Source organism: Bifidobacterium animalis subsp. animalis ATCC 25527, from assembly GCF_000260715.1.
GTDB lineage: Bacteria > Actinomycetota > Actinomycetes > Actinomycetales > Bifidobacteriaceae > Bifidobacterium > Bifidobacterium animalis.
Genome location: NC_017834.1, coordinates 922,081 through 1,383,453, shown reverse-complemented (window position 1 = coordinate 1,383,453; position 461,373 = coordinate 922,081). Strand labels below are relative to the sequence as shown.

Below are 461,373 nucleotides of genomic sequence, written 5' to 3'. Positions count from 1 at the left end.
TGCCGACCGCATCATGGTGATGCACAAGGGCCGCATTGTCGAGCACGGCGACGCCTCGCAGATCATGCAATATCCGAGCGATCCGTATACGCGCAAGCTGCTAGCGTCGCTGCCTGTTCCGGGTCCCCGCGAGCAGGCCGCACATCGCGAGGAGCTGCGCAAGCTGCTCGCCGAGGAGGCCTAGGGAATCTGCAGATATATATTGAGCGCCCGCTATGCACGCATGTGAACGGGCGCTCGATTATCTGCGCGAAACCGGAATATTGCGAGTGCGTTCGTGTTGTGCTATATTGAAAAGTCCGGCTAGGCGAGAGCTACGCCGGTGAGTTTGATAATTCAAAAGGGGCCGATTGGTTTCGACGGTGATCTGTTCGCCTTGGAGAAGCATGCCGAGAATGTAGAGTCCGCTCGTGATGTTCTCTGCAATAAAAATAAGTGCTAAATCTAATCGCACTGAGTTCGCTCTCGCTGCCTGATTTTAAACGTAATCAGATTTAATCCAGCGAGTTAGCACTCCATCTGCTCTCCCGCGTCTTCGGGGAGAGGTCAGGTGTCGTGAGAAGACTTACTTGTGAGATTGAACTGCAGGGTCTTGCAAGAACATTTTGCTGTGGCTAGGCTCGCCGCCAGTTGTCTGCGGCATTGGCGGGGGCCGAAAATACGCTCGTTCGAGTCAGCAGACTAAGCATGTAGAAGGACGAGGGTACGGTCACCGGACCGGGGTTCAATCCCCCGCGGCTCCACAAAATACGAGAAAACCCACTGGAAACAGTGGGTTTTCGCATATGTGACCGGCTTCGGCATATATCGCGGCGCAGTGTAGACTATGGGTATCCGCGACTTGGAACAACGTTCCGGGTGAAGTACGGGAATGATGGCGAGGGCGTATGCTCTCGCCATCATTGATTGTGGCGCTATATGCCGAGCTCCTCGGTGTCGAACAGAATCGTCACCGGGCCGTCATTGACCAGCGACACGTTCATATGCGCGCCAAATCTGCCCTCCTTCACCTGAAGCCCCTGCGCGCGCAACGCCTCGTTGAATTCGAGCCAGATTCGTTCGGCATGCTCGGGCTTGCCGGCGCGCACGAAGCTCGGACGATTGCCTTTTCTGGTGTCCGCGAACAATGTGAACTGCGAGATCGACAGAACCGAGCCGCCGACGTCGTGAATCGACAGATTCATCTTGCCTTGTTCGTCTTCGAACACGCGCAGATTCGAGATCTTGTGGGCGAGCCAGTCGATCTGCCTGGTGCCGTCGGCATCGCTCACGCCGACGAGCAGCACATAGCCGGCTGCGATGGTCTGTTCGGTGAATGTCGGGTCGAGTCCGCCGGTGGCCTCATCGGTCACGGTCACGCCGGCGTGGCTCACTTTCTGCAATACGATTCTCATACCGGCACTATAGCGCGGTGGGGCATAAGAAAACCAGAGTCGCAGCAGTCTGCAGACTCCGGTTCAATGTCGGGGAAGTGTCACGCTCACTTGCTGATCTCGGCGAGGTAGTCGGTGATCTCGGCCGGGTAGGTCGGCCATGCGCCTTCCTGCGTGCACACGAATGCGGCGGTGTTCACGGCTGCGCGGTGTGCGAGGCCGAGGGAGTTGCCGTTGAGAATGCGGCCGGTGAAGGTGCCGGAGAACGAGTCGCCGGCGCCAACGGTGTCGGCCACGGTGACGTGCGGGGTTGCCAGCGTGGAGACCTCGCCGTCGTTCGACATGATCGTGGAAAAGGTGGCGCCGCCGGTGAGAATGAGGTAGCGCAGGTCGAACTGCTCGATGAACCACTTGCAGGCCTCTTCGTCGGAGGTGTTCTCGATGCCGAACATGCCGCGCATCAGCAGCAGCTCCTCGTCGTTGATCTTGAAGACGTTCGCATAGCTGAGCATCTCCTCGATGAGTTCCTTCGAATACATGTCGCCACGCAGGTTGATGTCGAAGAACTTGAGCGCGCCGTCCTTGGTGTGCTTGAGCAGTTCGATGATCGTGTCGTGCGACTCGGGGGAGCGCAGTGCCAGCGTGCCGAAGCACACGGCGTCGGCCTGCTCGACGATGTCGATGAGCTGGCGGGTGTAGGAGATGTGATCCCAGGCGACGTTCTCGACGATCGTGTACTCCGGGATGCCGTTCTTCAGGGCCACCTCGACGGTGCCGGTGGGCCATGCGTTGCGCTGCAGCACGGCGTGGATGCCGGCCTTCTCCGCGGCGATGGCGAGTTCATCGCCGAGCTCATCCTCGCCGACGGCGCTGACCGCATAGGCTTCGCAGCCGTTGTTCATGGCGTGGTAGGCGAAGTTCATCGGGGCGCCGCCGGCACGCTTGCCGGTGGGGAGCATGTCCCACAGGAGTTCGCCGAGGGAGACCACGATTGGCTTTGACATGATGTCACCTTTCTTGTGTGTTGTTGTTTGGTTGTGTCGCTTGTGAACAGATTCATTCAATTCTACGTACCGTTGGCAAAGAATTGCGATGGATGGTCGAGAATGTACGTAATCGCCACAGCTGCGGCGCCGGTCACCGCTGCATCGGTGGGCAGTGCCGAAAGCTCGATCTGCGTGGACTGCATGATCTCGGGGATCACACGCTCGCAGGCCACCTCGCGCACGCGCTGGAGCAGCGGTTCGCCGGCTTGCGCCACGATGTCGCCAATCACGATGCGAGATGGATTGAACGCGTTGCAGATGGTCACGCAGCCATAGCCGACGAACGTGCCGATCCGCTCGACCAGCTCACGTGCCTGCCCGTCGCCGGATTGCGCCCGTGCGAACAGCTCGGCGCACGCCTCGCGATGGGTGATCCGGGAATCTGTGGCGAGCATGCCGTTGCCGAGCATCGCCTCGTGTATGGCGACCGCCGAGCAGTAGCGTTCGAGGCAGCCGACATTGCCGCAATCGCATGCCTTGCCGTTCACGTCTATGCTCACATGGCCGATCTCCGTGGCCGCGCCGAGCGAGCCGTTGATCACGGTGCCGTGATCGATGACGCCCAGGCCTATGCCTTCGCCGAGCAGATAGTATGCCAGATTCTCATTCGCCGGATTCGGGTCGAAGAGATACTGGGCGAGTGCGCCGGCGCGGGCGTCCTGTTCTATGATCACCGGCACGTCGAAGGCATGTTCGAATTCGGCGCGGAAGTTGACCTGTCGCCATTGTTCCATGGATGAGACGACTGCAGTGTGCCCGCGATCGCGCAGGTAGGGTCCCGGCACGGCCATGCCGATGGCCAGGATGTGCGGGTGCTCAGCGAGCAGGCGTTTGATTTCGGCATGCAGGCTTTCGATGGCCTGCGGAATCGTCGTGTTCTCCACGGTGGGCAGTTCGCGTATGAACGACGGCTTGCCGGCGAGGTCGAACAGACCGATCTCGATGAGACTGCGCGCGAATTTGACGCCGAGCACCTGGAACGCCCGGGCATTGACCGCCAGTCCGATTGACCTGCGGTTGCCCTTGCCTTCGAGGGCACCGGTCTCTACGATTGCGCCGCTGGCGAGCAGATAGTTGCTTATCTTGCTCAGTGCCGCCGGTGTGAGGTGCAGTGCCTTGGCAATCTGTGCGCGTGAGGCGATGCCGTGGTGGTGCAGATACTGCAGTGTGCGGGCTCGATTGTATTCGCTCAGGGTTTGCTGTTCGGTGGTGGTCAGCGAGTTCATGGCACCTCCTTCGGCGTTCACTCCGTTGTGTACGGCCGCTGGGCAGCCGCGAACTCATGTGTTAACGATGTTTATATATTAACGCAGTTAATACATCGACACGCCCAAAAAACAAGGCACCCGAATCGGGTGACATGCGCGATGCCAATCCCGATTCGGGTGCCTTGGGCTATCTATGCCAAGCCGTTACTCGGACAGGTGCTCGGTGGAGTTCGAGAGCATCCATTCCGGCTTGTCGCCTTCGGTGCCCGGCTTGTCGAGGCCGATCGAGGCGCGGACTTCCTCGCTCGGGTTGAGCAGCAGCTCCACGACCTCGCTGGCCACGGACTTGCGCGAGACCTCGGTGCCCTTGAAGAGTTCACCCTTCTCGGTGATCTCGAAGTCGATCTCGTCCTTGTCGGTGAGCCATGCCGGACGAATGATCGTATAATCCAGGTCGCTGGCTTCGACCACATCTGCGGCCTTGCGGTAGTTGATGAGGTAGTCGCCGAGCACCTTGGCGTTCCATGCGCCGAACTCGCCGGGGACCTCGCCGTAGATGCCGAGCGATGAGATCCAGATCAGACGCTTGATGCCGGCCTTGTCCATCATGCTCACGACCGCCTTGGCCATGGGAACGATGTCTGCGCTGCCGTCACGGCCCGGGGCGAGGTTCGCGTACACCTCATCGGCGCCCTTGATGGCGGCGAGCACGTCATCCGGGTTCTTCGCATCGCCCTTGACGAGCGTCACGCGCGGGTTGTTCTTGATGTCGGCACCGAGTTCGTTCTCAGTGTGAATGAACAATGCCAGTTCAATGTCGTCATGGGCGAGCAGCATGTCTTCGGCAATGCGTGCGATGCGTCCGTTTGCTCCGAGTACGGCGATTCTAGTCATATTCACCTCGTAGGTCCACGCAGACTCTGCGTGCGGCGGTGTCTCCGCCAGTCTGAGGTTCATCATAGACGCGTGAAGCTGTGTTTTCGCTGAACTAGCTCTTGGCAAACATGGAATACATCACAGGTGTTCGATTTCACCGCGGAATGTGAACTGCGCGTGTGCGTCGCCGTGGTCCCGGTTGAGCAGATACTCGCGCACATACGCCATGCGTTCCACCGTGGATTGCGCAAGGGGAGCGGGCAGCTGGTCGAGCGGGAAGAAGCCCACGCCCAGATTTTCGTCGTCGCCCACGAATGGCTCGGTGTTGCCGCTCGGGTCGAGCCGGCACAGGTAGGTGAGGTCGAGGTATTGGGTCTGGTCGCCATTCGCGTACGTGACCATGCGCGTGGACGCCTTGACCGAGACGAGATCGGTGGGGATCACGTCGACTCCCGTCTCCTCCCTCACTTCGCGCGCCACGGTGTCCGCCGGATCCTCGGCGGGCTCGTTGATGCCGTAGACCAGCGCCCATTCGCCGGTGTCGAGGCGACGTCCGAGCAATACCCGACCGTCGCCGTCGGTCACATAGGCGGTGATGCCAATGAGCCACAACGGCATGTGGCCGATGTGTTTGCGAAGTTCGAGAATGAAATCGGGGGTCGACATGCTCCTGTGTTCCTTAGTTGTTCTCGGCCGCTATCTGCGCCATCCAGGCCTCGACGTCGTCGATCTGCTTCGGAATGCCGGCGGAGATCCATTCCGGGCCATCCTCGGTCATCAGCACGTCGTCTTCAATGCGAATGCCGATGCCGCGGTACTCCGGCGGAATCATCAGATCGTCCTCGCGGAAGTAGAGGCCCGGTTCGATCGTGAACACCATGCCCGGCGTGATCTTCGCACCTTGGTACGACTCATAGCGGGCCTGCGCGCAGTCGTGCACGTCAAGGCCGAGATGATGCGCGACGCCGCATGCGAGCCAACGGCGGTGCTGCTGTCCCTCGGGCGAGAGGCTCTCCTCGACGTCCACCGGAAGAATGCCCCAGTCATGCAGCCGTTCGGCGATCACGCGCATGCAGGCATGGTGGATGTCGGAGTAGGTCGCGCCCGGCTTCGCGGCTTCGAACCCGGCCTGCTGCGAGTCGAGCACGGCCTGGTACAGCTTCTTCTGGAAATCGGTGAACTTGCCGTTCGTCGGGAACGTGCGCGTGATGTCGGCGGTGTACAGCGAATCGACTTCCACGCCGGCGTCGATGAGCAGCAGCTCGCCATCGTTCACGGTGCCCGTGTTGCGGATCCAATGCAGAATCGGCGCATGGGCACCCGAGGCAATGATTGTGTCATAGCCGACCTCGTTGCCTTCCTCGCGTGAAACCGCATTGAATGCGCCTTCGAGAATGCGTTCGGAGCGTGGCTTGCCCAGTGTGCTCGGTAGCTTTCTCAGAATGTTGTCGAAGCCGTGCTTGGTGGCGTCGACGGCACGGCGGATCTCGCGCACCTCGAAGTCGTCCTTCTCCATGCGCGCTTCGGAGGCGAATTCGTGCAGCTTGTCGTCGCGCACCGTATTGTCGGCCTCATCCGGGAAACCATGCCCCTCGCGCACCTCGTTCACGATGGCCGTGATCTGCGGATCCGTCTCGCGGATCACGCGCAGCTGCACGGCGCCGTTCTCGGTACCGACGTCCTTGCCGAGCATGTCGTCCAGCTGGGCGATGTCGTGCGTCTCGATGCCGGTCATCGCCTCGAGCTCCTTCAATCCGGCGCGCGGGCCGACCCAGTACTCGCCGTAGTGTGGGTCCTTGAAGAAGTCCTGTGTGTAGTGGTCTGCGCGCGGGGCCACGAACAGCATCGGCGTATGCGTGCCATCCTCGTTCGGGTCGAGCACGAGCACCGCGCCCGCCTCGTAGTCCTGGCCGAGACCGGTGTAATAGGAGAACGCGGAATCCGGGCGGAACGCGTAGTCGCAGTCATTGTTGCGCACCTTCGGCTGGCCTGCCGGAATCACCAGACGCTCGCCGGGGAACGCCTCGCTCAGCACCTGGAGTCGTGCCGGAATGTAGGAGGCGGATTCAAGGCGTTCGATCTCGGGCTCGTTGTCGTCCCAGCCGCCGCTCATGAAGTCCGCGAACGCGTCGGAACGCGGGCGCAGCGAACGATTGTTCACGCGGTCGTTCATTGGTTGATCGTCGCCGGGCGCCCCCGCCTGCTCACGCGCCTCGTATTCCTTGTCCTGCTCGGTGATCACTTCGCTCATTGCTGCTCTTTTCTCCACTGTTTGGGCATGAGATATCTATTGCCCAACATGGTAGTCGCGGGCGCGAATCTGTTCGCCGTGCACAGCAGAACGCCAGTGTCGGCTACCGAACACAGTGTGCGGTAAACGACTGTACTGCAGCTAACTTTGGTCGTGTACCGAACGCGTTGTGCAGTGAACGACCAAAGTACGGCGAACTATGGTCGTTTACCGAACGCCGCGCGCAGGGAACGACCATATCAGAGCAGACTATGGCAGTCTGCCGAACGCCGTGCGCGGTAATCGACCAAACTTGGTGACAGTGTGGTCGTCTGATTGCGAATCTGTTCGCAGATTGACCGTTTTGGGGACAGCGATAGATTGAGTGTCGCGCTCGCTGATGCTGGAATGGAAGTACACCAATCATTCAGGAGGTGAGCGCGATGCGTAGGATATTCGCCAAGATCGCAGCCGTGATATGCGTATGCATGGTCGTGGGCGGATGCAGCGTGCGTGACGGCATGGCCGGGGCGTTCGGAATGAGGATCGTCTCGCCGGAGTCTGCAGAACTTGATGATGTGATTGCAGCGATTGCGCTCAACCCGTCGAGCAAGAAGTTCGAGACCGTCGACAAGGGCTATGTGGCACTCGTACACAGCAATGGCCGCGCGGAATACATTCAGACGGAAGGTATGCTCCAACAGCACATCGTGTGGAACGACACCGGCGTGTTCTTCCAGGACCAGAAGCGTGACTACCTGATTTCGAATGAACACGGCAAGGGATAGGTCAAGGACCGGCAAGAGACGTTCGGAACACAATGGGCGTTGGTATCGGTTGCGAACGACGCAGTGATCACCGTATACGACGCGCCGTTCACTGACCGGTCGAACTTCACGTTGCAGTGGTTCACGCCCGAGCCTGATGCATCCTTGACATTGGAGGGGGAGGTGCCGCAAGCTATCGCACAATGCACGAGCGGGACCTATGCCGTGTCTCAGGATACGACCGCGACCAATCTGTATCGCATCGACAATCCTCGGAGCGGCCGCAAGGTGGCGTCCGTGGCAAGCCTGTCGGTGCCGAAGATCGATCTGCCGCAGGTCGTTGGCGCAGCGCCTTGCATCAATGACGAGCTGTCGCTCTTGGGCACCTCGCCCTCGCCCGCTTACAAGGAAGACATCAAGCTGTGGAACCTCATCAAGTGGAACGTGAAGACGCATAAGCTCACCAGCGCCGAGGTGATCGACTTCGCCAAGGATGTGATGCGATCGCAGGACGACAACACCATGCGTTATGGCGCAGGGCTCACCGTAGGCGACCAACTGACGGTGTTCCTCGAATCCGGAGCCATCGAGACAGTGAACACAACCACGAGCCACATCGACCACCAGCACTTCCATCTTCCCGATTCACTGGGCAACGATAGCCTACCGCTCTTGAAGACCCTTCTGGCCAAAGGGACCGGCGGCTTCGCCACGGTGATCGCAGTGCCGGAGGATGGGCGCAATCGCTGCAAGATCTTCGTGTACAAGCTCTACGAATCGGACATTCAGAACCTTGATTCCGTATATGCCATCGACACCGACGGCAGACTCAACGAGATGCTGAGCGGAACAACCGATTACCTGCCGACTGACTTCGCACCCAACCCACGCATGCACTGGAAGGCTCCGGATGCCAATTGAACTTCTGATTCCTCATCGTTCGATTGCCAGAGTCCAGATTCCATCCTCCTAGCTGACGGTCATCGTCGCGCCGAGGTCGTGGAGGCTGGATTCGAGCATCTCCAGACCATGATGAGCCGAATCAGGATGTGACTTGCCCGCTGCAATCTCGTTCGAGGCGACAAGTGTGGTGCGCTCGCCGAACCTGATGCGCACCACATACGAATGGGTGCCGTGCTTGAGGATGTTGTTGCAGATCTCCGTAAGGCATGTGTTCACGAAGTTCGCAGATTCGTCTGTCGCCTCGCCAGACACATGAATCGTGCCGTTGAATCCCGCTTGTTCCAGCCGTGCCCGCTGCCTGAGCACGTTCTGGCATAGGCGAGCGCAGCTGCCGGTGGTCGTCGACTCATCCACGTTACGGGATATCGCCGTGGATGCCAGTGTGGATGCGGAAAGTGGCGTGATGATATTGGTGCGCAGATCTGCAAGCGTGGATTCCACGGTTTGCGTGATTGTCTCCAGCGACGTGCGCAGCGTGTCCGGATCGGTCTCGGCCTGAGCGTTCCGGCATAGCAGCAGTGCGTAGGAGAGCGAGCCGCCGATGTCGTCGTGCAGCGTGCGGACGAGATGAATCTGCTTGGCCTGTTCGTGCTGTTCGTATTTGAGTCGTGCGAACTCCTTGTTGCGGCGGATTGCGAGGCCTGCGAACCCATCGAGCAGGAACGTGGCGGCGAAACCGATGTCGTTCGCGTCGAACGGCACCTGGAAGATCGAGTTGTCGACCATCGTGTCGAGCGCGGCAATCACGGTGATCGGAATCGCGTATTTCGCGGGCATTTCGTAACCGATTACGATGAGCGCAAGCCAGACGCTGTAATAGACGGTCGGACCGGAGTGGACGATCGGGAAGATGTAGGAGATCCCACACAGTACTTCGACGACGATGATCGACAGACTGAACAGGACCGGCTTGGCGGCGACACCAAGCGTGAGCACGAGAATCAGTGTGCTCAAGGCAGTCTCGAAGCTGTTGAGATCCGGCCAATACGTGAGCCATTCAAACACGAGCACTGCTGCGCAGAACAATGTGCCAGTGATGATGAATGGATGCGCGCGCAGGTGGGCGACGAGTTTGGTGAGCAGTCTCGGTTTGGTTGGGGAGTCTGCAGATAGTATTTCGGTCATGTCAGATCCACCCGTTTCTTACGCAGATGACGATGTCTTCGGTGCGGGAATGGGCGTCGAGTTTCTCATACGCGCGCTTGGCGAAGGTCTTCACGCTTGACTCGCTCACGTGCATGGTGTGGGCTATCGCGGTGGTTGTAAGACCTTCGGAGTAGTGGGTGAGGGCTTGGAGTTCACTGGGGGAGAGTGGGTTTGGTTTCGTGGGGGTCGGGACCCAGCGGGTCAGGTCGTCGTGGCGGAGCATGCCGGCGAGTTGGACGATCTCCTCGACGGTGGATTCCTTGGGCAGGATGACCAAACCGGGTTCTTCGGCGATGTTCGGGAACGCGGAGATGCCGATGACGGTGATGGGGGGTTTGCGGTTTTGGAGTTCATGGAAGAGGCCGCGGCCGGAGAGGCGGGGCATGTCGATGTCGGTGAGGAGGACGTCGGGGCGGCCCTGCGCATGCAGACAGCGGGCGAGGGCATCTTCGGAGTCGGTGAGCGTCCAGATCACCTCGAGCGGGGCGTGGAAGCGTTTGAATGAGGAGCGTAGCGCCTCGGCAACCAGCGGGTCGTTGTCCACAATGCCGAGCGTGTATCGGCCGTGCCGATCCGTCGTCTCCGATGTCTCCGTCGTCATGCCTGCATCGTCATCCATACGGCCCACAAGTCCCGCGCTCAACCATGTAGGAAACACTATAGCGTGCGCTGGCGGCGGACGGTCGGGCAAGTGCATAGAATGGACGAGGTCTGTATACATACGCGGGAAGAGTGCTTATGAGCGACAATCAGATGAGTGTGCGGGACGTCGAGCGAGACATCATGAGCCGTCCGAGCGAGCGGAACACGACGAACCTGGATCTCAAGCGAATGAAGATGATCCTCGACCTGCTCGGCAATCCGCAGGACTCGTTCCGCATCATCCACATCACCGGCACGAACGGCAAGGGATCCACGGCGCGCATGGCCGAAGCGATCTGCAGGGCATACGGCATGCGGACCGGCCTGTACACGTCGCCGCATCTCGAGCATGTGAGCGAGCGCATCGCCATCGACGGGCAGCGCCTGTCCGACGACGACTTCGTGGAACTGTGGAATCAGGTGAAGGACTTCGTCACGCTCGTCGACAAGAAAATGGACGAGGAGGGCGCGCCGCGCATGAGCTTCTTCGAAGTGCTCACGGCGATGGCAATCTGGAAGTTCGCGGACGCGCCGGTCGACGTCGCGATCGTCGAGGTCGGCATGGGCGGTCGCTGGGACGCGACGAATGTGCTCGACGCGGATGCGGCGGTGATTGGGCCGATCGACATGGACCACATGGCATGGCTCGGCGACACGGTTGAGCAGATCGCGCAGGAGAAGGTGGGCATCATCAAGCCGGGCTGCACGGCGATCATCGGGCGGCAGCCGCACGAGAGTGAAGTCATGCCGATCATCGAGCAGGCGGCGGCCGAGAACCATGCGACGCTCATCCGCGACGGCTACGAGGCGGAGGTCGTCTCGCGCATGCCCGCAGTGGGAGGCCAGATGGTCACGCTGCGCACGCCGAACGGCACCTACGCCGACGTGCCGGTCGACAAGTTCGGCGAGCATCAGGCGCACAACGCGCTCGCGGCATTGTGCGCGTGCGAGGTGGTGATTCCGGTTAGCGGCGCGCTCGACGGCGATCTGGTGGCCGAGGCGTTGAGTTCGGTGAAGATTCCGGGACGCATCGAACAGGTGCGTTCGTCGCCGACGCTCATCATCGACGGCGGCCACAACGTGAACGCCGCCGAGGCGTTGCGCGCGGCGATTGAGGAGAACTACGACTTCACGCAGCTCGTCGCCGTCGTCGCGATGATGGAAGACAAGCAGGTGGAGGAATATCTCGGCGTGCTCGAACCGATTGTCAGCGAGCTCATCGTCACCGAGAATTCGTGGACGGACCGCGTGATGCCTGCCGACAAGCTCGCCGAGATCGCGCGCGGTGTGTTCGGGCCGGAGCGCGTCACCTGCATTCCATCGCTGCCGGATGCGATTCAGGAGGCGGTGAACCGCGTGGATGCCGACGATGAGCTCGGCGTGGGCTACGGGCACGGCGTGCTCATCTGCGGCAGTTTCGTCACCGCGGGCGACGCGCGCATGCTGCTCAAGGAGAGCGTGCACCCGGATTTGACGAAGCCGAAGGCCGAGCGCGTGCATCAGGTTGCCGTGGATCCGGAATATCGGCAGAAGGCACAGGAAGCGGACGCTGCGGAGATCGATTATGAAACCGATGCGAACCCGGATTTCGACGTCGACGACGTGCTCGGTCTGAAGAAGATCGCGGAAGACGGCGAATCCGGGGATACCGAATCCGAGTGATATCGCCGCGGTTTGGTCGTTTTCTTCACACGGTGTACGGTAAACGGTCAAATCGCAGGCAACTATGGTCATGTGCTGCACAGTCTGTGTACTAACCGACCATAGTTCCCCGTCACTTTGGCAGTTCATATCACGCAGTGCGAGGTAAATGACCGTAGTTCCTCCCATTTTGGTCGTTTATCTCACGCCGTGTTAAATAAACGACCAAAGTGCCGAAATACCGTATTACAATTGCATCACTTTGCGGCCGATTCCTTGGCCCGCACCTTCTCCGCATTGCCGTGCGGCTTCGGTTTCAACGCCTTGCGCACGCTTTGCATCATGCGCAGCATGTGGTAGAAGGCCTTCTTGATCGGAATGTCGCGCCCGGCGGCGATCTGCGTGGTCTCGGGGGCGAACTTCGTCTTGAATTCGTTGAGCGACTTGAGTGACGGGGCGAAATCGTTGCCTATGCCCATCAGATCGAGCTTCGTGCAACCCTGCTTGCCGAGCGCGCAGGCCACGAAATACAGCAGTTTGTCAGGCACATGCTCGCGGCGCACCGAAGTGAGCATGGAGGCGTAGTAATACACGCCGGTCTTGCCGTGCACGGTCACAATGGACCATGCCACGACCTTGCCGTCGATGCGGCCCGCGAACACACGGCAATGCTCAGGTCCGAGCGCCTTGATCATGTCGGTGTAGTCGCTCATCGGCGCGGGATTGAAGCCGTCGCGATGCGCGGTCTCCACCATCACCGCGTAGTAATCCGAGAAATCACGGGTCGCCAACTCGGTCTCGTCGGCGATCACGGCCGGCGATTCACGCAATGCCTTGCGCACGTCGCGGCGGCCGCGTTTCTTCATGCGCGCGAGGATCTCCTCGTCGTCGCCGGTGATGTCGAGCACGACGGTTTCGTTGTACGGCACGGTGGAGAGCACGGGGAACGTGCCCTTGCTGGTCCATGTGTCGATGCGCAGGAACGCCACGCGCTTGTCGTTGCGCTTCACATAGTCGACGAGCGCGGTGATCATCTGCTCCTCAAGCTCTTCGCTCGGCTTGCTCGCCCACACCGGTCCGTGCACGGAACGCAGGTAATGGTAGCCGTGCGTCTCCATGTCGATGAGCGAGATCACGGCGACGAGCTCGGTGTCACGGCGTATGAGCAGGCATCCCCATGGGCGGCGGCCGTTGATGTCCGCTTGGAAATCCGCCCAAACCGACGTCTGCTCGATTGGTAGTTCAATGTTGTGCTTGCTCGCTTCCTCCTCCATGGTGGCCGGAGTGACGCGTTCGATGATGATCATGTGTTCCTTTCCAAGGCGTCTGTTCCCATTGTAGGCGCGTCGCATGCGAATCAGGCGAACAGACGTCGGATAATCTGCGAGTCGCCCTCGTATGGCGTGTGGATGTTGCGGTCCTTGATCCACTGCTCGTCGCCCTTACCTATGAGCAGCAGGATGTTCAGGCCACCGTCCGCCGCACGCGCCTCGTCGACGGCATGCTTCACGGCTTCGGCACGCTCGAGGATCGTCTGCACATCGAGATCCTCGTTCGTCACGTTGTTTGCCATCTCGCTGCAGATTTGCTCGATGGGCTCGGTGTCGGTGTCCTCCGCAGTGAGAATGAGCTTCTGCACGCGGTCCTGTGCGGCTTTGACGATTCCCTCGCGACGGTCGTATGCCTTGTTGCCGGCCGAACCGGTGATCAGCGTGATATGCGGATGCTCGGCGCCGTACCGCTGCTCCACGAAATCGAGCAGCGCGTTCACCGAGGCGAAATTGTGCGCGTAGTCGACGATGGCGAGCGTGTTCGACCTGCTGTCGCGCATCTCCTCCATGCGTCCCGAGATGCGTACGTCGGCGAGTGAGGCGAGCGCACGCGGGTCGCTCACATCCATGCCGGCGTCACGCGCGATTGCCAGAGCGGCGGCCGCGTTCGCATAATTGAAGTCGCCCTCCATCGCGAGCGTGAGGCTGCCGAGACGCTCGCCGTCCACGAAGTAGTCGAATGCCGTGTGCTCCGTATTGGTCGGTGCGCAGGTGACGTCCGCAATGTCGGCCTGTGCCGGCGAATCGGCCAATGCGAACGTGGAGACGGGCACGCGGTTCAGTTCGGCATCCTCGAGCAGCAGTTGCTCGTGGTCGCTGCGCTCGCCGAGCACGAGCATGTCGGCATTGCGTATGATTTGCCGCTTGCACCACAGGTAGTCCTCGAAACTGGGGTGCTCGATGGGACTGATGTGATCGGGGGAGATGTTGAGGAACGCGGCGACGTCGAAATGGAAATCGTAGACGCGGTTGACTTTGTATGCCTGTGAGGAGACCTCCATCACCAGGTATTTCATGCCGTTGCTCACCGCCTCGCGCATCATGCGCACCGCGTCGAGCGATTCGGGCGTCGTGAGGTCGGATTCCACGTAGTGCATGCCGTCCACGCAGTTGTCCACCGACGAGAACAATGCCGTCGTGTTTCCACTCAGCGCGTTGATGATGGCGTGCGTGTAGTACGCGGTGGTGGTCTTGCCCTTGGTGCCAGTGATGCCGATCAGTGTGAGCTGACGCTCCGGGTGGTCGTAGTATGCCTGGGCGAGAATGCTGAGTGCTTTCTTGTCGTCGGAGACGATGAGCCCGGGCGCGTTCGTGTACGCCGAATAATCGTTCGTCGCCACGTACGCTGCCATGCCGAGCTTGTTCGCCTGCTCGAGGTATTTCGGATTGAAGTTCCCTTTGCACACGAGCAGAGTGCCTGGCGTCACCGTGCGCGTGTCGTAGGTGATTGCCGTGAACGGCACCTCGCTGTTCTCTACGGAGGCCGCGTTCATGGTCCACATGTGTGGGGTGATGATCTCATGCAGCAGATTCTCTGCGAAGAGCTCGCGTGCTGCGGATTGCAACGACAAAGACATGGTTCTCCTTTATTCCGCTTGAATTCTACCGTGCGCCGTGCATGTGCGCGAGCGGCGAATACCAGACGGACACTCGCAGTGTTTGCGCCCCCAGCTGGCTTTCAGATTTCCTTCACTGCGTACCGTACAATGGAAGGCGTGAGCGAAACAAGCGAGAATGAACACGAAACGATGCAGGAGAAGCGGGCGCGCTTCGAGAAGCTTGCCATGCCCGCCGTCAATGCGCTCTACCGTCAGGCGATGAAGTTCACGAACAATCCGGAGGATGCCCAGGATCTGGTGCAAGACACTTTCGAGCGCGGCTTCAAGGCCTTCGACACCTTCAAGCCGGGTTCCAATTTCGAAGCCTGGATGACGACGATCGAACGCAACGCCTTCTTCAACCAGTATGCGAAGGCGAAGCGTCGCCCGCAGCGTGCGAACGATTCCACCGGCGAATACGACGACTGGGATATCTTCGCGGCCTCCGAGCATACTTCGCAAGGTCTGCAGTCCGCCGAACAGCAGTATTTGGAGGCGTTCGCGCCGGAGGAGATCATGGCTGCGCTCGACAGGCTCCCCCCGGAGCGCCGCCAGGTGTTCATCGATGCCGCCATCGATGGCAAGTCGTACCAGCAGGTGGCCGATGAACAGGGCATCAAGATTGGCACGGTGATGAGTCGCCTCAACCGTGCACGCACGCAACTGCGCAAGGAACTCGCCGAATACGCCGCCGCCCGCGGCTACGGCAAATCCACGAAGACCTCCCGTGGCACTTCGACGGCCAAAGCGAAGCGTGGAAATAAAACGGAGGCGAATTCCGTTGAGACAAATAGCAATGAAACGCGAGATGACGCTCGCGAGAAGGAACTAGTTGGAGCTCACGGAAAGGCGAGGCAATGAGCAAGGGCATATCGCAGCCTTTGGATGAGCATGATGAGCCTGTGTCGCTGGACGATCTGCATCATTCGAATGATGCATCCGCACCGCAGGTGGAGGGGGAGTGCTTCGATCCGTCATCATGCTGCGACGCGCGTGAACAGGTGATGATCGCCGCTATGAAAGCGTATTTGAGACCCCAGCAGGCGCCGGAATGCCTGTACGAACGATTGAAGATGACGCTGGACAAATGCTGTGGCGAAGTGATCACTGAGCACACCGTGGTCACCTCGCATACGATCATCCATCACACGCGCCGTCAGGAACTGTGAGTGGCATCGCCGGTACTCGGGTTTCCCGGATACCGGCTTTTTGGTTGTGGTTGCGCATTGGTTTCATATATGCGAATAATGGGAGAGGCCCGTGGAATTCCACGGGCCTCTCCCATTTCCGTTCAAGACGGATCACAGATGCTCAGGCATTTGGCCTTTTGCCGTGATTTGCTGCCTTTTTACGGCGAGCCTTACGCTTACGTCCGCGCATACCCATAGTGGACTCCTTTTCTAAAGCCGTCATATGCCTTATGCATTGTCGCATGCCGCCCAGACGTTGCAGGGTGCATGCGCTTTGCACAGGGCACAATGGTCATAGTGTAGCCGTGTCGACGGACGGCTTGTATGTCACTGAAGCACCTGATAGCGAATCGTCGTATGCGCGGTGCCTCCCGGAGCGATCTCGATGAGGTCGATGCCTGTGCGGAACGTGTTCGCGTAGGCGGTCTGCGGTTCCACGGCGACGCCGGCCGGGTGGATCGCCTCCGGGAAGCCACTTGCGGTGCATACCTGGAACGAGGTGATGCTCTCGTCGCCGATGATTGCCACCCGTCGGCCGTCAGGCCGCGTGAATACCGCGGTCACCGTGCCATCGGCATCGTGGTCCAAGTCGGTCAGCGCGTCGTCGTACGGTTGCTGGTCGAGCAGCGTGGGTGTGCGGAAATCGAATTTCGTGCCATCCACCGCTTCGGTTCCGGTCGGGATCAGGTTCCCATTGGTGAGCACGTGGGTGTTGGCGGGAATCTCGATGCTGCAGCGCGCAGTGACGGCGTCGATGGCGTCACCGTAGGCGTCCTCGCCGTTTGAGAACCATGGGTGCACGGCCATTGCCCACGGTGCCGGACCGTCGCCGTTGTTCACCGCGTCGCAGTCGATGCGCATGCCGGAATCTGAGAGCGTGTAGGTGATGAACACCTGCAGCGAGAACGGGTATCCTTCAGTGAGCGGCACGCGCCAGCTGAGTGTGACGGAATCCTCGGCGAGTCGTTCGATCTGCCAGTAGTAGTTCATGCCGAAGCCGTGGATTGCGTTGTCGCGCTCGGGTTCGTTCACCGGAAGCTGGTAGTGCGCGCCGTCGAAATCATAGGAGCCGTGCTCGAGACGGTTCGGGAACGGCACGAGCACGCGGCCGACGCAGCAGGTGACCACATCGTCGGGACCGGTGGACACGGTCACGTCGTCGCCTTGGTATCGGAACACGCGCAATGTGGCGCCAAGCTGCGCGATCACCGCGGTGTAATCGCCGTGTGAAATGGAGAATTGCTGGCCTGTGCGAGGGGGAAGTGCGCTCATGGGACTCCAGTCGTCGTTGATCGCCTCGTTGTTGAGACGTGTGCCCATTGTAGCGCGCGTGGCCCCCTATTTATTCGGCGATTCAACCAAGTGTGGTGTTCATTCATTCGGTTATGATTGATGCGACGAAAGGCAGGCATGACGAAACGAATCATTCTGGCGAATCCGCGCGGGTTCTGCGCGGGTGTCGATCGCGCGATACAGTCCGTGCAGACCATTTTGAACACTGCCGCGCCGCGCGAAGACGGTCTGCCCCCGGTGTATGTGCGCCGGCAGATCGTGCACAACAAGCATGTCGTCGACGAACTCGCCGAGCAGGGTGCGGTGTTCGTCGACGAGCTTTCCGAGATTCCCCAGGCGGCGGCGCAGGCGGGCATACCGGTCGTGTTCTCCGCGCACGGCGTGTCGCCGCAGGTGGTGCGCGAAGCCAACGAACTCGGCATGAGCGTCGTCGATGCGAGCTGCCCGCTGGTGAGCAAAGTGCACCGCGAGGTGTTGCGTTTCGTGCGGGAAGGCTATGAGATCGTTTATATTGGCCATCGCGGTCATGACGAGGCCGTGGGCGTGATCGGAGAGTCGCCCGAGCATGTGCATCTGATCGAGCATGAGCGCGATGTGGACGATCTTGATTTCTCGCCCGACCAGAAGCTCGTGTTGCTTTCGCAGACCACGTTGAGCGTCGACGAGACCACGGGCACGATCGCCGCATTGCAGCGCAGATTCCCGTGGATCGAACTGCCGCCGAGCTCGGACATCTGCTACGCCACGTCGAACCGGCAGGCCGCGGTGAAACTGGTGGCCGAGCAGGCCGATGCCGTGGTGATCGTGGGTTCGGCGAACTCGTCGAATTCGGTGCGGCTCATGGAGGTGGCGAACGAGGCGCTTGGCGGACGTGGCACCGCCCACCGTGTCGATGACGCCGGCGAGCTCGATTCCGCATGGTTCGAGGGGGTCTCTGCGGTCGGCGTGTCGTCGGGGGCGTCGGTGCCGGACGAGCTGGTGCAAGGTGTGATCGACGCGCTGCAGCGGCTTGGCTTCACCGAGGTCGACACGGTGGAGACGATTGAGGAGAACATGCATTTCGTGCTCCCCGCGGCATTGCGTAAACGAGGCTGAACATCCGACCACGCTGGTCTGCCTTTGGCGGTGCAGGGGATGTCCGGCGACATTTCGTCACTGTCGCAAGCTCCCTCGCGTTCCTCAACGTCGCCGGCCATTCCCCCCACTGCCAGGGAACGCGGATATTAGTACGATTTCTTCTGTGTGGCGATTGGTGCGGTGGTGGCGTCGAGCACGGCGAGCAGATCGTGCGGGTTGACGCCCAGACTCAGTCCACGTTTGCCTCCGGAGACGAGTATCTCATCGAATTCGAGCGCGGATTCGTCAAGCACCGTCCTATGTTGCGTTTTCTGTCCGAGCGGGGAGATGCCTCCCACCACATAGCCGCTTTCACGCATGGCCACCTTCGGGTCTGCCATCTCCGCCTTCTTCGCGCCGACGGCATGGGCGAGCTCCTTGAGACTCATATGGCCGTTGACCGGCACGACGCCGATCACACGCTCGTCGCCGGTGTCGGCCATGAGCGTCTTGAACACCTGCCGTTCGTCGTAGCCGAGCTTGCGCGCGGCTTCGAGCCCATACCCATCAGCATCGTCGTTGCTGTGTTCGTATTCGTGCGTTGTGAACGTGACCTTGGCGTCTTCAAGCTGTTTGATGGCCGGCGTCGCAGCTGCCTTCTGCTTCTTCTTACCCATGCTATCAGTCTAGGACCACAGCTGGGCAGGGGAGGGGAGACTGGTTACGGCGCCCATTCTGCGTAATTGGGGACAGCTGCGGGCTCCATCTGTCTCTTTTTACGCAAGATTCAAGATTGAGGTATTGGGATATTGAAATATTGAATATCGCGATAATAGTGGGATCAATAGGTGGCAGTATTTGGTTCGGCATTCAAGCGGCATACGAAAGGGCCCCGCGTGGAAGCGGGGCCCTCATGCTCGTGATGCTTGTCTAGAAGCTCACTCGGAGATCTCGGCGAAGTACTCGAGCGTGCGCACCATGTTGGAGGTGAAGCCGTACTCGTTGTCGTAGAAGGCAACGGTGCGGGCCATGGTCACGCCGTCAACGGTGTTGACATCGGTCTGCGTCGGATCGAAGACGCCGCCGTGGGTGTCGCCGACGATGTCGCCGGAGACGATCTCATCGTCGTTGTAGCCGTAGTAGGCGCAATCGGCGAAGGCATCCTTGAATGCGGCGTTGATCTCGTCAACGGTGGCGTCCTTCTCGAGCACGGTGAAGAGCTCGGTGATGGAGCCGTCCGGAACCTGTACGCGCTGTGCGTGGCCCTGGAGCTTGCCGTTGACCTCCGGGACGACCTTGCCAATGGCCTTGGCGGCACCGGTCGAATGCGGGATCGTGTTGATTGCGGCGGCGCGCAGTGCACGGCCGCTCTTGTTGCCACGCGGGCCGTCCAGAATCATCTGGGTGCCGGTGTAGGCGTGGATCGTGGTCATGAAGCCGGCCTTGATGCCCCACTTGTCGTTGAGCAGCTTGACCATTGCAGCCATCGAGTTGGTGGTGCAGGAGCCAGCGGACACGATGTTGTCGTCCTTCTTCAGAATGTCGTGGTTGACACCGAAGACGACGGTCGGGGTGGTCTCGTCCTTGGCAGGAGCGGAGATGAGCACCTTCTTGGCGCCGGCGTCCAGATGGGCCTGGCTCTTCTCGGCGGAGGTGTAGAAGCCGGTGCACTCGAGCACGAACTCAACGCCATCGTTGGCAACCCACTTGAGGTCGCGGGCGTCACGCTCTGCGTAGACCGGGTATTCCTTGCCGTCGACCACAATCGCGGTGTCGGTGGACTTGACGTCGACCGGGGTGCCGTCAACGTGCTTGAACACACCGTGGGTGCTGTCGTACTTGAGCAGGTATGCCAGTGCGGCAGGCGAGGTCAGGTCGTTGATTGCGGTGACCTCGATGTCGGCGGCTTCGCCACCCTTCTCTTGCAGCTCGAAGATGCGGCGGAAGGCGAGGCGACCAATGCGACCGAAGCCGTTGATACCAATCTTTACTGTCATGTAGTTCTCCCTTGGGGATGCCGGCGGATGCATAGCATCTGCTGGCTTGGTTAACCAACATTGCCCATTCTACCGGCGTTGCTTGACTTCAAGCCCCTGCTCGCGCGCCGAAAGTCGTTGGAATTGTTGGTGAACGATTACGTCTCACATTGAGGCGCCCAATGCCCGGTTTGAACGCTCGATATGCTACGCGGAACCGAATCCGTGATGTCTGTTCGCGAGATATCGCGCTATGCGAGCGCGTCGGTGACGTGTGTGCTCGGTTCCCCGAGTGTGCCATGAGGAGTCGCACCGACGAGTTCAGGCAACGGTGCGCGATCGTCGAACACGATGATCGCAATCCCGTCGCCTACGGCAATCTGCGCGGCATCGCCGTCGATGAACTCATTGCTCAGTCCATTGACCTGCAGATTGCTCAGCGTCGCATGGTCGAGTCGGTATTTGAGACCGCGCTCGGTCACGTCGCGCACGGAGTCGGAATGCGCGAACACCGACACATACTGAGTGCCGGCGACCTCGTGCGCGGCGAAGTGCAGTGCGGCGTCCGAGATCGCCGTGACGATGTGGCCGTCGCCGTGCAGATAGGCGATGCCGCCGTGCGAGGCGACGATGGCGGTCTGCTGAATGTCAGAGATCGTGTGGTCCACGCGGCCGCCGAGACCGCCGTAGATGTGGAATTCACGCGCCCCGTGCCGCCATCCCACCTTGAGTGCGGAAAGCATGTCGGGGTCGTCCTTCTCGGGAGGGAGCCTGAGTGTGCGCATGCCGCAATCCCCGGCGGATTCCGTCGCAAGACCCTCGGTGGAATCGAAATCGCCGACGACCACGTCGACATGCACGCCGAGTTCGCGTGCATGGTCATAGCCGCCGTCCGCCGCCACGACGAACGCATGCTCTGGCAGATAATATGGGCGCGTGTAATACTCGCCGGCGCCGAAGACGACGCAGATTCGGGATGCGGTGTTCGTGGTGACCCCCTCCGCTTGGCTTGCCGGCGACTTGCGCCGCCGTGCTACGCATATGATTCCTGCACCCATGGTAATGCGGGGGAGGGCTGAACCGGGTATGGGGGTGCACGAACGCCATTGTCCGCGCACCCGAATACTCCCTCCCCATTGTAGAATGCCGCGGTTTTGCGCGCCTGTGTAAAACCGCGGCGCATGTCTGGATGAAAGCCCCTGCCGTGGTAGATTTTCAAGCGCATGCGAATCCGGTGAGTCTGCCGGCTGCGCGCGGGCGTGGCAATGGAATCGCCTTAGTCCAGGGGTGTGGTATTATCTAACAGGCTTGAGAAATCAAGAAAGTGGGAAACCCACCTGGAAACCTGTCATGGTTTCGGGTCACGGCACGGCAAGTGCGACGTCCAATCTGCATAGGCATGCGGAAACGGCGTTTTTGGAATTGCATGTCTATTGCATGTATGAGGTCTTCGAAGGCCGGTTTGCTGCTGCCATGGTGCGAGTATGACATCCAGAGGTTCCCCGGCACAATATGAGGAATGGAGTCATCATTAGCGACGAACCACGCATTAACGACGAGATTCGCGTCTCCCAGGTACGCCTTATCGGACCGAACGGCGAACAGGTGGGGGTCATCGCGACTTCCGTCGCACTGAACCTGGCAAAGGAAGCGAACCTCGATCTCGTCGAGGTGGCGCCCAATGCGAAGCCTCCGGTTGCCAAGCTGATCGATTACGGCAAGTTCAAGTACAACGAGAAGATCAAGCAGCGCGAAGCGCGACGCAACCAGAGCACCGCGGAAATCAAGGAGATTCGTTTCCGCCTCAAGATCGACGACCACGACTTCGAAGTCAAGAAGGGCCACGTTGAGCGTTTCCTCAACGCAGGCGACAAGGTCAAGGTCACCATCATGCTTCGCGGACGTGAGCAGTCCCGCCCGATCGGCGGTGTGGAGATGCTGCAGCGTCTCGCCGAGGAGGTCTCCGACCTGGGCACTGTGGAACACGCACCGAAGCAGGAGGGACGCAACATCATCATGACGTTGGCTCCGAAGGGCAAGAAGGTGCACACGCAGTCCGAGCAGCGCAGACGTGGCGCGGAATCCCGCGCGGAACGCCAGGCACGCCAGGCAGCCCGTCTCGCCGCCAAGCAGGAGGCGAAGGCCGAGGAGGCCAAGGAAGCCCAGGCCGCTATCGACAACGAGTAGCGAATAGGAATCTTCAAACACGAAGAACAACAAGGAGGGCAGCAATGCCGAAGATGAAGACAAAGACCGCAGCAGCAAAGCGCGTTCGCCTTACCGCAACCGGTAAGGTCATGCACGCTGGCAGCGGCATGCGCCACAACCTCGAGCACAAGTCCGCTCGCAAGCGCCGTGCACTCAAGCGTGACGACGTGCTGCAGACGGCACAGGCCAAGAAGATGAAGGGCCTGCTCGGCTGAGACCGGCATCGACAACAACGAATAAAGCTTTACTGGAAAGAGGAATCACATGGCACGTGTCAAGCGCGCAGTAAACGCACACAAGAAGCGTCGTACAGTTCTCGAGAGGGCCAAGGGCTACCGTGGCCAGCGTTCCCGCCTGTACCGCAAGGCCAAGGAACAGCTGCTCCACTCCTTCAACTACAACTACCGCGACCGCAAGGCTCGCAAGGGCGACTTCCGCAAGCTGTGGATCCAGCGCATCAACATCGCCGTGCGCAACGAAGGCATCACGTACAACCGCTTCATCCAGGGCCTGCGTCTGGCCGGCATCGAGCTCGATCGTCGCGCCCTCGCCGAGCTCGCCGTGAACGATCCGGACACCTTCAAGACCATTGTCGAGCAGGCCAAGACCGCTCTGCCTGAAGATGTCAACGCTCCGGTCAACGCCTGAGCTTCAGGTCGCAACGGTGACGCCATAGCGTTCTCCATGTGAAAGACCCCGTCCAATGTGGCGGGGTCTTTCGTATGCCGCAATCAGCGTCTTCTGCCGTCTCTCCAGCTATGCATAATCCCCCTGCCGCTGTGTAATCTCTCCGCCTCTGCGTAATTAGGGACATCTGATGCCCCCTATCTGTCTCTCTTTACGCAGTGGAGGGCCTGTGGCGTAGGGTGGTTCCTCTTTTTGCGTAAGCAGCTCCCCTTTGCTTTGCGTAATTTGGGACATCAAGTGCCCCTCATCTGTCTCTTTTTTCGCAGAAGGGGCGCAGGGAAAAACTAGCGCTCAATGACAATCCGAAGATGCTGATATACAGATACATTGATTAGGGAGCAGAAGGAGGCGTGGCGATGAACGGCGAGCTGCCGATGCTTGAGGCGAGGTTCCTCGCGCATATCGATGTGGAACGCGGCCTGTCTGCGGCGACGGTGCAGGCATACGAGAACGACATCGACCAGTACGTGCGTTGGCTCGGCGAACAGGGGATCGCCAAGGCTGCGTCCATCACGTCGAACGATGTGGAGGATTTCGTCGCCGCGCAGTCCAAGTCGGGAACAAGCGCGGTCTCATTGGCGCGTAGGCTTGCAAGCATCCATATGTTCCACCGGTTCATGCAATCCGAGCGTGTGGTGGCCGACGACGTCTCACAGAGCGTGCGTCCGCCGAAATCTGCGGAGACATTGCCCGAAGTGCTCACCGTGGACGAGGTGCAGCGTCTGCTCGATGCGGCGCGGCATGACGACGCCAGCGAGGCGGTGTCGATGCGTGATTCGGCGTTGCTCGAGCTGATGTATGCCACGGGCTGCCGGGTGAGCGAGGCGGTGGGACTCGACTTCACCGACGTCGACATGGATGCTCAGGTGGTGCGACTCACCGGCAAAGGCGCCAAGCAGCGGCTCGTGCCCTTTGGCACGTATGCGGCGAATGCATTGCGCGCGTATGTGGAGCATGCCAGACCGGAACTCGAGAACAAGGCGAAAGGCGAGCGCGAGCGCAGCGCGATCTTCCTGAACAAACGCGGCAAGCGGCTCACCCGGCAGTCGGTGTGGGAGATCATCAAGCATGCCGGTGCGTTGGCACATGTGAGCAAACCCCTGCATCCGCACACGCTGAGGCATTCCTTCGCCACGCATATGCTGCAGGGAGGCGCCGATGTGCGCACCGTGCAGGAGCTGCTTGGGCACGCCTCGGTGAAGACGACGCAGATATACACGCACGTCAGCCAGGACACGCTGATCGAGACGTACATCACCTCACATCCCCGTGCGAAGTAACCGCTGCGCGCAATCTACTCGGCGCATTACACTGATATGCAGTGAGTGAACGCGGCGTTTGCATGGGGCAAATGCGGGCGCTCTTGTGTTATTGAACTGGTAAAGTGAACGATATGCCTACCGATCTGCTTGGACGTGAATACGAGACCTTCCCGGTGCCGGAACCATTGCGGCAGCATGGTCCCGCACGGGTCATTGCCATGTGCAATCAGAAGGGCGGCGTAGGCAAGACCACGAGTTCGATCAACATAGCCGGCGCGCTCGCTCAGTACGGCAGGCGCGTGCTCATCGTGGACTTCGACCCGCAAGGGGCGGCCACGGTGGGTCTGGGCATCAATGCGAACGCACTTGAGAACACGATTTACACGGCGTTGTTCAATCCGCGTATGGATGTGCATGAGGTGATTCAGCATACCAAATTCGATGGGCTCGACATCATTCCGGCGAACATAGACCTTTCCGCGGCCGAGGTGCAGCTGGTCACCGAGGTGGGGCGCGAGCAGATCCTCGCTTCAGTGCTCCGGCCGATCATCAACGAATACGATGCGATCATTATTGACTGCCAGCCTTCGCTTGGCCTGCTCACCGTGAACGCGCTGACGGCAGCCGACGGCGTGATCATTCCCGTCGCCGCCGAGTTCTTCGCATTGCGCGGTGTGGCGCTGCTTATGCAGTCCATTGAGAAGGTGCAGTCGCGCATCAATCCGTCGCTGGAGATCTACGGCGTGCTCGTCACGATGTTCACGCGCACGCTGCACAGCGACGAGGTGCTGCAGCGCATTTACGAGGCGTTCGGCGACAAGGTGTTCCACTCGGTGATCTCGCGTTCGATCAAGCTGCCCGACGCCAACGTGGCCGCCGCGCCGATCACGTTCTTCGCGCACAACCACAAGACGGCGAAGGAGTACCGTGAGGTCGCCCGCGAGATGATCTACCGCGACATCGTCGCCTGATTCCACTCTCCTTCCCCTCCACTTTTCTTCATTGCCCGCGGGATTGTATGGGCAAACGGTGTTCCACCATGTGGGCACATATTAATAGTCATGGTGACTATTAATGCTACGCTTGGGGTGGATGCAACCGGGCATGCTGCCATGCCGCACGGATGCACGCGAGGCAGACGAATCCGATAGGAGAGGTATGGGGTACGGCAATGTGAGCGAACGGAGATCCGCCCCGCCGCAGATTGGCGTCACCTCGGTGATTCTGGCGTTGGAATCGGAGGCGCACGGGCATGCGCGCTGCCGACTCTGGCTCCCGCTCGTCCAGCGCACCCGCGAACCCTTCAAGGGAATGTGGGCGCTGCCGGGAGGGCAGTTGCAGGCGAACCGTTCGCTTGAGGAATCCGCTTTCGCCACGCTGGCCTCCACCACCGACCTGCACCCGACCTACTTGGAGCAGCTGTACACATTCGGGGATCCAATGCGCTCGAGCAACGGCATTCCCATGGTGTCGGTGTGCTACTGGGCGCTGCTTGACCATACCGATCTCGGCGCAGAGCTTGGCACGGCGGCCAATGCGCACAACGTGCGTTGGTTCCCGGTGGACGATCTGCCTGAACTGGCCTTCGACCACACCACAATCGTGGAGTATGCGCTGTGGCGTCTGCGTCACCGCATGGATGCGCCGAATGTGGTACGGCAGCTGATTGCCGAGCCGTTCACGCTTGGCCAGTTGCGCGATGTGGTGGAGGCGGTGCTGGGTGAGGAGCTCGATCTGGCGAATTTCCGCCGCAAGATGCTCGCCTCGCACACGTTGGAAGACACCGGCGAGGTGGCACGGGAGGGCCGCAGACGGCCTGCCGCGCTGTATCGCTTTGCCGACCATGCCGAGGAGGAGGGCTTTGCCTTCTTCGCCGAGCATGCCAGCGGGAACCTGCATGGTGCTCGCGGCACGCTGCAGGTAGATTCGCCTGACGACGTGCTTTCCGCCCTCATGCCGCATGCATAGGCATCGCATCCAACACAGAATAGAGCAACGAGAACACCGAGAGAAGAAACCGGGGGAGTGCTATGACCACCGCAGAACTGGGCCTCGGCGCCGCAACGCCGATCGACGGCCCCTCACCCGAGCGCGAGCCGCTTGCCAATGCCGAAGCGACCACGCTCACACGCAACGAACGACTCGACCGCCTGCCGTTCAACAAGGCGCATCGCAAACTGCTCATGGCGTCGGGCATCGGCTGGGCCTTCGACGCCATGGATGTGGGCCTGGTGTCGTTCGTCGTCACCGCCATCGCCGCCGACCCGCATTTCAACCTTGACGCCACGCAGAAGTCATGGGTGTTGTCGATTGGCTTCATTGGCATGGCCATCGGCGCCGCGTTGGGCGGTTTCCTCGCCGACAAGTTCGGCCGCAAGACGGTGTTCACCGCCACAATGATCGTGTTCGGACTCGCCAACGGTGCCATGGCATTCTCGTGGACGCTGCTCGCGCTCTTGGCGGCACGCTTCGTGATCGGCCTCGGTCTGGGCGCCGAACTGCCGGTCGCCTCCACGCTCGTCTCCGAATTCTCGCCGACCAAGCAGCGCGGCCGCATCACGGTGCTGCTCGAATCGTTCTGGGCGGTAGGCTGGATTCTCGCCGCGATGATCGGCTATTTCGTGATTCCGAACACCGGCGACTGGGGTTGGCGTTGGGCGTTGCTCATCGGCGCCATCCCGCTGCTCTATGCGATCGTCGCGCGCCGCCACCTGCCCGAATCCGTGCGCTTCCTCGAGGCCCGTGGCGACAACGAGCGCGCAGAGGCCTCCGTGCGCTACTTCGAACAGGCCTCGGGTGTCGCCGCCGTGCCATCGAAACCCGCCAAGAAACTGGGTAGGATTCGCATGCGCGAACTCGTCGGCCGCAAATACCTCGGCATCACGCTGGCGATCTGGGCCACCTGGTTCTTCGTCAACTTCTCGTACTACGGCGCGTTCACCTGGATGCCGTCGCTGCTTGCAGACCAGTTCGGCTCGCTTACGAAGTCGTTCGGCTACACGCTCGCCATTTCGATCGCGCAGCTGCCCGGCTACTTCCTCGCCGCATTCCTCGTGGAACGTTGGGGCCGGCGCAAGACGCTGAGCGTGTTCCTCGCCGTCTCCGCGCTCGCCGCGTTCCTGTTCTCGCAATCCGCAACGGTGGCGCAGGTGCTGTGCTTCGGCATGCTGCTCTCCGCCTCCAACCTGGGTGCGTGGGGTGTGATGTATGCGGTGACGCCGGAGATCTACCCGACCCGCATGCGTTCCACCGCAGCCGGTGCAGCCGCCGCCGTGGGCCGTATCGCCGCCATCGTGGCGCCGCTGCTCGTGCCGTGGTTCCTCACGATGTCCGGCGGCAACAAGTCCGTCGCCTTCATCGTCTTCGCTGTCGCCTTCGTGCTCGCCTGCGTCGCCGCGCTGTTCCTGCCCGAGCGTACCGGTGAATCCCTGGAGGATTAATCTGCAGACTTTGATCGTTCCTTGCAGACTGCGTCCGCTGAACGACCATAGTTCATGCCAACTTTGGTCGTTTACTGAACGCCTCGTTTACTGAACTACCGAAATCTGGCTCAGTATGGTCGTTTACCTAACAACAATGTGGGTAAACGACCTTTTTTATCTCTACTATGGTCGTTCTATGAACAGATTGCCCGCTCAACGACCATATATGCCGAGCTCAGTCGTCGACGTGCAGACAGACTGGTGAAAGATATGCCGAGCCACTCCTCAGGCGAGATAGGACGAATAATTATACACCGCTGTCACACTGCGAGAGTACGATTGCGATGGTTTGCGAGTCAACGCAACACCTATACGTATGCCTGAGTGTGAATCACATCATAGGAATAATCAAGAGAGGCTTTGAATGGCTGTTCGCGGCGATATTCGAAATGTTGCAATCGTAGCTCACGTCGACCATGGAAAGACCACGCTGGTCAACGCCATGCTTCAGCAGTCCCATGTGTTCAACGAGCGCGAGGAAGTGCCGGACCGCGTCATGGACTCCAACGATCTGGAGCGCGAGAAGGGCATCACCATTCTCGCAAAGAACACGGCCGTCGAGTACACCGGCCCGCTCGCCGAGAAATACGGTCACCCGGAGGGCATCACGATCAACGTCATCGACACGCCCGGCCACGCCGATTTCGGCGGCGAGGTGGAGCGCGGCATCTCGATGGTCGACGGCGTCGTGCTGCTCGTCGATGCCTCGGAGGGCCCGCTGCCACAGACCCGTTTCGTGCTGCGCAAGGCGCTCGAGGCCAAGCTGCCGGTCATCCTGTGCGTGAACAAGGTGGATCGTCCCGACGCTCGCATCGAAGAGGTCGTGGGCGAGGCCTCCGATCTGCTGCTTGGCTTGGCGCAGGATGTGATCGAGGAGGGTGTGGACCTCGACCTCGACTCGCTGCTCGACCTACCGGTGATCTACTGCGCCGCCAAGGTGGGCTATGCCTCCGAGAACCAGCCGGTCGATGGCCAGTTGCCCGACAACGACAATCTGGAACCGTTGTTCGACGCGATCATCAAGAACATCCCGGCCCCCGAATACGAGCCGGGCGCACCACTGCAGGCCCATGTGGCGAACATTGACTCCTCCGACTTCCTCGGTCGTCTCGGTCTCGTGCGCATCTACAACGGCACGCTCGAGAAGGGCAAGACCTACGGCCTGTCGCGCGTGGACGGCTCCATCGAGAACTTCCGCGTCTCCGAGTTGCTGCGCACTCAGGGTCTCGACCGTCTGCCGGTCGAGTCCGCCGGTCCCGGCGACATCGTGGCTGTCGCGGGCGTCAACGACATCATGATTGGCGAGACGATCGTTGACCCGAACGACCCGCGCCCGCTGCCGCTCATCCACGTCGACGACCCGGCCATCTCGATGACCTTCGGCACCAACGACTCCCCGTTGGCCGGCACCGAGGGCAAGGACCACAAGCTCACCGCCCGCATGATCAAGGACCGTCTCGACCGCGAGCTCATTGGCAACGTGTCGATCAAGGTGCTGCCCACCGACCGCCCGGACGCCTGGGAGGTGCAGGGCCGCGGCGAACTGGCGCTGGCCGTGCTCGCCGAGCAGATGCGCCGCGAAGGCTTCGAGCTCACCGTCGGGCGCCCGCAGGTGGTCACCAAGACCATCGATGGCCAGCTGTGCGAGCCAATGGAGAACACGACAATCGACGTGCCGGAGGAGTACATGGGCACCGTCACGCAGCTCATGGCCGCTCGCAAGGGCCGCATGGACTCGATGTCGAACCACGGTTCCGGCTGGGTGCGCCTGCAGTTCACCGTGCCGTCGCGTGGCCTCATCGGCTTCCGCACCGCACTGCTGTCATCCACCCGTGGCACCGGCATCTCGTCTTCCATCGCGGCCGGCTATGCGCCATGGACTGGCGAGATCGTGACCCGCCAGAACGGTTCCATGGTCTCCGACCGCCAGGGCGTGGCCACGCCATACGCCATGCAGCGTCTGCAGGCCCGCGGCAACTTCTTCGTGGAACCGCAGTCGCCGGTGTATGAGGGGCAGGTCGTCGGCATCAACAACAAGCCGGACGAGCTCGACGTGAACATCACGCTCGCCAAGCACATGACGAACATGCGTTCCTCCACCGCCGATGTGCTCGAGACGCTCACCCCGCCGATCAAGATGAGTCTGGAGGAGTCGCTCGACTTCGCGAACGAGGATGAGTGCGTGGAGGTCACGCCCGAATCGATCCGTGTACGCAAGATCATCCTTGGCCGTGAAGATTGGTACAAGTGGCGCGCCAAGCAGCGCCGCGCCAACGCGCAGCAGAACAACAAGTGATGCCGGCGACGCGCATGTGATCGGAATGGAGGGCGGTGCAAGCCGCCCTCCTTCGTATATGCATATATGTGCGTGCTCTGAAATCCCGCGGGACGCCTACGATAGAGCCATGAGCCAGAACACGAACGTCACCGAATACGTCACGGCGGGCGATGATGCGCAGGAATCCGCGCTGCCATGGAGTTACAGGCAGCGGCCGTGGCTGCGTTACCTCATCGATGTGGTCAGTGGCGCGGCGCTCGGCATCGTGGGAACATTTGCGCACCGCATGGGTGCCGCACAGAACATCCCATACGGCTTGGTGCTGGCGTTGCTGCTCGTGGCGCTCGGTGCATGGAGTGCGCGCAGCAGGGATGGCGTGGCCGGCTTCGCATTGTATTTCATCGCCAGCACCACGGTGTTGTATTTCCTGGCACTGCGTTCGGGCGACGTACTCATCGCTGCCGGATTCGCCTCTGATTCGCTGCCATTCTGGTCGCAGCATGTGGGCTACAGCTGGCTGTTCGGCGTCGTTGTCGTGCAGTTGCTGCTGCTCGTGTTCCCGAGGAGATTCTTCAGCATGCCGACGCGACGTGTGGGCAGACGCAAATCCGAGGATGACTCCGGCACAGACGACTGACGGCAGGTAGGTGAGGGAATCCATGACGCGGCAATCCACACGCATCCATTATCTCGGCCCGCAGGGCTCGTTCACGCATCAGGCGGCCATCGAGTCCGCCGCCGAGGCATCACGTAGACTGCATATAGACGTCGCGGATTTCGAATTCGTCGCCTGCGACACGGTTCCGCAGATCCTGCATGCAGTGGAGCTCGGGCAGGGATGGGGGACCATCGCCTGGGAGAACAATGTCGAGGGATTCGTGGTCCCCAATCTCGACCTCATGATGGACGTCGCCGATGCCGCCGGTTTCCTGCGCGTGGGCGTGAATGTGCGATTCGACGCATTCGTCACCGAGCGCACCTACCGGCATGCGTGCGAACAGTATGCCAGTGAGATCGCCGTCGACGATGCGCAGATTCCAGCCCGCGACAATGCGAATGCCTATGGTTCCGCCGCAACGCCGCCCGCGATTGACGAGCTTGCGATGCGCGATTGCACCGCGGTCTGCGCGCATTCGCACGGACTCGCACAATGCCGGCGATTCGCGCGCGAGCATGGACTGAACCCGGTTCCCGCGGCATCGAATGCCGCCGCCTGCCGCGATCTTCAGGACTTCCAGATTGCATTGGGTCCCTCGATCTGTGCCGACATCTACGGTCTGCACCGCGTGGCGGCCAATGTGGGAGATTTCGAGGGCGCTCGCACCGAGTTCCTCACGATCGCCCCGCGCAGTCAGGTGGTGGAGCGGTTGCGAATCCCACGTAGTGAGCCGCAGACTGAATTCGAATCGGTCATCGCGTTCATTCCGCTGGTGACGGGGCCCGGTGTGCTCGCGAATCTGCTTGACGTGCTGCGCGACGCGCAACTGAACATGGTGAGCCTGATATCGCGGCCGGTCAAGGGACGCGACGGCACCTACAGCTTCCTGGCGACGCTCGACGCGGCACCGTGGGACGAACGGTTCGTGAACGCGCTGGTGGAGATATGCGAGCACGGCGACTGGGTGCGCACGCTGGCGGTCTACCCGCGAGACGAGCGTAACTACCCAACGGTCTCGGAATGGATGCTTCCTGCGGGTGGAGTACGATTCGAAGGTGAACCCCACATGGCGAATTGGCGTGAGAGCGCGGATGTGCGAAAGGAATTGCTGTGGTAGAGCGGGATATGCACGAGGAGACGATCAAGCAGTGGGATCGCGACAACGCCGGCGAACCCCAAATCGCACCGGAGGGCATCGAATGCCCCAAGCATGTCGCTATAGTGGGCCTCGGGCTCATCGGGGGCTCGCTGGCACGCCGTCTGCGTGAGTCCGGCTGCCATGTGAGTGCATGGAATCATCGCGACCATCCGTATGCGAATGCGCGGGCGGCCGGCATCGACTGCAAGGACACGCTTGAGGAGCTGGTGGCGGAGGAGCCGGATGTGCTCATGCTGTGCAATCCGCTCGTGGCGATGCCGCAGGTGCTGCAGACGATCAAACCGATTATCAATCCACAGAAGACCACGCTGTCCGACGTCGGTTCGGTGAAGGGGCCCGTGCACACACAGGTGAGCGAAGTCGGGCTGCTCGACTGCTACGTGGGAGCGCATCCGATGGCCGGCAACGAGCATTCCGGCTGGGTGTCCGCAGACCCCACGCTGTTCAATGACGCACTGTGGGCGGTCACGTTCGGTCCGCAGACGCAGTACCGGAGGGTCGTGCAAATCGCCGGCATGATCACACGCGGGGTGCGCAACACGATGATCGTGATTGACGATGTAACCCATGACTGCGAGGCGTCGCTCATCTCGCATATGCCGCATGTGCTGTCCACGGCGCTCATCAACGAGATGACGAGTGATACAAACAACGCCATCGCCTCGGCACTCTCGGCCGGCTCCTGGCGCGACATGACCCGCGTGGCATTGACCGACCCGGATCGCACGCGTGCCATGGTGATCGAGAACGCGCATAATGTGGAGGAACTGCTGCATCGCATGATCGATCGGCTGAGCGAGTTCGCCGATGCCCTGCATGAGGAAGACGAGACCGAGATTCGCCGTTTCTTCGCCGAGGGACAGCCGTATCGCGACTACAAGGCGCAGACCAATGCGGGGAAGGTGAGCGACAGCACCGAGACCATCTTCCAGTCGCTGCGCATCGACCCTGAGCATTGGCGCGAGCAGCTGCTCAAATCCGCCCAACGGGGTGAGTACATTGTGCGCTTCACCTCCGGGCATCGCCTGATTGCCGAGCAGCGTCCGAGCATTCACGCCTGACGCGTTGCCCGCTGCTCAGCGACGGGCTGCTGGACGCTCTGGCACCGGTTTGAGAATGGCGATGTCGGTCGCCGATATATCCACTTCCTGTGCGGGTCTGCTGCCGTTCGCCGCGGCATCGCGCGTCAGTTGCAGTGTTCTGCCATCCCACGCACGCACATGGCCCACATAGTCGCGGTACTGCAGTCGACCAGTGTACTCGTCGACGCCATCAGTGACGCGCACGACTACACGCGCTCCCACCGGGATTCGTTCCGGCAATCTCATTCGCGCTCCTTCTCGAAAACGATGCCCTCCCAACATGCAACGCTGCGCAGACATCGTGCCATGGCCTTCGGGGAGCGCGTATAACGACTGGGCCCGGCCAATCGTGCGATTGACCGGGCCCAGTCAGCCGGTGTTCGCTGTCACTCGCTGGCGACTGCGTTGAGCACGGGTTGCTTCAGCGCACGCCTTGCCGGCGAGATGCTGGCGATGAGGCCGACGAGGATCGCGACGACGAGGAACAGCACGAGCTGGTCCCACGGGATCGCCAGTGTCGTCATGCCCTGGGACTCATAGGCTATGCGAATTACGACGCCGGCCGCCACACCCACGACGATGCCGACCAGTGTGCCGAACACCGAGAGGATGACCGCCTCGATCGCGAGCATGCCGCGCACCTGGCCATTCGATGTGCCGATTGCGCGCAGCAAGCCGATCTCCTTCGTGCGTTCCGACACATTGAGTGCCAACGTGTTGACGATGCCGAAGATCGCGATGATGATCGACAGCGCGAGCAGTGCGTAGATGATCGAGAGCATCGAATTGATCATCGAACTCATCGACGATTTGAACTCGTCGCGTGTGAGCACTGAGATCGTGTAGAACGGCTTCACGGCCTTCTTCAGGTCTTTGCCTAGCTGCTCGACATTTGCACCGGGCTTCGCCTGCACGTATATCTGCGTGACCATCATCATGTCTTTGCTCGTGAGCCTCTCCGCAGTCGGCAGCGAGATTATGATGCCGTCGGAGTACAGAGCGTCATCAACGATTGCACCGATTTTAACCTGCTCCTTCTTCGTCTCGGTCTTCATCCTGACGAACTGCTTCGGGTCGGTATTCTGCGCCTGCTTGACGATGCTCTCCGCCTCCTTCGCTTTGCTCTGAGCGCCGGAGACGTCGCCTGAGGAGGCAAGCCGCTGCGCTTCCTGCTGCAGTGCCGTCGCCTGGGATTCGATCTGCTTCTGGTAGGCTTCGGCTGCCTGATTCGTGGCCTGTTCGTCGACCGATGTGTTCTCGGACTTGAGATCAATCGTGCCACCGATTTTCCAGTGCTTATCATTGGCGACGGTACGGCCAATCACGGCCTCACCGTTCTCGATCGCCTTCGCGGCATCGCCATCCTGTCGTTCGACCGGTGCGATCTTCGTGAACAGATCGACCTTGCTCGTGGTCGGCATGATGGTCTTCGTGGCGTTCGTCACCTTCACCGTGGGCAGCATGGAGACGGCCGACGAGGCACCCACGCCTTCCGTGTCCTCGACCGCGTCGACGGCCTTCGAGGAGATCGGCTGCGTCATGCTCGCCGTCATCGCCACATAGTCCGCGTTCACGTTGTTGTCGACGAGGTCGCTCACCGAGGTCTTCATCGACGACGCGACGACACCGAGGCAGCTGACGATCGCGACGCCGATGAACAGCGCGGCCGCCGTGTTCGCGGTGCGCCGCTTCGCGCGCCCGATGTTGCGCGTCGCGAGTTTGCCGGTGACCGGGAACATCTTTGACGGAATCCAGCCGAGCACCTTTGCGGCCGGTGCGACGAACGCCGGCGCGCAGACGATCGCGCCGATGACGACGAATCCGGCACCAAGGCCGAGCGTCCAGCCGGGTCCGAGATCCCTGAGCCACTGCCAATCCGCGCGCTTGGCGGCGCCGAGATAGCACAGCACCCACCATGCAGCACCGACGGCCACCATCACGATGCCGATCCAGCCGCGGGCCTTCACCGGCTTCTCCGGGTTGACCGTCTCGTTCATCGCTTGGATCGGCGGCGCGGTCGCCGCGGTTTTCGCCGGCAGTGTCGCTCCGATGATCGTCACGACGACACCGACGATGACGCCGATGATGACATCGGTCGCCGATGGTGCGGGCGAGCCGGACAGCGGCATGCCGCTGCTTGTCATGCCCTTCGCGATCAATTCGAGCAGACCCCAGCCGAGCAAGACGCCGATGCCGGAGCCGACTAGGCCTAGGATGACGGCCTGCACGAGCACGCTTGCGAACACCTGCAGCGGCGAGGCGCCGACCGAGCGCAGCAGCGCATAGCCGCGCATCGATTCGCGCACGATCATCGTGAACGTGTTCGCGATGATGAACGCGCCGACGAACAATGCGATCGCCGCGAAGATCAGAATCAACGGCTGGATGAAGCCGAGCTGGTCCTGAATGCTCTTCGTCGCATCGTCGCGCACCGAGTCGCCTGTCACAGCGTGCGCGTCGACGCTTTTCGGCAGCTCCTGGTTGATGCGGTCGGCAAGCTGCTGCTGGGCCGCCTCATCGAGTGGTGTCGTCTTGCTGCCGTAGACGCCGATGGACTGGACGCTCGATGTATCTTCGTTCTCCTGCTGCAGTGTATGCTCGACGAAGCCGGGTCGAGCCAGGATGAGAATCGCGCCCAGCTGTGAGGAATCGGTTGTGAAAACTCCGGAGACCGTCATTTCACGTGCCTCGCCGTCGACAATGAGTTTTGCCTTGTCTCCGGTCTCGAGTCCGGCCTTGTCCGCCGTGTCCTGCAACAGAGCGATTTCGCTGTCGGTCTGCGGGTAACCGCCGGAGACGAAATGGGCGGAACGCCACGGGTCGTGCTCATCGACGCCGATGACAAGCGTCGGGGCGCCGATCGTCGCCATCGCGTCACCGTTATGGTCGAGCAGCACGGCGTTGCTCAGCTGATGCGTCGCATCGGCACTGACAACACCATCGACCTTCTCGATGTCGGGGATGATATCGGTGCTGATCTCGTTGTAGGTGCTGTTGTAGGAGCCGAAGCTGTCTTCCCCGTCCTTCTTCTGTTCGGTCGCGCCGCGCACATAGACGTCGGCATCCGAGTTCGAGCCCATCATCTGCGAGACCTGGTCATTGAGCATCTCACGGAAGCAGAACGAGCCGACGACGAACGCGACGCCGAGCGCGATCGCGATGATCGACATGATGAAGCGGCGGAAATGCGCCTTGGTATCTCGTAATCCAATACGGAACATCGGAGGCTCAGACCTCCTTGGCGTCCGCGGATTCAACCTCGACCGGGCCGTTGTCCGGATCGTCGTGCTCCGCGAAGACGGCGAGAATGTCGTCGTAGGTCGGGTGGTCCATGTCCTGCGTGATCGAACCGTCCGAAAGCACGAGCACGCGGTCGGCGAAGCTCGCGGCACGCGGGTCGTGCGTCACCATGACGATCGACTGGCCATAGTCCTGCACACATTGGCGCAGGAAGCCGAGCACCTCGCGGCTTGAGCGCGAATCGAGATTGCCGGTGGGTTCATCGGCGAAGATGACACTCGGACGTTCCATTATGGCGCGGGCGCAGGCCACACGCTGCTGCTGGCCGCCGGAGAGCTGGCTGGGGCGGTGGTCGAGACGGTTGCCGAGGCCCACGACGCCGACGACCTTGTTGAACCAGTCGCGGTCGATGGGGCGGTGCGCGATCTGCAGCGGTAGCAGAATGTTCTCCTCGGCCGTCAACGTGGGCACGAGGTTGAAGGACTGGAAGATGAAGCCGATCTCTTTGCGCCGCAGTTGGGTGAGCTGCTTCTGCTTCATTGACGAGACCTCGAGGTCTTCGACGAACACCTGTCCGCTCGTCGGCACGTCCAATCCGGCCATGCAGTGCATGAGTGTCGACTTGCCGGATCCGGACGGCCCCATGATCGCGGTGAGCTCGCCGCGCTGGAATTCGACGCTGACATGGTTGAGCGCCGTCACCTGGCTGTCCGTATCGCCGTAGGTCTTGACCAGATCGACTGCGCGGGCGACGACCGGGTCGTCAGGATTCGTGACTGTGCGGGCTTGTTTGCTCATGGAAACCTTTCCTCCGGGCACGCGTCGCTCGGTATTCGATGGGTGGGATGCGCCAATCTGCGTATGCGTATGGCATGGCGCGATATTCGCCCCGCGAAATAGCGCGGGCTCCTTCATCTTCACTGCACGGCCGTCGCTTCCATCTGTATGCGTATGTATATGGTCATGGACGGGTCGTTTGCACAGACCACAGTACCGGAAACGGGGTATGCTGGATCGCACAATCTCACGAGATGGAAGGTGCCATGGATGCGCAAGTGCTGATGGAGCGGTTCATCGAATATCTGCGCTCCAACCGGGGACTCAGCGAGCACACCTGCATGGCGTACCGCGGCGATATTCTGCAGTGCCTGGAAACGCTCGATGCCCTCGGCCGCGGGAATCCCGACGATGTCACGCTCGACGACCTGCGCATGTGGATGGGGCGTATGGCGCATACCGTGGGCAAGACGTCGCTCGCCCGCAAAACGATAGCCGTCCGTGGTTTCTTCACTTGGGCCTATGAGCATGGGATGCTCGCCCACAACCCGGCGCATGCAGTGCGTACGCCGAAGATCGACAGGAATCTGCCGGCCGTGCTGAATGAGGACCAGGCCGAACGGCTGATGGACACCGTGGATGCCGAGGCGGGGGAGAGGGGCTCGGGCAAGTCGAAGGACGACGCCCTGAAGGCTCATGCGAGGGCGCTCCGTGACTGCGCGATGATTGAATTGCTGTATGCCACGGGCATGCGTGTAGGTGAACTGGTGGGATTGGACATGGGCTCATTCGATTGGTCGAACCGCACGGTGCGTGTGCTCGGCAAGGGGAACAAGACGCGCGTCATTCCGTTCGGCATGCCTGCGCAACAGGCAGTCGAGCACTGGCTGCACGGGGGCAGGCCGGTATTCGCGAATGGGCACAGCAGCAACGCGGTGTTCATTGGCGTACGTGGGCGCCGCATCGACCAGCGTGTGGTGCGTCAGGTGGTGCATGAGCAGGCCGAGCAGTCGGGAGTTCCCGACATCTCGCCGCATGCGTTGCGCCATTCCGCCGCCACCCATATGCTCGACGGCGGTGCGGATCTGCGTGAAGTGCAGGAGATGCTCGGCCATTCCTCGTTGCAGACCACGCAGCGGTATACGCATGTCTCGATCGAGCAGCTCAAGGATCGCTATAGGCAGGCTTTCCCACGCGCATAAGACGCATTGATCCAGACCGTTGGTGCTGACAGTTAACACATCGGTAACAATGCCACGGCCTTCATTCCTCGTGAATCGGCGAAGGACTCTCGGCAAAAGCACATATTGCAACGTATTCGCAAATGGGATGCATTGATGGAATGAATCTGCTGCGGATTTTGATTTGACGGGAGGTATGGCAATAATGATTGGTAATCAGCAACGGGGTTGAGGGTTCCACCTTCAGCCCCGCTGCTATTAGGCGAGTATTCGTCTGCATATGAATAGGAGATACCATGAAGAAGAAGACACTCGGCCTCATCGCCGGCATCTGCTCACTGGGCATGATGCTGAGCCTGAGCGCCTGTGGTTCCAACGGTGGCAGCTCGGCCAAGGGCTCCGGCGACAACATCATCACCGCATACAACTCCGAGCCGCAGAACGCGCTGATCCCGGGCGACACCAATGAGACCGGCGGCGGCAAGGTGGGCCAGCTGCTGTTCGCCAACCTCATCGCCTTCAACGCCAAGGGTGAGGCGGAGAACGAGGTCGCCGACTCGATCAAGCCGAATGCCGACTCCACCCAGTATACGATCACGCTCAAGGACGGCTGGAAGTTCACCGACGGCACGCCGGTCACCGCCGAGTCGTTCACCAAGGCATGGAGCTATGTGGCCAATGCAAAGAACGCCCAGAAGTGCTCCTCCTTCTTCAGCTCGATCAAGGGCTACGACAAGCTGCAGGATGCCAACTCCCTCAAGGGTGACGAGCAGCTCGAAGGCCTGAAGGTCAAGGACGACAAGACCTTCACCGTCGACCTCAACGCGCCTGATTCGGTGTTCCCGGTCAAGATCGGCTACCTGGCCTTCGCGCCGCTGCCGGAATCGTTCTACAAGGACCCGAAGGCCTTCGGCGAGAAGCCGGTGGGCAACGGCATGTACAAGCTCGACAGCTGGGATCACGGCAAGCAGATCGTGCTTTCCAAGAACGCCGACTACAAGGGCTCTCAGAAGGTCGCCAACAACGGCGTCACCTTCAAGATCTACACCTCCCCGGACTCGGCATATGCCGATGTGCAGGCGGGCAACCTCGATGTGATGGACACCGTCCCGGCCTCCAACACGAAGACCTTCCAGAGCGACCCGGATGTTGAGCCTTACAACAAGGCCGGCTCCGTGATCCAGACCTTCACCATCCCGGCGGACCTCGACCACTGGAAGACCAGCACCGAGGAAGGCCAGCTGCGCCGTCAGGCCCTCTCCATGGCCATCAACCGTGAGCAGATCGTCGAGAAAGTGCTCAATGGCATCGGCACTGTGGCCACCGACTTCACCGCACCGGTGATCCCGGGCTATTCGAAGGATCTCAAGGGCTCCGACAACCTCAAGTACAACCCGACCAAGGCGAAGGAGCTGTGGGCGAAGGCTGACGCGATCTCGAAGTACGACGGCAAGCTCACGTTCTCGTTCAACGCCGATGGCGGCGCCCAGCCGATCTACGAGGCCGTGGTGAACCAGGTGAACAACACGCTCGGCATCCAGGCCTCGATCAACCCGATGCCGACCTTCCAGGAGTTCCGCGACGCCGTTTCGAACCGTACGATCAAGGGTGCCTTCCGCACCGGTTGGCAGCCTGACTACCCGTCGGCTGAGAACTACCTGTACCAGCTCTACGACACCGCTGCGGCGAATGGTCACGGCTCCAACGACGGCGACTACTCGAACAAGGACGTCGACAAGCTCCTCGATCAGGCCGCCTCGTCGACCGATCAGGAGAAGGCCATCAAGTACTACCACGATGCCGAGGAGATTCTGCTCGAGCAGCTTCCGGCGTTCCCGCTGTACTACTCCAATGCGGACGGCGTGGCAGCCAAGGGTGTCAAGAACTTCCAGATGGATTGGCAGAACCAGCCCATCTATCAAGTGATGTCCAAGTGATGCTCAATTTGTTCACAACTGCGTGAGCGGATGAGCCATCATCCCCGAGAAGAGGGCGAAACCAATGGTTTCGCCCTCTTCTCGTATTTTGGTTGCAGGCAGAAGGCCACTGTGATTTAAGTGGCGGGCCACACTCCCACAGCCCATGCGGGGCATCTTCTTCTCGGCGTAAGTCAACGCATGCGGTAAACTAGGCTCGAACTGAATAACCGATGCAACCGCTGGCGTGTCGAGCTCGCCGCGTTGCATCGGCTTTGAATTTACAAGGAGAAACCGATGGGCAAGTATCTTCTGCGACGTATTCTGCAGATGATCCCCGTGGTTCTTGGTACAACATTGCTGGTGTATGCGCTTGTATTCGCGCTGCCAGGCGATCCAGTCAAGGCGATGTTCGGCGACAAGCCAGTCAATGAGGCGGTCGCAGCCCAGATCCGCAGTGAATACAATTTGGACAAACCATTCATTGTTCAGTATTTGTTGTTCTTGAAGAACGCGTTGTCGCTGAACTTCGGCAACACATTCGCAGGTCAGCCAGTGATCGACGAGATAAGCCGGGCGTTCCCGGTCACCTTGAAGCTCGCCATCATGGCGTTCTGCTTCGAGGCAATCTTCGGTTGCGTGTTCGGTGCAATCTCGGGCCTCAAGAAAGGCAAGTGGTACGATTCGGTCATCCTCATCGTCTCGCTGCTGCTCATCTCGGTGCCGACCTTCGTCACAGGCTTCGTCGGACAGTACTTCCTTGGCGTCAAGGGACACATCTTCCCGGTCACCGCGGGCGCAGACCCTGGCTTCTTCGACCTGCTGCTGCCGGCCATGGTGCTCGGGTCGGTTTCCATGGCATACATCATTCGCCTGGCCCGTTCCGAGATCTCGTCGAATATCGCACAGGACTACGTGCGCACCGCCCGTGCCAAGGGCATGAGCAACACCGCGGTCACGTTCCGTCACATTCTGCGCAATTCGATGATCCCGGTGGTCACCTACCTGGGTCAGGATCTCGGCGCACTGATGGGCGGTGCCATGATCACCGAGCAGATCTTCAACATTCACGGCATCGGCTATCTCACCTACCAGAGCATCCTCAAGGGCGAGGCGAATCTCGTGGTGTCGGTGGTCACGTTGCTCACGCTCGTGTTCGTGATCTGCAATCTCATTGTCGATATGCTCTACGCGGCGCTTGACCCGCGCATCCGCTATGTGTGAAGGAGGGAGGGACATGACTGACATCACCAACAAACCGTTGCCTGGGCAGGAGCGCTTTGTCGCCCCCCTGGATGAGACCCCGCTGCTTTCGGTGGACAATGTGGATGAATCCGCACCGGCCACGAGCATGTGGGCCGATGCGTGGCGTACGTTGCGCAAGAACCCGATGTTCATCATCTCGGGAATCGTGATCCTGTTCATCCTGTTCGTTGCGATCTTCCCGGGGGTGTTCACCAGGACGAACCCGAATTACTGCAATCTCGAGAATTCCCTCGACGGCTCCCAGCCGGGCCACCCCTTCGGCTTCGACCTGCAGGGCTGCGATGTCTACGCCCGCGTGGTCTACGGTGCGCGCACCTCGATCAGCGTCGGCGTGCTCACCACGATCATCGTCGTCGCCGTCGGCACACTCATCGGTGCCATCGCCGGCTTCTTCGGAGGATGGGTCGATGCGGTGCTGAGCCGTCTGGTCGACATCTTCCTCGCCATCCCGATGCTGCTCGGCGCCATCGTCGTGCTGCAGATGTTCCGTACGAGCTCGTCGATCTGGAAGGTCGTGCTCGTGCTGGCGTTGTTCGGATGGGTCTCGACGGCACGTATTGCCCGCGGCGCCGTGCTGAGCTCGAAGAACCTCGAATTCAACACCGCATCCACCGCACTCGGCTCCACGCCGATGCGCAATCTGTTCCGCCATATTCTGCCGAACTCCGTGGCGCCGATCATCGTCATCGGCACTACATCGCTGGGCTCCTACATCGTCTCGGAGGCCACGCTGAGCTTCCTCGGCATCGGTCTGCCGCCGAGCGTGGTGAGCTGGGGCGGTGACATCTCGAAGGCGCAGACCGTGCTGCGCACCGACCCGATGGTGCTGTTCTACCCGTCGCTGGCGTTGGCCATCACCGTGCTCGCGTTCATCATGATGGGCGATGCCGTCAAGGATGCCCTTGATCCGAAGAGCCGTACCGCATGAGCGCACAGGAGACATCGATGACAAACGAGACACAGTCCAACCAGGAGACGATCGAAGAGAAGATCGAAGACATGCAGCGCGAGGTCGGCCCGCTTCTGGAGGTCAAGAACCTCGAGGTTGACTTCACCACCGATGAGGGCAAGCCGATTCACGCCGTGCGTGACAGCTCCTTCAGCGTGTACCCGGGTCAGTGGGTGGCCATTGTGGGCGAATCCGGTTCCGGAAAGTCCACCTCGGCCATGGCATGCCTCGGCCTGCTGCCGGGCACCGGCCATGTGGTCGGTGGTTCGATCAAACTCGAGGGGCAGGAGATCAGCCACTATTCGTCCAAGCAGTTCGCTTCGATTCGCGGTTCGAAGATGGGCTTGGTGCCTCAGGACCCAATGAGCAACCTGAACCCGGTGTACCGCATCGGCACCCAGGTCAAGGAGGCGTTGACGGCCAACCATATGGACGTCGCCCACGAGAAGCGCTCGAACCTGTCGAAGGCATTGGCCCAAGCCGACATCACGATCAAAAGCGAGGGCGATGAGACCTTCCTCGGCTCCAAGGAGCTGCCTGAGCTGCTCGAAGCGGCCGGGCAGGCCCTGGTCAAGGCCGGTGTGGAAGGCGGCAAGTACGAGAAGCGCATGGCGTATTTCCGCGAGGAATGGATGCCGGGTTCCGAAACCCGCTGGCGTGTTGCCGACGACCTCATCAAGAGCGGGGTGAAGGATGACGACGCTTGGTATATCGCCAAGAAATACGTCACCGGTTCCACGATGACCGACCGCATCGCGGGTCTGCTCGATGAAGCAGGTCTGCCCGATGCCGCCACGCGTGCACGCCAGTACCCGCATGAGTTCTCCGGCGGCATGCGACAGCGTGCGCTCATCGCCATCGGCTTGGCCTGCCGTCCCGAGCTGCTCATTGCCGACGAGCCAACCTCCGCCCTTGACGTGACCGTGCAGAAGCGCATTCTCGATCACCTGCAGGAGCTCACGAACTCGCTCGGTACCGCCGTGCTGTTCATCACGCACGATCTCGGCCTGGCCGCCGAACGCGCCCAGCATATCGTCGTGATGTACAAGGGGCAGGTGGTGGAATCCGGCCCCTCGCTCGAAGTGCTTCAGAACCCGCAGCACCCCTATACGAAGCGTTTGGTGGCCGCGGCCCCATCGTTGGCCTCGCAGCGCATCATCTCCGTGGAGGAGAAGGGTGAGGACGCCACCTCGCTCATGGAGCACAAGGTGGACGAAGACAAGCTCGAGCATAGCGATGTGATCATCAACGTCGACCATCTCACCAAGGAATTCAAGCTGCCGCGACGCCGTGAGATGTTCAAGGCCGTCGACGACGTGAGCTTCAAGATTCGTCGTGGCACCACGCTGGCCATTGTGGGCGAGTCCGGTTCCGGCAAGTCCACCGTGGCGAACATGGTGTTGAGGCTGCTCGAGCCGACCTCGGGCAAGGTGCTCTACAACGGTCAGGACATCCAGGAGTTCAAGGGCAAGAGCCTGTTGGATTTCCGCCGTCATGTGCAGCCGGTGTTCCAGAACCCGTATGGCTCACTCGACCCGATGTATTCGATTTACCGTTCCATCGAGGAACCGTTGCGCATCCATAAGATTGGCGACAAGAAGAGCCGCCTCAATCGCGTCAAGGAACTGCTCGACATGGTGGAGTTGCCGGAGTCGGTGATGGCACGGTACCCGAACGAGCTTTCGGGTGGTCAGCGCCAGCGCATCGCCATCGCACGAGCCATGGCGCTCAACCCCGACGTCATCGTCTGCGATGAGGCCGTCTCCGCCCTGGATGTGCTCGTGCAGGATCAGGTGCTGCATCTGCTCAACGACCTGCAGGCCAAGCAGGGGCTCACCTATCTGTTCATCACGCACGATCTCGCCGTGGTGCGCCAGATCGCCGATGACGTGGTCGTGATGCAGCATGGCAAGCTCGTGGAGCATGGCACCACCGACGAGGTGTTCCTGCACCCGCAGCAGCAGTACACCAAGGACCTGCTTGACGCCATCCCGGGCGGCAAGCTCGAGCTCGGTCTCAATCTCGAAGGCAAGGCCTGAGCACTCCTGAACATACACAACGACCCGCTGCACGCATAATCTGCGTGCAGCGGGTCGTTGCCCTATGGGCCTCTGTCTCTTTCTACGCAAACGGGAGTGCGCTACGGTTGTTTGCGTAATCGGGGACAATTTCCTTACCGGAACTGTCTCTTTTTACGCAAGTCTATTCCTCGACATCCTCGGGTTCGTCGAGGGAACCTTCGGAATCATCTGCATCATCGGTATCGGGAACCAGCTTCGTGCCGAGCGGCTGCGTATTGATCGCATAGGCGGCCATATGGTGCGCCTTGCCCACCTTGTGAATCGCGTCCATGATCTCGAATGCCTGCGCGAAGATGATCAGGGAGAAGATCTCGTGCGAGACCTCGCTAGTGAGCACATCGCCGCCGGGCAGATGCCCCAACAGCACGAACACGAAGAACAATGTGGGGTAGATGAGCTGGCGTTGGTAGGTATAGAAGAATTCGCGTTCGGTCAGGTGGTAGATGATGATCGGCACGAGATTCAGGCATGAGAATATGATCTGGATGATCAGCAGCACGCCCACACCCTGATTCATCTTCGTGAAGAACACGGTGGAGAATGCGCCCAGACAGACGATCACATAGATGTTCGCCCCGACGAGATAGGCGAATTGCAGTGTGCGCGTATTCGTGAAGAAGCCGGCGAGGAACACGCAGAACACCGAGATCTCGATGAACACGTCCGCATAGAACTCGCTTTTGTCGAACAGCGAGATGGCGGCGCCGACCACCATGAGCACGGCGAGCGCAATGAAGAGCTTGAATCCGCGGGGCACGGGCAGCTTCGCGGCAGGGGAATCGGTTGGTTTGGTCATATCCACTCCCAGTAATCGAACAGCACGGCGATGGCGGGTGTGGGCATCGCCCAGCTCACACAGTAGTTCGTTGGGAGCGGGACGAGGAGACTTTCATATGTCAGCTTATGTGAAACACCGCATGAAACCCGTTCGCCAGAACCATATGTTGCATGCGCTGGTAGGCTTTAAGCATGACTTTGACAATCACAACCTCGAATCTGAACGGCATCCGTGCGGCCAAACGCAAGGGATTCGACCACTGGGCGAAGGCGCATACGCCGAATGTCTGGTGCATGCAGGAGACACGCGCGCCTCAGGAGATCATCGCCGACATCTACGGCGAGCTCGCGGCGGACTATGTGCATGCTGGCAAGATCGCGTTGCCGGAGGAACTGCACACGCTGGTGGACGTCTGCAGAATCAAGGGGCGCGCCGGCGTGGGCATGATCAGCGACATGCCGGTGCTCGAAACACGCGTGGGATTGCCCGGACTCGAGGAAGATGTGGATTCGGGACGCTGGATTGAGGCAGATGTTCGCACCGAACAGGGGTATGTGATCACCGTCGTGTGCGTGTACGTGCATGCGGGTGGCTTGGTGGACGACCCGAAGGAGGCGCAGAAGTACCGTTTCCTCGACACGATGACCGAGCGCATGCAGCAGTTGCAGGACGAGGCGGCAAGCGGTGGCAGGCAGGCCGTGGTGTGCGGGGACTTCAACATTGCGCATAACCCGATCGATCTGAAGAACCCGAAGTCCAATGAGAACAACAACGGGTATTTCCCCCGCGAGCGCGCCTATATGGACAAGTGGATCGACCAGATGGACTACGTGGATGTGATGCGTGATCTCGCCGGCGACATCCAAGGCCCCTACACCTGGTGGTCGCAGCGCGGGCGTGCCTTCGACAACGATTCCGGATGGCGCTTGGACTACCAATTCGCCACTCCCGAACTGGCCCAGCAGGCGCGCGGCTTTGTAGTGGACCGCGCATCGTCGTACGACAGCCGGTGGTCCGACCACGCGCCGCTGACGATCAGCTACGACGTATGAGAGGCGCAGCGTGCATGGTCGATGTGTGTGGATTGGGCGTGGGATGGCCTGATTTGACGTGCATTGCCAGTGCGCGTGCTAGTGTTGGACACAGCTTATTCACCGATTGGTATACGTCTTGCATGGAGGCATGATGGGCTTGTTTGGATTCGGCAGAAAGAAGAAAAAGCAGCAGGATGACGAGCGCCTGGCCGAGGCGGTGGCCTCGCAGACCGAGGACGTCGCCGTCGAAGACAACGAGGACGACGAGCAGACTGAGGTACTTGAGGGTGCCCGCACCGAGGTCGGTGCCGACTATGAGGGCCGTGGCGAGACGGTCGGCCCGTGGGATGTGGATGACGTGAACGCCCCCGATTACGACGAGTACCTCTCGCTTGGAGCCTACTACCTGCCATTCGTGCAGGGCATCCAATTGCGCATCAAGGCGAACAACGCCACCCACGAGATTGTGGGGGCCACGATGACGATTGGCAATTCGAGCCTGGAGGTCGAGGCCTTCGCCGCCCCGAAGACGATGGGACTGTGGGACGACGTGCGCGAGGACCTGCTGGCATCGAATCCGGAGGCCGAGGCCGTGGACGGCATTTTCGGCACCGAGGTGAAGCTGCCGGTCAAGCTGCCGAATGGCAAGACGGCCCACACCCGCATCGTCGGTGTGGACGGCCCACGGTGGATGCTGAGGGGCATCTTCTCCGGCAAGGCCGCCTCCGACCCCGACGGCACCGAGACGAAGATCCTCAACGATGCCTTCGCCCAGATCGTGGTGGAGCGCGGCGATGAGCCGTTGTCGCCGCGCGACCTCATTCCGATGGCTCGTCCGCTGACGCCGAATGAACGCCGTGCGCTCGCCGCCCAGGAGGAGGATGGCGATCTCACAGGCGATGACCACTCGAAGATCCCCGGCCGTCCGGATGGCCCGTTGTCCACTGATCAGCAAGTGGAGCAGCAGACCACGTTGCGCCGTGGCCCGATGTTCTCCGAAGTGCGCTGAGGGTACCTAGCAACGCCTATTCATCTCATCTATCTGACATTTACAGATCAACACCCACGAACGAGGTCATGAGCAACCAGAACGAGCGACACGCTTCCAACACCCGGCCGGCACGCGCACGAAGCGGCATGGCGGCACTGGCGAATGCGGGGGAGAACGGGGAGTTCTCGGTGATCGCTGCCATAGGTGGTGTACGTGGCGTCGTGGAATCGATGCTTCCGGGACTCCTGTTCGTCGTGCTGTTCATCTGCACGTCCGATCTGCGTATGACGGTCATCGCCTCCGCCGCACTTGCCGTGGTGCAGGTGGTCGTACGCCTCATCCAACGCCAGTCGGTCATGGGCGCGTTGGGTGGTCTCGTCGCCGTCGGCATATGCCTGTTCTGGGCGTGGAAGAGCGGCGAGGCCCGCAACTACTACATGTACGGGTTCATTACGAACGCCGCCTACATTGTGCTGCTGCTCGTCTCGATGGCGGTACGGGTTCCGGGGCTTGGATTCCTCGTGGAGTTCATACGATCGCTGCCCACCGAGCATTTCAAGGCGTGGCTCAACGGCTGGCGCAGCGACAGGGCGCTCTACAAGGCGTACGCCCAGATCACATGGCTGTGGATAGGCCTGTTCGCGTTGCGCCTCATCGTGCAGGTGCCACTGTACCTGACGAATCAGGTGGGGTGGCTCGGCACCACAAGGCTGGTCATGGGCATTCCGTTCTGGGCGCTGGCGATCTGGATCTCCTACCTCATCGTCGCCGACCCATTGCATCGTCACCGCATGCTCGAGAAGGAGCGGGAATCCACAAGTACTGAGGGCGGCGACGCACATCCGACTGCCCAATAGCAGCGGCACATCGACAGTGGGTCATGGGGAGTCCGGCAATACCGGGCTCCCCCGCGTATGTATGGCATGCGGTACTCTTAAGTTCGTTTGGTATTGAGCGGAAAGGCGGAATATGGAAGCCACGGTGGACATCGAGCGATATGCGGATCAGGGTAGGTGCGTGGCGCACATTGACGGCCGAGTGGTCTTCGTGCGGTTCGCGTTGCCCGGCGAACGCGTGCGCATCGAACTCGACGAACCCACGAACCGCAACGACCGGTTCTGGACGGGCGAGGTGGTGGAGGTGCTCGAACCCAGCCCCGATCGCGTGGAGCCGCTATGGCCGTTGGCAGCACCACTTGCGATGGGAGGGGGAGCAGGCGGCGCCGATCTCATCCACGTGTCTTTGGAAGGCCAGGAACGCTGGAAGGAAGCCACCATCAAGGATGTGATGAAGCGCCTCGGCCATGTCGACCTTGACGATGTGCCTGTATATGCGATGCCAGGGGATGAGCAGGCGCATGGTCTTCACTGGCGCACCCGCATCGAGATGGTCACCGACGACGAGGGACGCCCGTCGATGCGCCGCCGGGGCACCCATGTGCGGGTGCCGATCGACACGATGCCACTGGCGACGCGTGCCGTGCTCGAAGTTGCCGAAATGAACGGCGTGTGGGACGGGAATCTGCCGAAGAACGCGCAGATTCGCATCGCCGTGCCCGAACCGCGCGTGGATGCCGAGCAGATTGCGGATTCCGAAGCGTTACGCAAGGCAATCGGCAGAAACTATGCGATCATGGTGGACGGCAAAGTGCGTCACGGCAGCCGCGCGCTCAAGGAAACCATCATGGTGGACGGCAAACCGTTCGAATACACGGTGGATGCCGGCGGATTCTGGCAGATGCACCGCGAGGCGCCGATGGTGCTTCCGCAGTATGTCATCGATCAGATTCGTGAGACGCTCGGCGACCGTGCACCTCGCAACGGGCGCAATCTGGTCATCTGGGACCTCTATTCGGGGTCCGGCCTGTTCACGCTGCCCCTCGCCACACTGCTCGACGACCGCGCCAAGCTCGTGAGCATCGAAGGGGCGAAGGACGCCGTGGCCAACGCGCGCCGGAACCTGAGGAACGCGGGAATCCATACCGTGCAGGCATTGTGCGGCGACGTGCTGCACACGCTCGACAAGGACATCGACCCGCAACGCGCGCACCCGGACATCGTCGTGCTCGACCCGCCGCGTGCCGGTGCGAAGGCCAAGGTGTGCCATAAGATCGCGAACAGCGGCGCGCCGATCGTCGTCTACATTGCATGCGATCCGGCCTCGCTTGCGCGTGACACAGCGACGCTCACCGAGCAGGGGTACCGGATCCACTCCATCGCGGCCTTCGACATCTACCCGCAGACCCACCATGTGGAGACTGTCGCAGTCTTCGTGAAATGAGGGGGAGCGCGTATCTGCCGGCGGTGCCGTGCCGGTGCGGGCTTGTATCCATGGTTCGTCCCGGTCACAGGCACGAATCTGTACTTGCATTCGCTGAGACCTGCTGTTTTCGTCATATCGCTGCACTTTGGCGGTACACGGACGAAAAGATGCCCGTATTTTCGTCGTACTTGCGCCAATCTGCGTTGATTTGGCGAAATAGGACGCCGATATGCGTTGTTCTGTCGCAGATTTGCGTAGATATGACGAAACCGCGCTACGCTATACCTCACGGCATCCAAGCTACGACTGGGTGAGATGGGCACGGGAAGCGCGGCAGGCGGGAGGAACATGGCACGGAGAACGAAACGGTTGGCGGCCATTGCATGCGCTGTGGCGGCGCTGGCGCTGATGGCCGGCTGCATGCCGAAAGGTGCGGCGGTGGGAGACACGCAAAACAACGGGGCCTATGAGCACAACCACAATGAGAACACCGGTGCGCGGCTGGACGTCGCGGTGATTGGCTCGCCGCACGGTGGCGCGGACGAGCTGGTGATGCGCTCGCTCGCCACCAAGGAGTTCAAGGCGAGCTACACCGATGTGCAACAGTACTCGGCGGACCCGCAACGCGCTGCCGATTTCGCACGGCAGGCGGTGAACGAGGCGGTGAGCCGTCATCCCAAGGTCATCGTCATCAGCGGGCTCACCTTCCATGACGACGAGTCGCAGTGGAATACGGCGCTCGCCAACGCGCGCAATGTGGGCATACCGGTCGTGCTGCTCAATCCGACCGATGTGCCGGGCGACACCAAGCTGTTCGCCGCCACCTTCGTCGTCAACGATCGCATGATGGACGCGCAGCCCATGGGGGAGGCGTTGCAGTCGGTGATCTTCGACCACCCCCATGAGCGGGAGATCTTCGTCAGCACGCGTTCCTGACCACCGGCGTATTCCCCTGCGTGCGCACGGTTGAGTAGACTGGCGAACATGAGTGATTCCGCGAATGCACAGCAGAGTGTATCGATGACCGGCGCGCAAGGTGGCGACGACCATGCGCATATGCCCGACGTTGCCGAGAAGGGGCTCACCGCGGCCGAGGTGCGCGACCGTGTGGAGCGCGGCCAGACGAACGAGGTGAAATCGTCGACGTCGCGTTCCCTGGCGGACATCGTGCGCGCCAATGTGTTCACGTTGTTCAACGGCATCATCTTCACCGCCATGGTCATGGTGCTCATCACTGGTTCGTGGAAAGACGCGGTGTTCGGCTTCGTCATTCTCATCAACACCGGCATCGGCATCGTCACCGAGTTGCGGGCCAAGCGCACGCTCGACAGGCTCTCCATTCTCATCGCCTCCGATTACCTCGTGCGCCGCGATGGCGAGGATGTGGACGTCCCCCATAACGGCATCGTGCTCGGCGACTGTCTGTGGATTCGCTCCGGCGAGCAGATCCCGTGCGACGCCGAGATTCTGCATACCTGGGGATTGGAACTCGACGAGTCCATGATCACCGGCGAGTCGCGCACCGTGCGCAAGCAGGGGGGCGAGACCGTGTATTCGGGTTCCACGGCCGTCTCCGGCATGGCGCTCGTCAAGGTGACCGCGGTCGGCGCCCACAGTTATGCCGCCACGTTGACCGCTCAGGCGAAGGCGTACAAGAAGAACGTCTCCGACCTGAACAAGGGCATCAACACGATCCTCAAGTTCATGACATTCCTGGTGGTGCCGCTGTGCGTGCTGCTCATTGTCACGCAGATGCGCACGGTCGGCGGCTGGCACAACGCCATCGCGACCGGTGAATGGCGCCAGGCCGTCGTCTCTTCCGTGGCCGGCGTCGTGGGTATGGTGCCCGAGGGGCTCGTGTTGCTCACGTCGCTCAATTTTGCGCTCGCCGCCATTCGCCTTGCCCGCAAGAACACGCTGGTGCAGGACCTCGACTCGGTGGAGACTCTCGCACGAGTGGATGCGCTTAATCTCGACAAGACGGGCACGATCACCGACGGCGGTATCGTGTACGACGATTTCATAGCGCTGCCGGGTTGCCGGAACAAACAACATGCAATGCAGGCGCTATACGACCTCGCCAACGAGGAGAGCCCCAACGGCACCGGACGCGCGGTGTTGGAGGGGCTCAGCAAGCAAGGCTTCTCCGGTTCCGCCGGCTTGGCGCGCGTGCCGTTCTCAAGTGCGCGCAAATGGAGCGCGGTCGCGTTCCACGACCTTCCCGACGAAGACCAGAATGGCGTGTGGTACATGGGTGCCCCCGAGGTGCTGCTGAGCGGGTTCGACGGCGAATACCAGCAGATTCTCGCGCAGGTGAACGAATACGCCAACAATGGCAACCGCGTGCTGCTCATCGCCCATGTTCCCGGCGGCGATGTGCCTGCCGATTTCGAAACGAACCCGCAACTCGAGCGTACGGCGGTGCCCGTCGCGATCGTGCTGTGCTCGGAGCACATTCGTTCCGACGCCGAGCCGACGCTTCGCTGGTTCCGTGAACAGGGCGTGCGTTGCCGTGTGATCTCGGGCGACAACCCGGTGACCGTGGGTGCCATCGCCGCGAAGGTGCAGTTGACCGGCGAGCGCAAGCCTGTGGCGATGGACGCACGTGAGCTGCCGAAGAACGTCGATGAGCTGGCCCGGGTGCTCGAGGGAGTGGACGTGCTCGGCCGTGTACTGCCCGAACAGAAGAAGGCGATTGTGCAGGCGTTGCACACGCAGGACCATGTGGTGGCGATGACCGGCGATGGCGTCAACGACGCACTGGCGATCAAGGAGGCGGATCTCGGCATCGCCATGGGCAATGCGGCACCGGCCACGAAGGCCGTGGCCGAGGTGGTGCTCGTCGATTCGAAGTTCTCGCATCTGCCCGACGTGGTGGCGCGCGGTCGTCAGGTGATGGCGAACATGGAGCGTGTGGCGAGCCTGTTCGTGACGAAGACCGCCTATTCCGCGCTGATTTCGCTCGGCGTGGTGCTCATGGGCATTCCCTTCCCGTATCTGCCCCGCCACATCAGCTACATCGGTGCGCTGACGATCGGCGCACCGGCGTTCTTCCTGGCTCTCGCCCCGAACACGCGCCGCTATATTCCCGGCTTCCTACGCAGGGTGGTCGCGTTCTCGGTGCCCTGCGGCATCGCCACGGGACTTTCGGTGCTGCTGAGCGCCTGGTTCATTCCCAGATTCATGCACTGGAATGTGTTCACCTCGGAGCAGCAGCTGTTCTGGTTGCGTTCGATGTGTGCCACCGTGCTGTTCCTCATGGGTATCTACGTGCTGTCCAGGGTGTCGAAGCCGCTCAATTCATGGCGCGGCTGGCTGGTGCTCGCCTTCGCCGCCGCCGGCGTGATCGGCGCGTGCATCCCGTTCATTGCGCGCTTCTTCGCATTCGGGCTGCCCGCGGGGCGCGCGGTGTGGATCCTGTTGCTGCAGATGGCCGTCGCCACCGTGCTGTTCGTCATCAGCATCTGGGTGTTCTCGCGCTTCCTGCCCAAGTGGATGCGGGAGGCGGGCCACGAGACCGGGATTGGTGGCGCATCTCACAATACAAACGGCTGAAAAAGGGTTGACACAAACGCCCTGTAGTGTTAATGGCACGCAACATCCATGAGATTTCGGAGGAACTATGTCTCTGCGCGACGAACAGCTGGATGTCCTCAAGGTGGGCGACAAGTCGTATGACTACTACCGCATCGCCGATCTTGAAGGCGTCGATCACCTGCCGTACTCGCTGAAGGTGCTGGTCGAGAACCTGGTGCGCAACATCGACGGCGCCAACATCACCGACGAGCAGGTGCGGGAATTGCTCGCATGGGATCCTGCGGCGGATCCGAGCCATGAGATCCAGTTCACCCCCTCGCGTGTGGTGATGCAGGACTTCACCGGCGTGCCATGCGTGGTCGATCTGGCCACGATGCGCGATGCCGTCAAGTCGCTTGGCGGCGATCCCGAGGTGATCAACCCGCAGGTGCAGTCCGACATGATCATCGACCATTCGGTGCAGATCGACGCCTACGGCGTAGAGAATGCCGTCGAGATCAACATGGACATCGAATACCAGCGCAACGGGGAACGCTACCAGTTCCTACGCTGGGGGCAGCAGGCCTTCGAGAACTTCCGCGTGGTGCCGCCGGGAACCGGCATCATCCACCAGGTCAACATCGAATATCTGGCGCAGGTGGTCATGCGCAAGGAGCTCTCGAAGGGCACCACGCTGGCCTATCTCGATTCCTGTGTGGGCACCGACTCGCATACGACGACGGTCAACGGTCTGGGCGTGCTCGGCTGGGGCGTCGGCGGCATCGAGGCCGAGGCGGCCATGCTCGGCCAGCCGATCTCGATGCTGGTGCCGCGCGTGGTCGGCTTCAAGCTCACCGGATCGATTCCCGAGGGCGTCACCGCAACCGATGTGGTGCTCACGATCACCGATCTGCTGCGTCGTCATGGCGTCGTAGGCAAGTTCGTCGAGTTCTATGGCGAGGGCATCGCCTCGGTGCCGTTGGCGAACCGTGCCACGATCGGCAACATGAGCCCCGAATTTGGCTCCACCTGTGGCATCTTCCCGATCGACGAGGTGACCCTCGACTATCTGCGTCTCACCGGTCGCTCCGAGGAGCAGGTAGCCCTTGTCGAGGCCTATGCCAAGGCGAACAAGCTGTGGCACGACGTCAATGACCCGAATTTCGTGGAACCGAGCTATTCCGAGTACCTGGAGCTCGACCTGTCCACCGTGGTCCCGTCAATCGCCGGACCGAAGCGTCCGCAGGACCGCATTGAACTCAGCCATGCGAAGACCACCTTCGAGCAGACGCTCCCCGGCTACATCACCGAGAAGACGAACGGCAACCCCGTTCCCGTCTCCACCGACTTCCGGGGTGATTTCGAATTGACGAACGGCGATGTGGCCATCGCCTCGATCACCTCGTGCACGAACACATCGAATCCCTCGGTCATGATCGCCGCCGGCCTCATCGCCCGCAATGCGGTCGCCAAGGGCCTCAAGCCCAAGCCATGGGTGAAGACCTCGCTGGCCCCCGGTTCCCAGGTGGTGGCCGACTACCTGAAACAGGCGGGGCTGCAAGACGACCTCGATCGTCTCGGCTACGAACTGGTGGGATTCGGCTGCGCCACCTGCATAGGCAATTCAGGCCCACTGCTGCCCGAGATCTCCGAGGCGATCAATGCGAACGACCTCACCGTCACCGCCGTGCTCTCGGGCAACCGCAACTTCGAAGGGCGCATCAGCCCGGATGTCAAGATGAACTACTTGGCATCGCCGCCGCTTGTCATCGCCTACGCACTGGCCGGCACGATGGACTTCGACTTCGAGCATGAGGCGCTTGGCAAGGATCCTGAGGGCAACGACGTCTATCTGAAAGACATCTGGCCCACGAATGCCGAGGTGGAGCAGGTGGTCAGCGGCAATGTGAGCCGTGAGATGTTCCTCAACGACTATGCCAGCGTGTTCGAGGGCGATTCGCGTTGGAAGGGGCTCGATGTTCCCGAGGGCGAGCTGTTCGCCTGGAACCCGGAGTCCACGTACGTACGCAAGCAGACCTTCTTCGACGGCATGAGCGCCACGCCGGCTCCGGTCGAGGACATTCGCGACGCACGCGTGCTCGCGCTGCTGGGCGATTCGGTCACGACGGACCACATCTCTCCGGCGGGTGCGTTCAAGGCCTCGAGCCCGGCGGGCAAGTATCTCGTCGAACATGGCGTCGAGCCGAAGAACTTCAACTCATACGGATCGCGTCGTGGCAACCATGAGGTCATGGTGCGCGGCACCTTCGGCAACATCCGTCTGCGCAACATGCTCCTCGCCTCGGTGGGAGAGGAGGTCAGGCCCGGCGGTTACACCTACGATTTCCTGGCGATGAAGCCGACGACCATCTACGAGGCGTCCCGCGACTACATCGACAACGGCGTGCCGCTCGTCGTGCTCGGCGGCAAGGAATACGGCACCGGTTCCTCGCGTGATTGGGCCGCCAAGGGCACTGCGATGCTCGGGGTCAAGGCCGTCATCGTCGAAAGCTTCGAGCGCATCCACCGCTCGAATCTCATTGGCATGGGCGTGCTGCCATTGCAGTTCCCCGAGGGTGAGTCCGCCGAATCGCTGGGGCTCGACGGCACCGAGACCTACAGCATCACCGGCATCACCGAGCTGAACAACGGCATCACGCCAAAAAGCGTGCATGTCGAGGCCACACACAAAGACGGCTCGAAGACTGAATTCGAGGCGGTTGTGCGCATCGACACGCCGGGTGAGGCCGACTATTACCGCAATGGCGGCATTCTGCAGTATGTGCTGCGCAATCTCATGAAGTGAGCACTCGTCCGGCTTATATGGGAAGGGGCGCACCTCCAACGAGGTGCGCCCCTTCCCATATAAGCCGTTATTTCAACGCTTGTTCAATGCTTGCCGTTCTCCCTCGACATTCGATCCACCTCGGAATTCACGATGGCCTGCACGCGCTCTTCCTGCAGTTCCTCACGCCTGCGCTGCAGCTGGTCTTCCTCGGTGTCGGGCTCGCGAATGAACCCCATCTGGGCATAGGCGTCTTTGATGCCGGCGCTCACAGCGGCACGGATGATGTAATACAGGACCCACAGTGCCAGCCCCACGACGATGATCGTGAACAGACTGCTCCACAGCAATGTCATATCTTTCTCCTTTGAAAGAGCGTTCGTTTAGTATTGCAAACGCTTTCATAGAACAGAATACACCAATCTGCGCAGATTGGAATGTCATGGGATGCCGTGGATTGCAATCCGTGCGTCATCGGATATCCTTGAGCCAGAGAATGAATCGTGAGCCCAAGGAGCGATGAGCGCCATGACCAACGGAACCAGTGCCGACACCCGCGAGTACGAACGCATGCTGAGCGGCGAACTGTACATCGCAGACGACCCGTACCTCAAGGAACACAGCCTCAAGCGTCGCAGGCTCGTGCAGGAGATCAACCGTTCGGACTACGACGAGTTCGACAAGCGCGAAGCCCTGTTCCGTGAACTGTTCGGCAGTTTCGGCGAAGGCTCGTACATTGAGCCGCCGTTCCGCGCCGATTACGGGTGCAACACCTACATCGGCAGAAACTTCTATGCGAACACCGACTGCATCTTCCTCGACGTGGCACGCATCGACATCGGCGACAACGTGTTCTTCGGCCCGCGGGTCAGCCTGCTCACACCCTATCACCCGATCGATGCGCAGGTGCGCAACGAACAGCTGGAGGGCGGAAAGCCAATCTCCATCGGCAACGACGTATGGTTCGGCGGCAACGTCACCGTGTGCCCGGGCGTCACGATCGGCGATGACGTGGTGATCGGCGCCGGCTCCGTTGTGATCAAGGACATCCCCTCGCATTGCATTGCCGTGGGCAACCCGTGCCGTCCGATCCGTGCCATCACCGATGCCGACCACGAGCAGTGGCAGCGCAAGTCAGGTGAATATCGTGCATGGAAAGAGGGAATCTAAGGCCGGCCCAGACCCCGGCGCGTCACCCTTGTTACAATGACAGCGTGAAGCAAAGAACAGCGTCGATCATTGCGGGCGACCGGCAGGCGTCATGCGGACGCACCACGCATCCCTGCCATGATCGGCGTATGCCGGAAGGGGGACGTGATGTCGATTAGTGCCAGTGAGAAGCCGCTGTCGAAGGTGTTCACCTCCGACTACCGGTTCACCATACCTTCGTTCCAGCGTTCGTACAGTTGGCATGATGCGCAGATGCGGCAGCTCGTCAACGACGTCATGGACGCCTGCGCGTTGCACGATGGACCGTACTTCCTGGGGTCGCTGATTCTCGTGCATGACGAGCGCGGCATGCACCAGGTGATCGACGGGCAGCAACGCCTGGTCTCACTGTCGATCCTGTTCTCGATTCTGCTTGCGCTGGAGGAGGATCCACAACTGACCTCCAGTCTGGAAGGACTGCTTATGGAGGCCGGCGACAAGCTGCGCGGCATCAACGCGGAGCCGAGACTCACCTTGCGTGAGCAGGACGAGGGGTTCTTCCGCGAATACGTGCAGCAAGGCGACCTCGAGGCGCTGTTCGACCTGCGCGAGACCGATATCCACACGCAGGCCCAGCGCAACATTCAGGGCAACACGAGATGCGCGTACGACATTCTGGCGCGTATGCAGGACGACGAACGCCGCCAGTTCGCGCAATACCTGGTCAACGACGTCATGTTCGTCATCGTGACCACCGACGACATCTCCGGCGCCTACCGCATCTTCGACGTGATGAACATGCGTGGCATGCCGCTGACCCCCTCCGACGTGTTCAAGGCGAAGGTGGTCTCGTCCATCTCACCGGCGGCACGCGACGCCTACGCCAGGTATTGGGACGAAATCATGGAGCCGATGGGCGACGACACCGAACGCATCGAACGCTTCTTCAAGGATCTCGACCTCATCGCCACCAAGGCCCCATTATGCGAATCACTCATCGCCGACTTCATGGACCATGTGCTCGAGCGCTATATGCGCAAGGGCGAGGGCATCGAATACATCGACGAGGTGCTGCGGCCATACGCGATCGCCAATGAGATCATTCACCGACCCGGAGAGAGCCTGCTGCCGGACGACGTGGTCGATCTGCTCATAGGACTCAATGACTACCCCTCCAAGGACTGGCATCCAGTCGCCATGTGGGTGCTCGTGCATTCGCTCAAAGGACTCGACGACCCCGACACCGTCGTCTTCGAACGGCAGAGGACGGATCATGAACGCGAACACCAGGTGAAGGTGCATGACGCCCAACGTCTGCGTGACGTGCTCGCCTCGCTCGACCGCGTCACCGGCACCGATTGCCTGAACGGCAAGAGCGAGCTTGAACGGCGCACACGCTCGTCCACAATCGTGCGTGATCTGAACAAAGGCGTCCCATTGCAGCGCATTGCAGGCTTCCATGTCGACGGCGACGAGCAACGACTCGCCATGCTGCATCTGCGCGGCGAACTGTCGATCGACAGCAATATGAAACGCCTGCTGCTGATCCGTGCGAACGAGCAGCTGTCCGGAGGCCGGATCACCCGACCGCGTAGTCTCAATGCGGTGCCGCTCATCCCCGTACGTATACAGTCGGGGTCGGATTTCGCGGATTGGCCTGCTGGTCAGTGCGATTACTGGGCGGAGCGCATAGGCAACTATGTGCTCACCCAATCCACCCGCAAATCGATGGAGGGACTCGACGACTTCCAGACGCGACGAGCCCGCATTCTGCGCAGCCCAAGCTCACGTCAGTTTCCATTGACGCGCGTGATAGGCGAACTTGAGAAGCTGACGCCGCAGTTCCTGCAATTGCGGCAGCACCAGATCGTTGAGCTGATCGCACAGGCGTGGAACATCAATCCGGGGGAGCTGGGATCTTTGGCGGAGCCGCAGGGGCAGTCCGACCGCATAGGCGCCTCAGCGCATCGCAGTAGACGCACGTCGAAGCGTGTGACGGTGGGTGAAGTGGTGCGCGCCGGTCTGCTCACGGTGGGGGACCGATTCGTATGGAACCGCCCACGCAAGCACGAGATCTGGCGTATCACCGTCACCGAGTCCGGGTTCCGGGGAGAGAATGGAACCGAATATGCGACACCGACGTCCGCTGCCCGCGCCATCGGAGGTTCCTCGGCGAGCCTGAACGTATGGAAGCGGGAATCCGACGGCCGTGCATTGAGCGATATCTGGAAGACCTATCGCACATCGATGTGATGATCATGGATGTGAGGGTCATGCGACGTCAGCCATTCGATGGCGAGCTTCGTGCGGTTCGAGATGTTCGTCTTCGCCAGAATGTCGCTGATGCGGTTGCGCACGGTGCCCCCGCTCAGGAACAGCTTCGCCGCGATCTCACGATTGTCGAGCCCCTCGGCGACCAGCTCGACGATGTCGTGCTCCCGGTCGGTGAGATGCGCGAATCTGGAATCTTCCGGTAACGGAGACGCCTTTGGTCCCTCCACATTCCCAAACGCATCGTGCATCGGCAGGTTGCGCAGCACGTCCGCACCCAACACCACCTGCCCGGCCATGACCGCCTGCACTGCGGGAATCACCGAAGCCACGTCCTGTTTGATGAGATAGCCTTTCGTGCCCAATTCGATGGCACGGCGAATGTACTCCGAATCGGCGAAAGTGGTGAGCACGAGAATGCGGGCGTCGGGGTGCTCGGCGAGAATGCGCTCGCTGGCTTCAAGGCCGTCGGTGCCCGGCATCTGCACGTCGATGAGCAACACATCCGGTTTCTGACGTGCATAGGCCACCACGGCGGCGCCCCCGTCATGCGCAGTCCACACGACCTCGGCGGTGCCAGTGGCCGTGAGAATCGTGCCGATGGACGAGCAGACAATAGGGTCGTCGTCAACAATCGCAACCTTCATCGTATATTCCTTTCCGCTGTTTTCGGGACGGACATGAACACGCGCCATCCGCCGTTATGGTAGCCGCAGGTAGCTGTGCCATCCAATGCGCGCGCCCGTTCCTCGATGTCGGCGATGCCAATGCCCGTGCTCGCCACACGACCGCGTTCCGGCACGCCGCCGTTGTCCTGCACGACCAGCTGCCACAACCCCGGCAGGTCAATCAGATGCACGTGAGCCTCGGAAGCTGCGCTATGCCGGATCGTGTTCGTCAACGCTTCGCGAATCACGGCCGTGAATGCATGTGCCACATGGGAAGGCACGGCATCGATGGCATTGGAGAGGTGAATCTCGACATCGGATTGCTTGGCGGTGGCCACGGCATCCTCGATCATCGCCCGAAAATCAGTGCCTTCGTCTTTGAGGTCATGCACGGATTTGCGGATCATCGTCATCGCCTCGTCGAGGGTATGGCCGAGCTGCCCGAATTGATCGGCATGCAGCGTGTCACCGGTGCTGGTGGCAATCACTTGGTCCGCATTCGTCAGCATGATCGCACGCGTGAGCAGATGACCCACATTGTCGTGGATCTCGCGTGCGATGCGTGTGCGTTCGGTGAGCCGCGCATGCTGCAGGTCCGCCGATCTGGCGGATTCGACATCGGCGAGACGAGCGCGCGAACGGCGGATACGTTCCCGTTGGTCGTCTGCCAACGATTGGAAGCACCGTTGTCTTCGTTGCACAAGTGCGAATACCCAGCCGCCGAGAGCGGCCAGGGAGGTGAGCGCACACAGGATCCAAAGGGTCATCACGAGCGGCGAGGTGGCTGCGGCAGACAGATCGTGCAATGGCGGGCTGTGCTGACCGGCCACGATTCCGCAGACCAGTGGGGGAGCGCAGACCAGCATTTGGAAAGACCTGCCCAACGACTGCACCCGCAACCCCAGATCGAAGCCCACGATCGGCATCAACGCGATCCATTGCGGAACAAACAGGCAGACCATGCAGAACATCATGGCGAGCGCGATCCAGCATCTGAGGGAAGCCAGACGGATCAACGAGCAGAGGATCACGCAAAACAGCAGACCGATGACGAAGGTGGTGTCGGTGTCGCCGCTCAGCATCACCGTGAACAGCACGCTGACGACGAACATCAGCGCATGGGCTCCCACGGAGATGATCATGCCGTTGTCTCTCCCTTCCTGTTCTGTTCCATTGTTCATGAAAACAGGGCGAATGTCATGCCGAATGGTGACAAATGTCACCATTCGTACAAAAACGGTGATTCACGGCACCGTGTCGGCCGTTGCCTGTTCGGCAATATGGAAGCATGAACACAGCAGAGAACAACGTACAGCGCGACGCCGCACCGGCGATCGAGGTGCGCGAACTGGTGAAACGATATGCCGACAAGCTCGCGCTCGACTATTTGAACATGAACGTGCGCACTGGGGAGATTTACGGATTGCTGGGGCCGAACGGTTCCGGCAAGACCACCGCGATCAACTGCATTCTCGGGTTGCTCACCTATGATTCGGGCCAGATCCGTGCATTCGGAGGCAAGATGGGCCCCACCGCCTACGACCTGAAGCGCAGGATCGGCGTGGTGCCTCAGGACGTGGCCGTATTCAACGAGCTCACCGTGCAGGAGAACATCGAGTACTTCTGCTCGCTGTACGTCGCCGACAAGACGAGACGTGCGCGGCTGGTCGACGAGGCGATCGAATTCGTGGGACTCGAGGATTACCGCAGATTCCGCCCGCGCAAGCTCTCAGGAGGCCTGTTGCGCCGATTGAACATTGCATGCGGCATAGTGCACCAACCCGAGCTCATCTTCTTCGACGAGCCGACGGTGGCGGTGGATCCGCAAAGCCGCAACTCGATTCTCGAAGGCATCAAACGGCTCAACGAGGGTGGCGCGACCGTTGTGTACACGAGCCATTACATGGAGGAGGTCGAGCAGATCTGCGACCGCATCCAGATCATAGATCACGGCCGTCAGATCGCCATCGGCACGGCAGACGAGCTCAAGCACATGATCGATGCCGGCGAGCGAATCACCGTCGAAGCGCCGGCGTTGAGCGCGAATGAGACCCTGTGCGAACGGGCCGCCTCGATGTTGGGCGAGCTGGGGGCCGTGCACGAGGTGACGTTCGAGAACGACGAGCTCGTGGTGGTCTGTTCGCAGGGCGAGCACAATCTCATCGATGTGCTGCAGGTGCTGCGCTCGCTCGACATCCCCGTGGGGCATGTGAGCTCGCGTGCGCCGACGTTGAACGACGTGTTCCTGGCCCTCACCGGAACCGACCTGCGCGATTGAGCGTGTGGCACATACGACGAAGGAGGTGAATACATGTGGAGTACATTCCTCAACACCATGCGCGTGAATCTGCGTGAGAAGAGTTCGTTGTTCTGGCTCTTCTGCTTCCCGATCATTCTGTCGACGATGTTCATGGGCATGTTCGGCAACATCGGCGAGGTCTACGAAATACATACGATGAGGTTCGCGGTGGTCGCGGACGCGAACTTCTGCAAGGCGACCAACGCGCGTCAGATGCTGCATGCGATGCAGCGGGATCCGCTGCGGAACGAGGGGTGCGGGAACGCCATGGAAGGCACCGCGCCCGATACGGCGTCCGGGCAGGTGGGTTCCGAACTCGGGAACCTGTTGGAATTGCAGGCCGTGCCAAATGTCAAAGAGGCCAAGGGCCTCATCAATGCCGACCATGGGGTGCGCGGCTACATCAACGCCACGGAAGACGGGCTGCTGAACCTGACGATCAGTCGTGCCAGCGTCGCAGCCGTCAACGATGACACCGGAAATTCCGGCTTCAGTGCATCCCTCAACATTCTGCATGGTGCCGTGGGCATGTTCAATAGGCGAACCATCACCGTGACCGAGCTGCTCAACACCGATCCGGGTGTGTTCCGCGAGGCCACGTTCACCAAGGAGATGGGCGACACCCCGACGTTCACGAAAGATGTGAGCCTCACCCATTTCAAGCCGACCGAATCCGTCCGATTCTACTATGCGCTGCTCGCCATGACCGCACTCATGTCGATGACCTTCGCCACCACGACCGTGTGCGCCACGCAGGCGAATCTTTCGACGCTTGGTATGAGACGGTCGCTGGCCCCGCTCTCCAGGTTCAACCAGCTCATGGGAGGTTTCCTCGCCAGCTGGCTATGTGCATCGGTCTCGATGGTGGTGGCGACGCTCTACATCCATTTCGTATGCAAGGTCGACTTCGGCGGCCGGTGGCCCGTGCTCGTCCTGGCGCTGCTGCTCGCGTCCCTTACAGCCAATGCGCTCGGCACGCTCATAGGATCGTTGCCGAAGCTCACTTCCGGCGTGAAAATAGGCATCACCACCGCGCTGTCGTGTGTGCTCTCGATATTCAGTGGACTCTACGGCACCGGCGCAATGAACCTGAGCGACTGGATCCAACGCAACGCCCCCGGATTCGCCATCGTCAATCCCACCCAGCAGATCACGAACCTGTTCTACGACCTGCTCTACTACGATTCCTACGCCCCGTTCCTACGCACGTCGGGCATTCTCCTCGCAATGACCGTGCTCGTCCTGGCACTGTCCACGATCTTCCTCAGGAGGCAACGTTATGAGCACCTTTAGAACATGTTGGCGAGTCCTGTTCGCCCAACGAACCATGATTCTCGTCTACATCGTCTACCTGAGCCTCATGATGTTCGGGCTGTCCTGGAGCATCATCCAGAACCTTTCGAACACCGACAACTCCACCACCTATGAGACGCTGCGACCCGAAGTGGCGGTGGTCGACCGGAATGGGGGCGCCGGCTCAGAGTTCGCGGATTCGCTGAGGAAATTCCTGGCCAAGGACTGCGACCTCGTCGATGTGGGCACCACCTCCCAGGACCTGCAGACCGCCGCGGCCTCAAACTATGCCGACCTCATCGTCATCATTCCCGAACGCTATGTCGATGACCTGGCTGCGGCATTCGCCTCGGATTCCGCCGTCCCCGAGCTGCAGACGGTCACCAGCTTCACCGGAGCCTACGGCTCCCTCGCCAAACTGCAGGTGGAGGATTTCCTGAACCTCACCCGCATGACTGCGCTTGCAGATGCAGCGTCGTCGGGTTCCTCAGTCAGCGTTGCCTCATTGAATGCGGCGGCCGGTTCGGTGATCGCGGATCTTACCGGCAATGCCGACGCCTACCCGCAGATCGCCATCGCCGAGGACCCGGCAGGGACCGACGACCGGGAGGCGAACGGGCGGTACGCGTTCCAGACGATGATGAACATGGGAGCCTATCCGATGGTCGCGGCAATGTTCACGATCACCGCTATGACGATGGGATCGTTCTCGGGGGCAAGCGTGCGCAGACGCATGTATGCCTCACCGCAACGCACCGGTTCGATGCTGTTCCAGCAGTTCGCCTGTTGTGGCTTGTTCGGTGTGCTCGTGAGCCTGTTCTATCTGGCGCTCGCCCTGGCTCTTCCTGTGGCGGCCGGCTTGCCGATCACCGGCGTCGACCCGAGGGGATTCCTATTGTGCGTATTGACGATGGTCGCCTATAGTCTCACGGCCGCGGCCAGCGGCTTCATGGTGAGCATGATCGCCGTCAACAGTGTGGCAATCAACGCGATCGCCAATGTATATGGTCTGGTCATCATGTTCACCTCGGGCATGGCGTTCCCGGTGGATCTGATGCCCAAGGTGATGATCGTCATAGGCAAATGCACCCCGGGTTGGTGGTTCTGCCGGTCGATCAGCGCCGCGATGAATTCCGAAGGCACCGTGAGCGTATCCAACTGGTTCCCGGGTATTGCGTTGGTGCTTCTGTTCGGCGTGGCGTTCATCGCATTGGGGCTCGCCTTGTCACAGATGCGCCGTCTGCGCCCGAACCTTGCGGCTCCGGCCTCGACCCAATTGGCCGAGGTCTAGCGAAACCGGCGAGGGCATATCTGAGGGGCAGCGGCGCTTCGTCAAGGTGTCTGCGCGCTACGCGCGTAGCACGCTCCTCAGCGCCGCTGCCCCTCAGATATGCCCTCGCCTGAACCGGAGCATGTCAGGCGACGTACATCGCCGCAGGGTAGGAGAGATGGTTGATCTCAGGCAGCTGGTCGACCGTCACATAGCCTGCCGGCGCATTGAGCACGTTGGGGATGCGGTTGACCACGGTGGCGCAGGTGTGCTCCACCGTCGCGGGCTTGACCACATGGAATTCGGTGTCGGGTTCGCCTTCGATTCTCCAATCGCACATATCGCCGTCGTCCGGCCCATACACCTTGCCGATGCATGAGGTCTCGATGGTGAGTCCCTGCATCGTCTCGGTTGTGACGACCGCCGACATGCCGATGCACACCCCCGCCGGAATCGTCTCGCCCATCGTCTCCGAATACACATCGACATCGCTGAAGTAAGGCACCGCACGCTGCGTCTGCGACTTGATCGTCAGTCCGAGCCTCTGCACCAGCGATTCATTGGAGTTCCACACGTATGACGGCACCACCTCGTCGGGATGCGCCAGCTGCTCCTCGAACTGCTCGGCCGTAAGACCCACGCCGTGCGCCTTGGCAAGCGCCAGGCCGTAATCCTCGACATTGTAGCTGGTGGCGCCGCTGATCTTCGTCATAGAATTGCACCCGCCTGCCACCTGGGCCACCATGTTGATCCAGAAGATGTCCTGCATCCCCGAGCCGACCATGGTGGCGCCGTTCTCCTTGGCGATGCGGTCGAGGCGGTTGGTCACGGCCGGATTCGTCGTCCACGGGTAGATTGCCTCCTCGCAGGTGGTGATCACGCTGATGCCGCGGGAGAGACATGCCTCGCACATCGGTTCGATGTCGTCCATGAAGCTGAACAGCGTGACGACCGCAATGTCCGCATCGCATGAGTCGAGCACGGCGTCGGCGTCATCGCTGATCGTCACGTTGAGCGGTCCGATTCCGGCGAACTCGCCGACATCCATGCCCACCACGTCTGGGTTCACATCGATGGCGCCCACAATCTGCATGCCCTTGTCATGCATGTACCTGACGGTGTACTTGGCCATCTTGCCGCAGCCGAATTGGATTGCGCGAATAGGTTCCATAACCACTCCTTTGCTTGGCGGCCATCACGCATCGTTGCGTGTGCGGGCCGTGACTCCCACTATAGCGGGCGAAACCCCGCCGGCGTCCGGCTTCGCGGAACCTCCATAATCGGCAGGTCGTCTGCGGAATACCTGCGTTCCATGGCTGTTGCCTACAATGAGTGAAGATGCATATGCTCCCAGCCGGCTTTCAGCCTCCTCTGGGGGTATTCCCTGCACGAACAGTCTATACTGTTAGCACATACGACAGAAGGAACGAACATGACTTATGGGCAGCAGCCTATGAACGGCTCGCCATATGGCCAGCAACCATATGGGCAGCAACCGATGAACTATGCCAACACGATCAATGTTCAGGCCTCGCAGTCATACGAGCGCGCCGAGCATGTCTCGGTGACGCGCGCATACGGCGAGATGTGCCTGGGCCTGCTCGTCACCGCCGCCATGGCGATCTTCACGCAGATGAGCGGCTTCTACATGCGCTTCCTGCAGGCTACGGGCGGTATGGGCATGTGGATTCTCGCCATCGTCGAGATCGGTCTGGCCATATATCTGGGCATGCGCGTGATGAAGATGTCCACCACGGCCGCTCGCGTGTGCTTCTACGTGTATGCGGCGCTGATGGGCGTCACGCTGAGCACCATCTTCCTGGCCTACGATCTGGGCACCATCGGCATCGCATTCCTGGTGAGCGCCGGCTTTTACTTCGCGCTCACCATGTTCGGCCTGACCACGAAGGGCAACATGCTCAAGGCAGGTCCGATCCTCATGATCGCACTGGTCGTGCTCATCATCGCCGAGGTGATCATGATGTTCGTGGCGCCGAGCAACACGATGCTCAAGGTGGTCACCGCAATCGGCATCCTGCTGTTCGCAGGACTGACGATCTACGACGCGCAGTTCACGAAGAAGGCGTTCGCCGCCTATGCCTCGCAGGGACCGGAGGCAATCAAGAAGATCTCCATCCTGTGTGCGCTGAACCTGTACCTCGACTTCATCAACCTGTTCCTGTACATTCTGCAGGCGCTTGGATTGAGCCGCGATTAGAACCGACAGGTTCCGTCCCAGCATTCCCAACAGATGGGGCGACCGTGGAAACACGGTCGCCCCATCTGTTTCCCGCTGCGGAAGCTCACTGCCCCTTAAGCGTTGCATTGCGAATCGGGGAGTCCTCATTCGCGGTCGGTGCCTCGCCACCCTGCGGTGCGCCATTGATGTCGCGGTGAATCGTCTGCATCTGCGTCTCCACGTTCTGCAATGCACGCGCGCAGTCCAGCAGCGTCTGTGAATGCTCGGCGTGCTTGTCGTCGGGCAGATCGGTCTTGTAGCGCAGCGCATGCTCCAGACTCGCCCAGTAGTCCATCGCGATCGTGCGGAACTGCACTTCGACCGGCGTATAATGCGCGCCGCTCGACAGGAACACCGGCACCGCATAGATTACATGCAGCGAGCGGTAGCCGTTCTGCTTGGGGCTGCGTATGTAATCCTTCACGCGCAGCACCTGAATGTCCGATTGCGCCGAGAGATAATTTGCCACAGAATACACATCGTCCCGGTAATTGCAGATCACACGTATGCCAGCGACGTCGAACAGGTTGTCGCGAATCGCCTCCACCGTATAGGGAAGGCCACGCCGGTCGAGTTTGCCCAGAATCGATTCGGTCGATTTCAATCTGCGTTCGAGGTGGTGGATCGGATTATGCGAGAACTGCACCTGGAATTCGGAGTCGAGAATCTCGAGCTTGGTGCTCAGCTCGTACATCGCTCCCTCGTAGATCTGCATCTGGTTGATGAAATCAGTGATCAGATCGACGCCGTCGTCCGCATCTTCGTCGCCGTTCAGTCCAAGCGATCGTTTGGACGCGGCCAGGCGGGCGCGAATCTCCGCGGTGTTCATTCGTTTCTGTCTGTCGAGTATCACAGGCCCATTGTAGGGAAGGGCATCTGAAAAAACAATGTGTGAGTACGCTGTGCAGACGGGTACTGTGCCGAGCTTCGGTTAGCATGGCCTCTATGAACGAAGACATGATGACGCCTGAGGAACGCCGCACGAACACATCGCAAGCACAGCATACGACGCAGGTCGAGCCCGACGCCCCGCAGTGCGGGGGAGCATCCGGCCGTGGACGCGGTCTGTATTATGTGCACACGCTTGGCTGCCAGATGAACGTGCACGATTCCGAGCGCATCGCGGGCGTGATGGAGGAGAACGGCTACCGCCCGGCGAGCGAGGAGCAGTTCCTGGCGCACGATGTCGACGTCGTGATCATGAACACGTGCGCGGTGCGAGAGAATGCCGCAGAACGCATGTATGGCACCATCGGCAAATGGAAACGTTTCAAATACAGGAACCCGCATGCCCAGATCGCCATCGGAGGCTGCATGGCGCAACTCGACCGCGAACGCATCGCCAAACGTACGCCATGGGTGGATGCCGTGTTCGGCACGAAGAACATAGAGGACCTTCCCGCATTGCTCGATCAGGCCCGTGCAGCGCAGCATACGCAGGTGAAGGTGAACGAGGATCTCACGCTCTTCCCGAGTCAGCTGCCCGCACACCGCGCCTCCGCCCATTCCGCATGGGTGGCCATCTCGATGGGGTGCAACAACACGTGCACCTTCTGCATCGTGCCCACCACCCGTGGCAAGGAGCGCGATCGCAGACCGGGCGACGTGCTCGCCGAGATCCGCGAGACGGTGGCGAACGGGGCGAAGGAGATCACGCTGCTGGGGCAGAATGTGAACTCGTATGGCTATGGCATAGGCGACCGCTATGCGTTCTCCAAGCTGCTGCGCGCCTGCGGCGAGATCGAGGGACTGGAGCGCGTGCGGTTCACCTCGCCCCACCCGGCGGCATTCACCGACGACGTGATCGCCGCGATGGCCGAGACCCCCAATGTGATGCATCAGCTGCATTTCCCGCTGCAATCCGGCTCCGACCGCATCTTGCGCGCCATGCGCCGCTCATACCGTTCCGAGAGGTTCCTGAGCATTCTCGCGAAGATTCGTGAGGCGATGCCGGATGCGCAGATCTCCACCGACATCATCGTCGGCTTCCCGGGCGAGACCGAGGAGGATTTCCAGCAGACCTTGCGCGTGGTCGAGGAAGCCAGATTCTCGTCGGCCTTCACGTTCATCTATTCGCCGCGTCCCGGCACGCCCGCAGCCGCAATGGAACAGGTGCCCTATGACGTGGCCCTCGACAGGCTCGAACGTCTGCTCGCCGTGCAGGAGCGCATTACCGAGGAGATTCTCGAGAAGTTCGTGGGCCGTGACGTCGAGGTGATGATCACCGGTGTGACCGGGAAGAAGGACGCCGAGACGCACCGCTACACCGGTCGCGAGAAAACCGGCGTACTGGTGCATGTGGGAGTGCCCCAAGGGCATGACGCACCGCAGATCGGCGATTTCGTCACTGCCACCGTAACCCATGCTGGGCGCCATAACCTGATTGCAGACCCCGATCTCGCCAAAGGACAGACCTATGCCATCCGCAGGAGTTGAACGCCATGACGACGCGCGTGTGATCTCGATCGTCGGCCCCACCGCCTCCGGGAAAACCGGTCTGGGCATCGCAATCGCCCAGAGACTCGCCGATCGTGGTGAACGTGCCGAGATAGTGAATGCCGACGCCTACCAGATGTACCGCGGCATGGATATCGGCACCGCGAAGGCGAGCGACGAGGAACGTGCGGCGGTCAGGCATCATCTGCTCGACGTGATCGAGCCGAGCGAGACGATGTCCGTCGCGAGGTTCCAACAGATGGCGCGTGAAACCATCGCCGATCTCAAGTCGCGTGGCATACGGCCGATTCTGGTCGGCGGCTCCGGCCTGTACGCCCGTGCGGCCATCGACGACATCTCCTTCCCGGGCACCGATCCGCAGATTAGGGAGCATCTGGAGGAACGTGAGCGAACCGAGGGAGCCACGGCATTGTTCCGCGAGCTGGCGGTCAAGGATCCGCAGGCGGCCGAGCATATGGATCCGCGCAATCCCCGTCGCATCATTCGCGCACTCGAAGTGATCGAGGTGACCGGCAAACCGTATTCGGCCACGTTGCCCCGGTACCGTTATGTGATTCCGTCGGTGCAATTGGGTCTTGACCTTGACCGTGCCGATCTGGATAGGCGCATTGACGTGCGCACGAGGCAGATGTTCGACGAGGGCTTCGTGGATGAGGTGGCGCGTCTGCGTTCCCATCTGGGGCCAACCGCAGCCCGTGCGCTCGGCTACCAGCAGGTGATCGACCATCTCGATGGTCTGGTCGATTTGGACGATACCATGGCAGACATCGCGCAGAAGACTAAACGCCTCGCCCGCAAGCAAATGGGATGGTTCGGCCGAGACCCGCGCATCCACTGGCTCTCGGCATTGAACCCGGTTCTGGTCGACAATGCGATGGCGGTCATCGACCACGCCGACGCCGGCGACTACGATGCCATCGACATGCATGCACAGGAATACGTGCAGCATCATCTGGGCGATATTCGCCGGCCGTCTGGTGCGGGACCGGTCTGAGGTAGGATTCAACCGTTATGGCACAATCATCTTCCAAATCATCGAAGGGCAGGACCGCCCGTTCCTCCTCCGGCGGCGGGACGGGGTCACGTGCGTCCGGTTCCGCGCAGAGTTCACGGGGCGGTGCGCGGAACCAAGGAGCGGAACCGTTCTGGCACAAGGCATTGCTATGTGCGCCACGGGCGTTCGGCTCTGCCGTGCGTAAGGTGAGCGTGGGGGAGTACGACCCGGCGTATCGTCGGGACGGATTGTGCTTCGTCATGATCATCCTCGCTGTGTTCTTCTGCGGGTCCGAGTGGTTCCGCGTCGACGGCGCACTCGGACGCGGGCTGCACTCGTTCGCCTCCGCGATTTTCGGTGTGATGAGCGTGGTGGTGCCGGTGTTGCTCATCGTGTTGGCGATTCGCCTCATGCGCAACTCCGGCAAGCAATCCCACAACACGCAGGTGATTGCCGGAGGAGTGATGTTGCTGTGGTCGATTTGCTCGATCATCGACGTGGTCATGGCTGCGGACACGAAGGAGTTCTCCTGGCAGAACATTCAGCAGGCTGGCGGTCTGGTCGGTTTCGTCGTCGGATCACCTCTGGCATGGGGGCTCTCCCAGACGTTCGCGATCATCGTGTTCGTCGTGGCCGCGGTGTTCTCCGTGCTGTTGATGACGCGCACCCATGTGACCGAGATTCCGCAGAAACTGAGTAGATTCTCTCGGCGGGGATCTGCTGATTCCGCGGATGCGCAGCAGTCGGATCCCGAGGTCGAGCAGTTCCCGAACGAGGTGCGCGTGGGCGACGACACATTGGCGTTCGCGGATGGCGTGCCTGCGCATGACGGCACTGACGTGCCGGAACCGGACCGCAAGGGCGGCTTCCTCGCCAGGCTGTTCCATCGCCGCAGGAAGGGCTCCGGCACCGACACGAAACTCGATCGCTATGCAGGCGACGAGGCATTCCTCAATGCAGCGAGCCGCCATGGGGCTGCCAACGAAACGGATCTGCACGAGGGCCCGCGCAGGGTGAGCAGCGGTGGTGCCTTCAACGACGACGCCACGCGGAGCATCGACTCGGGCACATGGAACGCCCAGCCCTCGGGCACCATTCCGCTGCCATCCGGCTCCATGCCTGCGGCGACGGCCACCGGCACCGATCCTTGGGCGCATCTCGATGCGGAGGGCGAGACGATGGTGGTCTCCACCCAGACCGGCGAGATCCTCGACCAGTCGCCGACCTCGTCGCCCATGCCCCCAATCGGCTCCGGGGTACGGCGGCCCATGCCATCCTCCGCGACGCCGGCAGACCATGAAGGCATGCCTGACATTCCGCAACAGCCTGATACGCCATACCATCTGCCGGATCTGAACCTGCTCGTCAAGGGCAAACCGCATGCCGCGCACACTCAGGCGAACGACACGGTGATCCATGCGCTGAACGAGACGTTCCGCCAGTTCAAGGTGGATGCGAAGGTGGTGGGCTTCCTGCGAGGTCCCTCGGTCACGCAGTATGAGGTGGAGGTGGCACCGGGCGTCAAGGTGGAGAAGGTGACGAACCTCGACAAGAACATCGCCTATGCCGTGGCTAGTTCGGATGTGCGCATCCTCTCGCCGATCCCGGGCAAGAGCGCCATCGGCATCGAGATTCCGAACGCCGACCGTGAGATCGTGCATCTGGGCGATGTGCTGCGCTCCGATAAGGCGATGAACGACCCCAATCCTATGCTCACCGGTGTGGGCAAGGATGTTGAGGGGCATTTCGTGACTGCCGACCTCACGAAGATGCCGCATTTGCTGGTGGCGGGTGCGACGGGTTCCGGCAAGTCGAGTTTCATCAACTCGATGCTCACGTCGATCATCATGCGCGCCACGCCCGATCAGGTGCGTATGATCATGGTCGATCCGAAGCGTGTGGAACTCTCCGCATATGCGGGCATTCCCCACTTGATCACACCGATCATCACCGATCCGAAGAAGGCGGCCCAAGCATTGGAATGGGTGGTCAAGGAGATGGACGCCCGATACAGCGATCTGGAGTTCTTCGGCTTCCGTGACGTGAAGGATTTCAACAAGGCGGTGCGTGCCGGCAAGGTCCATGCGCCGGCGGGGTCGAACCGCAATGTGGCCCCTTATCCATCGCTGCTCGTGGTCGTCGACGAGATGGCCGACCTCATGATGGTGGCCAAGAACGATGTGGAGAGCTCGATCCAACGCATCACACAGCTGGCGCGTGCGGCGGGGGTGCATCTGGTGCTCGCCACCCAACGCCCGTCCGTCGATGTGATCACAGGCCTGATCAAGGCGAACATTCCGTCACGTCTGGCTTTTGCGACTTCCTCGGCCACCGATTCGAGGGTCATTCTCGACACCACCGGCGCCGAGACGCTCATCGGACAGGGCGACGCGCTTTTCCTGCCCATGGGCTCGGCCAAGCCGATTCGTGTGCAAGGCGCGTGGGTGAACGAGTCCGAGATCCGCAAGGCCGTCGAGTTCGTGCGCACGCAACGTAAGCCGCGCTACCGCGAGGATATCGAGCAGATGGCCAAGGAAGCGGACCAGAAGAAGGTCGATCCCACCGAGGACATCGGGGGTGATATGGACGAACTGCTGCAGGCCGCTGAACTCGTGGTCAGTTCGCAGTTCGGTTCCACATCCATGCTGCAGCGCAAACTGCGCGTCGGCTTCGCGAAGGCCGGTCGACTCATGGATCTGCTCGAATCGCGTGGGGTGGTGGGGCCGTCCGAAGGTTCGAAGGCCCGTGAGGTGCTGGTGCAGCCCCAGGATCTGCCGCAGGTGCTTGCGTTCATCAAGGGGGAGAGCGGCAGCCTGACCGGTGCTGGAGCCCCGGCTGAACCGACCTCTGGTGCCTCCGGCACTGCCGAGTACTGATGTACTTGGTGCAGGGCGTGCCCGGCGGCATGCCGGTGTGAATGTTTCTCGGGATATGGTGCAGGTTGTCCGACACGGCAACGCTATGGACATGTAAGCGAGTACGCTAGCCACTATGGAGACTGAGAAATCAACCAAGCAATCGATGTGGAGCCAGTGGAGTTCACCGCCGAACCTGGTGACGCTCGCCCGAATTATACTCGTTGTCGTGTTCCTGGGACTCTACATCGGCGGCGGTGCATGGGGTGCCCGCAACATCGGCATGCGGTGGGGCGCCGCCATCGTGTTCATCATCGCCGCGTCGACCGATAAGATCGATGGTTGGATGGCACGCAAATACAATCAGGTGACCGAACTGGGCAAGCTCCTTGACCCGATCGCCGACAAGCTGCTCACGCTTGGTGCGCTCGTCGTGGCCGCCTGCTTCAACGAATTCGGCAATATGTGGATCGGCTGGATCGTCACCGGCCTCTATGTGGTGCGTGAGATCGGCATCACGATCATGAGGTTCTTCGTCATCGACCACGGTGGCAAGGTGATCGCGGCGTCGCAGGCGGGCAAATACAAGACATTCACGCTCTGCCTGGGTCTCGGATTGCTGCTGATTCCGGTGTGGAGCTTCACGCATGCCGTGTCGCAGCCGGCGTGGTTGACCGTGTACTTCATTGTCGCGTATGCGCTCATCTACTTCTCGCTCATTCTGTGCCTGTATTCCGGTTACGAGTATCTGCGAGGCGTGTTCGCGGAACCTGCGGTGACGCGCAAATAGGTGAATATCTGATAGCGGTCGCAACGATCGCATACGGGCCCGCGCACTTCGGTGTGCGGGCCCGTTGCTTTGCCGCTATATATGCAAAACATGCAGACAACACGCCGTTATTCACAATGTCTGCACAATTTTTCACACTGAGAGTGAACTGCATGCAGATGACGACGTGGAAGGAGTAGGTGTGGCAGAGCTTTTCGAGGTCGCCGAACTCGCCGGTGTGACCGACGTGGCCGATGTACAGCGGTATTGCGACGAACAGGCGCGCCATATTCTTGCTCACTGCGACGCGCGGGGACTCAAGATTGCGTGCGCGGAGTCCCTCACCGCAGGTCTGCTCGCGGATTCCTTTGTGCGGATTCCGGGGGCGTCGAGTGTGTTCCTCGGTTCCGCGGTGACGTATGACATTCACGCCAAGGCGACGGTGTTGGGCATCGATGCGGAACTCTTACGGACCCATGGCGCGGTCGACCCGGAAGTCGCGCGGCAGATGGCCCGCGGGGCCGCCCATCTGTTTTACCAAGAGCAATATGCGCATGGAGTCGTGGGGTTGTCTACCACTGGTGTCGCAGGGCCGGGCCCGGACGAAGGAAAACCGGCAGGAACCGTGTATATCGGCTTCGACGTGCCATGTTTTTCTCATAGCGTAATCCAAGAACATGATTTTGCGCTCAGATTAGCGTTACGCGGCTCGCGAGAACTGGTTAGACATCTCACGGTGGCCTGTGTTCTGGGAAAAATGAGAGAATTCACAGGTTCTTCACAGGAAAAAATTCCGATAATGGAGACAAGGGAAAACTCATGAGGGGTAGTAGGAAAGGAAAGGTGTTCGTGATGGAACAGATGACAATGGTCAACGAGCAAGTTGAAGTCAAGTCGGTTGAGACTCCGGAGCAGGTGCGCTCGGGCAGTGCGCGCATGCGCGAACTCACTCCGGCCCAGCGCCGCGCGGTGATGTTCGCCCAGCAGCAGGTTCTCCGTGCCCGTGCCGCGAAGAAGGCCAAGGACGAGCATCAGGCCGCCCTCGCTCGCATGTGGCAGGAGGAAGACGCCGAGACCGCACGTCCGCGCGCGATGGTGCACCGCCGTGAGACCGTGGGCGAGGTGAAGGAAGTGTCCTTGCGCGAGGCGATCGGGCATGTGCTGCGCGACCTTCGTACACGCGATCACAAGACGTTGCGTGAGGTGAGTGAGAAGGCCGGTGTTTCCCTCGGCTACCTCTCCGAAGTCGAGCGTGGTCAGAAGGAGGCCAGCTCCGAGCTGCTGGCGTCCATCTCGGAATCGCTGGGTCTGAGCACATCGCAGATGCTGCGCATGGTCGCGGATTACCTCGATTCCGTCGAGGCGTGAAATTCGGGCGTTCGCCTGTGACTGTCGGCCCGCTGCTTCGGTGGCGGGCCTTTTCGTATCTATGCGCCGAATCTGGTGCGTCGAAGCTGGGTTGTTCGGCTCGCCTTGCGGCGCTGTGCTGACGCGGTTATGCTTGGGGCCATGCGTGAGCGGGAATTCTGGCAGTTGCTCGAAGAAGTGTTCGGTCGCTCCTATGGCAGGGCGTTGGCCCATGACCAGGGGCTCACCCAGTTGCGTGGCATGACGGTGGTGGAGGCGCTGGCTGCCGGCGAAGAGCCTCGTGTGGTGTGGAATGTGTTGTGCGACCAGATGGATGTGCCCGATGCGAAGCGTTGGGGCCGGGATCACAATGCACCGCCGCTGCCCGTCGATTTTCGTTAGGGGTGCTTGGGTGGTCTGGCGGCGCGTGTTGAGAATGTGGAGAACTGCTCGGCAGATGGGCGCATTCGAACAAATGTTCGCATGAGAGGGTATACTGGGCATATCGCGAAAGCCACGGCGTCGATTGCATGCGTATGCTGCATATGATGTGTGGATATCGGTGTCCTCCGACCACAATGCCCAGGTGTGCTTGTGCCGCCCGGCACTGTGCCGGTAGGGTTGGGGTGTTCGCCGATCATGGCGCGTTTGACTGTTGAAGTGAGGAGTACAGATGGCTGCACGAAGCAAGTCCTCCGTCAAGGAGACGGAGAAGACCGAGGCGCCTGGCGTCGACAAGAAGCGCGAGGATGCGCTCAATTCGGCGTTGGCCCAAGTGGAGAAGCAGTTCGGCAAGGGCTCTGCCATGCGTTTGGGAGATAGGCCGGAACAGGACATTGAAGTGATTCCCACCGGTTCGTTGGCCCTCGACACCGCTTTGGGCATCGGAGGTCTGCCCCGTGGGCGCATTGTGGAGATCTATGGCCCAGAGTCGTCGGGCAAGACCACGCTGGCGTTGCATGTGGTAGCCAACGCGCAGAAGAACGGTGGCGTGGCCGCGTTCATCGATGCCGAGCACGCCCTTGATCCCGTGTATGCGCGCCACTTGGGTGTCGATACCGATTCGCTCATCGTTTCGCAGCCGGACAACGGGGAGCAGGCGCTGGAAATCGCCGACATGCTCATTCGTTCCGGGGCTCTTGACGTCATCGTCATCGATTCGGTGGCGGCGTTGGTGCCGAAGGCCGAGATCGAAGGCGATATGGGTGACAGCCACGTCGGTCTGCAGGCAAGGCTCATGAGCCAGGCGCTGCGCAAGATGACCGGTGCGCTGGCACAGGCGAACACGACGGCCATCTTCATCAACCAGTTGCGAGAGAAGATCGGCGTGTTCTTCGGAAGCCCAGAGACGACCACCGGCGGCAAGGCGTTGAAGTTCTATGCATCCGTCCGCATGGACATCCGCCGCATCCAGACGTTGAAAGACAAGGACGAGCCGATTGGCAACCGCACTCGTGTCAAGGTGGTCAAGAACAAGATGGCACCTCCATTCAAGACCGCCGAGTTCGACATGCTCTATGGGCAGGGCATCTCGCAAGAGGGGTCGATTCTCGACATGGCGTTGGAGACCGACGTGGTGAGGAAGTCCGGTTCCTGGTTCACCTACAACGGTGAACAGCTGGGGCAGGGCCGTGAGAACGTGCGTAAGTTCCTCATCGACAATCCGAAGCTCGCCGAGGAGATCTCCACCCAGGTGAAGGTCAAGACCGGGCTCATCTCCACCGACGACCAGTTCGGCATCGACGGCACCGAGGAGGAGGACGGTGAGTCTATAACCACCAGTGAGTCGAATGCGGAGGCTCAGACGGGTGCTGAAGCCTGAGTGCTTCTTTGGGTGCCCCGTGGATCGGGTGTCAGCCGGCTGACACCCGATCCACGGGGCATCGGCGTATTGCATGCCGTACCGAAGGAATGCGGGGAATAGGAGTTGCCATGATCAGTGCAGAGGAGTTTCTGAGCTCCCATGAGCAGATGGTGCGTGAGCCGTCGGCACCCAACAGCTCAAATCGAGGCGTTCCGGGGAAGCGCCCGACGAAGGAACGGCGTCGGAAGCTGTCTGGGGGTTTCGCCTATTTGGTGGCGGCGGATCCGCATGACGAAGATGAGTGCAAGGAAAGCGCATTGCGTCTGCTCGACGCGGCCGCGCGGTCCAGCGGATCCCTGCGGGACAAGCTTGCCGAACGGGAATACGATGCCGAGGTGATCGAGCGCGTCGTCACGCGTCTCGAGGAGCTCGGACTTATTGACGATGAGGAATACGCCCGCAATGTGATTCGTTCCTGCACCGCCCGCATGATGGGTGCGCGTGGTGTCATGCGGGAGCTGGTGCGCAAGGGTGTTCCTCGCCCTCTGGCCGAACGCATGGTACGGCAGACCGCACAGGCCGGGGTGTTCGAAGACTGCGCGTGGGAACTCGGCAGGACTGTGGCGAAAAAGAACGCTGGTAAAGATGTCGAGGTCTGCAAACGGCGCTTCTGGTCCGCCGGAGGCCGTAAGGGCCATGCGCCGGAGGATCTGCGCGCCGTAAGTGACGAGTTGTTTCGACATCGGATCGACGAATGACAGTCGAATCGATCATGCCGAAAAGACCGAAAGATAAGGAGTGAGACCTCTTATACCCCGGGTTCTGTCATGCCGTGAAGGCATGGATGGCCATCCATCTCGACCTGACGTCGCCGTCAGGCTCTAGCAGCCTACCCGAAGGCAGAGCGAGCAACTCTATAGCCTTCTGCTTGGCCTTGCTCCCGATGAGGCTTGCCATGCGGCTCCTGTCACCAGTCGCCCGGTGGTCTCTTGCACCGCCGTTTCACCCTTACCGGCCCGAAGGCAGGCGGTCTGTTCTCTGCTGCGCTATCTCTCAGGTCACCCTGGGCGGACGTTATCCGCCATCGTGCTCTGTGGAGCCCGGAAGTTCCTCAGCCACAAAGTGGCCGCGGCCATCAAGAGGTCTCGCGTCCGATTGTAGCAAGGGGTGTGACTGCCTGCAGTGGTGGCTGGAGGAGGCGCCTTGTGGCGAAACCGGTGCTTTGGCGCGGCATATGCGTCTGCGACGTGAGCAATCCGTTCCGACTCGTGGGAAAAGACGCCGTTTTTTCAACAAATAGGGGAAAGCGGGGGCGTGTCTTGCCAATTCTTGCCCGAACTCGGTTACAATATGAGTCATATCCGAATGGCAGTAGCCGTTCGGTCCGTATATAGCGGTGTGAAAGCCGCTTGAGTCTAGGGAGGTCCACATGGATATCGTTCTGACAGGCCGTCACATTCAGATCAAGCAGAAGTTCCGTGACGTCGTCGAAAGCAAGATGAATCGTGTGACCGCAATTGCGCCGGACGCGCAGCGCGTACAGGTCGTGCTGTCGCATGAAGGCAATCCACGTCTGCATGACACCGCCGTCCGCGTGGAACTGACCGTTGTGGCTGGTCCGACCGTGGTTCGCGCCGAGGCGTCCAGCCTCGATGAGGTGAGCGCCCTCGATCTGGCGCTTGACAAGCTCACGCTGCGTCTGCGCCGTGCGCGCGATCGCCGCAAGGACCACCGCAAGAACTACACGCCGGTGCCGGTCGATGCGGGCAAGTTCGTGCCGCCGAGCGAGGAGCGCGAAGACATCATGGGTGACGAGGACGTCGACAACAGCCCCGCCTCCGCAGTCGCCGGAGATCTCGGTCCGGGCGAGTCCGTCGAGGTTCACGTCGGCGACACCCCGATCGTCATCCGTCGCAAGCTGCATGTCGCAGAACCCATGAGCATCGATGAGGCGCTGTATGAGATGGAGCTCATCGGCCATGACTTCTTCCTGTTCGTGAACAAGGACACCGGCCGTCCGTCGGTCGTCTACCACCGTCACGGCTGGAGCTACGGCGTCTTCGAGATCGACACCCCCGAGAATATCAAGAAGCTCGAAGAGGAGCGCAAGGCCTGAACAGTTTTCGTCCTCAATGGAAAGCGGCTCGCGTTGCGGGCCGCTTTTGCTTTGTTGGTTATGGGCGACATCAATGCATTTGTGTGCGGAATGCGAAGGAATGCCAAAATGCGCAAATCTTCGTAGATTAGCCGGAAAAAGTGGAATAGGGGGCTCAAGTCGCTTATTGTAGGAGTGTTGTTGCAAACACCGTTAGGGAGTGAATGTGGTTGATATCGTAGACAAAGCCCTGCGTATGGGCGAAGGTCGCCAGATCAAGAAGCTTGAACACGTCGCCGAAGCCGTGAACAAGCTCGAAGATCAGATGGTGGCCATGAGCGACGAGGAGCTCAAAGGGCAGACCGCCAAGTTCAAGGAACGCCTGGCCAACGGCGAGACGCTCGACGACCTGATGCCGGAGGCTTTCGCGACGGTGCGAGAGGTGTCCAAGCGCACGCTGGGTCAGCGTCACTTCGACGTGCAGCTCATGGGCGGCGCGGCACTGCACTGGGGCAACATCGCCGAGATGAAGACCGGTGAAGGCAAGACCCTCGTGGCGACGTTGCCGAGCTACCTCAACGCGCTCGAAGGCAAGGGCGTGCACGTCATCACCGTCAACGACTATCTCGCCAGCTACCAGAGCGAGCTGATGGGCCGCATCTACCGTTTCCTCGGCATGAGCGTCGGGTGCATCGTCACCGGCCAGAAGCCGGCCGAACGTCGCAAGCAGTACAATGCCGACATCACCTACGGCACGAACAACGAATTCGGTTTCGATTACCTGCGCGACAACATGGCGTGGGAGAAGGACGAGCTCGTGCAGCGTGGACACCATTACGCCATCGTCGACGAGGTCGACTCGATTCTCATCGACGAAGCCCGTACGCCGCTCATCATCTCCGGACCTGCCGAGGGTGATGTGACCCGTTGGTACCGTCAGTTCGCCAAGCTAGTGCTCAAGCTCAACCGTGACGAGGACTACGAGGTCGACGAGAAGAAGAAGACCGTGGGCATTCTCGACCCGGGCATCACGAAGATCGAGGACTACCTGGGCATCGACAATCTGTATGAGCCGAGCAACACCGCGCTGATCGGCTACCTCAACAATGCGATCAAGGCCAAGGAGCTGTTCCTGCGCGACCGCGACTACGTGGTTACCGGCGGCGAGGTGCTCATCGTCGACGAGCACACCGGACGTATTCTGCCCGGGCGTCGCTACAACGAGGGTCTGCACCAGGCCATCGAGGCGAAGGAGAACGTGGAGGTCAAGGCTGAGAACCAGACCTTCGCCACGATTACGCTGCAGAACTACTTCCGCATGTACGACAAGCTTGCAGGTATGACCGGTACGGCCGAGACCGAGGCCGCGGAGTTCATGGGCACCTATAAGCTTGGCGTGCTGCCGATTCCGCCGAACAAGCCGATGATCCGCATCGATCAGGACGACCTCATCTTCCGTACGAAGAAGGAGAAGCTCGCCGCAATCGTCAAGGATGTGGCTGTGCGTCATCGCAAGGGCCAGCCGGTGCTGCTCGGTACCGCCTCGGTGGAGTCCTCCGAAGTCGTCTCCTCGCTGCTCGACGTGGTTGAGATCCCGCACAAGGTGCTCAACGCGAAGCAGCATGAGAAGGAAGCGGCAGTCGTGGCCGTGGCGGGTCGCAAGGGCGCCGTCACCGTCGCTACGAACATGGCCGGTCGAGGCACCGACATCATGCTCGGCGGCAACGTCGAGTTCCTCGCCGACGCCGAGCTCAAGGCGAAGGGCTACTCGCCGGACGACACCCCGGAGGAATACGAGAAGCTGTGGCCTGAGACCCTGAAGAAGATCAAAGAGCAGGTCAAGGACGAGCACGAAGAGGTCAAGAAGCTCGGTGGCCTGTATGTGCTCGGCACCGAACGCCACGAATCACGCCGAATCGACAACCAGCTGCGCGGCCGCTCCGGACGTCAGGGCGATCCGGGTGAGTCCCGGTTCTACCTGAGCCTCGAAGACGACCTCATGCGCCTGTTCAACACACAGCTCGTCGCCCGCGTGATGGCGAAGGGCATGCCCGAGGGTGAGCCGATCGAGTCGAAGAGCGTGTCCAAGGGCGTGCGCAATGCGCAGAAGGCCGTGGAATCGCGTAACTTCGAGATTCGTAAGAACGTGCTCAAGTACGACGATGTGATGAACAAGCAGCGCACCGTGATCTACTCGGAACGTCAGGCCGTGTTGAAGGGCGAGGACATTCACGAGGACATCGAAGCCTTCATCTCCGACACGCTCACCAGCTATGTGCGGGGTGCCAAGAACGGTTCCGACAAGCCGGCTGATTGGGATTGGAACGGCCTGTTCAAGGCAGTGAACGACCTGTACCCGACCAAGGTGACCATGGACGACGCCAAGGAGGCAGCCGAAGGGCTCAAGGGCGACAAGGCCGTGGATGCCGTGGTCAAACTGTTCGTCGACGACGCCGATGCGCAGTATGAGGCCTTCGAGACCAAGCTCGGCGCCGCTGGCCTGCGTACGCTGGAGCGTCGCGTGGTGCTCGCCGTGCTCGATCGCAAGTGGCGCGAACATCTGTACGAGATGGACTACCTCAAGGACGGCATTGGCCTGCGTGGCATGGGCCAGCGTGATCCGCTGGTCGAATACCAGCGTGAAGGCTACCAGATGTACAACCAGATGATCGAGGCCATCAAGGAGGAGACGGTGCAGTTGCTCTTCCACATCGACCTCGACAGCATCGCCCAGACGAACGACAACGGCACCGACTCCATCGACGACGCGGCGGTCGATTCCGCCGAAATCAAGATGGGTGACGATGTGAGCGAGGACGACGAGCTGAGCAAAGGCAATCTGTCGGAGCACGAGCCCGAAGAGGCCGCGCGCATCGACGATCATGCCGACGAGCTGGAGACCGCCGAGAACATCGCTGCGGTCAAGGAAGCAGCGGCGGAAGGCGAGCGGATTCCGGAATCCGGTCTGCTCGGCCCGGAGCCGATGAGCCATGCCGAAGGCAAGGTGCCGGCGAGCAAGCGTCCGAAGAGCGAGGAGCTCAAGACCCCATGGTCCGACGGTCGCACGTTCCCGGGCACGCCGAAGAACGCACCGTGCCCATGCGGCTCCGGCCGTAAGTACAAGATGTGCCACGGCCAGAACGAGCAGTGAGCATATCCAACCCGATATCGAGGGGCGCCGCATGCGGCGCCCCTTTTGTGTTGACCATGATGCGGGACCCGACATGTGTTTGTTGCTTGTGTTCCCTAGACTGTGCGTAGCAGCTACGAAAACGAGGAGTGGTCATGGCCGACATCACATGGAAATCGATTCTCACCAAGCTCGTGCAGGGCAATCACCTGAGTGCCGAGGAATCCGAGTGGTTTGTCGATGACCTCATGAAGGGCAACGCCAACCCGGCAGCCGTCGGCGCCGTGCTCGCGACACAACAGCAGCTCGGATTGACGGCCGATGAGGTCGCGGGTGCCGCAAAGGCGATGGTGTCGCATGCCGTGCCATTGGAAGTGAACCGTGAATGCACCGACATCGTCGGCACGGGTGGCGATGGCGCGCATACCGTCAATCTGTCGACGATGGGGGCGGTGATCGCCGCCGCTTCGGGCGTGACGATCGTCAAGCACGGCAACCGCGCCGCGAGCTCCAAGTGCGGGGCGGCCGACTGTCTGGAGGCGCTCGGGCTGCCGCTCGATCTCAAACCGCAGGCCGTGGCCGAGGTGGCCGATGAGGTGGGCATCACCTTCGCCTTCGCCAAAACCTTCCACCCGGCGATGCGATTCGTGGGACCGGTGCGCGCCGCGCTCGGCATCTCATGCGTGTTCAACGTGCTTGGCCCGCTGACGAATCCGGCGACTCCGAAGCACATGGCAATCGGCTGCGCCAACCGTGCGATGAGCCCGATCATGGCCGCGGTCTACGCGGCGAACGGCCAGAGCGGCATGGTGTACACCTCGAACGAAGGTCTCGACGAGATGGCGCCGACCGGTCCGATTTCCGTCTGGGAATTCAAGGACGGCAAGGTCTCCGAAACGGAATTCGACCCAATCGAGGAGCTTGGGCTCGCCAAGGTCACGATTGAGGATCTGCGTGGTGGCGAGCCGGATTACAATGCCCAGGCTGCCCGCGACCTCTTCGCTGGAAAGGATGTGCCGTTCCGTACGACGGCATTGCTCAATGCCGCCTCCGCAATCGTGGCGGATGGCTCGCTCATCGATGCCTCCGCCCCTCTGGGCGAACGGTTCCGCCAAGCCTACGCAATCGCCGAACAGGCAGTCGATTCCGGTCGTGCCTCCGCCCTGCTCGACGAGTGGATCGCCGTCGCAAGCCAATATGTCGACTGAGTTGTAGGAGTGCGGGGATTATCTGGTCCCTATAACCAAAGGTGCCATTCGGCTATGCACGGCCGAATGGCACCTTGTTCTTTCGTGAATCCTATACGCGAGCGCCGTCGTCTTCCTCATCCCGCTTGGTCTCGTCATGGCCGCGGTGTGTGACGAACAAGCCACCGGCGCCGACGAGTATCGAGATGCCGAAGACGATGCCGAGCACGGTCGCCCAGGCCGGCAGAAATGCCGTGGCGATGATGCCGGCGATGCCCACGACGAGCAGGATGCCGCAGATGAGACGCGACCAGCGAATCTGACCCAGATCGGGATTGGGGGGAGTGAACACGCTGCCGCGATCCATCACATCGTCGGTGTCGAGCCAACTCGATTGCGTGAAATCACGCGGGCCTGACGAATCGACGAAACTGCCCTGTTTGAGGTCGTTCACCGAAAGAATCGCCTTCTTCTCCTCGCGCTTTTCCTGGCGTGTGGCATGCCGGTCGAATTTCTTCGCGGTGTGTGATCGCTCCACGTCGCCCAGATCGTCGGAATACTCGTCGAGAAAGCGATTCCAGGCGGCCTCCTCGGAGATCTCGCTCGAATCACCCCCGTTGCGCCCGGAATCGTGTGGCTTCGTTTCTTCGCCGTCGTTGCTATTGTTGAGGTCAGTCATAGGTTCACTGTAGCAAGCGGATGCTATGAGACATGTAGGAGGAGGCAGCATGTTGTATTGGTTCTTCATGAGAACGCTCGGTCCGGTGGCGCGGCATCGTTTCAAGCCCGTGGCAGAAGGGCTCCAGAACATTCCACGCACCGGCGGGGGCATCATTGCGGCCAATCATCTGGCTGTGATCGACGATGCGTTGCTGCCGCTCACCTGTCCGCGCATGATTCATTTCATGGGCAAGGCGGAGTATTTCGAAGGCAAGGGCATCAAAGGCAAGTTCAAGAAGTGGTGGTTCACCTCGGTGGGCGTGTTCCCCGTGGATCGTTCGGGCGGGTCGAAGTCGCTCGGCGCGCTTGAGCATGCACGCGAGATCATCGAGGAAGGCCACCTGTTCGGTATCCACATCGAAGGCACCCGCAGCCCGGACGGCCGTCTGTACAAGGGGCACACCGGTGCCGCGCGTCTTGCCTTGGAAACCGGTTGCCCGATCATTCCCGCCGCCATCATCGGTTCACGCGAACTGCAGAAGCCGGGGCAGGTGATTCCGGGCAAGGGGCACTCCAAGGTGATCTATGGTGAACCCATCGAAGTGGAGAAGACTCCGTCTGCCGAGGTGACGCATGAACGGCTGCGTGAGCTCACCGACGAGATCACGCGCAGGATCCAGGCGATGAGCGGGCAGGAATACGTTCCCGAATACGCCCAGGTGGTCAAGCAGCAGATGAAGGAGGAGCAGGACGTGCTCGATTCCGCTGGCGCAGAGGCAGCGGCAGACTTTGAGCGCCACCATGAATAGGCTGGACTGAGTCTGGCTGGGAAGCATGCGTATATTTATTGTGCCCCCATACCACCACTGGTGGTATGGGGGCACAATAAATATACGCACATACGCCGCTCAGATCACCGTGAGTGTGATCACCGTTTTCTTGCCGTCCTCGGCACGCAGACGCGCCTGCTGGCCGCCTTTGGGATCCTGGAATCGCACGGTGTGCAGGAGGTCGCCCAACGGTGATGAGACCTTCACCTCAAAGCCGAGGTCTTCAAGAATCTTCCTGGCCTCTTCCGTCTTCTTGCCCGTGACGTCGGGAACGGTCACCATTTCAGGGCCCCGCGAGACGGTGACCGTGACCGCATCGCCCCAGTGCAATTGGGTTCCCGCCTCGGGATCCACTGAAATCACCTGATCCCGTGGAATCGTATCGCTGTACTCTTCGGTGTAGGTCGCCTTGAGTTTGGCGTCATCAAACGACTTCTGCGCCTGACCGCGCGTCATGCCCACCACATTCGGCATCGCCACCGGCATGGGCCCTTTGGAGAGCGTCACCACGACGTCGTCGTTATGGTTCTGTGTGGTGCCGGCACTGGGCGTGATATCGATGACCTCGCCTTCCGGAACGCTTTCGGAATACTCGTCGTTGTCTTCGTTGTGCATGATGTTGGTGAAGCCCGCTTTCCTCAGGTCCTCCAGAGGGGTGGAACTGCTCATGATGTCTTCGGGAACGGTGGCCTGCTGCACACCTTGCGACACCGTCACATGCACCTCGCCGTTGGCCCGCTTGCTCACATGGGCATCCACATATTGCGGGTCGGTGGAGATGATCTCGCCGGCAGGCACTGTGTCGCTATACTGCTGTGTGCTTTTGTATGGAATCTGCGAGACTTTGAGCAGACGCTCATAGGAGTCCCATTTCACACCTGTGATCTTGCATGGCGCGTTTTCGGCACAACTGAGCCCCTCGGGTTTGGGCAGTGTCCAGTAACTGCCGGGTCCCACGAAGTACCACAATGCGAATCCGCCACCGGCACCCAATGCGAGTATGGCGGCGATGATTGAAACGATCAGCGCCGTTCTATGCCTTTTGCGAGGCTGCACTTGCGTCTGGGCATTGCTGGGCAATGGGGAGCCCGGCTCACCGGGGCGGCCGGAATTACGTTCATAACTTCCGGCAGAGCCGCCATACGGGGGAACGGTGGTTCCACCGGAGGCCGGAACTTCGGAGCCTGGCGTCGAGGAGTCGTCCGGCGGTGTGGCGAGAGCCACCGTTCTGGCCTGTTCTGCCTCGTCGTCGGTGAGATCGGGGGAGGCCAATGCAGTGAACAGCGCGGCGGCAGAGGTAGGTGGTGGAGTGGATTCTTCCGGCGAATCCGATGTGCTCGGAACGGAAGGACGGCCGGAATCCTGCTCATTCGCACCCATTGGGAACACCCGAGTGCTGTTGATGGGTGGTTCCTGAGGGCGGAAGCGATAGTCCAATGCCTGGCGGCTCAGCGTGGGCATGAGCTCACGGAGGCGATCCAACGCCTCCTGTGCGCTTTTCGGACGGGCATTGACGTCACGTGCGGTCAGGTACGAGATGAAGGCCGAAACCCGGGGGTCGATGCCGTAGCACACCGCTCCTATGGAGGGGACGTTCTCGTTGACGTGCTTGAACACCATCGTCACCGGATTGTCTGACTGGAACGGCACTCTCCCCGCCAGCAGCTCCCATGCCATGATGCCCACGGAATAGCAATCGCCCTGAGGAGTGGCCTGATTGTTCTCGATCATCTCCGGGGCGAGATAGGCCGCCGTGCCAAGCAGCATCCCGGTGGAGGAGAGCGTGGCCTGCGAGGCGGCCTTGGCCAGGCCGAAATCGGTGATCTCCACATGACCGCGGTCGTTGATCAGAATGTTCTCCGGCTTGATGTCGCGGTGTACGACGCCGATCTCGTGGGCGGCGGCGAGTCCGTTCAGCGTCTCGCCGACGATGCGCAGGGTGTCGCGCACCGAGAACGTGGTGTGCGTTTGCATCTGGCTACGCAGATTCACGCCGTGCACGTACTCCATGACCAGATAGTACGAGCCATTCGTCTCACCGGTGTCGTACACCTGCACCACATGCGGATTGGCTATCGCTGCCGCGGATTTGGCCTCCCGTCGGAAGCGTTCGATGAACTGCTCACGGTGGGGGCCCTGAGCCAGCTGCATGTGCATGATCTTGACCGCCACATTGCGCCCGAGCCTTTCGTCGACGGTCTGGTACACCGTGGCCATGCCGCCATCCGCGATCTTGCGCACAATGCGGTAGCGGCCGTCAATGAGATTGTCGTGGTCCGTGCCGTGTGCCGTGGTATCCACCATGCTGGTTGTGTTCCTTCTGCTGTGATGCCCCGATTGCGAGTGTGCCTTCGGGGGGATATTTTACCGTTCGGCTGTGAAATCCGGCAGAAAGCGCTCGCAGGCTTTACGAAGGCTTTGCGATTGGGCGGCGGTGAGCCCCATCGCTTCGATGCCTTCCTGGGTTTGCGACCACAATTGTGCGATGCGTTCGCGTGAATGCTCGATGGCCCCGGTGTCATGGAACAACGCAATGGTTTCGTGCACCTGCGCGTCGGAGCGGCACGGCTGCTCGTACAGCTGCTGCAGCTGTACGAGCTGCGCGGGGGTACCCAACATCATGGCGTCGGCGAGCAACACCGTGCGTTTCCCCTCACGAATATCACCTCCGACAGGTTTCCCCGTGCTGCGGGAGGAGCCGATGACGTCCAGCAGATCGTCGGCAAGCTGGAATGCCTGCCCCAACGGCAGCCCTATGGCATGGGCGTGGCGGCTCGCTGCACCGCTGGTCATGCCAGCTGCCAGGAATGACAGCGTCAGCGGAGCAATGGTGGTATAGCTGGCGGTTTTCCAGCGGAACACGTCGAGCGACGCTTCGGCAAGCGCCTGCGGATCATCGAGCGGCATGCGCTCAATGGCAAGGTCGAGCACCTGGCCCACCTCCACGTCACGTTGCATCGAAAGAAAGGCCTCCACCAAGCGTCGATGTTCGACCATACCGGTGCTGGCGTCCTCCATGATGAGCGTGCATGCCGTGGCGAGCATGTCGCCCAGCATGAGGCCCAGCCCGCGACCAATGCTGCGTGCGCCGGCAAACGAGGTGAGCGCGCAGTGCGCGGAGGGCTTGCCGCGACGCAGATCCGAGTCGTCAATGAGGTCGTCGTGCACCAGTGCGGCGGTCTGGAACACCTCAATGGCACAGGCGAAGTCAAGCACCTTGGCGCGCTTGCTCTGCGATTGTGTGGAATCCGGGGCGCCGGCCAGCACATCGTAGGCATCCAGTGTGAGTAGCGCGCGCAGGCGTTTGCCCCCTTCGCTTGAGGAGAGCGCTTGATCCGCCACTGCATGGAACATCGGGCGCAGAGCCGGGGTGATGGGTGCATCTGTGCCGTTCACCCCCACGTAGTCGTGCACAAGTTCTCGGATGCGGGTTTCGATGGCACCGATACTGCTGGAATCGCTCATGGTTCCAGTGTATTCACAGCATTCCGACATTGCAGGTCATGCACAATATGGCCGACCTGCAATGTGGATAACACGTTCTCCGACCACAAATGCCCGTTGGGATGGAATCCTTTTCGTTCTGCCGCCACAGTGGATGCAAGACCCGTTTGGGTCGCAATGCAAGACGGACAAGGAGCGGATATGGTGTCGAACAACGAACACAGCGAAGAGGCGGGGATGAACCGGGAAGACGACGGCGTCGCAGGTCTGGGCATGCACCCACTGCCTGAGGCGCGGCTCGAGGGTATGCGCCGCGAGTATTTCGAGCGGATGACCGACATTGGTACGGCATCGGCGGCGGCCCGGTGGATCGCCGATCTGCTGCCTCCATGGCTGACGTGGCTGCGGGAGCCTGAAATGAAACCGCAGGATCTCGATGATGAGGTGCAGTTGATGCTGGTCACCGGTTTCAACATCTCGCTGGCGGTGCGCGATGCGATCATCATGACGGTGGTGGCGGACGAGTCGCAGTGGGACGAAGGCGTCATCTCACGGTTCGCCGCGCATCCCCATGACAAAGATGTGGCACAATCGATGTCCACCATGCTTACCGCGGCCTTCGAAGAGCCCGAATCGGACGAACGGCGCTGTGTGCGGGTCACCGAACTGCTTCACACCATATCGGGGCGTCTTCCCGCCGAATGCACCAGGCAATTGCGGGCGGTGATGGCCTATCTCAAATGGTGGCGTGGCGACGAGTCCGCGCTGTACGATGCGCTCGGGGTGCTCGAGGAAGATGAACGGGTCACATTGGCGGCGATCGTCGCGGCTGCGGTCACCCGACACGTTTACCCGGCGCATGCATGCGGCGCCGAGACAGAGGACGCACCGACCGCAGGCACCTGAGGGCCCATGGGAATAATCGTCCCGAAGACATGGTTAACTCACATAGTCAGCGACTTGACCTTGCCGTAGCTATGCCCAAAAGCAAGCATACGACGGTCGGCCGCGTTCCACAAGACCCAGGGAGGTACAGTTTGGTCGCCAAGGAAACGACGAGCGCCGAGAAAGCCGCGAAGAAGAAGGCCTCCGAAAGCGCCCACGACGAAGCCACCGTTGAAGAGAAGGGCAAGACCACCCGTAGGAAGGCATCTTCCAAGGCTTCGTCGGCGAAGAAGGGCTCCGCCGGCAAGACCACCAAGCGTGCCACGGCCCGCAAGAAGAAGGATGCCGCCGAGAGCGAGTCGACGCCGGCGAGGAAGACGCGTGCGGCTTCGAAGACCGGCGCCAAGAAGGTCGTTTCTAAGTCCGAGGAGATCGACGACGAGGACATGATCGGTGAGGATGTGATCGACGAGGAGGATCTCGACCTCGATGAGGATCTTGACGCCGACGAGAACGACGACGATCTCGAAGACGAGGAATCGGAGGACGAACCCGAGCCGGAGGAAGACGACGACGAAGAGCCGCAGACCCCGAAGGAGCCCAAGGAGAAGGGCGCGTTCGTTGTCAGCGACAACGATGAGGACGACGAGGCCCTTCTGGCGAATCCGGGCGTGAACCCGAAGCGCCGCGTGGTCACCACGGGCGCGACCGCCGACCCGGTGAAGGATTACCTCAAGCAGATTGGCCGCGTGAGCCTTCTCAATGCCGAACAGGAGGTCGATCTCTCCGAGCGCATCGAGGCCGGCCTATACGCCCAGCATCTGCTCGACACCGAGGGCGACACGATGGAGTTCAGGCGCAAGCGCGAACTCAAGTGGGCCGCCGCCGACGGCAAGAAGGCGAAGGACCACCTGCTCGAGGCCAATCTGCGACTCGTCGTCTCGCTCGCCAAGCGTTACACCGGCCGCGGCATGCTGTTCCTCGATCTCATTCAGGAAGGCAATCTGGGCCTCATTCGCGCCGTCGAGAAATTCGATTGGAAGAAGGGCTTCAAGTTCTCCACCTATGCCACCTGGTGGATCCGTCAGGCGATCACCCGCGCCATGGCCGACCAGGCCCGCACGATTCGCGTGCCGGTGCATATGGTCGAGGTGATCAACAAGCTCTCGCGCGTCCAGCGCCAGATGCTGCAGGACCTGGGCCGTGAGCCCACGCCCGACGAGCTTGCCCGCGAGCTCGACATGCCGGTGGAGAAGGTGCAGGAAGTGCAGAAGTACGGCCGCGAGCCGATTTCGTTGCATACGCCGCTGGGTGAGGACGGCGATTCCGAATTCGGCGATCTGATCGAAGACACCGATGCCATCGCACCATCGGAGGCGGTCGCATTCTCACTGTTGCAGGAGCAATTCCGTCAGGTGCTCGAGACGCTCTCGCCGCGTGAGGCGGGCGTGATCAAGATGCGCTATGGTCTCGAGGACGGCCAACCGAAGACGCTTGACGACATCGGCCGCGTATATGGCGTGACCCGCGAGCGCATTCGCCAGATCGAGTCGAAGACCATGTCGAAGTTGCGTCATCCGTCCCGTTCGCAGACGCTGCGCGACTTCCTCGATCAGTGACGCTGAACGGCGTCCATTGCCGGCGCACCCCGATGGGTGCGCCGACGCCAGACGACATGACAATGCCAGGGAGAGCGTGAGCCGAGTGGCTCCGCTCTCTTTTGCATCGAAGAGGAGATACAGAGGAAGGTTATGGCGAAGAAGGAACCCGACGGCTACGGCGCCGGCTCATTGACGGTGCTGGAGGGACTGGACGCGGTGCGCAAGCGTCCGGGCATGTACATCGGCACCACCGACAGCCAGGGTCTCATGCACTGCCTGTGGGAGATCATCGACAATTCGGTGGACGAGGCGCTCGCCGGGGCATGCACGCATATTGTCGTCACCCTGCACGAAGACGGTTCGATCGAAGTCGCCGACAACGGCCGAGGCATACCGGTGGATGTGGAGCCGAAGACGAAGCTCACCGGCGTCGAGGTGGTGCTCACGAAGCTGCATGCGGGCGCCAAGTTCGACAATTCGTCGTACAACGCCGCTGGAGGCCTGCATGGCGTGGGCTCCTCGGTGGTCAATGCATTGAGCTCGCGCATGGACGTCGAAGTCGACCGCAACGGCCACACCTACCATATGGCGTTCCACCAAGGGCATCCAGGTGTGTATACCGACGAGGACCCACATCGTCCTTCCCCCGACTCACCGTTCAAGAAAACGCGCAAGAACCGCCCCACCGAGCTCGAGATCATCGGCAAGGTGCCTCCGAAGCGCACGGGCACGCGCATCCGTTATTGGGCGGATCCGGAAATCTTCAATGACACCGCGAAATTCGACTACAAACAACTGATCGACCGTGTGCGTCAGACGAGCTTCCTGGTGCCGGGTCTGAAGATCACGGTGATCGACGAACACATCCGTGAGACAGGCGACGCCGACACCGACGTGTTCGAGGAGACCGACGTCGAGCAGGCGCAATCCGACCAGGTCGAGCAGATCGAGGCGGAAACCGAGGCCAGCGAGAATCCCGCGAAGATCGGCCTTGAGCGGGCGAAGGCGGAGGACGCGCAGGAACAGGCACAGGATCCGCAAGAGGCAGTCGCAGCCATACCGGTCGTGCAATCCCCGGATTCGGGCGCCTCAGTGCCGGGGCACAGGCGTGTGGAGGAATTCTGCCATACCGGTGGCGTTGTCGATTTCGTGGACTTCCTCTCCCACGGCGAGGCCGTCTCCACCGTGTGGCGAATAAGCGGGCAGGGCACGTACCATGAGGAGACGCAGGCAGTGGACGCGAACGGCGACCTGCATGCGCAGAAGATCGTGCGAACCTGCGACGTCGATATCGCGATGCGTTGGACGAACGGCTACGACACGGTGCTGAAGAGCTTCGTGAACGTCGTCGCCACGCCGGGCGGCGGCATGCACGTGGACGGCTTCCTGCAGGGCATCACCAAGCAGATTCGCAAGGCGGTGGAAGACAACGCGCGCAAGCTCAAGGTCAACCTCAAAGACCCGAAGATGAAGATCGAGCGTGACGACATTCTCGCCGGATTGGTGGCCGTGGTCACCGTGCGCATCGCCGAGCCGCAGTTCCAGGGGCAGACGAAGGACGTGCTCGGCACCGCGCCAGTCAAGCCGCTCGTCACGCGCATCACCGACAAGCAGTTCGCCGAGCTCATCACCGGCGCGAAACGTGGGTACAAGGAGCAGTCGGCGCGCGTGCTCGAGAAGATCGTGGGCGAGATGCACGCGCGCATTCAGGCACGCAAGACCAAGGAGGTCACGCGTCGCAAGAACGCACTCGAATCCGCTTCCATGCCGAGTAAACTATCGGATTGTCAGCCGGGCAACGACGACATCGCCGAACTGTTCATCGTCGAGGGTGATTCCGCACTCGGCACGGCGAAGGCGGCCCGCAATTCGGCGTTTCAGGCGCTGCTGCCGATCCGCGGCAAGATTCTCAACGTGCAGAAGGCGTCGTTGTCGCAGATGCTGTCGAACAAGGAATGCGCGTCGATCATCCAGGTGATCGGTGCGGGCTCGGGGGCCAGCTTCGACATCGAGTCGGCACGGTACAACAAAATCGTCATGATGACCGATGCCGATGTGGATGGCGCGCATATTCGCACGTTGCTGCTCACGCTGTTCTACCGGTACATGCGACCGCTCGTCGAGGCGGGGCACGTGTATGCGGCCGTGCCGCCGCTGCACCGCATCGCTTTGGCGGGGGCACGCAAGGGCGAGGTCATCTACACGTATTCAGATGACGAGTTGGCGGGCAGACTCGCGCAGCTCGACGCCGAGCATATTCCGTATGCCGACGACATCCAGCGGTACAAGGGCTTGGGTGAGATGGACGCGAACCAGCTCGCCGACACGACGATGGATCCGCGCACGCGTCTGCTGCGCCGCATCCGTATGGAGGACGCCGAGCAGGCGAACGACATCTTCAGCCTGCTCATGGGCGACGAAGTGCCTCCGCGCCGCCAGTTCATTGTCGACAACGCCGAGGATTTCGACCGTTCGAAGATCGACACCTGACGCTTTGTGCAACCGATGCCCGCAGGGGTCGGAACCCGCGCTTCGTCAAAGTGTCTGCGCGCTTTGCGCGTAGCACGCTCCTCAGCGCGGGTTCCGGCCCCTGCGGGCATCATCGGTCTCGCACGATATGGGTCAGTCGGCGTGGCGAGCCGCCATCGCCTGCTCGTAGACCTGTTCCACCTGATCGGTCACGGTACGAACGTTATACCGATCGAGCAGCCCCGCTTCGCGGGCATGCAGGTCGGCCGCCCAAGGTTCGTCGGTGAGTGCGCGGGCGATGCGTTCGGCAAGAATGCGGGCACGGTCTGTTCCACTCACCGGGAAGAGCGCGTCCTCGTCATCGAGCATGGTCGACCGGTAGCCAGGATTGTCGCCGGCCAATGTGACACCGGCATTCGAGGCGATGGCCTCGAGCAGCACGATGCCGAAAGATTCGCCTCCGGTTGCGGGGAAGATAGCCACATCGGCACTCGCCAGCAGCTTCGGCTTCTCCTCTTCCTCCACGAAACCGAGGAACTCAATCGGCGTGCGCAGATGCGAGGCGCGTTCACGGCATTCGTCGAGCAGCGGGCCCTTGCCGGCGAACCGCACATGGAAGCCCCGCGGGAACAGATCATGCTCCTCGCCGTATTCAATGGCATCCAGGAGCAATTCCGCGCCTTTCCTCGGAACGAATCTGCCAAGGAACACCGCGAGGGGTCCCTCAGACGAGTGCGCACCGGCCGTGCCGCCCTGCACAATGGCATGGGTGGGGGAGGCGCCTGCGAACCGATCGACATCGACGGGGTTCGGAATGACGACACCGCGAACATGCGCGGTCTGCTCGGCATACTGCGCGGCGATCTGGGAGACTGCGATCACTTCGTCGACGCGGCGGTGGGAGTGCATATTGACCAGTCCGAGAGCACGGCCGCCGATCCGGGAGGCAAGGTCGGCCGATGCGATGTGGTAGGTGGCGACGATGCCGGTGCGCTGGTGTGCATGGTCGAGCACCCTGCCTGCCATGAACGGACTGTAGGGCGCCTGAACGTGCAGAATGTCGAAATCGTATTCGTCGAGCACCTCGCGGATATGCCGTGTGTTGGCCGGAAGCGGGATGCGCATGCGGTTTCCGTTGAACCGGACCATGACGTTGCGTGACATCGAATGCGTGTTCGGCATGGGGGAGTCATGCGTCTCGCCGACCAGATAATGCACTTCATGCCCCCGTCGTGCCAGCTCATGGCCCAAGGTCACGATATGCTGCTGCACGCCGTCGAGCACGTCCAGGGTATCGTCGAACACGAATCCGATTCTCAAGCTCATGGGCACCAGTCTAATCATCGAACAGATTTCGAAGAACCGGATATTTTCTTTACGTAAGAATATAATTGTGGACTGTCGATGCGGAAACTGGCGCGCACAATTTGGAGGTGCAATGACGAATCTGCTGCTCGCCGTAATCTATTTGGCCTTCATCTCGCTGGGTCTGCCCGACGGACTGCTCGGTTCGGCATGGCCCATCATGAGCGGTGACCTGCATGCTCCACTGTCGTGGGCCGGTGGCATCTCGATGACGATCAGTGCCGGAACCATCATCTCCGCATTGCTGAGCGACCGGCTCACGCTGAGATTTGGTGCAGGGCGTGTGACGGCGTTCTCCGTGGCTCTCACTGCCGCCGCCCTCATGGGATTCTCCTTTGCACCGAACTACTGGGCTCTTATCGTGTGTGCCATTCCCTACGGGCTCGGCGCGGGTGGCGTGGACGCGGCGCTCAACAACTACATGGCCATCCACTACACGAGCCGGCATATGAGCTGGCTGCACTGCATGTGGGGGCTCGGCGCGCTCATTGGACCGTATATGATGAGTTACGCCATGGCAAGCCAGCACGATTGGCAGTGGGGCTACCGTTCGGTTGGCGTCATCCAGCTCGTGCTCACCGCCGTGCTCACCTTCAGCCTGCCGTTGTGGAAGAGGCGCCCCGCTGCCGCAGACGCAGGCACGCAGGCCACTGACCGAAAACCAATCGGCCTGCTCGGCGTATTGCGCATCAGTGGTGCCACGCAGATTCTCATCATGTTCTTTTGCTACTGCGCCATCGAACAGACCGCCATGCTATGGGCCAGCTCCTACATGGTCGACATGGACGGCATGGCCGAAGACGTGGCTGCGACGTTCACGAGCATCTTCCTCATCGGCATCACCGTTGGCCGCTTCGCCAACGGCTTCCTCACCATGCGTCTCTCCGATCCCGCCATGATCCGCATCGGCACCATGACGATCGGCCTCGGGGCGCTGCTGCTGCTCGTTCCCGCGCACAACCCCGCGCTCTCCGCCGTGGCGTTCATACTCGTCGGCCTCGGCTGCGCGCCCGTCTACCCGTGCATCATCCACTCCACGCCCGCATACTTCGGGGCCGATAAATCGCAGGCGATTGTCGGTGTGCAGATGGCGTTCGCGTATGTGGGCACCATGCTCATGCCACCATTGTTCGGCGTGATCGCGCAGGCCACGACGATTGCCGTGCTGCCATGGTATCTGCTGGTGTTCGTCGCGCTCATGGCGGCGATGCACGAGTGGCTGCGCGCATTGCGTCGCGATGACATGGCCGTCTGACATGTTCGCAACAGGCGATGCCGTGCCACATGCGCCGTCGATGCGCCTTACGATGACCGTGTATGCACTGTATAGGCAAATATATGCAGTGTGTAATCCGAACCGACGACGTCTGAATGAGGGGGGGCGATGGCATGCCGATGGCGTTGGTGGCGTTGGTATACGTTGGCTTCGCTGCCATGGGGTTGCCAGAGGCCCTGCTCGGTGCCTCGTGGCCGGCTATGGGGTCAGGACTGCATGCGCCACTTGCCGCCGTCATCGGGATTTCCGTCGTTATCGCCGCAGGGGCCATGTGGGCTGCGCTGGCCGGTGAGCCTTGGTTGCGTCGCTGGGGCTCGGGGCGCAGTGTGGATGTTGGTGTGGCATGCACCGTGGTGGCATTGCTTGGCTTCTCGTTCACGCCGTCATATTGGCTGCTGCTGTTCTTCGCCGTGCCATATGGCGTGGGCTCCGGTCTGCTTGCGCTCGCGCTCAATGCATACATAGCGTTGCGCTTGCCGAGTGCGCATATTATTTGGATGCATGCCACGACGGCCGCAGGTGCCATGGCAGGTCATACGATGCTCGGTTGGATCATTGCGAACGATGCCGACTGGAGGTGGGCATACCGCTGCATCGGCCTCGTGCAACTTGCGCTGGCCATCGTGTTGGTGAGTGCCACGAAGCTGTGGCGCGACGAATTGACCCCCATCCAGCGCGCCACATTCGGCATGCAGACATACGGCGAGCGTGATTGGCGTGTCGACGCGCATGTTCATGGCCGTCTGGGTGCGAGCCTGAGATTGCGTGGCGCGCTCCCGACACTGTTGCTTCTGTTCGCTTACGCTTCGGTGGAGCAGAGCACCATGCTGTGGGCGAGCAGCTACATGGTGCATGCCGACCACATGAGCATCCATTATGCCGGTATCTACGCGAACCTATTCTTCATTGGATTGACGCTGGGTTCCGTGATTGCAGGATGCTTGGCGCTGCGATTGTCCGACGGCGCGTTGCTCGGCGGCGGCTTGGGCATACTTGTTGCGGCGCTTGTGGTGATGATTGTGCCCATGGGGTCATGGCGCGCTCTCACCGCGCCGATCATGCTCGGGTTTGGGTGTGCCCCGATTAATCCGGCCGTCGTGCATATGACACCACGGTTGTTCGGCGCTGTTCATACGATGACCATGATCGGCTGGGAGACCGCCGTCATCGCCGTGGCCACACTGGTGAGTCCCGCATTGTTCGCCGTGTTCTCTGCCACGGTGGGCATGGCAGCCCTGCCGTGGTACTTGGCGTGTTTCACGTCGCTTGGCATACTGGCCGCCGTCATTCTCATGAGCGTGTCACATTTGCAATCGCAAGTGAGGTAGGAAATAATCGAACATATGTGCGAATGTATGGCAATGTTCAGCGAACCCACACGCGTGTGGTTCTCACGCGTGTTCGGAGAACCCACCGAGGCGCAGCAATTGGCGTGGCCGGCGATTGGGCGACGCGAGAATGTGCTGGTCATCGCGCCGACCGGCTCGGGAAAGACCCTCTCCGCGTTTCTGTTCGCCATCGACTCGCTTCTCTCCCGCAGCGCCGCCGACCATGCACGCAAAGGCGTGCGCGTGTTGTATATCTCACCGTTGAAGGCGCTTGGTGTCGACGTGGCGAAGAACCTTGATGCCCCTTTGGCCGGTATTCGCGAACAGATCGATGCCCTCGGTTCGCATGCGCCGCAGGTCACCGTCGCCACCAGAAGTGGCGATACAACCCCGAAGGAGCGGCGTGCGATCGTGTCGCATCCGCCGGACATTCTGGTCACGACCCCGGAGTCGCTGTATCTCATGCTCACTTCGAAAGCACGCGGCATCCTGAAAACGGTGGATACCGTGATCGTGGATGAGGTGCATGCGGTCGCCGGCACAAAACGGGGGGCACATCTGGCGCTGAGCCTTGAGCGTCTCGATGATCTTCTGGAACGGCCGGCGCAGCGCATAGGGCTTTCGGCGACGGTGAACCCGCCTGAACGTGCCGCGAAGTTCCTCGCAGGAGCATTGCCGGTGACGGTCATCGCCACCGAGGGAAAGCCTGCACTCGACATCACGGTGGTCGAACCGGCGAAGACCCTTGGTGACGGGCCCATGGCCAATGGCAGGCGCAAGGGGAGTGCTGGAGAGGTCGGTGGCACCTCTGCGCCAATCACCGGCGTGACGCCTGCGATGCAACGCTTGGCGGAGCGCAAGGCGAAGGAACGGGATGGTCAAGGCGATCTGCAATCTGCACCCGCCGGTGAGAGGGCCAAGCGATGGGGGGATCCACTGCTGCCGGGTACACCGGTGCGGGAAGGCGCGCACGATCCGTCGGAGGTGAAATCCTCGTGGCCGGCGATCCAACGCCATATTCTCGACGAGATACTCTCGCACCGCACCACATTGGTGTTCGTGAATTCGCGCGGCCTATGCGAACGCCTGACCGCGCAGATCAACGATCTGTACGCACAACGGCTCGGCAAACGCAATCCGGTGGAGCTGCCGACCAGCGAGACGGACGAGCCGGCCCACTATCATTCCACGTATGGGTCCACCACAATGAAGGTGGGGGCGCATGCACCCGACGAGCAGATTGCCATGGCGCATCACGGGTCGGTGTCGAAGGACCGCCGCAAGCAAATAGAGGAGAGACTCAAATCCGGACGTCTGCGTTGCGTGGTGGCGACGAGCAGTCTGGAGCTCGGCATCGACATGGGATCGGTGGATCTGGTGATTCAGGTGACGCCGCCGTTGTCGGTCTCCTCTGGCCTGCAGCGCGTGGGTCGAGCCGACCATAGGGTGGGAGGGGTCTCACACGCCGTCATGTACCCGGTGACACGCGAACAGATCATCGGCATGGGTGCCAGTGTGGAAGGCATGCTCAACGAGGCGATCGAACCGTTGCATATGCCAATGAATCCTTTGGACGTGCTCGCGCAGCAGACCGTGGCGGCCGCCAGTCTGGAGCCCATCGCCGCCGATGATTGGTATGCGACGGTGAGACGCGCCGCCCCCTTCGCCTCGTTGGACCGGGCGATGTTCGACGCCGTGGTGGGCATGCTCACCGGTGCCTACAATTCCGAGGACTTCTCGGCATTTCGACCACCGCTCATGTTCGACGAGGATTCGGTCATGATCTCGGCGCGCCCGGGTGCACAGCGCCTCGCGGTGACCAGCGGCGGCACGATTCCCGACCGTGGCCTCTACACGGTAGTGCTGCCCGAGGCAGAGGCGGGAACAGGCCCGAGACGGGTGGGCGAGCTCGATGAGGAGATGGTGTATGAGACGCGGGTGGGTGACATCATCACACTCGGCACCACGAATTGGCAGGTACAGGACATCACGAACGACCGCGTGGTCGTGGTGCCGGCGCCCGGACGAAGCGCACGCCTGCCGTTCTGGCACGGGGAGGGCAACGGGCGTGACTATTCCTTCGGCATGTCGCTGGGGGAATGGGTGCATGACATCGCCGCGGGATTGCAACCGGCGCACGGCAATGCCGGGAACGTGCCGGAATCCCGATTCAGCGACGTGGTTCTCAAACGTCTGCGAGCCGATGGTCTGGACTCCAACGCCATGGAGAATCTGGCGGCCTTCCTCTCCGAGCAGCGGACGAGCACCGGTGTGATTCCGAGCAGCCGTGCGGTTGTGGTCGAACGCTGCCGCGAGGAGGAGGGCGATTGGCGCGTGATCATTCATACGCCGTTCGGACGCCGTGTGCATGAGCCATGGGCGCTCGCAATCAACATGAGGTTGACGCAGCGCTACGGTTTCGACGGGCAGATCTTCGCCGCCGACGATGGCATCGTGCTGCGCCTGCCCGATGGGGAGGGAGGCATCGATGCCGCCGCGCTCATCGACTTCGATCCCGATGACATTCAGCGCATCGTGGAGAACCAGGTCTCCGGTAGTGTGCTGTTCGCCGCCCGATTCCGTGAGATCGCGGCGCGTGCGCTGTTCATGCCGAGGAACGACCCGGGCAAACGCGTGCCTCTATGGCAGCAGAGACTGAGAGCCGCCCAGCTGCTGGCCGCGGCGCGCACGAGGAAGAACTTCCCGCTGCTGCTCGAGACCGCTCGCGAATGCCTGCAGGACGTCTACGACGTTCCCGCCCTCCGCGAAGTGCTCACCCGCATACGTGGAGGAGCCATCGACGTGCATGCATGCGAGACGCAAGTGCCATCGCCCATGGCCGAGCATCTTCTGTTCGGCTTCGTGGGGTCGGTGATGTACCAGTACGATGTGCCGCAGGCCGAACGCAATGCGCAACTACTCTCGATGGATCCGCTGGTGCTGGAACGGCTGTTGGGAACAGACAACCTGGCCCAGGTGCTCGATACGCAGGTGATTGATTCAGTGGCCGGCCAGCTGGCTTCGAAGACCTTCTGGAACGAACTCGACAAGCACGATCTGCGGGGACGCGTGAATCGCTACGCCAAGACGCATGGGCCGTTCACTGCCGACCGCCTGCTCTCCGAACTCGAGATCGACGCGCAGGCGGCCGTCGAACTGCTTGGAGAACTGCGCGATGCCGGCGAGCTCATCAACGGTCGTTTCGACGAACGACTCGATCCGGGTGTGGCGCAATGGGTACATGCCGACGTGCTCAAACGCATTCGTTCGCAGTCGTTGGCCAAGGCCCGGGCGGCAATCAAACCCGTGGAACCCGAGCGGTACGAGGCGTTTCTCGTTCATCGGCAAGGCGTCGGCTCGGTGGGCGGCGAACGGCTGCAAGGTCTGGATGGGCTCTTGCGCGCCATCGAACAGCTGGAGGGTGTCGCATTGCCGATGCCCGTGTGGGAGCGCCACGTGTTCCCGGCCCGTGTGCGAGATTACATGCCGACATTGCTCGACGAGCTGGTTGGATCCGGCGATGTGGTATGGGTGGGTGATCCCACGGGCAGCGGCGAAGGGGGTGACGAGGCGGGACGCGTCATGTTCTTCCCGGCGGACTCCCCACAGTTGCAGGTGCATGCTGAGGCATTGGAATCCTCCCTAGGTCGAGCGGCTGCGCCGGAATCCGACATGCCGCTGACGGTGCGCGACGCGATACTGCTTGCCCTGCACGACGGAGGCGCCTACACGGCGCACTCGTTGGAGGAACGTGCGCAATCCCTATGGCAGGCGAATCCGGAGCCGGAGGTAAATGAGACGACCGGCGAGGTGATGGCCACATCATGGTCCCATTCGCGATTCGAACAGACCCTATGGTCATTGGTCTGGCATGGATTCATTACCAACACAGCGCTGCAGCCAGTCCGGTCGATGTCAACGCATACGGGTGGAAGCAAGGCCACAGTGCGGTCGCATCGCCTCCGCATGCGTGCCCGAACACCCACACGCGGTATGTTCGGCGGCGGTCTGTGGTCACTGGTGCGCGCCCAAGTCGATGTGAGCCATGAGGAGGCGATGATCGACCTGATAGGCATTCTGCTCGACCGCTACGGCATCATTGCGCCCAATACGGTGTCGGATGCCGGCGTCCCTGGTGGATTCAGTGCCATTTACCCAGTGCTCAGACGCATGGAGGAGAAAGGCACGCTATTGCGAGGTGTATTCGTCAAGGGATTCGGCGCCGCTCAATTCGCCGAACGAGAGACGGTGGACCTGCTGCGTCACCATATCGATTCCGAGCCTGTCATGACTGTCACCATGGATGTATGCGATCCGGCGAATCTCTATGGTTCGTCATTGGAATGGCCGGCGCCGGCCATACTCGAATCCAATGCCAGCGCGGACTCCAAACGGCGCGCTGCCGTGAAACCAATACGACGCCCGGGCTCATTGGTGGTGCTGCGTCAGGGGCGCGCGGTGCTGTATGCGGCACTGGGGTCAGGTCGTATCGTGGCGTTCGAGTCTTCGCCGAGCGTGCTCAAATCGGCGGCGACGGCTTTGGAACAGACATGTTCGCGATTGCATGGGGTCAGCATCACTTTCCGTGATTGCAACGGCGTGCCGTTGCAGGGCGGCAATGCGATGTCCGACGCCCTTCGGCATGCCGGATTCACCCCGTCGCCGCAGGGGCTCCGACTGTATCGATGAGGCGGATGTGGCGGGCAGTCTCCTCGCTATGAGCGGAAGAGCGGTCCGAACGTAGCGGTGGAGGTCCTAGAATGCTTGTGTTTTGCGTTCTGCGTACAACGATTTGGCATTGTACAGGGAAAGGACTTCACATGGGCATGCTCATTGCGTTGCTGCCGGCATTGTTCCTCGGCTCGAACAGCGTGATGACGGCGAAAATCGACGGCAAGCCAAGCCAGGGGACGCTGGGCACCACCTTCGGGGCATTCCTCTTCGCGGTGCTGATGGCCGTGTTCTACACGATTCCCCATGCAGGGGCATCGTTCGCGTTCAATCCCCGCATCTGGGCAGTGGGCCTATGCTCCGGCATATTCTGGACGATAGGATCCATCGGCCAGTTCTCGGCCTTGAAACCGCTCGGCGTCTCGCTGGCGATGCCGATCTCCACTGCCGGTCAGGTGGTGGGCAATGCGCTCATGGCCGCCATCGTTTTGGGGGAGTGGCGCTCATTGCGAGTCTGGGTGATCGGCATCATCGCCATCATTCTCGTCACCTCCGGCGCCATACTGTGTTCGTCCAGAGATTCCGACACCGATGCCGTGCATGTCAGTGCGAAGAACATGAAATTCGGCATGATCGCCCTGCTCATCTCCACTATCGGGTTCATGATGTACTTCGTGTTCCCGAACCTTTTGCACAAGACCGGGTATATCGACAACGCCATCTACAATGCGCCGGACGGCAACGGCCTGTATTATATGACCGCAATGGTCCTGCCACAGTCCGTCGGGCAGGTGCTCACTGCAGTCGCCATCATTGTGCTTGGCGAGCATAACCAGTCGCTCATCTTCACCCGCAAGACCGCGCTGAACATCTTCACTGGCCTCGCCTGGGCCATAGGCAACTGCCTCATCTTCATCTCGGCGGCCAACCCGAACGTCGGTCAGGCCATCGCCACGACCTTCTCCCAACTGGGAGTGCTCGTCTCCACCTTCGGTGGCATCGTGGTTCTCAAGGAACACAAGACGAGGCATCAGATGATCTGCATACTCTTCGGCACATTGCTCATCGTGGCAGGTGCGGTGCTCATGGCCATGTACACCACCACGTGACAGACGCGGGATCGGCATACGACAGGGCCCGGTCAGAGCTGCTCTGACCGGGCCCTGTCGTATGCCGATCCCGCGATCTCGCTCAGGCCGCGTAGGCGATTGGTGCCGGCAGCTCGGTTCCCGAACCATCACGACGCATATCCGGCGCCGGCAGTTCGACGGGATGGCCCCCCGACGTTGCGGCCAGCAGCGGGTAGGGACCCACGCACGCCTTGATCAACGTGTTCTGCCCCTTGAGGAAGCGCTGCGAGCGCACACCACCGGTCGCTCTTCCCTTGGTGGGGTAGAGCTCCAATGGCGTGACCTTTGCCGCACCGTTCTCGGTGCCCGGCAGCGCATCCACATCGCCGGCGACGGTGAGCACCACGGCTCCGCTGGCGGGGGAGAGCAGATTGCCGGCGTCATCGTGCTCGGCATCATGCCATTCGACATCGGCATGTGCAACCACGGCGCAGGAGAGCACCGTGCATCCATCGGCGAGACGTATGCCGGCCATGCCTGCCGCAGTGCGGCCTTGAGGGCGTACGTTCCTGGCCTCATACGTGAGCAGCGAGGAATCGGAGGAAACGAACACGAAACGGTCGTCGTCATGCGCATCTGCCGCCACAAGCAGCTCGTCTCCGTCCTTCAAATCGATGATGCTCCAGGAATCCATCGTGGTGGGGGATTCACGATTCCAGCGCTTCACCACGCCGTCACGCGTGCCCAACCCCACCGGCGGCAGCTCCTGCGGCGTATCGTCCTGTCCGACGGTGTCGCGCAAGGCGAGCGTGGCGATCACCCGTTCGCCGGGCACCGGATCGGTGCTTTCGGTGGAGGTGAGCAGCTCGGTGGCTTCAATGCCACCTTTGAGGCTCAGGTGGCCATGCACCTCCACATTCGGCAGCTCCACCACATGGGCGAGCACCATGCGACCCGCGGAGGTGACCAACGCATAGTCGGCACGGGTGCGTGCAGGTATCAGCGAGACGATCACATCGTCGGGTTCACGCTCTTCGTTGTGAGCGCCTCGTTTGGCCCAAATGGTCAGGGCATCGATGCTCATGCGGGCTATGAGCCCTGAGGCGCTCAATGCGATCACGCATGGTTCGTCTTCGATCCGCAGCGCCTCGGCGGTTTCGCCGGCCTTACGGGCTGCCGCCACCGCATCGGCGGCGTCGAGTACGTTCTCCGCATGGCGTGCAGCATCGAGTGCGGCGTCGGAAGGCACGTCATCGCCGTGGGCCATGACCGGCACGAGCCTGCCGTCGTCGCCCTCATCGAGCAGCACCGTCCGTCGCGGCGTGCCGTAGGTTGCCACCGCCTTGTCCATTTCGTCGATCACCACGCCATCCAGCAATGCGGCCGAGCCGAGGATGCGCTCCAATTCGGTGATCGACGACTGAAGTTCGTCGCGTTCGGATTCGAGTTCGATGCGGCTCATCTTGGTGAGTCTGCGCAGGCGCAGGTCGAGAATGTATTGCGCCTGAATATCGTCGAGGTTGAATCGGATCATGAGTCCGCTCTTGGCCGCCTCCGCGTCGTCGCTTGAGCGGATCACGTGAATCACCTCATCGATGTCCACCAAGGCGAGCAACAGACCCTCGACCAAATGCAGCCGGTCCAACGCCTTCTGACGGCGGAACTCACTGCGGCGCCGGATGACACCACGCCGGTGTTCGATCCATACATCGAGCAGGGAACGCAGGCCGAGTGTGTGGGGGCGCCCATTCACCAAGGCGACATTGTTGATGGCGAAGTTCTCTTGCAACGGTGTGTGTTTGAAGAGCTGTGCCAACACGGCTGCCGGGTCGAATCCGGTCTTGAGCTCGATCACGATGCGGGTGCCATTGTGACGGTCCGTCAGGTCGATGGCACCGGAGATGCCGTCGAGCTTATGGTTTTTCACGCCCTCGGAGATGCGTTCGAGCACACGCTCGGGACCCACCATGTATGGCAGCTGCGTCACCACGATGGCCTTCTTGCGTGCGGTGAGATTCTCCACATGGGTGGCGGAACGGGTGGTGACCACGCCTCGGCCAGTCTCATAGGCATCTCGGATGCCTTGTCGCCCTATGATGATCCCGCCGCCCGGCCAATCAGGTCCGGGCACGTATTGCATGAGGTCGTCGAGTGTGGCATCGGGATGCTTCATCACGTATTTGGCTGCGGCTACGACTTCGCCGAGGTTATGCGTGGCCATATTCGTGGCCATGCCGACGGCAATGCCTGAGGCGCCGTTGACGAGCAGGTTAGGAATCGCCGACGGCAGTACGGTCGGTTCCTTGAGCTTGTTGTCGTAATTCGGCACGAAATCGACCGTGTCCTCGTCGATGTCGGCGTTCATGCCGAGCGCGGCGGGGGCAAGGCGCGCCTCGGTGTATCGCGATGCCGCAGGACCGTCGTCCAACGAACCGAAATTACCGTGGCCGTCGACCAACGGCAGCCGCATCGCGAATGGCTGCGCGAGACGCACCATGGCTTCGTAGATCGCCGAATCCCCATGGGGGTGCAATTTGCCCATCACCTCGCCCACCACGCGGGCGGACTTCATATACGGGCGCGTGGGCAGCAGGTTCATCTGACCCATCTGGTACACGATGCGGCGTTGCACCGGCTTCATGCCGTCGCGCGCATCCGGCAACGCGCGCGCGTAGATCACCGAGTAGGCATATTCCAGGAACGATTTGCTCATCTCCTCGGCGAGCGGGGTCTCCACGATGTGCTCCTCGACCTGCCGGGGGTCGTACTCGGCCGCTGCCTGCTTACGACGCGTCATATTTGCTCTCCCTTATCCAATGAACCGTCCCATTCTACCCCGTCCGCGACGAAAGACCCATGCGGTGAAATGAGTTCCGCCACGCGTGCCCACGAGTCCATCAACCGCGCTTGAATAGCAGTATGAGCGTAGATATTCCAGATTCCGGCACACTCCTCGGCTTTGTTCCCACAGCACAGTACGGCGATGAGATTGACGCCGACCGGCCGAGCGATGTGCCGGTTGATCTCGGGAGTGCACAGCAGGGAGCCCGTGGAGGCGCGCTGCATATCTCCTCGGTGCTGCCGGCGCTCAGTGCGGCCATCGGCACACCGGTGCGCACCGATGTGCACGTCGACGCCGAGGGCTTGCGCCAACGGCTCGGCATGCCGTGCGCCAGATCTGCAATCGTAGTGCTCGTGGATGGACTGGGGTACTGGAATCTCAACATGAAGCTCGGTTACGCGCCCTACATGCGCTCACTCATGAACGAACCGCTCAACCAACGTCCGATCAGCACATGCTCGCCAAGCACCACCACGGCGGCCATGGCCACCTTCGGCACCGGCACCTGCCCGGGATTGACAGGCATGGCCGGCTACACGCAGCTCAATCCCCGCACCGGCGCGCTGAGCCAACTCATCCAGTTCCGTGGTGCCATGCATCCCGAGGAACTGCAGACGGAACCTACCGTGTTCTCGCTCATCAGAGATGCCGGCAACCGCGCCACCAGCGTGGGACTGACCAGATTCATGGCGTCCCCGCTCACCCGTGCGGCGTTGCGCGGCTCCGATTACATTGGCCATGACGACGCGAACAAACGCGTGCGCATCGCCGCCGACACCGCCAAGGAACCCGGGCTCACTTACCTGTACATGCGTGAGATAGACAAGGCCGGCCACGCATACGGTTGGCACAGTGACGAATGGCAGGTGGCCCTCGAGCGGGTCGACATGCGATTGGGGCAGTTGCGCCGGCAAGTCCCGAAGGGCACGCTCATTGTGGTCATCGCCGACCATGGCATGGTGACCGCAGACCAAGGTGACGAGGCGCGTATAGACATAGCCTTAGATCCGGTGCTCCAGCAGGGCGTGAGACTGGTGGGAGGCGAACCCCGCGCCACGATGCTGTATGCCCAGGATGGTGTGGATGACGAGAGCATAGCCGAACGTTGGCGTGCGCGAGTGGGGGACCGTGCGTGGATTCGCACGAAACGGCAGGTGATTGATTGCGGTTTGCTCGGACCAATGCGGCCCGACGTTCCTGAGATGCTCGGCGATGTGTTCGTCTATGCCGCCAGAGGGAACACGATTGTGGACACGCGCTCGCAAACCGAAGGCGCCACCCGCATGCCCGGTGTGCATGGATCGCAGACGATGATGGAGATGGATGTGCCCTGCCTCATCGATCTCGTCGACTGAATCCGACATATTCAGTCGTGCTTGTGCGGATCCTTGCCGAACATGATCTCGTCCCAACTTGGCATTGATGCCCGGTTTGATCGGTGCGGCGAATGCTGCTCCGAGGCGTTCCTGTGGACCTGTGGCTGTTGTTGGGTGGGGGTGTCGTCGTCGCCATGCTGCTCCGGCTGGCTTTGCACGGCATCCGGCTTGATGGCAGGACGCTGGGCCCCGGTGTTCTTCGGAGTGAATTGCACTGGAGCCTTCTGCTTGGGGTACAGTGCGCTGATCGGCACACGTTTGCGCTGCTGTGACGGTTCGTCGGGTTTGTGCTCCTGTGACGAAGCGAACTCATGTGCATCGTCGGACTGTGGGGCGTCAGACTGGCTGGAGGTGTCGGTGCCCTTCTGCACCGGCTCTTCGACTGCGGATGGTGCAGATTCAGACTGCGAGGCTTCCTCGGCAGGTGTCGTGCCGGCGTTTTCCGGCATGGCGTTCATGGTGGCGTCGGCGTGTGCATCCGAGGTCGATGCGGCATTGGCCGCGGTGTGGGTTTCGGTCTCATTGGAGGATGCCTCGTTCCCCGACCCATTCCATGCTCGCATGGTCTGTTCGATGCGCGCCGAACGTGCCGAATCGCCTGGCAGGTCGACGGATGAGGGGAGGGCCTCGTCGAGGGCGGTCTGGGTTCCCGCATCGTCGAACGAGGCGCCTGTGGCAGATCCCATCTCGCCGATCAGCTTGCTCGCGGCGTTGTTGATGCACACCACGGTGTTGTCGTGCATGTTCCACGACCATTCGGCGTGGATCCGATGCCCCGCCGAGATGAAGGTGGCGCTGATACGCCACGGTTCCAGACCCCGCCGCGTCGCCTTCCATTGCACCGATTCGGGGCGCACCCGTGCGGCCGCCAAGGTGCGGTCAATGAGCTCGGAGAGCGTGCGCACCTTGCTTTCCTTGGGTGCGCGCACACGCAGGAACTGTTCGATGGCGTACTTCTTCTCCGCTTCGATCGAGGTGGCGAATCTGCGCACGATCACCTCGCTCAGTTCATACTGCCGGGCGATGTGCTCCGGGTCGGCGCCGGCGCGGATCAGCGATTGAATCTGCGAAATGGGCAGCGTGCGTTGCTGGTGCACCGCGGTGGTGATTCGTTTCTCCGAACGGATTTGCTTGGCCTCCAACACGGCCCGTTCGAATGTGTCGTCGACACGCACCAGGAACGGCATGCCGTCGGCCGTGAACACCAGGTCACCGTCCGGTGTCACATGGTCGAATTGTGCTGCGGGGAAGGAGCCAGTACCCATTTTCACGCCTTCGTCGTCATCGAAAAATGTGAACATTTACATTGTGCCCCTCGTGTCGGATTTTACGGTGTTGCCAAATCGTGTATCCTATGCGGGGAATACTTGCGTAGTATTACACGTTAATACGGGTACGTAAAAACACGTAACGAAAGGAATCCTCTCATGGCACAGGACTATGATTCCCCGCGCAGCAAGGACGAGGACGAGGAGTCGCTCCAGGCGCTCGGCAAGAGCTCGCAGAATGCCTCGAACGACATGGATGACGACGAGAACGCCATCGCCGAGGATTACGAGCTGCCGGGTGCGGATCTGAGCAATGAGGACGCATCGGTCACCGTGATCCCCATGCAGGGTGATGAGTTCATCTGTTCGGAATGTTTCCTGGTGAAGCATCGCAGCCAGTTGGCGTACACCACACCTGATGGCCAGCCGGTATGCAAGGAATGCGCCGCCTGATGTTCGACGAGGCATATGTGGAGCCGGAGCGCACCGAGGTATTAGTCGCACCGGTCAATCCGGCACAGCCGGTGGAGTTGCATTACATGCATGCGGGGGACGCCGGTGCGGATCTTGTGACGACTGCACATGTGGAGTTGGGGCCTTTCCAGCGTGCACTGGTCCCAACCGGTGTACGTATCGCATTGCCGGCCGGCTACGTCGGTCTCGTGCACCCGCGATCGGGGTTGGCCGTGAAGCAGGGAGTGACGGTGCTCAATGCGCCGGGGACCATAGATGCCGGATATCGCGGTGAGATCAAGGTGCCGTTGATCAATCTCGATCCGGAACACACCGCGGTGTTCGAACCGGGCGACCGTATTGCGCAACTGGTGATTCAGCGCTATGTGCAGGCCGAATTCATCGAGGCGTCCGTATTGCCGGGTTCCGACCGCGCCGAGCGTGGGTTCGGCTCGAGCGGAGTGTGACGCGCGTATCTTCACGCATGGATGCGCGATGTGCATTTCGGAGGCAAAACGACTAATCTCAAATCCATATCAGATGCGAGCAAGGAGGGTTGAGAGCGATGAGCGAGCATGAAGAGGATCTGCGCCCCGCCAACATGCTGGGCTGTGAGATCAGCCCGAATCCACTTGACCCCCTGGCGCCGATCGAGGCGATGTGCCGACAGCATCATCCCGATGAGGACATGGAGATTCTGTCACGCGCCTACACCCGCGCGGTGATCCAGCATGCCGAGCAACGCCGCCGTTCCGGCGAGCCGTACATCATTCATCCGTTGGCAGTGGCGCAGATTCTGGCCGACCTCGGCATGGGCCCTGGCGTCGTCGCCGCGGGATTGCTCCACGATACCGTGGAAGACACCGACTATACCCTCGATGAGTGCCGCGCCGAGTTCGGCGACACAGTGGCCGGTCTGGTCGACGGCGTGACCAAGCTGACGAAGATGGACTATGGCGATTCGGCGCAGGCCGAGACGATCCGCAAGATGGTCGTTGCGATGAGCCGCGATGTGCGCGTGCTCGTCGTCAAGCTCGCCGACCGTGTGCACAATGCCCGCACCTGGCGCTACGTCAAGCCCTCCAGCGCACAGAAGAAGGCCCGCGAGACGCTTGACGTCTATGCGCCGCTCGCCAATCGCCTCGGCATGAACGCCATCAAAACCGAGCTCGAGGAACTGAGCTTCAAGGTGCTCTATCCGAAGATCTACAACGAGATCGTCGTGCTCGTCGAACGTCGTGCCGGTCAGCGCGACGTGTACCTGAAGCAGATCATCGAGGAGATCCACGAGGATCTCGACGACGCGCACATCGACGCCTATGTGACCGGCCGCCCGAAGGACTACTTCTCGATCTACCAGAAGATGATCGTGCGCGGCCATGATTTCTCTGACATCTACGATCTGGTGGGCGTGCGCATCATCGTCGATTCGATTCGCGACTGCTATGCCGTGCTCGGTGCCGTGCATGCACGCTGGAGCCCGGTTCCCGGGCGGTTCAAGGACTACATCGCGATGCCGAAGCTCAACATGTACCAGAGCCTGCATACGACGGTGATGGGACCTGGCGGCAAGCCGGTGGAGATTCAGATTCGCACGTGGGACATGCACCGGCGCGCCGAATTCGGCATCGCCGCCCATTGGAAATACAAGGCGAACGGTCAGGCGGGCCGTGCGTTGAGCGCTCCCGACAAGTCCGATCTCAAGCGCGGGGACAGGAACCTCGAGGAGAAGGACAATCTGCAATGGATCCAGCAGCTCGCCGACTGGACGAGCGAGACCCCGGATTCCAGCGAGTTCCTCGGCTCTCTCAAAGACGACCTCGGTTCCGCGGAGGTGTACGTATTCACCCCCAAGGGCAAGATCGTCTCGCTGCCGGCCGATGCCACGCCGGTCGACTTCGCATACAACGTGCACACCGAGGTCGGTCACCGCACGATGGGCGCGCGTGTGAACGGGCGCTTGGTCCCCCTCGACACCAAGCTGGAGAATGGCGACACCGTCGAGGTGCTCACGTCGAAATCCGACACCGCCGGCCCGTCCCGTGACTGGTTGAGCTTCGTCAAAAGTCCGAAGGCACGCAACAAGATTCGCCAATGGTTCAGTAAGGAACGTCGCTCCGAGTCGATTGAGGAGGGGCGCGACGAACTCACGCGTGCGATGCGCAAGCGCAACCTACCGGTCTCCGCATTGCTCACGCTGGAGGCGCTTGTGGGCGTTGCCGACGATCTCAACCTGCCGAATGCCGATGCCGTGCTCGCGGCGATAGGCGAGGGGCAGGTGTCCACGCAGAATGTGATCACCCACCTGGTCAAAGACGCGGGAACGAACGAAGTGGCCGAGGAGGCCGAGCAGGAGCTCTTGCCGCTGCGGCCCACGCAGGCTTCGAAGTCGAAGGGCAACACCCCGGGGATCGCCGTCAGGGGTGTCACCGACGTGTGGGTCAAGCTCGCGCATTGCTGCATGCCGGTGCCGGGCGACAACATCATCGGCTTCATCACCCGCAACGAGGGTGTCTCAGTGCATCGCGTCGACTGCCTGAACATGATCAACCTGAGGAAACGCGAGCCGGAACGTGTCGTTGACGTCTCCTGGACGAGCAACAAGGGTCTGTTCATGGTGAAGATCCAGGTGGAGGCGCTCGATCGGCCTCATCTGCTGAGCGATGTGACCCGCGTGCTTTCCGACCATGGCGTCAACATTCTCTCCGGCACGATCGCCACTGGTTCCGATCGTGTGGCAACGAGCCAGTTCAGCTTCGAGATGGCCGACCCGGGGCACCTGAACACGCTGCTGTCGGCGGTGCGCAAGATCGATGGCGTCTTCGACGTGTACCGCATCACCGGTGCAAAGGACTCCAGCGAGCCGCGCATGCGCCGGATGCGCGACCATTACCGTGACTAGTCCCACGGCATGCACCATATGAGATGAAACGACAATGGGGGCGGCCTTCCACGTGGAAGGCCGCCCCCATTGGGGATGCAGGTGGGTCGAATCAGTCGACGATCTCGATGCCCTCGATCATGACCGGCTCGAGCGGGCGATCCTGCGCGTCCGTGGCCACACCGTCAATGGTGGCGACCACAGCGCGGGAGGCCTCATCGGCGACCTCGCCGAAGATCGTATGGTGGCCGTTGAGCCACGGGGTCGGCACGGTGGTGATGAAGAACTGCGAGCCATTAGTGCCGTGGATCTTGCCGTCGGCGCCGCGGCGCAGGCCGGCGTTGGCCATGGCCAGCAGATACGGCTTGTCGAACTTGAGCGACGGGTCGATCTCGTCGTCGAAGTCATAGCCCGGGCCGCCGGTGCCGGTGCCCAGCGGGCAACCGCCCTGGATCATGAAATCCTTGATGATGCGGTGGAAGGTGAGGCCATCGTAGAAGGCCTCATGGCTCGGCTTGCCGGTGAACGGATCGGTCCACTCCTTCTTGCCGCTGGCCAGGCCGAGGAAGTTCTCCACGGTCTTCGGTGCCTGCTCGTCGAACAGATTGATCTTGATATCACCTTCGGAGGTGTGCATGATAATAGTGCTCATAGCCTCTTACCGTAGCACAGGGCGACTAACGGGTGTCAGGTTTTCCGTGAGCGCTTAGGCCGGTTCGGTTTGCGCGCACTATAAGCAGATTCGATAACAACACGCGTGAGTTCATGACACCCATGCCGTATGGTTGAACACGGTGTTCGGGAGAGGGAATCTTCCGGCAGATCACACAGAGAACAGCAACAGAGGAACAACAGAGGACAAGGCAATGACTTCGAACAACACGCAGCCAACCGCTCCGAACACACCGGAGGAACCGGTGCGCGTCAACCACACCACACGCAACATCGTCATCGCCGTGGTGGTCGTGGTGGCGATCGTGCTCGCCATCGTATTCGGCATGCGCGCGGTGAACAAGAACGACGATTCGCCGAAGGGCTCCAAGAACAACCCGGTGGTGATCGGCGTGGTCGGCGCCACCGATCCGCAGTGGGTGGAGTTCACCAAGCAGGCCGAGCAGCAGGGCGTGTACGTGCAGATCAAGGACTTCCAGGACTACACGAGCGAGAATCCGGCGCTGGCGCAGGGCGACCTCGACATGAACGAGTTCCAGCACCTGCTCTACTTGGCCAACTACAATGTGCAGAACAAGCAGAACCTGCAGCCGCTCGGCGGCGTCGCCATCTACCCGCTCGGTGTCTACTCCACGTTCGACAAGGACGGCAAGCCGAGGTACACCGACATCAAGGACCTGCCGGCTGGCTCCACCGTCGCCATTCCGAACGACGAGACGAACCAGGCTCGTGCGATCGGCGTGCTCAAGGCCGCCGGCGTCGTCACGCTGAAAGGCGACTGGACGGCGTTCACGATTCCGCAGGACATCGATGAGGCGAAGTCGAAGGTCAAGGTCGTGCCGATGAAGGCCGAGCAGATCGCCAACACGCTCAAGGCGGGCGGCGACGATCTGTCCGCGGGCGTCATCAACAACGACTATGTGGCGGACGCGGGGCTCAAGCCCACCGATGCGATCTACCAGGACAACGCCGAATCCGAGGAGGCGCGCCCATACATCAACATCTTCGCCGTGCGCGCCGACGACGTGAACAACGAGGTGTATAAGAAGTGCGTGGAGATCTACCAGACGAAGCCGGTCCTCGACGCCCTGCAGGAGGAGTCCGGCGGCACCGCGGTGTTCGCCGACAAGTTCTCGCAGCAGGAGCTGGCGAGCTATCTGAAGCAGATCGAGACGGACATCAAGAACAAGTGAGCCCTTCATAGCGTGGCTGCAGATCGCTGAACACAATGAGCAGGTTGGGGAGAGCTATTCCCAACCTGCTCCCATATGCACGACGTTCACACACTCGCCATTGGGTCGCGCTACCATATGCGAGTATCCGGCCGCAGTGCAGGCATCGGACGGAACCTCGACGTAAACGGAGAAGTTAGAGGGAAATGACGCAAGAGAAGAACGCCATCATCGAATTCGACCACGTGAGCAAGGTGTATGCCGGGCGTGGCAAGAAGCAGACGAAAGCGGTCGACGATGTCACACTGTCCATTGACGAGGGCGACATCTACGGCATCATCGGCTATTCGGGAGCCGGCAAATCCACGCTGGTGCGCATGATCAACGCCCTCGAGAAGCCGACAAGCGGCACGGTGACGGTGATGGGCCAGCAGGTCTCGGGCATGAGCGAGTCGAAACTGCGTGCGGTACGACAGAAGATCGGCATGATCTTCCAGCAGTTCAACCTGTTCTCCACGAAGACCGTTGCGCAGAACGTGGCCTATCCGCTGCAGCTCGACCACTGGCGCAAGGACTATCAGGACAAGCGGGTCAAAGAGCTGCTCGAGTTCGTGGGCCTCTCCGAGCATGCGAACAGGTATCCGGCACAGCTTTCCGGCGGCCAGAAACAACGTGTGGGCATCGCACGCGCGCTCGCCACGAATCCGAAGATCCTGCTCGCAGACGAGGCGACGAGCGCCCTCGACCCCGAGACGACCACCGAGGTGCTTGAATTGCTCAGGAAGATCAATGAGCAGCTCGGCGTGACGATTGTGCTCATCACGCACCAGATGAACGTCGTGCAGCAGATTGCCCACCATGTCGCGGTGATGAGCGGCGGGCGCCTCGTCGAGAAAGGCACCGTGTACCGGGTGTTCGCCGCCCCGCAGGAGGAGGTGACGAAGCGGTTCATCGCCACCGCCATGTCGGGATTGCCAGACGAGACACGCGTCGAACAGATGCATCGGGATTGGAGCGGCCGCCTCGTCACCGTGATTGTGCGCCAGCACGACATCGACGACGAGAATGCGAACACACGCATACCGGCCTCCGGACAGAACATCTCCGAGCTCATCTCGAAGCACGGCGTGGCAAGCAACCTCATCTACGGCGGCATCGACACCGTGCAGGGCGTCGCAATCGGCGCGATCACCTACACCTTCGACGGGCCGGAGGCCGAAGTGGGGCCGTTCCTTGCCGAACTCGCCGAAAACAGCGACATCGTCGATTTCGGCACGGCCGCGGAACCGGTCGACTATGCGCCGGCGGTGGAGCAAGCGGGAATTGCCGCCCCTGAGAATCGCGCCGCCGACGACTATGCGAATACGAACGCGCTTGATTTCGAGCAGGTGGACGATGTGGTCACCGTCAGCCGGATCAACGGGCAGGACACCCCGGGAGCGCAAGCCGACACCCGTGTCGCGTCCGATGACGCGAACGGTGCGCGAAAGGAGACGAAGTGATGCATATTCTCGCATTCGACCAGACGACCCTCGCCTCACGCAGTGACTGGAGCGTCTTGAGACCCCTGCTCGGACAATCCGTTATGCAGACGTTGCAGATGGTGCTCATCACGATCGTCGTCGGAGGCTTCCTCGGTCTCATTCTCGGTGTCATACTCTACGGCACACGTCCGGGCAACCTGTTCGAGAACCGGTATGTGTACCGCATTCTCGACATTCTGGTGAACATCATCCGCCCGATTCCATTCATCATCTTCCTCGCCGCCATGCAGCCGCTCACCATCAAGGTGATCGGCACGTCGATCGGCACCGCGGCGGCGATTTTCCCGATGTGCGTGATGTGCACCTTCGCGACCTCACGTCTGGTCGAGCAGAACCTCGTGCCGGTCGATCCGGGAGTGATCGAGGCCGCACGTTCGATGGGCGCCTCGAAATTCACGATCATTCGCACGGTGCTGATTCCAGAGGCCTTGGCGCCACTCATCCTCGCCTATGCCTTCCTGTTCATCGGCGTGCTCGACATGTCGGCGATGGCCGGCTACATCGGCGGCGGCGGCCTGGGTAACTTCGCAATCGCCTACGGTTACCAGAAGTTCGACCAGACCGTCACCTGGACCGCCGTGATCATCATGATCCTGCTCGTGCAGGTGGTGCAATCGATTGCCAATGCGATCGCCAAGCACCTGCTGCGTCGCACACAGAACAACTGAACGATGGGGCGCCCGAATTCGGCGCCCCTTTTGCATTGCGCCCATGCCACATGGGCAACACGGATTGGCCTCCGTGACTTCGCTGCCGACTTCGAAGGAGGGCATATGACCGACCAAATTGAGCATGTCGAGATTGCACTGACCGATGAGCTGCTGGGCATTCGCCGCCAGCTCCACCGGCATCCGGAACGTTCATTCAAGGAGTTCGAGACGAGCAGGAGGCTGCGCAATCTGCTCGAATCACACGGCATCACGGTGCTGGACAACCCGCTTGACACCGGTGTGATCGGTGAGATCAGGGGAGAGCATGATGGACCGCAGATCGGTTTGCGTGCCGATATCGACGCGTTGCCCGTGCACGAGGACTCCGGACTCGACTTCGCGTCCGAGAACGAAGGGGTCATGCATGCCTGCGGCCACGACATCCATATGACATCACTGCTGGGGGCGGCATTCTGGCTGGCGGCTCATCGGGAGCTGATCCACGGGACCATTCGATTGGTGTTCCAGCCGGCCGAAGAACTCGGGCAGGGGGCGCGTGCGGTGGCCGATGCCGGATTGGTCGACGGCCTCGACGCGATGATCGGCACACATAACAACCCCGATTATAAGCCCGGTCAGATTGCCGTCGGCGTGGAGCCCATGATGGCGGGATGTGTGAAATTCCGGGTGAACCTACATGCACAGGGCACTCATGCCGGGTATCCGCACCGGGGTACCGGGCCGCTTGAGGCGATGGCGGCGATGATCCTTTCACTGCAGACCATTGTGAGCCGCAATGCCTCGCCATTCCATCCACTCGTCGTCTCGGTGACCGAGGTACACGGCGGCGACGTGTGGAACGTGGTGCCAGCCGAGGCTGGATTCCAAGGAACAGCACGCTACTTCCACCGTGAGGACGGCAATCTGGCGGAACGCCGATTCAGGCAGATCGTCGAAAGTACGGCTGCCGCCTACGATATTGCCGTGGACTATGTGTGGGACGATTTCCAGCGTCCGCTGGTGAGCGACCCGGATCTGGCGACGTTGGCCATGAACCATGTGCCGGAATACGCGCAGCTCGAGTCGATTCACCCATCGATGGCAGGGGAGGATTTCGCGGAATACGAGGGCCGCACGCGCTTGTTGTTCGCCTTCATAGGATCGAATGGTTCCGAAGGTTGTGCCGACCTCCACTCACCGAAGTTCGTGGCGCTTGATGATGCGGTGAAAACCGGTGCCGAATTCTATGCGAACTCGGCATTGGAGGTGCTCGAGCATCTGAGCTGAGTGCCATGAGGTGGCGATCGCCGAGGGAGGGTCGGAGCGTTCCCGGAAAGGCTTCGTCACTGGATCGCAAGCGCCCTTTACGTTCCTCAACATTGCCGGGCGCCGCCTGCGCGTTTGGCCGCCACCAATCACTGATGCCACTGATGCATCGTGCTCCTTCCGACACGCGATGCGCTGAACGGTGCGGTTGTAACGGTGACGGGCCTAGACTAGGAAGCTATGACCAAGCTTCGTTTTGCACTCGCACAGATCGACACCTGTGTCGGCGCCCTCAAGGGCAATGCCGACAAGGTTCTGGAATACGCATCACGCGCCGCCTCGAACAACGCACAGGTGGTGGTGTTCCCCGAGATGACCCTCACGGGCTATCCTATTGAGGATCTCGCATTGCGGCGCACCTTCCGTCAGGCTGCCTGGGACGCCGCCAATGACTTGGCGCGGCGTCTGGCCGACGACGGACTCGGCTCGCTCTATGTGGTCGTTGGCACCGTGGGCACCGAGCACAGCACGCAGAAACCATACAACCGGCTTGTCGTACTGCACGACGGCGTCGTATGGGCGGGCTATGACAAGCATTTCCTGCCGAACTATGGTGTATTCGACGAATTCCGCATCTTCGCGTCGGGCGATCGTTCGGTGACGATGGACGTCGACGGCGTCAGGCTGGGTTTTGCGATCTGTGAGGACATCTGGCAGGAGGGCGGGCCTGTCGCCGATCTCGCCGAACGAAATATCGATGTGCTCGTGACGATCAACGGTTCGCCGTATGAGGAGGGCAAAACCGATACCAGACTGCAACTGTGCCGTTGCCGTGCCACCGAGGTCGGGGCGCCGGTGATCTACGTCAATCAGGTGGGAGGCCAAGACGACCTCGTATTCGACGGAGGCACCTTTGTTGTGGATGCGGATGGCACGTTGCTTGAACGCTCGCCGATGTTCGTGGAGGACCTGAGCTACATCGACATCGATTCCGCTGCGGCAACCCAGGAGCCGGCCGGCATCGCACCAGAGATGGATCCCGACGGCGAAGTGTACACGGCCTGCGTGCTCGGTCTCAAGGACTACATGGTGAAGAACGGTTTCAACGGGGTATGCCTGGGACTCTCGGGCGGCATCGACTCCGCTCTGGTGGCCACCATGGCCGCTGATGCCGTGGGTGGTGAGCATGTGCAGGGCATATCCATGCCGAGCATGTACTCGTCGGAGGGGTCGAAGGACGATGCGGCCCAACTCGCCGAGAATCTAGGCGCCTCGTACGATGTGCAGCCGATCAAGCCGGAATTCGATGCATTCCAGAAGCAGTTGGATCTCGAAGGCGTGGCCGCCGAGAATCTGCAAGCCCGCATCCGCGGTGTCATCGTCATGGCGTATTCGAATTCCAAGGGGCTGCTGGCCTTGGCGACAGGCAATAAGTCTGAGCTTGCCTGCGGGTATTCCACCATATATGGCGATGCCGTCGGCGGATACGCTCCGATCAAGGACGTGTTCAAGACGAAGGTGTGGCAGCTGTCGCGCTGGCGCAACAAAGCGCTCAAGGAAGGTCTGGGGCTCGGGGCATTGCCCGTGGTCGGCTACGACCCGAATGCGGAGGTCGTCGTGCCCGCCAGCGGCGAGCTCATCCCGAACAATTCCATCGTCAAGGCACCGAGCGCCGAACTGCGGCCCGGGCAGAAGGACTCCGATTCGCTGCCCGAATACGGCATTCTCGACAAGGTGCTCACCGCCTATATTGAACATTCCGAAGGGCGGGCCGATCTGCTCGCCCATGCGGACTTCGACGAGCAGACGGTCGACACCGTCATGCGTCTCGTCGACCGCGCCGAATGGAAGCGTCGCCAGTATCCGTTGGGGCCGAAGGTGAGCGCGCTCGCGTTCGGCCGTGACCGCCGCCTGCCGGTCACCGACGCGTTCCGCGAATAACCGCATACCTATATTCCATAATGTGAGACAAGGAGAATGACATGACGGAACCTCAGGAGTGGTACTACAATACGGCGACCGGTGAAGTGGAGCTCGGGCCACAGTCACCGATGCAGAACCGCCTCGGACCGTATGCGACGCGTGAGGACGCCGAGAAGGCACTCGAGATCGCCAAGAAGCGCAACAAGAGGTGGGAGGACCAGGACAGGGACTGGAATAACTGGGGAACGGACAAGAAGTAGTCTGAATGTGCATATTGTGTGCATACCCATTGAGACGGGCGGCCATCCGGAATGGAGGCCGCCCGCTTTGTGTTGTGCAGAATGTGGGCGATGCGTAAGTGGAAATGTGACCAAGCTCACTCGTTTGCCGCTGGTCGCGGCACGGTGATTTGAAGTACTATGGGGTCTTGTTAGAGATGCGGCACAAAGTGGCGTCGTATACAAGCTACACCCAGAAGGAGTGGCAATGGCAGCAATCGAAAACGTGGCCGAGGTGTCCCCGGAAGCCATCAAGGAACAGGCTTGGGAGGGATTCGTTCCCGGCAATTGGGAGAAGGACATCGACGTTCGCGACTTCATTCAGAAGAACTACACGCCTTACGAGGGCGATGAATCGTTCCTCGCGGATGCGACCGACAAGACGAAGCACCTGTGGAAGTACCTCGACGACAACTATCTGGCGGTGGAGCGCAAGCAGCGTGTCTATGATGTGGACACCCACACGCCGGCGGATGTCGATGCCTTCCCGGCTGGCTACATCGATTCCCCGGAGGTCGACAATGTGATCGTCGGCCTGCAGACCGATGAGCCATGCAAGCGAGCCATGATGCCGAATGGCGGCTGGCGCATGGTGGAGCAGGCCATCAAGGAGGCCGGCAAGGAGCCGGACCCGGCGATCAAGAAGATCTTCACCAAGTACCGCAAGACGCACAACGACGGTGTGTTCGGCGTCTATACGAAGAACATCAAAGTCGCACGCCACAACAAGATTCTCACCGGCCTGCCGGATGCCTACGGCCGCGGCCGCATCATCGGCGACTACCGTCGTGTGGCCCTGTACGGCGTGGATGCGCTGATCAAGTTCAAGCAGCGTGACAAGGACGCCATCCCGTACCGCAACGACTTCTCGGAGACCGAGATCGAGCACTGGATCCGTTACCGCGAGGAACACGACGAGCAGATCAAGGCCCTGAAGAAGCTCATCAATCTGGGCAAGGAGTACGGTCTCGATCTGGCGCGTCCCGCCATGAACGCGCGTGAGGCCGTGCAGTGGACCTACATGGGCTACCTCGCCTCCATCAAGAGCCAGGACGGTGCCGCGATGAGCTTCGGCCGCGTGTCCGCGTTCTTCGACATCTACTTCGAGCGCGATCTCAAGGAAGGCAAGATCACCGAGACCGACGCCCAGGAGATCATCGACAATCTGGTGATGAAGCTGCGCATCGTGCGATTCCTGCGCACCAAGGACTACGATTCGATCTTCTCGGGCGACCCCTACTGGGCGACCTGGTCGGATGCAGGTTTCGGCGACGATGGACGCACCATGGTCACCAAGACCTCGTTCCGTCTGCTTAACACGCTCACGCTCGAGCATTTGGGACCGGGCCCCGAACCGAACATCACGATTTTCTGGGATCCGAAGCTGCCGGAAGGCTACAAGCGTTTCTGCGCCCAGATCTCCATTGACACCTCGGCCATCCAGTATGAATCCGACAAGGAGATCCGCAACCATTGGGGTGACGATGCAGCCATTGCATGCTGCGTCTCCCCGATGCGCGTGGGCAAGCAGATGCAGTTCTTCGCGGCTCGCGTGAACTCCGCAAAGGCGCTGCTCTACGCGATCAACGGCGGCCGTGACGAGATGACCGGCATGCAGGTGATCGACAAGGGCATCATCGAGCCGATCCAGCCCGAGGCTGACGGCACGCTCGATTACGAGAAGGTGAAGGCCAACTATGAGAAGGCCCTCGAATGGCTTTCGGAGACCTATGTTGAAGCGCTGAACATCATTCATTACATGCATGACAAGTATGCGTACGAGTCCATCGAGATGGCGCTGCACGACCGCGAGGTCTACCGCACCTTGGGTTGCGGCATGTCCGGCCTGTCGATCGCCGCCGATTCGCTTTCCGCATGCAAGTACGCCAAGGTGTACCCGATCTACAACAAGGACGCCAAGGACATGCCGGGTCACGAGTACGAATACGTCGAAGGCGCGGACGACGATCTGGTGGTCGGTTACCGCACCGAGGGCGAGTTCCCTCTCTACGGCAACGACGACGATCGTGCCGATAACATTGCCAAGTGGGTCGTGTCCACCGTCATGGGCCAGGTCAAGCGCCTGCCGGTGTATCGTGGCGCCGTTCCCACGCAGTCGATCCTCACGATCACCTCGAACGTCGAGTATGGCAAGAACACCGGATCCTTCCCGTCGGGCCACGCCAAGGGAACGCCGTACGCCCCGGGTGCGAACCCGGAGAACGGCATGGACTCCCACGGCATGCTCCCCTCGATGTTCTCGGTGGGCAAGATCGATTACAACGACGCCCTTGACGGCATCTCGTTGACGAACACAATCACTCCCGACGGCTTGGGCCGCGATGAGGACGAGCGCATCAGCAACCTCGTCGGCATCCTCGACGCAGGCAACGGCCATGGGCTGTACCACGCGAATATCAACGTGCTGCGCAAGGAACAGCTCGAAGACGCCGTGGAGCATCCGGAGAAGTACCCGCACCTGACCGTGCGCGTCTCCGGCTACGCCGTGAACTTCGTCAAGCTTACGAAGGAACAGCAGCTCGACGTCATCTCCCGTACCTTCCATCAGGGCGCGGTCGAGGACTGAGACACGCAGAGGCGAGTTGTTCGCCGGTAGGGGCGGGGCTTTTCGGCCCCGCCCCTTTGCATTCGGCTATAGTGATACTGGAGGTAGCCATGTCGAATTCAGAGTCGAATCACAGTGCATCCGCATTCCGCACCACGACCCGGCACATGCTCAAGTCGTCGAAGGAGTACCAGCGCCAGACGCTCATGGGCGGTCTGTCGGGATTCGAATCGCCTATCGGACTCGATCGGCGTGACCGCATCAATGCGTTGAAAACCGGCGACATAGGTTTTGTGCATTCCTGGGACATCAATACGTCGGTGGACGGCCCGGGCACCCGCATGACAGTATTCCTGAGCGGCTGTCCGCTGCGCTGCCAATACTGCCAGAACCCCGACACCTGGAAGATGCGCGACGGCAAGCCGGTGTACCTCGATGCCATGGTGGCCAAGATCGAACGGTACAAGGACCTGTTCGAAGCCACGAAAGGTGGCATCACCTTCTCGGGCGGCGAGTCCATGATGCAGCCGGCATTCGTGTCGCGGGTGTTCCGGGCGGCCAAGGAAATGGGTGTGCACACCTGCCTTGACACTTCAGGCTTCCTTAACGCCAACTATTCGGATGCAATGATCGACGACATCGATCTGTGCCTGCTCGATGTGAAGTCCGGAGACGAGGAGACCTACAAGCGGGTGACCGGGGGAGTGCTCCAGCCCACCATCGATTTCGGACAGCGGTTGAACAGGCGGGGCAAGAAGATCTGGGTGCGTTTCGTGCTGGTTCCCGGGCTCACCTCGTCGGAGGAGAACGTGGAGAATGTGGCCCGCATCTGTGAGAGCTTCGGCGACGCGGTGGAGCATATAGACGTGCTGCCGTTCCACCAGCTCGGGCGCCCGAAGTGGCATGAGCTGCGAATCCCTTACCCGTTGGAGGACCAGAAGGGACCTTCCCAGGCGTTGCGCGACCGCGTGCGCCAGCAGTTCGAGAGCCACGGCTTCACGGTCTACGTCTAAGCGACGGCGAATGCGCTGACACATGATCCCGGACGTCGGTGTCAGCGCATTCGTTATATTTGACGGTTGAAGGCAAACCGTGCATCAGGAGGGACCTGCGTTGGATTCGGTGAACAAGGAACCGGTGCTGCAGACCGAGCCGAAGGAAGGGGTTCCCGAAGTCACCGACACCTTGGCTGGCTTCGAGCTCATCTGCGAACAATACACAGCGGTGAACACCCCACTGGCCGCCGATGCCGAAAGGGCCAGTGGGTACCGGTACGGCCACGAGGACTGGCTCATCCAATTCAAACGTGACGGTGCGCCGATAGCGCTGCTCGATCCGATCGCCCTCGATGAACAGGGTGTGGATTGGAATGCGTTCAATGAGGCTGTGGGCGACGCGGAATGGATTCTGCACGATTCACGTCAGGACCTCCCCGGATTCGCCCAGATCGGCCTGAAGCCGCGCCGGCTGTTCGATACCGAGATCGCCGCCAAGCTGTTGGGGCTGCATCGGGTCGGCCTTGCCTATGTGACGGCGCATTTCCTTGGCATCACGCTGGCCAAGGAGCATTCGGCAGCCGATTGGTCATACCGCCCGTTGCCTCGCGATTGGCGCAACTATGCCGCACTCGACGTCGAATTGCTCTCCGATCTCGAGCGGGCAATGACGCATGAGCTGAAACGGCAGGGCAAGTGGGAATGGGCGCAGGAGGAGTTCGATTATGCCCTGCACGAGGGATTGCGGCCTCCCAAACCGCATCCGGTGCCATGGATGCGCATCTCGCATATCAATGTGCTGCAACGCGACCGTCGAGGACTCGCCGTGGCCAAGGCGCTATGGACCGAACGGGACCGACTCGCCCGCGAATATGACATCTCGCCATCGCTGCTGTTGGCGGATGCCGCAATCATCGAAGCGGCGCAGAGGAAGCCGCACAATGCCAGTCAGTTCCGTGCAGTGCGCTCGCTCAACGAACGGGTGCGCATGCATCTGGGCAACGAGCAGGACAAGATGTTCGAACGCTATGCGCCCATCCAGCGCAAAGTCAAGCCGTCGCTATGGAAACGGACAATCCAGGAGGCGCTGGACCTGCCTTCCGACGAGCTGCCCGAGCTTCCCGGCAAAGCGGCTGGACACGGTGAGGATGTGGTGAATGCGCCACGGTCCGCGAAATTCTGGCAGACCCATGAGCCCAAACGGTACCGGCAGCTCCAGAGGTGCAAGGCCGTGCTGAACCAGATCTCGCAGGACACCCGCACTCCCCCCGACGTGCTGCTCAAGCCGCAGATCCTGCGCAACCTATGCTGGACGGACCATCCACATCGTCGTGATGTGGCCCAATTCCTTGCGCAACAAGGCGCCAGACCATGGCAGGTCGACTTGCTCAGCGAGTCGCTGACCCGCGCTATCATGTAACGGTTGCCCAAGGGGCAGTTGATATACCAATAGAACAGAACTTTCAGGAGCGCAAGCGTGAAAATCAGCGTAAGGAATCTTGAGCCGACCAAGGCTAAGCTCACCATCACCGTCGACCAGGATGAGTTCGATCCGTACCTCGAAGATGCTCGCAAGGAAATCGCCGAGCAGATCACCGTTCCGGGCTTCCGCAAGGGCCATGTGCCAGGCAAGCTCGTCGACCAGCGCGTCGGCTTCGGTGCCGTTGCGGGTGAGGCCGTGAACAAGGCATTGCCGGATATGTATGCCAAGGCTCTGGGCGAGAAGGACATCCGTCCGATGGACCAGCCGCAGATCGAGGTCGTGGAGATGCCGCAGAGCGCCGCAGACGACATCAAGCTCAAGTTCACCGCCACGGTCGAGCGTCGTCCGGAGTTCGAGCTGCCGAATCTCGAGGGCCTCGAGATTGCAGTGGACAAGGCCGAGGTGAGCGATGACGATGTGAACAACCGCCTCGAGACCCTCCGCCAGCGTTTCGCCACCCTCGTGGGTGTCGACCGTCCGGCACAGAAGGGCGACTTCGCCAATATCGATCTGACCGCACAGATCGACGGCGAGACCGTGGACTCCCAGGAGGGCGTGAGCTACGAGATCGGTTCGGGCACCATGCTCGACGGCCTCGACGAGGCGCTCGAAGGCCTGTCGGCCGGTGAGGAGACCACCTTCGAAAGCACGCTGGAAGGCGGCGACCATGAGGGCGAGAAGGCCCAGGTGAAAGTCAAGGTCAACTCCGTCAAGGCCGAGGAGCTTCCCGAGCTTGATGACGACTTCGCCCAGGAGGCCTCCGAGTTCGACACACTCGACGAGCTCAAGGCCGAGATCCGCAAGAACATCGAGGCCGATGCGGAGGGTCGTCAGGCCACGATCGCACGCGATGCGTTCATCGAGACCCTTGAGGAAGGCCTTGACATTCCGCTGCCGAAGGGTGTGCGCAACAACATGGTCGAGCAGCAGCTCAAGTCGATGGGCGTCGAGGCCGACAAGGCGACCTCCGATCAGAAGAAGGAGGCCGAGGAGGCCGTCGACAAGATGCTCAAGGACCAGATGGTGCTCGATGCCCTTGCCGAGAAGCTCGACGTGCAGGTCTCCCAGTCCGACGTGTTCAACTTCCTCGGCTCGATTGCCCAGCAGTACGGCATGGATCCGAACATGTTCATCCAGGCCCTCATGCGTAACGGCCAGATCGGCTCCGCCGTCGAGGAGGTGGCTCGTTCCAAGGGCATGCTCGCCGGCATGCGTCAGGTGAAGTTCACCGTTGACGGCGAACCGCTTGATCTGAGCGGCTTCCTCGGTTCCGAAGAGGCCGAGGCGCAGGCCGAAGAGGATGAGTCAGTTGCCGCAGCAGCCGCAGCAGCCGCCGTCGCCGACAACCTCACCTCGGACGACAGCACCGACGCCGAGTGATCTCATTTTCCTTTAAGACCCCTGCCCTCGGCGGGGGTCTTCCCATATCCGAACGTCTTTGGAGCACCCCCGATATGCCTACTCCCAGTGAACAAGATTCGCCCCCTTCCTCCTTCGCCCAGCCCCCACGCACGGAAGGCGAGGGACATTTCGACAACGATTTCGCGACGATGGCGAACACACGTGCCGATGCCACCGGTGAAGGCCGACCGCCGGTCGTTTCCCGCGCCTTCTCGTTGCTCATCTCCACACTGGTGCTCGGCGCACTCATAGGTATCTGCGCGGGGCTGCTCACATTGCTGCTCTATGCCATCGAACACCTGTGCCTGGGCTTCGTGGAGCATCCGGAACTGCCCGGCCCCTTTCTGACGCCGGCATGGAGGCGTGCGGCATCGGTGTTCGGCGGCGCATTGGTCGCTGCCATCGCATGGTGGGCCCTGCGCACGAAATCGAAGGCGGTCCCGTCGGTCAAACAGGCGGTGGCAGGCAGACTCATGCCTATCTGGCAGACGGTTGCCCATGTGCTGCTGCAGATCTTCATCGTCGGCACCGGTCTGTCGGTGGGCCGAGAGGTGGCGCCGCGCGAGCTCGGCGCCATGCTCGCCCAGCGATGCGCACGCATGCTGCGGCTGAATCCGACCGACATGCGCACAATCGTCGCCGTGACCGCTGGGGCCGGTCTTGCCGGTGTCTACAATGCCCCGCTTGCGGGTGCGTTCTTCGCCGTGGAGATTCTGCTCGTCGACGTCAGCGGCGGCACCGTGATCCTTTCATTCCTCTGCTCCACGCTGGCGGCTTGGGTGGCCACCCTCGTCAAAGGCACGCACACGTTCTATGTGATCGGGCATGTGGATGCGCACTTCTCGTGGGATCTCATGGTCTTCGCCATACCCGCCGGAGTGATTCTGGGCGTTTGCGGCGCGTTGTTCCGCAAAGGGTCGCAGTGGTCCGAGAGGAACAAGGCGCCCGGTGATGCGATTCTATGGATGCTGCCGCTCGCCGGTATAGTGACCGGCATCGTGGCGATCTGGATTCCGCAGGTGATGGGCAACGGCCGCGCCACCGCCCAGCTGGCATTCTCGGGCACGCCGACGATGTCGCTGATCCCATTGTTGTTGCTGTCATTCGCCGCCAAGGCGCTCATCACCCTGTTCACGATTCGCGCGGGCGCCTCCGGCGGCGTGCTCACGCCGGGCATCGCACTCGGCGCATCGATGGGATGCATCCTCGGGATCCTGTGGATGCAGATGACCGGCACGAACTCAATCGGCGTCTACGCGCTGCTCGGCGCCTGCGCTCTGCTCGCCGCCTCGCAGAACGCTCCGCTCATGGCGATGTGTTTGGTGATGGAGCTCACCGAGGCGCCGATGAACCTGTTCGTGCCGGTGGTGTTTATTTCCATGATCTCCCTGCTTGCCTCGCACGCGACGCTGAGTGTGGTGGAACGCCGGCCGGTGACTGTGCTCGGCTGACGTGCGAATCTGTTCGCCGTATTCGGCAGACGGGGAATAGATTGCCGGGCGAGCTGGTTTGTACACATAGGAAAATCTGCAAAGATTAAGGAGACAACGTGAGTGATTTGATCACGTCCCCTCGCATGGCTGGTGAAGACATGCCGGCGGGTCCGGCCGATCCGATTTTCAATCGACTGCTCAAGGACCGCATCATCTGGCTGGGTGAGGAGGTCAAAGACGATATGGCGAACCGCATCTGCGCGCAGATGCTCATGCTCGCCGCCGAAGATCCGAAGAGCGACATCTGGCTGTACATCAACTCGCCGGGTGGCTCAATCACCGCGGGCATGGCCATCTATGACACGATGCAGCTCATTGAGCCGGATGTGACCACGGTGGGCATCGGCATGTGCGCTTCGATGGGCCAGTTCCTGCTGAGTTCGGGCACGAAGGGCAAGCGTTTCCTCACTTCGCACGCCCGCGTGCTCATGCACCAGCCGTCCGGCGGCATCGGCGGCACGACCACCGACGTGCGCATCAACGCCGAACTCATCATGGACATGAAGAAGACCCTCGGCGAGCTGACCGCGGAACAGACCGGCCACACGATCGAGGAGATCTACCGCGACAATGAATACGACCACTGGTTCACCGCCGAGGAGGCGTTGGAGTACGGCTTCGTGGACAAGCTTGTCTCCACGCACGAGACGATGAACAGCGATAAGGAGTAAGCATGGTATCCGAAGAAGCACAGTTCGTCGCCAGGTCCGAGCGTCTCGCAGGCCCTGCAGGCATTGCCGGTTTCCAGCCCGCGGCTGCGCGTGACCGAGCTCTGGCCGCACAGAACCGGTACGTGGTGCCGGAGTTCACTGAGCGCACGCCTTACGGTATGAAGACACAGAACCCCTACACCCGTCTATTCGACGACCGCATCATCTTCCTGGGCGTGCAGGTGGACGACACATCCGCCGACGACATCATGGCTCAGCTCCTCGTGCTGGAGAGCATGGATCCGAATCGCGACGTGATGATGTACATCAACTCGCCGGGCGGTTCGATGACGGCCATGACTGCCATTTATGACACGATGCAGTACATCAAACCCGATGTGCAGACCGTGTGCCTCGGCCAGGCGGCATCCGCGGCGGCGATCATTCTGGCGGCGGGCACGAAGGGCAAGCGTCTCATGCTGCCGAACGCCCGCGTGCTCATCCACCAGCCTGCAATCGACCAGGGCTTCGGCAAGGCCACCGACATCGAGATCCAGGCCAAGGAGATGATGCGTATGCGCGAATGGCTCGAGAACACGCTTGCCAAGCATACCGGCCAGAGCCGTGAATGCATCTCCCGCGACATCGAGGTCGACACGTTCCTCACCGCCTCGGAGGCGAAGGAATACGGCATCGTCGACGAGGTGCTCGAGCATCGCTCCTGACGCAGCCTGACGAATACGGTAATCTGCGATCTGTTCTAGAATGACGGGTGCGTGCCCAGTGCACGTGCCCGTTTTTGTATGCATGCGGAATGAGGGTGAAGATGGGACGTGTGGTCAGCTATAACGACGGCGTGCAGCGCTGCACGTTCTGCGGCAAAAGCGAGCATGAGGTGCACCGTCTGGTGGCCGGTGCCGGCGTGGCAATCTGCGACGAATGCATTGGCCTCTGCGTGCAGATCCTGAGCGAGGAGAACGCCAAGGACTCGCGTCTCGAGGTGTTGAAGCTGCCGAAGCCCTCGCAGATTCGCGATGTGCTCGACCAATACGTGATCGGGCAGAACGACGCCAAGCGCACCCTCAGCGTGGCGGTCTACAACCATTTCAAACGTGCGCAGATCGAACGTCACGACGCCAACGCACACCGCCAGTTCGAACAGTCCGGGCTTGCGGATTCGGCACGTTCGATTCTCGATCCGCTCGATGAGGTGAGTGTGGCGAAGTCGAACATACTATTGCTTGGACCGACCGGCGTGGGCAAGACCTACCTGGCGCAGACATTGGCAAAGGCGATGCAGGTGCCCTTCATCATCGTCGATGCCACCTCCATCACCGAGGCGGGCTATGTGGGCGATGACGTCGAGATGGTGCTGTCACGCCTACTGCAGGCTGCCGACGGCGACGTGGACCGTGCACGATACGGCATCGTCTACATCGACGAGGTAGACAAGATCGCGCGCAAGAGCGGCGACAACACGTCGATGACCCGCGACGTCTCCGGCGAGGGCGTGCAGCAGGCATTGCTCAAGATTCTCGAAGGAACGCTCGTGCATGTGCCAGTTGACGGCGCACATAGGCACAAGGACGGCGAGACGGTGGAACTCGACACCAGCGACATCCTGTTCATATGCGGAGGCGCCTTCGTGGGGCTCGACGAGATCGTCTCGCGCAGGCTGGGTCGGCATGAAAGCGGTTTCGGGGCGTCGTGGCGTGTGAATCCGATTGACGAACACGAGATATACAGGCAGGTGAATGCCGAAGATCTGGCGGAGTTCGGCCTACTGCCCGAATTCATAGGGCGCCTGCCGGTGGTGTGCACGCTGGGCGAACTCACGGTGGACGATCTGAAGGACGTGCTCACCAAACCCACGAACGCGCTGCTCAAGCAATACCAGAAACTGTTCTCAGTCGATGGGGTCACGCTCACATTCACCGACGCCGCCGTCGAAGCCATCGCCAGCACCGCACTGGAGCGGGGAGTGGGTGCCCGAGGGCTCCGTTCGATCATCGAATCGATTCTCGAGGAGACGATGTTCGAATTGCCGAACATGGACGATGTGACCGAAGTGGTGGTGAATGCCGATTGTGTGACGGAAGGCGTGCCTCCGCAGATGGTCCGGCCCGAGCAGCGACGTGGGATCCATGCCCTGTGAATGCTGCCATCTTCACGATTTCGACACGCCGAAGTTGTGATTGACCATGAAACGTTGTATGTTAGTCGAGTTGCCTGAAGCAAGCAATTGCGCGAGTAGCCCAGCGGATTAGAGCAGCTGACTACGGATCAGCAGGTCGCAGGTTCGAATCCTGTCTCGCGCACTTGGCTATGTGAACTGTGTGCGAATGCGTGCGATTCAGATAGCATGCGCGAGTAGCCCAGCGGATTAGAGCAGCTGACTACGGATCAGCAGGTCGCAGGTTCGAATCCTGTCTCGCGCACAACAAGCCCTTGAACGTGCATACGCTCAAGGGCTTTTCCAATTGCACGCGGCGCGATGCTGGCCGTAACCCATTCGTGAACTGTGGTCTTGCCGCCGTAACATGGCGACGTTAAGCTGACCCACCGTATGGGAGAACAGACCGCAGCGACGGAGGGAAAGGGAATATGTACGATTTCGAAACCTGGCCAGAGCGGCACGACACGACTTCGGTGAAATGGAAGATGATCGAGACCGAGCTGGGTGCCGGTCATGAGGATGTGCTGGCGTTGTCGGTGGCGGATATGGAGTTCGTCACGCCGCCGGCCGTCGTCGAGGCGCTCGTGGATGCTGCTCGCAACGATGTATTCGGGTATGACTATGCCACCGACGAGTACTTGGCCGCCGTATGCGACTGGATGCGCCGCCGCCATGGTCTTGAGGCCGATCCGAAGCTCATCTCGCTTTCGGCGGGCGTGATGCCGGCGGTGAACACGGCGTTGCGTGCGTTCACCCATCCGGGCGACGCGGTGATCATCCAGCGGCCTGTGTACTACCCCTTCACGAACGCGGCCATGAACAACGGTCTGGAGATCCTCAACAACGCCCTGCTGTTTGATGGGGAGACCGGTCGGTATTCGATGGATTTCGAAGATCTGGAACGCAAGGCCTCCGACCCGCGCTGCAAGGCGATCATGCTGTGCAATCCGCACAACCCGGTGGGCCGTGTGTGGACGGCCGAGGAGCTGCGTATGCTCGGCGACATCTGCGTGGCCAACAATGTGATGATTCTATGCGATGAGATCCATGGCGATCTGGAACACCCCGGGTACGCCGTGACGATGTTCGGCACGTTGGGGGAGCGGTATGCAGACCATCTCATCGAGTTCACCGCACCGTCAAAATCATTCAACCTGGCGGGTCTGCTGTGCTCGAACGCGATCTTCCACAATGCCAAGGTGAAGCAGGAGTTCGACATCGCCGCGGCGAAAACCGGCGGCAGCACGGTGAATCATCTGGGCATGGTGGCATGCATGGCTGCCTATGCCCGCTGCGAGGACTGGTTTGAGGAGATGCTCGCGGTCGTGCGGCGTAATCTCGACACTGTGCGTGCCTTCGCCGACGCCCACGACGGCATACGGCTCATCGAGCCGGAGGGAACCTATCTGGCATGGCTGGATTGCCGCGGGCTGGGCCTTTCGAATGATGAGCTGGAGACGTTCATGCACGAACAGGCGAGGCTCTATTTCGACGAAGGATATCTGTTCGGCCGGGAGGGCAGTGGTTTCGAACGCATCAACCTCGCTTGCCCCATGCGTGTGATCGAACGGATGTGCAGGCAGCTCGACGCAGCGCTCTGCAAGCTGGGAGTGGCGCCCGTGGCTGCGGATTTTGCGGATTGTGTATGAGCGGGGGCGTCCCATTGGGCGTATGGCGGGTGAATGCGGCATAATGGATAGCTGGATATTGGCATAGGAGTACAGCGAGGACGGCATGAGCAACAGGCAGCGTGGAGTGTGGGCATCGATTCGGAAAGTGGCGACATCCGACCGCATATCGGGTCTCATTATGCTCGGATTCGCGCTGCTCGGTCTGGTGCTGGCGAATCTGCCGGCGACCTACCACTGGTTCGAGGAGCTTTCGCATTTCCATCTGGGCATTCCGGGAACCAATATTGACATGGGTTTGGGCCATTGGGCTCAGGACGGCCTGCTGACGATCTTCTTCCTGGTCGTCGGGCTCGAGCTGCGTCAGGAGCTCACCACCGGCTCGTTATCGAATGTACGCGCGGCCGCGGTGCCGATGCTCTGTGCGGTGGGCGGCATGTTGGTGCCGCCGGTGCTGTTCGTCGCCGTCATCTCACTGTTCTCGAACTTCGGTGCCGGAGATCCGGGCAGCCTCATCATCGCGAACGGTTCGATGTTCAGTTTTGCCGAGACAGCACACGGATGGGCGATTCCCACGGCCACGGACATCGCATTCTCGCTGGCGGTGCTCGCGCTGTTCGCCAAGGCATTGCCTGGCTCGATCCGTGCCTTCCTGATGACGCTCGCCACGGTGGACGATCTGTTGGCGATCATCCTGATCGCCGTGTTCTTCTCGTCGCTCAACGCCTGGTACTGGTTTGCGGGCATTGCAATCTGCGCGGTCGCCTGGTACTTCCTAGTGCGCATGAAGAAGGTGCCATGGTTCGGCGTGGCCGTCATAGGCATTCTGGCTTGGGTGATGATGTACGAGGCCGGCGTGCACCCGACATTGGCCGGCGTGCTCGTGGGATTGCTCACGCCCGCACGTGCCATGTACGGCGAACGTTCGCCGCGTGCCGAACGGTATGCCGACAAGCTGCAGCCGTTCTCGGCGTTGCTGGCATTGCCCATCTTCGCCTTCTTCGCCACTGGTGTGCACTTCGATTCGATCACCCCAATGTTGCTGGTCTCCCCGGTGGTCATCGCCATCATCGTGGCGCTGTTCGTGGGCAAGCCGCTCGGCATCATGGCCACCGCATGGCTGTCCACGCACATCGGCCCGTTTGCGATGCCTAAGGGACTGCGCGTGCGCGACATGTTCCCGGCTTCGATCGCCTGCGGCATTGGCTTCACCGTCTCCTTCCTCATCGCATCGCTGGCGTATGCGAATACTGAGCTTTCCGCGGAGGCCAGATTCGGCGTGCTTCTGGGGTCGCTAGTGGCGGCTGCGGTGTCGGCGGTGCTGCTGAGCCGGCAGTCGGCCAGATTCGCCCGCATGGACTCCGTCGAGGAGCGTTTGGCCACGATGGAACGCCCCCTTGAGGCCACGCGCACGCTCCGGGATGGCACCGTTGTGGTTTCCCAGACCATGGGTAGGGATGCCGAGCAGAATCTGGCGCAACTCAAGGAAGAAGACTCCCGCAGCTGAGGTGGCCATGTTACATGGCTGGGGTATGCACTCGCTACACTCGCAGTTGGAAATACACCACAGAACCGAAGGAGTGGTATGCAATCCAACAATGAGGAGAATGCGAACGGCGGCCAGATGATGAATCATGCGGAGGAACCGCTCGGACGGACCTATTCGCAGGGGCCGGTGTTGTTGCGCGGCAAGATGATTCCGAGCGAAAGCACCTCAGAACGCTTCCTGCGCAATGATTCCGACACGGATTGGCTGCATCGCGACCCGTGGCGCGTACTGCGCATTCAGGCCGAATTCGTGGATGGCTTCGGATCGCTGGCCGAACTCGGTCCTGCCGTGAGTATTTTCGGTTCCGCACGCATCAAGCCCAATACGAAGGACTACAAGGCCGCCGCCGCAATGGGCGCGAAGATCGCCGAGCGAGACATTGCCGTCATCACGGGAGGCGGCCCGGGCATCATGGAAGCGGCGAACAAGGGTGCTGCCAAGGCCGGGGGCAAATCGGTGGGTCTGGGAATCGAATTGCCGCATGAACAGGGACTCAACAAGTGGATCAACCTCGGCATGACGTTCCGCTACTTCTTCGTGCGCAAGACGATGTTCATGAAGTACTCGTCCGGCGCGATTGTTTGCCCCGGCGGCTTCGGTACGTTGGACGAGACCTTCGAGGCGCTCACGTTGGTACAGACTCAGAAGGTGGCGAAAATGCCGATTGTGCTCTTCGATTCCGCATACTGGCGAGGGCTGTTCGATTGGATTGACGGGCCGGTGCGTGAACGGGGCATGATCTCGAACATCGATCCCGATCTGGTGACGATCACCGACGACATCGACGAGGCCGTCGATGTCGCCACCAGCATGGTTCCCAGGCAGACCGGTGCGCACTGATCCATATGGCATGGTGGTGCGAATCACGGGAATCCAATTCCGATCCACTCCACCATGTCGAATTATTGCAATGTGGCGATGAGCATACCCCAGCCGGTCTGGGAGAGTGCGGAGATGAAGCGGTCGTCATCGGTCACGGCGTCGATGAGTTCACGCATGGCCACGGCCTTGTCGCCGCGATCCGCCGGGTTGGTGAGACCGCCTTTGGAATCCGGCGATTCCATGGCCAACACATCGGTGAAAATGATCACGCCATGTCTGCGCAGCAATCGCGGTGCCTGCTCGTAGGCGGCAGGGTAGTTCGAGGCATCGCCGCATACGACGATGAGATCGTAGTCGTCGCCGTTGAGACGCGACAAGAATTGGGTTGGATCTGCGTTGACGGTGCGCAGCGTGGCTCGGGTCATCGTGGCGGCGGTGCGGAAGAGTCTTTTGATCTGGCTATGACCTTGAGGTGTGGAGTCGACGGCAGTGAGTTTGTCGTCGTCATTGAGTGAACATGCGATTCGAGCCGTCTGTACCAATGATCCGGTGCCGATCACAATGACCGACGATGCACCGGACATCGTCTTGAACATGCTGAGCATGGCCCCTTCGCATGCGGAGACCGAAGGGTCGTTGTCTTCCTGCATCAGCATGCGCGCCTCATGCACCAGGTCGGGTTCAAGCGCGAATTCGCGGGTCTCGATCCAATCCCATGCCCGCGCATGGTTTTCGAATGACGTTCTGTCCATATTCATTCTTCCTTACCGCTCTTTCACCTGCGCAATGAGTTGCCAGATCTCCTCGCCCACGTCAATGCCGCGGGGGCACTGCCTGGAGCATGCCCGCACCGATTGGCATGCCTGCACACCATCGGCGGTGTCAAGGGCCTCAAGGCGTTCCTCGGTTGCAGTGTCGCGCGAATCGTTGATGAATCGCGCCTGATTGATGAGCGCCGCCGGGCCGATGAACGCCTCACCACCGGCATAGACCGGACATGCCCCTTCGCACACGCCGCAGGCGATGCAGTTGCTGAGCAACTCATATTTGGCCAGTTCCTGTGGATTCTGCAGATACTCCAGCACATCCACCTTGCCGTCCTCACGGGTCTTGATGGCATTGTGGTGAATGAGGTAGGGTTTGAGACGGCGAATCTGTTCAAGCATCGAATCGATGTCGGCAACAAGATCGCGCTTGACCGGGAAGCCGGGAAGTGCAGCGAGTTCGATGACACCCAGATGATCCCCTTCGTCGATCTGATGGGCGAGGTCCTCCTCGAATGCGTTGACGTCGTTTGCGTCGTCGACATCGCCGGTACGGCGGAATCCCTCGTCGTCGGGGTAGGAGATGTTGGGTAGCCGCTGCACCCAATCCTTCACTTGTGCCGTGCACAGCAACGTGGGTGTGCCGTTGACGGCGACGGCATCCGAACCGCACATGCCGTGGCCGCAGGAATAGCGGAACGCCAGTGTCGGGTCGATATCGCGTTTGATGGTGAGCAGACAGTCGAGCAACGTGTCTTCGGGACGCACGAGCAACTCGTATTCCTGCACCCAGGATTTGCCGCGTGGCCTGCCGGCGCGTGCGGAATCCGCGAACGGCGAGCCGCCGCGTCTGCCGAACGGACTCGACGAATGTCGGCGCTCCCGTTCGGGGCGCGGGGTGAAGCGGTGCACACGCAATGTCACCGTCGCTTGGATGACGGGGGATGGGAAGCTCATGCAATGCCTTTCCACAGTGTCGAATACTGTCTCATATTGTATATGCGCGCACATGCAAAAGCCGTGACCGGCGCAACATTCTCACGGTTGCGCCAGTCACGGCTGGAATCAGTACGAGCGCGAGCCTGGTTCGATGTCCACGATGTTCACCGGCGCCCAGCTGACGTCGCCGTTGAGGTTCACGAATGAATGCCTGAGATATTCGGCATCGTTACGCTCGGGGAAATCGCTGCGATAGAGCGAGCCGCGGGACTCCTCGCGGGCGCGTGTGGCCTCGAGCATGGCCAGCGCGAGCTCGCAGAGATGACGCGCCTCGAGAATCGCGGTGATCTCCTGGTTGAACACTTTGGAATCGCCATGGGCATGCAGTAGTTCGGAACGTGGAATGAGCTCGTTTCGCAATCCGGCCATTGCCTTGTCGAGCAAGGTGGCGTCGGTGGCCACGGCTGCATGCGCTTCCATGAAGGTGCCGAGATCGGCGATGAGCGCATAGGCGTTGTCGCTCTGCGGCGTTTCCTCTGCAGAGTCAGCGGATTCGAGCAGTGTGTCGATGATGCCTTTGCGTCGATTCGACGCGTCGACGAGTTCTTGTGCAAGGGCGTGCGTGTCACCTTCCACATCCGATGCGGCAACCGGATCGGCCGCCACTCGGGTGGCGATGGAGCGTCCGGCGCGAGTGCCGAACAGGCATGCGTCGAGCAGTGAGTTTCCTCCAAGGCGATTGGCTCCGTGCACGCTGACACACGAGCATTCGCCCGCCGCATACAGTCCCGTTATAATCTGTCGCCCGTCGGCTGCGGGAATGTAGACTTCGCCATCGACGGTGATTGGAATGCCGCCCATCGTGTAATGCGCGGTCGGTTTGACCGGCACGAGGTCCGTGGCGGGATCGAGCCCGGCATAATCCCGGATCGTTTCGACCACCTGTGGTAGCACCTCATGCATTCGTGTGGCGTCGATGCCGGTCATATCGAGCCATACACAGTCCTTGGGCGCTTCCGGATCCTTCGGGTCGGCGACGCCCCGCCCGGCCATGACCTCGCTGCGAATGGCCCTTGAGACCACATCACGTGCGGCCAGGTCCTTGTGTTCAGGCGCATAGTGTTCCATGAACGCCTCGCCCATGGCATTGCGCAATACGCCGCCTTCGGCCCGCGAGGCCTCCGAGAGAAGGATTCCGGTGTGCGCCAGGCCAGTGGGATGGAACTGCAGGAACTCGGTGTCTTCAAGATCAAGGCCCGCCTGCAAGGCCAATGCCATGCCATCGCCAGTGAGATCGTGGGAATTCGACGTCGTATGGAACAGGCGTCCGGCACCGCCGGTCGCCATGAGCACGTTGCGCGCGGCGATGGCATGGGTCGTGCCGGTGGCGACGTCGTAGGCGACCACACCTTCGCTGGCCGTATGATCGGCGTTGAGTACAAGATCGGTCACGTACCATTCCTCAGCGAATGCAACGCCCTGTGCCACGCATTGCTGCCAGAGGGCGAACAGAATCTGGTGGCCCACCCGGTCGGCGGCATAGGCGGCGCGTTTGACCGGGGCTTTGCCGAAGTCGCCGGTATGGCCTCCGAAACGCCGTTGGGCGATTCTTCCATCCTCGGTACGGGAGAAGGCGACTCCGTCATGCTCCAGGTCACGTACGGTGCGGGCGGCCTCCTTGGCCAACAACTTGGCGGCATCCTGATCGACGAGCCAATCGCCGCCTTTCACGGTGTCGTAGTAATGCCATTGCCATTCGTCGGGTTCCATGTCGCCGAGGCTGGCGGCTATGCCGCCTTCGGCGGATCCGGTATGCGATCGCAGGGGTTGCAACTTGGAAATCACCAACACCTTGGGCTCGATGCCCCGATCCCTGAGATCAGCGACCTCCTGACTGCGGTAGAATCCCAGCGCTGCGGACAGACCGGCCCCGCCCGCACCCACGATCACCGCATCATACATGTCTTCAACCTTGGTTGGACTCATACCTCGATTCTGCCATAGGGCCTGACGTTTATGGTCTGAGGCTCGGTGCATGGGTCTCATGGCACAGTTGCTCGATATCCGAGGTGCTGGAGAGCAACGACGCCTGCTGGTCGGCGATGAGCCTGTTGCACCCAGCATGCGCGGGTGTCGTGATCTCGCCCGGCACTGCGAAGAGCCTGCGGTTCATCTCGTTCGCCCAGCCTGCCGTATTGAGCGCTCCGGAGCGCAGCCGGGCCTGTGCGACCACGACCGAATAGGCCAGTGCCGCGATCAGCCGATTGCGCAGCAGGAACCGGCGTGGCTCCGGTATCGTGCCCGGGGTGCATTCCGACACCAAAGCCCCATGCTGGGCGCAGATCTGCTCGAAGAGCCGCATATTCGTGGTGGGTCCACAATGGTCGAGTCCGCCGGCGAATATCGCCACGGTTCTTCCGGCCACTTTGGCTCCGAGCTGATTCATGGCCTCGAGCGCTCCCCAATGCGACGCGGCATCGATGCCCATGGCACCGCCGGAAACGACGAGATGGCCATTCATGGCCGTCTGGCAGGCCAGGGTTCTCGCAACGTGGCGCCCGTATTCATTCATGCCACGCGAACCCACTACGGCCACAGGGCGATCACATGATGTGAGGGCCATTGCGTCGCCCTGCACCCACAAGGCAAGTGGAGGCGCCCAATCAGAGCGCACGTCGAGGTCCTCCAACGACTCTGGCCAGTAGGGCGAACCGGGAATGACAACGGTATAGGCGCCTTGTCCGGTGAACAGAGCGAATAGCGCATCCGGGTCGAAGGTCGGCAGCTGCAGCAGGCGGCCGACCCAGCGTTGTGAGGCCAGCTGGAAGGAGGCCACGCCTTCGCTGCGCGCCTTGCGGCCCCAGCGTGCCGTGCCCAGAATGAACATGCATTCCAAGGTGTTGCGTGCACGTCGCTGTTCTTGTTCGGTGGCGGCGCATGCAACCATGAGCAGCGCACGCAGTGCCTCCACGCCTGGATGTTCGCTGTCGCATCCCTTCAGCAACGAGGTCATGAGTGCATTGGCACATTCGCTGCAGTGGGTCAGCAACATGCGGGCGAGCGCTTCGTCGTCGGACTGCAGCAGCGCCTTGGCGCTCAACGTGGGTTGTGCGGGTGCCGCGTGTGATTGTGACGTGGTCTGATGGGTGATGGCGGTCATGTCTTCTCCGTTTCAAGGTGGGGCCGAGTAGGTTCAGTTGACTTCAGTGGTGCGCAACGAGAGCGCGCGGTCGACATCGTCGAGGTTCGGACTTGTACGTCCATCGAGATCGCAGATGGTCCATGAGAGCTTCATCACGCGGTAGGCCCCTCGCAGACTGATCTGATAGGAGGAGAGCGCCTGGTTCACCACGGCGAGCACACGGTGGGGGGTGTGCTCCCGTAACCACGACCCTGCAGCCTGGGCATTGCTTGTCCAGCCGAATGGTCGGAATCGCTCCACCGCCATATCCCGTGCAGCGATGACCTGTTGGCGGATGCGCTCGCTGCTGTCGCCTTCCGGTAATTGCCGGGAGCCTATGTGGGAAACGGGGCACACCTGCAGCTGCATGTCGACGCGGTCGAGAATGGGGCCGGAGAGTCGGCTGAAATACCGTATGCGGTCGCGTTCCCTGCAGGTGCAGCGTTCGCCGGTGCCATACCCGTAGCCGCATGGGCATGGGTTAGCCGCCATGATGAGCTGGAATTGCGCGGGGAAGATTGTGATGCCCTTGGACCGTGACACGGCGATATACCCGGCCTCCAACGGTTCCCTGAGCGATTGCAGCGCGCGTGGCGCGAATTCAGGCGCCTCGTCGAGGAACAGCACCCCATGGTGGGCGCGTGTCACCGATCCCGGTTCTCCCAGACCGGTGCCTCCTCCCACCAATGAGGCGACGGAGGCGGTGTGGTGCGGAGCCTCGAATGGTGGCATGCTGTCGATGCCGTGGGTGCCCAGCTGACCGCAGAGCGAGCGAATGGATGCCACTTCGAATTGCTGTTGTTGGTTCAGCGGGGCGAGTATGCCAGGGAAGCGTGAGGCGAGCATGGTTTTGCCCATGCCGGGTGGTCCGGTCATGAGCACATGGTGTCCTCCGGCTGCTGCGATCTTCAGCGCCTCCTTCGCGTCGTGCTGGCCCACCACTTCGTTCATGTCGCCGACAGGCAGCAGATTGCCTTCCGGCAGGTCGCGTCTTCGGGCGTCCACATGAATCTCATGGACCGTGTAGTTGGCACGACCTCCGAACAGTTCGATGAGTTCACCCAGATGCGAGACGTACATGACATCCAAGCCGTCAACCAGTTCAGCCTCATCGCGGTTGGCACGGGGAACCACGACGCGGTTCATGCCGTGCTCCTTCATATGCAGCATGATTGGCAGCAGGCCGTTGATGGGCAGCACCGTGCCATCGAGGTTGAGCTCGCCGAGTAGCACAGTGTTGTCCAACGCGTCGGGCTCTATGAATTCCGAGGCGCTGAGCACACTGGCGGCGATGGCGAGATCGTGTGAGGAACCTCGTTTGGGCATCGAGGCCGGCGACATGTTGACGGTCACCCGGGTCTGGGGCCATTTGAAGCCGCTTGCGGTGCATGCCGATTTCACGCGCTCTCTGGCCTCGCTCAGCGACGCATCGGGCAGCCCGATGATGGAGAAGAACGGCAGGCCAGGAGAGATGAATGCCTGCAACTGTATCACGAAGGCCTTGAGCCCCACCAGACCGACTGACAACGCTGTTCCCAGAGCCATCAGAACGCCTCCGGCACATGATGAATGAAGACGTCGGTGGGTGTGACGGTGACGGCGATGACATCGAAACGCACTCCGATGTGGCGTATGGTCGATCCATGCTCACCGAGCCAGCATATTGCGGCCCGACGAACACGCATCTGTTTGGCAGCATGCACTGCCTCCTCGGGGATGCCGCATGATGTGGATCTACGCGTCTTGACCTCGACGAATACGATGGTGCTGTGCGAGGTAAGCGCGATGATGTCAATCTCACCGAACCGGCAGTGCCAGTTGCAGGCCAACACGTGCCAATGATGTTCGATCAGCCATGCCCGGCAAAGCCGCTCTCCCCGGGAGCCGATCTGCCGGGCGGTGAGGTCCGGGGCCAAGAGCATGGCCTTGCATTGCTCGAGGGTATCCGCGTCCACGACTGTCTGTGTGGGTATGGTCGCCAGTGTCGGCGATGTGCTGTTGTGCTGTGATGTAATGTCCATGCTCCAAGTCCAGCAACATCGCGGCACGCATGCAACCGGCTTTGAAGATTTGTGGATAACCCGGCTTGCATTGGTGTCGAATGTGGACACCCAAGCGGTTATTCACATTCGGGATGTCCATTGTGCGTGTCGGCATTGGAATACGCATTCGCCCTGCATTTTCATGCGGGGCGAATGCATCAGATCCACGACCTGCTCAATCCACGAGGCTGGTCAAATCTCCCAGGCTCAGTTCGAAACTCACGCCACGATCCTGATAGCCGGGTTGGAACTTCGTCTGGACCATCGCGTTGTGCACGAATTCGCCGGCAAGTCTGGCTGCCGCTGCAAGGTCGAGTCCGGCCATCACGCCGCCGATCATGGCGGAGGCGAACGCGTCGCCGGTGCCATGGCACATGTAGGGCAGTTTCTCATGCACGCATTCGGTCATCCGGTCCACGCCCTCCTTGGCGTTGGCCACGAAGTTGCGAATTCGGCCGTCATTGTGGTCGATGCCCTTGAGCACGACGTTCTTGGCGCCCATATCGAACAGATTGCCAATGATCTGCCTGACCTGCTCGTTCGTGATGTCCTGTCCGGGGTACTCGGTGCCGGTGAGAATGGAGGATTCGGTCAGGTTCGGCATGAGCAGGTCCGCGCCATCGACGAGCGCGCCCATCGCCTCACAAAGCTGTGCCGTGTACGTGGCATACATCTCGCCGGCATCGCCCATCACCGGGTCGACGAAACGCAGCGACTTGGGGTACTCGCGATACAGTCGCTGAATGATCGCCACCTGATCGGGGGAGCCTAGGAATCCGGAGTAGACGCCATCGAGCTCAACGCCCTCCTGCTGCCAGGCGTCGAGGTATCCGCCCAGCATGTCGGTGGTGTCTTCCATGGTGAACACCTTGTAGCGAGTATGTGCCGAGAACAGAGCGGTCGGCACCGGGCAGACATCGCAGCCGGCAGCCGAGAGGATCGGGATGGCGGCGGTGAGCGAGCATTTGCCGTACCCGCACATGTCATGCACCGCTGCGATGCGTGGAATATATTCGCGATTGCGTTCGTAAAGCACTTCTGGCATATTGCTCCTTGCAGTCATCGACCATATATGCCTCATACAATAGGTGAACGATATGCCAAGCGCATTCCTGCCGTGTTACATGGATGAGGTGGTACACCACAGGGGTCTCGGCGTGTCGCCTCCGTCTCGTGGGGGCTGACGGATCTCATGTTCAGGTGCGCAAGCGCCGATTGATAAACGGGTATAACCAATCGCGATAACGTCTGGCTTGCATTGTGCTGTGCGAGTTCTCTAATCTGCTGCCCAGACCCGAGGGTCGCCAGACGAAAACGACGCACGGCAACGTGTATGAGCGTAAGGAACACCATGAGCGCACAGGAAACCCACACACCATACCATTTCGAGACACTGCAGCTGCATGTCGGCCAGGAGAGCGCAGACCCGGCCAGCGACGCCCGTGCAGTGCCGATCTACCAGACGACCAGCTATGTATTCCACGATTTCGACCACGCCGAGGCCCGATTCGGTCTGGCCGACCCGGGCAACATCTACGGGCGATTGACCAATACGACACAAGGGGTGTTCGAAGACCGCATCGCAGCGCTCGAGGGGGGCACCGCGGGATTGGCGGTCGCCTCGGGTGCTGCGGCCGTGGAGTACGCCGTGCGTAACATCACGCAGGCCGGTGACCATATCGTGGCTGCCAAGAACATATACGGGGGCACGTTCAATCTGCTGCGCCACACCTTGCCACGCGACGGCATCACCACCACCTTCGTCGACGCCAACGATTCCCACGCATTCGAGGAGGCGATCGCAGACAACACGAAACTCGTCTATTTCGAGACCTTCGGCAATCCGAACGCCGACCTGCCCGATTTTGACGCAATCACCGAGATCGCACACCGGCACCACTTGCCGGTGATTGTAGACAACACCTTCGCCACACCATATCTGTTCCGCCCCCTCGAACATGGTGCGGACATCGTAGTGGAATCCGCCACGAAATTCATAGGTGGCCACGGCACCACGCTCGGCGGCGTGATCATCGAGGGAGGCGATTTCAAGTGGGATGCGGTGCCAGGCAAATTCCCGACGCTCACCGAGCCGGATCCCTCATATCATGGCCTCAACTTCTATGAGGCGCTCGGGCCGGTTTCATTCGTGACCCGCATCCGCGCGGTCCTGCTGCGCGACACGGGTGCCACGCTCTCGCCGTTCTCGGCCTTCCTGCTGCTGCAGGGCACCGAGACGCTGTCACTGCGCGTCGAGCGCCATGTGGAGAATGCGCTCAAAGTGATCGATTACCTCAAAACCGTGCCCGAAGTCGAGTCGATCTCCCATCCATCGATCGAGGGACGCCCTGACCACGACCTGTACGAGAAATACTTCCCGAATGGCGCCGGATCCATCTTCACTTTCGACATTCGGGGCGGCAAGGATGCAGCCCGGGTATTCATTGACAACCTGCATCTGTTCTCGCTGCTGGCCAATGTTGCCGACGCGAAGAGCCTGGTGATTCACCCGGCTTCCACGACGCATTCTCAGGAGTCCGAGGCTGAGTTGGAGGATCAGGGCATACATCAGGGAACAATCCGTCTGTCGATCGGCACCGAGTACATCGACGACATCATCGACGATCTGAAAGGCGGATTCGAGGCGGTGCGCGCCTCCGGCTTCGCCGATTGAGCATGTATGACGTATGCCATGCATATGGTCAACAGCTTTCCTGGGGAAATCCCGCATGCGTGGGCATGCGGGATTTCCCGTTTGTCGGTGCCGCCGTCCATGGGCGCGATTCGTTTGCCCATGGACGGGTCGGCTCGAACGATGCAAGATATCAACGAGATGACATAGTATGCTTACGGTTACGTATGAACGTAGGGTAGAAGTTCACCCAGCCAAGCGCACTTGTTGTGAGATTGATGGAGCCGATTGTGACCGATGTAATCACCGTGATGAACCTGGGTTGGCAGTATGCGCCCTCCTCGGCGCACGGCACGTCAAGAGGGGCACTGCATGATGTGAGTTGTTATGTGGCGGAGGGAACCCTGGCCGGGATAGTAGGGCCGACCGGTTCGGGCAAGTCCACATTGGCGCAGGCCCTCACCGGTATCATCCCTCATATTCTCGACGGCACGCTCACCGGTTTCATCAGGGTGGCTGGCATGAACGTGAAAAGCACGAGCGTCTCTAATATCTCCGCCAAGGTGGGGTATGTGCCCCAGAACCCGGTGGATTTGTTCGTCACCAACGAGGTGGAGAACGAGATCGCATTCCCCTTGGAGAATAGGGGTGTGGCGCCGGACGAAATACGCTCCCGTGTCGATGAGGTGCTTGACCGACTGCATATAGAGGGACTCCGGCACCGCGATCCGCGTACGCTCTCCGAAGGCGAGATGATGCGCGTCGCCATAGGCTCGGCCATCGCAGCAGAGCCCGAGGTGCTCATTCTCGATGAGGTGCTGGCGGTACTCGACGAAGACGGCGCACAGGATCTCTATGCCATTCTGGACGACCTTATGAAGCGCAACCACACGTCGGTGGTGATGATCGACCTCGACACTCGTTGGCTGCGGGAGCATGCCGATTCGGTGTTGGTGATGGTGGGCGGCGAGGTGATCCGCCGCACCACACGCGAAGTGTTCCTCCGCGAGGCGTCGTTGCTGGAATCGGTGGGCGTGAGCAGATCTCGCGACGACCACACGCCGTTGACAATCGCCCGTCTTGAGCCGCAGGACGTGACCGATCCGATCATCATCTTCGATCATGTGTACTACCTCCATCCGCACAGCGAGAACAGCGATGCCCCCCAATTGCGCGACGTGAACTTGCGGATCCCCCGCGGCTCATTCGTGGGCGTCGTGGGCCCGAACGGATCCGGCAAGACGACCTTGCTGTCGATGATGAATTCTCAGATTCTGCCCTCGCGCGGCCATGTGATTGTGGACGAGAACGACACCGCCGAGTGCCGGGTGCGCCGCATGGCCCGTGAAGTGGCCTATCTCGATCAGGACCCGTTGCATATGATGCTGACGCGCAACGTGCGCAAGGAAATCGAATTCGCCCCGCGTGCCCTGGGCGTGCCAGCCCAAGAGGTGAACGAGCGTGTCAATGCGCTCATCCGGGCATTTGACCTGTTCGACATTGAAGATGCCGATCCCATTCGGTTGAGCACCGGGCAGACCAGACTCGTGGCACTGGCCTCCACATTGGCCACGCAGGCACCCATACTTGTGCTTGATGAACCGGTGTCCGGGTTGGATTATCGGCTCAAAACGAAGTTCATGACCTTAGTGCGGGACCTCAACAAGCAAGGCATCACCGTGATCATGGCAAGCAATGACGATGATCTCGTGGAACGCTACTGCACCCATGCCCTGCGTATGGAGGAAGGGCGCATAGTGGACTTTGGCCCTCTGCATTCCACGCAGTTGCGCTCATTGTACCATGATCAGGAGGGGAGAGTCTGATGCGTTCGCAGTTCTATGTCCCGGTTGATGGTTGGCTCAACCGAGTGGATGTACGTGTGAAGCTGTTCACCATGATCGCCGTTATCGTCATGTGTTCGATTTGGGGGAACTGGGTATTCCTGACGGCCATGCTCCTCGTGGAGCATCTGTTCCTGCTGTCCACCCGCATATCTGCACGCAAGACGCTCAAGGTGTGGTCATTCTTCCTGCCGGTGATCGTCATTGTGTTCTGCATCATGCTCCTCACCGTGCATCTGCCCGGCTGGACCTTGTGGCAGTGGGGAAGCTGGCTGGTCACCTCCGGCACCATGGATCTATGCGCGGTGGTGGCGCTCCGTATCGCAGATATCGTGTTCGCCGTGTTCACCGTGTTGTTCACCACTTCGCGTGCCGCCTGGATCAGTGGTCTGGCAGGATTGGGATTGCCATACACGGCAGGGGCCGCCGTGACGGATGCGATCCAGTGGCTGCCGACCTATGCGGCCACCGTGCATGACCTGGTGCTCACCCAACACATTCGTGGACGGTATGCGCGCATTGGCAGGCACAATCCCCTCACCCGCACGGCCGCATGGTGCAGCGCTCATGTTCGTGCGATCATTGCGGCACCAGCCCATATGAGCCACCTGAACCGCGCCCGCAGCATCACAGCTTTGGCTCATGGTGCGCATATAGACCGTATGGGTGCCAAACGCACATATCTGCATCCGGCGCATATGCGTCTGTTTGATTGGATGCTGCTGATACTGGTGCTGGTGTACATCGCTGCCGTAATTGTGATGATGGTCGTATTCGGGTGGTGAATTCACCACGATGTTGTGTTCGGGGCTCATCCTCAAGGATGAGCCCCGAATGTTTTTCACCCTTGCGGGTGATGGGTCGGCATGGTTGTAGGGCATATTATTCGCAGATATGCACGTCAGAGCACGTGATTGAAATGGCGAAGGCCCCAAGAAGGAGAGAACATGTCGAATTCCGCGTTGCAGAACATGGTTGACCAGATTCACCAGCCGACCCATACGCCGGTGGCGATCGAGACCATCGATCTGGTGAAGGACTATGGCACGGGTGAAAGCCTGGTGCATGCGTTGAAAGATGTCAACGTGCAGTTCGAGCAGGGCCGGTTTACGGCGATTATGGGACCGTCCGGATCCGGAAAATCGACGCTGATGCATGTGATGAGCGGTCTGGACTCGGCCAACAGCGGCAGCGTCGTGTTCCAGGGGCGCGACCTGACGAAGCTCAACGACAAGCAGCTCACGCTGCTGCGCCGCAACTACATCGGTTTCATCTTCCAAAGCTTCAACCTGCTGCCGATGTTCACGGCCGAGCAGAACATCGTGATGCCCCTGACTTTGGCGGGCAAGAAGGTGGATCGTGCATGGTTCGACCGTCTGGCGGACACACTTGGACTGCGTGAACGTCTGGGCCACCGTCCGAACGAACTGTCTGGAGGTCAGCAGCAGCGTGTGGCCATCGCACGCGCCCTCATCACCAAGCCGTCGCTCGTGTTCGCAGACGAACCCACCGGTGCCCTCGACTCCGCTTCAAGCGCCGAGGTGCTTGGCTTCCTCAAGGCCTCGGTACGGGAATTGGGGCAGACGATCATCATGGTCACGCATGATCCGGTGGCCGCCTCCTATGCAGACCGTGCCATCGTATTCTCCGACGGACACATCATCGCCGACGTCTCCGACCCGCAACCGGCGCAGATGAGTGATCTGCTCATGAAGGAGCGCGAACGTTCCACGAAGACCGCTGGGCGCTCCGCAGTTCAGACGATGCCGGCAAACCAGAATCCACCCATTGCGCAGCAGCCCCGGAACAATCCGGCAGGCATCGGCGATCAGCCGGCACAGGGAACCCTCATGCAGGCTCCGAAGCCGCCGCAGCAGCGTCGCTAATGCAGGCCAAGAGCACAGACGATCCTGAATCCGAAGGAATACCATGTTGTCAATCACGATGAAGATGATGAAGAAGAACCTGAGAATGCTGATTCCCGCGGGTATCGCCATTCTCATCGGCACGGCGTTCATTGCCGCGACGCTGCTGTTCACGAACGCCTTCGACGCCGCATTGCGCGAACAGACCACCGGCCAGTTCGGCGGCTCGAACTATGCAGTCACGGCAGATGCGCAATTCGGCGACGATGCACACGACTCAACGGTTGGTGGTCTTAAGCTCAATACCATAGCGGGCATCGGGGGAGTGGAAGGCGTCCGTGCCGATGTCACGCGCAGCGTCATGCTGAATACCGGCTCTCAACACGGCAGCGGGGTGGCGTTGTCGACGAGTGCCGACCCCAAGCTGCTCCCGGTTTCAATCGTAGGGGGCAACGCCCCCGAACCCGATGGTGTCCGGCAGATTGCAATACCGAGGAAGCTTGCCGAGCAGTGGAACCTCAAGGTGGGAGACACCATCTCGTCGCATGCGCAATATGGCGACGATGCGCAGGACGTGCAGGCGACGATCACGGGTCTCACCACCGATCCGAACAACGTATACGGCTATTACAACGGTGCCTCCGTCGCCTCGAACGACCTTATGGTCGCCTATTCGGATGTCGCCTCCTTCGATGCGATACCAGCGACCGCTGCGTACCTGTACATCGAGCCGGCACATGAATCCACCGTGGTCGCGCAGGTGAAGGCCGCGCTTTCGCCGGGGCTGACGCTGCAGGATCGCGCGCATATGGAAGAGCAGGCCATCAAATCCCTCAGCTCCAACGGTGGTGACGTGACCAAGCAGTTCCTGCTCGCCTTCGGTGTGCTCGCTCTGGTGGTCGCCGCGCTTGTCATCGCGAACACGTTCCAGGTGCTCGTGGCGCAGCGCCGCCGTACGCTGGCATTGCTGCGCACCATCGGTGCCACCAAGCGCCAGCTCTACGTGTCGGTGCTTGAGGAGGCGGGTATGCTCGGACTCGTATCCTCGGTACTCGGCGTGGGCGTGGGAACCGGCCTCATGGCATTGGCCTCCATTGCCACACGGGACCAGTCTCTCGGTGGCATGCGCCTGACGCTGAATATGAGCTGGCAGGTCATCGCGCTGCCCGTGCTCTTCGGTGTTGCAATGACGGTACTCGCATCTGTGAGCGCCGCACGCACCGCCACTAGCGTGACCCCGTTGGAAGCCATGCGACCCCTTGAGATCTCCAATCAGCATCGGGCCCGTGTGAGCCGCGCCGTCTTCGGCTGCCTGTTCCTGGCCCTCGGCGTCGCGCTCGCCTTGATCGCCATCCCGATGAACCACAGCAAGGACGGCGATATCTCCGCCAGCGCATTGCTCGCAGGCGTCGCCGGCTGCATGCTCACATTCATCGGCCTGGCCATGACGGCCCTGTTCTGGTTGCCTTGGCTCATGAAGGGCGTGGGGGCGTTTGTCTCAATGTTCGGGCCGGCCGCCAAGCTCGCCAATGCCAACATCCAGAAGAATCCGCGACGCATCGCCGCCACGGGAACGGCACTGCTCATAGGTGTCACGCTCATCTCCACATTGGCCACCGGTGCCGCCGCAGCGAAAGCGACGATGAATCAGGCACTCGACACCCGCTACAGCGTCGACGTCGTGGCCTATGGCCCAAACATCCCACAGCAGGCCGCGAACAAGGTGAGAGGCGAACGGGGCGTCGGCTCTCTGCTGTATGCGAAGACCGCGAGCGCGGAATTCACCGACGAACAGGGGCATGCAGTGCCCACGACGGTCATTGGCGTGCCCAACATCGCGGCATTGCAGTCGGTGCTCAACATCTCGGTCGACAATCCCGCGCCTGCATTCGGGGCCGATGATGCGATCATGCCGCTCGTCAACAACGCAACCGGAACATCGTTCACCTTCGAAAACAACACGGTACGTCTGAACCCAACCAATACAGAAGGCATTCCATCGGGCAATCCGGTTGAGCTGCATGTGGACCAGCGCGACTACAAGCGCATCTCACAGAACAACGAGGCGGTCGCCTTCGTGAACACGGCGCTGTTCGACAACGGCACGTTCAAGGCGGACGGCAACGCGATGCTCATCAAACTCAACGTGCCTGCCGACATGTCGCTATCGGACGTGTTCGAGACCATCGAGCAAGATCTTGAGGTCTACCCGAACGTTTCAGTCGGAGGCCCGGTGGCGGAACGCAACCAGTGGGAGAGCATGGTCAACATGATGCTCATGCTGCTCGTCGCATTGCTCGCCGTGGCCGTGGTCATCGCCGTCATCGGCGTGGCGAACACGCTGAGCCTGTCGGTGATCGAACGCACCAGGGAATCGGCCACGCTGCGCGCCATCGGCATGACACGCGGTCAGCTCCGCGCCTCCCTTGCAATCGAGGCCCTGCTGATCTCGCTGGTCACGAGCGTGGTGGGCATGGTCGTCGGCACGCTGTTCGGCTGGCTCGGCATCTACATCGTGATGAGTTCGATTGCCGACGTCGTCTACGTGATCGACTGGGGAACCTACGCGATCATCCTGGCCATCGCCATAGTCTGCTCGCTCATCGCCAGCGTGTTCCCCGCACGCCGTGCAGTGAAGACGCCGCCGGTGGAGGCGCTCGCCGAAGCCTGATTTGGAAGGATATCAAATACCTGATGTCGGGTATGAAGTTTGTATCTGGCATCACGGCAAAGCCGGCCAGTAGTCTCCAACTGGCCGGCTTTTGCATATGTCTGAACGGTACGGGCTACACCAGGTGGTTCTCGTAGGCAAAGACCACCGCCTGCACTCGGTCGCGTGCGTTGATCTTCTGCAGAATATGCGCCACATGCGTTTTCACGGTGGGCAGTGAGATGAACAGCTTGTCGGCGATCTCCTGGTTCGACAGTCCATGGGCGATCTCGATGAGCACCTCGCGTTCGCGTTCGGTGAGGGTGGCAAGCTCCGGATCCGTGTATTCGGCGGCGACCTCTGACTGTTGTCTGCCAGGCTCTTCCTGGGTGACGCCCGTCTCCATCATCTTTTCGATGAGCCGTTTCGTGGCGGTCGGTGCAATGATGGCATTGCCTTGGTACACAGTGCGGATCGAGTTGAGCAGCGTCTCGGGTTCGGTGTCTTTGAGCAGGAAGCCGGAAGCACCAGCGTTGATTGCCGACATGACGTACTCGTCAAGATCAAAGGTGGTGAGAATGATCACACGGGTGTGCTGCTCGCCATCGGCATGTGACGTGATCTGCGCTGTGGCCGCCAATCCGTCCATACCCGGCATGCGCACGTCCATGAGCACAATGTCGGGGTGGAGCCGTTCGACGAGCTGCACCGCCTGCGTGCCGTTGGAGGCCTGCCCGACGACTTGCATGTCGGGCTGTGAGTTGATCACCATGGTGAACCCGGCACGGACGAGTTCCTGATCATCTGCGATGACTATACGAATCCTGCTTGCGTCTGCCATGCTTCCACTCTAGCGAAACGCATGCCTTCATGCATATATTCCAGACATGTGTGGAATATATGCATACCTGCTGTGGACTGTGCGAACGCGGTGAATTCTAGGCATTGCCCACGCCGCGGCTCTGCGCGGCGGAGATCTGCTCATCAAGCGATTTCGCGGGCGTCAGATTGAGCTGATTGTGCGAAGGATCCGCCTCATCGCTGGCACCGGTTTCCCTCAGCACACCAAGCAGTTCGCGCATGCGCTTCAAAGCGGTGCGTCCCTGACTGCCGATGGCCGCGAACGCCTGACTGATCCATTCTGCAGACGGCTCCTCTCCCTGCGCAAGCTGATGGTCGATGATCGATATTTCCTGCGTTGTCTCGACAATCACGCTGTTGAGCGTTTCACTCACCTCAGATTGGATGCTCGCACTGATACGGTCGCGTTCACGGTTGGCGGCGGAGATACGTTGTTTGCGCTGCTCTTCGCGCAGCGCCTCGGCCCGGGCCTCCAGCACCTGCGGATTCGCACCGCTGATCTTGACCCATGCGCCGAGCACCATCGCCAACATGCAGACCATGATGGCCGCGACGGCGAATTCGATGAACACTTGACTGGCGAACTCGATGCTGACGGTGCCATCTTCGGGTCGCAATGCAGGCGTGGCATGAAGCATCCACTCGACGACCGAGGTGTGGCCCTCGACAAGCAGCATCGTCTTGAACGCAAACAGCAGCCCATCGAGTGCAATCAGTGCGCTGAGCCATTTCCAGGTGCCCCGTTTGCTGCTGTAGAGCATGGCGGCATAGGCGATGAATGGCGCCGCCAAATCGGCGGTGAACAATGGTCTCACGAAAACCAGTTGCAGGAACACGAGAATGGCGAACGCCAATGCGACCGCACGAGGGAAACGCCTGCGCCAGCACAGTGGCAGCATAAGCAGTACGGTCATCATCACCCCAAAGGCGCCGGATGCCGAGGAGAAGTGGTAGCCGGCGTCCTGCAGCTCCATGCCGCCAGGAACCGTCACGATGATGGCGGTCGCCACAGCGACGAGAATCGTGTCGGTGAGCACATAATGGTGCTCGGCCCAATGTGACAGTCTGGTAATCCAGTTCTCGTGTCCGTCCTCGTGTACCTGCGCGATGGGTTTGGAACGCAACGACTTGCCCAGTTGCATGAAATTGGGCCAAATCTCGTGGTCGCCCTTGTCATTGCCCTGCTGAGCATCCCTGTCATCCACGTCTGCTCCGGTACTGTTGGCCACATCACCGTCCCAGCTTTCCTCCGAGACTTCCACGGCGGAGGGGCCGCCGCGCTCTGTGTGCATCGCGGTTGCCTGCAGGAGCGATTCCGAGCCGATGCCGGCCTGCTGCACGGAGGTGGCCAATGGGACTTCGGCATGCACTGCGAAACCGCCGTTGAGACGGGGCCCTGCCTCCACCGTGCCGCCGACGGCTTCGATGCGTTCGTTCATGCCGAGCAGACCGTAGCCGGCCTTATGCCCATCCATGGACGCCGAGGCACCACGTCCGTCGTCGCTGATGGTGAAGGAAAGGGTTCCGCTGTTCCACTCCTCACGCACTTCGACGTTCACATTGAGCCCCGCGTATTTGCGTACGTTCGTCAATGCCTCCTGCACCACATGGTACATGGCCACACTCGCCGGCTCGCTCAATAGCTGCGGTGAGGGATCCCCCACGAGCTCGCGTCGCACGTGGATGTCGGGGGAGACCTTGGCCGCCTGCTCGATCAAGGCATTGATGTCGTGGTAGTCGGCATGCGATGAGCTCCCGAACACATCGAGCAGCTGCTTCATATCGTGCATCGCATGCTCGGCCTCGTGCCGAATGGTGTCCATCGTCGACCGCGCCAGTTGCACGTCATGGGTGGCGGCATACCGTCCGCCATCGGATTGGATGATGATGATCGAAAGGGTATGGGCCACGATGTCGTGCATGTCACGGGCGATACGCGCACGTTCGGCCGAGGCCGCGATGAGTTTCTCCTCCTGCTCCCGGGCGGCTATGGCCGCATTCCGCTCGCCCAGCATGCGAATCGTGTGTTGGCGTGCCCGTTGCCATAGTGCGGCCACGAGCGTGGTGGCCAGTACCAGCGTGAACATGATGAAGTAGAGGAGGCTCGATTCCATGCTGGCGGCTGCACATGACTGCATTGAGAATCCGGCCCCCTCGGGCGCACAGGCATAGACCCCCGTCAGGATTGCCATGTGATTACGCCCGAAGATCGCGCCATGGGTGTTCGCGAATACGATCACGGCGACGGTGGCGACATCGAAGGCCAACGCCAAGATCGCGTATTCGCGGGTCCGGTTCCGGCGATCATAGACCACCGCCGAATAGAACATGGGCAACGCCATGGCATCCGCTAGTAGAAATGCCGGTCCGAACACCAGCTGCACCGCCACCGTGACGACGAACCAGATGGCGGCGGTATGCGGCTTCGTGCGGCGCAATGCGAAGGGCAACGTGAGCAGGATCGACCAGATGCGCGTCCACCCGTCGGCATCCCAGCGCACCAGCAGGCCATCCTCCAGAAATGGCGGGATCGTGGTGATGGCCCACAGCAGGCAGATCAGCATGGTGGTCATGGTGTCGATGACCAGCATGCGATGTGTCGCCAAGAAGGCTTTTAAGCGTTCTCCCATATCTTCAGCATATAGGCCGCAGACCACCTGCACATGGGTCTGTGGGATGATTGTGCCTCCTTGTCGGTGCATGTGGGTGAGATTGAAGGCGTTGCACCGTTTAAATGCCGTGAGGGAGTATGATGGCACTGCTCAATGAATACTATGTTCCAGGACTCCATGTGTCTGAGTATGCGATCGACGTGCCGCTCGACTGGAATGGCCATGAGCCAGGCATGGGATTCGATGGCGAGACAATTCGCCTGTTCTACCGCGTGGTCTGTGCCCCAGAGCATGTGAACGACCGATTGCCGTTGCTCGTATTCCTGCAGGGAGGACCCGGCGGTGCGGCGCCGCGGCCGCTCTCGCCGGACTCCGATGGCTGGATTGCCGAGGCCATCAAGCATTTCCGTGTGGTGCTGCCCGATCAACGGGGCACCGGGCGTTCCTCGCATATCGACTCACACACCGTGGCGAATATGGACGGGCGGCAGGCTGCGGAGTATCTGAAGAAATTCCTCGCCGGCTCCATTGTGCGCGACTTCGAGCACCTGCGGCGCACCGAGTTCGATGGAGAGCGCTGGGTGACACTCGGGCAGAGCTATGGCGGATTCCTGACACTGACATACCTTTCGCTATTCCCGCAAAGCCTCATCGCCAGTTTCACCACCGGTGGCATACCCCATGTGCCGGCGAGCGCGAGGGAGGTGTACGAGCACACCTTCCCACGCATGCAGACGAAGACCGAACAGTTCTACGCACGCTACCCGCTCGAGACGAAACGCGTGGGCTGCGTGGCCGACATTCTGCGCAGCACCGATGTGACGCTGCCCAACGGCGACCCGTTCACAGTGGAGCGCCTGCAGACCCTCGGCTCGAGTTTCGGGATGAAACCGGCATTCGAACGGGTGCATTGGCTCTTCGACGAGGCATTTCTCGACGGCGACGGTTCGGCAAACCCGGATTCCCCGCTCGCCGACGAGTTCCTGTTCGATGCGATGACCGCCACCTATTCCAATCCGCTGTATTGGCCGCTCCAGGAGTTCATCTACGCGGACGGCGACCTCGACGCCCCCATTGATTGGGCGGCGGACCACGTGTATAGGAGTCTGCCGCAGTTCAGCACTGACGCGCGCCCGTTGCTGTTCACCGGCGAGGCGATTTTCCCGTGGATGTTCGAGCAGGAGCGCGCGCTCAGACCGTTCCGCGCCGCAATGGACGTTCTGATGCAGGACACGCATTTCGGGGTGATATACGACGTGAACCAACTCGCCGCGAACACAGTGCCGCTCAACAGTGCGGTGTATTTCGACGACCTGTATGTTGACAGCGGTCTGCAGCTCGACACACTTTCGCGCATAGGAAACTCGCATTATTGGGTGACGAACGAGTTCGAACACGATGGCGTGCACGGTGGCATCGTCTTCCGTCATCTCTTCGACGAGGCACGCGACCGCGGCGACCTGCACGAACTGTTCTAGCATCGGGTTTTTCCGCAGGCCGTATACAGTATTGGCATATCGGACACTGTCAGGAGAGTGGTATGAAGATTGGTTTCATTGGCTACGGCAACATGGCACAGGCAATCGCACTGGGATTGACCCGTGCGCATGCGGTCGACGGGAACGACATTGTGGCATGCGCCGCGCATTTCGACAAGTTGGAACGCAACATCGCGGCAGTGGGCGGCACTGCCATGCACACCCCGCAGGAGGTCGTCGCGGCCGCCGACATGGTGGTCGTGGCAATCAAACCGTATCAGATTGAGGATGTGCTTGCTCCAATGGCCGGAGCACTCGCCGACGATTCGAAGATGATCGTATCCCTTGCCGCAGGCTGGGATCTGGCGAGGTACCAGACCCTGTTCGGTGAGTCGGCCACGGGCATCCACATCCAGTGCACGATTCCGAACACTCCGATGGCCGTGGCCCAAGGAGTGTTGATCTGCGAGAACGTGAACACCCTCACCCCGAGCCAATGCCAGGGATTCGTCGACCTGTTCTCCCGCATATCGCTCATCGAGGAGGTCGATACCGCGCATATGGGGATCGCGATGTGCATCGCCGGTTGTGCCCCGGCGTTCACCGACATGTACTTGGAGGCGCTCGGCGACGCCGGCGTCAAGTACGGTCTGCAGCGTGTGACCGCATACCGTTTGGCCGCGAAGATGATTGAAGGTGTCGGTGCCCTGTACCTCGACTCGGGAGTTCACCCGGGTGCCATGAAAGATGCGGTGTGTTCCCCTGGCGGCACCACCATCAAGGGCGTCGCCGAACTCGAGAACCGTGCGTTCCGTGGCGCGATCATCAGTGCGGTCGATGCTATCGAGCAGGGCTGAATCGTTCTCGTCTGTATTCTGAACGAATGCCGTGACGCCGGCGAGGGAGCGTGACTCACGCTGCCGCACCGGCGTTTCGCGTAGATGTGCAAAACCGGTGAAATGACTTGGCGGGCCGCTAGTGTAGGCACTATGTCTCTTACTATCGGAATTGTCGGCCTGCCCAATGTGGGCAAGTCCACCATGTTCAACGCGCTCACCCGCAACAACGTGCTTGCGGAGAATTACCCATTCGCCACGATCGAACCGAACACCGGCATCGTGCCACTGCCGGACAAACGGCTGCCGGTACTGGCCGAGCTTGTGCACACCGACAAGATCGTGCCGGCAACCGTCACCTTCGTCGACATCGCCGGCATCGTCAAGGGCGCGAGCGAAGGCGAGGGACTGGGCAACAAGTTCCTCGCGAACATTCGCGAGGCGGATGCAATCTGCGAGGTCGTGCGAGCGTTCGAAGATGACGACATCATCCATGTGAACGGCCATGTCGATCCCGACGACGACATCGACACGATCAACACCGAGCTCATTCTCGCCGATCTGCAGACGATCGACAACGCGCTGCCGAAGCTTGAGAAGGACCTGCGCGGCAAGAAGATCGAGAAAAGCTACATGGATGCCGTGCTCAAGGCAAAGGAGATCCTCGAATCCGGTCGCACCATCGATCAGGCTGCGCAGGCCGGCGAGATCAAGAAGGAAGAGGTGTACGACCTGCACCTGCTCACCGCCAAACCGTTCATCTACGTGTTCAATGTGGACGATTCGGAGCTGCAGAACGAGGAACTCAAGCAGCGTCTGGCGAAGTCGGTGGCACCCGCCCCGGCGATCTTCCTCAATGCGCAGTTCGAATCCGAACTCACCGAACTCGATGAGGCGGATGCTCGCGAGATGCTCGAGGACGCGGGACTGGATGAGTCCGGGCTCGACCAGCTCGCTCGCGTGGGCTTCGACATTCTCGGCCTGCAGACCTTCCTCACCGCGGGGGAGAAGGAGGTGCGCGCCTGGCAGATCCACAAGGGTTGGACCGCTCCGCAGGCGGCCGGCGTCATCCACACCGATTTCGAGAAGGGATTCATCAAGGCCGAGGTAGTCTCGTACGACGATTTCGTAGAGGCCGACGGTTCGATGGCGAAAATCAAGGAAGAGGGCAAACTGCGCCTCGAGGGCAAGGACTATGTGATGCAGGACGGCGACATCGTCGAGTTCAAGTTCAATGTGAGTAAATGATCGGCGTATGGCCGATGGCCTTGGCCAAAGACGTCAATGCCGCATGATCCGGGAGGGCCATGCGGCATTGTGCTCCTTCACCCTCGGCTCATCCGTCGATGGCATCGGCTGCGCGTGCAGCAGTGATCATCGTGAGCATCATCACCGAAGGCTCAAGTGCCTTCACCGCGTGTGGCAGTCGGGTCGGCAAATAGACGAGGTCGCCGGGGGCCACCTCGCGTTCGTCGTCGCCGCCGTTGACGAGCAGGCGTCCACGGAGCACCTGTATGAACGCCGGCATGGCGGCCGTGTGTTCGCTCAGTTCCTGCCCCGAATCGAAGGCGAACAGCACGACGTTGCCGCCTTCGGTTCTCATAACGGTGCGCGAGACCGTCGCCTCGGGCTGGATGCTCACCATATCCGCCGCGCCGTCGAGCATCTGCATTCCCGGTTCGTCCATTTGCATATGACCTCCTTGGTTGCCAAACATCCTGAACGTATAGCCTAGCCAAGGCGCGCCGAATTGTGCATCGACCGCCGCTGAGGGCATAAAAAAGCCCCGCGTATCGGAGCGGAGCTTGAATTTGCGTCCAGAATCGCAAGATGTTGCGATAGGGGAGCGGAATCACTCGGCCTGCTCGCCGCCGGCCTTGATGCCCGTGCCGTCACCGCTGGGGGCTTCGGACTGCGGGAACGGATTGCTCGGTTCGGCGGGCTGGCGAATCTCATTCGATTTCGACTGTTCGCGGCTCTCGGTCTGCTTCGCGCTGCAGTTGCAGCCGCATCCCTTCTCGCCCTTCTCGGCTGCGTCGGCCTTGCCCTGGAAGTCGAGGTCGCCGTCGCTGGAGGCGCCCGGCGTGGAACCTCCGTTGGCCGTACCGTTGTTCATGTTGTTCGAATCCATATTGTTCGTTGTGGTAGTCATGGTGTTGACCTTTCTTTTGCTGATGGTTCCATCATAGAAATCATTTATGCAAGCCGTATGCATGCATGCTGTCCATTTCATGACAATTCATGCAGGCAACATACAGAAAAGGCTGTTTTCTACAAAAAATCGGGTTGATTCTGTATCTCTCAGGGTGAACAATCTATTGCGCCAAAGGATAGGAGAATGCTCGTATGCCGTGTAGCACACGTTCGCTTTCGGGAAGCCACGTCATGCCGACGGGGAACACATGGCCGAGTGTCTGCGTGGGTGGCACCTTGAAATCATGGAGTTCAAAATCACGGCCGTTGCGGGCGAGTGACGTCGCCAAGGCCAGCGTCTCCGACTGCACAAAGTCGTCGCTGCTCGTCACCAGGAACAGGGGTGGAATGCCGATGCCCTGTGTGAGCCAATCCGCGGGATCCAGGAACACGGCGGCATCGTCAAGTCCTGCGAAGAACTCGTTTCCCACTGTTTCGATAAGTCGCGCGCGCATTGGTGAACTCGGCGTAATGTCATAGACTCCCGAGATGAGCGAAGCTCCGCGCAGGTGGATTCCCGACGCCCGTCCGATGCCGAATGCGCGTGCGGCATCGTCGCTGTGCTCGATGAGCAATGTGAGCAGACTCAGACATGCACCGGCCGAGTCGCCGGTGATGAAGATGTTGTCCGGACTGACGGGGAACAGTGTGATATGCTCGTCGATCCAGCGCAGCGCCGCCTGGATATCGTGCAATTGGCCGACGAGATCGGTCTGCGGGGTCGGTCTGTAGTTCAGCGAGAACACGCCGAACCCAAGATCGGCGAGATGCGTGTTGAAATTGCGGTTGAGCTCTTTGTATCCGTAGGTGAATCCGCCGCCATGGATGTCTATGTACACCGGCAATGTGTTGCCGCCACGCACGATGGCATCGCGTGGGATGTAGGCGTCGAGCAGGTGGCCGCGCACCTCGCCGTCCCGGTAGCCGCCGTCCGGCAGGTAGGGGATGTCGGCGTGCACAGACACATCTTGCGGATCGTGCCATTGCAATGCGCGTGCGTAGTCGAACATCGCGCATTCCTTGCGGAATCGGAGGCAGGCGGCTGCCGTGCGCTCCTGCTTGCCCGGTTCGTCGGTGTGCAGATCCTCCGCGATCGCCGTCCAGTAATGTGCCAGATCGATCACCGCGTCGCGAAATTCGCCGGTGCCTGGTGTGTATTCGATGGGTGGGATCTCATTGTTCCTGTACTGTTCCATAAATCCTCCAGACTGTATGTCTCAACAGTATGCCGATGCCTTGCCCATATTCTTGCGGGAGACGGATGGAGACGGATATGGAAAAGCCGGGCGGCATACAGGCACACCCGGCTTGTCGGCAACCGATGAATCGCCGTGTCAGCGCGTCGGATCGATTGGCTCGTCGAGATTCTCGAACTTGCGCTCCTGTGGTGTGGGCTCCGGAGCCTCCTTGACAATGGTCCCGGTGGCGCGTCCAATCGCGCACATGCCATGGTAGAGCACGAGCACGATGATGGAGCCGATGGCGATGCCGTTGAACTGGATGCCGTTCACATTGAACTCGAAGTTCGCGATGCCGACGATCATGACGACGGAGGCGGTCATGATGTTGATCGGCTTGGCGAAGTCGACCTTGTTGTCCACCCAGATCTGCACGCCGATCATGCCGATCATGCCGTAGAGCAGGCATGTGACGCCGCCGAGCACGCCGACCGGAATCGAGTTGACTACTTGGCCGAACTTCGGGCAGAGCGAGAGGAGGAAGGCGAAGCCCGCGGCACACCAGTATGCGGCAGTGGAGTAGACCTTGGTGGCCGCCATGACGCCGATGTTCTCGCCATAGGTGGTGGTGCCCGAACCACCGCCGAAGCCGGCGACCGTCGTGCCCAAACCATCGGCGATGAGGGCGGTGCCGATTTGGTTGTCGTAGTCATGGCCGGTCATCTGCGCTACGGACTTCACGTGGCCGACGTTCTCGGCGATGAGCACGAGCACGACAGGCAGGAACATCGGCAGAATCGTGAAGTCGACCTGCGGCAGGTGGAACTTCGGGAAGCCGACCCAGGCGGCCTGTTCGATGGCCTGGAAGTCGACCTGCCCGCGAATGCAGGCATAGGCATAGCCGATGAGCACGCCGAGGAGAATATTGAGACGGCCGATGAGTCCCTTGAACAGCACGGCAATGAGCAGGACGGCGACAAGCGTGACCAATGCGGTGTCGGGGGCCGCCTTGAAATTGGTCCATACATTCGGAGCCAGATTGAAGCCGATGATGGCCACGATGGCGCCGTTGACCACAGGGGGCATGATGCGGTCGATCCAAATCGCTCCCGCCCATTGGACGACGAAGCCGATGATCGCAAGCAGCAGGCCTGTGCACAGGATGCCGAAGGATGCGACGGCGATGCCCTTGCCGGCGCTCGCCACGGCTGCGATCGGGGCGATGAAGCCGAAGCTGGAACCCAGATACGATGGCAGCAGGTTCTTGTTGATGAGCAGGAAGAGCGCCGTGGAGAACGCCGTGAAGAACAGCGTGGTCGACGGGTCGAAGCCTGTGAGGATCGGGACCAGGAATGTGGCTCCGAACATGGCCACCACATGCTGTGCGCCGATACCGATGGTGCGGGGCCAGGTGAGGCGCTCCTTCGGTTCGACGATCTCGCCGGGCTTGAGTGTTTTTCCGTTCCCATGGAGCGTCCATGTGAACATTTGCTTCAATGATGTCACGATTTCCTCGCCGTTTCTCTCTGAGGTCTCTTGAGCTTTGGAAAATGCGGCCGCCAGCGTTATGCCACCGGCCGAATACATTGTAGCGGCAGCGGGAAACCGCTGTGTGACATATGTGAAACAGCAAGTGACGGCATGTGAAAAGGGCCTTGGAATATTCCAAGGCCCTTTTCACATAGCTTTCGAAGCACTGGTGTCAGAAGAACAGCACCGCCAGACCCCAGCAGATGAGCACCAGGATGATCGAGGCGATGAAGCTGGCGATGAGCGGCTTGACGCCGGTCTTCGCGATCGCCTTGAAGTTCACGTTGATGCCGAGGGAGGCCATGGCCATGCCGAGGAAGATCTTCGCCACATCGCCGCCGAGCGCGTTGATGAAGCCGGCGCTGGCGGGAACCGTCTGCAGGAACAGGGTACCGATGGCCGCCGTGGCGATGAAGCCGAGCATGAACCAGGGGAATGCGACCTTGCGCTTGCCGCCCACCTCGGTGACCTCGCTATGACGCTTATCCCACCAAATCGCAACGATGATCGAGACGAACACGAGCATGAGCACACGGGAGAGCTTCATGATGTTCGCCATGGTGGCCGCATCGACCTGACCGGCGGGGACTGGACGGTTGAGGCCTTCACCTGCTGCGACGGCATGGGCGATTTCGTGGAGCGAACCACCTGCGATGAAGCCCTCCTGGGGCTGGGTGAGGTTGAGCAGCGGCAGAATGGCGATTTCGAGCAATGCGAAGATGGTGCCCATGATGGCGACGATGGCGATTGCGGTGACTTCGTCGTTCTCTTTCTCGCTCTCACGTTTCGGGGAGACCTTGATGGAGCCGGAGACACCCATGACCGCCGCGGCTCCGCAGATGCCGGTGCCGCAGGAGACCAGGATGGCCATGAGCGGGTCGACGCCCATCCAACGGCAGATCCAGTAGGTGACGAACACGGTGACGGCCACGACGAGCGCGGCGAGAGGCAGACACTTCGCACCTGTGGTGAAGAGCAGCTCGAGATTGAGTTTGAAACCAAGCAGAATAATGCCGAAGCGGAGGAACTTGTTGGCGATGAGGCCAGCCGCGTCCTTCACACCTGCCGCACGTTGCGGATCATCCTTGGTGTACCAGGCACGAATCGGGAACTGAACCACCATGCCGATGAGCAGGGCGATAATGAGCGCGCCGAGGATCTTGAGACCTTCGAATTGCGCGGCCCACATGCCGATGAGAGTGGCCACCAAGGTGATGACGGCAATCAGCGCCATCTGTTTTGTGGCAATGCGTTTGGCCCATTTGCTACAGAATTCTTTCATGGTTTTCATAATACATTTGCTCTGTACATGAGACGGATATTTCACTAGTTGGAACAAAATTTTGTGGATACTTCGTGAATGCGGTGGTTGTTACGCTCTCAGAGCGTGTCTTGTAGGAATTTGGTTATGGCCGTCCGCTAAACTGGGTGAGTTTGCGCACTCGCGCATTGTATTACGACATGAAAGGCCATCGTGCCACTTACACCATCGTTGAATGATTTAGATACCACTATGAATGATGCGGACTCCATATATGAGGAGCCTGCGCGCTCGTTCGGTGAACTCGGCGTGCCCGGGCCGCTTGTTCGCCTGCTGGCTGCCGACGGCAAGAAGACCGCGTTCCCCATCCAGCAGGACACGCTTCCAGACTCACTTGCCGGGCGTGATGTGCTCGGCCGAGGGCAGACCGGTTCCGGCAAGACCTTGGCCTTCGGACTGCCGCTCGTCTCCAGGCTTTCCGATATGGATCGTGCCGACGACCATGATTTCCCCCGTGACATGGATCCGCAGGCATTGCGTAAATCGCTGCGGTTCAAGCGCGGCGTCTCGAAGTACATGCCGCATCCGCGCGGTCTGGTGCTGGCGCCGACCCGTGAGCTCGCCAATCAGATCAGTGACGTGCTCACCCCCCTCGCAGATGCTTACGGCATGGCCGTCACCACGGTATACGGCGGTGTCAAGTACGAGCGACAGTTCCGGGACCTCGACGATGGCGCCGACATCGTCGTCGCTTGCCCGGGGCGCCTGGAAGATCTGATTGAACAGCAGGCGCTGACGCTCGCCGATGTGCGCATCGTGGTGCTCGACGAGGCCGACGAGATGGCCGACATGGGCTTCCTGCCGCCGATCAAACGCATTCTCAAGCAGATTCGCCCCGACGCGCAGCATATGCTGTTCTCGGCCACGCTCGACCATGGTGTCGACGAGGTGGTCAGCGAATTCCTGCACGATCCGAAGGTGCATAGTGTCGATGAGGTGACGTCGAATGTCGATTCGATGACCCACCATCTGTTCCTCGTATCCCGCAACGACAAGGCGGCCGTCGTGAGGGAGCTCGCCAGTGGACGCGGCCGCCGCATCCTGTTCACGCGTACGAAGTTTCAGGCCAAGAAGCTCGCCCACACGCTGACGCAGAGCGGGATCCCGGCAGCCGAACTCCATGGGAACCTGAGCCAGCACCAGCGCGATCGGAACCTGCAGGCTTTCGAATCCGGTCAGGTGAATGTGCTCGTGGCCACCGATGTGGCGGCCCGCGGCATCGATGTGAGCAACGTGGGTCTGGTGGTGCAGGTCGAACCGCCGGAGGATCCCAAGTCGTTCACCCATCGCTCCGGCAGAACCGCCCGTGCCGGCCAGTCCGGCGATGTGGTCACACTCATGACGCCGGATCAGAAGCGCAAGATTCGTCACCTGTTCAAAGAGGTCGACATCAAGCTCAAACCAGTCGAAGTCACCCCCGAGTCCCCACAGGTGCAGGAACTCGTAGGGCAGAAAGCCGATCCGGTGCATGGCTGGGAGCTTCCCGAGCTTGAACGCAAACCGCGTAAAAGCAATGGCGGCCGCAAGTCGCGTCGTGACCGGGGTCGCACGAACCGTGATGAGGAACGGGGCAGCCGCTCGGCTCGTGGTGGACGCCGTACCGGCAAGGGCGAGCATCGGCCCACCGAACGCGAACGCCAGATTGCCAAGGAGCAGCAGGAATTCGCCGCATTGTTCCTCGGCGATGTGAGTTCGGACAACCCACGTTACTCCGAGCCTGCGGAGTCAGAACAGGCGAGCCGCCATGAGCGCGATCGCCGGCGCGACGAACGGCCGCGCAACCGGCGGGAACGTCGCGCCGAGCAGTTCGGCGAGGCCGGTGACGACCGTGATTACAAGAAATCACGCCAGAACCGCAACAACGGCAAGAAACGCATCGAACGGCGCCATGCCCGTCGCGAGGAGGAGCGTGAAGAGCGTCGGGGTGGCAAACGCATCCACCACCACGACAACGACCGTCTGTTCGATGCCCGCGATGAATCAGTCAAGCGCCATGAACGCAGGCTCGAGGCCCGCGAACAGACCCGAACCGCCCCCAAGCGTGCCCGGAAGTCAGGCAAGTACAGCCAGTTCAAGAACAAGGGCAAGCGCCGCAACGATAATCCGTTCCGCGGGGGCCGTGGTCGTCGCTGAACGTGTGTACGGGTTCGCCCTTTGGCCGTGAGGGTGGGCATAGGTATCGTCACTGTCGCAAGCTCCCCTACGTTCCTCAACCTATGCCCACCCTCACGGCCAAAGGGAGTGCCATCTCGCATGTTTAGGCTGTCTTGCCTGTGTTTGGGGTGGCTGGCAGGCACATTGAGGAACGTAAGGGAGCTTACGACAGTGACGAAATGTGCCTGCCAGCCACCCCAAACACCTCACCTGATTGATTGTAAGGATTATTTCTGGGGGTTCTCGGATGAAGTTGTAGCCGAGGGATCACCGCCGTTCATGAAGCCCGCGCAGAGCGCATTGAGGTATTCGGGGGCGAGGCGGGTGGCGAAGGCGACGCCCTTCGCGAAGGCCCCCGCATAGCCCAGCGCACGGCCGAGTTGCATCTTGTGGTACGCGAACTGGGCAATGGCCTTCGGTGTGGAGGGTCTGACCATCGTGAAGAAATTGCGCCCCTGCATGGCGGCGGCCTTTTCGAATCCGGTGCTGATAGGTCCGGGGCAGATGCACGTGACGGTGAGGCCGGTGCCGCGCACCTCGTGGGCCACGGCCACGCTCAGTGAGCGCACGAAGGCCTTCGAGGCGTAATATGCGGCCATATACGGCCCCGGAATCGTTGCCGCGACTGAGGCGATGTTGAGAATCCGCCCGTCGTGACGGCTCACCATGCCCTCGCCGAACAGACGCATGAGCTTGGCCAGCGTAACCATGTTCACCTGCATCATCGCATTGAGTTTCCGCCTGTCCTCATGCATGAAGTCCGCCCAATCCCCGAAGCCCGCGCAATTGACGAGCGTATCGATCACGATGCCTTTCTTCTGGGCATAGCGAAACAGTTTCTCGGCGGCCTCGGTGTCGGAAAGATCGAGCACCACCGACGTGACGTGCACATGGAACTGCTTGGTCAATTCCGCCTGCAGCTCGGCAAGCTGGTCCGCATGCCGTGCGGTGAGTAGGAGATCGTGATCGTCGTTGGCGAACAGCAGCGCCAGTTCGCGCCCCAAGCCGCCTGTCGCACCGGTGATCAAAGTGGTCATAATGCCTCGATTCGTGCAATGTTCTGATGCGTGGGTATTGACATGCGCATCGATATGCCCCACACTAATCACGCGGGTTGCACATGGCATGCTTTTCCGCCACGCGTGGAGCACGGCGGGAATATGTGTGGGCGCGCCCACGTTGTCGTAACGCAGGCATTCATCCAGTGGGAGGCGCAACATGACGTTGGTTTGGCCGATTCTAGGTGCCGTGGCACTCACCGCGTTCATTGCATGGTTCTTCTTCGCCCCTAGGAAAGCCCACAAGGCGCAGGTCTCACAGGGTATGCAGACCGCGCATGTCGTCGTCCGCGGAGGCTACGAGCCGTCGCTCATTGAGGTCGAGGCCGGGACGCCGATCGTACTCGACTTCGATAGGAAAGAGAGCGGGGAATGCTCCTCCCACGTCGTGTTCTCGGAGCTCGGCATAGATTGTACCCTGCAGGCGTTCGCCCATACCGAGGTGAGGCTGCCCGCCCTCGCACCCGGGGAATACCCGTTCGCCTGTGGCATGAACATGCTCCATGGGATGCTGCGGGTGACCGGTGAAGGCAACGGGGAAGCCGCCGCATCCGAATCCAATGGCGTGTCGGAGGCCACAGGACTTTCCGATGCGGAGCAGCTCGAACAGCTGCAGTCGGCGGACGACACCGAGCGTGCGCATGAGATCGGCGAGCTCAGGAGAAGACTGATCGTCGGTATCGCGTTCACGGTGCCTGAACTGCTCATCGCCATGCTGCCCATGATCCCTGCTGTGGGGGCATGGATGGCGCATACGATGCCCGCATGGGTGATGAGTCCCTGGCTGCAGCTCGTACTCACGGTGCCGGTGATGTTCTATTGCGGTTGGCCCGTCCACCGTACCGGCTGGCTCGCCATTGCCCACCGCGCACCGGAAATGAACTCTCTGGTCACCACGGGCACCTGTGTGGCCTTCCTGTACTCGCTGTTCGTCACAATCTGGCCAGACGCGTTGCCCGTGGGGTCACGCGAACCCTATTACGAGGCGGTGGCGACGATCATCACGCTGATGATTCTCGGGCAGCTGTTCGAAGCGAAGGCGCAGGCCGGCACCGGCGCGGCGATCAAGGCGTTGGTGGGACTTCGGGTGAACACGGCGCATGTCGTCACGGAGCATGGTGTGCGGGATATCCCCACTGCCGACGTTGCGGTGGGCGACATCATCGAGGTGCGCCCCGGCGAGAGCCTGCCGGTCGACGGCATTGTCGTGAGCGGCCACACGAGCATCGACGAGTCGATGGTGACCGGCGAGTCGATGCCGGTGGCGGTGGGGGAAGGAGCCACCGTGGTGGGTTCGACGGTCAACGGCAATGGCACGATCCGCTACCGTGCCACCTGTGTGGGATCCCAGACCGTGCTCGCACAGATCATTCGGCTCGTGCGTAACGCGCAGACCTCGAAGGCGCCCATCCAGCGCATTGCGGACCGGGTGGCCGGCGTGTTCGTGCCGGTCGTCATGATCATCGCCGTCTGGACTTTCGTCTTCTGGCAGATGGCTCCGATGCCATTGCATGTGCTCTACGGCATTGTCTGTGCGATTAGCGTGCTCGTCATCGCCTGCCCGTGCGCGCTTGGACTGGCGACCCCATTGAGCATCACCATCGCCACGGGGAAGGGCGCACAATATGGTGTGCTGTTCCGTTCGGCGCAGGCGCTCGAGAACACGCATCGCATCGACACCGTGGTGCTCGACAAGACCGGTACGATCACCGTGGGCAAGCCGCAGGTCGTCGACGTGGTGGGTCTGACCGATGATGACGGCGGTCCGATCGACGTCTCCCATATGGCTAGGATACCGGGATTCTCGTATGTCGCCGCAGTAGAGGCGAAATCCGAGCATCCGCTTGCTGAGGCGATCGTGCAGGCATATCGCTCCGAGGTACAAGCCCCGCATGGGGCGTTGCCACAGGTGCGTGATTTTCATAACGAGCCCGGTGGCGGTGTGAGCGGCCACGTCGAGGGCCACCGCGTGGTCGTAGGCAATGAACGCTTCGTGCAGGCGCATGTTGATGAAGATGCAGCGGTTTCGAAGCGGGTGTATGACGCCGTCGACCAGATGGCCGAGAAAGCACGCACGCCGGTCGTCGCTGCTGTGGATGGCGTCGTGATCGCGGTCATCGCCGTCGCCGATGCGCTCAAGGAGACCTCGGTCCAGGCAATCGAAGCATTGCAGACGCGAGACATCGACGTCGTGATGCTCACCGGCGACCATGAGGCCACGGCCCAGGCAATCGCCCGGGAGCTCGGCATCACCCATGTCGTCGCACAGGTCACGCCTGCCGATAAGGAGGCCGTTGTACGCGAGCTGCAGAACCAGCACCGCGTGGTGGCCATGGTGGGCGATGGCATCAATGACGCGCCAGCGCTCGCCAGGGCCGATGTCGGCATGGCGATGGGTTCGGGCACCGATGTGGCAGTGGAATCCGCGGATGTGACGTTGATGAATTCGTCGCTTGAGTCGGTGGTCACCGCCATCGATCTGTCGGACCGCACGATGCGCAACATCCACCAGAACCTGGGCTTCGCGCTTGGTTACAACGGACTGGGCATCCCGGTCGCCGCCGGTGTGCTCTACCCGCTATGGCATGTGCTGCTCAGTCCGATGATCGCGGGTGCCGCAATGGCGTTCTCCTCATTGTCCGTTGTGCTCAACGCAAACAGACTGCACGCCCTCGTGCCGAACCATGCTAAGCCTGTACGCAGAGGTGCGCGCACGCCGTTGAATCTTCGTTTCGCGTTGCCGTCGCAGACTCCCCAGTCCTGCGACACGCACACCGACTGCCAGCATGAATCCACCACGGAACATGAACATAAGGAGCATACCATGGCACATCAGGAACACATCGACCCAATCTGCGGCATGGTCGTCGATCCGAAGGACGCCGCCGACACCCGCGTCTATGACGGGCGGACGATCTACTTCTGCAGCAAGCATTGCGCAGGTGTTTTCGACGAGGATCCGGCGAAATACGAAGTCGGGCAGTGAGATGACAATGCAACGGACGGAGACGGCCGCCCCCGAGACGCATGTGGCCTATATGGCCGGCGGATGCTTCTGGGGACTCGAACGAGCCATGCAGAATGTCGATGGCGTCCTTGACACCACGGTGGGATACGCGCAATCCACTACGCCGGATCCCACCTATCGCATGGTGTGTTCGGGAACGACCCATGCCGTGGAAACGGTGCGCATCGATTACGATCCGATGCGGGTGAGTCTGCGAACACTGACCTTGCTGTTCCTGAGCATCATCGATCCATTCAGCGTCGACCGTCAGGGCAACGACGTCGGGTCGCAATACCGTTCCGGACTGTATCCGGCCGGTGCGCATGCCGCCGAGCAGCGCGCGGTGTATGAGCAGGCGTTGGACGAACTCACGCAACGCTCCGGATCGACTCCGGCCGTTGAGATCGAGGATTTGCGCAATTTCACGATTGCGGAGCCCGAACATCAGGATTACCTGCTCGCCAATCCAACAGGCTACTGTCATATTCCACTGAACGTGATCGACCACATGCGCGAACGTCAGCGTCATATCGAACGCATCTGGAGCCTGACCCCGGAACAGTATGCGGTCACGCAGCAGTCCGCCACCGAACCGCCGTTCCATAACGAATATGATCGCCTGTTCGACCCCGGCATCTATGTGGATCGAGTCAGTGGCGAACCGTTGTTCTTCTCAACCGACAAATTCGATTCCGGCTGTGGCTGGCCGTCGTTCAGCACGCCGATCGATCAGGGGTCGGTGCGCATGGTCAAGGATTACAGCTTGCCGCTGCACCCGCGACTTGAGGTGCGGGCCGTGCATTCCGACAGTCATCTGGGCCATGTGTTCGCAGACGGCCCCCGCGAACGTGGCGGCATGCGGTACTGCATGAATTCGGCGTCACTGCGATTCGTACCGCGAGATCGGATGGCCGAGGAAGGCTATGGGAACCTGGTAGGCGAGCTCGACGCGCGGCTGAGCACTTCTGCCGGCGAGTGAGGAATCACATTCCGGCTCAGTGCGTGTGCGTGCGTGCGGCAATGCTCACGATAATCCCCACGACAAAACCGGCGAGCGCTGGAACGACCCAACCAAGAGCCACTGAGTTGAGTGGGAGCCAATTGCATGCCGTCTCGAGCCATGCCAGCCGTCCACCGAACGCGGCGACGAGATTGGCGATGCCATTGGCCACGCTGTCGATGGCGGTGAACAGCACCGTCCAAAAATACACAGCGGGGAAATGCCGCGTGAACACGCCATGCAGGAGCGAGAGCAGCACGAGCACGATGGCTATGGGGTACAGGGCCTCCAACACCGGTACGGAGAGTTTGATGATGGCGCTCAGCCCAATGTTCGCAATGACCAGTGCGATGAATGTGAATACGATGGTCCAACCCCGGTAGTCAAGCACGGTGCCGAACTGCTTGTGGAAGTAGGACGAACAGGTGGAGATGAGTCCGGGGCACACATTGAAGCAGGCTACAATGAAGATGAGTCCCACGAACATGGTGCCCACATGGCCGAACAGACGGTCGGTGAGATTGGTCAGCACGGTGGCGCCCGTATCGGTGGCGCCATCGATTGCCTGATACGAACCGGAGACCGCCCCCACAAAACCCAGCATCGCATATATTATGGCGAGCATGATGCCGGTGAAGATACCTCCGATGCCGGTCTCCGCGCGATTGTCATGCTCGTCTTCGACGCCCATCGAGGAGATGTTCGCGGAGATGACAATGCCGAAATAGAGGCCGGCGAGCAGATCCATCGTCTGGTAGCCGTCGATGAAGCCCTGCATCAGCTGATGGTGCGCATAGGAGCCCTGCGGATTCGCGAATCCGGGATGTTTGGCGAACAGGCAGGCGGCGAACAGCACGACGATCATGACGAGCAGCAGGGGACCCATCACCTTGCCGAGTACTTGCGACAGCTTGTCGGGATGCTGGGCCACGAGGAACGCCAAGCCGAAGAACACCAATGAATACAGCAGACGCACCAGCCACAGGTTCTGTTGGCTGGCGAAGGGAACGACCGCCATTTCGAACGAGGTGGATGCGGTGCGTGGAATGGCGAACAGCGGCCCGATCGTGAGCATGATGGCCACGCCCAGCACCAGCGCGAAACGTTTGGACACCCTGACGCTCAGATTGCCGAATCCGCCCGCCTGCGCCACGACGATCACGCCGAGGATCGGCAGTCCCACTGCGGAGACGACGAAACCGACCATGCCCACGAGCGTGCGATTGCCGGCGAGCGCCCCGAGATAGGGAGGAAATATGAGATTGCCTGCGCCGAAGAACATCGAGAAGAACGTGATGCCCACGACGATGCGTTGGCGTGTATCGAGTCGCTTGTGCGAATGAGGATTCGGTTTGCCCATGTCTGCTCCTGCGTGCCGTGTGTGCCTTTCCTATTGTGCCTGCCTATGCGACAGATTTGTGCACGCTGTCAGAGGAAAACGTGTCTGTGCCGTATGTTCGGTTTTAGTGTGGCGCTTGAGCGACATCGAGGAGACGCCATATGAATGTGAACACGCACGTATGCGGTCCCACGCTGGTTCTGGCCTCGTCGAACACAGGGCTCATGCCTGTGCTGAGACGTGAGCTCGGTCCGTTGCGTGGCGTCCGCATGGCGTTCATACCGACGGCGAGCACGGTGGAGCCGTATGGGGTGCTTGTCAGGCTCATGCGCATACGGTTCGTGCTCGCTGGATTACGAGTGCAGATGGTGGATCCCGAACGTATGGCCGCCGCTCAAGTATGTGCGCGATTGCAGTCCAGCGACATCATCTATGTGGGTGGCGGCAACACATTCCATTTGATGCACCATCTGCATGCGTCCGGTGCGGATGACGTCATTCGCAAGCTGGTGCGCGAAGGGGTGCCGTATGTGGGGGAGTCGGCTGGGGCGGTGGTGGCGTCTGACGACATCTCGTACATTGCACCGATGGATGAGAACAGGGGGCATACGCATATGCGGGGGCTCGCCCTCACGCGCTTCCATGTCATTCCGCACGTCGGCTCGGTGTCGATGGGCTCCAGCGCACGTCGGATTGTCGCCATGCATGCCGGGCAGCAGGACTATGTCCCGCTATTCAATGGTCAGGCATTGGTCGTTCGAGGTCATGTGGCTCGAATTGCCGCGATGCCTTTGGTCGAGCAATTTCGCCGACTACGCAATGCATGCCATGAATGCATGCACAGTGCAGGGAAGATGCATGTGCATTAGGCAGAATGTGGGCTAGACTTGGGTGACGGAACACAATCGAATACAGGAGGCATACATTTATGAGTGCACCGGCAAATGTGGGTGTCGTAGGACTTGCTGCCATGGGGGCGAGTCTGGCTCGTAATCTGGCCCGTCATGGCAATGCCGTGGCCATCTACAACCGGCATTATTCCCGTACCGAGAAGCTCATGGAGGAGCATGGCGACGAGGGTGCGTTCTACCCGGCGAAGACCGTCAAGGAGTTCGTCGATCTGCTCGAACGTCCCCGTACTGCCATCATCATGGTCAAGGCAGGATCGGCCACCGATGCGGTGATCAACGAGCTTGCCGAATACATGGAGCCTGGCGACATCATCGTCGACGGCGGCAATGCCTATTTCAAAGACACCATTCGCCGTGAGAAGGAACTGCGCGCCAAGGGTCTTCATTTCGTGGGCATGGGTGTCTCCGGCGGTGAGGAAGGCGCATTGCTCGGACCATCGATGATGCCGGGTGGCAGCGATGAGTCGTGGGAGCGTCTCAAGCCGATTCTCGAATCGATTGCGGCCAAGGCAACGAATGGCGAGCCGTGTGTCATGCATGTGGGCGAGAACGGGGCCGGCCATTTCGTCAAGATGGTGCACAACGGCATCGAATACGCCGACATGCAGCTCATCGCCGAAAGCTACGACATCATGCGTCGTGGCCTGAATATGACGCCCGATGAGATCGGCAGCGTGTTCGAAAGCTGGAACAAGACCGATCTCAACTCCTACCTCATCGAGATCACCGCCGAGGTGTTGCACAAGAAGGATCCGCGCACCGGAAAGCCGTTGGTCGATGTGATCGTCGACCATGCAGGCATGAAGGGCACCGGAACCTGGACGGTGCAGACCGCCCTTGAACTCGGTGTTCCGGTCACCGGCATCGCCGAGGCCGTGTTCGCACGCGGGCTCTCCGACCAGAACATACTGCGCGAGATGGCACAGCAGAATCCGTTTGCAGGTCCCGACGGCCATATCGATCTCGGCGATCTGAGCCGCGAGGAGTTCATCGGGCAGATCCGTAACGCACTCTATGCTTCGAAGATCATCGCCTATGCGCAGGGCTTCAATGAGATCAGCGTCGCGGCACAGACCTATGGATGGAACATTGACATGGCGCATCTGGCACGCATCTGGCGTGCTGGCTGCATTATTCGTGCGCAGTTCCTTGACCGTATCTCCGAGGCCTTCGAATCCGGGCAGGCCGATGTCTCGCTGTTATTCGCCCCGTATTTCAAGAGCGGCATAGAGCAGAGCGAGGCGGATTGGCGCAGCGTTGTGGCCACTTCGGCCAAGTCCGGCCTGCCGGCGCCGGTGTTCTCGTCATCGCTCGCGTATTTCGACGGCCTGCGTGCCAAGAGGCTTCCAGCCGCGCTCACGCAAGGTCAGCGTGATCTGTTCGGTGCACACACCTATGGCCGTGTCGATATGCCGGGTGCCTACCATATCCTGTGGGCTACGCCTGAGCAAAATGAAGTCAAGATCTCCGACTGATCTCGCTTGTGGTATGGGAACGGGGCGGATGCATGTTCATGCATCCGCCCCGTTCCCATACCACAAGCTGTGCGGGTATCAGCAGTCCCGGCCGGCCGCCTCGTCAGTGATCCAAAGCACCTGCTGCACAGCATCTGCATAAGAGGCGGGAAGGGCGGGATTGTTCTGGGCGTGGAACGTCGATCCCATCGCCTCGGCCTTGCCCTCACGGGAGCCGCACACCCACACGTAATCCGTCCTCACGATCATCGGCACCGTCAATGTCAGGCGCAATGGAGGCATCTTCGGCGAATCCGTCACACCCGTCACCAGCACATCGTGGTCGTTGATGCCGACTTGGGGCATATTCGGAAACAGGGAAGCGAAGTGACCGTCGGGCCCCAGGCCGAACATCGCGATGTCCAAATGGCCATTCTCACCGAGTTCCTTTTCGAGCTCGTCCTGATAATCGGCCGCCGCAGCCGCCAACGCCACGGCGTTGTCCTGATCGGTGGCGGCTGTGAGCTCCTCCTGCGAACGGCGGTCTGCAGGCATTTCGTGAATCTGATTGCGGGCGATGCGTTTCGTTTCCAACAGCATGTCGAGCAGCGCGTCATATGCTCCCACGGCATTGCGCTCGGCGCTGTTCGCAGCCACGAAGCGCTCGTCCCCCCACCACAGATGCACCTTGCTCCAATCGGGAACGTCAAGCAGCGGACTGCCCGCGAGGGCGCGGAGGATGGCGATGCCATCGGTGCCACCTGTCAATGCGATGTCGACGCGTTCGCGGTCGGGACGGCACAGAATGTCATTGGCCAGCAGCAATGTGCGTGCCGCCACGGCGTCGGCGAGAAGTTGGGGGGTGGGGTAGGAGATGTGTTCGCGGTTCATGGGTCCTCGTCTTCGAAAGGGTGGTAAAAAATAAGATGCTGCCCGCTCAAACAAGCGGGCAGCATGAAGGGCAGGGAATGTGTTAGCGGATGCTCGGGTGAATCTTCTGCCAGCCTTTGGTGAGCACTTCGGCATAGATTTCATCGGGGTAGAGTCTGCCGAGTTCCTCGCTCATGCAATCGACCATCGAACGGATCGGCAGCGGCATGGCCTGTGGTGACTGGCCGGGTACGCTAATGCGCGCAATGCCCTCTTCACTTGGACGCCGTTCCAGACTCAGCTCGCCGTCCTTGCGGGTGAGGTAGACGCCGGTGATCGCCTGCGCATTCGGCTCGATCTCGATGGTGACCGGCACATTGAGTCGCAGGGTCAGCCATGCGGCCAACAGATCCATGGGCAGGTAGTCCTGCTCGCCGGTGATGCGCACCGACTGGATCGGCAGATGCGGCGGCTGATCCACCATTGAGGCGAGCACGGCACGCCACAGCGTCAGCCGTGTCCATGACAGGTCGACGTTCTTCGATGACCAGTTGCGGCGTAGATCCTCAATGGTGCGTTGCGGGTTCGATGAGCGGTATGCGTCGGTGATACGCGTGTGCGCCATCTGCCCGAGTAGGTCGTGCGACGGGTTCGCCGGCGCTTCGGTCGGCCACCACACCACCATCGGGGTGTCAGGCAGCAGCAACGGAATCACTAACGTGTCGAGGTGATGGGTGAGGCCGCCGCGCGGGCGCAGAATGATGATTTCGCCGGCGCCGGCATCCGCACCCACACGCAGTTCCGCATCGAGATAGGTGCGTTCGGACTCGGGTTCGGTCATCTCCCTATGACTTGGGCAGATGGCGATGACACGGCATGGGTGATCGCGGCTTGCCTCGTTGGCAATGCACAGCGAACTCTCGAGGTTCTTCTCGTCGGTTGCGACCACAAGCGTGAGCACACGGCCAAGTGCGGCCTCGCCGCGCTCCTCGTGGAGCTCGTCGATCTTTGCCGAGATCTCATCGGTCTGGGTATCGGTCAATGTCAGGATCATGGCATCCTCCAACGGTGTCCATCACGGGCAAGCATCTCCACCGCCTCCTGGGGGCCCCATGTGCCGGCACGATAGGGCTGTGGTTGGCCGAGCGTGGACCAGAAATCCTCGATGGGGTCGAGGATCTTCCACGACAGGTCCACTTCCTGCGTGGTCGGGAACAACGGCGGATCTCCCAGCAGCACGTCGAGGATGAGGCGCTCGTAAGCCTCGGGTGACGATTCGGTGAACGAGCGGCCGTAGCTGAAGTCCATCGAGACGTCACGCACTTCCATGGTGGTGCCTCCCGGAACCTTGGAGCCGAAACGAATGGTGACGCCCTCATAGGGCTGGATGCGAATGACGATGGCGTTCTTGCCGAGCTCCTGTGTGGCGGTGCTGTCAAAGGGCAGATGCGGGGCGCGCTTGAACACCAGCGCAATTTCGGTCACGCGACGGCCAAGGCGCTTGCCGGTACGCAGGTAGAACGGGACGCCAGCCCAGCGACGCGTGTCGATATCGAGTCTGACGGCCGCATAGGTTTCAGTGGTGGAATCCGGGTTGATTCCTTTCTCCTCCAGATATCCCACAACCGGACGGGAACCCTGCCAGCCGGCTGAATACTGCCCGCGAGCGGTATGCGCGGCAAGGTCTTTCGGCAGGCGCACGGCCGAGAGAATCTTTGTCTTCTCATCGGTCAGATCACGCGCGTTGAACGAAACCGGTTCCTCCATGGCCGTCAACGCGAGCAACTGCAGCAGATGGTTCTGGATCACATCGCGTGCCGCACCAATGCCGTCGTAGTAACCGGCTCGCCCCTCCACGCCAATGTCTTCGGCCATCGTGATCTGCACGTGGTCCACATAGTTCGAATTCCATATCGGCTCGTACATGGAGTTGGCGAAGCGCAACGCCAGCAGATTCTGCACGGTCTCCTTGCCCAGGTAGTGGTCGATGCGGAACACCGAGTTCGGGTCGAACACCTCGGAGATCACGCGGTCGAGCTCCTTGGCGCTGGCCAGATCGTGCCCGAACGGCTTTTCGATGATCACGCGTCTCCAGGCATCGCCGTTCGATTTGGCCAGACCGCAGTTGGCGAGCTGCTGCGCCACGAGCGGGAAGTCACGGGGCGGAATCGACATGTAGAAGGCATGGTTGCCGCGTGTGCCACGGTCCTTGTCGAGTTCGGCCACCGTGTTGCTCAGGCGCTCGAACGCATCGGCATCCTCGAAGGTGCCATGCACGAAACGTATGCCCTCTGCAAGCTGGTTCCAGGTGACCTCGTTGAAATGCGTGCGGCAATGCTGCTGCACATTTTCCTTGACGAATTGACGGAAATGATCCTCCGTCCAATCACGCCGTGCGAAACCGGTGAGACCGAAGCTTGGCGGCAGCAGGCCCCGGTTTGCGAGATCGTAGATCGCCGGCAACAGTTTCTTGCGAGCCAGATCGCCCGTGACACCGAAGATCACGATCGAACATGGCCCGGCGATGCGGGGAAGCCTCAGATCCCGTGGGTCGCGCAACGGATTGACCCAGGGCGAGTCCCCGGGAATGTGCGTTGTGTGTTCAGTCATAGTGTTCATAGTAATACCTGAGCAGGGGAGCGGGGTCTCGCCTGTTCAGCCTATCGCTATACACATGTGCCTGCGCTATGCAAACGCATGGGGAATATGCATGCGGTACACGATGGCTGGTGTTGGCATATCCGCGTTCCTAGGAACGTTTATTGCGGCCGAAGGCATTGCGCACAGTTGACACGATATGGGCCAGAGGCGTATAGCCTCGCTTTGCGGCAGGTGGCGCGAGCGGGCAGCTTGCACAGATGATCGAATCGGGATCGGGCGTGCATGAACCGGTTCCACATCCCGAGTCTGTCGAGAGCGACACGAAGTCAAGCCGCCCGCGCTCGCGTGCGAACACCGCGATCTGTTCGATGAAATCGCGTGGCAGATTGCTCGCGCGTGCAACCTCGCCCACCGACATACCCGATTCAAGCGAGCGGATGGTGCGTTCTACCACACCGTCCGCTCGGCCGCTGTCGGTAGTCGGGCGCGCGCCCGTCCGACGGAAACCGGTGCTCACCAGATGAACCTCAGCAACTGGAACGCGAGCACGGCGAGCACATAGGCGATGATCAGACTCATGCCCACGGATTGCATCGCTATCTTCATATTGAACTGCCGTCTCATCTCCGCCACCGTGGCCAGACATGGTGTGTACGCGAGCGTGAACACCAGGAACGCAATGGCCGCGGCCTTGCCGTGCCCTCCGGACGATTCATCGAACGACGAGCGCAGACGGGCGCCAAGCGAGCCTTCGCCCTGCTGCTGCTCGTCCTCATCGCCGGTGTTGATGCTGTACGATTGCGCCATGGACGCGACAACGACCTCCTTGGCCACGAAGCCGGTCATCAAGGCGGCCGATGCATGCCAGTCGTCGAAACCCGCGGGCTTGAACACAGGGGCCACGGTGTCGGCCACAACGCCATACACCGAATCATGCACATCATCCACCGCAGCGAACGAGCCGGCCGTCGCGGTCGCCGGAATGCTCTGCAGCAGCCACATGGCGATGAGCATGGTGATGATGATCGAGCTCGCGCCACGTACGAATCCCCACAGGCGCATGAGCACCGAGCGAATGAGCACGACGAGACGCGGCCACTGGTATGGCGGCAGACTCATTGCGAAAGGCTCGGAGGTCAGGCTTGTGAACTTCACCTTGCGCAGCAGGATGCCCACCAGCAGAATGAGCACGATGGAGATCACATACATGAGGAACACCACAAGACCCGCCTGCTCGCGGAAGAATGCATAGGCGAGCACCATATACACCGACAGTCTCGCGGTGCAGCTTGAGAACGGCACAAGCATGCCCACCATCACGCGTTGGCGCGAATCGGGCAGCGTGCGGGTCGCGGCGAGCGCCGGCAGATTGCATCCGAACCCGATGACGATCGGCAGGAAGGCGCGCCCGTCGAGATGCATGCAGCGCATCGCCCTGTCCATCACGAAGGCCGCGCGGGTGAGGTATCCGGAGTCTTCGAGCAACGACAGGCAGATGAACATGATGCCCATTGGTGGAATGAATGTGCCGATCGTGACGATGCCGTCGATAAGCCCGTCGACGACGAGTGAGTGGAACCAGCCATATACGGCATGCGGCCCGAATAGATTGAAGACCCAGTCCACGCCTGCGGTGAGCCATTCGCGCACGGTGCCGTCCACCCAATCCTGGGCAGGGCCGGCCAATACCGTGGTGGCCTGGAACATCGCATACATGAGGGCGAGGAACACGATGACGCCCAGGAACGGGTTGAGCAGCACGCGATCGATGCGGTCGGAGACCGTCACGCGGTCTCGTGCCTGCATATTGAGCTGTGAAAGCACCTGTGCGGCCCAGTCGAATCGTGCGTCGGCATTGCCCTCCACCCATTGCGGCACGTCGACAGTATGAGGGTCGACGGCGGTGAGTCCCGCCGGCAGCGCTGTACCGGAGAAGTGGGTGCCGACCATATCCATGAGCTCACGCTTGCCTTCGCCGGAACGGCCGTTCACCTCAACCACCGGGACGCCTCCCAGTGTGTGCGAGAGCTCCTTCGGGTCTATGCCCGCTCCCTGTTTGCGTGCGAGGTCGTTCATGGTCAATGCGACCACGGTGGGTTTGCCGAGTTCGAGAACCATGGCAAGGAAATACAGCGAGCGCGAGATGTTCGTGGCGTCGAGCACGGTGACAATGAGGTCGGGATCCTTCTCCCCATCCAGACCCATCACGGCGTCGGCCGCCACTTTCTCATCGGGGGAGAGCGGAAGAAGGGAATAGGTGCCCGGTGTGTCGATGAGATCCCAGGTGTCGCCATCATGCGTGTATTCGCCTTCCTCAAGCAGCACCGTAGTGCCCGGGGCGTTCATCACACGGCTTTTTGTGCCGAGAATCGCGTTGAACAGCGAGGATTTGCCGACGTTCGGATTGCCGATGAACACGATGCGTCGGTGCGAGTCATTCGCTGAGATGCGGTGACCGCCGGTGTCGCAGCATGGCTTGGTATGGCGGCTGCCATTCCCGTCGTGTTTGCGGGGCAGTATGGCGGCGAAGCCGCGTGAGTGCTGGGAATGTGATTCGTTGCTCATATCGGTCCAAACCTTGGGAATCGTGGAATTTCGCAGATGGAATGGTACTCAATGCGCGGTCTGCGTGGTGGTTGTGGTGACATGGATGCTGCGTGCCGTGGACTCGTCGAGTGCAATGCGTTCGGTGCCCTTGGCCACCACTCGCCCTCCGAAATTCGACTTCTGCACCACGCGTACGGTCACGCCGTCGCGCAAGCCCAGCTCGAGCATGCGGAACCGATGGCGCTCATCGAGCGCGATGTCTCGGATCACCACGTCGGTGTTGAGGGGGCAGGTCTCCAACGTGAGGGAGTGGGATGGCGATGTTGAACTCATGGTTTCAGGAAAGCGCGGAATGGTTCGTAAGTCAAGAGTTTTTATGCAAAAACCAGGCAATAATCTCAGATTTTGGTCATGGACTGCTCAGTATTCGGTATGAAAAGAGGTGGGGCGTGCCTTCGCGAGGCTCGCCCCACTTCGTATGAGGCCGCTCTTCAGTCCGTTGTCGGTGAGATGACGTTGCCGTCGGCATCCACGTCACGGCAGGTCTGTCCGAGTTTTCGCGACATGGCGGCGATGTCGAGCAGTGAATCGAGTTCGGTGCGATCGATGTCGGTGCGTTCCCCGGCCACTTCGCGCACCGATTTGCCGGTGGCGACGGCTTCCTTGGCTATGTTCATCGCCTGCTCATACCCGATCTTCCCATTCAGCGCGGCACAGATCGATGGCGACATCTCCGCGTCTCTCCGTCCCTGCTCGACGTTGATTCTCAGTCCGTCGACGCATTTCGTGCGGAACATGTCCATGGCGTTGATGGCGATTGTCATCGCGGTGAGTATCTCGTGAATGATGAGCGGGTCGAAGGCGTTGAGTTGGAGCTGGCCTTCCGCGCATGCCCAGTTGACGGTCACATCCATGCCGAAGATCGTGAAGCAGCATTGGTCCACGCACTCGGGAATCACCGGATTGATCTTGCCGGGCATGATCGAGGAGCCTGCCTGCCGCGGGGGAACCGTGAGATCTCCGAAGCCGCAATGTGGGCCGGAATTGAGCAGGCGGAGGTCGTCGGCCGCCTTCTTCAGGTGCACCGCAAGATTCTTGAGCACGGCACTGGCTTCGATGTAGGAGCTGGTGTCGGTGACGGCGGCCACGGGATCCGAGGCGGCGGTGATGGGCAGGTCGGTGATTTCGGCGAGCACGGCGGTGGCGGTGTGGCGGAAGCGAAGATCGGCACAGATGCCAGTGCCAATTGCCGTGGCCCCCAGATTGAATACGCACAGCCGTTTCGCCAACGTATTCATGGCCTCCAAATCGGTCGCCAGGAAGCTCGCCCAAGCGTGTATCTCCTGACCGTAGGTCATGGGCACCGCATCCTGCAGTTGTGTGCGACCGATCTTTATATCGTTGCTATGGCGGTCTGCCTGCAGGTGGAATGCCTCACGAAGCCGCTGCGTGGCCTCGCGCAGAGGTTTGAGACCTTGGAGGATGGCGAGCCTGCAGGCCGCAGGATAGGTGTCGTTGGTGGATTGGCTTTGGTTCACATCGTCGTTGGGATGAATGTACCCGTAGTCGCCACGGGGCTTTCCGGCCAGCTCAAGCGCGCGGTTGGCGATCACCTCGTTCATGTTCATGTTCAGGCTGGTGCCCGCTCCGCCCTGCAGCACGTCAACGGGAAACTGGTCGGCAAGCGCGCCGTTCTCGATCTCCAGACAGGCCTGCTCGATGTAATGGGCCTTGCGAGCGTCGAGCATGCCCAATTGGTAGTTCGCTATGGCGCAGGCGCGTTTGACGGTGGCGTAGGCTCGGATGAGCGCAGTATGGGAGCCGTCGGCGATGCCGGTGACGGTGAAGTTGCCCATGGCTCGCTGGGTGTGGATGCCCCAGTACACGTCGGCAGGAATCTCCATTGTGCCTATGACGTCGTGTTCCAGCCGCGTTTCTGCAGCCTGTCTGGTCGAATCCATGCTTCTGCCTTTTCCTTTCCACAAGCCCGGCGGTCTGTTGCCCCGCATTCCCGGAGGCGTTCCATGCTCTGGGCCGACGCAACCATTGTAGGTGCGGTCTGCCGGAGTTGCCCGGAGTAGTATTGCTTACAGCCAACTTGCCGGAATCGCGGTGGAAGAGAGGTTCAATAGGGCTATGAGCAATTTCGATTCCAATGAAACCATTCAGTTCACTTCCTCGAAGCCCGTCTACGACTTCTATGTGGCGGGGCCATATGAGACGGCGGAACAGGTGGAGAGCATGGAGCGCCTCGAGAAGGTGCTCAACGACCGCGGCATGAGCATGTACCGTCCGCGTTTCGCCATGGACGTCAACGTCTCGGGTCCACAGGCGGTCTTCGACAATCGTATTGCCGCAATCGCCAATTCCCGGGCCGTGATTGCCAATATGGACGACAACGATGCGGGCGCCGTCTTCGCGCTCGCCTACGGGTATGCGCTCGGCAAGCCGGTGTATGCCTATTGCGAGGGGATTCTGCTGAACGGTCGCATCAGTCTGATGGTGGATCAGGCCGCCACGGCCGTGCTCGATGGCCCCGCCGATCTCGAGAGCCTGCTCGATTCGGGTCGTGTCAAGCCGCTGGACCTCGACCAGCACTGAGAGTCGATGGGGCCGATCTGTGGCCGGCCCCGCCATGTCCAATGTCCACTGAGCATACAGCAGAATTCGAGCCGCCTCGCGCCGATGTGATCGGGCACGCGCAGGCGGCCCATAGCGATCTCGATACACAGCTCATCGCGTTCTTCGAGGAGTTCCGCCGTGTCGACTTGATCTACGGCGCGTATGGGCGTCGTTCCGGATTCTCGTTCAGCGTGTATCTCATTTTCGACTACATCTGCGAGAACGACGGTACGTCGCAGCGGGAGATTTGCGCCTATACGTTGCTGCCCCGCCAGACCGTGAACAATGTGATCAATTCGCTTGTCGCACAAGGATTGCTCCGATTGCAGGGCAGCAATCGCGACAAGCGCATCAAGCGAATCCACCTCACCGAGGAGGGGGAGCGTTACCGGGAGCGCATGATTGCACCGTTGCGTCAGGCCGAAGTGCGTGCGATGTCCACACTCGAACCCGCAGAACGCCGTGCAATGATTACCTATGTCGACAAGTTCATGAACGCATTGGAACAGCAAATCGACGGCATTGACGCCTGACACGAAGCATTGTGGTGCCCAGTGTTCTGTTTCGTCCGCACCGGTAGAGTGTGGTGTGCGGGAGGCGTGCGTCCACGATAAGGTGGTCTATGCGTCTGTTGCCATATATTTTGTTTTGCCGGAGCTCGCGATTGGATGGGTGCCGATGGACGATTTGATTATCTCCGGATTCCGTGTCGATTGGAGGCGGCTTGGTGCCTCATATGTGAATCGGATTCCCGCATTGCGCTCGCTCGACGAACTGGAGTTCGGTTCACCCGTCGTGTTTCTGGCCGGAGAGAACGGGAGCGGCAAATCGACGCTGCTGGAGGCAATCGCGGTGGTATGCGGCTTCAGTGCGGAGGGTGGTTCGCGCAACTATTGTTTCAGCACTTATGATGACTGCTCAGATCTGGCTGACGCGCTTGTTCTCTACCGCAAACGAGCGATTCCGCCATCCAGTTTCTTCCTGCGCGCCGAGAGCTTCTTCACGATGGCCACGCAGGCGCGTGATTACGATCGAGGTCGCAGCGCGATGTCTGCATTGCATGAGATGTCGCATGGCGAAGGCTTCCTCGAGATCATGCTGTCACGCAATGCGCCCGACCTCTATCTCATGGATGAGCCCGAGTCCGCATTGTCCGCCGGCCGGCAGCTGGCCCTTCTGGCGCATATGCATCGGTTGGCGGAACAGGGCGCACAGTTCATCGTCGCCACCCATTCACCGATACTGCTCGGGCTGCCGGGAGCGCAGATTCTTCAATTCGATGATGATGGCGTTCGCCCGTGTGACTACGAGGACACCGACGCCCACCGCATCACCGCATCGTTCATCAATCATAGGGGCGTGCTCTTGCGTCATCTGTTTGCGGACGAGGGACGGTGACGTCGCTTCCGGCAACCTGTTGTGTCGTGGTTCTTTGTCTGGTCTTCGCAGCCGGGTGCGGGCGCCTTGTGAAGAGAAATTGTCCACTCGGGGACGATAGAGTTTAGTCTATTAAATGTTCCAATATGGGACAATATTTCAGACCTCGTCGAATGACGCCGTTTTTCTACCCATTCTGAGGAACTATGAGACTCATACTGCGTTTCATGAAACCGCACGGCTGGCTGTTGGCGTTGACCCTCGTGCTGATGGCCGCCGATGTCGTGAGCATTCAGGTGGCCATCACGAACGTCATCATGATGATGCTGCCGGTGCCGTTCATCTTCGTCGTTGCGCTTACGTTCGCGTTCAGTCTCGACACGGTGCTCGACAATGAGGCGAACAATCTGTCGGTGGGGCAGCGGCAGCTGCTCACGATTGCGCGTGTATTCCTCGCAGACCCGGCGATGCTCATTTTCGATGAGGCAACAAGCTCGGTGGACACCCGCACGGAGCAGGCGATTGCAAAGGCGATGAACATGCTGATGGCGAACCGGACGAGTTTCGTCATCGCTCACCGACTGTCCACGATCCGAGACGCCGACCTCATTCTGTACATGGAGCATGGCGACATTCTTGAGCATGGCACCCACGAGCAGTTGCTCGCGAAAGACGGGGCATATGCGAATCTGTACAATTCGCAGTTCGCGTGATGCTCGCGTTGCCCGAAACGTCGGACGGGCCAATGTGACCATATACTGAAACGCCTGAGATGTCGTGCGCCGGTGTTTCTTACTGTGTTGCTCACACCGATCGCTCAGTGAAGAGACACGAGCGGTCGGTTGTGCATATAGGAGAGAAGAACAGGGAGGTTTCCAGATGGTCTCTGCGACATCAGCGGCATCGGAACCGGCGCCGGGCGTGGCATACAACGACGCCGAGGAGGCGCGAATCATTCGTGACGGCAACGGATTGCCTGTCGGCATTCGGCCGAAGATGGTATGGACGTGGAAGAAGGCGGTGGCGTGGGCGTTTGTCGCCATTGTCTGCGCGGTCGGCTGGACGGTGCTGGCGGTGGCGCGCGGCGAACAGATCAGCGCCATCTGGTTCATCGTCGTGGCGCTGTGCTCGTATGCCATCGCCTACCGTTTCTATGCGTATTACATCCAGATCAAGATCATGCGCACCGACGACGCGAACGCCACACCCGCGGAGCGCGTGCATGACGGTGCGAACTTCGAGCGGGCGGACCGTCGTGTGCTCTTCGGACAGCATTTTGCGGCGATCTCCGGAGCCGGACCTCTTGTCGGACCGATTCTGGCGGCGCAGATGGGCTATCTGCCAAGCGTCCTGTGGATCATCCTCGGCGTGATCTTCGCCGGTGCCGTGCAAGACATGCTCATGCTGTGGATCTCGGCGAAACGCCAGGGCCGTTCCTTCGGCCAGATGGCCACCGACGAGATGGGCAAGTTTGGTGGCATCATCATCTCGCTGTTCCTCGTCGTGGTCACTGCCATTGCGATGGCGTTCCTCGCGCTCGTCGCCATCAAGGCCATGGCAAGCTCACCGTGGGCCGTGTTCTCGCTGGGCATGACGATCCCGATCGCGCTGGTCATGGGCTGCTATGAGCGCTTCCTGCGACCGGGCAAGGTCATCGAGACCACCATCCTCGGTTTTGTGCTGCTGGTGCTCGCCATTGTCGGTGGTGGCTGGGTCGCTTCGAACCCGACGCTTGCACCCATCTTCACGCTCAATGCCAAGCAGCTCGTCGTCGCGCTCATCGTCTACTCGTTCGCGGCCGCAGCGTTGCCGCACTGGCTGCTGGTGACCCCGCGCGACTACCTGTCCACATTGATGAAGATTGGCACGCTGGCGCTGCTCGTCGTCGGCATCGCCGTTTCGAATCCGAGGGTCAGCATGCCGGGGATCAGCACGCTGGCCAGCCAGTCGAATGGCCCGACCTTTTCCGGCAACCTCTTCCCGTTCCTGTTCATCACCATCGCATGTGGTGCGCTCTCGGGCTTCCATGGCGCGGTTTCCTCGGGTCTGACGCCGAAGGCCGTGGAGAAGGAGAACCAGATTCGCATGATCGGCTACGGCTCCATGCTCGTCGAGTCGTTCACTGCCATCATCGCGCTCATTGCCGCCATCACACTCAGCCAAGGCGTCTATTTCTCGCTGAACATGAGCGCGCCCCAGATCGAGGCGACCGCTGGTTCGGCATACTCCGCTTCCGCTTCCCCCGAACAGAACGCGGTGGCCGCCGTCGGCAACATGAACGTCAAAGACATCGAAGGCAACCAGATGAAGGTGACGTGGCAGTCCCACGGCACCACGTACGAGGGCGCGGAGGCATTGACCCGGGCCGCGCATGATGTGGGCGAGGAGAGCATCGTCTCGCGTACCGGCGGTGCCACCACCTTCGCCATCGGCATGGCCAACTTCCTCAAGTCATACATGGGCGGCGAGGATTCGATGGCGTTCTGGTACCACTTCGCCATCATGTTCGAGGCCCTGTTCATTCTCACCACCGTCGACAACGGCACACGTGTGGCCCGATACCAGATTGGCGACCTGCTGGGCAATGTACGCAAGCTGCGGAAGTTCTCCGACCCCACATGGAAGCCCGGCAACCTCATCACCACGTTCATCGCCACAGCGGCTTGGGGATCCATGCTGTACATGGGCGTCTCCGATGCGAATGGCGGCATCAACGCGATGGTCCCGATCTTCGGTATTTCGAACCAGTTGCTCGCAGCCGGCTGCCTGATGCTGGTGACCGTATGCGTGTTCAAGAAAGGGCTGCATCGGTATGCCTGGATACCGATCGTGCCGTTGGTGTGGGATGTCGCAGTGACATTCACCGCGGACTTCCAGAAGATCTTCGATCCCAAGCTCGGCTATTTCGCCGCCGCCGCAAAATACCGTGAACAGATCGCCTCGGGGACCCTCGAGGGCGACGCGTTGGCGAACGCGCGTGCGTCGCTGTCGAACGCCTACCTCGATGGTGCGCTTTCCGTTTTCTTCTTCCTCATGATGGCCACGTTCCTGGTCGTCGGCGCCGTCGTGATCGTGAACACGGTGCGAGCCAAGGAGTACGGTACCGACATGTCCACTGAGGAACCGTTCGTGCAATCCGCATGGTTCGCCCCCTCCGGGCTGCTCGCCACGGATCTGGAGAAACGTGTGGCCCGCGAATATGCGGTGCGCTCGGGTGCGTTGCCGTCTAAGAGGTCTGTGGAGCCCGACGATTCCGATGACGAGGTCGCGCTCGGCCTCCAACCGCAGCTGGCATGAGGTGCATATGGCAATGCATATATCCCGATGGTTCCAAAGGATGGCAGGTCTGACACGCCGCGTATGGCGTGCGATTGTCTGGTATCTGCGGGAGGTGAGCGGCGAGGCGAGATACGACCGTTATGTCGAGCATCTGCGCGCCGAGCATCCAGGGCGCGTGCCGATGAGCGTGCGTGAGTTCAACGATGCACGTGACGAGTACGAGCGCCTGCATCCCGCCGGGTGCTGCTGCTGAGACCAACAACATCCGAGTGGGTGCGTCCCACATGGGACGCACCCGCTTCCTGTTTACGGTTTCACTGCACCAAGCCGAGCTCTATTTTCAGTCTGACCACGCGTTCGGCACTCGCAGTGACCCTGGCGGCGAAACCCTTGTCCGCAGCGGCGCGGTTGCGTATGCCGTCCAGAATGGGCTGCGTATAGCTTGCGGCGTTCACGCAGCAGATGTCCCCTCCCGCATCAATGAACCGCACGCCCAGATCCTGTGGTGCAATCGAGCTCACGGCACCGGCCGAGAGGGAATCCGAGATCACCACGCCGTCGAACGGGGCGCCTCTGCGCAGCATGTCGGTGACGATGGCGGGGGAGAAGGCCGCAGGATTGTTGGGGTCGATGAGTTTGTAGGTGGCCAGCGACACCATCACCATGGCGGGTTTGCCCTGCCGGATCGCAGTGGTGAACGCATTCACCCCCGTGCCATTCTCGGTTGTCGTGTCGTCGACAATGCCGTTTGCCGTGAAATCGGTGTTGCCTCTCACCGATCCCAATCCCGGATAATGCTTGATGGCACTGCCCACACCGCCGGCGTGCATGCCTTCGATGAAGGCTGCAGCATGCTCGCCGTTACGCTGGGCGTCGAGGCCGAAATCACGGTAGAGCGCACCGATCGGTTCATTGGCGGCACGCTCGATCGTTACCGTGTCCACCGAAGGAGCCAGATTCATGGCGAGACCGGACTGTTTGAGGGGAAGGGCCCAATCCTGCGCGGCTGCGCGCAGCCGGTCGAGTGACATCTGGCCCTGAGCCGTGGCACTGGGCATCGCATCGAATCCCGGTCCCGACAGATGCTGGACCATGCCGCCCTCCTGATCGGTGGCGATGAGCAACCCCGGCAATCCGGTGGAGGCGTTCAACCCCTGCAGCGCCTGTGTGGCACGCGCCACGCCCTCGACGCCGCTCACCCAGTTGCCCATCAGGATCACGTTCCCCACATGCTGCTCCTGAATCATCGATTGCAAGGTGGCGGGGTCATTGCCGTATTGCAATGCGGCCATCACCAGTTGCCCGGCGCGTTCGTCGAGGCTCATCGCCGCCACCATGCGTTTGGCCCGATCCGAGGTGGCATCCGTCTTGGTGGTGGGTGCGGGCGACGCCGTCTGCGGTATGGAAGTGGTCGTGCTGGGAGCCGGCGATGATGTGCGGCTGGGGGCCGATGTCGGTGCGGCTTCGGCATTCGTCGTGTCGGAATCGGTAGCATGGCGGACCAGTACGGATGCCCCAATCGCAATGGCGACGATTGCCATTGTCACGACGACGGTCGTGACAATCCGGACCATGCGTCTGTTCGGGTTCGGCTGCGGCTTGTCGTTGTGCTGGATCATGGGTCCTCGGTTTCTGCAATGGCTGCTGCCATTGTACAGTTCGCAGGCACGGATTGCCGCCGGTGGGGCGCCGGATGCCACGCTGAGGAGCGTGCTACGCGCGAAGCGCGCAGACACCTTGACGAAGCGTGGCATCCGGCGCCCCACCGGCCGCAATCCGGAGACTCTACACATGTCAAGGGGAGAGGACCCGGAAGTACATAGGCAAACGTGTAGGTACAGAAGAGAAACCAAGTGCTTCCTCCAACGCCCTTGGCCGGGGAGACGTTCATTGGTAGAATGGCCGAATGTCTTTCTTTGACCCATTCTTCGGTGCCGGGCATGGCACCCGGCGATCACAATCGCAATCGAATGATGACGATCCGATCGTCATCAACATCGAGACCGACGGCGAGCCCCCGCATTCGAATGCTGCAGGCGCCGGCAACGGCACGCCCCGCTCTCCGCGCATCACTCGCAAGCCTGCGAAACCCCATGGCAACCACGGGCGCCGGGTGGCCATTGCCGTCGTCGTGGCCATTGCCATCATAGTGGCGTTGTTCTTCGCGATCTCGTCATTCGCAGCAGACGTCATGTGGTATTCGCAGCTCGGCTTCCAGAGCATTGTCTGGACGTTGCTCGGCGCCCGTGTGGGCTTGTGGGTGTTCTATGCAGCCCTCATGGTGCTCGTCAGTTACATTGCCGCTACTCTGGCCATTCGTGCACGCCCCGATTTCGCCGATGGCTCCACAATCCGCATCAACGGCGACACCATCGAGATCGGCAAGAGCGTGAGCTCGCGCACTGCTCGCCGCGTGGCGGTGGTCATCTCGCTGATCGCGGGCATTATTTTCGGTTCCAAGGTCAATGCGAACTGGACCGAGATCCTGCTCATGTTCCACACCCAGAGCTTCGGCTCCGTCGATCCTCAGTTCGGCTTGGACAACGGTTTCTACGTATTCGTGCTGCCGGGACTGCGCATGCTCGTCTCCGCGTTCACACTGCTCATGTTCGTGGCGCTGGTGTTCAGCGTGGCCACGCATGTCGCCATGGGCGGCATTCGCTTCACGATGCCGGTGCATGGCCACGGTTTGTTCGCCATCACGAAGCGTGCCCGTCGCCAGATCGGCATCTGGCTGGTGCTGTGGATGCTGTCCTGGGCAGTGAGCCAAGGGCTCTCGGTCTTTTCATCGCTCACCGCACAGGGCGATCGATTCACCGGCGCCAACTACACCGCGGTGACTGCCGGCATTCCCGTCACCATCATCATGGCGGTGCTCACAGCCGTCCTCGGCGTGGTGCTGTGTGTGTGGCTCATGACCACCCATGTATTCGACGACGCCGTATCGCGTCCCACGGCGAATGCATCCGCCGCATGGCGTGAATGGCGCGTGCCCACCATCGCCGTGGCGTCCACGCTCGTCGTTGGCATACTGCTGTCCACGCTATGGCCGATGCTGCTCCAGCGGTTCCGCGTGAATCCGAATGCACAGGAGATGGAATCGGCATACATTCAGCGCAACATCGACGCGACCCGGGCTGCCTACGGGCTGGATGCGGTGAAGACCGAGGAGTACAAGGCCACCACGAAGGCGCAGGCCGGCGCCCTGCAGAAGGACGCGGAGACCACGGCGCAGATTCGACTGCTCGACCCGCAGATCGTCTCGCCTACATTCAAGCAGCTTCAGCAGATGAAGCAGTACTATACGTTCGCCGACACGCTGGCGGTCGACAAATATGACATCGATGGCGTCAATCAGGACACGGTGATCGCAGCCCGAGAGATCAACCTCGAGGGCAACGACAACCGCAATTGGGTGAACGACCACACCGTGTACACCCATGGCTATGGCATCGTCGCCGCCTACGGCAACAAAGTGACGAGTGACGGGCAGCCGCAGTTCTTCGAATACGGCATTCCGACGCAGGGGTATCTCACCGACACCCAGCACTACGAACCGCGCATCTACTTCTCGCCGGAAGCACCCGAGTATTCGATCGTCGGCGCGCCACAGGGCACGCAGTCGTGGGAATTCGACTACCCAACGGGTTCCGAGGGAGCCACCACCACCTTCAATGGCAATGGTGGCCCGCGCATCGGCAACATCTTCTCCCGGCTCATCTATTCGATCAAGTTCGGCTCCGACCAGATCCTGTTCTCCGACCGTGTGAACGCGGATTCCCAGATTCTCTACGATCGTTCCCCCAAGGAACGTGTCGCCAAGGTCGCGCCGTACCTCACCCTTGACGGACGAGTGTATCCGGCGGTGGTGGACGGCCGGGTCAAATGGATTGTGGATGGCTACACCACCTCGAGCAACTACCCGTACTCGCAGAAGACGGACCTTGCCGAGGCGACGCAGGACTCCACCACCATCTCCTCCCAGACGGTGCAGGGCCTGACGGACAAGGAAGTCAACTACATGCGCAATTCGGTGAAGGCCACCGTCGACGCCTACGACGGTTCGGTGGACCTCTACACCTGGGATGACTCCGATCCGGTGCTCAAGGCGTGGCAGAGCATCTTCCCGGGCCAATACCACCCGATGAGCGAGATCTCCGGCGACCTCATGGCGCATATGCGCTATCCGGAGGGCATGTTCAAGGTGCAGCGCCAGCTGCTGGCCAAATACCATGTGACCTCGGCCTCGCAGTTCTTCTCGGGCGAGGACTTCTGGCAGACCCCGGTCGATCCGACCGAATCGAAGAGCGAGCAGTCCCGCGATGTGCTGCAGCCGCCGTATTACCTCACTTTGCAGACCGGCGGTTCCGACGAACCGGTGTTCTCGCTCACCTCCACATATATTCCGGCGGGTTCGAGCACCCGTGAGATTCTCACCGGGTTCCTGTCGGTGGACTCGGACGCCGGCCGCACCAAGGGCGTCAGAGGACCCGATTACGGCACGATACGCCTGCAGGAGCTGCCGAAGGATTCCAATGTGCCCGGACCTGGGCAGGCGCAGAACAACTTCAACGCGAACGCCGATGTGTCGAAGGAGCTCAACCTGCTCGAATCCGGTTCGACTCAAGTGGAACGCGGCAATCTGCTCACGTTGCCGCTGGGCGGTGGCCTGGTCTATGTGGAGCCGGTGTACGTGAAGTCCTCCGGCGCGACCAGCTACCCGTTGCTCAAGAAAGTGCTCGTCGCCTTTGGAGACCAGGTCGGTTTCGCCAATACGCTCAACGAGGCGTTGAACCAGGTGTTCGATGGCAATTCGGGCGCTCAGGCCGGCGATGGCGAGAATCAGGGGAGTAGCGGGAATCCGTCCGATTCCGGTGCGGCCGACGACAAGGCGGACGGTTCGGGCTCCACAGCGAATACAAACCGGAATCCTGAGCTTTCGCAGGCTCTGCAGGATGCCGGAAAGGCCATGAAAGACGCCGACTCCGCAATGAAGAAGGGCGACTGGAGCGGCTATGGGGAGGCGCAGAAGCGTCTCGAAGAGGCACTCGACAAGGCGATGGCACTCGACAAGTGACATGATGCCAATCCCATGCCCATGCGTGAGGGGCGCGGTCCTGTGGCCGCGCCCCTCACGCATGAACAGGATGTGCGCGGTCTGCTGTGCCGATATGCTGGAGCCATGCAGCAATTCAGATATCGCCTTGCCACAGTGGATGACGTTGCGGTCATCACCGACATCTATAACGAAGCGGTGATGGCCGGAGGGTCCACGGCCGACACGGTGCCGGTCACCTATGAAGCGCGTCGGCGATGGATTGAGGCCCACGTCGATCCATATGCGGTGCTCGTGTTCGAGGCGATTACCGACGACGGTGAGGCCGAGGAGGTGGGATTCGGCGCCATATCGGTGTTCTACGACCGTCCGGGTTACGACGGCGTATGCGATCTGGCATATTATGTGACCGCACGATGGCAGCGCAGGGGAGTAGGCAGATTCGCACTGCGCGCGCTGCTGAACGAATGCCGCGCGCGTGCGATGCGCAAGGCCTGCGCCATCATCTTCTCCGACAATACTGCATCGAACGCGCTGGTGGAGTCCTTCGGCTTTGAGCCATTCGGTGAAATGCCCGAAGCTGCGTATGATTCCAGAGGAGTGCTGCACGACATGAGCTACTGGTGCCTCGATCTGACCCCGATGAAGGCCACGGGCGCAGTAGAGGGCATCGTGCGGCGGTGACGGCAACGAGGACCCAGGATACCGGAGGATAGGAGAGCACATGGCAAGCGAATTCTGGCTGATTGTGGGATTGGGCAACCCGGGGGTGAAATACCGCAACACCCGGCACAACATGGGATTCATGACGGTCAACGAGTTGGCGAAGCGCTGGAGCATCCATTTCGCCAACCACAAGGGACTGGCCGATCTGGGCAAAGGCACGATGAGTCTCAACGGCCAGACGGCGAAAGTGTTCTTGTGCAAACCATTGACCTATATGAACGATTCCGGGCAGGCCGTGCAGTCAATCCGTGAGTACTACCACATCAATCTCGACCACATCGTGGTGATCCACGACGACATGGACCTTGAATTCGGCCGCATCAAATTGAAGTCCGGTGGCTCGGCCGGAGGCCACAATGGCATCAAGTCAATCGACCGCTGCCTGCATTCCCCCGATTATGCGCGTGTGCGCATGGGTGTCGGGCATGCCAGCCGATCCGGCGACGCCCACGACAACACGATCAACTGGGTGCTCGGCGAATTCAATGCCGCACAGCGCAAGCAACTTCCCGAGTTCCTTGCCGACGGTGCGGATGCCGCGGAGACAATCGTATTCGAAGGCCTCACGAAAGCTCAGGATAAATTCAATGCCCGATGACAAGGCAAGGCACAGCAAGGCGAACCGATCGGCGGAGGAGACCTACAACGAGCTGATGAACGGTTCGCTCCTCTCCCTCAGGCAGCGTCTTTTGGAGGATCAGGCATTCGCCGGTTTGGTGGAGGGCCGTGTGGATGCGGGCGAGGACGCCGACCCGAGCATCCTCGTCGGAGCTCCCAGCGGCATTCGTCCAGCGCTGGCCGCCGCCAGTGCGGACCGTAAGCCAGTGGTGATCGTCGTCCCCTCCGGTCGCGAGGCGGAGGATCTCGTCGGCGATCTGCGATCGTGGTATGACGGCGATCCGAATGAAGTGGCACAGCTGATGGCATGGGAGACGCTGCCCCACGAGCGGCTTAGCCCACGCGCCGACACGGTGGCGAACCGCATGGAGACGTTCTACCGGTTGTGCCACCCGCAGTCCGACAGCGAGATGTTCGGTCCGATACGCATTCTGGTCATGCCGGTGCGTTCGCTCATCCAGCCGGTGGTGGCCGGCATAGGCGACGTGAAGCCGCTCGTTTTCGCGCAAGGTGAGGAAATCGCCCTTGAAGATGCCGTGCAGGGCCTCGTCCGCAATTCCTATACGCGCGTCGATCTGGTGATGGACCGTGGCGAGTTCGCAGTGCGCGGCGGCATCATCGACGTGTTTGTCCCCACCGAACCGCATCCGGTGCGCATCGAGTTCTTCGGTGACGAGATCGACACGATCCGCCGCTTCCATTCCTCCGACCAGCGCACCTATGGTGAGCCGATCAGGTCGGTGTGGGCCACACCATGCCGTGAGCTGCAACTGACCGAGGGCATACGAGAGCGTGCGCAATCGCTGATCGGGCAGATTCCGAATGCCGACGATCTTCTGGAATCGATAGCCAACGCGATCCCGCAGGAGGGCATGGAGTCTCTCATCCCGGCATTGGTGGACGACCTCGAACCAGTTTCGAGCATGCTGCCGAGGGATTCCATCGTAATGCTGTTCGACCCGGAACGGTTGCGTCGTGCAGTGGATGACCTGATGAAGACGGCGGGCGAGTTCCTCGCCACCAGCTGGCATGTGGCCGCATCGGGACATGGCGCGGGTGCACCGATCTCCTTCGAATCCGCGAACTTCCTTGATCTCGATGAGATGGTGGGCCAGCTCACCTACTCTAACCACGAGCTATGGAAGGTGAGCGGGTTCACTGTGGACCAGTCGCTGCCGGGGCACGTGCAGATCGATGCGGTGGCGCCGCAGGATCTCCACGGCAGTGGCGAGAAGGCCGAAGATCATCTCGGCGAGCTCATTCGCAACGATTACGCGGTCGTTATCACAGCCGCGGCACAGGGCACGCTGAGCCGCCTCAAGCGCATGCTCAATGAGATCGGCGTCGTGCATTTCGACACGATTCGTTCGCAGGCGCAAGACGGTTTCATCGACCACGCGTCGAAGACCGCGCTGCTCACCGAGCGCGACCTCACCGGCCGCACCAGTGTCGCTGCAGGCGTCAAGACGGCACGTAAACGTCGCAAATCCATTGATCTCATGGAATTGAAACCGGGCGATTTCGTGGTGCACGAACAGCATGGCATCGGTCGGTTCATCGAGATGCGCCAACGCACAACCGGCTCGGGCAAGAACCAGGCCACCCGCGAGTACCTGGTCATCGAATACGCGCCGAGCAAGCGCAATGCGCCGCCGGACAAGCTGTTCATACCCACCGACCAGCTCGATCAGGTGAGCAAGTACATCGGTGCCGAGATTCCCAAGCTCAACAAGCTCGGCGGTTCGGATTGGGCGCAGACCAAGGCGAAGGCGAAGAAGCATGTGCATGAGATCGCGCAGAACCTCATTCGCCTGTATTCCGCGCGTCAACGTGCCAAGGGATTCGCGTTCAGCAAGGACACCCCGTGGCAGAAAGAGCTCGAGGACGCCTTCCCATATCAGGAGACGGCGGACCAGCTCACCACGATCGACGACGTCAAGGCCGATATGGAGAAACCGATTCCCATGGACCGTCTCATCTGCGGAGACGTGGGCTTCGGCAAGACCGAGATCGCGATCCGCGCCGCGTTCAAGGCGGTGCAGGATTCCAAGCAGGTGGCTGTGCTCGTGCCGACGACCCTACTCGTGCAGCAGCATCTGCAGACCTTCACCGAACGTTTTGAGGGCTTCCCGGTGAATATACGCGCCATGAGCCGATTCCAAAGCACGAAGGAGATCAATGAGACGATCAAGGGTCTCGCCGACGGCACCGTCGATGTGGTGATAGGCACCCATAAGCTGCTGAGTCCGAAGATCAAGTTCAAGGATCTGGGCCTTGTGATCATCGACGAGGAGCAGCGTTTTGGTGTTGAGGCGAAGGAGACGCTCAAGGCCGTACGCACGAATGTCGATGTACTGAGCCTGTCGGCCACGCCGATTCCACGCACGTTGGAGATGGCCGTCACCGGCATTCGCGAGATGTCCACGCTGGCGACTCCGCCCGAGGACCGCCTGCCCGTGCTCACCTATGTGGGCGCCTATGAGGACGCGCAGGCCACCGCGGCGATTCGACGCGAACTGTTGCGCGGCGGTCAGGTGTTCTACATCCACAACCGTGTCGAGGGCATAGAGGAGAAGGCCAAGCGCCTGCAGGACCTCGTTCCCGAGGCCCGGATAGGCATTGCCCATGGCAAGATGGGACGTAAGCAGCTCGACCAGATCATCCGCGATTTCTGGCATCGTGACATCGATGTGCTGCTGTGCACGACGATTGTCGAGACGGGTCTGGATATCTCGAATGCGAACACGCTGATTGTGGATCGTGCCGACCGATTCGGCCTCTCCCAATTGCATCAGCTCCGTGGACGTGTCGGTCGAGGCCGTGATCGTGCCTATGCCTATTTCCTGTACGATCCGAGCAAGCCGATGACCGAGCAGTCCCACGAACGTCTGGTCACCATTGCGCAGAACACCGCATTGGGTTCCGGCTTCGATGTGGCCATGAAGGATCTCGAGTTGCGCGGCACCGGCAACCTGCTGGGCGATGAGCAGAGCGGACACATCGAAGGCGTGGGTTTCGACCTCTATGTGCGCATGGTGAGCGAGGCGATCGAGGATTACAAGGATCCGGAACGCACGGAACCGGTTGCGGTCACCATCGACCTGCCGATCGAGGCATCGATACCCGTGGACTACATCGGTTCCGACAAGCTGCGGCTAGAGGTCTACCGCAAGCTGGCCGGTGCCCGCAGCGAGAAGGACCTGAACGAGTTGCGCGACGAACTGACCGACCGCTACGGCAAGCCGCCGAAGGTGTTCGAATCATTGTTCGACGTGGCGCGTCTTCGTGAGAAGGCACGTGCGCTTGGCATCAGCGAGATCATCGGCCAGGGCAGGAAGCTGCGCATCTCGAAGATCGACCCTGCCGAATCGGTGCAGCTGCGCATCTCGCGCATCTACCCAGGTGCCCAATACCGGCCCATGTTGAACGCGTACACCATCCCCACGCCGTTCGAAGGTTCGATGGGTTCCGGTCCGATGGAATCGGATGAGGTGCTGCGTTGGACCGAGCAGCTCCTCGACGATCTAGCGTGGTCTGCAAAGCCTGTGAAGTAGCGGCGGATGGGTTTGGAAGGGTGGGGCCTGAGCGGGGCACCGTTGAGGAGCGTGCTGCCGGCGTAGCGAAGCCGCGCCATGCAGGCACCTCGACGAAACGGCGCCCCGCTCAGGCCCCACCCATCCAAACCCATCGAATCTCTCCTCAGGCACGCGAACGCACAGGCGGTGTTATTCGTGAAGCGCGCCGCGCAGCCGACGTTCTAATGCGGCGAAACCAGAAGGCCGGTTGTTTGCGTCCACTTCGGTGCGATCGATACGGAGTTCCTCGCGGATTGTGCCGTTTCGCAGCACGAGCACACGATCCGACAGACGCAGGGCCTCGCCGATGTCGTGCGTGACCATGATGGTGGCGAACCCGTGTTCGTTCCGCAATCTGAGCAGCAAATCCTGCATGTCCCAACGGGTGAGGGCATCCAAGGCCCCGAATGGCTCATCGAGTAGCAGCAGGTTCGGCTGACGAACCAATGCGCGGGCGAGCGAGATCCGTTGCATCTGACCGCCGGAAAGCGTGTGGGGCAGCACATCGGCCATGTCCGGCAACTGCACGTGCCGCAACGCGAGCATGGCCGCCTCCTTGCGGACCTTGCGCCTGGCGTCAATCCCCAATGTGATGTTGTCCCATACCTTGAGCCAGGGCACGAGACGGGCATCCTGAAAGCCGAAGGCGTACTCGCCGGAAACATCGATGCGCCCCGAATCCGGCGGAACCAGCCCGGCGATCATGCGCAACAACGTTGATTTGCCGCATCCCGAGCGCCCGATGAGCGACACGAATTCGCCTTGGCGAATCGTGAGGGTCACATTGCGAAGCACGGGGTGCCCGTCGAACCTCTTGGACGCCGAGTCCATGTTCACAACTGGTGCCATGGAAACACTCCCTTTCCAATTCAAACAACCTGCATATGCCGGAGGCTGCAGGGAGCCGGCTGGGGAAGCCTTGCTGAGGAGCGTGCTGCCGACACAGCGGAGCCGCGTCATGCAGACATCTCGACGGAGCAAGGCTTCCCCGGCCGGCTCCCCGCAGCCTCCGATGAGGCAATCAGGCCGAGCAATCCATCGACGCCGCCTGCAAGTCCGGCATTGCGTCAATGAATCCGAAATCGACATACTCCTGCGCCTGGGACTCCAACATCTTCAATCCCTCTGCGTCAATCGGCTTGATCACCGGCACATTGAACTTTGCGATCTGTTCGGTCACGTCATCGGATGCGCCGAATTCCCGGTATGCGTCGGTGATGATCGACGGCGTGGCCTGCGCCGCGTCGGATTCCCTGACGAGCGCCCGATACATCGCTTTCACCGCTTCGGGGTGTTTGGTGGCAAAATCCTTCGACACCAGATGAATCGAGACATTCTTATTCCCGTATTCCGTTGCATTCACGAGCAGTTTCGCGCTCGGGGTCGCCATTGCGGCGGCCAGATTCTGGTCGAAGGAACTCAATGCGTCGATCTGTCCCGAAGTGAAAGCCGCCTGGAAATTGGAGGGGCTCATCTCCACGATGTTCACCCTGTCTACATCGAGTCCGGCATGCTCGAATGCCTTGTGCAACACGTAATCGCCGGTGCCGCCGCGCTTTATGATCGCAACGTTCCTGCCGTAGAGGTCTTCAAGTGAGTTCACCCCAGATTTCGGCGAGGCCACGATTCCTTGCGAATCACCGGTGTAATACTCGATTGCGAAGGCCACCCACGGTTGACCTTGCGCCACGAAGTTGATGTACGAGCCGGTGCCGGTACTCGTGGCATCGGCATTGCCCGACAACACTGCGGAGTAAGCATCCGTTGGGTTGTATGGGCCGGTGAATTTGACGTTGGTGTGCTGCATCGTTTCGTCAAGAAAGTCTTCTCCGCGTACGGTGGTCAGGTAATTCGCAGTCGACAGATAGGCCACGCGCATGGTCGTAGAGGAATCCGCGGCATTCGGTTCGCCGCAGGCCGAGCATGACAGTGCAAGCAACGCTGCGCATGCGGCGGGCGTGAATCTGAGCATGGTAGATCGTGACATGATTCTCCTTGTTCGGGTGCATATGGGCATACCCATATGTCTCATGGGATTGGTCATTGCAGAGGTGAACCTGATTGGCGCTATATGGCGCATCAGTGTGCGCATGGAACGACGAGCCGTTCCAATGCACCCACCAGCCATTCGCTGAACAGCCCCAGGAATGCATAGAGTACAATGCACAGCACCATCTGGTCGGTCCGGTAGAACTGTTGGGAACGCGAGAGAACGTAGCCGATGCCTGCCGAGGAATTCACCGTCTCGCAGGTCACCAATGCGATCCAAGACACGGTGAGTGCGAACCTCAGCCCCGTTATGAAGCGCGGGAGCGTGCCCCGCAGCAGGATCTTCGCGAACACGGTGCGTTTGGGCAGGTGGTATGCCTGCGCCAATTCGAGCAGTTTCGGATCGATGCCGCGCACGCCGTCGCGCACATTCACATAGATCAGCGCAAACGCGCCGATGGCGATCAATGCCACCTTCATCGCCTCCCCGATGCCCAACAGCACGATGAGCAGTGGGGAGAGCGCCGGGAACGGCACGGCCCTGAGCATGTGTATGGGCTTGTCCATGATTGCATGGCCAATGGTGCTTGACCCGGCGATGATGCCGGCTGGCACGGCCGTCACGACACCCAGGGCCACGCCGAGAGACACTCTGTAGAGGCTGATGCCTATGGATGGCAGCAACAGCCCCTCGCTGTGCAATGCAACGAGCGCCTGCCATACTTCGCCGGGGGAGGGCAGTGAACGGTTGTGCGCGGGGCCTCTGGTGGCCAAGGCCCACGTGAGCACGATGAGCACCGTGGAAGCCCACAGCGTGCAGAAGCGGGGTACGCGGCCATGATGCCACGGAATGAATCGCGTGCCGATCCGGCTCGCGGTCTTGGTATGTTCGGCTGCGGGCACGGCGTATGCGGCGGAGGGTGCCGGTGCACCGGTCGTGCCCATCGAACTGGCATCCCGGTAAGGGTTCCCGGACTCGTTCGTTACAGACTGGGTCATGACATTCCCTTCGATAGCATTGTCTATGTCAGGTTCAACGAGTGTGATCTCAGCCCAGCCGACCCGCTTTGGCGTCGCTTCCAGCATGTTTGAAGGTCTTGGCCCGGGCACCCCGTGTCGCTGTTCACGTTGTCGGAAGGCTCGGACAATACGCGTGTCGTAGTCGGGAGGAATCGTGAGAGCGCTCACATTTTTCCTGATCCGCCCCCGTCAATCGTCCAACAATCTCATTACGCTGGAAACTGTCATCACAACCTATGCACATTAAGGAGAAGTTGTGGCAGCAATTGAAAGCGTGTACGCACGCCAGATTCTTGATTCCCGCGGCAACCCGACCGTTGAGGTCGTGCTCGACACCGATGACGGTGCTCGCGGCCTGGGTCTCGTTCCCTCCGGCGCCTCCACCGGCGAAGCCGAGGCTTGGGAGCGTCGCGATGGCGACAAGTCCGTCTATCAGGGCAAGGGCGTCCTCGGTGCCGTCAAGGCAGTGAACGAGGAGATCGCCCCGAAGGTCATCGGCATGGACGCCACCGACCAGCGCGCACTCGATGACCTGATGATCGAGCTCGACGGCACCCCGAACAAGGGCCGTCTGGGCGCCAACGCCATTCTCGGTGTCTCCCTCGCCGCCCTCTACGCGGCCGCCGAGAGCGCCGAACTGCCGCTGTACCGCTATATCGGCGGCACCAACGGCCATGTTCTCCCGGTTCCGAACATGAACATCATGAACGGCGGCGCGCACGCTGACTTCGCCACCGACATCCAGGAGTACATGATCTCCCCGTACGGCTTCCAGACCTACTCCGAGGCTCTGCAGGCCGGCGTCGAGGTGTACCACACCCTCAAGAACGTGCTGAAGAAGCAGGGTCTGGCCACCGGTCTCGGCGATGAGGGCGGCTTCGCTCCGAAGATGAAGACCAACGAGGATTCCCTCAAGTACATCATGGACGCCATCTCCGCCGCCGGTTATGAGCCGGGCAAGCAGATCGGCATCGCCCTTGATGTCGCCTCCTCCGAGTTCTATAACAAGGAGACCGGCAAGTACCACTTCGATGGTGAGGACCGCGATTCCGAGTACATGCTCGACTTCTACGAGAAGCTCGTCGACCAGTTCCCGATCGTCTCCATTGAGGATCCGTTCCAGGAGGAAGGCTGGGAAGACTGGGCCAAGATCACCAAGGCCCTCGGCGACCGCCTGCAGTTCGTCGGCGACGATCTGTTCGTCACCAACCCGGTGCGCCTGAAGAAGGGCATCGATATGGGTGCTGGCAACTCCCTGCTGGTCAAGCTCAACCAGATCGGCACCGTTTCCGAGACCCTCGACGCCATCGAGCTGGCCACGAAGAACGGCTTCACCTCTATGGTCTCCCATCGTTCTGGCGAGACGCCGGACACCACGATCTCCGATCTCGCCGTCGCCAAGAACACCGGCCAGATCAAGACCGGAGCCCCGGCACGTGGCGAGCGCATCGCCAAGTACAACCGCCTGCTCGAGATTGAGGAAGAGCTCGGTTCGACCGCCGAATACGCTGGCTACAGCGCATTCAAGGCATGCCAGAAGTACATGTGATTCGAAACGCATTCTGGTTTGACCGGGTGACCCGTCCTTAGGGACCTTGGTTCGCTAATACCCGCCGCACGTCGAATGCGGCGGGTATTTTCGTTCCTATGAGCAAGCGGCCACATGTTTCGAAACCACAGTCTGCGCCCTCCTCGTCCAAGAAGGAGCGAACGCGCACAAGGGGAGCGAACACCGGCCCCATCGCATTCTTCATCGCACTGTTCGTCATCGCGGTGGGCTCCATCCAGATCATCTCCGCATTCCACACGTATGCGATCAATCTGAGCGAGCTGAACTCGCTCAAGAAGCAGGAGTCCGTGCTCGCCGCACAGAAGAAGGATCTCGAAAACGACATCGCCCGCTGGGACGACCCTGCATACGTAACCGCCCAGGCCAGGGAACGGCTCGGGTATGTGTTCCCGGGAGAGCAGGCCATCAAGGTGGAGCATCCCGAGGCGGTGACCGGCGAACAGCCGAAGTCCGATGCCAATGCGAACACGGAAACTGGCCAATCGAACCTGCCCTGGTACAGTGAGCTCGCCTATTCGTTCAAGGAATCGGATGCCAGAAAACCCGATGCCACCAATAACGGCAACACCGCCGAATCGCGACAACAGGATGCTCCCAATGCCACCACCGGCACCGATGCCCCGCAGGATGGCGGTTCGGCAGGGCAGTAGCGCATTCGACATACCCACACACCATGCGGGCGATGGCCCGTTCGATTCCCTGACCAAGATCGGAAGGAAGCATGAGCATAGAAAGCCGGAACGCCAACAGCATAGAGACGTTGGCCGCAGAGACGTTGCAGCGGGTCATGGAGCACCCGGCGACGCAGAATGACATCGCCATCGTCGAGACCCAGCTGGGCAGGTATCCGCGCGGCATGGTGGCTGTCGGAGCGCGTTGCGCCGTGGACGGCACCCCGCTGGTGGTGATCACCGGGCCTGTATTGCCCGGTGGCATTCCATTCCCCACGACCATGTACCTGACCAGTCCGGAGGCGGTGAAGGCCGCATCGCATCTGGAAGCCGATGGACTCATGAGACAATACAACGAAATGCTGGCCGACGATGCCGGTCTACGTGCTCAATACGAGAGGGCGCATGCCGCGTACCTGACGTTTCGCCACGGTCTTGCCGAACGGCTGAATGAGAGCGAGGAGCACATCGAAGGTATAAGCGCCGGCGGCATGCCGGTGCGTGTGAAGTGTTTGCATGCCTTGGTGGCGCAGTCGCTGGTCATGGGCCCCGGCGTCAACCCGATCGGCGACATGGCATTGGAACGCATGCGCGATGAGTTCGATCCGACGGTATGCCGATGTGCGCCGGCGCAACCCGACGGACGGGAGGCACGCTGACGGCATCGGCCGTATGCGTGACTCGAGAGGGAGGTAGAGATGACTGCAGTGACAGTGGCCGGAATCGATTGCGGAACCAATTCGATTAGACTCAAAATCGCGCGGGTCGACGAGCATGGGGTCACTGACGTCGTGCCGCGAATGTTGCGCGTGGTGCGCTTGGGGCAGGGGGTCGACGAGACTCACCGCTTCTCCGATGAGGCTTTGGAACGCACCTATGCCGCCGTTCGCGAATTCAAGAACGTTCTCGATGAGCATGCGGTGGACGCCATTCGCTTCGTGGCCACTTCCGCCACACGCGATGCCGACAATCGCGAGGAATTCGAGAACACGGTGGAATCCATTCTGGGAGTCCGCCCCGAGGTGATCTCGGGCACCGAGGAGGCGGATCTGAGTTTTCTGGCAGCCAGCAGTGCCATCTCATCACTGTCCGACGTCGAGGCTCCATATCTGGTGGTCGATCTGGGTGGCGGTTCGTGTGAGCTGGTGCTTGGCGGCGATGGCGATACGCTTCCAGCCACGAAGGTGCAGGCGGCATTCTCGATGAACATCGGCTCGGTGCGTATGACCGAGCGCCATCTTCATCACGACCCGCCGACCGAGCAGGAGATCGACGAGGCCGTCCGTGACATCGACAGGCATATCACCGAGGCATTCCGGTATGTGCCCGCCGGCAGGACGCATACGATAGTCGGCGTCTCCGGCACCGTGACCACAATGACGGCGCTTGCCATGGGACTGACCGAATACAATCATGCGGCTGTGGACGGTGTGCGCATGGACTTCGAAACCGCATTCGCCGTCGATGACCGGTTCCTCAATATGACCCGTGCGGAACGTGCCACCCATAAGACCATCCATCCCGGACGCATCGACGTTGTCGGCGGCGGCGCGCTGGTGTGGAACCGTGTGCTTGCCCGCGTGGCCGAGGCTGCATTGCTCGACCACGGCCAGCACATCGATTCCTACGTGGCCAGCGAGCACGGCTTGCTTGACGGGCTCATCATCGATCTGGGGCGCAGGACGCTTGAGACCTGCAACGAGCGCCCTACAGAACACTGAACGCCGATATGGCGCACTCCCGTGATCGACGTAAATCAGGTGAGTGTGACATAATGTCTGTTTTGGGGCGTGTGCGTCCCGAAGCCCCTGTGGCGAAATGGTATACGCAGCCGACTTAAAATCGGTCGCTTCGGCTTGCGGGTTCGAGTCCCGCCAGGGGCACCTCCTCACCGGGCACGGCATGCGGTACGGCCATATGTCCGTACTGTGAGAACCTTGCGGTTCTTCGCATGTTCGAAAACTGCCTGATACATCTGTTCCCTACACTCATATGACAGATCACGCTCCAGGGCATGGGAGGAACATGGCATCCAAGGGAACCGCAGTCAAGGCATCGAATACGCACGAGTCCACAGTCACTCCTGCGGGTAGCTCCGTCCAAGTGCACGGGGAGAGTGGCATGCCGGTCATGCTCGTGCAGGCCATCATCATCGCGGCCACGCTATGTGTGTGCGAACTCGTATGCTCACCGATCTACCTTTCATTCACACCCGGTCTGTTCCCGATTGGTTCATGGGTGCTTGTGGCCATGTTGCTCGCCGTCGCGTTCGCATATGTCGTGGGCTTCGCGCTGCTGTGGTGCGCCGAATCGTTCGCCTACCGCATGAAGCGCAAACTGCAGCCGGTCGTCTATTCGCTTATCGGTGCCGTCGGCTTCGCCGTGTGGACCATTTGGGTCGTGCTCGGATTCATGAACATGATCGCGGGGCCGGTGCTCGGCCAAACCGTGTCGCACCATGACACCATAGTCGCCGGTGTCAATGGCGCGATTCTCGGGTTTGCCTCGTTCTTCTTCGCATCCACGCTGGGTGAGCGCCTCGCCAAATACACGAAGGTGATGATCGCCATCGGTGTGATCACCGTATTGCTCGCCATCGCTGGAGGCTTCCTATTCGCGGCGATGTACCAGTCCGTGCATGCCTGATCCCCTCCGAACCGGCTTGTCGCTCGCAGACGCGTGTACAATGCCGTGTGTGTTCAGTGTGCTCGATATGTTCTCCGTTGGTGTGGGCCCAAGCTCATCGCATACCGTGGGCCCCATGCTCGCCGCACAGCGTTTCTCGAAGGCGCTCGCAGACGGGCATCTGCTTGCCCGTGTGACCCGTGTGCATGTCACGCTCTATGGGTCGCTGGCATTGACCGGACTCGGGCATGGCACTGACCGTGCCGCCGTGGTCGGGTTGGAAAACAACGAGCCGAAGACGGTGGATACGGATTATCTCGCGCGCATCCATGAGATCTATGATGAGCGTGGCACGTTGAATCTGAACGGCGAACACGAGATCGCATTCGAATATGGACGCGATGTCGAGTTCGACCACTGGCGACGTTTCGCCGCGCATCCGAATGGCATGCGGTTCACGGCATATGACGAGCACGGTGAGCAACTGCTCGAACAGGTGTGGTATTCGATCGGCGGTGGATTCATCCAACGTGGTTTGGCCACGGATCCGCTTGTGCCGATTCACGCGGAAATCCCCCCAGCTGTGCAGCGTGATTCCGAGGAGCAGATGAGCGAGCAGACTGCGTTGTCGGTGGAAGGTGACAGCATGGCCGGGCTGCCCTACCCATTCTCCACGGCGTCCGAGCTCATCGACATATGCGTACGTACCGGTTTAGGCATAGACGAGGTCGTCTGGGCGAATGAGACTGCCATACGACCTGCCGAACAGATCGACCGGCATATCGAAACGGTGTTCCGCACGATGTGCGACTGCATCCATGAAGGATGCACCAGCCGGCAAGCGGTGCTGCCGGGTGGGCTCAATGTGCCGCGGCGCGCACCCGCCATGTATGACCGGCTTGCGGGCAGCGGAGACCTGCTCAATCAGCCGGCGGCCGACAGCGTGCGGGAGCTCGAGTCGTCGAACGAGGCCTGGGTTGATTTGTTCGCCCTGGCAGTCAATGAGCAGAACGCGGCGGGAGGACGCATCGTCACCGCGCCGACGAACGGTTCGGCGGGAGTGATTCCCGCAGTGCTCATGTACTATTGGCATTTCATCGCGAATGCGAATATGGCGGGGGTGAAGAAGTTCCTGCTCACCGCATCGGCAATCGGATACCTCATCAAGCGCAATGCCTCGATTTCAGGGGCCGAGGTCGGATGCCAGGGGGAGGTGGGATCCGCATGCTCCATGGCTGCGGCTGGCCTGTGCGCCGTGGTCGGGGGAAATCCTCGGCAGGTGGAGAACGCCGCGGAGATCGGCATGGAGCACCATCTGGGACTCACATGCGACCCCATCGCCGGATTGGTGCAGATTCCATGCATCGAACGCAACGCAATAGCGGCGAACACCGCGATATCCGCAGTGCGTATGGCCATGCTCGGCGATGGTACGCATATCGTCACCCTCGATCAGGTGATCAAGACGATGAAAGACACCGGTGAAGACATGATGGCGAAATACAAGGAGACCGCCACCGGAGGCCTCGCCTTGAATGTGGTGGAATGCTAGCGCCTGCATGCGGCGGTGAATGAAATGCCCGCATATGCTAGGACGGGGGTATGCTAGGCTGTGGTATTCCGAGCAAAGGAGACTGATATGGCAACAGATATGCCTGTGGTCAAGGGAGCATTCGGCGATACGCCGCAAATCGAATTCCCTAGTGAGCAGGCCCCGCAGGGGCTCAAGGTCGTGGAGCTCGAAGAGGGCAACGGGCCGATTGTACGTCGTGGCGACACGGTGACCGTGAACTACCATGGTCAGGTGTGGGGCAACGACAAGGCGTTCGATTCAAGCTTCGAAAGGCACCATCCGGCGAGTTTCGGCATTGGCGTCGGACAGGTAATCAAGGGTTGGGACCAGACCGTGCCGGGGCACAACGTTGGTTCGCGTCTGCTCATTTCGATTCCGCCGCAATACGGCTATGGGGCCAACGGTGCGCCTCAGGCCGGTATCGGCGGCGATGACACGCTTGTGTTCGTGGTGGACATCATCTCCACGCGCTGAGCGAACGGGTTTTCAAGGGCACCGGTGGAATGCCGGTGCCCTTGCTGTACAATGGCGGCATAAGCCGCGTCATATGGAGGGTCATATGGAACAGGAAGAAAAGGTCGTGCTGCTCACGCAGGAAGCGTACGACAAGATGAAGGAGGAGCTCGCTCATCGCGAGGGTGAGTACCGCGACGAGATCACCGAACGCATCGCCGCGGCCCGCGCAGAGGGCGACCTCTCGGAGAACGGCGGATATCAGGCCGCGCGCGAGGAACAGAGCAAGAATGAGGGGCGCATCAACGAACTCATCGTCAAGCTGCGCAATGCCAAGATCATAGAGGCGCCCAAGGCCGGCGAGGTGGGCAATGGTTCGTTGGTCACCATCGATTTGGGTGGCAATGAGATGCAGTACGTGATTGGTTCGCGTGACATCACGGTGGCCACCGATTACGATGTGATTAGCCCTGAGTCGCCGATCGGCGGTGCAATCATCGGCCACAAAGTGGGGGATGTGGTCACGTACAAGGCGCCGAACGGTCGTGAGATCTCGGTCACGATCAAGGAATCCAAGCCATTGAATTGATACCGGGAATATGGCAGGGCCCGCGAACACATGCATGTGTTCGCGGGCCCTGCCATATTCCCGGTTGGTAGAGAGGCCCCGTCAGGCGAGGGCGGCCAGATGACATACGACCAAGTAGATGGCCACCACATGGCAGGCATACCCGAACACGGTGCCGATGTGGAATATCTCATGGAAGCCGAACACTTTCGGCCATGGGTCGGGCCACCGTTTGGCATAGACGACGGCGCCGGCGATATAGCATGCGCCGCCGGCAAGTAGCAGCCATACCACAGCAGGGCCGGCCACCGGTGACATCCAGAACAAGCCCATGAACGCCACGCCGGAGACGCCGAAGATGATGTAGACCAGCACATAGAGCCAACGCGGTGCATTGATCCACACCACATGAATGATCAGGGCGATGAGTGTGCAGGACCACATGCCGATGATGATCGCCTTGCGCCAGAAATCGTCGAGGGCGAAGGAGACAGGCGTATAGGTGCCGGCGATGAGCAGGAAGATGTTGACATGGTCGATGCGGCGCAGCACGTCGGTGACCCTGGGCGACCAGTCGCCGAGATGGTATAGTGCGGAGTTCGTGAACAGGAATGCAGAGGATGCCATGAACACGGCGCAAGCCCATTTGAGTGCTGCCCCATGGGCCAGACAGATGAGCACAATACCAGCCGCGATGGCCAACGGGGCGGCGCCTGCGTGAATCCAACCGCGCATGGCGGGCTTCTCTCGCCCATGCACATCGAGGCGGATCTTGCGCTCGATTTCCCGAGGTCCGATTCCCTCGAGCTTAGCGGCCTTCTCCTCACCCTTGGCTATCGTTCTCTTCGCCTTGTTGTCGGCCTTGCGACGAATCTTCTCGGCCTTGGCATGCGCTTTCGTACGCACCAGATTCGCCTTTGCCTCCAATGCCTGTTCACGGGCCTCGATCACGGCTGCGCGCTTGCGTTCGACTTGCTCCGGTGTCATATGCCGTCTCCTTCCTACCTCCAATCCTACGCTACCGTAAGTTACGATACCGTAGCATAATGACAGGTGGCACGTCCTTACACTGCGTATCTGCGTAGCTGTTCTTGTGCGCGTTGCTGGCTATGATGAAGCCATGGCTGATTTTTCACAGATACTCGCGACGCGACCGGATTTCGACGACAGCGATCGGGAATGGCTTCACCATTTGGTGGCGGATTGGCAGGTCATCGCCGACCTGAGCTTCGCCGATCTTCTGCTCATCCTGCAGAAAGGCGATGGAAGCTATATCTTCGCCGAGCAGTGCAGGCCATCCACGGTGGTGAGCATGCGGGTGGACGATGTGGTGGGCCAGCAGGTCGATGCATGGATGAGGAACGAATGTGCGGCCGCCATGCAGCATGATGGCGTCTACAGATCGCAGAATCTGCAGCATATCGATGGGATGAACATCTGCAACACCTATGCGCCCATCCGTCACAACGGTAAGACCTTGGGATTGGTGCTCCGCGAAACGAATCTGGAGAACCGGGAATCCAATGGTCGGTATGAATGGGAGAGTCTGGAGGTGGGGCGCCAGCTGTTCGCCATGATCACCCGCGAGCAGTTCCCATACCGCGATGCCGTGATGAACCAACGGCATAATGCACGTGTGTCCGACGGCTTCATGCGCCTGACGGTGGATGGCGACGTCACGTATGCATCGCCGAATGCCATCAGCTGTTTCAGGCGCCTGGGTATGGTCGACATGATGCAGGGAAAGAACCTCGGTGAGGTGGGTGCAGGTCTCATTCACCAGAACGATCCGGTGCCGGAGTCTTTGCCGTTGGTGCTGTTGGGCAAGGCGCCGGTGGATTCCGAACTCAATGCGAATCACTCAGTGGTCTCCATCCGTTCTATGCCGTTGATGGACGACCATGGGCGCACGGGCGCCATTGTATTGTGCCGTGACATCACCGAACTGCGCCGCCGGGAAGTGGAGTTGCAGACGAAGGATGCCACAATTTCTGAAATTCACCATCGCGTGAAGAACAACCTGCAGGCAGTGTCTGCGTTGTTGAGACTGCAGGCGCGTAAGACGAAGTCCCAAGAGGTGAAGAAGGAGCTGCAGGAGGCCATGCGTCGCGTGCAGACAATCGCCATAGTGCATGAGGGGCTCAGCCAGACCGCCGATGAGAACGTGGATTTCGACAAGGTGATTTCCAATCTGCTGCGCATGAGCGTCGACCTGGCCTCGATGCGGGACCAACACATCACCATCGACTTCGTGGGCAAATTCGGCAAGATGCCCGCGCAGGATGCCACCCCGTTGTCGTTGGTGCTCACCGAACTCATTACGAATGCCGTGGAACATGGTTACGAGGGACGCAAGGAGGGGCACATCACCGTATCGGTGGGGCGTGAGGGCAAATGTCTTAATGTCGTGGTGGAAGACGATGGCAACGGCATGGACCAGGAGGAGAGCAATGGCATGGCCAAGGCCTCAGGATCAGGCCTTGGCACGCAGATCATCAACACTTTCGTCACCAACGACTTCGGTGGCAATGTGCGCTGGGAACATGGGCGTGATGGTGGCACCAGAGTGATTCTCGACATGACATTGCGTGCAGCCTGAGATGACGCATCCCCTATGCGCAAGGTGCCCGGCATCCAATTGGATGCCGGGCACCTTGCGCATAGGGGATGCGAACGTAGAAGCTCAAATCTGCATCTGGAGCGACTGGGAGCGACGCGCGCGCATGGCGCGTCGCTTCAAGGCGCGTCGTTCGTCCTCACTCAGACCGCCCCATACGCCGTAATCCTGATTTGTGTCAAGAGCGCATTTGAGGCAGGCATCAATCACCTTGCAGGTGCGGCACACTGCTTTAGCCTCTTCGATCTGCTGGTAGGCCGCGCCGGTGTTGCCTACAGGGAAGAAAAGCTCCGGATCCTTATCACGGCATGCAGCTTTGGCACGCCAATCGAAAGCACTGCTCATGTCAATCCTCACGCTCGAGTGGTAACGCTAAATCGCTATACTATGCAACCTTCATGGATTTTTCAAGGGTTTCGTTCAAAAAGGCGGAAAATATCATGTTCCCGACCTGTCTCGTATGCACTGAATAAGTCGGGCACGCCCTTGTTCCAGCAGCACGGCGCGACCGGGCCTCATGAGCTCGGAAGGCGCATGGTCCGCAAGCATGGCGGCGGGGATGCCATCTGCAAGATCTGCGTTCCTGTCTCCGCAGGCGAACACGATGCGTACGGATGCATGGTCGGGAATGCGCAGTGGGCGTGAGGTGCGCAGGCTGAACACGGTGAGCGTGGAAGTGTCTGCTATGCTGAGCTGCAGGGCATTGTCACCGCTCATATACGTCATCGGTTCCAAGGCCTCATCCGCATCGGGGAAACAGTCCACCGGTGTGCCATGACGCATGGCCTCCCGCCGGATGCGTTCAAGCAGTGTATGCGCACCGCGGTGTGGCGGTGCGATGATGGCGACGGAACCGGCACAAAGGTCGATGAAGGCCGGTTCGAACGAGACGCCAGTGTCTGCGACGCCAATGAGTATACGTGAGGCATCGCTGCATGCGTCGATGTGCATGCAGGACAGTTCATCCTTATCGATGTCCGATGGCAACGGAGGAGTGAACAGCATCGCACGGTTCGTCTGACCGAAAAAACGGGCGGATTGGTGTATCTGCACGGTCAATGCCCTGATATTCGAAGGCTGCAAACACTGCAATATCACGCACTCACCCTCATGGTTCAGCACTGCCGTTCCGGGACAATCCGCGGGAATGGTCGAAGCCAGTGCCGATCCGATCATCTCTTGGGATTGCATGGCATCCTGGACTCGAAGACATATGCGCAGACTCATATTGGCCTTCATCGAGGCGTTGATCTCCACCATCGGATTCTGCGTGCACACCACCAGATGCATGCCAAGCGAACGACCGAGCGAGGCCACGCGAAGCAGTCTGTCCATATAGCCGGGCAACTGTTCATTGAGCATATGGAATTCGTCGACGACAATCATGAGTTGTGCCGGTGCATCCGGTAGCTGACGTATATCGCTCACATGATGGCGGGCGGCGAGATGCTCGCGGCATGACAGTTCATCTTCCAAGGCACGCAATGCCCTGGAGGCATATGACAGGTCGAGGTCGTTGACGCATCCACGGACATGGGGAAGTGCGGCCAGGCAATCCAGAGCGGAACCGCCCTTGAAGTCAAGGAACACGAATCCGAGTCTGTCGGGTGGGTAGGTGACGGCGAGCGCCAGGCACCAGCATTGCAGCAGCACCGATTTGCCGGAACCCGTGGTGCCTGCCACAATGGCATGCGGCCCTTCGCTGTCGATATCCACGCTGAGCGGCCTCCCGCTGGCATCTACGCCAAGAGTCGCCCGCAACCCCGAGGTGTGAGATGCGACGCACCATCGATGACAGATTGTGCGCATGGGAGCCTCGTCATCGCCGAATCCGAAGATCGTCATGAAGTCCCGATCACGCGGTGTGGGCATGCGGGCAATACGATTCATGTTGTGGTGATGAGGCTCGCATGCGCCATCCGATTCGTATGATCCGATCGGGGGAGAGTGATGCGGAGAATCGGGGGTGTATGTCAGGGTAAATGACGCCAGCATGCCGAATATGCCTGAAGAGACCATCAGGGCGAATAGCCATTGACGTTGCAACAGCAACGCCGTCAGCACGATGATCTGGGCGAGAGCAGGCATGGCTGCACGCAGGAGGTGTCCCCTGTGCCTCCACCGTTTCCGGCCGACTGCGGTGCGCACCGCCCGATATGGTGTCTCAATGCCCATGCGTCCACTATGCGCCGGTTATCGGGGTGAATCAAGCGCGACCCGGGTATGTGGATAACTATTGTTGTTCGGAGGTTGAGCCCACCTGACCCGGGGCATGGTCGCCGTCATGCAGCTGCTTGAAAAGCTCGAGGTTCTTCTGGTTGTCCAGCAAGACGCTGGAACCCACGCCGTCCACATAATACCCGGGATCTGTCCAGTACAGACTTCCGGTGATGCCGTTGGATCCCGAGGCGTCGCGGAAGGCGAGCAGCATCTGCAGCATCGTCCATGGAGTGGATTTGTCATCCACCGTGAGGGAGCCAAGTGCGGCCTCGCCCACTTTCTTCAGTTTCCCGATGTTAAGCAATGAACTTTTCGAGGTGGCCTTCTGTGCGATGGCGCCGATCACCTGGCGCTGGCGGTCGGAACGGCCGAAGTCGGAGCGTGGATCCGAGTATCTCATACGGGAGAATGCCAAGGCCGTCCTACCGTCCACCACATGGCAACCGGATTTCCAATGCAACTCGGATTTCTCGTCATCCACATCCTGGTCGTAGCACAATTCGATGCCGCCCAAGGCGTCCACCACCTTGGTGAGGCCGCCGAAGGTGAGCTTGGCTACATGGTCGATGTGCTGACCGGTGATCGATTCCACCTGTGTCACGAGTTCCTTCTTGCCGAACACCTGCATGACGGCATTGATCTTGAGCATTTGGTCGCCGACCTGCACGAGGGAATCGCGGGGCACTGAGATGAGTGAACAGGATCCGTGCTTCGGCTTGGTCAGTATGAGAATCGTGTCGGTACGCTCACCTGGGGTGTCATCGGCACCGGTGGTGCCGTCACGTTCATCGGAACCCAGAATGAGCCAGGAGGTGCCGGGAGTGTCGGAGCCTGTGGTAAGCCACGCTTCCTTGCGCAGATTGGAATTGATCCAGTTGTAGGTGCCGATGCCGCTTATGCCGAGCACGATGACGATGACAAGCAGCACACCAAGTACCATGTTGCGCACGCGGTGTGGTTTCATGGTTGCGGCGGTCGTCGTATTACGCATGGCGGCCGGTGCGGGGAATCGTCCATTTCGAGAGTTCGTGGGAATCTGATGTGAGTGTTGGTGCCGACTTGGTGAGTAGCGTGGGGCATAGGATGGCGCGGTTGTGGGGGAAGGCTGTCGGGGGGAATCGGAACCAACCACCGAGGATGACGATGATGAGCTGCGCGGATTTCGGTTGTGCTCCGGCTTGAATGATGCGGGCACGGCCGAGGAGGTCCTGCCAGTATGGGGTGATGAGATGTGGCCTGGGGCGAAGCTGGGGGGCGTTGGCGAGGAAGCGTTGGGCGCCGATGTGACTGGAGGCTGCGCGGAGCCCTTCTTGGAATGGGAAGGGGCAAAGCTCGGTGGGAGATCATTGCCTGTAGCATTGTTGTTCGTCATATGCCCTCGCCTGTTGATTTTCCTTGAGAAGCCTATATTGCCAAGATATACCGATATTATGGACCAACGAGATCCAGCGGAATGCGAAGGGGCCGGCCATCGGGCCGACCCCTTCGCCGTTTCAGTCGTCGCTGTGCTCCGGCACTTTGCAGATAGTGTTGTTGAGGTAACGATAGGAGATGCCGACGTATTGGTTCGTGTTCGGATCCTTGATCGATCCGTCGTCCGGGTCCACCACGCCACCGGTTTCAGGGTCGGTCAAGGTGCCATCGGGATGCACTAGCAGCCCGGTTTTCTCATCAAGCCTGGGCTTTTCCTCCTGACTCGGCGAACCCGAGTCATCGGACGGCTGTGGTGAGGGGTCTTCGGTCTGCGCGGGCTCCGTCGGCTCCTCGGAAGCGGGAGCTTGGGATTGCTCCTCCTGCTTGTCTGCACCTGCGGAGTCATCTGAACCGAATAACGGCTTGGCTTCCTTGAACTTGGCCCACACCGCCTTGGCATCCTCGGTCCAAACCACGCGGTTGGGGTCCTGAGGGGCCGACATGATCGGAACAGTCTGGGAATACAGGCGGTCGACCTTGAGATTGCGCAGACTCAAGGCCAGACCCATCAATGCATTGGTATCGGCCATGCCCGAGCTGAAGTTGAGTGAACGGATTGCATTCATGACCAGCTGGTACAGCTGGCTGGTCTGCGTGAACAGGTTCCGGGAGATGGCCTTCTGCAACACGGATTTGATGAGGTATTGCTGACGTGTCGTGCGCATGATGTCGGAGCCGTCGGTGTCGTTGCCGTGGCGACGGCGTGCATAATTGGTCGCCTCCACGCCATTGAGATGGTGCATGCCCTTCTTCAGATGCATGTTCGTGTTCGGGTCGTCCACGTCGGAGGGGAAGCACAGGTCGACGCCATCGATTGAATCAATCATCTTGCTCAGACCGTTGAAATCGACGACGATGAAGTTGCTGATATGAAGTCCGGTCAGCGCATTCACGGCGTTGACCGTGCAGCTGGCGGCGGAGGAGAGGTCACCTCCCACCGAATAGGCATTCGCGAAGATCGAGTTGAACTGCACGCCATATTGGGCCGGAATCGTCTCCTTGGAGGTATGGCATGCCGGCACGTCGACAAGGGAGTCTCGCGGAATGGAGACGAGATTCACATAGTTTCTGTCGGCCCCGATCTGCACCACCATTGTGGTGTCGGCGTTGTGTAGCCCTCCCTCAGTGGCCCCGTCTCCGGAGACATCACCGTTGCCGTCGCCATCGCGAGTGTCCTGGCCGATGAGCACGAAGTTGATTGGCTTGCCTGAATTGGGATCGAGATAGGCGTCTTCGTCTGACCCGCCCTCGATGAGACTTCTGATTTTGCCGCTCTGCACCGCATTGTTGATGTTGAGCCAGGTGGCCGCGGCCACAGAGCCCGCGAACACGAGCACAGCGACCAGCACCATCGCGATGATCTTGAGGATCCGGTATCGCACGTGCCTGACCTGCACGGTGCTGTGCCGCGGATGCTCGTCAACAGGACCGCCGATGTTCACGATACGCTTGCTGTCGTCGGTATGTGAAGCCAAAGCTCATACCTTTCTGTTCGTCGTCTCCGCCGGGGAGTGCCGGCGCCGCCCGCGCGCTGCGTGCACACGTACATGTCGATTCAGTTTCATGATTATAAGGTACTCGCTTGAGAAAAAGATGGGAATGGGCGCATCTGCACGCTTTTCACCCCAAGATGCCTTGAATAGACCCTGTTGCGTACACTGGCGTGTATGAGACTTTCCGGCGACAGCGAGATTCAGCAGCTGATCAGCGACACCTTGGCGCAACGGCCCTATTCCCACGACCAAACGGTGCGTGACGATGTGGTGGCGGTGATCACGGTGGAGAGTGACATGCGATTCTTCCCGGACACCCTTGCCGCCGTGCTGAGACAGAGCGTACTGCCGTCGACCATTGTGATTGCGGATTGCTCAGGGCAGACTCTGCAGTCGGTGCAGACGAGTTTCAAAGTGATCCCCACGCAGGCTGATGCGCTGCATGGTGTTCCTCAGGAGCATACAGTGCACGTGCAGGTGCTCAAGGTGGCGCAGGCGCGTTCCTTCGGCGATGCGGTGGCGAAGGTACTGCGCAATGCGCAGATTGATACGACGGCGAAGACCCTATGGCTGCTGCACGACGATTCACGGCCCGCTGACCCGATCTGCCTGGAACAGCTGCTCGACACGTGGACGAATACGCCGACTGCCGCGTTGATCGGCTGCAAACAATTGGATTGGGATGCCGTGCGTCTGCACGATGTAGGCAAATATGCATCACACCATGAGGTGGTGTCGTTGGTCGTGGACGGTGAGCCCGATCAGGAACAGTACGACTCCCGCAGTGACATGTTCGCGGTCTCCCTCGCCGGCGCCCTGATTCCGGTGAATACATGGCGCAGTGTGCATGGCATCAATGCATGGTTCACCACTTACGACGAATCGGCGGATTTCTGCCGGCGCCTATGTCGAGCAGGCAAACGCGTGGTGGTCGTTCCATCGGCCCGTATCGCGCATCGACGTGCAAGGTTCGAAGGCATTCGCACCCATGACGGTCAGCCCACCTCAGACGGCAGGATCATCGACACATCGATGCCACAGTTGAGCGGCGAGCAGAAATACCTGTACACCGATGTTACAGCCGGCTGGTGGCCTCTGCTTTGGGTCGGCAGTGTGTTTGCATTCCTATTCCAAGCGCTCAGACTCCTGTTTCGCAAACAGCCTTACCGTGCGTGGTGCATGCTGTGTATGCCGGTGCTGGCATTGTTGAATGTGCCGCCTGCATTGGTGGCACGACATAGGCTCAAACTGGTTCAGACCATATCCCGAAGCCAGCTGTCAAATCTGGTGGCAGACAGGGCCCAACTGAAGATCTGGAATGCGCGCAGCAAAGCGTTTGCCGATGAACAGGGTGGCGTGGTGCTTGATCCATTGGCGCAGTCCCATCTCCATCGCCGACTCATACGTCGCTGGACGTACGCCCTTCTTGCCTCCGTAGTGGCATTCCTCTGTCTCATGGTGATGTATTGGCCATTGTTCGGTCCGGCATTCGCTGGCGGGTCACTGTATTCCAATCAGTTGCCGGCCACTGATGCCACATTCCGGCAGCTGATGGAGGCAGCCACCACCACATGGAATTTCGGTGCCGGTACCGGTGTGGCTGCGCCTCCCGCCCCCTGGCTTCTGGTGCTCATGGTGGCGTCGGTGTTCACCGGCGGTCATGTGGCTGCGGCGGTGACGTCGATCTTCTTCCTCTCTGCTCCTGCATGCGTCTTGAGTTTCTGGGCACTGGCGGGCGTGGTGACGCGTTCCGATGAGATTCGTGTGTTCTGCGGCCTGCTGTGGTTCGCCACGGCGTTGTCGCTGGGCCTGTATTCCAGCGCGAACCTTCCGATGCTGACTGTCATGGTGTTCCTGCCGGGTGCTTTCGCCCTATGTTTCAAGGCTGTGGGCATGTACCGCACCGAACAGCCGGTCAATCCCCGCGCTTCTGTGCAGGCTGCCGCTGCCGCCGCGCTCATGTTCATTCCGGCGGTGGCGGCGGAGCCGCAATTACTGCTCGCTCTCATCGTCGTGTTCGTGGCTTTTCTGGTGTTCGTGCGTCAGCACCGTATGATGCTGGTGCTCATCCCCTTCCCGTCTGCATTCGCCATCGCCCCCACTTTGGTGAATGCGGTGCGCTATGCGGGCAATGGCATGATGCGCCAATTGTTCGGCGATGTCATGGTGCCTGTCGAGCAGGTCAACGGTGCTCCCCGTCTCATGAACTTGAGCGAATTGACCTGGCAGGCTTTCGGCATTGTACCTCCCACGCAATGGGGCACATGGCTCACGCTGAATGGCGCCCGTGACGCGGCGCTGTTCATTGCCGCATGCCTTATCATTATGCTTGCCGTGCTCGCATTGCTGCGTCCTTCGGTGTTCCGCGCAAGTAGAATCCTGTGGACGGTCTCTCTATGCGGTCTGCTGCTGGCAATGGTTTCTGCGGCAGTGGTGATCGCCGCAGAGCCATATGGCCTGGCCGCCGGCTCGGTGCTGCCGGGAATCGCCATGGCGCTGTGTGGCATCATCGCCAATGTTGCTGTGTTGGCAGGGTCGGGCACCAAGCAATTCACCCGTCTTGTTGTGGAGCATGTTTCAAATGGGACGGCGCGCATCGCAGGTCGTGCGGCAGTGGCGTTCGTATTGGCCTTGACATCCTTCGCCGGAATATTTTATGGCTACCAGATTGCCTACCGTGACGGCATAGGCCAAAGCGACTATGCGCTGCCGCAGGTCGCACAGGAGTATTTGCGTGCAGATGCAAACCGGCGCATTCTGGCGTTGGAGGCCACAGGCGCTGACACGATCGAGTATGCGGTGATGCGCACAGGTAGCGGTGATCTCATCGACTCATCGCCTGCGCAGCGTGCCCGCGAAGCCGTCGAAGGTTTCGCTGATGGTGCGGGTCAAACCAAGATAGCCCGTGCAGGAGCCCAATTGCTGGCACAGAACGACGATGATGCGATCGTTCAGCTCTCGGATCTGGGGTTTGGAGGCATCTATGTGGTCACCGATGGTCATGATGTCAGCGGACGAGCCAGTGCGCAGTTGCTGGCGAACATCACCTCCTGCTCTGGAGTGCAGTCCGTGGTGAGCAATGCAAAAGGAACCTATTACCGGTTCACCTTGAATCCACCCGCTGAACAGCACATTGATGATGCCGGTATTGTGGAGCAGAGCCACAACCCATGGAGGATCGCATGGTTGTGGTGCCTCGGAACCATCGTGTTCCTGTATTGCATCGTCGCCATTCCACGCACCCATGCGAGTAACGAGGAGGAAGCATGAGCAAGCACCTTGAGTCCGGTTCATCCAAGCATTCAAAGGTGACGAAAGTCGCTGCCACCACGGTTTCCGCATGCGTGGTGGCTGGCGCACTACTGGTCATGGCCTTCATCCCCGGACGGCAGCTGAGTTTCGGCAACGCCAATCCGGCTAATGCCTCGGTGGTGCAGGAAGTGAGCCCGAAGGTCATGGACCAGTATTGTCCGGCGCAGATGGGGCTGGCGGATACGGGTACTTACGGAGACAAGGAATTCCAAGCTAGCGTGGGGGATCTGGCTTCGGGTGCACGGTATGCGGCCTTCGGTTCGATTTTCCACGCACAGGTTTCCCCATTGGGCGACGATTCGAAATCCACGGTGTTGCAGGGACCACAGTCGGATGATGCGGATTCCACTGCGGATTCGGTCGTGGTGGCGTCATCCGATTCCGCCGAAGCCCCGCAGGTGTTCGAGACGAGACTGCTGGGAGCGAGTGCAGGAACAGGGGCGAGTGGATCCATGGCCTCTTGGGCGAGCAATGGCGATATCGCCGGTGTGGCCGCCTCTACATGCATCAACATGCAATTGAACCAGAGCTTCCTCATTTCAGGGACGAAGGAGGGCACCACCCAGCAACTGCTCATCGCGAATCCTACAGACAAGTCGACGACTGTGCAGCTTTCCATGACGGGGACGAAGCCCGGGCAGATTGTGATGGCCACGCAAAGCAGCGTCGTGGTTGGCGCCGGCGAACAGAGGACCGTGGATCTGGCAGCCGCGGCACCTAATCAGGATGCTCTCCGAGTGAATCTGGTATCGCAGGAGTCGCCGGTGGCGTCGGTGATACGAACGGTCTCGATGAAGGGACTTGATCCTGATGGCAATGATTTCACGTTGCCCTTGAATCCTGCCTCCACCACACAGATTGTCAATATGGGGGATTCCCGCAATGTGATGACACTACGAGCATACGCGTCCCAAGCGGCTTCCCTCAACCTGTCGTGGATCACGCAATCCGGTGTCAAAAGCGCAGGGAAACGAGCCATGAAGGCGAATGTGGTGAACGTCATGGAATTGAATGACATCCCTGACGATGCCTTGGGGCTGCTCATCGAAAGTGACGCTGACTTCCAAGCTGCGGCCGGCATCGACGTTTCCGATGGCGGATCCCGTGATTTCGCCTTCGTGAATGCGGCAAGTCCCTACGCGCAATCCGCCTTGGCCCTCCCCTCCGGGGTTCAGGCGCATGTGAGCATGGTCAACGCCTCATCCAAGCCGATCGAGTTGTCGCTCACGGCATACGATGAGCATGGCGAGTCGGTTGGAACCCGCGATATCCATTTGGACGGCGATTCCGCGGTGATGTTCAGCCCGACGGACATCTCGAAGAATGCCGTCGCACTCTCCACGGATTACGAGGGGAATGACGTGGTGTGGGGTGCGTTCCTCACCAGCGACAAGGTCAGTTCATCAGACCATAGTGGGTTGGCCTATATCGGCGCCGACCGACTCGAGGTGGCCAAACAGACGGTGCGTGCCATGCACGATGCCACCATCGTGCATTAGAGTCGTCACATACCCCACTGTGGGTCGATTTCCTCCGGCCTGCGGCCGTAGAGTTCCGCTATGCGCAGCACCAGTTCATCGCGAATGGCGAGCTGCAGGTCCATGCGGGACCGTGCATGGCTTTGCAATGGCATGCGGTAGAGCACCACACGGGCCGGAATGCCATGCGCAGCGGGAAATGCCTGAGAATTGAGCCTCGGATTCGTCTCCCAAGGAGCCGGTGACGAGGGGGGAACGTCTTCGACGGCGAACTGCAACGGTGCCAGCAGCTGAGGCCAAGCATCGTTGAGACGGCGAATCTGGGCAATCGCCATGTCGTCGAACATGCCGCTGCGCGTGCGGTAGCGCGGTAGGCGCCGGCCGAATGGGGGAGTGCGGATCCCCCTGCCGTGGCGATTGCGGTACGTCTTCTCTTCCCATGGTGCGCGAATCATGGTTCCACTGTAGGGCATCGCACCGTCTTTGGTATATTACTCTAGTGGAACAGAACGCGAGGAGTAAGGCGAACATGTCACAGTCAGTCTCAATGGCCATGGCGAACGAGGTCGACATCGAACGGCTATGCGCCACGATGAAGGTGATGGCCTTCGACCTCGACGGCACGCTCGCCCGCTCGAAGAAACCGATGCACAAGCCCATGGCTGACGCGGTGTCGCAGCTGACACGCCTGCTGCCGGTGGCCATCATCTCCGGAGGCACCATCGACCTCGTGCGCTCGCAGGTCACCGATATGCTTTCCGAAGAATCCGACCGTTCACATATGCACCTCATGCCCACATCCGGTACACGCTACTATCGTTGGAACCCCGAGGGTGCCGATTGGCAGGAGGTGTACGAGCACAACCTGAGTGACGAGGACCGTAAACTGGTCATTGAATCACTGGAACGCCACGCTCGTGAGCTCGGCATTTGGCAGTCGCATACCTGGGGGCCTCGCATTGAAGACCGAGGCAGCCAGATCACCTTCTCGGCCCTCGGGCAGCAGGCCCCCGTGGAAGCCAAGGAGGCGTGGGATCCCACTAATGAGAAGAAGAACCGGCTCGCCGAAGCCGTGCAGAAAGACGTGCCCCATCTCGCAGTGCGTTCGGGAGGCTCCACCAGCGTCGACATTTCAAACAGGGGCGTCGATAAGGCATACGCCGTGCGCAAGCTCGCCGGCATGCTCGGTGTGACGGTCGGACAGATCGCCTTTGTCGGAGATCGCATGGATCCCGATGGCAATGACTATCCGGCGGCTTTGGCCGGAACGATCGCCATTCGGGTCACCGGTCCGGAAGACACCCTGCAGCTTTGCAACCGCATCATCGACTGGTATAACAGGAATTCACGGTAGTCGGCAGGCGTGAGGAGTGCGGTATGGGTGCATCGTTCGTTCGGGAACGGTGTGCGGCCACCGCAGGATTGCTCAGGGAGCTGGGGTATCTGCTGTTCCCACGCGGATGTGCAGGGTGCGATACACCAGATGCAGTGCTTTGCGGCCGATGCGAGGCACAATTCCATCACTGCATACCGTTCCGGCTGCGTGCCGGTGTGCTGCGGTCGGGATTCGCCTGCGCGCTCTACCGTGGCGTGGTGCGTAATGCGATTCTCAACTGGAAGGATCACGGTGACGAGGAATGCGATGCGGTGTTCATCGCGACCCTCAACCGATTGTTCGATGATTTGCTTGCAGGCTGCGGGCGAGTGGGCGAGCACTCTCCGGATGCGGTCATTCCCCGTGAAGTGCTGATTGTCTCCGCACCGTCCTCCGCCTCCTCACTGCATGCGCGAGGTCGTAGTCAGCTGGCGCCACTGGCCAAGGCACTGTGTGCACACGCCAACGCACGGGGTGTACGGGCAGCGGTCGTGCCGCTGCTCATCGTACGCGCCAATAGCAAATCAGTCGAGACGAACGGCGCCGACCAACGCGCGCAACGTGCGCGACGGACGATCTGCATCAATGAACGTGCCATCCACGCCGAGGAGACGGAAGCCTGCCGCACGGTGATCCTGATCGATGACATCGTGACCACCGGCGCCACGATCAATCGATGTGCCACCGTGCTCACCGAACATGGATATACGGTGTTCACCGCACTGGCACTGGCCTATACCCCCTCGAAACACGGGTACATGGTTGCCTGACGGCATAGGAACGGCTTCCCGACCACGAGGAGCGGGAAGCCGTAGAAGGAGATGGTGAGGGAAGCCGTAGACTTGCCCTCTGGGACACCGACTAGTTACGAGACCTTGTGTCCTCGACGTCGGGATGCAGCGGCAGCACGATCTCGAAATCGACGCCTCTCGAATCGTCAACCACATGGATGGAACCACCATGCAACGTGGCAGCCCATTTCGCAATCGACAGTCCAAGACCGGTGCCGCCGGATTCACTACCGCGTGTGGTGATGCCCTTGACGAAGCGCTGGAAGATCTTGTGGCGCACATCTTCAGGAATCTGGGAACCGAAGTTGACGATGTGCGTCACCACCGTATCACGCGAATCGTCCACATGCGCCTCGACGAGCACACTGGCGTCGTCGAGGGAATGCTTGAGCGCGTTGGCGATGATGTTCGTGAACAGCTGACGTAGGCGGTCCACATCGCCCTCCATTACGATGTTCGAGGGAATGTGCATCTCGATGTCATGCCCGCGACTGCTGTCAAGGAGCTTCAAGGGGGCAATCGTTTCGTCGATGAAATCCGCGAAGTTGAACTCCTCGATGTCGAGGCTCGAGGAACCGGCCTCGATGCGCGATAGATCGAGCAGGAAGGAGATCAGGTCGGTGAGTCGGTGGGTCTGGGCGAGAATGTTCTCCATATTCTTCTCGTTCGGCTCCACCACGCCGTCTGCCATGTTCTCCACCATCGCCTGCAGTGCGGAGACGGGTGTGCGCAGCTCATGCGCCACATTCGCGATCATGTCGCGCCGCAGCTGGTCCTCATGCTGCAGTTCCTCGGCCATGTCGTTGAAGGCGCGGGCAAGTTGCCCCACTTCATCGTGCTTGTTCGAGAAGTCGGGAACACGTGCCGTGTAGTCTCCGTCGGAGAGACGCTCGGCGGCATCGCGCATCTGGCCCAAAGGATCGGTCAGATGCCGCGACGTCGCGTAGGTGAACACCAGAATGGCGATGAGGGTGATGGGCAGCGCCAGCCAATCGTTGATTCTGGTCTTCGAAAACACCCATGCCAGCAGGAAGGCGCCCACGGTGGCGACCACAATGAGCACCGTGATCTCCACCTTGAGTGTGGAACAGTAGCGAACGAGGCGCCGCTTGGCATCCCTACGATGCTGCGAGCGCCTCATTCGGCGGTTGTATGCCTCGTCCGTCATGAGCCTTACGCTTCTGGCGGTTCGAAGGCGTACCCCACACCATGCACGGTGCGAATCGTGGAGGCGCCGAGCTTATGACGCAGCGCCTTCACATGAGAATCGACGGTGCGGGTGCCGGAGGCGTCAACCCAATCCCACACCTCTTCGAGCAGCTGTTCGCGCGTGAGCACGGAATGCGGCTGTTTGGCGAGTGTGGTGAGCAGGTCGAACTCGGTGGGAGTCAGATGCACTTGCTTGCCATCGAGTGTCACATGGCGTTTGGCCGGATCGATGACCAACGTGCCGAAATCGAGGATGCGATCATTCTCGCTCTTATGTGCGATCACCTTGGCCCGGTCCACGCGACGCAGCAATGCGCGCACACGTGCGACAAGTTCGCGCATCGAGAACGGCTTGCTCATGTAGTCGTCGGCCCCGGCGCCGAGCCCGATCACCACATCCGCCTCATCATCGCGCGCAGTGAGCATGAGCACCGGAATGGGATGCTGTGTCTCGATGCGCTTCGTCGCCTCGATGCCGTCCATGACGGGCAGCATGAGATCCATGATGATGAGATCCGGATGCAGCTTGTCGGCGGCTTTCACCGCTGTGGCGCCGTCTCCGGCGACACGGGCCGTCCAGCCTTCATTGGTCAGCCTCTGGGCGATGGCTGTAGCCAGCGTGGGTTCATCCTCGACCACGAGTATGGTGCGTCGTTCTTCGTTGTCATTCGAAGGAGCAGCCATGCTATTGCTCCCCTCCTCCTACTTGTGTCAGTTGTTATCCGGTTCCAAGAATACGACACCGAGGGCCGGTACGGTTATCTTCGTAGAATAATCGCGCGAATGGTAGGGGCCGGCGTTGGCTTCGATATCGGTGTTGTGGATGTCGGAGCCGCTGTACTTCCTGTCGTCGGTGGTGAGCACCTCGCGCCAACGGCCGCCTTGTGGGAGCGCCACCTGGTAGTCCTGCCATGCCGTTCCGGAGAAGTTGACCACGACGACCATCTGCTCGCCGTTTTTGCCGATTCGCACGAAGCTCAACGTATTGTGGTCCGAATCGTCACTGGTGAGCCACTGGAAACCGTCGGGGGTGAAGTCCTGGCTCCACAGGGCTGGGGACTTCTTGTACAGCGCGTTGAGGTCGGCCACCAGTTGCTGCACGCCACGGTGATCAGGCCAGTTCAGGCAATCCCAGTCAAGCTGGCTGTTGTAGTCCCACTCACCGTACTGGGCGAGTTCGTTGCCCATGAAGGTGAGGTTCTTGCCCGGATGTGCCCATTGATAGGCGAACAGCGAACGCACTCCGGCGTAGCGCTGCCAATCGTCGCCCGGCATCTTGCCGAACAGCGACCCTTTGCCGTACACCACCTCGTCATGGCTGATCGGCAGCACATAATGCTCCGAATAGGCATAGACCATGGAGAATGTGATCTCGTTGTGGTGCCACTTGCGGTTGATTGGTTGCTCGTGCAGGTATTCAAGCGTATCGTGCATCCAGCCCATGTTCCATTTGAGTCCATAACCGAGACCGCCTTGGTCGGTCGGGGCGGTGACGCCCGGGTAGGCGGTGGATTCCTCGGCGATCATCATGATGCCCGGATTGTTCTTGTAAGCCGTGGCGTTGGCTTCCTTGATGAAGTCGATGGCCTCGAGGTTCTCACGTCCTCCGAACTTGTTCGGATGCCATTGACCGGGCTGACGGCTGTAGTCGAGATAGAGCATCGAGGAGACCGCGTCGACGCGCAGGCCGTCCATATGATACTCATCGAGCCAGAAGCAGGCGTCGGCCACTAGGAAGTTGCGCACCTCGCGACGGCCGAAGTTGAAGATGTACGTACCCCAATCCGGATGCTCGCCGCGGGTCGGATCCGGGTCCTCATACAATGGCGTGCCGTCGAAACGGCCCAATGCGAAGGCGTCCTTCGGGAAGTGCGCGGGTACCCAATCCATGATCACGCCGATGCCCGCCTCGTGAAGCTTGTCGACGAGATACTTGAAGTCGTCGGGGGAGCCCAGGCGGGAGTCCACGCCATAGTAGCCGGTCACCTGGTAGCCCCAGCTGCCGAGGTACGGGTATTCCTCGAGCGGCATGAATTCCACGTGGGTGAAGCCCAGCTTCGCGACGTACGGCACGAGCTTGTCGGCAAGTTCGCGGTAGTTGTGTACGTCGTCGCGCCAGCTGTTCGCATTCACCTCGTAGATCGCCACAGGGCCCTGGTGTGGGTCGGTCTTCGCGCGCTTGGCCATCCAGTCGGAGTCGTTCCATTGGTATTCGGACTCCACTACAATCGAGGCCGTGTTCGGTGGCACCTCGTGCGAGCGTTCCATCGGATCGGCCTTCATCTCCCAATTGTTGAACGCGTTGAGGATCTGGTACTTGTATTTCTCGCCGGCCGTCACACCCGGGATGAAGATCTCCCAGACGCCGGAGGAGCCGAGTTCGCGCATCGAATGGCAGATGCCGTTCCATCCGTTGAAATCGCCCACCACTCGCACCGAATGTGCATTCGGCGCCCAGACGGTGAACGCAGTGCCGACCACCGGTTCGCCTTGGGTGCCGTCATTGCCGCCCATGGAGTCCTCATATCGCTTGACGTTGGCGCCCATGGCCTCCCATAGGCGTTCATGGCGTCCTTCGCCGAACAGGTAAAGATCCATCTCACCCACGGTCGGCAGGTATCGATACGGGTCGTTCTCCACCACCGTGGAGCCGTCCTCCTTGGTGATGCGCAGGCGGTAGTCGGGAACCGAATATCCCTTGTCGGTTTTCACAGCGGGGACCACGGCGACATAGACGCCGTTGAATTCCGGTTCGGCCTTGGTCTCGCCGTCGGGGGTGACGATGACGACTTCCTTGGCGTCGGGGCGAAGTACGCGGACGGTGGCGGTGTCGCTGTATTCACCGCTACCGAGGTGGGCGCCGAGAATCTCGTGAGGGTTGTAGAATCGACCCTCGCTCACGGTGCCGAGTTGGTCATGATCCACCGCAACGATGGCATCTTTGTTGAAATGATTGTTACTCATACATAGAGAATAAGCATGCAACACGGGGTTCGGGAGCCATTCTGCGTAAAAAAGCGTCTTTTTTGCCCAAAACCCTTGCAAGTCCAAGCGATAGGGCATACTTATACGGGTTTTTGCATTGCTCTTACGGAGGATTCATGGGATACAAGGTCGGCGATATGGTCGTATATCCGCGTCACGGTGCGGCTAGGGTCGAAGAGATTTCGCAGCGGACCGTCAAGGGCGTCACCCGGGAGTACCTGAAGCTCTCGGTGCTCTCATCCGATGATCTTGAGATCTTCGTGCCGGTCGACAACCTGAAGAAGGTGGGTGTGCGCGACATCGTGGACGGCGACGAGGTGAGCCGTGTGTTCGAGATTCTGCGCACACCGATCGTCGAGAAGGAGATGAACTGGTCACGCCGGTACAAGCTCAACGTGGAGAAGATCGCCACAGGCGACGTGAACAACATTGCCGAAGTGGTGCGCGACCTTTCTCAGCGCGACGTGGATGAACACGGGCTCTCTGCAGGTGAGAAGCGCATGCTCACGAAGGCGCGCAGCATACTCACCTCCGAGATCGCCCTGTCGGAGGAACTCAGCGAGGAGGAGACGCAGCGCCTGCTCGATGTGAACCTCGGTTACACCGAGCCGCAGGAAGGCGATGCCGAGCATCACACCGAGGCCCCCGAGGAGCCGGCACAAGACACGTTGGCCCGTCTCGAGTCCGAGAGCAAGAAGTCGAAGAAGAAGTGAGCGATTCGTCTGATCTGCGCAACGGTTTGGGATTCGACGCGCATCGGTTCGCCGATGCCCGCAATCCCAGACCGCTTTTTCTTGCCTGTCTGGAATGGGAAGGCAATGGCGTCGAGGGTGATTCGGATGGCGATGTCGCCGTGCATGCCACCATCGATGCATTGTTGTCGGCCACTGGATTGGGTGATATCGGCACGCTGTTCGGTGTGGGTGCGGATTCCCGGGGAGCCGGTATGCGCGGTGAAGCGATGCTCCGTGAAACCCTCGGGCTGGTGCACGCCCACGGGTTCGAACCGGTGAGCATGTCGATCAGCATCATCGGCAACCGCCCCAAGATCGGTCGTCGCCTTGATGAGGCCCAGCAACGCATGTCACAGATCTGCGGTTGCCCGGTCGGCATCACGGCGACCACCACCGATGGCATGGGTTTCACCGGCAGAGGCGAGGGGTTGGCCGCCATCGCCAGCGTACTGGTGAGGAAAACGGTCGCGTTTGCGTGAGCAGTCTCAGGTCATCATGAGGCATGTGTGCGAGTGCGCCGTGACAATCTACGAGGATTGTCACGGCGCACTCAACGTATCAGCTGAATCTGGGTTGCTCCTATCTCGTCAGTCGCCGTTCCGGTGGTTTCTAACGCTTTCGATGCCCTTTGCAATGCCCCAGAACAGTGTGGACAACGTGACGATCACGAAACTCGGAGGGGCGGGGAACATCGTGGAGATCACCAGACCACCCCAGATGCTCACCAGACACAGCACCATGGCCATCACAATGGCTTTGAACGGCGAATCGGTGATGATCATGGACGTGGCAGCCGGCGTGACCACGAGCGCGAAGATGAGCAGCGTTCCTACCGCCGGCACCGCGATGGTGATCACCCCGGCCAGGACGGTCATGAACAGTGCATTCATGATGCCGACCCGAACGCCTTTCGCCTGCGCCACCTGCTCATCGAGCGAGCTGAACAGCAATGGCCGATAGACGATGCACATGAGGATGATCAGCACGACGTCGAAAATGGCGAAACCGATAATCTGGTCCGGTGTGATCGTGAGGATTGACCCAAACAGAATGGCCTGCAGCTGCTGGGATGCGGAGCTTGACATTCTGGCGAAGTACAGGCCGAGGCCGGTGGCGAACGCGAGCACGGTACCCGTGGCGATCTCGCGTTCACCGGCCCGTTTGCCCAGGGCCGCAATCACCCATGCGCCCCCCAAGGCAAACACGCCCAGGCCGAAGGCGATGGGAACGCCCAGGAGCGCCGCGCCGGTGGCTCCGGGCAATGCGATGTGCGCAAGCGCATGCGAGGCGAAGGTGGAGTTGCGGGCAATGGTGAAGTAGCCGATGATGCCGGCACTCAGCGCGATGCACAGACCTGCGAGGAAGGCATTGCGCATGAAGGGCATCGTAAGCGTCTGCATCCATAGCGGGTCGTAGAAGAAGAACGAGCTCATTGTCCATTGCCTTTCCTGTCGATGTGCGCGTGGTCGTCGTCCGTGCGGCTTGCATCCTCATGGTGGTGGAATTGTGCGACGTCAGACGAGGGGTGCATGTCCGGGTGATCGTTGTATCCGATGTTGTCTGCGTTCGGGGTGACGAACATGTCTCCCTGCGGGGTGGTGACCACCTGCACTTGGGTGCCGTAGAGGTGTGTGAGCAACTTGGAGTCGAGCACCTCGTTCAGCTTGGCGAAGTGGGGGTGCCCGTCGAGCAGGTATACGGCGCCGGTGAGAATCGGCAGCAGCATATTGAGGTCGTGCGCCACCACCTGGATGGTCATGCCGAGTTCCCTGTTGAGCTTGGCCAGAATGTGCACGGTGGAGCGTTGGCTGGCCAGGTCGAGATTGGCCAAGGGTTCGTCGAGCATGAGCAGCTCCGGGTCCGACACCAAGGCCTGGGCTATGGCGACGCGTTGACGCAGGCCGCCTGAAAGCTGGGGGAGACGGTATGAGGCCTTGTCGAGCACGCCCACGAATTCCATCGCCTCACGTGCCTTGTCCCGCTCCTTTTTCGAGACGATGTGGAAGCCGAAACGGGTGCCTGTGAGACCGAGCAGCACTGATTGTTCAGCGGTCAGCGACGAGTCGATGTCGGAGGTGTAGCTTTGCGGTACATAACCGATGTGCGCATTCATCTCACCGGCCGGTTTGCCCAGCACGGTCATCGTGCCGTGGGAAAGCGGTATGACTCCGAGCTCCGCTTTCATCAGTGTGGTTTTGCCCGCGCCATTTGTGCCGACTATGGCGGTCACGCTGCCGCGTGGAATGGTGAAGGTGCCTTCGCTCCAAATTGTTCGCCCCCCGCGTGAGATCGCGATGTCGTGGCATACGATGCAGGGCTGCGTCGGTGTCGTCCGATCGGCCATTCGCTCACCTCTTCTTCTTGGATTCGTATGCGACTGCCAACGGCGTGCGCATATCCGACGAATTCAGTGTTCCAATCGGTATTGACAATCATTCTCAATAAGAGGGCCGCTGGTCGATGGAGGCAGATGCATGACGTTGTCTACTTCGTGTCAGGAGTCTCCTGCTGTGCGCCGGCGTTCGGAGAAGGTGATGATGCGGCGTCGTGTTCCTGTTCCTGGGAGACTTTGGAAATGATTGATTCGCTCAGGGTGTCGATCCAGGAGGTGAGGTCTTTGCAATCCTTGGGCATCTGCTCGGTGATGTCGACCACCGGGATGCCTGCCTTGTGCGCAGCCTGGGTGAGCGTGGCGTCGGTTTGCGCCCTTTGCTGCGGGTTGTTGACCAGCAGATTGGCTTGCCTGTCCTGCAGCACGTCGCTGAACGCCTTGATATCCTTCTCGTCGGGCTCGGCGCCGTCGAGCATGGCCTTGGCGTAGTCCTTCGGCGTAACGTCCCTGAATCCCAAGTCGCTCATCAGATAATACGCAACATCTTCCGTGGCGGCATAGGTGGGATCTTTGAGCGACCTGCTGTGTTCCCTCATCTGGGATTCAAGCTCGTCCTCGTCGCCCTGCCATGTTTTCAGATTGCTTTCGAAGTACGCCTTGTATTCAGGGTGGATCCTGCTGAACACCTCTGTCAATTCCTTGGCCACGGCCTGCCGGGCGTCACGCGAGAACCACAGGTGCGGGTTGTCGCCATCCAATGCACCCACCGTGTCGGCCACGGACACCCGTGTAACGCTCCGGGGAAGCGAACGGTCTGCCCAGGTGTCGTATCCTGCGCCGTTGGTCAGCAGCACTTGGGCCTTGCGCATCTGGGTGACCTGTTTGGCATTCGGATCGAAGGAATGTGCGTTGGTGGTGTCGGAGGAGAGGATCGACGAGACCTCCACCTGATTGCCGCCAATCTGCTTCGCCAATGACCCCCATTGGTTCAGCGTGGCGACGACGGTGATTTTCGAGGCGGAGGTGGTGGAGCCGTTTGGCGTTGGCTCGTTCGTCTGCCGGGAATCGAACCAGCTGCAGGCGCTGGTACCCAGAATCAGTGCGATGCCGGCCAAGATGACGACGATGGCGCGGAGTCCGTTGCCGAATGTACGCATGACGTTCCTTAATATGGGTGCTTGATGTCGATTCCTTGTTTCTTCTGCAATAATAGGTCGGGACATGGCCGAGGAAGGACTCCACCGAGTGTGAAAGGGACATTCATATGGCAATCGTATTGGACGGAAAGAAGGTGGCCGGTCAGATCAAGGCCGACCTCGCCTCGCGTGTGGCCGGCTTGGCGCGGATGGGTGTGGTGCCCGGTCTGGGCACTGTGCTGGTTGGTGGCGATCCGGGTTCCATGAAGTATGTGGAGGGCAAGCACAGGGATTGCGAGGAGGTGGGAATCGCCTCGATACGCAGGCAGCTTCCGGCGACCGCGACGACGGAAGACGTGCTTGCCGTCGTGCGCGACCTCAATGAGGACCCGGCATGCACCGGCTACATCATCCAGCTGCCTTTGCCTGCCCACATCGATTCGAACGCCATCATCAGCGCCATCGATCCGGTCAAGGACGCCGATGGCATGCACCCCTACAATCTGGGGGAACTGGTGCTGCATGTTCGGGGTGACATCACCACTCCACTGCCCTGCACTCCCCGCGGGGTGCTCGCCCTCCTCGACGCCTACGGCATAGAACTGGCAGGCAGGAACGTATGCGTACTCGGACGCGGCATCACCATCGGTCGCACCATTGGCCTGATGCTCACGAGGAGCGGTGTCGATGCCACGGTGACGCTCTGTCACACGGGCACCCGCAACATTGAGGAGCACATTCGCCGGGCGGACGTTGTCATTGCCGCGGTTGGTGTCGCGGGGTTCGTCCAAATGGAGCACGTCAAGCCGGGGGCCGTGCTCATCGATGTCGGTGTATCGCGGGTATTCGACGAACAGGCTGGCAGAATGCGCATAGTCGGAGACGTCGATTCGAGGGCCCATGCCGTTGCCGGTGCGTATTCCCCGAATCCGGGAGGAGTGGGGCCCATGACACGTGCCATGCTGCTTGCCAACGTCGTGGAACAGGCTGAGCGCATGGCCGGCATTCGTGAAGATTCGTGAGCCATTCGCTCTGGGTGCGCGACACGCCGGGAGAAATGCACGTTTTGGCCAGTGCTTCGCCTACAATCGAATCTGCATGTGTTTGGGGCTTGGTGTATCCAGCCGCCGAGCATATGCCTGAATAACTGAATATCGATATTATCCACCCAACTATTTGAAGAAACCACATTAATGGCAGAAAACAAAGCAGAAGTCGAAAAGGTCGCCATCAACGACATCGGCACCGTTGACGACTTCATCAAGGCAGTCGATTCCACCATCAAGAACTTCGACGATGGTGATCTGGTAGAGGGCACCGTCGTCAAGGTCGATCACGACGAGGTTCTCCTGGACATCGGCTACAAGACCGAAGGTGTAATTCCTTCCCGCGAACTTTCCATCAAGAAGGACGTCGATCCGGATGATGTCGTCAAGGTCGGCGACACTATCGAAGCCCTTGTCGTCACGAAGGAAGACAAGGAAGGGCGTCTCATCCTGTCCAAGAAGCGTGCCCAGTACGAGCGTGCCTGGGGCGACATCGAGAAGATCAAGGAAGACGACGGCGTCGTCGAGGGCACTGTCATCGAGGCTGTCAAGGGCGGCCTGATCGTCGACATCGGCCTGCGTGGCTTCCTGCCGGCCTCCCTCGTCGAGATGCGCCGCGTGCGCGATCTCTCGCCGTACATCGGTCAGAAGATCAAGGCCAAGGTGCTCGAGCTCGACAAGAACCGCAACAACGTGGTCCTGTCCCGCCGCCAGTACCTCGAGGAGACCCAGTCCGAGGTTCGCGAGACCTTCCTCTCGCAGCTCAAGAAGGGCCAGATTCGCGAAGGCGTCGTCTCGTCCATCGTCAACTTCGGTGCATTCGTCGATCTTGGCGGCGTCGACGGCCTCATCCACGTCTCCGAGCTCTCCTGGAAGCACATTGACCACCCGTCCGAGGTCGTCAAGGTCGGCGACAAGGTCACCGTCGAGGTACTCGACGTCGATCTGGACCGCGAGCGCATCTCGCTGTCGCTCAAGGCGACCCAGGAGGATCCGTGGCAGCGCTTCGCACGCACCCACGTTCCGGGTCAGATCGTGCGTGGCAAGGTCACGAAGATCGTCCAGTTCGGTGTGTTCATCTCCGTCGAGGACGGCATCGAGGGTTTGGTGCACATCTCCGAGCTCGCCAACCGCCATGTCGAGAACCCGGAGACCGTTGTCAAGCCGGGCGAAGAGGTCTTCGTCAAGGTGATCGACGTCGATCTCGACCGTCGTCGCATCTCCCTGTCGCTCAAGCAGGCCAACGATTCCGTCGACCCGAACTCCGAGGACTTCGATCCGGCGCTCTACGGCATGCCGGCCGAGTACGACGAGGACGGCAACTACAAGTACCCGGAGGGCTTCGACCCGAACACCAACGAGTGGATTCCGGGCTACGAGAAGCAGCGTGAGGAATGGGAGTCCCAGTACGCCTCGGCTCACGGTCTGTGGGAGCTGCACAAGGAGTTCGTGCGCAAGGAGCTCGAGAATGCCGAAGCCTCCGCTCAGGAGGACGGTCAGGCTCCTGCCAAGGAAGAGAAGGTCGAAGAGACTTCGAACTACTCCTCCGAGTCCGAATCCAACGGCACCCTCGCCGATTCCGACCAGCTTGCCGCTCTTCGCGAGCAGCTGCTGAGCGAGAAGAAGTGAGCATAGCTTTTAGGTTGTGAGATGAGGGCCCCGACGTATAGCGTCGGGGCCTTTTGCATGACTATATGGATATGGGGTGGGAGGAATCCGGACATTGCAAAATCGTGGCTGCCTGATATCCCTCAAGTATGAGACGAATCGGATTGACAGGTGCCATTGCGGCGGGTAAAAGCACCGTGGCAGAGCGAATGGCCGAGGCTGGGGCGCAGGTCATAGACTACGACAAGCTCGCACATGATCTCAGCGGACCGGGGTCGCCTGCCATTGAACTCATTCGCATGGCGTTCGGCAATAAGGCAATCACCGAGCAGGGAGCTTTGGACCGTGTCTGGATGGCCGCCCATGTGTTCGCTGCGAACGGGAAGCAGGCGGTTCGCTCACGGCGTGTATTGGAATCGATTTTGCATCCGCTCATCTATCGCGCGGCCAGTGAGAGTGAACGTCAGATTCTCGGGCGGTTTGGCGACAATGTGGTCATTGTGCATGACATCCCGTTGCTCACCGAGGTGTATGACGAGCTGCCATTCCGTTTCGACCACATCGTAACCGTCGAGGCGCCGGTGGCATTGCGCGTCGAGCGCATGATGCGCACACGTGGGATGAGCCGGGCACAGGCGCTGGCGCGAATCGCCAGCCAGACCGACGACCGTTGGCGCGAGCGGATCAGCGATGTTATTATCGATGGCAGCACATCCATAGAACAGATGTTCGAACAAGTCGATTCCCTCATGAGCTCGTGGCGACGCGAGATGGAGGGGAAGTAGCCGGGAGGGCGCATGGGATTCAATATCGAACGCACGAACAGGCCGTTTGTGGTCAAATCGCCGTACAAGCCCTCCGGAGACCAGCCGAAGGCCATCGAGGAGCTGGCCACGCGTATCGAGAACGGCGAGAACGACGTTGTGCTGATGGGTGCTACCGGCACCGGCAAGACCGCCACCACCGCATGGCTCATCGAACGGCTGCAACGGCCCACGCTCATCATCGAACCGAACAAGACGCTCGCCGCCCAGCTATGTGCAGAGTTCCGCGAGCTCATGCCGGACAACGCGGTGAGCTACTTCGTTTCGTACTATGACTACTACCAGCCCGAGGCCTACATTCCGCAGACCGACACCTATATCGAGAAGGATTCGAACATCAACGACGACGTCGAGCGTTTGCGCCACGCTGCGACCGCGAATCTGCTCACACGCCGCGACTGCGTGGTCGTGGCCACCGTGTCCTGCATATATGGCCTGGGCACGCCCGAAGAGTACGCCGGCCGCATGCTCTTCCTGCATGAGGGGGACCAGATCGACCGAGACGATCTGCTGCGCACCTTCGTCGACATGCAGTACAAACGCAACGACATAGCATTCACCCGCGGCACATTTCGGGTGCGCGGGGACACGGTGGAGATCATCCCGGTGTATGAGGAGCTGGCCATACGCATCGAGTTCTTCGGCGACGAGATCGACCGCATCTCCACGCTGCATCCGCTCACTGGCGACGTGATCGAGCAGGTCAGTGACGTGCACATCTTCCCGGCTTCGCACTACGTTGCCGGTCCCGAACGCATGGCGAAGGCGTTGGATTCGATCCAGCGCGAACTCGACGAGCGCGTGGCCGAGCTGCGCAAGCAGGGCAAGGAGCTTGAGGCGCAACGTCTGAGCATGCGTACGACGTACGATCTGGAGATGCTCTCGCAAGTGGGGGTGTGCTCGGGTGTGGAGAACTATTCACGTCATTTCGATGGCCGTGCGGCCGGCACGCCACCGCACACATTGCTCGACTTCTTCCCCGACGATTTCCTGCTGGTCATCGACGAATCACACGTGACCGTTCCTCAAATCGGCGCCATGTACGAAGGTGACGCCAGCCGCAAACGCACGCTGGTGGAGCATGGGTTCCGGCTTCCTTCGGCAATGGACAACCGTCCGCTCAAATGGCCGGAATTCCTCGATCGGGTGGGCCAGACCGTCTATCTGTCGGCAACGCCGGGAGATTACGAGCTGGGGCTTTCGGATGGCGTGGTCGAACAGATCATACGACCCACAGGCCTGCTCGATCCGAAGATCGATGTGCGTCCGGTCGAAGGCCAGATCGATGATCTGCTCGCCAAAATCAAAGATCGTGTGGCCGCGGGGGAGCGCACGCTCGTCACGACGATGACGAAGAAGATGGCTGAGGATCTCACCGATTACCTGCTGGAACGTGGCATCAAGGTGGAATACCTGCACTCCGACGTCGACACGCTGCGGCGCGTTGAACTGCTGCGCGAACTGCGTGAGGGCAAGATCGACGTCATCGTGGGCATCAACCTGCTGCGTGAAGGGCTGGATCTGCCGGAGGTGTCGCTCGTGGCGATCCTCGACGCCGACAAGGAAGGCTTCCTGCGCTCGTACCGATCGCTCATCCAGACCATTGGACGTGCTGCACGCAATGTGAGCGGTACGGTGATCATGTATGCCGATGAGATGACGGACTCGATGAGCAAGGCAATCGAGGAGACCAATCGTCGTCGTGAGATCCAGATGGCGTACAACGAGGAGCATCGCATCGATCCCAAGCCGCTCATCAAGAAGATCAGCGACGTCAACGACATGCTCGCCAAGGAGGACGTGGACACGCAGGAACTGCTCGAGGGCGGCTACCGCAATTCCGGCAAGGCAGGTAACTCGCATCTTGGATTGCCGAACACGACGCCCGAGGAAGCCGACAGGCGCCATGAGGAGATTCTCAAGGCCGGCCTTCCCGCGCAGGATCTCGCAGACCTTATTCGCCAGCTTTCCGATCAGATGCATACCGCGGCCGAACAGCTGCAATTCGAACTGGCGGCGCGCCTGCGTGACGAGATTCGCGACCTCAAGAAGGAGCTGCGGGCCATCACACAGGCACAGCAGTAGACAACCCATTTCGGACGGCTTGCGCTAAGCTGACCTGTATGGCAGAAACCCCTATCTCGTTCATGATCGGCACCTATGTCGTGCTGGTCGTCTTCTTCGTCGTGGATCTCTTCGTCCTGGGGCGCAGGCCTCATGTACCGTCGACCAAGGAATGCGTGCAGCACATTGCGTTCTTCGTCGCCATGGCGCTCGTCTTCGGCGGATTGATATGGTGGGTGGCCGGGGCCAAGCCGGCCGTTGAGTTCTACTCGGGCTGGCTCACCGAGTATTCACTCAGCATCGACAACCTCTTCGTGTTCGTCATCATCATGTCGAACTTCGCGGTGCCGAAGAAACTGCAGAAGTTCGTTCTCTCGGTTGGCATCACGATCGCATTGGTGCTCCGTGGGCTGTTTATTCTCATCGGAGCCGCCTTGGTCTCGCGGTTCACCTGGGTGTTCTTCATTTTCGGCGCCTTCCTCATCTATACGGCCGTCAAAGTGGCGATAGGGGAGGACGACGATGAGGAGTTCCATGAGAACGGACTGATTCGCCTCATGCGGCGATTCTCCCATGTCACGAATGAATACGACGGCGAGAGGCTGCGCACCACCATCGACGGTAGGAAGTATTGGACCCCCATGCTCATCGTGTTCATCACGATCGGCACCACCGACGTCATGTTCGCTTTCGACTCGATTCCGGCGATATTCGGTCTCACCAAGGATCCGTTCATCGTGTTCACCTCCAATGTGTTCGCATTGCTCGGCCTCCAGCAGCTGTACTTCCTGCTGGGGCGCCTGCTTGACAAGCTGGTGTATCTGCCGGTCGGCCTGTCGCTTGTCCTCGGGTTCATCGGTGTCAAACTCATTCTCGAGGCATTGCATGGCAACACGCTTCCGTTCATCAACCACGGCCAACCGTTGGGCATGGTGCCGGAAGTGCCCACGTGGCTGTCGCTGGTGGTCATCATCGTCTGCATCGGCGGTTCGGCATTAGCCAGTGTCATCAAGATGAAGTCGATCGACGCGAAGCAGGCCGCGGCACCTTCGAATCCTCAGGAGCGCCCCTAAGGCGACATGCCGGTGAGCCATATGGTGTGTACCTGCGGCACAATGGTTGTGAGCGCTCACAGACTTCTTCGCTATTTGCGACAAGCTAAAGCGAAAAAGGAGTAAGCTAGAGCAATGTTGAATGTGCTCTCCAAGGAGCACAACCGTCAAAGAATAGGTAGGCATTCATGCGTAAAGCCAAGATCGTAGATACCATCGGTCCAGCCACCGAATCTCTCGAGAAGATCACGGAACTCGTTGAAGCCGGTATGGACGTGGCTCGTCTGAACCGCTCCCATGGCACCCCGGAGGATCATCTTCGCGTGTACAACAACGTGCGCGAGGCCTCGAAGACCACGGGTCGCAACGTGGCCGTCCTCGTCGATCTGCAGGGTCCGAAGATCCGCTGCGGTTGGTTCAAGAAGAACGCCGAAGGCGAAGACAAGGTCCAGCTCGAAGAGGGCCAGGAATTCATCATCACCACCGATGACGTCGAAGGCGACGAGCACATCACCTCCACCACGTTCAAGGGCCTGCCGGGCGACTGCCATCCCGGAGATCCGATCCTCATCGACGATGGCAAGGTCCGTCTTGAGGTCACCAAGGTCGAGGGCAACAACGTCTACACCAAGGTCGTCGTGGCCGGTCCGGTTTCCAGCCACAAGGGCATCAACCTGCCGGGCGTCGCCGTCTCGCTGCCTGCGCTGACCGCCAAGGATGAGGAGGACCTGCGCTGGGCCATCCGCACCGGCGCCGATATCATCGCCATGTCGTTCGTGCGTTTCGCCACCGACATCGACCGCGCCCATGAGATCATGGACGAAGAAGGTCGCCGCATCCCGGTCGTCGCGAAGATCGAGAAGCCGCAGGCCGTTGAGAACCTCGAGGACATTGTCAAGGTGTTCGATGGCATCATGGTCGCTCGTGGCGACATGGCCGTTGAGATGCCGTTCGAAGAGGTGCCGCTTGTCACCAAGCGCTGCATCGAGCTTTCCCGCCAGTACGCCAAGCCGGTCATCGTGGCGACCGAGGTTCTCGGCTCCATGGTGCATTCGCCGGTTCCGTCGCGTGCAGAGGCCTCCGATTGCGCCAATGCCGTGCTTGACGGCGCCGATGCAACGATGACCTCCAACGAGACCGCCGTCGGCGAATATCCGGTCGAGACCGTCAAGACGATGTCCCGCATCTCCGGCTATGCCACCGAGCACGGCTTCGATCGCATCCCTCACCTCAAGGACCTCGATATGTCGAGCACCGGCGCCGTGTCGTCCGCAGCCGTTGACCTGGCAGAGAAGCTCAATGCCAAGGCCATCGTCGCCTACACGCAGACCGGATCCACCGTGCACCGCGTCTCCCGCGAGCGCCCGGCTACCCCGATCTATGGTCTCACCAACAACGAGCACACCTTCCACTGGCTGGCTTTGAGCTGGGGCACCGAAGGCATCAAGCTCGATGAGGATTACCACGACATGTCCCGCAAGGATCTGATGACCTTCACCGACGAGGTGCTGCGCAAGAACGGCAAGGTCGCCAACGGCGACAAGATCGTTGTGCTGAGCTCCGCCCAGGGCGAGCATCTGCCCGGCCGCACCGATTCGATCTACGTTCACACCGTGGGTGCCTGCGACTGATTGCATATACCCGTCAGCATCCTAAGCGCATGACGGGCAGGACGCTCATGGGGGTGTGCATCCGCGGATGCACACCCCCATGTTGTCAGCTCGGAGTGTCTGAATTGGCAAAAGTCGAGGTATGTGCTATATTCACATAGGTTGCTTTTGCCCCTGTATCCCAATTGGTAGAGGAGACAGCCTCAAAATCTGTACAGTGTGGGTTCGAGTCCCACCGGGGGCACCGACAGGCTCGCCGTGAACGTTCATGGCGAGCCTTTTTTCATCGTATGTTATCCGCTGTTAACGGAACGTCGCGGTTCGCGCTGTATACAATGGGAAACAGGCAGATGAGCCGCAGGCAACCAGAAAGGACTGGCATGAGCAAGCAAACATACCGTCGCTTCGATCCATGGCGCAGCACCCCCATCCATGAGGAGGCGCGCGAGACCATCGTCGGTGGTCATTACTTCAACATCGACCGCGTGTCGTTCGCCTCGCCGACGGTGGGGCATTTCGAACGGCTCATCCTGCACAAGAACAATGGCGATTCCGTGGGGGTGATCGGCCTGACGAAGGACGGCAGGGTGCCGCTCATCGAACAGTACCGCATCCCCGTGCATCGGTGGACTCTGGAGATTCCCGCAGGACATGCGATAGACAAGAACGAGAAGCCAGTCGATGTGGCCCGTCGCAAGCTTGCCGAGGAGGTGGGGTACAAAGCGGGGGTGATGACACAGTTCTGCCGCTTCATCAACACCCCAAGCTACTCCACACAGCATACCGCCCTCTACTTCGCCTATGATCTCGAACCGATCGACGAACGCGAGCAGTACGCCAACGAGGCCCGCGCGCAGGTTCGTTTCCTCACACCGCAGGAATGCTATGATCTGGTGCTCAATGGAACGATTCTCGATGCCAAGTCCATCATCGCCATCCAACGCCTGTATATGGCGCCGAACAACATGATCGGTGTTTCCCCGGACGACGAAGCGCCGGCCCGAGACTGACACGCATGTTAGCGCATAAGTGCGCTACACTGTGCTGTTGGAGTACTGAATACGTCCAACAGGAACATGTCATGGCCCGCATGTGTATGCGTATATGGAGCGCGGGCATGAAATAATGAATGGAGAGCTTGTATGTCCAACGAAGAGCAGGAGAGCATCACCGAGGAGCCGACGGTTGACCACGCCGCCGATGCGATCGAGGTGGCTGAAGCCCAGGTCGCCAAGAAGGAGGCCAAGCGTAATCCCACCGTGGTTGTGGCCGAAGATGAATCGGTGAACCGCATGGATCTTGTGGCCATGCTCGAAGACAACGGATATGAGGTGGTGGGCGAGGCTGCCAATGGTGAGGAGGCCATCGAACTCACCCGTGAGAAGCGTCCTGATGTCGTATGCATGGACGTCAAGATGCCGCATATGGACGGCATCACCGCGGCGGGTGTGATCTGCGATGAGAATCTGGCCCCTGTGGTCATGCTCACGGCGTTCTCCCAGGCCGATCTGGTGAAGGAGGCCATTGGTGCCGGAGCCATGGCCTATGTGACCAAGCCCTATGAGGAATCCAAGCTGCTGCCTGCCCTGGCGGTGGCTATGGGCCGTTTCGCCGAGATCAACGATCTGCTTGACAGCGTGGAACGCAACGAAAGCGAATTGCGCACCACCCAGGAGCAGTTGAGGGACGCCGAGGAGGAACTGCGCAAGACCAAGGAGACCCTCGAGGAACGTAAGCTCATAGACCGTGCCAAGGGGCTGCTCATGGACAAAACGAACTTCTCGGAGTCCGGGGCGTTCCGTTGGATCCAGAAGACCTCGATGGACCAGCGCATTCCGAAGAAACGCCTTGCACAGGCCATCATCGAGAAATACAGCGACAAGCCGAACGATGGGGAGTGACCTATGGCGCTCAACGTGACGTGCAAGGCATTGCACGTCACGTTTTCATATGGCGACAAATCGACGGAACGGGTGGGTAATGGAAACGAATGAACAGGGCACCAACGGAACGTTGCTGGTGATCGATGGCCATTCGCTGGCATTCCGTGCGTTCTACGCACTGCCAGCGGAGAATTTTTCGGCCAAAGACGGTCAGGCCACCAATGCAGTCTATGGCTTCTTCACGATGCTTTCGCAGGTCATTGCATCGCAGAAGCCCGATCTGCTCGGCGTGGCCTTCGACGTGAAGGGGGGCACCTTCCGCAACAAGATGCTCACCCAGTACAAAGGCACACGTGAAGCAGCCCCTGAAGAACTCATCTCGCAGATTCCGCTCATCCAGGATATGCTTGAGGCGTTCGGTGTGACCTATGTGACCAAGCAGGGATACGAGGGCGACGATGTGATTGCCACGCTGGCCACGATGGGGGAGCATGCGGATTACCGCACCTATGTGCTGTCCGGAGATCGTGATGCATTCCAGCTCATCGATGACGACATCACGGTACTGTACCCGGGCTATCATTTCAAGGAACTCAAGGCCATGACCCCGCAGGCCGTGGAGGACAAATACCATGTCACCCCGCGCCAATACCCCGATCTGGCAGCATTGCGCGGTGAGACCGCCGATAACATACCGGGTGTGCCGGGTGTGGGTGACGGCTTCGCCGCCAAGTGGATCAACCAATACGGTGGTTTGGACGGTGTGATCGAACATGCCGACGAGATCAAGGGCAAGAAAGGCGACGCGCTGCGTGAGAGCATTGAACAGGTCAGGCTCAACCGCAAGGTGAACGCCTTGGTGCGTGATCTGGACCTAGGTGTTGACATTGCCGACCTCACCTTCGGCAAAGTGGATCCCGCCAAGGCGGAGGAGCTGTTCAACCAACTCAACTTCGGCGCACGCATTCGAAGCAAACTGCTCAAAACCTTCAATGCGGGGGATCCCGGCCACCCGGTCGCGAAAAAGGCCTCTGCCGCGGAACGGTTCGAATTCGACGGGGAATTTGACGACGGGTCGTTCGACACCCCTGAATCGGTGAGGGTGCAGGAACCCGTGGTGGATGAAATCGGGGACGCCGCGTCACTCGAGGTGTGGGCCCAACAACACTGTCCCATCGCCTCGGGCAAGGGCATCTCGTCAACCACATTGGATGTGGTGGGCGAATACGACGCACAGAGCCAGCAATGCGTCGATGCCGTGGATGGTTCCTGGAGTCTGTTCGCATCGGGAAGCCCCAAGCCGGGCCGGTCTTCGATCTCGGGACTGGCGTTGATGGCCGACGGTCATGCGGTGGTGGTTGACCCGCATGACGAGCAGTACCATACGGCTCTGCAGCGTATTCTCGACACCTATGCTGCCACGCTGAGCGTCCACGGGTACAAGGAACATCTGCACATGCTTGGTGCTGTGAACCTGCGATTGCCGATGGTGCTGTTCGACACCAACCTCGCCGGATATCTCATAGACCCAGATTTCCAAGGAGGATCGCTGCAGGATTGTGCCGATCACTTCCTGCATCTGCACGCTGAGGAAGTGACGGAACCCGAACAGGGCACCCTCGATATCGAAATGGATGACGAACGCGCCGAACGTGACCGGAAGGTGGTGCGCAATGTCGCCATTGCGAGCCTGCTGGCCCGCACGTTGGCTCGGCCGCTTGAACAACGCTGCCAGTACAGCCTGTTGCGCGATATCGAATTGCCCACCTCGGTGGTGCTGTTCCATATGGAGCACACCGGAGCCAGCGTGGACCGTGCCCGTCTCGATGAATTGCTGGAGATGTTCACCGACGAATCCGACCGCATGGAACAGATCTGTTATGAGGCCGCAGGCCATGAGGTGAATCTGCAGAGTCCCAAGCAACTCGGTGTGGTGCTGTTCGAAGAGATGAAGCTCAATCCCACCAAGAAGACGAAAAGAGGCTCGTACTCCACCAATGCCAAGGCGCTCACCACCTTGTACGCGGCCTCCGAGGAGGGGAGCCGCCCCAACGAGTTCCTCGGAGCATTGCTGCGGCATCGTGAGGTGAACAAACTACGTCAGATCGTGCAGACGCTCATCGACGCCATCAATCCGCGCGATGGGCGTATTCACACGACGTTCACGCAGACGGTCGCCGCAACGGGACGTCTGAGTTCCGTGGACCCGAATCTGCAGAACATTCCGAACCGCAATGCTGCCGGCCGTGACATCCGCTCGGCCTTCGTACCCAGTGAGGGGTTCGCAGACCTGCTCAGCGCCGACTATTCGCAGGTGGAGCTGCGCATCATGGCGGATCTGTCGGGTGACGAGACGCTCATCAAGGCATTCAAGTCAGGGGCGGACTTCCACCGGTATGTGGCCAGTATGGTGTACGGCATCCCGGTCGACGAGGTGACGCCCGACCAACGCAGCCACGTGAAGGCGATGAGCTATGGGCTGGCCTACGGGTTGAGCACCTATGGGCTCTCGCAGCAGCTGGGCATCCCGTCGAAGGAGGCGGCTGCACTGCGATCGCGGTATTTCCAGACCTTCGGCAAAGTGCATGATTATCTGGAGTCGCTGGTATTCAATGCCCGCAATACCGGCTATACGCAGACGATGTTCGGCCGGCGGCGCTATTTCCCCGCCTTGACCTCGGCCAACCGGGTGGCACGCGATGCCGCAGAACGGGGTGCACTGAACGCCCCGATTCAGGGCACTGCCGCAGACATCATGAAGATCGCGATGATCCGCGCGGATCGCGCTTTGCGGGACGGCAACCTGAACAGCCGCATCGTGTTGCAGATCCACGATGAACTGGTGGTGGAGCTGGCGCCCGGCGAGGAGAAGCGTGTGACTGAGCTGGTGCGTGATGCGATGGAGCATGCGGTCAACATCGCCGTGCCGCTTGACGTGTCCACAGGCGTGGGGTTCGATTGGCAGCAGGCTGCCCACTAAGCAAGTTCAGGGCGGCGTGGAATAAGGAGTGAATATGACCACGGTATACGATGTGATGGGTGCGCTGGAAACGCTGTACCCATTGCGATATGCGGAGGATTGGGACCATCCCGGACTCATTGTGGGTGATCTGTGCAATACGGTGAACAACATCGTGTTCGCGGCTGATCCGACCATGGAAGTGGTCGAAGACGCCATCGCGAGTGGAGCCGACATGCTGGTGACGCACCATCCGCTGTTCTTCCGCGCCGTGCACGAGGTTTCAGGCCGCACATTCCGCGGGCGCATAGTCAACCTGCTTGCCAAGCACGACTGTGCGTTGTGGGTGGGACACACGAATGCCGATGCCGCCTACCGCGGTGTTGCGCAGGCAGCCGCTGACGCATTCGGGCTTGAGGATCAGGTGCCGATAGTGCCGATTGACGATCCGACCTCCTCCCATGCGGTGGGCATTGGCCGTTTCGGCAGACTTGGTACGCCGACGACATTGGAACGCTTCGCCTCCCTTGTGGCCCAGGTGCTGCCATTCACGAAATACGGCATACAGGTGGCCGGTCCACTCGATATGCCGATTCGCACGGTTGCAGTGCTTCCCGGTTCCGGTGATTCCATGTTCGCAAATGTGCATGCATTGCACGCAGATGTGTATGTGACCAGCGACCTGCGCCACCACCCTGCCACCGATGAGCTTCAGGAATCGTACTATGAGGCCGCCATGCGCAGGGAGGGGATTGGTTTGGGCGGGCCGTCCGATTGCCTCCACATGCGCCCCGCACTCATCAACACCCCGCACAGCGCCATAGAGAGCATGTGGTTCAACTATGCGCTCGAAGACGTTCCGCGGATGGTGCAGGAAGTTGCGGGAGACATTATCGACGTGCGTTGGAACACGACGAGCACCGACCCATGGGATCTGCCCCTTCCGGGCGTCTGCGGCCATCCCGGTCCATTGCCGGAAGCCGGTAGGTGACCCATGGGCTGCGACAGGGAGCGGAATGTGGAGTCTGAGATCATCGATGCCATGCTTGACCGTAGTTCAGATGGTGTGAACATGGACATCCCCGCGCGAGTACTGGACAGTGAGACCAAATACAGGGGTGCGATATTCCATGTCGACGATCGTAGAATCGCATTGACGCGGAACAACGGCGACCAGATTGTCATTCGCCGACAGGTGCTGGTGCACGCGCCCTGTGTGGTCATGCTCGTGCATGATTGCGTGCGCGACACCTACCTGATCGAACGCGAGTACCGCGCGGGGATCGGACGGTTCACCTACGGGCTCCCCGCCGGGCTGATCGACCATGACGAGGACCCGCATACCGCCGCGTTGCGTGAGCTACGCGAGGAGACGGGTGTGGTTGCGGACACCGACGGTGACGTGCATTTCGATATCGTCGGCGATTACTACTCCTCGGAGGGCATGACCGATGAGCTGGCGCATATCTTCGTGCTCCATCTGCATGCCTGGCATGCCACACACACTGAGTTCGACGGTGATGAGCATGTTGAGTCGGCGTGGGTCGGTTGGGACGATCTGTTGGCATTGCCGGTCACCGCGTCGAATTCGATCATCGCGATTCAGCATGAACAGATTCGCAGACTGCGTGAATAGTCGGCAAAGTAGTCGGGAAGCTAAATCACCCGTTGCCTACAAGATTGTGAGATACTGGAACACATGCAAGCACGACCAGGTTTAATGTATCCGCTCGGAGCGAGTTACGACGGCGCGGGGGTCAACTTCGCGCTGTTCTCCCAGGTAGCCGAACGCGTGGAGCTGTGTCTGTTCGACGATCAGGACAACGAGACGCGCGTGGAACTCACCGAACAGAACTCGTACGTATGGCACACCTACCTGCCCGGGATCCAACCGGGACAGCGCTACGGCTATCGCATCCACGGGCCGTACAACCCAGAGCAGGGGCAGTGGTGCAATCCGAACAAGCTGCTGCTCGACCCGTACGCCAAGGCGATCGAAGGCAATATCGACGGTGATGAGAGCCTATACTCGTATTGGTTCAACGACCCGAACAACCCCGGGAACATGAACGATCTCGATTCCGCGGCGCATATGATGAAGGCCGCCGTGATCAACCCGTTCTTCGATTGGGGCAATGACCAGCACCCGTACATCCCCTATTCGGATTGCGTGATCTACGAGGCCCATGTGCGTGGCATGACCAATCTGAACAAACAAGTGCCTCCGGAGATCCGCGGCACCTATGCGGGTCTCGCACATCCCAGCGTCATCGAATACCTGAAGAAGCTCGGCGTGAACGCCATAGAACTCATGCCGATCCACCAGTTCGTCAACGACCCGTTCCTGCAGGAGAAGGGCCTGAACAATTACTGGGGATACAACACCATTGGCTTCTTCGCACCGCACAACGCATATGCAAGCCAAGGCCAGCGCGGGGAGCAGGTGAACGAATTCCGCGCCATGGTCAAGGAGTTCCACCGCAACGGCATCGAGGTGATCCTCGACGTGGTGTACAACCACACTGCGGAGGGCAACCACATGGGGCCGACGCTCAGCTTCAAGGGCATTGACAATCAGGCGTATTACCGTTTGGTCGACAACGACCCGTTGCATTACTTCGACACCACCGGCACCGGCAACTCGCTGCTGATGCGCTCGCCTCACGCATTGCAGGTCATCACCGACTCATTGCGGTACTGGGTGGAGGAGATGCATGTCGACGGTTTCCGTTTCGACTTGGCTGCGACTCTCGCACGCCAGTTCCAGGAGGTCGACAAGCTCTCCGCGTTCTTCGACATCGTGCAGCAGGATCCGGTGATCTCACGGGTCAAACTCATCGCGGAACCTTGGGATCTGGGTTCCGGCGGGTATCAGGTGGGTGGATTCCCTCCGAACTGGTCGGAATGGAACGGTCACTTCCGCGACTGTGTGCGCGATTTCTGGCGCTCGCAGCCATCGACGTTGCCCGAGCTCGCCAGCCGTCTCATGGGCTCCTCCGACCTTTACCAGAAGAACGGCCGAAAGCCCGTCGCCTCGATCAACTTCGTCACGGCGCACGATGGTTTCACCATGAACGACCTCGTCAGCTATAACGAGAAGCACAACGAAGCCAACGAGGAGGGCAATCGGGACGGCGAGAACAACAACCGCTCCTGGAACTGCGGTGTGGAAGGTCCCACCACCATTCGCGACGTGAACGAATTGAGGCATCGCCAGATGCGCAACATGTTCGCCACGTTGCTGCTTTCGCAGGGCATACCCATGATCTGCGGCGGCGACGAGGTATGCCGCACGCAGTTGGGCAACAACAACGCGTACTGCCAGGACAACGAATTGTCATGGACCCATTGGGACCTCAAAGACTACCAGCAGGACATGCTGGACTTCGTCACGAAGCTCATCCATATACGGCTTGAGCATCCTGTGCTGCATCGCCGGCGTTTCTTCACGGGACGCAGCAGCGATATGCCGCAGGATGCAGTGCCTCAGGTGGAATGGTTCGAGCATAACGGCAAGATCATGGATGCCGAGGCCTGGTCGAATACGCATGCCTCGTCCATCATGGTGTTCCTCAACGGCGGGGGAATGCCGGAGACGGATTGGTACGGCAATCGTATGGTGGACAATGATTTCATTCTGATTTTCAATGCCCATTACGAGCCGATCATGTTCACGTTGCCCAGCGAGCAGTATGGTCGCAAATGGAGGCTCATCGTCGACACACACAATCCAAAGGGACCCGAGCTTAATTACGAGGCGGGATTCGCCATCACGGCCCAGTCGAGATCGTTCCTCATGCTCATGAGCGACCGTAAAGCGGATCATAACCAGCATTGAGATATGTTGCGTATGCGAATACCATTCGCATACGCAACACGCGTCGGTATAAGGGCATTATGACCGTTGGGTCGGTACACCCTTCGAATCGTTGCCCACAATGCTGGGATTCTCGTCGAGCACGGTCTGGAATTCCGTCTCCGCGGCGTCATCCAAAGCCTCATCCGCATCGAGCTCATCGAGCGAGACTGTCTGCCTGCGTAGCAACTGCTGCTGGATGCGGTCGGCCTCAATGGAGGCGATCTGCCGAGAGAAGACGATGAACCAGCCAAGGAACAGCATGGCTGCCAGCGCCTCCACATTCGTCAGCGTATTGTGACCTTTGAGCCACATGACACCCTCCACGGCGCAGACCACCAAGGCGAGATCGGAAATGACGAAGAACGATCTCGACAGCTGCGGTGCCAGCCAAGGCAGTCCGATGAGCATGACGAACATCACGCACGGCATGCCACGGGCGAACACATTATGCAGAATCGGATGAGGGGTATAGCGGAAGCAGCCGATGCCGATGAAGCACACGCCACACAGCACCAGCAGTATGGACAAGGTGATGATGCGCGCCCTGAACTTCGGCACATGGTATGAGAAATGCGGATTGCGCATGTGCACGGTGCCGTGAGGACCCTTCACTCGGTAGGTGGCGATGAGCTCGGAAACCGCGAAGTAACTGATGATGATGATGCAGGTGCCGCCCAGAATGAGCGTCGAGTTGAACATACGGGCAGCAAAAGTGGTACGGTCACCCAGCTGCGAGAAATTGTTGTTGAACCAATAGGGATCGTTGGTGGTGAAGCTTGCAGTGCAGACGCCCGAAATAATGAAGAAGGGCAGCAGAGACGCCAACGTCTTGGCATCCATCAATTCCGCCTGCACAAAGGTGAGGTAACCCGATACCCCAGCGAATGCCGCGCATATGGCCGGAATATAAGTGCTGAATACGTTTTTGCCCATAGCGCCGTTCATCACGTTGAACAGCATGTACGAGGTGAGGAAGAGCGTGAAGGCGTAGACGACGGAAAGGGCGAGCACCTCGAATATGCGACGCAGATGGAACATCCAAATGTCACGGAACGTGTTGTAGCTCCTGCGCCGCAGATATCCGGCGATGAACGAGGCCACACCGCAGGCCGCCACGATTCCGGCGCAGGCCATGAACCGGCGCTGTGAGATCTGCCAGAAGGCTGAAGCCGCCTGCATGTACCAATACATGCCGAATCCGCCTATGATGGCGCAAATCACGAATGAGATGAGGCCGGAGGCCTCTGCCCGTTGATGACGTCCCATATCACCTCGATCTTCCGACACCCCATTGTATGCACAATGTCAGACCCTGTGTTATAGTTATTTCCTGTGCTTGACGGGCTTCGACGACCCGAGAAGGTACATTCGGGCTGTGGCGCAGCTTGGTAGCGCGTCTGCTTTGGGAGCAGAATGTCGCAGGTTCAAATCCTGTCAGCCCGACTTAGAACTCCCGCAATTGCCGGGAGTTTTCCATATGTGCCCCTCTCAGGAGCATTCTCACACGGTATTTCACCGGTAACGATACGATATGAGTATGAGTGAACAGAACACAACCATATGGAAGGCACCTGTGGCGACCGCGCCTATCGACGCCACGGTGACCATTCCCGGATCCAAGTCGCTGTCGAACCGATTCCTCATTCTGGCGGCACTATCTCGCAAGCCAGTGCGCATCGAGGGTCTGCTGCGATCGCGTGACACTGAACTGATGATGGGGGCATTGAGGGCCTTGGGCGTGGCCTTCCAGGAAGACGAGAGCGAGCCCACCACCGTTACGGTGACGCCTCCCGCCGAAGGGTTCACTGGCAATACCGAGGTGTTTTGCGGCCTTGCGGGCACCGTGATGCGATTCGTGCCGCCGCTGACATTATTCGCCAAGGGACCGGTGCGTTTCGATGGTGACGAGCAGGCCTATGCACGCCCTATGGGCCCGGTGCTTGAGGGGATGCGGCAGCTGGGCGCTCGCATAGAGTTCGAAGGCGAGGAGGGCCATCTACCATTCACAGTGACGCCGCCTACACAACTGGGCAATCTCAAAGGCAAGCCACAGAAGGTGCGCATCGACTCATCGGCTTCCTCACAATTCATTTCGGGGCTCCTGCTCATTGGATCGCGGCTGCCTGATGGCTTGATTCTTGAGCATACCGGTGCGCAATTGCCAAGCATGCCCCATATCCGTATGACGATGGAAGACGTGGATGCAGCCGGAGGCCACATCGACATGCCACAACGGGGCAGATGGATTGTGGACCATGCCGAATTGCAGATGGCGGCTCATGCGGTGGTGGAGCCGGACCTGTCGAATGCAGCACCATTCCTGGGTGCGGCATTGATCGCATCCGGCTCGGTGCGTATTCCGAACTGGCCGGCACACACCACGCAGCCAGGTGGTTTCCTGCCGCATATTCTGCATCGGTTCGGTGCCACCATCACTTTGGGAGGCGAACCATTCAATGAAGTGAACGATTGCGAATGCTTCCCCGATGATTACAACGGTATTTTGGAAGTGAGCAGCGACGGTGTAATCGAAGGTCTGGGGGAGTGCGACCTTTCGGCAATCGGCGAAATAACGCCAAGCATTGCCGCCATAGCCGTATTCGCAAACGCGCCGAGTGTGCTGGTAGGCATCGGACACCTGAGAGGTCATGAGACGAATCGTCTGGAGGCGTTGGCCACCGAGATCAATCGTGTGGGATCCGACGCTCAGGAGGAGGCGGAGGGCATCTCCATAGCACCGGTTGCACGGGACCTGATGCACGGCGCAGTGATGGAGACCTATGCCGACCACCGTATGGCCACCTTCGCCGCAATGCTCGGTTTGGCGATTGATGGCATTGAAGTAAGGAATGTGGAGACCACGCGTAAGACGATTCCGGATTTCGTGGGCATGTGGAATGGCATGTTGCGCGGCAGGTGACAGTAGGCGCCCGGAAAAATGTGAGGGGCTGCAAGACGAACGGTCTTGCAGCCCCTCACATTCTCCTGTGGAGATCAGATCTTGTTGCCGTAGGTGTCTTCCCCGGCGGTGACGATCTCGTTGGCGCGCTGTGCGATGGCGAGCTCCTCATTGGTGGGGTAGACGACGACGGTGACAGTGGAATCCGGCGTGGAGATAATGCGCGGTTCCTTCGAACGGGTGTCGTTCTTGTCGTTGTCGAGCTTGACACCGAACGGTGCCAGTTTCTCGCACACCATGCGGCGAACGATCTCGTCGTTCTCGCCGACCCCGGCGGTGAAGGTGAGCACATCGAGGCCGCCGAGCTGTGCGGTGTAGGCGCCGATGTAGCTGACGATGCGGTGTACGTAGATGTCGAGGGCGAGCTTGGCGTTCTCGTCGCCTTCCGCAACGAGGCGGTGCACTTCGCGCATGTCGCCGAAGCCGGTCATGCCCATCATGCCGGACTTCTTGTTGAACAGGTCGTCGAGCTCATCGACATCCATATCGGCATTGCGCATCAGGTGGAATACGGCGGCTGGATCGATGTCGCCGGTTCGGGAGCCCATGACGAGGCCTTCGAGCGGGGTGAGGCCCATGGAGGTCTCGATGGGGCGGCTGCCGAGTTCTGCGGAGGCGGAGGCGCCGTTGCCAATGTGCAGTACGATCTGCTTGAGGCCCTTGGCGGCCTCGGCGTCGATGCCGAGGAACGCTGGGATTTGGGAGGAGACGAACCAGTGCGAGGTGCCGTGTGCGCCGTAACGCTTGATCTTGTACTTGTCGGCGACTTCCTTGTTCAACGCATAGGTGCTCGATGCCTTCGGCAGCTGCTGGAAGAAGGAGGAGTCGAAGACGTAGACCTGGGGAATCTCGGGGAGCAGCTCGCGCATGACTCGCGCACCCTTGGCCTCCGGGCCGTTGTGCAGCGGAGCGAGCACAGCTAGCTCCTCGACCTTGGCAGTGGTGTCGGGGGTCACCAAGGCAGGGTTCGGGAAGGTGTCGCCACCCTGGACGACTCGGTGTCCAACGGCGATGATGCCGGCCTCCTCAAGGCTCGGGCCGTATTCCTCGAAGAACCCGAGCACGCGCTTGAGGCCCTGCTCATGGTTTTCGACCTTCTCGTCGAGCTCGTGCTTTTCGCCGTTGTATTCGTACTTGTAGTGGCCGTCGATCGGTTCGCCGATCTTCTCGACGATACCCGATGCGATTCCTTCGCCGGACTCGAGATCTACCAGCTGGTACTTGATCGAGCTGGAACCCGAATTGATAACAAGGACGGTTTTCGCCATTGTGGCATCCTCCATTGGTGATTGCTCTGCCGCTACGCGGCTTTCCAACACACAAGATTACTCAACGTTTGCTACAAAACGGTGAATGGGCGCCCTCCCGTTCTACATTTCGAAAGAGCACCCATCCACGTCATGAATTCGCGAGACGGTGTGGACTATTCGTTGCTTTGCGCTTCAATGGCGGTCAAGGCGATGGTATTGATGATGTCCTGCACCAAGGCGCCTCGGCTCAGGTCGTTGACAGGCCGGTTGAGCCCCTGAAGCACCGGTCCGATCGCCACGGCGCCGGAGGTGCGCTGCACTGCCTTGTAGCAGATGTTCCCCGCATCGAGGTCCGGGAACACGAACACGGTGACATTGCCGGCGATCGGGTTGCCGAAGGCCTTGACCTTGGCAACCGTCTTCGACCAGGCGGCGTCGAACTGGATGGGCCCGACGATGGGTAGGTCCGGTCGTTTGTTCTGGGCGATCGAAGTGGCCTCGACCACCAGATCGACATCCGGTCCCTTACCGGAACCCAAGGTGGAATAGGAGAGCAAACCGATTTTAGGATCGATGGAGAATGCCTTGGCGGTCTCGGCTGACTGGATGGCGATGTCGGCCAGCTGCTGCGGATTGGGATCGAGGTTGATGGCGCAATCAGCAAATACCGACACGTGGTCCTTGAGACACATGAGGAAGGCACCCGATACGGAGGAGACACCGGGTTTCGTCTTGATGAGCTGGAGCGCGGGGCGCACGGTGTTGGCGGTGGAGCTGATGGCACCTGAGACCAGACCATCGGCCATGCCGAGCACGATGAGCATGGTGCCGAAGTAGTTCGTGTCTCTGAGCGTTTTCAAAGCCACGTCGGGGGTCATGCCCTTCTTGGCGCGCAATTCACACAGTTTGGGCACCATGGTGTCGAGCAGATGCCTGTCGTCGATGGAAACGAACTTCGCCTGGTCAAGCGCCTTGAGGCCGAGTTTTTCACCCCGGGCAAGAATCTCGTCGCGGTCGCCGATGATGACGAGATCGACCACATTCGACTGCAGCAGGTAGTTCGCGGCGGTGATGATGCGGTCATCCTCTCCTTCTGGCAGCACAATCGTCTTCTTGTCTTTCTTCGCACGTGCGAGCAGATCGTACTGGAACGCGAATGGTGTGGTCGGCGGTACGAAAGGTGTGTCAAGCACGTTGAGGAGTGATTCCTTGTCGACATGCTCGTCGAAGGCCTCGAGTGCGGCCTTGACATTCGTGTCATCGGAACCGAGTTCCACGAGGGGAAGCGGCCAGGTCGGCAGGTCGTAGCTCACGAATTCGTCGGTGAGGGTGGGCAGCGCCGAATTCGTGCAGTCGGTGATGAACACGCCAATCACTTGGGTGCCTGCGTTGATGACCACCTCGCGGCATGCGTCTATCGTCTCGCGAATCTCTTCCGCCGTGCGCCCCATCGAGCTCACTGAGAGCAGCACCGGAGACTGCAGGTCGGCGGAGACGTCCGCATTGAAGGTGAACCGTTCGGGATCGCCCACATTGGTGCGGTCTGATCCGACGATCACTCGGATCTGCGGATTGATCTCGGCATTCGTGTCGATGAATTTGGAGACGATCTGCTGGCGGGCGTTGTCTTTGTCGAGACGTGCGTCACGCAGTGTGACGCCAACGGCCTGTTCGCGGGTCTGCGGCGCGCTCGCCACCGAGAGGAGGGCATCGGTGAGCTTTTCGCCTGCCTGCACCGCCGGCCGGAATATGCTGGTCTTCGCGGTGTGGGCGAGCATATCCACCACACCCAATGCCACCACGTTCCGGCCGTCTCCAGGTTCGGGACTGATGATGCTCACGTTTTTGAGGCTCACGATGACTCCTTTGAAATCGATAATCTGCCTGACGTGCGACTGCGTTGTGCACGCAGACCATTGTAACTGGAATGGGGGCGTGGCAGACCGGTTATTTTGCAAATGCCGCGAGAATGTGATGCAGGTCACATTCTGTATGGATATGGGATATTCGACGTTGTGTGATGGATAGCAAATGGATAGCAAAAGGCCCGGGTGCTGGCACCCGGGCCTTTCATCGGCTAAGCGATGAGACTATGCTCACTCGTTGTCGCCAGCGGTCGCCGCGGTCGCGGAGAGCATCTGCGTCTCGTCGACCTTGACGTCCGGGTACACCCAGTCGGTGAACTCCGGGATGTCGTAGCCGTTGTCGACGGCGAACTGGAACGCGGTCTTGCGGAACGCGTTGAGCTCGTCGATCTTGTCGGCATACTTGTCGGCGTCGATCAGCTCGAGAGCCTGAGCTTCGAGCGCGTAGCGATCCATGTCGTTGACGCGGACCATGTCGAACGGCGTGGTCGTGGAGCCCTGCTCCTTGTAGCCGACAACGTTGAAGTTGTCGTGGTTCGGGCGGTCGTAGATAAGACCACGAACGTCCTGGGCATAGGAGTGGTAGGCGAACAGAACCGGTTTGTCGGCGGTGAAGAGCTCGGTGAAGTCTTCGTTCGACATGGCCTCGTCGTTGTTCTCCGGGGACTGCAGCTTCAGGAGGTCAACAACGTTGACGACCTTGAACTTGATGCCATCCTTGTTCAGGGCATCGGAAGCGGCCATGATCTCCTGGGTCGGGACATCGCCTGCGGCGGCGAGGACAATCTGGACCTCGTCGTTGCTCTTGGCGTTGGAAGCCCACTTCCACTCGGCGGCGCCGGCCTCGAGCTCGGCACGAGCCTCGTCGAGGGTAATCCAGGTCGGAGCCGGCTGCTTGCCGGAGAAGATCGCGTTGATCTTGTTGGTGGACTTGAAGCACTTCTCGGCGATCGCGAGCAGCATGTTGGCGTCGGTCGCGAAGTAGATGTTCGTCACGTGGTCGTTGTTGAACGTCTTGTTGATCAGGACGGAGGTGACACCCGGGTCCTGATGCGAGAAGCCGTTGTGGTCCTGACGCCACACGTGCGAGGAGACGAGGAGGTTGACCGAGGAGATCGGCTTGCGCCACGGGATCTCGCGGACGGTCGCCTCGAGCCACTTCGCATGCTGGTTGAGCATCGAGTCGATCACGTGGGCGAAGGACTCATAGGTGCTCCACATGCCGTGGCGGCCCGTGAGCAGGTAGGCCTCGAGGAAGCCTTCGCACTGATGCTCGGAGAGCTGCTCGACAACCTGGCCGGTGACAGCCATGTTCTCGTCGACGAGAGCCGAGAGATAGCCGTTGTCCCACTGCTTCTTGGTGACCTCGTAGGTCGCGTTCAGACGGTTGGATGCGGTCTCATCAGGTCCGAAGATGCGGAACGAATCCGGGTTGTTCTTGATGATGTCGCGGCAGTACGCGCCGAGGGAGCGCGGAGCCTCGACCTGGCCCCAGCCATGGCCGTATTCCTTGACGCCGGTGATCTCGTACTGATCGAGCTCAGGGAGCTTCAGATCCTCGCGGATGCGGCCACCGTTGGCGTTCGGGTTGGCGCCGATGCGCAGTTCGCCCTTAGGCATGAATGCGGTGACGTCGTCCTTGATGGAGCCGTCGGCGTTGAAGAGCTCCTCCGGCTTGTAGGATTCCATCCAGCCCTTGAGGACTTCGAAGTGGGCCTCGGTGTCGCGGGCGGAAGCCAGCGGGACCTGGTGTGCACGCCAGGAGCCTTCGGTCTTCTTGCCGTCGATGAACTTCGGGCAGGTCCAGCCCTTCGGGGTGCGGAAGATGAGCATCGGGTAGAACGGACGGGTCATGTCGTCGGTCTGAGCCGCAGCCTTGATATCGCAGATCTCGTCGAAGATGGTCTCGAAGAGCTCGGCGAAGCGACGGTGGATCGACAGGTGATCCTCGTTGTCGAAGCCGGCGACGAACTCGTACGGGTGGTAACCCATACCGCGGAAGAAGTCGTGCAGCTCCTCGTCGGAGATGCGGGCGAGGAGCGTCGGGTTGGCGATCTTGTAGCCGTTGAGGTGCAGGATCGGCAGCACGATGCCGTCGGTGCGCGGGTTGACGAGCTTGTTGGACTGCCAGCCGGTGGCCAGAGGGCCGGTCTCGGCTTCGCCGTCACCGATGATGCACGGGACGAAGAGGCTCGGGTTGTTCATGATCGCGCCGTAGGCGTGCGACAGGGCGTAGCCCAGCTCGCCGCCTTCGTGGATGGAGCCTGGCGTCTCCGGAGCGAAGTGGGAAGGAATGCCACCCGGGTAGGAGAACTGGCGGAAGAACTTCTGCAGGCCAGCCTCGTCCTTGGTGATGTTCGGGTAGTACTCGGTGTAGGTGCCGTCGATGTAGGACTGAGCGGTACCTGCAGGGCCGCCGTGGCCAGGACCCATGATGAACACGGTGTTCTGCTGGTGATCGGCGATCAGGCGGTTGATATGGGCGAGAAGGAAGTTCAGGCCCGGGGTGGTGCCCCAGTGGCCGACCAGACGGTGCTTCACGTCATCGCGGGTGAAGGGCTCCTTCATCAGCGGGTTGCTACGCAGGTAGATCTGGCCGATGGACATGTAGTTGGCGACGCGCCAGTACTTGTCCATGCCTTCGATGGCCTCTTCGGAAACCGGACGGTCCAGCTTCTGCCATGGGGTACCAATAACAGGATTAGTCATGTGTGCTCCTGTACTCCTGCACATAAATGTGCGATTTGTTTATTCCATTGGACACGGGCTTCGGTGCTGTCCTGCAGGCCGGTTTCCGTGTCCGATCGCTGATTATGTTACGCGAATACGCTGACCTTTTTGCAGTTTTTGAAACAGTGTGGGCGAATCTGTGCGCATAATTTGCGAATTTGGGCGATTGCTCGAGCGATTTGTGAAAATGGAAAATCAGTGAATAAAGGCGAGAAACGTTGAGATTCCAACGAATGCAAGCATTTTCGCCGTCGTTGTCGCGTGCGGTTTGTGAGGATATTACGCGGCGTGTTGAAAACAAGCGAACAATCTGGAAAATCCTTGTGATCGCAGTGCTTGAGCGCTTGAGGCGACACCGATGCGACCCGTGGCATGTGCGAATTTCAATGTCTACTTGCCTGCGCACAATAGATGTGTTGTAATGCCCGAGTAATGAACCTATATAAGGGGAGCGTAATGGCAGCAGGTCCTGTCCTTGTCGTTGATTTCGGAGCGCAATACGCGCAGCTCATCGCGCGCCGCGTGCGCGAGGCGAACGTGTATTCCGAATTGGTGCCTCATTCGATGCCGGTCGAGGAGATGCTGGCCAAGAAGCCGTCCGCGATCATACTGTCAGGCGGCCCGGCGTCGGTGTACGAACCCGGTGCTCCTACCATTGACAAGAGCATCTTCACGGCCGGAGTGCCGGTGCTTGGCATCTGCTATGGCTTCCAGGTGATGGCCCATGAGCTCGGCGGCGACGTCGACAAGGCGGCGCTCGGCGAGTACGGCAAGACGGAAGCAGTGGTGGACGATGCCACGGGCATTCTCGACGGTTCGCCATCCCTGCAGACCACTTGGATGAGCCATGGTGTCGCCGTGAACAAGGCACCCGCCGGATTCGAAGTCACCGCGCATACCGAAGGGGCGCCAGTGGCTGCGATGGAGGATCCCTCACGCAAGCTCTACGGCGTGCAGTGGCATCCTGAGGTCAAGCACACGCCGCTGGGACAGGATCTGATCGAGAATTTCCTGCATGATTGCGCCGGCATCGAAGCCGATTGGAACGCAAGGAACATCATCGACGAGCAGGTCGCTGCGATTCGTGAGAAGGTCGGTGACGCACAGGTCATCTGTGGTCTGTCTGGTGGAGTCGATTCGGCCGTGGCCGCAGCGCTCGTGCACCGCGCAATCGGAGACCAGCTCACCTGCGTGTTCGTGGATCATGGTCTGCTACGCAAGGGCGAGGCCGAGCAGGTCAAACATGATTTCGTCGCGGCGACCGGCATCAAGCTCATCGCGGTCGATGCCTCTAAGGACTTCCTCGATGCGCTCAAGGGCGTCTCCGATCCTGAGACGAAGCGCAAGATCATCGGCGAAAAATTCATCCGCACCTTCGAGAAGGCGCAGCGTCAGGTGATTGAAGAGGCCGGTGCCCAGGGCAAGGAGGTCAAGTTCCTCGTGCAGGGCACGCTCTACCCGGACGTCGTCGAATCCGGTGGCGGCGACGGCGCCTCGAACATCAAGTCCCACCACAATGTGGGCGGCCTGCCCGACGACCTCAAGTTCGAATTGATCGAACCGCTGCGTTCGCTGTTCAAGGATGAGGTGCGCGCGATCGGCACCGAGCTCGGCCTGCCGGACGAGATCGTCTGGCGCCAGCCGTTCCCGGGCCCGGGCCTCGGCATCCGCATCATCGGCGAGATCACGAAGGAACGACTCGACATTCTGCGCGACGCCGACGCGATCGCCCGTGAGGAACTGTCGAAGGCCGGTCTGGATCGCGACATCTGGCAGTGCCCGGTCGTGCTGCTCGCCGACGTGCACTCCGTGGGTGTGCAGGGTGACGAACGCACGTACGGCATGCCGATCGTGCTGCGTCCCGTGAGTTCCGAGGACGCGATGACGGCCGACTGGTCGCGCGTGCCGTACGACGTGCTCGCGACGATCTCGACGCGCATCACGAACGAATGCCGCCAGATCAACCGTGTTGTGCTCGACTGCACGTCGAAGCCGCCGGCGACGATTGAGTGGGAGTGAGTGCGACGCTCTGGTCTGGGAACACTTCTGAGTTGCCCCTCCATCGAGCATGATTGGGTCCATTCCATGGGAGAACGCATGAACTGCCGTCCTTATGGATTGTGCTCCGCATGACGAGGCCTGCCGAAGTACGTTCGGCAGGCCTTTCTTTTTGGATGAATGCGCACTGTGACAGGCACCGTCTGGAATGGGAATTATATATTCGTCGACGGCTTGGTGCGGTTGGTTGCCGGTGCTTCATCGGAGGAGGCATGGCGTTCCAGAAGTGAGAACAGCACGGTGCAGCATACCGCGAAGAGCGCACCAATCATGTTGTCGTAGATCCGCAACGTCACAGATCCGGAGACGCCGTAGACGCTCTCGGCAAGCAGGAGGGCGCCGAAACAATTGAGGGCGTTGTTTACCATGTACTTGCTGGAGAATCCCATACAGATGCCTGCGATGGGGCCGAACAGGATGCGGGACCCGGCCGGTACCACAAGCGAGAATCCGGCATATAGCAATGATCCCACGACAACTCCGCCTATGCGCTGCAGCGCTCGCATTGGCAGGCTCGTTCCCGCTTCGCCGAAGGGGAGAAGCACCGACATGCAGGCATAGCCCACCCATACGCCTCGGGGCAGTCCTGCCAGTTCCCCGATGAGCAAAGCCATGGCCACCCCTGCGGACAGTCTGATCTGCCAGAGTCCCTTTGCGCTGGATACGCTGAATGCAGCCAGCATGTCATACAAACGAACATTCTGGAACTTCCCGTGGTGCTTGTGCAGGAGCACGGCGCTGCATGCCAGCCACAGCAGCAACGCCAGCACACACCGGCTTGCGAGCGCTTCCCCATTCACAGGCGTCTGGCTCACGAACAGGTATCCGAACACATAGAGCCCGGCGTTGCCCATCAGTGGCTCGTCGGCAACGAGTACCAGGATGACGGTGATGAGCAGGAAGTTCACCATCAGACAGGGGACTGGCGGCCATGCCTGGGCCGCCAGTCCCCCACACACCATGGCCGCTAAGACGAACGCCAGAGCGATGACACTGTCCGTGGCGCGGTATCCATAAGGAACATGCTTGATGCCGAGCAGGATGCAGAATCCCGCCACGGCCAGCCCGGAGTTATCGGGGCCGAACACCGCCGACAAACCGCCGATGAATACGACGGCGAAGGAGACGAGCAGAATGCTCCTGATTGACATGGCGAAGATGAGACGAGCCTTTGTTCGCGGTTCCGTGGTCGCCTTCACTTTCGCCCATAGCCCATGGGCATCCATCTGAAGAAGCTGATAGAAGGATGGTTCGTTGATGGCGCATCTCCTGTTCCGGGTGATTTTTTAGCTTCATGATAGCAGCCGCATGCCTCCTGCGTGGACCGGGATGGACAAAAGGCCATGGCATAGTAGGGGATATGAGACGCGTACTTGTCATCGGATGCCCCGGTGCGGGCAAAAGCACGTTCGCGCGCCGGCTGCGCGATGCGACCGGATTGCCGCTGTACTATCTGGACATGCTGTGGCATAAGCCAGACCGCACGACCATCACGCGTGAGGAATTCGACGTACGTCTGCAGATGATCCTCGAGCAGGACGAGTGGATCATCGACGGCAATTTCGCCCGGACGTTGCCGATGCGACTTGCATATTGCGACACTGTGTTCTTCCTTGATTTCCCCACCGGTGTGTGCCTTGAGGGTGTCGAGCGGCGTATTGGCATAAAGCATGAGGATATGCCGTGGGTTGAGCATGAATTCGATGAGGAGTTCCGGCGGTACATCATCGGCTTTCCCACCCGGCGGCGTCCGCAGATGATCGCCGCACTGGACGAGGCCGCTGCGCATCACGATGTGCGCATCCGCACATTCACGTCGCGGGAGGAGTTGACGCAAACGCTTGCCGACATTCCAAGCGGTTTTGAAACGGGAGACGGGAAAGAGCATGGCTGGCGCGTCCATCATGTTGCCTCTATGCGGCATACTGGGCGTCATTACGAATGAACCGGGAGGGGAAACGGAAGATGCGGGAGGCCGAGGGGATGGGAGCACAGCGCGCCGGTACGATGGAGGAAGATGGCTACTGGAGAATCCTAGATGGGTTGGCCGCCACGTCGACGATCGTGATTGATAGGCCGAAAGGGACAAGCCATCCGCGATACCCCGACTCCATCTATCCGGTTGATTATGGGTATCTGCGCGATACGGCGTCGATGGACGGAAGCGGGATCGATGTCTGGGTGGGAACAGGCTTGTGCGGCATCGATGCGATCATCTGTGTGGCGGATCTGGTGAAAGGGGATTCAGAGATCAAGATTCTGATCGATTGCACCAAGGAAGAGAAGCGGCTCATCTTCGGCGTGCACAATGAGACGGAGAATATGAAAGGCGTTCTTGTCTGTAGGAAGCCGCCACGGTCATAAGATGGCATGGACGCGCCATTGCGTGATGCGATAATATGGGCGGTCATACAGAAGGCGGGCATGATGATGAAGGAGACGGGGCATGACGGATATCAGGGAAGCATACGAAGGGGACCTTGACGTATTGCTCGAGCTGTACCTCGACCTGCATGAACAGTCGATTCCGGAACATGACAGGCATCTGCATGACACGTGGGTGCGCATCCTCGCCGATCCCGACCATCATCTCATCGTATGCGAGCACGATGGGGACATCGTCGCCTCATGCGTATGCGTCATCATTCCAAATCTGACGCGTGGCGTACGTCCGTATGCGTTCGTTGAGAACGTCGTGACGCGCGCCGATGTGCGTGGTCGCAGCTATGCGACCGCATGCCTCAACCATGCGAAAGCGCTCGCACAACAGGCCGGCTGCTACAAGATGATGCTGCTCACCGGCTCCCATGATCCGAAGACCCTCGATTTCTACCGTCATGCCGGCTACAACAGCACCGACAAGACCGCGTTCATCCAGTGGCTGTAGTGCGCGGCCGTGTCACGGTATCGCATCCACCACCGTCGATATCCGTTTGGCATCGCTCAATGGCGCGATGATGTGGCTGTCAACCGGAAGTGAACGTAGGATGCGCAGCTCCCGCTCTCTGCGCTCTTCAAGGCACGCGATGTACCCTTCGTATCCGCGCAACCCATGCGCTTCACCGTACCCTTGTGCCGTGTGGTAGTCGATGACGGCATTGAGCCAACCATCGCCGCGTTCGTCGAGGACACCATCAATAGCCGACTTCGCGTCCGGTTCGTCGATGTAGATGATGACGGGATGCAGCGGCGCGATGATCGCCGTGATTTCACCGATATACCGTCGTGACTCATCCTCGTTCATGCCGAACCGCATCATCGTCTCGCACATCGGATTCTGCAGCAGGACGCAATTGAACACGTAGGTCGTATCAGGTTCGGCGTGGGCTGCGAACGCGCGCCATGTATCGAGTATCGTGGCGCGTTCGCTCGCGAAATCAGGGAAGTCGTAGTCGCCGACATCGGCGGGGTGGTTCGCGGCTCCTTCGTCGACGCAGACGACGTCCTTCCCCCGCGCTTCGAGTTCGGCGGCGACCATTGCGGCCGTCGTGCTCTTGCCGCTGCCTGGCAGTCCTTCGACGATGATCAGACGGGTGTTTATCTCATGTGCGCTCATGATGTCATGGTACAGCGATGGATATGTGGTGTGTACAGACGTCCGTGTATATACGATGATATATGCGAATATACACTGATATAGTTGAATATAGTGCAATATACAGTGATATATGGAAATGAAACTGCATACAACTCACACACAGGAGATGACATGGAGGTTTCCACGAAGGCGCTCAACCCGTTCATGCCGGGATCGGGCAAGTCGCCGCGCGATCTTGTCGGGCGTGATGCCGATTTGGCGGATATGGAACAATTGCTCGTCCGTACGGAGCTGGGGTTCGTCGATCGGGGCATGATCTACAGCGGTCTGCGTGGCATGGGCAAGACGGTGCTGCTGCTGCAGTTCGCGAAACAGGCCCGCGCGCATGGCATGATGGTTGTGCAATGCGAGGCGAACGGGGACGCGCGCAAGGAATACGATGCCATCTTCCATGAATTGATGATGGCGACGCAACGCATGCGCGACCGCGCGTTGAGGGAGGCGTTGAAAAACGCATTCTCGTATGTGAAGGACCTGTCATTCGATTTCGGCATCGTTAAGGCGACGGTGGATACGGAACCGCAGGACGCCCAGATACAGACCGATGCGTACCGTTTGGAGCTGCTTGTCGAGGAGTTGTCGAGGCAGCTCAAGGCGTGCAAGAGCGGGTTGTTCATGTTCGTCGATGAATTGCAGGAGATGTCCGACGAAGTGCTTGGCGCGCTCATCGGCATCCAGCACCGTATGGGGCAGCAGGATCTTCCATTCTTCATCGTGGGCGCAGGATTGCCCAATCTGCCAGGCGTGCTCACCAAACTACGTTCTTACGCGGAACGCCTGTTCACGTACCATCGGCTTGGATCGCTCTCGAAAGAGGCGAGTGCGCTGGGATTCCAGAGCCCCGCGCAGGAGGCGGGCAGGTCGTTCGACGATACGGCGTTGGCCGAGTTGGTGGAACGCAGCATGGGGTATCCGTATTTCATTCAGGCGTATGGTTCGGCCACATGGGACGCTGCAGATTCAAGTCCGATGACGATAGATGCGGTCGAACGCGGCCTGCCGGGAGCATGGCGTACGTTGGACCAAGGCCTCTACATCTCCCGTTGGCAGCGTGCAAGCGAATTGGGACGAGACTATATGGCGGCGATGGCCGCTGAAGACGCCGATGCTGTGGACACCGCCGATGTGGCCCGAAGTCTTGGTCGGCCGAACTCTTCGTTGACGAACGTGCGCAATCAACTCATCGAATTGGGATTGATCTATGCACCACGGCGGGGTCAGGTGGCGTTCACCGTCCCCGGTATGGATGCGTATATCAAGCGTGCGTTGCCGGTGCGTGTCGAACCATATGAGACCGGCGAATGATATGCATATGGCATGATCAGAGACCATGCTGCGTGCGCCACGCGGCGAGCTCCGCATGGAGCTGCGCCTTGCGCCCATCCGAGGCGAACGATGCGTCGATGGAGTTCTTGGCGAGCGATGCCAATTCCTCCATCGACATGCCGATGTCGGCGAGCGCGGCATAGTTCGCCGCGACATAGCCTCCGAAATATGCGGGGTCATCCGAGTTGATCGTGCATACGATCCCTTCATGCAGGAATCTGGGAATCGGATGCTCGCGCATGTCGTGTACGACCTGCAGCCTGAGGTTCGACAACGGGCAGCAGGTGAGCGGAATGCCGTCGCGTGCGACGCGCTCGAGCAGCTCGCGGTCGTCTTGAATGTGGATGCCGTGGTCGATGCGCTCGGCGTGCAGCAGATCGAGCGCATCGCGGATATACGCCGCCGGGCCCTCCTCGCCGGCGTGCGCCACGCAGTGCCAGCCAAAGGCCCTTGCCCGCGCGAACTGATCGATGAATTCGGCCGGTGGGTAGCCGACTTCCGCCGAATCGAGCCCGATGCCGAGGATCTCGGCTTTTCGCGGCGCCGCCATGTCGAGGATCCGGTTCGCCGAATCGATATCCATGTCGCGTACGATGCTCAGAATCAGGCCACCGGTGATGCCGAAGCGCTCGCGGCCGATCATCATTCCCTCAAGGAGGCCGTCGAGCACCATGTTGAAATCCAAACCATTCGTGCATACATGCACCTGCGGATCGAAGAAAACCTCGGCGTGCTTGACCCCATCCGCGTTCGCCCGTGTGAGATAGGCGAGCATGAGATCCTTGAAGTCGTCCTTCGTCTTCAGCGTCTTCATCAGCGCATAGTAGAGATCGAGGAACGACTGCAGATTCTCGAATTCATACTGCGCCCGCAGGTCATCGATGCCCCTCCAAGGCAATGTCACCCCATTGCGGTCCGCCAGCGTCAGCGCAAGCTCCGGTTCGAGCGTTCCCTCGATATGCAGATGCAGTTCGCTTTTCGGCATCGTCTCCAATGCCTGCCTGATTTTCCCGTCCACCATGTTCCTCGTTCCATTGCGATATCGGTTTCCCATATTCTACCCACTCCATGTTGTGCCAGGACGCCGTTCAGACGGATTTGGTGGATTTGATGAGTCCTGTGACAATCGAGGCGATTGCGCAGAGGAAACCGCCGATCACCCAAGACATCCAGAACATGCCGTGCGGTCCACCGTCAAAGCAGAACAGCAACGTGAGGCCGACTAGGGTGGCCGTGATCATGATGATGCCGCATACCGCCCCATTCACCTTGTCGTAGATTGACTCCGCCGCGTTCTCCTGCGCATGCTGCTCCTCCGATTCCTTGTTGTAGTCGGCGATGTTGAGCCGTCCATACTGCATGCCGCCGAATACGATGAACCACACGCCGACTGCGACGAATATGAGGAGTGCCGTGTTGGGCCATCCCTCGTCTATGCTGAGCACCTCATCGGCCCATACGTTGATGGCGATGCCGGCCATGACGAGGGTGATGCCTGCAATCAATGCTATGGCGAGCACTTTGCGGGCGGCGGCACGATCCGACTCGGTATAGAAGTCCTCCACATAGGGATGCTGACGTTTGAACGCACTGTGTGCCAGTCCGGCGGGGATGAGCAGGGCGAGACCGACGAGCGTGCCTATGGCGATGCACAGGAATATCAGCACCTCATTCGCGTTGTTGGCACCCAGAATTGAATTGCTCGAATCGAACAGGCTGCCAACGGCCACGCCGAAGATGATGGCGAACACACCGGTGGGAATCATCAGGTCGAATTTGCGCATATGCTCCTCGTAGCCGGTGATGTCCTGAGGCAACGCCGATCCTTTCATCTCAGGCATCGGTGCTTTTGGGTGCCCATCCCCGCCGTGATCTGCCGATGTGACCATTGCATTGCGCACGTCACCCATGACCAGGTCATCGAGGCTCACGCCGAACATATCGCATAGCATGAGCAGCTTGTCCATTTCGGGGTACGCCTTCTCGCTTTCCCACTTGCTCACTGATTGCCGTGACACGCCAATCAGCATTGCCAGCTGCTCTTGCGTCATATTGCGCGATCCACGCAGATATTGCAGATTGTCTTTGAAGCTCATGGTCCTGTCCTTTTCCTTCGCGCCTACTCGTTTCGGCAACCGTCACGGGTGCCGATGCCCCTACTATGCCCGAAATGCGGAAAGCGCGCCACCAACTTGCGGTTGCATTCGCTCCGGCAACCGGCGATCTGATGTCAACTTGCGGTTGCATCGTTGGAATTCCAATGATTGCTCGCGTCTTTCATCAGCGCGTTCCCATCTTGTCATATGGAATGTCGCGCAATGTGTCTGTGAGCATGCCTGTGAGCCAACACGCCAGAGATATGCACTGTTTTATCTGTTATATACTGTTATATATCGAACTTGGACACATTGTATTCTCACGTTCGAAAGGAGGGGAGATGCAGCTTCTGATCAGTACCACCTCGATGACGCCAATCTACGAACAGATTGTCGATCAGATACGTGCGCTCATCAAAGAGGGAAATCTCAAGGCAGGGGAGCCGCTGGATTCGGTTCGCTCTCTCGCTCGTACCTGCAGAATCTCCGCACTGACGGTGAAGAAAGCATACGACGTACTTGAACGGGAGGGACTTGTCATCACCGTTCAGGGCAAGGGCAGCTTTGTTGCGCAGATCTCGCCGAACATCGTCGCCGAGGAGCTCAACCGCCAGGTCGAGGAGCAGTTCGCGCAGGCCATCGCCAAAGCCCAGCGGCTTGGGCTGACCCGCGAGGAGATCCTCGAGCTTGTCGTCATGCTGCTTGAAGACGCCTCCGCGGATTCGGGCGGCACCGCCGAACGGACTGAAGGAGCATCATGAAGATTGCACTTGACCATGTGACGAAGCACTATCTGGATTTCGACCTCGACGTGACGATGGAGGTGCCGGACAACACCATCACCGCTCTCATCGGCACCAACGGTTCCGGCAAGACCACCACATTCAGGCTCATGCTCGGACTTGCCAGGCCGGACGGAGGGGATGGGACCATTCTCGGTGACCCCATCCGCCGGGTGGGAGTGAACGTGAAATCGCGCACCGGCGTCACCTTCGGCGACAGCACGTTCGTGCCGACCTTCACGCTGAACAATGAGATCGACGAACGCAGACGCTTCTATACGACATTCGACGAACAATGGTGCAGGGCACAGCTACAGAGGTTCATGCTTCCGCTGAACCGGCAGATTCAGGAATTCTCCACGGGCATGCTTGCCAAATGCAAAACGATCATGGCAATGGCACATCACCCCGAACTACTGATCCTCGATGAGCCGACGACCGGTCTGGACGTCATCGCCCGTAACGAAGTGCTCGACCTGCTCCGCGAATACATGGAGATCCCAGGCCGTTCAATGCTCATCAGCTCGCACATCGCCACCGACCTGGAGAATCTATGCGACGACTTCTACCTCATTGACCGCGGCCGAATTCGCATGCACGAAACCATCGATGCATTGCACAACGAATATGCGGTGCTCACACTCACCGACGATCAGATGTCAGCGGCAGACCCACGGTACATACTCGCCAAACAGCGCACGCCCGGCGGCTGGAAAGCCGTTACCGACGAACGTGGATTCTATGAGGAGAACTTGCCTGGAGCGGGGATCTGTGGGGCAAGCATCGATGAGATCATCACGCTGATGAGTGCCGACCCGCGAACCACAACGATGCAGGAAAGGACAATGCAATGAAAGGTCTGTTCGTCAGAGACGCGATCTGGCTTGGCAAGCAACGCATGCTGCTGGTGTGCATGCTGGCGTTGACCGTGTTCTACCTATTTTTTTCCGACCTCTACGCATTCGGTGTGGCATTCCTGCCGCTCATGCTGGCAATGCTGGTATGCAAGACAGTGCAGAACGACGTGTCACGGGCATGTCGGCGCATGTTCTTCACGATGCCATTTAATACCCGCGATTATCTCATCGAGAAGTACTGCGGCGCCATCATCCCTCCGATGCTCCTGTCGCTTGTGCTCATGGCCCTCGGCACATTGAGCCCGCAGATGGCATGGAACCAGGTGCCTGTTGCCTTGGTGATTGTCCTGACGACGGTGTCGGTGACGGTGGCGGTTGAAATCCCTATCAGTCTCGCCTTCCGTGACCGTGCCGCGGTGATGCGCATCGTGGCGATGGCCGTCATCTTCACGATATGCGTACTCGTCGTTTCCGTCACGAACAATCAGGGCATCCTCGTCGCTCTGATCTCCATCCCAAACGGCATGCTGATACTGATTGGCGGCGTTGTCTGCTTGGTGTGCACGGTCACATCAGTATCGATATCCCACCGCATACTCAGCAGAGCCGAATGGTGATTGTCGGAAACTGCGGTTGTGATGCAGACACCCCTCATGCACGCAGAGGCATGAGGGGCTTGTCATGGCATAGGGAATGTCTGGGAGGCGGCTTGGGTATGCTCGGCACTGTGACGCTCTATAATATTCTCGACGAACTCGGTATCGACTACACCGAAGTCACACACCCCGCGGTCACGACAATGGAGGCCGCACAATTCGTCAAAACGCTCATCGATGGCACCCCGATCAAGAATCTGTTCCTCACCAATCGAAAAGGAAACTACTATCTCGTGCTGATGAGCGAGGATCGACGAGCGGATCTCAAGGCACTTGCACAGATCATCGGTACGGGCCGGCTCTCGTTTGCGAATGCCGACGAACTGCGGCGCGTATTGAACCTCGAACCCGGATCGGTGACTCCGCTCGCACTCATCAACGATGCCGACCAGCAGGTCGAGGTGCTGGTCGATACCGCGCTCGCAGGCCAGCGTCTGCTCATGCACCCGAATACGAACACGAAGACGGTGAGTCTGGAATACGAGGATCTGCTCGGGTTCATCGGGCACACGGGCCACGATTACAGGTTCATCTCAGCCGCGCAATTCTTTGGTGTTGTCAGGTAGCGGATTACGGCCGGGTTGGCATCCATGCACCTCGATGCTGAAATGGATTCGTAATCGTCATGTCACCGAGAATGTCCCTCTCTTGGCTATCGTGCTCATGTTCATGTCTGCATGGCAATGAGGGAACGGAGGGCATATGAGGCCAGTGGTCGCGGTGATGCCGTTGGTGGATGACGAACGGGGGAGCTTATGGATGCTTCCCGGGTACATGAATGCATTGCGTCAGGCCGGTGCAGTGCCGTTCATGCCTGCATTGACGACCGATCGACAGGAGACCGACCAGATCTTCGGCATGTGCGACGGTCTTGTGATGACTGGTGGGCATGACGTGAATCCGGAATGCTACGGCGAATCGGACCGATACGGCAATCTGCACTGCTGCGATGCGCGGGATGAGATGGAACTCGCGTTGCTTGAACGTGCCGTTGCAAGCGACAAACCGGTGCTCGGCATATGCCGTGGTCTGCAGATCATGAACGTCTTCTGCGGAGGGACGCTGTATCAGGATCTGCCGAGCGAACATCCCAGCGACGTCGATCATCATCAGCACCCACCCTATGATCGGCCGGCTCACCATGTGCACATTCTAAGCAGGACGCCCCTGCGAGAAGATTTACACGACACCGACCTTGCGGTCAACAGCCGACATCATCAGGCCATCTGCAAGCTGGGCGAGGGGCTGGATCCGATGGCGATCAGCGAGGATGGTCTCGTGGAAGCGATCTACAGACCTCGAAGTGCATTCTATCGTGCTGTGCAATGGCACCCTGAACATCTATATAAAATAGACGAACCAAGCAGGTGCATATTCCGCTCCTTCGTGAACGCCTGCACACTCTGAGATTGAATGTTGCAGTGCGCGGGCCAATTCAATATGCCACAAGCTACGGGCGTATTGGATGCAAATGTCGTTAGCATGGAGGCAACAGGACACGGCAACTGACGACACTTACGGACGCGAACGGATATGGCGATAGACAAACCAAACCATGAGACCATGTTGCAATGCTTCGAATGGTACCTGCCCGAAAGCCACAACCTATGGAGATGGCTCTCATCGCAGGCGTCGAGCGTGGCCCATGCCGGATTCACCACAGCTTGGCTTCCACCTGCGTACAAGGGGCAGGCCGGCGATTCAGACGTGGGATACGGCGTCTATGACATGTACGATCTTGGGGAGTTCGATGCCAAAGGCTCTGTTCCCACCAAATACGGCTCCCGCATGGAGTACCTTCAGGCGATTCGCGCGATGCAGGGCAATGGTGTTCGTGTATTCGCGGACATCGTGTTCAACCACCGCATGGGTGCCGATGGAACGGAACCTGTGCGCACACATGAAGTGAATGTGGACGACCGCACGAGAAGCGACTCCACCGTGGTCGAACGCACCTTGGACACCGTATACGATTTCCCCGAACGCGGCGGCGTGTATTCGACATTCAAATGGAACTGGAGCGATTTCACCGGCACCGATTACACGACCGATGATGGCACGACGGGCATCATGCGTTTCGACGGCAAGCAGTGGAGCGACAATGTGAGCCATGAACGCGGCAACTTCGATTACATCATGGGAGATGACGTCGATGTCAACGAACCTGAGGTCGCCAGGGAGCTTACGGATTGGGGCATATGGTATACGACGACCACAGGAGTGGACGGCTTCCGTCTCGATGCGGTGAAAAGCATCGACGCCGGATTCTTCGCGCCATGGTTGCGCACGATGCAACGATACGGCAATCATCCCGGCATTGCCGTGGGGGAGTATTGGTCGGGTGACGCGGGCGAGCTGACCTCGTACCTGCATGATTGCAACCATTGCATGATGCTGTTCGATGTCGCACTCCATTTCCGCTTCGAACAGGCCTCAAAGAACCCAGAGGGATTCGATCTGCGGGGACTTGCCGCAGACACGCTGTATGAGCGTGAACCGACGTATGCATGCACCTTCGTGGACAACCATGACACACAACCCGGTCAGGCGCTCGAATCCTGGGTGCAACCATGGTTCAAACCGTTGGCGTACGCATGCATTCTGCTACGCGACACCGTGTTGCCTTGCGTGTTCTTCGGCGATTACTATGGCGTACCCCACGATCTCATCCCGCCAATGAGGTTCCTGCCGCACATGGTGTGGATCCGCGCGCATCTGCTGGGGGACCAGGTGGAGGCGCAGCCGGGCGACACCGCCCATTCGCTGTGCTGGGTGGTGGAAGGAAACCATCCGGTGTGCGTGGTGCTCAACACCGGGAGCAGCGAGGTCCATCGACAGGTTCGCAATGCGGCGCTCGCCTCGCACACGCTTATCGACGTATGCCATCCTGATGCCCCGGCGACGACTGACACACAGGGGCAGGGCATAATGCGATGCCCACCGCGGTCATGCGCCATCTATATTGATGCGGACGATTACGGGGTGATGCTGGAAGCGTTGTCCGGCACGCCCGCAGATGGGATTGCATGCGCCTGAGAGCATAGGTGCGGCACAAACGGAGTCTATGCCTCTAGACTAGGAATAACCGGCCAGCTATGCGCTATTCTCTGTAGAGGTTGACACCGGGGAGGAGAGGGAGACAATGACGAAGCAACACAAGGGCAATGCAGATTCACCAGTGTCTCCCGATGCGCAGAATCCAGGAAGCGGAACCAGGGCACAGGATGGTTTGGCAGCGCACGCCCACAATGCGGCAATACACGCACAAGCCCACCGGATGCAGGCGCTAGCCGAGGAGGATGACCGCTTCGGCTATGACAGGCATGCGACCAACCGGGCCCTGAGCATCGCAAATGGTGTGACCGTCATCATTCTCGGGTTCGCCCTTGGAAGCTTCCTGCAGGCATTGCCGGAACGCAACACCGCCGACGTGCAGGAGGTGGTCAAAGGGCTCGATCGGTTGATTGGCCTCATGACCAAGGAATTGGTGGAGCTGCCGCATATCCAGCAGCATCCGGAATCGTTCATCGTGGAAATCGTTGGAATCCTGATCGGTTACACGATTCTCAAGCATGCGCATGAGGACAGCCGGGAATACGACGCCGCATTCAATCGGATCGAGCAGTTCTACACAGTCTCGCAGAGACGCCGGGGTGGATTCGCTGCGGGGTTCTGGTGGTTCTGGGCACCGTGGTGATTCTCGTTACCCATGGCCTGCTGCTGGCTTACGGTCATGGCATGGGTGACGGCATCGCCGCCGGCATTGCGCAGACCAGCATCGCGGCGGGGGTGTGGTGTTATGTGTATGGGGGCCTGTACGCAACGCGCACCGATCTGTTCCTCTATAATTTCCGCGCATTGCGCCAAGTCAACGTCTACGAGCTGGGGAAAAGCGAAAGCGACGCGCGCCGTGAGATGAGACTCGGAGAGAAGAGGCTATGCGACTTATCGTCGTCGCTCACCAACTTCACCGTGGCCATCGGTGTGCTCGGAGCGCTGGGGCTTTACTTCCTGCCCACCTTCCGTTCACCGTACTTCTGGCTTCCACTCGTTGTGATGATCGGCATCGCTTTGTGCATGCGATGGTTCGTGATCCGCTATGCGCGGCGGCGGTACGAACCTGATTTCGATTAGTTTCCCAGATACGCCGCGGCGCCGGCGAGCAGGCGCGCCGTGCCGTCGATGACCAGATCGGCGCGGGTGCCGAGATTCATGCGTACGAACCGGGACCCGTTTTCGCCGTAGATGCCGCCATACGAGAGCACAAGACCGGTATGTGAACGCAGAAAACCGCAGAAGCGCTCAGCATTGGCGTCGCCCACACGATCAAGAAGGCCCGAGCAGTCGATCCATGCCAGATATGTGGAATCCGAGGCCACCATATGCAGCATGTCATGCGCATGCTCGTCAAGTTGCGCCGACACGTAGTCCTTGTTGCGCTGCACGACACGGCACAGATCGTCGAGCCACGCGCCTCCATCGGTATAGGCGGCGATCGTGGAGAACACGGCGAAATCGTTCGGCTCGGCCACCTCGTCGGTGTTCACGCCGCGCACGGCACGTGCCCGGAGACCGTCATCGTCGCAGATGAAATATGCGGACTGCAGTCCGGCCACATTGAAGGCCTTCGATGGTGACGAGCAGGTCACGCAGATTGAACGGTTCAGCTCATTGACCGCGGCGAATGGCATATGGGTGACACCCGGGCGCACGATGTCGCCATGCACCTCATCGGAAACAACCGTCACATGGTGTTTTGCGCACAGCTCGCCTACGCGCGCCAGATCGCCGTCGCTCCACACATTGCCACTCGGATTCTGCGGATTGCACAGAATCATCAGACGGGTGAGCGGATCGGCGAGCTTGTGCTCGAGGTCGTCGAAATCCATCGAGTACGCGCCGTGCTCATAACGCAGAGGGTTGCACAGTACCCGGCGCCCGTTGTTCACTATCGAATTCGTGAAGATGTTATAGACCGGCGGTTGGAGCACGACCTTCTCGGCCACATTCGTCAGCGAGCGGACCAGTGAGGAGATTGCCGGAATCACACCGGTGGTGAACACCACATGCTCAGGATCCACCGTCACGCCATACCGACGCAGCCACCAATCCGCGACCGCTTCGTTCCATTCCCGGGGAACATCCGTATAGCCGAAGGTGCCGTTGCCCACGCGTTCAGTCAATGCCTCGCTGATCGCCGGAGCCGTGCGGAAATCCATGTCCGCCACCCACATCGGCAGTTCGCCGTCGGCCACGTCCCATTTCATCGAGAAGATGCCCGTGCGGTCGACAGGGGAGTCGAATTGTGCAATGCGCTCGTCAATGTCCATGTTGTGCCTCGCTACTCCGTGAATCATAAGTCTGTGCTGATGAGCTGGATCTTCGTCGTGTCGATCGCGGGGTCGTTCTGCACGACGTCGCCGAATGCGGCAGCTCGAATCACGCCGGAAATCGGGTTGACCACGCTGTCGATGCGTGTGGTGACGTCGGCGTCGATGTCGGAACAGTATTCGAACGAGCGCGTCGTGTTGATCAGACGGCAGTCGCGCATCGTCAGCCCGTCAATGTAGCACAGTCCCTGCAGCGATTCGATGGTGCAGTTCTCGAATGTGATGTTCTTCGTGTTCCATGCCAAATACTCCCCGCTGATGAATGAGTTGCGCACCGTGACATTCTCGCAGTTCCAGAAGGCATCCTTCGAAATCAGGCGGGCATGATCCACCGTCACGTTCCGTGCGCCGTCGAAACAGTAGTTGCCGGTGAGCTGGAAATCGCGTATGTCCACATTCTCACTGTTCATGGCGAAATAGTCGCCTGCCGCGCTCACTTCGCGCAGTGTGACGTCTTTGCATTCCCAGAAGGTTTCCGCGGCATCGGTGAATGCGGTGCGCTCCACGGTCACATGCTCATTGCGACGGAATTCCTTGGGTGCCTAGATGGTGCAGTCGTGGAACGTCATGTTCTTCGAGCACCAGAACGCCGCGTGGGCATTGAATTCGAACAGACTGTGCTCCACCTCGACGCCGTCGCTGTACCACAGCGGATACTTCCAGCGGAACACCGAATCCTTGACCACGATGTTGTGTGACTCCTTGAGCGGCGACTCGCCGTCCTCGAACACGCAATCCGTGATCTGAAGATCACGACCTTGGAACAGTGCGCGTTCACCGCTGAGCAGCTGTTGCGTAATCGCTTGCATAGCATCCTTTCAAACTCGTGTATCTCATACAATACGCGTGCGGCACTTGCGGATTCCTCGATTTCGTCGTCGCCTCATTCGAAGTTGGCATCATCGGCATGCGTGTGGGGAATGGCGTATGCAATCTTTCAGCGTGTGAAATGCGATGGGCCGGCGATCACACCGTCGGCCCATCGCATTCATCCGAATCCTTCCCGATTCCGTTCACTTCCGGTTGGTTGCAGGAGCGGCCAGGAAACGGTCCTCGCTCGGGAGCACGAGATTGAGCACCACAGCCACCACAAATGCCACGGCGATGCAGTTCTGCGCGAAGATCGACTGGAACAGCGGCGGGAAATGCACGAAGATGCTGGAGACCTGCGTGAAACCGATGCCTATGGTGAGGGAGAGCGCGGCGATCGTGATGTTGCGCTGGGTGTATCCGGCATCGGAGATCATTTGGAAGCCGGAGAGAATGATGTTGCCGAACATCATGATCGTGCACCCGCCGAGCACCGCCTGCGGCATGGAATTGAACACCTCGGATATGGCTGGCACGAAGCTGGCGAGTACGAGAAGCAGGCCGCCGGAAAGAATCACCTTGCGGTTGACCACTTTCGTCATTGCCACGAGACCGATGTTCTGCGCGAAGGAGGTGAGCGGCAGGCAGCCGAAGAGACCGGAGACGGACGAGATGAGGCCATCGCCGGCGATCGCGCCGGATGTCTCCTTTGCAGTCGGCTTGCGGTCGAGCCCCACCTTGGTCAGGGCTGCCGTGTCTCCGAGCACCTCCACTGAGGAAACGATGTACAGCAACCCGATCGAGATGATGGAGCCCCAGTCGAACTCAGGCCTGAACGGCATGAACGTGGGTACGTTGACCGCCTGCAGGTGTAAGAAGCCGGAGAAGTCGACCTTGCCGAAGAAGATGGCCACGATATAACCGACCACCAGCCCGAACAGCACCGAAAGCTGCTTGGCGGTCCCCTTCATGAGCAGTTGGAACGCCAGACATGCCACCAGTGAGATGAGGCCCAGAGTGAGATTCTGCCAGCTGCCGAAATCCTCGGCACCCGCTCCGCCGCCGAAGCTCTCGGCTCCCACCGACAACAATGAGAATCCGATCGAAGTGACCACGATGGCCGAGACGATGGGTGGCACGAAACGCTGCCAGTACCTGGCGGTCAGACCGAGCACCACCTCGAGCAGACCGCCGACCATGACGGCGCCGACCACGGCACCGTAGCCCTTGTGGCTCACAATGGAGATGGCGGCGGCGACGTAGGTGAAGGAGATGCCGGTGACCATTGGCAACCTGGAGCCGAACAGCCAGATGCCGTATAGCTGCAGGCACGTGCCCAGACCTGCGACGAGCAGGCCGGCCTGAATGATCTTGGCGGAGTCCTGCGGACTCATATGCCCGGCGGCTGCGACCAGGAAGATCGGTGCCAGATTCGCCACGAACATGGCAAGCACATGCTGCAGGCCGAACGGGATGCCCTTCCAGAACGAGACGGGCGCGTCGAGACTGGACAGTGCTTCGAAGGAGATGGACCCTTTCCTCTTTTTTTCCTCGGCGACTTCCGCCTTGGATTCACGCTCGTCGCGCTCCAGCTCGGGGGTGACGAATGTACGTTCCTGATCTTCCTCCGAGCGCGTGTTGGCGTCGGATGCGGTGGGGTTGGCGTTGTTGCTCATTCCTCTGCCGTTTCTCTTTTCTTTTTCTTCTATTGCTCTCTGTGTTCTTCGATACCAAAACGAATACACGCATATCAGCGTGATCGACGTCGATATGCGTGTATTCGTTGCGGAACAGGTAACAGGCTACAGCCGGTATGTTGCGTTCTGTCAGTGGCGGAATTCGATCGCCCCGGTCTCGGCATCCATCGATTCCACGATGGCCAGTGAATCCAGATCATAGCCGGCCTCACGCAGGGCGTCGCCACCACCTTGGAATCCCTTCTCGATGGCGATGCCAATACCCTCCACGATCGCCCCCGCCGATTCGCACAGTTCGATGAGCCCATTGAGGGCCTTGCCATTGGCGAGGAAATCGTCGATGAGTAGAACGCGGTCGCCTGCATTGAGGTACTTCTTCGAGACGATCACCGGGAACTCCTTCTGCTTGGTGAAGGAGTAGACGTGGGTCACGTACTGTTCGCCGTCGAGATTGATGGACTGCGCCTTCTTGGCGAACACGACCGGGACGTCGTTGAAATGGGTGGCGGCGACGCAGGCGATGCCGATCCCCGATGCCTCAATGGTGAGGATCTTCGTGATGTGCTTGTTGTTGAAATGCTCGGCCCAGGCGGCACCCATATGGTCGAACAGCCGCACATCGCACTGATGGTTGAGGAAGGCGTCCACCTTGAGCACATTGCCCGGTTTCACTACGCCCTGTTCGCGAATACGTTCTTCAAGTTCCTGCATGTCGACCCTTTGCTCTGCTGTTTTGACCGTGAAACACGCCATGACATGGCGTCCGTATGGCGCATAGCATACGCCGCCCAAATGACCATGCGCATACGGGTGGGCCATGGCGTTGTGTTGAGCACGGACTGTGGTACAACTGAAAGCCGAATTCGTGATGTGGAGAAAGGACATGCGTTGCCACAGGACGTTGATTTCATCGCCCGTCCACCCCAAGAGCTCATCGGCGATCTGAACGAGCAGCAGGCCCAGGCGGTGCAGTACCGCGGGCCCGCGCTGCTGATCGGCGCCGGCGCGGGATCGGGAAAGACGCGCGTGCTCACGAGACGCATCGCGTGGATCCTCACCCAATTCGGGGCATGGCCAAGCCAAGTGCTGGCCATCACCTTCACGAACAAGGCGGCAACCGAGATGCGCGAACGTCTTGGCGCATTGATCGGCGGCGTTGCCGATCGCATGTGGGTCTCCACGTTCCACTCGGCGTGCGTGCGCATCCTGCGCCGGGACGGTGAGCAGATCGGTCTCAAATCTGGCTTCACCATCTACGACACCGCGGATTGCGAGCGTCTCATCAAGCTCATCTGCGCTGACTTCAACATCGACATCAAACGCTTCACCCCGCGATCCATCCTCGCCAGAATCAGCGACTACAAGAACCAGCTCACCGATGCGAGCGCGGCCTTGGCTCAGTATGCCCCCGATTTCAAACCCGGCATGCGTCACTATTCCTTCGGGCAGATAGGCAATCCGGAACCGGTGTATGCAGTGGTTTATGCCGAATACCAGTATCGTCTCGCCCTGGCGAACGCCGTGGATTTCGACGATCTGATCGTGCGCACGGTGGAGCTGCTGCGAACCCAGCCGCATGTCGCCGAATACTACCGGCATAAATTCCGCTATATTCTCGTCGACGAATACCAGGACACGAACCATGCCCAATATGTGCTCGTGCGCGAGCTCGCGGGTGTGGATGCCCATGAACCGAGTGATCCCACGGCCACGGGGGCCGGAAAGAGCGGGCCGGCGTGGGTCACTGTGGTGGGTGATTCCGACCAGTCGATCTACGCATTCCGCGGAGCAGACATACGCAACATCCAGGATTTCGAGAAGGACTTCCCGGATGCGCGCACGATCATGCTCGAACAGAACTACCGTTCCACGCAGACGATTCTCGATGCCGCGAATGCCGTGATCGCCCACAACAGCGCGCGCAAGCCGAAAAAACTGTGGACCGCACTCGGCGAAGGCGACAAGATCATCGGGTACGCGGCCGACACCGCGCAACTCGAGGCGCATTGGATAGCCCAACAGATTCTCCACCTGCATGAGGAGAAGGGATTGCCTTACAGCGACATGGCAATCATGTATCGAGCGAACGCCCAGTCCCGTTCCCTCGAGGAGGGGCTCATTCAGGCGCATATCCCGTACCAGCTCATCGGAGGCACGAAGTTCTATGAGCGCCGTGAGGTCAAGGACGCCATTGCCTACCTGCAGGCAATCGTGAACCCGGCAGATGACATCAACATGCGCCGCATCCTCAACGTGCCCAAGCGAGGCCTTGGCGCGCGTGCGGAATCACAACTCACGCTGTTCGCGAACGAGCACAGCCAAACGTTCTGGTGGGCGATCGAGCATCTTGAGGACATCGAGGGCATGAGTGCCCGTACGGCGAATGCGGTGCGTGCCTTCCGTGAACTCATGACGTCGCTGCGGGCATTCGCCGGAGAGCATGACTCCAAGCCCAGCGAGATTGTGGCGCAGGTGCTCGAGCAGTCGCATATGCTGGAGCTGCTGCGCAAATCCGAGGACCCGCAGGACGAATCGCGTGTGGAGAACCTTTCCCAGCTGCAGTCGGTGGCCGCGGAGTTCGAGCAGAACACACCGGATACCACCCTTGCCGGCTTCCTCGAGACCACCGCGCTGGTCGCTGATTCGGACCAGTTGCCGGGGGAGGGCCACGACAGCGGCAAGGTGACGCTGATGACACTGCATACAGCCAAGGGTCTGGAATACCCGATTGTGTTCCTCACGGGCATGGAGCAGGGTACCTTCCCACATTCGCGCGCCATGGAGAACATGGATGAGCTCTCCGAGGAACGCAGGCTCGCCTACGTTGGCATCACGCGTGCGAAACGCAGGCTGTACCTGACGCGCGCAGCCGTGCGCGCGCAGTGGGGGCGTCAGAGCGAAATGATGCCGAGCCAGTTCCTCGACGAGATCCCCGATTCCCTCATCGACTGGAAGCGTCGCGAAGCCGGTATGGAGCGCATGCGTTCCGGCTGGCGCAACGATGGTTTCGACGACGGCTTCTCCGACGAATTCGGCGGATGGGATGACGGGGACTCTGATTATGGTGCAGGCGCCTATGGGCGCTCGAGCTATGGTTCCTCGGGTCGCTCCCGCACTTCCTCGGGTTCGGATTTCGGCTCCCATGCCTATGGTTCCTCGGGTACCGCGTCGAATGCCGTCGCTGCAGGCACCGGATGGGGGAGCGCCGCGACGTTCAAATCGAGTTCGGGCCACTCTGCATATGGTTCGGAATCGTATTCCTCGGGCCGCTCACGAGGCTCCGGATCCTCTACGGGTGCATATGGAGCCCGCTGGTCGCATGGAGGTTCCTCATCATCCCGTTCCTCGGCTTCCCGTTCGGGTGCTGTGCATACCAGGCACACCACTGCAAAAGCACCTCAATCACAGGGGATGCCCATTTCGCAGATTGCCACCGACAATAATCTCGATATCGCGGATCTCCACGTGGGGGACAGGATCACCCATGACCGTTTCGGATTGGGCAAGGTGGTTCAGACGCAAGACAAGGGCAAGAACTCGGTGATCACCGTAGATTTCGGTTCCACTGGTGTCAAACGGCTCATGCTCCGTCTGGCGCCCATTGAGAAGCTGTAGCTCCGATAATCTGGCATCGGAGCGCCGAAGTCTACACCTTCACGGTATAATGCCCATTTGGTGCCTTATGCAATGGGGCACTGTCTGGGAGTCTTAGCCCATCAGTGGGTCGGCAGTCGCAAGACTGTTCGTGCTTGGCACGAGGAAGCACTGGAGAGGCTGGCTCAGTCCGACGCCGTATGGTTGCCGGATTCCGTTCAGACAACGACAGAACAACGAAGGAAACATCATGTCGAATCGTTCCCGCCGTCAGGTGCGTCTTTCCCGCGCCCTCGGCATCGCGCTGACCCCGAAGGCACAGCGCATCTTCGAAAAGCGTCCGTATGCCCCGGGTGAGCATGGCCGTACCCGCCGCCGCGCTGAGTCCGATTACGCAGTCCGTCTGCGCGAGAAGCAGCGTCTGCGCGCTCAGTATGGCATCTCGGAGAAGCAGCTCCGCGCTGCCTATGAAAAGGGCACCCACACCGCAGGCCAGACCGGCAACGCAATGCTCACCGATCTGGAGACCCGCCTCGACGCCCTCGTGCTGCGTGCCGGCATTGCCCGCACCACCGCACAGGCCCGCCAGTTCGTGGTGCACCGTCACATCCTCGTCGACGGCAACATCGTCGACCGCCCGTCCTACCGCGTCAAGCCCGGCCAGACCATCCAGGTCAAGCCGAAGAGCCAGACGATGGTTCCGTTCCAGATCGCAGCCGAAGGCACCCACCGCGACGTCCTGCCGCCGGTGCCGGGCTATCTCGATGTGAACCTCGCCTCCCTTAAGGCGACGCTAACCCGCAAGCCGGAGCCGGAGGAGATCCCGGTTCAGGTGAACATCCAGTACGTGGTCGAATTCTACGCCCGCTGATCTGGATCAACATACTGTAGGAACATACGGTATAAGGACATACATACACGAAGAGGCCCGCGGCACTTGCCCGCGGGCCTCTTCGTATTCGCGAGCTGGCGCCTCATTGGCCGACTGCGGCGCTCACGATTCCGCTGACCAGCGACATGATGAGCGAGCCGAGCACCGCCCACCAGAATCCGCCGATCGTCACGCCTACGTCGAACAGATTGATGGCAAGCCAGGAGGCCAGCTCCATGAACAGCCAATTGATCACCAAGGCCAGCAGGCCGAAGGTGAGCACGCTGAACGGCAACGCCAGCATCTGCACCACGGGTTTGAGCGAGGCGTTGAATAGAGCCATGAACAGCGAGAAGGCGGCGATGCCGAGAATGGGTGGATGACCCACCACCTGCATGCCGGGAAGCAGCACCACCATCACGGCCGCCGCAATGGTGAGAATGAACCATCGAATGAGAAAATTGCCCATCACCCCATTATGCCCGAAGACGTCCACCGGCGAAATACGGCGTCCGGGCGTCGTGCCGTGCCATAATCGAAGCATGATCGTGCATATTCATCTCGTCCGTCACGGACAGACATTCTTCAACCGCTACAACAGGCTCCAAGGCTGGTCGAACTCACCATTGACGCAATCCGGGCTCGACGACGCCATCCACGCGGGCAATGCATTGAAAGACATCACCTTCGCCGCAGCGTATTGCTCGGACACCACCAGAGCGCAGGTGACGGCACAGACGATTCTCGACATCAATGCAGCCAATGGGCATGACGTGCCGGCGATTCATGCCGACATGCACTTCCGTGAGCAGTTCTACGGCTATTTCGAAGGGCAGGACATGGGAGCGGCCTGGCTCGCGGCCGGGGGCCCGCACGGTGCTCCCACCTACCATGCCATAGTCGAGCAGTTCGGACTGGGTGCCACCCGGGACTTCCTCAAGGAGGCGGACCCATTCCACGATGCCGAGTCCGACGAGGAGTACTGGCGGAGAGTCGATGGCGCCTTCGCCCTCATTGCCGCCAATGCAGACCTTGGGGACGGCGACGATGTGCTCATGATCTCGCACGGCAATACGCTGTTGTCATTGATGCAGCGCTTCGCTCCTGCAGGGCACGACCTGAGTGAACGACCGGCCAACGGCTCCGTGACCATGATTGACTTCAATACCGTCAAGCCGCTGGACGATGCCATTGAGGTCATATCGTATAATCGACGCTAGCCGTTCAGGTCTGGGTGATTGGATAGGCTAAACGCGTATAAGTGTAGACGCAAACTGCTAGGAAAGAGGGCGCCATGGGTGCTGGAGAAATTGCGGGACTGATTGCGGCGATCGCATTTGCGATCCTTGCCGGTTTTCTGATCTACCCGCTGATCCGCTTGGGCAAGATGTTCGATCAGATCGCCGAAACGGTGAAGCAGACCGGCGACCATGCTCTCCCCGCATTGGACGAGGGTGTGACCACCGTCAAGCAGGTCAACAAGTCACTGGGTGACGTCAATGAGATCTCCGGGGCGGCCTCGAGCACGATGAACAACCTCGGTGCCCTGACGAACCTATACGGTTCCTTCCTAGGCAAGCCGATCATCAAGCTGGCATCCACCTTCTATGCGGTCAAGGTGACAGCGGCGTCGTTCATGAACAAAGGGAAGAAAAACCAGCCCGCATCGGCGGAGCAGAAAGGCAAGGGCGAGTGATGTTCAAACGAGTGTTTTGGGTCGCCACCGGTATGGTGCTAGGCGTACTCGCCGTTTCCAAGGCCACCGCGTACGTCAGGGCCAACACCCCGGACAAAGCCAGGCAGTTCCTCCTGGGGCCGGATCAGGAGAATGTGGGGATGCGTACACTGCAGGGTCTCATCGATCAGTTCAGGCAGGCCCAGCAGGCACGTGAAGAGGAGCTCAACCGGCAATACACCGCAAAGCTGAGCTGAAACACGCGAAGCCAATATCGTCAGTAGAACATCAATACAAGGAGCCGCATCACATGCGCACCGCTGAAATCGCACAGCGTTATCTCAATTACTTCAAAAAGCAGGATCATCTGGTGGTGCCATCCGCATCGCTGGTCTCGCCCAATCCGACCACGTTGTTCACCATTGCCGGCATGGTCCCGTTCATTCCGTATCTCATGGGGGAGCAGACCCCGCCAAGCCACCGCATGGCCAGCAACCAGAAGTGCGTGCGCACCCTCGACATCGAGGAGGTGGGCAAGACCACGCGTCACGGCACCTTCTTCCAGATGCTCGGGAACTTCTCCTTCGGCGACTACTTCAAGGAGGAGGCCATCCATTACGCATACGATCTGCTGACTTCGCCGCGCGAGGACGGCGGCTTCGGATTCGACCCGGAGAAGCTATGGATGACCACCTACACGGACGATGATGAGGCCCGTGCCATGTGGCGCAACGAAGGGGTGGATCCGGAGCACATCCAGATCCTCGGCATGGAAGACAACTTCTGGACCACCGGCGGCCCCGGCCCCGGCGGTCCCTGCTCGGAAATCTACGTGGACCGTGGACCCGAATACGGCAAGGAAGGCGGCCCCATCGCCGACGAAAGCCGGTATATCGAGATCTGGGACCTCGTGTTCGAGAACTACATGGTGGACAACGTCAAGTCGAAGACAGACCTGCACATCGCCGGTGAGCTCAAGCACAAGAACATCGATACCGGTGCCGGTCTGGAGCGTCTGGCATACCTGCTGCAGGGCAAGAACAACATCTACGAGACCGATGAGGTGTACCCCGTCATCGAGGCAGCCGAGAAGATCACCGGCATCAAGTACGGCGAGAACAAGGAGACAGACGTCAGGATGCGCGTCGTGGCCGACCACGTTCGTTCTGCGCTCATGATCATGAGCGACGGCGTGCGTCCGAGCAATGCGGGACGTGGTTATGTGCTGCGCCGCCTGATTCGCCGCACCATCGAAGCCATGCGTGTGCTCGGTGTGACCGATCCGGTCATGCCCCAGCTTCTGCCCGTGTCGGAACAGGCCATGGAACCGAACTATCCGGAGCTCGCCAATACCTTCCACGATGTGTCGGAGGCGGCATACGGCGAGGAAGACGCGTTCCGGCGCACGCTTACCAACGGTCTGGAGATCTTCGACATGGCCGTGGCGAAGGCGAAGAGCACGGCCGAGGAAACCAAGGGAGAAACCACCCCGGTTGTTTCCGGCGATGCCGCGTTCACCCTGCACGACACCTATGGCTTCCCGATCGAACTGACGCTGGAGATGGCGCAGGAGCAGGGGGTCAAGGTCGACGAGGCGAAGTTCCGCGAGCTCATGAACGAGCAGAAGTCCCGAGCCCGTCAGGATGCCCTGAAGAAGCGTCACAATGTCGATCTGAGCGAATACGACGACTTCAAGAACAAGCTGCAGCAGCCAATCGAGTTCCTCGGATACACGGAGGTCTCCACCCGCAGCCGCGTGCTTGGCATCATGCTTGAGGGTGTCGGTTCGGTGCCGGCTGTGAGTGCGCCGGCAACTGTGGAGGTCATTCTCGACCGCACGCCGTTCTATGCCGAGGCCGGCGGACAGCTTGCCGATCAGGGTGAGATCATCTCCGATGATGGTGCCGTGCTTGAGGTGGACGATGTGCAGAAGCCGATCAAGGACCTCATTGTGCAGCAGTGCCGTTTGATCGAGGGCACGCTCGTGGTGGGAGCCGAAGCCACGGCAACCATCGACGTCGAACGTCGTGGTGCCATCGCCCGCTCGCATACCGCCACACATATCGTGCACAAGGCCCTGCGTGAGGAACTTGGACCTCAGGCCACCCAGCGTGGCTCGGAGGATGCCCCCAACCGCTTGCGATTCGACTTCCAATGGTCGAAGGCACCCACCAAGGAGCTCATGAGCGCTGTCGAGGCCCGCGTGAACGACCGCGTGCGCGACAACCTGCATGTGAGCACCGAGGAGATGAAATTCGACGACGCCATTGCACTCGGCGCCATGCATCTGTTCGGTGAGAAGTACGGCGATGTGGTGCGTGTGGTCACCATTGGCGACGATGGCTGGAGCCGTGAGCTGTGTGGCGGCACGCATGTGGACTTCGCCGGCAAGATCGGTCAGGTGAACATTCTCTCCGAGGCATCCGTAGGCTCCGGTGTGCGACGCGTCGATGCACTGGTGGGGCAGAGCGCCTATGATTTCAACGCCCGCGAGCATGCACTGGTTTCCCAGCTCTCCGACACGTTGAACGCACGTCCCGATGAGCTGGCCGATCGCATCAACACATTGCTGGCCAAACTCAAAGACTCCGACCGCCGCCTTGCCTCGATGTACGAGGCTCAGCTGGCGTCGTCGGTGCCGGAACTCGTTGAGGCCGCCGCCGATTCGACCGCCCCTGTGGTGGTGGTCTCGAAGAACGTCGGCCACTTCGGATCGTTCGATGTGCTGCGCAAGACCGTCATGGACATTCGCGGACGGTTGGGTGACGACAAGCCGGTGATTGTCGCCCTCGCCGGCGTGAATGAGGACGACAAGCCTATGATTGCCGTGGCCACCAATGAAGCAGCCCGCAAGGCGGGGGTGAAGGCCGGCGATCTGGTTCGTGGCGCCTCCAAGATGCTTGGCGGCGGTGGCGGCGGCAAGCCCGATTTCGCCCAGGGCGGCGGTGCCGATGCCTCGAAGATCGATGCCGCGCTGGAAGCCCTGACGCAAGAGGCGATGCGCGCCTGATGCCGGGAATCTGGCTAGGACTTGATCTCGGGAACGCTCGGGTGGGGGTTGCTGCCTCCAACCCCGAGCGTTCCTTCGCATACCCCGAGGGCAACATTCGCGTATACGGCGACTATTTCCAGGCTTTCGACGATGTACTGAACCTTATCGAAGACAAGGCCGAAGAAGGCACACCCGTGACGGCCATCGCCATAGGATTGCCGCTGCAGATGGACGGTTCCGCGGGAAGCAGCGCCAAAAAGGCTCAGCGGTGGGCGAAGTCGTTGCGCAGAAGACTCGAGTCCGAAATGGAAGACCAGGGCTCTCACATCGGCGTGATGCCGGATATCATATTCATCGATGAACGATTGACAACCGTCGACGCACACCGTCGTCTGTTCGACGCGAATGTCAGCAGCAAGCAACACCGAGCCGTCGTCGACCAGCAGTCGGCGGTTGAGATCCTCCAGACGGCTCTTGATTGTGCACGCGATAACACAGAGGAGTTTTGAAGTGTCCGACGACCTGCATGATTTCTTCAATGCCGACGAATCCTGGGACGATGGCGCCGAACCGGCTCCCATGCCACCCATCCCTCCCCATAGCAGGCGCGAGATGCGACGCCAACGCGCGATGAGGAAACGCAGGAATCTCATCATCTGCATCATCGTCATCATCGCCCTCGCCCTCATCTCGGTCGGTGGGGTGTTCGCATACCGGGCCGCACGGAACTGGCGTCGTGCGAACATGGCCCATGAATCCCTCGTCGAGGATTATCCGGGACCGGGAGACACCGATGTCGCCTTCACCGTCAAGCAGGGCGAGGGCATCATGGAGGTGGGTGCCAATCTGGTGCAACAGCAGATCGTCAAGTCGGCAGACACCTTCGCCACCTACGTTTCCTCGAACGACAAGACGCTGTATCCGGGCACCTATGCATTGAAGACGCATATGAAGGCGTCACAGGCGGCGGACATACTCTCCGACCAAGGCAACGCGAAAGGCTTCGCGGAGGTGCGGCAGGGCGAACGAGTGTCCACCGTGATCGAACGGATCTGCGCCGATAACGACATCGACAAGACACGGTTCGAAGCGATTGTCAACAACAGGGACGAGGCGTCGAAGATCCTTCCCGCAGAGGCAAACGGCAACTTCGAAGGCTGGCTGGAGCCCGGCACCTACACTGTGGGGGATGTCGCGACCGCTCCCGAGCGGCTGCTCAAAGAGATGGTGGACGCGCGCATTCGCAAACTCGACGAGATGGGCGTTCCCCAAGGCGCGGAACGCGAGCGCATGCTCATCATCGCTTCCATTGTGGAGGCGGAGGTGAACTCATCGGACTACTACAGCAAGGTGAGCAGAGTGATCTACAATCGTCTCGACAAAGACATGACGCTCGGCATGGACAGCACCGTGGCCTATGGCGCTGGCATCAACGGCATGCAACTGACCAACGACCAGCTGCAAGACACCTCGAATCCCTACAACACCCGCGTGAATCGCGGTCTGCCGCCGACACCGATCAGCAATCCGGGTGATGACGCCATCGAAGCGGCCATGCACCCCGCCGACGGCAATTGGCTGTACTTCGTGACCACCGATCTGAAGACCGGTGAGACGAAATTCGCTGACACCGACGGACAGTTCCAGCAGCTTGTCCAGGAGTACCGGAGGAACAACCCGGACGCGAACTGACGAGCGGATGCGGGACCTGAAATTTCAGCTGGTCACGGCGGCTGCGCCCCGTCATGCACAACACATGACGGCAAGTGCAGCCGCCGTGGCTATCACCGGGACGAACGGCACCCGCAGACGTCCCACCCCATCACCGGTGCGTCCACGCGAACGTACCCGGGAATACACGGAATAGGCGGGCACCCAACCTACACCGAGCACGCCCATGCACAGCCAGAACCACAGAAAGCATTCGAGTCCGAAATACCCCGTGGCGAATCCCGCCATGCCACTGGCCGTGACATCACCAAGACCAAGCGCATGACGGGGGATCGCCATGGCAAGCGAAAGCTGCACTCCGACTGCACCCATCAGCCCGAAGCAGGCGCAGACGAAGGGCCACAGGTCGTGCGAGCGAATCCCCACCGCCAAGAAGACCGCGCATTGCACGGCCACACCTGCCATGACCCATGGGCGCGGCACAATGCGGCGCCTCAGGTCGGTGACCGAGATCGCGAGTCCACAGACCAAGCTCGGTATAGTGATTAGCCAATGCATATGGTTAAGATAGTCGGGATTGACGTAGAACAAAAGGAGTAGGCATGTTGCGTTGGCAGACCGCAGGCGAGTCCCATGGCGAGGCGTTGGTTGCGATGATCGAGGGGATGCCCTCAGGTGTGCGCGTGACATCGCAGGACATTCGCGATGCATTGGCGCGACGCCGTCTGGGGTATGGCCGTGGGGCTCGGATGAAGTTCGAGCAGGATCAGGTGCGCCTGCTGACCGGTGTGCGATTCGGCAGCACGTTGGGGTCTCCGATCGCCATCGAGATAGGCAACACCGAATGGCCGAAATGGACCGAGGTGATGAGCGCAGACCCACTTGACCATGAACTTGCGCGCGAGGGGCGCAATGCGCCGCTGAGCCGTCCGCGACCGGGGCATGCCGATCTGACCGGCATGCGCAAATACGGTTTCGACGATGCTCGTCCGGTGCTCGAACGGTCCAGCGCCCGCGAGACGGCATCGCGCGTGGCGCTCGGCGAAGTGGCCGCGCTGTTCTTGGAGCAGGTGGCGGGCATTCGAACCGTGAGCCATGTGATCTCGATTGGTGGTGCCGGCGTGGAGAGTGACAACACGCCGCTACCGGGCCCTGATGACGTGGCTGCCCTCGATGCTTCTCCGGTGCGCACCCTGGACAAGGATGCTGAGGAGCGCATGGTGGCCCGCATCGATGAGGCCAAGGCGAATGCCGATACGTTGGGTGGTGTGATCGAAGTCATCGCATATGGTGTGCCGGCAGGCATCGGCACGTACGTGGAATCGGATCGTCGGCTGGACGCCGCCCTGGCCGCCGCGGTCATGGGCATCCAGGCAATCAAGGGTGTGGAGATCGGCGACGGATTCCTCGAGGCTGGCCGCCCCGGTTCCATGGCACATGATGAGATGGCGCCAGGCGATGATGGCCGCATTGCACGCTTGTCGAATCGGGCCGGCGGCATCGAGGGCGGTATGTCCAACGGGCAGCCGATTCGGGTGCGCGCGGCCATGAAACCGATTCCCTCCATACCGCGCGCCCTGCGCACCGTGGACATCACCACTGGAGAGGCAGCCCAAGCCATCAATCAGCGCTCTGACAGCACCGCAGTCCCAGCTGCCGCCGTGGTGGCGGAAGCCATGGTGCGTCTGACACTAGCACAGCACCTGCTGGAGAAATTCGGAGGCGACAGCATCGAAGAGACGCGCCGCAACATCGAAAGCTATCTGGCCTCATGGCCGGAGCACATGCGTTAGGCGGTTGCAGGGCATGGCGCATAACTACAGGCACGCGGGCAAACCCCGCAGGCAACCGCAGGCCGTGATCATCGGCATGATGGGCGCGGGAAAGACTCGACTCGGCAGGGAGATGGCGCAGATGCGCGGTCTGCCATTTCTCGACGCCGACGTGGAGATCGAACGCGAGATCGGCATGAGCATACCGAACTATTTCGCACAATATGGGGAACCGGCGTTTCGCGAGGTGGAACGTGATGTGGTGTGCGATATTCTGGATTCCTTCGGCGGCATCTTCTCTTTGGGGGGCGGAGCGCCGATGACGAAGGCCATACGTCGGCGTCTGGCACAGTATGTGGCGCAGGGCGGTAAGGTGGTGTATTTGAAGGCCGACCCACATGAGGCCATGGAACGTGCCAACCGGGGAGGCGGTCGCCCCATGCTCACAGGCGATGCCGAGAAACGCTGGATGTCGCTGTTCAGACAACGCGACCCCGTATACCGCCAGGTGGCGAATCTGGTCGTACCAACGCGGGGTATGACACCCAAAGCCGCGGCGAAAAGGATGATAGAAATGGTTGCAGAGCATACTGTACATGTGGATGGTAAGGGAATCGAACCCTACGATGTGCGCATTGGGGAAGGAGCGTTGAGCCACCTGCCTGAAGTGCTGGGCAAGCAGCCTGTGCGCGTGGCGCTCATTCACACGCAGTCCGTGCAGCGCCATAGCGACCGTGCTCGCGGACTGCTGCGTCAGGCAGGCTATGAGGTATCGGACATTGTGATTCCGGACGCCGAGGCCGGCAAGACCATCGAGGTGGCCAATGGGATCTGGCAACGGCTGGGCACGGAGGGCTTCACCCGTTCGGATGCCATTGTGGGCATCGGTGGCGGGGCCTGCACGGATTTGGCAGGATTCGTGGCTGCCACGTGGATGCGCGGCATTCGCTACGTAAACTGCCCGACGTCGCTGCTCGCCATGGTGGACGCCTCCACCGGTGGCAAGACCGGCATCAACACACCTCAAGGCAAGAACCTGGTCGGCTCGTTCTACACGCCGGCCGGCGTGCTGGCGGACCTCCGCACGTTGACCACGCTGCCCAACGACATCTTCATCGAAGGGCTGGGCGAGGTGGCGAAATCCGGGTTCATCATGGACCCGCAGATTCTGCGCATCCTCGAGGACCATGCCGCCGAACTACGCGCGTTCAATGGCGAGACATTCCTGGGCACGCCTCTGGAGGACGTGGTCAGTGAGCTCATCGAGCGCACCGTCCGTGTGAAGGCACACCATGTGAGCGCAGATCTCCGGGAGGCCGGATTGCGCGAATTCCTCAACTACGGCCACACCTTCGGTCATGCAATCGAACAGCTCGAGCATTTCCGCTGGCGTCACGGCAACGCCGTGGCCGTCGGCATGGTCTATGCCGCCGAGCTGTCGAGCCTGACCGGGCACCTTGACCGTGACACGGTGGACTACACAAGGTCCCTGCTCACCAGCCTCGATCTGCCTACATCGTGGAACGGCGCCGGCTTCGATGAGGTCCTCGCATTGATGCATCGTGACAAGAAGGCCCGTGGCAACACGCTGCGGTTCGTGGGCCTTGAACGTGTGGGGGAGCCCTTCCATCTGAATGACCCCGATTCGGAGGTCGTCGAGGAGGCCTTCCACCGCGTGCAGAACCCGTGAATGGAATCGGTCTGGCAGGCGCGAGGTGAATATACGCCCAGAATGCAAAGTGGGGAGCCGACCGCCCGTACACGCTCCGGCCTCGCTATAGTGGAGAGCAGTCAACGGCAACGAATTGGAGGGACAATGGCAACGAAGTCACAGCCGATCAAGGTCATGGTGGTCAATGGGCCGAATCTGGGGCGGCTCGGAGTGCGCCAGCCGGATGTGTACGGTTCGCAGGATCTCGAGGAGCTGCGTCGACTCTGCACCCAGTGGGGGGTCGAATATGGCCTTGACGTCGATGTGCGCCAAACCGATGACGAAGCGCAGATGGTGCATTGGATGCACGAGGCCGCGGACCGGCGCATCGCCGTGGTGATGAACCCCGCCGCCTTCACCCATTACTCCTATGCGTTGGCCGACGCCGCGCACATGGTGCTCGACGCGGACCTGCCGCTCATGGAGGTGCACATCTCGAATCCGGCCGCACGCGATGAGTTCCGCAAGCGTTCGGTGATCAGCCCGGTGGCCACCGGCACGATCACGGGACTGGGTTACCTGGGATACAAGCTCGCACTCGAGGCCGTCGCAGAACTGATGAGATAGGGCGCCTCCCTTGGCCGCCCAGATTATCCCCGTCGCATCCGCGGCGGGGATTTTTCGTGCAAACGTGCGCATGATGCCTGATGGCATCGATCATATGGTTTTCGGATGCCTGCAATGACGCGACATCCGAATGCAATCGGTTGCGGACTCCGGTACGGCAAGCCATGGGTCATGCGTGCAATGCGTAGCGCGGGGGGCTTCAAACACGCAGTGCAAAGCGACGAAAATGCGTTGGAGGATGCACACGATCGGAAAACGTAATACATTGATGGGGATTCCATGCAAACGTATGCATGCGTTTATTGTCAAACACCTGTGGAATCTGCGCATGGCCGCGCGCAAGATGCATACGTCAGGGAAGAGGCGATTGCATATGCGCATTTGCATTGCATCGCCACTGGATTAGAAGGACAGGAACGACATGGTGATTCAGCACATGCACACCGCGTTTCGCCGGACCGCAGGCATCAGCGTGGCATTGGCCACGCTGTGCGCCGGTATGGTGATCGCGGCACCGAATGCGGCGAATGCGGCGCCAGCCGGCACCGGCAGTCCCCAGCTGCCGAAGGCCACGCACATACAGATGATCGCATTCCAGCAAACATGGAATACCATCGCGGAAGAATGCTGGCGCACCTATGGGCCCGAGGGGATTCGGTATGTGGAGGTGTCTCCTCCGCAGGAATCGATCCGAGGCACCCCGTGGCGGACCTCCTACCAGCCGGTCAGCTATCGGCTCGATTCGAAACTCGGCGCCGAAGCCGAGTTCAAGGCCATGGTGGAACAGTGCAATGCGGCAGGCGTCGGCATCATCGCCGACGTCGTGCTCCACCAGACGACCGGGTCGGACGTCGCCGCAGGTGAGCAAACAGGCGTCGCAGGCACCAGATACAACGGTACGACCGGCGACTACCCAGGATTCACCGGCGAGAGCAACCGGTACCCCGACGGCGTGACCGCCGCTGACTTCCACGACTACAACAACGGCGCGAGCATCTCCGATTACAAGAACCAGCAGGAGGTGCAGGAAGGCCGTTTGAGTTCGATGTGGGACTTCGACACGTCGAGCGAGAAGGTACGGCAGATTCAGTCGGATTACCTGGCCAAACTCTACAACATGGGCGTACAGGGCTTCCGCATGGATGCGGTCAAGCACATCAACAACGAGGACATGAAGGCCATCAAGGACCAGATGGCCAGAAAGGTTGGCACGAGCGCCGACGACATCTATTGGATCCAAGAGGTCATTGGCAACGCGAACGAGGCACCCGGCATCCAGCCGCGCAACTATCTTGGAACAGGAACCGTCACACAGTTCGACTACAAGTCGGACCTCAACGCCAAATTCAAAGGCAAGATCGCCGCACTCAAAGACCTTTCCACGCGCATCGGCGACCTATCGCAAAACCCGAACGCGATTGAATCCAAGGATGCGAACGTCTTCGTGACGAACTGGGACACAGCCCGCAACGACGGCGCGATCACGTACAAGAACGGTTCGATGTACGCGCTCGCGAACGCGTTCATGCTCGCCTACGACTACGGCACGCCGCGTCTGCTCTCCGACTATAAGTACGACGTCAACGACAACGGCGCGCCGGGTGCGACCGAAACCGCGGTGCCGGACGTTGATTTCAGCCAGACGTGCTCGACAAAGGACGCCGATTGGAACTGCCAGCAACGCTGGACGACGGCGCGAACAGCATCGCGTTCTCGCGCGGTGGCAAGGGCTTCGTTGCGATCAACAACTCAACTGAGAGCAAGGAGGCGGAATACTCGACCACGATGCCCGGCGGCGAGTACTGCGACGTCTACGCGATACAGGACTGTTCGAAGACCGTGACCGTCTCCGGCGGCAAGATCAAGGCGAGTGTGCCGGCCATGCAGGCCATAGCGATCTATGGAGGTGCCACGAAGGCGACGCACCCCGACTTCAAGGTGGCCGTTGATCCGAGCACTCCGGACGTCGTCATTCCGAACAACACCGTCAAGCCCGACGATCAGACGACGACCGTCTGGTACAAGCCCACCAAGAAGTGGGGCAAGGTCTTCGTGCACCATGGTGCCGGCAGCGACTGGACAGCCGTTCCGGGCGAGCAGATGGAAGGTCGGGATGCGCAGGGCTACTACAAGAAGACGATCGACACCAAGGGCGAGGAGCACCAGATCTGCTTCAACGATGGCGGCGGCGACTGGGACAGTGACAACGGCAAGAACTATCTGATCGCCAAAGGCATCACGCAGGTCGGCGTCGAGAATGGCGCGCTTAGTGTGGGCAACCCTGAAGCCGTCACAGGTCAGACACGTCTGCTCGTGCATTACAAGCCGGCGTCCGACGAGTTCATTGCAAACCGTGGTGTGTACGTCTGGGGCAAGGATGCCGCGGGAGCCGAGCTCGCGGGACAGCACCTCGCATTCACCGGTGAGGATTGTTATGGCAAGGTGGCCGAGCCGAAGTTCGACGGTACATTCAACAACCTCAATTTCATCATTACCACCGACGGCTGGAACAAGTTCGGTGGCGACCGTTCGGCCAAGGTCGCTGCCGATGGCACCGCCGAGGTGTGGGTGGACGGCACCGGTGCAGACGATGTCACGCTCGACAAGGCGCCAGCCGACTACCGCTGCACAGCGCAGAAGGTTGACGTGACGATCCACTACATGCGCAACGACGGCCTGTACTTCAACGCGGCAGACGCCGACACGAAGGTTCCTCAGTGGGATGTGTGGACCTGGAACTTCAACACGAACGGATTCGCGGCGAAATTCAAGAGTCATGACGATTGGGGTGGGCTCGCCCTCGCGTCCTTCAACAACTACGCCTACCCAGCTGCAGCCGATGGCACGTCCGACTTCGGCATGCTGCGCCGTTATGGCGCCGATGAGTGGAAGAGGAAGGACGGCGGTGATGATGACATCAAGATGACGGCAAGCGCGCTCGTCTTCGATAAGGCGACGAACAGCGCCAAGGCTGAGGTCTGGCTGCAGGACGATTCCACGGTCTATACCGCTCGCTAGGCCCTTGGTACGCGCATCACCTCCGCGGAGATCTCCGCAATGCGCGAGATCTCAGCCAAGCTTTCGAAGAATGCCGAAGTGAAGGCATCCGACGTCATCGTCTCCGATGCCGGCGGCCGGAAACTTAATGTCAAGGACGTGAAATCCGACGGTACCACCGTTACCGTCACCCTTGACCAGGATCTTGACATCAGGGGCAAGTACGCACTCGAAATCACCGACTTAGGTTTCGCTGACGCCGTTGCAGGCTCCGTGGTGCGCACCGATGAGTTCGACAGGAAGTATGCATACAACGGCGACGACTTTGGCGCGACATACGACAAGAATGGCACCGTCTTCAAACTGTGGGCTCCGACGGCACAGAAGGTTGAGCTCGTCACTTTCAGGTCCGCTGATTCCGCGGACGCTGAAGAGGCCGCTGTCGTGGAAATGAGACTTGGTGAGAAGGGCGTGTGGAACGCTACCGAAAAGGTTCCTTCCAGCACTGCCTACATCTACGGTGTGTCTTTCGCGGACGGCACGACGAACGATTCCGCCGACCCGTATGCCCGCGCATCCGTAGTCAATGGCCGCCGCTCCGTCGTTCTGTCCAACGCAGTGACGACCGTCAAGGATTCCAGGCGAATGGCCCCATTCACGAAGAACACCGACGCCGTCATCGCTGAAACCCACATTCGCGATCTGACGAAGAACGCCAACTCCGGCGTTTCCGAAGCGCACCGCGGCAAGTATCTCGGCATGATTGAGAACGGCACGAAGAACTCCAAAGGCAAAGCGACTGGCGCCGACTACCTGAAGGAACTCGGCGTCACGCACGTGCAGATCCAGCCGAATGCTTACGAGCTCGACACCCGCAACTCCACGGTCTCGTTCTTCAACGATTCGATCCGCGACGGTCTGAAGGGTTCCGTGTTCTCAACGGAAGACACCGATTTCGCAAGCGGCAAGCCGAACACCGAGGGTCTGATCCTGAACAACATGCTCGGCTGCCAGAATCTGGAAGGCATCTCGAAAGGCTCATTCTGCACGAACGGCAACGCGAACGTGAAATACGGCAATGCAGGGCAGATCGTCAACTATGTTGAGATCCATGACAATCTGACGCTCAGCGACAAGCTCAATGTCTCGCTATTCGGCAAGAAGACCGACGATGAGCTTGACGCAGCGCAGAAGACCGAGAAGATCAAGGTTTCGAAGCTCGCTGATTCAGCGGTCTTCCTTGCTTATGGCGTCTCCGAATTCCAGGTGGGCCAGGAGATGCTGCGCACGAAGGGTGGCGACGAGAACAGCTACAATGCTGGCGATGACACCAACAAGCTCGACTGGGATCGCCTCAACGACGCCGAGTACGCGGACAACGCGCAGTACATGCGCGATCTGATCAAGATTCGCAAGTGCAACGCTGTGCTCCGTGTCGGCGCCTATGACACGATCAACAAGAACGCGAAGGTGCTGAAGTCCGCCGATGGCCTCGTCGCATACGAGGTCAAGGATGGCAACGGCGCGAACTACGTGGTTGTGCTCAACCACAATGATCAGCCAACTGATCTCAGTGGTGTCACCGCAGGCAAGTACGGCGTGCTGGTCTCCAATGGCAAGACCTATCTGCATCCAGCAGTCTCCGATACGACGGCAGCTGCAGCTGATGCCGCACCAGCGGATACCGGCAAGGATGTCTCGAAGGCAGGCAGCACCGTGCAAATCGCGGACGGCGATGCCATTGCGGTTCCTGCCAAGAGCGCCCTGCTGCTCGGCCCAACCGCGGCGATGACTGAGCCGGACGACAACCCGACTAACCCGAATTATCCGGATAATCCGGATAATTCGGATCATTCGGATCAGCTTGACAAGCCAAGTGGCAACAACGCTCATGATGGCGCCAACAATGCTGCCAATGGTGCGAACAACTCGTCAGCCCCAAATGGCGGCACGGCGTCCACTGGCTCGTCGATCGCGGTCATCATTGCGATGGTCATTGTGCTGCTCATCGCTGGCTCCGGCATGCTGATCAGGGCTCACTCTTCCAGTGAGTGAACATTGAACCGGCAAGAGACAGGCGCCTGAATAGGCGAAATACAAGAGGGCGTGTTCGCAGGTGCGCCCTCTTGTTGTTGGAGCGAAGATGATGCAACGCAGCGTCGAGAAAAATCCCTTTGTGTATGTCATGCCAGAGCGATACCATGAAGACCCATGGCTAGAAGACAACATGGCAATGCTCAAGAACACGTCACCAAGCATATTTTCGTCACTGGCGGCGTTGTTTCCTCCCTTGGCAAGGGTCTTACCGCTTCCTCTCTTGGACGTCTGCTGCGCAGCCGGGGACTGCGTGTGCTGCAGCAGAAACTCGACCCGTACATCAATGTCGATCCCGGCACCATGAACCCGTTCCAGCACGGTGAGGTCTATGTGACCGAGGATGGCGCGGAAACCGATCTCGACATCGGCCACTACGAGCGTTTTCTGGACGTCTTCCTTTCACAGAAGGCGAACGTCACCACCGGCCAGATCTACCAGGAGGTCCTTCGCAAGGAACGTGCCGGCGAGTACCTCGGCCAGTGCGTGCAGGTGATCCCGCATATCACGAACGAGATAAAATCCCGTATGCGTGCGCAGGCCTCCGATGACGTCGACGTGATCATCACCGAAATCGGCGGCACGGTGGGTGACATCGAATCGCAACCGTTCATGGAGGCCGCACGTGAGGTGCGTCGTGATCTCGGTCCCGAGAACTGCATGTTCATCCATGTATCGCTTGTGCCCTACATTGCCGCCGCCCACGAGCTCAAGACGAAGCCGACGCAGCATTCCGTGATGATGCTGCGACAGCTCGGCATCTCGCCTGATGCACTCGTGCTCAGGAGCGACCGTCCGCTCAACCAGTCCATCAAAGACAAGATCTCGCTCATGTGCGACGTTGACTCCGAGGGCGTGGTGAACTGTGTGGACGCCAACAGCATCTACGATGTGCCGAAGGTGCTGTTCGACGAAGGTCTTGACGCCTATGTGGTCCGAGAGCTCGGCCTGCCGTTCCACGACGTTGATTGGGACGAGTGGGAGGACCTTCTCGAACGCGTGCACCACCCCAAGCATGAGGTGAACATCGCCATCGTCGGCAAGTACATCGACCTTCCCGATGCGTACCTTTCGGTCACCGAGGCCATCAAGGCCGGAGGTTTTGCCAACTGGGCCAAGGTCAACGTGAAATGGGTCGCCGCTGATTTGTGCGAGACGGAGGCCGGTGCGGCTGCGGCCCTCAACAATGTCGACGGCATCGTGATTCCGGGCGGCTTCGGCATTCGTGGCATCGACGGCAAGATCGGCGCCCTGCGTTTCGCACGCGAGCACAAGCTTCCGGCACTTGGACTGTGCCTGGGGCTGCAGTCGATGGTGATCGAATATGCCCGTGACGTGCTCGACATCAAGGATGCGAATTCCTCAGAGTTTGACCCGGAGTGCGCGAATCCCGTCATCGCCACGATGGAGGAGCAGAAGGACATCGTCGCCGGCAATGGCGACATGGGCCATACGATGCGTCTGGGCTCCTATCCGGCGGAACTGCTCGAAGATTCGCTGGTCGCCAAGCTCTATGGCACCACCCATGTGACCGAACGCCATCGTCATCGTTACGAGGTGAACGTGGCATACAAGGATCGTCTGCGCGAGGGCGGTCTGGTCATCTCCGGCCAGAGCCCCGACGGCGAGCTCACCGAATTCGTGGAACTGCCGCAGGATGTGCACCCGTTCTATGTCGCCACCCAGGCGCATCCGGAGTTCAAATCGCGCCCGACCAAGCCGCACCCGTTGTTTGCCGGTTTGGTGAAGGCTGCGTTGGACCATCAGGAGGCGCGTGACACCAAGAAGGCCACTGCCGAATAGGGCCTGCGTGCCGTCGGTGAGGCGGCTTTATGAAGAATGCACGAAACATGGTCATGAACCGCTTGCTGTTCATGACCATGTTGCATAATATGGACAGGCCCAATTCCTTTTGGGATTTCTTTGGGGAGTGTTTTCAAGGAGCAATATGACTTTTCCATCCGGCAATGGTGGGTTCTCTTCGAACGGAGCCAACAATCAGGTGCCATCGGATGCCAGCGACATGCGTGATTTCGAGTCGACGCAGGTGTTCACGCCGATGCAGGATGTGCCACTGCCTCCACAGCCCCCACAGCAGCACGCTTCCAATGCAGGCATGAATGGGCCTGCCGCAGGAAAGAGGCACCATGTATGGCCATGGATCGTGGTGGCGCTGGTCGTCGTGCTGGCAGGCGCCTGTGCCGGTCTTGTGGCGTTTTTCAATATCCGCGCGCTGCCCGGCACCACGCTCTGGGGAGTTGACGTGTCCGGAAAGACGCAGCAGCAGATTGTCCAGACCATTTCCAACGAGGTGGACGGCACCAAGATTCCGGTGAGCTACGAGGGCAAAACCGGGTCGGTCACGCTGTCGGACCTCGGCGTCAAGGTCGATGCACAGCAAATCGCCCAGGAGGCAGTGGATGCGAAACGCCATGAGAACGTATTCGCCCGATATGCACCATGGGCGAAGCATGACGTGAACCCGGCCATTGATGCCAAGGATGCGAATCCGGAAGTCCTCGATGAGCAGCTGGGCACCAACAGCATCAAACCCGTCGACGCCAAGCTGCAGGTGGGCGATGATGGCAGCACCATCACGGTCATCGAAGGCACGGAGGGTCACGGCGCCGATCCGACCGAGACCGCCAACGAGGCGGTGCGTGTCGTGCAGTCCCTGGGAGCGCAGAAACCGAAGACCGTGGAGGTGCAGCTCAAGACCATCTCGCCGGCAATCACCACCGATGAGGCGAACAAGGCCAAATCCACGTTGGACAAATTGATGGCACAGAAGCCGGGCGTGTACATTGGCAAGGAACGGTTCGCCGCATTCACACCATCTATGATCCTCGCCGCGACGACGATCGACCCGAACGGCAACGGCACGCTGCCACAAGGCCAGATCCGCAACGGCAACGTCGTCTACGATGCGACTGTCCTGCAGAAGGCATATGACGAGCAGATAAAGCCGAACATCAAGTCCACCAAGGAAGATCGCGAGGTCATCGTCAACAACAACGGCACCGAGATCGAAGTGATCAAGGAAGGCCATGATGGTGTGACACTCGACGATGGTACAGACGCCAACATCGGCACCAAGGCGATCGATGCGTTTGGCAAGGGGAACGGGACCGTGTCCGTTTCCGGCAAACTCGACCCGATGAAGGTGAAGGAGACAAAACGGCACGTTGTGGTCGATCTCTCGGATCACACCGTGACCGCTTTGGAGAACGGCAACGCGGTGAAGACGATGCATATGTCCGCAGGCCAAGGCAACGACTATGCCACCGGCAAATGCCAGGCCTCGGGCGACATGTGCACGCCAGAAGGTGATTTCGAGATCTGGCTCAAATACCCATCTCAGAATATGTCGGGCACGTTGACGCTTTCGGACGGCAAGAGGGAGACGTGGGACGTCAAGAACGTCGGCTTCGTCAACTATTTCTCGAAGAGCGGCTGCGCCATCCATCGCATTGCCACGCAGACCCCATACACCGATGCGCAGATTCAGGCCTTGGGTGAGAACACCTCCCACGGTTGCGTCGGCATCGGCTGGGACATGGCGGAATGGTTCTACAACTGGTGCGTGGATGGCACCAGCGTGCACGTCCAGCAATAAGGGGCAACAAAACTAGAAAGGCCCGGCGAGTTCTAGAACTCGCCGGGCCTTCGTTATCCGAAAGCATGCCACATGGGGCGGCCGCTATCGTCGTCGAGTCTTGCAGACGTGATGAACATTACGGGAGAAAAGTGATGAAAAACCTAGATTTTTGTCATTCCTTCTGTTAGGTTAAGACAGGAACGAATTTGATAGGAGGCAGCGCAAGTGGCAGACAACCAGGCGCCCCATGCCGCACGGGATGTGGAGATGAATCAGTACATCGCCGATCGCGGTCGCGTCAATGAAGACAAGCTGCGACAGGACGACGAGATCATCGAGCAGTTCGGCGAATACAGCTACGGATGGCATGATTCCGACGCCGCAGGAGAAGCGGCGAAAAAAGGCATCGATGAGAACGTGGTTCGTGAGATCTCGGCGGACAAGCACGAACCTGAGTGGATGCTCGACATGCGTCTGCGTGGTTACCGGGCGTTCATCGAGCAACCGATGCCGAAATGGGGTGTGGATCTTTCGGGATTCCACGCACAGGATTTCAAGTACTATGTCAAGCCCGTCGGCAAGCAGGCCGCAAGCTGGGAGGACCTCCCTGAGGATATCCGAACCACCTACGACAGGCTGGGCATACCCGAGGCCGAGAAGAGCCGCCTGGTTTCCGGTGTTGCGGCCCAGTACGAATCCGAGGTCATCTACAACTCCATTCAGGATGATCTTGCCAAGCAAGGCGTCATCTTCGTCGACACCGACACCGCCGTACGTGAGTACCCGGAACTGGTGCAGAAATACTTCGGAACGGTCGTCCCCCCTGAAGACAACAAATTCGGGGCCCTGAACACGGCAGCATGGTCGGGCGGCTCGTTCGTGTATGTGCCCAAGGGCGTGCATGTGGACATTCCGTTGCAGGCCTACTTCCGCATCAACACCCCGAACATGGGGCAGTTCGAACGCACGCTCATCATCGCCGACGAAGGCTCCTACGTGCATTACGTGGAGGGGTGCACGGCGCCGATCTACTCGACCGACTCGCTGCACGCCGCAATCGTCGAGATCATCGTCGAGAAGAACGCCCGCGTCCGGTACACCACCGTGCAGAACTGGTCGAACAACGTGTACAATCTCGTCACGCAACGCGCCTACGTGCGCGAGGGTGCCACCATGGAATGGGTCGACGGCAACATCGGCTCGAAGGCCACCATGAAATACCCCGCCTGCATCCTTGCCGAACCCTACGCCAGCGCCTCCACGATGTCGCTGGGTTTCGCAGGCAAGGGGCAGTATCAGGACACCGGTGCGAAGATGATTCACTTGGCCCCCCACACCTCTTCCACCATCGTCGCGAAGTCCATATCGCGAGGAGGTGGGCGTTCCGCCTATCGAGGACTCGTCAAGATCGTCGACGGCGCCGAAGGGTCGAGCTCCAATGTGGTGTGTGATGCGCTGCTGGTCGATGACTTCTCACGTTCCGACACCTACCCCCATGTGGATGTGCGCGAGGACGACGTCTCGATGGCCCATGAGGCGACCGTCTCGAAGGTCTCCGAGGACCAGCTGTTCTACCTGATGAGCCGCGGCATTGAGGAGAAGGAGGCCATGGCGATGATCGTGCGTGGATTCGTCGAGCCAATCAGCCGCGAGCTGCCCATGGAATACGCGCTCGAACTCAACCGTTTGGTTGAATTGCAGATGGAAGGATCGGTGGGCTGACCTATGGCAGACCCAAAGGAAATCAACATCCCGGTGGCGGATCCAAATGACCCGTATGCGGTTCCCGCCGCCATGCCGTCGAGTGCCGACACGGCGCCACGCTCATTCGAAGTGGAGACGTTCCCGGTGCCCACGCGCAAGCAGGAGGATTGGCGATTCACGCCCGTCGACCGACTCAGTGAATTCTTCGATGTGTTCGAACCCAGCGGTCGAACGCAGGTGAGCGTGACGATGATCGATGGCTCCGCAGTGGACGGGTCCAAGGTCGATGTGCGCACGGTGAACATGGGCGAAGACCTGAGCGGTACCGTGGGCATGCCGAATGACCGTGTCTCCTGCGTCGAATGGAACAGTGCCAGGGAATCCACGATCATCGAACTCAAGCAGGATCTCGAGCATCCCGTGCTGGTCAAGGTGTTCGGAACCGATGACGCTCTGGATGCCCTGCATCTGGTCATCGCAGCCGACGCTCGCGTCCATGCCGATGTCGTCGTGGAGCACTATGGCAATGCCAGACTCGCCGAAGGCGTGGAGATCGTCACCGGCGAGGACTCCCACATCAGCACGACCTTCATTCAGGAATGGGACCGTGGCTCCAAGCATGTGGGCAACCATCGCATCCATGTGGGCAAGGAGGCATTGCTGCGTCATTCGCAGGTCACGCTCGGTGGCGACGTGGTACGCATCCGCATGGATCAGGATTTCGGCGGCGAGCATGGCGAGCTCAACATGCTCGGCATTTACTTCGTCGATCCAGGCGAGCATATCGAACACCGTACGATGGTCGTGCACAACGAACCCGAATGCAAGTCCCGTGTGGTCTACAAGGGTGCGTTGAGCGGCAAGGGCGCCCATTCCACGTGGGTGGGCAATGCGCTGATCCAGCCCACCGCACCGGGAACCGACTCCTACGAACTCAACCGCAATCTGGTGCTCACGCCGGGAGCCGTTGCCGACTCCGAACCGAATCTGGAGATCGAGAACGGCAACATAGTGGGCGCGGGGCATGCCAGCTCGGTCGGCCGTTTCGACGACGAGGAACTGTTCTACCTGGAATCGCGCGGCATCCCCGAGAAAGAGGCTCGAAAGCTCGTCGTGCGCGGTTTCTTCGGCGAGCTCGTCGAGGAGATCGGCATCGATGAGATCGCCACGCATCTCATGCAGGCCATCGACCGTCGCCTGGTGCGCGGTGAGAACGAAGCAATGACGAACGTTTTGGAGGAGAAGTAATGTCGACGTTGGAAATCAGGGATCTTTACGCATCGGTGGAGACGAAGGAAGGCCGCAAGCAAATTCTGCGCGGTGTCAATCTCACGGTGAACTCGGGCGAGACCCATGCGATCATGGGACCGAACGGTTCAGGCAAGTCGACGCTGGCCTACACTCTGGCAGGCCACCCGAAATACGAGGTGGATTCGGGTGAAGTGCTGCTCGACGGCGAGGATATTCTCAAGATGACGCCGGATGAACGCGCCAAGGCGGGCCTGTTCCTGGCGATGCAGTATCCGGTCGAGGTTCCCGGCGTCTCCATGACGAACTTCCTGCGTACCGCCGTCACCGAGGTCACTGGCAAGGCGCCGGCGATCCGTACGTGGGCGAAGGAGCTTTCCAGCGCGATGAAGGATCTCAAGATGGATCCGAAATTCGCTTCGCGCTCCGTCAACGAAGGGTTCTCCGGGGGTGAGAAGAAGCGGGCCGAGGTATTGCAGCTCGAGATGCTCAAGCCGAAGTTCGCGATTCTCGACGAGACGGATTCCGGACTTGACGTCGATGCGCTGCGCGTCGTGTCTGAGGGGGTGAATCGTGCCAAGGAGAGCAACGACTTCGGCATCCTCATGGTCACCCATTACACGCGTATTCTCAAGTACATCAAGCCCGACGTCGTGCATGTGTTCGCGCAGGGTCACTTCGTGAAGACGGGAGGCCCGGAGTTGGCCGACGAGCTGGAGGAGACCGGTTACGACATGTACCTGCCGGAGGGTTCAGATTCCGAATCTGCTTTGGCGTGAATGACCCATGACTATTCGTAAGGTGTTGTGATGACGGATATCACTGCGATTCGCGAGCAATTCCTCATTCTCGACCAGCAGATCAATGGCCATCCGCTGGTGTATCTCGACAGTGGCGCCACAGCGCAGAAGCCGCAGTGCGTCATCGACGCCGAATCCCGTTTCTATGAGACGGTCAACGCCGGTGTGCATCGCGGAGCCCATACCTTGGCAGGTCTGTCCACCGTCGCCTTCGAACAGGCCCGTGCCAAGGTGGCCGCACTCGTAGGCGCCTCAGCTGAGGAAGGCAACGAGGAGCTTGTGGTGACCATGGGTGCCACCGACGGACTCAACACGCTGGCCACGGCGTTCGGCAACGCCTCATTGGGGCGTGGCGGCAAGGTCGCTGAGCGTTTCGCATTGAAACCGGGCGACGAGATCGTCGTCTCTCGCGCGGAACACCATTCCGTACTGCTGCCGTTCCAGGAGCTTGCCTCGCGCACCGGCGCCACCCTCAAATGGTTCGATCTGGATGACGACGGTCGCATCCTCTCCGACACCGCAGGCGAGGTCATCACGGAACGGACCAAGGTGGTGGCCGTGACCCATGTGGGCAATGTCACCGGTGCCATAACCGATATCGCCCCGATTGTCAGGCGCACCCATGAGGTCGGGGGCGTCTTCATTCTGGACGCATGCCAATCGGTGCCTCACATTCCGGTCGACTTCCATGCATTGGACGTGGATTTCGCAGTGTTCAGCGCCCACAAGATGTACGGTCCCACTGGCGTGGGCTTCCTGTACGGCAAGCGCGATTTGTTGGAGGCATTGCCTCCGGCCAAGTTCGGCGGTTCCATGGTCGAGCTTGCCTTCATGGACAGGCCTGCCCAGTACATGGCGCCTCCGGCACGGTTCGAGGCCGGGACGCAGCCGGTGGCCCAAGTGGTCGCAGCCGGCGTGGCGGCGGATTGGATGATGGGCATCGGCATGGAGACGATTGCCGACCATGAACGCATCATCACCGAAGAACTGCTCCGGCTTGCCGAAGTTGATGGAGTTCGCATTCTGGGCCCTCAGGACGGGACGAACCGCATCGGCACGGTGGCCTTCGAAGTAGATGGGGTGCATCCGCACGATGTGGGGCAGTATATCGACGCCCAAGGTATCGCGATACGTGTAGGGCATCATTGCGCCCAGCCCATCCACAGGCATTTCGGTGTATTCGCTTCGAACCGTGCGTCTTCGGGCATATACAACACACCCGAGGATGCACAGGCGTTGGTTGAGGCGGTGGAAGGCGTGCGTCGCTTCTTCCTGCGGTGAAGGCGTAGGAGTCTTCGGGCTACCTAACAGGCGGGGAATAGTCCCGAACGATATATGTTGCTTGTGTAGGAATGAAGGAAAGGAGCGGGATGGCGGATTTGGGAAGCCAGGAACTCGAGCAGATGTACCAGGAAGTGATTCTCGATGCCTCGCGTCATCCACATGGCAGGGGCACACTGACATCGGAGGGCGATCCCGCGGCAATCGGGGGCGAGGCGACAGTCACCGCTGTGCATGAGTCCTGCTCCGCGGCACGGTCGCACCAATTCAATCCGACCTGTGGCGATGAGGTCACCGTGCATGTCGAAGTGAGCGATAGTGAACCCCGCCGCATCGAAAGCGTTGTCTGGGATGGTCAAGGATGCTCGATTTCACAGGCGAGCCTGTCGATCATGGTCGATCTCGTGGAAGGGAAGACCGTCGATGAGGCCATGGAGCTGTTCGGCCAATTCCATAAGCTGATGGAATCGCGAGGCGCCGGTCTCGATGACGAACAGGCAGAGGATGCGTTGGGCGATGCCGCAGTATTCCAAGGGGTTTCCAAATACCCGATGCGCATCAAATGCGCATTGCTCGGCTGGGAGGGGCTCAGGGACTCATTGGCGAAGGCCCTCGCATCCCAGCACTCCGAGGCAACCGAGCATGACGAGATGAAGGAGGACTGATATGAGCGGCAATTTGGTTCCCGAACCGCAATCTACCATCTTCGATGCGGTCAATGCCGTCGTCGGCAATGAGGATGAGGCGCAGGCGATCATTGCGAATCCATCGTTGGCGAAGGACATTCTGGGCAACGACGACGCATCTGCCGTCAAGTCAGAGTGCTGTGGCAGCCATGGCGACCGGTCGCAAGACCATGAATGCGCATGCCGATCCGATGGCATCGAGCTCAAAGGTGTCGATGAGATCGGCCGTGCCACTGCGGCGGATGTGAAGGAGGCCCTGCATCAGGTGATCGATCCGGAACTGGGCATCGATGTGATCGACCTGGGTTTGGTCTATGGCATCGAAATCGATGAGCTCGGCCGCGCGATCATCACGATGACGCTGACGACGCCTGCATGCCCATTGACCGACCTGATTGAAGACGAATGCGCCAGCACCTTGGCCGGCTTGGTGGAGGAGTTCCGCATTGACTGGACTTGGACACCTCGTTGGACCGTCGACAAGATCACGCCGGAAGGCCGTGACCAGCTTGCGGCATTGGGCTTCAACCTCGACAATATGCCACAATACTGAGCTGTGGTATGTGGAAGGGGCCGCCTCCAATATATTGGAGGCGGCCCCTTCCACATACCACAGCACGTCACATGTGGCTGACTAGTCGTCGACCACCGTTCCCTTCGGCACCACGGTGATGCCGTCGGAGGTCACGGTGAAGCCACGTGCCAAGTCGTGTTCGACGTCAAGACCAACAGTCGAATTCTCGGTGAGCACCACATTCTTGTCGAGAATGGCACGATTCACACGGGCCCGGCGGTTGATCTCCACATTGTCGAACAGGATCGAGTCATTGACCTGCGACCATGAATGCACTCGCACATTCGGTGAGATCACCGAATGGTGAATCTCGCCACCCGATACGATGACGCCGGGGGAGACGATGGAATCGGTGGCATGGCCGATACGGTCGCCGGCCGCATGCACGAACTTGGCCGGCGGAAGATTGCCTGAATTCGTATAAATCGGCCATTCCATATTGTAAAGGTTGAATTCGGGTGTGCAGGAGATGAGATCCATATGCGCATCGTAGAACTGCCTGATCGTGCCCACGTCGCGCCAGTAGGCATGATCCGTGGGGGTGGCCCCTGGAATCTCGTTCCTGCTGAAGTCGTAGACGCCGGCCTCGTTGCGTCCGGCGAAAAACGGGGCGATGTCGCCGCCCATATCGTGCTTCGTGTTCTCGGCCTTGCTGTCGATGGAGAGCGCGTTGAACAACGCGTCGGTGTTCGCCACATAGTTGCCCATGGAGGCGAGGATCTCATTCGGGTTGTCTGGCAGCCCCGTCGTCTCCTTCGGCTTCTCCTGGAAGCTTTTGATCATATTCGGGTGCTCGGGGTCCACCTCGATCACGCCGAACTGGCTGGACTGCTCGATCGGCTGGCGAATGCCGGCTACGGTGAACTCAGCGCCCGATTCGATGTGCTGGTTCACCATCTGCTCGAAGTCCATGCGATAGACGTGATCGGCCCCGACGATCACCACGATGTCAGGCTGGACATCTTCGATGATGTTGATCGTCTGGTATACGGCGTCCGCTGAGCCGAGATACCAGTGCTTGCCGAGCCGCTGCTGTGCGGGGACGGGGGAGACGTAGTTGCCCAGCAACGTGGAGAAGCGCCACAGCTGCGAGATATGGCGGTCAAGTGAGTGCGACTTGTACTGGGTGAGCACAATCACCTGACTGTATCCGGAATTCACCAGATTGCTCAACGGGAAATCGATGAGTCGGTATACACCACCAAATGGGACGGCGGGCTTCGCGCGATCCCTGGTCAACGGCATGAGACGCGTTCCTTCGCCGCCTGCGAGGACGATGGAAAGAATCTTGGGGTTCTTCTTCGCCATAGCAGCTCCTTCCTGCGGATCCACAGAACCTAATCTGTTCAGCATTCATCATTGAAGACACCTCAATAATTGCATAGATTCGCTGTGAGGTAAAACCGAATCGCCCAAAACGCCGTCGTTTTTGCAAGAAAAGCTCAAAACGTTTCATAATATGGAACCGTTTTCGGAGGATGTCTCCCCACGCTTCGAATCAGTGGACGTGTTTCAGGTCGCGCGTGCTATAGAATGCGACGGCACTTGATGCGGCGACGTTGAGGGAGTCCACGTCATGGCTCATGGGAATCTTCACGGTGAGATCGGCATTCGCGATCGTATGTCGTGACAGGCCGTCACCCTCCGTGCCGAAGATCAGCGCCAGCTTGTCGATATGTGTGTTGTCGTCGGCGTAGAGACGGCACACGAGATCGTCAAGCGAGATTGAGTCATCGGATAGCGCCATCGCCGCGGTGGTGAAGCCGAGCCCATGCAGTTCCTCCAGACCCTGCCACGGCCAGTAGTGCACGTCATCGCCCCCTATGCGCGTCCATGGCACTTGGAAAACGGTGCCCATCGACACGCGGATGGCGCGGCGATACAGCGGGTCTGAGCATGAAGGCGTGACCAGCACCGCATCGATGTCCAACGCCGCTGCCGAACGCATGATGGCTCCGACGTTAGTGTGGTCTACTATGTTCTCCAGCACGGCGATGCGTGTGGCATTTGCACATACCTCCGCCACAGTGGGAAGCTCCCAGCGACGCATGGCAGCCAACGCCCCGCGGTGCAACCGGTAGCCGGTGATGCGTCTGAGCTGTTCGGGAGAGGCGACGTAGACGGGAATGTCGTCGCCCCAGTGTTCATCGATGAACGCGAAGATGTCGGACATGCCCTCGATCCATGGTTCCTCCACCAGCAGGGAAATCGGTTGACGTCCCGCGGCCAATGCACGCGTGATCACCTTGGGCGATTCCGCTATGAATATGCCTTTGCTTGGTTCGAGCCGGTTGCGTAGCTGAAGTTCGGTGAGATTCGTGTATGCCTCCACCTGAGGGTCATCGATGGACTCGAGATGCACCAGCTGCATGATTGCCTTTCCGAATGGAGAAATAAAAAACCGGCTCCCAAAGGAGCCGGCAGCTGGTGTCCGGAGCGGGACTTGAACCCGCACGCCTGTATAAAATAGGCACTAGCACCTCAAGCTAGCGCGTCTACCATTCCGCCACCCGGACAGGTGCGTTGCAGTGCAACAGAAAGAAAATATACGCGAATATACGGATCAGTGCAAATTCGGCGTGTCGTTTTTTGAGAACGAGGCCAAAGGGTTGGAATTCAGGGGAAAACGGTTACCCATATGCGCTAAGGTACAACTATGACCGACGCAATGTTTGTGGTGGATACGACCAGTGACGATGCTCCGCTGAGCAGTGATGAACTGCAGACCGGGTGGACCCTGCGACTGCCCGAGGAGGTGAGGCGACATGCCATCGGCTCCATGCGCCTGAAGGAAGGCGATGAGCTGCAGCTTTCCGACGGCACGGGGTTGCGCATCCAGGCTGTGGTGGACGATCCCAAGTCGGGCATCGTCAGGGTGCTCGGATTCACCAAGGAGGAACGCCCTGTGGTCAGATTGGGCCTCATTCAGGCTCTGGCCAAGAATGGGCACGATGAGCAGGCGATCGATATGGCCACGCAGATTGGGGTGGACGAGGTGACACCATGGCAGGCGGACCGTTCCATCGCAAGATTCAAAGCGGGGCGCACCGATCGCAAATGGATGCAGACGCTGCGTGCGGCCACCGAGCAATCTCGGCGCGCATTCATTCCCGAACTGCACGACATGGCAACAAGCAAGCAGGTTCTTGCCATGATTCGGCGTGCCATGGTGCATGGCGATCTGGTCATCGTGCTCCATCAGGACGCGAACGCCACATGGTCGGACGTCGAACGCCAAGTGGAGGAGCTTGCTGCGAAATGCCTGGATGACGGCAAGGAACGGACGGTCAGTGTGGTTGTGGGGCCTGAAGGCGGCATCAGCGATCAGGAGGTCGAAATGTTCGCCGAGGCGGGCGCGTTGGTCTGTGTGCTGGGGCGCAACATCCTGCGCGCCTCGGCTGCAGGCCCCGTGGCGCTTGGGCTGCTGAGCCGTGCGATAGGCAGGTACCGTTGAGCGGACGACGCGTTCCTTCATGGAATGAATATGCGCGCGGATTGGTAGTATGGGCAGAGGAAAAATCCATCACGCCAAGGAGTGAGACGGTATGAAAGACGCGGATTGCCTGTTCTGCAAGATCATTGACTGCGAGGTGTCGAGCGAGAAGGTGTTCGAAGACGCGCAGGTGTATGCGTTCAAAGACATCAATCCAAAGGCCAAGGTGCATGTGCTGGTGGTGCCTCGCGACCATTACCGCAACGTCGACGCATTGGCGCAGGCCGATCCGGCATTGTTGGCGCATATGGTCGAGGTGGCCCAGGGTATTGCCGATGACGCATATAACGGCTCGTACCGCTTGATCTTCAATACTGGTGAGGACGCCGGGCAGACGGTGTTCCATGTGCATGCACATGTGCTCACCGGCGAGCCCATGGAAGAATGACACGATACCTTTCCAAGAGACCACAGACGTATAGAACGTATAGAAGAGGAGCAGTTGACGACTACAACACGAACGGTCGATATTCCCGAACAGCTGGATTCCGTGAAAGTACTCGGAGTGTACGATGAGGTGATCCGCGAGATCGAGCGCGAATACAAGGAGATTACCGTGCATGTGCGCGGCAATCGCATCACCATCACCTCCACCTCGCGGCAAGGCGAGCGCGAGGCGTCACAGGCGCAGGAGCTAATTCGCGCACTCATCGATGCCGCCTACACCAGTCCGCTCGACGCGGATGCGGTTCGCCGCATGATGGAACAGCAGGTGTTGCATAACGATGTACGCGACGAGGTGCCCGGTCATGGTCCGGTCGTGCAGAAACTGCGCCGCTTCAAGGAGCATGAGCGTATGCAGTCGCGACAGATTGAGTCCGTTCATCGCAAGCCGAGCGTGCCGGGGACCATCGCCTATGCCGCCGGGTATCCGGTGCGGCCGAAGACCTCCGGCCAGGTCTCCTACGTGAACGCCATAGAATCGAATACGATCACATTCGGCATTGGTCCTGCTGGTACCGGAAAGACTTATCTGGCGGTTGCCAAAGCCGTGAGCGACTTCGAGGAGGGGCGTGTCAGGCGCATCATCCTCACCCGCCCAGCCGTCGAGGCGGGGGAGAACCTCGGCTTCCTGCCGGGCACGCTCAACGAGAAGGTGGATCCGTATCTGCGGCCGCTGTACGACGCGCTCTCCGACATGCTCGGCGCTGAACGGATGAAGCGGTATCTCGACGACGGGACCATTGAGGTGGCTCCGCTGGCGTACATGCGTGGCCGAACGCTGAATGACGCGTTCGTGATTCTCGACGAGGCGCAGAACACGACGGGCCAGCAGATGAAGATGTTTCTCACCCGACTCGGGTTCAACACGAAGATGGTGATCACCGGCGACATCACACAGGTCGACCTCGATGTGCCGCGTTCCGGGCTTGCCTCGATCGAATCGATTCTTGGAGGCATAGATGACATCGCGTTCGTGCATCTGGGGGCTTCGGATGTGGTGCGTCATGCGTTGGTGGGCAGGATTGTGGCCGCATACGAGTCGCATGATGACGCGGCACGGAGGCGTAGGGGCGGCAAGGATGTGAGAGCATCGCACACGGCGGTACCTGGTCGTGGTGATGATGACAGGAATGCGATGGTGGTAGACGATGAGCGTTGAAGTCGCCAATGAGACGGAATGGCAGTTGGATCCCAAGGTGTTCTCGGAACTCGGCCTGTGGGTCATGCACCAGATGCGGGTGAGCACGCAGTCCGAGCTCACCATCACCTTCGTGGACCCGGAACCGATCGCAGAGCTGCATGAACGTTGGATGGACCTTCAGGGGCCAACCGACGTGATGAGCTTCCCGATGGATGAACTGCGCCCGGGGGACGAGCGTACCGAACCAGAGGGGATGCTCGGCGACATTGTGATCTGCCCGTGGGTGGCGCAGCAGCAGGCTCAAGCGGCCGGTCACAGCACGATGGAGGAGATGATGCTGCTCACCATTCATGGTGTGCTGCACCTGCTGGGGTATGACCATCACACACGGGAGCAGGAACGGCAGATGTTCGGTCTGCAGCGCCAGCTGCTGCTCACGTTCTTCGCATTGCACCATGGCACAGCCTGGTCGGCGACGCTTCCCTCCGGATCGGTGAACGAACTCGAGGTGTACGAACGCAAATACGGCACGAACCGTGAGCTTGGACACTGAACATAGGGGGCATTGAAGTGGACGAACTGAGAATCGTCACGGTGGTGGCGCTGGTTGTCGTGGCCATCGTACTGTTCTGGCAATCACTGCTCATGGCGTCGCTTGAAAGCGCCATTGTGCGGGTGACCAGGGCGAATCTGAACAACCTGATGATCGAGGCGCAGACCGATTCCGAATTGAGCCAGTTCACCCGGCAGAAGAAGATCGCGAAGATCCATCGCGTACAGCATCTCGTTGCAAACCGGCATGCCACGTCTTCGGCCTGCGCGTTTCTGCGTATTCTGAGCAATGTGCTCATCGGGGCCTGTGTGGTATGCATTGCGGCCATATTCGCCAGTCCGGTATGGCTGCAACTCATCTATGGCGTGCTTGCCGCTCTGGTGGTCGCGTTCGTGTCGGTGTTGGCCAGACCGCGTTCCGTGGGTTCCGACAAGCCGCTGGAGATTTTGCTGGCATATTCCATTTGGCCTCATTTGCCTATGCCTGTGCGCCGTTCCTGCACCCGCGCAAGTCGAAGAGCGCGCGCAAGACCGAACTTTCGGAGAACGAGGAGCTCGAGGAGATTCATCTTGAGCAGGGGCGCGCCGCCATCAATCGTGTGCTGGAGACGAATCGGTTCGACCCAGAGGTCTCCGAAATGCTGCACAATGTGCTGGCGCTATCCGATTCCCTCACGCGCGAGATCATGGTGCCTCGCACCGACATGATCTGTATTGAAAAGGACGACACGCTGGAGGACTTCCTCAAACTGTGCTCGCGTTCCGGCTATTCGCGCATTCCGGTGATTGGCAATGACATAGACGACCTGCTCGGCATCGCATATATGAAGGATGCCGTGCGTGCGACGATCTTCAACAATGCCGCGTTGAGCCGGCCCATCGAATCGATTATGCGCAAGCCCATGCTCGTGCCCGAGCTGAAGCCGGCTGACGATCTGTTCCATGAGATGCAGCAGACCTGCCACCATGTTGCCGTCGTCGTCGATGAGTACGGCGGTATCGCGGGCATGGTCACCATAGAGGATGCGCTCGAGCAGATCGTGGGGGAGCTGCAGGACGAGCATGATCACACCCAGCATGGCGAGCCGCGTCAGATAGGCGAACATAAGTGGAGCATGCCAGCACGCACTCCGATTGCCGAATTGGAAGACATCTTCGAGATCGATCTCGACGAAGATGACGTGGATACCGTGTACGGATTGCTCACCAAACTGCTGGGACGTGTGCCGATTGTGGGGTCGAGTGCCGTCACGCGCGGTCTGCGCCTCACCGCAGTGGATTCCGCGGGGCGCCGCAAGAAAGTCTCCACCATTGTTGTCGAACCGGAGTCCGATGTCGATCAGACTACCTTGGAATCCGACGCTGATTCCCCGGACTCGAACTCCACCAAGAAAGAACAGGATTGATATGGCTGACCAGACACATACCAAGGGGGTCGATGCTGTTTCCGGCGCTACTCCTTACCGTTCCGGCTTCGTTGCCGTTGTGGGACGCCCGAATGTCGGCAAATCGACGCTGATCAACGCGCTCATCGGCATGCAGATCGCCATTGCGTCATCACGGCCGGAGACGACCCGTAAGGCGATTCGCGGCGTGCTCACCACCGATAACGCTCAGATCGTGCTCGTCGACACGCCGGGCATACACAGGCCCCGCACGCTGCTTGGCCAACGTCTCAACGATGTGGTGGACGAATCATTGGCGGACAGCGACGAAATCGCATTCCTGCTGCCGGCGGATCAGGAGATTGGTCCCGGTGACCGGCGCATCCTGAGCAGACTGCGTTCCCAGTTTGCCACGAAGAACGATGACGGTACCTTCAAATGGAAGGTGCCGCTTATCGCCATCGTGACGAAGATCGACCGTTTGAACCGCACCGAACTCGTCAACAAGCTCATCGAGATCAATGAATTCGCGGATTTCGCCGACATCGTGCCGGTGAGTGCGCTTGGGGACGACAATCTGCAGGAGGTGCGCACGGTGCTCATCGAGCATCTGCCGGAGGGGCCGCAGATGTACCCGACGGATCAGGTGACCGAGGAACGCCCGGAGGATGCCATCGCCGAGCTGGTGCGCGGGGTGCTGCTCGAGGAACTCGACGATGAATTGCCCCATTCCCTCGCCGTCGTGGTCGATTCCATCGACATGCCGGAAGACATGGATGAGGACGATGCGCAGGCCATGCATGGCAAAGCACGTGTGATGGTGTCCATCTACGTGGAACGCGATTCGCAGAAACCGATTATCATCGGCAGGCACGCCGAGCATCTTGTGCGCATCAAGAAGCGATTGCGCACCCCCGTCAATCGTCTTGTGGGACGCAAGGCGAATCTTGACCTCCATGTCAAGGTGGCGAAGAACTGGCAATCCGACCCCAAGAAACTCGACAGATTGGGCTTCTAGTCCACTGATATGGGAGGGCTCCCGTCATATGACATATGACGGGAGCCCTCCCATATCAGTGGACGTAGCGGTATCAGCTTCGTTGAGAATCCTCGGAAGCGGGCTTGCGCTTGGTGTACATCTGCGTGTTGAGCAGCGTGTTGTAGCGCTTGAGCACCTTCGGACGAATGATCTTCATGGAGGCGGTCATCAGGCCGTTCTCCTGCGTGAATTCCTCGGGAAGAATGATGAACTTGCGCACCGATTCCGCCCGGGAGACGCCTTCGTTGGCCTGATCGACCCACTTCTGCACTTCCGCGCGCACGGCGGCGTTCTGTGCGGCGTCCTCCATGGTCATGCCCGAATCGAGGCCCTGCTTGGCAAGCCATGGGCGCAGCGAGTCCTCATCCAAGGTGATGAGCGCGGAGATGAACGGACGCTTATCACCGAGCACCAACGCCTGGGAAACGAACGGGCAGCGCTTGATCACTTCCTCCATGGGGCCCGGAGAGACGTTCTTGCCGCCAGCGGTGATGATAAGGTCCTTCTTGCGTCCGATGATGAACAGGAAGCCGTCGTCATCGAGCCGCCCAAGATCGCCGGTGCGATACCAGCCATCGTTGGTGAAGTTCAGCTCGGTTTCCTCCTCGTTCTTGTGATAGCGCTTGAACACCGGGATGCCCTTGACCTGAATCTCGTTGCCGTCTCCGATGCGCACCTGGAAGCCCGGGAACGGGATGCCAACCGAACCTTGGTGGTATGGCACAGTCAGCGGGTTGAAGGCGCAAGGGGCGGTGGTTTCGGTAAGTCCGTATCCCTCATACACGGGAATGCCGGCGCCGCGGAAGAACGCCATGAGATCGGGGTCGAGCGGTGCGCCGCCGGTCACAATCCATTTTGCGCAGCCGCCGAGGGCGTCGCGAATCGAAGAGTAGACCATCGGGTCGAACATGTTGCGTCGTGCGGTGACGAAGCGGCTCGCCTTGCCCTTCTCGCTCACCTCCTGCATGTACTTCTGAGCGGCGACCACCGAGGCGGCGAAGACGCGGCCCTTCGGGCCGTTGCCGGCCTTCTGCGAGGCGGCGTTGTAGACCTTCTCGAGCACACGCGGCACCACGATCATGATGTGCGGACGTGCCACTTTGAGGTCGGCGGTCAGGGTCTTGATGCCACGGGCGATATAGATATGGATGTCACTGGCGACGCAGATGTAGTTGATGGCACGGGCGAACGAATGTGCCTGCGGCAGGAACAGGAGCACGCGGTTGCGCTTGTTATGCAGCAAATCGGGCATATAATCCGGCAGGTTCGTGGCGGTGGAGCAGTAATGGGCCTGCGTCATCTCGACGCCCTTCGGCGCAGCCGTGGAGCCCGAGGTGTACACGATGGAACACAGATCGGTCTTCTTCACGCTGCGAATGCGCTCGTCGAGCTTCTCGTCGGAGATGGACGAGCCGTAGGCCTTCAACTCATCGAGCGCCCCGTTCTCCAGGCACATGACGTTCTTGAGCGTCGGGCAGTCCTCCTTCGCCAGATTCGTCTTCTTCATCATGTCCTTGGTTTCGACCATGAGAAGCTTGGCGTCGGAGTTATCGACGATGTTGCGGATCTGCTCGGCGGAATCGGTGTCGTAGATCGTGGCGATCACACCGCCGATGGAGAGCACCGCGCCATCGAAGACATCCCATTCATAGGAGGTGTGGCACATGAACGCCACCCCATCGCCCTTCTTGAGTCCCTGATGCATGAGGCCCTTGGCCACCTGACGGATGTCGTTCAAGGTCTCACGGGCCGTCTTGGTCACCCATTCATCGCCCTGCTTGAAGGTGTACAGGCCCTCATCGGGCATGCGATCGGCACGATCCTCGTAGATGTTGTAAATGCTGAAGTTCTCCGGCAGCGGCTTGTTGCCTTCGGTGTTGGCCGTGATGAAATCGGAGTCGGCATCGATGAACGTGGTGGTCGGCCTGTCCGGACCCCAGAAATCAACATGCGGCAGGTCCTCGTAATTATGGTGCTGTGGAGTGGTCTGCGGATCGATATAGTCCGGGGTGTCGCCATCGGCGTTGATCGGGTGCGAGAAATCACCACCCAGTTGCAGCAGCTTCTGCGTCGCATCGGACGCAGACTTCTTGACCTTCGAGAAAACGGACATGACACTCCTAACCGTTTGATAAAACCTTCTACGCGAAGTCTAGCCGTAAAATCGTCCGCCGTCACCTTACGCTTTCGTAATGATGACTTCTGGCGTAATTAGTCACGCCTTGGACGAATGAGGGGGAGTCGGGGACCCCTGCTGTGGTAGGGCGGTCGGCAAAAGTATTCGATACATGGACTTTTCCATGGTGTTACATGCATGTTTCGTTAGACTGGGGCGCTGTATGTTCACCATTCCCATCCGGGGGATGCATAGAAAGGGTTCATATGGCTCAAACACCAGAAGCCAACGTGGTCTTCGGCGTTTTCAATGAGACGTCAGACCATGAATCCCGCGTCGCGTTGACGCCGGATACCGTGACCCGCCTGCGCAAGGCGGGGGTCACATGCATGATCGAGCAGGGCGCCGGGAACGCGGCCGCCTACACCGACGAGGACTACGCCAAGGTCGGCGCCACCGTTTGCACTGCCGACGATATCCTCGCCAAGGCCGATGCCCTCGGCTTCGTTGATCGGCCATCCGAGCAGATGATCGGTCGCATCAAGCCGGGCACCTGGGTCATAGGCATGCTGGGCTCATTCACCGACGAGGACTATGTGGCGGCACTGGCAAGCGCCGGCATAACCGCCGTCGCCATCGAACGTCTGCCGCGCCAGCTCAGCTCAGCCCAGTCGATGGACGAGATGACCTCGCAGAATTCGGTGATGGGATACAAGGCGGTGCTGGTGGCCGCCAACGCCTACGGTTCCTTCCTGCCGATGATGACCACGGCCGCAGGCACCATCCGCCCGGCCAAGATGCTCATTCTCGGCGCCGGCATCGCCGGCCTGCAGGCCATTGGCACCGCCAGAAGACTCGGTGCCGTGGTGACGGCGTACGATGTTCGTCCCGCCTCGAAGTCCGAGGTGGAATCGCTTGGTGCCAAGTTCCTCGACCTCGGTATCGACCTGTCCCGTGGACAGGGCGAGGGCGGTTACGCCCGTGCGCTGAGCGCCGAGGAGCAGGCGCAGCAGCAGGCGGCCGTGGATCGAAAGGCCGCCGAATTCGACATCATCATCACCACCGCCAAGGTTCCCGGCCGTAAACCCCCGATGCTGCTCACCAAGGCCGGTGTGGATGGTCTGCACCGTGGCAGTGTCATTGTCGATTGCGCGGCCAGCGAGCTGGGCGGCAACGTGGAGGGCTCGCAAATAGGAACGCAGGTGACCGACGGAGGCGTAACCGTCATCGGCGCCCCGTATCTGGCCAGCGAGGTGAGCACCACCGCCTCCAATCTGCTCAGCCGCAACGTGGCGGATGTCCTCGCCCACTTCCTGGTGAACGGCAGACTCGAAGTGAGGCAGGGCGAAGAGCTCGACGATGCGATGGTGGTCGCCCATACGCATGCCGACAGCAACGACGACAAGAAGAAAGGGGAGTGACGATGCCTGATCTGGTCGTATCGATCACCCTGTTCATCCTCGCACTGATCATTGGCATAGAGGTCATCGGAAAAGTGCCGGCGACGCTGCACACGCCATTGATGTCGGGTGCGAACTCCATCCACGGCATCGTCATCGTCGGTGTCGTCATCGTGGCCGCCGAGGCCAACAACTGGCTCTCCTACGTGTTCATCTTCCTCGCGGCGGTGCTGGGAACAATGAACGTCGTGGGTGGCTATGTGGTCACCGACCGCATGCTCGAGATGTTCAAGAGCAACAAAGATGACGCCAAGGGGAAGGGAGGCGACAAGTAATGAGCGCCACGCCAATCGATATCATCGCATGGTTCGTATACCTGCTGTCCGCCGTGATGTTCGTCATGGGTCTTCATTACATGAACTCCCCGAAGACGGCGCGCAAGGGCAACTTCATCTCGGCGGCCGGCATGGTGGTCGCCGTGGTCATGGCCTTTGTCAAACTGTTCATCACCGGATTCGAGAATGCAATCGCCATCTGGCTGCTGATCGCAGGCATCATCATCGGTGCCGTCGCCGGTGTCGCCTCGGCGAAGAAGGTCAAGATGACCGACATGCCGCAGCTCGTCTCCGTATTCAACACCGTGGGCGGCGGTGCGGCGGCCCTTGTCGCGCTCAATGACATCCTCGCCGGGGCGGGCACCCCGAGCATCGTCGTGCTCATCACCGCTGGTCTGGGCGTCATGATCGGTTCGGTAACCTTCACCGGTTCGCTTATCGCCGCCGGCAAGCTGCAAGGCGTCAAGTGGGTGAAGAACCTTTCACTGCCCGGCAAGAGCCTCTGGAACATCCTGTTCATCGTGCTCATGGTCGCCTCGTTCGTGCTGCTGTGCGTGTTCCCGCAACAGCGCCTCCTGTGGGCGATCTTCACCACCGTGTTCGCCTTGTGCTACGGCCTGGTGTTCGTCATTCCGATCGGCGGTGCCGACATGCCGGTGGTCATCTCGGTGCTCAATGCGTGCACCGGCACTGCCGTCGCAATGTCCGGCTTGGCCATTGACAATGTGGCGCTCATCATCGCAGGCGCCCTCGTCGGTTCTGCCGGCGTGACGCTCTCCGTGCTCATGTCGAAGGCCATGAACCGTCCGCTCATGTCGGTGCTTGCCGGCGGCTTCGGCGGTTCCAATGCATCCGTCGGTGAGGGCGAGGGGCCGGAAGGCACGATGAAGGAAACGTCGGCAGACGATCTCGCGGTGCAGCTCGTCTATGCCGACAAGGTCATCTTCGTACCTGGATTCGGTCTGGCGCAGGCGCAGGCGCAGCGTGAACTCGCCGATCTGGGCGAACTGCTCAAGGAGCATGGCGTTGAGGTCGAATATGCGATCCATCCAGTGGCCGGTCGTATGCCCGGTCACATGAACGTGCTCCTCGCAGAGGCGAACGTGCCCTACGACGAGCTCGTCGATCTAGACGACATCAATCCGCAGTTCCCGACCGCCAATGTCTCATTGGTCGTCGGCGCGAACGATGTGACGAACCCGGCCGCACGCAGACCCGGTACGCCGGTCTCGGGCATGCCCATCCTCGACGTCGACAAGTCGCAGAACGTCGTCGTGATGAAGCGTGGCCGCGGCAAGGGCTACGCCGGCATCGAAAACGAGCTGTACTACGAAGACAACACGCAGATGCTGTTCGGCGATGCCAAGCAGAGCCTGCAGTCCGTCATCGCGGCTGTCAAGGAGCTGCTCGGCTGAGTCCGCGGCTATTTCCATGGATTGAAATATTGAATAGATAGATGGGGGCAGGGTCCCGCTGTGGCGGGACCCTGCCCCCATCTATCGCTATTTGGGATGGGATCGGCGATCAGTCTTCCATATGCAGGCAGCGGCGTAGGAAGGCGTCCACCGTGCTCCAATACAGATTCCTATCGGTGGTCAGGCTGAGTGTGTGGCCAGCGCCATGAACCTGCAATCTCGCCTTCACGGGGCTGGCACATGCGGCATAGAGTCTGCCCAGCATATGCGGGCTGACAATGTCGTCCTGATCGCCTTGAATGAACAGAATCGGCAGCGTGGTGCGATGCAGCTGCTCAATGGCATTCGCCTGACGGAATCCGAAGCCGAGCCTGAGTCTGTTCACCAGACTGGCGCAATCCACCATCGGCTTGGCCATCCATTTGGGCATATGAAGCATTGCAGAGACCGAATCAAGCATCTGGTCGTATTCGCTGGAGAACCCACTGTCGACGACGGCGCACACCACGTTGCGAGCCAGACGCGAGTCGGCGCAGACGTCGAGTATCGTCGCGGCCCCCATCGAATTGCCATGCAACAATATGCGGGCGTCAGGGTCACTGGCCACAATCGAGTTGACCCAGCGCAGCAGGTCCTCACGCTCCAGCCAGCCCATGCCGACGAAGCGGCCCTCGCTCAGTTCGTGGGCGCGTTGCGCCGGCACCAGCGCCCTCATGCCGAGATTGGCGTAATGGTATGCCCAAGGTGCCATCTCCTCGGGACCTCCGGTGTAGCCATGCATGCAAATGACATAGGTATGGGGCAGTGGCGCGGCCGTGTTCGCATCGAAACGCCATGCATGCAATTTCAGCCCGTCGTAGCTGCGTATCTGCACAGCATGTCTGGTCTGTTCGAACCACAGCTGCGCCTGCGTGTCCTCGGTGGCCTGATGCGCGGGGTCATGCTGGGCGAAGGTGCCGCGAGACTTGTTGCGGAACACCGAGCGTCTGGATTTCGAGTCGAAGGTGACGGAAAAGATCGTCTCCCCGGCGGCGAGGATCATGCCACAGGCCAGCACCGTTCCGGCTGCGGCTCCTATATATGTATATGGCCATGCGTTCGATATTCGTTTCGTCATGTCTGCCTCCACACCCGCAAGTCGTTCCGTTGTCATGCCGGAGCCGCGGCGTTCTGATTGCATGGTACTGCACAACGAATATATATGGTATCGCTCTCCATCATGTCGCGGCATGCCGGTAGCGTTGAGGAGTTGCTTTGGCGAGGGAGGCCGGTCGGCCTCCGTCATCGACTCGGCAAAAAGTGGGCTCCTTGGGGCCGCTTTGGCTCGTTGATGCGTCAAGTGGAAACAAGGAGGAATGCAACATGGCTAACAACAGCATTGTTCTCGAAGGCGAACTGCGCACCGAGTTCGGCAAGGGCCCTGCCCGTCGCATGCGCGTTGCCAAGGAGATCCCGGCGACCATCTACGCAGGTGGCGACCAGCCGGTCTATGTGAAGCTGCCGATGCGTGAGACGTCACTGGCCCTGCGCCACACCAACGCACTATTCACCATCAAGTTCGGCGCCGACTCCAAGCTCGCCGTCGTCAAGGATGTGCAGCGCAACCCGGTCAAGCGCATCATCGAGCACATCGACTTCTATGAGGTCAAGGCCGGCGAGAAGATTGAGGTCGAGGTTCCGGTCTTCGTCGAAGGCACCCCGAAGGGTGGCGCCATCGCAGTGGTTGATGCGCAGGAGCTCAAGGTCCGCGCAGATGTCTCCAACCTGCCGGAGCGCATCGTCGTCTCCGTCGAGGGCCTGCAGGATGGCGACAACATCTTCGCCAAGGATCTCGAGCTGCCGGAGGGTGTCGAGCTCGATATCGCCGATCCGGAGGAATCCGTGGTCACCATCGAAATCCCGCAGGAGGCTCCTGCCGATTTCGAGACCGCTGAGCCGGCAGATGCCGTTCCGGCGGAAGATGAGAAGGACGCAGGCGCAGAGGCCTGAGCCATTCGCAAATCCGTGTAAAGGACCCGTCGTCTTCGGCGGGTCCTTTTTCGCATATGGAATCGAGACGTCCGTTCGCTAACGGTGAGATATTTCAAAATATGAACCGGCTTTGCGCATTCGTAACGGGGTGTGTTTACAGTAACAGACAAATCGGTGCCACAAGCGCTGCAAAGCCAACACATTCCACGAATGATTCAAAGAAGCGAGAAAATGACCAACGATTCTCATCACAATCCAGAAGCTCTCGACAAGCTTGCCGAGGACTGGACCGTTCTGCCCAATCCGAACCCGGCATCCGATGCGAAACGAGAGGAGCTCATCGATAAGCCGGCATTCGGCCAGGTGTTCTCCGACAGCATGGCCCACATGACCTGGACCAAGGGCGAAGGCTGGAACGACCGCCGCATCGAGCCGTATGCGCCGCTGAAGATGGATCCGGGCGCCTCAGTGCTCCATTATGCGCAGGAGTGTTTCGAGGGGCTCAAGGCATATCGCCATGCCGACGGCTCCACTTGGCTGTTCCGCCCTGACTGCAATGCGGAACGTCTGCAGAATTCCGCTAAGCGCCTGTATCTGCCTGAAGTGCCCATCGATGATTTCCTGGGTTCCTGCGCCGCGCTTGTCGAACAGGATGTGAAATGGGTGCCGAGCCGCCGTGAATACACGCTCTACCTGCGTCCGTTCATTTTCGCCTCTGAGGCGTTCCTCGGCGTGCGTGCGCCCGAGGAGGTCGAGTATTGCGTGATCGCTTCGCCGTCCGGTCCGTATTTCCCGGGTGGTGTGAAGCCGGTGAGCATCTGGGTGGAGGACAAGTGGTTCCGCACCGGTCCCGGTGGCACCGGTTTCGCCAAGTGCGGTGGCAATTACGCCGCATCGTTGCTCGGCGAGTACCGTGGCATCTCCGAGGGCTGCGAACAGGTCTGCTTCGTCGATGCCGCGACGAAGACCTATCTTGAGGAACTCGGTGGCATGAACATGATGGTCGTGTACAAGGACGGCCATGTGGAGACCCCGAGCCTGACCGGCAACATCCTCCCCGGCGTCACTCGTCGTTCGATCATCCAGCTGCTTGAGGACGATGGCCATGACGTCGTCGAGACGATGATCGCCTTGGACCAGCTGCTCGACGACATCAAGTCCGGCAAGGTCACCGAGGTCTTCGCCTGCGGCACCGCGGCGATCGTCACCCCGATCGGCCGTTTCAAGTCCGAGAAGTTCGATGTCACCGTCGGCGACGGCGAACCGGGCGAGCTCACGATGGCGATTCGCAATCAGTTGCTGGGCATCCAGCTCGGTGAGATCGCCGATCCGCACGACTGGATGTGGAAGGTGTGCTGAGCCGACACCAGTGACAACCGCATATGCGGCGTGCAAGGGCGATGCTTCACGGCATCGCCCTTTTCCGTTGTAGTCTTGAATGTGCAGTATACGCACTGACGGAACAGGAAGTCTGATTCATGGAAATAGCGTTGCAGAGCACACCGTTCTTCCAGGCGGTCGAGTACCTTGCGATCTTCTGTTGCGGTATGGCCGGGGGACTGACGGCGGTACGCAAGCGCTATGACGTCTCATCGATCATCATCATCGCATGGATCACCGCGCTCGGAGGCGGCATCATACGTGATGTGTTGCTCGGGGCGTTACCACCGGTGGGAATCTCCGACATGGGATCGGTGCTTACCGCGTTCGCCGCCGGGGCGGTTGTGGCCGTGATACATCCGGAGGTCGACAAACTCAAGTGGTCCATGATCACCATCGATGCGCTGGCACTTGGCCTATTCGCCGTGAACGGCACGGGCAAGGCCCTCCTGTACAACACCTCGGGCATGACCGCAGTGTTTCTGGGCACGTTCACGGCGATGGGCGGCGGGGTGATTCGCGATATGCTCGTCAATGAGGTGCCGATGGTGGTGCGCGATCCCCATCTCTATGTGGTGCCGGCGGTGCTTGGCAGCATCTTCACCGTATGGGTATGGCGCGCTCATACCGGTCGCCTGATCGGGGACAATACGGAGATGCTCCTCGATGTGGTGATCGTGCTTGTGGTGATCATGTTGCGCATTTGCTCGGTGAAATTCAACATTCGACTGCCGGGCGCGGTGCAACGACACCGTGTGCATCTGCCGGCCACGCTGCTGAGAGGAGAGAGGGCGCAGACGGACACCGACGGACAGCGTCGGAAAGCCACACCGGATTCCAAGGATGCACCGGAACCCCGGCGCGGTGATTCGGCGTCAAGCTGATCGGGCGGGTGCCCGCTTCTTCCAGGTATCCGCATACGCATATGCAAAGGCCCCGGCGGTTGGACCGGGGCCTTTGCATATGCGAACGAATCACATGGCGTTGATCTGCAGAGCGAGGCTGGACTTACGGTTCGCAGCCTGGTTCTTGGCGATGACGCCCTTGCCTGCAGCCTGATCGAGCTTGCGGCCAGCGATGGCGAAGGCGGCCTCAGCGGCGGCCTTGTCGCCGGAAGCGATGGCCTCGCGGGTGCGACGGATGTAGGTCTTCAGAGCGGACTTGACCGCAACGTTGCGCTGATGCGCCTTCTCGTTCGTGCGAACGCGCTTCTTCTGCGACTTGATGTTTGCCACTATCTATTCTCCAAACGAAGTGTTTCTATAAGGACATACAAATGAAAAGAATACCATGATGCGGGGATAAACGGAAGGTGTCGGATTCCGTGGGCTTGCCGTGGCGTATGGGTAGAATCATACAGTTACCAACGTATAGGAGGGTTCGTGAGCGAGCAGCATAACCAGCCGGGATTCACCGATCAGTCGTTGATCCGTAATTTCTGCATCATCGCGCATATTGATCATGGCAAATCAACCGTTGCAGACCGCATCCTCCAGCTTTCGGGAATCGTACCCGAACGCGAGATGCGCGACCGGTTCCTCGACCGCATGGACATCGAGCAGGAGAGGGGCATCACGATCAAATCGCAGGCCGTGCGTGTGCCATGGTCCTATGACGGTCAGGAGTACACTCTCGGCATGATCGACACCCCCGGACACGTCGATTTCACGTACGAGGTCTCGCGAGCCTTGGCGGCATGTGAGGGGGCTGTGCTGCTCGTGGACGCCACGCAGGGAATCGAGGCGCAGACGCTGAGCAATCTGTACATGGCCATCGACCACGACCTCACCATCATCCCCGTGCTCAACAAGATCGATCTGCCAAGCGCCGAACCCGACAAACACGCCGAGGAGATCGCCGGTCTCATCGGCTGCGAGCCGAGCGACGTGCTGCGCGTCTCCGGAAAGACGGGGGAAGGTGTGCGCGAGCTGCTCGACCGCATCGTCGTCGACGTGCCGGCACCCGCCGGTGATCCCGATGCGGACGCCCGTGCGCTCATCTTCGATTCCGTCTACGATTCCTACCGCGGCATCGTCACCTATATCCGCATGGTAGACGGCGAGCTCAGATCACGTGAGAAACTTCATATGATGAGCGTGGGCACCACCTACGACCCGATTGAGATCGGTGTGATCAGCCCCGATATGATGCCGACGCGCGCGTTGGGTGCCGGCGAGGTGGGCTACGTGATCACCGGCGCCAAGGATGTGAGCCAGTCAAAGGTGGGCGACACGATCACATCCGCAGCCCATCCCGCCACCGAGCCGCTTCCCGGCTACCGTGACCCGCAACCAATGGTCTACGCGGGGTTGTTCCCGATCGACAACGCCCAGTTCCCCGAGCTTCGTGAGGCCCTTGACAAGCTCAAGCTCAACGATGCCGCCCTCATCTATGAACCGGAGACGTCGGTGGCGTTGGGATTCGGCTTCCGCTGCGGCTTCCTCGGTCTGCTCCACATGGAGATCGTCTCCGAGCGGCTGAGCCGCGAATTCGGTCTCGATCTCATCTCCACGGCCCCGAACGTGCCGTACGAGGTGACCGCCGAAGACGGCACCGTGCATCGTGTGACCAATCCGAGCGAGTTCCCGGACGGCAAGATCAAGAAGATCGTCGAACCGATGGTGGCCGCTGACATCATCACCCCCAAGGAGTTCATTGGAGCCGTGATGGATCTGTGCCAGGAACATCGTGGCACGATGAGCACCATGGAATACATCTCCACCGACCGCGTGGAGATGCACTACCGCATACCGCTCGCCGAGATCGTGTTCGATTTCTTCGACCAGTTGAAGAGCCGGACGAAAGGCTATGCGTCGCTCGACTACCACGAGGATGGCGAGGAGGCGGCCGATCTGGTGAAGGTGGATATTCTGATCCAGGGGGAGAAGATCGATGCCTTCTCCGCAATCGTGCACCGCGACAAGGCCTATAGTTATGGCGTGATGATGACGAAGAAACTACGTGAGCTCATTCCGCGCCAGCAGTTCGAAATTCCCATCCAGGCCGCGATCGGCTCCCGCATCATCGCGCGTGAGAATATACGTGCGTTGCGCAAGGATGTGCTGGCGAAATGCTATGGCGGTGACATCACCCGTAAACGCAAGCTGCTCGAAAAGCAGAAGGCGGGCAAGAAGCGCATGAAGATGCTCGGTCATGTCGAGGTGCCGCAGGAGGCCTTCGTCGCCGCGTTGTCGACCGGCGAAGGCGGCAACGACCGCGATACGAAAGACAAGATCCGCGCCGCGCAGAAGAGCGAAGGCTGATCGGGCCATGTCCGATGCAGCAGCGCCGTTCACGGCGCATCCGCCAGCTTCGACCACCATGCCATTCGAGGTGTATGTGCATGTGCCGTTCTGCATTCGCCGCTGCGGCTACTGTGATTTCAACACCTACACGGCCCTCGATCTCGGGGAGGGCGCTTCGCGCGCAAACTATGCGACGTTGGCCATCCGCGAGATGCAGGTCGTGCATGAATGGCAGTTGGCGCATGGTGTGGCGGAGCCGCCTGCGTCCACCGTTTTCTTCGGCGGGGGCACTCCGACGTTGCTGCCTGCCGGCGATCTGGTGGCGATGCTGGACGCCGTGCGCGAGATATGGGGCATTCGTGAGGATGCCGAGATCACAACCGAGGCGAATCCCGACTCGGTCGATTCCGAGTATCTGCGCATACTGAGGGACGGCGGGTTCACCCGAATCTCATTCGGCATGCAGTCGAGTGTGCCGCATGTGCTGCGCACGTTGGATCGCACCCACAACCCGTCGAATGTGGCTGCGGATGTCGAGGCTGCACACCGGCTCGGGTTGGAGACGAGTGTCGATCTGATCTACGGAGCGCCGGGGGAGAGTACCGAGGACTGGTGCGACAGCGTGCGATCGGCCATTGGTCTGGGCGTGCACCATATCTCCGCCTACGCATTGACGGTCGAACCCCATACGAAGATGGGCAGACGCATCGCCGCCGGTGAGCTCGAGGCGCCGGATGATGATGGCGAGGCTGCCAAATATGAGCTTGCCGACCAGCTGCTGAGCGCTGCGGGGTTTGAATGGTATGAGATATCCAATTGGGCGCGCCCCGGCCATGAAAGTCGGCACAACCTGGGGTACTGGCGCAACGCGGATTGGGCCGGGATCGGACCGGGGGCACATAGCCACTATAATGCGGTACGCCGCATGGATACGGGAATCGGCCATGATTCTAAGGCGGGCATACCGGTAGGTGCCAACGGGCACGGTGCTCCGGTACGGGATGCATGGACGTCCATGCGCGCATGGGACATACCTCATCCACGAGTTTGGGCGGTGGCTCTTCAGCACAGTCGTGTGCCATGGCAGGACTTCGAACTCATCGACTGCGATGAGAACGCCGAGGAGCTGCTCATGCTCGGTGTTCGTCTGCGGGAAGGGCTCAATGTCTCCGCCTTCGCCGAACGGACCGGTATGAAGATTCCTTCCACGGCAATCGACGCATTGGTGAACGAGGGATTGCTCACCCGTTCGGACGACGCGCTGATTGCGACATTGCAGGGCAGACTGCTCAACGATCTGGTGATCGAGCGGCTCATGGATGCCGTCCTCCATGACTGAATCTCATCATTCGGACGTATGTTCGCCGTGTGACGGCATGACATACTCCCGTAATAACGCGGGAAATAGAATGCATGGAGCTTAGATTTCCGGAGCGTGAAATTCGCCCATTGACATCCAGTGCGTTCTTCGGTATGTGGACTCAAGTGGCGGCAACGGGCCGACGCCCGCTAACCTAAGTTGGACAACTGCCCATGGATTGCCATGAAGGAGAGGTGATTGCGGTGACTTTTGCGAGCCCGCTAGATTTGACGATTCATCGCCCGGAGGGGATGTATGATCCCGCTGCCGAGCATGATGCCTGCGGTGTCGGTATGGTCACCACCCTCAACACGAGACCGGAACGCAAGATCGTGGACGATGCCATCGAGGTGCTGATCAACCTCAACCATCGCGGGGCCGTCGGAGCGGAGGAGAACACCGGTGATGGCGCCGGTATTCTGATGAGTATGCCCGATGAGTTCATGCGTGCCGTCATCGATGCGCCGCTGCCGGATCCGAAGCACTATGCGGCTGGCATCGCGTTCCTGGATCGTGACATCGCCACCAGCGGCCAGCAGGAGCAGGCCATTGCCAAGATCGCCGCCGAGGAGGGGCTTGAGGTGCTGGCGTGGCGTGTGGTGCCCACCAATCCTGATGGTCTGGGACTGCAGGCACTGGCCAGTATGCCATCGTTCAAGATGCTGGTGCTGGCGGATCCGCAATCGGCTTTGGCGGGCGTGGATCTCGATCGCAAGGTCTACCGTGTGCGCAAGCGCGCCGAACACGAGGTAGGCGTCTATTTCGCATCGCTCTCGTCGATGACCATCACCTACAAGGGCATGCTCACGACGATGCAGCTGAAGCCATTCTTCCCGGACCTGTCCGACGAGCGCATGAAGGCCACGATCGCGATAGTCCATTCGCGCTTCTCCACGAACACCTTCCCGAGCTGGCCATTGGCACAGCCCTTCCGCCTCATCGCCCATAATGGTGAGATCAACACGATCCAAGGCAACCGCAACTGGTTCTCAGCTCGCGAGGGACGCCTGAGCTCAAAGCTGCTCGGCGACATGAAGGACCTGCTGCCTATTCTCACGCCGGGGTATTCCGATTCAGGCACCTTCGATGAGGTGCTTGAACTATTGCACCTTGCAGGTCGTTCCCTGCCACATGCCATTTTGATGATGGTGCCTCCGGCATGGGAGAACAACAAGGAACTCGATCCGGACGTCCGTGCATTCTACGAATACAACAACACGCTCATTGAACCATGGGATGGCCCAGCCGATATCGTCTTCACCGACGGCGAGCTTGTGGGGGCGTTGCTTGACCGCAACGGCTTCCGTCCGGGCCGTTGGCAGATCACCGATGACGGCTACGTGGTGCTTGCCTCGGAAAGCGGCGTGCTGCCCCAGGTGGGTGAGGAGCACATTGTGCGCAAGGGGCGTCTTGAGCCCGGCAAGATGTTCCTCATCGACACCGTGCGTGGCGAGGCCATCGAAGACGACGTGATCAAGCATGAACTGGCAACTGCGCATCCCTATAAGGAATGGGTGGAAGACAACACGGTGGAGATGAAGGAGCTGCCGCAGCGTCAGCACATCAATTATTCCGGCCGTTCCGTGCACCGGCGTCAGCGTGCCTTCGGCTACACGCAGGAAGAGCTCAAGATGGTGCTGACTCCCATGGCCAATACAGGCAAGGAGCCGCTCGGTTCGATGGGCAACGACATTCCGCTTTCCGTGCTCTCCAGCCGCAGTCGCATGCTGTTCGACTACTTCATGCAGAAGTTCGCACAGGTCACGAACCCGCCGCTTGACTGGGAACGTGAGAAGATCGTCACCTCGATCGCCTCGGCGATCGGCCCCGAACCGAATCTGCTCGAAGACTGTGCCCTGCATGCCAAGAAGGTGATCATCCCGCAGCCGGTGCTCACCTCCGACGAGATGGCCCAGCTCAAGCGCTTGGATCGCGCCTCACAGCTCGGAGGCTACTACAAGCCGTATGTGATCAGGGGACTGTATCAGGTCACCGGCGGCGGCGATGCCTTGGAGACCCGTCTGGAGGAGATCTTCGCCGAAATCGACCAGGCCATCGCCGACGGCAGCAACTTCCTCGTGCTCTCCGACCGCGACTCCAACCATATGATGGCTCCGATCCCATCGCTGCTCCTCACCTCGGCTGTACAGCATCACCTGCTGCGCAAGCATACGAGGACTCAGATCTCCATGGTGGTGGAGGCCGGCGATGTGCGTGAGATTCACCATGTGGCGCTGCTCATCGCCTACGGCGCGGCCGCAGTGAATCCGTACCTGGCATTCGAATCGGTGGAGGAGCTTTCCCGCACCGGCTATGTGACGGTCGACCCCGAGACTGCAATCGAGAATCTGCGCAATGCGCTTTCCACCGGCGTGCTCAAGATCATGAGCAAGATGGGCGTCTCCACGATCATGAGCTACCGTGGTGCACAGCTGTTCGAAGCCGTCGGGCTCGACAGCGCCGTGATCGACAAGTACTTCACCGGTACGGTATCCCGTGTCGAGGGCTGCGGGCTCGACGACCTGGCCGAGGAGGTGGCGATCCGCCACCGCGAGGCATATCCAAACCAATGGACGGCGACACCGCACCGTGTGCTGCGCACCGGCGGCGAATACAAGTGGCGCCGCACCGGTGAGGAGCATCTCAACGACCCCGAGGCGATCTTCCTGCTCCAGCAGTCCACCCAACGTGGCGACTACGACATGTTCAAGCGCTATTCCGCGCATATCAACGACACATCGAACCGTCTGATGACGCTGCGTGGACTCATGAAGTTCAATACGGTGCGCAAACCGATCGACATCAGTGAGGTCGAGCCGGCCACCGAGATCGTCAAGCGATTCTCCACGGGTGCCATGAGCTATGGTTCCATCTCGAAGGAAGCCCACGAGACGCTCGCCATCGCAATGAATTCGATTGGCGCGCGCTCCAATTCCGGCGAGGGCGGCGAATCAACGGAACGGCTCAACGATCCGAAGCTGTGCAGCAAAATCAAGCAGATCGCCTCCGCCCGTTTCGGTGTGACGAGCGATTATCTGGTGCATGCCACCGATTTGCAAATCAAACTGGCGCAGGGAGCCAAGCCCGGTGAGGGCGGCCATCTGCCGGGGGCCAAAGTGCCGCCGTGGATCGCCAAGGTGCGCCACGCAACACCTGGCGTGGAGCTCATCTCGCCGCCTCCGCATCATGACATCTACTCCATCGAGGATCTCAAGCAGCTCATCAACGATGCGAAGATGGCCAATCCGAAGGCTCGCGTGCATGTCAAACTCGTGTCCGAATTCGGTGTGGGCACCATTGCGGCCGGTGTGGCTAAGTGCCATGCCGACGTGGTGCTCATTTCCGGCTATGACGGCGGTACCGGAGCGGCCCCGCTCAACGCCATCCGCCATGCCGGCACGCCATGGGAGATCGGTCTGTCGGAAACCCAACAGACGTTGATTCTCAATGGTCTTCGCTCGCGCATCGTCGTCCAGTGCGACGGCGAACTGAAGACCGGCCGTGACGTGGTGATCGCGGCGCTGCTGGGAGCGGAGGAGTTCGGCTTCGCCACCACCGCTCTTATGGTGGAAGGCTGTGTGATGATGCGCGCATGCCAGAAGAACACCTGCCCACAGGGTATCGCCACGCAGGATCCGGAGCTCAGGGCACGCTTCACCGGCAAACCCGAACATGTGGTGAACTTCATGATGTTCATTGCCGAGGAAGTGCGTGAACTGCTCGCACAGCTCGGCTTCCGCACGCTCGAGGAAGCGGTGGGGCATGTGGAGTGCCTGGACCAGAACGACGCCATCGAGCGCTGGAAGTCCGCGGGCATCGACTTGGGCCATGTGCTCATGCAGAGCGGTCCGGTTCCCGGCACGGTGCTCCACCAGACGATCGAACAGAACCATGAGCTTGATACGGCCCTCGACAACGTGCTCATCGAACAGGCGCACGATGCCCTCGAGAACGGCACGCCAGTGCGTATCACCGCCGACATTCGCAACGTCAACCGCACGGTGGGCACAATGCTCGGGTACGAGATCACCCGGCGATACGGCGAGGAGGGCCTGCCCGACAACACAATCGACCTGACGCTCAACGGCACCGGCGGCCAATCCATCGGCGCGTTCATTCCGCGTGGCGAGACGATTCGCATCGTCGGTGAGACGAACGACTATGCAGGCAAGGGCCTGTCCGGCGGCCGCATGGTGATCAGGCCGACCGACGCGATCACCTTCGATCCGCATACGAACGTGATCGCAGGTAATGTGCTGGGATTCGGCGCCACTTCGGGCGAGATGTTCGTGGCCGGCCGTGCCGGCGAACGCTTCGGCGTGCGCAACGGTGGCGCCACCTTTGTGGTGGAAGGGGTCGGCGACCATGGCTGCGAGTACATGACCGGGGGCACCGTGGTGATCCTCGGTTCCACTGGGCGCAATCTCGGCGCCGGCTTCTCCGGAGGCCATGTGTATGTGCTTGACCTTGACAGGGACAAGCTCAACCCCCAGGCCGCCTCCGGCGCGCTGCAGATCGAACCGCTTGATGAGCATGCCTCGGCTGTTGTTCGCGAATTGGTCGAGCGCCATGCCGCCGAGACCGGCTCCGTGTTCGCCAAGGAGCTGCTGGAGCACTGGAGTGAGTCGGCGAAGCGCTTCACACACCTCGTGCCGAAGCAGTTCGTCGCCATGACCGCCGCCATGGACAAGGCCAAGGCGGAGCACATCGATTTCAACGAGCCCGGTGTGTGGGAGGAAACTTACGAGCACGTGATGGAAGGAGCGCGCTGACATGGGTGATCCACGTGGATTCCTGAAGGTGAGGTCCCGTAGGGAACTGGCCGAACGCCCCGTTGAGGAACGCATCAAGGACTGGCTTGATGTTCATGCGGAATCCGGTCTGCAGGACTGGACGCAGGAGCAGGCCGCCCGATGCATGGATTGCGGAACCCCGTTCTGTATGTCGGGCTGCCCGCTGGGCAACATCATTCCCGAATGGAACGATCTGGTGCGGCAGGGACAATGGGAGGACGCCTACCATCGCCTGTCCATGACGAACAACTTCCCGGAGGTCACCGGGCGCATATGCCCGGCGCTGTGCGAATCGGCGTGCGTGCTCGGCATCCACCAGCCGCCAACAATGATCAAGAACGACGAGGTCACCATCATCGACCAGGCGTGGGATCTCGAATACGTCAAGCCGCTGCCGCCCGAACGTCTGAGCGACCAGACCGTCGCCGTCGTCGGCTCGGGGCCGGCCGGCCTCGCCTGTGCACAACAGCTCACCCGTGCCGGGCACACCGTCGTCGTGTTCGAACGCGACGACGAGGTCGGCGGCCTCATGCGCTACGGCATCCCCAATTTCAAGCTCGAAAAGGGGCTCCTCGACCGTCGAGTCAAGCAGATGGAGGCCGAAGGCACCCGCTTCCGCACGAACACCGAGATCGGCAAGGACCTCGGCTGGGACGATCTGCGCAGCCAGTTCGACGCCGTGGTGGTGGCCATCGGATCCACCGTTCCCCGCGATATGAGCATTCCGGGCCGCGATCTCGACGGCATCCATTTCGCCATGGAGTTCCTGCCCGACGCGACCCGTCGTGTGTTCGGCAAGCAGCCGATCCATGACATCACGGCCAAGGACAAGCATGTGGTGATCATCGGCGGCGGCGACACCGGTTCCGACTGCCTGGGCACTTCGATTCGCCAGGGGGCCAAGGATGTGACGGTGTTGCAGATCATGCCGCAGGAACCGACGAAGCGCCCGGACAACCAACCTTGGCCGACCTTCGCCCGCCTCTACCAGAAGACCTCCTCCATGGAGGAGGGCGGCGAATACGTCTACAACACCGATTCGGTGAACTTCGTGGGTTCCGAGGAGGACGCCGCCAAGATCACGGTGAGCGACAATACACAGACCGAGGGCTTCGTCTCCGATGGGAACGGTCATGTCACCGGCCTCAAGGTCGTGTCGGTGGCCCCCGGCAAGGATGGCCCGTTCACCCGCCAACCGGGCACCGAACGTGTGATCCCAGCCGACTTGGTGCTCATCTCGGTCGGATTCCTGCACCCGGATACCGAAACCCTACAAGCGCAGTTGCCGGTCGACCTCGATGGTCGTGGCAACGTCGCCCGTGACGACGCATTCCAGACCTCGCAGGATGGCGTGTTCTCGTGCGGTGATGCCGGACGCGGCCAGAGCCTGGTGGTATGGGCGATCGCCGAGGGCCGTTCCTGCGCTGCGGCCGTCGACAGGTATCTGACCGGATGCACCGAGCTTCCGGCCCCCATTGTCGCCTCGGAGCGCCCGATGGCGTTGCCTCGCCGCTGATCCAGAGGAGCACGCCCCCGAAGCAAAAGCGGTCCCGGGTCGGGACCGCTTTTGCGTCTACGGGCTAAGTCACGCCGGACGGCGCTAGTTCATGCCCTCGGTGCGCTAGAGTATGGGTGTTGGACTTTACGAAGGAGAAGACATGGCCAATCGTGCGCAACGTCGTTCGAAAAGCAACGGGGGAATGCCCTCGCAGTATGACTCGACACAGGGTCGTGGTCGCAGTGGCATGATCGACGAGTCGCAGTTGCAGGAGCGTTCCCGTCGGCTGAAGGAGGGCAAGAAGGGCCCGTGGAAGCCATCGAGCAGCGAACTTGAGAAGTACGAGGAGATCGCACTCGACACGAATCCAGACGACTACGACCCGCCACAGGTGCTTCGCGCCCCACACTCCGGCCGCCAATGGGCGCGTCTGTTCAGCTGGATCGTCATCGTGGTGTCCGCCATCTCGTTTTTCGTGGTCATGTGGGTGCCCAACCTGCCAATGTGGGTGATCATCACGGTGTGTGCTGTCTTTGCCTGCGGTGTGATCAGCCTGTTCTTCACGGCTGGTGATTCGAAGAACAACCCGAACCTCGATCAGAATGGAACCGCCGTCTGATCAGACGCATGCAGGGCCCCGACCTTTCATGAAAGGTCGGGGCCCTGCATGTATTGCGATGGCGATGGCCGGGCAAAAGGGAAGGGGCCGCGGCGATGACCGCGACCCCTTCCGAGAACGAATGCCTTACTTGATCTTCTCGATCTGCTCGAGCAGCTCGTCGATCTGGCCGTTGACGTTCACGTCATAGCCGGCGAAACGGATCTTGTCGTCTCCGTCGAGCACGAAGGTGGAACGAATGGTCTCGTAGGTCTTCTTGCCGTCCTTCTCATGCTCCTTGGCTGCGCCGTACAGCTTGTGCACGGTGAACTCCGGGTCGGAGAGCAGGATGAAGTTGAGGTCGTTGCTCTCGCGGAACTCCTGCAGCGCCTTCACATCGTCGGGGGAGATGCCGATGACGGTATATCCTTCGGCCTGGAAACGCTCGAGGTTGTCGCGGAAGTCCTTGGCCTCACGCGTGCACACCGAGGTGCCCGCCTTCGGGTAGAAGTAGAGCACGACGTTCTGGTGCTTGAAGTCCGCAAGCGCATAGTGCTTGTATTCGTCCGATTCGAGCTCGAAATTCGGTGCCTTATCGCCTTTGTTCAGGCGTACAATGTTGTTTTCACTCATGCCTCCAACCTAGACCCGAACCCGGGGTCTGTATGGGCAAATACGCGAATAGAGTAGTTTTCGCGCGTCGGGGGAACGCCCGGAAATCAATTAGGCAAAAAGCGACGTGATGACCATCTGCTTTGGTGTGTGGTTCGCGGCGCCGGCGGAACGAATCGTTCCAATATACACAATCCATTGTGTTTCTCGCCTCCGAAGGTCGTATTGTGGTGTATGCAGTCGTACGCATGGAACTCATGGAAGAGGCGATTATGAAAGTTGACATTCTCACCCGCGAATACCCGCCGCATGTCTATGGCGGCGCCGGCGTGCATGTGGAGGAGCTGGCGAAGGTGCTGGCCGAACGCATCGACGTGACGGTGCGCGCATTCGACGGACCGCGCGAATCCGAGGCGGCGCAGCACGACGAACGCGGCTCGTTGCGTGTGATCGGCTATGATGTGCCGACAGAGCTGGATGGCGACAACGCGGCCATCCGGACCTTCGGTGTGGATCTGCAGATGGCCAACGACGTCGACGGCGAACTCGTCCACGCCCACACCTGGTACACGTGTCTTGCCGGGCGCATGGCGCAACTGCTGCATGACGTCCCGCTCGTGATCACGGCCCATTCGCTGGAACCGTTCCGCCCATGGAAGCGCGAGCAGCTCGGCGGCGGCTACAATCTGAGCTCCTGGGCCGAACGTGACGCCTATGAGCATGCCGACCGCATCATCGCCGTGTCCGGCGGCATGCGTGAGGACATTCTCGCCGCCTACCCGAACGTGGATCCGAACAAGGTGGTCGTGGTGCACAACGGCATCACGCTTGCCGATTTCGAGACGCCGGCCCCCGATGATACCGGCTGGGCGGTGTTCGACCGCTACCACATCGACCGCGACAAGCCTACCCTGCTGTTCGTCGGGCGCATCACCCGGCAGAAGGGGCTGCCGTACCTGCTGCAGGCGCTGCACTTCGTCGACCCGGACATTCAGGTGGTGCTCTGCGCGGGCGCGCCGGACACCCCGGAAATCGGCAAGGAGGTCAAGGAGGCTGTGGCCAGGCTCAATGAGGAGCGCGGCAACATCATCTGGATCGAGGAGATGCTGCCGAAGCACGAGCTCAACGCGCTCGAACACGGCTGCGATGCGTTCATCTGCCCGAGCATCTACGAGCCGCTCGGCATTGTGAACCTCGAGGCGATGGCGTGCGGTCTGCCGGTGGTCGCCACCGCGACGGGTGGCATTCCCGAGGTCGTCGTCGACGGGGTGACCGGGTATCTCGTGCCGATCGAACAGAAGCACGACGGCACCGGCACGCCGACGAATCCCGAACGGTTCGTGCACGACCTGGCGGATGCGATCAATGAGATGTTCGCCGACCCGCAGCGGGCCAAGGACATGGGTAAACGTGGGCGCGAACGCGCACGCGACAAGTTCAGCTGGGAGTCGATTGCGGACCAGACCGTCGCCGTGTACCGCAGTGTGCTCGAGGAGCGTGCGGCACAGGGCGAATAGTTCGCGGCACGGCAAGCAAGAGGGAACGGGCTGGATCCCATGCAACGGGATCCAGCCCTCATATGGGGGTGCAATGGAAGGACTGGACTGCGAAACACGGGCGTTGGCCATGCACAACGTGCATCTGCGGCGGTATGGCCGTGTGATCGTGGATGACGTGAATCTGGAGGTCGGACGCGGCGAGAAGTGGATTCTGTTCGGGCCGAACGGCATTGGCAAATCGAGCCTGATCTCGATGATGAGCACGCGCGCGTTCCCCACATCCGGCGACATCGACGTGCTCGGACGGCGCCTTGGCAAGGTCGACGTGTTCTCGTACCGCCACCTGATCGGACTGAGCTCGGCGGAGCTGTCGCGCGCGTTTCCGCCGTTCGAAGACCCGCTTGACGTCGTGGTCACCGCGCTCAGCGCGACGACCGGCCGTTGGAAGGACACCTATACATCCGACGAATATGCCCGCGCTCGCAGACTCATGGAAGATTTCGGCATCGTATACCTTGCCGGCAAGCAGTTCGGCCGACTATCCGAGGGGGAGCGGACACGCACACTGATCTGCCGTGCGCTCATGGCCCAATCCGAACTGCTCATTCTCGACGAGCCGACGACCGGACTCGATCTCGGCGCGCGCGAGATCACGATTCGCGCGTTGTCGTCGCTGCATGACGACCCACGTACGATCATCATCGTCACGCATCATCTCGAGGAGATCCCTCAGGGTTTCGACCATATTGCGATCATGGGACGCCAGTCAACCGTCACGTCGCAACCCGACTCTGCCGATCCGGCACCGGGAACGATCGAATATGCGGGTGATCTCGAATATGGCTTGACGGCCGAACGGCTGAGTCGGCTGTTCGGCATGCCGCTCGACGTGCACCACATCGACGGCCGATGGAGCGCCTTCGCCCGAATATGAGCAATATGAGCAATGTCGGCGACGGGGAAGCCGACGGATGGTGTAGACGAGCTTGGCTACAGTGGATTTACGTCCAATGAGCAAACAGAGCATGGAGTCGAGAGCGTATGCGCAGAGGTCCGTTGCAATCCGGTGAGAAAGTGCAGTTCACCGACCGCAAGTCGAACAAGATCACCGATCAATTGGTTGCGGGCGGCGTCACACAGACCTCACATGGCATCATCCTGCATGACGATGTGATCGGCAGGAACGAGGGCAGCGTGGTCACCACCGTCACCGCCAAGCGTGAGGACCAATTCAACAAGGAGCACCCGGAACGCGATACGGCGAAGCCGTGGAAGGCTGCGCGCGCAATCGGCGGCTGGCAGTTCGCGGTGATGCGGCCGCGCATGGCCGACTATGTTCTGTCGATGCCGCGTGGCGCACAGATCATGTATCCGAAGGACATCGCGCAGGTGATTGAGCTCGGCGACATACGTTCGGGCGCCCGCGTGCTGGAATCCGGGGCCGGTTCGGGTGCGATGAGCCTGCACCTGCTCGACGCGGTGGGTAAGGGCGGCTGCCTGACCACGATCGAAATGCGCCCTGATTTCGCGAGGATCGCCGAGGCGAACGCCACATTGTATTACGGGCGCCGACCGGATTGGTGGAATCTTCTGGTCGGCGATTTCGATGCGGTGGCCTCCACGTTGCCGGAACACGGATTCGACCGCATCATGCTCGACATGCTCGATCCATGGAACCGACTGGAACAGGCGTATCGGGTGATCGCGCCAGGTGGCGTGCTCGTCGCCTATGTGACGACGACCACGCAGATGAGCCGTATGGCCGAAGCGCTGCGGGAGAGTGAGCATTGGACCGAACCGCAAATCCAGGAGACTATGGAGCGCAATTGGAAAGCGCAGGGTCTTGCAGTGCGTCCCGACCATCAGATGATCGGCCACACCGGTTTCCTCATCGTCTCCCGGGCGATGGCTCCCGGATACGAGGCGTTGCGCAAGCGTGACCGTGCCACGAAGGACACGACGACGGATATCGACTCACTCTCCGTAGAGGAGCGCGAGGCATCGCTCGAGGAGCTTGAGCTTCGTGACATCTCCGACCGCAAGCTGCGCAAGGTGCTCAGGGATCTGGACGAACAACGAGGTCATTTGGATTCTCAATGACCGGTTATCGCCGGGCGCGACACGATGCACTGCAGCATGGCTGGAATTAGAATGGGAAAGGTGCGGGTCGGGCGGGCCCGGCCGGATGCATGGAGGAAGCGTGAATCTGAAGAAAGTGGCGAAGAGGGCCAAGGAATACAAGTACGTGCTCATCATCATGCGCCATGCGAAGACGGAGGCCTTCAACGCGAAGGGCGATTTTGAGCGTGTGCTCACCGACAAAGGACTCAAGCAGGCCAAGCGCGTGGCGAAGGGTCTGCGCGACATGGGATTGATGCCGGATCAGATCGACTGTTCAAGCGCCACCCGGGCGATGCAGACATGCGAGCGCATGCTCAAGGTGTTCGGCGACGCTCCGAAAGTCGACTACTACCAGGATCTCTATGCGCAGGGTATGCAGGCGGTGTTCGACATGCTCGCTGCCTGCAAGGACAAACGCCATACGCTGCTGGTGCTCGGCCACGAGCCCACCGTCTCGCTGGCGAGCCAGTGGCTGGCAGGCGAACAGAGTGATCCGGGCCAGGTCGATCTGCTGAACCTTGGCATGGCGACTGCCGGCGTGGCGATATTCGGTTCGAATGCGCCGTTCAGAAAATGGGGCACCCATGAGGCGAATCTCATTGCGGTGCTCACGCCGAAGGAGTTCGAAAAGTAGCATGCGCAGGCGTCGACGGCAGGCTATAAGTGTGCCTTATAGCCTTTGAAAGAAAACTCCTATGCGCTGTTTTTAAGAATTTCAGGCTTGCACCGGTTCCGGTTTGCTAACGTGGTCTCCATTGCATCGACACGACTGGAGGATCCATGACCATTTCCACATCCATCTCGGGTTTCCCCCGCATCGGACGCGACCGTGAACTCAAGAAGGCCATCGAAGCCTATTGGAAAGGCAATGCCACGCTCGACGATGTGCGTGAGACCGGCCGCGAGCTTCGTGTTCGGCATTGGAGGTTGGAGAAGGACGCAGGCATTGATCTGATCCCGAGCAATGATTTCTCACTGTACGACCAGATGCTCGATACTGCGGTCCTGCTCAATGTGATTCCGGCCCGATACCGTCGCCTTGGTTTCGACAACCCTGAGGAGACACTGTTCGCCATGGCCCGCGGGTACCAGGGTGAGCGTGGCGATGTGACCGCGTTGCCCATGAAGAAATGGTTCACCACGAACTACCATTACCTGGTGCCCGAATTCGACGCCTCCACCGAGGTGCGGCTCAACGGCACGAAACCGTTCGATGAGTACTTGGAGGCGAAGTCGCTGGGCATAGAGACGAAGCCGGTGCTCATCGGCCCGTACACCTTCCTCAAACTCTCCCGCGATGCCGAGGCCCAGGAGCTCACCATCGACGAGGGGCTCGTGGATGCCGTGGCCGGCGTGTACGCCGAGGTGCTTCGGCGCTTCGCCAAGCTGGGCGCGCAATGGGTGCAGCTCGACGAACCATACCTGGTGCTCGACAAGCACGAGGGTGACGTCTCATTGTTCAAATCGCTCTATTCGCGTCTGCTGCCGGCGCGGGACAGCGGTGTCAAGGTGCTGCTCAACACGTATTTCGGCAACATAGCCGATATTTACGAAACAGTGAAGCTCTTCGAATTCGACGGGGTGGGACTCGACCTCATCGAAGGGCGTGACGAGAACCTCAAGGCTGTCGAACACCATGGTGTGGCAGCACGCACCACGCTCTTCGCAGGCGTGGTCAACGGCCGCAACATCTGGCGCAACAACTATGCGGAAAGCATCGCACTGGTGGAGGCACTCCAGCAGGTGACCGCCAACGTCGCAGTCGCCTCGGCCTGTTCTCTGCTCCATGTGCCGTTCAGCACCAAGGGGGAGGAACAGCTCGGCGACAAGGTGCTGCGCCACTTCGCCTTCGCCGTGGAGAAACTCGAGGAGGTTCGCGAGATCGCAGACCTCGTGCAGCTCGACGACGATGCGAAGCGTCAGTCCACTGCGCTCGCCGCCAACCAGGCGCTGTTCGATGGCAGCCGTGTGGTCGCCGATGAAGTCGTGCGCGCCCGCATCGCCGCCCTTGCCGATGCGGACTATGTGCGCCGGCCCGAGCGTGGCGAACGCCAGCGGCTCCAGCGTGAGGCGCTTGGGCTGCCGTTGCTGCCCACTACGACGATAGGCTCTTTCCCGCAGACCAAGCAGGTGCGTGCCGAACGCGCCCGCCTTCGCAAGGGTGAAATCTCCCAGGAGCAATACGACGAATTCATTCGACGTCAAATCGACGATGTGGTGGCCAAGCAGGAGCAGATCGGACTCGACGTGCTGGTGCATGGGGAGTTCGAGCGCAACGACATGGTTGAATACTTCGGTCAGAACCTCAACGGTTTCCTGTTCACGAAGAACGCCTGGGTGCAGTCCTACGGCACCCGTTGCGTCAAGCCTCCGATCATCTGGGGCGATGTGAGCCGTGCCCAGCCGATCACCGTGGCATGGAGCTCCTATGCCCAGTCGCGCACTGCCAAGCCGATGAAAGGCATGCTCACCGGCCCTGTCACCATTCTCAACTGGTCGTGGCCCCGTGAGGACATCACCCATGAGGAGCAGACCAAGCAGTTGGCTCTGGCGATTCGGGACGAGGTCCTTGACCTCGAGAAAGCCGGCATCAGGATCATCCAGATCGACGAGGCCGCCCTGCGTGAGAAACTGCCGCTGCGTGAATCCGACTGGCATCGTGAATACCTCGACTGGGCGATTCCCGCATTCCGTCTCGTGCATTCTGCCGTGCAGCCAAGCACGCAGATCCACACGCATATGTGCTATTCGGAGTTCAACGACATCATCTCGGACATCGACGCCATGGATGCCGATGTCATCTCATTCGAAGCCTCCCGCGGCGATCTGGTGGTGCTCGACGCCATCCACGACGCCCACTTCGAAACCGAGGCCGGTCCGGGCGTGTACGACATCCATTCCCCGCGCATCCCCTCGGTCGAAGAGATCGAGGAGCGCATCGGCGAGATCCTTGCGAAGATGGATGTGAACAAGGTGTGGATCAATCCCGATTGCGGTCTGAAGACCCGAGGTAATGACGAAACCTGGCCGAGCCTGACGCACATGGTCCAGGCGGCGAAAGCCGTGCGTGCCAACCTCGACTGATCTCGGGCTCCTCCACGCACAGTCCGCAGCACACCATAATCGCAGCATGTGATGCCATGGCGGCACATCCGCCCACTGTGGCATCACATGCTGCGCATCCCATCAGATTGAACACGTCACACAGCACGAGACCCAGCAAATGCACACGCCAATGTTCTCCCTTGAAGTATTCCCGCCCAAACGCACATCGCCGGTCGGCACGATCTACGACACCCTCGACGGGCTGAACGACATGAAACCCGACTTCATCTCGGTCACCTACGGCACCGGCAAATCAGCGGACCGCACAGCCACCGCACGCATTGCGCACACCATACGCTCGGAATACGGCATCGACGCGGTCGCCCACCTGACCGCACAGTACCTCACCGCACGGGATGTCGACGAGGCGCTTGCCATGTTCGATGAGGCGAAAGTGAGCGGCGTGCTCGCATTGCGCGGAGACCGCAACAGCGAGCGCGAACCGGCCGGCGTGTTCACCCATGCCAGTGATCTGGTGTGCTACATTCGCGAACGTAGGCCGAATCTGAAGATCTACGGCGCCTGCTATCCGGAGAAGCACCCGCAGGCGGCCACGCTCGACGAGGATGTGGCGAATCTCAAAGCCAAGGTGGATGCAGGCGCCTCGCATCTGATTTCCCAGCTGTTCTACGACGACGACGATTTCATCGCATTCCTCGGCAAAGCACGGGCCGCGGGCATCGACGTGCCCATAGAGGCGGGCATCATGCCGGTCACCAATGCGAAATCGGTGCGGCGCATGACGAATATGTGCTCGTCCCGGGTCCCGCGCAAGCTCGAACGCATGCTCGAGAAGTGGGGAGACGATCCCAGGACGCTACGCGAGGCGGGCATCATCTACGCGAGTGAGCAGATCAGCGACCTCGTGGCTCAGGGTGTCGACGGCGTGCACCTGTACACGATGAACCATCCGTCGGTCTCGCGCAGAATATGGCAGAACGTGGGCAATCTGTTCGAAAAAGCGTGACCCAATTTCCCAGCGCAACAAAAACACGCTAGATTGACAGGCATGGAGATCAACGAGAACACCACCCCAAGCACACGAGACATCATTCATGCCGGATTCGAGAATCTCGGCCGTGCGAAGGAACTGCTCGGTGAGGTGTGCTCGGCGGGGGATCTCGAATTCACCCAAGGGGAACTGCTCGGCGAACTGGCGCATTGCGCGGATCCGGACGTGGCATTGGACGCATTGCATGAACTGATCATCGGCTTTGCTGACCGTCCGGGCAAACTGCACGGACTGCTGCACGGTAGGTCCCCGCGCACATTGCTGCAGGTGCTCGGCGCCAGCCGGCAGCTTGGCGTGCTCATGCGCTCGCGACCCGAACTCGTCGAGGCAGCGGCGGTCGATCCCCTCCAGAGTGCGGGATTTGACGGCGAGGCGAGGCGTGCGACCATGTTGGCGGCGATCGATGCCCATGAAGAGCGGCTTGGCGCCGCGGACTCTTCGGCCTCCTCGTTCCGGCGCCTGGTCACCGACGTGCCGTTGGCGGAGGCGACCAATAGGTTACGCCGCAACTATTACGAACAACTGGCTGCGGTCATGGCCTACGATGTTTCGCACGACGACCCGATCGCGATTCAACCGGCGGTGTCCCGCGCGTTGTCGGATCTGGCGGACGCCGCCCTGGAAAGCGCGTTGGCCATTGCGCAGAGCAACACGGAGGAGTCCGAACTCCTGCGCTTCACAATCATTGGCATGGGCAAGCTCGGCGCACAGGAGCTCAACTACGTCTCCGATGTCGATCTCATCTACGTGGTGGAGCCGATAGCCGAGACCATGTCGCAACCGCAGCTGGTCAAGGTCGGTTCGAAGATCGCCATGCTCATGCAGAAGATCTGCCAGTCGGTGATGCCCGGTGTGACGGAGCCCGCACTGTGGCAGATCGATGGGGCATTGAGGCCCGAAGGCAAGGACGGTCCGCTGGTGCGCCGTCTGGACTCGCATAAGGCCTACTACCGGCAGTGGGCGGAGAGCTGGGAGTTCCAGGCGCTGCTCAAGGCACGGGCCGTGGCCGGTGACGTGCCTCTTGGCGAGGCATACATGCAGATGGCATCCGAATTCGTCTGGCAGGCCTCGCGGCGTGAGAACTTCGTCTCCGACTGTCAGCGCATGCGCGAACGTGTGGAGAGCCTCATCCCGGTGCCATTGCGCGACCGCGAGATCAAGCTGGGCCGCGGAGGTCTTCGCGACGTGGAGTTCACCGTGCAGATGCTGCAGCTGGTGCACGGCCGTGCCGATGAGACCCTGCATGTTCGCTCCACGTTGCAGGCGTTGCAGGCGCTTTCCGATGGTGGTTACGTCTCGCGCCGCCATGCCCGCGTGCTCTCCCACGACTACCGTTTCGAACGGGTGCTCGAACACCGCCAGCAGATGTGGCAGCTCAAACGCACCCATCTGTTCCCCGACATGGGCAATGCGAACGCCGGCGGATTGGAGAAGAAGCGCACGGTCAATGTGGAGGAGCTCTCGCGCAATGCCGAACTGCACAGGCTCGCCCGCGTGTTCGGCTGGCACAACGAGGAGCTGGTGGACAATTTCGACGAGACACGCAGGCAGATCCGTCGGCTCCACAACGACATCTACTACCGTCCGATGCTGCCGATCAGCGCGGTCTCGGGCGACGAACGCGTGGAACTGAGCGAGCAGGCGGTGATGGATCGTTACGCCGCCATCGGTTTCGCCGACCCGCAGGCGGCCCTGCGGCATGTGCAGACGCTCACCGCCGGCATCACCCGTGCCGCGAAGATCAACGGCATACTGCTCCCCGCGGTGCTGCGCTGGCTCGGTGAAGGGCAGAACCCCGACATGGGACTGCTGGGCTGGAGCAACCTCGAGGAACGGTTCGGTTCCGGCAGCGACTACCTGGGGTTCCTGCGCGACTCGCAGTCGGCTGCACAGCGGTTATGCCACGTGCTGTCGAATTCCAGATTCCTCGGTGACGCGCTCAACAAATCGCAGGAGTCGATCCGCTGGCTCGGCGATGACGACCAATTGCATGCGCGCACACGTAAATCGTTGGATGTGGGCTGTCAGGCGATCATCACACGCTATGACGATTCACTGGCCGGCGCGGCGAACATGCTGCGCGCACTGCGCCGCCATGAGATCGAGCGCATCGGGATCGGCTGGATGACCGATGTGATCGATTCGGCGCAGGCCCTGAACGGTATGACCGACGTGTACGACTCGATCATCCAGGCCTCGCTGCAGTGGGCGGTGCATGATACGATGCGAGTGAACGGCATGGACGAACCGGCTGCGCATCTCGCCGTCATCGGCATGGGGCGCTATGGCGGCCGTGAGGTCAATTTCAGCTCCGACGCCGACGTCATCATCATCTACCGTCCTGCGCACGGCGCCGACGATGCAGCCGCGAATTCGTTCGCCCGCAAGGTGCAGGAGCAGATGCGCATGATGCTCATGGGTCCGGTGTCGACCGAACCGAAGATCGAACTCGACATGGACCTGCGCCCTGAGGGCAAGAATGGGCCCGTCGTGCGCTCGTACGCCTCGTGCGAGGAGTATTACCGTGCGTGGGCGAGCGTGTGGGAGCGCCAGGCGCTGTTGCGCGCCAGATTCGCCGCCGGCGACAAGGAGCTGGCCGAGGACTTCCTTGCGAATGTCGCGAACCCGTTCCGATACCCGGCCGAGCGTCTCGTCGACGACCAGCTGCAGGAGATACGCAGACTCAAGGCGCGTATGGAGGCGGAACGTCTGCCACGTGGTGTGCGACGCGACCGACATCTCAAACTCGGCAGGGGAGGCCTGTCGGATGTCGAATGGACCGTGCAGTTGCTGCAATTGCAGCATGCGCATGACATCGAGGCGTTGCAGGTGAATTCGACGATGCAGGCCCTTGACGTCTTGGTGGAGCATGGGCTCATCGTCATGGAGGACGCGAAGATACTGCGTGACGCCTGGCAGATGTGCACGGCGGCGCGCAATGGCAACTATCTGTGGAACGGGCGTGCGAACCGCGCCGACATCCTTCCCGACCAGCATTTCGACCTGAGTGGCATCGCCACGTATCTTGGCTATGATCCGGATAGCGGTCAGCAGTTCGAGAACGACATTCTCTCGCAGATGCGCAAGAGTCGTGAAGTATGCGAACGGCTCTTCTACGGTGCCGAGGAGTGAGATACGCTGGCGGGTATGAATGGGCATGATGGCGAATCCGCGTGGGTGGAGCACACCCTCGTGCGGCTCGGCGAATCACGGTTCCGTGCGAAGTTCGTGTTGAGCGAGGCCGATCGGTCGTACGCGCGCGACAAGGGCAGATGTGTCATCGACAGGCATGCGCATGAGATGCTGCGCGCACGCGTGGGCGAGGCGCAACCGTCCAACGACGGCAGGCAGACGCCCTGGCGCGGGCATCCAGTGTTCACCGCCCAGCATGCGACGGCGACCTGCTGCCGCGGATGCATCGAGAAATGGCATGGCATTGCCAAGGGTCGTCCGTTGACCGATGCCGAGGTGAACAGACTGGCCGATCTCGTCATGGCCTGGATTGACAGGGATCTGACGAATCATCCGGCCCGGGGCACAGTTGCGGGAGTCCGTTCTGCACAGGCCGGTGCCAGGCGCGTGAAGGCGGCCAATGCCAAGGCTCCCCGGTATGTGCAGCCGGAATTATGAGGGCGTGTCGAGCCGGCGGGACAGTGGGGTATAGTTGGAGAGGTCACTTCGGTGATCACCTGGAACAGCACATGCATGAAAGGTGAGCCATTGTCTAGCGTTCAGCAACACGCCGACGGACAGTCCATAGTGGGAACCAGCGTCATCACCCTCGACGATCTCACAGTCACGCAAATCGAGGAGTTGCTGCATAAAGCGCAGTACATCGATTCGCATCGCAAGGAAGTGGCACACACCTGTGACGGACGGGTGTTGGCCACTTTGTTTTATGAGCCGAGCACGCGCACACGACTGAGCTTCGAGACCGCGATGCTGCGGTTGGGCGGCAAGGTGATCGGTTTCGCGGGATCGCAGCTGAGCTCCGCGACGAAGGGCGAGTCGATTTCGGACACGTTGAAGACCGTGTCGAACTACGTCGACGTCGTGGCGATCCGCCACCCGAAGGAAGGCGCCGCCCTGGTGGCCGCAGACGCCTCCTCGGTGCCGGTGATCAACGCCGGCGACGGCGGCCACATGCACCCGACGCAGACGCTCGCCGACCTCGCGACGCTGCAGTCGCGATTCGGACGGGTGAACGGCCTGACGATCGGCCTGTGCGGCGACCTGACCTTCGGCCGCACCGTGCACTCACTCATCGAGACGCTGTGCCGCTTTGGCAACGTGCGTTTCGTGCTCATCTCACCGAAAGAGCTGCGCACCCCGCAATATGTGCTCAACCGCATCAACGCCACGCCCACCTGCTCGTACGAGGAGGTCACCGACTTGAGTTCGGTCATAGGAGATCTGGACGCCCTGTACATGACGCGCGTGCAGAAGGAACGCTTCTTCAACGAAGACGATTACCTGCGCCTGCGTGACACCTACATTCTCGACGAGGGTAAACTCGCGAAGGCCAAGCCTACGATGGCGGTGCTGCACCCGTTGCCGCGCGTCAACGAAATCGCCACGGAGGTGGACGCCGACCCCCGTGCCGCCTATTTCGAACAGGTGAAGAACGGCATGCTCATGCGCATGGCATTGGAAAGCTCGGTGCTCGGCGACGAATTGCCCGGCTACGAGCAGTATGCGAACCAGGAGGTCGAAGCCTGATGGAAGTCACCAGCATCCAGGATGGGATCATCATCGATCATGTGCCTGCCGGCACCGCGCTCAAGGTGCTCGAATACCTGCGCATCGACCCGGCCACCACAAAGCTCGCGCTGATCATGAACACAACGAGCCGGCGGTACGGTTCGAAAGACATCATCAAGATCGAGGACGCCCAGGATGTCGACCTCGACGTACTCGGACTGGTGGCCCGCCAAGCCACCGTCGACATCATTCACGGCGGCCAGATCGTGAACAAACAGACGCCGACGCTGCCTGAACGCGTGGTCAATGTGATCACCTGCGTGAACCCGCGCTGCGTGACGACCACCGAACCCGGCATCGACCAAGTGTTCTACCTCGACCACACCGACGACGAGGTGTATCGTTGCCGCTACTGCGATGAGGAGGCGAAATTCTAAATGGCCATCACCTTCACCGACATCAAGGTGTGGGACACGGGCGAACGCATCGACCTGACCGTCCCCGACCCGCGTGACGTCACCATCGACGCCAGTGCGCTCACCGTGGCGCCCGGCTTCGAAGATCCGCACGTGCACTTCCGCGATCCCGGGCAGACCTACAAGGAGTCGATGGTCTCCGGATGCATGGCCGCCGCATCGGGCGGCTACACGAACGTGCTCATCATGCCGAACACCGTGCCGGCGATGGACGGCCTTCAAGTACAGGAGGGGGAACCCGGCGCGCAGGAGATTCTCAACGCCGGCTACCACACGGTGATCGACTATCTGCAGCACTACGAACAGATCCACCACGTCACGCTGCCGGTACGCTACGAACTGTGCGTATGCGCCACCAAAGGACGGGCCGGGCTCGAACCGACCGACCCGAAGGACTGGACATGGTACATGCCGGGCCATGACAGTGAGAAAGACCCTGCACAGATCGCGCACCCCGTCACCGCAATGAGCGACGACGGGTCAGCCGTGCCAGAACCGGTGCTGCGCCAGGTGTTCGACAACGTCAAGAGCACAGGCCTATACCTCATCGAGCACTGCGAACACCATGACGTGGGCGCCGTGAACGAAGGGCCCGTATCCCGTGCCCTGAACGTGCCGGGAATCCCCGAAGACACCGAACTGGCGATCGTGCAACGCGACATCGACCTCGTGCGCGAAACCGGCGTGCACGTGCACTTCCAGCACGTGTCCACCGCAATCTCCTTCGACGCCATTCGCAAAGCGAAGGCCGAAGGGCTACCGATCACCTGCGAGACCGCACCGCATTATCTGGCATTGAACGACGAGGCACTGCTCGAATACGGCACGCTCGCGAAAATGAACCCACCACTGCGCAGCGAACGGGACCGCTTGGCCACGATCAAGGCGATCGAGGACGGCACCGTGGACATGATCGCCACCGACCACGCCCCGCACACACTCGAAGAGAAGGACCGCGGATTCCTCGAAGCACCCAACGGCATCATCGGACTGGAATGCGCCTATGCCGTATGCCACAAGGTGCTCGTCGACGGCGGACACATCAGCGACCAGCGACTCATCGAGCTCATGTCGCTGAATCCAGCCCAACTGATGGGACGGCATTCCACCGACATCGCCGCACTGCTCAACACCTCGTCGAAATGCGCAGTGAAGCGCTCGCTGAATCTGTCCGAAGTGGAACACCCGGAACTTGTGGACCTGAACATTCTCAACACCACGGAGCAGTGGAGCATCGACGCAAGCCGGTTCCTGTCGAAGGCACGTAACACGCCATTCAACGGCTGGGATGTGAGCGGCAAGCCATATGCGACGATCATCGCATCCGCTCTGGTGTTCGACCGACTGGGACTTGACAAGGCAACCGAAACGGAAACAGGGGAGTAGAGACTATGGACCGGCTCATCGAAGCAATCGAAGACAAGCAGAATCCCAGTGTCGTGGGCCTTGACCCCACCGACAAACTCGTTCCGGCCCCCGTGATGGATGCCTATGCCGTCGAAGCCGAGGAACAGGTGGAGTCTGACGACAATCCGGCAGCCACCGCTGCCGCAGCGGCGTATTTCGAATTCAATCGCGCCATCATCGATGCGGTGTACGACATCGTGCCTGCAGTGAAGCCTCAGATCGCCATGTATGAGGCGCTCGGCCCCGCAGGCATCGACTGTTACACGATGACATGCGAATATGCGCAAAGCCGCGGCCTGTACGTGATCGGCGATGTCAAACGCGGCGACATAGGTTCGACCGCCGCCGCCTACGCGCACCACCTCACCGGTTTCCAAGGAGACGACGTGTGGTTTGAGGACGCGGTGACGGTGAACCCGTACCTGGGTTCCGACGGCATCGAACCGTTCATGGAGGCCGCCAGGCAAGCCGATCGCGACATGTTCATTCTGGTGCGCACCTCGAATCCATCGAGCTCGCAGATTCAGGAGCTTGAATTGGCCGATGGCGGCCGGGTGTATGAGCATGTGGCCGATCTGGTGGAGGATTGGGGCAAGGATTCCATCGGCCGTTTCGGCTATTCCCGGGCCGGGGCCGTGGTCGGTGCGACGCATCCCAAGGAGGGGGCCGCATTGCGCGAGCGCATGCCCCACACGTTCTTCCTCGTGCCCGGGTACGGGGCACAGGGCGGCACGGCACAAAGCGTGGCCGGCATGTTCGACCGCAACGGTTCCGGCGCCATTGTGAACTCATCCCGCGGCATCATAGGCGCCTGGCGTAACGACGAGCAATACAGCGATTCACTCGAACCGGAATCCGCGCTGGAGCTTGTAGCCGTCAACGCCCGCGCAGCGGCGGCCGATATGCGAGACCAGCTGCGCGTCGCCCTTGCATAACCGATATAGATTTGTATGCGATAGTCGTCCGTACGGATTCTCGCACACCGAACAACCAAGGAGATTCATGCCAACCGCATTCACCCACACGGTGGAACAGGCCCAGGAGGCCGGTTTCACCCCGACCAGGCGCACCGTCAGCATTGTCGCCGTGAAGCAACTCACTGCGGGCATCGTCCGTCTCACCTTCCGTGACGAATACATCGCCCGCCATGTTCGACCTGCGCAGTTCGTGAATCTGTATTCGTCGAACCCCATGCACCTCATGCCGCGTCCTTTCGGAGTCAGCGAGGTGGATGGCGACGAGGTGAGCCTCATCTTCGCGGTGGTCGGTTTCGGCACCGACGAGTTCAGCAAGCTGACGGCGGGGGACACCATCGATGTGCTTGGCCCGTTGGGCACGCCCTTCAATCTCGATGAGGCTGCGGATTATGTGCTCGTCGGCGGAGGTCTCGGCATCCCACCGCTGCTTGAGGCCGCGCAGAGCCTGCGTGATGAGGCGGATTCGCGGGCGATCGCCGTGTTCGGCTATCGTGACGAGCATTTCGCCGACATCTATGCTGCCAAGTACGCCGACGAAGTGCACAGCATCGACGAGTCGGAGGGCAATGTGCTCACGCTGCTCGAACGCCTGTGGCCGGCACTGGAGGAAAGCGCGCGTAAGACGATCATTCTGTCCTGCGGCCCGACGCCAATGATGAAAGCCGTGGCCACTTGGGCCTCCAAACGTGGCGTGGACGCCCAACTGAGCATGGAGCAGCGCATGGGATGCGGGTATGGCACCTGTGTGGCCTGCACAATCGACACACGTGCTGGCCGCGAGAAGGTGTGTGAGGCCGGCCCGGTCTTCACCGCGCACCAATTGGGTTGGGACGTCGATGATGCCGAGGCAAACGCCGATGCGTGAGATGGACGAGCGGGTGAAGGAGAACGAGACGATGAACGAGACCACAAGCAGCGTGTACGAACCGCATGAGTGGAAGCATGGCACTGTGGTGGCCGGCATACCGTGGAAGAATCCGGTGGGCACCGCGTCCGGCACGTTCCAGGTGGATGCCTGCGGCCAGTTCTACGATGTGAGCCAGCTTGGCGCGGTCACCACGAAGGGCGTCTCGCCGGTGCCGTGGCTCGGTAATCCCGGTGTGCGCACGGCGGAGTGCCCGGCCGGCACGGTGAACGCCGTCGGCTTGCAGAACCCGGGCGTCGACCATTACCTCGAATACGATCTGCCCAAACTCAAGAACATGGGCGCCACGGTCGTTTCTAATGTGGCCGGTCATTGCGACGACGACTACGCCCAGGTTGTCGCCAAGCTCGCCGACTCAGCTGCCGACATGCTCGAAATCAACGTGAGCTGCCCGAACGTGACCCACGGCGGCATGAGCGTGGGCACCGATCCGATGGCGTTGAGCCGGCTCATGGAGCGTTTGCGCCCGATGACCGACAAGCCGATGATCGTCAAGCTCACGCCGAATGTCACCGATATCACGGCCATCGCCAAGGCGGCTGTCGAATCCGGTGCCGATGCGCTGAGCATGATCAACACGCTGGTCGGCATGCGCATCAATATCAAAACCGGCGAACCGATCATCGCGAACCGTACCGGCGGTGTCTCCGGACCTGCCGTGTTCCCGGTGGGTCTGGCCTGCGTGTGGCGTGTGCGCACCGCTCTGCCCGATGTGCCGATCATCGGCATCGGCGGCATCGACTCCGGCGAGAAGGCGCTCGAATACCTGTATGCAGGCGCCAACGCCGTCGAGGTGGGCGGCGCCGCGCTCTACGACCCGACCGCACCTATTCGCGTGGCGCGTGAACTCGACGATCTGCTCGACTCACGCCCGCAATTGGCACACAAGCTCGTCAAGGGCGACACCTGGCGCTGACCCGTCGGCGATGCCCGTTCGCCGTTCCAATCCCATTCCTAACCGTCAATCTGCGTATTCGAGACAAATCGAACTCGGGGATGTCCCGAATACGCAGATTATTCCCGCATTCGTTTGCAAAAGGGAGAATCACAGATGACTGAAGCATTGGATACCCGTTTCACCCAGTTCCTGCTCGAATCGCAGGCGTTGAAGTTTGGCTCGTTCACATTGAAGTCCGGGCGCCAGTCGCCCTACTTCATCAACGCCGGCGCCTTCGATGACGGTGCGAGAATCGCTACGCTCGGTGAATTCTATGCCGAGAAGATCCAACAGGAGATTGCCGCAGGCAACCTGGCCGCCCGCATCGACACCGTGTTCGGCCCGGCATACAAAGGCATCCCGCTGGCCGTGGCCACCACGATCGCCATGCAGCACCGCTTCAACGCCTCCATCGGCTACACCTTCGACCGCAAGGAGAAGAAAGACCACGGCGACGGCGGCACGATGGTGGGCAAGCCACTCGAGGACGGCATGAACGTGCTGCTCGTCGACGATGTGATGACCGCCGGCACCGCAGTACGCGAGGTCGTTCCCAAGCTCAAGGCGCAGGCCAACGTCCACATCGTGGGCCTCGTCCTCTCCGTCGACCGCATGGAGAAGACGAAGGACTCCGATCTCTCCGCCGTGCAGGACGTGCAACGCGAGTTCGGGTTCCCCGTGTTCGCCATTGCGAACGTGAAGGAAATCTTCGCCGCCGGACGGCAGCTGATCGGCGAGCATGGGCAGCCCTACGTCACCGACGAGATCGCCAAGGCCGCCGAGGAGTATCTCTCGCAGTACGGGGCGTGAGACGATGATGCGTGCATCGTACCATGATGATATTCACATGGCGCAATGCGCGCATCGCTTATTCGATGTCATACAGATCGTAGTCCTTCGCCGACTGGACTAATGTTTTGTATTCGTTGTATGCGGCTGTATCTTTCAAATGTGCGAGTAGGCGGCTGATTGTGTTAGGTGAAATCTTGTTGCGAATCGACGAAGTTCGTATCAGTTGAGAATAGAAAGACAACAATGCCTTGATGTTGTCTTCGTTCATTGGGCTGATATGGACGTCAACATCGAACATTTGATCGATGCGGTAAGTTTCCGTATCTGAATAATCAGGCAGCTTGTTTGCGAGCAACTGCGTCGCTTCGCCGATATGATTTCCCAACAGCGGAATCAGTCTGGAGAACTGGATCTGCTCTTCATTGCTCCATTGTGTTCCTATGTTCTGGGAACGAGAATTGATGTAGTCTCTGAGCCATATGTCCCATACCAATTCACGAGCGGTCTGATCGGCGTGCGTAAATTGCGCGACCATGCAATCTATCAGAGCTGCCTTTGCTTTCTGACTAGGCTCGTTGACTACAGCTTGCTGGAGTTCCTTCTTCTCCGCCTCAGTGAGGTCTGAGGCATTAAGTGCTCGAAGTATGATGCGCATGAGATTCTGGATGAATTTGAGTTCACCGTCCAGTCTCTCTTTGAGCACACTCTGCAGACTCTTAAAGAAGAAGAGCCTCATAAGGCGCAGGTTCGGCTGTATATGATACTGCGTGATGACTCTCCAGACCATGAGGGTGTCATCTGTCTGAAGCATTTGAGGAATAATCTTTTCCGTGAAGTCGCTGTCAAGCTCATGAAGAAGATTCATATTGAAAAGCAACGGCGGATGCATGGCGAAAGCCAGATCTCCCTCGGCTTGTGCGAATTGGGATAATGCATTGCGTTCGGCTTCGTTGAAGCCCGACCAATCGGACGGACTGCATGCCTTTCTGTATTGAATCCTATGAATCCAATACCATGCCAGCTCGCCCGGCCAGTAGTTCAGGGAAAGAGTGATTGGATCGTTCTCCCAATTGGCGCGGTCTTGGGCGACAAAGGAATCATGTCGTTCGGTCAACTGCTTAGCGGCGAATGAGTCCATCCATTCGAGCGTATCTTCGGGAATTTCTTCATCGGCATTCTTTATCTGTATACGAATTAGGCGAATGATGGTATCACCGAGAGAGGTCTGGGCTCCTTGAGAGAGCTGAGTAAGGCAGGCGATGATTGAATGTAGATCAGCAGATGAGTGTTTTTTATATGACCATCCATTGAGGATAGCTGCCCGAAGACGCAGGCTTTTGTCGTGATCTGATAATGCAAGATTCCAAAGCTCGAATCCGGTTTGAGTATCATCTCCTACCAATCTCGGGATCTGATAGAAGAACGTGTTAGTGATCGCCTGAAGGTTGTCTCGTGAGGCAAGAAGCAAAAGAAGATGTGAAGGGTCATTGTGTAGCATTGCCAGAAATGCTTCATCATCTACGATTCCTTGTGGTACCTGCCACTGAGTCGGATAATCCGATGCAAGGAAATCAGGGTTTGCAGTAGGAGTATAACCATATTTGTGTGCAAGGAGTTTTGTGAATTCATAAGCTTCCTGCCAAGATTCTTTCGGCAGCGTCCTAAGCATGAAATCCAGCATATCGTACTGTGTGCTGGCAACATCTGAGTCATCGTATGTTTCATTAATGCCAATACTTTGAATCTGCTGCAAAAGCGCGTCGCGTATATCGGGGGAGGCTTCGACTATGGAGGTGTGAAGAAGCAGCATGAGTTCATGCCATAACCACATGTGCTTCTTGATGCTAACGATTATTCCCTTATCTAGAACCCAACTGAGTTTATCATCTGCAGTACGGTCGGACATCGTGATGGCGGAGATGGCTAGGCGCTGAAGGAGAGGCGTGTCGCTCTTCCACCAACGCTCTGCGATTGCCTGATTGTCATCCGCGTGATATCTGGCATATTCACGAAGCACTTCTATGAAGAACGAGGAAGTCTCATCATGTCGTTGATTCTGATCATGCGGCTCTATCGCAGGTCTATACACGACAGACATTTTATTTACTGCTTCATATTGTGAATATTGTTTTATTGAATGTTCAGCAAATTTTATAAAATCTTCTGAAAAATAAATCGAGTTATTGTTTATTGGTTTGTCTTCGTGTCGGTCGTCGATTTCTGCTGACCAGAAAACGGTGCAGTATGCTACGTTTGCCTCCTGTCGATATGATGCAACTGGAAAAATGAACTGCGATAGAAGATATATGGGAAAATTGATTGATAGAAGTGGTTCGATATGGATATTATAAACATGATCTAATTGTTTTCTTGGGTTAGATGACAGTAAAATTGTCAGTGGCTTCACTGCCCATTCTTGCCGGTCCTCGCATGTGTGTATGAGAAGTTCGGAGCATTCATTGAAGAACCATTCTCCGACATTGTGTTGAATCTGAATCAACAGTGAACATAATATGTCTGCATATTTCTCTGATACTAGGATATAAGTGATTTGTCGACAAAGCAGTAGTTCCTCATCGGTCAAGGCCTGGGATGTGGTGAAGGGGCGCGATGTAGCGGGATCTTCCAATAGCCAGAGCACCCATTCTTGCATGCTTTCGTTATCTCGTCGCGTCATATTGTTTATGAAGCATTGTATGCCTTCGGTCGTGTGCAGTGCCCTGGCCAGGAAATCACGGTCATCCCGCGTGATCGTTGCAGGTGCGTTGCAGACGATTCTCTCGATGCGGCTTTTCTTCGTCAGATAGTCGTCGCACAACTGATCGGCGAAGGAGTTCAATGCCTTGGGCAGCTCCTCGTATGATGAATCGGGCGATAGCGGAAACAGTATTGTGGCGATGCCACGTTCGTTCCAGCTTTCGTGTTCCTCTTTGCTTTTGTCGCCTGCTGCGGAGAGTGCGAAGTGAGGATGATCTTGTGAAATGCCGCCCAAGGTGAGGTACCGCATGATGGGGTCCGATATCCCATAGCCGATGAAGAGAACAGAGTAATGTCTGAACATCTCGACGAGAAACCTGGACGCCCATGACTCCAGCAAATACGCTCGGGCATAGTCCCGATCGTCGAGGATGATTTCGTCTGGTCTGCTGTATATGTCGCCATGGAGGTGAACGATGCCGTCGAAAGAGGAACCGAGCGGCAACGCTGGACCTCGATAGATACGATTGATATCCATGGATAGGAAGCCCGCGGCTTTTTCCAACAGAACATCGTAGTTGGTGGTGACTATGCGCCTTGTTTTCATGGCCTTTGCGATGCGCATGATTGCTTTATGGGTTTCGTTGCAATCCGCATTGGCGGAACTCATCATTTGCAGCGTTCGCTCATGTGCGCTTTCCCTGTCATGGAGTTTGCCGAGAAAACCGTCCAACGACGTCTTAGAATCCGGCGGATCTACACCCTGCTCACTTGCCAGTTGCTCTACCAATGTTTGGTATGACGGTAGATTGGCGGGAGCATCAAGTGATACGCCGGAGCCAACAAATAGGACCAGCTCGTCGTTGAGTGCCGCATTGACGAGTTCATCTGGAAATTCAACATTTTCGGTTACCCACATCGTTGCTCCCGTGGATTCATGGTTCCTGTATATTGTCATGCCCATTGATGGACTGCCATCATTGAGCGCCGCCTCCCACCTGCGATGCACGACATGATGGCGTTTCATAGGGTCAGCGGCGTCAGTTTCTGCTCTGCTTCTCCTGATCGGTCAATATGTCATCATCCCTGAGGTAGGTGAACGTGCAGGATTTGATGCGGCGCATCTTTTGGATGCGGTTCTGCGGGTTGAGCCAGTCGCCGTCGTTGCCTTGCTGGAAGATGTCGAGTCCGCGTCCCATCGTGATCTTCCAGCCGGTGTCAGTGCACAGACGACGATCGTGGATCGTGTCATTGAACTCGAAGGTCAGGTCGACGCCCATCGGCGCGTAGTTGTGCTTGAGCTCTTCGAGCATTTCCTGTTGCCGTTTCGCCTTGTGCTCCTCCTCGTCTTTCTTCGTGATCAGATGTACGTGGACGCGTTGACGCGGATTAGAGTTTCTGCGCACCATCTCCATGAACTCCGCCAGATTCCTCATCTGGTAGGAGAGGCGGATGTACGGATCGATCAGTTCGAGCTGCTGTGCGCCGGCGACATATGGGCCGAACAGCTTGTCGTAGGAGAAACCGCGTTCGTTCTCCTCCAGCTCCTTCACACCGGGTTTTGCGAGTGCCTGCATGCGTTCGATGGGGGAAGGTGTGGGTTTCGCGGTCAAAGGCTGTTCCGGCGCGTCTTCGGTCAGCGCAGCGTCCTTGTCCGGCAACGCGCCTTCGGGGATCGTGCCGTCGTCCTCGTCGGATGCGTCATCGGTGTGCTGGCGCCGATACAGTTTCGGGTAGTCGATCTCCTCGAAGGTCCTGACGGTGATCGGCGTTTCGGATCCAACCTTCGTATAGGCGAAGTCGACCGGCGTCATCGTCGTGTCGATGCGGCACAGCTGGTCCTTGACGCGTTTGCGTCCCTCGATTGCCAATCGCAGCAGCGGCTCGATCTGTTCGGCCGACGCCGCGCCGGACGGGTAGATGAGTTTCATCAGTCCGGAGAAGGTCTTGCGGATGCCGTCCTTGTCTCGCGTGGACAGCGACGACGAGAGTTCGAAGTACGGGTTGAAGCGGTCGCTGTAGTCAAGGTCGCGCAGGTTGTGCAGCACCTCGGCCAGATAGTCGACGACGAAGCCATAGCCGTCGGTGAACATCTCAGAACGGATCTGCTCGAACTCCCAGCCGGGGATGTAGACGTGGATGCGGTCGAGGAACGCCGGATCGTGGTATTGCGATGGCAGCGCCTCGAACAGGTCCGACGTCCGCAGCATCGTGGGGACGTCATGGTCGGTGTTGCCGACGAACACGAGGCTCGCCTCGCCGGGGATCTGTTCGACGCCGCGAGAGAATGTCTTGTTCGCCATGTAGTTCTTCATGATGTCGACGAGTTCCTTGCCGGCCTTCTTGTTTCTGCCGGCGAACTCATCGAACGCGATCGTGTCCCAGAACCCGACGAGTCCCACCCGTCCGGTGGCATTGTTGACAAACAGCTTCGCCACCGATATCTCGCCGCCCGAGATGAGCATGCCGTGCGGCGAGAACTCCGAATAGATATGCGACTTGCCGGTGCCTTTGGGGCCGAGCTCGACGACGTTGAAGTTGCGTTCGACGAACGGCACCATGCGTATGAGCAGCAGCAGCTTCGCTCGGTCGCTGAACAGCTCAGGGTTGAAGCCGATCGACTGCAGCATCAGATCGATCCATTCCTCCGTCGAGAACGCCTTGCGCCCCTCGATGAAGTTATGCACGTCGTCGGTCGCCATCTGCACCGGCTTGAGGCTTTCCAGCCGCCACGGCACCTCGTCCTTCTCGCCCGTGTACGCGTAGCCGATACGGCAGATGCACCAGATGCCGGTCACGAGCAGCTTCTCGTTCTTCTGCACGATGTTCGGATCGACGACTACCTGCCGGATGTTGAGGTGCGAGAAGCTCGCCTCGTACCGGTCGAGCTTCTCGTTGAGCGTCACCTGCACCTTGTCGATGACCCGGTAATGCCCCTTCTCGCGGATCTTCGACTGGATCAGCATCGCCTCATCACGGTGCACATAATGCTGGGCGAGGATCTCCTGCACACGTCGCACACCCGATTCGATGCTGAGCGCATCGGTTGTCGTGGCGAACTGGCTGAGCAGGAACTCGAGCACATAGGTGGGCACGACCGCATTGCCCTTGATTTCCCCGACGAGATCCTTGCGCACGGTGTGCTGCGGGAACACGTCGGTGATCTTCCTGTCCAACGGGCTCAGTTCATGTTGCATGGTATCGGTCATTGGCTATCCCTTCCTGTCCTGTCTTTCAGTCCCAATCCAGCAGATCGGCGTCGCCTGATTGGATATCGCGCTTGAGTGTGAATTGCGCCTTCTGCGCCAACAGCCTGCGCGCGCTCGAACCCGCCACGATCTCATGGCACAGCAGCATGATCGGCTGCCCGTTGAAGGCGTCCGCCTCCGGCGTGAGCATGAACGTGACCCGGTTATGCCGGTTTGCTGCCTCCTTCGACGTGGAATTGAAGGTGATGGGCGTCTCGTTCGAGATTAGCGTCCAGTCACCGTGCTCATCCCGGCCATAGAGTCCGACGAAGGTGATGCGCTCGCGGACCTTGCCGCCGACCGGTTCGCTCTGCAGGAAGTCCACGGTGATCTGTCCTGTCGTGATCAGATTCGTGCTCTGCAGGATGGTGAAGTTTACTGCGCGCCTATCGCCGCTCGCCGAACGGCCCTTGTTGATGGAGACGACCGGTACGACGACTTCTTGCAATGACGCGCCGCCATGTACGTATTTCACGCCGTCGCCCTGATGGCGTAGACGCAGGATCGAATTCGGCAGCTGGATTGTGACGCCTTCCTCTGGCGGGTTCGCCAGACCGACCTGTTGCGCTGTGAAGGTCATAAACGCGTCATTGGGTATAAGATGCGCCCCCGTCGTGAATCGACGCTTCCTCATCCATACGGCGTCGCCATGCGGTTGTTCGCTGAGCCATTCGCCCGCATCGAGTTCGCTGCGCTGGTACAGGAACCCATGGTCTGCGGTGACGAGGATGTTGTTGACGTTCGCGTTCGTCAGTTTCCTCGCGATGGTGATGAGTGTATTGATCGTGCTTTCACATGCGCCGAATACTTTGTCTTCGTCGCCTTTGTCGCCTTCCTTGTCGATCTCGTCATGGTAGATGTACAGCACATCACAGGATTTCACCAGTTCACGTGCTTCGCCGGTGTTCATCGCAAGGAGGTCCTTGGCTTGGATGGTATGCCCGTTGCGTGTCTGCAGGATGGCGTCACGGTTACCGGTGCCACTGGAGGCATGGTCATCGACCAGAACAAGACCATTATCCAAAGCATGGGAGGATTTCGTATTGAATGTGATTCTTTCATGGGGGAGCAGCGCTGCCATGCCGAGTTGTGTATAGGACGGCAGTACGCCAAGCTGTGCGTTCACTGATGCGGTGAACCGGTTTTCTGTGTCGATGCGACGTGTGAACTCCTCGGCCACCTCATACCGCAACGCATCGGAGATGATGACAGCCACTTTCTTGCCTGATTTGAGGAAGCCGTTCTCAACCTTGTTGAGGAAGAAATCCTGCTGGTCCGCCACATTGGGGATTCGCCACGCGTTCATCGTATTGAGCTGACGCTGCCAAGCCGCGCCCAGATTGAGCTGGAACCGCACATAATCGGCTTCCAGATCATTGCTGATGGCGATTGCATCAAGATCCGGGGCCTGATCAAACGCCATACGGAAGTGACGGTAGGCCTGATCCACGCGATAATAGTATGAGACATAGGATTCGAATCCCTGCTGTGGGGATTGCAGCTCGATAGGATCCTCGACCTTGCTCAACGCCGCGCGGAAAGCGCCCGCCGCGCTGATGGCCTGGTATTCATGCTCGAATTGGTCATACCAGAGCATTGTCTTCCTGTCATTGGCGATACGCTGTACATCGGTGTCCGTGATGGATTGATTGCCGAGTTTTTCGAGCAGACGCATGATAAGCCGCTGATCGACCGCCTGGAATAGGCCATGCTGTGCGAGCGCATGGACATCCATCTCATCCACTTCGGCGGGTATACCGAGGTCTTGCATGACCGAATCCGCGAGAGTGCGCATCGTGCCACGGGTCTGCACATTGTTGCACCATCCGACGAAGTCGCGCTGGATGCCTGCATAGTAGCTTTCATCGTGGGATTTCGTGGTAAAACCGTGCCACGCAAGGTCGAACAGCCAGAGTTTGAAATCCTTGACAGTGAGGTTGTCTTCGCTCCGCGTGGAGGCGGGGTAGTGGTAGATGGCTTCCGTGCCGGCCCAGTGGAAGGGCGCCAAGCCCATCCGCTCGATCTTGCGGATGCCGGTGTCATCATCTTCGGTGTCCTGTGTGAGCAGTGCCCGCCAGATGTCCTGCAGGCTGTGCTGCCCTTGTGGCAGGTCGAGCAGGACGGCGATCATCTTCGCCTGCAGACGCCGCGTGTCATCCTGCGCGTTGAGCCGCTCGGCGAGCTTGTGGATACGCGTCTTCGACTCGAAGAACCGTGGTGTCCTGCGCATGATGGCGAGCCACTGCTCCTTCGTCTCCTGTGGGGCGTCGGGTGTGATCTCGGTGAGGGTCATCGAAAGCCGGTCCGCGGAGAAGACCGGTGCGTAGGCGAGCTTCATATCAAGCAGCCAGTCGTCACTTGGCGCGGGTTGTGCACCGGTCATGTAGACGGCGAACTTGCGGTCCGGATGCTTGATCATCATCGTGTGCCGGTTCGCGAACGGGGTGTCAGCAGCCATGATGAGCTCGATATCCCGTAACGCCTCGAATGACGAATCGGGGCCGAACATCGACTGCACATCGTCGGCATAGTCGCCCTTCTCGTCGAGCCAGAATACGATGCGGCCGCGCTCGCCGGGTTCGGCGTAGCGTTTCGCGAGCATCGCCGCGACGGCATTCAGTTCACTCATTGTTGTATCGACCTTGTCCTCTTACAGTTGATGAATCACGGATCGAACGGTAGGTGCTACCGTTCTGCGCCCAATGGGTGCACGGGCCATTCCCATGTCTCGACGTCCTTGCGTTTCTTCTCGATCGCGGGGATCGCGCGCACCGCCTTGCCCATGCGCAGATAGTTGACGAGCACGCCGTCGTCGAGGTCGATCGGCATGTTGCGTGTCGCCAACGGGTAGAGCACGTCATCCTCGTATGCCTTGCATTCGTTGACGATCTTGCGTAGCCTGTCCGCCTCGCGCAGGTCCTTGGCCGTCTTGGCCTTGGTTCTTTTTCCTGCTGATCCCGTATTCGTGGCTTCCTCCGGCCGCTCGAGCATCTCAGCATACCCGGAGACGCGCGCGATGTAGTCGCGCAGATACGCGAGCACCGTGCTCGTCGTCGATGGCGTGTAGCGGTGCAGGTACACGAGCGCCTTGAACGCGCCTTTGTTGTCGGTGCGGCTCGCATACTGCCAGTAGATCGGGCGATTCGAATACATCTTCACATGGTCGTTGTAGAAATCGTTGAGGAAATACTTGCGCAACGATTTGCCCAAGACCTGTTCGATGTATGCGATGTTCTCCTCAAGATGCTCGGCGCCGAATGCGACCGCGATGAACTTGCGGAACCGCGCGACGATGTCATCCTCGAAATAGTCGCCTTCGCACATCGGGATCACATTGTCCGCATCGGGTTCGAACGACGGATCCGGCACCTTCGCATGGAAATCGTCCATCGTCTCGCCTTGCGACGCGAGGATGAGGCCGGGCTCGTCGAGCGAATAGCGTCCGAACATGCAGCCGACCGCATACGAGATGAGTTCTTTGATCAGATCGAGCGTGAAGAGCTCATCGCGCTCCTCGGGGCTCGCCTTCGGATAGGCGAACGCTTTGTTGCGTTTGAGGGATACGCGTTCGAGAGGCACGTCAATCGGCACATCGTCTTCGATGCCATAAGCTTCTGCTACAAGACGGTTGTTCTCTATCTCATGTTCACATTGTTGCCGACTGAGCTCTGTCCACACTGAGCCAAGTGATTGAATCTGAGAGGATATTGTTGTGTCGTTTTCTATTAAGAGATTTGATTGGAATGACCAAGCTGTTTCAAAACCATCCCAGTCTTTCCGAGATGCCTCAATCAGTAAATGAAGGTTTGCTTTCACTGCATTAGACAAACAGTGTACTGGTATAGTAGCAATCTGTCCGACTTCGAAATGAAGTGTGGGAGCTATTGCTGACAGTAATGCTTTCATGTAGCTTGAGTTGCATAGGGATTGCAATTGTTGCAATATGTCTTTGTCACCAAAAAGGCAGTCACCGACGTGGCTGAAGATGAACCCTTCCGGATAATAGCGGAATGATGGCATACCTGAGGAAACATTTGACCAAGACACGGCTGATTGGAAGTAGAAGGAGGGATTTCGAATCACAGAACGAGGTCTGAAATCCCTTAACTCCTGCCCATCATTCGCCCAGTTGACGACGAACTCTTGATTGCCGTACCATTTGCGGAAGTCGCCACCTTTATTGTAGGGGAACCATTTAGCACCGCTTGCTGCTGCGGATTGCAGGCTGTCGCAGTTCAAGCTGATTCTGTTTTGGCTGACCTCCCACCATTCGCGGACAAAACGATTGTTGTCGGCAGTCGCCAGCCCTTGCCGAGGTTGTGCTATTTCAGAAAGTGGTTTCCCCTCATTGAAGGTGTTCAATACTGCTTCTGGCAGCCAGTAGACGATGGGGGAGCCGGGAATCTGGGCGAACTCCTGCTGATCCACCTCAAACATCAACGCTTTGTCATGCTTGATGGTGGCTTGGCAGGCTTCGGACTGTTCGTGGTCGCCTTTGATGTCAACCAAGCGGATATAGGCGCCGCGATGGTCATCGTTGCTCTTGCTCATCGTGAAGGCTGTTGTCGAGACGACTTCTCCGCCGATGCTGTCGAATGCCCCAGCACCCAGATGCGCCATCGTATCGATATGCATGGCATGCAGCAATGTGGTGCGCAGGTCCTCGAAGGATGTCAGGAACATCCATGACTGCATGGTGATCATGCCGACCATGCCATGTTGTGGCACCAGCTGCATGCATCTGAGCATGAATGCGGCGAACAGGTCGGATTTGCCTTTCGGGTAGTGCTCTTCGACATACTTCTTGAGCTGGGTGCTCATGTTCTTGCCACCCATGTATGGCGGATTGCCGGCGACCGCGGCGTAGGTGCGGCTCAGATAGCGGGTCTGTTCGAGGACGCGGTTGCCGCGTTCGATGAGGTCCGCTGCATATAATGCCAGTGACTCCGGCTCGTCGTTGTTGTCGCAGACCGTGGCAAGCATCGTGTCGGGTTGGATGAGGGAGCCGAACACGTTCGCGTTGGCGTACGTGTTCCAGGTCTCGGATGACAACGTGACGTCATACAGTTCGTTGAGTTCTTCGGTTTCCTCTTCGCTGAACTGGAGCTTCTTGATCTGTTCGATGTGTGGCTGTATCTGCTTGCGGAAGAAGCGGCGTGAGCGTCCGCGTGCCTTCATCGTCAACGCGAACGCGGCGAGTTGTGCGGCGCGTTCGTCGATTTCCATGCCGAAGAGGTTGTGGTCGAGGATGAGGCCGGGGATGTCGGATGGCGCATACCCTTCGTCCTCATAGATCTCGTAGAGCAGGTCGAACGCGTACGTGAGCATGTGTCCCGAACCGCATGCGGGGTCGCATACGGTGAGCTCTTCGGGGGAGCTGACCGTGAGTTTCGCTGTGTCGTCGTCACTGGTAGGGGCGATGTAGTATTCCCAGCCGTCCGCGAGCGCGCAATCGGGGTGGTTTTCCATCCATAGGCGTCCGACGGTGTTCTGCACGAGGTAGCGGACGATCCATTCGGGCGTGAACAATTGTGTTGCGGCGGGGATCTCCTCCGCGCCGGCTTTCTTGCCTTTTTTGAAGCCGGCCATCACATCGTCTTTGCGTGGCGCGATGTAGAACTGGTAGAGCCAGCCGATGATTTCGACGTTGCCGCTTAATTCGTCTACACCGCAGGCCTTGGGCGTCATCACGCCGATCGCCTCGCGCAGTGGCGAGCCGTCGGCCAGCAGGTTCTGCGGCATCAGGACGACGTCTATCGCGCCTTCGATGGTGTTCGGCTCGTCGAACAGGAACGGCAGCGAGGAGTGCCAGTAGTTGCAGGCGGCGGCCATCAGCAGGCCGTAGGCGGCGCCTTGCGGGTCGGCGGTCGTGATGTCGCCGTCGAGGATCGCCTCGACTCGCCGCCTGATTGCCTCGTTCGTGCGGATCGCGGGGCCGAAGACGCGTTCGTCGTATTCGCCGCGGCGTGCGGCAGCGAGGATCTCGGGCAGGCCGTTGACGTTCGTCGGGTCGGCCGAGGAGACGACCGGCGTCACCGTGTAGCCGTGTACATCCATGTAGCGAAATGCGATGATGCGGTTGAACCACCGGTACGCATACCGTTCGGTGAGTTCCTCCACATACGCATCAATCGCATGGCGGTCATTGCTGGATGGGGCGTTGTGGGCAAGGTGTTTGCATGCCGCGGTATTGTCGGCATGCAACGCCGAATTGGGGTCAAGCGCCTCCCGGACCCGAGGTTCAATCGCGCTCATTAACGCGATGCGCGCGTTGGCGGCGAATTGTTGAAGCTGGTTCGTGTTCATAGCAGGATCTCGTTTCCGTTCTCAATGGCCTCGATCAGATGCCGGCGGTACTCGTCGAGGTACTCGTCGACATCATCCTTCGTCCTCAGCGAGCTGAACCCCGACGGCTTGGAGACGGAGTCCATCGTGATGACATGACGCCGTGTCGGTTTGATTACGGCCGGTGCATGGTCCGGCGCGGGCGTCGTCTCGGCATGTGCCGGCTCTTGCACTGCTGGCGTTCGAGGATGCGCGGCCAGTTCGTTGTACAGGCTCGGACGCAGCTTCACGGACACCTGTTCGACGCGTACATGCATGGCGCTGATATCGGATGCGTTTTCGAACCATGTGCGTTCGCCCTCCAGTCTGCGTTCAGCCATATGCTGCGCGTCCTCGGTGGCCTCGCGGTACTGGGGGGAATCCTTCAATTCAGAGACGATTGCGTCAAGCTTCGTCAGCGCCATGGTGCGCTCATGATTCACCTGTTCGTCGACGATTGCGCGCAGCCGGTCGACGAGCTCCTTGAGCCGCCGCGTTTTGGAGCCGCGGTAGACGTCTGGGTCGTCGAGCAGCGCCTGCGCCTGCGCTTGCAGCTGTCCGGTCTCATCGGTGGCGCATACGGTGATGTTCGGATGGTTGTCCTGCAGCCATCGCCGGCTGTCCCTGAACATGCGGAACTGCTTGCCGCTGAAGAACTCGAGGATCGGGCGAATGACGTCCTCGTCCGCCTCGAGCACCGCCTCGTATCCGTAGTCGCTGTCCGCGTCAGTGAACCCCTCCAGCAGCCAGGGAGACTGCTGGCGCACGACGTAGTACAGCATGGTGACGGGGCCGTCGAGCTGGTCGACGATCGCCTTGTCCTCGCGGTGGGACGTCCGCAGATCCCTGATCTCGTCCAGTCGGTTCTCGATGCCCTCGAACACCTGCTGGGCGAACTGCTGCGCGTCGACGCCCGGCCCGCGGCGCAGGCCGTCGAGGAAGGTGCTCGCGAACTCCTCCAGCCGCTTGACGTGTGTAGGGTCAACCCGCTTCGGGAGCGTGACGATGATCGATTCGCGTTTCCTTGCGTTGCGCAGCAATGCTACGAGCTGCGTGTTCGTGATCGGATGCGCGTCGATGCCCAGTTCGACGCGGTGCGCCCCGTACAGGTAGGCGAGCATGCACAGCATGATGTCGTCTGGCCATCCGTAGGGCGCCTCATGATAGATGCCGATGAGGTCCTTGACGCTCACCGTCGTCCTTTGATTGGTTTTAAGTGTGAGCGTGTCTACGATGTCGCCGGTAATCGGCGCGATGCGTTGGATCTGGCTGTCGATACCGACGAGTTTGCGGCCTTCCTCGTCCGCCCCGGCTGCACGGTAGGCGTCGATCTCGTTGTCATGGTAGACGAGATCGCCGAGCATCGCATAGTTGGAGTAGTGGTTCCTGATCACGTCGCTCATCGCCGTCGTGATCCTGGTCGCCGCGTCGGATCCGGGCACGTCCGCCGCGGCGCCGTCGTAGTAGAACGAGCCCTTCGCGATCGCCTGCCGCACGCGGTCGCGTACGGCGTGCTCCTGCGCTTCCTTCCGCGCCTGTTTCGCCATGATGATGGTTTGACGCGTTGAGGTCCTGTCCGTGGCGTCGAGGTTGCGTTTGAGGAACGTGTCGGTCTTGACGATCATGCGGATGTCGTTGAACAGGTTAGCGTCGCTCTGGTCGAGCAGCAGCGAGATCGTGCTCCTGTCGCCGCTTGTCTGAAGCATGAGGTCGGAGACATCGTCAGCGTGCGTCCGCAGGTCCAGTCCGATCGGTTCGGCGCGTCCTTGGGCGATGCCGTCGATGCTGAGCGTGTAACTGAACGGCGTCTGCTGCTTGCCGTAGACGATCCTGAGCGTCTTGACCGTGTCGACGAAGGTCTCCCTGAGGTATTTCGTCACGGCGCCGTCGTCGATGTCGGTGTTCTTGATTTCCTGCTCGATGTCCTGTTCCTCGTTGGTCAGGTAGGTGTAGACATTGTCGATGCGCTGCACGTACGTGTGGTTCTCCAGCACGGTGAGCGTGTCGCGGATGCGTCGTTCAAGGTCGGTGATGTCCACGTCGAAGCCGTCAGTCAGCAGGATGCGCAGGTTGTGGGGCGTCGCCTTGAAGTCCCTGACGTGCTTGACCATGAGCAGCACCTTGAGCAGGCGCACGCCGAGGTCGTGCACATCCGGGTCGAGGCGTTGGTCGGCTTCGGTGATGCGATGCGTCTGCGTGCTTTGCAGGATGTCCTTGATGCCGTCGAAGAGGCGGTCGAAGGGGACGAGATAGCCGAGGCGTTCGTCGGCCGTGGCCTGCAACGTCGCGCTCCATGCGGACAGCATCGAACGTTCGCCGACCGAGGAGTGCCTGCCGCTGAACATGCCGAAGTCGCTCATCGCATGGAACGCGGACTGCAGCAGACCGAACTCGTAGTTGAGGAACGGATAGGAGGCGACGAAGTCCGGTTCCGTCCCGGCCTTGTTGTCCTGGACGTGCGTGTCGGCGTTGAACTCGAACAGTGTGCGCATGTCGTCGTGCTTGAGCTCCCACAGGTCCTCGAGTTCGGGGACGTATTCGGGTTTCTTGGCGAGCAGGCGCTTCTGGATCACCTCCATCGTGTCGGCGCTGTCGAGCTTGAGCTTGATCGAGAAACGGCCCTGGATCTTCGAGAAGTCGTTGCCCTGTCGATGGCTCTGGTTGGAGATGATCGTGTCGAGGTTCTCCTGGGAGGTGACGACGATCCATGCGCGCCCGTTCGTCTTCGCGTTCAGGTCCTCGGCAATCGACTGCAGATCGAGCATGCGGTGCGTGTCGTCGCCGATGAACTGGCCGACCTCGTCGACCATGAACAGGACGCGGTGGTCGGGGGACTGGCGGTCGAGCCAGTCGACGACGTCGTTAGTGAACGAGTCGACACTCGCCGAGAAGCCGTTCTCGTACCGTCCGATGATGTCGGCCTGCGGTTCGCCGCCCGTCACGTCCGCATAGGCCTGCCCGATCTCCGGATCCCACAGGATGGCCTCGTCGCGCCCCTCCTGCCACGACTTGCCGGCACGGGCCTCGAACGCCTGCTTGAACGCCTTGTACTTGCCGTTGGCGTCGAGGTCGCGTTCGAAGCGCGCCACACTGCGGTTGCCTCCGCTGTAGCCGCATGCGGCGTTGAAGACGTCGATGAACGTGAACAGCAGCGGCGCCTGCTTGCTTTTGTCCGCCTTCTGGTCGATGTTGAACAGCATCGACGTGGCGGGGATGCGCAGCGAACGGTCGAGCAGGCCCTCGAGCTCGAGGTTGTCCTGATCGTGCGCCTTGTCCATCATCGTGCGCACGATGCGCTCGCGTGAAGGGATCGACGGGACGCCGTTCTTGTCGATGAGGGCGTGCGGCACGGTGCCGAGGATGAAGGAGAGCATCTTGAGCAGGTGCGATTTGCCCGAGCCGAAGAAGCCCGAGATCCATGCGCCGTTGTCCACGTGGTTGTCGGGGTCGTCGTAGGCGTCCAGGAACTTCTCGAGGTTACGCTGGATCTCGTTCGTCAGCACGTATTCGTCGATCTCCTGACCGAGGACCCTGTCGTCGTGCGCCTTGATCACGCCGTTGATGCGCCGGTCGATGTCCTTCGCGAAGATGCCTTTGAGTGCGATCGTGTCGTCCATGGAGATTCCCTTCCTTCTTCCTTCTATGCCTGTTCGTCGAGTCGTCGGTGTGCGGCGCTGTCAGCTGATGATGGCCACGTCCCGGATGTTCTTCGCTCGGTAGTAGTTCTCCGCTTCGATCCGGTCGTACAGGCGCATCGACGAGCCGGACGCGGAACTCTGCGCATAGGTGCCGGGGAAAAACATGACGAGGGGGCTGTCCTCGATGCGCCCCTGCAGGTTGTTGAGCAGCGTGTGGCCGCGCACATAGGGGTAGACGGCGCCGATGCCGGTGATGAACACGATGTCCGCCTCGCCGTTCTTGAACGCCTGCTCGTAATGTTCGGCGAGGAAGTCGTACAGGTTGTTCGTCGTCGCGTTCACCATGTTGACGAGCAGCCCGAGGAACCCGTCGAGCATCGGATCGGAGGAGATCTGCGTATGCCGACGCGGTTCGAGGGCGATGACGCGCTCGAGCACGCCGCGGTGCCTGAGGAACTCGCATACGTTGTCGAACAGGTCGATGCGCAGGATGCTGGGGGCGGGAGAGCCGTCCGCGTACTTCGTCGTGCGCAGACGTGCAGCAAGCGTATCGATACATCGGCGCACCTCGAGCTCGCGTTCCGCCGGATAGTCGCAGATGTAGAACGGCTGCTCGCCGCCCAGACCGGTCATATGCAGGAACGACGGCTGCGACATGACTTCGAACACATGTTCGAAATCCTTGGTCGCGTCGTAGGATCCGTCGGACAGGAGCGCATCATAGCCGGAGAAGGAATACGATTGCATATGACCTCAGTTCACTAGACCACGGACAGGGAGGAACAGCAGCGAAGCGGCGTCCGGCCCCTCCATTTCGGACAACGTATGGCCGGGCACGGCGGGGACAATCGCACAGGCGCCACGGGGACCGCCCTCGATGAGCTCCGCCTCGCGCATCGCCTTGAACACGTTGCCGCGCAGCTTCGACGCCGTCGCCGTGCTGACCGACTCGAGCTCCGGATGCCACAACGCCTTGTTGAGCACGAAACGGTCATAGTCGGCAAGAGAGATCGTCTCGCCGAGCAGGAAGCGCTCGCGGAGCACCTCGGAGGCGAACTCGCCGACGAACAGGTAATACCGGCACATCGCGATCCACAGCAGATAACGCCGATCCTGCGGGGAGGATCGGTCCGAAGCCAGAAAGCCAAGTTCCTCATAGGACAACGTGCTCAGCCGTTTGCATACCTCAGCTGTGATGCGTTTGTTCGCGGACGCGGTACGGATTGCCAGCGCATTGATATCGACGATCTCATCGCGGATAGAGACAATCGCTGCGCCCGTCTGAACGGTCAATGTATCCATTTGTGGGTGACGGGAAAGAAAATAGCGTGCGCACACCACACTCTGTGTCGCCAGTAGACCACCAACGGTGAAGGAGAGGCGATAGCGTGCATCCTGCTGAGGGCGTTCAGCCCCCCAACGCTCGCGCATAGTACCACCCTCCAGGCATTCATCTGTTTGTGCAGCTAAACAGTGTAGCCAATACTGACAACGAAATATAACTGGATATAACCACGTATAACCAAGTATAACCAAGTACAGCAACGAATGGCGTTCCTTGCCCTGCGCACCAGCGAGCTAAAAAGATATAGCGCGAGTAGTCAAGCAACAATCCCTATAAACCTTTAGCCCAGTCCACATGGCAAAATCCACCCGCACCCTGGCTCTTTATATGTGTGTACGATACGCAACAACAGACATAATGCTCACAAACGCTAATACTCATGGAGGGATCCATCAATGATCCGACCAATGACGATCGACGACTACGACGCCGTTTACGCATGCTGGATGACATGCGCCGGCATGGGACTCAACACCATCGACGACTCACGCGACGGCATCGCCAAATATCTGGCGCGCAACCCGACCACATGCTTCGTGGACGAGCGCGACGGGCGCATCACCGGCGTCATCATCGCCGGGCATGATGGGCGACGCGGATACATCTACCATACCGCGATCAGTCCCGACCACCGCCACCAGGGCATCGGCACCGCGCTCGTCGAAGCGGCGTTGCATGCGCTCACCGACGAGGGGATTGCCAAGGTGGCGCTCGTCGTCTTCGCTCGCAACGCGGATGGCAACGCGTTCTGGCAACGGCTCGGATTCACACCGCGCGACGACCTGACCTACCGCAACAAGGCGCTCGCCGAACTCACGCGCATTGACACCTGAATCTCACTAATATCCCAACTTTCCGAGCATGCCCCATGCTCGCTCCAGCATTGGCAGCTCACGTGCCGCAATCAGTCTGCCGAGCTTGGAATCCTCGCATCTCCTGTATTCGGCGACGGCCTGCGCATAGGTGAGCTTCAATGTAGACAGATTGAATCTCGTCCGCTCCAGCTCCGTCAGATTCGTCTCGCCGAACGAAAGCGCCTGGCACAGGTAGTAGTGATTGATATTATGGCGGTGAATCCGATTATAGTAATCACTGATCAAGCCAATCTCGCCGAGAATCTCAATCTCAGCTCCAAGCTCCTCCCTAACCTCGCGCATCACCGCCTCCGTGGGAGTCTCACCTGGTTCGATGCCTCCTCCGGAGGTTTCGATCGTCACCGCATTGCCGAAGATATCGGTACGCTGCACCCGCAGAAAATAGAAGTACGCGTGAGCATCGATGACGATGGCCCGCGCGATTGGTCGATCATGATCAATATATTCGAACGGCCATTCGGTATCTTCGAGCTCAAGACTCAATGGTTCCTCAGTCATACCACCTCCATGATTGTACGGGCATCGCCAATTGACTGATACGCTCTCTCCAAGACGTAAGAGGAGACACCTCCAGCGTCAGAATGTCCCTTTTTGCGTCGATGAGATGCGATGAAATGAAATGTAATGATTGGCATCGCGGACATGATTTGGAATCCAATTCGCACGTACAGTCATACGGAATCAGCTACGGTGATACGCCATCGTGTCCACATGCGCACTCACTGTCTCGACCAGCTCGCCAAGCGGCTTGAGAAACCGCCGACCCAACGACGTCAACTCATAATAGACCTGCGGTGGCTTCGAACGCTGCAGCACCTCGCGACGAACCACGCCAATCTGCTCCAGGTACTTGAGCGTCTGCGAAGCCATGCGCTCGCTGATGCCGCCGATGTTATGCACCAATTCACTGAAACGCAGCGGTTTCTTCTCGAGGGCCAGAATGACGAGCAGCCCCCATTTGCCGCTGATCACCTGCAGTGGGAAGCGTGCGGGGCAGTCCTTTGCGAAGATATCGAGTTGTTCCATGCTGGTAGTGTATCAGATGAAAGTAACGTAATATAATAACCTTACGAATAGTAAGTTTTCAAAACTTACTTCTTCAACTGAATCTAAAACCCTCCAAATCATCACCCCACAATTCCTGCTTTCCTGCAATGAGGGCAATAGGACATTCCCTCGTAACGTCCACTTTCGATTTTCATGCGCCGTACGGGCGATGCTCGAAAAAGAGCGGCGGCTCGTCAAGGTCTCTATAGAATGCATCCCATCGGGTCAGCACGTCACGCAAGGGCATGGGCAGATAGGAGAGCGCCTGTTCGGCTATGCTGTCGGGAATGCCGTAGGCGGCCTGTGCAATGCTTGCAGCTATGGCTGCCTGGGTATCGCTGTCTCCTCCCAATGAGACCGCATTGCGTATGGCATCCTCGAAGCCGGTGCTTTCCAGGAAGCAGGTGATGGCCTCTGGCACAGAACCTTGGCATGTGGCGTCGAACCGGTAGTCTGGACGGATTTTGCCCAGTGATCGGCTCATGTTGTACCTGTATTCGTGGATGATGTGGTCTTTGACCCGTTGCCTGCATGAGGCAGGATTGTCGGCCAGAGACCTCTCATGTTCACCGCGGCAGCCACCGAAGTAGTATCGCGCGAGGAAGATCGCGTCGGCCACTGCCATCCCTCCTCTAACACCTTCGGGATCGTCGTGGGTCACCGTGATCGAGCGCTCGGCGAGTTCGCGACCTCCGATGGGCATGAATCCAGTCCGTGCGGTGAATCCGCAGTTCATCATCCACGCACAAGGCGAGATGCGCATGGCCGATCCGTTGCCGAAACTGCCGATGGGCTCACGACTGTCGGAGAACAGCCAGCGCATGAACCGGGGACCATAGCCCGCGTTCGGGTACATGCGCCCGTATTTCTTCATCGCATCAATGAAATCATCTGCGCTACCGCCATTCATGATGCCCTCGGCTACCGCGCAGGTCATCACCGTGTCGTCGGTGAATCGGCAACCGTTGGAGAACAGCGGGAAATGCTTGGTTTTGATTGGATTGGCTTCGTATCTCGAGCCGACGATATCGCCTATGATCGCGCCGAATATGCCGGTCATTCCATCCCCCATCTGACTCATGAGCTCCTCTGCACGATCTTGTCGAATGCGTCCATTGCCAGCATTCTTTGAACGATATGTGGGCGTCCACCGACCGGAAGCGTACGTTGAATAAGCAAATACATCAAGCATATACCTGAACAAGGAGTCTGATCCGTGCGAACCAGTCACGGCATTTGGTGACGGTCGCGGAACAATTACCGGAAGAGAGGCGGTGGCAATCGACTGGCCGCGCATATCTTGGTTTCAAGAGCGGCAAAATGCCAAGCCCACAAGTAGCGGTGCCCAAGGGTAACGGAAATCCGGATATTACGAATCCCGCTACGTGGAGGTGGTCGAGTTTTGCCGCTCTTGAAACCAAGATGTTATGGAGGGATCTCCACTTTTTTGCAAAAAGAGACGAATGACGGCCGGTAAAACCGAAATCAACCATGCCAGACCGCGCGACGTTGGTCGGCCGCCTGTTCCAAAGTCAATGGCTGCGGCAGCAGGTAATCCTTGCCTGTTCGTTCCTTGAGGCACCGGGCAACGAGCGTGACCACCATAAACATTTGCTCATCGTCGGAGAGCATCTCATAGGTAACCTGGAAATATTCCCATCCTTCGGCACGGATCTTCATGGTCCGCTGGGCATCCCGTGCCCATTGATAGCGATGATGACGCCCATCGTATTCGATGTCGATCTTCGCCTCAGGGTAGGCAAGGTCCAGAAACACCAGTGAACCATCGCGCAAGACGAGTTGGTAATTGACGCGAGGGATTGGCAGGCCATAGCGAATCAGTATCAAACGCAACATAGTTTCCGCAACCGAATCGGTACCTTGTGCCATCAGCGGCAACGCCTTCCGGCATTTCATAATGCCTCGTGGAGCATACCTATGATTACGTCTGGCATACTCATCTACCCAATCGAGGAAATCGACGAAATCCTGTATAGTCATCATCTCGTGAAGTGTGTACCGACGCATCATGGCATCGCCGAGCTTCACCAACTCCTCCAAATCCAGCCACTGGGCGAACATCAGCCAGGTGGATGCGCATGAGGTGCAGGTGACACCTGGGGCGACTTCGATCGTCTTCAGAGGAATCCCGCTTTTGAAGTAGGTGACACTGAATCGACCGTAAATCTTTCCATGGCGTTTGCCGGCGATTCTGTCTTCGGGCTTGAAGTCCGACGGACCCACCACAACCTGTAGATACTCAGGTCTCAAACGCCGTCTTGTCGCCTTAGTCGTGAGTGGAGTCCAATCCAACCCCATGAGCGCCAATGCCGTCGTGAGCGCGAAGATGCATGCCACCTGCCGCCCGCACACATCCTCGGCGGCTGCACAGCGTTGAACCTCCAGATCGCGTCGCTCGCGTTGCAGCCCTCGTGCCTCGCTGGCACTCGTCTCGTCCGAATACCCCATGCGTCGACCATATATGGCCGGTGCATCCGTGTAAATTCACTCCACTCGTCAGCGTGTCGTCGTCTAGCTCTCCCTGGGGTTGATCGAGGTATGGGAATTGCCGGCATATCGGTAATGCTTGAATTATACTGACGCAGGAACCGATTGCAGTAATTGCAGGAAGAGGCGAACATGGGTGAGAACCAGACGGCGAACAGGGCGGTGAGTGACGTCGTCTTTGATTTCTGCGGCGTGCTGATCGACTGGCAATGCCATGCGGCGCTCGACGGAGTGTACCCCGAGCAGCTGGTGGCGGACATCTGTGCGGACAACGATCCGTATGGTTTCTTCCATTACGAGGATCTCATGGACGGTGGCGCGGATTTCGCGGATGTGCTCGAACTGGTGCGTGCGGAGCAGGGTGACGAGATCGCCGAAGTGTACCGTTATTACATCGAGCATTATGGCGATGCGTTGCCGCAGCTGGTCGACGGCGCCGAGGAACTGCTCACCGAACTGTGCGAACAAGGGGTGCATGTCTGGGGATTGACCAACTGGTCGGCGGACACATTCCATTTCGCGTTCGAGAAGTACCCGCAGCTCCAGCGATTGCTGAGCGGAACCGTGGTGTCTGGCATAGAGAAACTGCGCAAGCCGAACGCCGACATCTACGAGCTGGCGCAGTCCCGCTTCAATCTGGAACCGCAGACCACCGTGTTCTTCGACGACACGCAGCGCAACGTGGACGGCGCGAAATCCGTGGGCTGGCATGCATTCAGATTCAGCGACGTGGCACAGGCGAAGCGTGACCTGTTTTCGCTCGAACACTGAGCAACCGTTTGGTCGGGCGATTCCCGGTCGGTACACTACTCGTTGACAACAACCTCGGGGAGAATCACATGACACTGTTGCAGCTGCGGTACATCGTCAAGATTGTCGAATGCGGGTCGATGAACGAGGCGTCGCACGCACTGTACGTTTCGCAACCTGCGTTGAGCTCGTCGGTCAAGGAACTCGAGAACGAGCTCGGCATAGAGATCTTCACGCGCTCCTCGCAGGGCATTGCGCTGACCGTCGACGGCGCGGAATTCCTCACCTATGCGCGGCAGGTGCTCGACCAGGCGGATCTGTTGGAGGAACGGTACAAGAACGCGAAACCGCGCAAGCAGCTGTGCTCCGTCTCCACACAGCATTACATGTTCGCGGTCGAGGCCTTCGTCGAGATGATCAACTCGTTCAAATCGGATGAATACGAGTTCACCATTCGCGAGACGCGCACGAAAGACATCATCAATCAGGTTGCGAACATGCGTTCCGAGATCGGCATCCTGTACCTTTCCGACTACAACACGCATGTGATCGGCAAGATGCTGCGAGAGAAGCACCTCGAGTTCCACCCGCTCTTCCGCGCGCCGTTGCACGTGTTCATCTCGAAAGACAACCCGCTGTCGATGAAGAAGAAAGTGACGATGGACGATCTCAAGCCCTTCCCGTTCATCCAGTACGAACAGGGGGAGGAGGGCTCCTTCTTCTTCGCCGAAGAGGCGGTGTGGCCGGAGTATTCGCCCAAGCAGATCAATGTGACCGACCGTGCGACCATTCTGAACTTCATCATCGGGCTCAACGGGTATACGGTATGCACTGGAATCGATAACGGCGACCTTAATAATGAGAAGATCATGACGATTCCGCTCGACACCGACGAGACGATGCTGCTGGGTTGGATCACGAACGAACGCGCGAAACTCTCGAAGGCTGCACAGACCTATCTCGACAAGCTCAAGGGGGTCATTGCGAACCACGGATATACGATCATTTCAGATTGACACCTGCCTACTTCGCCCCCACCCAAAGCACGTCGCGGGCGCATATGAGCAAACATATGCGCCCGCGACGTGTTTTCGGTTACAGATCACTCACAGTGCGTCGATCAGATCGAGCATCTGACTGACGTTCTTCTTGCCGAACTCGACGGTTTGCCTGCCTCCGCGATTGAGTACGATGCACGGCACGCTCATGACGTCGTACTTCTCCTTGAGTTCGGGGAAGTGGGCGACGTCGTAGGCTTCGGCCCTGACATTCGGGTTCGCCGCGGCAATGCGCTGGGAGGCACGAACCGTCTCCGGGCACATCGTGCACGTCAGACTCACCAGGATCATGATCTCGGTGGGATCGTGAATCGCCTCGATTCGTTCGGCCTCGTCTCCGATGAGTGGCTGACCGGGGCCTGCCGCATTGTAGAGGCCAAGCACGAACGAATGGAACTCATGGCCGGTCGGCACGCCGTGGAATGTCAAGCCGGTGGGCACCAGCATCCCCGCATCGTCACGTACCATGATGCTGACCAGAGGGGCGGCAAACGGCAATGGATCGTTCACATCGAATTCGCCACGCCCGTTGGGGGCGATCTTACCCACCTTGTCTTCGATCATGTCGAGCTTGCCGTCGCTCAGGCGCACCAGTTCAGTGATGAACGCCTTGAGATCGGACGAGGTCTTCGTCTCGTCGAGCTGCAGCTGCAATGTCAGCGGCCGCGCCATGCGTGAGAAGACCACATTGAGTTGTTTGATCACGTCGTCATTGAACACCGCGGACACCGTGTTCTGCGGATCTTCCGACTGGCTGCGGTCCGGAGCCGGGGCAGGGGTGGTGCCCGCAGGCTTGTTCCGCGCAGCCTGCTGCTCCTCCTGCTCATAGACACTATGGTCCACACGTTTCGGCACGATGCCCGTCTCCAGACTTTTCGCGGCAGCATACCGTTCTGCGTTCACCGCGGCGATGGCGCCATCGGCGGTTGCCGTGACGACCTGGCGCAGATCCTTCACCCGAAGATCGCCTGCGGCGAATATGCCCGGCCGGCTGGTCTGCATATGTTCGTCGGCGATCACATATCCCTGCGGATCAAGGTCGACGATTCCTTTCACCACAGCGGTCTGTGGCACATATCCGGCGAATACGAACACGCCGAAGGTGCCTCCATTGTCTGGCTGCCAGACGGTTTGCGTACCGGTGGCGACCGAACGCCACACGGCCCTGTCGAGTCCTTGCTCACCGGCCTGCACCCCGACGAGCTCGGTGCCATAGTGAATCTCGATGTTCGGGTTGTCCTTGGCCTTCTGTGCCACCATGGCATCGCAGGTGAAGTCGTCCTCACGCACCAGCAACGTCACCTTGCGTGCAAAGCGGGTGAGGAACACCGACTCCTCAGCTGCGGCGAAACCGCCTCCGACCACAATGACGTCCTTGCCGGTGAAGAACTCGCCATCGCAAGTGGCGCAATAGGCGACTCCTCGGCCGGCATATTCGAGTTCACCGTCGAAACCGACCTTGCGCGGAGCAGCCCCCATGGCCAGAATGACCGCGAAGCACCGGTAATCGCCTCGCTTCGTATGCACGATCTTCAAACCGGAACGGTCTGGATCTTCCTCGATGCCGGTGACATCGCCAACGGTGAGTTCGGCACCGAAATCCTGCGCTTGCTGGCGCATCGCCTTCGTGAGTGCATGGCCATTGGTGCGCGGTACACCGGGGTAATTGACCACTTCCGCCGTGATGGTGATCTGACCGCCGAAGTCCTCTTTCTCAATGATGAGGGTGCGGTAACGTGCACGCGCGAGGTACATGCCGGCGGTGAGGCCTGCAGGGCCCCCACCGATCACAATCGCGTCATAGAGTTTCGAATCGTTCATGCTCCAATACGCTTCCGATCAGAGTTCACCCACGAGGTCGAGGCTCGGCTCGAGCGTTTCGTCGCCGGGCTCCCACTTGGCCGGGCACACCTGATCGCCATGCTCGTACACGAACTGCGACGCCTTCACACGGCGCAGGATCTCCTCTGCATTGCGCCCGACGTTCGAAGAGATGACCTCATAGGCCACCACCTTGCCCTCGGGGTCGATGATGAAATCGCCGCGTTCGGCCAAGCCGGACTCCTCGTTATAGGTCTTCAGATCACGGGCGAGCTTGCCGGTGGTGTCGGCGAGCATCGGGTACTGCACCTTGCCGATCTTCTCATTGGCATCATGCCAAGCCTTGTGCACCCACTGGGTGTCGCACGACACCGAGTAGATCTCACAACCGGCCTTCTTGAACTCGGCGTAATGATCCTGCAGGTCCTCAAGCTCAGTGGGGCAGACGAAGGAGAAGCCGGCAGGATAGAAGAACAGCAACGACCAATGACCGAGCAGATCCTCCTTGCCTATGGTCTCAAGTGCCCCGTCATGGTAGGCCTCCACGGAGAAATCGATGAGATTATGCTGCAACATTGACATGGTAATCTTCCTTTCGATGGATTGCCAAAAGATCCTTCTTCGAGTATGGCCACATGCAGCGTGGATTGTACGCGGGTCTACTCAGAGCGAATGCGGCGAACGTCACATATGATGTGCCTCACATGCGGATCAACCTTCCATGCTTCCCAAGCGACGGAACGCCTCCGGAACCGCACGGACGATGTCGGAGGCGATGATGGGGCGTCCGAGGGATTCGTCGGCATCGGTCTCTTCCAATCCCACGATGTTCGGTTTGTTCCAGGCATGTTGAGTTGCATGAGAGGCCAGCGAGGCCGCCAGTCCATGAAGGTATGCGGCCGCGGCAGCTGTTTCGGGAACGGTGTCGGGATCTTCGAGATAGGCGTCGCCTTGCTGGGCCAACAATGCTCCGGTCATGCCCGCGAGCACGTCACCAGCCCCTGCAGTGGCCAGGGTGGCTGGCGCCCGGCCTGACACGAGCACGCGCCCCATTGAGTCATCATCGGGTCCAACCACAATGGTCAACGCGCCCTTGAGCAGCACTGTGGCCCCGGTGAGACGTGCCGCACGTCGTGCGAAATACAGGGGGCGTTGTTCTATCTCAGCTGCATTCACCGGTTCGTCGATACGCGTCAGGAGTCTGGACAGCTCGTTGGCATGGGGCGTGAGCACGACCTGTGAGGGCACATGTCGGGGCAGCAGGTCGAGGGCGCCGGCATCCACCACGATCGGAGGCATGTTCCTGGCCTCCTCGTCCTGCTGGGCATCGCTGTATTCCACATCGCCGCCATCAATGTCGCTCACCGATTCCGCCGGTGCCGGATCGGTGAATTCATAATGTGCCAGCAACGATTCAATGGCCTCCCGTTGGATGTCCTGCGTGTCTTCCCCCGGAACGCCACTGCCCACCACCCAGGCTTCAACGCGTCCCTTACCCATTGTGGCTTCGGGCAATGCCTGCAACACCAGGTCCTGGGCATGTTGTGGGCCGAGGTAGCGCACCATGCCTATGTTCGAGCGGGCAGCTGCGGTGGTGGAGAGCACTGCGGCACCGGGGTATTGCACCGATCCGGTGATGAGCCCCACCACACCTCGCGTGTATTTCGAGTCGGTCACCTTCGGCTCATGAATCGACATGCGGGCGAAATCGGCATCCACCATCTCAACGCCAGGCACCGCGGATTCGAGGTCGAAGCCGAAATCCACCAGATTGATCTCACCGCAGGCGTATGCGGCAGGGGGGAGCATGGCGCAGGGCTTCAGTGCACCAAACATCATCGTGATGTCCGCGGGAATGTAGGCACCCGGCAATGTGCCATCATCCACGCCTATGCCCGAGGGCGTATCGACCGCAACCACCAACGGCTTGTGTTCGCTACCCTCGTCGGACTTGAAGGCGCCAAGCACCTCTGCGAGTGCGCGGGGAATGCCCTGCAGGGCATCGCGTACGCCTATACCGGTCATTGCATCAACGATGATATGGGAGCGTTTGGCGTAGCGAATGGCCGTCTCAAGTCGTTGCCCGGCCTCTCCCGAGGAGAATCCGGTGGGCACGCCGGGAATGCGTGAACCCGGATCAAGCGTCCAAATGTGGCCGCCGGACTGCACGAAAGTGACGAACCCCTGTTCATGCAGCTGCTTGCCGACGGCAATGGCCGTCACGTTCACGCCCTGTGCCGCAAGCATGGCACCGGTGAACAGGCCATCTGCACCGTTGTCTCCCGCACCGACAAGCACGCTGACCCGTATGTCATGCGGGTCAAGGGGAGCGTCTTCTATGATCTGCAGGATCTTGTGCGCCGTGGCGCGTGCCGCCATGCGCATGAGAGGCACGCCCTCCGCCAACAGGGGTTGCTCCATGGCACGCACATTGGCCACACTGTAGGCGGTGGTGGTCAGCAAATCGATGTGTGCGTCATCGAGCGCTGCGGTCTGCTCGCGTTGAGCGGTCTGTGAGGCCATAAGACATCCCTTCCGTATGGTCCATAAAACAGGACGGCGAATAGTCTCAACTCTAGTACGCGGCGCAAGGCGGCATGCATGATTGGGCGATAGCGTACCCTGTTTGCTTCACCTCTCAACGATAAATCGACATGGACGAATTCCCCGCCCATAGAATTGGGCATGACGCCCATGCGGATTTCCCCGCCGGGCATATCGGAAGGAACTGCAATGTGCACAGCCGTTCGTTTTGACGATGGACAGAACAATATGTACTTCGGACGCAATCTCGATTGGAGCGAGGATTACGGGGAGAAAATCGTATTCGCCCCACATGATTACCATTACACGCCGGCATTCAATGCCGAAGACAAGAACCACCCGGTGATCGGCATCGGCATCATCGTGGAAGATACGCCGCTGTATTTCGACTGCATGAACGATGCCGGCCTCGCCGTGGCGGGTCTCAACTTCGCCAAGTACTGCAAGTACGCCACCGAGGCGGTCAACTTCACCACGAACGTGGCCGCATACGAGTTCCCCCTGTGGGTCACCCGCAACTTCACCAGTGTGGACGATGTGCAGGAGGCTCTGAAGAATGTGACGATCGTCGGCAAGCCCATCAATGACAGGTTCCCGGTGGCCACACTGCATTGGATCATCGCCGACAACACCCGCAGCATCGTCGTCGAATGCACCGAGGACGGCATGCACGTCTACGATGACGACGTCGATGTGCTTACCAATCAGCCACCGTTCCCACAGCAGATCGAGCATCTCGACAATTACGCCTACGTTTCCCCGCGTACCGGCAAGTCGGTGAAATGGGGAAGCTCGGAACTTGAGACCAATCAGGATTCCAACAGCTCCCAGGGTCTTCCGGGTGGCTATGGTTCCATGGCGCGCTTCGTGCGCGCGGCATACAACAATACGCATTATCCGACGCAGAGCGGCGAGGATGCCAACGTGAACCGCCTGTTCAAGACGTTGTCGACCGCCGCAGTGATCGAGGGGACTGCAATCTCGGCGAACGGCGAATTCGAGAAAACGCTGTATTCCGACTGCTATTCAACGGCCACGCAGACCGTGTATTTGAAGAAGTACGACGATATGGCCGTGCATTCCTATGCCGTCAAGGATTTCGACGCCTCCTCGAACCAGTTGCAGAGCAAGTGAGCGAGGACGCCAGAGGACTCCGTTCGGTAACGATTGCCTCGTAGACTGGGGCAACACGTATTCGGGACCTGCGCATGCGTGGGTCCCGATTTCTATGCCGAGAGAGGGCGGAGGAACGGCATGTTCGAGGAGCTGCATAGGAAGATGAACCGGTTCTGGAATGCCGATCGCACACTGAGCGAGACAGATCCCGAGTTCATTGGGATCTTCAGCGAATTCGCATATGACACGGTGGTCAATGAGCCCGGTGCCAATGATGAGAAGCTCGACGACCATGCCCGTTGCATGGCGATCATCGCAGCCATCATCGGCTCACAGGGCATGGATGCCTTCGAGATGATGCTGCCTATCTCATATCATTCCGGCGTCACCTCCGTTGAACTCAAGGAAATCGTGTATGAGGCCACGCCTTTGATCGGTTTCGCGCATACACTGCCGTATCTCAAACGAATCAATGATTATCTCAATGTGGAGAATGTGGAACTGCCCTTGGCGCCGCAATCCGCAATCGGTAAGCAAAACCGCGCAAAGGAAGGTACCTCACTGCACAGAACACTTTTCGGCGAATCTGCAGACAGTGACGAGGAGTTTCGCAAGATGGGCGCCGGTCACATCGATTCCTGGATCCGCGGCGATTACCTCGGTGCCTACTTCACGCGGAACGGACTGAGCTTGCAGGAACGGGAGATGATTGCATTCTGCCTGCTCATGGCACAACCGGATTGCGCCAATGAGCTGCGCGGCCATATCATGGCGAACCTCCGGGTGGGCAACACCGCGCATTTCCTCATCGCAGTGGCTTCGCAATGCCTGCCGTACATCGGGTATCCGCGCGCGGTGAACGCCGTGAAAACCATTGCGGAAGTGACCCATAATGACAAACAGACAGTGTGACCGAACCGCCCGTGCGGTTCCGCACCCTTGCAATCAGTGAAGAAGTGAGCAATGAGTACATCCACGCAGACCGATATGGCACAACCTCGGCATATTCCACCCAAACCGGACAATCCGATCGTCCAGGAAGAGAGAAAACATGAGGGCGCAGCCGTCAAGGCGGCGTTGGCGGCGAACGTCGGCGTGGCCATCGCCAAACTCGCGGCTTGGGCATTCACACAATCCTCGGCCATGCTCTCCGAATCGGTGCATTCGATAGCGGACTGCACGAATGAGATCGTATTGATGGCCGGCGGCAGCGTGGCCCGCAAGAAACGCAAGAACCCACAACACCCCTTCGGTTGGTTCCGCGTCAAATACTTGGCATCGTTCGTCGTGGCAACCTTGCTGTTCTTCGTGGGCGGCTTCTTCTCGACAAGCGAGGCCGTCAAGAAGATCACCGAGGTGCTCTCCGATCAGTCGGCACGAGTGGCGAACCGGGGTGAGCTCGTGGTTGCGCTGATCGTCGTGATCATCAGCGCCTGCCTTGAGGGGTACGGTCTGCACCAGTCGGTCAAAGAGTCCAATGAACGCATGCGGCATACCGGAATGCCGCATATGGGTATCTATCGGTTCTGGAGAGTGACGAAATCCGCCGACCTCGCCTCGGTGATCATGGAAGACACGCTCGCATTGATCGGTCTGGTGTTCGCCTTCCTCGGCATAGGACTCGCGATCTGCACCGGTGACGAACTGTACGATGCGCTTGGCGGCATGTTCGTAGGCATCGTGTTGATTGCCGGTTCGCTGCTCCTCGCCTACAAGACCGGTTCGCTGCTCATAGGGGAGTCGGTGAGCCCGTTGACACAGGAGCGGATCATCAAGGCGGTCGAGGGAACCGAGGGCGTGGAGGATCTCCTCAACATGCAGAGCGTGCATATGTCGGAAGACAACATTCTGCTCTGCCTCAAAGTGCAGACCTCCAAGCTCGACCGTGATTACGATGTGACGACGGTGAACAAAATCGAGGATGCGGTGCGTACCGCGATGCCATGGTATAACTGGGAAATCTATGTGGAACCCGATGTGATGCGAGAGACGCAGGCGGGGACGCCGGACGAACCGGTTGATCTCATGGAGTAGCAATCAGGATTCGCATATCATAGTGGCCCGAACTTTCGTCCGGGCCACTATGATATGCGAATCCTGATTGCGCACGCAAACAACGCCGCAACCCATCCCATCGCCTTCACTCCTCGGCGACAAGCTCCAGATACGAATCGTTCCACAGATCCTCGTCGCCATCCGGCATGAGCAGCACGCGCTCTGGTCGGAGCGCCTCGACGGCGCCCTCATCGTGGGTGACCAGCACAATCGCTCCCTCGTATTTCGAGATTGCCTTGAGAATCTCATTGCGCGAGGCGGGATCGAGATTGTTCGTGGGTTCGTCGAGCAGCAGCACATTGGCACGGGAGGTCACCAACGTGGCGAGCGCCAGTCGGGTCTTCTCGCCGCCCGAAAGCACGTGGGTGAGTTTGAAGGCATCGTCACCGGAGAACAGGAACGATCCGAGTATGGAGCGCGCTTGGGTGTCGGTGAGTTCGGGTGCCACTCGCTGCAGGTTCTCGAGCACGGTGATGCCTAGATCCAGGGTGTCGTGCTCCTGGGCGAAATAGCCGATTTTCGCGCCATGGCCGTATTCGACTACGCCGGTGTCCGGCTCCTCAAGATGGGCGAGCAAACGCAGTGTGGTGGTCTTGCCCGCACCGTTGTACCCGAGGATGACCACCCGGGAGCCTTTGTCGATGGCCAGATTGACTCCCGCGAATACGATGTTCGAGCCATAGGCTTTCGAGATGTCCTTCGCCTCGATGGGGGTCTTGCCGCATGGTGCCGGCTCCGGGAAGCGTATGTCGGCCACCTTCTCCTTCTTCTGGGCCACGGAGGTTTCGGCGAGGAGACGTTCGGCTCGACGCATCATGTTCTGCGCTGCCACGGCTTTTGTGGCTTTGGCATGCAGTCGAATGCCCTGCTGCATGAGGCGCTCGGCCTTCTTCTCAGCCACTTCACGCTCACGGCGACGGCGCTCCTCGTCCACGACGCGCTGGTGTAGGTATGCCTTCCAACCGAGCGAGTACATGTCGATCTGGCCGAGCTGGGCGTCGAGGTGCCATACTTTGTTCACCACCTCGTCGAGCAGTTCGTTGGAGTGGGAGATTACGAGGAATCCGCCTTCGTATTTCTTCAGGAATTCGCGCAACCACAGTATGGAATCGGCATCTAGATGGTTTGTCGGTTCGTCCAGGATGAGCGTGTCGGCATCGGAGAAGAGGATGCGTGCCAGTTCTATGCGCCGGCGTTGTCCGCCGGAGAGCGTGCCGAGTTGTTGGCCCATGACCTCCTGGGGTAGGCCGAGGCTGGCGGCCATTGCGGTCGCCTCCGATTGCGCCGCATACCCGCCGGCTTTCTCGAAATCCTGCATCGCCTTGTCGTACCGGTTCATCGCCTTCGTTATCACGTCCGGATCCGGGCTGGTCATCTCTTTCTCGGCCTTGCGGATTCGTTTGATGATTGAGGCGATGTCACGTGCGCTCATCATACGGTCGAGCGCCGTCTGTTCCGGATCAGCGGCATGGGTGTCCTGCGGAAGGTAGCCGAGTTTGCCCGAGACACGAACGGTGCCCGCGGTGGGGAGCATGTCTCCGGTGATGACGCGGGTGAGTGTGGTCTTGCCTGCGCCGTTTCGGCCCACCAGGCCGATTTTGTCACCCTTCGTCACATGGAAGTTCGTCGGGTGCAGCAGCGTGCGGGCACCGATCTGAATCTCAAGTCCCTGCGCGTCAATCGGCATGGGTCACCATCTCCTGTATGAACTCTCGTATGTCTTGTATCTCCCGGGCGACGATCGCATGTGCCGTCTGCGGGTAGTCCCGGTATGTCAGCCTGCCGGTCCGCTGCAGGCATTCGCGGATCCTGCATTGGTCGGCCCGCGGAATCGTCGTGTCATCCTCGCCATAGCATAGTAAGAAACGTGTACGGCTGTGCATGAGCCGCTCCCGCTCGTCATCGGATAATCCGCCGACGAAGGAGGGGCTCATCAATATGGCGGCGTCGAACATCGTGGGTTCCGCAAGCACCATACGCAGACTCATATAGCCACCTTGGGAGAAACCGATGCAGACGGTCGGACGATTGCGGCAGATGGGGGAGTCGAGCAACCTCATGATTCCCCCGATGTTTTCATCTGCCAACCGTCTGCGCTCCTCGGCGCCGCATCCATGCGGGTACCACGAATAGCCGCCCATGTACTCGCGCTCGAATGGGGCGCGGAAACTGATGTAGCTCATCTGGTTGTGCTTGCCAACGGCCTCAATGACGCGGATCATTTCATGCTCGTCATTTCCGTATCCGTGGAACATGAGGAACAGCGGCGAGGAATCGTCGTGGATATGGCATAGGGCGTTGAGCATATCAGGCTCCTTGGGTCTTCTTATTCCTACATCTTCAACCGGCAGGCGAACCGGAATCAGTCGAAAATGCGCTCTCGATATATGTCGACAAGTTGGTCGAGCGTCTTCGAGGCGTATGCAGGGGAAGTGGAGGGAAGAGCCGTTTCAGGCACATGGATGCCATTGCACTCGAGCATCGGCTCGCTGTATTTGTGGAACAGCTGGTCCGCCTTCTGCCCGCACGCGTAGATATGTGAGATCTGTGAATTGCGAATGATCTCGCTCAAGTCGCTGGGCACGACGTTGCGGATGCTCGAATCGCTGGCGCCGACAATATCGCATGACTCCACCGTGTCCCACAACGCGAACCGGTGACGCAGTGCGAATGCCCGGCGTGAATCCGGGGTGTCTCCAACCACGTCGGATGCATCTTCCGGATCGGCGAACAACGCCTGCATGATCGGCCAGAACCGGTTGCGCGGATGCATGTAGAAGAAGCCGGCTTCCCGTGATTTCGGGCTCGCCATGGTGCCAAGGAACAGGCGAGTCGAATCCGCCGCATAGCAGGGTCCGAAACCATGCTCCACATGAATAAATCGTTCCATAGTGCTCACCTCATACACAACAGCCGCGTACCCGGGAAATTCCGGTACGCGGCTGGCTGACTCACAGACGGCGTGACGAAAGCCTCACCTATGCTCCTAGGCGCCTGGGTGATCCGTCGATTGCAGTTCTCCGTCGGATTCCACGCTCTTCCGTCCCTGCTCATCCACCGCACCCGCATGTGCCGAGGAGAGCGCGTCCGCGGAATTGAGCCTTCCGGTCAGATGACGCCATGGCAGATACATGAGTGCGGCGGCGATGGTCTCGGCGATGATGACAATCACTGCGGTGATCTTCGAAGTGTCCATGATTCGAATCGCCACTCCGAGCACGGACCACAACACGCACAGCCCGAACACCCAATCACCCATGTACCAGCGCATGGCGCAGGCGGCAGCCAGCAACAGCAAAGCCAGGATGATTGTGGAAATCATCTGTCCGAACGCAGAAAGCGAACCGTCTTTGGACAGATAGTAGCTCACTGCGCGTGCGATGTCGGTGATGGTCTCGATTCCCAGCCATGAACCCCAAAGCGAGAACGGAACCCAGCCCCACAGCGTTCTGTCATGTCTCCGGGAGAAGAACCATAGCACCCAGATCACTATGGTCGAGGCAAACACCAAGGTGATCGTGGCCGGGTAGTTCACGGCATGGAAGCAGAACAGCCACGCGATTTGCAGTACGCAGGCGGCAATGAACAAGATTCCGAGGAGACTGGCCGGGATCTTGCCCAGGTTCCTCGCGCGGTGCTTATCGTTGCCGAGACGCACAAGCCAAACGGCGGCGGACACGAATATGACCGCCCAGATGAGATCCGTATATCGCGCCGGCACGAACCAAGTGAACGCCTCCGAATGCTGCGGCTTGACCATTCGACGCATCACGCCGGTCTGTGCCAGCACGTTGCACACGACCAATGCGGCGAACGACACCCACGTACAGATCATCTCAATGTCATGCCGCACCTTCTGTTGCGAACGCTGCAAACTGCTTTTCGGCTCCACGGTCACCGCATTGGCCTGCGTATGCTCTGTCTGTCTCTTCTCGCCCATCAGCTCTCCCAAATACGAGTGAATGCATGTGTATGACTCCACGATATAGCCAGCCGGCGCGCATGTTCGGCATGAGCATCGAATTCAGTCAACCGGGAAAACCCGACGATGGAATATGCGGCGACGGCATATGTTGTTATTTGGGTGGCTGCGGCACACGTCCCACAATCGAACAAGTGTTCGACTTTTGCGTGGAATTGATGTACGATACTGCATACACATAAGCCGATTGCATACAGACGGCGTGGAAAGAGCGATGCCTGACGGGAGGAATGCCTTGGCAAATCATGATGCACGGGCGAGCAGGGAAACGGTCGTGGAAAAGGTGATGACGAGCGACTCGTTCCTGAGCAGGGAGCTCGGCAAGGCACCCCTCGAGGAACACGATGGCAATCTGGTGGCCGACATCGGCCACTTGCCCAATGATCTCAAAATCGTGGTGCAGGGTGCCCGCGAGCACAACCTCAAGGATGTGGATCTGGAATTCCCCCGAAACCGCATGGTCGTGTTCACAGGCCTATCGGGGTCCGGCAAGTCATCGATGGCTTTCGACACGTTGTTCGCGGAGGGCCAGCGCAGGTATGTCGAATCGCTTTCCGCCTATGCCCGCCAGTTCCTCGGGCAGATGGACAAACCGGATGTCGATTTCATCGAGGGTCTGAGCCCGGCGGTCTCCATCGACCAGAAAACGACCAACCGCAATCCACGTTCCACGGTGGGAACGATTACCGAAATCTACGATTACCTGCGCCTGCTGTTCGCCAGAACCGGCATACCGCACTGCCCGGTGTGTGGCGAACCGGTGCAGGCCCAGACCCCCCAGCAGATGGTGGATGCACTGCTCGCATACCCCGAGCGAACCCGCTTCCAGATTCTGGCGCCAGTAGTGCGAGGGCGAAAAGGGGAGTTCACCGATCTGCTCGAACTTCTGCGTGGCGATGGGTACGCAAGAGCCATCATAGACGGCGAGATGCGGCAACTGTCCGACGACATCACGCTGACGAAGCAGAAGAAGCATACGATCTCGGTCGTCATCGACCGTTTGGTGATTCGTGATGGCATTCGCCAGCGTCTTACGGATTCCGTTGAGACTGCGCTGCGATTGGCCCATGGGGTGATGGTCGCCGAATTCGTCGACCTGCCACAGGACGATCCGAAAAGGCAGGTGCCGTTCTCCGAGCATATGGCCTGCCCGAATGGCCATACCCTCGATCTCGACGAGATCGAGCCGCGCACGTTCTCGTTCAATGCGCCCTATGGTGCATGCCCGGAATGTACGGGCCTCGGTTTCAGCTTGGAAATCGACCCCGAACTCGTGGTTCCCGACCCCGACAAGACGTTGAACGAGGGAGCCATAGAGCCTTGGATGATGACGAAGAGCAGCGGCGACTATTACCGTCACCTGCTTGAAGGACTCGCCGATCAGATGGGGTTCAGTCTCGATACCCCATGGAAGGACCTCCCCGAGGAGGTGCGCCAGGCAATCCTCTACGGCCGCGACTTCAAGGTTGAGGTTTCGTATCGTAACCGCTGGGGACGTATGCGCGAATACACCACCGGCTTCGAAGGTGTGATTCGATCCCTCATGCGACGACACGAGGAGACCGATTCCGAACAACGCAAACAATACTATGAATCGTACATGCGCGAAGTGCCCTGCAGCGCCTGCCACGGCAAGCGACTCCGACCGGAGGTGCTGGCCATCACCGTCGACGGGGAATCAATCGCCGATGTGTGCGACATGGCGGCCGAGCGCAGCCTCGAATGGATCAACAACCTCTCACTGACCGGAGCTGCGGCGAAAATCGCGGGTGAGGTGGTCAAGGAGATCCGAGCACGCCTCGGATTCCTCAACGATGTCGGCCTGAACTACCTCACTCTTTCCCGTGCCGCCAAAACGCTGTCTGGAGGCGAAGCCCAGCGCATTCGACTGGCGACCCAAATCGGCTCCGGACTCGTGGGCGTCATGTACGTACTCGACGAGCCGTCAATCGGACTGCATCAGCGAGACAACGCCCGGCTCATCTCCACATTGCATCATCTTCGCGACCTCGGCAACACGCTCGTGGTGGTCGAACATGATGAAGACACGATCACGAGCGCCGATTGGGTGGTAGACATCGGCCCGAAGGCCGGCGAACAGGGCGGAGAGGTCGTGTATTCCGGCCCCGCCGAACACCTTGTCAACGCGCCGCGGTCGATCACCGGCGACTACATTGCGGGGCGCCGTAGCATCGAAGTGCCGAAGACACGGCGCAAGATAGACCGTTCACGCATGCTGAAGGTGGTGGGCGCCCGCGAGAACAATCTGAAGAACATCGACGTCAAGTTCCCCCTCGGCGTGATGACCTGCGTGACCGGCGTCTCCGGATCCGGCAAATCGACGCTCGTGAATCAGATTCTCTACCCGGTGCTGGCCGACAAGCTCAACGGTGCACGGATCGTGCCCGGCAAGCATACGCGTGTCGAGGGTGTGGGCCAGTGCGACAAAGTGATTCATGTCGACCAGAACCCGATCGGACGCACCCCCCGTTCGAATCCGGCGACCTACACCGGCGTATGGGACAAAATCCGCGCCCTGTTCGCCAAGACTCCCGAGGCACAGGTTCGCGGCTACGGTCCCGGACGGTTCTCCTTCAATGTCAAGGGCGGCCGTTGCGAAGCCTGTCACGGTGACGGCACCTTGAAGATCGAGATGAACTTCCTTCCGGATGTCTATGTGGAATGCGAGGAATGCCACGGCAAACGCTATAATCGCGAAACACTCGAGGTGAAGTACAACGGCAAGACCGTCAGCGACATCCTCGACATGCCGATCAGCGAAGCCGCCGAGTTCTTCAAGGCGTACCCCTCCATCTCACGCTACCTTAACACATTGGTGGACGTCGGGCTGGGGTATATCCGTCTCGGACAGCCAGCCACCACGTTGTCGGGTGGCGAATCCCAACGCGTGAAACTGGCCACCGAGCTGCAACGACGTTCCACCGGCAAGACGGTCTACATTCTCGACGAGCCCACCACCGGCCTGCACTTCGAAGACGTGAACAAGTTGCTGCTGGTGCTGCAGGGACTCGTCGACAAAGGCAACACGGTGATCATCATCGAGCACAACCTCGATGTGGTGAAGTCCTGCGACTGGCTCATCGACCTTGGTCCCGAGGGCGGCGATGGAGGTGGCACGATCGTCGCCGAGGGAACGCCAGAGCATCTGGTCACATGCGAGGGGTCTTGGACAGGCAGATTCCTCGCACCGATGCTCGAACGGGCATCGTGCGACATGCACCAATGACACATTGCCATGCCGCACGCACCGTCGGCAAAATCATTCACGGCAACAAGCGATAAGGGGAGACATGCCCATTTTCGAGCGTCATGCGCCAGGAACCTGGAGGCATCTTGCCGATGATCTCATGGGAGCCACCGGCAATACCAGCGCCGGCGGCCATGCACAGATGCCGGAGGACGTGAATGCGAACGGCGCACCGTTACTCGGTGACTCCCGTGATCTCTTCAGGCCCAAGACGGGTGACATTCCTGCCCAGCCCGGCGTCTATAAGTGGCGCGATGGCGACGGACAGGTAATCTATGTAGGCAAGGCCAAGAACCTGCGCAACCGTCTGTCCAACTATTTCCAGCCATTGCGGCAGCTGCACCCGCGCACCCAGACCATGGTGCTCACAGCCCGATCCTTGGAATGGACGGTGGTGGGCACCGAATTGGAGGCGCTCACACTGGAATACACCTGGATCAAAGAGTTTGACCCCCGGTTCAACGTGCAGTTCAGGGACGACAAGACCTATCCATACCTGGCGCTGTCGATAGGCGAGGAGTACCCGCGTATCTGGGTCACGCGCAGCCGCAAGCGCCGTGACACCCGCTACTATGGGCCGTATGCGAAGGTGTGGGATCTGCGCAAAAGTCTCGACGGACTCCTACGCACCTTCCCGGTGCGCACGTGCACCGATGCGAACTTCCGCAAGGCGCAGCTCACCAATAGGCCATGCCTGCTGGCGTCGATAGGCAAATGCTCTGCCCCCTGTGTGGGGCGCATAACCCCGCAAGACCACAAGCGCCTGTGCGAGCAATTGGTCGGCGTGCTCACCGGAGGCATAGGCAAATCGTATGTGGCGAAACTCACTGCAGCTATGAAGGAGGCAAGCGCCGAACTCGATTTCGAAAAAGCCGCGCGCCTGCGAGATGAGATCCAGATGCTCTCCACGGTTGTGGAGCAGAATGCGGTTGTTCTCGATCAGGATGTGGATGCCGATGTGTTCGGCATTGCATCCGATGAGCTTGAGGCGTCGGTGCATGCATTCTTCGTGCGCTCGGGCTCGATTCGCGGAGAACGCAACTGGAGTGTGGAACGCGTCGAAGATGTCGATGACACCGAACTGATCAGCGATCTGATCATGCAGGTGTATTCGGAACTGTACAGTGAGCGTGAAGCAGGTGGCTTCCGCCGGACCGATGCACTGCCATCCTCCCGACCGACCGTGGACCCACCGATGGCCCAGGCTGCGACGCTTGACGCGGCCGTGAGCGCGGAACCCACGCCGATTCGTATGGAAAAAGCACAGATCAAAGTCGAAGAGCAGCGCACGGCCATGGGATCGACACAGCGCATGTCGGCCGGCGACGCGTCATCCCGTGCACAGTCGACCAAGGCGCGTAACGCAAGACGCGAGCAGACCGGTCGTGCCGATCTGCTCGAACCGATCGCCCCTGTGCCCAGACAGGTGCTGGTCTCAGTGATGCCCGCGCGTGCCGATGACCTGGAACAATACTTGCGACGGCTTCGCGGTGGCGCGGTCTCGATTGGGACGCCTGCAAGAGGTAACAAGCGGCAACTGCTCGAACGCGCCGAACAGAACGCACAGCAGGCGTTGCAACGTTCGAAAATGAGCCGCATCTCCGACATAGGTGCGCGTACGACCGCCATGAACGATGTGGCCGATGCGCTTGGACTCAGCCAGGCGCCGTTGCGCATCGAATGCTATGACATCTCGAATACAGTGGGCGGGGCGTTCCAAGTGGCATCCATGGTGGTGTTCGAAGACGGCATGGCCCGGAAATCCGAATACAGACGCTTTGCCATACGTGGTGCCGACGGCAAAGGTGCGGTGGATGATCTCAGTGCGCTGTATGAGACGCTGACCAGACGATTCAAGCATGGGAACATTGCGGGAGACACCGGCGAAAGCATGGACAACGAGAAGCGGGTTTCGCAGGAGGGAGAGCTGGAATCCGCCGAGCAGGTCCAACAGGAAATAGTCCAGCAGAACACCGACCGCCGTCATTTCGCCTACAAACCGAATCTGGTGGTGGTCGATGGCGGCAAGCCTCAGGTGATGGCCGCCGCGAAAGCATTGGAGGACTGCGGTGTGACTGACGTGGCCGTGTGTGGACTGGCCAAGCGCATGGAAGAGGTGTGGGTGCCGGACGACGACTATCCGGTCATTCTCAAACGTTCATCGGAGGGCATGTACCTGCTCCAACGTGTCCGTGATGAATCACACCGCTTCGCCATCAACTACCATCGTCAGACCAGACGCAAGGGTGCCCTCCGCTCGGCACTCGACGAGATTCCGGGAATCGGCCCGACGTTCCAGAAGCGGCTGCTGAACCACTTCGGGTCAGTGCGGCGCATGAAACAGGCCAGCCTCGAAGAACTGGAATCCGTGAAAGGCGTTGGCCATGCCAAAGCACAGGCCATCTACGAAGCACTGCATGACAATGCTTCGTGAACACCTATATGCGTTATTGCAATGGCTATGAGTCGTTGTTGTGGCATGCGCCGATGCCGCAACAAAGCGCAGCTATGCTGTAGAGTGCTGTAGGGCATGCAACGGGCATGCACAAATGAGGGGATGAGAATATGGATGAGATGCAACGATGTGCGGTATTAGGCAAACCAATCGCGCATTCGCTGTCGCCGGTGTTGCATGAGGCGGCGTATCGAGCGCTTGGTCTTGGGCAATGGTCGTATACGAAGCAGGAAGTGGCTGAAAGCGAGCTTCCCTCATTCCTTGGCTCACTGGACCCCTCCTGGCGAGGCTTGAGCCTGACGATGCCGCTCAAACGCACCATCGCCCCCTTCGGCATTGCACGGAACCAATGGGCACGGGAGCTTGGCGTCGCCAACACCGTCGTATTCGATTGGGATTCCCCCTCCACTTCTGAGGGTCAGGATCTTCCGGCCATGGCACTCTACAATACTGATGTCTATGGTATCGTGCGTGCTTTCCATGACGCCTTTCGCACCCATGGCATGACGTTGCCAGCTCAGCCAAACGCAGTCATACTCGGCAACGGTAACACCGCGACTTCGGCATTGGCGGGGTGCATCACGATGGGCTGTTCCCAGGTCACCGTCGCCGCGCGGCACCCGGATCGCAGCACGGCACTGATCGACCTGGGTGCCGCGCATGGTGTGACGGTTCGTAGCATCCCATTGGAGGATTGCCTTCCGGCACTGGAACAATGCGACATCGCGATCAGTACGATTCCCGGGACGGGCGCCGATGTGGTTGCCCGGCGTTTCGCGGAACATGCACAGCCCATCCATGGAGCACTGCTCGATGTCGTATATGATCCCCGCCCAACCGAACTCATGGTAGCTTGGCGCGATCGTGGCGGTCTCGCCGTAGGAGGAGAGCGAATGCTGCTGCATCAGGCCGTGGCGCAAGTGTTGCTGATGACGGGAACAATCGGGGGAGACGATGTGGACGATGCCCTGAATAATCCACCCCAAACCGGTACACTGGAACAGGCCATGTGGGAAGCGTTGGAGAAGGAGCTGTGATGCAATCCGCACACAATGAACAAAGAGGCGTGGAGTCGGAATCCGCACACGCCTCCTCTCCAGCAGAAGGCTTCGAAGTGCTGCTCATCACCGGCATGAGTGGTGCAGGTCGCTCGCATGCAGCCCATAGCATAGAGGATATGGGATGGTATGTGGTGGACAATATGCCACCCAAACTCCTCGAACCCATGGTGGACATGATGACCGCGTCAAAATCCGGGTTCCATAAGCTTGCAGCAGTGATCGACGTGCGCTCCCGCGACTATTTCATGGACCTGAGTTCGGTGCTCTCGCATCTGGATGATCTGGGCCTCAAAACGCGCATCCTCTTCCTGGATGCCGATGACAACGTACTGGTCAAGCGATTCGAATCCGTCCGCCGGCCGCACCCTTTGCAGCAGGGTAACCGTCTTATAGACGGCATCCACGAGGAACGGAAGCTGCTCGAGAACCTCGAGGAACGTGCCGACATCGTGATCAACACCTCGAAGCTGAGCATCCACCAGCTCTCCACCAAGCTTTACGAGGCTTTGACAGGCAACGGACCTACAACCGTTTCCGTGCACATCTTCAGTTTCGGTTTCAAGTACGGCATACCGATCGATGCCGATTTCGTGGCCGATGTGCGATTCCTGCCCAATCCCTACTGGGTGCCACAGCTACGCGAGCTCAACGGGCATGATGCACCGGTGAGTGAATACGTGCTGTCGAATGACAAGGCCACACAGTTCCTCGATGCCTATGAGAAGGCCATCGAAATAGCGATCCAAGGCTATGCACAGGAGGACAAGCATTATGTGACGATCGCAATCGGTTGCACCGGCGGCCAGCATCGTTCCGTGGCGATGAGCGAGGCATTGGCATCAAGATTGCGGTCGCATGGTCTCTCGGTCTCCGTCTCGGCCCGAGAGTTGGATCGGAAAACCCAATGATTGCAAGTGTTTTCCCATATCGTGAAAGCAACTTCAACATGTGGGAAAACTCAACAAAGATGTCCAAGACGTTCGGTATCACAGAACAGCGGAGTCAATGAGACACGCCGAACCGTAATAGGTACCACACAACTTACAGGAGGATCTTTTGGCGCTTCTCGATGAGGTCAAAAGCGAGTTGTCGAACATCGATGGGGGATCCCCGGCGGTGCAGAAGGCACAGGTGACGTCGATGCTGTACTTCGGCCGAGGATTCCGCAAGGTGCAGCGTGAATCCTCGACGCAGATCATCGTCCAACCACAATTCGACTCCATGGAAGCCGCCCACTGGCTCCAGGAAACAATCGAGAGCCTGTATAAAATCCCAGCCGCCCTCAAATCCGTCGATGTGAAGACCCCTCATGGCTCCATGCGTCGATATGCCGTGGACGTCGGCGCACGCGCCGGTTTCGCATTGGCGGTGCGCACCGGCATGATAGACCCACGGCTCAACCGTATCGTCCGCGGACTGCCAACGGATCTGTCCAACGGCAACATTGCCCAAATCAAGGGTGTGTGGCGTGGTGCCTTCATGTCTGCTGGTGTGCTTTCGGATCCCGACAAACCTAGCGCGCTTGAGATTATCTGCCCGAACGAGGAGACAGCGGATTCGCTCATCGCCATGGGTCAGCGCCTCGGCATACGAGCCGCAAAGCATACGGTGCGCAGTTCCGTACGCGTCCATCTCTCCGACCCGGATGCCATCGAACGGCTCCTCACGATGATGGGAGCCTCAAGCACGGTACGCGATTGGACCGGCAAGAGACCCGACACCGAATCACACCATCGCGCCAACCGACTGGCAAACTTCGATGACGCGAATATGCGCCGCAGCGCGAAAGCCGCCGCAGAGGCCGTGGTGAAAGTGCAGCATGCATTCGATGTGCTCGGAGACGATATTCCGCAGAATCTTCGTGCCGCCGGGCAATTGCGCATCGATCACCCCGATTTCTCCTTGGAGGAGCTCGGACGAGCCGCCCGCCCGCAGATCAGCAAGGACGCGGTGGCGGGCCGTATCCGTCGTCTGCTGCAACGGGCAGAGAAAGCGGAGCAGGACGCCGCAATGGCGTAAGCTGGTGTACAGCGTGATGTTGCGTAACGGATAATCGAGCCGATATCGCGTGGATTTGACGCTAGAATGCAAGGGATGGCATAAGCCACACCCGCATTCTTGCGGTAAGAAAGGATAACGAATGAAGACACTCAAGGATCTTGGAGATCTGAAGGGCAAGCGCGTTCTGGTTCGCGCAGATTTCAACGTTCCGTTGGATGGGACTACGATCACCGACGATGGTCGTATCAAGGCGGCGCTGCCTACCATCGAAGCTCTGCGCAAGGAAGGCGCCAAGGTCATTCTCATGGCTCATCTTGGTCGCCCGAAGGGCAAGGTCGTTCCGGAGCTTTCTCTGGCTCCCGTGGCTGCACGCTTGAGCGAACTTCTCGGCGTTCCTGTGGTTCTCGCCTCCGACACCTATGGCGAGGACGCCCAGGCCAAGGTAGCCGCCATGAAGGATGGCGATGTTGTGCTGCTGGAAAACGTTCGTTTCAACCCTGAGGAGACCAGCAAGGACGAGGCCGAGCGTGCCGCATACGCCAAGAAGCTTGCGGCTCTGGGCGATGTGTTCGTCTCCGACGGCTTTGGTGTGGTTCATCGCGCACAAGGTTCCGATTACGATGTCGCTGCCGACCTGCCGGCCGCCGCTGGCTTGCTGGTGGAGAAGGAAGTCAACGCCCTCTCCAAGGCGACCGAGGATCCGGAGCGTCCGTTCACCGTTGTGCTCGGTGGCTCCAAGGTCTCCGATAAGCTCGGAGTGATCGAGAATCTGCTCGACAAGGCCGATCGTCTCGTCATTGGCGGCGGCATGGTGTTCACCTTCCTCAAGGCCAAGGGTTACGAAGTCGGTACCTCCCTGCTGGAGGAGGATATGATCGACCAGGTCAAGGGCTACATCGAAACCGCCGACAAGAACGGCGTCGAACTGGTGCTTCCCGTTGATATCGTCGTGAACAAGGGCTTCCCGGCTGGTGACACTCCGGTCGATCCGAAGGTGGTTCCCGCCGATCAGATTCCGTCTGACATGATGGGCCTCGACATCGGACCTGAGTCGTGCAAGCTGTTCCACGACAAGATCGTCGATTCCAAGACGGTCGTATGGAACGGCCCTATGGGCGTCTTCGAGGTTCCTGCCTTCGCGGCAGGCACCAAGGCCGTCGCCCAGGCTCTGGTGGATGCCACCGAACATGGTGCCTTCACCATCGTCGGCGGTGGTGATTCCGCTGCGGCCGTGCGTCAGCTCGGATTCCCCGAAGATGGCTTCTCGCACATCTCCACGGGTGGCGGCGCCTCCCTCGAATTCCTCGAGGGCAAGGAGCTTCCGGGCCTCAAGGTCCTCGAGTAGGGATTCACAACACTAGCCCAATAACGGTGTGACGTGGCGCCCGGCAATAGGTGCTGGACGCCACGTTCTCATATGGAGGACAGGCAAGGCAATATGGCATCGACACGACGCATCCCCATGGTTGCGGGCAATTGGAAGATGAACTTCGATCATCTTGAGGCAACCGGGTTCGTCCGGGCATTCTCCAAGAACCTCAAACGATGCCATTTTGACTTCAACCGTTGCGAAGTGGCGCTCTTCCCGTCATTCACCTCGATTCGCAGCGTTCAGGTGATGGTGGAATCCGAACACTTGCGCATCAGATACGGGGCCCAGGCCGTTTCGGTCACGTCACAGGGGGCGTTCACCGGTGACGTCTCTGCGGACATGCTCGCGCATCTGGGTTGCAGCTATGTGATTGTAGGCCATTCGGAACGGCGCAAATACCATCCGGAGGACGATGCGAACATCGTCGATCAGGTACGAGCGGTGCTTGCCGCCGGCATGCAGCCGATCCTATGCGTCGGCGAGAGTCTGGAGGAGAGACGCAAGGGCATTGAACTTGAGTTTGCCGTCGGCCAGGTGCATGACGTGACACGCGACCTTTCTGATGGGGAGGCATCAAAACTCATCATCGCCTATGAACCCGTCTGGGCGATTGGCACGGGCATGGTTGCCACCCCGCAGACAGCGCAGGACGCCGCCCATGCCTTCCGCGTGGATCTGGCGAAATCATTTGGCGACCATGTGGCGCAGACCGTGCGTGTACTGTATGGAGGCTCGGTGTCTTCGAAGAACTGTGTGGAGCTGATTGAGGAGCCAGACGTCGACGGCTTCCTCATCGGAGGTGCCGCCCTCGACGTCGATGAGCTCACCACAATCTGCAGGAAGACGATTGCGACAACATCTTCACATGATAATGGTTGATTTTGCACGCTTTTTCGCGAACTTGCGGTACACTGGGCAACGGTATTGAAATTTGGAGGTTCACCCGTGACTGTAGTCAAGCTGATTCTGCAGATTGTGCTGGTTGTGCTCAGTCTGCTGCTTACCCTGCTCATCCTCATGCACAAAGGCAAGGGCGGCGGCCTGTCCGACATGTTCGGCGGCGGCCTTACGCAGAACGCCGGTTCCTCTGGCGTTGCCGAGAAGAATCTGAACCGTTGGACTGTGATCATCGCACTCATCTGGGTTGCCATCATCATTGCGCTCGGACTGTTCACCAAGTTCGGTATCGCCTGATATGAGTTTGTGAAAGGACCCATGCTCCTCCGTAGGAGGGCATGGGTCCTTTCGTTTTTGTTGTACAACAGCGTAGACCTACGAATAGGAGAGTGGACTTGACGGAACCATTCATTGTCGCCGATCTGGACGGCACATTGCTCCATGACGGCAAGACCTTCGAACAACGCGCATTGTCGGACTATACGATTCGCACTGTTGACACATTGCATCGCAACCATGTTCCGTTTGTCGTGGCCACCGCGCGCCCAGTCAGCACAGGTCTCGACATGGTACGCCGATTGCATGCCGATGCATGCATCTATCTCAATGGTGCACTCATCGACTTCCATCCAGCGACCTCTGATTACGCGATGCTCACCGGAACCAAATCTGCTCCCAACGGGCAACTGTTGAAAATAGGTTTCTCTTCAGATTATGCCTGCGAGGTGTGCCGATCAATCACGCATGTGATTCCCGACATCGAGATAGGCATCGTCATGGATGACGTACGATATACGAATTTCGACGTATCCAAGTACTGGAAGACACAGACGTGGCGATTCACTGATTTCGCCGATGTCCCAGAGGGCACCGCAGACAAGATCATCATCTTCCCAACCAACGAACAGACTCCGTTGCTCAGCACATTGCTTCCTGACGAACTGTCGCTCAACATCAGCGAGGGAAGTCTGTGGATGCTCATGGATCCACATGCGAACAAACAGTACACCATGGAACTGCTGTGCGACCGCTGGAACATCGATTTGAACAATGTGGTCGCATTTGGCGATGACATCATCGACATTGACATGATGCAGCGTGCGGGAACCGGAGTGGCCGTCGCCAATTCGAATCCGAAAGTATTGAACATAGCCGATGAGGTATGCGCTTCGAATAACGATGACGGCGTGGCGAAATGGATTGAACATCGCATACTCATAAACTGAACTTGAACTTTTATATTTTGAACATAGAAATGTACAAATCAAAATTATGTTCAACCGTTACGGTACGCTTCGAAGAAACACTTACGGTCTAAGTTCAAAGGAGGGACGGCATGGCCGATTTCACCACGCGCCTCAATCAGGCGATGGAGTTGCGCAACATCAAGCAGATCGACTTCGTCAAAGCGGCGCAGGACCATGGCGTCAAGCTGGGGCGCAGCCACATCAGTCAATATGTGAGCGGCAAAACAAGACCGCGCCGCGATATTGAGCGATTCCTCGCGGCTGTATTGCGGGTGAACGCGGATTGGCTGGCAGGCGAGAGCGTGCCGTTCGATGATGATCCTGAAACCTTCGCAAAGATTGAACACGAGAGCCCAGACGGCAATTTTGAACATATCAATAGAGTTGAACAGAATAGTTCAATTCAGAATTCTGAACATATTGAACATAATAATGAACTCGCTAAAATTGAACAGGAGCAAGACATGGAACCGGCAGCGAACAATAATGTACAGGACCCCTCGTTCCCTGATGTGCCATCAAGTGTCACGCCGGAACCCATGAGCATCGGATCGCGGCGGGTCTTCACCAAGTCACATAAACTGGACAACGTGCTCTATGACGTACGCGGACCGGTGGTCAACGAGGCGGCGCGCATGGAAGCAGCCGGCATGCATGTGATGAAACTCAACATAGGCAATCCAGCCCCATTCGGATTCCGTACACCGGACGAAGTCGTCTATGACATGGCACAACAGCTCACCGATACGGAGGGGTATTCGGCGTCAAAGGGACTCTTCTCGGCCCGTAAGGCGATCATGCAGTACGCTCAGCTCAAGAACCTGCCGAATGTGGGAGTAGAAGACATCTACACTGGCAACGGTGTGAGCGAGCTCATCAATCTCAGCATGAGTGCGTTGTTGGACGACGGAGACGAAGTGCTGCTACCGGCCCCCGACTACCCGTTGTGGACGGCATGCGTCACCCTGGCAGGAGGGAAACCGGTGCATTACGTCTGCGACGAACAGTCGGAGTGGTATCCGGACATCGACGATATGCGTGCCAAGATCACCGATCGCACCAAGGCAATCGTCATCATCAACCCGAACAATCCGACAGGCGCGCTCTATCCGACCGAGGTGCTGCAGCAGATCGTCGAACTGGCACGGCAGCATCAGCTCATGATCTTCTCCGACGAGATCTATGACCGCCTCGTCATGGATGGGCTCACCCACACGTCAATCGCCTCCCTCGCACCGGACCTGTTCTGCGTGACCTATAGCGGTTTGTCGAAGTCTCATATGATCGCCGGGTACCGCATCGGCTGGATGATTCTGTCAGGCAACAAGTCGATCGCGAAGGATTACATCGAAGGCCTTGACATGCTCACGAACATGCGCATCTGCTCGAACGTACCCGCCCAATCGATCGTGCAGACGGCATTGGGAGGTCATCAGAGTGTCAACGACTACCTCGTTCCGGGGGGCCGTATATACGAACAGCGTGAATACATCTACAACGCGCTGAACTCAATCGATGGCATCACGGCGGTCAAACCGAAGGCGGCCTTCTACATCTTCCCGAAAATCGATGCGAAGAAATTCAACATTCGCAACGACGAGCAATTCGCGCTCGATCTGCTGCACGACGAGAAACTGCTCATCGTGCAGGGCACCGGTTTCAATTGGAAGGACCCGGATCATTTCCGTGTGGTCTACCTGCCGCGCGTCGAGGTGCTCAAAGGCGCCGTCGACAAAATGACGCACTTCTTCAGCCACTATCGCCAATAGGCGCATGCATGGCTTGGCGAACAACAGGGAATGTGGAAAGGATGACAGGCGACATGACCGAGGGGAACATCAGCGCGAACGATCAGGCGATACTCGAGCTGCTCGAGAACGATGCCCGGCTCGATGCACGGGATCTGGCGGACATTCTGGGCGAGGAAGCACAAGAGGTGCAGCAGGCCGTCCGCCGCATGGAGGAGCAGAAGATCATCTGCGGTTACCATACGGTAATCAACTACAACAAGGTGCTGCGTGACGAGCGCATCATGGCGTTCATCGAGGTGGATGTCAGCCCGATGAAGGACAAGGGCTACGACCATACCGCGGCGTTGCTCGCCAAATACCCCGAGATTGATTCGCTTTACCTGATCACCGGCGACAACGACTTCATCTGCCTGGTGCAAGGCAAGACGATGTTCGAGGTGTGTCAATTCGTGGCCGATCGCATTGCCGTCATGGAGAACGTGCAAAGCACGAAAACATTGTTCGTGCTCAAGCAGTACAAACAATCCGGCGTACTCACGGGCGCCGGTCGGCCGAACCGTGCCGAGGACCGTCTGGTGGTGAGCTACTGATGAAGCCGATCAACCAGACCATCGCGCATCTCAAACCGAGCGGCATTCGCAAATACTTCGATCTGGCGAACTCCATGGAGGGTGTGATCTCGCTCGGTGTGGGGGAGCCGGACTTCGACACACCGTGGCATATCAGTGCGAAAGCAGTGGAGTCCTTCGAAGACGGCCATACGCACTACACCGCGAACCGGGGACTCATCGCCCTGCGCAAGCAAATCGCAAGGTATTACCACAGCTGCTACGGCATCGACTACGACCCGCAATCCGAGATTCTCGTGACTGTCGGTGGTTCGGAAGCGGTGGATCTATGTTGCCGGACGTTGATCAGTCCTGGAGACGAGGTGATTGTGCTGGACCCGAACTATGTGGCTTACGAGCCGGCGATCTTGATGGCGGGTGGCGTGCCAGTGCGCATTGAGCTCACGCAAGACAACGATTTCAAATTACTGCCGGAGGACCTCGAACGCGCGATCAGCGACCGTACCAAGGCAATCATTCTCAACTTCCCGTCGAACCCAACCGGTGGCGTGATGACCCGCGAGGACTACGAGCGCGTGGTTCCAATCCTCAAGGAATCCGGAATCTACGTCATCTCCGACGAGATCTATTCCGAACTGCTGTTCGAGGGAGAATTCTGCTCACCTGCCAACTTCGAGCAGATTCGCGATCAGGTGCTCGTCATCAACGGCTTCTCGAAGGCCTTCGCCATGACCGGTTGGCGCCTCGGTTACGTGTTGAGCAACGCGGATCTGAGCCAACAGCTCACCAAAGTGCACCAGTTCGTCATCATGTCCGCACCCACATCGGCGCAGTATGCGGCGATTGAGGCGCTTGAACACGGCATTGCCGATACCGAGTCGATGCGCAGGGAATATGAATCACGGCGCAACCTCATCTGTGCCAGACTCAACCGTATGGGACTGACGACGAATGTACCGAAAGGCACGTTCTACGTGTTCACGAACATCACATCTTCAGGCCTCACCTCAGACGAGTTCTGCGTGCGCCTGCTGGAGGAACACAAGGTGGCCATCGTCCCCGGCACTGCCTTCGGCGATTCCGGGGAAGGCTTCGTACGCATCTCGTATGCAACGAGCATGGAGAACATCAAAGAAGCCTGCTCACGCATCGAGGCGTTCCTCGAATCATTGTATATGCCAAGTGAACCTGTGGACTCTCACCATGGCAGCCATTCGTGACACTCAGCCTCCCCGCCTTCCCAAATTATCGATGGACAGGAAAGGGCTCATTGAATCACGGCTCTCGTCGCTTACCGCCGAGGACGATCAGGATTCGCGCCGCTTCTTCGACCAGCAGGCCTCCACGGTCGACATGACCGCCGCTGCGTTGCTCAATTGCGAGTTCAGGAATCTCGCAATTGACACGATCATTGCCGAGCGCACGCATGTCAATCATGTGCTGACAGATTCCTGCCGCACTGCGTTGCTTGACATCTGCAGCATCGGCATGGAAAACAGCATTGCGGTCCGCTGCGCCTTCGGCGCCGTTCAGGCGAACGCGGCGAAGATCATTGGCATGGAGATTCGTGGATGCCGCATCGACTATCTCAATTGCAGGGATGCCATATGCCGTGACATCATGTTCCGCGATTGCGAGATAGGGGAGCTGGACGGCAACGGTGCCAGGCTCTCGCGCATCGCATTCACCGGGACACGAATAGACGTGCTCACCCTGCAGCATGCCATATGCACCGATGTGGATTTGCGTGGTGCGCGGCTACGGGAGATTCGCAATGTCGATTCACTGCATGGGACCACCATGTCTCTGGCACAGATCACCGACCTTTCCGCGGTGTTCGCACGAAGCATCGGCATCCGCACACAGTGATCGATTGCCTTCGGTGCATATAGAAAATGGGCCCAGCGAATGCTGGACCCATCCAATTATGTCTTGACTAGATCAAGTCAGTCGGCATCAGCCGTTGACACGGTCGATGCCGGACTGGACATCGGTGAGCACCGAATCCCAGGACTTGATGAAGGCGGCGACACCATCGGCCTCGAGCTTGTCGGTGACATCCTTGAAGTTGATGCCAACCTCGGCGAGGTCGTTCATGATGTCGTGGGCTTCGTCATAGTTGCCCGGGATGATGCCCAGCGTGGCCTGGCCGTGATCGGCCACAGCGAGCAGGGTCTTCTCAGGCATCGTGTTGACGACGTCCTTGGCGACGAGCTCATCGACATACTTGACGTCGGAGTAAGCGGCGTTCTTGGTGCCGGTGGAGGCCCACAGCGGACGCTGCTTCTTGGCGCCCTTGGCTTCCAGAGCAGCCCAGCGCGAATCCTCGGCGAACTTCTTCTCGAAGAGCTCGTATGCGAGGCGAGCGTTGGCTACAGCAGCCTTGCCTTCGAGGCCCTTGGCCTCGAGGGAGCCAATCTCCTCGAGCTTCTTGTCGACCGCGGTATCGACACGGGAAACGAAGAAGGATGCGACGGAAGCCATCTTGGACAGATCCTTGCCATTGGCGTCGGCCTGAACCATGCCTTCGATGAAAGCATCGATGACCTGCTCGTAGCGCTCGAGCGAGAAGATCAGCGTGACGTTGACGGAGATGCCCTTGGCCAGGGTAGCGGTGATCGCCGGCAGGCCCTCGAGGGTCGCAGGAATCTTGATCATGGCGTTCGGACGGTCGACCTTGGCCCAGAGTTCCTCAGCCTGCTTCTCGGTCTCGGCGGTCTCGTGTGCGAGGCGCGGATCGACTTCGATGGAGACACGGCCATTGACGTAGTCGGAGGCCTCGGCGACCGGCTTGAAGATATCGCAGGCATTGCGCACGTCGGTGGTGGTGAGCTCGCGGATGGCGGTCTCGACATCGACCTTGCCGAGTTCCTTGAGCTGTGCGTCGTACGGGCCGACCTGGCTCAGAGCCTTCTGGAAGATGGACGGATTGGTGGTGACGCCAACAACGTTGTCGTTCTTAATGAGCTCTTCGAGGTTGCCCGACTCGATGCGGGTGCGGGACAGGTCATCCAGCCAGATGGAAACGCCGGCATCGGAAATTGCCTGAGTAGATGCAGTCATTATGTATCTCCTAATTTGTGTTGTTGAAAAAATCCAACGCCTACCAGTGTAGGCAGAGGGGAGGGGATGCCGGATGACATCCCCTCATAGATGAATCAGCGAGCCTCTTCGATGGAGGCCTTGGCTGCTTCGACGACATGCTCGGCGGTGATGCCCAGATCGATCATGTTCTGAGCACCGTCGCCCTGCAGGCCGAACTGGTCGATAGCGATGGCCTTGCCATAGGAGCCCAGGTACTTGTACCAGGACATCGCGGAGCCGGCTTCGATGGAGACACGGGCCTTGACGCTCTTCGGGAGGATCTCCTCCTTGTACTCGTCGTCCTGCTCCTCGAACCATTCCATCGAGACCATGGAGATGACGCGGGCCTTGATGCCCTCCTCAGCAAGCTTCTTGGCACCTTCCAGAGCCCACTGAACCTCGGAACCGGAGGCCATGATGATCACGTCCGGCTGGCCTTCCTCGCCGTAGAGCACGTAAGCGCCCTTGCGCACGCCTTCCTTGGCCTTCTCGGCGGTCTCAACGAGAGTCGGGACACCCTGACGGGTCAGCACCATGGCTGTTGGCAGCGTGTTCTTCTTCTCGAAGAAGTAACGGTAGGCTTCGGCGGTCTCCCACTCATCGGCAGGACGAACCACTTCGAGCTGCGGGATGTCGCGGAAGGAGCTCAGGTGCTCGATCGGCTGGTGGGTCGGGCCATCCTCGCCGAGGGCCACGGAATCATGGCTCCAAATGTACAGGTTCGGGATCTCCATGAGAGCCGACAGACGGACTGCGGCACGCATGTAATCGGCGAACTGGAAGAAGGTGCCGGAGAACGGACGGGTGTCGGAACCCAACAGGATGCCGTTGGTGATGCAGCCCATGGCGAATTCGCGCACACCGAAGTGCAGCTGACGGCCATACGGGGAGCAATCCGGCCACTGGGTGGTGGCATCTTCCGCCGGAGCGAAGGACGCGGCGCCCTTGATGTTAGTGTTATTGGAACCACCCAGATCGGCGGAGCCACCCCACAGCTCAGGCATGATCGGCGCGATGGCGTTGATCACGGCGCCGGAGGCCTTGCGGGTTGCGACCTTGGATCCGGCTTCGAAGCCGGCTTCGAGATCGTCAATGGCCTTGTCGAATTCCTCAGGCAGCTCACCGTTCTTGATGCGGTTGTAGAGAGCAGCCTTGTCCGGGTTGGCGTCGGCCCACTTCTCGAAGGCCTCATCCCATTCCTTGTGTGCCTCGAGGCCGCGCTCTGCGACCTTGCGGGCGTGGGCCAGTGCCTCTTCGTCCACTTCGAAGGTCTTCGTCGGATCGAGGCCGAGGGCCTTCTTGAGACCCGCGACGGCCTCGTCGCCCAGAGCGGAGCCGTGGGACGAAGGATCGTTGGTCTTGCCCGGGGTCGGCCATGCGATGAGCGTGTCGACCTTGATGAAGTGCGGACGATCGGTGACCTGCTCGGCCTTCTCGATGACCTTGGACAGACCTTCGATGTCTTCCTTGTAGGAACCGTCGGGCTGGATGAAGCTGAATTCATCGGTGTACCAGCCGTAGGCCTTGTAACGCTCGATCACGTTCTCGTCGAGGGCGATCTTGGTCTCGCCTTCGATCTGGATGTGGTTGGCGTCGAAGAAGACGAACAGGTTGCCGAGCTGCTCGTTGCCGGCAAGCGAGGAGGCTTCGCCAGAGACACCTTCCTCAATGTCGCCTTCACCGCAGATGACCCACACCTTGTGGTCGAACGGGGACTTGCCCTCCGGAGCATCCGGATCGAGCAGGCCGCGCTCGTAACGCTGGCCATATGCGAAACCGACGGCGGATGCGACACCCTGACCCAGCGGGCCGGTGGTCATTTCGATGCCGGGGGTCAGGCCGTACTCAGGATGGCCCGGAGTGCGGGTGTCCGCGCCGCCACGGAAGTACTTGAGGTCGTCCAGCGTCAGGCCATAACCGGAGAAGTACAGCTGCACATACTGGGTAAGCGATGCATGACCGCCAGAAAGAATGAAACGATCGCGTCCGGCCCAGTTCGGGTCGTTCGGATCGTGCTTGATGAAACGCTGATACAGCGTGTAGGCGATTGGAGCCAACGAAATCGGGGAGCCCGGATGGCCATGGCCCGCCTTCTGCACTGCATCGGCGGAGAGGGCCTTCGCCATCTTGATGGCGCGCTCATCCAATTCAGACCAGGTGTTATCGGTCATAAGTGATCTACTTTCCTTCCAATATTTCGAGCGCCGGAGCCGCCGGCTTGTCCAACAACGCCGGCGCTCTTCACATTCTAACCGCAATAACCGACGAGGTTTTGCGCCTTTGGCGTGTTATCCGCTTTCTCTGTGAGCCGGAAATTAGCACTCCTGTACGCAGAGTGCTAATACAATGTTTCTCGAAAGCGTAATAAGGGGTATATATGAGTTCGACACGTCGCATGCAGATTCTGCGGGCCGTTGTAGAGGACTATATACGGCAGCAGGAACCCATCGGATCCGGTGCGCTGGCGGCCAAGCACCATTTGGGAGTGAGCTCTGCCACAATCCGCAACGACATGGCCGTTCTGGAGGATGAAGGCTATCTCACCCAGCCCCATACCTCGGCGGGACGCATCCCGACCGAAAAAGGGTACCGGTACTTCGTCAATTCGCTGAGCACACCGATATCGCTCACTGCAGAGCAACGGGAATCAATCAGCAGTGCCCTGAGCGGTTCGGTGAGCCTGCAGGACACGTTGCAACGCGCCGCACGCATTCTCTCCACCATCACCGGTCAATATGCAATGGTGTCGGCGCCGTCGTTGTCCTGGTCCCTTATGAGGCACGTGGAACTGCTGCCCCTCGCCGCGCATACGCTCCTGCTGGTGGCGATAACCGAGACGGGCCGCGTGGTGCAGAGGTTGGTCTCGGCAGACACGTTGCCGAATACCGAGCAGACGCAGTGTATATGCGAAACGATCAATACCCATTGCCGTATGCTCACGTTCCGCCAATGCGTACAGACCATTCGCACGCTGCCGACCGATTCCGAGGGGGGATTCCCCCCGCAGCTCCGCGATGCCATCGCGGCGGCGTTCTCCGGCATGGAGAATGAGGAGCGCTCAAACGAGCTGTTCACCTCAGGTGCCGCAAGCCTGACGCATCAGTATATCGATGCCGCCAGCCTTGCGCCGCTCTTCGACGCTTTGGAGGAACAGGTGGTGTTGATGCGCCTGATGTACGATCTGACGGGACAGCCCGGTCAGGAGGGCGTCGGCGTGGCCATCGGCTCGGAAACACACACACCAGGTCTGCTGCATGCCTCCGTGGTGAGCAGCGGCTATGGGCAGAGCTCCACCCCGAGCGCGAATGCCGAGCATGAGGAATACGACACAGGCACCCAACCAACCATGCCGATCGCTGTAATCGGATCCATCGGCCCGACCCACATGAACTATGCGGTGACCATGGCCGCCGTCCATGCCGTATCGCGGTATCTGACCGAGTTCCTGTGCGTTGGCCATAATGGATGGCAGGAATAACAGCCGAACCTTTCGAGTAGCAATATACAGTCATACGAATACGTCCCAGCACAACAGAAAGAGTGGCCGTGGCAGATTATTACAAAGTCCTAGGCATCGAGCGCGATGCGACGGAAGAGGAGATCAAGCGCGCATACCGCAAGATGAGCCGTAAATACCATCCCGATCTCGCAGGTCCGCAGTTCGAGGAGAAATTCAAGGAGGTCAACACCGCGTACGAGGTGCTTTCCGACCCGGAGAAGCGGCGCATGTTCGACATGGGCGTCGACCCGAACGATCCCCGAAGTGGAGCGAGATACGGTGGCGGCCAACCCTTCGGCGGATTCGACATGGGCGACATGTTCGGACAGTTCTTCGACGCCTTCGGCGGTGGTACCGGCAACGGTCCGATACCACGTAGCCAGCCCGGCCGCGATCAGCTCGAAGAGCTCACCATAGATTTGAAGACCGCCGTGTTCGGTGCGGAACAACACCTGAAGTTTTCGACCTACGGCACCTGCCAGAACTGCGAAGGCACCGGATCCGCACACGAGGAGCCTCCCATCACATGCCCCACATGCCATGGGTCCGGCTACACACAGAAGGTGGTGCGCACACTGCTCGGCCAGATGATGACCTCGGTGCCCTGCGAAACCTGCCAAGGTCACGGCAACATCTTCCAACACCCCTGCACCCAATGTCAGGGAAGCGGTCGTGTGCGCACCGAGCGTGATGTAGTGATTCCTGTGCCGGGTGGCGTGCAGAACGATTCCCGCCTTCGCGTGCCGGGTCAGGGAGAGGCCGGCGAATGCAACGGGCAGCCCGGCGATCTCTACGTGGACATCACGGTGCGCAAGAACGAAAGGTTCACCCGGCAGGGTGACGACCTGCACTGCTGGATTCGCGTTCCCATGACATGGGCCGTGCTGGGTCATGCAATGGAGATCGATTCATTCGACGGCAAGCAGCAACTCGACATCCCCGCGGGAACGCAGCCGGAACAGACCGTGGAGCTCAAGAGCCTGGGCATGACAAAGCTCAACGACAAGGATCAACGTGGCAATCTGATTGTGCACATCAACGTGCAGATTCCCACGAAGCTCAGCGACTCCGAGCGCAGTCTCATGGAGGAGTTCGCCCAACAGCAGAAGGACGAAAAACCGGTGCGGCAGTCCTCGCAGCCCGCAACGCCGCAGAAGAAGGGCTTCTTCAGCAAGATCAAAGACGCCCTAGGCTGAAATCACATAGCGTCTGGCAACGCAACTGATCTATGTGATCTATGCGAAGGGCCGGTGCGACATCCAGCTGGATGTCGCACCGGCCCTTCGCATAGATCACATTCACCGCCTCCAACAGCTATTCACCTCAGCAGCGAACGGCACATCTCCCGATACTCGCTCACATAGCCGCCGCCGAAGAACACGCAGTGGCCCGCAATGGGGTAGAGCTGCCATATCATGATGCGCTCCTGCCAACCCGCCTTCAGCGGATGCACCGACATGTAGCCATCGGTGATCTCCGTCAGATAACTCATGCCGAACAGATGGAGCATGGCGAGATCCTCCTCCCGGTGTCCGCCATGGGCCGCGGGATCAATGAGCACGGCCTGCGTCTCGCCGGTGTCTGCCGTCCACATCACATTGCCGCTCCACAAGTCGCCATGCACACGAGCGGGCCTATCTTCGCCGGCCCTGTCGAGCAGTTCCGGAAGCGCATCGATGACCTCGTTGGTAAGATCCATGTCGGCATCACGCAACGACCCGCGTTCGATTCCCATCTGAACCATCGGTCGCAGACGGCCTTCGGCCAAATATGTTGCCGGATCCCGCCACTCGCCGGTGTCCATCGGCACAGGATCCTGCAGGGGTCCGAAATAACAGGTGCCGTCATATCCCTTCGGAGCCGATCCAAAATACGGCGCGCCAGCATCATGCATATGCGCAAGTGCGGCACCGAATTCGAAGGCAGCTTTCCCCGTGGGCATCGCGGGGGTCACACGTTCGATGTCAAGGTAATCGTCACCCCAGCCATACACCTTCACCACACGCGGACCGCCCTGCGCCTGCGCCTCGCCAAGCCACTCAAGGCCTTTGCCCTCGCATTCGAAGAAGCCCCGTGGCGCATTCCTGCGACTCTTACGGTATTCTGCACCCATCTCAGTCCTTTCGCCTGTATATTCCGGTGCTCATTGTACGCAATTCGATGTCGCGAAACGGCACGGAATGCCGCTCGACGACCTGTGCGACTATCGCCTCCTTCGGTGGAAGAGGAAAGGCACACGGTACAGTGAAACTGCAATAACCATGAAATCATTCGTAAAGAGGATTTATGAATTTCTTCCAGGCCATATTCCTCGGACTGGTGCAGGCACTCACCGAATACCTGCCGGTGTCCTCCAGCGCCCATGTCCGCATCGTCGGCGATCTCATGCTCGGCGGAGACCCAGGTGCCGCGTTCACCGCCATCATCCAGATCGGAACCGAATTGGCGGTGCTGCTGTATTTCCGCCACGACATCTGGAACATCCTGAAGTCCTGGTGTCTGTGCCTCGCCGGCAAGGAAGGGAAGGACAGGGCCTCTCGTTTCGGAGCACATAACAAGGACGCTCGTCTGGGCTGGTACATCATCATCGCCACCATCCCGATTCTCATCGCGGGCGTACTGTTCCAGCATGCCATTGAGACGACGCTGCGCAATCTATGGATCACGGTGGCCATGCTGTTCGTATTCGGCGTGATCCTGTGGATTGTCGACGACCGCGCCCGCCAGGTCAAGACACTCGACGACATGAACACGAAGGATGCGATCTGGTTTGGCATCGGCCAGATGCTTGCACTTATTCCGGGCGTGTCACGCTCCGGCGGCACCATCACCTTCGGACGAGCAATGGGGTACAAACGCGAGGCGGCAGTGCGCGCCGCATTCCTCATGGCCATACCCGCCGTGTTCGGCGCGGGCATTCTCGAAGCCGTCAAGGCGATCAAAGACGTCAATGCCGACGCGATGTTCCCCGGATGGGGCGCAACCATCGCCGCCACTGTCGTGGCATTTGTGGTCGGTTACATCGTGATCATTGGATTCCTCAAATTCGTATCCACCTATTCCTACAAGGCCTTCGCCATCTATCGCATCGCTCTGGCCGTCATCGTGGCTATCTTGCTGCTGTGCGGCGTGCTCTCACCGCTGGAGGGCATTCCGGTCTCCGGTAATGCCTGATGTGTGCTGTCTTGGATATGAGAAGACCTCCCAAATTGGGAGGCCTTCTCATATCCAAGACAGCAGTCCTATGGTGCAAGAAAGAAACCGGTTCTCAATCCTGATCCCGCAGGAATGCCTCGGCCTCCTGTACCAGCTGTTCGGCCATCGGCGCCCCCGCCGAAGAGAGCTCCTTGGCATGCTGATGCAGATCAGAATCACGTTCCAGCTGACTCACGAAATGCTCGAGGTCGGCGTTGTTGCGCACGGTGACGTCGCAACGAGAACGCCATTGCTTCGCCTTGTTCTCTATGGCACCCACTGGAAGATCGAGCCCCAAGATCTCGCCGAGCTCCCGCAACAGTGTCAGGGTTGCCTGTGGGCATGGATCAGCGGACCCGAGATAGCGGGGGATGGAAACCCACAAGGATGTGGTGGCAAATCCCTGTTCGATGGCCATCGTGTCAAGCGCATGCGTGATTCCGATTGGCCCGTTGTATTCATAATCGGGATCCAGCGGCTTGCCGTTGTTCGAGATATCGATGGGCAGTGGACGCGTGTGCGGGCACTCCGCCAGCATGGAGCCCAGCGTGACAATGCGTTCGACGTCATATTGTTCGGCGAAACGCAGGCTATCGCGGCAGTATTCAAGCCACTGGTAGTTCGGCTCCGGTCCCAATTGCGCAAGAATATGGAGCGAGTCGCTCACTGCGATGTCGTAGAAAGCGGTCTGCGGCCATAGAATGCAACGGGAACCCTGAATGGTGCACTGCATCGGACGGGCGGATTGGTAATCATAGTAACCGTCTTTGTTGATGTGGCCAATCTCCAAAGACCTATAACGGGAGACCAGATGCCGAATCACATTGGTGGCACTCTGGCATGCGTCATTCCAGCCGTCGAAGGCCGCGACCATGACGTATTTGACTCTGGTTCCTCGCTCATTCATGTACACCACTGTATCCCTTGAAAAGCGTGCATTTTGTGAAGGTAATCCCACAGTGAAGCAATGTGGAGGAACCGTGAGCAAAACGCGCGGTCACTGCTGTGTATTTCTCTCTCTACTGCAATCCTATACGGAGAGATGATCCAACAATTACGACACGCCGAAGTTGCAAACTTCCAAGAGTTCGATATAGTAGTGACTCGTGCTCAGGCAGAGGAAACAACGCCAGAAACACATGCGGACATAGCTTAGTTGGTAAAGCGCGACCTTGCCAAGGTCGAGACCGCGGGTTCGAGTCCCGTTGTCCGCTCTAAGGTCCGATGAGTTTAACGAACCTTACGGTGGGTTAGCCAAGCGGTTAGGCAGCGGCCTGCAAAGCCGTATAGACGAGTTCGACTCTCGTACCCACCTCGACGGCATCGAAAGATGTCCGAGACCAACCGGGCGGTTGGCGCAGAGGTAGCGCACTTCCCTGACACGGAAGGGGTCACAAGTTCGAATCTTGTATCGCCCACGATCCGAGCCATCGGATACAATAATTGAATACGGGTGATTGGCGCAGCGGCTAGCGCACTTCCTTCACACGGAAGGGGTCGTAGGTTCGATTCCTACATCACCCACCATGAGGCCTCGCGGACTGTTGTTCGCGAGGTTTTTTGTTTCGGCTTGTCCGTTGGCATCAGGGGCGACACGCCTGACGTGTCGCAGCATGGTGTCCAATGGTGGTGCGTGTCCCGTTTCCGAAACAGGACACATGTTTTCAGTTACCAGTCCGGTTACCAGGTCCTCCGACAAGCATGCGTCGCATATGGGGCGGATATGGGTACAAGAGAATTCGGCGGCCTGATCGCCAAGAAGAACAAGCCGGATATCCCCGTGGCATGGTTCGCGTATTACGCGAATCCGAAAACGCACGGGCGTGTCTACAAACAGTTCACCTCCAAATACAGGCGGCGGCCTGGTTGGAGTCGGAATGCAAGCTGGTGGACGCGGACCGGCAGGCGTGTGCATTCGGATCGTGAGGGGCCGGAGTCCATGTTCGCCCGATGGTATGCCACGCATGCCAACATGTTGGGTTACGGTCGTTGACGTGCACGAGGTGGAATCCTGATGCGCACAGCCTGTTCCACTCGGATGCGTGTGGTGACCGGTGGGGTTGGATGGGAGCCGGGTGGAGATGACGCTCCTTGTCTCGTAGCTGTCGGAGATGATCAGGCGCCCCTTGCCGATGGCGGCGAGTCCTTGGCCGAGCCGGTGCTCGTTTTTGGCGCGGCGCAGTCGCATGAGTAGACCGTGGGAAACGTCAGCAGTCTCCATGTGCCTTCTTCATTTCGTCACGCCGACTGTTCCACGCATACGGCCAGATTGCGTGCCAGACGGGCGACGACATCGTCCAGTGCGGCGGCATCGGTGAACATCGTTTCGAACAATGCCGTAAAACTGGGTCGGAAGTCCTCGGGCAGTATGCGGCAGTCGCGTTCGGCGATGGACAGCTGTCTCTTCTCTCCCGGATGAGTCATCCCGTTAATCGCGAACAGCACGTCGAAATACGAGGAGAGGAACGCGGTTACGCGATGGTTGACACTCACCAAATCCCCTCGGGATGCGGCTTTATGGATCTGTGCGTCATACGCAGGCAATGCGCCGTGCAGCAACGGCAGATTCGCCGCGACAATCGCATCGCGCAGCTCTCGGGGATAGGGGACATCGAAACGGCGGCGCAATGCCTCAAGACGTCCATTACGGTCGAACTCCACCGAACAGGTGCGAAGATTGTGCCACATGCACGTGCTGTACCCGAGGGATGCCTCGTGTCCTTCGACCACGCGCGCCACGTCAGCGCCGAATGCGGTAATGTCCCTGTGCAGTAGATCGAGGTCGACGCCGTCACGGAATGTGCAATTGTCCTCGTATTCCCAGTAATGGTTGCCTATCTCCATGACCGAGCAATACGGGGTGAGCAATGATTTGCGCACATCTTCGGGTATGGGCCCCGTGCAGTACAGATACACGTCGTAGTCGGAGCGGGCGTCGTTCCACCCGGACGCCCGGGAGCCGCCCAAGGCGATTGCCTCCACCTGGGGAAGTCCCTCAAGCTGCAGGAACAGTTGATGAATCAGATCCATGGGTACTCCTTTGCAATGCTATGGATGCCAAATCCGTCCCTATATGGGAACACACCCAGCATAGCAATACCTTCTAGAGGAAAGAAAATGGGCTCCATGTTAGGAAGCCACACATATGGTGAACGAAATGAGGCAAGCGGCGGCGGGCAACCTTGGAGACAGTGAAACGGTATATCCAGAATCAATGGCGACGGAAATGGGAAAGAGGCCAATCCGACTGCGGGCAACCGGGCTTGCACCGCGAATCATCAGTCATCAACAAAAGCCCTGGAACAGCTCAACGCCGAACCCACCGGTTCGCCGCCGGAAGACCGCATTCCAAGCAACGCAAAACACACCTCGGCATCACGCTCCACAGCATGTGCCCGCAAATCTCAGTTGGCATTGATTCCCGAGCGGATCAGCCGCCTCCCGCCCATCGGCTTCCAATATGCGCCTAAGTCGATGCCGGTGTGATTGAGACGCATGAACATCGGCCGTCACCGACAGGAACCAGGTCTTATGGCTTAATCAAGACAACGACGACGGAGTCCGGGAATATTACACCGTCCCCAATCCCGAGAGGGAGAATGAGAACCCTCCCAGAGGCAGAACACGACTTGTAAACCACGATTCAGGCACTGCTCATTGTATCGGGCACGGGCCGAACTGTACATTAAGTGGCTGGGTAAGGGTGCTTCTCATTCCCGGTTGTATCGCTAGCCGGGGGGATGATGCAACAATACCCGCCACGCATGAGGCATCATGCGCCATTGCGATGGTACTTGCCCTCGTATGCAGACCATGGCAGGGGGAATGAGCATGACGGCGCTTTCGGGCATGCGGGCCAGTGACATCTCGTATGTGCTGCCTTCTGGCCGGTTGTTGTTGAATTCCATCAGTTTTGCCGCGCTTCCGAACGAATGCCTGAGGGTTATCGGCGCCAATGGTATGGGCAAAAGCACGTTGTTGAAGATCATGGCCCGTCGAATCAAAAGCACCTCCGGCTCGGTCAATGTCTTCGGTGATGTCTCCTATATGGAGCAGCGCCGCACCGACCCGGAGATACACACCATCGGAGACTACCTGTTTTCCGTGGCCCAGGCCGAGATCGCGCGCCTGCGCAAGCGGATCGCGACAATGGAGTCCACGCTGGATTCCGCGAACACCGCGCAGATGGAGTCATACTCCCAGCTGTTGGCTGATTACGCGGATCTGGGCGGCTACCGGATGGAGGCGGAGATGTCCAAGTCCACACAGGATGTACTGGGATCCTCATACCAGGACGTCTCGGATCTCGAATTGGACTGCCTGTCGGGCGGCGAGCAGAAAATGCTGCTGTTGAATTACCTGTTTTCAAACTCTGCGTCGAATCTCATTCTCGATGAGCCCGATAATTTCCTTGACATCGCCAATAAGGATCGCCTCAAGTCCTATCTGGGGGAATCCGCAAAGACCATCCTGCTCATCTCTCATGACCGGGACCTGCTGGAGTCCACCTGCAAGAAACATCTGGTGATGGAGGAGCGTGATGACGGCACCACCGCATGGGTTCATGGCGTTCGGTACTCCACTCTGGCGGACGCCAGGGCCGAAAGGCATGCGCGTGAGGAGGAGCTGCTGCGACGCAGGGACGACGAGGAAAGGAAGCTACGCCAACTGGTCGCCTCGTTACGTCAGGCTGCGACCATCTCGGACGTCATGGCATCGCGATATCACGCCGCCCAAACACGTCTAGACAGATTCCTGAAAACCGCCCCCGCACGGCACAGGTACGTGGAGAACACCCCGTGTTGCGTTTCGACGGCGGCCGGTCGGGAAACGTTGTATTGCGATGCGACCAATTCGGCTTCTCCGGGTTGATCAGACCCTTCGACCTCGAACTCCGGTACCGGGACCGTGTTGCGGTCCTCGGCGCGAACGGAACAGGGAAATCACACTTCCTCAAATACATCGCGTACCGCCATACGCATGAGGCCGCCGCGGATTTCGGAGGATGGCCCCTCACCGGCGGCCTGCGTCTCGGTGCCGGTGTCAAACCCGGATGGTTCAGCCAATTCGACGACATCCCCGGATTGGGCGACGGGACTCTGCTCGAGATCCTTATGCACCGCGGTGAGCATGGCTCGGCACTCACGATAGAACAGGCCATGCCCCTTCTGGACCGGTATCGGCTGATCCAGGTCGCCTCGCACCGATACGGATCGATCTCAGGGGGACAGCGAGCGCGCTTCCAACTGCTGCTGCTCGAGCTGCAGCAATGCAACCTGCTGCTTCTGGACGAGCCGACCGACAATCTGGATGTGGAATCAGCGGAGGCATTGGAACGACTGATACAGGATTTCCAAGGCACTGTGATGGCGGTGACCCATGACCGCTGGTTCGCGAAGAAATTCGTCTCCTTCCTCGTCTTCCTTGACGATCACACCGTCCGACAGACGGAATCATTCGACTGGGATGACAACCATCTCACCCTACGAAAGACATGATGAACATGGACAAGACATTCCCATCGGCCTATAAGGCCCCGAGGATCGAACGCCGACCACCCGATTTCGTCAGGAAGGACCTGCAATGACAACGCGAGCAGCTGGAACCAATACTCCACACACCCGTCGCAATACGGTCAGGATCGCGATTCATGCCGACAGATACTCGGAACTCGCAAACTCATGATGTTCCCGCGCGCCGCCAGAATACACTGGAAGTGGTTCCCAATGGCGAGAATCGGATTGCATGTCATGACATGCTCGGTATTCGAAGGCGGTGCGTGCCATGGAAATTCTTTTCATCAGTGCAATGGTCTTTTGGACTGCGGTGACCACCGCAGTCATAGTGCTGTGCAGGCATCTGCATAATGCACGGCGGCAACCAGATGGGCAGGCGGAAGAGGGCGCACCTGATATGAGGGACGAAGGGGAGAGTCATGAATGAACGGCAAGCAAACAGGGCTTTCGCGTTGGCTCGCAGGATGTGGCAGGCCAACTCGAGGCCGGCTTTCCGACTCGGTCGGCGCCCCGTCAGTTTTCATTGGTGCACGGCCGTCATGGCGTTCATCTATCTGATTGTCGCAGGCGCCTTGGTATGGGGTGAGCGCAGGTGGATCGATATCGTGTTCCTGATCCTCATGCTGATCATATACGTGGCCGTCTCCGAAACGTATGGGTATCTCACAAGCAGGAACAGGCTCGTTCCGCGTCCGGTGACCCTCAGAGGGCTGCTCCCCAGAGCGGTTTTCATTCTGCTCTGCTATGCGACCCCATTCATACTGATCATGGCGTATACCTGATTGCACCATGAATACGAAGCACACAATACGCCCATCGAAGGGAAATAATGGTCTGGATCATCGTGGCAATCGTCATCCTCGCGATATCCGCGTATTTCGCCAATGAGTACCGCCTAGACCGCAAGGCACACCGATTGCGCGACGGATCGGAGGAAGACAGGCGTCTCGCCTCCGAATTGCAGGACAGTGCCCGCAAAATGGATGAAGGAAAATACCTCTATCGATGACCGCGCCACACCAGCGGGCATCGTGGAACAGGGCGAAAGATGTGATCAGCAAGCGGTCAATGCATGTTTCATGATCAGGTCGGTCTGTGCATCCGATCCGAGCACGAAAGTGTGTGCGCCGGTTTCGACGAATCCCATTGCACGATAGAACGCCTTCGCGGGTTCGTTATGCTCCCATACGCCGAGCCACAGCGTTTGCTTGCCATGTGCCGACGCGAACTGCTCCGCCGTACGCATGAACCTGGTTCCCAGACCGTGACGTTTGAAATCCGCAAGCACGTAGAGTCTCTGGACTTCGGCATGGTCGTCCGGCATACGCTCCGTTTGCGCCGTGCCGAGATTGACCTTCATATACCCTGCCGGCGCACCATCCACCGTTGCGACGAAAAACGTCTGCAGCGGGTCTGCCAACTCCTTGCCCAACACCTCGGGGGAGAGCTCATGGGCGATATAGTCGTGCATATCCTCTTCGGTATTGGTATCGGCGAACGTCTGCCTGAAGGTGGCGATGCTCAGATCGCGTATCGTCTGCAGCTGCGTGTTTTCGGCAATGGAAATCTCGCTCATGTCCAGTTCCTTTCCACCGGTGCCGTGCGCCATCTGAATATACACGACACGCCGAAGTTGCGCAATCGGAGAACTATAGTATATTAATAACTCGTGCTTCAAGCACATGCGGACATAGCTTAGTTGGTAAAGCGCGACCTTGCCAAGGTCGAGACCGCGGGTTCGAGTCCCGTTGTCCGCTCTCTTCTATTTTCAAGCACATTCTCCCACATGCCAAGAGAATGCTCAACGGAGGTCGGCAAGCACTTGCGCATCTGAACACAGTGAGTAACCCAGCAAACCAGACGCGTTACGCGTGCTGCCGTGTCCACTGTGCACAATGATTCCCATTCGCATTCAGGTTTTACTCGCTGTTCCGCGCATATGCAGTACGCCATATCGGCAAGGAGCTGACATGGTAGGCAATCTGGTGCTTCACGACATCTCATATCAGTACACAGATTCCAGCGAACCGCTGTTCAAACATTTCAACGCGTCATTGTCACGCGGTTGGACCGCGTTGCTCGCAGACAACGGTCTCGGCAAGACCACGCTCGCGCAACTAATCTGCGGACGGCGCACACCTACGCAGGGCGAAGTACAGCCGAGTCCGCGGACGCTCATCTGCGCGTACTGCGAACAGGAATGCGTTTCGGAACCTGAGGGACTCGCAGAGTTCCGCGATGACTGGTCCGCCGAATCTATTGCCTTGCGCGACGAACTCGGCATCGGCGACGATTGGGGCTACCGGTATGACACCCTCAGTGGCGGCGAGCGCAAACGTCTGCAGATCGCCTGTGCGCTGTACTCCCGTCCCGATGTACTGGTGCTCGACGAGCCCACGAATCATGTCGATGAGCATACACGAGGGATCGTGGCGGAAGCGATGCGCGGATTCCACGGCATAGGGTTGTTGGTCTCGCATGATGTGGAACTCATTGACGCCACCTGCGGTCAGTGCCTGATGCTCGAGCGCAGGCATGCCGACGGCGCGAACTACGTGGTGCTTGAACGCTATGCCGGCAATTACAGCAAGGCGAACACCACACGGGCCCTGATGGCGGAGCATGCCGTCCAACAACTCAAGGACGCCAAGGCAAAACAGCGCAGCCTCGAGCATGCCAAGGAACGCCGACGGCAGATGATGGAGGCCGCAGCAAGACGCAAGCATGCCGGACACACCATCGATCGGCTCGACCATGATGCGCGCAATTCACACAAGTGGCTCGACAAGCAGCGCGACAAGGCGAGCGCCGCATCCTATCGTGCGCTTGGCAGCCGCGTGAATATGGCCGCCGCTGCGGTGCGGACGATGGAGGTGGGTGCGAAGCGATATGACGGTGGCATCCTCGCCGACATCGTGCCATCAGTACGCAGGGAATTGGCTCATGTGGATTCGGGAATCGTCTGTTTCGGCACCGCCGAGAGGGTCGCACAGGATTCCGGCAGGGGTATGCCGGTGTCGGCGCTGCAGGTGGAGGGCAATCGGTGGAGTGCGCGGATGCTGCCCGATACGGGACAAGAGGCGGAAGGTACTATCCCTGGAATGCTCATTCCCGCTCTGAGCGTGGGTCCTTGCGATCATATCGGTCTCGAGGGGCGCAATGGGAGCGGGAAATCCACACTGGTCCGGGCATTGCTCTCCTCGGTGGCATGTGATCTGCCGACGATGACCGTAGAACAGGTCGCCAGCCCGACAGAGGGGAGACATCTGCTTGCACAATTACATGCACTTGACGCTGACGCCCTATCGCAGGTGGTCGCAGCATATGCACGGCTCAACGCCGACCCGGACCGGTTGATGGCGGGCGAGGAACCGAGCCCCGGTCAGCTGCAGAAGCTCCGGCTCTGCCTCGGGTTGCTGCATTCCCCGCAGCTCATGGTGCTCGATGAACCGACGAACCATCTCGATCTCAATTCCAAGCATACGCTGGCATCGTTTCTTCACTCCTATAGGGGAGCCGTCATCGTGGTGAGTCACGAGCGTTGGTTCCTCGACGAAGTCTGCGGAAAACAGTGAATGGGTCTGCATACCGACTGGGAAGGCAATCCGCCTCGAGCAGATGACGGCACATCCGAATCGCACTGCCATCTGCTCACATCTGTTCACCGAAGCCTGTCAGGTGTGAGATAGGGGAGCACTTTGTCTGAACTGAACCCTAAGTTTTATGTCGTAACACTACATAGTCCAGGTCTGCACCTTGTACCGCGGACCCAGATAGCGAAGGACACCTCATGGCAGAAGCACACATCTCCATCACAGTCAACGGCGAGGCGAAGGAGGTGGAAGCAAGCCAGACCGGCGTCGAACTGTTCGCAGACGACAAGAACATCATCGCAGTGCGTCTCAATGGCGAGTTGCGAGACCTCTACACGCCTCTGCACGATGGCGACAACGTGGAATCCGTGACCCTCGACTCGCCGGAAGGCATAGGCATCATGCGCCATTCGGCCACCCATGTCATGGCACAGGCCGTGCAGGAAGTACGCCCGGATGCCAAGCTCGGCATTGGCCCGGTGATCGAGAACGGTTTCTACTACGACTTCGACGTGAAGGATCCATTCACGCCGGATGATCTGAAGACCATCGAAAAGCACATGCAACGCATCATCAAGTCGGCGCAGCGCTTCCAGCGCCGAGCGGTGAACGAGGAAGAGGCCCTGCGCGAGGAGGTCGATGAGCCGTACAAGATCGAGCTCATCAAAGACAAGGAAGATGCGCTCGAGACCGAGGCGGCCGTAGATATCAGCCATAAGGAGCTGAGCATGTACGACAATCTCGATCGTGAGGGCAATGTGGTGTGGTCGGACCTCTGCCGTGGACCGCACCTGCCGAACACCCGCTACATCAAGGCATTCAAGCTGGAACGCGCCGCTGCCGCGTATTGGAAGGGTTCGGAGGCGAACCCAATGCTCCAGCGCATCTACGGCGTGGCGTTCCCCACCAAGGACGAGCTCAAGGCCTACCAGACCCGCATGGAGGAGGCCGCCAAACGCGACCACCGCAAACTCGGTCAGGAAATGGACCTGTTCTCGTTCCCTGACGAGATCGGCCCAGGTCTTGCCGTGTTCCATCCAAAGGGCGCCGCGATCATCAACGCGATGGAGGACTACTCCCGCGAGATGCACCGCAAGAACCACTACAGCTTCGTGCAGACCCCGCACATCACCAAGGGCGGCCTGTATGAGACGTCCGGACACCTGCAGTGGTACAAGGACGGCATGTATCCGCCGATGCATCTGGATGAGGAAAAGGACGAGAACGGCAACATCGTCAAGCAGGGCTTCGACTATTACCTCAAGCCGATGAACTGTCCGATGCACAACCTCATCTTCAAGTCGCGCCAGCGTTCCTACCGAGAACTGCCGTTGCGTCTCTTCGAGTTCGGCACCGTCTACCGCTACGAGAAGTCCGGCGTGGTTCACGGACTGACCCGCGTGCGCGGTCTGACTCAGGATGATTCTCACATCTACTGCACCCGTGAGCAGATGAAGGATGAACTCAAGAACCTGCTCAACTTCGTGCTCAAAGTACTCAAGGACTATGGTCTCAACGATTTCTACTTGGAGCTTTCCACGAAGGATGAGCACAAATTCGTCGGCTCCGACGAGATCTGGGAGGAGGCGACCAACACCCTCGCCGAGGTGGCCGAGGAATCCGGTCTCGAACTCGTGGCGGATCCGGGTGGCGCCGCATTCTACGGTCCGAAGATCTCGGTGCAGGCCCGCGACGCAATCGGACGCACTTGGCAGGTCTCCACGATTCAGCTCGACTTCAATTTGCCGGAGCGTTTCCAGTTGGAGTACATCGCTCCGGATGGATCGCACCAGCGCCCTGTAATGATCCATCGTGCGTTGTTCGGCTCCATCGAGCGTTTCTTCGCGATTCTGCTCGAGCACTATGCTGGTGCCTTCCCGGCGTGGCTGGCTCCCGTGCAGGCTCTGGGCGTGCCGGTGGCGGACGAATTCGCCCCGCATCTCGACAAGTTCATGAATTCGCTCGAAGAGGATCTGGTGCGCGTCGAGACCGACAATTCCGATGATCGTTTCGGCAAGAAGATCCGCAACGCCTCCAAATCGAAGGTGCCGTACATCATCATCGCCGGCGAGGAGGATATGAACAACAACGCCGTGAGCTTCCGCTTCCGTGACGGCAGCCAACTCAACGGCGTGCCGGTCGACCAGGCCAAGGCGTGGATTCTGGAGACGATCGCCAAGCGTGTGCAGGTCAACAGCGTCGACGACTTCAAGGCAGCCACCGGGCAACCTGTGGAGAATGTCGAGTTCGGCGTCGCAGACACCGACGCCGAATAAAACAGGACGCACTGCGAATATCACGGCATTCGGCACCGGTGGGGTCAGGCGCATTCCAGCGCCGGCCCCACCGGTGTTTTTCCAAAGCCATTCGCAAGCAATATCTGCGCTGTTGTCTATTCTCATAGTGTTTCTACCCATTGACCCCAGGACACAACATGCTGGAAAAGCTTCGACCATGGTTCAAGCGGCTCATCGCTCCGATCGCACGCGCATTGGCGCGAATGGGCATCACCGCGAACGCGGTGACTGTCATCGGGGCCGTCGGCACCACCATTGTCGGCATTGCAGCCGGAATCACCGGATGGATGTTCTGGGGAGCCTTGGTGCTCACCATTCTGGTGGTGTTCGATTCGCTTGACGGTTCTGTGGCCGCAATCACCACAGGCGGCACGAAATTCGGGGCGTTCCTCGATTCCACACTCGACCGTATAGCCGACTGGGCCGTGCTACTCGGCTGCATCATCTATTTCTTTGTGCGCAACTCCACCTTCACTGCAGCACACGCCGGGCAGCACTGCGACTGGATTTGCGTGAGCGGCATGGCGCTGGCAATCTATTCGGTCATGACCTCGTTCGTCACCTCATATGCACGGGCACGAGCACAGTCAGTCGGCTATGAGGCGAAAAACGGCGTAGCGACACGGTCCGACCGCCTGACGATCATTCTGGTTGGCATGGCCATATGTGGACTGACCAACAATCCGCTCTGGCTCATGATCGACATGGCCGTGCTCGCATTGCTTGGCACAATCACCGTGTTCCAGCGCATCCGCGAGGTCTATGCGAGCATGCGAGCCAACGGCGACGCCGGCGTCTCCAAGCAGTGATGGCACTCGACCGTCCGCTCATACGATCGAGCTCATGGGCACAATGTGAAAGGCGAATTGATGTTCGACAGATTGATGGCATGGCTCGCACGCCACCCGAACGCGCTGCCCGAGCGTATGGTTCGAGGGGGATTCCTGGCTGCCGCGGATGTGACGTGGGCATTGCACATCGGTTCGGTGCGGCAGCTGGAACGCAATCTAGCCCATGTGCTCTCCTGGCGTGACGGGACGAATCCCGATAGAAGGACGTTGCGCAAACTCTCCCGCAAGGGCATGCGTTCGTATTTCACCTATTTCTCCGAGGCAATGACCGTTGGCGCACAATCCAAGGAGCAATTGCTTGCGCGGATCCATGGTTCAGGGGACGGATTCGAGGCGATCAAACATCAGGCGGGTTCGGAGGGGACAGGCTCCGCTCCGATTGCCATGGGGCATCAGGGCAATTGGGACTACGACGGGTTCTGGGCGCAATTCGATGTGGCGCCGGTGACCACGGTGGCGGAGAAACTGGCCAACAGGGAGATGCTCGACGCGTTCGTGTCCATACGCGAACATCTGGGCATGACCATCTTCCTGACCGGCACGCCGAAACTCACCGAACGTCTTGAGGAGGCACTGCGGACTCCGCATACGCTCGTCCCGTTGCTCGCGGACCGGGATCTGAGCCGTCACGGCGAATTCGTGAACGCATTCGGATCGATCATCCGAGTGGCCAGGGGACCGGCCGCGATAGCGTTCGACACCGGAACGCCACTGTTCGTCGTCAACACCTACCGCGAAAAACTCAGCGGGGAACGACGTCGCTTGGCACGCACACCATACGGATACGTATGCGAAGTGAGTGGACCGATCGATGTAGAGCGATACCGTTCCATGCCTCGTGAGGAGGCGATTCGCTGCATCTGCCAGGATTGGGTGGACATCTGGGCAAGAGGCATCGCCGCGCACCCTGAGGATTGGCACATGCTCCAACCGATATTTCTGGAGGATCTGGATGTGGAGCGGCTCAAAGGCGTCCCCGAGGAGCTGCGGGCACAAGCAGCGACGTCACGGTGAAAGTCCAGCGAGTCGAGCAAGATGCCAATATGCCATCGTTTGACAGGAATACGCCGTCTTCGCATATGACGAGCGGAACGGCAGGACAACAGGACGCACTACGTGTAGGCATCATCTGCCCATACTCGTTCGAGACGCCGGGCGGTGTGCAGAACCATATTCGCGATTTCGCCCGCCAACTGCGTCGGCGCGGGCACGAGGTCCAAGTGTTCGCACCAGGCAGGAGAACCGCGGACATGCCCCAATATGTCCATACGAACAACTCCTCGTTCGCCATCCCGTACAACGGATCGTGGGCGCATCTGAGCTATTTCCTCAACGCCGGCCATACCACCAGAAAATGGGTGCGTGACGGCGGTTTCGACATTCTGCATCTGCATGAACCCGAAACCCCTTCGTTGAGCCACAAGCCTCTCGTCATGCACGATGCGCCGCCCATGGTGGCCACATTCCATGCCTCGATCGAACCATATCCACGCGCGCTCAGATTGTTCACCCGCTACCTGCGCAACTACCTTTCGCCGCTGAGGGAAGCGATCTTCGTCTCCGAGCCCGCACAAAAGACCGCCGAACACTATCTGCCACAGCAAGTGGGGATCCAGACCATCCCCAATGGCATCGAATGCGATTTCTACCGACGCGCGGAGCCGAACCCACAATGGCAGGGCAGTCCAGAGGCGCCGACCATCGGATTCCTGGGCCGTATGGGTGAGGCGCGCAAAGGATTCACGGTGTTCGCTCAGGCCGCGAAGATTGTGCATGAGGCATTCCCGAGCGCACGGTTCCTCGTCGCAGGCGACGGGCAGGAGGACGGCGAAAAAACACTCGACGCCATTGGCGCCGACAAGGGGCTGCGGGAATGCTTCGAATTCCTGGGACGTGTAAGCGATGCGGACAAAGCCCGGTTCTACCGCTCGTTGAGCATGTACGTGGCCCCACAAACCGGCGGCGAGAGCTTCGGCATCGTGTTGGCTGAGGCGATGGCCGCGGGCTGCCCCGTCATCGCCTCCGACCTCGATGCGTTCAGGGCCGTCACCGAGGAGGGGAGCAGCGCCGCATTGTTCGTCAATCGCGATGCGAATGATTGCGCACGCCGCATGACCGAGCTCATCGAGGATCCGGCACGCCGCCAATCCCTGTCACAGGCCGGTTCCATACGCTCCCAAAGCTTCGACTGGAATACCGTGGTCGATGAGGTACTCGAGGTGTATGCGAAGGCGTTGTCATAGAAACGCTGTAAAATCAACACGTTCTAAGAATCCGCAATCTTTGTAGGAGCAATATGTCAGGCCATTCCAAATGGGCGACCACCAAGCACAAGAAGGCCGCCATCGACGCCAAGCGCGGCAAGCTGTTCGCCAAGCTCATCAAGAACATCGAGATCGCTGCCCGTCAGGGCGGTGGCGACCCCGATGGCAACCCGGCGCTCTATGACGCGATCTACAAGGCCAAGAAGGCCTCCATGCCCGCTGACAACATCAAGCGTGCAGTCGCCCGTGGATCGGGTGCCGAAGCCGGCGGCGCCAACTATGAGGAGATCATCTACGAAGGCTATGCACCTGCAGGCGTCGGCCTGATCATCGAATGCCTGACCGACAATCGCAATCGCGCTGCGGCCGACGTCCGCTCCACCCTCGGCAAGGGAGGTGGCTCGCTGGCCACCAATGGTGCCGTGAGCTTCAACTTCGAGCGCAAGGGTGAGATCGTCGTGCCGTCTGAGGGGCTTGATTTCGACGATCTGTTCGAGAAGGCCGCAGAAGCAGGCGCTGAGGATGTGATTGACGATGGCGACACCTACACGGTCGTCACCGATCCTTCGGATTTGATCACAGTGCGTCAGGCCCTGCAGGACGCCGGCGTCGATTACGACTCCGCGGATCTGGTCATGCGCCCGAAGAACGAGATCGAGCTTGGCCTCGACGACGCGCGCAAGGTGTCGAAGCTCATCGACAACCTCGACGATCTCGATGACGTGCAGAACATCTACAGCAACTGGACCGCGTCTGACGACGTGCTCGCCCAGCTGGACGAGGAGTAGTCATCCGTGATCATTCTCGGCGTTGACCCCGGGCTCACACGCTGCGGGGTCGGCGTGATCGAAGCCGGCGCATACCGCCGGCTTTCGTTTATTCACGTCGATGTGGTGCGAAGTGATCCGCACGAATCGCAGGATCTGAGATTGCTCAAGATCTACAACGGCCTGTGCACGAAGATGAACGAATTCATTCCCGACACCGTTTCGATCGAGCGTGTGTTCGCCCAAGAGAACCGAAACACCGTGCTCGGTACGGCGCAAGCGGCCGGCATGGCCATGCTGGCCGCCGCCCAGCGCGGTATTCCGGTGGCGCTTCACACGCCCACCGAATCGAAAATGGCGATCACAGGCAATGGCAAGGCGGAGAAGATCCAGATGGAGCGCATGGTGGCTCGGATTCTCAATCTCAACGCATTGCCCACACCAGCAGATGCCGCAGACGCCTTGGCCATCGCCATATGCCATGCACTGCGGCCGTCCGGTGCACTTGAAGGCGGCGAACGCGAGCAACATCTCACTCCGGCGCAACGCCAATGGGCACAGGCCACGCAGCATGCCACCCGTAGAAGGGGAGTCCGCAGAGGCATGTAAACTACCGAACATATGTTCGAATTCGGCAGGAGGACTAATGATCGGAATGCTCAAGGGCCGGGTCGAATCGGTGGACACCTCCAATGCGGTGGTGGACGTCCATGGGGTTGGATTCGAATTGCGTATGCCCGCCAACGATCTCAACGCCATGCATATGGGCCAGGACGTCAAAATATACACATCCATGAGCGTCTCGCAGGACGCCATCACGCTGTTCGGATTCCTCGATGCCAGATCGAAACGCATGTTCCTCCAGCTGCAGAAGGTAAGTGGCGTCGGACCAAAGGTGGCGCTTTCGCTGCTGAGCACGCTGGCTCCCGACGACCTTGCACAGGCAATCCACGACGGTGACGACAAGGCCTTGTCACGCGCCCCCGGGCTGGGCCGGAAAGGTGCCCAGAAAATCATCCTGGAGCTCAAGGGATCGATTGACGTCGACAAAATCGAAACAGGGGCGCCAACTTCCACACAACGCATCCCAACCGACAAGGGGGTCGAACAGGTGGTTGAGGGTCTCATGTCACTGGGCTGGAAGCAGGCGGATGCACAGCAGGCTGTGGATTCGGTCATTTCCTCCAATGGCATCCCGTTGCCACTGGAGGAAGCCAGTGTGCCAACTGTGCTCAGACTGGCATTGACATCACTGGACAGAGGGAGGTAATTCGTGGCAATCGCGAACATGGAGCCAATGGAGTATTCCGGAGCCGACAACCTCGATGCCCGGGATGAATCGTTACGTATGGTGTCGGCCGTGCCGGTCGGCAATGAACCGGTGAGCGACGAGGAGCTGCGTCCGCATGTGTTGGAGGGCTTCATAGGGCAACCCAGACTGAAGGCTCAGCTGCAGCTTTTCCTCGATGCGGCGCGCAAACGCGATGTGGCTCCCGATCACATCCTCATGGCGGGTCCTCCCGGCTTGGGCAAGACCACACTGGCCATGATCGTGGCAAATGAGCTTGGGGTGCCCATTCGGGTCACGTCGGGACCGGCGATTCAACATGCTGGGGATCTGGCTTCGATTCTCAGTTCGCTGGACGTGGGCGAAGTGTTGTTCATCGATGAGATTCACCGACTTCCACGTGCCGCGGAGGAACTGCTGTATATAGCCATGGAGGATTTCCGAGTGGATGTGATGGTGGGCAAGGGGCCTGGCGCTTCTTCCATTCCATTGACGCTGCCTCGGTTCACCGTCATCGGAGCCACCACTCGCGAAGGCATGCTCCCTTCGCCCCTGCGCGCCCGATTCGGCTTCACCGCGCACCTGGATTTCTACCCTCATGAGGAACTGGAAAAACTCATAGAACGCTCCGCCTCCGTGCTTGGCCTCCCATTGGAGGATCAGGCTGCGCGACAGTTGTCGCTGCGCTCACGCGGCACGCCGCGTATTGCGAACCGTCTGCTTCGGCGGGTGCGCGACTGGGCTATCGTGCACGATCTCGACAGCGTGGGGGCGGACGATGTCAAAGACGCACTGGCTCTCTACCAAATCGATTCCGAGGGTCTGGACCGCCTTGACATCGCCGTGCTCAATGCAATAGTCCGGCAGTTCCATGGTGGCCCGGTGGGTCTCAACAACTTATCCGCCATGGTGGGGGAGGAGGCCGAGACAGTGGAGACTGTATGCGAACCGTATCTGGTACGCGAAGGCTTCCTGATTCGCACCCCGAAAGGCCGTCTCGCCACCGCCAAGGCATGGGAGCATTTGGGTCTCAAACCCGACGACGGCACCCCCGATGATGTCAGTAAGCTATTCTAAGCTTAAGATTTCGTGGGCTATTGCCCCTTCTCATGTTTTTAAGGAGTCCACTCATGGAATATACGATGCTCATCGTTCTTATCGTCCTCATGGGCGTTATGATGTTCTACTCTTCCCGGAAGGCCAAGAAGCAGCAGCAGGAGCGTCAGGCGTTCCGCACGAGCCTCGCTCCGGGCACTGAGGTCATCACCATCGGAGGCCTGATCGGCAAGGTCGTAGAAGTGGATGAGCAGTACGAGGAAATCGTGCTCGACTCCGAAGGATCGCTGCTGCGCTTCAGCCTGCAGTCGGTGAGCCGGGCCTATGTTCGTCCGGCCTATGTGAGCGACGACGACGTCGACGAGAATGGCAACCCGCTGCCGAAGGACGAACCGGCACAGATCACTTCGGACGAGCCGGAATCCGACGGTTCCGAGACCGTCGTGGAGGAAACCTCCGTGGTCGAGACCCCGGAGGACGCGGATTCCTCACCGTTCGAAACACAGTCCAAGTAAACTGCCAATACCCCGCCAACCCACCGATCAACGAAGGTGAACATGTCACAGACCGACATTCATGTGGCCAATGCTGCCAGCATGTCGCAAGACGATGCCCGCTACCTCATCTCACTCATTCGCACCGTTCCGGATTTCCCCCGCGAAGGCATCCTGTTCCGCGATTTCATGCCAGTATTCGCCGACTCCCGAGGACTTCGTATTCTCCTCGACGCGCTCATCGCCGCTTTGCCGGTGCACACGGACGAATTCGATGCGGTCGCAGGCCTTGAAGCACGTGGGTTCCTGTTCGGACCTGCCCTTGCCGCACAACTCGGCAAGGGATTCATTGCCATTCGCAAGGCCGGGAAGCTGCCTCCACCGGTGCATGCATGCAGCTATGCACTCGAATACGGCAAAGCCACCTTGGAGATCGAAGACACCAGTGTCCGAAACAATGAACGTATACTCATTGTCGATGACCTGATTGCCACCGGCGGTTCGGCTGCGGCGGCGAAGGACCTCATCGAATCGGTTGGAGGCAAGGTCGCAGGCTACGAATTCGTCATGGAATTGGAGGGCCTTGATGGACGGGCGGCGCTCGGCGACTATCCATACAGCTCGTTGTTGAAGATGCCCGCTTAGGAAGCAGTGGAGTAGAGGAATATGGATCTTTACGAATATCAGGCACGTCAGCTGCTCGAAGAGCAGGACATCGATGTGCCGAAGGCGGTGTTCGCACAGAATTCACATGAGGTGGCCGAAGCCGCCGACATCATCGGGTATCCGGTCGTGATCAAGGCACAGGTGAAGATCGGCCATCGCGGGCAGGCAGGCGGTGTACGCATTGCGCATGACCGTAACGAGGCGATACTCCTCTCCGAGGACATCCTTCCGATGACCATCCATGGTCATAAGGTGAGTGGCGTCCTGGTGACCGAAGCCAAGAACATCCTCCACGAATACTATGTGTCCATCTCGGTTGATCGCTCCTCGCGCGACTTCGACGTCCTAGCCACGGCCAATGGCGGCACCGAAGTCGAAGAAGTCGCACGCGAGCATCCGGAATCTGTGAAACGGCTGCATATAAGCGCCCTTGAGGACTTCGACCTCGAAGCGGCGACCAAAATGGCCGAGAGCATCGGCTTCTATCACGCGGATTCGGCTCAGGCGGCGCAGATCCTGCTCAACATGTGGCGCTGCTTCAAGCAGAACGATGCCACCCTCGTGGAGATCAACCCATTGGCCAAGGTCGGCGACCCGGATGACGAATCTTCGAAGTCGTTGTGCGCATTGGATGCAAAAATCTCACTCGACAACAACGCAGCCTTCCGTCACGATGGATGGAAGCGCTTTGCCGACCCGATTGTCCCGGATCCGTTCGAACAGCGTGCCCGTGAACACAATCTGCATTACGTGCATCTCACCGGCGAGGTCGGTGTCATCGGCAACGGGGCGGGCTTGGTGATGAGCTCCCTCGACGCCGTCGCATTCGCGGGCGAGGAACAGGGCACCGGTGTGAAGGCCGCGAACTTCCTCGACATCGGCGGGGGAGCCTCCGCGCAGGTCATGTGCGAAAGCCTTGAGATCATTCTCTCCGACCCCCAGGTGGAATCCGTGTTCATCAATGTGTATGGAGGCATCACCTCCTGTGAACAGGTAGCGCTCGGCATTCTCGAGGCGGCGGATCAGCTCGGCGCATCCAAGCCGATGGTCGTTCGGTTCGAGGGGAACAAGGCCGATGAGGGGCTTCGGATTCTCGCCGAGGCCGATAACCCGAACATCCATGTATGCGAGACTATGGGGCAGGCAGCCGCCGAGGCGGCTCGTCTCGCCGCCCATGGCAAGGAGGAGCGTTAAGTGAACGTGTTCATCGAAGATGACGCACCCGTCATCGTGCAGGGCATCACCGGTCATCAGGGCATGACGCACACCGCGCGCATGCTCAAGGCCAACACGAATATCGTCGGTGGCGTGAACCCACGCAAGGCCGGCACCACCCTCGAATTCGAAGATGGAAACGGCGCCCCCGTCAAGGTACCGGTGTTCGCCACTTGCCAGGAGGCAAAAGACATCACCGGCGCCAAGGCATCCGTTGTGTTCGTTCCCCCTCGTTTCGCCAAGGACGCCGTTGTCGAAGCCGTCGAAGCAGGCTTCGAGGTGGTTGTCGTGATCACCGAGGGCATCCCCGTGGCGGATTCCGCCTATTTCGTGGAACTCGCTCTCAGCAAAGGCGTGCGCATCGTCGGGCCGAACTGCCCGGGCCTCCTCACCTTGCCGGAATCCACCGATACACATGGCGTCAACCTTGGCATCATTCCCGATGGCATCGTCTCGCGTGGCCCGTTGGGATTGGTATCAAAATCCGGCACACTCACTTATCAGCTCATGGGCGAGCTCTCCGACATCGGTTTCACGGCCTGTCTCGGCGCTGGCGGTGATCCCATCGTGGGAACCACGTTGCTCGAGGCGCTCGAAGCCTTTGAAGCCGATCCGAACACCAAAGCGGTCATGATGATCGGCGAGATCGGAGGCAATGCCGAACAGGATGCCGCACAATGGGCCGCCAAGAACATGACCAAACCGGTTGTTGCCTACATCGCCGGATTCACCGCCCCCGAAGGCAAGCAGATGGGGCATGCGGGGGCCATTGTGTCCGGGGGCAAGGGGACTGCTCAGGATAAGCAGGCGGCACTTGAGGCGGCCGGCATCCGAGTGGGCAGAACCCCCTCCGAGGCTGCGCAGATCATGCGTGAGGTGCTTTCCGCGCAGATATGATGAAGCAGATAACGCCCTGGTTGAAAGGTGTGCTCGCACCGGTTCTGGTCATGGTGATCTTCGCCATTCCGGTCGGTGTTTTCATGGCGCTGGCCCTGCTGGTCTTCGCCATGGAAGAGGGCGGCGAGACGATGTCGTCGTTTGCTGTCCCACTCACCAGAGTCATTGTGTTACTCAGTCAGGGTGTCGGCATGCATGCCGGGGCGATTACCCTGACCATCGTGCCTTTGCTCCTGACACTAGCGATGATCCTGCTAATCCGTGCCGTCTACTCCCGCTGGAGCACGGATCTGCCAGCCTATCTTGCAGGCGTGGTGACCTGGATTGTGCTCTGCCTATGGTGCAGCGGTGAAACACGCATCCAACTCACTGATTCCACTTGGCTTATCGCGCTCAAATGCGCGGTGGTGTTCTCTCTGGGCTTCGCGTGGAGAGCGTTTCCCGGCTCCGCACTGCTGGACAAGGGGCGCCTCTACTGCCGCGAACACATCTCCCCGCCAGTGCGTTCCAGCATTCATGTCGGTGTGCGTCTGGCGTTGCGGTTGCTGGTGATGTTCTTTTCCATCGGTCTGATTACCGTGCTCGTGTGGATTTGTCTGAATCATTCCGGCATGGTCGCCATGTTCAAGAGGATGCACATGAACACCGGATCGTGCATCCTCATGTGCATCATGGCCCTGGCATGGTTGCCCAATATGGCGTTATGGGCATTGTCATGGGTATTCGGCGGCGGATTCCACATTGGGCAAGCTGCCTCATATTCATTGTGGTCGGCGCAGATTCACGAGTTGCCTTCGCTTCCCATATTCGCTTTGTTCCCCCATCCTGTCGACAATGCGGGCATTCGCACCTGTCTGATGCTGATTCCGGTTATGCTGGGGTTCGTGTTCGGTTTGCTCACGTTGCTGCTCCATCGGGGTTTCCATGTGCGGGGCATTGATCCGAATGAGCCCGTGGGCGTACGCGATTTGCTGTTGCGCTTCGCATACCCGGCTGGCGCATTCTGCATCACGGCCACACTGGTCTCCCTGATGAGCAGCTTGGCATTCTGGCTGGCCAATGGGTCACTGGGAGTCGGCAGACTCCGTGATGTCGGGGTTGATGTGATGCGCTCCACGAATGTGGTGGCAAGGCCATGTGCGATTGGTCTGGGATTATCCTGGATCAGCGCGATCGTGATCGTTGCCATCCACTCGCTCATGCTCATGATGTTGAAACGACGGGCCGCAAACCGCACTTCGTCGCCGTTGGGATCCACGGATCCCCCTGATGACGAACGCACAGAACACAAAAACCCCCATACTCCACGCGTGGTCAATTCCACGTTTACGCAGAAGGAGACGAAAGGTGACGACTAACCGACCGATTCGCAGGGCGTTGGTCTCGGTATTCCACAAGGAGGGCATCGAAGTGCTGGCCCAGGCATTCATTGATGCCGGAACCGAGGTGGTGTCCACTGGTTCAACCGCGAATAAGCTGGCAGAGCTCGGTGTGAATGTGATCGAAGTATCGCAGGTGACCGGTTTCCCGGAATGCCTCGACGGACGTGTCAAGACGCTTGATCCGCACATCCATGCCGGGATTCTGGCTGATATGACGAATGAGGACCATGCCCGGCAGCTCGAGGAATTCGGTATCAAGCCATTCGACCTGGTGGTGGTCAATCTGTATCCGTTCGCCGATACCGTGCGATCGGGAGCTGGGGAGTCCGACGTCATCGAAAAGATTGACATTGGCGGACCATCCATGGTTCGCGGGGCTGCGAAAAACAGCGCCACGGTCGCTATTGTCACCGATCCGAAGGACTATGCCCTGGTGGCCGCGCGCATCGAGAACGGCGAGGGATTCTCCTTGGAGGAACGCCGTTGGCTGGCGGCGAAGGCCTTCGCCCACACAGCCGCCTACGATGCCACGATCAACGAGTGGACCGGAACCCATTGGCCAAAACCAGCGAGCATCGACGAGACCATCGACACCATCGCTGGGGCGGGTGCCGAGGATCCGACCGAGCAGGCGAAGCTTGGCAAGTTCCCGGCCCAATACACCCGCTCCTGGAACCGCGCGCATATTCTGCGATACGGTGAGAACCCCCATCAGGATGCCGCCCTGTACGTAGATCCGCTCAATGTCCGCGGGTTCGCCGACGCCGAGCAGCTTGGCGGCAAACCCATGAGCTATAACAACTATGTGGACGCCGATGCCGCGTGGCGCGCGGTATGGGATTTCGCTCCCCAGATTGCCGTCGCCGTGGTCAAGCACAACAACCCGTGCGGACTGGCCGTGGGAACCACCGTTGCCCAAGCACACCGCAAGGCACATGCCTGCGATCCAATGAGCGCCTATGGCGGTGTAATTGCCTCCAACGCCACAGTGACACTGGAGATGGCCGAATACATCCGTCCGATTTTCACTGAGGTCATTGTGGCCCCCGACTATGAGCCCGAGGCCCTCGCACTTCTCCAAGCCAAGAAGAAGAACCTGCGCATCCTCAAGGTTGCCGAACCCCCCAAGGCCAAATACCAGTTCAAGCAGATCGACGGAGGGTTGCTTGTACAGTCCACCGATCTGATTGATGCCCCGGGAGACCATCCGGATGCCTGGAAGCTTGTTGCCGGTGAGGCCGCGGATGAGCGTACGCTCAAGGATCTCGAATTCGCATGGCGCGCCATTCGTTGCGTCAAATCCAACGCGATCCTGATTGCCGACGATATGGCGACGGTAGGCATCGGCATGGGACAGGTGAACCGCGTGGATTCGGCGCATCTGGCCGTGGAACGCGCCAACACACTCGATGATGGGCACAACCGCACGAAGGGCGCGGTCGCCGCCTCCGACGCCTTCTTCCCGTTTGCCGATGGCGCCGAAATTCTCATTGACGCCGGCGTGCGCGCCATCGTGCAGCCGGGCGGATCGATTCGTGACGAGGAGGTGTTCGAAGCGGCACGCAAGGCCAATGTGACCATGTACGTCACCGGCACACGCCACTTCCTCCACTGAGCCATTTGCCCTTGAAACCGTCCATTTAACCACCGCATTACAGATGGTGCATGGAAAGGCCCGACAGCCGTGCGGCTGTCGGGCCTTTCCATCATGTTTGGGGCACACATGCAGGGGATAAGGTAAAGTATGCAGCAATCGCCGGGAGGAGCACCATGAGCAGCCATCATCCATATGTCTCTGAGAGCCATGAGGGCAAACCCGCATTCGAATGGGGAGTGGCGCTCTGTGTGGTGGTCTCTACCATATTGGCGGCATGTGGCAAAGCAATGGCCGCCACAGTCCTACTGTCTGTGACGGCCATTGGAACCGGTGTGCTACGGGCTGTGTTGCGGGAACGCAGCCCTTGGAAGATTCGCTCAGCGACGTTCGACTCCATCTGCGGAATCGGTCTGGGAGTCATCCTGTTCGGTCTCTTCCTCAGCGTCCTCTTCCTCAATCACTGAATAGTCGTTGTCAGCCTGTTCTCCGGTCAGTGGAACATTGTAGTTCTCTGCCTCGGCGACCTGAACCGCCTCGGCCTCATCTTCCACCGGAACCTCACCGACCTGTGCCATGGCGGCCTCGGCCACATCCGAGTCGACGCTGGTCTTCGGAGTGCCAAGCAGCTGGGAGACAATGATCACCAACGCCACAATAGCGGCGGCGAGAATGGCAGTGACCCAGAACACCCAGAGCTGGGCAAGCGGTTCCTGCGTGAGGCCCTGCCCCTGGGCGAACACGGCGATGCCAGTGGCACGAGCAGGATTGATGGAGGCACCCGTCACGGGGAAACTCATGGCTGACGCGGCGGCATAGGCAACACCCATCACCAACGCATAGTCCGACCTCACCTTGCCGTGCCTGCGCATCGAGACCATGGCGGCTGCCACGACGATGATGGAGGCAAGCAGCTCGACGATGATGGCGACGGTGATGTTGAACGTGAGTCCCAGCGAATTGAGCGATGTGTACAGCGACGAACCCTTGTCGTATCCGTTCACTGCCATTGCATACCACTGGTTGGCGGCGACGCTTTCGGAGGTGGGTAGCACAAGCCTGAGCAATCCGCCGGCGACAATGGCGCCGAGGATCTGCGCGACGATGTAGCAGATGCCGTCCCACACCTTCGTCTTCGAGGTGAGCATGGCGGCCACGGTGACGGCCGGATTGAACTGTGCGCCGGAGATTCGTGCGAAGATTGCGGTCATAGCCGCATAGATCATGCCAACGCCGACGGTGACGAAGGCAAGGTTCACGTTATAGAACGCCGAACCGAAAGTGCACATGAGATAGATGGCGAAGCAGATGAGCAGGGACCCAGCGAACTCGGAGAGTGCGCGCGCCCACAGATCATGCCCTTTCTTTGGCTGGACTGAAGCGGTTGTTGTCGTATCGGTCATATTGTTCCTTCATTCAAATGGCAGACGCAAAGCGTTTTGCGACCGGAGCCCATCATACTCAACAAGTTGTGCAAATGCTCGTCAATGCTTGACGGGAGTACCGTTTGCACAGTATATTGAGAAAGTTATATGTTATTCGGCCACGTTGGGAGAACGATGCCACACATCTACAGCCAAGCCAGAAAACAATATGAGAACGACGGCGACGGTATTCGCCTGCAGAAGCTTCTGGCGCAGGCGGGATTTGGATCCCGCCGCAAATGCGAGGAAATGATCACCGACGGCCGTGTCGAGGTCGATGGCGAACTCGTCACCGAACTGGGCACCCGAGTCGACCCGAAACGCCAGCAAGTACGCGTCGATGGCTCACGCATACGACTGAATCCGCGGCACATCACCTTGGCATTGAACAAGCCACGCAAGGTGCTGAGCACGATGGACGACCCGAAGGGGCGCTATACGTTGCGTGACATCGTCGGCGACAAATATGAGCGCATCTTCCACATGGGGCGCCTGGACTACGATTCCGAGGGCCTTATCCTCATGACGAACGACGGCGAACTAAGCCAGCATGTCATGCATCCGAAATACGAGGTGGAGAAGACCTACATCGCCACATTGGAAGGGCATATGAGCGGCACGGTATGCCGTCGTCTCGTACGCACCGGCGTGCAGCTCGACGACGGCTGGATCAAGCTCGACCACTGCTCGATCATCGATTCGAACCGTGACCAGACCATCGTGAAGGTGGTGCTCCATTCTGGACGCAACCGCATTGTCCGCCGCATCTTCGGGGCTATCGGCTTCCCGGTCAAACGGCTGGTGCGTACGCAGATCGGCCCGATCAAGCTCGGTGACATCAAATCCGGGTCCTACCGTGTGCTGTCGCAGGATGAGGTTCGCGCACTCTCGAAGGAGGTCGGTCTATGATTCGTGTGGCAATCGATGGCCCTGCCGGCGTGGGCAAGTCGTCTTCGTCGAAGGCCCTTGCGGACTATTTTGGGTTCGCCTACCTCGACACGGGCGCCATGTATCGTGCATGCACATGGTGGTGCCTGGAGCGCGGGGTCGACCTGGATGCGGCCCATGTGGACGAGCAGCAGGTGACGGAGATCGTGGCGGCCTTCTTCACCGACAGCCATTTCGACATCAGCGTCGACCCCCAGCATCCCGGCGTCTTCGCCGACGACGTCGACATCAGCGAGCAGATTCGCTCGCAGGAGGTCTCATCCCACGTATCCAGACTCGCGGCGATCATACCGGTGCGCAACGTGCTCATCGCGGCGCAACGTGCCTACATCGCGGCTCAAAGCGCCGATGATTCGTTCTCGCACGGCCGTGGTGTCGTAGCCGAGGGGCGTGACATCACCGACGTCGTGGAACCCGGTGCGGAGGTGCGCATTCTGCTCACGGCCCGCGAGGAGGTGCGTCAGGCACGTCGTAACAAGCAGGAGCAGGCCGGTGGCGTGGGCAGCGATGACGTAGCGAAACGCGACGCCGCCGACTCGAAAGTCACCCACTTCACGGAGGCTTCGGATGGTGTGACGACGATTGACAACTCCGACATCGATTTCGGGGAGACGCTCGATCTGATGATTGGTCTGGTCGACGACGCGATCGAAGAACAGGAATACCGGCAATATGCCGCCAATCTCGACGATTACGAACTTGATGAGGGCGATGAGGGTCTGCTCGACGGCTCCGCATTCAGTGCAGGCGGAGAGTCGGACCGCCGCAAGGCGGTGGGCGTCATCGCAGTGGTGGGTCGTCCGAACGTGGGCAAGTCGACATTGGTGAACCGTATTCTCGGACGTCGTGCCGCGGTTGTGGAGGACACGCCGGGCGTCACCCGTGATCGGGTGAGCTATGACGCCGAATGGGCGGGCACTGACTTCAAACTGGTGGACACCGGCGGCTGGGAGGCCGACGTCGAAGGCATCGACTCCGCCATCGCATCCCAGGCTCAGATTGCCGTTGAGTTGGCGGACTCCGTGATCTTTGTGGTCGATGCGCTCACCGGGCTCACACAGACCGACGAGCGCATCGTGAAGCTACTGCGTCAGGACGGCAAACCCGTCACCGTTGCAGTGAACAAGATCGACGACCAGATCAGCGAATATATGGCCGCTGAATTCTGGAAGCTCGGGCTTGGTGAACCGTACCCGATCTCTGCCATGCACGGCAGGGGAGTGGGTGACCTGCTCGATGAGGCCGTTGCGCAAATGAAAAGCGCCGAAAAGACCTCCGGTTTCCTCACGCCATCCCATCTGCGCCGTGTGGCGTTAGTGGGGCGCCCTAACGTGGGTAAGTCGTCGCTGCTCAACCAACTCTCACACTCGGAACGCTCGGTGGTGAACGAGCTTGCCGGCACCACGCGCGATCCTGTGGATGAAATCGTGACCATCGACGGCGAGGATTACCTGTTCATCGACACGGCGGGCATCAAACGTCGCCAGCACAAGCTGTCGGGCGCGGAGTACTACTCGTCGCTGCGCACCCAAGCGGCCATCGAACGCTCCGAGCTCGCCTTGGTACTGTTCGACGCCTCCATTCCGATCTCCGATCAGGATCTCAAGGTCATGAGCACGGCGGTGGATGCAGGCCGCGCAGTGGTGCTCGTATTCAACAAATGGGATCTCATGGATGAATTCGACCGCCAGCGCATGGAGCGGTTATGGAAGACCGAATTCGACCGTGTCACTTGGGCTCAACGCGTGAATCTCTCGGCGAAGACCGGCTGGCACACGAACCGTTTGGCCAAGGCGATGACGCAGGCGCTCGAATCTTGGGACAAGCGTATTCCGACGGGCAAACTCAACGCATTCCTCGGCAAGATCCAAGCCTCGCACCCGCATCCGGTACGGGGTGGCAAACAGCCTCGCATTCTGTTCGCTACCCAGGCGTCAAGTCGGCCGCCGCGCTTCGTGATCTTCGCTACTGGCTTCCTGGAGCACGGATACCGACGCTTCCTGGAGCGTTCGCTACGTGAGGAATTCGGATTTGAGGGATCGCCGATCCAGATCTCGGTGAATATTCGCGAAAAGAAGCGCCGTAAGTAGCGATTCCAATGGCCGACGCGCGCAGCGTCGGCCATTATCCGCCCCCTCTGCTATATTGTGTATTCGTTGCCTTTGAGCAATACGGACCATAGCGCAGTTTGGTAGCGCACTTGACTGGGGGTCAAGGGGTCGCGGGTTCAAATCCCGCTGGTCCGACTTCATGGGATTTCTGCCCACCTCATTTTCTGTCGTCGGTCAATCTGCCATATTACAAAGAATCAATTCGGGATGATCTGACGATGCTTTAAAAATATTCGCATACTAATTCTTTTCTCTTCGTTGTTTACATATTTTCAACTGAAACTAGGAAAAGAAGTCGAATAGTCATGCAAAAGATGCGAATCCTTGGGAAAAAGGCTACACTTGGCACAGTTGGCACAACGATACAGAGATCCTCTTCGTATGAGAAAGGTTTGACATGACCGACGCATTCGAGCGAACCGCCGAGAAGATGAAGGCCCATGGCCTGAGCGAGACGGCCATAGCCCAATTCGAGCATCTCTATGATGTGTGGAAGCACGAGGACGGCACCACTTGGATTCGCGAGGAGGACATCGAGCCGGTTCAGGACATTCCCAATTTCGCGCAGATCTATGAGACGATCAACCACGACAAGGCGGTCGACGCATTCGCCAAGACGGCGTTCCTCAAGCTCAACGGCGGTCTGGGAACCTCAATGGGGCTCGACTGCGCAAAATCATTATTGCCGGTTCGCAGGCACAAGGCCAAGCAAATGCGCTTCATCGACATCATTCTCGGACAGGTGGAAACCGCACGCAACCGACTGGGCGTGAAGCTCCCGCTGACGTTCATGAACTCGTTCCGCACATCGTCCGACACCATGAAGGTGCTCAACCGAGACAAGCGGTTCCATCAGGAGGATGTTCCGATGGAGATCATCCAGCACGTGGAGCCCAAGATCGACCTCTCCACAGGGGCGCCGGTATCATTCCCCGCCAATCCCGATCTCGAATGGTGCCCACCGGGACACGGCGACCTGTATTCGACCCTATGGGAATCGGGTCTGCTCGACATTCTCGAAAGCCACGGATTCAAGTACCTGTTCATCTCGAACTCCGACAATCTGGGTGCACGCCCGTCACGCACTCTGGCCCAGCACTTCGAAAACACCGGCGCTCCGTTCATGATCGAAGTGTCGAAACGTACCGAAGCGGATCGCAAGGGTGGTCACATCGTTCGCGACAAGGTCACCGGTAGGCTCATGCTGCGTGAGATGACGCAGGTGGCTCCCGAAGACGCGGCGGAAGCCAAGAACATCGCCAAGCATCCGTATTTCAATACGAACAACATCTGGGTGCGCATCGACTCCCTACGCGAGAAACTGGCACAGAGCAACGGCGTGCTTCCATTGCCTGTCATTCGCAATTACAAGACCGTCGACCCAACGGATGCCTCCACCACCAAGGTGATTCAGCTCGAGACCGCGATGGGCGCTGCGGTGAGTCTGTTCAACGGGGCAATCTGCGTCGAGGTGGACCGCATGCGCTTCCTGCCGGTAAAAACCACCGACGATCTGTTCATCATGCGCTCCGACCGCTTCCATCTGACTGATCAGTACGAGATGGAGGACGGCAACTACATCTTCCCGAACGTCCAGCTTGACACGCGCTTCTATAAGAACATCCATGATTTCGACGACCGGTTCCCCTATGGCGTGCCATCGCTCGCAGCGGCTGCCTCGGTCACGGTGGAGGGGGATTGGACCTTCGGCCGCGATGTGAACTTCTATGGTGAGGCGACATTGCATGATGAGGGACGGCCGAGTTATGTCCCAAACGGCGAATTCGTGGGACCGCAGGGTATAGAGCCCGACGAATGGCTGTAGAATTGTTCGCAGAAAAGAAAATTTGGTCTTTTTCGGTGTTTCAGTACACCATTTGAGGAAAAGGCCCTTATGATAATACAAGGGGCGTTTTCATACGCCCACTTTGATTTAAAACGGTAACGATACGTGAGGACTAATGGCTGAGGGTAGTAACGGCAGGCGCCGCTTCTCGGATAAGTGGGGCAAGCATGAGCTTGATGTGCTGGCAGTGTTGTCGTCCGCTTTTCCGCAATGGCTGACTTCCCGCCAGATCGCCCAGCGTGTGAAGGCATACGCTGACTCCTACGGCGAACTGGCTGATCAGGCCGCAAAGGCGGCTTTCGCAAAACAATTCCAACGTGACCGCGCAAAGCTGGCGGCCATGGGAATCGCCATAGAGTCACGGCAACCTGAATACTCCTCGAAGTCCGAAGGTCAGGATTTCGCCTCGTACCGCCTCCAGCTCGGCGACGAGCCCCGTATCCGGCTGAAGTTCCAGCCGGAAGACATGCCGGTGTTGGCGGCCGCCAACTATCTCGCGCGATCGATGTCCATGTCGTCCGCCCCACAACCTCAACCGCAACACGTCTCTCGCACGGCACCGCGCGTGCCGCAGACGCCGATTCCCGGTCTCGGCCTTGATTCGATCGCACCTGGTCTGGGCACTCAGCACATCCCCGAGAATCTGGTGAAGGAGGTGGATTCCCGCCGATTCGCCGCCACGCTTTCCGTGAACGGCGAAAGCCTGAATGTCGCCTACACCGACACCGACGATCTCGTCATGTTCGTGCTTGAGCATCCGAATACCTCCATTGTGAATCCGCCGGAGGCCGTCGATGCATTCCGTCGACGCCTCAATGCGGCCATCGGCTTCCAGCTCGCCGATGACTCCGCAAACATGTCCAGCGCCAAGGTGGCGGCCCATGCCATTGATGCCGGCGACGAGGCGGAGGACGAAGACGGTGCGAACGGCAAGAGCCACAAGAAGAGCTCGTTCCAGACGGGAAGCGAAGTGGACCGCCGTCTGCGTCTCATGCTGTTCCTCTCCGCACACATGGGGGAGGAGTATTCGCTCTCTGAACTCGCCGTGCGCTTCATTGGCGTCCCCAAGAACGACGACGAGCGCAAGAAGTTCGTGCAGACGATTCACAAGGACATCAACACCCTCACCACCGTCTCCGACGATGGGGAGATGGCCGGCAGCCAGTTCTTCGACATCGACTGGTCGTTGCTCGAATCCGAAGGCATCGTCTGTGCCACGAACTCCCTCGGTCTTGAACGCCTCGCCGGAATCTCGCCGCAGTACATGAGCATGCTCACCGCATCGGTGAACTATCTGGCCCATGCGCCATTGCTGCCCGCCGAAGAGCGCAATCAAGCGGTTGATCTCTACGACCGTCTGCGCCAGTATGTAGAACCCGGACAAACCCCTTGGCTGAGCCTGACCGGCTATGAGGTGGAACCGCGTTCCTTCGGCATTGTGAAGAAGGCAATCGCTGAGCATGCACTGCTGGACATGAAGTACACCGACGGCTCGGGCCGTATTCGTGAGCGTTTGGTGGCGCCGTCCAAAATCTACGTGGACGAAGGCGTGTATTACGTGGCCTTGTGGACCGATGTGGAAGACGTCGCTCCAGCGGCGCTGCACAAGATCGTGCATAAGGACATGACGATTAACAAGGAGACCGGAGAACCTCGAATCTGGCAGATCCTGCGCATCGCGCGCATAGAGGAGGCCGCAGAGGTGGAACCGACCAAGCCGGTGCAGATTCCAGATGTCTCTGTAAGCGACCTGCGCAAATGGAGCATCGAGACCTCCACCGCCGCCGCCTTCATCACCGATCAACCGCATCTGGAGTTCATACGCACACTCGCCGATGCCGAGGTGGAGCCATGCGGCGAAGGGGAAAAGGTCCGACTGCAGATTCAATCTGATTCGTGGTTCGTGGCGTTCTGCATTGCTCATGCGCGCCACATTCTGGCTGTGGCACCGGAGACCTTGCGCACGATGATTATCGCACGCGCCAAGCGTGAGCTGAGCATGCTCGACGAGAACGGCGGCTCCCATTCAGCCGAGGAGCATCATAGCCGCTGACGCTGTGCTTGTAGAGGTATATTACATGACGGACGGACGCCATCGCGCCCGGTGGAATTGACAGGACGACGCAAGGAAAGAGGGAACGCATGCCGTGGTGGATCTGGTTGATTCTGGCCCTTGCCATGCTGGCGGTGTTGATCGCCGGCATCATCTATGTGATCATTCACGGACTCCATGCGCTCCAATCGGTGCAACGGACCGGTGAGGCGGTCTCCGAACGGATGACCCTCATGACCGATACCGAAGGCACCCGACACCCCAAGGAGCGCCCCATCTTCACCGAGCCACTCGAGGTGGCCGCCAATCGATACACGCAGGCCCATACAAAGGTGGACGAGCGCAAGCGGGCACGTCGTGAACGCTATGCACGAATCTGGAGTAGATGGGCCTCATTCAACGACTGACGTGGATGGGGAAAATGGCAGGACGAAACAAAAGGAACAGGCATTCCGAGCCAACAGACGAGAAAACAGGCGAGCGCGAACTCAGCCCCGCTGAACGGTACCAAGCCTTCAAGGAGTCGAGGCAGCACATGCAGTCTGTGGCGGCACGGTTCGCGGACCGTATGCCATTCGAGTTGGATGCCTTTCAGCAGGATGCCAACGAGGCTCTTGAGGCCGGCTCCAATGTGCTTGTGGCGGCACCGACCGGCGCCGGGAAAACCGTGGTGGCCGATTTCGCCATATACCTGGCTCAGCAACGCAATGTGAAGGCGTTCTACACGACGCCTATCAAGGCGTTGAGCAACCAGAAGTACCATGATCTGGTCGATATGTACGGTGCGGATAAGGTGGGGTTGCTCACCGGCGACACCTCGATAAATTCCGAGGCAGACATCGTGGTGATGACCACTGAAGTGCTGCGCAATATGCTCTACGAACATTCGACAACACTCAATGCCTTGGGCTATGTGATTCTCGACGAAGTCCATTATCTCGCCGACAGGTTCAGAGGGCCGATCTGGGAGGAAGTGATCATCCACCTTCCCCAAAGCGTTCGAATCATCGGGCTCTCCGCTACTGTGTCGAATGTCGAAGACTTTGCAGACTGGATTGAATCAGTACGTGGGGACACCAAGCTCGTGGTGTCTGAACATCGACCGGTTCCGCTGGACCAGTATGTGTTATTGCAAAAGGATCCGCGCACCGAACCGGAGTTGTTCGACCTGTATCGCAGGGACGATATGGGTGAACAGACCGTCAAAATGAATGCACGGCTGATGAACCGGCTTGACGAGCTCGACCGTATGGAGGCGCGGCGCGCGCGCGCGGACACCCATGATAGGCCGGAGCGGCGGCGAGATCGCGGAGGCAAACGCAAGTTCGTGCGCAAGCCGGAACGATATCAGCCTCGCCGCTGGGCGGTCGTCGATGAACTGAACTTCTTGGGCATGCTCCCCGCCATCTATTTCGTGTTCTCACGCAATGGCTGTGACGAGGCAGTGGACCAGTGCCTCAACGCCGGGTTGCGGCTCACTACTGACGAGGAGGCCCTGCGCATCCGCAAGATTGTGGATGAGATGATCGAGGGGCAGCTCACTCGTGAGGACCTGAAGACCCTGCACTTCTCGCAGTTCCGCTATGCCTTGGAAGAGGGTTTTGCCGCGCACCATGCCGGTATGATCGCGCTGTTCAAGCAGATTGTCGAGCGCCTGTTCGAAGAGGGCCTCATCAAGTGTGTGTTCGCCACCGAGACACTGGCGCTCGGCATCAACATGCCGGCACGCAGCGTCGTGGTGGAGAAGCTGGAGAAATACAATGGCACAGGCATCGTGCCATTGACCCCGGGGGAGTACACCCAACTCACCGGCCGTGCTGGACGCCGAGGCATCGACACCATAGGTAATGCCATCGTGGTCGATCACCGCTATTTCAAACCCGAGACGGCAGTGGCATTGTCCAGCAAGCGCGTCTACCCGCTGCATTCGAGCTTCAAGGCGACCTTCAATATGGCCGTCAATCTGCTCAACTCCAGCGATTATGAGACGGCACGAGACACCCTCGACCATTCGTTCGCCCAATGGGAGGCCAATGAGTCGGCATGGGATCTCGAGGCATGCATCGGCAAACTGCGCAAGGCCATAGCCGGCTATGAGGAGGCCATGGCCAACGATGCCGGTGACATGGTGGAGCTGCTGCGCATTCGCATGAAGCTCAGCGACCTGCAGAAGAACGAACGTCGGCGGCTCAAGCACGAGGTGTTCAAGTCGAATGAGGAGCGTTCACGTGCATTCCGCCGGCTGGATGCACAGATCGCCCGGCTCAAAGAGCAGGAGGCGAACCACCCCGCCAAACAGTCTCCCGATTTCAAGACCCTGATGAAATGGGGTCACCGCTGGGTGCGTGAGACCAAGGAACTCGAGCGTCTGGAATACCGCTATGAGTCCCGTACCAGTTCGGTGGCTCGCCAGTTCGACCGCATATGCCATAGCCTCGAAGTGCTCGGTTACCTTGAGACAGCCGACGAGAACGGTCACACCGACTACAGGCTCACCGAATACGGGCAGCTACTCAGGCGACTCTACACCGAACGTGATCTGGTATTGGCACAGGCGATCACCCATGGCATCTTCGACGATCTTAATGCCCCCGAACTCGCTGCAGTGATGTCGTCGTTGCTGTATGAGCCGCGCCGAGGCGAGGGTGGGGAACCGAGAAGGTACCCGGGAGGCCCCCGTGGTCGTGTGATGCAGGCCGCGAACGCCTTGAGGGACATGGATGGGCAAATCATCGCATTGTGCGAGGCGAACGGTCTGGAGAACTATCTGCAACCGCTGGACTTCGGCATCGTCGATCTCATGTACAACTGGGCATATGGTGACTCGCTCTCCGAAGTGCTCGAACACAGCGACATGACCGGTGGGGATTTCGTACGTACGGCGAAACGCATTGCCGACGTATTGCAGCAGATCGCCGTCGCCGAACCGTATCTGGGGGAGGGCGGTGCCGAGCTCGCCGCCGTCGCGCATGAGGCCTACGCGCGCGTCAATCGTGGCATCGTGGCTTACTCCGGCGTGGACTGATCGGTGCCAGGACCGGTGCCCGGCACCGAGAATGCAAGGAATAAAGGGGTAGTCCCAGCTGTTTTGTAGCTTGGAAGTACTTTGAAACTCAAGGAGGAACAGCATGGCGGAACGCAGTCTGCGTGGCATGAGCATTGGCGCGAAGTCCTTGGAGTCCGACGACAATGTCGATTTCGCGGCTCGCGTCGAAGTGGCCTACGTATGTCCGAAGGGGCACCGTACCATCCTGCCGTTCGCCGAGTCCGCGGATCTTCCGAACGAATGGGAGTGCCGTTGCGGCGCCACCGCGCACCGTGAGAACGAGGAGGACGAGCAGCCGGACGAAATCACCAAGCCGACCCGCACGCATTGGGATATGCTCATGGAGCGTCGTAGCGAGGACGAGCTGGCGGCATTGCTCGAAAAGCGTCTGAAGATGCATCACGACGGCTGGATTCCGGACTACGAGTGACGACAACCTGACATGACAGAGCATGTTATGTCAGGTTTTTCATTTGCAAAACAGCGTGTGCCCATATAGGGCGGAAAGAGGAAATACATGACAGAACCCAGACGAGTGGTGTTGCTCGATCTCGACGGCACGTTGACGGAATCAGGCCCCGGCATTATCAAATGCGTGATCAAGGCCTTCGAGGCCGTGGATGTTCCCGTGCCAAACGACGAGGCATTGCAGCGTTTCATTGGACCTGCCATCATCGATTCGATGAAGCTCAACGGCATTCCGCCGCACAAACTCGATGAAGCGGTACGCGTCTATCGGCATTTCTATGGTGATGCGAATGTGTTCGACGATCCGAACGAACCCGGGCGGAAAGTGCCCGGCCGTCTTGTCAACTCGATGTACGAAGGCATTCCCGAACAGCTGCGCAAAATGCGCGAGATGGGCTACTATCTCGCGGTATGCACGGCAAAGCCCGAGTATCAGGCCATTCCGATTTGCGAGCATTTCCATCTGACCGATCTTGTTGACGGCATCTACGGGGCGAGCAAAGACAATTCGCGCATCACCAAGGAAGCGGTGATCACCTATGCGCTCGACAGAATCGGTGTAGACAGGAACACCGGAGACAGAGCGCTCATGGTGGGAGATCGTTGGACCGATGTGGACGGCGCCAAGCTCAATGGGCTCGACTGTCTGGGTTGCGGCTGGGGCTATGCCGAGCCGAACGAATTGCGCGAGCATGGCGCATACCGTGTGGTTCCGTTCGTCAGCGAGCTTGCCGATGCGGTGAACGATTACTTCACGGAACGCCAGTGACCGATTGACAATCCAATAATCTCATCAGAAGGGGCGTATGCAATACGTATACGCCCCTTCACTATATTGGTATACTATTATCCGATAATGTACGTTATGTCAGATTAGTGAACCGTTACACTCCCCGTTGAGACATGTATGCGGTATGCCATATCTAGCTCATTCGCCGGGCACAATCAGATCGAATACACAACCGCACCATCCGCACTACGGGCGGCACCACGACATTCATCGCAACAAGACCGACAGGATACGACCAATCCCGCAGCGATAAAACGATGGGTCACGTACAATATGTTTATCGAACAAGCCTTATTATTGAAAACATTTGCACTGGGCATTTTCAATATTCTTGTCTATAGATCTATTTTTACGGATTATCTACATCATGTTGTATATATATATTTCAAACGTGTAGATTTTTCTTGTTTTCTTCGGTAATTTAAATACCTGTTACTTCATTATTCGAACTAGCGTGGCATTCACCAAGGATTGCCAGAACAGCAACACCTTCTCCCCCATGCATTGCCTTGGATTCCTCCACAGCTCAAACGACATCGGCGTGTGCATTACCCCGCGGGGGCCTGCGACCCAGAGTATACAGCAATATGCCGAGGAACAGGCTCGCCAGCACTAGCGCGATCGCCTGCCAAGCATTCGTCTGCAGCAGTTTGTAGGTATCGGCCGAAAAGGTGGAGAACGTGGTCAGACCGCCGCAGAATCCCGTGGTCATGAATTTCGCCATGATCTTGCTCGGTTCGCGTCGTTCGATGATTGCGGTGAATAGCCCCATGAGGAAACAGCCCATGCAATTGATGACAAGAATCGAGATCGGATCCATCGTCCAAGTGTTGAGTCCATTCTCCAGCAGATACCGGCAGACGGCTCCCAATGCACATCCGAATCCCACTGCAATGAGTTCCATGTATCTCCCTACGCAAACGCTCTGGTGATGAGAAAACCCAACGCCACGCAACAAATGCCCACCACGACGCTGCCGATCCAATAGATCCACGCGCGAACCGTGCTGTGCTCTTCGAACAGCGACACGACTTCCGACGTAAAGGTGGAGAATGTGGTCAGACCGCCGCAGAATCCCGTGATCAGCAAAGCTTTCCACGGCTCGGCCACAGGCCCCAGGGCCGCTACCCCCAGCATGATGCCCACGAGCAACGAACCGGTCAGATTCACCAACAGAGTGCCGTATGGGATCGCGTAGTCCTTGCGGTTAAGCCAGCCTGAAGCCAATGAACGCAAACAGCCGCCGGAAAACGCACCAACAGCCACCGCGCTTAGATTCAGCCAGATCATATGATTGACGTCCCCTCATGGGTCTCGTCACCGTCTGCGTCACCATCGTCAGGCAATGGTTCGATGTGTGCCGGTTCGAAACGCATGGCGCGCCGAGCCTGCACATACATGAGCGCCAACTCTGCGAACACCAACACCACGGCAACCACCGCGGAGGGCCATCCCAACCGTTCGTAGAGCGAGCGTGGGTGGGCATCAATCGAGTCCTTGTTCGCCAGGAACAGGAAATACGGCATGGCGAACAAGACAAAGGTGGTGAGCTGGCCGATGATCACGGCCCAACTGACTGGTTTGACCACAACATCCGCACGCCCGAAATGGCTGCAGTACACGGTGACCGCACACACCATGACCGCACAGAGCGCTGCAGCAATCCATAGAATGGCAGGTAAGGCGTTCATGTCACTCCCCTCGTCTTCATGCACATTGATATATTACGCCACAGCGTACGAATGCCCATCGATGTCCAAGGGCACATCGCAATACGGAGGCTCGACGTGCGCGTCCCGGTGATGCAGTCTGGTGCCTTTCGCGACAATCGGCAGACGAGCCAACGGCCCATCGGAATCGACGCTCAGGCGCCGTAAGGCGACATCGGAGGTGACGGCAACGAATTCGGCGGCCGCCAGGCTGGACTCCACTTGACGGAACAGCGTCCCGACGGCAATGATGAACACGGCGGATTCATGCTGCAGCACATCGGCGAACATGGTCTCACCCTCGCAGGCGCGCACATGCTCCCCGTCGCAGACGATGACCATGTGGGAGAGCTGTGTGGAGCGGTAGGCCCGTAGGAACTGCAATGTTTGCGATATGTTCTGCAAGTTCACGCCGAGGTCGAGCAATTTCTTGCATGCGGCGAGCATGAGCACATCGTTGAAGGAATACAGGCGTCGCGATCCCGAACCGTGCGATGCGGTGACCGATGGCTCCACGATATGCTTATGCGCCCAGTAGTCGAGTTGCCGGTATGTGATGCCGGCTGCCCGTGACGCCGCAGATCCGCGGTAACCCTTGCGAACCGGCTCGGTTTCCAGCAGGGAGTCCGGGAACAGCTCCCCTTGTGCCATGGAATCGTCAACCTCGAGCAATGGGACATCCACGAAAAGCGGGAGGCCGTCATTCCGACCTTCCCGCTGTGCTTGTGTCTCCCGATTCGACTCCATTGCAGGGCGTGCGGCTCAATGCTCAGATGTTACGCACCGCGCTGTTCGTGAAATAGATCAGGCGGAACTTCCCGATCATGATCTCGTCACCATTCTTGAGTGTCGCCTTGTCAACCCTCTGTCGGTTCACATAGGTGCCGTTGAGGCTGCCGGCATCAATCACCGTGTAGGCGCCGTTTTCGCGGCGGAACACGGCATGCTGGCGCGAGACCGTGGAATCGTCGAGCAGAATGTCCGCGCGCGGGTCCCTGCCCACGGTCACCTCGTCTTCATCGAGCAGGTAACGCGAACCGGAAAGAGCGCCACGCGTTGCGATAAGCAGAGCCGTGTCGTCCGCCAGTCTGGAGATGGTCTGCAGATCCTCCTGCGTCAACGGGCGCTCACCGCTGGTGGTCACTGGAATCTGGATGGCAGGCATGCCGATGATGGTGGTTTCGCCTGCACTTGGAATTGGATCAGTCATAACTCCTCATTCTACAATCTTTGCGTACTTATAGTCGGTCACCGGCTGCGTCTGGGTGATTTTCACGTCATCGGACGTCTCGACGTTCACGCTCGCCCCGAATTTCACCGTGAGCCTCGAGCCGACGCCACCGGCCATGTTCACTGCATTCGCAAGGTTGTTCTGCTCTCCTATGGCCTTGACGATGTATGGCGCGTTGAGTGCCTTGCCGTCACATATGAGGCCATTCGCCCCTTCGCTGATGTAGGTGGAGGTGACCACCCGCACATCGTTGATGGCAATGACCTCTGCACCTCCGTTGCGCAGCTCCTCGATGAGGTTGAACATGGTCGCTGCATCGATTGGGGCCTTGGTGCCGGCGGAGATATGCACGATGATGCCGGGACCTTCCGCGGGAAGCCGACCTGAGAGAATGCCGCTGGACTCCTCGTTCTCCTTGGCGATGCGGTTCGCCTCGGCCTCCTTATCGGCTGCCTGCTGCAGCGAAGTGAGCTGCCGGCTGAGCTCGGTGCGTCGCTCTTCAAGGCGCTGTACCTGCGTGTTCGTCTCGCCGAGCATACGGGTGAGTTCAGACTCGGTCATCGTCTCATACGTCATATCCGTATTGTTCACCTGAATCACGTACCCGAACGACAGCAGTGCGCACAATGCCGCTACAAGCACACTGGCCAGCAGCCGCGCGCGAATGGATTGTGCGCGTCCGGAAATCTGCTTCTTCGGTTTCGCTTTCTTGACCACCGGAAATGCACCAGTTGGCAGTTTGTCGTTCTGCCAGTCTTTTTTCTGCTGAGAGAGGATTTTCTTCACATGGCTGCCTCTGGGCGGTTCAGGAGGCGTCCCGGCTGACTGAATCGGTTTGTTCTCGTGCTCATTCGCTTCGCCCATGCTCACCCCTGGAAAATGAAACGACGGATTGCCGAGACGTTGGAGAAGATGCGGATGCCAAGCACGACGATGACGGCGGTGGAGAGTTGCGAACCCACGCCGAGCTGGTTGCCCAGAAGCACTAGGAGCGTTGCGGTGACAACATTGGAGAAGAACGAGATCACGAACACCTTGTCGGAGAAGCTGCGCTCGAAGTAGGCACGTGCCGCACCAAGCAACGCATCAAGTGCCGCCACCACCATGATCGGAAGGTACGGTTGGAGCCAAATCGGAATGTCCGGTTTCACGAACAGACCGACTACCACGCCGATGATCAGACCGAGCACTGCTGCCATTACTGTATCTCCTTCGCGTATGTAACCTGGCCAGGTGTCGCCGCCTTGAGCCGAATCATATTCTCCTTGCTGGTCTGCAACGTCATACCGGCGTCCTTGAACTCCTGGTACAGCATCGAGAGCTCCCTCTGCCCCATTCTATTCGCAAGCTCGTTCTTATTGCCGATGGCTTGAATGCGGTATGGGCTTGAAACCGGCGTGGTGCCAATGAGTATGGAGTTGCCTGCGGTTCGTATGGACGTCTGCACCCCCAGCCTGTTGTCGTTGATGGAGATCGCCTCGGCGCCCGCCTTCCACATAAGCGAGACGAGCAATTGCAGATCAGTGTCGGTGACCACGCGCAATCGGTTCGCTGATTTCTCTCGAGGCAGTGCCCCTTCCTGCGCATTGCTGTTTGTCACCATCGGGTCGGCAATGGTGAGCACAATGCCCTCGCCTTCGACCGCGGTGGCGCCCGCAGCCGCTTCGTTGCGCCGTACCTCCTGCTCCACCTGGGAGGGCAATGCGGATTGCGATTGGCGGTCCACATCTGCGCGCAGACCCGCAATCTGCTTCTCCAGTTCGCCTATGTGCGTATTCTGCGCCTCAAGCTGCGACGCCAACTGTTGGCGTACCTGTTTGCGAGGATCGGTGTTGAGCAGGCGCACGAACAGGCATCCCGCGAATCCGACGGCCACGCATATGATGAGCACGATAATGCGCGTACCCCAGAATGCGAGTTTCGAATCCGGTTTGGTGACCAGTCTCGAATCGCTGTAGAGGGCATCCATCGGACGGTTCACCAGATCGTCGATGAGCCGGAGTGAGGCGTCATAGTGTTTGCCTCGACGCCGGGGCGGCATCATCCCGCCACGTACTATCTCAGTATGGTGTGAATCGAGGCGGGCGTATGCGGATGAAAAAACGGCACGCCTGCGAACCGGTGGATCTTCAACACTCACCGGGAACACTTCAGGCATGCCGTTTTCGCGGGTCAACTGTGCGTCCTCTCTCTGATTACCTACCTGCCTGCGTTTCGAACAGCGCAATGACGTCCATCTGCCTGCAGGAGTCCGATGCCCTGGCGCATATACAGGATCCCGGCCATCCAGTACAGTCCTATGCCCCAGATTGCACAGGAGATAGCCGCATAGTGCAGCATTTCGAATACGGGCATCTGACGTTCTATGTCGGCCACCATGAGCCCGACGATTGAGATCATGAGCACTGCGGTGCCTGTCTTGCCCACGAAGTGCACCGGAAGCGGCCCATAGTTGTGTTGCGCGAGCACCACAGTGAGCACGGCCATCGTCACATCACGCAAAGCCACGAGAATGAGCATCCACCAAGGCACCACATGGCAGATGCCGAGTGCCAGAATGGAGCACAGGATGAGCAACCGGTCGGCGATCGGATCGAGCAACTGGCCGATCTTGCTCACTTGATTGAATTTGCGCGCAATGAGACCATCGAGCCCATCAGAGGCGAACGACAACGCCAGCACGACCAGTGCCCATACCATGCTGTGCTCGGTGATGAGCCATGCGATGATCGGAATGGAGATGATGCGCAGCAGACTGATGATATTCGGTATGGTGAACACCACGTCACGCGGTTCCGGACTGTACTTCTTCCGGCTGAACTTCTCTTTGAGATCCATAGGCGTCACATCCAAGCGACTCACATTCGCGTCGCCTGGATGGCGGTGACGATGATGCCGCGCGCGCCGACTTCATACAACTGATCCATGAGCTGATTCACCTTGGCTTTCGGCACCATGACACGCACCGCCGCCCACTGCTTGTCGTGAAGCGGCGAGATGGTGGGGCTTTCGAAGCCGGGTGTGATCTGCACGGCCGCGGAGATCTTCTCCACGGGAATATCGAAGTCCATGAGCACATAGCGCTTGGCCGTGAGCACACCCTGCAGGCGGCGCTCGAGCCGTTCCAAGCGCTCGTCCTGCGGGTCCAGCCGCGGCGAGCGAATGAGCACCGCTTCCGAGTGCAGAATCGGCTCCCCGAAAATGCGCAGACCGGCGTTGCGCAGGGTGGTACCCGTGGAGACGACATCTGCGATCAAATCAGCCACACCAAGCTGCACCGAGGATTCCACCGCGCCATCCAAATGGATGGGCGTCGCATTGATGCCATGTTCGGTCAGATAGTCATGCACAAGCTTGTCGAAGGAGGTACCCACCCGCTTGCCTTCGACGTCGTCGAGCGTGGTGATCGGGCTGTCCTGCGGCGCAGCGAAACGGAACGTGGATCCTCCGAAACCGAGGTTCATCTCCTCCTGCGCATCAGTGCCCGAGTTGAGCAGCAGATCATGGCCGGTGATACCCACGTCGATGGTGCCCATGCCCACGTACACTGCGATGTCCAGTGGACGAAGGTAGAACAGTTCGACGTCGTTGTCGGGGTCCTCCACCACCAGTTGGCGTGGGTTGCTCCGCAACGTGTATCCGGCCTCAGACAGCATGGCCCATGCCGGCTCGGAAAGCATGCCCTTGTTTGGCACTGCGATTCTCAGCATGATTCCTCCAACTTCCTCCCCACGCTTGCGCCGCATGCGACCGACGCCCCAGCGGGTATTTGCTTACAGGTTCTTGTAGATGTCGTCGAGGGTGATGCCACGGTCGATCATCATGACCTGCAGATGGTAGATGAGCTGGCTCATCTCCTCGGCGGTGCGCTCGGCACCCTCGTATTCGGCGGCGATCCAGGTCTCGCCCGCCTCTTCGATGATCTTCTTGCCAATGAAATGGGTGCCTTTGCCAAGTTCGTCCACGGTGAGTGAACCTGGGGTCTGGTTGGCGGCCTTTTCGCTGAGTTCGGCGAACAGCGACTCGAATGTCTTCATGGTTTCCTTAATCGAACGTACACGTGCTACCCAGTGTGGCACGTGGTATGGGCATGAATGTGCCGCACGCCGTTTCGACGTGCGGCAAGTTGCGAATCAGTCGCGGTAGGCGGCGGCGGCCGTGTCGCGAATCTCGTTGATCGCCTTGGCTGGATCAGCGGCACCATAGACTGCGGATCCAGCGACGAGAATATTCGCGCCAGCCTGAGCCACGGTTGCTGCCGTCTTCGGGCTTACGCCACCATCGACCTGAATGTTCGTGTCAAGGCCACGACGTGTGATTTCGTCACGCAGGCGGCGCACCTTGCCCATCTGGTTGGCGAGGAACTTCTGGCCACCGAATCCCGGTTCCACCGTCATGATGAGAATGGTGTCGAATTCCTCGAGAATGTCGAAGATCGGTTCGACCGGCTCGGCGGGACGTACGGCGAACCATGCCTCGCATCCCATGTCGTGCAGTTGGCGTGCCAGACGCACCGGCGCATGGGTGGCCCCCATGTGGAAGGTGACCGAATGAGCGCCACGCTCCGCATAGCCAGGAGCCCAGCGATCCGGATCGTCAATCATGAGATGCACATCGACCGGCAGATCGGTGACCTCGCAGATGCGCTTGACAACCGGTTCGCCAATGGTCAGATTCGGGACAAAGTGGTGGTCCATCACATCGACGTGAACCATGTCCGCATTCGAAATGCGCTCGAGATCGCGTTCGAGATTGCAGAAATCCGCAGATAGAATGCTTGGTGCGATTTTAATATCCATGGTTGCCATTCTAAATACAGTAATCGACTAGGTGAGACGTCTGAGCGGCCATATTCAGCCCGCATTGCGGCCGGAGCCACCTGCAGCCTGCGTCGACTGCTCCTGTCTGGCTTCCAATTCGGTCTGGGCATGCAGCTTGTCGCTGAGAAGCTGGGTGGGACTTCCCACTCGCTGGATGACGATGAAGGCGACGGCTCCGAGCATGAACACAATGATTGACACCCATACGTTGACGCGCAGTCCGAGGATCTCGTGGGAGAAGTCGATGCGCAGCATCTCGATCCAGGTGCGCCCAAGGGTGTACCACATCACATACAGCGCGAACAGGGATCCGGCCTTGAGCCTGTTCGCAAGCCGGTGGCCGATCCAGATGATCAGGGCGGCTCCGATGAGATTCCATATCATCTCATACAGGAAGGTCGGATGGAACAACGTGCCGGTCGGGCAGGTCGCCCCGTCATAGCAGGTCTCACTGTTGCCTATGGCACTGCCATTCGTGTTGAGCTTGAGCCCCCATGGCAGCGTGGTGGGCTTGCCGTACAGCTCCTGGTTGAACCAGTTGCCAAGGCGACCGATCGCCTGAGCCACAAGCAGCGCAGGCGCAATGGAATCCGCCAGCAACGCCATCGGATAATGCTTATGGCGGCACCATGCCCATGCGCCCAGTGCGCCGCATAGGATGGCGCCCCAGATGCCGAGACCGCCGTTCCATATGCGGAACATCTCAACCCAGTCGCCATTCGGGCCGAAGAAACGCTCCGGCGTGGTGATGATGTGGTAGAGGCGTGCACCGACGATGCCACATGGTACCGCCACCAGGGTGGTATCGAAGATCTGGTCGAAAGTGCCTCCAAGTCTCTTCCAACGTTCACCGGTGATCCATACCGCGGCAATGATGCCCAGCAGCATCGTCAACGCATAGATGTGAATCGTCAGCGATCCCACATGGAATTGGGAGATGGATGGCGAGGGAATGTAGGCAAGAGTCGTCATATGCTCGAATATAGCGTGGAGAACCGATATCGGCATAGGACCGGTATTGGTTGGCAGCCGGATTCATTGTCCCGGTCGCCAACCAATAGCGTGCCACTACAGGCGGGCGTTGTGGATTCCCTCGGCGAGTTCTGCGGTCTTGGCCGCCAATGCAGCCAGACCTGAGGTGAGCTCACGTGCATCGCCGTCCTCGGTGAGCAGTGTGTGGACCAAGGCGGATCCAACGATGACCCCGTCTGCATACTGCCCGACGGCCTTGCCTTGAGCGGCGGTGGAGACGCCGATGCCCACGCACACATTCTCGGCCCCCGCCTTGTGGGTCCGGGCCACGAGGTCCTCCGGGGAAGTCCCCAGACTCGACCGTTCACCAGTCACGCCCATGCGCGATGCCGCATAGACGAATCCTCGGTCGTTTTCGCACACCACCCGCAGACGCTCATCGGTGGAGTCGGGGGAAACAAGGAAGATGCGATCGAGCCCATGGCGGTCAGACGCCTCGATCCACTCCCCCGCCTCGTCGGGAATGAGATCGGGGGTGATAAGGCCTGCGCCTCCTGCATTCGCGAAATCAGCGGCAAAGTGTTCGACCCCATAATGGTAGATGAGGTTCCAATAACTCATGATGAGCGGCACTCCACCGGCGTTGGCCACCGTTTCCACGGCTTTGAACACATCGGCTATGCGCTCGCCATTGTTCAGGGCGATCTGGCTGGCGGCCTGGATCACCGGGCCGTCCATCACTGGATCGGAATACGGCAGTCCTATCTCGACGATGTCGGCACCGTTCTCGACCATCGTGGCGAAGGCCTCAAGTGACTGTTCCATCGTGGGGAATCCGAATGGCAGGTATCCAATGAACGCAGGCTTGTTCTGCGCTTTGAACCGTGTGAACAGCTCGCGGCATGGGCTGAGACGATGGCTGATTCCGAGCGGCTGCCCGCTTGGCGTGGTGTTGTATTCGGTCATATCTGCTCCTATTCCACTTACTCGTTCACGCGTTGTTGCCGGTCGCACCGTTCGCCTCGAGTGCGGCTGCCTGCTCGTCGGTGAGATATCCGAACCATTTGCCGGCGGTGTTCATGTCCTTGTCGCCGCGTCCGGAGATGTTCACAATCATCACCGGATGCTCATAGCCCTTCTCCTTGAGATCCCGCGCCGCTTTATAGGCGCCGGCGACGGCATGGGAGCTCTCGATAGCTGGAATGATGCCTTCGGTCTCGCACAGATCCTTGAACGCGCTCATCGCTTCCTCATCGGTCGCCCATGAATAGTTCACGCGTCCGATTTCCTTGAGCCATGCATGTTCAGGGCCAACGGACGCATAGTCGAGGCCTGCAGAAATCGAGTAGGTGTCAAGGGTCTGTCCCTCAGAGTTCTCAAGCAGGTAGCTTTTGGCCCCCTGGAACATGCCGAGTTCACCGGTTCCAGATGCGAAACGGATGGCATGCTGGCCGGAGTTCGGCCCATGGCCGCCAGCCTCGAAACCATAGAGGTTGACGCGCGGATCGTCGAGGAAGGCGTTCATGATGCCAATGGCATTGGAGCCACCGCCCACGCAGGCGCAGATTGCATCGGGATGATCGATGCCGTACCACTGTGCCAGCTGCTCCTTTGCCTCCTCACCTATGATCTTCTGGAAGTCACGCACCATCTCCGGGAATGGATGAGGACCTGCGACGGTACCAAGCAGATAGTGGGTGTCTTTGACGTTGGTGACCCAATCACGCAGCGCCTCGTTGATGGCGTCCTTGAGAATGCGATCGCCGAGCGTCACTTCGACCACCTCGGCTCCCAGCATGCGCATGCGTGCCACATTGAGCGCCTGCCGCCGTGCGTCGATCTGCCCCATGTAGATGCGGCACTTGAGGCCGAGCATCGCACACACGGTGGCTGTAGCAACGCCGTGCTGTCCTGCTCCGGTCTCCGCGATCACGCGGGTCTTGCCCATGCGTTTGACGAGCAGTGCCTGCCCGATCGCATTATTGATCTTATGGGCACCAGTGTGGTTGAGGTCCTCGCGCTTGAGGAACACTCTAGCGTCGAGTCCGGTGCGTTCCTTGATGCGTTCGGCGAATCGCGGCGCCTCGGTGAGCGGTGAAGGCCGTCCAACATAGCGCTTATTGAGTGTGGCGAGCTCCTTGTGGAATTCGGGATCATCTTTCGCGTCGTCGTACACACGCTGCAATTCATCGAGGGCGGTGATAAGCGCCTCCGGCACATAGCGGCCGCCGAACTGCCCCCAATACGGGCCATGATGTTCGCTCAATGGGGTGGTTTCAGAAGCTTTCACGCGTTCTCCTGCCTTCACTAATCGTTCCACGGCCAGCCGCGGGTCATCGGCGGTGGCCACGCCCTCTCCTACCAGAACAGCGTCGGCTCCGGCGCGGGCATAATCCTCAACTTCAACGGCGCCGAATACACCGGACTCGGCCACCTTGATCACATCTTCGGGCAGATTGCTCGCCAGCTCGGTGTATTTGCCCACATCGACACGCAAATCCTTCAGATTGCGCGCATTGATGCCGATCACACGCGCGCCGGCCGCGATGGCCCGCTCGATTTCCTCACGGGTATGCGTTTCGACCAGGGCGGTCATACCGAGTTCATGCGTGAGCTTCAGCAGATGCGCCAGCTGTGTGTCGTCGAGCGCCGCGACGATGAGCAGCACGATATCCGCTCCATGCGCACGCGCCTCCCAGATCTGGTAATCCGTGGTGATGAAATCCTTCCGAAGCACCGGGATGTGCACGGCGGCACGTACGGCATCGACATCGTCAAGAGACCCGAGGAACCTGCGGCCCTCAGTGAGCACCGAGATTGCGCTCGCACCGCCTTGTTCGTATTGTCGGGCCAAAGTGGCGGGGTCTTCTATATCGATGAGATGCCCTTTCGACGGCGAGGCACGCTTTATTTCGGCAATCACCGGAATACCGTCGGGACGCCTAAGCCATCGTTTCGCGTCGAGGGGAGCCGGAGCCAAGGCAACCCGGGCCTTGAGCTCTTCCAACGACGTTACGCGTTCACGGTCGCACTTGTCTTCGAGTGCCCCCGCTACCAGTTCATCCAAAACCGACATGCTCCTCCTTGGGATGCGATGGCTCAACGGGCCCTTCCCGTCACAGTCACTGTAACGGAATGCAGGTGGCGAACGCATGTCGACGTCTGAATCGTGGTCGCCGCCCTTCCATCGGTGGCACGGCGATATCCCGGCACATACCACCGCATTCGATGCGGCAGGGGAATTTCGCTCAAGAGTGGAATGCCGGTTCCCCACTGCCGAATGGTGGTCTAATTAGACATAGCCTATACCGCTGATGAAAGGAGCCGATTATGGCAGACATCAAGGAACATTTCGAGGAGTTCAAGGATCACATGGAGGAGAAGCACGAGGTGCACAAGGCGGAGCGCGACGAAAAGCGTGCCGAGCGCGCCGAGGACCATGCCGCCAAGGTGATTGCCAAGGAGGACGAGAAAATCGTCAAGGCCGCCGACGACCCGGATGCCAAGCTCGAGAAGATCACCGACAAGGCCGACGACAAGAAGGACAAGGCAGAGGGCAAGGCAGCCGCCAAGGAAGCCCAGGCCACCGAGGATCAGGTGGAGCTCAACGAGCGCTTCGGCACCCAGCTCGGCTGATTCCTTCCGCTACCTCCAATCGAAAGGGACGTGTTCGCCACGTCTCTTTTTCATGTTCCAGGCGTGTCGTCCCCATCATGCAGGACATACCCCATTCCAAGCCTCCCGCAGGAAACGTGCGCTGCGCTGCATCGATTCTCGCTGGTCCGCGACGTCGAAATGCTCTATGGCGAGCACACCATCATATCCACTCAGTCGAGGGCGTTCCAGAATCCGCGCCTGCGGAATCACCCCACTGCCGGCAGTCACCGAATTCCCCTCCGAATCCCTCTCCTTGCAGTGAACATGGACGATACGGGCATGCAGCTGATCATAAGCCGACAGAACGTCTTCGCCGAAGGTAATGAAATTGCCCATGTCGAAAATCAACGCCAGTTCGGGCACATTCTCCAGGTACCAACGCAAGCCATTGATGTTCGAAATCGTCGACTTGCGGTCGTCGAAATCCTCAATCGTGACGGCGACCCCTTTGCCCCTCCCCTCCTCGCTCGCATATCGCAGACCGTCACGCATGCGAACCGCGGCCTCGGTCTGCCCCAGAAAATCCGCAAGGGCCTCGAAATGATGCACAAGAGGCGCCATTGAACGCGATTGTGCATCATCGAGAAAGCCGGGAACGACCAGCATCTTCGAGCCGAGTTCCTTTGCGAGTCTGACATGTCGGTCAATATGCGCGGTCTCATCGGCCGAAGGCATGTCATAGAATTCCCACAGACAGCTCACGCTGAGGCCGGCTGCGGTGATCAACTCAAGCGCATCGCTCGACACAGCTTGTGAATAGTTGAGTTCAATGCCAGTGATTCCAAGGTCTACAGCTTGACAGAGCAGTTGACTGACCGGGATTGCGGTCTGCTCATGGGCTTGGCGGATGTGGTCATAAAACACCGAGATTCGCATTACAGGGCCTCACATTCCAAAGTACGTCGCCTCAACATGGGTGCACACCAATGCACGGCGTTCACAATGATTCGCTGGATCTGCGGATTGTGGTAAACCGGGTATTCCTCATGTCTCGGCTGGAAATAGAAGATTCTGCCCAATCCACGGGTGAATGTGCAGCCGCTGCGGAACACCTGGCTACCGGAGAACCAGCCTGCGAACACGACATCATCCGGCTTCGGCATGTCGAAGTATTCGCCGTACATCTCCTCCTCGGGCAATTCGACGCACTCGGGAACACCTTGTGCAATCGGATGCGTGGGGTTGATGCACCACAGTCTCTCATGTTCCCCGTGTTTCCACTTGAGCGTCATCGAAGTCCCCATGAGCAGTTTCATCACCTTGCTGAAGTGGGCGGAATGCA

The 461,373-nt window shown here is 59.8% G+C and carries 375 protein-coding genes, 12 tRNA genes, 2 other RNA genes and 6 pseudogenes (2 of these 395 cut by a window edge); 260 read left to right on the top strand and 135 right to left on the bottom strand.

Annotation, left to right across the window (positions count from 1 at the left end; genetic code table 11):
• Together BANAN_RS05860 and ssrA are read left to right on the top strand one after the other, a co-directional pair.
• Positions 1 to 184, top strand: the 3' portion of a protein-coding gene (locus BANAN_RS05860) for a dipeptide ABC transporter ATP-binding protein (RefSeq protein ID WP_014697995.1). Its footprint begins 1,550 nt before the window's first position; the window shows 184 of its 1,734 coding nt (coding positions 1,551–1,734); the start codon falls outside the window, past its left edge; the stop codon is at positions 182 to 184.
• Between the two features lie 158 nt (positions 185 to 342).
• Positions 343 to 746, top strand: a transfer-messenger RNA (tmRNA) gene (gene ssrA, locus BANAN_RS08260).
• Between the two features lie 168 nt (positions 747 to 914).
• On the opposite strand, the gene dtd is transcribed toward ssrA, so the two are convergent.
• From dtd to BANAN_RS05830, 6 genes are all read right to left on the bottom strand, one after another.
• Positions 915 to 1,394: a D-aminoacyl-tRNA deacylase gene (dtd, locus tag BANAN_RS05855; protein WP_041777033.1), complete on the bottom strand. Its 480-nt coding sequence runs from the start codon at positions 1,392 to 1,394 to the stop codon at positions 915 to 917.
• Between the two features lie 86 nt (positions 1,395 to 1,480).
• A complete protein-coding gene (locus BANAN_RS05850; RefSeq protein ID WP_014697993.1) occupies positions 1,481 to 2,377 on the bottom strand; it encodes a carbohydrate kinase family protein in 897 nt (298 codons plus the stop codon).
• 62 nt (positions 2,378 to 2,439) lie between these two features.
• On the bottom strand, positions 2,440 to 3,645 hold the full coding sequence (locus tag BANAN_RS05845) for an ROK family protein (RefSeq protein WP_014697992.1): 1,206 nt from the start codon (positions 3,643 to 3,645) through the stop codon (positions 2,440 to 2,442).
• Positions 3,646 to 3,831: 186 nt separating this feature from the next.
• Complete coding sequence (locus tag BANAN_RS05840) at positions 3,832 to 4,521, bottom strand: NAD(P)H-binding protein (RefSeq protein WP_014697991.1); 690 nt, start codon at positions 4,519 to 4,521, stop codon at positions 3,832 to 3,834.
• 120 nt (positions 4,522 to 4,641) lie between these two features.
• Positions 4,642 to 5,169 (bottom strand): NUDIX hydrolase, encoded by a 528-nt coding sequence (locus BANAN_RS05835; protein WP_014697990.1) that lies wholly within the window; start codon positions 5,167 to 5,169, stop codon positions 4,642 to 4,644.
• Positions 5,170 to 5,182: 13 nt separating this feature from the next.
• Positions 5,183 to 6,754: an aminopeptidase P family protein gene (locus tag BANAN_RS05830; protein ID WP_014697989.1), complete on the bottom strand. Its 1,572-nt coding sequence runs from the start codon at positions 6,752 to 6,754 to the stop codon at positions 5,183 to 5,185.
• A gap of 422 nt (positions 6,755 to 7,176) precedes the next feature.
• On the opposite strand from BANAN_RS05830, the gene BANAN_RS05825 reads away from it, so the two are divergent.
• Positions 7,177 to 7,521: a hypothetical protein gene (locus BANAN_RS05825; protein WP_014697988.1), complete on the top strand. Its 345-nt coding sequence runs from the start codon at positions 7,177 to 7,179 to the stop codon at positions 7,519 to 7,521.
• Positions 7,522 to 7,584: 63 nt separating this feature from the next.
• On the top strand, positions 7,585 to 8,421 hold the full coding sequence (locus BANAN_RS08640) for a hypothetical protein (RefSeq protein ID WP_237705787.1): 837 nt from the start codon (positions 7,585 to 7,587) through the stop codon (positions 8,419 to 8,421).
• 48 nt (positions 8,422 to 8,469) lie between these two features.
• On the opposite strand, the gene BANAN_RS05815 is transcribed toward BANAN_RS08640, so the two are convergent.
• Positions 8,470 to 9,588 (bottom strand): histidine kinase, encoded by a 1,119-nt coding sequence (locus tag BANAN_RS05815; RefSeq protein ID WP_014697986.1) that lies wholly within the window; start codon positions 9,586 to 9,588, stop codon positions 8,470 to 8,472.
• Position 9,589: 1 nt separating this feature from the next.
• Positions 9,590 to 10,210, bottom strand: a complete 621-nt coding sequence (locus tag BANAN_RS05810; protein ID WP_041777143.1) for a response regulator transcription factor — start codon at positions 10,208 to 10,210, stop codon at positions 9,590 to 9,592.
• 137 nt (positions 10,211 to 10,347) lie between these two features.
• Between BANAN_RS05810 and BANAN_RS05805 the strand changes: the two genes are divergently transcribed.
• Complete coding sequence (locus BANAN_RS05805) at positions 10,348 to 11,913, top strand: bifunctional folylpolyglutamate synthase/dihydrofolate synthase (protein WP_014697984.1); 1,566 nt, start codon at positions 10,348 to 10,350, stop codon at positions 11,911 to 11,913.
• 236 nt (positions 11,914 to 12,149) lie between these two features.
• Here BANAN_RS05805 and BANAN_RS05800 read toward each other — a convergent pair whose 3' ends face one another.
• A complete protein-coding gene (locus tag BANAN_RS05800; protein ID WP_014697983.1) occupies positions 12,150 to 13,199 on the bottom strand; it encodes a lipid II:glycine glycyltransferase FemX in 1,050 nt (349 codons plus the stop codon).
• Between the two features lie 50 nt (positions 13,200 to 13,249).
• Positions 13,250 to 14,800 carry a UDP-N-acetylmuramoyl-L-alanyl-D-glutamate--2,6-diaminopimelate ligase gene (locus tag BANAN_RS05795; protein ID WP_014697982.1) on the bottom strand — a complete coding sequence of 517 codons (1,551 nt, stop codon included), beginning with the start codon at positions 14,798 to 14,800 and terminating at the stop codon, positions 13,250 to 13,252.
• Positions 14,801 to 14,971: 171 nt separating this feature from the next.
• Here BANAN_RS05795 and BANAN_RS05790 point away from each other — a divergent pair, with 171 nt between their 5' ends.
• Together BANAN_RS05790 and BANAN_RS05785 are read left to right on the top strand one after the other, a co-directional pair.
• On the top strand, positions 14,972 to 15,682 hold the full coding sequence (locus tag BANAN_RS05790; RefSeq protein WP_202395980.1) for a sigma-70 family RNA polymerase sigma factor: 711 nt from the start codon (positions 14,972 to 14,974) through the stop codon (positions 15,680 to 15,682).
• Positions 15,679 to 15,990 (top strand): hypothetical protein, encoded by a 312-nt coding sequence (locus BANAN_RS05785; protein ID WP_014697981.1) that lies wholly within the window; start codon positions 15,679 to 15,681, stop codon positions 15,988 to 15,990. The genes BANAN_RS05790 and BANAN_RS05785 overlap by 4 nt, the downstream gene beginning before the upstream one ends.
• Positions 15,991 to 16,132: 142 nt before the next feature.
• On the opposite strand, the gene BANAN_RS08785 is transcribed toward BANAN_RS05785, so the two are convergent.
• Positions 16,133 to 16,207, bottom strand: a complete 75-nt coding sequence (locus BANAN_RS08785) for a 50S ribosomal protein bL37 (RefSeq protein WP_369803150.1) — start codon at positions 16,205 to 16,207, stop codon at positions 16,133 to 16,135.
• A gap of 131 nt (positions 16,208 to 16,338) precedes the next feature.
• Positions 16,339 to 17,331, bottom strand: a complete 993-nt coding sequence (locus BANAN_RS05780; RefSeq protein WP_014697980.1) for an aldose 1-epimerase family protein — start codon at positions 17,329 to 17,331, stop codon at positions 16,339 to 16,341.
• Between the two features lie 90 nt (positions 17,332 to 17,421).
• Between BANAN_RS05780 and BANAN_RS05775 the strand changes: the two genes are divergently transcribed.
• Positions 17,422 to 18,399 (top strand): 4-hydroxy-3-methylbut-2-enyl diphosphate reductase, encoded by a 978-nt coding sequence (locus BANAN_RS05775; RefSeq protein ID WP_014697979.1) that lies wholly within the window; start codon positions 17,422 to 17,424, stop codon positions 18,397 to 18,399.
• Between the two features lie 128 nt (positions 18,400 to 18,527).
• On the opposite strand, the gene ybaK is transcribed toward BANAN_RS05775, so the two are convergent.
• From ybaK to BANAN_RS05760, 3 genes are all read right to left on the bottom strand, one after another.
• Entirely contained in the window at positions 18,528 to 19,037 is a 510-nt protein-coding gene (ybaK, locus tag BANAN_RS05770) for a Cys-tRNA(Pro) deacylase (protein ID WP_014697978.1), read from the bottom strand.
• Between the two features lie 261 nt (positions 19,038 to 19,298).
• Positions 19,299 to 20,357 carry a type I glyceraldehyde-3-phosphate dehydrogenase gene (gene gap / locus BANAN_RS05765; RefSeq protein ID WP_004218695.1) on the bottom strand — a complete coding sequence of 353 codons (1,059 nt, stop codon included), beginning with the start codon at positions 20,355 to 20,357 and terminating at the stop codon, positions 19,299 to 19,301.
• A 230-nt stretch (positions 20,358 to 20,587) separates the two neighbouring features.
• Positions 20,588 to 21,394 carry a thiamine diphosphokinase gene (locus BANAN_RS05760; protein ID WP_014697977.1) on the bottom strand — a complete coding sequence of 269 codons (807 nt, stop codon included), beginning with the start codon at positions 21,392 to 21,394 and terminating at the stop codon, positions 20,588 to 20,590.
• A 454-nt stretch (positions 21,395 to 21,848) separates the two neighbouring features.
• Between BANAN_RS05760 and infC the strand changes: the two genes are divergently transcribed.
• The 11 genes from infC (at position 21,849) to BANAN_RS05705 (ending at position 33,131) form a co-directional block, all read left to right on the top strand.
• Positions 21,849 to 22,523, top strand: a complete 675-nt coding sequence (infC, locus tag BANAN_RS05755; protein WP_004218697.1) for a translation initiation factor IF-3 — start codon at positions 21,849 to 21,851, stop codon at positions 22,521 to 22,523.
• A gap of 44 nt (positions 22,524 to 22,567) precedes the next feature.
• On the top strand, positions 22,568 to 22,759 hold the full coding sequence (gene rpmI / locus BANAN_RS05750; RefSeq protein WP_004218698.1) for a 50S ribosomal protein L35: 192 nt from the start codon (positions 22,568 to 22,570) through the stop codon (positions 22,757 to 22,759).
• A gap of 49 nt (positions 22,760 to 22,808) precedes the next feature.
• The gene (gene rplT / locus BANAN_RS05745; protein ID WP_014697976.1) at positions 22,809 to 23,192 is read left to right on the top strand and encodes a 50S ribosomal protein L20; all 384 of its coding nucleotides are present in this window, start codon (positions 22,809 to 22,811) and stop codon (positions 23,190 to 23,192) included.
• A 395-nt stretch (positions 23,193 to 23,587) separates the two neighbouring features.
• A complete protein-coding gene (xerD, locus tag BANAN_RS05740; RefSeq protein WP_014697975.1) occupies positions 23,588 to 24,511 on the top strand; it encodes a site-specific tyrosine recombinase XerD in 924 nt (307 codons plus the stop codon).
• 113 nt (positions 24,512 to 24,624) lie between these two features.
• Complete coding sequence (locus BANAN_RS05735; RefSeq protein WP_004218702.1) at positions 24,625 to 25,464, top strand: ParA family protein; 840 nt, start codon at positions 24,625 to 24,627, stop codon at positions 25,462 to 25,464.
• Between the two features lie 187 nt (positions 25,465 to 25,651).
• Positions 25,652 to 26,461, top strand: coding sequence for an NUDIX hydrolase (locus BANAN_RS05730; protein WP_014697974.1), 810 nt, complete (start codon positions 25,652 to 25,654; stop codon positions 26,459 to 26,461).
• 62 nt (positions 26,462 to 26,523) lie between these two features.
• Entirely contained in the window at positions 26,524 to 27,933 is a 1,410-nt protein-coding gene (locus BANAN_RS05725; protein ID WP_014697973.1) for an MFS transporter, read from the top strand.
• Between the two features lie 406 nt (positions 27,934 to 28,339).
• Positions 28,340 to 30,271, top strand: coding sequence for a translational GTPase TypA (gene typA, locus BANAN_RS05720; protein ID WP_014697972.1), 1,932 nt, complete (start codon positions 28,340 to 28,342; stop codon positions 30,269 to 30,271).
• Positions 30,272 to 30,380: 109 nt separating this feature from the next.
• Positions 30,381 to 30,890 carry a hypothetical protein gene (locus tag BANAN_RS05715; RefSeq protein WP_014697971.1) on the top strand — a complete coding sequence of 170 codons (510 nt, stop codon included), beginning with the start codon at positions 30,381 to 30,383 and terminating at the stop codon, positions 30,888 to 30,890.
• A 22-nt stretch (positions 30,891 to 30,912) separates the two neighbouring features.
• Positions 30,913 to 32,028, top strand: a complete 1,116-nt coding sequence (locus BANAN_RS05710) for a prephenate dehydratase (RefSeq protein ID WP_014697970.1) — start codon at positions 30,913 to 30,915, stop codon at positions 32,026 to 32,028.
• Positions 32,029 to 32,036: 8 nt separating this feature from the next.
• Positions 32,037 to 33,131, top strand: a complete 1,095-nt coding sequence (locus BANAN_RS05705; protein ID WP_014697969.1) for a prephenate dehydrogenase — start codon at positions 32,037 to 32,039, stop codon at positions 33,129 to 33,131.
• Between the two features lie 15 nt (positions 33,132 to 33,146).
• Here the strand turns inward: BANAN_RS05705 and BANAN_RS05700 are convergent, their stop codons facing one another.
• The 3 genes from BANAN_RS05700 to BANAN_RS05690 form a co-directional block, all read right to left on the bottom strand.
• Entirely contained in the window at positions 33,147 to 33,398 is a 252-nt protein-coding gene (locus BANAN_RS05700; protein WP_014697968.1) for a DUF6725 family protein, read from the bottom strand.
• A 140-nt stretch (positions 33,399 to 33,538) separates the two neighbouring features.
• Entirely contained in the window at positions 33,539 to 36,373 is a 2,835-nt protein-coding gene (locus BANAN_RS05695) for an ABC transporter permease (RefSeq protein ID WP_014697967.1), read from the bottom strand.
• Positions 36,374 to 36,380: 7 nt separating this feature from the next.
• The gene (locus BANAN_RS05690; RefSeq protein ID WP_014697966.1) at positions 36,381 to 37,190 is read right to left on the bottom strand and encodes an ABC transporter ATP-binding protein; all 810 of its coding nucleotides are present in this window, start codon (positions 37,188 to 37,190) and stop codon (positions 36,381 to 36,383) included.
• A gap of 245 nt (positions 37,191 to 37,435) precedes the next feature.
• On the opposite strand from BANAN_RS05690, the gene BANAN_RS05685 reads away from it, so the two are divergent.
• The 5 genes from BANAN_RS05685 (at position 37,436) to BANAN_RS05660 (ending at position 44,520) form a co-directional block, all read left to right on the top strand.
• On the top strand, positions 37,436 to 38,371 hold the full coding sequence (locus BANAN_RS05685; protein ID WP_014697965.1) for a tyrosine recombinase XerC: 936 nt from the start codon (positions 37,436 to 37,438) through the stop codon (positions 38,369 to 38,371).
• Positions 38,372 to 38,646: 275 nt separating this feature from the next.
• Positions 38,647 to 40,287, top strand: coding sequence for a peptide ABC transporter substrate-binding protein (locus tag BANAN_RS05680; protein WP_014697964.1), 1,641 nt, complete (start codon positions 38,647 to 38,649; stop codon positions 40,285 to 40,287).
• A gap of 276 nt (positions 40,288 to 40,563) precedes the next feature.
• A complete protein-coding gene (locus BANAN_RS05670; protein ID WP_014697962.1) occupies positions 40,564 to 41,490 on the top strand; it encodes an ABC transporter permease in 927 nt (308 codons plus the stop codon).
• A 13-nt stretch (positions 41,491 to 41,503) separates the two neighbouring features.
• Positions 41,504 to 42,460, top strand: coding sequence for an ABC transporter permease (locus BANAN_RS05665; protein WP_004218722.1), 957 nt, complete (start codon positions 41,504 to 41,506; stop codon positions 42,458 to 42,460).
• A 17-nt stretch (positions 42,461 to 42,477) separates the two neighbouring features.
• Positions 42,478 to 44,520 carry a dipeptide ABC transporter ATP-binding protein gene (locus BANAN_RS05660; protein ID WP_041777032.1) on the top strand — a complete coding sequence of 681 codons (2,043 nt, stop codon included), beginning with the start codon at positions 42,478 to 42,480 and terminating at the stop codon, positions 44,518 to 44,520.
• Positions 44,521 to 44,683: 163 nt separating this feature from the next.
• On the opposite strand, the gene BANAN_RS05655 is transcribed toward BANAN_RS05660, so the two are convergent.
• Entirely contained in the window at positions 44,684 to 45,358 is a 675-nt protein-coding gene (locus BANAN_RS05655; protein WP_014697960.1) for a membrane protein, read from the bottom strand.
• A 173-nt stretch (positions 45,359 to 45,531) separates the two neighbouring features.
• Here BANAN_RS05655 and BANAN_RS05650 point away from each other — a divergent pair, with 173 nt between their 5' ends.
• From BANAN_RS05650 to acnA, 7 genes are all read left to right on the top strand, one after another.
• Positions 45,532 to 46,392, top strand: coding sequence for an exodeoxyribonuclease III (locus BANAN_RS05650; protein WP_014697959.1), 861 nt, complete (start codon positions 45,532 to 45,534; stop codon positions 46,390 to 46,392).
• 133 nt (positions 46,393 to 46,525) lie between these two features.
• Positions 46,526 to 47,383 carry a DUF3710 domain-containing protein gene (locus tag BANAN_RS05645; RefSeq protein ID WP_014697958.1) on the top strand — a complete coding sequence of 286 codons (858 nt, stop codon included), beginning with the start codon at positions 46,526 to 46,528 and terminating at the stop codon, positions 47,381 to 47,383.
• A gap of 68 nt (positions 47,384 to 47,451) precedes the next feature.
• Positions 47,452 to 48,222, top strand: a complete 771-nt coding sequence (locus tag BANAN_RS05640; protein WP_014697957.1) for a DUF3159 domain-containing protein — start codon at positions 47,452 to 47,454, stop codon at positions 48,220 to 48,222.
• 112 nt (positions 48,223 to 48,334) lie between these two features.
• Positions 48,335 to 49,645, top strand: coding sequence for a class I SAM-dependent RNA methyltransferase (locus tag BANAN_RS05635; RefSeq protein ID WP_014697956.1), 1,311 nt, complete (start codon positions 48,335 to 48,337; stop codon positions 49,643 to 49,645).
• Positions 49,646 to 49,975: 330 nt separating this feature from the next.
• Entirely contained in the window at positions 49,976 to 50,563 is a 588-nt protein-coding gene (locus BANAN_RS05630) for a type 1 periplasmic-binding domain-containing protein (RefSeq protein WP_041777031.1), read from the top strand.
• Positions 50,564 to 50,611: 48 nt separating this feature from the next.
• A complete protein-coding gene (locus BANAN_RS05625) occupies positions 50,612 to 53,182 on the top strand; it encodes an HAD-IC family P-type ATPase (RefSeq protein ID WP_014697954.1) in 2,571 nt (856 codons plus the stop codon).
• A 67-nt stretch (positions 53,183 to 53,249) separates the two neighbouring features.
• Entirely contained in the window at positions 53,250 to 55,949 is a 2,700-nt protein-coding gene (gene acnA, locus BANAN_RS05620) for an aconitate hydratase AcnA (RefSeq protein WP_014697953.1), read from the top strand.
• An 83-nt stretch (positions 55,950 to 56,032) separates the two neighbouring features.
• On the opposite strand, the gene BANAN_RS05615 is transcribed toward acnA, so the two are convergent.
• Positions 56,033 to 56,284 carry a hypothetical protein gene (locus BANAN_RS05615; RefSeq protein ID WP_014697952.1) on the bottom strand — a complete coding sequence of 84 codons (252 nt, stop codon included), beginning with the start codon at positions 56,282 to 56,284 and terminating at the stop codon, positions 56,033 to 56,035.
• A gap of 172 nt (positions 56,285 to 56,456) precedes the next feature.
• On the opposite strand from BANAN_RS05615, the gene BANAN_RS05610 reads away from it, so the two are divergent.
• A complete protein-coding gene (locus BANAN_RS05610; RefSeq protein WP_041777141.1) occupies positions 56,457 to 57,098 on the top strand; it encodes a sugar O-acetyltransferase in 642 nt (213 codons plus the stop codon).
• Between the two features lie 147 nt (positions 57,099 to 57,245).
• Positions 57,246 to 59,330, top strand: coding sequence for a GmrSD restriction endonuclease domain-containing protein (locus BANAN_RS05605; protein ID WP_014697950.1), 2,085 nt, complete (start codon positions 57,246 to 57,248; stop codon positions 59,328 to 59,330).
• Here BANAN_RS05605 and BANAN_RS05600 read toward each other — a convergent pair.
• Both BANAN_RS05600 and BANAN_RS05595 read right to left on the bottom strand, forming a co-directional pair.
• Positions 59,312 to 59,995, bottom strand: a complete 684-nt coding sequence (locus BANAN_RS05600; protein WP_014697949.1) for a response regulator transcription factor — start codon at positions 59,993 to 59,995, stop codon at positions 59,312 to 59,314. The genes BANAN_RS05605 and BANAN_RS05600 overlap by 19 nt on opposite strands.
• Positions 59,992 to 61,158, bottom strand: a complete 1,167-nt coding sequence (locus BANAN_RS05595; protein ID WP_014697948.1) for a sensor histidine kinase — start codon at positions 61,156 to 61,158, stop codon at positions 59,992 to 59,994. The genes BANAN_RS05600 and BANAN_RS05595 overlap by 4 nt, the downstream gene beginning before the upstream one ends.
• Positions 61,159 to 61,304: 146 nt before the next feature.
• Between BANAN_RS05595 and BANAN_RS05590 the strand changes: the two genes are divergently transcribed.
• Genes BANAN_RS05590 through BANAN_RS05580 form a run of 3 tightly spaced genes read left to right on the top strand, consistent with a single transcriptional unit; the run spans position 61,305 to position 64,899 of the window.
• Positions 61,305 to 62,294: an ABC transporter ATP-binding protein gene (locus BANAN_RS05590; RefSeq protein ID WP_014697947.1), complete on the top strand. Its 990-nt coding sequence runs from the start codon at positions 61,305 to 61,307 to the stop codon at positions 62,292 to 62,294.
• 33 nt (positions 62,295 to 62,327) lie between these two features.
• A complete protein-coding gene (locus BANAN_RS05585) occupies positions 62,328 to 63,608 on the top strand; it encodes an ABC transporter permease (RefSeq protein ID WP_014697946.1) in 1,281 nt (426 codons plus the stop codon).
• A 34-nt stretch (positions 63,609 to 63,642) separates the two neighbouring features.
• Positions 63,643 to 64,899: an ABC transporter permease gene (locus BANAN_RS05580; RefSeq protein WP_014697945.1), complete on the top strand. Its 1,257-nt coding sequence runs from the start codon at positions 63,643 to 63,645 to the stop codon at positions 64,897 to 64,899.
• A gap of 124 nt (positions 64,900 to 65,023) precedes the next feature.
• Here the strand turns inward: BANAN_RS05580 and BANAN_RS05575 are convergent, their stop codons facing one another.
• Positions 65,024 to 66,049: an NAD(P)H-dependent amine dehydrogenase family protein gene (locus tag BANAN_RS05575; protein ID WP_014697944.1), complete on the bottom strand. Its 1,026-nt coding sequence runs from the start codon at positions 66,047 to 66,049 to the stop codon at positions 65,024 to 65,026.
• Between the two features lie 261 nt (positions 66,050 to 66,310).
• Between BANAN_RS05575 and BANAN_RS05570 the strand changes: the two genes are divergently transcribed.
• Positions 66,311 to 67,096 carry a Bax inhibitor-1/YccA family protein gene (locus tag BANAN_RS05570; protein ID WP_014697943.1) on the top strand — a complete coding sequence of 262 codons (786 nt, stop codon included), beginning with the start codon at positions 66,311 to 66,313 and terminating at the stop codon, positions 67,094 to 67,096.
• 85 nt (positions 67,097 to 67,181) lie between these two features.
• Here the strand turns inward: BANAN_RS05570 and BANAN_RS05565 are convergent, their stop codons facing one another.
• Positions 67,182 to 67,946 (bottom strand): GTP pyrophosphokinase, encoded by a 765-nt coding sequence (locus BANAN_RS05565; protein ID WP_014697942.1) that lies wholly within the window; start codon positions 67,944 to 67,946, stop codon positions 67,182 to 67,184.
• Positions 67,947 to 68,062: 116 nt separating this feature from the next.
• Between BANAN_RS05565 and miaB the strand changes: the two genes are divergently transcribed.
• The 10 genes from miaB to BANAN_RS05520 all read left to right on the top strand — a co-directional run bounded on the left by miaB (position 68,063) and on the right by BANAN_RS05520 (position 78,101).
• Positions 68,063 to 69,553, top strand: coding sequence for a tRNA (N6-isopentenyl adenosine(37)-C2)-methylthiotransferase MiaB (gene miaB, locus BANAN_RS05560; protein ID WP_014697941.1), 1,491 nt, complete (start codon positions 68,063 to 68,065; stop codon positions 69,551 to 69,553).
• On the top strand, positions 69,534 to 70,568 hold the full coding sequence (gene miaA, locus BANAN_RS05555) for a tRNA (adenosine(37)-N6)-dimethylallyltransferase MiaA (RefSeq protein ID WP_014697940.1): 1,035 nt from the start codon (positions 69,534 to 69,536) through the stop codon (positions 70,566 to 70,568). The genes miaB and miaA overlap by 20 nt, the downstream gene beginning before the upstream one ends.
• Positions 70,569 to 70,585: 17 nt before the next feature.
• The gene (locus BANAN_RS05550; protein ID WP_041777029.1) at positions 70,586 to 73,444 is read left to right on the top strand and encodes a DNA translocase FtsK; all 2,859 of its coding nucleotides are present in this window, start codon (positions 70,586 to 70,588) and stop codon (positions 73,442 to 73,444) included.
• A gap of 115 nt (positions 73,445 to 73,559) precedes the next feature.
• Positions 73,560 to 74,213 (top strand): CDP-diacylglycerol--glycerol-3-phosphate 3-phosphatidyltransferase, encoded by a 654-nt coding sequence (gene pgsA / locus BANAN_RS05545; protein WP_041777028.1) that lies wholly within the window; start codon positions 73,560 to 73,562, stop codon positions 74,211 to 74,213.
• 181 nt (positions 74,214 to 74,394) lie between these two features.
• Entirely contained in the window at positions 74,395 to 75,015 is a 621-nt protein-coding gene (locus tag BANAN_RS05540; protein ID WP_014697937.1) for a CinA family protein, read from the top strand.
• 29 nt (positions 75,016 to 75,044) lie between these two features.
• Positions 75,045 to 75,560 carry a helix-turn-helix domain-containing protein gene (locus tag BANAN_RS05535; RefSeq protein ID WP_014697936.1) on the top strand — a complete coding sequence of 172 codons (516 nt, stop codon included), beginning with the start codon at positions 75,045 to 75,047 and terminating at the stop codon, positions 75,558 to 75,560.
• Between the two features lie 141 nt (positions 75,561 to 75,701).
• Entirely contained in the window at positions 75,702 to 75,941 is a 240-nt protein-coding gene (locus tag BANAN_RS05530) for a DUF3046 domain-containing protein (RefSeq protein WP_237705786.1), read from the top strand.
• Between the two features lie 6 nt (positions 75,942 to 75,947).
• Entirely contained in the window at positions 75,948 to 76,088 is a 141-nt protein-coding gene (locus tag BANAN_RS08780) for a hypothetical protein (RefSeq protein WP_121764949.1), read from the top strand.
• Between the two features lie 124 nt (positions 76,089 to 76,212).
• A complete protein-coding gene (gene recA / locus BANAN_RS05525; protein WP_014697934.1) occupies positions 76,213 to 77,361 on the top strand; it encodes a recombinase RecA in 1,149 nt (382 codons plus the stop codon).
• A 110-nt stretch (positions 77,362 to 77,471) separates the two neighbouring features.
• Positions 77,472 to 78,101 carry a regulatory protein RecX gene (locus tag BANAN_RS05520; RefSeq protein WP_014697933.1) on the top strand — a complete coding sequence of 210 codons (630 nt, stop codon included), beginning with the start codon at positions 77,472 to 77,474 and terminating at the stop codon, positions 78,099 to 78,101.
• A 37-nt stretch (positions 78,102 to 78,138) separates the two neighbouring features.
• On the opposite strand, the gene rnpB is transcribed toward BANAN_RS05520, so the two are convergent.
• Positions 78,139 to 78,491, bottom strand: an RNA gene (gene rnpB, locus BANAN_RS07995) — RNase P RNA component class A.
• 281 nt (positions 78,492 to 78,772) lie between these two features.
• On the opposite strand from rnpB, the gene hpf reads away from it, so the two are divergent.
• The 3 genes from hpf to trpD all read left to right on the top strand — a co-directional run bounded on the left by hpf (position 78,773) and on the right by trpD (position 83,776).
• Positions 78,773 to 79,459 (top strand): ribosome hibernation-promoting factor, HPF/YfiA family, encoded by a 687-nt coding sequence (gene hpf / locus BANAN_RS05515; protein ID WP_014697932.1) that lies wholly within the window; start codon positions 78,773 to 78,775, stop codon positions 79,457 to 79,459.
• A gap of 205 nt (positions 79,460 to 79,664) precedes the next feature.
• Complete coding sequence (secA, locus tag BANAN_RS05510) at positions 79,665 to 82,589, top strand: preprotein translocase subunit SecA (protein WP_014697931.1); 2,925 nt, start codon at positions 79,665 to 79,667, stop codon at positions 82,587 to 82,589.
• A 134-nt stretch (positions 82,590 to 82,723) separates the two neighbouring features.
• On the top strand, positions 82,724 to 83,776 hold the full coding sequence (gene trpD / locus BANAN_RS05505; protein ID WP_014697930.1) for an anthranilate phosphoribosyltransferase: 1,053 nt from the start codon (positions 82,724 to 82,726) through the stop codon (positions 83,774 to 83,776).
• A 91-nt stretch (positions 83,777 to 83,867) separates the two neighbouring features.
• On the opposite strand, the gene BANAN_RS05500 is transcribed toward trpD, so the two are convergent.
• On the bottom strand, positions 83,868 to 84,434 hold the full coding sequence (locus BANAN_RS05500; RefSeq protein ID WP_014697929.1) for a TrbC/VirB2 family protein: 567 nt from the start codon (positions 84,432 to 84,434) through the stop codon (positions 83,868 to 83,870).
• A 49-nt stretch (positions 84,435 to 84,483) separates the two neighbouring features.
• On the opposite strand from BANAN_RS05500, the gene BANAN_RS05495 reads away from it, so the two are divergent.
• Positions 84,484 to 85,224 carry a lysophospholipid acyltransferase family protein gene (locus BANAN_RS05495; protein WP_014697928.1) on the top strand — a complete coding sequence of 247 codons (741 nt, stop codon included), beginning with the start codon at positions 84,484 to 84,486 and terminating at the stop codon, positions 85,222 to 85,224.
• 99 nt (positions 85,225 to 85,323) lie between these two features.
• Here BANAN_RS05495 and BANAN_RS05490 read toward each other — a convergent pair whose 3' ends face one another.
• Together BANAN_RS05490 and BANAN_RS05485 are read right to left on the bottom strand one after the other, a co-directional pair.
• A complete protein-coding gene (locus tag BANAN_RS05490; RefSeq protein WP_014697927.1) occupies positions 85,324 to 87,549 on the bottom strand; it encodes a protein kinase domain-containing protein in 2,226 nt (741 codons plus the stop codon).
• A gap of 60 nt (positions 87,550 to 87,609) precedes the next feature.
• Positions 87,610 to 88,710 carry a polyprenyl synthetase family protein gene (locus BANAN_RS05485; protein ID WP_014697926.1) on the bottom strand — a complete coding sequence of 367 codons (1,101 nt, stop codon included), beginning with the start codon at positions 88,708 to 88,710 and terminating at the stop codon, positions 87,610 to 87,612.
• Positions 88,711 to 88,890: 180 nt separating this feature from the next.
• On the opposite strand from BANAN_RS05485, the gene BANAN_RS05480 reads away from it, so the two are divergent.
• The 3 genes from BANAN_RS05480 to BANAN_RS05470 all read left to right on the top strand — a co-directional run bounded on the left by BANAN_RS05480 (position 88,891) and on the right by BANAN_RS05470 (position 93,665).
• Entirely contained in the window at positions 88,891 to 89,595 is a 705-nt protein-coding gene (locus BANAN_RS05480; RefSeq protein WP_014697925.1) for a hypothetical protein, read from the top strand.
• 71 nt (positions 89,596 to 89,666) lie between these two features.
• Positions 89,667 to 91,193, top strand: a complete 1,527-nt coding sequence (locus BANAN_RS05475; RefSeq protein ID WP_080571638.1) for an RNA polymerase sigma factor — start codon at positions 89,667 to 89,669, stop codon at positions 91,191 to 91,193.
• Between the two features lie 132 nt (positions 91,194 to 91,325).
• Positions 91,326 to 93,665, top strand: coding sequence for a DNA gyrase/topoisomerase IV subunit B (locus BANAN_RS05470; protein WP_014697923.1), 2,340 nt, complete (start codon positions 91,326 to 91,328; stop codon positions 93,663 to 93,665).
• 132 nt (positions 93,666 to 93,797) lie between these two features.
• Here the strand turns inward: BANAN_RS05470 and BANAN_RS05465 are convergent, their stop codons facing one another.
• Positions 93,798 to 94,970: a glycosyltransferase family 4 protein gene (locus BANAN_RS05465; protein ID WP_014697922.1), complete on the bottom strand. Its 1,173-nt coding sequence runs from the start codon at positions 94,968 to 94,970 to the stop codon at positions 93,798 to 93,800.
• A 112-nt stretch (positions 94,971 to 95,082) separates the two neighbouring features.
• On the opposite strand from BANAN_RS05465, the gene BANAN_RS05460 reads away from it, so the two are divergent.
• From BANAN_RS05460 to BANAN_RS05435, 4 genes are all read left to right on the top strand, one after another.
• Positions 95,083 to 96,264 (top strand): MFS transporter, encoded by a 1,182-nt coding sequence (locus tag BANAN_RS05460; RefSeq protein ID WP_014697921.1) that lies wholly within the window; start codon positions 95,083 to 95,085, stop codon positions 96,262 to 96,264.
• Positions 96,265 to 96,398: 134 nt separating this feature from the next.
• Positions 96,399 to 97,613: an MFS transporter gene (locus tag BANAN_RS08635; RefSeq protein WP_014697920.1), complete on the top strand. Its 1,215-nt coding sequence runs from the start codon at positions 96,399 to 96,401 to the stop codon at positions 97,611 to 97,613.
• 15 nt (positions 97,614 to 97,628) lie between these two features.
• Positions 97,629 to 102,302 carry a DEAD/DEAH box helicase gene (locus BANAN_RS05440; RefSeq protein ID WP_014697919.1) on the top strand — a complete coding sequence of 1,558 codons (4,674 nt, stop codon included), beginning with the start codon at positions 97,629 to 97,631 and terminating at the stop codon, positions 102,300 to 102,302.
• Between the two features lie 131 nt (positions 102,303 to 102,433).
• Positions 102,434 to 103,393 carry a GRP family sugar transporter gene (locus BANAN_RS05435; protein WP_014697918.1) on the top strand — a complete coding sequence of 320 codons (960 nt, stop codon included), beginning with the start codon at positions 102,434 to 102,436 and terminating at the stop codon, positions 103,391 to 103,393.
• Positions 103,394 to 103,475: 82 nt separating this feature from the next.
• Here BANAN_RS05435 and BANAN_RS05430 read toward each other — a convergent pair whose 3' ends face one another.
• Entirely contained in the window at positions 103,476 to 106,151 is a 2,676-nt protein-coding gene (locus BANAN_RS05430; RefSeq protein WP_014697917.1) for a DNA gyrase/topoisomerase IV subunit A, read from the bottom strand.
• Between the two features lie 122 nt (positions 106,152 to 106,273).
• Between BANAN_RS05430 and BANAN_RS05425 the strand changes: the two genes are divergently transcribed.
• Positions 106,274 to 107,551 (top strand): alkaline phosphatase family protein, encoded by a 1,278-nt coding sequence (locus BANAN_RS05425; RefSeq protein ID WP_041777025.1) that lies wholly within the window; start codon positions 106,274 to 106,276, stop codon positions 107,549 to 107,551.
• Between the two features lie 11 nt (positions 107,552 to 107,562).
• Here BANAN_RS05425 and sepH read toward each other — a convergent pair whose 3' ends face one another.
• Entirely contained in the window at positions 107,563 to 108,837 is a 1,275-nt protein-coding gene (gene sepH / locus BANAN_RS05420; RefSeq protein WP_041777140.1) for a septation protein SepH, read from the bottom strand.
• A 162-nt stretch (positions 108,838 to 108,999) separates the two neighbouring features.
• Between sepH and BANAN_RS05415 the strand changes: the two genes are divergently transcribed.
• The 3 genes from BANAN_RS05415 (at position 109,000) to BANAN_RS05405 (ending at position 112,195) form a co-directional block, all read left to right on the top strand.
• Positions 109,000 to 109,293 carry a DUF4193 domain-containing protein gene (locus tag BANAN_RS05415; RefSeq protein ID WP_004217617.1) on the top strand — a complete coding sequence of 98 codons (294 nt, stop codon included), beginning with the start codon at positions 109,000 to 109,002 and terminating at the stop codon, positions 109,291 to 109,293.
• Positions 109,290 to 109,760, top strand: coding sequence for a dUTP diphosphatase (gene dut / locus BANAN_RS05410; protein ID WP_035136525.1), 471 nt, complete (start codon positions 109,290 to 109,292; stop codon positions 109,758 to 109,760). The genes BANAN_RS05415 and dut overlap by 4 nt, the downstream gene beginning before the upstream one ends.
• 98 nt (positions 109,761 to 109,858) lie before the next feature.
• Entirely contained in the window at positions 109,859 to 112,195 is a 2,337-nt protein-coding gene (locus BANAN_RS05405) for a RelA/SpoT family protein (protein WP_014697913.1), read from the top strand.
• 91 nt (positions 112,196 to 112,286) lie between these two features.
• Here the strand turns inward: BANAN_RS05405 and BANAN_RS05400 are convergent, their stop codons facing one another.
• On the bottom strand, positions 112,287 to 112,826 hold the full coding sequence (locus BANAN_RS05400) for a peptidylprolyl isomerase (RefSeq protein WP_014697912.1): 540 nt from the start codon (positions 112,824 to 112,826) through the stop codon (positions 112,287 to 112,289).
• 214 nt (positions 112,827 to 113,040) lie between these two features.
• Between BANAN_RS05400 and BANAN_RS05395 the strand changes: the two genes are divergently transcribed.
• The 19 genes and pseudogenes from BANAN_RS05395 to BANAN_RS05305 all read left to right on the top strand — a co-directional run bounded on the left by BANAN_RS05395 (position 113,041) and on the right by BANAN_RS05305 (position 134,460).
• Positions 113,041 to 114,039 carry a MetQ/NlpA family ABC transporter substrate-binding protein gene (locus BANAN_RS05395; RefSeq protein WP_014697911.1) on the top strand — a complete coding sequence of 333 codons (999 nt, stop codon included), beginning with the start codon at positions 113,041 to 113,043 and terminating at the stop codon, positions 114,037 to 114,039.
• Positions 114,040 to 114,224: 185 nt separating this feature from the next.
• Positions 114,225 to 115,520 (top strand): methionine ABC transporter ATP-binding protein, encoded by a 1,296-nt coding sequence (locus BANAN_RS05390; RefSeq protein ID WP_014697910.1) that lies wholly within the window; start codon positions 114,225 to 114,227, stop codon positions 115,518 to 115,520.
• Positions 115,520 to 116,230, top strand: a complete 711-nt coding sequence (locus tag BANAN_RS05385) for a methionine ABC transporter permease (protein ID WP_014697909.1) — start codon at positions 115,520 to 115,522, stop codon at positions 116,228 to 116,230. The genes BANAN_RS05390 and BANAN_RS05385 overlap by 1 nt, the downstream gene beginning before the upstream one ends.
• Before the next feature lie 105 nt (positions 116,231 to 116,335).
• Positions 116,336 to 117,499: a M20 metallopeptidase family protein gene (locus tag BANAN_RS05380; RefSeq protein WP_014697908.1), complete on the top strand. Its 1,164-nt coding sequence runs from the start codon at positions 116,336 to 116,338 to the stop codon at positions 117,497 to 117,499.
• Positions 117,500 to 117,718: 219 nt separating this feature from the next.
• Positions 117,719 to 119,419 carry an NAD+ synthase gene (locus BANAN_RS05375; RefSeq protein ID WP_014697907.1) on the top strand — a complete coding sequence of 567 codons (1,701 nt, stop codon included), beginning with the start codon at positions 117,719 to 117,721 and terminating at the stop codon, positions 119,417 to 119,419.
• A gap of 41 nt (positions 119,420 to 119,460) precedes the next feature.
• Positions 119,461 to 119,661, top strand: a complete 201-nt coding sequence (locus tag BANAN_RS05370; protein WP_014697906.1) for a hypothetical protein — start codon at positions 119,461 to 119,463, stop codon at positions 119,659 to 119,661.
• Between the two features lie 226 nt (positions 119,662 to 119,887).
• Complete coding sequence (gene pflB / locus BANAN_RS05365; protein WP_014697905.1) at positions 119,888 to 122,266, top strand: formate C-acetyltransferase; 2,379 nt, start codon at positions 119,888 to 119,890, stop codon at positions 122,264 to 122,266.
• A gap of 89 nt (positions 122,267 to 122,355) precedes the next feature.
• The gene (gene pflA, locus BANAN_RS05360) at positions 122,356 to 123,258 is read left to right on the top strand and encodes a pyruvate formate-lyase-activating protein (protein WP_014697904.1); all 903 of its coding nucleotides are present in this window, start codon (positions 122,356 to 122,358) and stop codon (positions 123,256 to 123,258) included.
• 100 nt (positions 123,259 to 123,358) lie between these two features.
• On the top strand, positions 123,359 to 124,660 hold the full coding sequence (locus tag BANAN_RS05355) for an HRDC domain-containing protein (protein WP_014697903.1): 1,302 nt from the start codon (positions 123,359 to 123,361) through the stop codon (positions 124,658 to 124,660).
• Between the two features lie 57 nt (positions 124,661 to 124,717).
• Positions 124,718 to 126,103, top strand: coding sequence for a trigger factor (gene tig / locus BANAN_RS05350; protein WP_014697902.1), 1,386 nt, complete (start codon positions 124,718 to 124,720; stop codon positions 126,101 to 126,103).
• A gap of 74 nt (positions 126,104 to 126,177) precedes the next feature.
• Positions 126,178 to 127,575: a chloride channel protein gene (locus BANAN_RS05345; RefSeq protein WP_014697901.1), complete on the top strand. Its 1,398-nt coding sequence runs from the start codon at positions 126,178 to 126,180 to the stop codon at positions 127,573 to 127,575.
• 125 nt (positions 127,576 to 127,700) lie between these two features.
• Positions 127,701 to 128,288 carry an ATP-dependent Clp protease proteolytic subunit gene (locus BANAN_RS05340; RefSeq protein WP_041777024.1) on the top strand — a complete coding sequence of 196 codons (588 nt, stop codon included), beginning with the start codon at positions 127,701 to 127,703 and terminating at the stop codon, positions 128,286 to 128,288.
• Between the two features lie 2 nt (positions 128,289 to 128,290).
• Positions 128,291 to 128,992, top strand: a complete 702-nt coding sequence (locus BANAN_RS05335; protein ID WP_014697899.1) for an ATP-dependent Clp protease proteolytic subunit — start codon at positions 128,291 to 128,293, stop codon at positions 128,990 to 128,992.
• 101 nt (positions 128,993 to 129,093) lie between these two features.
• Positions 129,094 to 130,422 (top strand): ATP-dependent Clp protease ATP-binding subunit ClpX, encoded by a 1,329-nt coding sequence (gene clpX / locus BANAN_RS05330; RefSeq protein ID WP_014697898.1) that lies wholly within the window; start codon positions 129,094 to 129,096, stop codon positions 130,420 to 130,422.
• An 89-nt stretch (positions 130,423 to 130,511) separates the two neighbouring features.
• A tRNA-Arg gene (locus BANAN_RS05325) sits at positions 130,512 to 130,585 on the top strand.
• A 46-nt stretch (positions 130,586 to 130,631) separates the two neighbouring features.
• A tRNA-Arg gene (locus tag BANAN_RS05320) sits at positions 130,632 to 130,705 on the top strand.
• Between the two features lie 166 nt (positions 130,706 to 130,871).
• The gene (locus tag BANAN_RS05315) at positions 130,872 to 132,092 is read left to right on the top strand and encodes a MalY/PatB family protein (RefSeq protein ID WP_014697897.1); all 1,221 of its coding nucleotides are present in this window, start codon (positions 130,872 to 130,874) and stop codon (positions 132,090 to 132,092) included.
• A gap of 85 nt (positions 132,093 to 132,177) precedes the next feature.
• Positions 132,178 to 133,426: pseudogene (nhaA, locus tag BANAN_RS05310) on the top strand (Na+/H+ antiporter NhaA); the annotation flags it as partial.
• Between the two features lie 230 nt (positions 133,427 to 133,656).
• Positions 133,657 to 134,460: an LOG family protein gene (locus BANAN_RS05305; protein ID WP_014697895.1), complete on the top strand. Its 804-nt coding sequence runs from the start codon at positions 133,657 to 133,659 to the stop codon at positions 134,458 to 134,460.
• Between the two features lie 62 nt (positions 134,461 to 134,522).
• Here the strand turns inward: BANAN_RS05305 and BANAN_RS05300 are convergent, their stop codons facing one another.
• The 7 genes from BANAN_RS05300 to BANAN_RS05270 all read right to left on the bottom strand — a co-directional run bounded on the left by BANAN_RS05300 (position 134,523) and on the right by BANAN_RS05270 (position 142,413).
• Entirely contained in the window at positions 134,523 to 135,194 is a 672-nt protein-coding gene (locus BANAN_RS05300) for an O-methyltransferase (RefSeq protein WP_014697894.1), read from the bottom strand.
• A 12-nt stretch (positions 135,195 to 135,206) separates the two neighbouring features.
• Positions 135,207 to 136,163: a succinate dehydrogenase/fumarate reductase iron-sulfur subunit gene (locus tag BANAN_RS05295; RefSeq protein ID WP_014697893.1), complete on the bottom strand. Its 957-nt coding sequence runs from the start codon at positions 136,161 to 136,163 to the stop codon at positions 135,207 to 135,209.
• A 108-nt stretch (positions 136,164 to 136,271) separates the two neighbouring features.
• The gene (locus tag BANAN_RS05290) at positions 136,272 to 138,131 is read right to left on the bottom strand and encodes an FAD-binding protein (RefSeq protein ID WP_014697892.1); all 1,860 of its coding nucleotides are present in this window, start codon (positions 138,129 to 138,131) and stop codon (positions 136,272 to 136,274) included.
• 28 nt (positions 138,132 to 138,159) lie between these two features.
• Positions 138,160 to 139,305 carry a DNA-processing protein DprA gene (locus tag BANAN_RS05285; RefSeq protein WP_014697891.1) on the bottom strand — a complete coding sequence of 382 codons (1,146 nt, stop codon included), beginning with the start codon at positions 139,303 to 139,305 and terminating at the stop codon, positions 138,160 to 138,162.
• Positions 139,306 to 139,338: 33 nt separating this feature from the next.
• Positions 139,339 to 140,871 (bottom strand): YifB family Mg chelatase-like AAA ATPase, encoded by a 1,533-nt coding sequence (locus tag BANAN_RS05280; protein ID WP_014697890.1) that lies wholly within the window; start codon positions 140,869 to 140,871, stop codon positions 139,339 to 139,341.
• Entirely contained in the window at positions 140,871 to 141,347 is a 477-nt protein-coding gene (locus tag BANAN_RS05275; protein ID WP_014697889.1) for a YraN family protein, read from the bottom strand. Before BANAN_RS05275 ends, BANAN_RS05280 begins: the two co-directional genes overlap by 1 nt.
• A 196-nt stretch (positions 141,348 to 141,543) precedes the next feature.
• Positions 141,544 to 142,413 carry a pyridoxamine kinase gene (locus BANAN_RS05270; protein ID WP_014697888.1) on the bottom strand — a complete coding sequence of 290 codons (870 nt, stop codon included), beginning with the start codon at positions 142,411 to 142,413 and terminating at the stop codon, positions 141,544 to 141,546.
• 306 nt (positions 142,414 to 142,719) lie between these two features.
• Here BANAN_RS05270 and BANAN_RS05265 point away from each other — a divergent pair, with 306 nt between their 5' ends.
• From BANAN_RS05265 to BANAN_RS05245, 5 genes are all read left to right on the top strand, one after another.
• Complete coding sequence (locus tag BANAN_RS05265; RefSeq protein ID WP_014697887.1) at positions 142,720 to 144,042, top strand: O-acetylhomoserine aminocarboxypropyltransferase/cysteine synthase family protein; 1,323 nt, start codon at positions 142,720 to 142,722, stop codon at positions 144,040 to 144,042.
• A gap of 236 nt (positions 144,043 to 144,278) precedes the next feature.
• The gene (locus BANAN_RS05260) at positions 144,279 to 145,826 is read left to right on the top strand and encodes an ABC transporter ATP-binding protein (protein WP_041777023.1); all 1,548 of its coding nucleotides are present in this window, start codon (positions 144,279 to 144,281) and stop codon (positions 145,824 to 145,826) included.
• A complete protein-coding gene (locus tag BANAN_RS05255; protein WP_014697884.1) occupies positions 145,826 to 146,629 on the top strand; it encodes an energy-coupling factor transporter transmembrane component T family protein in 804 nt (267 codons plus the stop codon). Before BANAN_RS05260 ends, BANAN_RS05255 begins: the two co-directional genes overlap by 1 nt.
• A 186-nt stretch (positions 146,630 to 146,815) precedes the next feature.
• On the top strand, positions 146,816 to 147,730 hold the full coding sequence (locus BANAN_RS05250; protein ID WP_080571658.1) for an ABC transporter ATP-binding protein: 915 nt from the start codon (positions 146,816 to 146,818) through the stop codon (positions 147,728 to 147,730).
• A 43-nt stretch (positions 147,731 to 147,773) separates the two neighbouring features.
• Positions 147,774 to 150,380 carry an ABC transporter permease gene (locus BANAN_RS05245; RefSeq protein WP_014697882.1) on the top strand — a complete coding sequence of 869 codons (2,607 nt, stop codon included), beginning with the start codon at positions 147,774 to 147,776 and terminating at the stop codon, positions 150,378 to 150,380.
• Positions 150,381 to 150,495: 115 nt separating this feature from the next.
• Here BANAN_RS05245 and BANAN_RS05240 read toward each other — a convergent pair whose 3' ends face one another.
• Both BANAN_RS05240 and BANAN_RS05235 read right to left on the bottom strand, forming a co-directional pair.
• A complete protein-coding gene (locus BANAN_RS05240) occupies positions 150,496 to 151,200 on the bottom strand; it encodes a response regulator (protein WP_014697881.1) in 705 nt (234 codons plus the stop codon).
• Positions 151,201 to 151,297: 97 nt separating this feature from the next.
• Positions 151,298 to 153,850: a sensor histidine kinase gene (locus BANAN_RS05235; protein ID WP_041777022.1), complete on the bottom strand. Its 2,553-nt coding sequence runs from the start codon at positions 153,848 to 153,850 to the stop codon at positions 151,298 to 151,300.
• 122 nt (positions 153,851 to 153,972) lie between these two features.
• On the opposite strand from BANAN_RS05235, the gene BANAN_RS05230 reads away from it, so the two are divergent.
• From BANAN_RS05230 to ychF, 3 genes are all read left to right on the top strand, one after another.
• Positions 153,973 to 155,310: an alpha/beta fold hydrolase gene (locus tag BANAN_RS05230; protein WP_014697879.1), complete on the top strand. Its 1,338-nt coding sequence runs from the start codon at positions 153,973 to 153,975 to the stop codon at positions 155,308 to 155,310.
• Positions 155,311 to 155,372: 62 nt separating this feature from the next.
• Complete coding sequence (proC, locus tag BANAN_RS05225) at positions 155,373 to 156,167, top strand: pyrroline-5-carboxylate reductase (protein ID WP_014697878.1); 795 nt, start codon at positions 155,373 to 155,375, stop codon at positions 156,165 to 156,167.
• 132 nt (positions 156,168 to 156,299) lie between these two features.
• A complete protein-coding gene (gene ychF / locus BANAN_RS05220; protein ID WP_014697877.1) occupies positions 156,300 to 157,394 on the top strand; it encodes a redox-regulated ATPase YchF in 1,095 nt (364 codons plus the stop codon).
• Positions 157,395 to 157,482: 88 nt separating this feature from the next.
• On the opposite strand, the gene BANAN_RS05215 is transcribed toward ychF, so the two are convergent.
• The 5 genes from BANAN_RS05215 to BANAN_RS05195 form a co-directional block, all read right to left on the bottom strand.
• On the bottom strand, positions 157,483 to 157,833 hold the full coding sequence (locus tag BANAN_RS05215) for a cupin domain-containing protein (protein ID WP_014697876.1): 351 nt from the start codon (positions 157,831 to 157,833) through the stop codon (positions 157,483 to 157,485).
• A gap of 165 nt (positions 157,834 to 157,998) precedes the next feature.
• A complete protein-coding gene (locus BANAN_RS05210; RefSeq protein ID WP_237705783.1) occupies positions 157,999 to 158,298 on the bottom strand; it encodes a hypothetical protein in 300 nt (99 codons plus the stop codon).
• Positions 158,299 to 158,461: 163 nt separating this feature from the next.
• On the bottom strand, positions 158,462 to 159,535 hold the full coding sequence (locus tag BANAN_RS05205; RefSeq protein WP_014697874.1) for an alpha/beta hydrolase: 1,074 nt from the start codon (positions 159,533 to 159,535) through the stop codon (positions 158,462 to 158,464).
• A 138-nt stretch (positions 159,536 to 159,673) separates the two neighbouring features.
• Complete coding sequence (locus tag BANAN_RS05200; protein WP_014697873.1) at positions 159,674 to 161,005, bottom strand: uracil-xanthine permease family protein; 1,332 nt, start codon at positions 161,003 to 161,005, stop codon at positions 159,674 to 159,676.
• Between the two features lie 214 nt (positions 161,006 to 161,219).
• A complete protein-coding gene (locus BANAN_RS05195) occupies positions 161,220 to 162,329 on the bottom strand; it encodes a YeiH family protein (RefSeq protein ID WP_041777019.1) in 1,110 nt (369 codons plus the stop codon).
• Between the two features lie 231 nt (positions 162,330 to 162,560).
• Between BANAN_RS05195 and BANAN_RS05190 the strand changes: the two genes are divergently transcribed.
• Entirely contained in the window at positions 162,561 to 164,501 is a 1,941-nt protein-coding gene (locus BANAN_RS05190; protein ID WP_014697871.1) for a DEAD/DEAH box helicase, read from the top strand.
• A gap of 248 nt (positions 164,502 to 164,749) precedes the next feature.
• Here BANAN_RS05190 and BANAN_RS05185 read toward each other — a convergent pair whose 3' ends face one another.
• Positions 164,750 to 165,559 carry an SDR family NAD(P)-dependent oxidoreductase gene (locus BANAN_RS05185; RefSeq protein ID WP_014697870.1) on the bottom strand — a complete coding sequence of 270 codons (810 nt, stop codon included), beginning with the start codon at positions 165,557 to 165,559 and terminating at the stop codon, positions 164,750 to 164,752.
• A gap of 181 nt (positions 165,560 to 165,740) precedes the next feature.
• On the opposite strand from BANAN_RS05185, the gene BANAN_RS05180 reads away from it, so the two are divergent.
• Positions 165,741 to 168,566 (top strand): heavy metal translocating P-type ATPase, encoded by a 2,826-nt coding sequence (locus tag BANAN_RS05180; RefSeq protein ID WP_014697869.1) that lies wholly within the window; start codon positions 165,741 to 165,743, stop codon positions 168,564 to 168,566.
• Positions 168,567 to 168,573: 7 nt separating this feature from the next.
• A complete protein-coding gene (gene msrB / locus BANAN_RS05175; RefSeq protein ID WP_014697868.1) occupies positions 168,574 to 169,566 on the top strand; it encodes a peptide-methionine (R)-S-oxide reductase MsrB in 993 nt (330 codons plus the stop codon).
• Between the two features lie 16 nt (positions 169,567 to 169,582).
• Here msrB and brnQ read toward each other — a convergent pair whose 3' ends face one another.
• Positions 169,583 to 170,947, bottom strand: coding sequence for a branched-chain amino acid transport system II carrier protein (gene brnQ / locus BANAN_RS05170; protein ID WP_014697867.1), 1,365 nt, complete (start codon positions 170,945 to 170,947; stop codon positions 169,583 to 169,585).
• A 140-nt stretch (positions 170,948 to 171,087) separates the two neighbouring features.
• On the opposite strand from brnQ, the gene BANAN_RS05165 reads away from it, so the two are divergent.
• On the top strand, positions 171,088 to 171,795 hold the full coding sequence (locus BANAN_RS05165; RefSeq protein ID WP_014697866.1) for a Type 1 glutamine amidotransferase-like domain-containing protein: 708 nt from the start codon (positions 171,088 to 171,090) through the stop codon (positions 171,793 to 171,795).
• 59 nt (positions 171,796 to 171,854) lie between these two features.
• Complete coding sequence (gene gndA, locus BANAN_RS05160; protein WP_041777018.1) at positions 171,855 to 173,312, top strand: NADP-dependent phosphogluconate dehydrogenase; 1,458 nt, start codon at positions 171,855 to 171,857, stop codon at positions 173,310 to 173,312.
• 78 nt (positions 173,313 to 173,390) lie between these two features.
• Here gndA and pgl read toward each other — a convergent pair whose 3' ends face one another.
• The 7 genes from pgl to BANAN_RS05125 all read right to left on the bottom strand — a co-directional run bounded on the left by pgl (position 173,391) and on the right by BANAN_RS05125 (position 181,270).
• Complete coding sequence (pgl, locus tag BANAN_RS05155; protein ID WP_014697864.1) at positions 173,391 to 174,182, bottom strand: 6-phosphogluconolactonase; 792 nt, start codon at positions 174,180 to 174,182, stop codon at positions 173,391 to 173,393.
• 82 nt (positions 174,183 to 174,264) lie between these two features.
• The gene (locus BANAN_RS05150) at positions 174,265 to 175,215 is read right to left on the bottom strand and encodes a glucose-6-phosphate dehydrogenase assembly protein OpcA (RefSeq protein WP_014697863.1); all 951 of its coding nucleotides are present in this window, start codon (positions 175,213 to 175,215) and stop codon (positions 174,265 to 174,267) included.
• The gene (gene zwf / locus BANAN_RS05145) at positions 175,212 to 176,771 is read right to left on the bottom strand and encodes a glucose-6-phosphate dehydrogenase (RefSeq protein ID WP_014697862.1); all 1,560 of its coding nucleotides are present in this window, start codon (positions 176,769 to 176,771) and stop codon (positions 175,212 to 175,214) included. The genes BANAN_RS05150 and zwf overlap by 4 nt, the downstream gene beginning before the upstream one ends.
• A gap of 139 nt (positions 176,772 to 176,910) precedes the next feature.
• A complete protein-coding gene (locus BANAN_RS05140) occupies positions 176,911 to 177,216 on the bottom strand; it encodes a hypothetical protein (protein WP_237705782.1) in 306 nt (101 codons plus the stop codon).
• A 59-nt stretch (positions 177,217 to 177,275) separates the two neighbouring features.
• The gene (gene feoB / locus BANAN_RS05135; protein WP_014697860.1) at positions 177,276 to 179,327 is read right to left on the bottom strand and encodes a ferrous iron transport protein B; all 2,052 of its coding nucleotides are present in this window, start codon (positions 179,325 to 179,327) and stop codon (positions 177,276 to 177,278) included.
• A gap of 48 nt (positions 179,328 to 179,375) precedes the next feature.
• Positions 179,376 to 179,642: a FeoA family protein gene (locus tag BANAN_RS05130; protein ID WP_080571636.1), complete on the bottom strand. Its 267-nt coding sequence runs from the start codon at positions 179,640 to 179,642 to the stop codon at positions 179,376 to 179,378.
• A gap of 158 nt (positions 179,643 to 179,800) precedes the next feature.
• The gene (locus tag BANAN_RS05125) at positions 179,801 to 181,270 is read right to left on the bottom strand and encodes an aspartate ammonia-lyase (protein WP_014697858.1); all 1,470 of its coding nucleotides are present in this window, start codon (positions 181,268 to 181,270) and stop codon (positions 179,801 to 179,803) included.
• 175 nt (positions 181,271 to 181,445) lie between these two features.
• Here BANAN_RS05125 and BANAN_RS05120 point away from each other — a divergent pair, with 175 nt between their 5' ends.
• The 6 genes and pseudogenes from BANAN_RS05120 (at position 181,446) to BANAN_RS05095 (ending at position 186,840) form a co-directional block, all read left to right on the top strand.
• Positions 181,446 to 181,910: a nucleoside 2-deoxyribosyltransferase gene (locus tag BANAN_RS05120; protein WP_014697857.1), complete on the top strand. Its 465-nt coding sequence runs from the start codon at positions 181,446 to 181,448 to the stop codon at positions 181,908 to 181,910.
• A 41-nt stretch (positions 181,911 to 181,951) separates the two neighbouring features.
• Complete coding sequence (locus BANAN_RS05115; protein ID WP_014697856.1) at positions 181,952 to 182,464, top strand: MarR family winged helix-turn-helix transcriptional regulator; 513 nt, start codon at positions 181,952 to 181,954, stop codon at positions 182,462 to 182,464.
• Positions 182,465 to 182,609: 145 nt separating this feature from the next.
• Positions 182,610 to 183,329, top strand: a complete 720-nt coding sequence (locus tag BANAN_RS05110; RefSeq protein WP_014697855.1) for an AAA family ATPase — start codon at positions 182,610 to 182,612, stop codon at positions 183,327 to 183,329.
• Positions 183,330 to 183,685: 356 nt separating this feature from the next.
• A pseudogene (locus BANAN_RS05105) lies at positions 183,686 to 184,021 on the top strand (ATP-binding cassette domain-containing protein); the annotation flags it as partial.
• A gap of 166 nt (positions 184,022 to 184,187) precedes the next feature.
• Positions 184,188 to 186,605: a carbon starvation CstA family protein gene (locus tag BANAN_RS05100; RefSeq protein WP_014697853.1), complete on the top strand. Its 2,418-nt coding sequence runs from the start codon at positions 184,188 to 184,190 to the stop codon at positions 186,603 to 186,605.
• Positions 186,606 to 186,645: 40 nt separating this feature from the next.
• Positions 186,646 to 186,840, top strand: a complete 195-nt coding sequence (locus BANAN_RS05095; RefSeq protein WP_041777016.1) for a CstA-like transporter-associated (seleno)protein — start codon at positions 186,646 to 186,648, stop codon at positions 186,838 to 186,840.
• Positions 186,841 to 186,901: 61 nt separating this feature from the next.
• On the opposite strand, the gene BANAN_RS05090 is transcribed toward BANAN_RS05095, so the two are convergent.
• A complete protein-coding gene (locus tag BANAN_RS05090) occupies positions 186,902 to 188,341 on the bottom strand; it encodes a glycoside hydrolase family 3 N-terminal domain-containing protein (RefSeq protein WP_014697851.1) in 1,440 nt (479 codons plus the stop codon).
• A gap of 152 nt (positions 188,342 to 188,493) precedes the next feature.
• On the opposite strand from BANAN_RS05090, the gene BANAN_RS05085 reads away from it, so the two are divergent.
• From BANAN_RS05085 to mfd, 4 genes are read left to right on the top strand one after another with little or no spacing between them, the layout of a single operon-like run.
• Entirely contained in the window at positions 188,494 to 191,664 is a 3,171-nt protein-coding gene (locus BANAN_RS05085) for a UPF0182 family membrane protein (protein ID WP_014697850.1), read from the top strand.
• 15 nt (positions 191,665 to 191,679) lie between these two features.
• Positions 191,680 to 192,327, top strand: coding sequence for a GNAT family N-acetyltransferase (locus BANAN_RS05080; RefSeq protein WP_014697849.1), 648 nt, complete (start codon positions 191,680 to 191,682; stop codon positions 192,325 to 192,327).
• Between the two features lie 40 nt (positions 192,328 to 192,367).
• A complete protein-coding gene (gene pth / locus BANAN_RS05075; RefSeq protein WP_014697848.1) occupies positions 192,368 to 192,967 on the top strand; it encodes an aminoacyl-tRNA hydrolase in 600 nt (199 codons plus the stop codon).
• On the top strand, positions 192,957 to 196,541 hold the full coding sequence (mfd, locus tag BANAN_RS05070) for a transcription-repair coupling factor (protein WP_014697847.1): 3,585 nt from the start codon (positions 192,957 to 192,959) through the stop codon (positions 196,539 to 196,541). The genes pth and mfd overlap by 11 nt, the downstream gene beginning before the upstream one ends.
• Before the next feature lie 171 nt (positions 196,542 to 196,712).
• On the opposite strand, the gene BANAN_RS05065 is transcribed toward mfd, so the two are convergent.
• From BANAN_RS05065 to BANAN_RS05055, 3 genes are all read right to left on the bottom strand, one after another.
• Positions 196,713 to 197,411 (bottom strand): ABC transporter ATP-binding protein, encoded by a 699-nt coding sequence (locus tag BANAN_RS05065; protein WP_014697846.1) that lies wholly within the window; start codon positions 197,409 to 197,411, stop codon positions 196,713 to 196,715.
• 172 nt (positions 197,412 to 197,583) lie between these two features.
• Positions 197,584 to 198,549 (bottom strand): ABC transporter substrate-binding protein, encoded by a 966-nt coding sequence (locus BANAN_RS05060; protein ID WP_041777015.1) that lies wholly within the window; start codon positions 198,547 to 198,549, stop codon positions 197,584 to 197,586.
• A gap of 92 nt (positions 198,550 to 198,641) precedes the next feature.
• A complete protein-coding gene (locus BANAN_RS05055) occupies positions 198,642 to 199,550 on the bottom strand; it encodes an ABC transporter permease (protein ID WP_041777014.1) in 909 nt (302 codons plus the stop codon).
• A 277-nt stretch (positions 199,551 to 199,827) separates the two neighbouring features.
• Between BANAN_RS05055 and eno the strand changes: the two genes are divergently transcribed.
• The 9 genes from eno to BANAN_RS05010 all read left to right on the top strand — a co-directional run bounded on the left by eno (position 199,828) and on the right by BANAN_RS05010 (position 207,052).
• Positions 199,828 to 201,120: a phosphopyruvate hydratase gene (gene eno, locus BANAN_RS05050; protein ID WP_014697843.1), complete on the top strand. Its 1,293-nt coding sequence runs from the start codon at positions 199,828 to 199,830 to the stop codon at positions 201,118 to 201,120.
• Between the two features lie 98 nt (positions 201,121 to 201,218).
• Positions 201,219 to 201,791 (top strand): FtsB family cell division protein, encoded by a 573-nt coding sequence (locus tag BANAN_RS05045; protein ID WP_014697842.1) that lies wholly within the window; start codon positions 201,219 to 201,221, stop codon positions 201,789 to 201,791.
• Between the two features lie 71 nt (positions 201,792 to 201,862).
• A complete protein-coding gene (locus BANAN_RS05040; RefSeq protein ID WP_014697841.1) occupies positions 201,863 to 202,471 on the top strand; it encodes a DUF501 domain-containing protein in 609 nt (202 codons plus the stop codon).
• A gap of 39 nt (positions 202,472 to 202,510) precedes the next feature.
• Positions 202,511 to 203,533, top strand: a complete 1,023-nt coding sequence (locus tag BANAN_RS05035; protein WP_014697840.1) for a Ppx/GppA phosphatase family protein — start codon at positions 202,511 to 202,513, stop codon at positions 203,531 to 203,533.
• Between the two features lie 83 nt (positions 203,534 to 203,616).
• Positions 203,617 to 203,695 (top strand) — tRNA-Leu (locus BANAN_RS05030).
• 238 nt (positions 203,696 to 203,933) lie between these two features.
• Positions 203,934 to 204,458, top strand: a complete 525-nt coding sequence (locus BANAN_RS05025) for a hypothetical protein (RefSeq protein WP_014697839.1) — start codon at positions 203,934 to 203,936, stop codon at positions 204,456 to 204,458.
• 40 nt (positions 204,459 to 204,498) lie between these two features.
• On the top strand, positions 204,499 to 205,989 hold the full coding sequence (locus tag BANAN_RS05020; RefSeq protein ID WP_014697838.1) for an L-serine ammonia-lyase: 1,491 nt from the start codon (positions 204,499 to 204,501) through the stop codon (positions 205,987 to 205,989).
• An 87-nt stretch (positions 205,990 to 206,076) separates the two neighbouring features.
• A complete protein-coding gene (locus tag BANAN_RS05015) occupies positions 206,077 to 206,484 on the top strand; it encodes an FKBP-type peptidyl-prolyl cis-trans isomerase (RefSeq protein ID WP_004217723.1) in 408 nt (135 codons plus the stop codon).
• An 85-nt stretch (positions 206,485 to 206,569) separates the two neighbouring features.
• The gene (locus BANAN_RS05010) at positions 206,570 to 207,052 is read left to right on the top strand and encodes a GreA/GreB family elongation factor (RefSeq protein ID WP_014697837.1); all 483 of its coding nucleotides are present in this window, start codon (positions 206,570 to 206,572) and stop codon (positions 207,050 to 207,052) included.
• Between the two features lie 81 nt (positions 207,053 to 207,133).
• Here BANAN_RS05010 and trhA read toward each other — a convergent pair whose 3' ends face one another.
• Entirely contained in the window at positions 207,134 to 208,018 is an 885-nt protein-coding gene (gene trhA / locus BANAN_RS05005; RefSeq protein WP_014697836.1) for a PAQR family membrane homeostasis protein TrhA, read from the bottom strand.
• Positions 208,019 to 208,151: 133 nt separating this feature from the next.
• Here trhA and BANAN_RS05000 point away from each other — a divergent pair, with 133 nt between their 5' ends.
• The gene (locus BANAN_RS05000; RefSeq protein ID WP_014697835.1) at positions 208,152 to 209,630 is read left to right on the top strand and encodes a sensor histidine kinase; all 1,479 of its coding nucleotides are present in this window, start codon (positions 208,152 to 208,154) and stop codon (positions 209,628 to 209,630) included.
• A gap of 84 nt (positions 209,631 to 209,714) precedes the next feature.
• On the opposite strand, the gene BANAN_RS04995 is transcribed toward BANAN_RS05000, so the two are convergent.
• From BANAN_RS04995 to BANAN_RS04980, 4 genes are all read right to left on the bottom strand, one after another.
• Entirely contained in the window at positions 209,715 to 209,993 is a 279-nt protein-coding gene (locus BANAN_RS04995; RefSeq protein ID WP_004217727.1) for a WhiB family transcriptional regulator, read from the bottom strand.
• A 93-nt stretch (positions 209,994 to 210,086) separates the two neighbouring features.
• The gene (locus tag BANAN_RS04990) at positions 210,087 to 211,457 is read right to left on the bottom strand and encodes an FtsK/SpoIIIE domain-containing protein (protein WP_272941518.1); all 1,371 of its coding nucleotides are present in this window, start codon (positions 211,455 to 211,457) and stop codon (positions 210,087 to 210,089) included.
• A gap of 424 nt (positions 211,458 to 211,881) precedes the next feature.
• Entirely contained in the window at positions 211,882 to 212,817 is a 936-nt protein-coding gene (locus tag BANAN_RS04985) for an LCP family protein (protein ID WP_080571656.1), read from the bottom strand.
• 544 nt (positions 212,818 to 213,361) lie between these two features.
• Positions 213,362 to 214,816 carry an LCP family protein gene (locus BANAN_RS04980; protein ID WP_014697832.1) on the bottom strand — a complete coding sequence of 485 codons (1,455 nt, stop codon included), beginning with the start codon at positions 214,814 to 214,816 and terminating at the stop codon, positions 213,362 to 213,364.
• A 192-nt stretch (positions 214,817 to 215,008) separates the two neighbouring features.
• Between BANAN_RS04980 and BANAN_RS04975 the strand changes: the two genes are divergently transcribed.
• Positions 215,009 to 218,104: a glycosyltransferase family 2 protein gene (locus tag BANAN_RS04975; RefSeq protein ID WP_014697831.1), complete on the top strand. Its 3,096-nt coding sequence runs from the start codon at positions 215,009 to 215,011 to the stop codon at positions 218,102 to 218,104.
• Positions 218,101 to 219,645 carry a DUF5719 family protein gene (locus BANAN_RS04970; RefSeq protein ID WP_014697830.1) on the top strand — a complete coding sequence of 515 codons (1,545 nt, stop codon included), beginning with the start codon at positions 218,101 to 218,103 and terminating at the stop codon, positions 219,643 to 219,645. Before BANAN_RS04975 ends, BANAN_RS04970 begins: the two co-directional genes overlap by 4 nt.
• 5 nt (positions 219,646 to 219,650) lie before the next feature.
• Here BANAN_RS04970 and BANAN_RS04965 read toward each other — a convergent pair whose 3' ends face one another.
• Positions 219,651 to 220,097 (bottom strand): metallopeptidase family protein, encoded by a 447-nt coding sequence (locus BANAN_RS04965; RefSeq protein WP_041777013.1) that lies wholly within the window; start codon positions 220,095 to 220,097, stop codon positions 219,651 to 219,653.
• 56 nt (positions 220,098 to 220,153) lie between these two features.
• Here BANAN_RS04965 and BANAN_RS04960 point away from each other — a divergent pair, with 56 nt between their 5' ends.
• Positions 220,154 to 220,978 carry an HAD-IIB family hydrolase gene (locus tag BANAN_RS04960; protein WP_237705779.1) on the top strand — a complete coding sequence of 275 codons (825 nt, stop codon included), beginning with the start codon at positions 220,154 to 220,156 and terminating at the stop codon, positions 220,976 to 220,978.
• Between the two features lie 23 nt (positions 220,979 to 221,001).
• Complete coding sequence (locus BANAN_RS04955) at positions 221,002 to 221,769, top strand: ComF family protein (protein WP_014697827.1); 768 nt, start codon at positions 221,002 to 221,004, stop codon at positions 221,767 to 221,769.
• Positions 221,770 to 221,860: 91 nt separating this feature from the next.
• Here BANAN_RS04955 and BANAN_RS04950 read toward each other — a convergent pair whose 3' ends face one another.
• Genes BANAN_RS04950 through glgB form a run of 3 tightly spaced genes read right to left on the bottom strand, consistent with a single transcriptional unit; the run spans position 221,861 to position 225,963 of the window.
• The gene (locus BANAN_RS04950; protein WP_014697826.1) at positions 221,861 to 222,958 is read right to left on the bottom strand and encodes a sensor histidine kinase; all 1,098 of its coding nucleotides are present in this window, start codon (positions 222,956 to 222,958) and stop codon (positions 221,861 to 221,863) included.
• Positions 222,959 to 222,963: 5 nt separating this feature from the next.
• Positions 222,964 to 223,683, bottom strand: a complete 720-nt coding sequence (locus BANAN_RS04945; RefSeq protein WP_014697825.1) for a response regulator transcription factor — start codon at positions 223,681 to 223,683, stop codon at positions 222,964 to 222,966.
• Positions 223,684 to 223,710: 27 nt separating this feature from the next.
• Positions 223,711 to 225,963 (bottom strand): 1,4-alpha-glucan branching protein GlgB, encoded by a 2,253-nt coding sequence (gene glgB, locus BANAN_RS04940; protein ID WP_014697824.1) that lies wholly within the window; start codon positions 225,961 to 225,963, stop codon positions 223,711 to 223,713.
• Between the two features lie 137 nt (positions 225,964 to 226,100).
• On the opposite strand from glgB, the gene BANAN_RS04935 reads away from it, so the two are divergent.
• Together BANAN_RS04935 and ispF are read left to right on the top strand one after the other, a co-directional pair.
• A complete protein-coding gene (locus BANAN_RS04935; RefSeq protein WP_014697823.1) occupies positions 226,101 to 226,697 on the top strand; it encodes a CarD family transcriptional regulator in 597 nt (198 codons plus the stop codon).
• A complete protein-coding gene (ispF, locus tag BANAN_RS04930) occupies positions 226,694 to 227,197 on the top strand; it encodes a 2-C-methyl-D-erythritol 2,4-cyclodiphosphate synthase (RefSeq protein ID WP_014697822.1) in 504 nt (167 codons plus the stop codon). The genes BANAN_RS04935 and ispF overlap by 4 nt, the downstream gene beginning before the upstream one ends.
• A gap of 108 nt (positions 227,198 to 227,305) precedes the next feature.
• Here the strand turns inward: ispF and BANAN_RS04925 are convergent, their stop codons facing one another.
• From BANAN_RS04925 to BANAN_RS04915, 3 genes are all read right to left on the bottom strand, one after another.
• Positions 227,306 to 228,151, bottom strand: coding sequence for a metal ABC transporter permease (locus tag BANAN_RS04925; RefSeq protein WP_014697821.1), 846 nt, complete (start codon positions 228,149 to 228,151; stop codon positions 227,306 to 227,308).
• On the bottom strand, positions 228,148 to 229,062 hold the full coding sequence (locus BANAN_RS04920) for an ABC transporter ATP-binding protein (protein ID WP_014697820.1): 915 nt from the start codon (positions 229,060 to 229,062) through the stop codon (positions 228,148 to 228,150). Before BANAN_RS04920 ends, BANAN_RS04925 begins: the two co-directional genes overlap by 4 nt.
• Before the next feature lie 140 nt (positions 229,063 to 229,202).
• A complete protein-coding gene (locus tag BANAN_RS04915; RefSeq protein WP_014697819.1) occupies positions 229,203 to 230,207 on the bottom strand; it encodes a metal ABC transporter solute-binding protein, Zn/Mn family in 1,005 nt (334 codons plus the stop codon).
• 107 nt (positions 230,208 to 230,314) lie between these two features.
• Between BANAN_RS04915 and BANAN_RS04910 the strand changes: the two genes are divergently transcribed.
• The 13 genes from BANAN_RS04910 (at position 230,315) to glgX (ending at position 247,070) form a co-directional block, all read left to right on the top strand.
• Positions 230,315 to 231,208 carry a bifunctional methylenetetrahydrofolate dehydrogenase/methenyltetrahydrofolate cyclohydrolase gene (locus BANAN_RS04910; RefSeq protein WP_014697818.1) on the top strand — a complete coding sequence of 298 codons (894 nt, stop codon included), beginning with the start codon at positions 230,315 to 230,317 and terminating at the stop codon, positions 231,206 to 231,208.
• Between the two features lie 171 nt (positions 231,209 to 231,379).
• A complete protein-coding gene (rpsA, locus tag BANAN_RS04905; protein ID WP_014697817.1) occupies positions 231,380 to 232,861 on the top strand; it encodes a 30S ribosomal protein S1 in 1,482 nt (493 codons plus the stop codon).
• 128 nt (positions 232,862 to 232,989) lie between these two features.
• Positions 232,990 to 233,625: a dephospho-CoA kinase gene (coaE, locus tag BANAN_RS04900; RefSeq protein WP_041777012.1), complete on the top strand. Its 636-nt coding sequence runs from the start codon at positions 232,990 to 232,992 to the stop codon at positions 233,623 to 233,625.
• A 12-nt stretch (positions 233,626 to 233,637) separates the two neighbouring features.
• Positions 233,638 to 235,749 (top strand): excinuclease ABC subunit UvrB, encoded by a 2,112-nt coding sequence (gene uvrB / locus BANAN_RS04895; RefSeq protein ID WP_014697815.1) that lies wholly within the window; start codon positions 233,638 to 233,640, stop codon positions 235,747 to 235,749.
• 38 nt (positions 235,750 to 235,787) lie between these two features.
• Positions 235,788 to 236,801 carry a TerC family protein gene (locus tag BANAN_RS04890; RefSeq protein WP_041777011.1) on the top strand — a complete coding sequence of 338 codons (1,014 nt, stop codon included), beginning with the start codon at positions 235,788 to 235,790 and terminating at the stop codon, positions 236,799 to 236,801.
• A gap of 167 nt (positions 236,802 to 236,968) precedes the next feature.
• Positions 236,969 to 238,411, top strand: coding sequence for a pyruvate kinase (pyk, locus tag BANAN_RS04885; RefSeq protein ID WP_014697813.1), 1,443 nt, complete (start codon positions 236,969 to 236,971; stop codon positions 238,409 to 238,411).
• A gap of 149 nt (positions 238,412 to 238,560) precedes the next feature.
• Positions 238,561 to 238,634, top strand: a tRNA-Leu gene (locus tag BANAN_RS04880).
• A gap of 136 nt (positions 238,635 to 238,770) precedes the next feature.
• Entirely contained in the window at positions 238,771 to 239,400 is a 630-nt protein-coding gene (locus tag BANAN_RS04875) for an NUDIX domain-containing protein (RefSeq protein WP_014697812.1), read from the top strand.
• Between the two features lie 132 nt (positions 239,401 to 239,532).
• Positions 239,533 to 240,291 (top strand): ANTAR domain-containing response regulator, encoded by a 759-nt coding sequence (locus tag BANAN_RS04870; protein WP_014697811.1) that lies wholly within the window; start codon positions 239,533 to 239,535, stop codon positions 240,289 to 240,291.
• A gap of 79 nt (positions 240,292 to 240,370) precedes the next feature.
• Complete coding sequence (gene polA, locus BANAN_RS04865) at positions 240,371 to 243,253, top strand: DNA polymerase I (RefSeq protein ID WP_014697810.1); 2,883 nt, start codon at positions 240,371 to 240,373, stop codon at positions 243,251 to 243,253.
• Between the two features lie 34 nt (positions 243,254 to 243,287).
• Positions 243,288 to 244,223, top strand: coding sequence for a Nif3-like dinuclear metal center hexameric protein (locus BANAN_RS04860; RefSeq protein WP_014697809.1), 936 nt, complete (start codon positions 243,288 to 243,290; stop codon positions 244,221 to 244,223).
• A gap of 3 nt (positions 244,224 to 244,226) precedes the next feature.
• On the top strand, positions 244,227 to 244,868 hold the full coding sequence (locus BANAN_RS04855; RefSeq protein ID WP_041777010.1) for an NUDIX hydrolase: 642 nt from the start codon (positions 244,227 to 244,229) through the stop codon (positions 244,866 to 244,868).
• Positions 244,869 to 244,952: 84 nt separating this feature from the next.
• Positions 244,953 to 247,070, top strand: a complete 2,118-nt coding sequence (glgX, locus tag BANAN_RS04850; RefSeq protein WP_014697807.1) for a glycogen debranching protein GlgX — start codon at positions 244,953 to 244,955, stop codon at positions 247,068 to 247,070.
• 57 nt (positions 247,071 to 247,127) lie between these two features.
• Here the strand turns inward: glgX and BANAN_RS04845 are convergent, their stop codons facing one another.
• Positions 247,128 to 248,357 carry a hypothetical protein gene (locus tag BANAN_RS04845; protein WP_014697806.1) on the bottom strand — a complete coding sequence of 410 codons (1,230 nt, stop codon included), beginning with the start codon at positions 248,355 to 248,357 and terminating at the stop codon, positions 247,128 to 247,130.
• A 103-nt stretch (positions 248,358 to 248,460) separates the two neighbouring features.
• Between BANAN_RS04845 and BANAN_RS04840 the strand changes: the two genes are divergently transcribed.
• Both BANAN_RS04840 and aroA read left to right on the top strand, forming a co-directional pair.
• Positions 248,461 to 248,534: transfer RNA gene (locus tag BANAN_RS04840), tRNA-Pro, on the top strand.
• Positions 248,535 to 248,628: 94 nt separating this feature from the next.
• Positions 248,629 to 250,011 carry a 3-phosphoshikimate 1-carboxyvinyltransferase gene (gene aroA, locus BANAN_RS04835; RefSeq protein WP_180753599.1) on the top strand — a complete coding sequence of 461 codons (1,383 nt, stop codon included), beginning with the start codon at positions 248,629 to 248,631 and terminating at the stop codon, positions 250,009 to 250,011.
• 74 nt (positions 250,012 to 250,085) lie between these two features.
• Here the strand turns inward: aroA and BANAN_RS04830 are convergent, their stop codons facing one another.
• From BANAN_RS04830 to BANAN_RS04820, 3 genes are all read right to left on the bottom strand, one after another.
• Entirely contained in the window at positions 250,086 to 251,318 is a 1,233-nt protein-coding gene (locus BANAN_RS04830; RefSeq protein ID WP_014697804.1) for an acetate/propionate family kinase, read from the bottom strand.
• A gap of 155 nt (positions 251,319 to 251,473) precedes the next feature.
• Entirely contained in the window at positions 251,474 to 253,156 is a 1,683-nt protein-coding gene (pta, locus tag BANAN_RS04825; protein ID WP_014697803.1) for a phosphate acetyltransferase, read from the bottom strand.
• A gap of 240 nt (positions 253,157 to 253,396) precedes the next feature.
• Positions 253,397 to 255,874: a phosphoketolase gene (locus BANAN_RS04820; RefSeq protein ID WP_014697802.1), complete on the bottom strand. Its 2,478-nt coding sequence runs from the start codon at positions 255,872 to 255,874 to the stop codon at positions 253,397 to 253,399.
• 477 nt (positions 255,875 to 256,351) lie between these two features.
• On the opposite strand from BANAN_RS04820, the gene guaA reads away from it, so the two are divergent.
• Positions 256,352 to 257,914: a glutamine-hydrolyzing GMP synthase gene (gene guaA / locus BANAN_RS04815; RefSeq protein ID WP_014697801.1), complete on the top strand. Its 1,563-nt coding sequence runs from the start codon at positions 256,352 to 256,354 to the stop codon at positions 257,912 to 257,914.
• A gap of 194 nt (positions 257,915 to 258,108) precedes the next feature.
• Here guaA and BANAN_RS04810 read toward each other — a convergent pair whose 3' ends face one another.
• Positions 258,109 to 259,152 (bottom strand): FUSC family protein, encoded by a 1,044-nt coding sequence (locus BANAN_RS04810; RefSeq protein ID WP_162178378.1) that lies wholly within the window; start codon positions 259,150 to 259,152, stop codon positions 258,109 to 258,111.
• 161 nt (positions 259,153 to 259,313) lie between these two features.
• On the opposite strand from BANAN_RS04810, the gene BANAN_RS04805 reads away from it, so the two are divergent.
• The 3 genes from BANAN_RS04805 to BANAN_RS04795 all read left to right on the top strand — a co-directional run bounded on the left by BANAN_RS04805 (position 259,314) and on the right by BANAN_RS04795 (position 260,840).
• Complete coding sequence (locus BANAN_RS04805; RefSeq protein WP_014697799.1) at positions 259,314 to 259,898, top strand: P-loop NTPase family protein; 585 nt, start codon at positions 259,314 to 259,316, stop codon at positions 259,896 to 259,898.
• A 20-nt stretch (positions 259,899 to 259,918) separates the two neighbouring features.
• The gene (locus BANAN_RS04800; protein WP_014697798.1) at positions 259,919 to 260,317 is read left to right on the top strand and encodes an inorganic pyrophosphatase; all 399 of its coding nucleotides are present in this window, start codon (positions 259,919 to 259,921) and stop codon (positions 260,315 to 260,317) included.
• A gap of 82 nt (positions 260,318 to 260,399) precedes the next feature.
• Positions 260,400 to 260,840: a GNAT family N-acetyltransferase gene (locus BANAN_RS04795; RefSeq protein ID WP_014697797.1), complete on the top strand. Its 441-nt coding sequence runs from the start codon at positions 260,400 to 260,402 to the stop codon at positions 260,838 to 260,840.
• A 12-nt stretch (positions 260,841 to 260,852) separates the two neighbouring features.
• Here BANAN_RS04795 and BANAN_RS04790 read toward each other — a convergent pair whose 3' ends face one another.
• Complete coding sequence (locus BANAN_RS04790) at positions 260,853 to 261,509, bottom strand: P-loop NTPase family protein (protein WP_014697796.1); 657 nt, start codon at positions 261,507 to 261,509, stop codon at positions 260,853 to 260,855.
• A 153-nt stretch (positions 261,510 to 261,662) separates the two neighbouring features.
• On the opposite strand from BANAN_RS04790, the gene BANAN_RS04785 reads away from it, so the two are divergent.
• Positions 261,663 to 262,856 carry an ATP-binding protein gene (locus BANAN_RS04785; RefSeq protein WP_014697795.1) on the top strand — a complete coding sequence of 398 codons (1,194 nt, stop codon included), beginning with the start codon at positions 261,663 to 261,665 and terminating at the stop codon, positions 262,854 to 262,856.
• A 16-nt stretch (positions 262,857 to 262,872) separates the two neighbouring features.
• Here BANAN_RS04785 and BANAN_RS04780 read toward each other — a convergent pair whose 3' ends face one another.
• Positions 262,873 to 263,898 carry an adenosine deaminase gene (locus BANAN_RS04780; protein WP_014697794.1) on the bottom strand — a complete coding sequence of 342 codons (1,026 nt, stop codon included), beginning with the start codon at positions 263,896 to 263,898 and terminating at the stop codon, positions 262,873 to 262,875.
• Between the two features lie 67 nt (positions 263,899 to 263,965).
• Positions 263,966 to 264,973, bottom strand: coding sequence for a helix-turn-helix transcriptional regulator (locus BANAN_RS04775; protein WP_014697793.1), 1,008 nt, complete (start codon positions 264,971 to 264,973; stop codon positions 263,966 to 263,968).
• Between the two features lie 341 nt (positions 264,974 to 265,314).
• On the opposite strand from BANAN_RS04775, the gene BANAN_RS04770 reads away from it, so the two are divergent.
• The 8 genes from BANAN_RS04770 to BANAN_RS08625 all read left to right on the top strand — a co-directional run bounded on the left by BANAN_RS04770 (position 265,315) and on the right by BANAN_RS08625 (position 271,402).
• The gene (locus tag BANAN_RS04770; RefSeq protein WP_014697792.1) at positions 265,315 to 265,734 is read left to right on the top strand and encodes a GntR family transcriptional regulator; all 420 of its coding nucleotides are present in this window, start codon (positions 265,315 to 265,317) and stop codon (positions 265,732 to 265,734) included.
• The gene (locus tag BANAN_RS04765) at positions 265,731 to 266,609 is read left to right on the top strand and encodes an ABC transporter ATP-binding protein (protein ID WP_014697791.1); all 879 of its coding nucleotides are present in this window, start codon (positions 265,731 to 265,733) and stop codon (positions 266,607 to 266,609) included. The genes BANAN_RS04770 and BANAN_RS04765 overlap by 4 nt, the downstream gene beginning before the upstream one ends.
• Positions 266,606 to 267,229, top strand: a complete 624-nt coding sequence (locus BANAN_RS04760) for an ABC-2 transporter permease (protein ID WP_014697790.1) — start codon at positions 266,606 to 266,608, stop codon at positions 267,227 to 267,229. The genes BANAN_RS04765 and BANAN_RS04760 overlap by 4 nt, the downstream gene beginning before the upstream one ends.
• A 98-nt stretch (positions 267,230 to 267,327) precedes the next feature.
• Positions 267,328 to 267,834 carry a prolyl-tRNA synthetase associated domain-containing protein gene (locus tag BANAN_RS04755; protein ID WP_014697789.1) on the top strand — a complete coding sequence of 169 codons (507 nt, stop codon included), beginning with the start codon at positions 267,328 to 267,330 and terminating at the stop codon, positions 267,832 to 267,834.
• A 136-nt stretch (positions 267,835 to 267,970) separates the two neighbouring features.
• Positions 267,971 to 268,675, top strand: coding sequence for a gamma-glutamyl-gamma-aminobutyrate hydrolase family protein (locus BANAN_RS04750; protein ID WP_041777008.1), 705 nt, complete (start codon positions 267,971 to 267,973; stop codon positions 268,673 to 268,675).
• A 126-nt stretch (positions 268,676 to 268,801) separates the two neighbouring features.
• Positions 268,802 to 270,304, top strand: coding sequence for an alpha-amylase (locus BANAN_RS04745; RefSeq protein ID WP_014697787.1), 1,503 nt, complete (start codon positions 268,802 to 268,804; stop codon positions 270,302 to 270,304).
• Positions 270,305 to 270,410: 106 nt separating this feature from the next.
• Entirely contained in the window at positions 270,411 to 270,965 is a 555-nt protein-coding gene (locus tag BANAN_RS08630) for a hypothetical protein (protein WP_237705777.1), read from the top strand.
• Positions 270,944 to 271,402, top strand: a complete 459-nt coding sequence (locus BANAN_RS08625; RefSeq protein ID WP_237705776.1) for a hypothetical protein — start codon at positions 270,944 to 270,946, stop codon at positions 271,400 to 271,402. The genes BANAN_RS08630 and BANAN_RS08625 overlap by 22 nt, the downstream gene beginning before the upstream one ends.
• On the opposite strand, the gene BANAN_RS04735 is transcribed toward BANAN_RS08625, so the two are convergent.
• The 4 genes and pseudogenes from BANAN_RS04735 to BANAN_RS04720 all read right to left on the bottom strand — a co-directional run bounded on the left by BANAN_RS04735 (position 271,399) and on the right by BANAN_RS04720 (position 275,876).
• Positions 271,399 to 272,598 carry a MalY/PatB family protein gene (locus BANAN_RS04735; RefSeq protein ID WP_014697786.1) on the bottom strand — a complete coding sequence of 400 codons (1,200 nt, stop codon included), beginning with the start codon at positions 272,596 to 272,598 and terminating at the stop codon, positions 271,399 to 271,401. The two genes, BANAN_RS08625 and BANAN_RS04735, sit on opposite strands and share 4 nt — an antisense overlap.
• A gap of 23 nt (positions 272,599 to 272,621) precedes the next feature.
• Positions 272,622 to 273,467: pseudogene (locus tag BANAN_RS04730) on the bottom strand (DUF3737 family protein).
• Positions 273,468 to 273,671: 204 nt separating this feature from the next.
• Positions 273,672 to 275,144: a nucleobase:cation symporter-2 family protein gene (locus BANAN_RS04725; RefSeq protein WP_014697785.1), complete on the bottom strand. Its 1,473-nt coding sequence runs from the start codon at positions 275,142 to 275,144 to the stop codon at positions 273,672 to 273,674.
• A gap of 150 nt (positions 275,145 to 275,294) precedes the next feature.
• Positions 275,295 to 275,876: a xanthine phosphoribosyltransferase gene (locus BANAN_RS04720; RefSeq protein ID WP_014697784.1), complete on the bottom strand. Its 582-nt coding sequence runs from the start codon at positions 275,874 to 275,876 to the stop codon at positions 275,295 to 275,297.
• Between the two features lie 177 nt (positions 275,877 to 276,053).
• Here BANAN_RS04720 and BANAN_RS04715 point away from each other — a divergent pair, with 177 nt between their 5' ends.
• Positions 276,054 to 278,780 carry an ATP-dependent helicase gene (locus BANAN_RS04715; protein WP_014697783.1) on the top strand — a complete coding sequence of 909 codons (2,727 nt, stop codon included), beginning with the start codon at positions 276,054 to 276,056 and terminating at the stop codon, positions 278,778 to 278,780.
• A 229-nt stretch (positions 278,781 to 279,009) separates the two neighbouring features.
• Complete coding sequence (gene rpsD, locus BANAN_RS04710) at positions 279,010 to 279,630, top strand: 30S ribosomal protein S4 (RefSeq protein WP_004217809.1); 621 nt, start codon at positions 279,010 to 279,012, stop codon at positions 279,628 to 279,630.
• 103 nt (positions 279,631 to 279,733) lie between these two features.
• Here the strand turns inward: rpsD and BANAN_RS04705 are convergent, their stop codons facing one another.
• Positions 279,734 to 280,099 (bottom strand): phage holin family protein, encoded by a 366-nt coding sequence (locus tag BANAN_RS04705; RefSeq protein WP_014697782.1) that lies wholly within the window; start codon positions 280,097 to 280,099, stop codon positions 279,734 to 279,736.
• A 73-nt stretch (positions 280,100 to 280,172) separates the two neighbouring features.
• Here BANAN_RS04705 and BANAN_RS04700 point away from each other — a divergent pair, with 73 nt between their 5' ends.
• The 6 genes from BANAN_RS04700 (at position 280,173) to mltG (ending at position 285,989) form a co-directional block, all read left to right on the top strand.
• Positions 280,173 to 280,850 (top strand): histidine phosphatase family protein, encoded by a 678-nt coding sequence (locus tag BANAN_RS04700; RefSeq protein WP_014697781.1) that lies wholly within the window; start codon positions 280,173 to 280,175, stop codon positions 280,848 to 280,850.
• A 74-nt stretch (positions 280,851 to 280,924) separates the two neighbouring features.
• On the top strand, positions 280,925 to 281,326 hold the full coding sequence (locus BANAN_RS04695) for a DUF948 domain-containing protein (protein WP_014697780.1): 402 nt from the start codon (positions 280,925 to 280,927) through the stop codon (positions 281,324 to 281,326).
• Complete coding sequence (locus BANAN_RS04690; RefSeq protein ID WP_014697779.1) at positions 281,326 to 281,562, top strand: hypothetical protein; 237 nt, start codon at positions 281,326 to 281,328, stop codon at positions 281,560 to 281,562. The genes BANAN_RS04695 and BANAN_RS04690 overlap by 1 nt, the downstream gene beginning before the upstream one ends.
• Before the next feature lie 53 nt (positions 281,563 to 281,615).
• The gene (gene alaS, locus BANAN_RS04685) at positions 281,616 to 284,315 is read left to right on the top strand and encodes an alanine--tRNA ligase (RefSeq protein WP_014697778.1); all 2,700 of its coding nucleotides are present in this window, start codon (positions 281,616 to 281,618) and stop codon (positions 284,313 to 284,315) included.
• Positions 284,315 to 284,806, top strand: a complete 492-nt coding sequence (ruvX, locus tag BANAN_RS04680; RefSeq protein WP_014697777.1) for a Holliday junction resolvase RuvX — start codon at positions 284,315 to 284,317, stop codon at positions 284,804 to 284,806. Before alaS ends, ruvX begins: the two co-directional genes overlap by 1 nt.
• A gap of 1 nt (position 284,807) precedes the next feature.
• On the top strand, positions 284,808 to 285,989 hold the full coding sequence (mltG, locus tag BANAN_RS04675; RefSeq protein WP_014697776.1) for an endolytic transglycosylase MltG: 1,182 nt from the start codon (positions 284,808 to 284,810) through the stop codon (positions 285,987 to 285,989).
• A gap of 51 nt (positions 285,990 to 286,040) precedes the next feature.
• Here mltG and BANAN_RS04670 read toward each other — a convergent pair whose 3' ends face one another.
• Positions 286,041 to 286,526 (bottom strand): prepilin peptidase, encoded by a 486-nt coding sequence (locus BANAN_RS04670; RefSeq protein ID WP_041777131.1) that lies wholly within the window; start codon positions 286,524 to 286,526, stop codon positions 286,041 to 286,043.
• Positions 286,527 to 286,570: 44 nt separating this feature from the next.
• On the opposite strand from BANAN_RS04670, the gene aroC reads away from it, so the two are divergent.
• The 14 genes from aroC to BANAN_RS04600 all read left to right on the top strand — a co-directional run bounded on the left by aroC (position 286,571) and on the right by BANAN_RS04600 (position 304,979).
• Positions 286,571 to 287,761 (top strand): chorismate synthase, encoded by a 1,191-nt coding sequence (gene aroC / locus BANAN_RS04665; RefSeq protein WP_014697774.1) that lies wholly within the window; start codon positions 286,571 to 286,573, stop codon positions 287,759 to 287,761.
• A 13-nt stretch (positions 287,762 to 287,774) separates the two neighbouring features.
• Entirely contained in the window at positions 287,775 to 289,430 is a 1,656-nt protein-coding gene (locus BANAN_RS04660; protein WP_014697773.1) for a bifunctional shikimate kinase/3-dehydroquinate synthase, read from the top strand.
• A gap of 126 nt (positions 289,431 to 289,556) precedes the next feature.
• Positions 289,557 to 290,018, top strand: a complete 462-nt coding sequence (aroQ, locus tag BANAN_RS04655) for a type II 3-dehydroquinate dehydratase (protein ID WP_014697772.1) — start codon at positions 289,557 to 289,559, stop codon at positions 290,016 to 290,018.
• Positions 290,019 to 290,517: 499 nt separating this feature from the next.
• Positions 290,518 to 291,861 carry an alpha-amylase family glycosyl hydrolase gene (locus BANAN_RS08620; RefSeq protein WP_162178377.1) on the top strand — a complete coding sequence of 448 codons (1,344 nt, stop codon included), beginning with the start codon at positions 290,518 to 290,520 and terminating at the stop codon, positions 291,859 to 291,861.
• Positions 291,759 to 293,036 (top strand): pullulanase-associated domain-containing protein, encoded by a 1,278-nt coding sequence (locus BANAN_RS08615; protein ID WP_237705852.1) that lies wholly within the window; start codon positions 291,759 to 291,761, stop codon positions 293,034 to 293,036. Before BANAN_RS08620 ends, BANAN_RS08615 begins: the two co-directional genes overlap by 103 nt.
• A gap of 39 nt (positions 293,037 to 293,075) precedes the next feature.
• Positions 293,076 to 295,070, top strand: coding sequence for a pullulanase (locus BANAN_RS08610; RefSeq protein WP_014697769.1), 1,995 nt, complete (start codon positions 293,076 to 293,078; stop codon positions 295,068 to 295,070).
• 156 nt (positions 295,071 to 295,226) lie between these two features.
• Positions 295,227 to 296,912, top strand: coding sequence for a CTP synthase (locus BANAN_RS04635; RefSeq protein ID WP_041777007.1), 1,686 nt, complete (start codon positions 295,227 to 295,229; stop codon positions 296,910 to 296,912).
• A 145-nt stretch (positions 296,913 to 297,057) separates the two neighbouring features.
• Positions 297,058 to 298,725, top strand: coding sequence for a L,D-transpeptidase family protein (locus BANAN_RS04630; RefSeq protein WP_014697766.1), 1,668 nt, complete (start codon positions 297,058 to 297,060; stop codon positions 298,723 to 298,725).
• 249 nt (positions 298,726 to 298,974) lie between these two features.
• The gene (gene sufB, locus BANAN_RS04625; RefSeq protein WP_193349131.1) at positions 298,975 to 300,429 is read left to right on the top strand and encodes a Fe-S cluster assembly protein SufB; all 1,455 of its coding nucleotides are present in this window, start codon (positions 298,975 to 298,977) and stop codon (positions 300,427 to 300,429) included.
• Positions 300,430 to 300,432: 3 nt separating this feature from the next.
• Positions 300,433 to 301,659: a Fe-S cluster assembly protein SufD gene (gene sufD / locus BANAN_RS04620; RefSeq protein WP_014697764.1), complete on the top strand. Its 1,227-nt coding sequence runs from the start codon at positions 300,433 to 300,435 to the stop codon at positions 301,657 to 301,659.
• On the top strand, positions 301,659 to 302,438 hold the full coding sequence (sufC, locus tag BANAN_RS04615) for a Fe-S cluster assembly ATPase SufC (RefSeq protein WP_014697763.1): 780 nt from the start codon (positions 301,659 to 301,661) through the stop codon (positions 302,436 to 302,438). The genes sufD and sufC overlap by 1 nt, the downstream gene beginning before the upstream one ends.
• A gap of 30 nt (positions 302,439 to 302,468) precedes the next feature.
• Positions 302,469 to 303,740: a SufS family cysteine desulfurase gene (locus BANAN_RS04610; RefSeq protein WP_014697762.1), complete on the top strand. Its 1,272-nt coding sequence runs from the start codon at positions 302,469 to 302,471 to the stop codon at positions 303,738 to 303,740.
• Positions 303,741 to 303,829: 89 nt separating this feature from the next.
• Positions 303,830 to 304,405, top strand: coding sequence for a Fe-S cluster assembly sulfur transfer protein SufU (gene sufU / locus BANAN_RS04605; RefSeq protein ID WP_014697761.1), 576 nt, complete (start codon positions 303,830 to 303,832; stop codon positions 304,403 to 304,405).
• Between the two features lies 1 nt (position 304,406).
• Entirely contained in the window at positions 304,407 to 304,979 is a 573-nt protein-coding gene (locus BANAN_RS04600; protein ID WP_014697760.1) for a metal-sulfur cluster assembly factor, read from the top strand.
• A gap of 81 nt (positions 304,980 to 305,060) precedes the next feature.
• Here the strand turns inward: BANAN_RS04600 and glgC are convergent, their stop codons facing one another.
• The 3 genes from glgC to BANAN_RS04585 form a co-directional block, all read right to left on the bottom strand.
• Positions 305,061 to 306,308 (bottom strand): glucose-1-phosphate adenylyltransferase, encoded by a 1,248-nt coding sequence (glgC, locus tag BANAN_RS04595; protein WP_014697759.1) that lies wholly within the window; start codon positions 306,306 to 306,308, stop codon positions 305,061 to 305,063.
• Positions 306,309 to 306,498: 190 nt separating this feature from the next.
• Entirely contained in the window at positions 306,499 to 307,371 is an 873-nt protein-coding gene (locus BANAN_RS04590; protein WP_014697758.1) for a TrmH family RNA methyltransferase, read from the bottom strand.
• 54 nt (positions 307,372 to 307,425) lie between these two features.
• Positions 307,426 to 307,516: transfer RNA gene (locus tag BANAN_RS04585), tRNA-Leu, on the bottom strand.
• 140 nt (positions 307,517 to 307,656) lie between these two features.
• Between BANAN_RS04585 and BANAN_RS04580 the strand changes: the two genes are divergently transcribed.
• From BANAN_RS04580 to era, 6 genes and pseudogenes are all read left to right on the top strand, one after another.
• On the top strand, positions 307,657 to 308,454 hold the full coding sequence (locus BANAN_RS04580; RefSeq protein ID WP_014697757.1) for a 16S rRNA (uracil(1498)-N(3))-methyltransferase: 798 nt from the start codon (positions 307,657 to 307,659) through the stop codon (positions 308,452 to 308,454).
• Between the two features lie 91 nt (positions 308,455 to 308,545).
• Entirely contained in the window at positions 308,546 to 308,881 is a 336-nt protein-coding gene (locus tag BANAN_RS04575; RefSeq protein WP_014697756.1) for a histidine triad nucleotide-binding protein, read from the top strand.
• 54 nt (positions 308,882 to 308,935) lie between these two features.
• On the top strand, positions 308,936 to 310,096 hold the full coding sequence (locus BANAN_RS04570; RefSeq protein WP_014697755.1) for a PhoH family protein: 1,161 nt from the start codon (positions 308,936 to 308,938) through the stop codon (positions 310,094 to 310,096).
• Positions 310,086 to 310,631 (top strand): rRNA maturation RNase YbeY, encoded by a 546-nt coding sequence (ybeY, locus tag BANAN_RS04565; protein WP_014697754.1) that lies wholly within the window; start codon positions 310,086 to 310,088, stop codon positions 310,629 to 310,631. Before BANAN_RS04570 ends, ybeY begins: the two co-directional genes overlap by 11 nt.
• A gap of 17 nt (positions 310,632 to 310,648) precedes the next feature.
• Positions 310,649 to 312,036 (top strand): annotated as a pseudogene (locus BANAN_RS04560) (hemolysin family protein).
• Position 312,037: 1 nt separating this feature from the next.
• Positions 312,038 to 313,033: a GTPase Era gene (gene era, locus BANAN_RS04555; protein ID WP_014697750.1), complete on the top strand. Its 996-nt coding sequence runs from the start codon at positions 312,038 to 312,040 to the stop codon at positions 313,031 to 313,033.
• A 73-nt stretch (positions 313,034 to 313,106) separates the two neighbouring features.
• Here era and BANAN_RS04550 read toward each other — a convergent pair whose 3' ends face one another.
• Entirely contained in the window at positions 313,107 to 315,167 is a 2,061-nt protein-coding gene (locus BANAN_RS04550; protein WP_014697749.1) for an AMP-dependent synthetase/ligase, read from the bottom strand.
• A 269-nt stretch (positions 315,168 to 315,436) separates the two neighbouring features.
• On the opposite strand from BANAN_RS04550, the gene BANAN_RS04545 reads away from it, so the two are divergent.
• Genes BANAN_RS04545 through BANAN_RS04535 form a run of 3 tightly spaced genes read left to right on the top strand, consistent with a single transcriptional unit; the run spans position 315,437 to position 318,320 of the window.
• Positions 315,437 to 316,591: an NAD(P) transhydrogenase subunit alpha gene (locus BANAN_RS04545; RefSeq protein WP_014697748.1), complete on the top strand. Its 1,155-nt coding sequence runs from the start codon at positions 315,437 to 315,439 to the stop codon at positions 316,589 to 316,591.
• Positions 316,592 to 316,593: 2 nt separating this feature from the next.
• The gene (locus tag BANAN_RS04540) at positions 316,594 to 316,905 is read left to right on the top strand and encodes an NAD(P) transhydrogenase subunit alpha part 2 (protein WP_004269096.1); all 312 of its coding nucleotides are present in this window, start codon (positions 316,594 to 316,596) and stop codon (positions 316,903 to 316,905) included.
• The gene (locus BANAN_RS04535; protein ID WP_014697747.1) at positions 316,905 to 318,320 is read left to right on the top strand and encodes an NAD(P)(+) transhydrogenase (Re/Si-specific) subunit beta; all 1,416 of its coding nucleotides are present in this window, start codon (positions 316,905 to 316,907) and stop codon (positions 318,318 to 318,320) included. Before BANAN_RS04540 ends, BANAN_RS04535 begins: the two co-directional genes overlap by 1 nt.
• Before the next feature lie 109 nt (positions 318,321 to 318,429).
• Here BANAN_RS04535 and BANAN_RS04530 read toward each other — a convergent pair whose 3' ends face one another.
• The gene (locus tag BANAN_RS04530) at positions 318,430 to 319,437 is read right to left on the bottom strand and encodes an alpha/beta hydrolase (protein WP_014697746.1); all 1,008 of its coding nucleotides are present in this window, start codon (positions 319,435 to 319,437) and stop codon (positions 318,430 to 318,432) included.
• 245 nt (positions 319,438 to 319,682) lie between these two features.
• Here BANAN_RS04530 and BANAN_RS04525 point away from each other — a divergent pair, with 245 nt between their 5' ends.
• The 3 genes from BANAN_RS04525 to BANAN_RS04515 all read left to right on the top strand — a co-directional run bounded on the left by BANAN_RS04525 (position 319,683) and on the right by BANAN_RS04515 (position 322,555).
• Positions 319,683 to 320,309, top strand: a complete 627-nt coding sequence (locus BANAN_RS04525) for a 50S ribosomal protein L25/general stress protein Ctc (RefSeq protein ID WP_014697745.1) — start codon at positions 319,683 to 319,685, stop codon at positions 320,307 to 320,309.
• A 213-nt stretch (positions 320,310 to 320,522) separates the two neighbouring features.
• Positions 320,523 to 321,650 carry a branched-chain amino acid aminotransferase gene (locus BANAN_RS04520; RefSeq protein WP_014697744.1) on the top strand — a complete coding sequence of 376 codons (1,128 nt, stop codon included), beginning with the start codon at positions 320,523 to 320,525 and terminating at the stop codon, positions 321,648 to 321,650.
• A 119-nt stretch (positions 321,651 to 321,769) separates the two neighbouring features.
• Entirely contained in the window at positions 321,770 to 322,555 is a 786-nt protein-coding gene (locus BANAN_RS04515; protein WP_041777006.1) for a trimeric intracellular cation channel family protein, read from the top strand.
• A 90-nt stretch (positions 322,556 to 322,645) separates the two neighbouring features.
• Here BANAN_RS04515 and rpsT read toward each other — a convergent pair whose 3' ends face one another.
• On the bottom strand, positions 322,646 to 322,906 hold the full coding sequence (gene rpsT, locus BANAN_RS04510; RefSeq protein ID WP_004217863.1) for a 30S ribosomal protein S20: 261 nt from the start codon (positions 322,904 to 322,906) through the stop codon (positions 322,646 to 322,648).
• A 147-nt stretch (positions 322,907 to 323,053) separates the two neighbouring features.
• Here rpsT and lepA point away from each other — a divergent pair, with 147 nt between their 5' ends.
• From lepA to BANAN_RS04485, 5 genes are all read left to right on the top strand, one after another.
• On the top strand, positions 323,054 to 324,934 hold the full coding sequence (lepA, locus tag BANAN_RS04505; RefSeq protein ID WP_014697742.1) for a translation elongation factor 4: 1,881 nt from the start codon (positions 323,054 to 323,056) through the stop codon (positions 324,932 to 324,934).
• Positions 324,935 to 324,941: 7 nt separating this feature from the next.
• Positions 324,942 to 326,255 carry a radical SAM family heme chaperone HemW gene (hemW, locus tag BANAN_RS04500; protein ID WP_014697741.1) on the top strand — a complete coding sequence of 438 codons (1,314 nt, stop codon included), beginning with the start codon at positions 324,942 to 324,944 and terminating at the stop codon, positions 326,253 to 326,255.
• A gap of 272 nt (positions 326,256 to 326,527) precedes the next feature.
• Positions 326,528 to 331,048 carry a glutamate synthase large subunit gene (gene gltB / locus BANAN_RS04495; RefSeq protein ID WP_014697740.1) on the top strand — a complete coding sequence of 1,507 codons (4,521 nt, stop codon included), beginning with the start codon at positions 326,528 to 326,530 and terminating at the stop codon, positions 331,046 to 331,048.
• Position 331,049: 1 nt separating this feature from the next.
• Positions 331,050 to 332,585, top strand: coding sequence for a glutamate synthase subunit beta (locus BANAN_RS04490; protein ID WP_014697739.1), 1,536 nt, complete (start codon positions 331,050 to 331,052; stop codon positions 332,583 to 332,585).
• A gap of 142 nt (positions 332,586 to 332,727) precedes the next feature.
• Entirely contained in the window at positions 332,728 to 333,186 is a 459-nt protein-coding gene (locus BANAN_RS04485) for a hypothetical protein (RefSeq protein ID WP_014697738.1), read from the top strand.
• A gap of 126 nt (positions 333,187 to 333,312) precedes the next feature.
• On the opposite strand, the gene BANAN_RS04480 is transcribed toward BANAN_RS04485, so the two are convergent.
• Positions 333,313 to 333,798 (bottom strand): peroxiredoxin, encoded by a 486-nt coding sequence (locus tag BANAN_RS04480; RefSeq protein ID WP_014697737.1) that lies wholly within the window; start codon positions 333,796 to 333,798, stop codon positions 333,313 to 333,315.
• A 251-nt stretch (positions 333,799 to 334,049) separates the two neighbouring features.
• Here BANAN_RS04480 and glgA point away from each other — a divergent pair, with 251 nt between their 5' ends.
• The 15 genes and pseudogenes from glgA to pyrE all read left to right on the top strand — a co-directional run bounded on the left by glgA (position 334,050) and on the right by pyrE (position 351,747).
• Complete coding sequence (glgA, locus tag BANAN_RS04475; RefSeq protein ID WP_041777126.1) at positions 334,050 to 335,294, top strand: glycogen synthase; 1,245 nt, start codon at positions 334,050 to 334,052, stop codon at positions 335,292 to 335,294.
• 73 nt (positions 335,295 to 335,367) lie between these two features.
• Positions 335,368 to 336,210, top strand: a complete 843-nt coding sequence (locus BANAN_RS04470) for an ABC transporter ATP-binding protein (protein WP_014697735.1) — start codon at positions 335,368 to 335,370, stop codon at positions 336,208 to 336,210.
• 107 nt (positions 336,211 to 336,317) lie between these two features.
• Positions 336,318 to 337,376, top strand: coding sequence for a tRNA (adenine-N1)-methyltransferase (locus BANAN_RS04465; protein ID WP_014697734.1), 1,059 nt, complete (start codon positions 336,318 to 336,320; stop codon positions 337,374 to 337,376).
• A gap of 100 nt (positions 337,377 to 337,476) precedes the next feature.
• Positions 337,477 to 338,031, top strand: coding sequence for a SixA phosphatase family protein (locus BANAN_RS04460; protein ID WP_014697733.1), 555 nt, complete (start codon positions 337,477 to 337,479; stop codon positions 338,029 to 338,031).
• Between the two features lie 146 nt (positions 338,032 to 338,177).
• Positions 338,178 to 340,481 carry a 5-methyltetrahydropteroyltriglutamate--homocysteine S-methyltransferase gene (gene metE / locus BANAN_RS04455; protein WP_014697732.1) on the top strand — a complete coding sequence of 768 codons (2,304 nt, stop codon included), beginning with the start codon at positions 338,178 to 338,180 and terminating at the stop codon, positions 340,479 to 340,481.
• A gap of 139 nt (positions 340,482 to 340,620) precedes the next feature.
• Complete coding sequence (metF, locus tag BANAN_RS04450) at positions 340,621 to 341,469, top strand: methylenetetrahydrofolate reductase [NAD(P)H] (RefSeq protein WP_041777004.1); 849 nt, start codon at positions 340,621 to 340,623, stop codon at positions 341,467 to 341,469.
• 42 nt (positions 341,470 to 341,511) lie between these two features.
• Positions 341,512 to 344,646: a bifunctional [glutamine synthetase] adenylyltransferase/[glutamine synthetase]-adenylyl-L-tyrosine phosphorylase gene (locus BANAN_RS04445; RefSeq protein ID WP_014697730.1), complete on the top strand. Its 3,135-nt coding sequence runs from the start codon at positions 341,512 to 341,514 to the stop codon at positions 344,644 to 344,646.
• Between the two features lie 15 nt (positions 344,647 to 344,661).
• Positions 344,662 to 345,048 (top strand): annotated as a pseudogene (locus BANAN_RS08355) (DUF4186 domain-containing protein); the annotation flags it as partial.
• A 222-nt stretch (positions 345,049 to 345,270) separates the two neighbouring features.
• Positions 345,271 to 346,233 carry an aspartate carbamoyltransferase gene (gene pyrB, locus BANAN_RS04435; RefSeq protein ID WP_193349129.1) on the top strand — a complete coding sequence of 321 codons (963 nt, stop codon included), beginning with the start codon at positions 345,271 to 345,273 and terminating at the stop codon, positions 346,231 to 346,233.
• Complete coding sequence (locus BANAN_RS04430) at positions 346,233 to 346,652, top strand: aspartate carbamoyltransferase regulatory subunit (protein ID WP_004217887.1); 420 nt, start codon at positions 346,233 to 346,235, stop codon at positions 346,650 to 346,652. The genes pyrB and BANAN_RS04430 overlap by 1 nt, the downstream gene beginning before the upstream one ends.
• On the top strand, positions 346,653 to 348,077 hold the full coding sequence (locus tag BANAN_RS04425) for a dihydroorotase (RefSeq protein WP_014697727.1): 1,425 nt from the start codon (positions 346,653 to 346,655) through the stop codon (positions 348,075 to 348,077). It begins immediately after the preceding gene.
• Positions 348,078 to 348,082: 5 nt separating this feature from the next.
• Positions 348,083 to 349,033 carry an orotidine-5'-phosphate decarboxylase gene (gene pyrF, locus BANAN_RS04420; RefSeq protein ID WP_014697726.1) on the top strand — a complete coding sequence of 317 codons (951 nt, stop codon included), beginning with the start codon at positions 348,083 to 348,085 and terminating at the stop codon, positions 349,031 to 349,033.
• Positions 349,034 to 349,100: 67 nt separating this feature from the next.
• Positions 349,101 to 349,940: a dihydroorotate dehydrogenase electron transfer subunit gene (locus tag BANAN_RS04415; protein ID WP_014697725.1), complete on the top strand. Its 840-nt coding sequence runs from the start codon at positions 349,101 to 349,103 to the stop codon at positions 349,938 to 349,940.
• Positions 349,933 to 350,916 carry a dihydroorotate dehydrogenase gene (locus tag BANAN_RS04410; RefSeq protein WP_014697724.1) on the top strand — a complete coding sequence of 328 codons (984 nt, stop codon included), beginning with the start codon at positions 349,933 to 349,935 and terminating at the stop codon, positions 350,914 to 350,916. The genes BANAN_RS04415 and BANAN_RS04410 overlap by 8 nt, the downstream gene beginning before the upstream one ends.
• A 135-nt stretch (positions 350,917 to 351,051) precedes the next feature.
• The gene (gene pyrE / locus BANAN_RS04405) at positions 351,052 to 351,747 is read left to right on the top strand and encodes an orotate phosphoribosyltransferase (protein WP_014697723.1); all 696 of its coding nucleotides are present in this window, start codon (positions 351,052 to 351,054) and stop codon (positions 351,745 to 351,747) included.
• Positions 351,748 to 351,805: 58 nt separating this feature from the next.
• Here the strand turns inward: pyrE and BANAN_RS04400 are convergent, their stop codons facing one another.
• The 7 genes from BANAN_RS04400 to BANAN_RS04370 are packed head-to-tail and all read right to left on the bottom strand — an operon-like array spanning position 351,806 to position 369,067.
• A complete protein-coding gene (locus tag BANAN_RS04400; RefSeq protein ID WP_080571635.1) occupies positions 351,806 to 355,453 on the bottom strand; it encodes an SIR2 family protein in 3,648 nt (1,215 codons plus the stop codon).
• Positions 355,454 to 355,466: 13 nt separating this feature from the next.
• Positions 355,467 to 357,635: a BREX system Lon protease-like protein BrxL gene (gene brxL / locus BANAN_RS04395; RefSeq protein WP_014697721.1), complete on the bottom strand. Its 2,169-nt coding sequence runs from the start codon at positions 357,633 to 357,635 to the stop codon at positions 355,467 to 355,469.
• 25 nt (positions 357,636 to 357,660) lie between these two features.
• Positions 357,661 to 360,303, bottom strand: coding sequence for a BREX-1 system phosphatase PglZ type A (gene pglZ / locus BANAN_RS04390; protein ID WP_014697720.1), 2,643 nt, complete (start codon positions 360,301 to 360,303; stop codon positions 357,661 to 357,663).
• Positions 360,304 to 360,359: 56 nt separating this feature from the next.
• On the bottom strand, positions 360,360 to 363,980 hold the full coding sequence (gene pglX, locus BANAN_RS04385) for a BREX-1 system adenine-specific DNA-methyltransferase PglX (protein WP_014697719.1): 3,621 nt from the start codon (positions 363,978 to 363,980) through the stop codon (positions 360,360 to 360,362).
• A complete protein-coding gene (gene brxC, locus BANAN_RS04380) occupies positions 363,977 to 367,615 on the bottom strand; it encodes a BREX system P-loop protein BrxC (RefSeq protein ID WP_014697718.1) in 3,639 nt (1,212 codons plus the stop codon). Before brxC ends, pglX begins: the two co-directional genes overlap by 4 nt.
• Before the next feature lie 60 nt (positions 367,616 to 367,675).
• Entirely contained in the window at positions 367,676 to 368,383 is a 708-nt protein-coding gene (locus tag BANAN_RS04375; RefSeq protein WP_014697717.1) for a DUF1788 domain-containing protein, read from the bottom strand.
• A gap of 6 nt (positions 368,384 to 368,389) precedes the next feature.
• Positions 368,390 to 369,067 (bottom strand): DUF1819 family protein, encoded by a 678-nt coding sequence (locus BANAN_RS04370; protein ID WP_041777002.1) that lies wholly within the window; start codon positions 369,065 to 369,067, stop codon positions 368,390 to 368,392.
• Positions 369,068 to 369,388: 321 nt separating this feature from the next.
• On the opposite strand from BANAN_RS04370, the gene BANAN_RS04365 reads away from it, so the two are divergent.
• Positions 369,389 to 369,814: a GNAT family N-acetyltransferase gene (locus tag BANAN_RS04365; RefSeq protein ID WP_014697715.1), complete on the top strand. Its 426-nt coding sequence runs from the start codon at positions 369,389 to 369,391 to the stop codon at positions 369,812 to 369,814.
• Between the two features lie 6 nt (positions 369,815 to 369,820).
• On the opposite strand, the gene BANAN_RS04360 is transcribed toward BANAN_RS04365, so the two are convergent.
• From BANAN_RS04360 to BANAN_RS04345, 4 genes are all read right to left on the bottom strand, one after another.
• The gene (locus BANAN_RS04360; RefSeq protein WP_014697714.1) at positions 369,821 to 370,354 is read right to left on the bottom strand and encodes an NUDIX domain-containing protein; all 534 of its coding nucleotides are present in this window, start codon (positions 370,352 to 370,354) and stop codon (positions 369,821 to 369,823) included.
• 183 nt (positions 370,355 to 370,537) lie between these two features.
• On the bottom strand, positions 370,538 to 370,882 hold the full coding sequence (locus BANAN_RS04355) for a winged helix-turn-helix transcriptional regulator (RefSeq protein WP_014697712.1): 345 nt from the start codon (positions 370,880 to 370,882) through the stop codon (positions 370,538 to 370,540).
• A 172-nt stretch (positions 370,883 to 371,054) separates the two neighbouring features.
• Positions 371,055 to 371,963, bottom strand: coding sequence for an ADP-ribosylglycohydrolase family protein (locus BANAN_RS04350; RefSeq protein WP_014697711.1), 909 nt, complete (start codon positions 371,961 to 371,963; stop codon positions 371,055 to 371,057).
• A gap of 425 nt (positions 371,964 to 372,388) precedes the next feature.
• Positions 372,389 to 373,372 carry a hypothetical protein gene (locus BANAN_RS04345; RefSeq protein WP_014697710.1) on the bottom strand — a complete coding sequence of 328 codons (984 nt, stop codon included), beginning with the start codon at positions 373,370 to 373,372 and terminating at the stop codon, positions 372,389 to 372,391.
• Positions 373,373 to 373,543: 171 nt separating this feature from the next.
• On the opposite strand from BANAN_RS04345, the gene BANAN_RS04340 reads away from it, so the two are divergent.
• Both BANAN_RS04340 and BANAN_RS04335 read left to right on the top strand, forming a co-directional pair.
• Positions 373,544 to 374,182: an HAD family hydrolase gene (locus tag BANAN_RS04340; RefSeq protein ID WP_014697709.1), complete on the top strand. Its 639-nt coding sequence runs from the start codon at positions 373,544 to 373,546 to the stop codon at positions 374,180 to 374,182.
• Positions 374,183 to 374,250: 68 nt separating this feature from the next.
• The gene (locus BANAN_RS04335; protein ID WP_014697708.1) at positions 374,251 to 375,177 is read left to right on the top strand and encodes a LysR family transcriptional regulator; all 927 of its coding nucleotides are present in this window, start codon (positions 374,251 to 374,253) and stop codon (positions 375,175 to 375,177) included.
• Positions 375,178 to 375,267: 90 nt separating this feature from the next.
• Here the strand turns inward: BANAN_RS04335 and BANAN_RS04330 are convergent, their stop codons facing one another.
• From BANAN_RS04330 to BANAN_RS04320, 3 genes are all read right to left on the bottom strand, one after another.
• On the bottom strand, positions 375,268 to 377,040 hold the full coding sequence (locus BANAN_RS04330; protein WP_014697707.1) for an FAD-dependent oxidoreductase: 1,773 nt from the start codon (positions 377,038 to 377,040) through the stop codon (positions 375,268 to 375,270).
• Between the two features lie 18 nt (positions 377,041 to 377,058).
• Positions 377,059 to 377,622 carry a redoxin domain-containing protein gene (locus BANAN_RS04325; protein ID WP_014697706.1) on the bottom strand — a complete coding sequence of 188 codons (564 nt, stop codon included), beginning with the start codon at positions 377,620 to 377,622 and terminating at the stop codon, positions 377,059 to 377,061.
• A gap of 129 nt (positions 377,623 to 377,751) precedes the next feature.
• On the bottom strand, positions 377,752 to 379,563 hold the full coding sequence (locus BANAN_RS04320; protein WP_014697705.1) for a bifunctional ADP-dependent NAD(P)H-hydrate dehydratase/NAD(P)H-hydrate epimerase: 1,812 nt from the start codon (positions 379,561 to 379,563) through the stop codon (positions 377,752 to 377,754).
• Between the two features lie 210 nt (positions 379,564 to 379,773).
• Here BANAN_RS04320 and bsh point away from each other — a divergent pair, with 210 nt between their 5' ends.
• From bsh to BANAN_RS04305, 3 genes are all read left to right on the top strand, one after another.
• Positions 379,774 to 380,718, top strand: coding sequence for a choloylglycine hydrolase (gene bsh, locus BANAN_RS04315; RefSeq protein WP_014697704.1), 945 nt, complete (start codon positions 379,774 to 379,776; stop codon positions 380,716 to 380,718).
• A 120-nt stretch (positions 380,719 to 380,838) separates the two neighbouring features.
• Positions 380,839 to 381,612 (top strand): carboxymuconolactone decarboxylase family protein, encoded by a 774-nt coding sequence (locus tag BANAN_RS04310; RefSeq protein WP_014697703.1) that lies wholly within the window; start codon positions 380,839 to 380,841, stop codon positions 381,610 to 381,612.
• Positions 381,613 to 381,663: 51 nt separating this feature from the next.
• Positions 381,664 to 382,734: a cation diffusion facilitator family transporter gene (locus BANAN_RS04305; RefSeq protein WP_014697702.1), complete on the top strand. Its 1,071-nt coding sequence runs from the start codon at positions 381,664 to 381,666 to the stop codon at positions 382,732 to 382,734.
• A gap of 106 nt (positions 382,735 to 382,840) precedes the next feature.
• Here the strand turns inward: BANAN_RS04305 and BANAN_RS04300 are convergent, their stop codons facing one another.
• The 4 genes from BANAN_RS04300 to BANAN_RS04285 form a co-directional block, all read right to left on the bottom strand.
• Complete coding sequence (locus BANAN_RS04300) at positions 382,841 to 384,442, bottom strand: ABC-F family ATP-binding cassette domain-containing protein (protein ID WP_014697701.1); 1,602 nt, start codon at positions 384,440 to 384,442, stop codon at positions 382,841 to 382,843.
• Entirely contained in the window at positions 384,432 to 385,061 is a 630-nt protein-coding gene (locus BANAN_RS04295) for an alpha/beta hydrolase (RefSeq protein ID WP_014697700.1), read from the bottom strand. The genes BANAN_RS04300 and BANAN_RS04295 overlap by 11 nt, the downstream gene beginning before the upstream one ends.
• Positions 385,062 to 385,117: 56 nt before the next feature.
• On the bottom strand, positions 385,118 to 385,645 hold the full coding sequence (locus BANAN_RS04290; RefSeq protein ID WP_041777001.1) for a DNA-deoxyinosine glycosylase: 528 nt from the start codon (positions 385,643 to 385,645) through the stop codon (positions 385,118 to 385,120).
• Between the two features lie 96 nt (positions 385,646 to 385,741).
• Entirely contained in the window at positions 385,742 to 386,695 is a 954-nt protein-coding gene (locus BANAN_RS04285) for a hypothetical protein (RefSeq protein WP_014697698.1), read from the bottom strand.
• Between the two features lie 328 nt (positions 386,696 to 387,023).
• On the opposite strand from BANAN_RS04285, the gene uvrA reads away from it, so the two are divergent.
• The 13 genes from uvrA (at position 387,024) to BANAN_RS04220 (ending at position 403,227) form a co-directional block, all read left to right on the top strand.
• Complete coding sequence (gene uvrA, locus BANAN_RS04280) at positions 387,024 to 389,984, top strand: excinuclease ABC subunit UvrA (RefSeq protein ID WP_014697697.1); 2,961 nt, start codon at positions 387,024 to 387,026, stop codon at positions 389,982 to 389,984.
• A 64-nt stretch (positions 389,985 to 390,048) separates the two neighbouring features.
• The gene (uvrC, locus tag BANAN_RS04275) at positions 390,049 to 392,439 is read left to right on the top strand and encodes an excinuclease ABC subunit UvrC (protein ID WP_014697696.1); all 2,391 of its coding nucleotides are present in this window, start codon (positions 390,049 to 390,051) and stop codon (positions 392,437 to 392,439) included.
• Positions 392,440 to 392,570: 131 nt separating this feature from the next.
• The gene (locus BANAN_RS04270; protein ID WP_014697695.1) at positions 392,571 to 393,497 is read left to right on the top strand and encodes a shikimate dehydrogenase; all 927 of its coding nucleotides are present in this window, start codon (positions 392,571 to 392,573) and stop codon (positions 393,495 to 393,497) included.
• Entirely contained in the window at positions 393,497 to 394,429 is a 933-nt protein-coding gene (gene rapZ / locus BANAN_RS04265) for an RNase adapter RapZ (RefSeq protein WP_014697694.1), read from the top strand. The genes BANAN_RS04270 and rapZ overlap by 1 nt, the downstream gene beginning before the upstream one ends.
• A 148-nt stretch (positions 394,430 to 394,577) precedes the next feature.
• Positions 394,578 to 395,540, top strand: a complete 963-nt coding sequence (gene whiA / locus BANAN_RS04260) for a DNA-binding protein WhiA (protein WP_014697693.1) — start codon at positions 394,578 to 394,580, stop codon at positions 395,538 to 395,540.
• A 121-nt stretch (positions 395,541 to 395,661) separates the two neighbouring features.
• Positions 395,662 to 396,867 (top strand): phosphoglycerate kinase, encoded by a 1,206-nt coding sequence (locus BANAN_RS04255; RefSeq protein ID WP_004217923.1) that lies wholly within the window; start codon positions 395,662 to 395,664, stop codon positions 396,865 to 396,867.
• A gap of 93 nt (positions 396,868 to 396,960) precedes the next feature.
• Entirely contained in the window at positions 396,961 to 397,773 is an 813-nt protein-coding gene (tpiA, locus tag BANAN_RS04250) for a triose-phosphate isomerase (RefSeq protein WP_014697692.1), read from the top strand.
• 66 nt (positions 397,774 to 397,839) lie between these two features.
• The gene (gene secG / locus BANAN_RS04245; protein ID WP_014697691.1) at positions 397,840 to 398,088 is read left to right on the top strand and encodes a preprotein translocase subunit SecG; all 249 of its coding nucleotides are present in this window, start codon (positions 397,840 to 397,842) and stop codon (positions 398,086 to 398,088) included.
• 98 nt (positions 398,089 to 398,186) lie between these two features.
• Positions 398,187 to 399,017 (top strand): HAD hydrolase family protein, encoded by an 831-nt coding sequence (locus tag BANAN_RS04240; protein WP_014697690.1) that lies wholly within the window; start codon positions 398,187 to 398,189, stop codon positions 399,015 to 399,017.
• A 110-nt stretch (positions 399,018 to 399,127) separates the two neighbouring features.
• Complete coding sequence (locus BANAN_RS04235) at positions 399,128 to 400,807, top strand: aminotransferase class I/II-fold pyridoxal phosphate-dependent enzyme (protein WP_014697689.1); 1,680 nt, start codon at positions 399,128 to 399,130, stop codon at positions 400,805 to 400,807.
• 53 nt (positions 400,808 to 400,860) lie between these two features.
• On the top strand, positions 400,861 to 401,379 hold the full coding sequence (locus tag BANAN_RS04230; protein ID WP_041777121.1) for an Lrp/AsnC family transcriptional regulator: 519 nt from the start codon (positions 400,861 to 400,863) through the stop codon (positions 401,377 to 401,379).
• Complete coding sequence (locus BANAN_RS04225; RefSeq protein WP_014697687.1) at positions 401,379 to 402,578, top strand: pyridoxal phosphate-dependent aminotransferase; 1,200 nt, start codon at positions 401,379 to 401,381, stop codon at positions 402,576 to 402,578. The genes BANAN_RS04230 and BANAN_RS04225 overlap by 1 nt, the downstream gene beginning before the upstream one ends.
• Entirely contained in the window at positions 402,562 to 403,227 is a 666-nt protein-coding gene (locus BANAN_RS04220) for a pentapeptide repeat-containing protein (protein WP_041776998.1), read from the top strand. Before BANAN_RS04225 ends, BANAN_RS04220 begins: the two co-directional genes overlap by 17 nt.
• Positions 403,228 to 403,314: 87 nt before the next feature.
• On the opposite strand, the gene tal is transcribed toward BANAN_RS04220, so the two are convergent.
• Positions 403,315 to 404,421 (bottom strand): transaldolase, encoded by a 1,107-nt coding sequence (gene tal, locus BANAN_RS04215; protein ID WP_014697685.1) that lies wholly within the window; start codon positions 404,419 to 404,421, stop codon positions 403,315 to 403,317.
• 95 nt (positions 404,422 to 404,516) lie between these two features.
• On the bottom strand, positions 404,517 to 406,613 hold the full coding sequence (tkt, locus tag BANAN_RS04210) for a transketolase (RefSeq protein ID WP_014697684.1): 2,097 nt from the start codon (positions 406,611 to 406,613) through the stop codon (positions 404,517 to 404,519).
• Between the two features lie 206 nt (positions 406,614 to 406,819).
• Here tkt and hrcA point away from each other — a divergent pair, with 206 nt between their 5' ends.
• Positions 406,820 to 407,920 (top strand): heat-inducible transcriptional repressor HrcA, encoded by a 1,101-nt coding sequence (hrcA, locus tag BANAN_RS04205; protein ID WP_014697683.1) that lies wholly within the window; start codon positions 406,820 to 406,822, stop codon positions 407,918 to 407,920.
• Positions 407,921 to 407,988: 68 nt separating this feature from the next.
• Complete coding sequence (gene dnaJ, locus BANAN_RS04200) at positions 407,989 to 409,137, top strand: molecular chaperone DnaJ (protein WP_014697682.1); 1,149 nt, start codon at positions 407,989 to 407,991, stop codon at positions 409,135 to 409,137.
• A gap of 122 nt (positions 409,138 to 409,259) precedes the next feature.
• Here dnaJ and BANAN_RS04195 read toward each other — a convergent pair whose 3' ends face one another.
• The gene (locus BANAN_RS04195; protein WP_014697681.1) at positions 409,260 to 410,054 is read right to left on the bottom strand and encodes a fructosamine kinase family protein; all 795 of its coding nucleotides are present in this window, start codon (positions 410,052 to 410,054) and stop codon (positions 409,260 to 409,262) included.
• A 173-nt stretch (positions 410,055 to 410,227) separates the two neighbouring features.
• Here BANAN_RS04195 and BANAN_RS04190 point away from each other — a divergent pair, with 173 nt between their 5' ends.
• The gene (locus BANAN_RS04190) at positions 410,228 to 411,115 is read left to right on the top strand and encodes an undecaprenyl-diphosphate phosphatase (RefSeq protein WP_014697680.1); all 888 of its coding nucleotides are present in this window, start codon (positions 410,228 to 410,230) and stop codon (positions 411,113 to 411,115) included.
• Between the two features lie 94 nt (positions 411,116 to 411,209).
• Here BANAN_RS04190 and BANAN_RS04185 read toward each other — a convergent pair whose 3' ends face one another.
• Positions 411,210 to 412,010: a PAC2 family protein gene (locus BANAN_RS04185; RefSeq protein WP_014697679.1), complete on the bottom strand. Its 801-nt coding sequence runs from the start codon at positions 412,008 to 412,010 to the stop codon at positions 411,210 to 411,212.
• 267 nt (positions 412,011 to 412,277) lie between these two features.
• Here BANAN_RS04185 and BANAN_RS04180 point away from each other — a divergent pair.
• The 5 genes from BANAN_RS04180 (at position 412,278) to BANAN_RS04160 (ending at position 413,129) form a co-directional block, all read left to right on the top strand.
• Positions 412,278 to 412,350 (top strand) — tRNA-Gly (locus BANAN_RS04180).
• A 30-nt stretch (positions 412,351 to 412,380) separates the two neighbouring features.
• Positions 412,381 to 412,451: transfer RNA gene (locus BANAN_RS04175), tRNA-Cys, on the top strand.
• A 31-nt stretch (positions 412,452 to 412,482) separates the two neighbouring features.
• Positions 412,483 to 412,554 (top strand) — tRNA-Val (locus BANAN_RS04170).
• A gap of 33 nt (positions 412,555 to 412,587) precedes the next feature.
• Positions 412,588 to 412,663, top strand: a tRNA-Val gene (locus BANAN_RS04165).
• A 196-nt stretch (positions 412,664 to 412,859) separates the two neighbouring features.
• Positions 412,860 to 413,129, top strand: a complete 270-nt coding sequence (locus tag BANAN_RS04160; RefSeq protein WP_014697678.1) for a hypothetical protein — start codon at positions 412,860 to 412,862, stop codon at positions 413,127 to 413,129.
• 81 nt (positions 413,130 to 413,210) lie between these two features.
• Here the strand turns inward: BANAN_RS04160 and BANAN_RS08760 are convergent.
• Both BANAN_RS08760 and BANAN_RS04155 read right to left on the bottom strand, forming a co-directional pair.
• Positions 413,211 to 413,333 (bottom strand): annotated as a pseudogene (locus BANAN_RS08760) (ATP-binding protein); the annotation flags it as partial.
• Positions 413,334 to 413,374: 41 nt separating this feature from the next.
• The gene (locus BANAN_RS04155; RefSeq protein ID WP_014697676.1) at positions 413,375 to 414,166 is read right to left on the bottom strand and encodes a DUF4037 domain-containing protein; all 792 of its coding nucleotides are present in this window, start codon (positions 414,164 to 414,166) and stop codon (positions 413,375 to 413,377) included.
• 783 nt (positions 414,167 to 414,949) lie between these two features.
• On the opposite strand from BANAN_RS04155, the gene BANAN_RS07955 reads away from it, so the two are divergent.
• From BANAN_RS07955 to BANAN_RS04140, 4 genes are all read left to right on the top strand, one after another.
• Complete coding sequence (locus BANAN_RS07955; protein ID WP_162178376.1) at positions 414,950 to 416,008, top strand: ATP-binding cassette domain-containing protein; 1,059 nt, start codon at positions 414,950 to 414,952, stop codon at positions 416,006 to 416,008.
• Positions 415,975 to 416,634, top strand: coding sequence for an ATP-binding cassette domain-containing protein (locus tag BANAN_RS07950; protein WP_014697674.1), 660 nt, complete (start codon positions 415,975 to 415,977; stop codon positions 416,632 to 416,634). The genes BANAN_RS07955 and BANAN_RS07950 overlap by 34 nt, the downstream gene beginning before the upstream one ends.
• Before the next feature lie 557 nt (positions 416,635 to 417,191).
• Positions 417,192 to 417,434, top strand: a complete 243-nt coding sequence (locus BANAN_RS04145; RefSeq protein ID WP_237705848.1) for a hypothetical protein — start codon at positions 417,192 to 417,194, stop codon at positions 417,432 to 417,434.
• Positions 417,435 to 417,481: 47 nt separating this feature from the next.
• Complete coding sequence (locus BANAN_RS04140; protein ID WP_014697671.1) at positions 417,482 to 417,661, top strand: hypothetical protein; 180 nt, start codon at positions 417,482 to 417,484, stop codon at positions 417,659 to 417,661.
• A gap of 45 nt (positions 417,662 to 417,706) precedes the next feature.
• Here BANAN_RS04140 and BANAN_RS04135 read toward each other — a convergent pair whose 3' ends face one another.
• Complete coding sequence (locus BANAN_RS04135; protein ID WP_014697670.1) at positions 417,707 to 418,228, bottom strand: GNAT family N-acetyltransferase; 522 nt, start codon at positions 418,226 to 418,228, stop codon at positions 417,707 to 417,709.
• 108 nt (positions 418,229 to 418,336) lie between these two features.
• Here BANAN_RS04135 and BANAN_RS04130 point away from each other — a divergent pair.
• The 17 genes from BANAN_RS04130 (at position 418,337) to BANAN_RS08605 (ending at position 435,483) form a co-directional block, all read left to right on the top strand.
• Positions 418,337 to 418,409, top strand: a tRNA-Gly gene (locus BANAN_RS04130).
• A gap of 213 nt (positions 418,410 to 418,622) precedes the next feature.
• The gene (locus tag BANAN_RS08240; RefSeq protein WP_014697669.1) at positions 418,623 to 420,227 is read left to right on the top strand and encodes an ATP-binding cassette domain-containing protein; all 1,605 of its coding nucleotides are present in this window, start codon (positions 418,623 to 418,625) and stop codon (positions 420,225 to 420,227) included.
• A gap of 215 nt (positions 420,228 to 420,442) precedes the next feature.
• Positions 420,443 to 422,521, top strand: a complete 2,079-nt coding sequence (gene thrS / locus BANAN_RS04120; protein ID WP_014697668.1) for a threonine--tRNA ligase — start codon at positions 420,443 to 420,445, stop codon at positions 422,519 to 422,521.
• A 158-nt stretch (positions 422,522 to 422,679) separates the two neighbouring features.
• The gene (locus BANAN_RS04115; protein ID WP_014697667.1) at positions 422,680 to 423,351 is read left to right on the top strand and encodes a CDP-alcohol phosphatidyltransferase family protein; all 672 of its coding nucleotides are present in this window, start codon (positions 422,680 to 422,682) and stop codon (positions 423,349 to 423,351) included.
• A 60-nt stretch (positions 423,352 to 423,411) separates the two neighbouring features.
• Positions 423,412 to 424,407: a phosphatidylinositol mannoside acyltransferase gene (locus BANAN_RS04110; protein WP_014697666.1), complete on the top strand. Its 996-nt coding sequence runs from the start codon at positions 423,412 to 423,414 to the stop codon at positions 424,405 to 424,407.
• A gap of 29 nt (positions 424,408 to 424,436) precedes the next feature.
• Positions 424,437 to 425,636, top strand: coding sequence for a glycosyltransferase family 4 protein (locus tag BANAN_RS04105; protein ID WP_050858017.1), 1,200 nt, complete (start codon positions 424,437 to 424,439; stop codon positions 425,634 to 425,636).
• Between the two features lie 53 nt (positions 425,637 to 425,689).
• Positions 425,690 to 426,445, top strand: a complete 756-nt coding sequence (locus tag BANAN_RS04100; RefSeq protein ID WP_014697664.1) for a YebC/PmpR family DNA-binding transcriptional regulator — start codon at positions 425,690 to 425,692, stop codon at positions 426,443 to 426,445.
• Positions 426,446 to 426,451: 6 nt separating this feature from the next.
• Positions 426,452 to 427,033: a crossover junction endodeoxyribonuclease RuvC gene (gene ruvC, locus BANAN_RS04095; RefSeq protein ID WP_014697663.1), complete on the top strand. Its 582-nt coding sequence runs from the start codon at positions 426,452 to 426,454 to the stop codon at positions 427,031 to 427,033.
• A gap of 37 nt (positions 427,034 to 427,070) precedes the next feature.
• Positions 427,071 to 427,694, top strand: coding sequence for a Holliday junction branch migration protein RuvA (gene ruvA, locus BANAN_RS04090; protein ID WP_014697662.1), 624 nt, complete (start codon positions 427,071 to 427,073; stop codon positions 427,692 to 427,694).
• Positions 427,695 to 427,721: 27 nt separating this feature from the next.
• Positions 427,722 to 428,789, top strand: coding sequence for a Holliday junction branch migration DNA helicase RuvB (gene ruvB / locus BANAN_RS04085; RefSeq protein WP_014697661.1), 1,068 nt, complete (start codon positions 427,722 to 427,724; stop codon positions 428,787 to 428,789).
• A gap of 53 nt (positions 428,790 to 428,842) precedes the next feature.
• Positions 428,843 to 429,283, top strand: coding sequence for a preprotein translocase subunit YajC (gene yajC, locus BANAN_RS04080; protein WP_014697660.1), 441 nt, complete (start codon positions 428,843 to 428,845; stop codon positions 429,281 to 429,283).
• Between the two features lie 42 nt (positions 429,284 to 429,325).
• Positions 429,326 to 429,907, top strand: a complete 582-nt coding sequence (locus BANAN_RS04075; protein ID WP_014697659.1) for an adenine phosphoribosyltransferase — start codon at positions 429,326 to 429,328, stop codon at positions 429,905 to 429,907.
• Between the two features lie 21 nt (positions 429,908 to 429,928).
• Positions 429,929 to 431,122 (top strand): ADP-forming succinate--CoA ligase subunit beta, encoded by a 1,194-nt coding sequence (gene sucC, locus BANAN_RS04070; protein WP_014697658.1) that lies wholly within the window; start codon positions 429,929 to 429,931, stop codon positions 431,120 to 431,122.
• The gene (gene sucD / locus BANAN_RS04065; protein ID WP_014697657.1) at positions 431,123 to 432,040 is read left to right on the top strand and encodes a succinate--CoA ligase subunit alpha; all 918 of its coding nucleotides are present in this window, start codon (positions 431,123 to 431,125) and stop codon (positions 432,038 to 432,040) included.
• Positions 432,037 to 433,398 carry a cell division protein PerM gene (locus tag BANAN_RS04060; protein ID WP_014697656.1) on the top strand — a complete coding sequence of 454 codons (1,362 nt, stop codon included), beginning with the start codon at positions 432,037 to 432,039 and terminating at the stop codon, positions 433,396 to 433,398. The genes sucD and BANAN_RS04060 overlap by 4 nt, the downstream gene beginning before the upstream one ends.
• The gene (gene purH / locus BANAN_RS04055) at positions 433,388 to 435,037 is read left to right on the top strand and encodes a bifunctional phosphoribosylaminoimidazolecarboxamide formyltransferase/IMP cyclohydrolase (protein WP_014697655.1); all 1,650 of its coding nucleotides are present in this window, start codon (positions 433,388 to 433,390) and stop codon (positions 435,035 to 435,037) included. Before BANAN_RS04060 ends, purH begins: the two co-directional genes overlap by 11 nt.
• Positions 435,038 to 435,192: 155 nt before the next feature.
• Complete coding sequence (locus tag BANAN_RS08605) at positions 435,193 to 435,483, top strand: DUF3017 domain-containing protein (RefSeq protein ID WP_080571631.1); 291 nt, start codon at positions 435,193 to 435,195, stop codon at positions 435,481 to 435,483.
• Here BANAN_RS08605 and BANAN_RS04050 read toward each other — a convergent pair.
• Positions 435,397 to 436,419: an MIP/aquaporin family protein gene (locus BANAN_RS04050; RefSeq protein ID WP_014697654.1), complete on the bottom strand. Its 1,023-nt coding sequence runs from the start codon at positions 436,417 to 436,419 to the stop codon at positions 435,397 to 435,399. The genes BANAN_RS08605 and BANAN_RS04050 overlap by 87 nt on opposite strands.
• Positions 436,420 to 436,575: 156 nt before the next feature.
• Between BANAN_RS04050 and BANAN_RS04045 the strand changes: the two genes are divergently transcribed.
• The 9 genes from BANAN_RS04045 to BANAN_RS04005 all read left to right on the top strand — a co-directional run bounded on the left by BANAN_RS04045 (position 436,576) and on the right by BANAN_RS04005 (position 447,681).
• Positions 436,576 to 437,349 (top strand): pseudouridine synthase, encoded by a 774-nt coding sequence (locus BANAN_RS04045; RefSeq protein ID WP_004217967.1) that lies wholly within the window; start codon positions 436,576 to 436,578, stop codon positions 437,347 to 437,349.
• Positions 437,346 to 439,478, top strand: a complete 2,133-nt coding sequence (gene der, locus BANAN_RS04040; RefSeq protein ID WP_014697653.1) for a bifunctional cytidylate kinase/GTPase Der — start codon at positions 437,346 to 437,348, stop codon at positions 439,476 to 439,478. Before BANAN_RS04045 ends, der begins: the two co-directional genes overlap by 4 nt.
• 82 nt (positions 439,479 to 439,560) lie before the next feature.
• Positions 439,561 to 439,634: transfer RNA gene (locus BANAN_RS04035), tRNA-Pro, on the top strand.
• Between the two features lie 262 nt (positions 439,635 to 439,896).
• Positions 439,897 to 441,324 carry a UTP--glucose-1-phosphate uridylyltransferase gene (locus BANAN_RS04030; RefSeq protein WP_014697652.1) on the top strand — a complete coding sequence of 476 codons (1,428 nt, stop codon included), beginning with the start codon at positions 439,897 to 439,899 and terminating at the stop codon, positions 441,322 to 441,324.
• A gap of 136 nt (positions 441,325 to 441,460) precedes the next feature.
• On the top strand, positions 441,461 to 443,398 hold the full coding sequence (locus BANAN_RS04025; RefSeq protein ID WP_014697651.1) for a helix-turn-helix transcriptional regulator: 1,938 nt from the start codon (positions 441,461 to 441,463) through the stop codon (positions 443,396 to 443,398).
• A gap of 89 nt (positions 443,399 to 443,487) precedes the next feature.
• The gene (locus BANAN_RS04020; protein ID WP_014697650.1) at positions 443,488 to 443,805 is read left to right on the top strand and encodes a hypothetical protein; all 318 of its coding nucleotides are present in this window, start codon (positions 443,488 to 443,490) and stop codon (positions 443,803 to 443,805) included.
• A 14-nt stretch (positions 443,806 to 443,819) separates the two neighbouring features.
• Entirely contained in the window at positions 443,820 to 446,423 is a 2,604-nt protein-coding gene (locus BANAN_RS04015; protein ID WP_394295948.1) for a DEAD/DEAH box helicase, read from the top strand.
• Positions 446,424 to 446,526: 103 nt separating this feature from the next.
• Positions 446,527 to 446,874: an RNA polymerase-binding protein RbpA gene (locus tag BANAN_RS04010; RefSeq protein WP_004217973.1), complete on the top strand. Its 348-nt coding sequence runs from the start codon at positions 446,527 to 446,529 to the stop codon at positions 446,872 to 446,874.
• Positions 446,875 to 446,961: 87 nt separating this feature from the next.
• Positions 446,962 to 447,681 carry an HAD hydrolase-like protein gene (locus tag BANAN_RS04005; protein ID WP_014697648.1) on the top strand — a complete coding sequence of 240 codons (720 nt, stop codon included), beginning with the start codon at positions 446,962 to 446,964 and terminating at the stop codon, positions 447,679 to 447,681.
• A 547-nt stretch (positions 447,682 to 448,228) separates the two neighbouring features.
• On the opposite strand, the gene BANAN_RS04000 is transcribed toward BANAN_RS04005, so the two are convergent.
• The 15 genes from BANAN_RS04000 to BANAN_RS03930 all read right to left on the bottom strand — a co-directional run bounded on the left by BANAN_RS04000 (position 448,229) and on the right by BANAN_RS03930 (position 459,510).
• Positions 448,229 to 448,606 (bottom strand): fluoride efflux transporter FluC, encoded by a 378-nt coding sequence (locus BANAN_RS04000; protein WP_014697647.1) that lies wholly within the window; start codon positions 448,604 to 448,606, stop codon positions 448,229 to 448,231.
• Between the two features lie 8 nt (positions 448,607 to 448,614).
• Complete coding sequence (gene crcB / locus BANAN_RS03995) at positions 448,615 to 448,992, bottom strand: fluoride efflux transporter CrcB (RefSeq protein ID WP_014697646.1); 378 nt, start codon at positions 448,990 to 448,992, stop codon at positions 448,615 to 448,617.
• Entirely contained in the window at positions 448,989 to 449,342 is a 354-nt protein-coding gene (locus tag BANAN_RS03990) for a hypothetical protein (RefSeq protein ID WP_014697645.1), read from the bottom strand. The genes crcB and BANAN_RS03990 overlap by 4 nt, the downstream gene beginning before the upstream one ends.
• Before the next feature lie 84 nt (positions 449,343 to 449,426).
• Complete coding sequence (locus BANAN_RS03985) at positions 449,427 to 450,158, bottom strand: MerR family transcriptional regulator (protein WP_014697644.1); 732 nt, start codon at positions 450,156 to 450,158, stop codon at positions 449,427 to 449,429.
• A gap of 22 nt (positions 450,159 to 450,180) precedes the next feature.
• On the bottom strand, positions 450,181 to 450,621 hold the full coding sequence (locus BANAN_RS03980; protein ID WP_004217981.1) for an FHA domain-containing protein: 441 nt from the start codon (positions 450,619 to 450,621) through the stop codon (positions 450,181 to 450,183).
• Positions 450,622 to 450,627: 6 nt separating this feature from the next.
• On the bottom strand, positions 450,628 to 451,506 hold the full coding sequence (locus BANAN_RS03975; protein ID WP_014697643.1) for a DUF881 domain-containing protein: 879 nt from the start codon (positions 451,504 to 451,506) through the stop codon (positions 450,628 to 450,630).
• A gap of 2 nt (positions 451,507 to 451,508) precedes the next feature.
• Positions 451,509 to 451,841, bottom strand: coding sequence for a small basic family protein (locus BANAN_RS03970; protein WP_004217983.1), 333 nt, complete (start codon positions 451,839 to 451,841; stop codon positions 451,509 to 451,511).
• Positions 451,841 to 452,818: a DUF881 domain-containing protein gene (locus BANAN_RS03965; RefSeq protein ID WP_080571630.1), complete on the bottom strand. Its 978-nt coding sequence runs from the start codon at positions 452,816 to 452,818 to the stop codon at positions 451,841 to 451,843. The genes BANAN_RS03970 and BANAN_RS03965 overlap by 1 nt, the downstream gene beginning before the upstream one ends.
• Before the next feature lie 23 nt (positions 452,819 to 452,841).
• Entirely contained in the window at positions 452,842 to 453,480 is a 639-nt protein-coding gene (locus BANAN_RS03960) for a CDP-alcohol phosphatidyltransferase family protein (RefSeq protein WP_014697641.1), read from the bottom strand.
• A gap of 20 nt (positions 453,481 to 453,500) precedes the next feature.
• Positions 453,501 to 454,352 carry an ATP phosphoribosyltransferase gene (gene hisG, locus BANAN_RS03955; RefSeq protein ID WP_014697640.1) on the bottom strand — a complete coding sequence of 284 codons (852 nt, stop codon included), beginning with the start codon at positions 454,350 to 454,352 and terminating at the stop codon, positions 453,501 to 453,503.
• 63 nt (positions 454,353 to 454,415) lie between these two features.
• Positions 454,416 to 454,679, bottom strand: a complete 264-nt coding sequence (locus BANAN_RS03950; RefSeq protein WP_004217988.1) for a phosphoribosyl-ATP diphosphatase — start codon at positions 454,677 to 454,679, stop codon at positions 454,416 to 454,418.
• A 96-nt stretch (positions 454,680 to 454,775) separates the two neighbouring features.
• Positions 454,776 to 455,441, bottom strand: coding sequence for a ribulose-phosphate 3-epimerase (gene rpe, locus BANAN_RS03945; RefSeq protein ID WP_004217990.1), 666 nt, complete (start codon positions 455,439 to 455,441; stop codon positions 454,776 to 454,778).
• A gap of 54 nt (positions 455,442 to 455,495) precedes the next feature.
• Positions 455,496 to 456,434 carry a prolipoprotein diacylglyceryl transferase gene (gene lgt, locus BANAN_RS03940; protein ID WP_014697639.1) on the bottom strand — a complete coding sequence of 313 codons (939 nt, stop codon included), beginning with the start codon at positions 456,432 to 456,434 and terminating at the stop codon, positions 455,496 to 455,498.
• A 96-nt stretch (positions 456,435 to 456,530) separates the two neighbouring features.
• Entirely contained in the window at positions 456,531 to 457,400 is an 870-nt protein-coding gene (gene trpA, locus BANAN_RS03935) for a tryptophan synthase subunit alpha (protein ID WP_014697638.1), read from the bottom strand.
• A gap of 25 nt (positions 457,401 to 457,425) precedes the next feature.
• A complete protein-coding gene (locus BANAN_RS03930) occupies positions 457,426 to 459,510 on the bottom strand; it encodes a bifunctional indole-3-glycerol phosphate synthase/tryptophan synthase subunit beta (RefSeq protein ID WP_014697637.1) in 2,085 nt (694 codons plus the stop codon).
• 254 nt (positions 459,511 to 459,764) lie between these two features.
• Between BANAN_RS03930 and BANAN_RS03925 the strand changes: the two genes are divergently transcribed.
• On the top strand, positions 459,765 to 460,070 hold the full coding sequence (locus BANAN_RS03925; protein WP_014697636.1) for a hypothetical protein: 306 nt from the start codon (positions 459,765 to 459,767) through the stop codon (positions 460,068 to 460,070).
• A gap of 75 nt (positions 460,071 to 460,145) precedes the next feature.
• Here BANAN_RS03925 and BANAN_RS03920 read toward each other — a convergent pair whose 3' ends face one another.
• Both BANAN_RS03920 and BANAN_RS03915 read right to left on the bottom strand, forming a co-directional pair.
• Positions 460,146 to 460,967 carry a sugar phosphate isomerase/epimerase family protein gene (locus BANAN_RS03920; RefSeq protein WP_080571629.1) on the bottom strand — a complete coding sequence of 274 codons (822 nt, stop codon included), beginning with the start codon at positions 460,965 to 460,967 and terminating at the stop codon, positions 460,146 to 460,148.
• Positions 460,967 to 461,373: the 3' portion of a ThuA domain-containing protein gene (locus tag BANAN_RS03915; RefSeq protein WP_014697634.1), read on the bottom strand. The gene runs 238 nt beyond the window's last position; 407 of the gene's 645 nt are visible here — the last part of the coding sequence; its start codon lies beyond the right edge, outside the window — the gene reads right to left on this strand; the stop codon is at positions 460,967 to 460,969. The genes BANAN_RS03920 and BANAN_RS03915 overlap by 1 nt, the downstream gene beginning before the upstream one ends.

Excerpts from the sequence above, each read along its gene's own strand:
- BANAN_RS05150 (WP_014697863.1), bottom strand. The coding sequence starts at position 175,215 with ATGATCCTGACATTGACCGATACCCAGACCGATGAGATCTCGGCAAAG.
- BANAN_RS08240 (WP_014697669.1), top strand. The coding sequence starts at position 418,623 with ATGGTAGGCAATCTGGTGCTTCACGACATCTCATATCAGTACACAGAT.
- BANAN_RS05500 (WP_014697929.1), bottom strand. The coding sequence starts at position 84,434 with ATGACTGACCTCAACAATAGCAACGACGGCGAAGAAACGAAGCCACAC.
- BANAN_RS05245 (WP_014697882.1), top strand. The coding sequence starts at position 147,774 with ATGTTGTCAATCACGATGAAGATGATGAAGAAGAACCTGAGAATGCTG.
- BANAN_RS04945 (WP_014697825.1), bottom strand. The coding sequence starts at position 223,683 with ATGGCTGCTCCTTCGAATGACAACGAAGAACGACGCACCATACTCGTG.
- glgC (WP_014697759.1), bottom strand. The coding sequence starts at position 306,308 with ATGGCGAAGAAGAACCCCAAGATTCTTTCCATCGTCCTCGCAGGCGGC.
- BANAN_RS05570 (WP_014697943.1), top strand. The coding sequence starts at position 66,311 with ATGACTTATGGGCAGCAGCCTATGAACGGCTCGCCATATGGCCAGCAA.
- BANAN_RS05600 (WP_014697949.1), bottom strand. The coding sequence starts at position 59,995 with ATGAAGGTTGCGATTGTTGACGACGACCCTATTGTCTGCTCGTCCATC.
- BANAN_RS05230 (WP_014697879.1), top strand. The coding sequence starts at position 153,973 with ATGGCACTGCTCAATGAATACTATGTTCCAGGACTCCATGTGTCTGAG.
- BANAN_RS05010 (WP_014697837.1), top strand. The coding sequence starts at position 206,570 with ATGGAACAGGAAGAAAAGGTCGTGCTGCTCACGCAGGAAGCGTACGAC.
- pyk (WP_014697813.1), top strand. The coding sequence starts at position 236,969 with ATGCGTAAAGCCAAGATCGTAGATACCATCGGTCCAGCCACCGAATCT.
- tkt (WP_014697684.1), bottom strand. The coding sequence starts at position 406,613 with ATGACCGATAACACCTGGTCTGAATTGGATGAGCGCGCCATCAAGATG.
- BANAN_RS04235 (WP_014697689.1), top strand. The coding sequence starts at position 399,128 with ATGGCCGATTTCACCACGCGCCTCAATCAGGCGATGGAGTTGCGCAAC.
- metF (WP_041777004.1), top strand. The coding sequence starts at position 340,621 with ATGCACACGCCAATGTTCTCCCTTGAAGTATTCCCGCCCAAACGCACA.
- BANAN_RS05845 (WP_014697992.1), bottom strand. The coding sequence starts at position 3,645 with ATGAACTCGCTGACCACCACCGAACAGCAAACCCTGAGCGAATACAAT.
- metE (WP_014697732.1), top strand. The coding sequence starts at position 338,178 with ATGACCATTTCCACATCCATCTCGGGTTTCCCCCGCATCGGACGCGAC.
- tal (WP_014697685.1), bottom strand. The coding sequence starts at position 404,421 with ATGACTGCATCTACTCAGGCAATTTCCGATGCCGGCGTTTCCATCTGG.
- ybaK (WP_014697978.1), bottom strand. The coding sequence starts at position 19,037 with ATGGGTAAGAAGAAGCAGAAGGCAGCTGCGACGCCGGCCATCAAACAG.
- BANAN_RS04580 (WP_014697757.1), top strand. The coding sequence starts at position 307,657 with ATGACCGACGCAATGTTTGTGGTGGATACGACCAGTGACGATGCTCCG.
- BANAN_RS03990 (WP_014697645.1), bottom strand. The coding sequence starts at position 449,342 with ATGGTGTGTGCGGTCACCGTGTACTGCAGCCATTTCGGGCGTGCGGAT.
- gap (WP_004218695.1), bottom strand. The coding sequence starts at position 20,357 with ATGACAGTAAAGATTGGTATCAACGGCTTCGGTCGCATTGGTCGCCTC.
- BANAN_RS04020 (WP_014697650.1), top strand. The coding sequence starts at position 443,488 with ATGCCGTGGTGGATCTGGTTGATTCTGGCCCTTGCCATGCTGGCGGTG.
- BANAN_RS05650 (WP_014697959.1), top strand. The coding sequence starts at position 45,532 with ATGACTTTGACAATCACAACCTCGAATCTGAACGGCATCCGTGCGGCC.
- aroC (WP_014697774.1), top strand. The coding sequence starts at position 286,571 with ATGTTGCGTTGGCAGACCGCAGGCGAGTCCCATGGCGAGGCGTTGGTT.
- polA (WP_014697810.1), top strand. The coding sequence starts at position 240,371 with ATGGAAACGAATGAACAGGGCACCAACGGAACGTTGCTGGTGATCGAT.
- BANAN_RS05810 (WP_041777143.1), bottom strand. The coding sequence starts at position 10,210 with ATGACGACGGAGACATCGGAGACGACGGATCGGCACGGCCGATACACG.
- BANAN_RS04490 (WP_014697739.1), top strand. The coding sequence starts at position 331,050 with ATGGGTGATCCACGTGGATTCCTGAAGGTGAGGTCCCGTAGGGAACTG.
- BANAN_RS05275 (WP_014697889.1), bottom strand. The coding sequence starts at position 141,347 with ATGGACATTACATCACAGCACAACAGCACATCGCCGACACTGGCGACC.
- ruvX (WP_014697777.1), top strand. The coding sequence starts at position 284,315 with ATGCCGGGAATCTGGCTAGGACTTGATCTCGGGAACGCTCGGGTGGGG.
- gndA (WP_041777018.1), top strand. The coding sequence starts at position 171,855 with ATGAGTGCACCGGCAAATGTGGGTGTCGTAGGACTTGCTGCCATGGGG.
- hpf (WP_014697932.1), top strand. The coding sequence starts at position 78,773 with ATGGATATCGTTCTGACAGGCCGTCACATTCAGATCAAGCAGAAGTTC.
- BANAN_RS04185 (WP_014697679.1), bottom strand. The coding sequence starts at position 412,010 with ATGGTCGCGGCCTTCGACGGCTGGAATGACGCATGCCAGAGTGCCACC.
- BANAN_RS04990 (WP_272941518.1), bottom strand. The coding sequence starts at position 211,457 with ATGCGCACAATCTGTCATCGATGGTGCGTCGCATCTCACACCTCGGGG.
- BANAN_RS04700 (WP_014697781.1), top strand. The coding sequence starts at position 280,173 with ATGATCGTGCATATTCATCTCGTCCGTCACGGACAGACATTCTTCAAC.
- BANAN_RS05255 (WP_014697884.1), top strand. The coding sequence starts at position 145,826 with ATGCGTTCGCAGTTCTATGTCCCGGTTGATGGTTGGCTCAACCGAGTG.
- BANAN_RS05390 (WP_014697910.1), top strand. The coding sequence starts at position 114,225 with ATGACGCAAGAGAAGAACGCCATCATCGAATTCGACCACGTGAGCAAG.
- BANAN_RS04025 (WP_014697651.1), top strand. The coding sequence starts at position 441,461 with ATGGCTGAGGGTAGTAACGGCAGGCGCCGCTTCTCGGATAAGTGGGGC.
- BANAN_RS04970 (WP_014697830.1), top strand. The coding sequence starts at position 218,101 with ATGAGCAAGCACCTTGAGTCCGGTTCATCCAAGCATTCAAAGGTGACG.
- BANAN_RS05490 (WP_014697927.1), bottom strand. The coding sequence starts at position 87,549 with ATGGTGGATACCACGGCACACGGCACGGACCACGACAATCTCATTGAC.
- BANAN_RS05805 (WP_014697984.1), top strand. The coding sequence starts at position 10,348 with ATGAGCGACAATCAGATGAGTGTGCGGGACGTCGAGCGAGACATCATG.
- BANAN_RS04320 (WP_014697705.1), bottom strand. The coding sequence starts at position 379,563 with ATGGCCTCACAGACCGCTCAACGCGAGCAGACCGCAGCGCTCGATGAC.
- BANAN_RS05250 (WP_080571658.1), top strand. The coding sequence starts at position 146,816 with ATGGTTGACCAGATTCACCAGCCGACCCATACGCCGGTGGCGATCGAG.
- BANAN_RS04535 (WP_014697747.1), top strand. The coding sequence starts at position 316,905 with ATGAGCGCCACGCCAATCGATATCATCGCATGGTTCGTATACCTGCTG.
- BANAN_RS05370 (WP_014697906.1), top strand. The coding sequence starts at position 119,461 with ATGACGGAACCTCAGGAGTGGTACTACAATACGGCGACCGGTGAAGTG.
- BANAN_RS05015 (WP_004217723.1), top strand. The coding sequence starts at position 206,077 with ATGGCAACAGATATGCCTGTGGTCAAGGGAGCATTCGGCGATACGCCG.
- BANAN_RS04890 (WP_041777011.1), top strand. The coding sequence starts at position 235,788 with ATGGCAGAAACCCCTATCTCGTTCATGATCGGCACCTATGTCGTGCTG.
- clpX (WP_014697898.1), top strand. The coding sequence starts at position 129,094 with ATGGGACGTGTGGTCAGCTATAACGACGGCGTGCAGCGCTGCACGTTC.
- BANAN_RS05850 (WP_014697993.1), bottom strand. The coding sequence starts at position 2,377 with ATGTCAAAGCCAATCGTGGTCTCCCTCGGCGAACTCCTGTGGGACATG.
- feoB (WP_014697860.1), bottom strand. The coding sequence starts at position 179,327 with ATGAGCAACGAATCACATTCCCAGCACTCACGCGGCTTCGCCGCCATA.
- BANAN_RS04770 (WP_014697792.1), top strand. The coding sequence starts at position 265,315 with ATGCAGCTTCTGATCAGTACCACCTCGATGACGCCAATCTACGAACAG.
- BANAN_RS05465 (WP_014697922.1), bottom strand. The coding sequence starts at position 94,970 with ATGAGCTTGAGAATCGGATTCGTGTTCGACGATACCCTGGACGTGCTC.
- BANAN_RS04960 (WP_237705779.1), top strand. The coding sequence starts at position 220,154 with ATGTCACAGTCAGTCTCAATGGCCATGGCGAACGAGGTCGACATCGAA.
- BANAN_RS04485 (WP_014697738.1), top strand. The coding sequence starts at position 332,728 with ATGGCCAATCGTGCGCAACGTCGTTCGAAAAGCAACGGGGGAATGCCC.
- BANAN_RS04520 (WP_014697744.1), top strand. The coding sequence starts at position 320,523 with ATGACCAACGATTCTCATCACAATCCAGAAGCTCTCGACAAGCTTGCC.
- brxL (WP_014697721.1), bottom strand. The coding sequence starts at position 357,635 with ATGACCGATACCATGCAACATGAACTGAGCCCGTTGGACAGGAAGATC.
- BANAN_RS04350 (WP_014697711.1), bottom strand. The coding sequence starts at position 371,963 with ATGACCGGCATATTCGGCGCGATCATAGGCGATATCGTCGGCTCGAGA.
- BANAN_RS05300 (WP_014697894.1), bottom strand. The coding sequence starts at position 135,194 with ATGGACAGAACGTCATTCGAAAACCATGCGCGGGCATGGGATTGGATC.
- BANAN_RS03950 (WP_004217988.1), bottom strand. The coding sequence starts at position 454,679 with ATGAAGACATTCGAGTCGCTGTTCGCCGAACTCAGCGAAAAGGCCGCC.
- BANAN_RS04005 (WP_014697648.1), top strand. The coding sequence starts at position 446,962 with ATGACAGAACCCAGACGAGTGGTGTTGCTCGATCTCGACGGCACGTTG.
- crcB (WP_014697646.1), bottom strand. The coding sequence starts at position 448,992 with ATGATCTGGCTGAATCTAAGCGCGGTGGCTGTTGGTGCGTTTTCCGGC.
- BANAN_RS05085 (WP_014697850.1), top strand. The coding sequence starts at position 188,494 with ATGTCTTTCTTTGACCCATTCTTCGGTGCCGGGCATGGCACCCGGCGA.
- ruvB (WP_014697661.1), top strand. The coding sequence starts at position 427,722 with ATGGAGTATTCCGGAGCCGACAACCTCGATGCCCGGGATGAATCGTTA.
- BANAN_RS05695 (WP_014697967.1), bottom strand. The coding sequence starts at position 36,373 with ATGTTCCGTATTGGATTACGAGATACCAAGGCGCATTTCCGCCGCTTC.
- BANAN_RS04375 (WP_014697717.1), bottom strand. The coding sequence starts at position 368,383 with ATGCAATCGTATTCCTTCTCCGGCTATGATGCGCTCCTGTCCGACGGA.
- alaS (WP_014697778.1), top strand. The coding sequence starts at position 281,616 with ATGCGCACCGCTGAAATCGCACAGCGTTATCTCAATTACTTCAAAAAG.
- BANAN_RS05120 (WP_014697857.1), top strand. The coding sequence starts at position 181,446 with ATGAGCAATTTCGATTCCAATGAAACCATTCAGTTCACTTCCTCGAAG.
- BANAN_RS04425 (WP_014697727.1), top strand. The coding sequence starts at position 346,653 with ATGGCCATCACCTTCACCGACATCAAGGTGTGGGACACGGGCGAACGC.
- BANAN_RS05055 (WP_041777014.1), bottom strand. The coding sequence starts at position 199,550 with ATGACCCAGTCTGTAACGAACGAGTCCGGGAACCCTTACCGGGATGCC.
- BANAN_RS04875 (WP_014697812.1), top strand. The coding sequence starts at position 238,771 with ATGAGCAAGCAAACATACCGTCGCTTCGATCCATGGCGCAGCACCCCC.
- BANAN_RS05180 (WP_014697869.1), top strand. The coding sequence starts at position 165,741 with ATGACGTTGGTTTGGCCGATTCTAGGTGCCGTGGCACTCACCGCGTTC.
- trpD (WP_014697930.1), top strand. The coding sequence starts at position 82,724 with ATGGCCGACATCACATGGAAATCGATTCTCACCAAGCTCGTGCAGGGC.
- typA (WP_014697972.1), top strand. The coding sequence starts at position 28,340 with ATGGCTGTTCGCGGCGATATTCGAAATGTTGCAATCGTAGCTCACGTC.
- BANAN_RS05730 (WP_014697974.1), top strand. The coding sequence starts at position 25,652 with ATGGGGTACGGCAATGTGAGCGAACGGAGATCCGCCCCGCCGCAGATT.
- BANAN_RS04300 (WP_014697701.1), bottom strand. The coding sequence starts at position 384,442 with ATGCCGATTGACGCGCAGGGACTTGAGATTCAGATCGGTGCCCGCACG.
- tpiA (WP_014697692.1), top strand. The coding sequence starts at position 396,961 with ATGGCATCGACACGACGCATCCCCATGGTTGCGGGCAATTGGAAGATG.
- BANAN_RS04290 (WP_041777001.1), bottom strand. The coding sequence starts at position 385,645 with ATGGAACGATTTATTCATGTGGAGCATGGTTTCGGACCCTGCTATGCG.
- BANAN_RS05660 (WP_041777032.1), top strand. The coding sequence starts at position 42,478 with ATGACAAACGAGACACAGTCCAACCAGGAGACGATCGAAGAGAAGATC.
- BANAN_RS05475 (WP_080571638.1), top strand. The coding sequence starts at position 89,667 with ATGCCCAAAAGCAAGCATACGACGGTCGGCCGCGTTCCACAAGACCCA.
- BANAN_RS05340 (WP_041777024.1), top strand. The coding sequence starts at position 127,701 with ATGGCTGGTGAAGACATGCCGGCGGGTCCGGCCGATCCGATTTTCAAT.
- BANAN_RS04785 (WP_014697795.1), top strand. The coding sequence starts at position 261,663 with ATGGAGGTTTCCACGAAGGCGCTCAACCCGTTCATGCCGGGATCGGGC.
- hemW (WP_014697741.1), top strand. The coding sequence starts at position 324,942 with ATGTCCGATGCAGCAGCGCCGTTCACGGCGCATCCGCCAGCTTCGACC.
- BANAN_RS05605 (WP_014697950.1), top strand. The coding sequence starts at position 57,246 with ATGTCGATTAGTGCCAGTGAGAAGCCGCTGTCGAAGGTGTTCACCTCC.
- BANAN_RS05100 (WP_014697853.1), top strand. The coding sequence starts at position 184,188 with ATGGTCTCTGCGACATCAGCGGCATCGGAACCGGCGCCGGGCGTGGCA.
- BANAN_RS05485 (WP_014697926.1), bottom strand. The coding sequence starts at position 88,710 with ATGAGCGATTCCAGCAGTATCGGTGCCATCGAAACCCGCATCCGAGAA.
- BANAN_RS04705 (WP_014697782.1), bottom strand. The coding sequence starts at position 280,099 with ATGGGCAATTTTCTCATTCGATGGTTCATTCTCACCATTGCGGCGGCC.
- BANAN_RS04330 (WP_014697707.1), bottom strand. The coding sequence starts at position 377,040 with ATGAACGATTCGAAACTCTATGACGCGATTGTGATCGGTGGGGGCCCT.
- BANAN_RS05405 (WP_014697913.1), top strand. The coding sequence starts at position 109,859 with ATGAGCGAGCATGAAGAGGATCTGCGCCCCGCCAACATGCTGGGCTGT.
- pyrE (WP_014697723.1), top strand. The coding sequence starts at position 351,052 with ATGACTGAAGCATTGGATACCCGTTTCACCCAGTTCCTGCTCGAATCG.
- pflB (WP_014697905.1), top strand. The coding sequence starts at position 119,888 with ATGGCAGCAATCGAAAACGTGGCCGAGGTGTCCCCGGAAGCCATCAAG.
- BANAN_RS05665 (WP_004218722.1), top strand. The coding sequence starts at position 41,504 with ATGACTGACATCACCAACAAACCGTTGCCTGGGCAGGAGCGCTTTGTC.
- BANAN_RS05025 (WP_014697839.1), top strand. The coding sequence starts at position 203,934 with ATGCCGGTCATGCTCGTGCAGGCCATCATCATCGCGGCCACGCTATGT.
- BANAN_RS05565 (WP_014697942.1), bottom strand. The coding sequence starts at position 67,946 with ATGAACACCGCGGAGATTCGCGCCCGCCTGGCCGCGTCCAAACGATCG.
- BANAN_RS04600 (WP_014697760.1), top strand. The coding sequence starts at position 304,407 with ATGAGCGGCAATTTGGTTCCCGAACCGCAATCTACCATCTTCGATGCG.
- hrcA (WP_014697683.1), top strand. The coding sequence starts at position 406,820 with ATGAGTTCGACACGTCGCATGCAGATTCTGCGGGCCGTTGTAGAGGAC.
- BANAN_RS05400 (WP_014697912.1), bottom strand. The coding sequence starts at position 112,826 with ATGAGCACTATTATCATGCACACCTCCGAAGGTGATATCAAGATCAAT.
- BANAN_RS05270 (WP_014697888.1), bottom strand. The coding sequence starts at position 142,413 with ATGCCAGAAGTGCTTTACGAACGCAATCGCGAATATATTCCACGCATC.
- rpsD (WP_004217809.1), top strand. The coding sequence starts at position 279,010 with ATGTCGAATCGTTCCCGCCGTCAGGTGCGTCTTTCCCGCGCCCTCGGC.
- BANAN_RS04030 (WP_014697652.1), top strand. The coding sequence starts at position 439,897 with ATGACCGACGCATTCGAGCGAACCGCCGAGAAGATGAAGGCCCATGGC.
- BANAN_RS04690 (WP_014697779.1), top strand. The coding sequence starts at position 281,326 with ATGTTCAAACGAGTGTTTTGGGTCGCCACCGGTATGGTGCTAGGCGTA.
- BANAN_RS04950 (WP_014697826.1), bottom strand. The coding sequence starts at position 222,958 with ATGACGGACGAGGCATACAACCGCCGAATGAGGCGCTCGCAGCATCGT.
- BANAN_RS04800 (WP_014697798.1), top strand. The coding sequence starts at position 259,919 with ATGCGGGAGGCCGAGGGGATGGGAGCACAGCGCGCCGGTACGATGGAG.
- BANAN_RS05690 (WP_014697966.1), bottom strand. The coding sequence starts at position 37,190 with ATGAGCAAACAAGCCCGCACAGTCACGAATCCTGACGACCCGGTCGTC.
- BANAN_RS05795 (WP_014697982.1), bottom strand. The coding sequence starts at position 14,800 with ATGTCTTTGTCGTTGCAATCCGCAGCACGCGAGCTCTTCGCAGAGAAT.
- BANAN_RS04725 (WP_014697785.1), bottom strand. The coding sequence starts at position 275,144 with ATGAGCAACAACGCCAACCCCACCGCATCCGACGCCAACACGCGCTCG.
- BANAN_RS05380 (WP_014697908.1), top strand. The coding sequence starts at position 116,336 with ATGACCGACCAAATTGAGCATGTCGAGATTGCACTGACCGATGAGCTG.
- BANAN_RS05425 (WP_041777025.1), top strand. The coding sequence starts at position 106,274 with ATGAGCGTAGATATTCCAGATTCCGGCACACTCCTCGGCTTTGTTCCC.
- brxC (WP_014697718.1), bottom strand. The coding sequence starts at position 367,615 with ATGGACGACACGATCGCACTCAAAGGCATCTTCGCGAAGGACATCGAC.
- BANAN_RS04480 (WP_014697737.1), bottom strand. The coding sequence starts at position 333,798 with ATGAGTGAAAACAACATTGTACGCCTGAACAAAGGCGATAAGGCACCG.
- BANAN_RS04870 (WP_014697811.1), top strand. The coding sequence starts at position 239,533 with ATGTCCAACGAAGAGCAGGAGAGCATCACCGAGGAGCCGACGGTTGAC.
- BANAN_RS04340 (WP_014697709.1), top strand. The coding sequence starts at position 373,544 with ATGGGTGAGAACCAGACGGCGAACAGGGCGGTGAGTGACGTCGTCTTT.
- BANAN_RS05040 (WP_014697841.1), top strand. The coding sequence starts at position 201,863 with ATGAGCATAGAAAGCCGGAACGCCAACAGCATAGAGACGTTGGCCGCA.
- BANAN_RS03980 (WP_004217981.1), bottom strand. The coding sequence starts at position 450,621 with ATGACTGATCCAATTCCAAGTGCAGGCGAAACCACCATCATCGGCATG.
- BANAN_RS05280 (WP_014697890.1), bottom strand. The coding sequence starts at position 140,871 with ATGGCTCTGGGAACAGCGTTGTCAGTCGGTCTGGTGGGGCTCAAGGCC.
- BANAN_RS05305 (WP_014697895.1), top strand. The coding sequence starts at position 133,657 with ATGCAATCCAACAATGAGGAGAATGCGAACGGCGGCCAGATGATGAAT.
- BANAN_RS05090 (WP_014697851.1), bottom strand. The coding sequence starts at position 188,341 with ATGCCACGCTTCGTCAAGGTGTCTGCGCGCTTCGCGCGTAGCACGCTC.
- BANAN_RS04910 (WP_014697818.1), top strand. The coding sequence starts at position 230,315 with ATGGCAATCGTATTGGACGGAAAGAAGGTGGCCGGTCAGATCAAGGCC.
- BANAN_RS04105 (WP_050858017.1), top strand. The coding sequence starts at position 424,437 with ATGCCATCGTTTGACAGGAATACGCCGTCTTCGCATATGACGAGCGGA.
- BANAN_RS05190 (WP_014697871.1), top strand. The coding sequence starts at position 162,561 with ATGAATGATGCGGACTCCATATATGAGGAGCCTGCGCGCTCGTTCGGT.
- BANAN_RS04060 (WP_014697656.1), top strand. The coding sequence starts at position 432,037 with ATGATGAAGCAGATAACGCCCTGGTTGAAAGGTGTGCTCGCACCGGTT.
- pgsA (WP_041777028.1), top strand. The coding sequence starts at position 73,560 with ATGGAGACTGAGAAATCAACCAAGCAATCGATGTGGAGCCAGTGGAGT.
- miaB (WP_014697941.1), top strand. The coding sequence starts at position 68,063 with ATGAACGAAGACATGATGACGCCTGAGGAACGCCGCACGAACACATCG.
- gltB (WP_014697740.1), top strand. The coding sequence starts at position 326,528 with ATGTATGATCCCGCTGCCGAGCATGATGCCTGCGGTGTCGGTATGGTC.
- sufU (WP_014697761.1), top strand. The coding sequence starts at position 303,830 with ATGGCGGATTTGGGAAGCCAGGAACTCGAGCAGATGTACCAGGAAGTG.
- BANAN_RS04515 (WP_041777006.1), top strand. The coding sequence starts at position 321,770 with ATGGAAATAGCGTTGCAGAGCACACCGTTCTTCCAGGCGGTCGAGTAC.
- BANAN_RS05235 (WP_041777022.1), bottom strand. The coding sequence starts at position 153,850 with ATGGGAGAACGCTTAAAAGCCTTCTTGGCGACACATCGCATGCTGGTC.
- BANAN_RS05825 (WP_014697988.1), top strand. The coding sequence starts at position 7,177 with ATGCGTAGGATATTCGCCAAGATCGCAGCCGTGATATGCGTATGCATG.
- BANAN_RS05020 (WP_014697838.1), top strand. The coding sequence starts at position 204,499 with ATGCCGTGTGTGTTCAGTGTGCTCGATATGTTCTCCGTTGGTGTGGGC.
- BANAN_RS05080 (WP_014697849.1), top strand. The coding sequence starts at position 191,680 with ATGCCCATGCGTGAGGGGCGCGGTCCTGTGGCCGCGCCCCTCACGCAT.
- BANAN_RS03985 (WP_014697644.1), bottom strand. The coding sequence starts at position 450,158 with ATGGAGTCGAATCGGGAGACACAAGCACAGCGGGAAGGTCGGAATGAC.
- BANAN_RS05480 (WP_014697925.1), top strand. The coding sequence starts at position 88,891 with ATGGTGTCGAACAACGAACACAGCGAAGAGGCGGGGATGAACCGGGAA.
- rplT (WP_014697976.1), top strand. The coding sequence starts at position 22,809 with ATGGCACGTGTCAAGCGCGCAGTAAACGCACACAAGAAGCGTCGTACA.
- BANAN_RS05760 (WP_014697977.1), bottom strand. The coding sequence starts at position 21,394 with ATGGGTGCAGGAATCATATGCGTAGCACGGCGGCGCAAGTCGCCGGCA.
- BANAN_RS05415 (WP_004217617.1), top strand. The coding sequence starts at position 109,000 with ATGGCACAGGACTATGATTCCCCGCGCAGCAAGGACGAGGACGAGGAG.
- BANAN_RS04760 (WP_014697790.1), top strand. The coding sequence starts at position 266,606 with ATGAAAGGTCTGTTCGTCAGAGACGCGATCTGGCTTGGCAAGCAACGC.
- BANAN_RS04975 (WP_014697831.1), top strand. The coding sequence starts at position 215,009 with ATGAGACTTTCCGGCGACAGCGAGATTCAGCAGCTGATCAGCGACACC.
- BANAN_RS05800 (WP_014697983.1), bottom strand. The coding sequence starts at position 13,199 with ATGATCATCATCGAACGCGTCACTCCGGCCACCATGGAGGAGGAAGCG.
- BANAN_RS04225 (WP_014697687.1), top strand. The coding sequence starts at position 401,379 with ATGAAGCCGATCAACCAGACCATCGCGCATCTCAAACCGAGCGGCATT.
- BANAN_RS04745 (WP_014697787.1), top strand. The coding sequence starts at position 268,802 with ATGGCGATAGACAAACCAAACCATGAGACCATGTTGCAATGCTTCGAA.
- BANAN_RS05610 (WP_041777141.1), top strand. The coding sequence starts at position 56,457 with ATGACCAACGGAACCAGTGCCGACACCCGCGAGTACGAACGCATGCTG.
- BANAN_RS05775 (WP_014697979.1), top strand. The coding sequence starts at position 17,422 with ATGACGAAACGAATCATTCTGGCGAATCCGCGCGGGTTCTGCGCGGGT.
- BANAN_RS04305 (WP_014697702.1), top strand. The coding sequence starts at position 381,664 with ATGAGTACATCCACGCAGACCGATATGGCACAACCTCGGCATATTCCA.
- BANAN_RS04135 (WP_014697670.1), bottom strand. The coding sequence starts at position 418,228 with ATGAGCGAGATTTCCATTGCCGAAAACACGCAGCTGCAGACGATACGC.
- BANAN_RS05550 (WP_041777029.1), top strand. The coding sequence starts at position 70,586 with ATGGCACAATCATCTTCCAAATCATCGAAGGGCAGGACCGCCCGTTCC.
- aroA (WP_180753599.1), top strand. The coding sequence starts at position 248,629 with ATGAGTGAACAGAACACAACCATATGGAAGGCACCTGTGGCGACCGCG.
- BANAN_RS04465 (WP_014697734.1), top strand. The coding sequence starts at position 336,318 with ATGCGCAGAGGTCCGTTGCAATCCGGTGAGAAAGTGCAGTTCACCGAC.
- BANAN_RS08630 (WP_237705777.1), top strand. The coding sequence starts at position 270,411 with ATGACGAAGCAACACAAGGGCAATGCAGATTCACCAGTGTCTCCCGAT.
- rpe (WP_004217990.1), bottom strand. The coding sequence starts at position 455,441 with ATGGATATTAAAATCGCACCAAGCATTCTATCTGCGGATTTCTGCAAT.
- proC (WP_014697878.1), top strand. The coding sequence starts at position 155,373 with ATGAAGATTGGTTTCATTGGCTACGGCAACATGGCACAGGCAATCGCA.
- BANAN_RS05395 (WP_014697911.1), top strand. The coding sequence starts at position 113,041 with ATGACTTCGAACAACACGCAGCCAACCGCTCCGAACACACCGGAGGAA.
- BANAN_RS05580 (WP_014697945.1), top strand. The coding sequence starts at position 63,643 with ATGATTCTCGTCTACATCGTCTACCTGAGCCTCATGATGTTCGGGCTG.
- BANAN_RS05670 (WP_014697962.1), top strand. The coding sequence starts at position 40,564 with ATGGGCAAGTATCTTCTGCGACGTATTCTGCAGATGATCCCCGTGGTT.
- BANAN_RS08635 (WP_014697920.1), top strand. The coding sequence starts at position 96,399 with ATGCCGATGGCGTTGGTGGCGTTGGTATACGTTGGCTTCGCTGCCATG.
- sepH (WP_041777140.1), bottom strand. The coding sequence starts at position 108,837 with ATGGGTACTGGCTCCTTCCCCGCAGCACAATTCGACCATGTGACACCG.
- BANAN_RS05200 (WP_014697873.1), bottom strand. The coding sequence starts at position 161,005 with ATGTTCACATGGACGCTCCATGGGAACGGAAAAACACTCAAGCCCGGC.
- BANAN_RS04750 (WP_041777008.1), top strand. The coding sequence starts at position 267,971 with ATGAGGCCAGTGGTCGCGGTGATGCCGTTGGTGGATGACGAACGGGGG.
- lgt (WP_014697639.1), bottom strand. The coding sequence starts at position 456,434 with ATGACGACTCTTGCCTACATTCCCTCGCCATCCATCTCCCAATTCCAT.
- BANAN_RS05060 (WP_041777015.1), bottom strand. The coding sequence starts at position 198,549 with ATGTCACGATCTACCATGCTCAGATTCACGCCCGCCGCATGCGCAGCG.
- BANAN_RS04935 (WP_014697823.1), top strand. The coding sequence starts at position 226,101 with ATGGGATACAAGGTCGGCGATATGGTCGTATATCCGCGTCACGGTGCG.
- BANAN_RS04550 (WP_014697749.1), bottom strand. The coding sequence starts at position 315,167 with ATGTCCGTTTTCTCGAAGGTCAAGAAGTCTGCGTCCGATGCGACGCAG.
- BANAN_RS04050 (WP_014697654.1), bottom strand. The coding sequence starts at position 436,419 with ATGACCGATACGACAACAACCGCTTCAGTCCAGCCAAAGAAAGGGCAT.
- yajC (WP_014697660.1), top strand. The coding sequence starts at position 428,843 with ATGGAATATACGATGCTCATCGTTCTTATCGTCCTCATGGGCGTTATG.
- BANAN_RS03970 (WP_004217983.1), bottom strand. The coding sequence starts at position 451,841 with ATGGCAGCAGTGCTCGGTCTGATCATCGGCGTGGTAGTCGGTCTGTTC.
- BANAN_RS04660 (WP_014697773.1), top strand. The coding sequence starts at position 287,775 with ATGGCGCATAACTACAGGCACGCGGGCAAACCCCGCAGGCAACCGCAG.
- BANAN_RS04355 (WP_014697712.1), bottom strand. The coding sequence starts at position 370,882 with ATGGAACAACTCGATATCTTCGCAAAGGACTGCCCCGCACGCTTCCCA.
- BANAN_RS04285 (WP_014697698.1), bottom strand. The coding sequence starts at position 386,695 with ATGGGCGAGAAGAGACAGACAGAGCATACGCAGGCCAATGCGGTGACC.
- BANAN_RS04780 (WP_014697794.1), bottom strand. The coding sequence starts at position 263,898 with ATGGTGGACGGGAAAATCAGGCAGGCATTGGAGACGATGCCGAAAAGC.
- BANAN_RS05000 (WP_014697835.1), top strand. The coding sequence starts at position 208,152 with ATGGCTGATTTTTCACAGATACTCGCGACGCGACCGGATTTCGACGAC.
- BANAN_RS05130 (WP_080571636.1), bottom strand. The coding sequence starts at position 179,642 with ATGAGTTCAACATCGCCATCCCACTCCCTCACGTTGGAGACCTGCCCC.
- pflA (WP_014697904.1), top strand. The coding sequence starts at position 122,356 with ATGTCGAATTCAGAGTCGAATCACAGTGCATCCGCATTCCGCACCACG.
- BANAN_RS04915 (WP_014697819.1), bottom strand. The coding sequence starts at position 230,207 with ATGCGTACATTCGGCAACGGACTCCGCGCCATCGTCGTCATCTTGGCC.
- BANAN_RS05110 (WP_014697855.1), top strand. The coding sequence starts at position 182,610 with ATGGACGATTTGATTATCTCCGGATTCCGTGTCGATTGGAGGCGGCTT.
- BANAN_RS04695 (WP_014697780.1), top strand. The coding sequence starts at position 280,925 with ATGGGTGCTGGAGAAATTGCGGGACTGATTGCGGCGATCGCATTTGCG.
- BANAN_RS05725 (WP_014697973.1), top strand. The coding sequence starts at position 26,524 with ATGACCACCGCAGAACTGGGCCTCGGCGCCGCAACGCCGATCGACGGC.
- BANAN_RS05165 (WP_014697866.1), top strand. The coding sequence starts at position 171,088 with ATGAATGTGAACACGCACGTATGCGGTCCCACGCTGGTTCTGGCCTCG.
- BANAN_RS04140 (WP_014697671.1), top strand. The coding sequence starts at position 417,482 with ATGGTCTGGATCATCGTGGCAATCGTCATCCTCGCGATATCCGCGTAT.
- BANAN_RS05735 (WP_004218702.1), top strand. The coding sequence starts at position 24,625 with ATGCCTACCGATCTGCTTGGACGTGAATACGAGACCTTCCCGGTGCCG.
- BANAN_RS04110 (WP_014697666.1), top strand. The coding sequence starts at position 423,412 with ATGTTCGACAGATTGATGGCATGGCTCGCACGCCACCCGAACGCGCTG.
- BANAN_RS04775 (WP_014697793.1), bottom strand. The coding sequence starts at position 264,973 with ATGAGCTTCAAAGACAATCTGCAATATCTGCGTGGATCGCGCAATATG.
- BANAN_RS05790 (WP_202395980.1), top strand. The coding sequence starts at position 14,972 with ATGCAGGAGAAGCGGGCGCGCTTCGAGAAGCTTGCCATGCCCGCCGTC.
- BANAN_RS05780 (WP_014697980.1), bottom strand. The coding sequence starts at position 17,331 with ATGGGCACACGTCTCAACAACGAGGCGATCAACGACGACTGGAGTCCC.
- BANAN_RS05095 (WP_041777016.1), top strand. The coding sequence starts at position 186,646 with ATGGCAGGTCTGACACGCCGCGTATGGCGTGCGATTGTCTGGTATCTG.
- ychF (WP_014697877.1), top strand. The coding sequence starts at position 156,300 with ATGTCTCTTACTATCGGAATTGTCGGCCTGCCCAATGTGGGCAAGTCC.
- BANAN_RS04860 (WP_014697809.1), top strand. The coding sequence starts at position 243,288 with ATGACCACGGTATACGATGTGATGGGTGCGCTGGAAACGCTGTACCCA.
- BANAN_RS04270 (WP_014697695.1), top strand. The coding sequence starts at position 392,571 with ATGGATGAGATGCAACGATGTGCGGTATTAGGCAAACCAATCGCGCAT.
- BANAN_RS04310 (WP_014697703.1), top strand. The coding sequence starts at position 380,839 with ATGTTCGAGGAGCTGCATAGGAAGATGAACCGGTTCTGGAATGCCGAT.
- BANAN_RS05595 (WP_014697948.1), bottom strand. The coding sequence starts at position 61,158 with ATGATCATCTCCGTGGGAGCCCATGCGCTGATGTTCGTCGTCAGCGTG.
- BANAN_RS05215 (WP_014697876.1), bottom strand. The coding sequence starts at position 157,833 with ATGGACGAACCGGGAATGCAGATGCTCGACGGCGCGGCGGATATGGTG.
- BANAN_RS05115 (WP_014697856.1), top strand. The coding sequence starts at position 181,952 with ATGTCCACTGAGCATACAGCAGAATTCGAGCCGCCTCGCGCCGATGTG.
- BANAN_RS04790 (WP_014697796.1), bottom strand. The coding sequence starts at position 261,509 with ATGAGCGCACATGAGATAAACACCCGTCTGATCATCGTCGAAGGACTG.
- BANAN_RS04415 (WP_014697725.1), top strand. The coding sequence starts at position 349,101 with ATGCCAACCGCATTCACCCACACGGTGGAACAGGCCCAGGAGGCCGGT.
- recA (WP_014697934.1), top strand. The coding sequence starts at position 76,213 with ATGGCTGCACGAAGCAAGTCCTCCGTCAAGGAGACGGAGAAGACCGAG.
- BANAN_RS04115 (WP_014697667.1), top strand. The coding sequence starts at position 422,680 with ATGCTGGAAAAGCTTCGACCATGGTTCAAGCGGCTCATCGCTCCGATC.
- BANAN_RS08605 (WP_080571631.1), top strand. The coding sequence starts at position 435,193 with ATGAGCAGCCATCATCCATATGTCTCTGAGAGCCATGAGGGCAAACCC.
- BANAN_RS03930 (WP_014697637.1), bottom strand. The coding sequence starts at position 459,510 with ATGTCGGTTTTGGATGAACTGGTAGCGGGGGCACTCGAAGACAAGTGC.
- infC (WP_004218697.1), top strand. The coding sequence starts at position 21,849 with ATGAGGAATGGAGTCATCATTAGCGACGAACCACGCATTAACGACGAG.
- BANAN_RS04075 (WP_014697659.1), top strand. The coding sequence starts at position 429,326 with ATGTCACAGACCGACATTCATGTGGCCAATGCTGCCAGCATGTCGCAA.
- BANAN_RS05830 (WP_014697989.1), bottom strand. The coding sequence starts at position 6,754 with ATGAGCGAAGTGATCACCGAGCAGGACAAGGAATACGAGGCGCGTGAG.
- BANAN_RS05335 (WP_014697899.1), top strand. The coding sequence starts at position 128,291 with ATGGTATCCGAAGAAGCACAGTTCGTCGCCAGGTCCGAGCGTCTCGCA.
- BANAN_RS05835 (WP_014697990.1), bottom strand. The coding sequence starts at position 5,169 with ATGTCGACCCCCGATTTCATTCTCGAACTTCGCAAACACATCGGCCAC.
- trhA (WP_014697836.1), bottom strand. The coding sequence starts at position 208,018 with ATGACACCGGAGCAAGTCGAACGCAAGCGCGCAGCCGTGATCGAGGCC.
- bsh (WP_014697704.1), top strand. The coding sequence starts at position 379,774 with ATGTGCACAGCCGTTCGTTTTGACGATGGACAGAACAATATGTACTTC.
- BANAN_RS05285 (WP_014697891.1), bottom strand. The coding sequence starts at position 139,305 with ATGACCGCCATCACCCATCAGACCACGTCACAATCACACGCGGCACCC.
- BANAN_RS03925 (WP_014697636.1), top strand. The coding sequence starts at position 459,765 with ATGGCAGACATCAAGGAACATTTCGAGGAGTTCAAGGATCACATGGAG.
- BANAN_RS04360 (WP_014697714.1), bottom strand. The coding sequence starts at position 370,354 with ATGACTGAGGAACCATTGAGTCTTGAGCTCGAAGATACCGAATGGCCG.
- BANAN_RS04325 (WP_014697706.1), bottom strand. The coding sequence starts at position 377,622 with ATGTCAATGTTGCAGCATAATCTCATCGATTTCTCCGTGGAGGCCTAC.
- BANAN_RS05700 (WP_014697968.1), bottom strand. The coding sequence starts at position 33,398 with ATGAGATTGCCGGAACGAATCCCGGTGGGAGCGCGTGTAGTCGTGCGC.
- BANAN_RS04805 (WP_014697799.1), top strand. The coding sequence starts at position 259,314 with ATGAGACGCGTACTTGTCATCGGATGCCCCGGTGCGGGCAAAAGCACG.
- BANAN_RS05195 (WP_041777019.1), bottom strand. The coding sequence starts at position 162,329 with ATGAAAGAATTCTGTAGCAAATGGGCCAAACGCATTGCCACAAAACAG.
- zwf (WP_014697862.1), bottom strand. The coding sequence starts at position 176,771 with ATGACTGAACACACAACGCACATTCCCGGGGACTCGCCCTGGGTCAAT.
- uvrB (WP_014697815.1), top strand. The coding sequence starts at position 233,638 with ATGGGATTCAATATCGAACGCACGAACAGGCCGTTTGTGGTCAAATCG.
- BANAN_RS04610 (WP_014697762.1), top strand. The coding sequence starts at position 302,469 with ATGACGGATATCACTGCGATTCGCGAGCAATTCCTCATTCTCGACCAG.
- BANAN_RS03960 (WP_014697641.1), bottom strand. The coding sequence starts at position 453,480 with ATGGATCTCAAAGAGAAGTTCAGCCGGAAGAAGTACAGTCCGGAACCG.
- BANAN_RS05065 (WP_014697846.1), bottom strand. The coding sequence starts at position 197,411 with ATGGCACCAGTTGTGAACATGGACTCGGCGTCCAAGAGGTTCGACGGG.
- BANAN_RS04190 (WP_014697680.1), top strand. The coding sequence starts at position 410,228 with ATGAATTTCTTCCAGGCCATATTCCTCGGACTGGTGCAGGCACTCACC.
- BANAN_RS04155 (WP_014697676.1), bottom strand. The coding sequence starts at position 414,166 with ATGGATCTGATTCATCAACTGTTCCTGCAGCTTGAGGGACTTCCCCAG.
- BANAN_RS05495 (WP_014697928.1), top strand. The coding sequence starts at position 84,484 with ATGTTGTATTGGTTCTTCATGAGAACGCTCGGTCCGGTGGCGCGGCAT.
- BANAN_RS04530 (WP_014697746.1), bottom strand. The coding sequence starts at position 319,437 with ATGACGAAACGAATATCGAACGCATGGCCATATACATATATAGGAGCC.
- BANAN_RS08620 (WP_162178377.1), top strand. The coding sequence starts at position 290,518 with ATGGTGATCGCGGCACCGAATGCGGCGAATGCGGCGCCAGCCGGCACC.
- BANAN_RS05840 (WP_014697991.1), bottom strand. The coding sequence starts at position 4,521 with ATGACTAGAATCGCCGTACTCGGAGCAAACGGACGCATCGCACGCATT.
- BANAN_RS04400 (WP_080571635.1), bottom strand. The coding sequence starts at position 355,453 with ATGAAACGCCATCATGTCGTGCATCGCAGGTGGGAGGCGGCGCTCAAT.
- xerD (WP_014697975.1), top strand. The coding sequence starts at position 23,588 with ATGAACGGCGAGCTGCCGATGCTTGAGGCGAGGTTCCTCGCGCATATC.
- BANAN_RS05710 (WP_014697970.1), top strand. The coding sequence starts at position 30,913 with ATGACGCGGCAATCCACACGCATCCATTATCTCGGCCCGCAGGGCTCG.
- BANAN_RS03975 (WP_014697643.1), bottom strand. The coding sequence starts at position 451,506 with ATGGGCGAAGCGAATGAGCACGAGAACAAACCGATTCAGTCAGCCGGG.
- era (WP_014697750.1), top strand. The coding sequence starts at position 312,038 with ATGGCTGACCAGACACATACCAAGGGGGTCGATGCTGTTTCCGGCGCT.
- BANAN_RS07955 (WP_162178376.1), top strand. The coding sequence starts at position 414,950 with ATGGCAGGGGGAATGAGCATGACGGCGCTTTCGGGCATGCGGGCCAGT.
- rpsA (WP_014697817.1), top strand. The coding sequence starts at position 231,380 with ATGGCAGAAAACAAAGCAGAAGTCGAAAAGGTCGCCATCAACGACATC.
- miaA (WP_014697940.1), top strand. The coding sequence starts at position 69,534 with ATGCCATCCGCAGGAGTTGAACGCCATGACGACGCGCGTGTGATCTCG.
- BANAN_RS05615 (WP_014697952.1), bottom strand. The coding sequence starts at position 56,284 with ATGACATTGCTGTGGAGCAGTCTGTTCACGATCATCGTCGTGGGGCTG.
- sufC (WP_014697763.1), top strand. The coding sequence starts at position 301,659 with ATGTCGACGTTGGAAATCAGGGATCTTTACGCATCGGTGGAGACGAAG.
- pth (WP_014697848.1), top strand. The coding sequence starts at position 192,368 with ATGGCAAGCGAATTCTGGCTGATTGTGGGATTGGGCAACCCGGGGGTG.
- BANAN_RS05430 (WP_014697917.1), bottom strand. The coding sequence starts at position 106,151 with ATGACGCGTCGTAAGCAGGCAGCGGCCGAGTACGACCCCCGGCAGGTC.
- BANAN_RS04010 (WP_004217973.1), top strand. The coding sequence starts at position 446,527 with ATGGCGGAACGCAGTCTGCGTGGCATGAGCATTGGCGCGAAGTCCTTG.
- BANAN_RS04965 (WP_041777013.1), bottom strand. The coding sequence starts at position 220,097 with ATGCCCTACAGTGGAACCATGATTCGCGCACCATGGGAAGAGAAGACG.
- BANAN_RS04820 (WP_014697802.1), bottom strand. The coding sequence starts at position 255,874 with ATGACTAATCCTGTTATTGGTACCCCATGGCAGAAGCTGGACCGTCCG.
- mfd (WP_014697847.1), top strand. The coding sequence starts at position 192,957 with ATGCCCGATGACAAGGCAAGGCACAGCAAGGCGAACCGATCGGCGGAG.
- BANAN_RS04230 (WP_041777121.1), top strand. The coding sequence starts at position 400,861 with ATGACCGAGGGGAACATCAGCGCGAACGATCAGGCGATACTCGAGCTG.
- BANAN_RS04410 (WP_014697724.1), top strand. The coding sequence starts at position 349,933 with ATGCGTGAGATGGACGAGCGGGTGAAGGAGAACGAGACGATGAACGAG.
- BANAN_RS04755 (WP_014697789.1), top strand. The coding sequence starts at position 267,328 with ATGCTCGGCACTGTGACGCTCTATAATATTCTCGACGAACTCGGTATC.
- brnQ (WP_014697867.1), bottom strand. The coding sequence starts at position 170,947 with ATGGGCAAACCGAATCCTCATTCGCACAAGCGACTCGATACACGCCAA.
- BANAN_RS04720 (WP_014697784.1), bottom strand. The coding sequence starts at position 275,876 with ATGCAGGAACTTGAAGAACGTATTCGCGAACAGGGCGTAGTGAAACCG.
- BANAN_RS04160 (WP_014697678.1), top strand. The coding sequence starts at position 412,860 with ATGGGTACAAGAGAATTCGGCGGCCTGATCGCCAAGAAGAACAAGCCG.
- BANAN_RS05205 (WP_014697874.1), bottom strand. The coding sequence starts at position 159,535 with ATGGAACAGTACAGGAACAATGAGATCCCACCCATCGAATACACACCA.
- BANAN_RS04925 (WP_014697821.1), bottom strand. The coding sequence starts at position 228,151 with ATGAGCTCGTTCTTCTTCTACGACCCGCTATGGATGCAGACGCTTACG.
- BANAN_RS05625 (WP_014697954.1), top strand. The coding sequence starts at position 50,612 with ATGAGTGATTCCGCGAATGCACAGCAGAGTGTATCGATGACCGGCGCG.
- BANAN_RS08610 (WP_014697769.1), top strand. The coding sequence starts at position 293,076 with ATGCGCGAGATCTCAGCCAAGCTTTCGAAGAATGCCGAAGTGAAGGCA.
- BANAN_RS04855 (WP_041777010.1), top strand. The coding sequence starts at position 244,227 with ATGGGCTGCGACAGGGAGCGGAATGTGGAGTCTGAGATCATCGATGCC.
- BANAN_RS05575 (WP_014697944.1), bottom strand. The coding sequence starts at position 66,049 with ATGGAACCTATTCGCGCAATCCAATTCGGCTGCGGCAAGATGGCCAAG.
- sufD (WP_014697764.1), top strand. The coding sequence starts at position 300,433 with ATGGCAGACCCAAAGGAAATCAACATCCCGGTGGCGGATCCAAATGAC.
- BANAN_RS04470 (WP_014697735.1), top strand. The coding sequence starts at position 335,368 with ATGGAAGGACTGGACTGCGAAACACGGGCGTTGGCCATGCACAACGTG.
- uvrA (WP_014697697.1), top strand. The coding sequence starts at position 387,024 with ATGACGAGCGACTCGTTCCTGAGCAGGGAGCTCGGCAAGGCACCCCTC.
- BANAN_RS04335 (WP_014697708.1), top strand. The coding sequence starts at position 374,251 with ATGACACTGTTGCAGCTGCGGTACATCGTCAAGATTGTCGAATGCGGG.
- acnA (WP_014697953.1), top strand. The coding sequence starts at position 53,250 with ATGTCTCTGCGCGACGAACAGCTGGATGTCCTCAAGGTGGGCGACAAG.
- BANAN_RS05645 (WP_014697958.1), top strand. The coding sequence starts at position 46,526 with ATGGGCTTGTTTGGATTCGGCAGAAAGAAGAAAAAGCAGCAGGATGAC.
- thrS (WP_014697668.1), top strand. The coding sequence starts at position 420,443 with ATGGCAGAAGCACACATCTCCATCACAGTCAACGGCGAGGCGAAGGAG.
- BANAN_RS05345 (WP_014697901.1), top strand. The coding sequence starts at position 126,178 with ATGCCTACTCCCAGTGAACAAGATTCGCCCCCTTCCTCCTTCGCCCAG.
- pglZ (WP_014697720.1), bottom strand. The coding sequence starts at position 360,303 with ATGAGTGAACTGAATGCCGTCGCGGCGATGCTCGCGAAACGCTACGCC.
- BANAN_RS05440 (WP_014697919.1), top strand. The coding sequence starts at position 97,629 with ATGTGCGAATGTATGGCAATGTTCAGCGAACCCACACGCGTGTGGTTC.
- BANAN_RS05035 (WP_014697840.1), top strand. The coding sequence starts at position 202,511 with ATGACTGCAGTGACAGTGGCCGGAATCGATTGCGGAACCAATTCGATT.
- BANAN_RS04365 (WP_014697715.1), top strand. The coding sequence starts at position 369,389 with ATGACGATCGACGACTACGACGCCGTTTACGCATGCTGGATGACATGC.
- dtd (WP_041777033.1), bottom strand. The coding sequence starts at position 1,394 with ATGAGAATCGTATTGCAGAAAGTGAGCCACGCCGGCGTGACCGTGACC.
- BANAN_RS04255 (WP_004217923.1), top strand. The coding sequence starts at position 395,662 with ATGAAGACACTCAAGGATCTTGGAGATCTGAAGGGCAAGCGCGTTCTG.
- BANAN_RS04100 (WP_014697664.1), top strand. The coding sequence starts at position 425,690 with ATGTCAGGCCATTCCAAATGGGCGACCACCAAGCACAAGAAGGCCGCC.
- BANAN_RS05685 (WP_014697965.1), top strand. The coding sequence starts at position 37,436 with ATGGATGCGCAAGTGCTGATGGAGCGGTTCATCGAATATCTGCGCTCC.
- BANAN_RS04195 (WP_014697681.1), bottom strand. The coding sequence starts at position 410,054 with ATGGGTGCAGAATACCGTAAGAGTCGCAGGAATGCGCCACGGGGCTTC.
- BANAN_RS04590 (WP_014697758.1), bottom strand. The coding sequence starts at position 307,371 with ATGCAGCTGGTGCATCTCGAGTCCATCGATGACCCTCAGGTGGAGGCA.
- BANAN_RS05375 (WP_014697907.1), top strand. The coding sequence starts at position 117,719 with ATGACCAAGCTTCGTTTTGCACTCGCACAGATCGACACCTGTGTCGGC.
- aroQ (WP_014697772.1), top strand. The coding sequence starts at position 289,557 with ATGGCAACGAAGTCACAGCCGATCAAGGTCATGGTGGTCAATGGGCCG.
- BANAN_RS05470 (WP_014697923.1), top strand. The coding sequence starts at position 91,326 with ATGGCGAAGAAGGAACCCGACGGCTACGGCGCCGGCTCATTGACGGTG.
- BANAN_RS05185 (WP_014697870.1), bottom strand. The coding sequence starts at position 165,559 with ATGACCACTTTGATCACCGGTGCGACAGGCGGCTTGGGGCGCGAACTG.
- BANAN_RS05705 (WP_014697969.1), top strand. The coding sequence starts at position 32,037 with ATGCACGAGGAGACGATCAAGCAGTGGGATCGCGACAACGCCGGCGAA.
- BANAN_RS04575 (WP_014697756.1), top strand. The coding sequence starts at position 308,546 with ATGAAAGACGCGGATTGCCTGTTCTGCAAGATCATTGACTGCGAGGTG.
- BANAN_RS05290 (WP_014697892.1), bottom strand. The coding sequence starts at position 138,131 with ATGAGTCCAACCAAGGTTGAAGACATGTATGATGCGGTGATCGTGGGT.
- BANAN_RS04015 (WP_394295948.1), top strand. The coding sequence starts at position 443,820 with ATGGCAGGACGAAACAAAAGGAACAGGCATTCCGAGCCAACAGACGAG.
- rpmI (WP_004218698.1), top strand. The coding sequence starts at position 22,568 with ATGCCGAAGATGAAGACAAAGACCGCAGCAGCAAAGCGCGTTCGCCTT.
- BANAN_RS04630 (WP_014697766.1), top strand. The coding sequence starts at position 297,058 with ATGACTTTTCCATCCGGCAATGGTGGGTTCTCTTCGAACGGAGCCAAC.
- BANAN_RS05240 (WP_014697881.1), bottom strand. The coding sequence starts at position 151,200 with ATGGCAGACGCAAGCAGGATTCGTATAGTCATCGCAGATGATCAGGAA.
- BANAN_RS05045 (WP_014697842.1), top strand. The coding sequence starts at position 201,219 with ATGAGCAAGCGGCCACATGTTTCGAAACCACAGTCTGCGCCCTCCTCG.
- BANAN_RS04795 (WP_014697797.1), top strand. The coding sequence starts at position 260,400 with ATGACGGATATCAGGGAAGCATACGAAGGGGACCTTGACGTATTGCTC.
- BANAN_RS05435 (WP_014697918.1), top strand. The coding sequence starts at position 102,434 with ATGGGCATGCTCATTGCGTTGCTGCCGGCATTGTTCCTCGGCTCGAAC.
- BANAN_RS04045 (WP_004217967.1), top strand. The coding sequence starts at position 436,576 with ATGCCACACATCTACAGCCAAGCCAGAAAACAATATGAGAACGACGGC.
- sufB (WP_193349131.1), top strand. The coding sequence starts at position 298,975 with ATGAATCAGTACATCGCCGATCGCGGTCGCGTCAATGAAGACAAGCTG.
- glgB (WP_014697824.1), bottom strand. The coding sequence starts at position 225,963 with ATGAGTAACAATCATTTCAACAAAGATGCCATCGTTGCGGTGGATCAT.
- BANAN_RS05460 (WP_014697921.1), top strand. The coding sequence starts at position 95,083 with ATGACGAATCTGCTGCTCGCCGTAATCTATTTGGCCTTCATCTCGCTG.
- ruvA (WP_014697662.1), top strand. The coding sequence starts at position 427,071 with ATGATCGGAATGCTCAAGGGCCGGGTCGAATCGGTGGACACCTCCAAT.
- msrB (WP_014697868.1), top strand. The coding sequence starts at position 168,574 with ATGCAACGGACGGAGACGGCCGCCCCCGAGACGCATGTGGCCTATATG.
- BANAN_RS04445 (WP_014697730.1), top strand. The coding sequence starts at position 341,512 with ATGGAGATCAACGAGAACACCACCCCAAGCACACGAGACATCATTCAT.
- BANAN_RS04525 (WP_014697745.1), top strand. The coding sequence starts at position 319,683 with ATGGCTAACAACAGCATTGTTCTCGAAGGCGAACTGCGCACCGAGTTC.
- BANAN_RS04545 (WP_014697748.1), top strand. The coding sequence starts at position 315,437 with ATGGCTCAAACACCAGAAGCCAACGTGGTCTTCGGCGTTTTCAATGAG.
- BANAN_RS04430 (WP_004217887.1), top strand. The coding sequence starts at position 346,233 with ATGGAAGTCACCAGCATCCAGGATGGGATCATCATCGATCATGTGCCT.
- guaA (WP_014697801.1), top strand. The coding sequence starts at position 256,352 with ATGGCAGCAGGTCCTGTCCTTGTCGTTGATTTCGGAGCGCAATACGCG.
- BANAN_RS04920 (WP_014697820.1), bottom strand. The coding sequence starts at position 229,062 with ATGGCCGATCGGACGACACCGACGCAGCCCTGCATCGTATGCCACGAC.
- BANAN_RS04370 (WP_041777002.1), bottom strand. The coding sequence starts at position 369,067 with ATGCGCGAGCGTTGGGGGGCTGAACGCCCTCAGCAGGATGCACGCTAT.
- BANAN_RS04295 (WP_014697700.1), bottom strand. The coding sequence starts at position 385,061 with ATGCTCAACGCCCTATGCCATATCCACGACGATTCCTCGCCGCTGTTC.
- BANAN_RS04540 (WP_004269096.1), top strand. The coding sequence starts at position 316,594 with ATGCCTGATCTGGTCGTATCGATCACCCTGTTCATCCTCGCACTGATC.
- BANAN_RS04670 (WP_041777131.1), bottom strand. The coding sequence starts at position 286,526 with ATGCATTGGCTAATCACTATACCGAGCTTGGTCTGTGGACTCGCGATC.
- BANAN_RS04765 (WP_014697791.1), top strand. The coding sequence starts at position 265,731 with ATGAAGATTGCACTTGACCATGTGACGAAGCACTATCTGGATTTCGAC.
- BANAN_RS05640 (WP_014697957.1), top strand. The coding sequence starts at position 47,452 with ATGAGCAACCAGAACGAGCGACACGCTTCCAACACCCGGCCGGCACGC.
- BANAN_RS04830 (WP_014697804.1), bottom strand. The coding sequence starts at position 251,318 with ATGGCGAAAACCGTCCTTGTTATCAATTCGGGTTCCAGCTCGATCAAG.
- BANAN_RS05785 (WP_014697981.1), top strand. The coding sequence starts at position 15,679 with ATGAGCAAGGGCATATCGCAGCCTTTGGATGAGCATGATGAGCCTGTG.
- BANAN_RS04995 (WP_004217727.1), bottom strand. The coding sequence starts at position 209,993 with ATGAGCAGTGCTTTCGATTGGCGTGCCAAAGCTGCATGCCGTGATAAG.
- der (WP_014697653.1), top strand. The coding sequence starts at position 437,346 with ATGATTCGTGTGGCAATCGATGGCCCTGCCGGCGTGGGCAAGTCGTCT.
- BANAN_RS05385 (WP_014697909.1), top strand. The coding sequence starts at position 115,520 with ATGCATATTCTCGCATTCGACCAGACGACCCTCGCCTCACGCAGTGAC.
- hisG (WP_014697640.1), bottom strand. The coding sequence starts at position 454,352 with ATGCTGAGAATCGCAGTGCCAAACAAGGGCATGCTTTCCGAGCCGGCA.
- BANAN_RS05655 (WP_014697960.1), bottom strand. The coding sequence starts at position 45,358 with ATGACCAAACCAACCGATTCCCCTGCCGCGAAGCTGCCCGTGCCCCGC.
- BANAN_RS03920 (WP_080571629.1), bottom strand. The coding sequence starts at position 460,967 with ATGCGAATCTCGGTGTTTTATGACCACATCCGCCAAGCCCATGAGCAG.
- BANAN_RS05265 (WP_014697887.1), top strand. The coding sequence starts at position 142,720 with ATGAGCGCACAGGAAACCCACACACCATACCATTTCGAGACACTGCAG.
- glgA (WP_041777126.1), top strand. The coding sequence starts at position 334,050 with ATGAAAGTTGACATTCTCACCCGCGAATACCCGCCGCATGTCTATGGC.
- BANAN_RS04735 (WP_014697786.1), bottom strand. The coding sequence starts at position 272,598 with ATGGACATTGACGAGCGCATTGCACAATTCGACTCCCCTGTCGACCGC.
- BANAN_RS05210 (WP_237705783.1), bottom strand. The coding sequence starts at position 158,298 with ATGACTACCACAACGAACAATATGGATTCGAACAACATGAACAACGGT.
- ybeY (WP_014697754.1), top strand. The coding sequence starts at position 310,086 with ATGAGCGTTGAAGTCGCCAATGAGACGGAATGGCAGTTGGATCCCAAG.
- BANAN_RS04955 (WP_014697827.1), top strand. The coding sequence starts at position 221,002 with ATGGGTGCATCGTTCGTTCGGGAACGGTGTGCGGCCACCGCAGGATTG.
- BANAN_RS05295 (WP_014697893.1), bottom strand. The coding sequence starts at position 136,163 with ATGAGCTTCCCATCCCCCGTCATCCAAGCGACGGTGACATTGCGTGTG.
- BANAN_RS05680 (WP_014697964.1), top strand. The coding sequence starts at position 38,647 with ATGAAGAAGAAGACACTCGGCCTCATCGCCGGCATCTGCTCACTGGGC.
- pyrF (WP_014697726.1), top strand. The coding sequence starts at position 348,083 with ATGGACCGGCTCATCGAAGCAATCGAAGACAAGCAGAATCCCAGTGTC.
- BANAN_RS05520 (WP_014697933.1), top strand. The coding sequence starts at position 77,472 with ATGATCAGTGCAGAGGAGTTTCTGAGCTCCCATGAGCAGATGGTGCGT.
- coaE (WP_041777012.1), top strand. The coding sequence starts at position 232,990 with ATGAGACGAATCGGATTGACAGGTGCCATTGCGGCGGGTAAAAGCACC.
- BANAN_RS05635 (WP_014697956.1), top strand. The coding sequence starts at position 48,335 with ATGGAAGCCACGGTGGACATCGAGCGATATGCGGATCAGGGTAGGTGC.
- BANAN_RS04220 (WP_041776998.1), top strand. The coding sequence starts at position 402,562 with ATGGCAGCCATTCGTGACACTCAGCCTCCCCGCCTTCCCAAATTATCG.
- BANAN_RS04145 (WP_237705848.1), top strand. The coding sequence starts at position 417,192 with ATGGCGTTCATCTATCTGATTGTCGCAGGCGCCTTGGTATGGGGTGAG.
- BANAN_RS05590 (WP_014697947.1), top strand. The coding sequence starts at position 61,305 with ATGAACACAGCAGAGAACAACGTACAGCGCGACGCCGCACCGGCGATC.
- BANAN_RS04845 (WP_014697806.1), bottom strand. The coding sequence starts at position 248,357 with ATGGGACGTCATCAACGGGCAGAGGCCTCCGGCCTCATCTCATTCGTG.
- BANAN_RS05585 (WP_014697946.1), top strand. The coding sequence starts at position 62,328 with ATGTGGAGTACATTCCTCAACACCATGCGCGTGAATCTGCGTGAGAAG.
- BANAN_RS05530 (WP_237705786.1), top strand. The coding sequence starts at position 75,702 with ATGCGTGAGCGGGAATTCTGGCAGTTGCTCGAAGAAGTGTTCGGTCGC.
- BANAN_RS04000 (WP_014697647.1), bottom strand. The coding sequence starts at position 448,606 with ATGGAACTCATTGCAGTGGGATTCGGATGTGCATTGGGAGCCGTCTGC.
- BANAN_RS04345 (WP_014697710.1), bottom strand. The coding sequence starts at position 373,372 with ATGGGGTATTCGGACGAGACGAGTGCCAGCGAGGCACGAGGGCTGCAA.
- BANAN_RS05630 (WP_041777031.1), top strand. The coding sequence starts at position 49,976 with ATGGCACGGAGAACGAAACGGTTGGCGGCCATTGCATGCGCTGTGGCG.
- sucC (WP_014697658.1), top strand. The coding sequence starts at position 429,929 with ATGGATCTTTACGAATATCAGGCACGTCAGCTGCTCGAAGAGCAGGAC.
- uvrC (WP_014697696.1), top strand. The coding sequence starts at position 390,049 with ATGCCCATTTTCGAGCGTCATGCGCCAGGAACCTGGAGGCATCTTGCC.
- rapZ (WP_014697694.1), top strand. The coding sequence starts at position 393,497 with ATGCAATCCGCACACAATGAACAAAGAGGCGTGGAGTCGGAATCCGCA.
- BANAN_RS05535 (WP_014697936.1), top strand. The coding sequence starts at position 75,045 with ATGGAACAGATGACAATGGTCAACGAGCAAGTTGAAGTCAAGTCGGTT.
- BANAN_RS05815 (WP_014697986.1), bottom strand. The coding sequence starts at position 9,588 with ATGACCGAAATACTATCTGCAGACTCCCCAACCAAACCGAGACTGCTC.
- BANAN_RS05125 (WP_014697858.1), bottom strand. The coding sequence starts at position 181,270 with ATGGATTCGACCAGACAGGCTGCAGAAACGCGGCTGGAACACGACGTC.
- BANAN_RS05260 (WP_041777023.1), top strand. The coding sequence starts at position 144,279 with ATGGAGCCGATTGTGACCGATGTAATCACCGTGATGAACCTGGGTTGG.
- BANAN_RS05715 (WP_014697971.1), top strand. The coding sequence starts at position 30,381 with ATGAGCCAGAACACGAACGTCACCGAATACGTCACGGCGGGCGATGAT.
- pgl (WP_014697864.1), bottom strand. The coding sequence starts at position 174,182 with ATGAACCGCGAACACATCTCCTACCCCACCCCCCAACTTCTCGCCGAC.
- BANAN_RS05315 (WP_014697897.1), top strand. The coding sequence starts at position 130,872 with ATGTACGATTTCGAAACCTGGCCAGAGCGGCACGACACGACTTCGGTG.
- trpA (WP_014697638.1), bottom strand. The coding sequence starts at position 457,400 with ATGACCGAATACAACACCACGCCAAGCGGGCAGCCGCTCGGAATCAGC.
- BANAN_RS04635 (WP_041777007.1), top strand. The coding sequence starts at position 295,227 with ATGGCTAGAAGACAACATGGCAATGCTCAAGAACACGTCACCAAGCAT.
- pglX (WP_014697719.1), bottom strand. The coding sequence starts at position 363,980 with ATGAACACGAACCAGCTTCAACAATTCGCCGCCAACGCGCGCATCGCG.
- glgX (WP_014697807.1), top strand. The coding sequence starts at position 244,953 with ATGTATCCGCTCGGAGCGAGTTACGACGGCGCGGGGGTCAACTTCGCG.